General features: G+C 58.1%; 369 protein-coding genes (2 of these 369 running past the window's edge). 220 read left to right on the plus strand and 149 right to left on the minus strand.

The features are described 5' to 3' along the window. Positions 1-96 carry the 3' end of a hypothetical protein gene (locus FS819_RS19570; protein WP_156547283.1) on the plus strand. It extends 132 nt beyond the left edge of the window, so only the last 96 of its 228 coding nucleotides appear in the window; the start codon falls outside the window, past its left edge; its stop codon occupies positions 94-96. Here the strand turns inward: FS819_RS19570 and FS819_RS19575 are convergent. Further along, positions 83-385, minus strand: coding sequence for a zinc ribbon domain-containing protein YjdM (locus FS819_RS19575; RefSeq protein ID WP_060719745.1), 303 nt, complete (start codon positions 383-385; stop codon positions 83-85). The two genes, FS819_RS19570 and FS819_RS19575, sit on opposite strands and share 14 nt — an antisense overlap. A 335-nt stretch (positions 386-720) precedes the next feature. Between FS819_RS19575 and FS819_RS19580 the strand changes: the two genes are divergently transcribed. After that, on the plus strand, positions 721-3,150 hold the full coding sequence (locus tag FS819_RS19580; protein WP_156547284.1) for a glucose/quinate/shikimate family membrane-bound PQQ-dependent dehydrogenase: 2,430 nt from the start codon (positions 721-723) through the stop codon (positions 3,148-3,150). Between the two features lie 113 nt (positions 3,151-3,263). Here the strand turns inward: FS819_RS19580 and FS819_RS19585 are convergent, their stop codons facing one another. After that, entirely contained in the window at positions 3,264-4,406 is a 1,143-nt protein-coding gene (locus FS819_RS19585; protein ID WP_234624473.1) for an ROK family transcriptional regulator, read from the minus strand. Positions 4,407-4,502: 96 nt separating this feature from the next. Here FS819_RS19585 and FS819_RS19590 point away from each other — a divergent pair, with 96 nt between their 5' ends. The 6 genes from FS819_RS19590 to FS819_RS19615 all read left to right on the plus strand — a co-directional run bounded on the left by FS819_RS19590 (position 4,503) and on the right by FS819_RS19615 (position 11,327). Beyond that, positions 4,503-5,876: an ABC transporter substrate-binding protein gene (locus FS819_RS19590; protein ID WP_156547285.1), complete on the plus strand. Its 1,374-nt coding sequence runs from the start codon at positions 4,503-4,505 to the stop codon at positions 5,874-5,876. 69 nt (positions 5,877-5,945) lie between these two features. Beyond that, positions 5,946-6,857 carry a carbohydrate ABC transporter permease gene (locus FS819_RS19595; RefSeq protein ID WP_156547286.1) on the plus strand — a complete coding sequence of 304 codons (912 nt, stop codon included), beginning with the start codon at positions 5,946-5,948 and terminating at the stop codon, positions 6,855-6,857. Then, positions 6,857-7,921, plus strand: coding sequence for a carbohydrate ABC transporter permease (locus FS819_RS19600; RefSeq protein ID WP_156547287.1), 1,065 nt, complete (start codon positions 6,857-6,859; stop codon positions 7,919-7,921). The genes FS819_RS19595 and FS819_RS19600 overlap by 1 nt, the downstream gene beginning before the upstream one ends. A gap of 5 nt (positions 7,922-7,926) precedes the next feature. After that, positions 7,927-9,039, plus strand: coding sequence for an ABC transporter ATP-binding protein (locus FS819_RS19605; RefSeq protein WP_156547288.1), 1,113 nt, complete (start codon positions 7,927-7,929; stop codon positions 9,037-9,039). Positions 9,040-9,051: 12 nt separating this feature from the next. Further along, complete coding sequence (ugpQ, locus tag FS819_RS19610; protein WP_156547289.1) at positions 9,052-9,774, plus strand: glycerophosphodiester phosphodiesterase; 723 nt, start codon at positions 9,052-9,054, stop codon at positions 9,772-9,774. Beyond that, the gene (locus tag FS819_RS19615) at positions 9,774-11,327 is read left to right on the plus strand and encodes a metallophosphoesterase family protein (protein WP_156547290.1); all 1,554 of its coding nucleotides are present in this window, start codon (positions 9,774-9,776) and stop codon (positions 11,325-11,327) included. The genes ugpQ and FS819_RS19615 overlap by 1 nt, the downstream gene beginning before the upstream one ends. 58 nt (positions 11,328-11,385) lie before the next feature. On the opposite strand, the gene FS819_RS19620 is transcribed toward FS819_RS19615, so the two are convergent. From FS819_RS19620 to FS819_RS19630, 3 genes are all read right to left on the minus strand, one after another. After that, positions 11,386-11,895, minus strand: a complete 510-nt coding sequence (locus FS819_RS19620) for a GNAT family N-acetyltransferase (RefSeq protein WP_420359785.1) — start codon at positions 11,893-11,895, stop codon at positions 11,386-11,388. A 67-nt stretch (positions 11,896-11,962) separates the two neighbouring features. Beyond that, positions 11,963-12,274, minus strand: coding sequence for a DUF6916 family protein (locus FS819_RS19625; protein WP_409050024.1), 312 nt, complete (start codon positions 12,272-12,274; stop codon positions 11,963-11,965). Further along, positions 12,271-12,945: a phage tail protein gene (locus tag FS819_RS19630; protein WP_156547292.1), complete on the minus strand. Its 675-nt coding sequence runs from the start codon at positions 12,943-12,945 to the stop codon at positions 12,271-12,273. The genes FS819_RS19625 and FS819_RS19630 overlap by 4 nt, the downstream gene beginning before the upstream one ends. A gap of 453 nt (positions 12,946-13,398) precedes the next feature. On the opposite strand from FS819_RS19630, the gene FS819_RS19635 reads away from it, so the two are divergent. The 3 genes from FS819_RS19635 to FS819_RS19645 all read left to right on the plus strand — a co-directional run bounded on the left by FS819_RS19635 (position 13,399) and on the right by FS819_RS19645 (position 23,510). Beyond that, positions 13,399-18,984, plus strand: coding sequence for a putative Ig domain-containing protein (locus FS819_RS19635; protein ID WP_197434030.1), 5,586 nt, complete (start codon positions 13,399-13,401; stop codon positions 18,982-18,984). A gap of 367 nt (positions 18,985-19,351) precedes the next feature. Continuing rightward, positions 19,352-22,369: a LodA/GoxA family CTQ-dependent oxidase gene (locus FS819_RS19640; RefSeq protein ID WP_156547294.1), complete on the plus strand. Its 3,018-nt coding sequence runs from the start codon at positions 19,352-19,354 to the stop codon at positions 22,367-22,369. Next, the gene (locus FS819_RS19645; RefSeq protein WP_197434029.1) at positions 22,353-23,510 is read left to right on the plus strand and encodes an NAD(P)/FAD-dependent oxidoreductase; all 1,158 of its coding nucleotides are present in this window, start codon (positions 22,353-22,355) and stop codon (positions 23,508-23,510) included. The genes FS819_RS19640 and FS819_RS19645 overlap by 17 nt, the downstream gene beginning before the upstream one ends. A gap of 19 nt (positions 23,511-23,529) precedes the next feature. Here FS819_RS19645 and mnhG read toward each other — a convergent pair whose 3' ends face one another. From mnhG to FS819_RS19675, 6 genes are read right to left on the minus strand one after another with little or no spacing between them, the layout of a single operon-like run. Beyond that, the gene (mnhG, locus tag FS819_RS19650; protein WP_156547296.1) at positions 23,530-23,898 is read right to left on the minus strand and encodes a monovalent cation/H(+) antiporter subunit G; all 369 of its coding nucleotides are present in this window, start codon (positions 23,896-23,898) and stop codon (positions 23,530-23,532) included. Then, positions 23,895-24,176: a K+/H+ antiporter subunit F gene (locus FS819_RS19655; RefSeq protein WP_060717187.1), complete on the minus strand. Its 282-nt coding sequence runs from the start codon at positions 24,174-24,176 to the stop codon at positions 23,895-23,897. The genes mnhG and FS819_RS19655 overlap by 4 nt, the downstream gene beginning before the upstream one ends. Beyond that, complete coding sequence (locus tag FS819_RS19660) at positions 24,173-24,649, minus strand: Na+/H+ antiporter subunit E (RefSeq protein ID WP_156547297.1); 477 nt, start codon at positions 24,647-24,649, stop codon at positions 24,173-24,175. The genes FS819_RS19655 and FS819_RS19660 overlap by 4 nt, the downstream gene beginning before the upstream one ends. Continuing rightward, positions 24,649-26,280, minus strand: coding sequence for a monovalent cation/H+ antiporter subunit D (locus tag FS819_RS19665; protein ID WP_156547298.1), 1,632 nt, complete (start codon positions 26,278-26,280; stop codon positions 24,649-24,651). The genes FS819_RS19660 and FS819_RS19665 overlap by 1 nt, the downstream gene beginning before the upstream one ends. Continuing rightward, positions 26,277-26,612: a Na+/H+ antiporter subunit C gene (locus tag FS819_RS19670; protein ID WP_012653663.1), complete on the minus strand. Its 336-nt coding sequence runs from the start codon at positions 26,610-26,612 to the stop codon at positions 26,277-26,279. The genes FS819_RS19665 and FS819_RS19670 overlap by 4 nt, the downstream gene beginning before the upstream one ends. Further along, a complete protein-coding gene (locus FS819_RS19675) occupies positions 26,612-29,533 on the minus strand; it encodes a monovalent cation/H+ antiporter subunit A (protein ID WP_234624487.1) in 2,922 nt (973 codons plus the stop codon). Before FS819_RS19675 ends, FS819_RS19670 begins: the two co-directional genes overlap by 1 nt. A gap of 126 nt (positions 29,534-29,659) precedes the next feature. Here FS819_RS19675 and FS819_RS19680 point away from each other — a divergent pair, with 126 nt between their 5' ends. The 7 genes from FS819_RS19680 (at position 29,660) to FS819_RS19710 (ending at position 37,333) form a co-directional block, all read left to right on the plus strand. Further along, positions 29,660-29,908 (plus strand): helix-turn-helix transcriptional regulator, encoded by a 249-nt coding sequence (locus FS819_RS19680; RefSeq protein ID WP_156547300.1) that lies wholly within the window; start codon positions 29,660-29,662, stop codon positions 29,906-29,908. Between the two features lie 218 nt (positions 29,909-30,126). Next, on the plus strand, positions 30,127-31,113 hold the full coding sequence (locus FS819_RS19685; protein ID WP_156547301.1) for a BMP family protein: 987 nt from the start codon (positions 30,127-30,129) through the stop codon (positions 31,111-31,113). A gap of 7 nt (positions 31,114-31,120) precedes the next feature. Next, the gene (locus FS819_RS19690; RefSeq protein ID WP_156547302.1) at positions 31,121-32,530 is read left to right on the plus strand and encodes an amidase; all 1,410 of its coding nucleotides are present in this window, start codon (positions 31,121-31,123) and stop codon (positions 32,528-32,530) included. Continuing rightward, positions 32,527-34,047, plus strand: coding sequence for an ABC transporter ATP-binding protein (locus FS819_RS19695; protein WP_156547303.1), 1,521 nt, complete (start codon positions 32,527-32,529; stop codon positions 34,045-34,047). Before FS819_RS19690 ends, FS819_RS19695 begins: the two co-directional genes overlap by 4 nt. Next, positions 34,037-35,086: an ABC transporter permease gene (locus FS819_RS19700; RefSeq protein WP_156547304.1), complete on the plus strand. Its 1,050-nt coding sequence runs from the start codon at positions 34,037-34,039 to the stop codon at positions 35,084-35,086. The genes FS819_RS19695 and FS819_RS19700 overlap by 11 nt, the downstream gene beginning before the upstream one ends. Further along, positions 35,083-36,027, plus strand: a complete 945-nt coding sequence (locus FS819_RS19705) for an ABC transporter permease (protein ID WP_156547305.1) — start codon at positions 35,083-35,085, stop codon at positions 36,025-36,027. The genes FS819_RS19700 and FS819_RS19705 overlap by 4 nt, the downstream gene beginning before the upstream one ends. Before the next feature lie 16 nt (positions 36,028-36,043). Continuing rightward, positions 36,044-37,333 (plus strand): amidohydrolase family protein, encoded by a 1,290-nt coding sequence (locus FS819_RS19710; RefSeq protein WP_156547306.1) that lies wholly within the window; start codon positions 36,044-36,046, stop codon positions 37,331-37,333. Here the strand turns inward: FS819_RS19710 and FS819_RS19715 are convergent. From FS819_RS19715 to FS819_RS19760, 10 genes are all read right to left on the minus strand, one after another. Then, complete coding sequence (locus tag FS819_RS19715; RefSeq protein WP_156547307.1) at positions 37,327-38,907, minus strand: amidohydrolase family protein; 1,581 nt, start codon at positions 38,905-38,907, stop codon at positions 37,327-37,329. The two genes, FS819_RS19710 and FS819_RS19715, sit on opposite strands and share 7 nt — an antisense overlap. Next, complete coding sequence (locus FS819_RS19720; RefSeq protein WP_156532088.1) at positions 38,904-39,950, minus strand: questin oxidase family protein; 1,047 nt, start codon at positions 39,948-39,950, stop codon at positions 38,904-38,906. Before FS819_RS19720 ends, FS819_RS19715 begins: the two co-directional genes overlap by 4 nt. A 14-nt stretch (positions 39,951-39,964) precedes the next feature. Continuing rightward, positions 39,965-40,783, minus strand: coding sequence for a creatininase family protein (locus FS819_RS19725; RefSeq protein WP_156547308.1), 819 nt, complete (start codon positions 40,781-40,783; stop codon positions 39,965-39,967). Beyond that, a complete protein-coding gene (locus FS819_RS19730; RefSeq protein ID WP_156547309.1) occupies positions 40,780-42,261 on the minus strand; it encodes a SidA/IucD/PvdA family monooxygenase in 1,482 nt (493 codons plus the stop codon). The genes FS819_RS19725 and FS819_RS19730 overlap by 4 nt, the downstream gene beginning before the upstream one ends. Further along, positions 42,254-43,051, minus strand: coding sequence for an ABC transporter permease (locus FS819_RS19735; protein ID WP_156547310.1), 798 nt, complete (start codon positions 43,049-43,051; stop codon positions 42,254-42,256). The genes FS819_RS19730 and FS819_RS19735 overlap by 8 nt, the downstream gene beginning before the upstream one ends. Beyond that, positions 43,048-43,926 carry an ABC transporter permease gene (locus FS819_RS19740; RefSeq protein ID WP_156547311.1) on the minus strand — a complete coding sequence of 293 codons (879 nt, stop codon included), beginning with the start codon at positions 43,924-43,926 and terminating at the stop codon, positions 43,048-43,050. The genes FS819_RS19735 and FS819_RS19740 overlap by 4 nt, the downstream gene beginning before the upstream one ends. Continuing rightward, positions 43,923-45,053 (minus strand): ABC transporter ATP-binding protein, encoded by a 1,131-nt coding sequence (locus FS819_RS19745; RefSeq protein WP_156547312.1) that lies wholly within the window; start codon positions 45,051-45,053, stop codon positions 43,923-43,925. The genes FS819_RS19740 and FS819_RS19745 overlap by 4 nt, the downstream gene beginning before the upstream one ends. Positions 45,054-45,056: 3 nt before the next feature. Then, positions 45,057-46,139, minus strand: a complete 1,083-nt coding sequence (locus tag FS819_RS19750; RefSeq protein WP_197433780.1) for an ABC transporter substrate-binding protein — start codon at positions 46,137-46,139, stop codon at positions 45,057-45,059. Between the two features lie 112 nt (positions 46,140-46,251). Further along, positions 46,252-47,265: a LysR family transcriptional regulator gene (locus tag FS819_RS19755; RefSeq protein WP_070167990.1), complete on the minus strand. Its 1,014-nt coding sequence runs from the start codon at positions 47,263-47,265 to the stop codon at positions 46,252-46,254. Positions 47,266-47,424: 159 nt separating this feature from the next. Beyond that, positions 47,425-50,010, minus strand: a complete 2,586-nt coding sequence (locus tag FS819_RS19760; RefSeq protein ID WP_156547313.1) for a winged helix-turn-helix domain-containing protein — start codon at positions 50,008-50,010, stop codon at positions 47,425-47,427. Between the two features lie 181 nt (positions 50,011-50,191). On the opposite strand from FS819_RS19760, the gene FS819_RS19765 reads away from it, so the two are divergent. The 17 genes from FS819_RS19765 to FS819_RS19845 all read left to right on the plus strand — a co-directional run bounded on the left by FS819_RS19765 (position 50,192) and on the right by FS819_RS19845 (position 69,720). Continuing rightward, the gene (locus FS819_RS19765; RefSeq protein WP_156547314.1) at positions 50,192-51,613 is read left to right on the plus strand and encodes an amidase; all 1,422 of its coding nucleotides are present in this window, start codon (positions 50,192-50,194) and stop codon (positions 51,611-51,613) included. Positions 51,614-51,653: 40 nt separating this feature from the next. Continuing rightward, positions 51,654-53,207, plus strand: a complete 1,554-nt coding sequence (locus FS819_RS19770) for an ABC transporter substrate-binding protein (protein WP_156547315.1) — start codon at positions 51,654-51,656, stop codon at positions 53,205-53,207. 161 nt (positions 53,208-53,368) lie between these two features. Continuing rightward, positions 53,369-54,292, plus strand: coding sequence for an ABC transporter permease (locus tag FS819_RS19775; RefSeq protein WP_156547316.1), 924 nt, complete (start codon positions 53,369-53,371; stop codon positions 54,290-54,292). Continuing rightward, positions 54,289-55,137 (plus strand): ABC transporter permease, encoded by an 849-nt coding sequence (locus FS819_RS19780; RefSeq protein WP_156547317.1) that lies wholly within the window; start codon positions 54,289-54,291, stop codon positions 55,135-55,137. The genes FS819_RS19775 and FS819_RS19780 overlap by 4 nt, the downstream gene beginning before the upstream one ends. Then, positions 55,134-55,967, plus strand: a complete 834-nt coding sequence (locus FS819_RS19785; RefSeq protein ID WP_234624472.1) for an ABC transporter ATP-binding protein — start codon at positions 55,134-55,136, stop codon at positions 55,965-55,967. The genes FS819_RS19780 and FS819_RS19785 overlap by 4 nt, the downstream gene beginning before the upstream one ends. Beyond that, entirely contained in the window at positions 55,964-56,848 is an 885-nt protein-coding gene (locus FS819_RS19790) for an ATP-binding cassette domain-containing protein (RefSeq protein WP_156547319.1), read from the plus strand. The genes FS819_RS19785 and FS819_RS19790 overlap by 4 nt, the downstream gene beginning before the upstream one ends. Before the next feature lie 87 nt (positions 56,849-56,935). Beyond that, complete coding sequence (locus FS819_RS19795) at positions 56,936-58,585, plus strand: ABC transporter ATP-binding protein (RefSeq protein ID WP_156547320.1); 1,650 nt, start codon at positions 56,936-56,938, stop codon at positions 58,583-58,585. Positions 58,586-58,971: 386 nt separating this feature from the next. Continuing rightward, on the plus strand, positions 58,972-59,421 hold the full coding sequence (locus FS819_RS19800; RefSeq protein ID WP_156547321.1) for a MarR family winged helix-turn-helix transcriptional regulator: 450 nt from the start codon (positions 58,972-58,974) through the stop codon (positions 59,419-59,421). Positions 59,422-59,503: 82 nt separating this feature from the next. After that, positions 59,504-60,835, plus strand: coding sequence for an NAD(P)/FAD-dependent oxidoreductase (locus tag FS819_RS19805; RefSeq protein WP_156547322.1), 1,332 nt, complete (start codon positions 59,504-59,506; stop codon positions 60,833-60,835). 203 nt (positions 60,836-61,038) lie between these two features. Continuing rightward, entirely contained in the window at positions 61,039-62,733 is a 1,695-nt protein-coding gene (locus FS819_RS19810) for a peptide ABC transporter substrate-binding protein (protein ID WP_156547323.1), read from the plus strand. Between the two features lie 175 nt (positions 62,734-62,908). Then, positions 62,909-63,859 (plus strand): ABC transporter permease, encoded by a 951-nt coding sequence (locus FS819_RS19815; protein WP_060717215.1) that lies wholly within the window; start codon positions 62,909-62,911, stop codon positions 63,857-63,859. 32 nt (positions 63,860-63,891) lie between these two features. Next, complete coding sequence (locus FS819_RS19820) at positions 63,892-64,782, plus strand: ABC transporter permease (protein WP_156547324.1); 891 nt, start codon at positions 63,892-63,894, stop codon at positions 64,780-64,782. Between the two features lie 133 nt (positions 64,783-64,915). Next, the gene (locus FS819_RS19825) at positions 64,916-66,055 is read left to right on the plus strand and encodes an ROK family transcriptional regulator (protein ID WP_156547325.1); all 1,140 of its coding nucleotides are present in this window, start codon (positions 64,916-64,918) and stop codon (positions 66,053-66,055) included. Continuing rightward, complete coding sequence (locus FS819_RS19830; RefSeq protein ID WP_156547326.1) at positions 66,052-66,819, plus strand: ATP-binding cassette domain-containing protein; 768 nt, start codon at positions 66,052-66,054, stop codon at positions 66,817-66,819. Before FS819_RS19825 ends, FS819_RS19830 begins: the two co-directional genes overlap by 4 nt. Positions 66,820-66,855: 36 nt before the next feature. Then, entirely contained in the window at positions 66,856-67,896 is a 1,041-nt protein-coding gene (locus FS819_RS19835; protein ID WP_156547327.1) for a sugar ABC transporter substrate-binding protein, read from the plus strand. Between the two features lie 61 nt (positions 67,897-67,957). Then, positions 67,958-68,953: an ABC transporter permease gene (locus FS819_RS19840; protein WP_156547328.1), complete on the plus strand. Its 996-nt coding sequence runs from the start codon at positions 67,958-67,960 to the stop codon at positions 68,951-68,953. After that, complete coding sequence (locus FS819_RS19845) at positions 68,950-69,720, plus strand: SDR family NAD(P)-dependent oxidoreductase (RefSeq protein WP_156547329.1); 771 nt, start codon at positions 68,950-68,952, stop codon at positions 69,718-69,720. Before FS819_RS19840 ends, FS819_RS19845 begins: the two co-directional genes overlap by 4 nt. A gap of 44 nt (positions 69,721-69,764) precedes the next feature. Here the strand turns inward: FS819_RS19845 and FS819_RS19850 are convergent, their stop codons facing one another. Then, the gene (locus tag FS819_RS19850; RefSeq protein ID WP_156547330.1) at positions 69,765-70,262 is read right to left on the minus strand and encodes a MarR family winged helix-turn-helix transcriptional regulator; all 498 of its coding nucleotides are present in this window, start codon (positions 70,260-70,262) and stop codon (positions 69,765-69,767) included. A gap of 177 nt (positions 70,263-70,439) precedes the next feature. Between FS819_RS19850 and FS819_RS19855 the strand changes: the two genes are divergently transcribed. From FS819_RS19855 to FS819_RS19900, 10 genes are all read left to right on the plus strand, one after another. After that, positions 70,440-70,985 (plus strand): flavin reductase family protein, encoded by a 546-nt coding sequence (locus FS819_RS19855; RefSeq protein WP_156547331.1) that lies wholly within the window; start codon positions 70,440-70,442, stop codon positions 70,983-70,985. A 233-nt stretch (positions 70,986-71,218) separates the two neighbouring features. Further along, entirely contained in the window at positions 71,219-72,502 is a 1,284-nt protein-coding gene (locus tag FS819_RS19860) for an acyl-CoA dehydrogenase family protein (RefSeq protein ID WP_012653700.1), read from the plus strand. 72 nt (positions 72,503-72,574) lie between these two features. Beyond that, positions 72,575-73,897: an MFS transporter gene (locus tag FS819_RS19865; RefSeq protein ID WP_071205688.1), complete on the plus strand. Its 1,323-nt coding sequence runs from the start codon at positions 72,575-72,577 to the stop codon at positions 73,895-73,897. Between the two features lie 74 nt (positions 73,898-73,971). After that, entirely contained in the window at positions 73,972-75,303 is a 1,332-nt protein-coding gene (locus FS819_RS19870; protein WP_234890361.1) for a carbohydrate porin, read from the plus strand. 62 nt (positions 75,304-75,365) lie between these two features. Beyond that, positions 75,366-75,785 carry a nuclear transport factor 2 family protein gene (locus FS819_RS19875; RefSeq protein WP_060717227.1) on the plus strand — a complete coding sequence of 140 codons (420 nt, stop codon included), beginning with the start codon at positions 75,366-75,368 and terminating at the stop codon, positions 75,783-75,785. Between the two features lie 72 nt (positions 75,786-75,857). After that, complete coding sequence (gene gstA / locus FS819_RS19880; RefSeq protein ID WP_156547332.1) at positions 75,858-76,448, plus strand: glutathione transferase GstA; 591 nt, start codon at positions 75,858-75,860, stop codon at positions 76,446-76,448. A gap of 11 nt (positions 76,449-76,459) precedes the next feature. After that, complete coding sequence (locus FS819_RS19885) at positions 76,460-77,359, plus strand: VOC family protein (RefSeq protein WP_156547333.1); 900 nt, start codon at positions 76,460-76,462, stop codon at positions 77,357-77,359. A gap of 215 nt (positions 77,360-77,574) precedes the next feature. Next, on the plus strand, positions 77,575-78,465 hold the full coding sequence (locus FS819_RS19890; RefSeq protein WP_156547334.1) for an acetoacetate decarboxylase family protein: 891 nt from the start codon (positions 77,575-77,577) through the stop codon (positions 78,463-78,465). A gap of 15 nt (positions 78,466-78,480) precedes the next feature. Continuing rightward, entirely contained in the window at positions 78,481-79,332 is an 852-nt protein-coding gene (locus FS819_RS19895; RefSeq protein ID WP_156547335.1) for a fumarylacetoacetate hydrolase family protein, read from the plus strand. 174 nt (positions 79,333-79,506) lie between these two features. Then, complete coding sequence (locus FS819_RS19900; protein ID WP_156547336.1) at positions 79,507-80,637, plus strand: PQQ-dependent sugar dehydrogenase; 1,131 nt, start codon at positions 79,507-79,509, stop codon at positions 80,635-80,637. 16 nt (positions 80,638-80,653) lie between these two features. On the opposite strand, the gene FS819_RS19905 is transcribed toward FS819_RS19900, so the two are convergent. From FS819_RS19905 to FS819_RS19930, 6 genes are all read right to left on the minus strand, one after another. Next, a complete protein-coding gene (locus FS819_RS19905; RefSeq protein ID WP_156547337.1) occupies positions 80,654-81,967 on the minus strand; it encodes a glycoside hydrolase family 130 protein in 1,314 nt (437 codons plus the stop codon). Between the two features lie 135 nt (positions 81,968-82,102). Beyond that, the gene (locus tag FS819_RS19910; protein ID WP_156547338.1) at positions 82,103-84,382 is read right to left on the minus strand and encodes a glycosyltransferase family 4 protein; all 2,280 of its coding nucleotides are present in this window, start codon (positions 84,380-84,382) and stop codon (positions 82,103-82,105) included. A gap of 119 nt (positions 84,383-84,501) precedes the next feature. After that, positions 84,502-84,768, minus strand: a complete 267-nt coding sequence (locus tag FS819_RS19915) for a hypothetical protein (RefSeq protein WP_156547339.1) — start codon at positions 84,766-84,768, stop codon at positions 84,502-84,504. 161 nt (positions 84,769-84,929) lie between these two features. Further along, positions 84,930-85,130: a hypothetical protein gene (locus FS819_RS19920; RefSeq protein WP_156547340.1), complete on the minus strand. Its 201-nt coding sequence runs from the start codon at positions 85,128-85,130 to the stop codon at positions 84,930-84,932. Positions 85,131-85,368: 238 nt separating this feature from the next. Then, positions 85,369-87,525, minus strand: a complete 2,157-nt coding sequence (gene katE, locus FS819_RS19925) for a catalase (RefSeq protein ID WP_156547341.1) — start codon at positions 87,523-87,525, stop codon at positions 85,369-85,371. A 162-nt stretch (positions 87,526-87,687) separates the two neighbouring features. Next, positions 87,688-89,292 carry an inorganic phosphate transporter gene (locus FS819_RS19930; protein ID WP_156537315.1) on the minus strand — a complete coding sequence of 535 codons (1,605 nt, stop codon included), beginning with the start codon at positions 89,290-89,292 and terminating at the stop codon, positions 87,688-87,690. Positions 89,293-89,771: 479 nt separating this feature from the next. On the opposite strand from FS819_RS19930, the gene FS819_RS19935 reads away from it, so the two are divergent. From FS819_RS19935 to FS819_RS19955, 5 genes are all read left to right on the plus strand, one after another. Further along, complete coding sequence (locus FS819_RS19935) at positions 89,772-90,932, plus strand: ABC transporter ATP-binding protein (protein ID WP_197434028.1); 1,161 nt, start codon at positions 89,772-89,774, stop codon at positions 90,930-90,932. A 56-nt stretch (positions 90,933-90,988) separates the two neighbouring features. Next, positions 90,989-91,855, plus strand: coding sequence for a carbohydrate ABC transporter permease (locus FS819_RS19940; protein ID WP_322192600.1), 867 nt, complete (start codon positions 90,989-90,991; stop codon positions 91,853-91,855). Then, positions 91,855-92,676, plus strand: coding sequence for a carbohydrate ABC transporter permease (locus FS819_RS19945; RefSeq protein WP_156537312.1), 822 nt, complete (start codon positions 91,855-91,857; stop codon positions 92,674-92,676). Before FS819_RS19940 ends, FS819_RS19945 begins: the two co-directional genes overlap by 1 nt. 40 nt (positions 92,677-92,716) lie before the next feature. Further along, positions 92,717-94,012: an ABC transporter substrate-binding protein gene (locus FS819_RS19950; RefSeq protein WP_156547342.1), complete on the plus strand. Its 1,296-nt coding sequence runs from the start codon at positions 92,717-92,719 to the stop codon at positions 94,010-94,012. A 101-nt stretch (positions 94,013-94,113) separates the two neighbouring features. Beyond that, positions 94,114-94,914 carry a phosphodiesterase gene (locus tag FS819_RS19955; RefSeq protein ID WP_156547343.1) on the plus strand — a complete coding sequence of 267 codons (801 nt, stop codon included), beginning with the start codon at positions 94,114-94,116 and terminating at the stop codon, positions 94,912-94,914. 117 nt (positions 94,915-95,031) lie between these two features. Here FS819_RS19955 and FS819_RS19960 read toward each other — a convergent pair whose 3' ends face one another. The 3 genes from FS819_RS19960 to FS819_RS19970 all read right to left on the minus strand — a co-directional run bounded on the left by FS819_RS19960 (position 95,032) and on the right by FS819_RS19970 (position 99,272). Next, positions 95,032-96,507: an aldehyde dehydrogenase family protein gene (locus FS819_RS19960; protein ID WP_234624471.1), complete on the minus strand. Its 1,476-nt coding sequence runs from the start codon at positions 96,505-96,507 to the stop codon at positions 95,032-95,034. Between the two features lie 369 nt (positions 96,508-96,876). Further along, positions 96,877-98,343 carry an ROK family protein gene (locus tag FS819_RS19965; RefSeq protein ID WP_156547345.1) on the minus strand — a complete coding sequence of 489 codons (1,467 nt, stop codon included), beginning with the start codon at positions 98,341-98,343 and terminating at the stop codon, positions 96,877-96,879. A 14-nt stretch (positions 98,344-98,357) separates the two neighbouring features. Continuing rightward, complete coding sequence (locus FS819_RS19970; protein ID WP_156547346.1) at positions 98,358-99,272, minus strand: tagatose-bisphosphate aldolase; 915 nt, start codon at positions 99,270-99,272, stop codon at positions 98,358-98,360. Between the two features lie 275 nt (positions 99,273-99,547). Here FS819_RS19970 and FS819_RS19975 point away from each other — a divergent pair, with 275 nt between their 5' ends. The 5 genes from FS819_RS19975 (at position 99,548) to FS819_RS19995 (ending at position 104,265) form a co-directional block, all read left to right on the plus strand. Next, a complete protein-coding gene (locus FS819_RS19975) occupies positions 99,548-100,489 on the plus strand; it encodes a sugar-binding transcriptional regulator (protein WP_156547347.1) in 942 nt (313 codons plus the stop codon). 111 nt (positions 100,490-100,600) lie between these two features. After that, positions 100,601-101,590: an ABC transporter substrate-binding protein gene (locus FS819_RS19980; protein WP_156547348.1), complete on the plus strand. Its 990-nt coding sequence runs from the start codon at positions 100,601-100,603 to the stop codon at positions 101,588-101,590. 120 nt (positions 101,591-101,710) lie between these two features. Further along, the gene (locus tag FS819_RS19985; RefSeq protein ID WP_156547558.1) at positions 101,711-102,757 is read left to right on the plus strand and encodes an ABC transporter permease subunit; all 1,047 of its coding nucleotides are present in this window, start codon (positions 101,711-101,713) and stop codon (positions 102,755-102,757) included. Further along, positions 102,747-103,496: an ATP-binding cassette domain-containing protein gene (locus tag FS819_RS19990; protein ID WP_070165200.1), complete on the plus strand. Its 750-nt coding sequence runs from the start codon at positions 102,747-102,749 to the stop codon at positions 103,494-103,496. The genes FS819_RS19985 and FS819_RS19990 overlap by 11 nt, the downstream gene beginning before the upstream one ends. Positions 103,497-103,536: 40 nt before the next feature. Further along, the gene (locus tag FS819_RS19995; protein ID WP_156547349.1) at positions 103,537-104,265 is read left to right on the plus strand and encodes an SDR family oxidoreductase; all 729 of its coding nucleotides are present in this window, start codon (positions 103,537-103,539) and stop codon (positions 104,263-104,265) included. On the opposite strand, the gene FS819_RS20000 is transcribed toward FS819_RS19995, so the two are convergent. From FS819_RS20000 to FS819_RS20010, 3 genes are read right to left on the minus strand one after another with little or no spacing between them, the layout of a single operon-like run. Then, on the minus strand, positions 104,252-105,658 hold the full coding sequence (locus tag FS819_RS20000; RefSeq protein ID WP_156547350.1) for a M20/M25/M40 family metallo-hydrolase: 1,407 nt from the start codon (positions 105,656-105,658) through the stop codon (positions 104,252-104,254). The genes FS819_RS19995 and FS819_RS20000 overlap by 14 nt on opposite strands. Before the next feature lie 44 nt (positions 105,659-105,702). Further along, complete coding sequence (locus FS819_RS20005; protein ID WP_060717245.1) at positions 105,703-106,875, minus strand: PLP-dependent transferase; 1,173 nt, start codon at positions 106,873-106,875, stop codon at positions 105,703-105,705. Then, complete coding sequence (locus FS819_RS20010; RefSeq protein ID WP_156547559.1) at positions 106,872-107,600, minus strand: FadR/GntR family transcriptional regulator; 729 nt, start codon at positions 107,598-107,600, stop codon at positions 106,872-106,874. Before FS819_RS20010 ends, FS819_RS20005 begins: the two co-directional genes overlap by 4 nt. A gap of 230 nt (positions 107,601-107,830) precedes the next feature. On the opposite strand from FS819_RS20010, the gene FS819_RS20015 reads away from it, so the two are divergent. The 12 genes from FS819_RS20015 (at position 107,831) to FS819_RS20070 (ending at position 123,123) form a co-directional block, all read left to right on the plus strand. Next, a complete protein-coding gene (locus tag FS819_RS20015; protein ID WP_156547351.1) occupies positions 107,831-109,450 on the plus strand; it encodes an ABC transporter substrate-binding protein in 1,620 nt (539 codons plus the stop codon). A gap of 333 nt (positions 109,451-109,783) precedes the next feature. After that, the gene (locus tag FS819_RS20020; RefSeq protein WP_156547352.1) at positions 109,784-110,863 is read left to right on the plus strand and encodes an ABC transporter permease; all 1,080 of its coding nucleotides are present in this window, start codon (positions 109,784-109,786) and stop codon (positions 110,861-110,863) included. A gap of 8 nt (positions 110,864-110,871) precedes the next feature. After that, complete coding sequence (locus FS819_RS20025; protein ID WP_081344082.1) at positions 110,872-111,825, plus strand: ABC transporter permease; 954 nt, start codon at positions 110,872-110,874, stop codon at positions 111,823-111,825. A gap of 7 nt (positions 111,826-111,832) precedes the next feature. Then, the gene (locus FS819_RS20030; protein WP_234624470.1) at positions 111,833-112,849 is read left to right on the plus strand and encodes an ABC transporter ATP-binding protein; all 1,017 of its coding nucleotides are present in this window, start codon (positions 111,833-111,835) and stop codon (positions 112,847-112,849) included. After that, on the plus strand, positions 112,846-113,820 hold the full coding sequence (locus FS819_RS20035; protein WP_012653733.1) for an ABC transporter ATP-binding protein: 975 nt from the start codon (positions 112,846-112,848) through the stop codon (positions 113,818-113,820). Before FS819_RS20030 ends, FS819_RS20035 begins: the two co-directional genes overlap by 4 nt. A gap of 20 nt (positions 113,821-113,840) precedes the next feature. After that, positions 113,841-114,986 (plus strand): M24 family metallopeptidase, encoded by a 1,146-nt coding sequence (locus FS819_RS20040; protein WP_156547353.1) that lies wholly within the window; start codon positions 113,841-113,843, stop codon positions 114,984-114,986. Positions 114,987-115,172: 186 nt separating this feature from the next. Beyond that, the gene (locus FS819_RS20045) at positions 115,173-115,889 is read left to right on the plus strand and encodes a FadR/GntR family transcriptional regulator (protein ID WP_156547354.1); all 717 of its coding nucleotides are present in this window, start codon (positions 115,173-115,175) and stop codon (positions 115,887-115,889) included. Positions 115,890-115,936: 47 nt separating this feature from the next. Further along, on the plus strand, positions 115,937-117,445 hold the full coding sequence (locus FS819_RS20050) for an ABC transporter substrate-binding protein (protein ID WP_156547355.1): 1,509 nt from the start codon (positions 115,937-115,939) through the stop codon (positions 117,443-117,445). Between the two features lie 100 nt (positions 117,446-117,545). After that, positions 117,546-118,493: an ABC transporter permease gene (locus FS819_RS20055; protein WP_156547356.1), complete on the plus strand. Its 948-nt coding sequence runs from the start codon at positions 117,546-117,548 to the stop codon at positions 118,491-118,493. Continuing rightward, the gene (locus FS819_RS20060) at positions 118,490-119,359 is read left to right on the plus strand and encodes an ABC transporter permease (RefSeq protein WP_156547357.1); all 870 of its coding nucleotides are present in this window, start codon (positions 118,490-118,492) and stop codon (positions 119,357-119,359) included. Before FS819_RS20055 ends, FS819_RS20060 begins: the two co-directional genes overlap by 4 nt. 47 nt (positions 119,360-119,406) lie before the next feature. After that, positions 119,407-121,191, plus strand: coding sequence for a gamma-glutamyltransferase family protein (locus FS819_RS20065; protein WP_156547358.1), 1,785 nt, complete (start codon positions 119,407-119,409; stop codon positions 121,189-121,191). Positions 121,192-121,287: 96 nt separating this feature from the next. Continuing rightward, positions 121,288-123,123, plus strand: a complete 1,836-nt coding sequence (locus FS819_RS20070) for an ABC transporter ATP-binding protein (protein ID WP_156547359.1) — start codon at positions 121,288-121,290, stop codon at positions 123,121-123,123. Positions 123,124-123,250: 127 nt separating this feature from the next. Here the strand turns inward: FS819_RS20070 and FS819_RS20075 are convergent, their stop codons facing one another. Genes FS819_RS20075 through FS819_RS20090 form a run of 4 tightly spaced genes read right to left on the minus strand, consistent with a single transcriptional unit; the run spans position 123,251 to position 126,099 of the window. Then, positions 123,251-124,405 carry a glutathionylspermidine synthase family protein gene (locus tag FS819_RS20075; protein WP_156547360.1) on the minus strand — a complete coding sequence of 385 codons (1,155 nt, stop codon included), beginning with the start codon at positions 124,403-124,405 and terminating at the stop codon, positions 123,251-123,253. 1 nt (position 124,406) lies between these two features. Beyond that, positions 124,407-125,000 (minus strand): DUF1190 domain-containing protein, encoded by a 594-nt coding sequence (locus tag FS819_RS20080; protein ID WP_156532576.1) that lies wholly within the window; start codon positions 124,998-125,000, stop codon positions 124,407-124,409. A 10-nt stretch (positions 125,001-125,010) separates the two neighbouring features. Beyond that, positions 125,011-125,412, minus strand: coding sequence for a DUF350 domain-containing protein (locus FS819_RS20085; RefSeq protein WP_156547361.1), 402 nt, complete (start codon positions 125,410-125,412; stop codon positions 125,011-125,013). A gap of 27 nt (positions 125,413-125,439) precedes the next feature. After that, positions 125,440-126,099 (minus strand): YjfK family protein, encoded by a 660-nt coding sequence (locus FS819_RS20090; protein ID WP_156547362.1) that lies wholly within the window; start codon positions 126,097-126,099, stop codon positions 125,440-125,442. A 279-nt stretch (positions 126,100-126,378) separates the two neighbouring features. On the opposite strand from FS819_RS20090, the gene FS819_RS20095 reads away from it, so the two are divergent. After that, positions 126,379-126,825: a YjfI family protein gene (locus tag FS819_RS20095; protein WP_156547363.1), complete on the plus strand. Its 447-nt coding sequence runs from the start codon at positions 126,379-126,381 to the stop codon at positions 126,823-126,825. After that, positions 126,822-127,559, plus strand: coding sequence for a PspA/IM30 family protein (locus FS819_RS20100; protein ID WP_156547364.1), 738 nt, complete (start codon positions 126,822-126,824; stop codon positions 127,557-127,559). Before FS819_RS20095 ends, FS819_RS20100 begins: the two co-directional genes overlap by 4 nt. A gap of 111 nt (positions 127,560-127,670) precedes the next feature. Here FS819_RS20100 and FS819_RS20105 read toward each other — a convergent pair whose 3' ends face one another. The 3 genes from FS819_RS20105 to FS819_RS20115 all read right to left on the minus strand — a co-directional run bounded on the left by FS819_RS20105 (position 127,671) and on the right by FS819_RS20115 (position 132,155). Then, positions 127,671-129,017 (minus strand): SLC13 family permease, encoded by a 1,347-nt coding sequence (locus FS819_RS20105; RefSeq protein ID WP_156547365.1) that lies wholly within the window; start codon positions 129,015-129,017, stop codon positions 127,671-127,673. A 128-nt stretch (positions 129,018-129,145) separates the two neighbouring features. Continuing rightward, positions 129,146-130,660: a malonate--CoA ligase gene (locus FS819_RS20110; RefSeq protein ID WP_156547366.1), complete on the minus strand. Its 1,515-nt coding sequence runs from the start codon at positions 130,658-130,660 to the stop codon at positions 129,146-129,148. A 97-nt stretch (positions 130,661-130,757) separates the two neighbouring features. Further along, positions 130,758-132,155 (minus strand): malonyl-CoA decarboxylase, encoded by a 1,398-nt coding sequence (locus FS819_RS20115; protein ID WP_234624469.1) that lies wholly within the window; start codon positions 132,153-132,155, stop codon positions 130,758-130,760. A 166-nt stretch (positions 132,156-132,321) separates the two neighbouring features. Between FS819_RS20115 and FS819_RS20120 the strand changes: the two genes are divergently transcribed. From FS819_RS20120 to FS819_RS20160, 9 genes are all read left to right on the plus strand, one after another. Further along, complete coding sequence (locus FS819_RS20120) at positions 132,322-132,972, plus strand: GntR family transcriptional regulator (protein ID WP_156547368.1); 651 nt, start codon at positions 132,322-132,324, stop codon at positions 132,970-132,972. A 270-nt stretch (positions 132,973-133,242) separates the two neighbouring features. Next, positions 133,243-135,558 (plus strand): helix-turn-helix transcriptional regulator, encoded by a 2,316-nt coding sequence (locus FS819_RS20125; protein WP_197435823.1) that lies wholly within the window; start codon positions 133,243-133,245, stop codon positions 135,556-135,558. Positions 135,559-135,732: 174 nt separating this feature from the next. Further along, entirely contained in the window at positions 135,733-136,761 is a 1,029-nt protein-coding gene (locus FS819_RS20130) for an ABC transporter permease (RefSeq protein ID WP_156547370.1), read from the plus strand. Continuing rightward, positions 136,761-137,636, plus strand: a complete 876-nt coding sequence (locus tag FS819_RS20135; protein ID WP_156547371.1) for an ABC transporter permease — start codon at positions 136,761-136,763, stop codon at positions 137,634-137,636. Before FS819_RS20130 ends, FS819_RS20135 begins: the two co-directional genes overlap by 1 nt. Before the next feature lie 2 nt (positions 137,637-137,638). Continuing rightward, positions 137,639-139,306: a dipeptide ABC transporter ATP-binding protein gene (locus tag FS819_RS20140; protein ID WP_156547372.1), complete on the plus strand. Its 1,668-nt coding sequence runs from the start codon at positions 137,639-137,641 to the stop codon at positions 139,304-139,306. A 24-nt stretch (positions 139,307-139,330) separates the two neighbouring features. Further along, the gene (locus FS819_RS20145; protein ID WP_234624468.1) at positions 139,331-140,884 is read left to right on the plus strand and encodes a hydantoinase/oxoprolinase N-terminal domain-containing protein; all 1,554 of its coding nucleotides are present in this window, start codon (positions 139,331-139,333) and stop codon (positions 140,882-140,884) included. Next, positions 140,881-142,005, plus strand: coding sequence for an S-methyl thiohydantoin desulfurase family protein (locus tag FS819_RS20150; protein WP_156547373.1), 1,125 nt, complete (start codon positions 140,881-140,883; stop codon positions 142,003-142,005). Before FS819_RS20145 ends, FS819_RS20150 begins: the two co-directional genes overlap by 4 nt. 2 nt (positions 142,006-142,007) lie before the next feature. After that, on the plus strand, positions 142,008-143,084 hold the full coding sequence (locus FS819_RS20155; RefSeq protein WP_156547374.1) for an S-methyl thiohydantoin desulfurase family protein: 1,077 nt from the start codon (positions 142,008-142,010) through the stop codon (positions 143,082-143,084). Between the two features lie 40 nt (positions 143,085-143,124). Continuing rightward, positions 143,125-144,699, plus strand: a complete 1,575-nt coding sequence (locus FS819_RS20160) for an ABC transporter substrate-binding protein (RefSeq protein ID WP_156547375.1) — start codon at positions 143,125-143,127, stop codon at positions 144,697-144,699. Between the two features lie 110 nt (positions 144,700-144,809). On the opposite strand, the gene FS819_RS20165 is transcribed toward FS819_RS20160, so the two are convergent. From FS819_RS20165 to FS819_RS20180, 4 genes are read right to left on the minus strand one after another with little or no spacing between them, the layout of a single operon-like run. Beyond that, complete coding sequence (locus FS819_RS20165) at positions 144,810-145,259, minus strand: response regulator (protein ID WP_234624467.1); 450 nt, start codon at positions 145,257-145,259, stop codon at positions 144,810-144,812. Further along, entirely contained in the window at positions 145,256-147,610 is a 2,355-nt protein-coding gene (locus FS819_RS20170) for a PAS domain S-box protein (RefSeq protein WP_156547376.1), read from the minus strand. The genes FS819_RS20165 and FS819_RS20170 overlap by 4 nt, the downstream gene beginning before the upstream one ends. Then, entirely contained in the window at positions 147,607-148,260 is a 654-nt protein-coding gene (locus FS819_RS20175; RefSeq protein WP_156547377.1) for a response regulator, read from the minus strand. The genes FS819_RS20170 and FS819_RS20175 overlap by 4 nt, the downstream gene beginning before the upstream one ends. Next, positions 148,257-149,351, minus strand: coding sequence for a sensor histidine kinase (locus FS819_RS20180; RefSeq protein ID WP_156547378.1), 1,095 nt, complete (start codon positions 149,349-149,351; stop codon positions 148,257-148,259). Before FS819_RS20180 ends, FS819_RS20175 begins: the two co-directional genes overlap by 4 nt. 367 nt (positions 149,352-149,718) lie before the next feature. Between FS819_RS20180 and FS819_RS20185 the strand changes: the two genes are divergently transcribed. Next, on the plus strand, positions 149,719-150,114 hold the full coding sequence (locus FS819_RS20185; protein ID WP_234624486.1) for an SgcJ/EcaC family oxidoreductase: 396 nt from the start codon (positions 149,719-149,721) through the stop codon (positions 150,112-150,114). A 62-nt stretch (positions 150,115-150,176) separates the two neighbouring features. Here FS819_RS20185 and fucP read toward each other — a convergent pair whose 3' ends face one another. The 6 genes from fucP to FS819_RS20215 form a co-directional block, all read right to left on the minus strand. After that, positions 150,177-151,451, minus strand: coding sequence for an L-fucose:H+ symporter permease (gene fucP / locus FS819_RS20190; protein WP_156547380.1), 1,275 nt, complete (start codon positions 151,449-151,451; stop codon positions 150,177-150,179). A 431-nt stretch (positions 151,452-151,882) separates the two neighbouring features. Beyond that, the gene (locus FS819_RS20195) at positions 151,883-152,920 is read right to left on the minus strand and encodes a sulfate/molybdate ABC transporter ATP-binding protein (protein WP_012653765.1); all 1,038 of its coding nucleotides are present in this window, start codon (positions 152,918-152,920) and stop codon (positions 151,883-151,885) included. A 14-nt stretch (positions 152,921-152,934) separates the two neighbouring features. Further along, positions 152,935-153,804 carry a sulfate ABC transporter permease subunit CysW gene (gene cysW, locus FS819_RS20200; RefSeq protein ID WP_156547381.1) on the minus strand — a complete coding sequence of 290 codons (870 nt, stop codon included), beginning with the start codon at positions 153,802-153,804 and terminating at the stop codon, positions 152,935-152,937. After that, the gene (gene cysT, locus FS819_RS20205) at positions 153,791-154,648 is read right to left on the minus strand and encodes a sulfate ABC transporter permease subunit CysT (protein ID WP_156547382.1); all 858 of its coding nucleotides are present in this window, start codon (positions 154,646-154,648) and stop codon (positions 153,791-153,793) included. The genes cysW and cysT overlap by 14 nt, the downstream gene beginning before the upstream one ends. Before the next feature lie 27 nt (positions 154,649-154,675). After that, a complete protein-coding gene (locus FS819_RS20210) occupies positions 154,676-155,632 on the minus strand; it encodes a sulfate ABC transporter substrate-binding protein (protein WP_409065499.1) in 957 nt (318 codons plus the stop codon). A gap of 254 nt (positions 155,633-155,886) precedes the next feature. Beyond that, complete coding sequence (locus FS819_RS20215; protein ID WP_156547383.1) at positions 155,887-156,924, minus strand: LacI family DNA-binding transcriptional regulator; 1,038 nt, start codon at positions 156,922-156,924, stop codon at positions 155,887-155,889. Between the two features lie 348 nt (positions 156,925-157,272). Here FS819_RS20215 and FS819_RS20220 point away from each other — a divergent pair, with 348 nt between their 5' ends. The 12 genes from FS819_RS20220 (at position 157,273) to FS819_RS20275 (ending at position 170,109) form a co-directional block, all read left to right on the plus strand. Beyond that, positions 157,273-158,313 carry a Gfo/Idh/MocA family protein gene (locus FS819_RS20220; protein WP_156547384.1) on the plus strand — a complete coding sequence of 347 codons (1,041 nt, stop codon included), beginning with the start codon at positions 157,273-157,275 and terminating at the stop codon, positions 158,311-158,313. A gap of 11 nt (positions 158,314-158,324) precedes the next feature. Continuing rightward, positions 158,325-159,257 carry a sugar phosphate isomerase/epimerase family protein gene (locus FS819_RS20225; protein WP_234624466.1) on the plus strand — a complete coding sequence of 311 codons (933 nt, stop codon included), beginning with the start codon at positions 158,325-158,327 and terminating at the stop codon, positions 159,255-159,257. Between the two features lie 75 nt (positions 159,258-159,332). Continuing rightward, positions 159,333-160,565 carry an ABC transporter substrate-binding protein gene (locus FS819_RS20230; RefSeq protein ID WP_156547386.1) on the plus strand — a complete coding sequence of 411 codons (1,233 nt, stop codon included), beginning with the start codon at positions 159,333-159,335 and terminating at the stop codon, positions 160,563-160,565. Positions 160,566-160,702: 137 nt separating this feature from the next. Beyond that, positions 160,703-161,605, plus strand: coding sequence for a carbohydrate ABC transporter permease (locus FS819_RS20235; RefSeq protein WP_071205699.1), 903 nt, complete (start codon positions 160,703-160,705; stop codon positions 161,603-161,605). Further along, complete coding sequence (locus tag FS819_RS20240; protein WP_060717286.1) at positions 161,602-162,429, plus strand: carbohydrate ABC transporter permease; 828 nt, start codon at positions 161,602-161,604, stop codon at positions 162,427-162,429. The genes FS819_RS20235 and FS819_RS20240 overlap by 4 nt, the downstream gene beginning before the upstream one ends. Next, positions 162,426-163,526 (plus strand): ABC transporter ATP-binding protein, encoded by a 1,101-nt coding sequence (locus tag FS819_RS20245; protein ID WP_156547387.1) that lies wholly within the window; start codon positions 162,426-162,428, stop codon positions 163,524-163,526. The genes FS819_RS20240 and FS819_RS20245 overlap by 4 nt, the downstream gene beginning before the upstream one ends. A gap of 451 nt (positions 163,527-163,977) precedes the next feature. After that, a complete protein-coding gene (locus tag FS819_RS20250) occupies positions 163,978-164,967 on the plus strand; it encodes an ABC transporter substrate-binding protein (protein WP_156532604.1) in 990 nt (329 codons plus the stop codon). A gap of 5 nt (positions 164,968-164,972) precedes the next feature. Continuing rightward, on the plus strand, positions 164,973-165,746 hold the full coding sequence (locus FS819_RS20255) for an ABC transporter ATP-binding protein (RefSeq protein ID WP_156547388.1): 774 nt from the start codon (positions 164,973-164,975) through the stop codon (positions 165,744-165,746). Between the two features lie 55 nt (positions 165,747-165,801). Beyond that, positions 165,802-166,557, plus strand: coding sequence for an ABC transporter permease (locus FS819_RS20260; RefSeq protein WP_156547563.1), 756 nt, complete (start codon positions 165,802-165,804; stop codon positions 166,555-166,557). 121 nt (positions 166,558-166,678) lie between these two features. Further along, positions 166,679-167,662: an isopenicillin N synthase family dioxygenase gene (locus tag FS819_RS20265; protein ID WP_409050026.1), complete on the plus strand. Its 984-nt coding sequence runs from the start codon at positions 166,679-166,681 to the stop codon at positions 167,660-167,662. 86 nt (positions 167,663-167,748) lie between these two features. Continuing rightward, on the plus strand, positions 167,749-168,651 hold the full coding sequence (locus FS819_RS20270) for a LysR family transcriptional regulator (protein WP_156547564.1): 903 nt from the start codon (positions 167,749-167,751) through the stop codon (positions 168,649-168,651). Between the two features lie 69 nt (positions 168,652-168,720). Then, positions 168,721-170,109, plus strand: a complete 1,389-nt coding sequence (locus tag FS819_RS20275; RefSeq protein ID WP_156547390.1) for a cytosine deaminase — start codon at positions 168,721-168,723, stop codon at positions 170,107-170,109. Here FS819_RS20275 and lacZ read toward each other — a convergent pair. After that, positions 170,081-173,107 (minus strand): beta-galactosidase, LacZ type, encoded by a 3,027-nt coding sequence (gene lacZ, locus FS819_RS20280; protein ID WP_197434027.1) that lies wholly within the window; start codon positions 173,105-173,107, stop codon positions 170,081-170,083. The two genes, FS819_RS20275 and lacZ, sit on opposite strands and share 29 nt — an antisense overlap. Positions 173,108-173,509: 402 nt before the next feature. On the opposite strand from lacZ, the gene FS819_RS20285 reads away from it, so the two are divergent. Next, positions 173,510-174,700, plus strand: coding sequence for an ROK family transcriptional regulator (locus FS819_RS20285; RefSeq protein ID WP_156547391.1), 1,191 nt, complete (start codon positions 173,510-173,512; stop codon positions 174,698-174,700). A gap of 15 nt (positions 174,701-174,715) precedes the next feature. On the opposite strand, the gene FS819_RS20290 is transcribed toward FS819_RS20285, so the two are convergent. From FS819_RS20290 to FS819_RS20320, 7 genes are all read right to left on the minus strand, one after another. After that, positions 174,716-175,573: a formate/nitrite transporter family protein gene (locus FS819_RS20290; RefSeq protein WP_234624463.1), complete on the minus strand. Its 858-nt coding sequence runs from the start codon at positions 175,571-175,573 to the stop codon at positions 174,716-174,718. Between the two features lie 142 nt (positions 175,574-175,715). Continuing rightward, positions 175,716-177,080, minus strand: coding sequence for a guanine deaminase (guaD, locus tag FS819_RS20295; RefSeq protein ID WP_156547392.1), 1,365 nt, complete (start codon positions 177,078-177,080; stop codon positions 175,716-175,718). A 19-nt stretch (positions 177,081-177,099) separates the two neighbouring features. Further along, entirely contained in the window at positions 177,100-177,948 is an 849-nt protein-coding gene (locus FS819_RS20300; RefSeq protein WP_156547393.1) for an aromatic ring-hydroxylating dioxygenase subunit alpha, read from the minus strand. A gap of 26 nt (positions 177,949-177,974) precedes the next feature. Beyond that, on the minus strand, positions 177,975-178,910 hold the full coding sequence (locus FS819_RS20305) for an ABC transporter permease (protein WP_060717295.1): 936 nt from the start codon (positions 178,908-178,910) through the stop codon (positions 177,975-177,977). Between the two features lie 11 nt (positions 178,911-178,921). Beyond that, a complete protein-coding gene (locus tag FS819_RS20310; RefSeq protein ID WP_156547394.1) occupies positions 178,922-179,968 on the minus strand; it encodes an ABC transporter permease in 1,047 nt (348 codons plus the stop codon). After that, positions 179,961-181,556 carry an ABC transporter ATP-binding protein gene (locus tag FS819_RS20315; protein WP_156547395.1) on the minus strand — a complete coding sequence of 532 codons (1,596 nt, stop codon included), beginning with the start codon at positions 181,554-181,556 and terminating at the stop codon, positions 179,961-179,963. Before FS819_RS20315 ends, FS819_RS20310 begins: the two co-directional genes overlap by 8 nt. A gap of 71 nt (positions 181,557-181,627) precedes the next feature. Beyond that, complete coding sequence (locus FS819_RS20320) at positions 181,628-182,740, minus strand: BMP family ABC transporter substrate-binding protein (protein WP_156547396.1); 1,113 nt, start codon at positions 182,738-182,740, stop codon at positions 181,628-181,630. Between the two features lie 461 nt (positions 182,741-183,201). Between FS819_RS20320 and FS819_RS20325 the strand changes: the two genes are divergently transcribed. The 25 genes from FS819_RS20325 to FS819_RS20445 all read left to right on the plus strand — a co-directional run bounded on the left by FS819_RS20325 (position 183,202) and on the right by FS819_RS20445 (position 210,715). Beyond that, positions 183,202-183,435, plus strand: a complete 234-nt coding sequence (locus tag FS819_RS20325; RefSeq protein ID WP_156547397.1) for a hypothetical protein — start codon at positions 183,202-183,204, stop codon at positions 183,433-183,435. Between the two features lie 52 nt (positions 183,436-183,487). Continuing rightward, on the plus strand, positions 183,488-184,180 hold the full coding sequence (locus tag FS819_RS20330) for a Rieske 2Fe-2S domain-containing protein (RefSeq protein WP_156547398.1): 693 nt from the start codon (positions 183,488-183,490) through the stop codon (positions 184,178-184,180). Beyond that, a complete protein-coding gene (locus FS819_RS20335; protein ID WP_156547399.1) occupies positions 184,180-184,812 on the plus strand; it encodes a glutathione S-transferase family protein in 633 nt (210 codons plus the stop codon). Before FS819_RS20330 ends, FS819_RS20335 begins: the two co-directional genes overlap by 1 nt. Positions 184,813-185,009: 197 nt before the next feature. After that, entirely contained in the window at positions 185,010-186,809 is a 1,800-nt protein-coding gene (locus tag FS819_RS20340; RefSeq protein ID WP_156547400.1) for an adenine deaminase, read from the plus strand. After that, positions 186,809-187,759, plus strand: coding sequence for a LysR family transcriptional regulator (locus FS819_RS20345; RefSeq protein ID WP_156547401.1), 951 nt, complete (start codon positions 186,809-186,811; stop codon positions 187,757-187,759). The genes FS819_RS20340 and FS819_RS20345 overlap by 1 nt, the downstream gene beginning before the upstream one ends. Positions 187,760-187,853: 94 nt before the next feature. Then, on the plus strand, positions 187,854-188,354 hold the full coding sequence (locus FS819_RS20350) for a thiamine pyrophosphate-binding protein (protein WP_012653795.1): 501 nt from the start codon (positions 187,854-187,856) through the stop codon (positions 188,352-188,354). Then, positions 188,351-188,959 carry a thiamine pyrophosphate-dependent enzyme gene (locus FS819_RS20355; protein ID WP_060717304.1) on the plus strand — a complete coding sequence of 203 codons (609 nt, stop codon included), beginning with the start codon at positions 188,351-188,353 and terminating at the stop codon, positions 188,957-188,959. Before FS819_RS20350 ends, FS819_RS20355 begins: the two co-directional genes overlap by 4 nt. Positions 188,960-188,972: 13 nt before the next feature. After that, entirely contained in the window at positions 188,973-190,553 is a 1,581-nt protein-coding gene (locus FS819_RS20360) for a GMC family oxidoreductase (RefSeq protein ID WP_156547402.1), read from the plus strand. A 43-nt stretch (positions 190,554-190,596) separates the two neighbouring features. After that, a complete protein-coding gene (locus FS819_RS20365) occupies positions 190,597-191,991 on the plus strand; it encodes an amidohydrolase family protein (protein WP_234624462.1) in 1,395 nt (464 codons plus the stop codon). Next, the gene (locus tag FS819_RS20370) at positions 191,988-192,854 is read left to right on the plus strand and encodes an aromatic ring-hydroxylating dioxygenase subunit alpha (protein ID WP_156547404.1); all 867 of its coding nucleotides are present in this window, start codon (positions 191,988-191,990) and stop codon (positions 192,852-192,854) included. The genes FS819_RS20365 and FS819_RS20370 overlap by 4 nt, the downstream gene beginning before the upstream one ends. Further along, positions 192,851-196,000 (plus strand): molybdopterin cofactor-binding domain-containing protein, encoded by a 3,150-nt coding sequence (locus FS819_RS20375; RefSeq protein WP_234889318.1) that lies wholly within the window; start codon positions 192,851-192,853, stop codon positions 195,998-196,000. Before FS819_RS20370 ends, FS819_RS20375 begins: the two co-directional genes overlap by 4 nt. Next, positions 195,997-196,482 carry a (2Fe-2S)-binding protein gene (locus tag FS819_RS20380; RefSeq protein ID WP_156547405.1) on the plus strand — a complete coding sequence of 162 codons (486 nt, stop codon included), beginning with the start codon at positions 195,997-195,999 and terminating at the stop codon, positions 196,480-196,482. Before FS819_RS20375 ends, FS819_RS20380 begins: the two co-directional genes overlap by 4 nt. A 1-nt stretch (position 196,483) precedes the next feature. Beyond that, positions 196,484-197,998, plus strand: a complete 1,515-nt coding sequence (locus FS819_RS20385) for an aldehyde dehydrogenase family protein (RefSeq protein ID WP_156547406.1) — start codon at positions 196,484-196,486, stop codon at positions 197,996-197,998. A 160-nt stretch (positions 197,999-198,158) separates the two neighbouring features. Then, complete coding sequence (locus FS819_RS20390) at positions 198,159-198,866, plus strand: CoA transferase subunit A (RefSeq protein WP_156547407.1); 708 nt, start codon at positions 198,159-198,161, stop codon at positions 198,864-198,866. Further along, positions 198,866-199,513 carry a 3-oxoacid CoA-transferase subunit B gene (locus FS819_RS20395; RefSeq protein WP_156547408.1) on the plus strand — a complete coding sequence of 216 codons (648 nt, stop codon included), beginning with the start codon at positions 198,866-198,868 and terminating at the stop codon, positions 199,511-199,513. Before FS819_RS20390 ends, FS819_RS20395 begins: the two co-directional genes overlap by 1 nt. 206 nt (positions 199,514-199,719) lie before the next feature. Further along, positions 199,720-200,475, plus strand: coding sequence for an FCD domain-containing protein (locus FS819_RS20400; protein WP_156547409.1), 756 nt, complete (start codon positions 199,720-199,722; stop codon positions 200,473-200,475). After that, positions 200,472-201,611, plus strand: a complete 1,140-nt coding sequence (gene lldD, locus FS819_RS20405) for an FMN-dependent L-lactate dehydrogenase LldD (RefSeq protein ID WP_156547410.1) — start codon at positions 200,472-200,474, stop codon at positions 201,609-201,611. Before FS819_RS20400 ends, lldD begins: the two co-directional genes overlap by 4 nt. A 302-nt stretch (positions 201,612-201,913) precedes the next feature. Then, positions 201,914-202,753, plus strand: a complete 840-nt coding sequence (locus FS819_RS20410) for a VOC family protein (RefSeq protein WP_156547411.1) — start codon at positions 201,914-201,916, stop codon at positions 202,751-202,753. Positions 202,754-202,801: 48 nt separating this feature from the next. Then, positions 202,802-203,653, plus strand: a complete 852-nt coding sequence (locus FS819_RS20415; protein WP_156547412.1) for a fumarylacetoacetate hydrolase family protein — start codon at positions 202,802-202,804, stop codon at positions 203,651-203,653. 177 nt (positions 203,654-203,830) lie between these two features. Next, complete coding sequence (locus FS819_RS20420) at positions 203,831-205,474, plus strand: bifunctional 3-(3-hydroxy-phenyl)propionate/3-hydroxycinnamic acid hydroxylase (protein ID WP_156547413.1); 1,644 nt, start codon at positions 203,831-203,833, stop codon at positions 205,472-205,474. 542 nt (positions 205,475-206,016) lie between these two features. Next, positions 206,017-207,234, plus strand: a complete 1,218-nt coding sequence (locus tag FS819_RS20425) for an ABC transporter substrate-binding protein (protein WP_234624461.1) — start codon at positions 206,017-206,019, stop codon at positions 207,232-207,234. A 171-nt stretch (positions 207,235-207,405) separates the two neighbouring features. Further along, on the plus strand, positions 207,406-208,263 hold the full coding sequence (locus FS819_RS20430) for a branched-chain amino acid ABC transporter permease (protein WP_197434026.1): 858 nt from the start codon (positions 207,406-207,408) through the stop codon (positions 208,261-208,263). A 9-nt stretch (positions 208,264-208,272) separates the two neighbouring features. Further along, positions 208,273-209,271 (plus strand): branched-chain amino acid ABC transporter permease, encoded by a 999-nt coding sequence (locus tag FS819_RS20435; protein ID WP_156547416.1) that lies wholly within the window; start codon positions 208,273-208,275, stop codon positions 209,269-209,271. Next, the gene (locus tag FS819_RS20440) at positions 209,268-210,011 is read left to right on the plus strand and encodes an ABC transporter ATP-binding protein (RefSeq protein ID WP_156547417.1); all 744 of its coding nucleotides are present in this window, start codon (positions 209,268-209,270) and stop codon (positions 210,009-210,011) included. The genes FS819_RS20435 and FS819_RS20440 overlap by 4 nt, the downstream gene beginning before the upstream one ends. Beyond that, positions 210,008-210,715: an ABC transporter ATP-binding protein gene (locus FS819_RS20445; protein WP_156547418.1), complete on the plus strand. Its 708-nt coding sequence runs from the start codon at positions 210,008-210,010 to the stop codon at positions 210,713-210,715. Before FS819_RS20440 ends, FS819_RS20445 begins: the two co-directional genes overlap by 4 nt. A gap of 81 nt (positions 210,716-210,796) precedes the next feature. On the opposite strand, the gene FS819_RS20450 is transcribed toward FS819_RS20445, so the two are convergent. Then, complete coding sequence (locus tag FS819_RS20450; RefSeq protein WP_156547568.1) at positions 210,797-212,695, minus strand: bifunctional sugar phosphate isomerase/epimerase/4-hydroxyphenylpyruvate dioxygenase family protein; 1,899 nt, start codon at positions 212,693-212,695, stop codon at positions 210,797-210,799. 149 nt (positions 212,696-212,844) lie between these two features. On the opposite strand from FS819_RS20450, the gene FS819_RS20455 reads away from it, so the two are divergent. Continuing rightward, complete coding sequence (locus FS819_RS20455) at positions 212,845-213,570, plus strand: TetR/AcrR family transcriptional regulator (protein WP_409050027.1); 726 nt, start codon at positions 212,845-212,847, stop codon at positions 213,568-213,570. Here FS819_RS20455 and aroQ read toward each other — a convergent pair. The 9 genes from aroQ to treZ form a co-directional block, all read right to left on the minus strand. Continuing rightward, a complete protein-coding gene (gene aroQ, locus FS819_RS20460; RefSeq protein WP_070165315.1) occupies positions 213,542-213,985 on the minus strand; it encodes a type II 3-dehydroquinate dehydratase in 444 nt (147 codons plus the stop codon). The genes FS819_RS20455 and aroQ overlap by 29 nt on opposite strands. Beyond that, on the minus strand, positions 213,982-214,851 hold the full coding sequence (locus tag FS819_RS20465; RefSeq protein WP_156547420.1) for a shikimate dehydrogenase: 870 nt from the start codon (positions 214,849-214,851) through the stop codon (positions 213,982-213,984). Before FS819_RS20465 ends, aroQ begins: the two co-directional genes overlap by 4 nt. A gap of 71 nt (positions 214,852-214,922) precedes the next feature. After that, on the minus strand, positions 214,923-215,681 hold the full coding sequence (locus FS819_RS20470) for an amino acid ABC transporter ATP-binding protein (RefSeq protein WP_060717323.1): 759 nt from the start codon (positions 215,679-215,681) through the stop codon (positions 214,923-214,925). 13 nt (positions 215,682-215,694) lie between these two features. Further along, positions 215,695-216,534, minus strand: coding sequence for a transporter substrate-binding domain-containing protein (locus FS819_RS20475; protein ID WP_070165678.1), 840 nt, complete (start codon positions 216,532-216,534; stop codon positions 215,695-215,697). A gap of 130 nt (positions 216,535-216,664) precedes the next feature. Beyond that, positions 216,665-217,315 (minus strand): amino acid ABC transporter permease, encoded by a 651-nt coding sequence (locus tag FS819_RS20480; protein ID WP_156547421.1) that lies wholly within the window; start codon positions 217,313-217,315, stop codon positions 216,665-216,667. 10 nt (positions 217,316-217,325) lie between these two features. Then, positions 217,326-217,994: an amino acid ABC transporter permease gene (locus FS819_RS20485; protein ID WP_070165318.1), complete on the minus strand. Its 669-nt coding sequence runs from the start codon at positions 217,992-217,994 to the stop codon at positions 217,326-217,328. Between the two features lie 708 nt (positions 217,995-218,702). Beyond that, positions 218,703-219,632: a SphA family protein gene (locus tag FS819_RS20490; protein ID WP_156547422.1), complete on the minus strand. Its 930-nt coding sequence runs from the start codon at positions 219,630-219,632 to the stop codon at positions 218,703-218,705. A gap of 148 nt (positions 219,633-219,780) precedes the next feature. Next, positions 219,781-220,041 carry a hypothetical protein gene (locus FS819_RS20495; protein ID WP_156547423.1) on the minus strand — a complete coding sequence of 87 codons (261 nt, stop codon included), beginning with the start codon at positions 220,039-220,041 and terminating at the stop codon, positions 219,781-219,783. A gap of 127 nt (positions 220,042-220,168) precedes the next feature. Next, positions 220,169-221,932, minus strand: coding sequence for a malto-oligosyltrehalose trehalohydrolase (treZ, locus tag FS819_RS20500; RefSeq protein ID WP_156547424.1), 1,764 nt, complete (start codon positions 221,930-221,932; stop codon positions 220,169-220,171). 188 nt (positions 221,933-222,120) lie between these two features. On the opposite strand from treZ, the gene treY reads away from it, so the two are divergent. The 4 genes from treY to FS819_RS20520 all read left to right on the plus strand — a co-directional run bounded on the left by treY (position 222,121) and on the right by FS819_RS20520 (position 228,118). Continuing rightward, the gene (treY, locus tag FS819_RS20505; protein ID WP_156547425.1) at positions 222,121-224,652 is read left to right on the plus strand and encodes a malto-oligosyltrehalose synthase; all 2,532 of its coding nucleotides are present in this window, start codon (positions 222,121-222,123) and stop codon (positions 224,650-224,652) included. A 111-nt stretch (positions 224,653-224,763) separates the two neighbouring features. Further along, on the plus strand, positions 224,764-225,195 hold the full coding sequence (locus tag FS819_RS20510; protein ID WP_156547426.1) for an OsmC family protein: 432 nt from the start codon (positions 224,764-224,766) through the stop codon (positions 225,193-225,195). A 178-nt stretch (positions 225,196-225,373) separates the two neighbouring features. Further along, on the plus strand, positions 225,374-226,297 hold the full coding sequence (locus tag FS819_RS20515) for an SHOCT domain-containing protein (protein WP_156547427.1): 924 nt from the start codon (positions 225,374-225,376) through the stop codon (positions 226,295-226,297). 321 nt (positions 226,298-226,618) lie between these two features. Then, positions 226,619-228,118 (plus strand): FAD/NAD(P)-binding protein, encoded by a 1,500-nt coding sequence (locus tag FS819_RS20520; protein ID WP_197434025.1) that lies wholly within the window; start codon positions 226,619-226,621, stop codon positions 228,116-228,118. 47 nt (positions 228,119-228,165) lie between these two features. Here FS819_RS20520 and FS819_RS20525 read toward each other — a convergent pair whose 3' ends face one another. From FS819_RS20525 to FS819_RS20535, 3 genes are read right to left on the minus strand one after another with little or no spacing between them, the layout of a single operon-like run. Beyond that, positions 228,166-228,993 (minus strand): ATP-binding cassette domain-containing protein, encoded by an 828-nt coding sequence (locus FS819_RS20525; RefSeq protein WP_156547429.1) that lies wholly within the window; start codon positions 228,991-228,993, stop codon positions 228,166-228,168. Between the two features lie 5 nt (positions 228,994-228,998). Further along, the gene (locus tag FS819_RS20530; RefSeq protein WP_234624460.1) at positions 228,999-229,841 is read right to left on the minus strand and encodes an ABC transporter permease subunit; all 843 of its coding nucleotides are present in this window, start codon (positions 229,839-229,841) and stop codon (positions 228,999-229,001) included. Between the two features lie 40 nt (positions 229,842-229,881). Beyond that, positions 229,882-230,850, minus strand: a complete 969-nt coding sequence (locus FS819_RS20535; RefSeq protein WP_156547430.1) for an aliphatic sulfonate ABC transporter substrate-binding protein — start codon at positions 230,848-230,850, stop codon at positions 229,882-229,884. 383 nt (positions 230,851-231,233) lie between these two features. Between FS819_RS20535 and FS819_RS20540 the strand changes: the two genes are divergently transcribed. From FS819_RS20540 to FS819_RS20550, 3 genes are all read left to right on the plus strand, one after another. Then, positions 231,234-232,199 carry an aliphatic sulfonate ABC transporter substrate-binding protein gene (locus FS819_RS20540; protein ID WP_156547431.1) on the plus strand — a complete coding sequence of 322 codons (966 nt, stop codon included), beginning with the start codon at positions 231,234-231,236 and terminating at the stop codon, positions 232,197-232,199. A gap of 25 nt (positions 232,200-232,224) precedes the next feature. Next, entirely contained in the window at positions 232,225-233,415 is a 1,191-nt protein-coding gene (ssuD, locus tag FS819_RS20545) for an FMNH2-dependent alkanesulfonate monooxygenase (RefSeq protein ID WP_156547432.1), read from the plus strand. Positions 233,416-233,684: 269 nt separating this feature from the next. Further along, positions 233,685-234,152, plus strand: a complete 468-nt coding sequence (locus FS819_RS20550) for an RrF2 family transcriptional regulator (RefSeq protein ID WP_012653833.1) — start codon at positions 233,685-233,687, stop codon at positions 234,150-234,152. A 133-nt stretch (positions 234,153-234,285) separates the two neighbouring features. Here FS819_RS20550 and FS819_RS20555 read toward each other — a convergent pair whose 3' ends face one another. From FS819_RS20555 to FS819_RS20565, 3 genes are all read right to left on the minus strand, one after another. Continuing rightward, positions 234,286-234,834, minus strand: coding sequence for a flavin reductase family protein (locus FS819_RS20555; RefSeq protein ID WP_156547433.1), 549 nt, complete (start codon positions 234,832-234,834; stop codon positions 234,286-234,288). A gap of 311 nt (positions 234,835-235,145) precedes the next feature. Beyond that, positions 235,146-236,318 (minus strand): acyl-CoA dehydrogenase family protein, encoded by a 1,173-nt coding sequence (locus tag FS819_RS20560; RefSeq protein ID WP_197434024.1) that lies wholly within the window; start codon positions 236,316-236,318, stop codon positions 235,146-235,148. Positions 236,319-236,591: 273 nt separating this feature from the next. After that, positions 236,592-237,503: a LysR family transcriptional regulator gene (locus FS819_RS20565; RefSeq protein WP_060717337.1), complete on the minus strand. Its 912-nt coding sequence runs from the start codon at positions 237,501-237,503 to the stop codon at positions 236,592-236,594. A gap of 213 nt (positions 237,504-237,716) precedes the next feature. Between FS819_RS20565 and FS819_RS20570 the strand changes: the two genes are divergently transcribed. From FS819_RS20570 to FS819_RS20580, 3 genes are all read left to right on the plus strand, one after another. Beyond that, positions 237,717-238,514 (plus strand): alpha/beta hydrolase fold domain-containing protein, encoded by a 798-nt coding sequence (locus FS819_RS20570; protein ID WP_156547569.1) that lies wholly within the window; start codon positions 237,717-237,719, stop codon positions 238,512-238,514. Positions 238,515-238,572: 58 nt separating this feature from the next. Beyond that, the gene (locus FS819_RS20575) at positions 238,573-239,763 is read left to right on the plus strand and encodes an efflux RND transporter periplasmic adaptor subunit (protein WP_156547435.1); all 1,191 of its coding nucleotides are present in this window, start codon (positions 238,573-238,575) and stop codon (positions 239,761-239,763) included. Between the two features lie 180 nt (positions 239,764-239,943). Then, complete coding sequence (locus FS819_RS20580) at positions 239,944-243,144, plus strand: efflux RND transporter permease subunit (RefSeq protein ID WP_156547436.1); 3,201 nt, start codon at positions 239,944-239,946, stop codon at positions 243,142-243,144. Between the two features lie 110 nt (positions 243,145-243,254). Here the strand turns inward: FS819_RS20580 and FS819_RS20585 are convergent, their stop codons facing one another. Next, positions 243,255-244,211, minus strand: coding sequence for a LysR substrate-binding domain-containing protein (locus FS819_RS20585; protein ID WP_156547437.1), 957 nt, complete (start codon positions 244,209-244,211; stop codon positions 243,255-243,257). A gap of 232 nt (positions 244,212-244,443) precedes the next feature. Between FS819_RS20585 and FS819_RS20590 the strand changes: the two genes are divergently transcribed. The 10 genes from FS819_RS20590 (at position 244,444) to FS819_RS20635 (ending at position 253,326) form a co-directional block, all read left to right on the plus strand. After that, the gene (locus FS819_RS20590) at positions 244,444-245,616 is read left to right on the plus strand and encodes an alpha/beta hydrolase family protein (RefSeq protein WP_156547438.1); all 1,173 of its coding nucleotides are present in this window, start codon (positions 244,444-244,446) and stop codon (positions 245,614-245,616) included. After that, the gene (locus FS819_RS20595) at positions 245,613-246,293 is read left to right on the plus strand and encodes an EthD domain-containing protein (RefSeq protein ID WP_156547439.1); all 681 of its coding nucleotides are present in this window, start codon (positions 245,613-245,615) and stop codon (positions 246,291-246,293) included. The genes FS819_RS20590 and FS819_RS20595 overlap by 4 nt, the downstream gene beginning before the upstream one ends. 32 nt (positions 246,294-246,325) lie before the next feature. Beyond that, positions 246,326-247,273, plus strand: coding sequence for a VOC family protein (locus tag FS819_RS20600; protein WP_156547440.1), 948 nt, complete (start codon positions 246,326-246,328; stop codon positions 247,271-247,273). A gap of 17 nt (positions 247,274-247,290) precedes the next feature. Beyond that, positions 247,291-247,650, plus strand: a complete 360-nt coding sequence (locus FS819_RS20605; protein ID WP_156547441.1) for a Rieske (2Fe-2S) protein — start codon at positions 247,291-247,293, stop codon at positions 247,648-247,650. A gap of 2 nt (positions 247,651-247,652) precedes the next feature. Next, positions 247,653-248,783 (plus strand): FAD-dependent oxidoreductase, encoded by a 1,131-nt coding sequence (locus FS819_RS20610; protein WP_156547442.1) that lies wholly within the window; start codon positions 247,653-247,655, stop codon positions 248,781-248,783. A gap of 136 nt (positions 248,784-248,919) precedes the next feature. Then, entirely contained in the window at positions 248,920-250,038 is a 1,119-nt protein-coding gene (locus tag FS819_RS20615) for an MFS transporter (RefSeq protein WP_156547443.1), read from the plus strand. Continuing rightward, on the plus strand, positions 250,035-250,616 hold the full coding sequence (locus FS819_RS20620; RefSeq protein ID WP_156547444.1) for a cupin domain-containing protein: 582 nt from the start codon (positions 250,035-250,037) through the stop codon (positions 250,614-250,616). Before FS819_RS20615 ends, FS819_RS20620 begins: the two co-directional genes overlap by 4 nt. 39 nt (positions 250,617-250,655) lie before the next feature. After that, positions 250,656-251,633, plus strand: a complete 978-nt coding sequence (locus tag FS819_RS20625; RefSeq protein ID WP_156547445.1) for a fumarylacetoacetate hydrolase family protein — start codon at positions 250,656-250,658, stop codon at positions 251,631-251,633. After that, positions 251,633-252,553, plus strand: coding sequence for an NAD-dependent epimerase/dehydratase family protein (locus FS819_RS20630; protein ID WP_156547446.1), 921 nt, complete (start codon positions 251,633-251,635; stop codon positions 252,551-252,553). The genes FS819_RS20625 and FS819_RS20630 overlap by 1 nt, the downstream gene beginning before the upstream one ends. Then, positions 252,550-253,326, plus strand: coding sequence for a cyclase family protein (locus tag FS819_RS20635; protein ID WP_156547447.1), 777 nt, complete (start codon positions 252,550-252,552; stop codon positions 253,324-253,326). Before FS819_RS20630 ends, FS819_RS20635 begins: the two co-directional genes overlap by 4 nt. Positions 253,327-253,405: 79 nt before the next feature. On the opposite strand, the gene FS819_RS20640 is transcribed toward FS819_RS20635, so the two are convergent. Together FS819_RS20640 and FS819_RS20645 are read right to left on the minus strand one after the other, a co-directional pair. Continuing rightward, entirely contained in the window at positions 253,406-254,716 is a 1,311-nt protein-coding gene (locus FS819_RS20640; protein WP_070165686.1) for an ABC transporter ATP-binding protein, read from the minus strand. Between the two features lie 78 nt (positions 254,717-254,794). Next, complete coding sequence (locus FS819_RS20645) at positions 254,795-256,528, minus strand: ABC transporter permease (RefSeq protein ID WP_156547448.1); 1,734 nt, start codon at positions 256,526-256,528, stop codon at positions 254,795-254,797. Positions 256,529-256,869: 341 nt separating this feature from the next. Here FS819_RS20645 and FS819_RS20650 point away from each other — a divergent pair, with 341 nt between their 5' ends. Together FS819_RS20650 and FS819_RS20655 are read left to right on the plus strand one after the other, a co-directional pair. Further along, positions 256,870-257,940: a sensor histidine kinase gene (locus FS819_RS20650; protein ID WP_156547449.1), complete on the plus strand. Its 1,071-nt coding sequence runs from the start codon at positions 256,870-256,872 to the stop codon at positions 257,938-257,940. Beyond that, entirely contained in the window at positions 257,937-258,575 is a 639-nt protein-coding gene (locus tag FS819_RS20655) for a response regulator transcription factor (RefSeq protein WP_156547450.1), read from the plus strand. Before FS819_RS20650 ends, FS819_RS20655 begins: the two co-directional genes overlap by 4 nt. Positions 258,576-258,630: 55 nt before the next feature. On the opposite strand, the gene FS819_RS20660 is transcribed toward FS819_RS20655, so the two are convergent. From FS819_RS20660 to FS819_RS20710, 11 genes are all read right to left on the minus strand, one after another. Beyond that, the gene (locus FS819_RS20660; RefSeq protein ID WP_156547451.1) at positions 258,631-259,536 is read right to left on the minus strand and encodes a sugar phosphate isomerase/epimerase family protein; all 906 of its coding nucleotides are present in this window, start codon (positions 259,534-259,536) and stop codon (positions 258,631-258,633) included. Further along, positions 259,533-260,681 carry a sn-glycerol-3-phosphate import ATP-binding protein UgpC gene (locus tag FS819_RS20665; protein ID WP_156547452.1) on the minus strand — a complete coding sequence of 383 codons (1,149 nt, stop codon included), beginning with the start codon at positions 260,679-260,681 and terminating at the stop codon, positions 259,533-259,535. Before FS819_RS20665 ends, FS819_RS20660 begins: the two co-directional genes overlap by 4 nt. 40 nt (positions 260,682-260,721) lie before the next feature. After that, the gene (locus tag FS819_RS20670) at positions 260,722-261,609 is read right to left on the minus strand and encodes an ABC transporter permease subunit (RefSeq protein ID WP_156547453.1); all 888 of its coding nucleotides are present in this window, start codon (positions 261,607-261,609) and stop codon (positions 260,722-260,724) included. Between the two features lie 7 nt (positions 261,610-261,616). Beyond that, the gene (locus FS819_RS20675) at positions 261,617-262,507 is read right to left on the minus strand and encodes a carbohydrate ABC transporter permease (RefSeq protein ID WP_060717357.1); all 891 of its coding nucleotides are present in this window, start codon (positions 262,505-262,507) and stop codon (positions 261,617-261,619) included. Between the two features lie 76 nt (positions 262,508-262,583). Beyond that, complete coding sequence (locus FS819_RS20680; protein ID WP_156547454.1) at positions 262,584-263,927, minus strand: extracellular solute-binding protein; 1,344 nt, start codon at positions 263,925-263,927, stop codon at positions 262,584-262,586. 309 nt (positions 263,928-264,236) lie between these two features. Beyond that, the gene (locus FS819_RS20685; protein WP_060717359.1) at positions 264,237-265,079 is read right to left on the minus strand and encodes an ABC transporter permease; all 843 of its coding nucleotides are present in this window, start codon (positions 265,077-265,079) and stop codon (positions 264,237-264,239) included. Positions 265,080-265,082: 3 nt separating this feature from the next. Then, positions 265,083-265,961 (minus strand): ABC transporter permease, encoded by an 879-nt coding sequence (locus tag FS819_RS20690; protein WP_156547455.1) that lies wholly within the window; start codon positions 265,959-265,961, stop codon positions 265,083-265,085. Continuing rightward, positions 265,958-267,055: an ABC transporter ATP-binding protein gene (locus tag FS819_RS20695; RefSeq protein ID WP_234624459.1), complete on the minus strand. Its 1,098-nt coding sequence runs from the start codon at positions 267,053-267,055 to the stop codon at positions 265,958-265,960. Before FS819_RS20695 ends, FS819_RS20690 begins: the two co-directional genes overlap by 4 nt. Positions 267,056-267,178: 123 nt before the next feature. Next, positions 267,179-268,354 (minus strand): extracellular solute-binding protein, encoded by a 1,176-nt coding sequence (locus FS819_RS20700; protein ID WP_234624485.1) that lies wholly within the window; start codon positions 268,352-268,354, stop codon positions 267,179-267,181. Positions 268,355-268,510: 156 nt separating this feature from the next. Then, positions 268,511-270,256: an amylo-alpha-1,6-glucosidase gene (locus FS819_RS20705; RefSeq protein ID WP_156547457.1), complete on the minus strand. Its 1,746-nt coding sequence runs from the start codon at positions 270,254-270,256 to the stop codon at positions 268,511-268,513. 16 nt (positions 270,257-270,272) lie between these two features. Beyond that, entirely contained in the window at positions 270,273-271,289 is a 1,017-nt protein-coding gene (locus FS819_RS20710) for an ROK family protein (protein WP_234624458.1), read from the minus strand. Positions 271,290-271,803: 514 nt separating this feature from the next. Here FS819_RS20710 and FS819_RS20715 point away from each other — a divergent pair. The 15 genes from FS819_RS20715 to FS819_RS20785 all read left to right on the plus strand — a co-directional run bounded on the left by FS819_RS20715 (position 271,804) and on the right by FS819_RS20785 (position 287,203). Continuing rightward, entirely contained in the window at positions 271,804-273,705 is a 1,902-nt protein-coding gene (locus tag FS819_RS20715) for an ABC transporter substrate-binding protein (protein WP_156547458.1), read from the plus strand. Positions 273,706-273,923: 218 nt separating this feature from the next. Next, entirely contained in the window at positions 273,924-274,910 is a 987-nt protein-coding gene (locus tag FS819_RS20720) for an ABC transporter permease (RefSeq protein ID WP_070165352.1), read from the plus strand. A gap of 9 nt (positions 274,911-274,919) precedes the next feature. Continuing rightward, positions 274,920-276,059, plus strand: coding sequence for an ABC transporter permease (locus FS819_RS20725; RefSeq protein ID WP_156547459.1), 1,140 nt, complete (start codon positions 274,920-274,922; stop codon positions 276,057-276,059). Positions 276,060-276,067: 8 nt separating this feature from the next. After that, positions 276,068-277,102, plus strand: a complete 1,035-nt coding sequence (locus tag FS819_RS20730) for an ABC transporter ATP-binding protein (protein ID WP_234624457.1) — start codon at positions 276,068-276,070, stop codon at positions 277,100-277,102. After that, the gene (locus FS819_RS20735) at positions 277,099-278,130 is read left to right on the plus strand and encodes an ABC transporter ATP-binding protein (RefSeq protein ID WP_156547461.1); all 1,032 of its coding nucleotides are present in this window, start codon (positions 277,099-277,101) and stop codon (positions 278,128-278,130) included. The genes FS819_RS20730 and FS819_RS20735 overlap by 4 nt, the downstream gene beginning before the upstream one ends. Before the next feature lie 148 nt (positions 278,131-278,278). After that, positions 278,279-278,935: a response regulator transcription factor gene (locus tag FS819_RS20740; protein ID WP_012653871.1), complete on the plus strand. Its 657-nt coding sequence runs from the start codon at positions 278,279-278,281 to the stop codon at positions 278,933-278,935. A gap of 3 nt (positions 278,936-278,938) precedes the next feature. Continuing rightward, positions 278,939-280,321 (plus strand): sensor histidine kinase, encoded by a 1,383-nt coding sequence (locus FS819_RS20745; protein ID WP_234624456.1) that lies wholly within the window; start codon positions 278,939-278,941, stop codon positions 280,319-280,321. A 178-nt stretch (positions 280,322-280,499) separates the two neighbouring features. Further along, positions 280,500-281,204, plus strand: coding sequence for an MtnX-like HAD-IB family phosphatase (locus FS819_RS20750; RefSeq protein ID WP_012653873.1), 705 nt, complete (start codon positions 280,500-280,502; stop codon positions 281,202-281,204). Positions 281,205-281,217: 13 nt separating this feature from the next. Continuing rightward, positions 281,218-282,630 carry an aspartate aminotransferase family protein gene (locus FS819_RS20755; protein ID WP_156547462.1) on the plus strand — a complete coding sequence of 471 codons (1,413 nt, stop codon included), beginning with the start codon at positions 281,218-281,220 and terminating at the stop codon, positions 282,628-282,630. A gap of 4 nt (positions 282,631-282,634) precedes the next feature. Next, positions 282,635-283,588: an arginase family protein gene (locus FS819_RS20760; RefSeq protein WP_234624455.1), complete on the plus strand. Its 954-nt coding sequence runs from the start codon at positions 282,635-282,637 to the stop codon at positions 283,586-283,588. Beyond that, complete coding sequence (locus FS819_RS20765; RefSeq protein ID WP_156547463.1) at positions 283,585-283,938, plus strand: DMT family transporter; 354 nt, start codon at positions 283,585-283,587, stop codon at positions 283,936-283,938. Before FS819_RS20760 ends, FS819_RS20765 begins: the two co-directional genes overlap by 4 nt. Then, positions 283,935-284,816: a fatty acid desaturase family protein gene (locus FS819_RS20770; protein ID WP_156547464.1), complete on the plus strand. Its 882-nt coding sequence runs from the start codon at positions 283,935-283,937 to the stop codon at positions 284,814-284,816. The genes FS819_RS20765 and FS819_RS20770 overlap by 4 nt, the downstream gene beginning before the upstream one ends. Further along, positions 284,813-285,628 carry an alpha/beta hydrolase gene (locus FS819_RS20775; protein WP_156547465.1) on the plus strand — a complete coding sequence of 272 codons (816 nt, stop codon included), beginning with the start codon at positions 284,813-284,815 and terminating at the stop codon, positions 285,626-285,628. The genes FS819_RS20770 and FS819_RS20775 overlap by 4 nt, the downstream gene beginning before the upstream one ends. A 61-nt stretch (positions 285,629-285,689) precedes the next feature. Beyond that, positions 285,690-286,838: a GNAT family N-acetyltransferase gene (locus FS819_RS20780; RefSeq protein ID WP_156547573.1), complete on the plus strand. Its 1,149-nt coding sequence runs from the start codon at positions 285,690-285,692 to the stop codon at positions 286,836-286,838. After that, the gene (locus FS819_RS20785) at positions 286,835-287,203 is read left to right on the plus strand and encodes an EamA family transporter (protein WP_156547466.1); all 369 of its coding nucleotides are present in this window, start codon (positions 286,835-286,837) and stop codon (positions 287,201-287,203) included. Before FS819_RS20780 ends, FS819_RS20785 begins: the two co-directional genes overlap by 4 nt. A gap of 8 nt (positions 287,204-287,211) precedes the next feature. On the opposite strand, the gene FS819_RS20790 is transcribed toward FS819_RS20785, so the two are convergent. From FS819_RS20790 to bcsN, 4 genes are all read right to left on the minus strand, one after another. After that, complete coding sequence (locus FS819_RS20790; protein ID WP_322192595.1) at positions 287,212-288,030, minus strand: MipA/OmpV family protein; 819 nt, start codon at positions 288,028-288,030, stop codon at positions 287,212-287,214. Between the two features lie 226 nt (positions 288,031-288,256). After that, on the minus strand, positions 288,257-290,611 hold the full coding sequence (locus tag FS819_RS20795; RefSeq protein ID WP_156547468.1) for a cellulose biosynthesis cyclic di-GMP-binding regulatory protein BcsB: 2,355 nt from the start codon (positions 290,609-290,611) through the stop codon (positions 288,257-288,259). Then, a complete protein-coding gene (gene bcsA, locus FS819_RS20800) occupies positions 290,608-292,797 on the minus strand; it encodes a UDP-forming cellulose synthase catalytic subunit (RefSeq protein ID WP_156547469.1) in 2,190 nt (729 codons plus the stop codon). The genes FS819_RS20795 and bcsA overlap by 4 nt, the downstream gene beginning before the upstream one ends. 101 nt (positions 292,798-292,898) lie before the next feature. Then, the gene (bcsN, locus tag FS819_RS20805) at positions 292,899-293,969 is read right to left on the minus strand and encodes a cellulose biosynthesis protein BcsN (RefSeq protein WP_156547470.1); all 1,071 of its coding nucleotides are present in this window, start codon (positions 293,967-293,969) and stop codon (positions 292,899-292,901) included. 163 nt (positions 293,970-294,132) lie between these two features. Between bcsN and FS819_RS20810 the strand changes: the two genes are divergently transcribed. Then, positions 294,133-296,403, plus strand: coding sequence for a tetratricopeptide repeat protein (locus tag FS819_RS20810; protein WP_156547471.1), 2,271 nt, complete (start codon positions 294,133-294,135; stop codon positions 296,401-296,403). A 73-nt stretch (positions 296,404-296,476) separates the two neighbouring features. On the opposite strand, the gene FS819_RS20815 is transcribed toward FS819_RS20810, so the two are convergent. After that, positions 296,477-298,510, minus strand: a complete 2,034-nt coding sequence (locus FS819_RS20815; protein ID WP_156547472.1) for an HWE histidine kinase domain-containing protein — start codon at positions 298,508-298,510, stop codon at positions 296,477-296,479. A gap of 206 nt (positions 298,511-298,716) precedes the next feature. Between FS819_RS20815 and FS819_RS20820 the strand changes: the two genes are divergently transcribed. From FS819_RS20820 to FS819_RS20830, 3 genes are read left to right on the plus strand one after another with little or no spacing between them, the layout of a single operon-like run. After that, positions 298,717-298,998, plus strand: coding sequence for a hypothetical protein (locus tag FS819_RS20820; RefSeq protein WP_156547473.1), 282 nt, complete (start codon positions 298,717-298,719; stop codon positions 298,996-298,998). A gap of 17 nt (positions 298,999-299,015) precedes the next feature. Further along, positions 299,016-300,122, plus strand: a complete 1,107-nt coding sequence (locus FS819_RS20825) for a PAS domain-containing protein (RefSeq protein WP_156547474.1) — start codon at positions 299,016-299,018, stop codon at positions 300,120-300,122. A 14-nt stretch (positions 300,123-300,136) separates the two neighbouring features. Next, positions 300,137-300,550, plus strand: coding sequence for a response regulator (locus FS819_RS20830; RefSeq protein WP_060717381.1), 414 nt, complete (start codon positions 300,137-300,139; stop codon positions 300,548-300,550). Positions 300,551-300,629: 79 nt separating this feature from the next. Here FS819_RS20830 and FS819_RS20835 read toward each other — a convergent pair whose 3' ends face one another. Next, positions 300,630-300,794 carry a hypothetical protein gene (locus tag FS819_RS20835; RefSeq protein ID WP_197434023.1) on the minus strand — a complete coding sequence of 55 codons (165 nt, stop codon included), beginning with the start codon at positions 300,792-300,794 and terminating at the stop codon, positions 300,630-300,632. A 236-nt stretch (positions 300,795-301,030) separates the two neighbouring features. Beyond that, positions 301,031-302,038 carry a ribosome small subunit-dependent GTPase A gene (gene rsgA / locus FS819_RS20840; protein WP_234624454.1) on the minus strand — a complete coding sequence of 336 codons (1,008 nt, stop codon included), beginning with the start codon at positions 302,036-302,038 and terminating at the stop codon, positions 301,031-301,033. Between the two features lie 448 nt (positions 302,039-302,486). Between rsgA and FS819_RS20845 the strand changes: the two genes are divergently transcribed. Next, positions 302,487-305,429 (plus strand): PAS domain-containing protein, encoded by a 2,943-nt coding sequence (locus FS819_RS20845; protein ID WP_156547575.1) that lies wholly within the window; start codon positions 302,487-302,489, stop codon positions 305,427-305,429. Positions 305,430-305,512: 83 nt separating this feature from the next. Continuing rightward, positions 305,513-306,409 (plus strand): NAD-dependent epimerase/dehydratase family protein, encoded by an 897-nt coding sequence (locus FS819_RS20850; RefSeq protein ID WP_174083534.1) that lies wholly within the window; start codon positions 305,513-305,515, stop codon positions 306,407-306,409. 55 nt (positions 306,410-306,464) lie between these two features. On the opposite strand, the gene FS819_RS20855 is transcribed toward FS819_RS20850, so the two are convergent. The 4 genes from FS819_RS20855 to FS819_RS20870 form a co-directional block, all read right to left on the minus strand. After that, a complete protein-coding gene (locus FS819_RS20855; protein WP_156547476.1) occupies positions 306,465-307,586 on the minus strand; it encodes an NAD(P)/FAD-dependent oxidoreductase in 1,122 nt (373 codons plus the stop codon). Positions 307,587-307,626: 40 nt separating this feature from the next. Continuing rightward, positions 307,627-308,631: a Gfo/Idh/MocA family protein gene (locus tag FS819_RS20860; RefSeq protein ID WP_156629718.1), complete on the minus strand. Its 1,005-nt coding sequence runs from the start codon at positions 308,629-308,631 to the stop codon at positions 307,627-307,629. A 26-nt stretch (positions 308,632-308,657) separates the two neighbouring features. After that, a complete protein-coding gene (locus FS819_RS20865) occupies positions 308,658-310,181 on the minus strand; it encodes an amino acid ABC transporter permease/ATP-binding protein (RefSeq protein WP_060717385.1) in 1,524 nt (507 codons plus the stop codon). 79 nt (positions 310,182-310,260) lie between these two features. Then, positions 310,261-311,013 (minus strand): ABC transporter substrate-binding protein, encoded by a 753-nt coding sequence (locus FS819_RS20870; protein WP_234624484.1) that lies wholly within the window; start codon positions 311,011-311,013, stop codon positions 310,261-310,263. Positions 311,014-311,329: 316 nt separating this feature from the next. Between FS819_RS20870 and FS819_RS20875 the strand changes: the two genes are divergently transcribed. From FS819_RS20875 to ligM, 8 genes are all read left to right on the plus strand, one after another. After that, a complete protein-coding gene (locus FS819_RS20875) occupies positions 311,330-312,400 on the plus strand; it encodes a LacI family DNA-binding transcriptional regulator (protein WP_156547479.1) in 1,071 nt (356 codons plus the stop codon). Between the two features lie 285 nt (positions 312,401-312,685). Further along, entirely contained in the window at positions 312,686-314,647 is a 1,962-nt protein-coding gene (locus FS819_RS20880) for a methyl-accepting chemotaxis protein (RefSeq protein WP_156547480.1), read from the plus strand. After that, positions 314,647-315,120: a chemotaxis protein CheW gene (locus FS819_RS20885; RefSeq protein ID WP_156547481.1), complete on the plus strand. Its 474-nt coding sequence runs from the start codon at positions 314,647-314,649 to the stop codon at positions 315,118-315,120. The genes FS819_RS20880 and FS819_RS20885 overlap by 1 nt, the downstream gene beginning before the upstream one ends. 286 nt (positions 315,121-315,406) lie before the next feature. Continuing rightward, complete coding sequence (locus FS819_RS20890; protein ID WP_234624452.1) at positions 315,407-316,780, plus strand: efflux RND transporter periplasmic adaptor subunit; 1,374 nt, start codon at positions 315,407-315,409, stop codon at positions 316,778-316,780. Beyond that, positions 316,777-319,875 carry an efflux RND transporter permease subunit gene (locus tag FS819_RS20895; protein WP_156547483.1) on the plus strand — a complete coding sequence of 1,033 codons (3,099 nt, stop codon included), beginning with the start codon at positions 316,777-316,779 and terminating at the stop codon, positions 319,873-319,875. Before FS819_RS20890 ends, FS819_RS20895 begins: the two co-directional genes overlap by 4 nt. Then, a complete protein-coding gene (locus tag FS819_RS20900; protein ID WP_156547484.1) occupies positions 319,872-322,979 on the plus strand; it encodes an efflux RND transporter permease subunit in 3,108 nt (1,035 codons plus the stop codon). Before FS819_RS20895 ends, FS819_RS20900 begins: the two co-directional genes overlap by 4 nt. 154 nt (positions 322,980-323,133) lie before the next feature. After that, positions 323,134-323,892, plus strand: a complete 759-nt coding sequence (locus FS819_RS20905; RefSeq protein ID WP_156547485.1) for a GntR family transcriptional regulator — start codon at positions 323,134-323,136, stop codon at positions 323,890-323,892. Between the two features lie 122 nt (positions 323,893-324,014). Further along, positions 324,015-325,433 carry a vanillate/3-O-methylgallate O-demethylase gene (ligM, locus tag FS819_RS20910; protein ID WP_156547486.1) on the plus strand — a complete coding sequence of 473 codons (1,419 nt, stop codon included), beginning with the start codon at positions 324,015-324,017 and terminating at the stop codon, positions 325,431-325,433. 151 nt (positions 325,434-325,584) lie between these two features. Here ligM and FS819_RS20915 read toward each other — a convergent pair whose 3' ends face one another. After that, entirely contained in the window at positions 325,585-327,870 is a 2,286-nt protein-coding gene (locus FS819_RS20915) for a heavy metal translocating P-type ATPase (protein WP_156547487.1), read from the minus strand. Positions 327,871-327,938: 68 nt separating this feature from the next. Between FS819_RS20915 and FS819_RS20920 the strand changes: the two genes are divergently transcribed. Then, positions 327,939-328,361 (plus strand): MerR family transcriptional regulator, encoded by a 423-nt coding sequence (locus tag FS819_RS20920; protein WP_174089298.1) that lies wholly within the window; start codon positions 327,939-327,941, stop codon positions 328,359-328,361. Between the two features lie 364 nt (positions 328,362-328,725). On the opposite strand, the gene glgB is transcribed toward FS819_RS20920, so the two are convergent. From glgB to FS819_RS20935, 3 genes are read right to left on the minus strand one after another with little or no spacing between them, the layout of a single operon-like run. After that, positions 328,726-330,933 carry a 1,4-alpha-glucan branching protein GlgB gene (glgB, locus tag FS819_RS20925; RefSeq protein ID WP_156547488.1) on the minus strand — a complete coding sequence of 736 codons (2,208 nt, stop codon included), beginning with the start codon at positions 330,931-330,933 and terminating at the stop codon, positions 328,726-328,728. Next, complete coding sequence (treS, locus tag FS819_RS20930) at positions 330,930-334,232, minus strand: maltose alpha-D-glucosyltransferase (RefSeq protein ID WP_156547489.1); 3,303 nt, start codon at positions 334,230-334,232, stop codon at positions 330,930-330,932. Before treS ends, glgB begins: the two co-directional genes overlap by 4 nt. A gap of 11 nt (positions 334,233-334,243) precedes the next feature. Further along, the gene (locus FS819_RS20935) at positions 334,244-337,492 is read right to left on the minus strand and encodes a maltotransferase domain-containing protein (RefSeq protein ID WP_156547490.1); all 3,249 of its coding nucleotides are present in this window, start codon (positions 337,490-337,492) and stop codon (positions 334,244-334,246) included. Positions 337,493-337,772: 280 nt separating this feature from the next. Here FS819_RS20935 and malQ point away from each other — a divergent pair, with 280 nt between their 5' ends. Beyond that, entirely contained in the window at positions 337,773-339,605 is a 1,833-nt protein-coding gene (malQ, locus tag FS819_RS20940) for a 4-alpha-glucanotransferase (protein WP_234624451.1), read from the plus strand. A gap of 425 nt (positions 339,606-340,030) precedes the next feature. Next, entirely contained in the window at positions 340,031-340,243 is a 213-nt protein-coding gene (locus FS819_RS20945; RefSeq protein WP_012653910.1) for a cold-shock protein, read from the plus strand. A 128-nt stretch (positions 340,244-340,371) separates the two neighbouring features. On the opposite strand, the gene dusA is transcribed toward FS819_RS20945, so the two are convergent. The 4 genes from dusA to FS819_RS20965 form a co-directional block, all read right to left on the minus strand. Next, complete coding sequence (gene dusA / locus FS819_RS20950; protein WP_156547492.1) at positions 340,372-341,397, minus strand: tRNA dihydrouridine(20/20a) synthase DusA; 1,026 nt, start codon at positions 341,395-341,397, stop codon at positions 340,372-340,374. Next, entirely contained in the window at positions 341,381-342,304 is a 924-nt protein-coding gene (locus FS819_RS20955; protein ID WP_156547493.1) for a hypothetical protein, read from the minus strand. Before FS819_RS20955 ends, dusA begins: the two co-directional genes overlap by 17 nt. A 342-nt stretch (positions 342,305-342,646) precedes the next feature. Further along, positions 342,647-343,747 (minus strand): Gfo/Idh/MocA family protein, encoded by a 1,101-nt coding sequence (locus tag FS819_RS20960; protein WP_156547494.1) that lies wholly within the window; start codon positions 343,745-343,747, stop codon positions 342,647-342,649. Next, complete coding sequence (locus FS819_RS20965) at positions 343,744-344,529, minus strand: ThuA domain-containing protein (protein WP_234624450.1); 786 nt, start codon at positions 344,527-344,529, stop codon at positions 343,744-343,746. The genes FS819_RS20960 and FS819_RS20965 overlap by 4 nt, the downstream gene beginning before the upstream one ends. A 321-nt stretch (positions 344,530-344,850) precedes the next feature. Here FS819_RS20965 and FS819_RS20970 point away from each other — a divergent pair, with 321 nt between their 5' ends. Continuing rightward, the gene (locus tag FS819_RS20970) at positions 344,851-345,564 is read left to right on the plus strand and encodes a GntR family transcriptional regulator (RefSeq protein ID WP_156547495.1); all 714 of its coding nucleotides are present in this window, start codon (positions 344,851-344,853) and stop codon (positions 345,562-345,564) included. A 144-nt stretch (positions 345,565-345,708) separates the two neighbouring features. Beyond that, positions 345,709-346,650, plus strand: a complete 942-nt coding sequence (locus tag FS819_RS20975; RefSeq protein WP_156547496.1) for a dihydrodipicolinate synthase family protein — start codon at positions 345,709-345,711, stop codon at positions 346,648-346,650. A 28-nt stretch (positions 346,651-346,678) separates the two neighbouring features. Here the strand turns inward: FS819_RS20975 and FS819_RS20980 are convergent, their stop codons facing one another. Beyond that, positions 346,679-349,747, minus strand: a complete 3,069-nt coding sequence (locus FS819_RS20980) for an alpha-mannosidase (RefSeq protein WP_156547497.1) — start codon at positions 349,745-349,747, stop codon at positions 346,679-346,681. 65 nt (positions 349,748-349,812) lie between these two features. Then, a complete protein-coding gene (locus tag FS819_RS20985) occupies positions 349,813-351,078 on the minus strand; it encodes a Gfo/Idh/MocA family protein (protein WP_156547498.1) in 1,266 nt (421 codons plus the stop codon). 521 nt (positions 351,079-351,599) lie between these two features. Between FS819_RS20985 and FS819_RS20990 the strand changes: the two genes are divergently transcribed. The 7 genes from FS819_RS20990 (at position 351,600) to FS819_RS21020 (ending at position 358,721) form a co-directional block, all read left to right on the plus strand. Beyond that, positions 351,600-352,883 carry an ABC transporter substrate-binding protein gene (locus tag FS819_RS20990; protein ID WP_156547499.1) on the plus strand — a complete coding sequence of 428 codons (1,284 nt, stop codon included), beginning with the start codon at positions 351,600-351,602 and terminating at the stop codon, positions 352,881-352,883. A 55-nt stretch (positions 352,884-352,938) separates the two neighbouring features. After that, positions 352,939-353,853 carry a carbohydrate ABC transporter permease gene (locus tag FS819_RS20995; RefSeq protein ID WP_049777399.1) on the plus strand — a complete coding sequence of 305 codons (915 nt, stop codon included), beginning with the start codon at positions 352,939-352,941 and terminating at the stop codon, positions 353,851-353,853. Next, on the plus strand, positions 353,846-354,727 hold the full coding sequence (locus tag FS819_RS21000) for a carbohydrate ABC transporter permease (RefSeq protein WP_012653921.1): 882 nt from the start codon (positions 353,846-353,848) through the stop codon (positions 354,725-354,727). The genes FS819_RS20995 and FS819_RS21000 overlap by 8 nt, the downstream gene beginning before the upstream one ends. Positions 354,728-354,755: 28 nt before the next feature. Next, complete coding sequence (locus tag FS819_RS21005) at positions 354,756-355,784, plus strand: Gfo/Idh/MocA family protein (protein WP_156547500.1); 1,029 nt, start codon at positions 354,756-354,758, stop codon at positions 355,782-355,784. Continuing rightward, entirely contained in the window at positions 355,777-356,847 is a 1,071-nt protein-coding gene (locus FS819_RS21010; RefSeq protein WP_156547501.1) for a Gfo/Idh/MocA family protein, read from the plus strand. The genes FS819_RS21005 and FS819_RS21010 overlap by 8 nt, the downstream gene beginning before the upstream one ends. Then, positions 356,847-357,941 (plus strand): ABC transporter ATP-binding protein, encoded by a 1,095-nt coding sequence (locus FS819_RS21015; protein ID WP_156547502.1) that lies wholly within the window; start codon positions 356,847-356,849, stop codon positions 357,939-357,941. The genes FS819_RS21010 and FS819_RS21015 overlap by 1 nt, the downstream gene beginning before the upstream one ends. An 87-nt stretch (positions 357,942-358,028) precedes the next feature. Further along, complete coding sequence (locus FS819_RS21020; RefSeq protein WP_156629717.1) at positions 358,029-358,721, plus strand: spermine/spermidine synthase domain-containing protein; 693 nt, start codon at positions 358,029-358,031, stop codon at positions 358,719-358,721. 511 nt (positions 358,722-359,232) lie between these two features. Here FS819_RS21020 and FS819_RS21025 read toward each other — a convergent pair. Further along, positions 359,233-359,379, minus strand: coding sequence for a DUF1127 domain-containing protein (locus FS819_RS21025; protein ID WP_012653926.1), 147 nt, complete (start codon positions 359,377-359,379; stop codon positions 359,233-359,235). Between the two features lie 345 nt (positions 359,380-359,724). Between FS819_RS21025 and FS819_RS21030 the strand changes: the two genes are divergently transcribed. The 4 genes from FS819_RS21030 (at position 359,725) to FS819_RS21045 (ending at position 365,722) form a co-directional block, all read left to right on the plus strand. Further along, the gene (locus tag FS819_RS21030; RefSeq protein WP_156547504.1) at positions 359,725-360,582 is read left to right on the plus strand and encodes an SDR family oxidoreductase; all 858 of its coding nucleotides are present in this window, start codon (positions 359,725-359,727) and stop codon (positions 360,580-360,582) included. Positions 360,583-361,113: 531 nt separating this feature from the next. Then, a complete protein-coding gene (locus FS819_RS21035) occupies positions 361,114-362,880 on the plus strand; it encodes a sensor histidine kinase (protein ID WP_156547505.1) in 1,767 nt (588 codons plus the stop codon). Between the two features lie 314 nt (positions 362,881-363,194). Next, positions 363,195-364,637: a DUF7125 family protein gene (locus tag FS819_RS21040; protein WP_156547506.1), complete on the plus strand. Its 1,443-nt coding sequence runs from the start codon at positions 363,195-363,197 to the stop codon at positions 364,635-364,637. A gap of 2 nt (positions 364,638-364,639) precedes the next feature. After that, entirely contained in the window at positions 364,640-365,722 is a 1,083-nt protein-coding gene (locus FS819_RS21045) for a sensor histidine kinase (RefSeq protein ID WP_234624449.1), read from the plus strand. Between the two features lie 40 nt (positions 365,723-365,762). Here the strand turns inward: FS819_RS21045 and FS819_RS21050 are convergent, their stop codons facing one another. Both FS819_RS21050 and FS819_RS21055 read right to left on the minus strand, forming a co-directional pair. Next, on the minus strand, positions 365,763-366,587 hold the full coding sequence (locus tag FS819_RS21050; RefSeq protein ID WP_234624448.1) for a Crp/Fnr family transcriptional regulator: 825 nt from the start codon (positions 366,585-366,587) through the stop codon (positions 365,763-365,765). Then, the gene (locus tag FS819_RS21055; protein WP_234624447.1) at positions 366,587-367,633 is read right to left on the minus strand and encodes an MDR/zinc-dependent alcohol dehydrogenase-like family protein; all 1,047 of its coding nucleotides are present in this window, start codon (positions 367,631-367,633) and stop codon (positions 366,587-366,589) included. The genes FS819_RS21050 and FS819_RS21055 overlap by 1 nt, the downstream gene beginning before the upstream one ends. A 401-nt stretch (positions 367,634-368,034) precedes the next feature. Here FS819_RS21055 and FS819_RS21060 point away from each other — a divergent pair, with 401 nt between their 5' ends. From FS819_RS21060 to FS819_RS21120, 13 genes are all read left to right on the plus strand, one after another. Then, complete coding sequence (locus tag FS819_RS21060; protein ID WP_070165407.1) at positions 368,035-368,535, plus strand: YciE/YciF ferroxidase family protein; 501 nt, start codon at positions 368,035-368,037, stop codon at positions 368,533-368,535. Between the two features lie 179 nt (positions 368,536-368,714). Further along, entirely contained in the window at positions 368,715-369,239 is a 525-nt protein-coding gene (locus FS819_RS21065; protein ID WP_234624446.1) for a sigma-70 family RNA polymerase sigma factor, read from the plus strand. Positions 369,240-369,442: 203 nt separating this feature from the next. Beyond that, positions 369,443-370,183 carry an IclR family transcriptional regulator gene (locus FS819_RS21070; protein WP_070165409.1) on the plus strand — a complete coding sequence of 247 codons (741 nt, stop codon included), beginning with the start codon at positions 369,443-369,445 and terminating at the stop codon, positions 370,181-370,183. Between the two features lie 503 nt (positions 370,184-370,686). Further along, positions 370,687-371,916 (plus strand): MFS transporter, encoded by a 1,230-nt coding sequence (locus tag FS819_RS21075; RefSeq protein WP_156547508.1) that lies wholly within the window; start codon positions 370,687-370,689, stop codon positions 371,914-371,916. A 122-nt stretch (positions 371,917-372,038) separates the two neighbouring features. Next, positions 372,039-373,190, plus strand: coding sequence for a SphA family protein (locus FS819_RS21080; RefSeq protein WP_156547509.1), 1,152 nt, complete (start codon positions 372,039-372,041; stop codon positions 373,188-373,190). 785 nt (positions 373,191-373,975) lie between these two features. Further along, a complete protein-coding gene (locus FS819_RS21085) occupies positions 373,976-374,482 on the plus strand; it encodes a putative pterin-binding protein (protein WP_156547510.1) in 507 nt (168 codons plus the stop codon). Positions 374,483-374,530: 48 nt separating this feature from the next. After that, positions 374,531-376,462 carry a putative bifunctional diguanylate cyclase/phosphodiesterase gene (locus tag FS819_RS21090; protein ID WP_156547511.1) on the plus strand — a complete coding sequence of 644 codons (1,932 nt, stop codon included), beginning with the start codon at positions 374,531-374,533 and terminating at the stop codon, positions 376,460-376,462. Positions 376,463-376,628: 166 nt separating this feature from the next. Further along, positions 376,629-377,459 carry an MBL fold metallo-hydrolase gene (locus FS819_RS21095; protein ID WP_087730119.1) on the plus strand — a complete coding sequence of 277 codons (831 nt, stop codon included), beginning with the start codon at positions 376,629-376,631 and terminating at the stop codon, positions 377,457-377,459. A 146-nt stretch (positions 377,460-377,605) separates the two neighbouring features. Next, positions 377,606-379,321, plus strand: a complete 1,716-nt coding sequence (locus FS819_RS21100; protein WP_156547513.1) for an adenylate/guanylate cyclase domain-containing protein — start codon at positions 377,606-377,608, stop codon at positions 379,319-379,321. 193 nt (positions 379,322-379,514) lie between these two features. Continuing rightward, a complete protein-coding gene (locus tag FS819_RS21105; protein ID WP_156547514.1) occupies positions 379,515-380,867 on the plus strand; it encodes an adenylate/guanylate cyclase domain-containing protein in 1,353 nt (450 codons plus the stop codon). A 178-nt stretch (positions 380,868-381,045) separates the two neighbouring features. Continuing rightward, positions 381,046-383,760 (plus strand): ABC transporter transmembrane domain-containing protein, encoded by a 2,715-nt coding sequence (locus FS819_RS21110; RefSeq protein ID WP_156547515.1) that lies wholly within the window; start codon positions 381,046-381,048, stop codon positions 383,758-383,760. 35 nt (positions 383,761-383,795) lie between these two features. After that, positions 383,796-384,260 carry a cyclic nucleotide-binding domain-containing protein gene (locus tag FS819_RS21115; protein ID WP_012653944.1) on the plus strand — a complete coding sequence of 155 codons (465 nt, stop codon included), beginning with the start codon at positions 383,796-383,798 and terminating at the stop codon, positions 384,258-384,260. 158 nt (positions 384,261-384,418) lie between these two features. After that, positions 384,419-385,258, plus strand: coding sequence for an inositol monophosphatase family protein (locus FS819_RS21120; RefSeq protein ID WP_156547516.1), 840 nt, complete (start codon positions 384,419-384,421; stop codon positions 385,256-385,258). On the opposite strand, the gene FS819_RS21125 is transcribed toward FS819_RS21120, so the two are convergent. From FS819_RS21125 to FS819_RS21145, 5 genes are read right to left on the minus strand one after another with little or no spacing between them, the layout of a single operon-like run. Then, positions 385,237-386,100 carry a glycerophosphodiester phosphodiesterase gene (locus FS819_RS21125; RefSeq protein ID WP_156547517.1) on the minus strand — a complete coding sequence of 288 codons (864 nt, stop codon included), beginning with the start codon at positions 386,098-386,100 and terminating at the stop codon, positions 385,237-385,239. The two genes, FS819_RS21120 and FS819_RS21125, sit on opposite strands and share 22 nt — an antisense overlap. Next, entirely contained in the window at positions 386,093-387,175 is a 1,083-nt protein-coding gene (locus FS819_RS21130; RefSeq protein ID WP_156547518.1) for an ABC transporter ATP-binding protein, read from the minus strand. Before FS819_RS21130 ends, FS819_RS21125 begins: the two co-directional genes overlap by 8 nt. A gap of 42 nt (positions 387,176-387,217) precedes the next feature. Continuing rightward, on the minus strand, positions 387,218-388,027 hold the full coding sequence (locus FS819_RS21135) for an ABC transporter permease (RefSeq protein WP_070147625.1): 810 nt from the start codon (positions 388,025-388,027) through the stop codon (positions 387,218-387,220). Positions 388,028-388,037: 10 nt separating this feature from the next. Next, complete coding sequence (locus FS819_RS21140) at positions 388,038-388,928, minus strand: ABC transporter permease (RefSeq protein WP_156547519.1); 891 nt, start codon at positions 388,926-388,928, stop codon at positions 388,038-388,040. Next, a complete protein-coding gene (locus FS819_RS21145) occupies positions 388,928-390,073 on the minus strand; it encodes an extracellular solute-binding protein (RefSeq protein ID WP_156547520.1) in 1,146 nt (381 codons plus the stop codon). The genes FS819_RS21140 and FS819_RS21145 overlap by 1 nt, the downstream gene beginning before the upstream one ends. A 210-nt stretch (positions 390,074-390,283) precedes the next feature. On the opposite strand from FS819_RS21145, the gene FS819_RS21150 reads away from it, so the two are divergent. Continuing rightward, on the plus strand, positions 390,284-390,904 hold the full coding sequence (locus tag FS819_RS21150; RefSeq protein ID WP_156547521.1) for a nucleotidyltransferase family protein: 621 nt from the start codon (positions 390,284-390,286) through the stop codon (positions 390,902-390,904). A gap of 13 nt (positions 390,905-390,917) precedes the next feature. On the opposite strand, the gene FS819_RS21155 is transcribed toward FS819_RS21150, so the two are convergent. Continuing rightward, positions 390,918-391,898, minus strand: a complete 981-nt coding sequence (locus tag FS819_RS21155; RefSeq protein ID WP_156547522.1) for a mannonate dehydratase — start codon at positions 391,896-391,898, stop codon at positions 390,918-390,920. An 814-nt stretch (positions 391,899-392,712) separates the two neighbouring features. Here FS819_RS21155 and FS819_RS21160 point away from each other — a divergent pair. From FS819_RS21160 to FS819_RS21200, 9 genes are all read left to right on the plus strand, one after another. Beyond that, positions 392,713-394,011, plus strand: a complete 1,299-nt coding sequence (locus FS819_RS21160) for an NAD(P)/FAD-dependent oxidoreductase (RefSeq protein ID WP_197434022.1) — start codon at positions 392,713-392,715, stop codon at positions 394,009-394,011. Positions 394,012-394,374: 363 nt separating this feature from the next. Then, a complete protein-coding gene (locus FS819_RS21165) occupies positions 394,375-394,833 on the plus strand; it encodes a DUF2269 family protein (RefSeq protein WP_156547524.1) in 459 nt (152 codons plus the stop codon). A 50-nt stretch (positions 394,834-394,883) separates the two neighbouring features. After that, a complete protein-coding gene (locus FS819_RS21170; protein WP_012653955.1) occupies positions 394,884-395,165 on the plus strand; it encodes an acyl carrier protein in 282 nt (93 codons plus the stop codon). 54 nt (positions 395,166-395,219) lie between these two features. After that, a complete protein-coding gene (locus FS819_RS21175) occupies positions 395,220-396,101 on the plus strand; it encodes a thioesterase domain-containing protein (RefSeq protein ID WP_197434021.1) in 882 nt (293 codons plus the stop codon). A 37-nt stretch (positions 396,102-396,138) separates the two neighbouring features. Further along, positions 396,139-403,458: a type I polyketide synthase gene (locus FS819_RS21180; RefSeq protein WP_156547526.1), complete on the plus strand. Its 7,320-nt coding sequence runs from the start codon at positions 396,139-396,141 to the stop codon at positions 403,456-403,458. Then, complete coding sequence (locus FS819_RS21185) at positions 403,455-410,561, plus strand: beta-ketoacyl synthase N-terminal-like domain-containing protein (RefSeq protein ID WP_156547527.1); 7,107 nt, start codon at positions 403,455-403,457, stop codon at positions 410,559-410,561. The genes FS819_RS21180 and FS819_RS21185 overlap by 4 nt, the downstream gene beginning before the upstream one ends. A gap of 15 nt (positions 410,562-410,576) precedes the next feature. After that, on the plus strand, positions 410,577-412,157 hold the full coding sequence (locus FS819_RS21190) for a PfaD family polyunsaturated fatty acid/polyketide biosynthesis protein (RefSeq protein ID WP_156629716.1): 1,581 nt from the start codon (positions 410,577-410,579) through the stop codon (positions 412,155-412,157). After that, entirely contained in the window at positions 412,154-413,842 is a 1,689-nt protein-coding gene (locus FS819_RS21195) for an acyl-CoA dehydrogenase family protein (RefSeq protein ID WP_156547529.1), read from the plus strand. Before FS819_RS21190 ends, FS819_RS21195 begins: the two co-directional genes overlap by 4 nt. A 77-nt stretch (positions 413,843-413,919) precedes the next feature. Next, a complete protein-coding gene (locus FS819_RS21200; protein WP_156547530.1) occupies positions 413,920-415,731 on the plus strand; it encodes an acyl-CoA dehydrogenase family protein in 1,812 nt (603 codons plus the stop codon). 53 nt (positions 415,732-415,784) lie between these two features. On the opposite strand, the gene FS819_RS21205 is transcribed toward FS819_RS21200, so the two are convergent. The 9 genes from FS819_RS21205 to FS819_RS21245 form a co-directional block, all read right to left on the minus strand. Beyond that, a complete protein-coding gene (locus FS819_RS21205) occupies positions 415,785-416,729 on the minus strand; it encodes an acetamidase/formamidase family protein (protein WP_156547531.1) in 945 nt (314 codons plus the stop codon). A 17-nt stretch (positions 416,730-416,746) separates the two neighbouring features. Beyond that, a complete protein-coding gene (locus FS819_RS21210) occupies positions 416,747-417,733 on the minus strand; it encodes an ABC transporter ATP-binding protein (RefSeq protein WP_156547532.1) in 987 nt (328 codons plus the stop codon). Next, positions 417,730-418,767, minus strand: a complete 1,038-nt coding sequence (locus FS819_RS21215; protein WP_156547533.1) for an ABC transporter ATP-binding protein — start codon at positions 418,765-418,767, stop codon at positions 417,730-417,732. Before FS819_RS21215 ends, FS819_RS21210 begins: the two co-directional genes overlap by 4 nt. 2 nt (positions 418,768-418,769) lie before the next feature. Continuing rightward, the gene (locus FS819_RS21220) at positions 418,770-419,741 is read right to left on the minus strand and encodes an ABC transporter permease (protein ID WP_070165437.1); all 972 of its coding nucleotides are present in this window, start codon (positions 419,739-419,741) and stop codon (positions 418,770-418,772) included. Between the two features lie 11 nt (positions 419,742-419,752). Continuing rightward, positions 419,753-420,784 carry an ABC transporter permease gene (locus tag FS819_RS21225; RefSeq protein ID WP_197434044.1) on the minus strand — a complete coding sequence of 344 codons (1,032 nt, stop codon included), beginning with the start codon at positions 420,782-420,784 and terminating at the stop codon, positions 419,753-419,755. A gap of 155 nt (positions 420,785-420,939) precedes the next feature. Continuing rightward, a complete protein-coding gene (locus tag FS819_RS21230; protein WP_234624445.1) occupies positions 420,940-422,637 on the minus strand; it encodes an ABC transporter substrate-binding protein in 1,698 nt (565 codons plus the stop codon). 64 nt (positions 422,638-422,701) lie between these two features. Next, complete coding sequence (locus FS819_RS21235; protein WP_234624444.1) at positions 422,702-423,595, minus strand: proline iminopeptidase-family hydrolase; 894 nt, start codon at positions 423,593-423,595, stop codon at positions 422,702-422,704. A gap of 31 nt (positions 423,596-423,626) precedes the next feature. Then, complete coding sequence (locus tag FS819_RS21240; RefSeq protein WP_156547537.1) at positions 423,627-424,232, minus strand: ANTAR domain-containing response regulator; 606 nt, start codon at positions 424,230-424,232, stop codon at positions 423,627-423,629. After that, positions 424,229-425,413: a transporter substrate-binding protein gene (locus FS819_RS21245; RefSeq protein WP_156547538.1), complete on the minus strand. Its 1,185-nt coding sequence runs from the start codon at positions 425,411-425,413 to the stop codon at positions 424,229-424,231. The genes FS819_RS21240 and FS819_RS21245 overlap by 4 nt, the downstream gene beginning before the upstream one ends. Before the next feature lie 400 nt (positions 425,414-425,813). On the opposite strand from FS819_RS21245, the gene FS819_RS21250 reads away from it, so the two are divergent. From FS819_RS21250 to FS819_RS21285, 8 genes are all read left to right on the plus strand, one after another. Continuing rightward, on the plus strand, positions 425,814-426,716 hold the full coding sequence (locus FS819_RS21250; RefSeq protein ID WP_156547539.1) for a LysR family transcriptional regulator: 903 nt from the start codon (positions 425,814-425,816) through the stop codon (positions 426,714-426,716). A gap of 194 nt (positions 426,717-426,910) precedes the next feature. Beyond that, positions 426,911-428,383: an ABC transporter substrate-binding protein gene (locus FS819_RS21255; RefSeq protein WP_234624483.1), complete on the plus strand. Its 1,473-nt coding sequence runs from the start codon at positions 426,911-426,913 to the stop codon at positions 428,381-428,383. Between the two features lie 141 nt (positions 428,384-428,524). Beyond that, positions 428,525-429,475: an ABC transporter permease gene (locus FS819_RS21260; RefSeq protein ID WP_156547541.1), complete on the plus strand. Its 951-nt coding sequence runs from the start codon at positions 428,525-428,527 to the stop codon at positions 429,473-429,475. After that, positions 429,472-430,338, plus strand: coding sequence for an ABC transporter permease (locus tag FS819_RS21265; RefSeq protein ID WP_156547542.1), 867 nt, complete (start codon positions 429,472-429,474; stop codon positions 430,336-430,338). Before FS819_RS21260 ends, FS819_RS21265 begins: the two co-directional genes overlap by 4 nt. Beyond that, a complete protein-coding gene (locus FS819_RS21270; RefSeq protein ID WP_156547543.1) occupies positions 430,335-431,333 on the plus strand; it encodes an ABC transporter ATP-binding protein in 999 nt (332 codons plus the stop codon). The genes FS819_RS21265 and FS819_RS21270 overlap by 4 nt, the downstream gene beginning before the upstream one ends. Further along, positions 431,330-432,322 (plus strand): ABC transporter ATP-binding protein, encoded by a 993-nt coding sequence (locus FS819_RS21275; protein ID WP_156547544.1) that lies wholly within the window; start codon positions 431,330-431,332, stop codon positions 432,320-432,322. The genes FS819_RS21270 and FS819_RS21275 overlap by 4 nt, the downstream gene beginning before the upstream one ends. Positions 432,323-432,347: 25 nt before the next feature. Further along, positions 432,348-433,742 (plus strand): amidase, encoded by a 1,395-nt coding sequence (locus FS819_RS21280; RefSeq protein WP_156547545.1) that lies wholly within the window; start codon positions 432,348-432,350, stop codon positions 433,740-433,742. Between the two features lie 282 nt (positions 433,743-434,024). Then, positions 434,025-434,963, plus strand: a complete 939-nt coding sequence (locus tag FS819_RS21285) for an IS110 family RNA-guided transposase (RefSeq protein WP_234625171.1) — start codon at positions 434,025-434,027, stop codon at positions 434,961-434,963. Positions 434,964-435,254: 291 nt separating this feature from the next. Here FS819_RS21285 and atzF read toward each other — a convergent pair whose 3' ends face one another. Genes atzF through FS819_RS21335 form a run of 10 tightly spaced genes read right to left on the minus strand, consistent with a single transcriptional unit; the run spans position 435,255 to position 445,608 of the window. Next, positions 435,255-437,048 (minus strand): allophanate hydrolase, encoded by a 1,794-nt coding sequence (gene atzF, locus FS819_RS21290; RefSeq protein ID WP_156550429.1) that lies wholly within the window; start codon positions 437,046-437,048, stop codon positions 435,255-435,257. A 3-nt stretch (positions 437,049-437,051) separates the two neighbouring features. Continuing rightward, entirely contained in the window at positions 437,052-437,396 is a 345-nt protein-coding gene (locus tag FS819_RS21295) for a cupin domain-containing protein (RefSeq protein WP_156550428.1), read from the minus strand. Then, the gene (locus FS819_RS21300) at positions 437,389-438,057 is read right to left on the minus strand and encodes a cysteine hydrolase family protein (RefSeq protein WP_156550427.1); all 669 of its coding nucleotides are present in this window, start codon (positions 438,055-438,057) and stop codon (positions 437,389-437,391) included. Before FS819_RS21300 ends, FS819_RS21295 begins: the two co-directional genes overlap by 8 nt. Beyond that, positions 438,057-439,577 (minus strand): ABC transporter ATP-binding protein, encoded by a 1,521-nt coding sequence (locus FS819_RS21305; protein WP_156550426.1) that lies wholly within the window; start codon positions 439,575-439,577, stop codon positions 438,057-438,059. The genes FS819_RS21300 and FS819_RS21305 overlap by 1 nt, the downstream gene beginning before the upstream one ends. A gap of 2 nt (positions 439,578-439,579) precedes the next feature. Further along, entirely contained in the window at positions 439,580-440,635 is a 1,056-nt protein-coding gene (gene atzD / locus FS819_RS21310) for a cyanuric acid amidohydrolase (RefSeq protein WP_234624848.1), read from the minus strand. After that, entirely contained in the window at positions 440,632-441,333 is a 702-nt protein-coding gene (gene biuH, locus FS819_RS21315; RefSeq protein WP_156550425.1) for a biuret amidohydrolase, read from the minus strand. Before biuH ends, atzD begins: the two co-directional genes overlap by 4 nt. Positions 441,334-441,341: 8 nt before the next feature. Then, positions 441,342-442,358 carry a formamidase gene (locus FS819_RS21320; RefSeq protein ID WP_156550424.1) on the minus strand — a complete coding sequence of 339 codons (1,017 nt, stop codon included), beginning with the start codon at positions 442,356-442,358 and terminating at the stop codon, positions 441,342-441,344. 16 nt (positions 442,359-442,374) lie between these two features. After that, positions 442,375-443,301 (minus strand): ABC transporter permease, encoded by a 927-nt coding sequence (locus FS819_RS21325; protein ID WP_156550423.1) that lies wholly within the window; start codon positions 443,299-443,301, stop codon positions 442,375-442,377. Then, entirely contained in the window at positions 443,301-444,464 is a 1,164-nt protein-coding gene (locus FS819_RS21330; RefSeq protein WP_234624847.1) for an ABC transporter permease, read from the minus strand. Before FS819_RS21330 ends, FS819_RS21325 begins: the two co-directional genes overlap by 1 nt. Positions 444,465-444,483: 19 nt before the next feature. After that, a complete protein-coding gene (locus FS819_RS21335) occupies positions 444,484-445,608 on the minus strand; it encodes a BMP family ABC transporter substrate-binding protein (RefSeq protein WP_070165454.1) in 1,125 nt (374 codons plus the stop codon). Positions 445,609-445,950: 342 nt separating this feature from the next. On the opposite strand from FS819_RS21335, the gene FS819_RS21340 reads away from it, so the two are divergent. Further along, positions 445,951-446,634, plus strand: coding sequence for a GntR family transcriptional regulator (locus FS819_RS21340; RefSeq protein WP_156550422.1), 684 nt, complete (start codon positions 445,951-445,953; stop codon positions 446,632-446,634). Positions 446,635-446,651: 17 nt separating this feature from the next. Here the strand turns inward: FS819_RS21340 and FS819_RS21345 are convergent, their stop codons facing one another. The 7 genes from FS819_RS21345 to FS819_RS21375 form a co-directional block, all read right to left on the minus strand. Next, positions 446,652-448,310 carry an ABC transporter ATP-binding protein gene (locus tag FS819_RS21345; RefSeq protein ID WP_156550421.1) on the minus strand — a complete coding sequence of 553 codons (1,659 nt, stop codon included), beginning with the start codon at positions 448,308-448,310 and terminating at the stop codon, positions 446,652-446,654. Beyond that, positions 448,310-449,200, minus strand: a complete 891-nt coding sequence (locus FS819_RS21350) for an ABC transporter permease (protein WP_156550420.1) — start codon at positions 449,198-449,200, stop codon at positions 448,310-448,312. The genes FS819_RS21345 and FS819_RS21350 overlap by 1 nt, the downstream gene beginning before the upstream one ends. Beyond that, complete coding sequence (locus FS819_RS21355; RefSeq protein ID WP_156550419.1) at positions 449,197-450,153, minus strand: ABC transporter permease; 957 nt, start codon at positions 450,151-450,153, stop codon at positions 449,197-449,199. The genes FS819_RS21350 and FS819_RS21355 overlap by 4 nt, the downstream gene beginning before the upstream one ends. A gap of 180 nt (positions 450,154-450,333) precedes the next feature. Beyond that, the gene (locus FS819_RS21360) at positions 450,334-451,947 is read right to left on the minus strand and encodes an ABC transporter substrate-binding protein (RefSeq protein ID WP_156550418.1); all 1,614 of its coding nucleotides are present in this window, start codon (positions 451,945-451,947) and stop codon (positions 450,334-450,336) included. Between the two features lie 82 nt (positions 451,948-452,029). Next, entirely contained in the window at positions 452,030-452,746 is a 717-nt protein-coding gene (locus FS819_RS21365) for an HAD-IA family hydrolase (protein ID WP_156550417.1), read from the minus strand. A 247-nt stretch (positions 452,747-452,993) separates the two neighbouring features. Beyond that, a complete protein-coding gene (locus FS819_RS21370) occupies positions 452,994-454,367 on the minus strand; it encodes an aspartate aminotransferase family protein (protein ID WP_156550416.1) in 1,374 nt (457 codons plus the stop codon). A 15-nt stretch (positions 454,368-454,382) separates the two neighbouring features. Further along, positions 454,383-455,219, minus strand: a complete 837-nt coding sequence (locus tag FS819_RS21375) for a GNAT family N-acetyltransferase (protein WP_156550415.1) — start codon at positions 455,217-455,219, stop codon at positions 454,383-454,385. Between the two features lie 375 nt (positions 455,220-455,594). Between FS819_RS21375 and FS819_RS21380 the strand changes: the two genes are divergently transcribed. The 3 genes from FS819_RS21380 to FS819_RS21390 all read left to right on the plus strand — a co-directional run bounded on the left by FS819_RS21380 (position 455,595) and on the right by FS819_RS21390 (position 457,918). Beyond that, the gene (locus FS819_RS21380) at positions 455,595-456,263 is read left to right on the plus strand and encodes a haloacid dehalogenase type II (RefSeq protein ID WP_156550414.1); all 669 of its coding nucleotides are present in this window, start codon (positions 455,595-455,597) and stop codon (positions 456,261-456,263) included. 3 nt (positions 456,264-456,266) lie between these two features. Next, positions 456,267-457,541: an NAD(P)/FAD-dependent oxidoreductase gene (locus tag FS819_RS21385; RefSeq protein WP_156550413.1), complete on the plus strand. Its 1,275-nt coding sequence runs from the start codon at positions 456,267-456,269 to the stop codon at positions 457,539-457,541. A 185-nt stretch (positions 457,542-457,726) separates the two neighbouring features. Continuing rightward, entirely contained in the window at positions 457,727-457,918 is a 192-nt protein-coding gene (locus FS819_RS21390) for a hypothetical protein (protein ID WP_070165459.1), read from the plus strand. A gap of 102 nt (positions 457,919-458,020) precedes the next feature. Here the strand turns inward: FS819_RS21390 and FS819_RS21395 are convergent, their stop codons facing one another. From FS819_RS21395 to FS819_RS21410, 4 genes are all read right to left on the minus strand, one after another. Next, on the minus strand, positions 458,021-459,484 hold the full coding sequence (locus FS819_RS21395) for an aldehyde dehydrogenase family protein (RefSeq protein ID WP_156550412.1): 1,464 nt from the start codon (positions 459,482-459,484) through the stop codon (positions 458,021-458,023). Positions 459,485-459,611: 127 nt separating this feature from the next. After that, positions 459,612-459,968, minus strand: coding sequence for a cupin domain-containing protein (locus tag FS819_RS21400; RefSeq protein WP_156550411.1), 357 nt, complete (start codon positions 459,966-459,968; stop codon positions 459,612-459,614). A 15-nt stretch (positions 459,969-459,983) separates the two neighbouring features. Further along, positions 459,984-461,114, minus strand: a complete 1,131-nt coding sequence (gene argE / locus FS819_RS21405) for an acetylornithine deacetylase (protein WP_156550410.1) — start codon at positions 461,112-461,114, stop codon at positions 459,984-459,986. Between the two features lie 194 nt (positions 461,115-461,308). Beyond that, positions 461,309-461,373, minus strand: partial view of a TetR/AcrR family transcriptional regulator gene (locus tag FS819_RS21410; RefSeq protein ID WP_498724530.1) — the final stretch only. 556 nt of this gene lie beyond the right edge of the window; the window shows 65 of its 621 coding nt (coding positions 557-621); its start codon lies off the right edge, out of view; the stop codon is at positions 461,309-461,311.

A 461,373-nucleotide genomic window follows, 5' to 3' on the forward strand; every position in this document is an offset into this window, starting at 1 on the left:
GGTGAATATCCGGTGCTTGGCCCGGCGTCCAGGGCTGCCGCCCAGGGAATACAGGCCGGGTTTTCGCCCGGCCCGCTGATCATCAACGCTTCTTGACGAATTCCGTCCGCAGCACCAGTCCCTTGATCGCGTCGTGACGGCAATCGATCTCTTCCGGGTTATCCGTGAGGCGGATCGATTTGATGACGGTGCCCTGTTTCAGCGTCTGGCCAGCGCCCTTGACCTTCAGATCCTTGATGAGGGTGACGGAATCGCCATCCTGCAAAAGATTGCCGGACGCATCACGGACCTCCGATGCCTGAGCGGCGGCAGCTGCCACTTCGGAGGCGGGGCGCCATTCGCCGGTTGCTTCATCATAAATGTAATCGTCGTTATCGCCAGCCACGGACCCTGCTCCTGAAGTAAATGTTATCTGATCTCCGTCGCTTACAGGAGCAAGGCCCGGTGTTGCAACGAGAACATCCGTTAATTCGAACATGAGGAACGGTTTCGCCGCTACAGCGATGACTTTTCCATGCGCAGTTTGTTGTCTCTTGTCAAAAAGGCGCGGACGAAGGATAAGCGGGACAGGCAGACATGCCTCCGGCGAACCCTGTGACGGGAGGGCAGTGTCCCCGGAAATCCAACCATAGAAGGCGTTCGGGCTCGTGTCGATCTGGCGAAACCTCATGCGATCCGTTGACTGTCGATCCGATCAACCTTTCAAGGAGCTAAAATACGATGGTCCAACAAAAAGGCGCCCTCTCGGCGGTTGCCAAACTCTGGCTGATCCTGCTGGGTACGGTGCTCGTTCTCGCCGGTTTATTTCTTGCCATCGGCGGCTACCGACTGATCACGCTCGGCGGTAGCTGGTATTTCATCATCACCGGTATTGCCGTGGTCCTGTCCGGCCTGCTGGTTTTGATGCGGCGCCCGCTCGGCGCGGTGCTGTTTGTCATCATCACGCTGTTGACCGCCGTCTGGGCGATCTGGGATGCCGGTCTTGATTTCTGGCCGCTGATCTCGCGCCTGCTGGCCTTCGGCATAGGCTCCACCGTTGTGCTGCTGTCGCTGCCGCTTCTGCGCAAGGCGCGCGGCCTGGCACCCGGCTACGCCGGTTCGTTCACGCTTGCGGCAGTTCTGGCCTTGGCGTCCGCAGGCGGTGTGGCCGGCATGTTCATGCCCCATCCTTCCGTGCCGTTTACCGGCACTCCGATTGCCCGTGTGCCGGTCGATCCGACAAGCGAACAGAAGAACTGGGAACATTACGGCAATACATCAGGCGGTAGCCGCTTTGCGGCGCTCGACCAGATCAATGTCGATAATGTCAAAGCCCTGACGGTCGCCTGGACCTATCATACCGGCGACACCCCGATCAGCCCCGGCAATAACGGCGCTGAAGATCAGGAAACTCCGTTGCAGGTCGGCGAAAAGCTGTTCCTCTGCACGCCCCATAACAACGTCATCGCCGTCGATATCGATAGCGGCAAGCAGCTTTGGAAGGCTGAAATCAACGCCATGTCGTCGGTGTGGATGCGGTGCCGCGGTCTTGCCTATTTCGATGCGACCCGTCCGCTGGATCAGCCAACGGTTCCCGGCTCGACGCCGGTCTCCGCGGTGACTGTTGCACCGGGTGCGCTTTGCGAACGCCGTATCCTGATGAACACGATTCAGGCTCAATTGATTGCACTCGATGCGGATACCGGTGCGTTTTGCCCAGATTTCGGCACCAATGGCCGCGTCGATCTGAAGATCGGCATGGGCGATGCGCCCGATCCGCAATATGTGCTGACATCGGCACCCACGCTTGCCGGTACCACTGTCGTGGTCGGTGGCCGTATTGCCGATAACGTCCAGGTCGATATGCCTGGTGGTGTCATGCGCGGCTTCGATGCGGTGACCGGTGAATTGCGTTGGGCATTTGATCCCGGCAATCCTGACATCACCAAGCTGCCGCCTCCGGGCCAGACCTATACGCGCTCGACGCCGAATGTCTGGGCCGCGATGTCCTACGACCCGGCCTCCAACACGGTGTTCATGCCGGTGGGCAGCCCCTCGGTCGATCTTTACGGCACGACCCGGACGCCGCTCGATCATAAATACGGCGCATCCATGCTGGCACTCGATGCCACCACGGGCCGTGAAAAATGGGTCTACCAGACGGTTCATAACGACCTCTGGGATTTTGACGTGCCGATGCAGCCGTCCTTCATCGATTTTCCGAAGGCGGATGGCTCCAAGGTTCCGGCCCTGGTTTTCGGCACCAAGGCCGGTCAGCTTTACGTTCTCGACCGGCAAACCGGCCAGCCGCTGACGGAGGTCAAGGAAGTTCCCGTCAAGGCAGCCAATATTCCGAACGAGCCTTACTCTCTCACTCAGCCGCTATCGGTTGGCATGCCGCAGATCGGTACCGGTCCTTTTACCGAGTCCGACATGTGGGGTGCGACACCCTTCGACCAGCTGATGTGCCGTATCGCCTTCAAATCCATGCGCTATGAAGGCCTCTATACGGCTCCTGGCACGGATACCTCATTGGCATTCCCCGGCTCGCTCGGTGGGATGAACTGGGGCGGTCTTTCCACCGATCCGGTTCATAACCTGATTTTCGTCAACGACATGCGCGTTGGTCTTTGGGTGAAAATGCAGGAAGCGGCCCCCACGACCAAGACGTCAAATGGCGGCGAAAGCGTCAATACCGGCATGGGCCTAGTGCCGATGAAGGGGACGCCCTATGCGGTTCTCAAGGATCGCTTCCTTTCAGCCGCAGGCATCCCCTGCCAGAAGCCGCCGTTTGGTACGCTGACAGCGGTGGATATGAAAACTCAGAAGATCGTCTGGCAGGTGCCGGTTGGCACTGTGATGGACCAGGGGCCGCTTGGCATCAAGATGGGCCTGCCCATTCCGATTGGCATGCCGACGCTCGGCGGCACGCTTGCCACGCAGGGTGGTCTGGTGTTCATCGCAGGCACTCAGGACTATTATCTGCGTGCCTATAGTGCAGCGACAGGCGAGGAAGTCTGGAAAGCCCGGTTGCCGGTCGGCAGCCAAGGTGGTCCGATGACCTTTAAGTCGCCCAAGACCGGCAAGCAATATGTGGTGATCTCGGCAGGCGGTGCGCGCCAGTCAACGGATCGTGGTGACTACGTCATCGCCTACGCTTTGCCGAACTGAAAATAACGCAATCAATCACAGCGAACCGCCCGGAGGAAGCTCCGGGCGGTTTTTATCGTTCCATCGCCTTGCGTCTTGATGCTTTCTGGCCCCTGCCCAAATCTGGAGAGAGATCAGAGACCCGAATTGCCCGGCACGCTGTGAAGGATCATCGCCGCAGCGCCAAAAGCGACGGCATCGACAGCTGAGATTTGCGGCAGACGGATATCCGGTTGAATGACCCGTGCTCCATCGAACGGATTCGATGTCGAGAAATCAAGCCAGGGTGCAAGCTTTTCCCTTACCAGTCTGGGCAGTGTTCCGCCGATATAGATCGCCGATGGTGCAAGAACAGCTGTCACCATAAAGGCGAGCGTGGCTAATTCCGGTCCGGCTTTCCTCAGCCATGCATCAAGAACTCCCGGGTTTGCTTGCAGATATGCCGTCCATTGGTCGGAAGATCGGCCTTTCGGGATGTTTCCGTGATGCTCTTTGCACCAGGCCGCAAGATCGTCAAAAGAGGGGCGCGATAATCCGCGTGCGCGAAGCGCGCCCACTTCGCCGGCATTTCCCAGATTGCCGCGATAGAGTTCCTTGCCAATGATAATGCCGCTGCCAATGCCCTCGGACAGGTAGAGATACGCAAAACTGTCGTGTTCGGTGGCATTGCCCAAGGCGAGTTCGCCCATGGCCGCAGCATTGGCGTCGTTTTCAATCAGTACTGGGCAGTCCAGTGTCTCGCGCAGGGTCGAGGCAAGATCAGAGCCTGCCCAGGCGACGACTTCCTCTGCGAGATCAAGGAAGGCTGTGCCATGGCGGAAACGGGTCGGCATGGCCACACCGGCGCCAATCAGCAGGTGTTCATCAATACCGTTCGATGCCAGCAAGTCGGCCTTGAGCGTTTTGATGGTCGTTTGAACGTCGGAAAATCTGTCGTAAGGCCCTTCAACCTGCTGTTCGCCAATCCGGTTGCCGCAAAAATCCAGAAGCGTCAGCGTCAACGAATAGCTGTTGGCATGGACACCCAGCGCATATCCGATGTTTCCGGCGAGCATGAGGTCGATGTGAGGTGCCCCGCGCTGGCTTTGCCGCCTGGCGCCCTGGATAACGATGCCGCGCTCGATCAGGTCGCGGGTCATCATGCTGACGGCGGCCTGGGTGACGCCGCACAATTCCGCGAGTTCCGCACGCGACGCAATGCCGGTTCGCCGCAAGTGTTTCAGCACCGCCGCTTGGGTCGTGCCGATGCCGTCCAAAGGCCCTCGTTTGTTCAGCACAGGCTTTCGTTTCTCCACCTCACTGATCCGGCGATGTCATAAATCAGTTACTTAAGCAAGTTAATTAAATAATCATCATCAACTGGATCGACCGTCATGACCAAATGCCTCGCCCTTCTCGCCACCGTGGCGATTTCTGCGCTTGCCACCGGATGGGCGCATGCAGAAGACATCAAGATCAAGCTTTCGACGCTGGCCGATAAGACCGCTCCGGCGCGCATCACCAATATCGAAGCCGCCGCAGACATCATGAACAAGCAGCTCAAGGCGGCGGGCGTCGATAAACATATTGTCATCGAAGCCAATAACAGCACCGTCAAAGGCTGGGACGACCTCGCCCTCGATACGCTGAAGGCATTTGCAGTCGGTCAGGGGCCGGACATCTACGTCGTGCCGCATGAATGGATCAGCAAATTCGCTGAGGATGGCGACGCGCTGCCGATGGACGAGCGGATCGCCGCTGCTCCTTGGGTCTATGGCGACATCCTGCCGGTGCTGTGGAAGGCCGCCAAGGGTAATGATGGCAAGATTTACGGCATACCGCAGGATGCCGAGATCCGTATGTTCTTCTATAACAAGGACATGCTGCGCAAGATCGGCAAGGATGAGGCCTTTATCGAAGGCTTGCCCGCCAAGGTCGAAGCAGGCGAATTCACGCTCGATGATCTGACGGCGCTCTCCAAGGAAGTGGTCGATGCGAAAGCAGCCCAATACGGCATGTTGCATCGCCCCAATGTCGGCATCGATTATCTGATGGTCTTCCAGTCCTATGGCGTCAAATTCCTGGATGAGAAAACCGGCAAGCTGGTGTTTCCGAAAGCGGAAATGACCAAGGCTCTCGGCTGGTACGAGCGCAATGCCAAGCAAGGCGTCACCCCTGTCGATAACACAGCAATGAGCTGGGATGCGATCCAGGGCGCCTTCAAGCAGGAGAAGGCTTTCATCTTCCATCAGGGCGTCTGGGCGGTTGCCTGGCAGCTCGGCGAGATGAACGGTGCGACCTGGCCGACGGATCGCGACGGCTATTTCCACAAAATCGGCTGGATTCCTGCCCCGGCTGCAGAAAAGGGCGGCAAGCCCGCCAATCTTTCCCATCCGCTGCTTTATACCGTCAATGCCAAGAGCAAGAATGCGGAGATTGCCGCTGATCTCGTAGCACTTGCGACATTGCCGTATTTCAACAACCAGCACGCGGTCACATCCTACCATACCGCAATTAGCAACGCCCAGACGGCAATGCCGAAATACAAGGACAATTGGGTTCTGTCGGCGGCATCGCCGATGATGGCTCATGCCGGGTTCGTGCCGAACCACACCCAATTCGGCAGCTACAACAAGATCCTGTTCAGCGGCTTGCAGGCCGTGGAAACCGGCAAGATGAAGGCGGCTGATGCCGTTGAATTCATCGCCGACGAACTTGAGACGCAGTTCGGTTCTGACGTCGAAATCCGCGATACCGCCAGCAACTAAGCTTGGCCCTGCTGCGTGCCGCCCGTCTCTTCGTCGGGCGGCATCTTTTATTCTCATTGGTAGTCCATAATGTCCCAATTCCAGCTTCGAGCGCATCGACCGGCCCGGCCAATTCTTTACCTTGCGCCAGCAATCGCGCTGCTTACCGTGTTTTTTCTGGCACCGATCCTGGTCAATGCGGTGATCGCCTTTACGGACATGGGGTCGAACCTTCGGGTTGGCCATTTCACGCTGCAAAACTTCGAACGGATCGTTCAGCGTGACGCGCGTATCCCCATAGTGCTGCTGACGACGCTGATCTATGTCGCGGCCACCCTTTTCATCTTCAATGTCGGCCTCGGCGCGCTTTTGGCGATGACCTCGACCGCGATCCCCGATCGGCTTGGTAATTTCTTTCGCGGGCTGTGGCTTTTGCCGCGCATGAGCCCGGCTGTGCTCTATGGGATCTTGTGGATCTGGATCGCCGATCCGACGCCCTTGGGATTGTTCAACCAGGTGACGGGCGCATTTGGCCTGCCCCCGGTCAACCTGCGCAATGATTTTCCGCTGCTACTGGTCATTCTGGCGAACGGCGTTGTCGGGGCTTCTTTTGCGATGGTCATCCTGACCTCGTCGATCCGCTCCATCCCCTCACATCTTGCCCATGCGGCACGTATCGATGGTGCCAGCGAATGGGGCGTTCTGCGTCATGTCGTGGCACCAGCGCTCTCGCAGCCGATCCGCTTCATCACCATATACCAGGCGCTCTCCCTGATGACGACCTATGAATATATCCTGCTGATCACCGGTGGCGGGCCGCTCTACGATTCCACACCGTATGCACTCTATATCTACCGGCGCGCATTCGAAAGCGGCGCCTATGCCTATGGTGCGGCGCTGGCGCTGGGCCTGATGGTCATCGGCATTGCCGTGACCCTGGTGCAATGGCGTGTCTCCAATATGCGTTCCACCTTTGCCGCTCCAAAGATTGAGGTCTTGTGATGTCGCTGATCCAGGCCGATACGATGCCGTCCACCGATTGGGCCCGCCTCGAACGTCGGGGCGTCGCTCATCGCGCTGGTTTCCTGTCGGCGCTCATCCTCTTCCTGACGATTGTCTCCATCCCGATTTTGCTGCCCTATCTCTGGCTTTTGGTGAAATCGCTCACCTCATCCGACGGCGCTGTCAGCCGGCTGGTTTTATGGCACAGCACGGCCATCGCCGGGGTCGGTTATCTCGGTGTAATCGGATTGGCGTTGTTGGCAGATCGGCTGCGTAGGCCCGCCATCAGTTGGGCTGTGCTTGCCATGGTGATCGTCATTCTGTCGGCTATTTTCCTCGTCCCGCATCTGAGTTTCGACAACTACCGCTTTCTGTGGAACCCTGACATTGCCAAAATCGGCACCAATCGCATGGACCTGATGCCATCGATCTGGTCGGCGCTTGGGACGTCGCTGGTGTTTGCGATTTCCCAAACGGCAATCGTCACACTCGTCGCCACCCCAGCCGCCTATGCGCTGTCGCGGTTCGCCTTCGCTGGCCGTGAAAACATTCTGCGCGGCCTGCTTCTGCTGCACGCCTTTCCGGCGCTGGCGCTCACTGTCGCGATCTTCATCCAGCTTTACTATATGGGCCTGCTCAACAACTTGGTGGGTGTCGTGCTGGTGTTGAGTGCGCTGGAATTGCCCTTTGCGATTTTCGTCCTCAAAGGGTTCTTTGACGGCGTACCATGGGACATCGAGATGAGCGCGGTGACGGATGGTGCAACGCGCTTCCAGGCGTTTCGCATGGTGATCCTGCCGCAGATCCGCGGCGGCCTGATTGCAGTTGCGACCTTCACATTTCTCCGGGGTTGGGAGGAATATGTCTTCGTCCAGACCCTGCTGATCGAGAAGAGCCAGATGACGATGAGCCTCTACCTGTTCTTCGTCGCCCAGGACCATATGGGGGCGGATTACGGCATGATCGCCGCCGTCGGCATCGTCTATCTGCTGCCCGTACTGGTCCTCTACATCTTCACGCAGAAGTACATCACGCAAATGAGCTTTGGCGGGATCAAAGGATAACCGAAATGGCCAAGATCACTCTCGACAATATCACCAAAAGCTGGGGCGAGACCCAGGTCCTGAAGCCGATGAGCCTGACGATTGAGGATGGCGAACTCGTCGCCATTCTCGGGCCGTCCGGCTGCGGAAAATCGACCACGCTGTTTCTGCTCGCCGGTCTCTATGCGCCGACATCTGGGCAGATCGCTTTCGATGGACATAATGTCAACCGCGTTGATGCCCGCGACCGCAATGTCGGCATCGTCTTTCAGTCCTATGCGCTTTACCCGAACCTGACGGTGCGCGACAATATCGCCTTTCCACTTCGCTTCAAAACCATGCACAAAGACGAGGTCGCCAGACGTGTCGAAGAGGCAGCAAACCTGGTGCAGATCAGTGCGCTGCTTGACCGCCGTCCCTCGCAGCTTTCCGGCGGTCAGCAGCAGCGTGTCGCCTTGGCGCGGGCGCTGGTGAAGGAACCGAATATCCTTTTGCTCGATGAGCCGCTTTCCAATCTCGATGCCACCCTGCGCATCACCATGCGGGCCGAGTTGAAAAGCATACAGAAGCGGCTTGGCTTTACCACGCTGATCGTCACCCATGACCAGATCGAGGCGATCACCATGGCGGATCGGATCATCTGTATGAACAATGGTGAGATAGCCCAGGTTGGCACGCCTGACGACCTCTATCGCCGCCCGAGCAATCTGTTCGTGGCAGGCTTTATCGGCACGCCGCCGATGAACCTTCTCAAGGGACATGCCACGGAGTGCCAATTGCGGATCGGCGAGGCATCCGTCGCCCTTACGTCCGCGTGCAAAGGAGAAGCGACGCTCGGCCTGCGACCCGAAGACATCACCCTTGTTTCCCACGCGGATGCACCGCTCAGTGGAGAGATTATCAGTGTGGAGCCCATGGGGCGCGAAGTGTTCTACATGATCGACACGCCGGCAGGCGTCATTCATGCGCTGGAATATGGTGAAGCCGTGCGCCATGCACCCGGTGCCAGGGTTGGCATTGCCTGCAAGCCGGAACACACGCTGTTGTTCGATGCCTCCGGCAACCGCATCGTTGATTTCCACGCCAAGCTTTTGCATCACTCCGATAGGCACGCGAAAGCGTTAGAGCCGGCAAACTGACAGGATTTTTCCATGACCAAGATCGTATCCCATCGCGGGGCCAATCAGTTTGCGCCGGAAAATACCTTCGCAGCCGCCGACCTCGCTCTCCAGCAGGGGGCAGACTACATCGAGCTTGATGTGCGCGAGAGCGCTGACGGTGTGCTCTATGTTTTCCATGACGAAACGCTGGACCGCACCACCAATGGCACAGGCCCGATTGGCCATGCGACATCGGACGAAATCGATGCGCTGGATGCCGGAAGCTGGTTCTCCCCCGCGTTTAAAGGTGCGGCTGTACCCCGGCTTGATGCCTATCTCCAGCACCTGCGTGGCCGCGCTGGGGTCTATGTCGAGCTGAAATATTGCGATCCGGCCAAGGTTGTTGCACTGGTGCGAAGCCTGGGCATGGTGCGCGATACATTCTATTTTTCGTTTTCCGAAGACATGCGCCGCGATCTGCAATTGATCGCGCCTGAATTCCGTAAGATGATGACGTTGAATATTGCCAAGTCGCCGTCTCTGGTTGGTGCCGTTCATCACGCCACGATCATCGAGATGACTGTCGAACAAATGCGAAGGCCGGGTCTGATCGAAGCGTGTCGTAAAGCCGGGCTCGAGGTGATGATCTATTACGGAGGAGACGACATGGCCATTCACCGCGAAATTGCCAAAGCCGGTGTCGATTACATCAATCTCGACCGTCCGGACCTGTTTGGGGCGGCCCGTTGCGAACGTCAGGAAGCCGCCGCCTGATGCAGATCGCAGTTGTCGCCGATGTCCATCTGCATGATCTGTACGGCGGGTATGGCATGGTGGAGGAGGGCGGTGGCCTTGCCCTTCGCACGCTGGCGGACACCATGGCGTCCACCCGCGTGTTCAACGAGAGCCATGCTGCCTTCCGTGCCGTGCTTGACGATATCGTTCGGCGCGGCATCCGCGATGTCGTGCTTCTCGGCGATTATTCCGATGATGGCCAGGTCGACGCGGTTGCTGCCGTCAAACGCCTTCTTTCCGACTACGAAGACAGACACGGCCTGCGGTTTTTCGCAACCTTCGGCAATCATGATTGTTACGGACTGGCACCGCGTCACCTCGCCAAGCTGCTGACACAGGCCGATGGGCTGGAACCGCTGATGGTGACAAGCGATGATCGTGCTCTGGCACCGGCAATTGTCTGTCCGGGGATGCGTGGCATGTCGGTAGCTGAGGCCGTGGCGGCCATGGCACCCTACGGCATCACGCGTCCCGAGACCATTCTCCATTGGGAGACGCCTCATGACGGTTTGAAGGATGTCGCACCCCGCCACTTGCCAACCGGCCACCACCTGAACTGTGACGCGTCTTATCTTGTCGAGCCGCAGGAAGGGCTCTGGCTTTTGATGCTGGACGCCAATGTTTTTCACAAAATTGGCGATATCTGGCAGGTCAGGGCGGATGCCGCCTGGGATCATGTGCTGGCAGAACGCCCCTATCTGCTGGCCTGGATCAAGGATGTGACTGAGCGCGCCAACCGCTTGGCTAAGACCTTGCTGGCCTTTTCCCACTACCCGGCCTTGCCTTTGGCATTGACAGGAGAAGGGAACGACGTGCGGGCGGCGAGCACGCCGGATTGGTCGAAGCGCATGCCGTCGCCTGAAAGTGGCCGATGCCTTGCCCGCGCCGGGCTTCGATGGCATTTCAGTGGCCATATGCATGTTGTCGGGCGGGTCGAACTGGATGGTCTCGTCAATATAGCCGTCCCTTCGCCTGTCGCTTACCCTGGTGGTTACGTTGTCGTCACAGCCGGGGAGAAGCAGATTGATATAGAGATCGCCTCACTTGAAGAGGTCGCGGATTTCGATGCCGCGTTCCCGGCCTATGACGTTCAGTCCGGCGATAAAAACAGCCCATGCTTTGCCAAGGTGCTTGCTTGCAAGACCTATGCAGAGTTTCTGCGGGTCCATTTGCAAAATCTGATCGAAACGAAACATAGTCCGGATGACTGGCCACCTGAGCTTCTGGCATGCCTCGACGTGCCGATAGGGCGCCTATTCCGTGAGGATGCCGGTTTGGCAGGCCTTCCTGTCGGACACTCTGAGGTTATGTCTGAGCCATTTTGCCAGATGGTCGAGGATTACTACCTGTTGCGGGCTGCTGGACGACATGCCTTGGGAGACATTCCGGCAGAGAGGGTGGTGTTCTACCGCGATCTCGCCAAGCATCTCAGATCGCAAGAGCATGTTGGGACCGGAATGTCCGGAGAGGTTGCCAATTTTCTGGAATTATTCGCCGCTTGCACACATTTTGATGGTTGGCTGGATGACTGATTGCATCGTCAACAAGACAAGCCAGAACATGGCGTGTTCAATCTGAACCTGACAGCCGCTAGCGTCTGAGGCCATTGCCGCCGGACATCTCTTGTCGATCAGGGTGACCAGGGGGAAACCAAGCCATGTGAATCATCGGCGGTTGGGCCTGGACGACCTGAAACCCAAGCCGCTGGTACATAGGAAAGCCGTTTGAACCAAAAATTGGCGTTGAAAGCGTCAGTGGAATGTTGCCGTTCAAAGCCGCAGCCTGCAATCCTCTGATGACATTGGACCCTATTCCGTTGCCTCTTGCCTGCTTTAAAACCTGCAACTCGGAAATCCGCCAATCGGCATATCCAAGATCGATGATGGTGCGTCCGACTGCGGAACCAAGCCGCTCGATGATGAAGTCGAGATGATCGGGATAGACACTTTCAGCACCAGCCCGCATGGTCTTGAACTGCTGCTCATAGAGATCACGAATGAAATCGGGTTTCCCCTCGGCCCATGCGAGCCAAGGGCGGGTTTCGATAAACAGTTTGAAAATCAGATCCTGATCACTCGCCCGGACAAGACGCAAATTCAAACCCTTTCCAAATGCGAAAGAGCCGGCAAACCCATTCATATCTCTCTCGTCCAACTCAATGCGATCATCAATTGAATGCAACTTCCAAACGGATAACGCCGGGCTGCGGGCTGAGGATACGCTCAATATACGCAAGCCCGATCTTATCCAGACTGCGATGCTCGATGACGTAGTCTCCGCTTTGAATGTCAGGAAACGCGTTTTGCTGGACGCAGAGAAAAAGGCTGAAAGCCGTTCGCGCTGCTCCAGGTGCGGTGCTGGCTGGATATTCGACAACCTTGGCCAACACCGCGTTGATCACTGTCTCCTGCGCAGTCAGTGTGAAATCGTCGCCGATATAGGGCGTGAATTTTGCTGCATCCAGAATGAGACCAGTCATTGACGAACCGGGTAGAGGCCTTGAACGCAGAAAATGAAGTTGATCGCCAGGTAAGGAGGTCGGGCATCGATAGCAGCACCGGCGCCAAATGGCTGCACGGCAACAGCTCCGCCAGTTATCGCATTGGTGACAATGCTCTGCGCCGCCGTGGGCGCATTTCCGGAAATCGCAACGCTGCTACTATCGAGGGTGACCGGGGCGCTTGAAGCAGCGCCGTAGATCCTTGTAGCAGCCGTATTTCCACCAGAAAGGGCAGAGCCTGCCGTTGGCAACTGAGACGTTCCCGCAACAGGGCTTGCCTTCAGGGTTGCAGTCTGGGTTCCTGTCTGCGCGGGTATATTCACCGTGGCGGTACCAGTCGGCGTAAAGACAGCTGCATGGGTATGGGCAGGAATCTGGCTCGAATTCAACGAAATGGTATCATTTCCGCCTTTGCTGCCAATCCCGTAATCGGGGCTGGTGGGCAAGCGTTGTCCATATCCGATAGGCATAGTCCCGCGCAGATCCGGCAAGTTAAAATAGGTTTGCTGGTCCCCGCCATAATAATTTGAAACAAGTGAATAGACGGCAGTATATTGATTTACCGTCAGTTTCTGACCCCAGCACATGAGCCAGCCTTCGGTCGCATAATTGAAGCCAACCGGCAAAATAGTTGCAAGATACGCATCCATAATAATCCTCCATGGGGGCCGGGACACCGCGAATCGACGAGTGATTCGGGCTCATGAGATCCAACAATATTTATCAACCTTAACTTAGTAAATCAAACTATTGCAATTTTTTGAGAAGGCCCGCAAGAGTAAATTTCGAAGACGGATCCCATGCCGGCCTATGCTGAGACCTCTACCTAGGCGTTTATAGCGAGTTGTTTTAGCAACAGTTGACGGAAAACAGTGGGTGACATCAATTCTTCGCATTTGATGAGATTGTCATTCAACCAAAGCTCGAATAATGCTCGAATGACGGGCGCCTTGTGGTGGGTGCTCGTTTTAGGGCGGCGGCATATCTTCGTTCGGGAAGACGACAAGATTAATGATCGCTACCTTGATGGAGCAGGGGTTTAGATAAGCATGCAATGCGGCAAATCGTTTCGTGTCACGCGTTTTCTGACAAGTACAAAAAAGGTGGCATGGACTTGGCTCAAGCGATCAGCTGGCGCCGTCCTCCGGGCTTTCATCGGCGTCCTCACCATCCTGATTACCGGCTTGAGCTTTGCGACAGCGGCCAATGCCGCACTTTCGGCGTCATGCAGCCAAGTCAATTCAGACTTCAGCTCACCACGCTATCTCACCAACACCGACAACTTTTCCCCTGATTATCAAGGCTTGGCCGCTGGCGAGTACATCTCCTGGACCTTTTCCACTACTGGAACAGCAGCTGGCGGTACGTCATCGGCAATTGTGATATACAGCGACAATTATAATAATCTCCTCGTCAATGAGAGTAATCTTGGTGGAAATATCAATAAATCCGGCAATTTTACAGCCACCGCTTCCATAGACAATCTACAGATGATCCTTGATGTCACACAGGATTCATCAGCTAGCGCTTCCGATTACAACACGCTCACATTCAGTGCAGCCTGTTACGCAAGTGCGCCGACGGCTCCCGGTGCGCCGACAATCGGAACGGCGACGCCTGGCAACGCCCAAGCCACGGTGTCCTTCACCGCCCCGGCCAGCAATGGCGGCGCGGCAATCACCAGCTATACCGTGACGGCAAGTCCGGGTGGGGCGACGGCAACCGGCTCGGCGAGCCCGATCACCGTGACCGGCCTGACCAATGGTACAGCCTATACATTTACCGTCACCGCCACCAACAGCGTCGGGACGGGTGCGGCTTCGGCAGCAACGAGCTCGGTCACCCCGACAGCGCCAACCTTTACCTTCTCCCCCGCCTCCGGCGCGTTGACAGCCGCAACTGTCGGGACGGCTTACAGCGAGACAATCACCGCTTCAGGCGGAACCTCCCCCTACACCTATGCGGTCACATCAGGGACACTTCCTGCCGGTTTGAGCCTCAACACATCGACCGGCGAGATTTCCGGCACACCGACGACCGCCGGAAGCGCCAGCTTCACCATCTCAGCCACGGATGCCAATAGCGCGACGAGCTCGGCAAGCTATTCCCTCGCCGTGGCCGCAGGCCTTCCCGGTGCGCCGACAATCGGAACGGCTACAGCTGGCAACGCCCAAGCCACGGTGTCCTTCACCGCCCCGGCCAGCAATGGCGGCGCGGCAATCACCAGCTATACCGTGACCGCAAGTCCGGGTGGCGCGACGGCAACCGGCTCGGCAAGCCCGATCACCGTGACCGGCCTGACCAATGGTACAGCCTATACATTTACGGTCACCGCGACCAACAGTGCCGGAACGGGTGCGGCTTCGGCAGCAACGAGCGCGGTCACCCCGACAGCGCCAACCTTTACCTTCTCCCCGGCCTCCGGCGCTTTGACAGCGGCAACTGTTGGTGCCGCCTATAGCGAGACGGTCACGGCTTCGGGCGGAACATCGCCCTATACCTATGCGGTCACATCAGGGACACTTCCTGCTGGAATGAGCCTAAACACATCGACCGGCGAGATCTCCGGCACACCAACAGCCGCAGCCAATACCAGCTTCACCATCACGGCCACCGATGCCAATAGCGCGACGGGATCAGCGAGCTATTCGCTTGCCGTGGCAGCAGACCTTCCAGACGCGCCGACGATTGGGACGGCGTCCGCCGGTGATACCCAGGCGACCGTTTCGTTTACCGCCCCGGCCAGCAATGGCGGCGCGGCGATCACCAGCTATACCGTGACGGCAAGCCCGGGTGGGGCAACGGCAAGCGGCTCGGCAAGCCCGATCACCGTGACCGGCCTGACCAACGGCACCGCCTATACGTTTAGCGTGACCGCGACCAACAGTGCCGGAACGGGTTCGGCTTCGGTCGCTTCGAACTCGGTCACCCCGTCTGCCGTTCTCCAGGCCCCGGTTGCCAACGCCGTCTCCGAGACAGTTGCGGCCAATTCTTCGGCCAACGTGATCACGCTCAACATGACCGGCGGTGCGGCCTCTTCCGTTGCCATTGCCACGCCCGCGTCGCATGGTACGGCCTCGGCCTCCGGCACGTCGATCACTTATACGCCCACAGCCGGCTATTCCGGTTCCGACAGTTTTACCTACACTGCCACCAATGCCACCGGAACATCCTCTCCAGCTACGGTGACCATAACGGTTACGGCCCCAGCCTTCACCCTGTCACCCGCCTCCGGCGCTTTGACGGCGGCAACTGTTGGTGCCGCCTATAGCGAGACAGTCACCGCTTCGGGCGGCACGTCTCCCTATACCTATGCAGTCACGGCTGGCACGCTCCCTGTTGGAATGAGCCTAAACACATCGACCGGCGAGATCTCCGGCACACCAACAGCCGCAGCCAATACCAGCTTCACCATCACGGCCACCGATGCCAATAGCGCGACGGGATCAGCGAGCTATTCGCTTGCCGTGGCAGCAGACCTTCCAGACGCGCCGACGATTGGGACGGCGTCCGCCGGTGATACCCAGGCGACCGTTTCGTTTACCGCCCCGGCCAGCAATGGCGGCGCGGCGATTACCAGCTATACCGTGACGGCAAGCCCGGGTGGGGCAACGGCAAGCGGCTCGGCAAGCCCGATCACCGTGACCGGCCTGACCAATGGCACCGCCTATACGTTTACCGTGACCGCGACCAACAGTGCCGGAACCGGTACAGCTTCGGTCGCTTCGAACTCGGTCACCCCGTCCGCCGTTCTTCAGGCCCCGGTTGCCAACGCCGTCTCTGAAACAGTTGCGGCCAATTCGTCGGCCAACGTGATCGCTCTCAACACGACCGGCGGCACGGCCTCGTCCGTTGCGGTCGCGTCAGCGGCATCGCATGGAACGGCCACAGCCTCCGGCACTTCGATCACCTATATGCCCACAGCGGGATATTCCGGCTCCGACAGTTTTACCTACACTGCCACCAATGCCACAGGAACATCCTCGCCAGCTACGGTGACCATAACGGTTACGGCGCCAACCCTGGTCCTCTCGCCCTCGGCTGGCACCCTTGCAACAGGCACGGTTGGTGCGGCCTATAGCCAAACCATTGCGGTATCCGGTGGCGCAGAGCCGTATGATTACGAATTCCTGTCTGGATCCTTGCCAGCCGGCCTGTCCGTAACGTCAAGCGGCGCCGCCGCTGCCAGGGTTCTCTCCGGCTCGCCGTCGGCTGCCGGAACGAGTAACTTCACGGTTAAAATTACCGATGCATATGGCGCAACGGTCACGGCATCTTATTCCATTACCATTAATGCGGCGGCGCCGATCGCCAACGCGCTGACGGCAACGGTGACGGCAAACTCTGCGGATAATGTTCTGGCTCCCCCTATCACGGGTGGTGCTGCGACGTCGGTTGCCATTGCCTCCTCGCCAAGCCATGGGGTTGCAACGGTATCCGGCACCAACTTTATCTATACGCCGACGGCTGGTTATTCCGGCTCCGACAGTTTTACCTACACCGCCACCAATGCCACGGGAACATCCTCGCCAGCTACGGTGACCATAGCGGTTACGGCCCCGACCTTCACCCTGTCACCAGCTTCAGGCACATTGACAGCAGCAACGGTGGGGACGGCCTATAGCGAGATAGTCACCGCTTCGGGTGGTACGTCACCCTATAGCTATGCCATCAGCGCCGGCACGCTTCCAACGGGCCTGACGTTGAACACGTCGACCGGCGTGATCTCCGGCACGCCGACGACCGCTGCCAATACCAGCTTCACCATTACCGCTACGGATGCTAACGGTGCCACAGGCTCGGCAAGCTATTCGCTTACCCTCACGGAGCCGTCGGTTACGCTGAGCCTCTCTCCATCGTCAGGGGCTCTCACTACAGCAACAGTGGGCACCTCCTATAGCCAGTCCGTGACGACAACCAGTGGTACCGCTCCTTATACCTATGCTGGAACCGGTCTGCCGGATGGTCTTGTCCTTGATACGAGCACTGGAACCATCAGCGGAACGCCGACGACGGCTGGAAGCTATGCTATCGCTGTGACGGTTACCGATAGCGCGTCACCCGCCAATCACGGTTCGGGCAATTATACGCTGACGGTGAACGCAGCCGCGTCCATCGCCTTCTCGCCAGCTGGTGGAGCGCTAAAAGAAGCCATGGCGGGCGAGGCTTATAGCCAGCAGATATCGGCAACAGGGGGAACGGGCACGCTGATCTACAGCCTTTCCTCTGGAAGCCTGCCGAAAGGCATGGTGCTGAATATCTCGACCGGTGCGCTCAATGGACCGCTCGATGCGGGTACGGAAGGCGATTATTCCTTTGCCATCCAGGCCCGTGACAGCAATGGTACGACCGGCACTGCAAGCTATACCGTCAAAGTGACCACGCGCGCAGTGACTGTGGCGGATCATGTGGTCGATGTTCCCGCAGGCTCCACGCCGAATAACGTCTATCTCAACAAAGACGCTACCGGAGGTCCGTTTACCGAGGCCGATATTGTTTCCGTCGAGCCACCCGAGGCAGGGACGGCAACCCTTATTCAAGGTGAGCTTGCAGCCGTCTCTTCAGCTTCGCCTGTCGGCTGGTATTTGAAATTCACCCCGAACCCCGCCTATTCAGGGCAGGCCCGTATCAGCTATCGCCTTGCCAGTTCGCTTGGAAATTCCAACACGGGCACTGTCACCTACAACATCAACTATAATGCCGAGGAGGTCGCGACGGATATCGACAACCTCGTACACAGCTTCGTAGAGACCCGCCAAAACATGATCTCCTCCGCGATCAAGGTGCCAGGCCTGATGGAACGAGGCAGAATGGCCAGGGCGACGACCCCGGTGACGACCAGAATGTCTCCTTCCGCGCAGGGAATGACATTCGGCTTTTCCACCAGTCTTGCACAGATGGAATCGGCCCGTGACAGTGCCGACGGTCTTGCCGGTGGCTATTCTTCGCCATTCAATATCTGGATTGATGGCGTCTTTTTGACCCATAACGACAAGGACACCAATGGCAGCAAGTGGGGGAGCTTCGCCATGATCAACATGGGGGCCGACTATCTGCTGACCGACAAGGCGCTGCTGGGTCTTTCGTTTCACTACGACCGGATGACGGACCCGACGGATGAGGACGCCATGCTGACCGGCAATGGCTGGCTGGCTGGCCCCTATACCTCTTTCGAAGTGACCAAAGGCGTGTTCTGGGATGCAAGCCTGCTGTATGGCGGGTCCTCAAACACCATCGATACCCAGCTCTGGGATGGCAATTTCGATACCCAGCGCTGGATGTTGGATACGTCCATCAAGGGAAAATGGTCTTTGGACGAAGCGACCGTGGTGACGCCGAAGCTAAGAGTGGTTTATTTTTCGGAAACCGTCGACGATTACGCCGTGAAAAACAGTTCGGGCGACACGATCGATCTCGATGGGTTCACCTCGGAGCAGTTCAGAGTGAGCCTCGGTGCTGAAATCGCCCGTTCCTTTACACTTGCAAGCGGCTCAACCATGACGCCAAAACTTGGTATCACCACCGGCTTTTCTGGCCTCGACGGGTCCGGTTTGTTCGGATCGGTCACGGCTGGCGCGTCACTGCAAACCACCGAGGCTTGGGCGATTGAAGGCAGCCTTCTATTCAACATCGAAGGCGAGGGTGAGAAATCCGTTGGTGCGAAGGTTGGATTGTCGCGGAAGTTTTGACGCGGCCGGGAGAGACACAATCTTGATCCGAACTTGGCGAGGCAACTGCCAGGCTCGGATCAGTTATCACTATTGGTTTTTTGAAACATGATCGGTTTTGCGTGATTTGTAGTCCTCTTATGGGCAACAGATCGTCTTTGCTTTGATAACCGCTACACGCGGTGCGATATCGTAACTTTCCAAGGGATGAATGGGTTTTAGCGCACTTTATCCGGACCTTTTGCATATTCCGTTTCACCAGAGACGAAACGCATAATGTTGTAGATCGAACTGACGGGCGGGCATTCATACAACGACATGAGTTGATTGTATTTACATTATATACACCTTATAGGTGTTTTTCATTCGCATCGAGGAGGAGCGCGCCATGGATCACATCAAGGCATCTGCTGAGGGCAATGCGCCAGATATAAACTGCGCTATTGATCCAATTGAATCGTTGAAAACCATGTTTGTTGACATGGTGCAGGGCGGTCGTATTGCCAAGGGGCAATGTCCGGCCATGCGACCGGTGTTTCTGAAACCGCATGGTATTGCTTCGGCGCAGTTTCTGATCCGGTCCGATCTGCCCGCGCCCTATCAGGTCGGGATTTTTGCCCATGTCGGCAAATCCTTTGATGCCTGGCTGCGCTTTTCTTCCGATACGTTACCGACACTTGAGGACTTCAAATCCACGCTGGGAATTGGCATCAAGCTATTCGATGTTCCCGGAAAGAAGCTGCTTGGCAATCCAGACTCACAAACCTTCGATTTTATCCTGCAAAATTTCAATGTCTTCTTCGTCGATACGGCTGCGGATATGTGCGCCTTCACCAAGGCTGGTGTGGTTGATGGCGACTATGATCCCTATCTCAAGGCTCACCCAAAGACGGCTCAATTGCTGGATGCGATGGCCAAACCTGTGGCCAGCGTGCTGGCAACGCCCTATTGGAGCGGGCTGCCTTTTAGTTTCGGCGAAACCTATGCCAAATATAAACTGGAGCCGACCATCTCTGTTGATCCGCCGGCGGATGATCCGACAGACCCTACCTATCTGGCGGCTGATCTTGCCAGTCGCCTGAGCACGGGCGAAGCACGGTTCCGCTTCATGGTACAGTTGCGCACCGTGCCGGACCGTATGCCGCTGGATGAGGCGACCGTGGAGTGGCCGGAAGATCTCAGCCCGCCGATCCATGTTGCCGATTTGGTCATCCCTCAGCAGGATATCAATGCCCGCGGTCAGGCCGACTATGGTGAGAACCTCTCGATGAATATCTGGCGTGTCACGGAGGAGCACAGGCCAGTGGGCTCTATTGCCGATGCCCGCCGTGTGGTTTATGCGGCGGCCGCCGAATTGCGCCGTAATGTAAACGGAATCCCGGTTGGTGAGCCGGAAGTGCCTCGTCCCCAGTCTGTGCCAGCACCACGCGGCCTCGATAGCACCATCGTGCGTGCCGCAATCCATCCGGCCATCGGCATTGCCCGTATTGGTGATGCCAAGACCGAATATTTCATCGGTCCCGAAGTCACGGATGCGCCACCGGAAAATGCCCCGCCACCATCATTTTACCGAGACAAGACGGGTGCCATCAAGCGGCAGGCCGCCCGGTTCCGCATCTATGGTTACAATGCTGCTGGCGACGTCGTGAGCGAACTGACCAACGACAATGCCGATATCCAGTGGACCGTGCATGTCGCCAATCGTAAAGCGCAATGGTACCAGTTCCAGTATGCTCTGGATATTCCAGAGGCGATTGATGCGCCCGACAATGCCTTTCCGCTGCGCAATCCAGACGTCGCGGATCGCTCGACGCTGGCTATCGATCCCGGCCCCCGCAGCATTTCGGGCCGCGCTGTCTCTGGCCCAGCCTATGCCTTCGACACAGGAACCTTCAAGGCGGCAGCAGCCGAGCCGGTTGTCGTGCCGTTGGGTGAACTGAGGACGGATGAGGAAGGGCGACTGATCTTCCTGGGCGGGCATGGTAAATCTGCCTCGCCGACCAATGCCCCGGTCTATGAGCCGGATAATCCGCCAAGTTTTAACAATGCCAATGATTGGTATGACGATACGTCTGACGGCCCTGTGATGGCGCAGGTTTCCATCAATGGTCAATCGATCCCGGTGGAATCGGCTTGGGTGGTGGTCGCACCGCCAAATTACGCGCCCGATATCATCAGCTGGCGCACGATGTATGACCTGTTGTGCGATGTCTCGGTTCAGGCGGGCTGGATGCCGCTGCCGAGTGAACCATCCTTCTCGACGGACATCCTGCCGATATTACAGCGTCTCAGCAATCTGCAATGGGTCAATAAGGGCTTTGCGGCGTATTTCGGCAAAGGCTGCCCATTGGATTTCAATAATCCTGATCTGCTTGCCAAGCTGTCGCAGAAACCCGCAGGCTTGGCGGAGGGGGATGACCCTTACGGCGAGTTGCGTCGCACGCTTTTCAACGGCTTCCGCCCGTCCGCGCCTATTGTGGCCGAGCCGGTGCAATGGCCGCATGTACAGCCTTGGATCTATGGCGACGCCTTCGGCAGTTTCTCCGAAACTGGCCCCGGCAACATGCTGACGATGACGGGACTGCAAGAAGCCATTCTGCGCAAATGGGTGGAGGGCAGCTTCATTGACGATTGGCCGGAGGCAATAAAGCCGGTCTCGAAGATTGAAGAGGTTCCTCTTCCGGGGCAACCGCATATGCTGGATAAGGCCGCCTTGCATTATTGCCTTTCCGATACATTCCACCCGGGCTGCGAGATGACCTGGCCAATGCGCCACGCCAGCCTGTATTCTGCGCCCTTCCGCATCCGTCTGCGTCCAGCCGATACTCCAGAGCCGGACTATGGAACGACCATGACGCCCATTCTGGTGGAAAAGGTCGGCGGGCCGCTCTACGATCAGCTGCCGGGTGGCATTACCCGGTGGATGGCAATCCCCTGGCAGGGCGACACGGCCTTCTGCCGCTCGGGCTATGATCCTGAATTTGATCCCTATTTGCCGACGTTCTGGGCGGCGCGCGTGCCCAATCAGGTGTTGAGCGAGGAGGATTACAACAAGGTCATCAATGCCAAGCTGCCACGCGCGGAGCGTATTGCGGCCTATAGCCGCCGTGTCAACTGGCTGCGTGCGATCATGAACCACGATACGGCGCAAGTCATGATGGATATGATCGCCGAATTCGGGCAGCTTGGCATTGTCGAGGCACGACCGGGGGTAAAGGGTGATCCTGATTTCCCTGAATATATCTATGTCGAGACATTGGCCGTCAGCAAACTCAAGCATGCCGCCGATCATGCGGTTCGCTTGCTTGCAGAGGCTCCGCAGCCGCTGACCAAGCTGGAAAAGGCCGGTTGGGCAAGCCGCGAGCAACTCGAAGCATTTCGAGCTGTCCGTGTTCAAAAGCGTTGAAAACCAGACGCGAACAGCCCCGCCGCAGGGCGACGGAGCTGTGTTTGATGTCGTTGTCGCAGGGGCGGGACCAGCAGGGACCATCGCCGCCCGTCACCTCGCCCGTGCGGGCCGGTCTGTGGTTATGCTTGATCGGCTTCGTTCCCATGCACCGCGTTTGGGCGAAACATTGCCGGGGGCTGCGCAAAGGCTTTTGGTTCAGCAGGGGCTTGCCGATCTAGCCGTGCCTGGGCCGCACCATGCACGGGTTGGCGGTGGCCTGACGGTCTGGGGCGATGAGCATGTGGTGGCAAGTGATACTTTGCGTGACCCCTATGGGCCTGGTCTGCGCCTGGACCGCGCCCAATTCGATGCCGATCTGCGGCAGGCGAGCCTTGAAGCCAATTGCTTTTGGTGGAAGGCGAATATCAGCGACATTAACATGCAAGACGGGTTGTGGGTGATCGGGCTGGATGATGGGCGCATCATCCGCGCTTCCTATATCATCGATGCGACGGGGCGCTCGGCGCGAATTGTCCGCCTGCTTGGTGTTGCGCAGCACCGCGGTACGGCGCTGGTCTCGCTGTATCAAATCGCAAAGCCTCAGAAAAATGCTGATCTGGAGCGGACGCTGATTGAGGCCACACCCGATGGCTGGATTTATGCGGGCCGGCTTGCCGATGGTTTTTGGGCGATTGGCTATCACACATTGCCCCAGGAGGCGGTGCGGCTGCGGCGCTTGCCTGATCGCCGTATTGCACTTTTTAACGAAGCGCCCCATCTGACCTCATGCCTTGGCGCGTTGGAATGGGAGGGGCCGGTCTTTGCCCGTGATGCCCGCAGTCTTGCCGCCATCACCCCATGCGGTGAAGGTTGGTATGCTGTCGGGGATGCGGCCCTGGCCTTTGATCCGATTGCAGGTCAAGGCCTGTTCAATGCCCTGCGCACTGGAATGGCCGCTGCCGAGGGCATTCTTGCTGCTCCAGCGACGGGCTTATCAGCTTACGCGCAGGAGCTGGCGCGTGTTCACGCAATCTATACCACCCGGCGGCAAAGCCTCTATCGCTCCGAAAGCCGTTGGAAAGAAAGCGATTTCTGGAAGGCGCAGCAAGATCAAGTGGCTGTATCCGTTGACGTGGGTCTCCAACACATCGCTATATGAAAGGTTGCCGGGCGGCGTCTCACTCCGCTTGAGACTTTGCGATCTGTTTGGGCGGCACATTTCCATTTCTCTCGACCCGGTCACGGTGAAGCGCCGCGCGGGCCAGCATCATCAGCGTGACCGGCGTCGTGACAGTGACGAAAATGCCGATCAGAATTTCATGGATCGCCAGGCGTGACGATGCAATGGAAAAAAAGATCATCGATCCAAGCATGATCCCACCAACGCCCCAGCTCGTTCCAAGCGTTGGCGCATGGATGCGCTCATAGAATGTTGGCAAGCGCAGGAATCCGATTGCGCCAATCAGCGCCAGCGTCGCGCCAACCAGCAGGAAAAAGGCAATGCAGATGGCGGCCCAAACGGGAATATCCGTTGCGGAATAGATCATTCGATCACCTCCCCACGCATCAGAAATTTACCCAGGGCAACGGAGGCGACAAATCCCAACATGCCGATCACCAGGGCGGCTTCAAAATAAATCTCCCGGCCCGTGCCGACACCGAAAGTCACCAGCAGCAGCATGGCATTGATGTAAAACGTGTCGAGGCCAATGATCCGGTCCTGAGCGCGGGGTCCGATGAACATCCGTACTGACACGATGGCCATGGAGGCCACGAGCATCAATTGGGCGAGCGAGACAGCACTGAAGAGAATGATTGCGCTCATGCGAATATCTCCAATAGCAGTTTTTCGTAGCGGTTCTTGATCGTATCGCGCCAGACGGATTCATCTTTGATATCGAGGACATGAAGAAGAACGGAATTGTCGTTGGAATCATATTCAAGCCATGCCGAACCCGGCGTGCTTGTCAGGATCACCGCCAGTACGGCCAGGGCGAACTGGCTTTTGATCTCCAGCTGAATAATCACAAATCCCGGATCGTGCTGCCGCGATCCGCTCCTGATGATGATGGCGGCGACAGCAATGTTCGATTTGGCGATGTCGTAAAGGACGACAAGAAACAGCTTGGGAAGAAGATACCATTTTTTCAGGTGCGGCTTTTCAGGACGCAGCGACGCCATGGCCCAGCCTGCGAAGACAGCGACGAATATGCCCAGGATCAAATGGCCAAGGGTGAAACCATTGAGCAGTAGCCACATGACGACCAGCGACAGGGTGAGAACCGGATAGGGCAACATTACTCGCCGTCCTTTCCAGTGTTGGACAGGCTTTTGAAGCCGGGAATTTGCGTCGCGTTGCGGACCGCGTCGATGTAATTTGCCGGGTTGCTCAAGGCGCGGATCGTCGTGTCCATATAGTGCATTGCCGGTCCGGCCTGGATGGTGAGAGCGAGCGTGAGCGCCAGCAGAAACATCACGGGAACGATTTCGATGACGAGGACACGCGGAACAGTGCCTTCGATCGAGCTCCAGAATGTGCGGATGCCGGCGCGGGTCATGGAAATCAGCGCGGCGATACCCGACAGGATGACCAGCACGATCAGCGCCCAGATCGCCATAGTTGGCGGCGAACCGATGGCACCGGTGCCCATCATTGCCGATAGCATCGCGAATTTGGCGATGAAGCCGGACAGCGGCGGCAGGCCGGAGAGCAATATTCCGCAGGCAGCAAAACAAATGCCGAGAATGGCCATGGTGCCGGGCATGGTGACGCCTTCTTCTTCATAGGGCGCCTGCTCATCCGCATCGCCATAGGCATCCATCGTCACGGCAAGGACGTTGGCGCCCGCATCCTGTCCCCGTTCGACAAGCTCGATCAACATGAAGAATGCGCTGATGGTCAGTGTTGAACTGACAAGATAAAGCAGAGCTCCAGAGGAGACGGCCCCGTCATTGATGCCGACAACCATCAACAAGGTGCCTGAAGACACCAGAACCGAAAACCCGGCCAGCCGACCGAGCGCCTGGGAGGCGAGGACGCCAATCGTCCCGAAAATAAGCGTTGCCATGCCGCCATAGAGCAGCACGCCCGCGCCGAAGCCCGCCGATGGGCCTTCTGCGAATAACAGCATGGTCAGCCGCAGGATGACATAGATCCCGAGCTTACTCATGATGGCGAAAATGCCTGCCACGGGAGCCGATGCCGCGCTATAGGCAGTCGGTAGCCAGAAGCAGAGCGGCCACATGCCCGCCTTGATCAGGAAGACGACACCCAATATGCCTGCACCTGCCTCCATCAACATGCGACGGTCCGGCTCCATTTCGGGAATGCGGGCAGCAAGATCAGCCATGTTGAGGGTGCCAGCCGTGCCGTAAATCAGGCTGACGCCGATCAGGAACAGCAGGGCAGCCACCAGATTGACGGCAATGTAATGCAGCCCCGCCTTGACCCGAAGGGGGCCGGACCCATGCAGCAGGAGACCATAGGACGCGGCCAGCATCACCTCGAAAAACACGAAGAGATTGAAGAGGTCGCCCGTCAGGAAGGCTCCGTTGACGCCCATCAGCAGCAGTTGGAGCATGCTGTGAAAATGTGCGCCGACCGCATGCCAGCGGGCAAACGAAAACATCAGGGCCGGGATGGCGAGCAATGCCGTCAGCAGCAGCATAAGGGCCGACAAACCATCCAGTACCAGCACGATGCCGAATGGCGCCGCCCAGTTGCCGACCAGATAGACATTCTCAAAGCTGTTCGGCCCGCTTTCGATGCGAAACAGAATGATGGCTATGGCTGCCAGCGCGACCGCCGAGACAAGGCTGATCATCGCCTTGGTCAACCTTTGGCGCTCATCGACGAGCAGAAGCACCGCACTGGCAACCAATGGCACCAGCACGGGCGCAATGATCAGATGATGGGCCCAACCATTCATTTTGGTTCGTTCCTCCCATCGACATGGTCGCTTCCCGTCAGACCGCGCGAGGCCAGCAGCACCACCAGAAACAAGGCGGTGGTGGCAAAGCCGATGACGATAGCTGTGAGAACGAGAGCTTGCGGCACAGGGTCCGCCAGATGGCCAGCGCCGTCATCGCCAAGAATGGGTGGCACATTCGCCTTGACGCCACCAACACCGAAGATGAACAGATTCACGGCATAGGATAGCAGTGAAAGCCCGACGATTACCTGATAGGTGCGAGGCCGCAGGATGAGCCAGACGCCGCAGCCGGTCATAACGCCGATGGCGATCGATAGAACAAGCTCCATCACCCTTCCTCCGATTTCGAGGCATCAATCATGCGCAGGCGATTGATGCGCAAGGACTGATGCGCGAGAGCGACGAGAATAAGAACCGTGGAGCCGACCACGAGCGCAAACACGCCGAGATCAAATAGCAGCGCCGTTGCCGCCGGGATCTTTCCGATCAACGGGAGATCGATATAGCGGGAATGCGAGGTGAGGAACGGATATCCCAGCAACCAGGCGCCGATGCCGGTGGCGACGGCGGTCAACAGGCCTGCACCCATCCAGCGCAGCGGCAGGATACGGATACGATCTTCCGCCCAGCGGGTGCCGCCCGCCAGATATTGCAGCAGAAACGCAATCGACAGCGTCAACCCCGCAGAAAACCCACCGCCCGGCAGGTCATGTCCACGCATGAACAGGTAAACCGACAACGTGACGATAACTGGAAACAGCCATTGCATGATGACCGAGGGGATCAGAAGATAGTCGCGCACCGTATCGCCCGCTGACCGCTCTGGCCGTTCCTCATCGAAGCGGTTTTGCGCCTGCTGCTGTTCCGGCATGCCCATGCTGTCTTCGGCGGGGCGGAAGCGGCGCAGAAGCCCGTAGACCGTCAGCGCTACAACTCCAAGAACGGCAATCTCGCCCAGCGTATCGAAACCGCGGAAATCCACCAGTATGACATTGACCACATTGCGGCCACCGCCCTGTGAATAGGCGTTTTCCAGGAAATAGCTGGCGATGGCATCGGGAACCGGCATGGTCATCACCGCATAGGCGGTGAACGACATGGCGACACCACAGAGAACTGCGAGGGCGAAATCCCGAAACCGGCGAAACCGCGCCCTCAAGGTCATGGTCTCGCCAAGTCCTTCGGATCGCTTGGGAAGCCAGCGCAGGCCGAGAAGGATGAGGACTGTGGTGACGATTTCGACCAGCAATTGCGTGATGGCCAGATCGGGTGCCGAGAGCCAGACGAAGGTGAGGCAGACGATAAGACCGACGCCACCGAGCATCACCAATGATGCGAGACGGTGGTATTTCGCCAGATAGGCGGTGCCGATGGCAAGGCAGATGCCGATGGCCCAAAGGGCTGCAAACACCGGGTCAGCGCCGGAATAGACAAGCGGGCGAACCTCGAAGCCTCTCAGGTAAAGAGGCAGCATTCCTGCCGCAAAACCCACTGTCACCAGCCAGCGAAGTTGCGGCTGTAGCTTGCGGGTGCCGAGGCGACGTTCGGCGATACGCGCCCAGTGCCAGGACACTTCAACGATAACGCGCTCGAAAATGCGCTGGCCTTTGAACTTGTGAAAAAACGGCGGGCCATCGTGGCACCGGGCGAGATAGTCCTTCAACAGGACATAGATCAGTCCGCCGCCGACAAGGGCGATCATGCTCATCACCAATGGCAGATTGACGCCATGCCAGATTGCCAGACTGTATTCCGGCGTATCGGCCCTGAGAACACTGACGACGGCGACGTGAAGAAAGGGACCGATCGAGACTGCCGGGATGATGCCGACAATCAGGCAGGCCAGCACAAGAAACTCCACGGGAAACCGCATCCAGCGCGGTGGTTCGTGCGGACGGGCAACCGGGAGATCCTGAGGCGGCGGGCCAAAGAACACCGTATGGATGAACCGCAGCGAATAGGCGACGCTGAAGGCACTGGCAAGCGTTGCGACATAGGGCAGGATGGTGTCCAGGATCGAATCCGCATGGGTTTCAACGGCTTCGGCAAAGAACATTTCCTTGGACAGAAAGCCGTTGAGAAGCGGAACGCCAGCCATCGCCGCGCTGGCAACGATAGCAAGCGTTGCGGTGAACGGCATGAACCGGAACAGCCCGCTCAACCGCCGCATGTCACGGGTTCCGGTCTCGTGATCGATGATCCCTGCTGCCATGAACAGCGATGCCTTGAAGGTCGCATGGTTCAGCATGTGGAAAATAGCCGCCACCGTTGCCAATGGGCTTCCCAGACTGAGCAATGTGGTAATCAGTCCGAGATGGCTGATGGTCGAATAGGCCAGCAGCCCTTTGAGATCCTGCTGGAACATCGCAAAATAGGCGCCGAGCAACAAGGTTGTGATCCCAGCCGCTCCGACAATCCAGAACCATTCATCGGTGCCTGATAGCACAGGCCAGAACCGCACCAGCAGAAACACCCCGGCTTTGACCATGGTTGCAGAATGGAGAAAGGCCGAAACCGGCGTTGGAGCGGCCATGGCGTTCGGTAGCCAGAAATGAAACGGAAACTGGGCGCTTTTCGTCAGCGCTCCAAGCAATATGAACACCAGGGCGGGGACATAAAGGGAATGTTCGCGAATGACATTGCCGGAGTCGAGAATGGTGTCGAGATCATAGCTGCCGACGATATTGCCGAGCAGAATAAGGCCAATCAACAGGCAGAAACCGCCGATCCCGGTAATGGTCAGCGCCATTCGGGCGCCGTCGCGCGCGTTGGGATTATTATGCCAATAGCTGATCAGCAGGAATGAAAAAATGCTTGTCAGTTCCCAGAAGACCGACAGGAGGATGACATTGCCCGAAAGCACGATGCCAAGCATCGCGCCCATGAAGGCCAGCAGGAAGGAGAAGAACCGGGGAACCGGATCTTCTTCCGACATATAATAGCGGGCATAGAGCACGACCAGAAAGCCGATGGCTGCAATCAGCATGGTGAAGATCCATGCCAGGCCATCCATCCGCAGCGTAAAATCCAGACCAAGCTGCGGTAGCCATGGCATGTTGAACTTTACGACGCCGCCATCGGCGACCGCTGGATAGAGACTTGCCGTCAGCGCCAGCGAAATGAGCATGACAATAGCGGCCGAGCCTGCCGGAAGGCGGCGAGACGGCGTATTCAGCAAAAATACAGATAAGAGACTTCCGACGAAAGGCAGAAGCAGGAGAACAACGAGCAGAGACGGTCCAGCTGTTATCCCAATGCTGTGTTCCTTTTTGATTCGAGCCCGGAATGCCTATGCCGCACAACGGATTGGCATCTAGCGACCCGCGCTTTATTGCGCTATATGATGGATATCAATCAATATGGGTGATACTTGGCGATGGGTCAAGGAAACGAGTCCAAGTTTTTAACACCAGCGTTGTGTCGCGCGGCACGCGGCCTTCTGGATTGGACCCAACAGGACCTTGCCGAGCGAGCGGGTGTCTCACGTAGCACCATTAAAGATTACGAAAACTGTCGTCACGATCTTCATCGTGCCAGCGCAGCCCAGTTGAGCCTTGCATTGGAAGGGGGAGGTGTCGTCTTCATTCACCTTGATGATGGCAGAGTTGGGCTATGCTCAAAATGATAATGACATTGATGCGGCCAGAAGGCTTTCTTCCCGGCGGAAGTTAGAATTATTGCCCAAGTTTCTGGCCGAAGTTTCGTGGTCCCGTCGTCTTGCGCGGTATATCTGTCCGGTTGCAGAACCTCGAATCTGCTTATTTTATAATCGCCCCGCGTGCTTGACACATTTTTAGGCCGCCCTTAACAATTTCTACCAAATGGTAAAAAAAGGGGTTCAGAATGGGTGAGCAGTTTTTGATGTCGCGTCGGTCCGTACTGGCGTCGGGCATGGCTTTGGGTGTCAGCGCTTTTGCCCCATCCTTGCGCGCGGCAGCACCGATCAAGGTGGCGGGCATTCATGGCTCGCCGGTGGAAAATGCCTGGAACTCGGTGCTGCACAAGGCATTGCAGGATGCCGCCAAGGAAGGCGTGATTGAATATGTGTTTTCCGAGGGCGTGTCCGGCACGGACTATCCGCGCGCGATGCGCGAATATGCCGAGCAGAATGCCAAGCTCATCATTGGTGAAACCTTCCCCGTGGAAAAGCAGGCACGCGAAGTTGCCGCCGATTATCCGAAGACGGCCTTTGTCATGGGCTCCAGCGGCAAGCTATCCGGCGATAATTTTGGTGTTTTCGGCACCTGGAATTTTGATGGTGCCTATCTGGCGGGCATGCTGGCTGGCAAGATGACCAAATCCAACATCGTCGGCTCTGTCGGTGCCATGCCAATCCCGGAAGTCAACATGCTGATCAATGCATTTGGCGCAGGCGTAAAAGCTGTCAACCCCAATGCCAAGCATCTTGTGACCTTCATCGGCACGTTCTTTGATCCGCCAAAAGCGCGTGAAGCAGGCCTTGCCCAGATTGATGCCGGTGCTGACATCCTGTTTGGCGAACGCATTGGCACGGCAGATGCCGCCAAGGAACGCGGCATCAAATCCGTTGGCTCGTTGATCGATTACACCCCCCGTTATCCCAACACGGTGTTTGCAAACGCGCTGTGGAACTTCCGCCCGATCCTCAATGCCGCTCTGGCTGATGTTGCAGCAGGCAAACCAACCGGGCGCGATTACACCGCCTATGGCCTGATGAAAGAAGGCGGCAGCGACATTGTTTTCGTCAAGGGTGTAGCGCCCGCTGATGCCGAAGCGGCCATGGAAGCCAAGCGCGCCGAGATCAAGGCGGGAACGTTTGAAGTGCCAAAGATCATGACCGAACCAAAGTAAGCCAACCATGCAAGCTGATGCTACTGCTCTGGCCCAAGCGATCGCACACGGTCGCTTGTCTGCCACCGAGGCAATGCAGGCCTCAATCTCCGCCGCTGAAACTCTCAATGATCTGGGTGCCATTGCCTATATCGATGCGGAAAAGGGCCTTGAAGCGGCGCGGGCAATTGATGCCCTGCCGCTTGATACCAAGCCGCGCTCTGCCATGGCCTTTGCCGGTGTGCCCACGCTTGCCAAGGATCTGGGCGGGCCGTTTGCGGGCTTTCCGGTGGTGGCGGGATCAAGGCTCATGGCGCGCCGTGGCGGATTGGTTGATTCCGATTTGGCGGTGCGTTTCCGCGCGGAGGGCTTTTGCGTTTTTGGCCTGACCACCAGCCCGGAATTTGGCCTTTCTCTGGCAAGCGAGCCGCAGATTGGTCCTATCTGCCGTAATCCGCTGGATAGCGCTCGCACGGCTGGCGGGTCTTCTGGTGGTGCTGCGGCCGCTGTTGCTGCCGGAATTGTGGCCATTGCCCATGCCACCGATGCCGGTGGTTCCATCCGCGTGCCCGCCGCCTGCTGCGGCCTTGTCGGCCTGAAACCCAGCCGCGGTGCCATGCCCTCTGGCCCCAGCTTTGGCAATCATTTGGGCGGCATTGCCAGCGAGCTGGTGATTTCCAGATCGGTGCGCGACACGGCAACCAGCTTTTCCGAGCTCAGTGGCAATGTGAAAGGTCCATTCCCGCCATTTTCACCCACACCGCCAAAGGCTGGCCGCTTGCGCATCGGCATTCTCACCGACACGGGCGATCAATATGCCACCGACAGTGAGCGCTTGGTGGCCATTGATGAGGCAGGGCGGGCATTGGAAGCCGACGGTCACCAGCTCGTGCCCATTGCCTTTTCACAAATCGCCCAGCCAGCGGCGGCAAGCAACGATGCCTTTGTCAATATTGTCTGCGCCAATCTTGCGGAGACGTTTTCGAAATTCAACCTTGATGCATCCAAGACGGAAACACTGACACAGGCGACCATTGAGCGCGGACTGGAACTGTCCGCCGCCCATCTGTGGCGCAGCCTCAACGCCATGGTGCTTGTCAGCCGCGATCTATGGCGGTTGTTCGAGGATATCGATTGTCTGTTGTGCCCGATGTTGTCATCAGCACCCTTGCCGATTGGCTCTTTCCCCAGTGATCATCGCAATACCGATCTGCATTTCGACCGCATGGCGCGCTTTGCGCCGCTCGCAGCCCTTGCCAATGCGTCAGGCTGCCCGGCCATCACCCTGCCATATGGAAGCGATGCCTCCGGCTTGCCGCTTCCGGTGCAAATGCTGGCTCCGATGGGCAGTGAGCCATTGCTTTTGCAATTGGCAACCCGCCTTGAGAGGGACCAGCGGTTCCAGCAGAGGTTCCCCATTGCTGGATTGACGCAATGACTGTGCCCGTGCTCGACATTATCGGTGTCAGCAAACGGTTTGGCAGCAATCGGGCCAATGACGACATTTCGCTATCGCTGGCAAAGGGCGAAATTCTGGCGCTGCTCGGCGAAAATGGGGCGGGAAAAACCACCCTGATGAGCATCCTTTTTGGCCATTATGTGCCAGATTCCGGCAAGGTTCTGGTCGAGGGCAGGGAGTTGCCGCCCGGCAAACCACGCGCCGCCATTCGGGCAGGCATTGGCATGGTGCATCAGCATTTCTCGCTGGCGCCAAACCTGACCGTTCTGGAAAACGTGACAACGGGCAGTGAGAGCCTATGGTCCCTGCGGTCGCGGCGTGCGCAGGCGCGGGAAAAGCTGATGGCCATTTCCAGACGCTTCGGCCTGAAAGTTGATCCAGATGCCCGTCTCGGCGATTTATCGGTGGGCGAGCAGCAGCGGGTCGAAATCCTCAAGGCACTGTACAATGATGCCCGCATTCTGGTGCTGGATGAACCGACCGCTGTTCTCACTCAAGCTGAAGCAGAAATGCTGTTTGCAACCCTGAAAGATATGGCGTCACAGGGCCTGTCGCTGATTTTCATTTCCCACAAGCTCGATGAGGTCATGTCTGCCGCCGACCGGATCGTGGTGCTGCGCGGTGGACGGCGTGTGGCAGAGCGCAAAGCATCCGAGACCAGCAAGGCAGAGCTTGCCGAGCTTATGGTGGGGCGCACAGTGACCCGACCTGTACGTGACGCCTCCACTCCGGGTGACATTGTTCTGGAAGCCGCACATCTCACCCTCCGCAAAGACGGCGTCGATGTGCTGAAGGCAATCGATTTTCGACTGCGGGCTGGCGAGGTTCTTGGCATCATTGGTGTTTCCGGCAATGGCCAGGGTGTTCTGGCGCAAGTGCTCTCCGGCACGATACAGCATACGGCTGGCGACCTCCTAGTGTTCGGCACCCCGGTGGAGAACCTGTCGGTGGCAGATGCCGTGACGGCTGGCATCGGTCGCATCCCCGAAGACCGCAATAAGGAAGGCGTGATCGGCGAGATGGCGATTTGGGAAAACGCCATCCTAGAGCGGCTCCCTTCCTTTTCACGGCGCGGCCTTGTCAACCGCAAGGCAGGCATGGAATTTGCCCGCACTATCATCGAGCAATTCGATGTGCGCGGCGGCACGCCAGCCAGCCGCATCCGGCTACTGTCTGGCGGCAACATGCAGAAACTCATTCTGGGACGCAACCTCATCAATCGCCCCCGTATTCTTCTGGCCGCCCAACCCGCGCGGGGTCTGGACGAAGGAGCCGTGGCTGCCGTGCATGAGCGCATTCTCGAGGCGCGCCGGGCCGGGACTGCCGTGCTGCTGATTTCCGAGGATCTGGATGAGGTTATGGCGCTTGCCGACCGTATTCAAGCCATTGTCGGCGGCAGGCTATCACCGCCGATCAACGCGGAGGACGCCAATGCCCGCAAACTCGGCCTGATGATGGCAGGCGAATGGCAGGCGGAGATGTCCCATGCGGTTTGAGCGACGCGAACATCGCCCTCTTGTGCTCGTCATCGCCACGCCCATCATGGCCATTGTCGCCGCGCTGGCGATCTCAGGCATTCTCATTGCCATAGCAGGTGCGCCGGTTCTGGAAGCCTATTGGCGTATCCTGATCGGTGCTTTCGGCTCGCGCCTCTCGACCACGGAAACACTGACCCGCGCAACACCTCTGATGCTGACAGGTCTTTCTGCGGCAGTGGCGTTTCGGGCGCGGCTGTGGAATATCGGGGCCGAGGGCCAGCTTTATCTCGGTGCCATCACCGTTGCGGCGGCAAGTTCTCATGTTTTAGGTGATTTTCCTCCAGCCATCCAGATTCCCGCCCTGCTGATCCTCGGCGCTCTTGCGGGCATGGTTTTGCTGCTCGTGCCGCTTTGGCTGCGCCTGCGTTTTTCCGTGGACGAGGTGGTGACAACCCTGCTGCTCAATTTCGTAGCGGTGCTGTTTGTCTCAATGCTGATCGATACCGTGTTGAAAGACCCTATGGCTTTCGGTTGGCCGCAATCGCAATCGGTAGCCGATGCGGCCATGCTGCCAAAGCTGCTTTCGCGCTCACGCCTGCATTTGGGGCTCGTGATTGCTGTGGTACTGGCGCTGGTGCTGCATTTTGTGCAACAACGCACAGTATTTGGTATTCGCTCAAGAGCGGCAGGCCTTAACCCGGCAGGGGCAGTGTTTGCCGGTGTGCCGCTTGGCCGCACGCTGGTGACTGTTGCCTGCATTTCCGGCGGTCTTGCGGGGCTTGCAGGGGCTGTGGAAGTCATGGGCGTCAAGGGCTATGTGACGACGGATCTCTCTCCCGGTTATGGCTATTCCGGCATTGTGGTGGCCATGCTGGCCAATCTCAACCCGCTGGGCGTTGTGCTGGCAGCGCTGTTTACGGCCACCATGTTCGTGGGCGCGGATGGCATGAGCCGCGCCATGGGCATTCCCAGCTATATTGCCGATGTGACCGTGGCGCTCTCGTTGCTGACCATGCTGATCGCGCTGTTTTTCACCCAATACAGGATTGTCCGATGAGCGCCATGATGGACATCCTCGCCTCAACAGGCCTCTGGGCCGCAGTCCTCAGGATTGCCACGCCGCTGATTTTCGGCACGCTCGGGGCGCTGCTGTGCGAACGGGCAGGGGTGCTTAATCTCGGCATCGAAGGCGTCATGACCTTTGGTGCCATGATTGGCTGGTTATCGGTCTATCACGGTGCCGATCTATGGACCGGCCTGCTGATTGCGGCACTGGCGGGCGGTGTTTTTGGTGCATTGCATGCGCTTTTGACGGTGACCCTCGGACTATCCCAGCATGTCTGTGGCCTCGGGATCACGCTGTTTGCGTCCAGCTTCAGCTATTACACCTTCCGTTTGGCGGTTCCAGTCGCGGGAACTCCGCCAACCATTGTTCCGTTCAAGCCAATTGCCATTCCGGGTCTCAGCGATCTGCCCTTTGTCGGATCTGCCTTTTTCGTGCAGACACCGCCAACCTATCTTGCCATTTTGCTGGCTGTCATTCTGGCCTATGTCATCTTTCGCACGCCCTTGGGGCTGGCTATCCGCATGACCGGCGAAAACCCCCATGCGGCGGAAGCGCAAGGAATCAATCCAATGGCGGTGCGCTATGGTGCCGTTATTGCTGGCTCGGCCCTGATGGGCATGGCCGGGGCCTTCCTGACCCTGTCGGCGTTCAACAGCTTTTTCCCGACCATGGTGCAGGGCCGCGGCTGGATTTGCATTGCACTCGTGGTGTTTTCCTCATGGCGACCGGGCCGGGCGCTGCTGGGTGCATTGCTTTTTGCCTTTTTCGATGGCTTTCAACTGCGGCTGCAAACGGCGTTGGGTGGGGCAGTGCCCTACCAACTGTTTCTGATGACCCCTTACATCCTGTCCATCGCCGCCCTTGCGGTGATGGCGCGCCGGGCCCGCGTGCCACAGGCGTTGATGCAACCCTATCGGCGCGGCGAGCGCTGAACCAAGGAAACTCACCATGTTCGATCTCATTATCCGCAATGCCAACCTGCCAGATGGCCGCAAGGGTTTCGATATTGGCCTCGCTGGCGGAAAGATCACCGCCATCGAAAAGCGTCTGAATGCAGTGTGCGGCGAGGAGATCGATGCAATGGACCGTCTCGTCAGCCCACCATTTTGCGATCCGCATTTTCATATGGATGCAACGCTGTCACTTGGCATGCCGCGCATGAATGTGTCCGGCACATTGCTGGAAGGTATCGCGCTCTGGGGCGAGTTGCGACCGCTGCTGACCAAGGAAGCGCTGGTTGAACGCGCCCTGCGCTACTGCGATCTCGCCGTCTCCCAAGGCCTGCTGTTCATCCGCAGCCATGTCGATACATCCGATCCAAGACTGGTGACGGCAGAAGCCTTGATTGAGGTGCGCGAACGGGTGGCACCCTATATTCAGTTGCAGCTCGTGGCCTTTCCGCAGGATGGATATTACCGCGCCGAAGGCGGCGTTTCCTCGCTCAATCGGGCGCTGGATATGGGCATAGACATCGTTGGCGGCATCCCGCATTTCGAGCGGACGATGGAGAAGGGAAGACTGTCGCTGGAAGCTCTCTGCCGTATTGCTGCCGAGCGGGGCCTGCCGGTCGATATCCATTGCGACGAGACCGACGATCCAATGTCACGCCATATCGAAACGCTGGCTGCGGAAACCATTCGCCATGGGCTGCAAGGCCGCGTGGCGGGATCGCATCTCACCTCCATGCATTCCATGGACAATTATTACGTCTCCAAGCTCATTCCGCTGATGGCAGAAGCCCAGATCAACGTCATCCCCAACCCGCTCATCAATATCATGCTGCAAGGCCGCCACGATACCTATCCGAAACGCCGTGGCATGACGCGCGTGCGCGAACTGATGGCGGCAGGCCTCAACGTTTCCTTCGGTCAGGATTGCACCATGGACCCCTGGTATTCGATGGGCTCAGCCGACATGCTGGAGGTGGGCCATATGGCCATCCATGTGGCGCAGATGGGCGGGCTGGACGATAAGAGACAGATTTTTGACGCGCTCACCGTCAATTCGGCAAAGACCATGGGTCTCGAAGGCTATGGTCTGGAGGTTGGCTGCAAGGCCGATCTCGTCGTGTTGCAGGCCGCTGACGTGTTTGAAGCCCTTCGCCTCAAGCCATCACGCCTGTTTGTGGTCAAGGGCGGCAAAGTAATTTCCCGCACCGCGCCGCGCATTGGAGAGCTGTTTCTGGAAGGTCGCCCTGCGGCTGTCGATAGCGGGCGCGATTACGTGCCGCTCTACTGATCCGACATTGAATTGTAGCGGTAACGACGATAGCCAGCCCCAAAGCCCAGCTGGCGCAGGCTGGTTTCGAGATGTGGCAGCAGGGTTTCCACCACCTGCCAGGCGTCCCGTTCCGCTGATGTTTCCGGGCGTGATAGAATGGCCTCGATTTCCGCCATGACAGCATCGCGGTCCACGGTTGTCACGCGCCCGCCATCGACGACCAGCCGTCCGCCGACGAAAACCTGTTCTATGGCATGGCGTCCGCCGCGATGCAGCAGCGCTTCCACGGGCGGCGTTTTTGGGTTGATGGCCGGGCGGGCGATCCGGTCCTTGTCCATCAGCACAATATCGGCCTGCCAGCCGGGTTCGAGGCGTCCTGTAAAGCCACCAAACCCGGCAGAGGCCGCACCATGTTCGCTGGCCATTTGCAACACGGCGCCCGCATCCGGTCGGTCGTTCCAAAGGCCGGTTTCCCGGTGCAGTGCCCAGACCAGTTTCATTTCCAGTGTCATGTCGCGGTCGTCGGCAATATTCGACTGGTCGATGCCGAGGGCAACCGGAATGCCACGCCGCCGCATTTCGTTGACCGGCGCAATCCCGCTGCCGAGCCTGAGGCCGGAAGAGGCATTGTGGCAGATGGTGCAGCCGCAAGCAGCGATGATGTCGAGATCCTCGCCGCTCATCCAGTTGCCGTGGCCAAGCGTTACATTGGCATCGAGGCATTGCAGTTTTTGCAGATGCTGGACGGCGCTGCGGCCATAGGTGCGCCGGGCAAATTCCGCCTGCCGCTCGGTTTCGAGTAGATGCATGTGAACCTGGCCACCAGCCGCCTTGGCGGTCTCGAAAATCGTCTGCAAGGCATTATCGCTGCACCAGTGCAGATTGGCGGGCGCAAGATTCATGCGGATATGCTGGGGGTCGTTTTTCATAAAACGATTGCGCAGATCCTTGTAGAATTCCATCAGCCGGGTGACCGGAATATCGGCATTGGCCAGCTGCGGCGCAATCCAGTCTCGCGCCTTGGCGGGCAGGCGGCTCAAGATATCCGCATCCGGCTCGTAGGACAGAATATTGCGGTCGCGGATCATGAAGCAATAGCCGAGCCGCATGCCGATTTCGCCATAGGCTGAGATGGTTGCTTCTGCCGTCTGCATCCAGCTATCCGGCGTGCCGGAAAAGCCGCTATGGATGTGCTGTACGGTGGTCGTGCCGCTTTCCAGCATTTCGATGGCCGAATAAAGCGTATCCAGCCGCTGGTCGATGCGGCGCATGGCGCGAAATTGCGGCAACCACAGTTCCAGCGGCGCAAAAGGCACGCCCTGCATCAGCGGCGTCACGCCAAAATGATGATGCGCGTTGACCAGGCCCGGCATGGCAATCATCCGGCGTGAGCCAAAGCGTGGCAGGTGGTCATTGCCATAGCCGACTGCTTCCATCGGACCGATCTGGGCGATCATGCCCTTCTCGACGCGGATGCCGACATCGTGGCGCATGGTCATTTTGCCATCCGCGCCAAGGCCGGTCAGCACGGTGCCGGCCTCGATGATGCAATCTGCGCCGGGATTGTCCGGCATCGTAATGGCCTGCGTCATATCCGATAGTCTCCAATCAGGCCGAGACGCCGCGCCGCGGCCACGCGATAGAGCGGGTCTGCATAGATCGTCATTTCCTGTGCTGCCGAATAGGCAAGGCTGATATCGTGTTCGTCATAGCTGGCAGCTGCTGCCGCAAAAATCTCCGGCCAATCCGGGGCGGGCAACGCACGCCAGCGGGAGATCTCCTCCTCCGGCGGCAGGGTTGGAAAGTCCAGTTCCCGCATTAGCGCCGCAATCGCCTGCCAGAACACCCGCAGCAGGGTGCCCTGGGTTTGTCGGTCGCAGTAGGGGCTGAGCAGGCGTATCCAATGCAGGCCTGTGACCACATGAAGGGCGGCGAAATGCTGGGTGGCCGCAAATAAGCGGATGGCGACATCAGCCATTTTTTCCATCGTATCGGAGCCGATCTCTAGCCAGTCTACAACAGGAACAAAGTCGGGCAGGGCGGCAGCGTCACGCATGTTCTGCCACAGAAGATCATGAAGCGTCAGCGTGTGCATGGGGGCGATCAGCGTGACCCGGCGCAGCACTTCTGCCGGATCATCGGTGACAGGGCTTGCGCCGGTCGCAGGCGGCAGTGCCAGATAGGTGGCCGCCCAATAGGCAAGCGCAATGGCGATATCATCTTCTTTTTGGCGCAACACGCCATAGGCCGTGCGCATCAGGGCGTGGAAGGCGCTTGCCGCCACGCCCGGTGCCAGATCCGGCAGATAGTGCTTGAGCGCTGCCTCTATTCCGAGCCGGGAGACTTCAGCGGAGAAAAACAACCGCAGATCCGGCTCCCGCTCGCGTTGACCGAGAACTGAGCGCCAGCTTGCCGCATCGAGCGGCGTGGATGGCTGGCCGAAGGGCAGCAGTTTTTTATAGCTTTTATAGTGGTCGAAAAACCGGCGCATTTGGGCAGGTGTGCCGCCAATTTCGGCCAGGGCACAGAGCACCATCGGGGCGTGGTTGGCGAAGGTGCCGGTAAATTCCGATCCCCAGGCGGGCATTTCGGCGAGCAATGCCTCGACCGCCGCTGCTTTGGCTGGCGCCATCATGATGTTCTCCTCGCTCAGCACGGGTTCGAAAAGCGCGTCTGCGATGTAAGTTGCGAAAGATCGAAGGCCTGCGTCGCAGCAATCAGGCTGACAAGTCCATCGGCGGCGCGATCAAGCACGATCTGGCCCTTCTGCGCCGTTGCATTGCTGGCATTGCCGCAAACGCCAGCCGGATGCAGATCCTGCGCCTGCCAGCCGAAACCAACGGCACCTTCTGCTGTCAGCATGCTGCCGGATTTCTCAATTGCCACCGTCAGGGGGACGAAATTCTCGGCTTTGTCCATGGCCACCCGCTCCGGCGCGATTGCCAGCATCATGCTGGTTTCGATGTCGCCGCCATGGATGCCGTGGTCGATTTCCGCGCGCGAAAACAGATCCTCCACCGGTGCGATGCGGAACCAGGAACAGGAAACCGCCAACATGCCAAGTTCGATGCGGATATCGCGGCAGATGATGTCCATCAGCGCCATCTGCCCGCCATGGGAATTGAACAGGATCAATTTCGCCGCACCCGCACGCTTGACGCTGCGGGCCAGATCCAGCCAGACGTGACGCAGCGTCTCGCCGGAGATTGCCAGCGTGCCGGGGAAGGCGATGTGCTCGTCGGATTTTCCCACTGTCATGGGCGGCAGGAACAGGACGTCGGTGTCCGGCTGCAAGCGTTCCACCGTGCGCCGGATGATCTCCGCATTGATGGCCGCATCGACATCGACGGGCAGATGCGGGCCGTGTTGCTCGACAGCGGCGATGGGAAGCACCACCACGGTTTTTGAGAGATCCCGATCGGCAAAGGCTTGGGTTGAATGATCGACCCAGTAGAAAGACCTGATCATGATGCTTTTTCCATCATCCGTGCTGCATTTCGGGCAGCAATATCAGCTTCGAAATCATCACTGACCGGCAGGTCCTGCGAGCAATAGGCCTCCAGCCCCGGCAGGATGGCGTTTTCCTGATCCAGCAGCAGCCTGCGCTCAATGCCGCGCACCACCCTTGGCAGCGCATAGCGATGGCCGCTGATCGAGGTGGAATGCGGGCCATGGCTGACGAAACTCGCGCTGTTGAAGGCAAAAACCCGCCTGACCCAGCTGTCTTCCGGTGCCTTCGGCAGGAAGGCGTAATAGGGGTCGAGATAGGGCAATTGCGACAGCCGCGCATCTTCCTCTCCGGCGGAAGGCGTGAAGTGCTCACCCCAAAGCGCAACCTTTGGGGCCAGAGTTTTCAATTCCGGGCGCGCTGAGAGATCGACATCCATGCCGGTTGCCAGCAACAGGTGATCGAAGACCAGCGTGCCATCGGGCGTTTTCACCGAGACGGCGCCGTCCTTTTCACACACCTCCAGCCACGGTGTGGCGGGGCGCAGGGTAAAGCCAGGCAGGGCCATTGCCGTCTCAAAGGCGCGCACCGGTGGCGGCTGGTCGGTACTGCGGAAAAACCGGGCAATTTGCCAGCGGGTTTGGTCGGACAGCGCCCCAAAACCGGCGAGAAGCGGTGGTGCTTCCAGTGCGCGATGCGGATTGGTGCGCGGCAGCCGTGGTCGGCGAAAGCAGAGATCGACCGAGGCAGCACCGCTGTTCAGCGCGGTGACGGCATTGTCGAAGGCTGAGGCGCCGTGACCGAGAATGCCGATCCGCTTGCCCTTCAAGCGCTTAAAATCCACCGGTCCGTTGGTATGGTCATAGAACTCTGGTGGCAAAGCGTCTGAAATGAAGCGCGGCACCCGCCAGGCGCCTGCGCCATCAAAGCCGGTGGCCAGAACCACGGCCCGCGCCAGATGGCGCTCGACATGTCCCTGCCGCAGAGTGGTGACAGCCATCAGATCGCCTTCGGGCGACACATCCGTAACGCTCGTCTCATTGGTAACGGCAATGTCGAAAACCTCGGCATACCAGTCCAGATAGGCCTTCCAATCGGTGCGGGGGATGCGGCCCAGCGTCTGCCAGGCGTCGATCCCATAGCGGGTTTCGAACCAGCGGCGCACCGAGAGATTGGCGACGTTGAATTCGTTGCCCACCGCCGTTTTGGGGGTGCGCAATTCTTCCATGCGGGCAAAGGTGGTCCATGGCCCTTCCGAGCCAGCCGGGGCGCTGTCGAACAGGCGGATCTGCTGGACCCCATCCCATTTCAGCGCCGCTGCAATGGTGATAGCCGATTGTCCCCCGCCAACGATGGCGACATCGCAGACGGACGTGGTCGAGACGGGCAGTGGCGCAAGCCAGGGCGCCGCCGGATAGGCGAGGGCGGCAAGATCTGCCCTTGCTGCGTCCTTTAAACGGGCAAGTGCGGCCACGGCATCGGGGAGAGAATCAAGCATGGTCTGAGGGTCCTGAAACACTGTGTTTGTGCCGGTTGCGGCGATAAAGCTCGCTGGCAATGACGATCAAGGCTGTCAGCAAAAGCACCACGACCTGCATGGCATTGAGGTCGGGCTTCAGCTCGCGCCGGAATTGTGAGGCGACGATCAGCGATAGCGGCTGGGTGCGACCGGCGAGAAACATCGAAATGGTCAGATCCGCCAGCGACAGGATGACACCGATGGAATAGGCCGCGCCGATGGCACCCTTCAACTGCGGCAGCACGATCCGCCGAAAGCTTTGCCAGGGGGTGGCCCCCAGATCGCGGGCGGCATCTTCCAGCCGTTTGTCGAGGCGTATGACGGTAGCGGCAATGATGGTGGTGGCAAACGGGATGGCGACCAATGTCTGCGCGGCGATCAGCGCACCGGCTCCACGTCCCAGCCCCATCCAGTTCATCAGCATGGCCTGGGCAATCGACAATACGGTTTTTGGCACCAGAAACGGCAGGATGATCAGAAAGATGAAGACCGGTCGAAACGCCAGCCTGGGCGAGGCCAGTGCCAGGGCCGCGCAAAGTCCGATCAATGCCGCCAGGATGCCGACCGGCTGGGAGATCAGGAAACTGGTCAGGAAGCCATTGATAAAGGTCGCATTGCCGAACAAGTCTTTGTACCAGGAAAGCGTGAAGCCGCTTAAGGGAAAGGCCATCAAGCTGGAGGCATTGAAGGAAAACAGCGCCAGAACGATGATCGGTAGATAGAAGAAGCCGACAGCGAGGCCAAGTGTCAGGATGATCCGCCGGTTCATTTCAAGCTCCCCTGAAGGACAGCCCGCGCGCCTTTCAGCCGCAGCAGCAGCCAGGCCATAGTGCTTGCCGTTGCAAACAGTGCAATCAACAGGCACAGCGCTAAGGCCGAGGCGAGTGGCCAGTCGAAAGCCGTGCCGAAGAGGTTGTCGATCATCGCCATCGGGGTTGCGCCGGATGTGCCGCCCAGCAGGCTTGGGGTCAACATGTCACCGGCGGCGAGCGCAAAGACTGCCAGCAACCCGACAGCAAGGCCCGGCGTGGTCAGCGGAAAGATCACCCGTGTGAAGGCATCGAACGGTCTGGCACCGAGATCGCGGGCGGCTTCGATCAATCGTCGATCAATCAATTCGGTCGAAATCCAGACTGGCAGCACCATGAAGGGCAGCGTGTCGTAGAGAAGAACGAGATGAGTGGTGAAGGGAGAAAACAACAGGAACTTGACGGGCTGATCGACCAGCCCAAGCCATTTCAGCACCGCATTGACCAGCCCTTCGGAGCCCAGAACCACACGCCAGGCATAGATGCGGACGATTTCGCCGGTATAAAGCGGCGTCAGCAATACGATCTGGGCAATCCCCTTCCAGGCGATAGGCAGCCGGGAAATGGCAAGCGCAATGGGATAACCGAGCACTGCCGCCAGAAGGGCGGTGACCAGTCCGGATAGAACCGCCTTGCCGATCAACAGGGCAAAGACCGGATTGGACATCATCTGCCCCCAGCTGTGCAGGGAGAGGTCCGGCACCATGACGAAAGCATCCAGATCCACCGTGAACAGACTGAAGGCCACCAACAGCATCAGCGGCAACAGACAGCCGAGGACCAGCAGCAGCGAGACGGGAAGCGCCAGATGCGCACGGCTGAGGGCGAGCGTCATGATGCTAGCCTCGTGATGAAGCATGAAGCAGTGTCGAGCGCCATCGCGATTGTCGAGCCCGGTTCCGCTGGCCGGTCGGCCATCAGCCGCACCGTCACACCTGATATGTCCGCCTCGATCAGGTAGCGGTCGCCCTTGAAGACGACATGCCGCACTTTCCCCGTGAGAGCTAGCCCCGTGAGAGCTAGCGTTGTCGATGAATGTCCATCCGTTGCGCCAAGCCGCAAATGCTCAGGCCGGATCACCAGGGCGGCGCGTTCGCCTTTCGCAAGGCCATGGATGGCTGAAGTGGTGATGGTTCCAAGCGGCGTCCCGATGGTTGCCGTCTCCGTGTCTAGCGCCAGGACCTCGCCCTCCACCAGGCTCGCCGAGCCGATGAAATCCGCCACGAACGTGTCGGACGGGCGGGCATACAGCGTCACCGGGTCGGCTTTCTGGGCGATCTTGCCCTTGTTCATCACCACGACGATATCCGACAGCGCAAACGCTTCTTCCTGGTCATGGGTGACATAGACGAAAGCAATGCCGAGGCGCCGTTGCAGGTCTTTCAGCTCGATTTGCAAATGCCCACGCATCTTGCGATCCAGTGCCGAAAGCGGCTCATCGAGCAGCAGCAGATGCGGCTCGGCAATGATGGCACGGGCCACCGCCACCCGCTGCTGCTGGCCACCGGACAGCTGATGCGGATAGCGGCTGGTGAATTCGCCCATGTGAACGGCGTCCAGAGCCCGCTTCACACGCGGTGCCGGGTCTTGCGCACCACGGCGCAAGGTGAGCGAAAAAGCGACATTCTCGAACACGGTCAGATGCGGAAACAGTGCATAATTCTGGAACACCGTATTGACCGGTCGTCGTTCAGGCGGCACGCCCGCCAGTGAGCGTCCGTCGAGAACAAGCGACCCGGCATCCGGGGTCTCGAAGCCGCCGATCATCCGCAGGATCGTCGTCTTGCCGCAGCCGGAGGGGCCGAGAAAGGTGGTGAAGGCGCGTTCTGGAATGTCCAGATCCACGCCATCGACCGCACGGTTGCGGCCATAGGACTTGACGAGGCCCCTTGCGGACAAGAGCATCGGCAAACCGGTTCCCGCGTTCTGGTCCGATGCTGTCGTATCCCATGCCTGCGTCATGCCTCAGCTCGCCTTGACTTCGTTCCAGATTTTCAGCCAGTCGGAATAATTGGGCGGCGCCACCGGCCACATGAAGGATTTCATTACGTCCATATCGTCGACGAAGATCGTTGCCTGTTCCTCATGCGAAAGCTTGTCTCTGATGACGGAGGAGGTGGTGGCGTAATGACCGATCCGGGCCACATCGGTGGAATAGCTCGGTCCAAGCAGATAATTGATGAATTTATAGCCGATCTCGGTTTTTTCCGGCGAAAGATTGGCAGGCATGCCGAAGCAGTCGCACCAGCCCATCACGCCAGCCTTCGGCTTGGCCATGCCCATCGGCAGTTTGGCCTGCAGCTCGTCATAAGGTACACGCCAGGAGAAGGCGCAGGACACTTCACCGGTGGCAAAGAGATTGGTCAGGTCGCCGATGGTCTGCCAGTAGGTGCGCAACAGCGGCTTCTGGGTGATCAGCAGTTTCTTCGCCTCGGCCAGTTCCTTGGCCTCCATCACGAACACTTTGTCGCGCGGCACACCGGCAACCAACCCGGCGATGGCGATGGATTCCAGGGCGTAATCGCGCATGGCGAGCTGGCCGGAATATTTCGCATCGAAGAGCGTGGTATAATCAGGCTCCTTGTCGAACTTGTCCTTGCGGTAGACGATCGGGTTCAGGCCCCAGAGATAGGGAATGGCAAAAGTCTTGCCGGCATCGTCCATCACCTTCGGCGTGGATTTGAAGACATCATACATCAGACTGGCATTGGGAATTTTCGACAGGTCCAGCTCCTTCAGCAGACCGGCCTTGATATAGCGCCAACTGCCGTTCAGCGACGGATTGATCATGTCCCAATCGGCGGCGGCCCCGGTTTTCAACGCGGCAAACTGCGCGTCTTCACTGGAGAGATAGGAAAGCTTGACCTTGACGCCGGTTTCCTTTTCGAAGCCGGCGACATATTCGGGATGGCCATTGGAGTCCCAGGTTGCCCAGACCATGTCGGAGACTGCGGCGCGTGCGATGCCCGCGTTTGAAACCACCCCTGCGGCAGCACCCGCCGCCATTCCCGCCAGCACGTCACGCCGTGTGATACCTGTCCGTTTCATGGAGCCCCATCCGGTTCTTGTTGCAATGAGGACAGTGTGCGGACTTTCGATCCAAACGGCCATAAGGCAAAGGCAATAGTGTCTATTGCGTTTGGATGCGATGGGGCTGGCGTCAGCCTGGTTGCCAGCTGGGCTGCCGACTGGAGTGCATGTGGCGCACCGGCGGGAGAGGCAAGGGGCTGACGCGGTCGAGCGCTTGTATCTCTGCACAGGCATTCTTGATCATCCGGCGCAGCCATGCCTGGTCGGGGGCATGATGTTTGCGGTCGTGCCAGAGCGTATAGAAATGCATCTGCCCCAATTCCACCGGAGCGTCCAGCACCGCAAAGGGGAAGGTTTGCGCCACCTGTTCGGCAAAATGCCGTCCGGTGGTGAAGACGAGGTCGGAGCGCGCCAGCACGTAAGGCGCGATGGAATATTCCGGCACCGTGGCGCGGATATGCCGTTTCACGCCGAGATCGAGCAACCGTCCATCAATGGGGCTGAATTGCGCATCGCGTTCTGACGTCGGCGACAGATGGCTTTCCTCGAGATATTCATCAAGCCGAATGCGATCCCGGTCGCGTCGGGCAAAACGATGCGTGGATCTGACCATGCAGACGATATCCGTCTTCAACATCGGCGCGATGCGCAGGTGCTCCGGCGGGTGGGGCCAATTGCCGATCACCGCGTCGATCCGGCCCTCCGACAATCCCGACAGAAGATCGTCTTGCGATGGCATCGGGGAGGCGTCGATGGAAATGCCGGGGGCCATGTCGGTGATCGCGCCGATTAATTGCGGCATGAAGACGGTGCCGAGACAATTGCTGGCAACCACGCGAAAATGACGAACGGATACTGCGGGATCGAAAGCGGTCGGAGAAATCAGGTGGGTATCGATCCGACCGAGAATGTCATTCATGGCCGAGCGCAGTGCCATCCCGCGCTCGGTCGGCACCAGCGCACTGCCGGAACGCACCAGCAGCGGGTCCTGAAAAATATCGCGCAGTCGCTTCAGGGTCAGACTGACGGTCGGCTGCGCCTGGCCCAGTAGATCGGCTGTACGCGATACGCTGCATTCCGTCAGCAGCAAGCGCAGGGTGCGCATCATGCGGATATCGAGATTTGCATAGGCTTGCTCTGACATGCACGTACTCCTTTGACGGTGAGTAACTTGATGAAAAGCATTTTCTATGCCAGTTGCTGACTTGGTAATTGGGAAGTTTCGGTTCCCAAGACGTTGCCTTTGCGTGGTTCCTCCTTTGCTTGCATGGGACCCAAGCACACCTCAGAACACTCTCGACGGCTATTCGAGGGTTTTCAGAACAGCTTGGGTTCGGCTTTTTACACCGAGCTTGGCGAAAATGTTCTTGGCGTGCGATTTCACGGTATTTAAATTGATATCGAGCCTGGTGGCGATTTCGCTGTTGGAAAGCCCCCACCGCATCAATTGCAGGACGTCGTCCTCCCGCTGTGTCAACTCGGTGAGGGAGCCACGCAGGCTGAGCCGGGCCTCCTGCTTTTGCCCTCCACCGGGGTTCGGCGATGCGGCAACGGGTGAAACGAAATCACGTAAGATGCGCCGCGTCGCCATGGTGTCATCCTCAAGATCCGCAGGCTGCGTCCCCTCGGTCTCATGGCCGGGTGAGATGGCCGTGGCGAGCGCCTCTGCCTGTCGCGCCATCAGAACGCGGCCTTCCTGCCGTGCCCCTGTGGCAAGCGCTCGAAGCTTTTCCGCCGCCGCATCGATCTGTCCGGCATTGACCAGGATTCTGGCCTCAACGATGCGAAATGGGTCCCATATCTGCCAGGCCGAAGAGGGAAACCGGTTGCGCGCCTCGGGCAATTGCAGGGACAGCCGTTCCCATTCGCGGCGGCCCTCTGCGGGGCTGTTGAGACGAAAGGCCCGGTCGGCCCGCTCGATACCAAGCTGGAATTCCAGGCGAAAATCTTCCGCCTCGTAGGCTCTCCTGCTGGCGCGAACGAGAAGCGCCGTTGCTTCCTCAACCCGGCCGGTTATATCGAGAAGCCGCACGAGACCGGTTGTGGCAATCAGGATGCGTTCGCAAAGCCCGGACACATCCGTTGCCTTTTCCGCCGGGATAGCCCGTCGCCACAGGCGCTCGGCCTTTTCAAGGTCGTTGTCGTCATAGGCAATCAGTCCCAAAAGCGCTGAGGGCAGCGCGACCATATAGGAGTGTTCGCCGAAATGCTGTTCGGCAATCGCCAGCGCTTCGACAGTCACATGCCGGGCTTCCTGAAACAGCGCACGGGCGAGATAGGACATGGCGGCTATGCAGCGGGAATGAATTCCGCCCCAATGGCAGGCCATATCATCATAGACGCCGTTTGCCCGCCATGTCAGCCGTTCCGCCAGGTCCAGCTTGCCCAGATTGAAGGCGAAATAGCTGTGAATGGAATCGAGATCGACCTGTCCAAAAGCCAGCCGGTCAAGCTCTTTTCCGGCCAGTTGGGAGAGGTGAAAGCTTCCGACTGTGAAATCACCGCCATAGGCACCGATAAGCGCCCGCATGAGATGGAGCCGTCCGCTGAGATCGAGACCCGTTCGTGCGGCGATGAGGGATACAGGGCTATTCGGGTCGCTGGCTGCAGCCTCTATTGTCTGAAGGGTTTGCTCGGCTTGCAAGAAGCGGCGCATGTTGATGGATCGCCACACGTGCAGGAAAAGCAGCAGCGGCCTTTCCTCGCGGGCCTCTCGGGGCAGCTGCTGCATCCAGCGGGAATAGGTGTCGAAACGGCCATGGCTGAGATAGTCGTACAGGCAGTAGGTTTCGATTAATTCCGCCGCCCATTTGGACTGGCGCGCCAGAAAGGCATGACGGACGGCATCGACGGGCGACCCATTGTCGATGAACCATTGCGCGGCGCGGGCGTGAATGTCTTCGACAGCAGGCCGGTCATCGCCATAAAGGCGGGTTTGCAGAAACTCCTGGAACAGATGATGATACTTGTACCACCGCTGGGTTCCCGGAAGCTCAACGACAAACAATTGGCTTTGCTCCAGGAAGGCCAGCATCCGGTCCCCGTCACGCCGACCGGTCACGGCGTTGCAAAGGTCGGCATTCAACGTTTCCAAGAGGGAGGTTTTGGCGAGGAAGTCGCAAATCTCGGCAGGCAGTCCGGCAATCACTTCCTCCAGGAAATAGTCGGCAAATGCACGATGGCTTCCAGATGGCGCAGCGGCGACGAAATTGCCCGTCGCTCGCCCTGTGACCAGGGCTGCCAGCCGCAGGCCGACCGCCCAACCCTCGGTATGATCATGCATCTGTCGGCTTTCGTCTGCCGTCAAGGCGACATTGGAGGCGGTGCGGAAAAACGCCTCGGTCTCCTCCTCACTGAAATGCAGGTCTTCCACGGCAATGTCGATCATCTCGCCATTGGCCCGGTATCTGCCAACGGGTATGGCAGGCCGGTTGCGGCTGGCGAGCACGACGGTCAGGCTCGGCAAGCGGCTGGCGAGGATCGTATTGATCGCCTCGCCGCCATCGCCGCCTTCGGCCAAATGGTAATCGTCGATAAACAAGGCCAGCGGCTGGCGGATGGATTGATCCGTGAGTAGAGCCGTTAAGCGTTGTAGCGCGTCGGCGCGATCAAGGGAGGGCAGAGGGTCGCGATGATCACTGAGCGATTGCTGAAGTGCCTGGAGCAGGCCCTCGGCGAAACTGAACGGGTCCTTGTCGTCTTCGCTTGCCGAATACCAGACGGTCGAAAACCCGGCATCCGACAGGCCCCTATGCCATTGGGCCAGAAGCGTGGTCTTGCCGGAGCCAGCCGGGGCATGGACGAACGCCAGCCGGTGTTTGGTGAGAAGCTGCGACAGTCGCGTCAGGCGCGGACGGTCGATCAGCCCTGTCGAGGCGCTGGGCGGCACAGATCGTCTGTTTAAAAGGCGCGTACGTTGCACAGGTCCCCCCCTGAAAATCGTAGAGTTCGCCGAGCCTATCACTCTTTAGGGTGAGATTGGAAAATTTTAGCATCTCACCCTTCGGGATCATGCCAAAAATAAGTGCTGGCCGTATTTTTAGGCAACTTCGCCATTGGAGACCGGAAAATTGCAGTTAAGCGAATATCGAACCTATGATGCAACTGGATTGGCAGAGCTTGTTGCCAAAGGTGAGGTTCAGCCAACCGAACTGCTGGAAACCGCGCTTGCCGGCGTGGCGGCGATCAATCCCGCATTGAATGCCATCGTTGCGACATTCGAAGACGAAGCCCGCCGCTTCATAAAGGAAGAGCTGAAGGATGGCCCGTTCAAAGGCGTCCCTTTCGTTCTGAAGGACCTGACCGCGCATTACGCCGGACAGCCAACGGGGGCCGGATGGCCACCTCGCGCTTCTGTCACACCGCAGCAAGACAGCGAATTGGTGCGTCGCTACAAAAAGGCGGGGCTTGTCACTTTTGCCAAGACGGCTGTGCCGGAGCTCGCCATGGACTGGACGACCCGTTCGCGGGCGCATGGCGTCACCAATAATCCATGGAATCCGGGTCGCACGGCGGGGACGTCCAGCGGTGGCACCGCAGCGGCAGTTGCCGCGGGCATCGTGCCGATGGGGCACGGCAATGACGGCGGCGGTTCGATCCGTGTGCCATCGTCCGTCTGTGGATGTTTCGGCATGAAGCCGAGCCGGGGCCGAAATCCGGTTGCGCCAGCGGGAAGCACCTGGCAGGGCATGCTGGTGGAACATGCGCTGACCCGCTCCGTCCGCGACAGCGCCGCCCTTCTCGATGCGACCGCCGGACCGTATAGAGGGCAATTCTTCAACAGTCCCGCAGGCGGGCAATTCGCAGCCGAGGTGGGACGCGATCCCGGCAAGCTGAGAATTGCCGTTTCGACCAGGGCGCCCTACGGCGCAGAAACCCATGCTGATTGCAGGGCTGCGGTCGCCGAGACCGTCAAGCTGCTTGAAAGCCTGGGTCATCATTGCGAGGCTTTCGATATCGACTTGCCGGATGATGGCTGGGATGCTTTCGAGACATATATTCTCGCCGAATACGCAACCGACATGCGCCTTGAAGAGAGCGTTCTGGGGCGCAAACTGACACAAGACGATTTTCCGCAGATGCTGTGGGACATGATTGAGGCTGGAAACTGCATCAGCGCGGTCGATGTCAATATCGCCTCGACGCGCCTGCATGAGGTGGCCTCAGCCGTTTCCTCGACATTCGAAACCTTCGATCTCTTCCTGTCGCCAACGCTTGCCCAGCCACCGCTTCCGCATGAGGCTTTCCCCGCATCGACCTCGATGCGCGGACACTATGCGTTTTATCTGTCGTGGATGCCTTATACGCATATCTTCAACGTCAATGGATCACCGGCCATGTCGGTGCCGCTCGTCTGGAACGACGAAGGCCTGCCGATTGGTGTTCAGTTTGCGGCTGCACCGACTGGCGAAGGTCTGTTGTTCAGACTTGCTGCGCAGTTGGAGGCGGCTCGTCCATGGAGCAATCAGCGACCGCAGATTTCGGTCGCTTGAAACTGAAACGCATAAAAATACAAAACAAAGGGAACGACGCATGAACCACAAACCAGACAAATCCCCGCTTGCCCGCAGCTGCGCTGCCGTGGTCGTACTTACCGCAGCTCTCACCGGGTTTTCAGCCAGCGCTGCCGAGCTGACTGTTGCGCGCTCTGTCGATGCCGATGGCCTCGATCCGCAAAAGGCAAGCACGACACAGTCCTTGCAGATTACCAACCTGATCTTCGATACATTGCTGACGATGGCCAAGGACGGTTCCGTCCATCCCGGCCTGGCCAGTGCCTGGACGATGGCGCCGGACGGCAAATCCTACGATTTTACCATCCGCGACGGCATCAAGTGCCACGATGGCAGCACGTTTGATGCCGCTGCGGCCAAGGCGAGCCTCGACCGTGCGCTCGATCCCGCCACCGTCAATCCGAACCTGTCGGCATGGGGTCCGATCACCAAAAGCAGCGTCGAGGGCAAGGTGCTGAAGGTCACTCTGTCCGAACCCTATGGTCCCTTCACCTCCTTCCTCACCAGCATCCAGGCGGGTTTTATCTGCCCGTCCTCGGCGTCGGCCAAGGAATTCAAGCCGATTGGCACCGGCCCGTTCAAATTCGTCAACTGGACCCGCAATGACAGCATCCAGCTGGAGGCAAATGCCGATTACCAGAACGCCAACCCTCTCATCGAAAACCCCGGCAAGCCGCATATCGACAAGCTGACCTTCAAAGTCATCCCGGAAGCGGTGGCCAGAATGGCCGCTCTGCGCTCTGGCGAGGTCGATATGGTCGAGCCGTCTCTGGAAGAAGCCGCCGACCTGAAGGCCGACAGCAATTTCAAGGTCTACGCAGCCGAGCTGTCCGGCCAGCAAATGCTGGCCGCCTTCACCTGGAAGATCAAGCCGCTCGACAATCCGGATATCCGCAAGGCGATCGGCATGGCAATGAACCGCGACGCCTATGCGTCGATTGCCTTTGAAGGCCTCGTCAACACCGCCAATTGCCCTGTGGCACCGAACCTGTTCTCGACGGATGAGGCGCTTTGCGCCACCTGGGGCGTCAAATATGACCCCGAAGCCGCCAAGGCTTTGATGGCCAAGGCGGGCTATACGCCGGAAAAACCGCTGAAGGTGAAGCTTCTCGTTCACAAGCTGCCGGGCTGGGACCAGATGCACCAGATCATGCAGCAGGATCTGGCGGCCATCGGCGTTCAGGCCGAGATCGAGACCCGCGAAGTGGCCGCCTATTTCGACTATATGAAGGGCGTCAACGAACGCACCGATGGCGAACCTGCCGTCTGGACCATGGGCATGTCGGGCGTCGATCCGGACTACCTCACTTTCCTTTGGAAACGTCCCGGCTTTGTCAATATGGGCATCAATGCCGACCTCGATGGCATGTTGGACGAGCAGCGCAAGCTTTCAGGTGATGCACGGGCCGCCAAGATCCATGATATTGAAAAATATCTGATGCAGAATGCCTATGCGATCCCGCTGCTGTCGCCTGGTTGGGGCTGGCTGATGGCATCGACCTCGAAAGTCGATGGCTTCAAGATGGGCTTCATGGTCTCGCTGCTTTTCAACGACGTGAGCGTCAAGCCATAATAAGGAACAGCTGCTCCGGCTACTGCATAATTCTTTAAACCGGAATCGGTTTAAAGAGAAAATTATGCAGCAGATATTAAGTGCTACAGCGAACTTTTGTGCGCCATATAGGGCGCACGGCGCTGTAGGCCGGGGCAGCCTTCCGATACAAACGGGTTCCAATGCTTGTTCTCATTTTCAAACGGCTGCTCATTGCCTTGGCGACGGTTGTGTCTGTCATTATCCTGTCGGGCATACTCATCCATATCGTCCCTGGCGATCCGGTCACTGCGATGATGGCGCAATCCGTGACCGCAAGTCCGGAAGCGATGGCGCAAATGCGGGCCAAGCTGGGGCTCGACCTGCCAGTCTGGCAGCAGGTGGGGCTCTATACCTGGCACGTTTTCCAGGGTGATCTCGGCATGACGATCCGCGGCAACGAACCTGTCGCAAGGTTGCTTCTCCAGCGGCTGCCAAACACCTTTGCTCTGGCGGTTTCAGGGCTCGGCGTTGCGCTTGCCATCGGCATACCGCTCGGCTTTCTGGCGGCAATCCATCGCGGCAAACTAACCGATACGGCGGTCATGGTGATTGCGGTGCTGGGTGTCTCCATCCCCGGTTTCTGGCTGGGACTGATCATGATCCAGGTGTTTTCGCTCAAGCTCGGCTGGTTGCCAGTCGCAGGCTCGGGTTTGCGCAACATTATCCTACCAGCCCTGACACTGGGTCTGACCTACTGCGCCCTGGTGGCGCGCATGACGCGCTCCGCCCTCGTCGAGGTCCTGGCCGAGGACTATATCCGCACGGCCCGCGCGCGCGGGCTTCGTGAGTATCAGGTGCTTTTGGTTCATGCCCTGAAGCCGGCGCTGATCAGTATCGTCACGGTGGTCGGGCTGGTCTTTGCCTACCTCCTCGGCGGTCAGGTGATCATCGAGAACGTGTTTTCGTGGAATGGCATCGGCCGCCTGGCCGTCCAGGCCATGCTGGAGCGTGACTATCCGATGATCCAGGGCTTCATTGTTGTCTTCGCCAGTTCGGTTGTCATTGTTTCGATGCTGATCGACATTCTCTACGGCTTTCTTGATCCCCGCATGAGGCAAAGATGACCAGCATCGCAAAACGCAGCATGTTCTCTCGCAGATTGCCTGTCAGTGTGACGATAGGGCTGGCGCTTGCACTTATCATCGTGCTGCTCTCTCTGCTGTCATCCTATATTGCTCCGTTTGATCCGATGCGGATGGCGGCTGGCCCCCGGTTGTCGGCTCCATCGGCAGCGCATCTTTTCGGAACCGACGAATTTGGCCGCGACCTTTTCAGCCGCGTGCTGCTCGGCGGACGGTTGTCGCTTGGCATCGGCCTCAGCGCTGTCGTCAGCGGTCTGGTGATTGGCGGTCTCATTGGTCTGATCGCCGCTTTCGGTGGGCGGCTTGTCGAAGCCTTGCTTCTGCGGCTTATCGATGTGCTCTATTCGTTTCCCGATACGTTGATCGCCCTTGCGCTGGTCGCTTTCCTCGGTCCGGGAATAGAGAACGCAACGCTGGCAATTGCCATCAGCCTCGTTCCGTTTTACGCGCGGGTGGCCTATGGCCTTGCGGCTGCCGAGCGGGCAAAACCCTATATTGATGCCGCCAGACTTGCAGGCACCCGGTCCGCGCGGCTGGTCCGCGTTCATGTCATGCCGAATATTGTGCAAAGCCTGATCGTTATGGCAACACTCGGATTTTCGTCCGCCATCCTGTCCGCCGCCGGGCTTTCGTTTCTGGGGCTTGGGGTCCAGCCGCCATCGCCGGAATGGGGAGCCATCCTTGCCTCGGGGCGCAATTATATCACCAAAGCCCCGTGGATCCTGATCTTTCCGGGATTGGCGATCTGCCTCACCGTTCTTTCCTTCAATTTGATCGGTGACAGTCTCAGGGACCTCATCGACCCCCGCCGAAAGGCAAGGCCATGACGCAACCTTATCTGCGAGTCCGCGATCTGACGGTTGCCTTCCCCACCAGGCAAGGGCCGTTCGCCGCTGTCGATGGTGTCGGGTTCGACCTTGCCCGGGGAGAGATCCTCGCACTTGTCGGCGAATCCGGCAGCGGCAAGAGCATGACGTCGCTATCGATCATGCGTCTTCTGCCCGAGGCGGCGATAATGTCAGGCACGATCGAGATCGATGGGCAGAATATTGCCGGGCTTCAGCGCCGGGACATGGAAGATGTGCGTGGTGCCAAAATCGGCATGATCTTCCAGGAGCCGATGACGTCGCTCAATCCGGTCCTGACCATAGGCCGCCAGATGAGCGAAGGCTTGATCCGTCATAAGGGCATTGCGCGTCGTCTGGCACTGGAGCACGCCATTGCCGCGCTTGAGGATGTCCGTATTCCCGAACCCCGGCGCATTCTCGGTCAGTATCCGCATCAACTGTCCGGCGGCATGTGCCAGCGTGTGATGATTGCCGCTGCCCTGACCCTGAAACCCGGCGTGCTGATTGCCGATGAGCCGACCACGGCGCTTGACGTGACAGTCCAGGCGCAGGTGCTGGATCTGCTTGTTGATCTCAAACTGCGCCATGGGTCAGGCATTCTGCTGATCACCCATGACATTGGTGTGGTTGCCGAAACGGCGGATCGTGTCGCGGTCATGCGCGGCGGGCGCATCGTTGAAGCCGGCCCGGTCGCGCAAATTCTGTCTGCGCCGCAGCATGACTATACCAAAGCGTTACTGGCCTCGCATCTGACCGTTGAACGGGCGATGCGGCAGCGCCGCGACAAGACAAAGGCCAATGCCAGATGACGACAGAACCAATCCTGGCCCTTGAGAATATCCGCAAGGTATTTTCCGCGAACGGGCGAGAGGTGAGGGCGCTCAACGGTGTGTCTCTCAGTCTCGGGCGCGGCGAAACGCTCGGGGTGATCGGCGAAAGCGGCTCCGGTAAATCGACGCTGGGCCGTATCGCCGTGGGGCTTGAAACCGCTGATAAAGGCACGATCCGCATCGGCGGGACCGATATTGCCGGTCTTTCAGCGCCCTTGCGCCGTGAGGCGTTTCGCCATTGTCAGATGATCTTCCAGGACCCGTATTCCTCCCTCAATCCCAGACTGAAGATCGGTCGCCAGATCGGGGAGGGGATCTACGCCACCGGTGTCGCCAATTGGAAAGAGATCGGCGAGAGCGTTGCGGATCTTCTGGAGAAAGTCGGGCTCAAGCGGGACTATGCGGATCGCTATCCGCATGAGTTTTCCGGTGGCCAGCGTCAACGTATCGCCATTGCCCGTGCGCTTGCGCCAGGGCCGCAGGTGGTGATTGCCGATGAACCCGTTTCTGCCCTCGATGTCAGTATTCAGGCCCAGATTCTCGATCTGCTGGCTGATTTGCAGAAAGAGAATTTTCTATCCTACCTGTTTATCTCCCATGACATGGCCGTCGTCGCGCATCTCTGCGACCGGGTCGCCGTGATGCATCATGGTCGTATCGTGGAATATGGCCCGGTCGAAGCGATCGTTGAACATGCCCGGCATCCTTATACGAAGAGCTTATTGGAAGCCGTTCCGCGCCTTGGCCGCCGCCGCAGCGGTGAGCGACATGTGCCAGTCGCGCTGCCTACTCATGGCGACGGCGATCCCTATGAGGCGGTTTCGCCTGGCCATTGGGTCTTGGCGCATAGCCTTTTGTAACGGATTGGCGACCCTTGCGGCGTTACGGCACCTTTCTTGCATCGCTGTTTTCAAAAGAGCGTCAAGTGGAACAATAAGGGGAAACTCATGCCGAATTCTGTTCAAGACGATGCTAGCAAGGCAGGAAAGCTGCTGTCCGTACGAAGATTGACTGTCGGCTTGCCTCCGGGCATGGACCGCCGATATGCGGTGGAAGATATGTCCTTCGACCTGAAGGCTGGAGAAATTCTCTGCATTATCGGCGAGTCCGGCTCGGGTAAATCCGTGACGGCCAATGCCACGATGGGACTTCTCGCACAGTCTCTCCACATTGTATCCGGCAGCATTATGCTGGAGGGCCAGGAGCTGGTGGGGGCAGATGACGCCACCTTGCGCGCGTTGCGTGGCCGTGTCGTTTCGATGATTTTCCAAGACCCTTTGTCGGCACTCAATCCCCTGATGACCGTGGGCGATCAGATCGCCGAGGTCATGGAAGCTCACGGCATTGGCACGCAGCAGGAGCGCCGGGTCCGCGTTCTCGAGCTGATTACCGAAGTGGGGCTGCCGGACCCGGAACTGATGCAGCATCAATATCCCTTCCGATTGTCCGGCGGTCAACGACAGCGCGTGATGATTGCCATGGCGTTGGCGCTTGAACCGAAAGTATTGATCGCTGATGAGCCGACCACCGCCCTCGACGTGACCACACAGGCGCAGATCCTTGAACTGATCGCGTCTATCCAACGCCGCAAGCAGATGAGTGTGATGTTCATCACCCATGATTTCGGGGTGGTGGCCGAGATTGCCGACCGTGTGATTGTCATGGAAAAGGGGCATGTCGTCGAACAAGGGCCGGCATCCGTGGTGCTGAAAAACCCTGATCATCCCTATACGCAAAGGCTGATAGCCGCCGTGCCACGGATGCGCGCCACCGACCGCGACAATGAGGGAGATACGCCTGTTGTTCTGGAGGCCCGCAATCTCTGCAAGACCTATGGCACAGGTTCAGGCTTCCTGTCGAAAGGACGCGTGATCAAGGCGGTCGATGATGTCTCGTTTACGATCGCCAAAGGCCGGACGCTGGGTATTGTCGGGGAATCCGGATCGGGGAAATCATCGCTTGGGCGTCTTCTCGTCAAGCTGATGAACAGCGATTCCGGCGAAATCCTCTTCGGTGGCAGCGATATTGCACCCCTGTCGGAAGAGGCCTTCCGCCCGATGCGGCCCTATATCCAGATGATTTTTCAGGACCCTTTCGCCTCCCTCAATCCGCGCCAGACCATCGGCCGCATCTTGACCGTCGGTCCGGTGGCGCAGGCGACGCCCATTCACGAGGCGCGAACACGGGCAATGCGGCTTCTGGAGCGGGTCGGCTTGGATGCAGGCGCCTATGACCGGTATCCGCATGAATTTTCAGGCGGCCAGCGGCAGCGTATCGGTATAGCCCGCGCATTGATGTTCAATCCCATGCTGATCGTTGCGGATGAAGCCGTTTCGGCGCTCGATGTTTCGATCCAGGCGCAGATCCTTCAACTGCTGACGGAAGTCCAGCAGGAAATGAAACTGGCCATGGCCTTTATCACTCATGATCTGCGCGTCGCCAGTCAGATCTGCGATGAAATCGCGGTGATGTATAAGGGCCGTATTGTCGAATATGGACCACCCTCGCAGATTTTCCGCAATCCTACCCATGACTATACCCGCCAACTCGTTTCGGCTATTCCCGGCAGCGAATGGGAGCCTGCCGTGATGGCATAATGCCCATATTGGCCTGGCCCAGCCTCAGCTCAAAATGACCTTGGGTCTTGTCTTCACTCGAGGTCCGCTTGCCTGCCAATCGTGCAGGAATAGGCATGTCTTCTTGCTGGTCGGCTATATTTTGGGCGGTATTGCGGGATGCGTAAATTTGCATCTTCAATCTCAAAAAAATAGTTGCAAATGTCCATTAATGGGCGTTCAATCCCGCCAAGAAAAGAGTAGGCGATAGAATGGTTCCACGTCCTTTCGTCAATATCAGGCGCTCAACAAACTGAAAAAATTGTGCTTTCGGGCGTAAACCGAAAATCGGTTAATTGTGTCTTTCGCTTGAGTAGTTCTGCGGCGGAGTGTTTTTTGTTGATGACGGTGGGGCAGGGGGTGGCCAGATGGCGGCGGTGGAACTGGATGTTCTGGAAAATGTCCTCAGCTATTACATCCGCACGATCAACATGGCGGTTTCCCGCGATCTCGATCAGAAACTTGGTAAGCTCGAAGTTGCCAAGGGGACCGGCAAGATCACCACGCTGTTGCTGGTCGATAGCCATCCAGGCATCCGGTCTTCTGTCATCGCGCAACTGATCCTCAAGGACCGGTCGGCCATGGTGCGGCTGGTCGACCAGATGGAAGAGCAGGAACTGCTGCGCCGTGAGGCGGATGATGATGATAACCGTGCTCAGGGGCTGTTCATTACGCCCAAGGGTGCTGCGCTGGCAAAACGTGTTCGTCCCCTCGTCGTGAAGCAATCGCGGGATTTCTTTCCCGATATTACCGACGAAGAACATCAGATGCTGATCTCGGTACTTGGGCGTACCTATCGGCGCATCGTGGGGCTTTAGGGCTTGCCCTAGAGTTTGTCAGGGAAAAGTGGAACCGGGTTTACCCGAAACAACAACTGCCAGCTTAAGGAGTTTTTCTGACATGCCAGGTCCCTATGTCGTTCCCGTCCATGGGGATGCGGAACTACCGAGCTACGTGGATGTCGTTGTTATCGGCGGCGGCATTATTGGTACATCCACGGCGCTCGAACTTGCCGATCAGGGATTGAGAGTGGCGCTCTGCGAAAAAGGCGGCATCGGCCACGAACAGTCCAGTCGTAACTGGGGTTGGGTGCGGATTTCCAGGCGCGATCCGCGCGAAGTGCCGCTGATGGCCGAGTCGCTGCGCATCTGGGCCGATCTTAACCGCCGCACGGGCCGGGAAACCGGCTTCAAGCGCTCGGGCATCGTGTTTACCTGCGCCACCGAGAAGGAATTTGCCGAACACGAGCGCTGGAACAGCAATCTGGACGGCTACCAGATCGAAAGTCGGATGCTGAGTGCCAAGGAATTCCGGGAGAAATATCCAGGCTCCGACATGAACATTGCCGGTGCGCTTTACACAGCGGGCGATTGCCGCGCCGAACCACAGAAGGCCGCACCCGCCATTGCTGAGGCGGCCCGCGACCGGGGCGCTTTCATCCTCACCGAATGCGCGGTGCGCGGTCTTCAGCTTTCCGGTGGCAAGGTGTCGGGTGTGGTGACGGAGCGCGGCGAGATCGCTTGTCACTCCGTCGTTCTGGCGGGCGGTGCATGGTCCAACCTGTTCTGCGGCAATAACGGCCTCGACCTTCCGCAGTTGAAGGTGATGAATTCCGTGCTGCGCACTAAACCGCTGGAGGGCGGACCGGAGGAGGCGATCTGGTCGAATGGATTTGCCATTCGCAAGCGGTCGGATGGTGGCTACACGATTGCCAACGGCTTTCAGAACATCGTTGATATCGTACCGGCTTCTTTCCGTTATGCGCGCAATTTCCTGCCCGCACTGCGCCACGAATGGCGCTCTCTCGACTTGCGGCTGACGGGGCGATTCTTTGATGAGTGGCGCATTCCGCGCCGTTGGTCGCTCGATGAGGCGTCTCCGTTCGAATACAATCGCGTACTGGACCCGGTGCCGTCTAAGGCGATGACCGACGGCGCGCTGGCCCAGCTCAAGAAGGCTTTCCCCATCTTCGAAAAGGCGGAGATTTCGCAGCGCTGGGCCGGCATGATCGATGTGACGCCCGATGCCATTCCGGTTATCGATGCCATCGATGCCATTCCCGGCTTTCACGTCGCCACCGGCTTTTCCGGCCATGGTTTCGGCATCGGACCGGCTGCCGGTCGGCTGATGGCCGATATCGTCACGGGACGCAACCCGATCGTCGATCGCAAGGACTTCCGGTTCAGCCGCTTCAGCGATGGCTCGAAAATCGAACTGATCAGCGGCTTTTGAATGCGACATGGCTTATGCGAAGGCTTCGAAGATGCTCACGCATCCTCGCCTTCATACTTCGAATATCTCAAATGCATCAGAGGCTTGAGATATTCGAAAATGCAATACGGCGCACCATTTTCAATGGTTTGCCATATTAAATCGCTCCGGCAGAGAGCGAGCAGGATGAAGGTCGATAACCACCAGAAAAAAGGGAACATGCAATGTCCGATAAGGAACGCAATTCGATACCGCATCCCACGCGTCGCCAGACGCTTGGCCTCATGGCGCTTGGAGCGTCCGGCGTGCTTCTCTCGGGGCTGCCAATCTCGGGGCTGCCCCTCTCGGAGTTGATAGGCATTCGCGCGGCCAGTGCCGCGACCAAATCGATCAAGGGACAGCTGACTGTCGGCTTTTCGCAGGAGCCGACGGTTTTCAATCCGCATATGCCTCATATCGAAGTGGATGAAGGCATTCATTTCAGCATATTCGATACGCTGTTCAGCGTTGATGCTGCTGGAAAATTCGTGCCGGGGCTGGCCGTGGAAGTGCCGAGCGTCGAAAACGGCGGCATCTCAGCCGATGGCCTGAAGTGGAAGGTCAAGCTGCGCGATGGCGTGACATGGCATGACGGCAAGCCGTTCACTGCTGAAGACGTCAAGGCAACGCTCGAACTGCTGGTCGATGCCAATTTCCGCAGTTGGCGTAAAACCGGCCATGAATTCGTCCGTGACCTGACTGTCGTATCGCCCACGGAAATCACCTGGCGGATGGACAAGCCCTTCGCGCCCTATCCATCCATTCTGGCCTCGACCTTCATCACGCCGAAACATCTTCTGTCGGCCAACGCCGATCCGAACAATGCGCCGTTCAACACCGCGCCGGTTGGCACCGGTCCGTTCAAATGGGCTGAGCGGGTCGCCGGAGATCATATCCTGCTGGCTGCCAACCCGGACTATTTTGGCGATGGCCCCTATGTCGAAAAGCTGATTTACAAATACGTTCCCGATCTGAATGTCATGTACACCCAGTTCAAGACGGGTGACATCGATGTGGTCGGCCTCCAATGGATCACGCCCGATCACTACGAGGAAGCCAAGGGACTTGATGGCAAGGTGGTCAATGTCGTGCCGGGTTCGACGGTTGAATCCTTCACCTTCAATATGGAGCGCCCGCAGTTCAAGGAAGCGGCGGTGCGCGAAGCGCTGTATGCCGCCATCGACAAGCAGTCGATTATCGAAGCGCTCTATTACGGCCTGCCGACCCCCACCGAAAGCTATGTGCCGCAACAGTCCTTCTACTTCAATCCGGACCTGCCGAAGCATGAATATGACATCGCCAAGGCCAAGAAGCTGCTGGATGATGCCGGCTGGGTGGCCGGTGGCGACGGCATTCGTGCCAAGGGCGGGGTTAAACTGTCCTTCACCTGTTCAACGACGGCGGGCAACCATATCCGCGAACAGGTCCAGCAATTCCTGCAACAGTCCTTTAAGGATATCGGCGTGGAAATGACCATTTCCAACCTGCCGCCAGCGGTGATGTGGGGCGATTACTGGACGCTGTCGAAGTTTGATGCCGTCATCGTTGGCCTGGATTTCCTGACGGGGTCCGATCCTGACACCTCCAATTTTTTCCGGTCTACGGCCATCCCGGCCAAGGGCGGTTCTGGCCAGAACACCTGGCAGTTTTCCAACCAGCAAGTAGACGACTTGCTCACCAAGGGCGGCGAATTGTTCGTTCCAGAAGAGCGCAAGGCCGTTTACCTGAAGATTCAGGAGATCATGCGCAAGGAACTGCCGCTTCTGCCAATGTTCCAGTATGCGACCGTGCGCGGCCACAAGCAGGGCGTCGAGAACGTGACGCCCAACGTGAATGTGCGTATCGACACCTGGAACGTCGCCACCTGGCGCTGGGCCTGACGACATGTTGCATAATTCTTTATCCGGAATCGGTTTAAAGAGAGAATTATGCAACGAATATAAGCAGCTACAGCGAACCTTTGTGCGCCATATAGGGCGCACGGCGCTGTAGTGCGCCGGACGCCTCGGCGTCCGGCATGCCTGAGCCCGTTCACCCATGAAGCGGAGCCTGCCTATGCTCTCCTATCTTTTTAACCGGCTGATGCAGAGCCTCGTTTTGCTGCTGTTGGTTTCGATCATCGGATTTGCCATTCTCAATCTCGCGCCCGGCGGCCCGCTGTCGCAATATGCGCTGACGCCGGGCATGACGCGTGAGGCGATGGACCGGATCGCCCATCAGATGGGTCTCGACCGGCCTCTGCCCATCCAGTATCTCGATTGGGTCTGGCGGTTGCTGCAAGGCGACTGGGGGAAATCCTACCGCGATCAGCAGCCGGTCCTATCGATCATATCAAGCCATTTCTTCGCCACCCTGCTTTTGATGGGAACATCGACAGTCATTGCCGTCATTCTCGGGGTGTGGATCGGCATCAAGGGCGCCACCCGCCGCTATTCCATGTTTGATTATGCGGCGACTGTCGGGGCAATGGTGGCACTCTCCATCCCGACGTTCTGGTTTGGCCTCGTAGCGATCTATGTGTTCGCCTTGAAGCTGAAATGGCTGCCCGCGGGCAACATGTATACGATCGGCAATGGCTCCCTGTCCGATTATGCAATCCATCTGGTCATGCCGAGCCTTGTTCTGGCGCTGGTCGATATCGCCGTGTGGAGCCGCTATATGCGGTCTGCCACGCTGGAGGTGATCAACCAGGATTTTGTGCGCACTGCCAAGGCCAAGGGCGTCTCCCCCCGCCGCGTGCTGATGAAACATGTCGTTGGCAATGCGTTGCTGCCGATGATCACGCTTGCCGGCATGCAGCTTCCCATCGTGCTGGGCGGGGCGCTCGTCACCGAGACGGTGTTTACCTGGCCGGGTATGGGGCGGCTGTTTCTCGACAGCCTCGGCTATCATGACTACCCGGTTGTGATGGGCCTGCTGATGTTTACAGCCGTCTTCGCACTGATCGGCAGCCTTGCCGCCGATCTTCTTGTCGCATTCGTCGATCCCCGCATTCGGCTCGGTTGACGAAACCCTATCGCGAACCGAAGGAGAAGCCCATGTCCATTGCTATTCCGTCTCCGGTCCCGCCCGCGCGGCCTTCGCGCTGGTGGCGGAGCCGCGTCGCGCGCCGGTTCTTTCGTCACAAACTCGCCCTTGTCGGCCTTGTGATGATCACGCTGTTGATCTTTGCCTGCGCAGTCGGTCCCTCTCTTTTGCCCTATGACGAGTTGTTTATCGATCTGCGCGCCCGCTTTGCGCCGCCCCTGACCGGCGCCCACATCTTCGGCACTGATCCGCTGGGGCGTGACATCGCCGCGCGACTGTTCAATGCCGGGCGTATTTCGCTGCTGATCGGCTTCTTCGCCATGCTGATGTCCACGGCGATCGGTGCCGTCGTCGGTGTTGTCGCGGGGTATCGCGGTGGATTGATTGGCACGGTGCTGATGCGCTTCGTCGATGCCTTCCTGTCCTTTCCGTCGATCTTTCTGCTGCTGGCACTTGCTGCCTTTATCAGGCCAAGCCCTTTGATGATCACTGTTATCATCGCGGTGACATGCTGGATGGAAGTTGCCCGGATCGTGGAAGCGGAGGTGCGTTCGCTGCGCGAGCGCGATTTCGTTATGGCCGCCCGAATGCTGGGGCTGCGCAACACCCATATCATGATCCACGAGCTTTTGCCCAATGCGGTCGGCCCAATCATCGTTGCCGCCACGCTGACGGTGGCCCGTGCCATCCTGCTCGAAGCCTATGTCAGCTTCCTCGGCTATGGCATCCAGCCGCCCTTGCCCAGCTGGGGCAATATGCTCAACAGCGCGCAGCAATATCTGGGAAGCGCGCCCTGGCTTGCCATCGTACCGGGTGTCGCCATCACGCTTGCGGTCACCAGCTTCAACTTCATTGGCGATGGCTTGCGCGATGCGCTCGACGCGCGCAGCGATAACCCATGAGCCAGCTTTCTCCTTTTGACGCTCCCGTAATAACTCACCTCTCACCCATCGAAATAGCGCAATTCTTTTTTGAAAACCATTTGACTAAATAAAAGACCGGTGTCACTCTTCTGTCATCCAGGGGGCTTTCGACATGGCTTTGCGTGGCACCAATCAAGAATCGGGAAGGCCGTTTAATCGGCGGATCGTTTTGGAATCGATCCGGCTGCACGGGCCGACAACACGCGGCGATGTTGCCGAACGGGTTGGCCTGACGGTCCAGACCGTGTCCACCATTGTGCGCGAACTTGAGGATCAGGGGCTTCTGCTTTCGGTACGGGAAAAACCGAAGGGGCGCGGCATTCCGCCTTCAGCACTGACCATCAACCCGGAAGGCGGGCATGCTGTCGGCATTCACCTCACACCGCTCGGCATTGAGGCGGCACTCGTCAATCTTCGTGGTGACGTGGTCGAAAGCCGGCAGCGCCCAGCGCCGAATGCCATGCCGGACGAGGCTTTTGCCCTGATCGGCGACATGGTCGCAGACCTGAAGACAAGCCCACGCCAAGGGCGGTTGCTCGGTGCCGGTTTGGCGCTGCCTGGACCGTTCGATGTGGACTCCATGAGCTTCGTTGGGCCGACCACCATGGCGGGCTGGAAGAATGTCGATATCCGTCAGCGGCTTGCCGATGCGACGGGTCTGCCAGCCTTCATGGAGAACGACATGGCAGCGGCTGCTTTGGGCGAGCAGCTTTATGGTCTTGGACAACAGTTCTCGGATTATTTCTATCTGTTCTTCAGCGTCGGTCTGGGTGGCGCCATGATGCATGACGGCGTCGTCATGCGGGGAGCCTGGGGCAATGCCGGTGAAATCGGCCATATCGCCGCCATTCCCGATGGTGAACTGTGTCATTGCGGCAATCGCGGCTGCCTAGAGCGCTATCTGTCGCTCGATGCATTCAAAAGAAGTGGTTTGTCTGAGGACGATTGGGTCGATGCGATTGCGCCGATTTTCCGCAGCGCTGTCCGCACGATCGAGAACCTGTTCGACCCGGAAACCATCGTGCTGGGCGGACTTGCGCCGCAGTCCCTGATTGAACGGCTGGCAACGCTGAGCGACGGTCTCACCAACTCGATTTCCGCCCGCACCAATCGCACCGTTCCACGGGTTGTTGTCGCCAGCGACTGTCAGCGCTCGGCGCTGCGAGGGGCTGCGGCCCTCGCGGTCTTCGGTGTTCTGTCGCCGCGCTTCGGTCAGATGTTTGAAACCTCAGAGAAAGGGATTGCCGTATGACCGAAAAACTCCTCGTCCTCGACGATATCCGCATGAATTTCGGCGCAATCGAAGCCTTGAAGGGCATCAGTTTCTCCATCGGCAAGGGCGAAGTCGTGGCCCTGCTCGGGGATAATGGTGCGGGAAAATCGACACTGGTGAAAATCATTTCGGGCGGCTTGCAGCCGACCTCGGGACGCATGCTGTTTGAAGGCGAGCCTTTTCAGGCAAAGACGCCCGCCGAGGCCAAGGGTGCCGGTATCGAAACCGTCTACCAGGATCTGTCGCTCTGCACCAATGTCGATGTGGTCGGCAATTTCTTCATGGGCCGCGAGCTGACCCGCAAGGTGGCGGGCATTCCCTTTCTGGATGAACGCGCCATGGAAGACATTACCGCCAAGGCGCTGGCCAGCGCCGGCACCCGTATTCCCTCCATGCGCACCAAGGTCGAACATCTGTCCGGCGGCCAACGCCAGGCCATCGAGCTCAACCGCTTCGTGCATTGGGGTGGCAAGCTGGTCTTGCTCGACGAACCCTTTGCAGCACTTGGTGTCGAACAGACCCGGCGTGGGCTGGACATGATCCGTCATGTCGCCAGCCAGGGCATCGGTGTCGTCATCATCACCCATATCATGCAGCAGGCCTTTCAGGTCGCAGATCGCATTGTCGTTATCCGCCACGGCGTTGTTGCCGGAGATGTGGAGCGAAGCCAGACAAGCCCGGATGCAGTGATCGAAATGATCACAGGGCAAACCCTCGCCGGAGCCGGACCGGTGAGCCAATAAAAATGAAAAGGGGTCCGGTGAACTGGAGAGAAACCAATGAAACGACTATTAACAGTCTTGCTGGGCATTCTGATGCTCAACCTTGCGGCGTGGACATCGGCTGCCGCCCAAACGAAAGGGATGGTTTATTACCTCGTTCCGACCTTGCTGGATGAATTTCAGACCGGCTCGGTGAACGCGCTGAGCATGTTCCTGGGGCAGGTCGGCTATGAGATGAAAACACTCAACGCTGACAACAAGACAGATGCCCAGCAATCGCAGATGAATGACGTGATTGCACTGAAACCTGCGGCCATCATCCTTGCCGCAGTAGATTTCAACGCGCTCAAGCCGTCGATTGAGGCTGCGCGCGCAGCAGGCATTCCCGTCGTTGAATTCGACCGGCAGATCACATCGACACCCTCGGATTTCACCTCGGTTGCGGGGACAGTCGAGATTGGCCATATCGCCGGTGACCACGCGATCAGCTTGCTCAAGGGCAAATATGGCGATGTGAAGGGTAAGATCCTTCAGGTTCTCGGCGATCCCGGCGATCCCTACACACTCGATATCCAGAAGGGTTTCGAGGAGAAATTGAAGGCCTTCCCCGGCGTCAAAATCATATCGGTACCCGCCTTGCAGTGGGAAGCCAGTGCCGCCGGAACAATCGTTTCCGACCAAATGCTCGCCAATCCTGACATCGATCTGATCTTCCTGCATGCCGCCCATCTCTCGGTCGCTGCCGTTGCCTCGCTTGAGGCTGCCGGCAAGAAGCCGGGCGACGTGATGTTGATGAGTTCCAACGGTGCGCCCGTTGGCCTCGACCTGATCCGTAAGGGCTGGCTGAATGTCGAAGTCGAGCAACCGCTTTATGCACAGGCCGCGGCCATTGCGATGTTCATGGACAATGTCGTCGGCAAAAAGCCGATCAAGGCCGGAGACTATGACGTGCTTGGGCTGAAGAGCGTCGTGACCATGGAAACCTGGGGACCGAACATCAAGATCCCTGGCTCGGCCATCACCAAGGAGAATGTCGATAACCCATCCTTCTGGGGCAATCTGAAGCCGCCGACAGCTGCGATCAAATCCGTCGAGTGAACGGCCTTCATTCCGGGGCCTGATGGCCCCGGATTCCCCTTCTCCAATCCGGATTTGCCGCATGATGCCTCATACACGAAAAACTCTTGAATTCGTCCTCGACAATCTCGTCTGGTTCATGCTCATCCTCGTGCTGGCGATGTTCTCGGCGCTGATCCCGAACTATTTCCAGATCGGTATCTTCACCAATATCATCGAAGCTTCGAGCGTATTGGGGGTGATGTCGATTGGTCTCGCCCTGGTGATCATCACCGGCCATATGGATCTGTCCGTCGAGTCGGTCGCAGCACTGTCGGCCATGGCGGTCGGCATTCTGTTCTGCTCGGCAGGCATCGGCCTTGGCATCAAGCTTTCGCCCGAGTGGTTGATGGTGCCTGTCTCGCTGCTGGTGGCCTGCGCCATCGGCGGATTGATCGGCCTTATTAACGGCGTTCTCGTCGTCAAACTGAAGATGAGCGCTTTCATCATCACACTCGCCTCCTTCATCTGGGTGCGCGGCATCGTGCTGGCCGTTTCCGGCGGACGTTCGGCCCAGGATCTCGCCCCAGCCATCCGCTGGTTCGCCATCGAGCGCTTTCTCGGCATCCCCATGACAGCCTGGATCGCTATCGCCTGCTTTCTGATCTTTTCGGTGATGATGGCAAGGACGCCGTTTGGCCGTCATCTGGTGATGATCGGCGGCAATGAGACGGCAACCTTTCGGGCTGGCATTCGCGTCACCCGCAATCTGATCATCGCCTTCGTCATGGCAGGTGCTATTGCCGGTCTTGCCGGCTGGCTGCTGGCCGTTCGCACATCGGGTGCGACGGCCAATCTCGGTGTCGGTCTGCTGTTCAATGCTTTTGCAGCGGTGGTGATTGGCGGTGTCAGCCTCAAGGGCGGCGTCGGCGCTCTGCCGGGCGTCTATGCCGGGGTGTTGCTGCTCTCTTCCATCAATACAGCCATCAACCTGATGGGGCTGCCGGCGAATTACACCCAGGTCATTCATGGTTTCCTGGTGCTCGCAGCCGTTCTTCTCGATACGTTCAAACAAAGGCTCCGCCAGAGGCTCGCATGACAGACAGATTGAAAGACAAGGTCGCACTGGTGATTGGTGCATCGCGTGGTATCGGCAAGGCGATTGCCGTGCGCTTCAAAGAGGAGGGCGCGAAACTCGTGCTGGCCGATTTCAATGCGGAGGAAGGCAAGGCCGCAGCCGACGAACTCGGCATCGATTTTATCCGCACCGATATCGCCAGGATGGAAGACGCGGTTGCCGCCGTGGAGTTCACCGTTGAACGCCATGGGCGGATCGATATCATCGTCCAGAATGCCGGCATCTATCCCTGGCAATTGATCGAACATACCAGTCCGGATGATTGGGATCAGGTGATGGCCGTCAATCTGCGTGGCTGTTTCAATGCCGCGCGCGCAGCGCTTACGCCGATGAAGACGCAAGGGGCAGGGCGCATCCTCTTTACATCGTCGATCACCGGCCCGCATGTTACCAGTCCGGGCCATGGCCATTATGCGGCAAGCAAGGCTGGTATCAACGGGTTCATTCGCTCGGCGGCGCTGGAGTTCTCGTCCTATGGCATCAATGTCAACGGCGTCGAACCGGGCAACATCATGACAGAGGCTATTCAACTGCATCGAAGCGCCGCCTTCATCAAGAATATGGAGGATGCAATCCCGCTCGCGCGTCTTGGGTCCCCTCGGGATGTTGCCAATGCCTTCCTGTTCCTCGCCTCTGATGACGCGAGCTACGTGACCGGCACGACCATCGTTGTCGATGGGGGGCAACTTTTGCCGGAAGGAGCCGACTTCAGGATCCTGCCGTCCTGATCGGATTTCCGTCTGCGCTGATGTCCATTGTTACAGGATGGGCGTCACAGAACCTGGATCAATTTGGCAAGAAGCCGGTCCAAGCGGGCGCGTTCAGGCACGGAAAGGCTGCGAATGCCGTCCAGAAAATGCGAGGACCTGGCCACCTGAACCCGGGTCTCTCGCAACAGTTTTTCACCGCTTTCGGTCATTTGCACATAGACCGTCCGTTTATCTGACAGAGACGGGACGCGCTCGACGAACCCTTTGTCTTCCAATCTGGTGATGCGGCCTGTTATCGCCCCGGTCGTGACCATGCAAAGCTCGGCAAGATCGCTTGGCCGCAAACGGTAGGGTGGGGACTGATGCCGAAGATGGGTGAGAACATCGACTTCCCCAATGCCGATATCGAATGCCACCAGCACCTCTTCCAGGGAGGCCTGGTCCAGGAGGTAGAGATGCCGAAGCCTCATGGCAATCGCGATGGGACTGCTGTCTTCTCCCGGGAAGTCCTTTTCCCATTGGCTGATGAGGTCCGAAAACAATCCTTCGGCTTGTGGCATTGCGCTTCACTTTTATCTCATGACGAACACACGTCATTTTCTGACGTCCTAAACTTCTTAATGTTTTCGGGCGCTTCACGCAATGCGCCATAAGAACGCGACCCCTCCAAACATTTTCAATTGACGAAAGTTATCTTAGTGCTAAGATACTTCTAAGGAATATGGAGGAGATATTCGATGGTTTCGAGTTCGGCGAAGCTGCATGATCCGGAGGAGGGATCAGCAGCAAATTTTCCTGATATTGATAATCTGAAGATCGCGTTTGGCCAACTTCCATCTGGTGTTGTCATTGTGACGAGCCAGGGTTGTGGCGGTGAAATGGTCGGTGCAACTGTGAGCAGTTTCACCTCTTTGTCATTCGCGCCCCCTCTCGTCATGCTTGGTTTGGCGCAAAGTTCCACAACGCTGTCCGCCATCCTGGACCATGGGCATTTCGCGGTCCATGTCGTTGCTGAGCCGCAGCAGGATATTGCTATGCGCTTTGCGTCCAGCCGTGCAGACAAGTTCAGCGATATCGATTTTAAATTATCACCCTCCGGCGTGCCGATTCTGAGTGAATTCGACACGTGTTTTCACTGTGCCCTTGAGCGGGCCCAGTCGGAAGGCGATCATCAATTGCTGATCGGTCGAATTGTCGATGTATCGACAGTCGAGCGGGACACAACGCCCGTCGCATGGTTTAATCGGCGTTTTCACATCTGCGAGCCGCGCGCTCTCATCTAGTTTTGGCGCCTAATTTTGGCGTCTAGATTTTCTTCAGGAAAAGTGCAGCCAAATTTTCCTGAAAAGACAAACGAAAACAACAGACTTTAGTGTATCGATCCGAACCCGGCTGTCGCCGCGCTTGGAGACATTCGCTCAAAAACATCCGGTACACGATGGTATGGATGGCGTGCTTGCGCCAGCGCCATGGTCGTGCGCACTCGAAAATTCCTGTTTTAAAGTGAGGAAATCCCATGGAAATGAACGCAAAGCAGTTTGACTATGTACTGCCCAATCCCCCCATCTCTCCTTATAGCACCGAGGTTGGCCGTGAGATCCGTGCCAAGGCTGCGGCATTGGTGCCACTCTTGCGCAAACACGCCCAGGAAGGCGAGGAATTGGGTGCTCTGGCGCCTGAAAGCTTGAAAGCCCTCAGCGATATTGGTGCGTTCAAGCTTACATTGCCAACGGATTTTGGCGGACATGCTCTCGGAGCGCGCGACGTCGTTGAAATCGTCACGGAATTTGGCAGAGGCGATGGTGCGGCGGGCTGGATGGCATTTGTCGCCGGCGGCCTTCGCAATATCCTGGCGTTTCCTGATCAGGCTGTGAATGAAATCTTTGCGGATGGGCGTGACTGGGTTGGCCCACTGGCCGCCGGCGCATCGATCTTTGCCACCAAGGTTGGTTCGGCGCGCCGGGTCGAGGGCGGCTGGATGGTCAGCGGTTCCTGGCATTTCGGCAGCGGCTGCAAACATGCCAAATGGATTGCCGTTGGTGTCGATTATGAGGTTGCGCCGGGCCATATGGGCCGCGCTATGGCGGTTTTGAAGGCCGAGCAGGTCAAAATCATCGACAACTGGCATGTTATGGGCATGAAGGCCACGTCCTCCAACAGCCTGACAGTGACCGAAGAGCAGTTCGTTCCCGATCACCGTTTTATGGACATGGCCGATTTCCCCGTTCGCATGGATGGGACACGCAAGCGGTTCCAGGGCTTTGCCAGCAAATTCGATGGCCGTGGTCTGATGATCATGACCAATCTCACCCATATGGCGATTGTGCTGGGGATGGCTCGTGGTGCGCTGGAATCCTACATCGATATGGCGAGAAAGCAGCAACCCTTCAATCTGCCTTATCCCCGGGTGGCCGAAATGGCATCGACGCAGGTCTGTGCTGCAAAGGCCTATGCGATGATCAAGATGGCGGAAACCACCGCTCTTTGCGCTGCTGATCTTCTGGATCGCCACGCAACGGAAGGGCGCGAGGTCTCAGAGGAGCTGGAACAGGCGACGATGATGGAAAACGTCTACGCCGCGCACACCTTGGACAATGCCGTCAGCATCCTGCAGCTCAATATCGGCTCGGCAACCGCCCATGAGAGCAATCCATTCCAACGGTTCGTGCGCGATATCCGGGTGGCAATGCTGCATGGGGCGGTCAGGCTGGAGCCAACGGCCGAGATTTTCGGTCGGCGGATGATGGGCCTTGCTCCATTCTCGATGTTTGCAGGTGGATTGCCTGATCGCGCTGCTTAGCCCGCGACGGATTTGAGCTGTAGGCGGGCTGTGGAGGCGGCCCGTCGACGGTCAACAAGAGGAGGATTTTTTATGCAGTCGAATAAGACGCATGCCCCTGCCAATTTTCGGGCAAATAAAGGTTTCGAATACAGTTTTCAGGCTGCCAAGGTGTTGGGCGCGCTATGGGCAATCGTGCTGCTGGTCGTGGCGGTGCCAAGTATCGGTACCGCGGTCGTCAACGCCCGAATGATCACCGATCTCAATATGGATCGAGCGGTTTTCGGTATGGGCTTTGGCCTTTTCGTGATGATGATGGGTTTTCAGGCCCCTGTCGTTGCAGTGCTGATCCGCAAATTCGGTTATCGGTCAACAGTTGCATTCGGATGCCTTGTGCTGTTCCTGGGGTCGGCTGCCATGGCGACTGTCGTGCATAATGGCTGGCAATATGCCGTGGCTTTTGGTCTATTGGCGGGTTCCGGCGTCTGCATTGCCGGCATGCTGCCAGCCCAGACCATCGTGACGAGATGGTTTCATGCACGCCGGGCCTTGGCTGTCTCCATCGTATTTTCAGCAGTCGAAATTGGCGGTTTCTTTTCTCCACCGGCGCTTGAAAGACTGATGGCGATATCAGGCGATTGGCGTACAGCCTGGTGGCTTATTGCCGGATCGGCGCTCATTGCGATGATAACCGCCTATGTAGCGCTCGATGAGCGGCGGGTCGAAAATTACATTTCCCGAAATCCTGCTCCTTCCTTCGCACGCGAAAACAGCAAGGTGTTCAAGAGTTCGGTTCATTGGACGCTGCGCGAAGCACTGGGAACGAAGGCTTACTGGCTTATTCTGACCTATATGAGCATCGCAGGGGTCGCCTGGATCTTCCTGATGGCTCATGGCGTGGTGCATCTGCGTGATGTCGGCTACTCGCCTGCTGAAGCCGCTAACGCCGTCGCGGTCATTATCGTCGCCTCCTTCATTGGCAATATGACCGCCGGTTTCCTGGGGGATCGCATTTCACCATCACTGATCTCGGCCGCAAGCATGGTGTTGATTATTTTCGGCTTTTGCATGGTCATCAAGCCCGTAGGCTTTACCGGTATCCTGCTCTATGCGCTTCCTGCCGGCATTGGCTATGGTGCCTCGCAGGTCTGCCTGATGGCTCTTCTGGGCAATTATTTTGGCAAGGCATCGTTTTCCGCCATTCTGGGTTCGATGATGCCGGTATCGACGCTCTGTGCGGCGATTGGCGCGGGGTCGGCAGGGGCCGTTTTCGATCAAACCGGTACATATGAATGGGTGTTTATCACGATCATCACCCTGTGCGTGGTCGCGTTCTTTGCCATTCTTGCAGCATCACCACCGCAAAACCGGGGCAACAAAGAGGAGGTCTCCGGCAGTCCAATCGCAGCGGAATAACAAATGATAAAAATGGGAGGGTGACAATGCGAACTTTAAATCTGCTGGCAGTGCCTTTGCTGCTTGCATCCTTGATGCCTGCCGCAGCAGCCGATACGGCACTGCCGTCGAGCGACACACCACCTGGCGAGGGTGCCATGCCCGGTCCGGTCTATTCCGGCCCCTTGGCCAGCGTGGGGAGAACTCTTCATGACAATGGTATCGATCTTCAACTCGATTTTGTCGATTTCTATCAGAATGCCCCCTCTTTTGGGGCAGCAGGTGGCTCCTCGGCCAATTACGGGATGTTCATTTTAGGCGTTACCGGCAATCTGACACCTGATCTTCGGGTCAATCTGATCGAGACCATCAACGCCCCGACTCACAATGTTGACAATTACCTGTTTGATCTTTCGAATGCCTTTTTCCCCGTCCCTATCGTCAATTCGGATACGGATCTGACCCGTTTAACCATTGAGGGCGACCTTTTTAATGACCGGTTGACCGTTGAAGCAGGACGGATGGGTCTCAATCGCGATTTTATGAAAAAGGGGTTTTGTGGTGGCATTGGCTGCGTCCCCTCAACGCCGGCAATCACCCTCAACATGCCAGGCGAAGCACTGTCTGTCTGGGGTGGGAGACTGGCCTATCGACTCGATCAAACAACCACGCTGGGATTTGGAGCCATCGAGGACAATTCGGACAATTGGCAGAATGGCGATGGATGGGATTGGGGAACCGGTGATTCAAAAGGTTATATAGCCATTGCCAATATCAGTCATGATGAAAGCTTCTTTCAAAATGACAATCCTCTGAAATACGAGGTCGGTGCCTATCACCGTTCCACGTCTTACGAGGATGCGCTTTACAATAGCGGTTGGGGTAATCCGACATATGGAGCTAATACCAGGATTGTTAATCATGACGGCGGAACGAGCGGCGTCTACGGGCAGGTTCGCAAGGTCGTGTGGAGTGCGCCATCCGCTGGCCCGATTCCTGAAAACCTGGCTGTCTATGGTGGTCTTTTCCATACGTTCGGCGATGGACAAGCCTATCCATGGGAGGCCTATGCCGGTGTCGAATATTCCGGGTTCTGGAAGCAAAATCCGCTCGCGACAGTTGGGGCCTCCGTTCACTATATCCGCTTGAGTGAAGAGCGCGCGCAGTATGAACAGAATGCCCGGCGGTTCTTCTCGGGCGTCAATCAGAAACAGCCGCAGGACACGTTCATGGTCGACGTGCATGCGAGTACAGGATTCTTCGGCAACGGGATTCTCGATTTCGGTGCCGCCTATATTATCAATCCCAACAATTCCATTCTGGCTGATTACTCAACCGGAAGAGAAAAGAACGGTGTCGTCATTTACGCGGCATTGGCTTTCGACCTGGGCGGCAGCCTCGGTCTTTCCCCCCGCAAGGGGCCCTGAGCCTGGTTCGATCTGAACCGGCGACACTTTCACAATCACTTTATCAAGAGGAGATCGACGTCATGCACGACACGAAGAGCCATGACCATGCGAAACTTGAACGCCACAAGCATCTGGTCCGGGAGTTTTACCGCCGGGTGTTCGATGGCCAGAACCCGGCAGCCGTCAAGGATTTCGTCACTGAGGATTATAAGCAGCACAGCCGCCATATTCCGACCGGTCGCGAAGGCTTGGAACGGTTTGTGCAATCGGTATTTCCAAACGGACCAGTCCCGGAGCCGGCGGAGATGCGCATCCCTCCCGCTTTCATGGTGGCGGAAGGCGATATGGTCGTGGTTGCCGCCTATCTGCCGCAGCCAGACCCCGACAAGCCGGGCGAAACCTACGACTACTTCGTTTTCGATGCCTATCGGCTTCGAGACGAGCGTCTGGCGGAGCATTGGAGCGGCGTGAACAAGATCGCGCCCCCAAAACAGCCCTGACGGCACAGCGGTATGCTGTCACCGCAGGCAGCATACCGGCAACCATCGATCACCATTCATCAGGATTACAGCATGCAACTCTACCATACGCCCGGCACCTGCTCCACCGCATCTCGCATCGTTCTGCAAGAGGCCGGTATCGCCGCCTCGTCCATTCCGGTCAATCTCAGGGAGAAAACGCTTCCGGATGGAACGAGCTATCTTCAGGTGAACCCGAAGGGCCAGGTTCCGGCCCTTGTGCTTGATGATGGCGAAGTGATGACGGAAGGTGCGGTCATCCTGCAATATCTCGCTGACCAGGCGCCGGAAACCGGCCTTTTGCCACCGCCCGGCGATCTTGCCCGCTACCGCGTGCTGGAATGGACCAATTACGTGGCAACCGAATTGCACAAGACCTTCACCCCGCTGATGCGGCCGAATACGCCAGCGGATTTTGCCGAAATCACCAAAACGGCTTTGTTGCCGCGGGTTTTCGGCGTGCTTGATCGCCGTCTGGGGCTAAGCGATTATCTCGCCGGTACGACGTTTTCGATCGCGGACGCTTACGCATTCGTCATTCTCGGATGGGCGAAACTGCGCGACATCGATCTTTCCGCCTGGCCGAATATCCAGACCTATCTCACGCGGATTGAGAGCCGTCCTGCGGTCCAATCCGTGCTGTAAGGAGAAATGCAATGACCTATCTTATCAGACAAATGGGCCACGTGGTGATCTCTTCGCCTGATCCTCTGGGTGCCGCACAGGATCTGTGCGATGTCGTGGGCTTGAGGATCACTGAAGTCGATGGAGAAACAGTCTATCTCTCCAGCAATGACCGTCACCACGAAGTTACCTATATCAAGGGTGACGGAAAGGCGGTTGCCTGTGGGCTGGAGGCTGTGAATGCGCAAGCGGTAGACGAGATCTATCAGCGTGCAAAATCCGATGGGCTGGAGATATTGTCGGACCGGCCCCTGGGCAAACATTATGACCGCGCCGTTCGCCTGGTTGCGCCTGGTGGGACGATTTTCGAAGTTCATACGCCAATCGCCCGCAGCCAGCCCCGTCAATACAGTTATTCCACACCGGGTGCCCGCCCGCGCCGGATTGAGCACATCAATTCTTTCGCACCTGATACCGCTGCCTATGGTGATTTCTGCGTCAAAGTGCTCGGGCTGAAGCTTTCGGACATGACGGAAGACGGTGCCTTGCGCTGGTATCGCGCCGAAGACGGCTACCATCACACGATTGCCATGGGGCCGGGCGAAAGCGGATTGCATCACTATGCCTTCGACTTGCATTCGCTTCAGGATCTTCAGACGATTGCCGACAATCTTGCCGGAAAAGAGCGCGCTTTGGTCTGGGGTCCGGGCCGTCACGGTGCGGGTGGCAATGTCTTCACCTATTATGCCGATCCGCACGGATGCCTGGTCGAGAACTCCATCGAACTCGATCGGATCGACAATGATGCAACCTATGAACCGCGCAGCTGGGACATTTCGGAGGGGCTGGCGGGACGCTGGCTCAATCTGTGGGGCACGCCACCCACGCCTTCGTTTCTGCGCCCGGGCATTGCTTTCGATCCGACCATCTAGATTTTTTCAGAGAAGGCCGTTTCGGCGCTTTCTGGCTGAGATTTATGCGAAGTATCACTGAAAATGGTAGTTCGTATTCCACTCTTGAATATCTCAAGGCTTTGATAGATTTGAGATATTCGAAGTTTTCTCAGGTTTTAGATGTGGTCAACATCGTCGAGACTTGGTATTTAACGGTCGTGCCGGCGTCCTGGCTGGCTGGGAGAGGTTAGAAAATGAGTTTTACATTAAATCCTGCGTTCCGGTATCGAATGCCACTGTCCTTCGGACCAGCCCCTGGACCCCGCCAAAAGCCCGGCGGTGGCATGTGGGCGGCAGAGGAGACAGGCCGGATGAACGCCGAGTGGATGGCCGTTACCTACAGAACATTGCCCGAAAAGCTCGAGGCACTGCTTCCGCCGGGCATGGAACTGCGCGGCGAGCCTCTGGTGACGGTGTCCTGCGCCTGGTTCAAGAATCTCTATTGGCTTGCGGGTCGTGGTTACGGGATTGTTGTTGTGGATTTTCCAGTCACCTACCGTGGCAAGACCGAGACGCTTGAAGGCACCTTTTGTCCCGTCCTCTGGGAAGGCGCGCCCGATGCCATCATGACCGGGCGCGATGAGCTTGGCTTTCCCAAGATGTTTGCCGATATTCCGGAAATCGAGCACGACAAGGCAGAAGGCACCGCCGTTTGTTCTGCCTCCTGGATGGGCTTTAAATTCTTCGATATCTCGCTGACCGACCTGGTCGAGGCTGGCAATGAACCAGCACTTCCCGGAGCGGATAATGGTCCGTCGATGTATTATAAATATGTACCACGCACCAGTCCCGGCGGACGTGAGGGGGCTGATATTGCTTATGTGACCACCGCAGCAGCACCGCCCGAGACTGGCGGCAGGGTCAGCAATATCAATTTCGATGGCTTTGATTTCAAACGCTGGACGGCAAAAGGCAGCGTGGCTTGGCACCGGGCGACATTTGAACAATTGCCGCTCAGCGCTCATGTCGTCAACGGAATGGCCGATCTCGACATTCTTGAAGTCACGAAGGTGCAGATGGTTGCCTTTTCCGGCCCCGGCATTGCGATTTCAGTCAATTCAATGCGCGCCGTCGAGCCGTCTTAGACAGGGAATATTTTTATGAAATTGGCAAGATTCACAATCGACGGTGTCACCCGTCTGGGCAAGGTCGACAATCAGCGGATCGTCGATCTGACTGCTGTTGTTCCAGAGTATGGCCATTCGATGCGCCTGCTGTTGGAGGCCTATCCTACACTGCGGCCAGCGCTGGAAGCGGTCACAGAGCCGTCTTATCTGCTTGCGGATGTGCGGCTGGAAGCGCCGATCGCCGATCCACAAAAATTCCTGGCCATCGGCATGAATTATCAGGCCCATGCCGAAGAAGCGGCGGCTGCGGGTATCAAGACCCCTGAAAGCCAATTGTGGTTCAACAAACAGGTCAGTTGCATAAACGGACCTTACGGTGATGTCGTCGTGCCTGCCGTTTCAAAGATGGTGGATTACGAGGCCGAACTTGGTTTCGTGATCGGTAAACGTTGCCGCCATGTGAGCCGTGAAGATGCCCGGAGCGTGATCGCTGGCTATCTTGTCGCAAACGATGTGACCGCCCGCGACTGGCAATTCCGTTCGCCTACCTACACATTGGGCAAATCATTCGATACCCATGGCCCGATCGGCCCCTGGATCACCACGGATGACGAAATAGCCGATCCGCATGACCTCACATTGACCTTGTCGTTGAATGGAGAGGAGCGCCAGCGCTCATCGACAGGCGACATGATTTACGACATCTATGACCAGATCGCCTATTTATCGACGGTCATGACTTTGGAGCCTGGCGACGTGATTATTACAGGCACACCATCAAATGTCGGAATTGCGACCCAGACATTTCTGAAGCCCGGTGACGTCGTCCGCGTTGAAGTACAGGGCTTAGGGGGCATTGAAAACCGCTGCGTTGCGGAAAACTAGGATCCGTCTGGTTTAATCTCAACCACAACCTCCTACATTATACAAGGCGTCGTTAAAGACGGCCTTTCGTATTCCTTTTGCAAATATCTCAAGCCTCTGATGCAATTGAGATATTTGCAATGCCTTCAAGGCGAGGATGCGTTGGCGCCTGCACCTTGGTACTTGGGAGGAGACATGAAGTTTCTATCTGTGATGGTCGTCTGGGCTGTATGGATCGCCTCGGCTCACGCACAAAGCATCAATGCTGGTAATCATCCTGTCTCCTCGGCCAAGCCCTTCACTGCTAAAGAAGTCGCACGCTTCGACACCCCATGGGCGATTGCCTTTCTGCCGGATGGTCGAATGCTGGTGACGGAAAAGCCGGGCCCGATCTTTCTCGTCCTCCAAAACGGACGGAAAACGCCGGTTGCCAATGTCCCTGCCGTGGCCGCCGAAGGTCAGAACGGTCTTCTCGACATCGCCGTTTCACCGAGCTTTGAAAAGAATCGTGAGGTCTATTTTACCTATTCGGAACCAGGATCGTCCGGCAGCAGGCTTGTTCTGTCGCGCGCGCAATTGGCCGCATCCGCTACAAGCGCATCGCTGGAAGACATGAAGGTGATCTGGCGCCAGACGCCAGCTGGCGGTGGCGGGCAATCCGGCGGCATTATTGCTTTCGATCCAGACGGCACGCATCTTTACCTGACGGTCGGTGACCGTATGCGCCCGGATACGGCGCAGGACCCCGACCAGGCGCGGGGCAAACTTCTGCGGCTCAATCTGGATGGCTCGACGCCTGCGGATAATCCCTATGCGGATCAAGGCGGCGTGAAAGCCCAAACCTTCACGACCGGTCATCGCAATCCCTATGGCCTTGCCTTCGGGCTTGATGGAAAACTGTGGCTGCATGAAATGGGGCCGCGGGGTGGCGACGAGCTCAATCTGATAAAAGCCAATGGCAATTATGGCTGGCCGCTGGTGTCAAATGGCGACAATTACAGCGGCACACGGATACCGCGCCACTCGACCAGGCCGGAATTTATTGCCCCGGCTGTTTATTGGAACCCGGTGATCGCTCCGGCTGGCCTTGCGATCTATGACGGCCAGATGTTTCCGCAATGGAGCGGCTCGGCGCTGATTGGTGGCCTTGCATCCATGGCTTTGGTCAGGGTGACATTCGACGGTCAAGGTGGAGCGGAAGAGGCGGATCGTTGGGATATGGAAGCGCGCATCCGCGATGTCGCGGTTGCCCCTGATGGGGCGGTTTGGGTTATAGAAGACGATAGTGAGGGGCGTCTGTTGCGTCTGACGCCCGTCAAGGGGTGAGGCTTGTTGTTGATCGTCACCCCGTCTGCCCGGCGGGGTGCATTGAGCTCAACAGTGCGCTGATCTGCACGGTGCTGAAATTTGAATAGGTGTCCGACACGGCATAGGGCAGGGCGATGAGGTCACCGTGGCGCATGGCGCCGCAGGAATAGACGACATTGGGTACATAGCCTTCACGCTCGGTTGGCTCCGGTTGTAACAAAGGCTCGACCGTGCGCGCCAGGATGATGCTGGGGTCCTGCTTGTGGAGAAGGGTGACGCCAATCGAATAACGGCGCATCGGGCCAACCCCATGGGTAAAGAGCAACCATCCCTCATCAATCTCAACAGGCGAGCCGCAATTGCCGATCTGAACAAACTGCCAGGCAAATTCCGGCTTCATTAAAACCTGTCCCTCGTCCCAGTGATGCAAGTCGTCTGAATACAGCAGGAAGAGGTTTTCGCTGTCCTGACGGGCGATCATCGCAAAGCGCCCGTTGATGCGTCGAGGAAAAAGCGCCATGCCCTTGTTGCGGGCTGCCGGACCGCGCAGCGGCGTCAGCGTGAAACTCAGGAAATCCTGAGTTTCCAGAAGCTCAGAGCGGATCGACGAGCCACTATAGGCCGTGTAGGTGGCGAAATAGACGGTCTTGCCATCGTCATCGAAAGCCACGAACCGGGCATCCTCTATCCCGTTCGATTGGGCTTCCGTGACCGGAAAGATCACGCGCTCGCTGAGATCGCTTTCACTGTCGAAGCTTATGCCGATGCAGCCTGCCGGTGACAGGCCATCACTGGCATGGATGTGCGGCAGGCCCGCGAGGCGAACTGGCGGATCGATGGTGACAGCTCCCTCGGCATCAATCATGCCGGTTCGGAAGGTCAGTGAGGAAATATGTCCTTCGCCAACCGCCCGCAGGCTGATGATCACCCGGCAGCACCCTTGCGCCATACCGGTCTGGTCGGGATGCGCAACGATGCTCGGATTGAAGAGGGCTGCGGATTCAAACGAATATTCGTTCATGAAATACGCGCCGACCAATTGTCTTTGCTGCTGACTGAAGCTTTGATGCTGGGAGAAAGCATCCTCCATCGCATCGGCCCGCAATTCGAACTGGCGCAGCAGGTTGCGATGCCGGCCTTCGAAATTGTCGAGAATGTCACGCAGCTGGTTCGTCGTGCCAGTCGGATCGAGAGACAAGACACGGTCGACAATTTCATTGGCCCGGTTTTTATCGCGCGGGTTCAGATGGCGTGGTTCGGTCGAGGGCTTGAAGGGCCGGACGATGACACGGGTGGGATCAGGCCGGAGATAGAGGGCCTGCCGATTGAGGAGGCTTGAATTGGGCAAGGCTGATCCTTTTTTGATTGGGCGCTGGACGAGGGCTTAGAGTTTGTCAGGGAAAAGTGGTCACCGGTTTTCCCGAAAAGACAAACGAAAACAAAAAACGAGAGTCTGTCTGGTTCAATCTGAACCTGACAGACTCTAAGAAAGCTGCTGGAGCTCCGCCAGCTTCGGTGCGGCATGCGTCAGGCGGGATGCCCGGCCAACTTCAAAGCAGGAGATCAAGTAGCAGAGCACGGATTCCGCTCCCCGGTTCTCATTGGCTCGATCTGGATGCAATCCGTCCCGGCAGCTGCCGGTTTCCGGATCGACAAGGGAGAGACCGTGGTCGTTGCTGCCGGTAAACCAGGAAAATGTGCGTGTGGCGGCCTCCAGCCATGACTTGTCGCGGGTGGCGTCATAGGCCGCAAGGCAGGCGGAAATCGTCGCTGTCGCTTCCACCGGCTGCTGGTCGAAGAGCTTGGGCGCTTCGCCAACATCGAAAAAGCCGTCGGTGCCGACCGGCCGGAACTGGCCACCGGAAGCCGTCTGCTGCTGCATAAGCCAGCCTAGCGTTCTGAGGCCGGTATCAATGAGTTCGTCCGAGCCGGTTGCTATGCCTGTGGCGATCAGCGCTTGCGGAATTCGGGCGTTTTCATAGGAAAGCCCCTCTTCAAACCAATGGCGGTCGGCTGTCGATACCTCGTGTTCGAGCCTCACCAGACGGTCAGCAAGCATTATGCGCAGCTGTGCTGCGATGTCGTCCTCTGGCGTGACCCTGCAATAGGCGTCAAGGCCGATCAGGGTGAAGGCCCAGGCCCGCGGCGAGTGGAAATGGTCGACCACAGGGGCCGCCTTGGCAAACAGGGCCGCTGCCCAGTGGCGGCGCGGGCGGTCGCTGTCGGAGGAGGCGCAGATGCCGAGCGCCCAGAGCGTTCGGCCATGGCTGTCTTCAGAGCCCTTGTCTTCCAGCCACCGGCGGTCAAAGCTCATGAAGTTGCGAAACTGTTTCAGGTCGGGGTTCCAGGCATGCTGGATGAAACTGGCGAAGGAGGCAGTTCTGCTATCACGGATGCCTGTTTCTCCGGCGCCCGCCAGATGGCAGGCAAGGATCAGCGCGCGGGCATTGTCATCCACGCAGTAGCCATGCGCACGGTCCGGCACGGAGAACACCGCATGTTGGAAGATGCCGGTATCATCGCACATGGCATTGAAATGGCCGAGTTTCAAACTCGCGCCTTGCTGCGGGCGGGTCATGCTTTGCGTTATGAGGTCGCGGATCAGGCGGGGCCGGTAGGCCGCGCGCGCTGTCTCGATACTTTTCAGATAGAGCGACGCGATCTGCGGCCAGATCATCGAGCGGCCCGTCTCATAGGCGGCCTGGCGCATCGCCTGACGCGCCTGGTCGTTATCAAGCAATCGGGCAATCGCCTCACCTGTCGCCTGCGCATCGCTGAACGGGACGAGGATACCTCGGTGGTCGGCAAGAAGCTCACGGGCATGCCAGTAAGGGGTCGATACAACCGCGCTGCCCATGCCGAAACTGTAGGCGAGCGTTCCCGACGTCATTTGCGCCTCATCACGATAGGGCGTGACATACACATCGCACATGGCGATGAAATCCAGGAGCGTCGGCACATCGACGAATTGGTTGAGAAAGACGACGGATCGTTCGACGCCGAGTTGTTCGGCACGGATGCGCAGGCTGTCGCGATACGCTTCCTTTTCACGGCGTAGCAGCGTGGGATGGGTCGCTCCAAGGACGATATACAGCGCGTCGGGCTGTACCTTCAAAATGGCTGGCATGGCATCGATGACCACTTCGATGCCCTTGTTGGGCGAAAGAAGTCCAAAGGTCAGAATGATCTGCCGCCCGCTATAGCCCATCTTGCCTTTGGCAAGCTCCGGGTCGTGGAAGGCTTTGTCGGGAATGCCGTGGGCGATGACATCAATTTTGCCGGGGGCCACGCCATAGACATTTTCGAGAAACTCGCGTCCCTTGTCTGCCATGACCACCACCCGGCTCGATGCGGCGGCTACCTGTTGCAACACCCGTTTCTGGGACGGTGTCGGTTCGGCAAGGATGGTGTGAAACGTGGTGATGACGGGAATTCGCAGATGTGACAGCAGGGTGAGAATGAACTCGCCATCCGGGCCACCGAAAATACCGAACTCGTGCTGCAAGGAGACAGCCCGGTAATCTCCATTATTCAGGATACGGGCCGCGGTCACATAGTCCTCGATTTCGCCATCGCGGATGTCAAACACCACATTGGCCGGATAGGCGTAGTTCAGCTTGTCATCGGTCATCGCGATGATGCTGGTCTCGATCCCCTCTGCCGGATTGGACATGGCGTGGCTGAGGTCGGTGGTGAACGTGGCGATCCCGCACTGCCTTGGAAGCGAATTGCCGATAAATGCGATGCGCTTGGTCTTGATCATCAGAGGTTCCCTTCAGAACGCCGTCGCCGGTGGGTTGACTGCCGGCTCGTTCCCGGACTGGGAGCCTGCGATGGTGTGAACAGTGCGCGTCTTTTTGGTTCCTCGTGAACCCTGCGCGGCTATCCGGTTGCTGTGAGAGATGTCGTCCGATCCTTTTCCATGGCAGCGTCCAGATCCAAATTGTCGATGGCGACAAGGCTGGTTGTCGATCCCTTGGCAATTTCGATCAGCGTTGCCACCCGCCGGTAGGCGAGCCAGGAAATGCCGGTAATCTGCTCCTCATCATCCTTGACCTGATAGTCTCCGGCGGGCTGCGTACCCTCAAGGCCAGGAAGGGTAAAAGGACATTCGAAATGCACGATACGGCTTGTGGTTCTGGTAAACATCAATCTGGCTTCCTTGAACGGGCATGGCAGGATCATCAGGCTGGCACGGCGGTTTCGTCACGGCATGAACCGTGTTGCGCAATTTAAAAAATGCAGGCGCCGCATCTATAGAATGGGAGCTGAAATCCGGCCGTTCCGTAGCGAGGCTGAAACTGTTTTCATCAAAGGCCATCATGAGCGACAAAACGAATGCTTTTCGCAGATGGAGCCATCATAAAACGGGTGACTTTTCGGCGCAGGCCTGGTTTTGTCGTGAGAGATCTCAGGCAAGCGCTTTGTGAAGCCGTCAGTGTCAGGCCGAGGCGCACGTTGCCAATTGGCTTGAAAGCGTCGATTGACTTGAAAGGAGTGTCGGAAGACATGAGGTCCTCCTTTATTGGGGCCAGGGTGCGTGCCGCCCAGAAAATGACAGCGCCCTTACAATGGCTGACATCAGGATAGAGGTGGGGTTCTACGTCAAGATTGCAAGGAGCGATTGTGATTTATCTCGTGGCACCTCCCTCAATCACGGGACTCCAGGAGAGTCTACCCGTTTCTCGCTTGGCGTAACCGCTGACGTCAGCGGTTACGATCATTTTTTGGAGCGGAGATGGGGGTGGATCAATCGTCCAGAGGCACGGATGCTTTTCCGAGTTTTACCGAGGGCTCCCGCGCCCAGACGCGCAGTTTGCCCAGCTTTTCGATGAAATCGGCGATACCATCTCCTCCGGGAAGACCAATGGTGCCTTCATCGAGATCTTCGGTTATGCCAGCCTTCTCCAAAAGGGGCATGGCGCTTTGGGTATAACCGATGAACTTGCAGTGCTGGAAGGCATCGGCAACGAAATCCCGTGCCGTTGCTTCCTTCACAAGATCTGCCATGCCCGCATCTGAGGTCAGAAGCGCTACGGCGTCAAATAGGACAGATGGTCCTCCATCGATCATATGATGCGCTTCGATCCAGGTGCCATCGGAACCGGTCACGCCGCCAACCTTTGGCGCGATCAACTCGAAGTCGGCTTTTGCCGCGGTGACAGCGCCAGTCAGCGCCTTGAGAAGCTTCACGTCGACGCCATCGGTGATCAACACACCCAGTTTGCGGCCTTCGAAGCGCTTGGGGCCGCGCTTGATGATGCTGAGTGCAGGGGACGGCTCAAGGTCGTCGCGTGTCGGCACAGCCGCATCAGCCGGCTTAGGCATGGTTTTGAAGCCCAGTTTTTCTGCGACGGTCGTGGCGAGCGTTTCATCGATATTCATCAGATGCGCCACCATCCGCTCCCTGATAACAGGCATTTCCACCTTGCTCAGCTCGAACGTGAGAGCGGCTGCAATGTGGCGCTGTTCCGGGGGCGTCTGGCTGATATAGAATTGCCTAGCCTGGCTATAGTGATCGGCGAAGCTTTCCGGGCGCAGGCGGGCCTTGGCACCCTGTTCCTCCGCAGGGAAATGACGATAGCCGCGCGTTGGCGATTCACGCGGTCCCTCGCCGAAGGAATTCGGCTGATAATTCGCCCGACCGACCGGATTGCGCATCGCCATATGGCCATCCTGCTGGAAATGCGCGAAAGGACACTTTGGTGCATTGATTGGCAGATGCGTGAAGTTCGGTCCGCCCAGACGTTTCAGCTGGGTATCGAGATAGGAGAAGTTACGGCCTTGCAGCAAAGGGTCGTTGCTGAAATCGATCCCCGGCGGGACATTCTGCGTCATGAATGCCACTTGCTCGGTCTCCGCAAAGAAGTTGTCCGGCATCCGATCCAGCACCAGACGACCGATTGCCTTCGGCGGCAGGATTTCTTCCGGGATGATCTTTGTCGGATCGAGCACGTCGAAATCAAAGCTGTCGGCAAACTCCTGATCGAAAAGCTGGACCTGCAATTCCCATTCGGGGAAGTTTCCTGACTGGATCGACTGCCAAAGATCGCGCCGATGGAAGTCCGGATCGGCACCATTGATTTTGACCGCTTCGTTCCAGGCCACCGATTGAAGACCGAGCTTTGGCTTCCAGTGAAACTTGACGAAGGTGGACTTGTCATTGGCATTGACGAAACGGAACGTGTGGACGCCGAAACCTTCCATGAAGCGGAATGACCGTGGGATTGTTCGATCTGACATAGTCCACATGATCATGTTCATGCTCTCGGGCGTCAGAGAGATGAAATCCCAGAAATTGTCATGGGCGGTTTGTGCCTGGGGGAATGCCCGGTCCGGCTCCTGTTTGGCGGCGTGGATAAGATCGGGAAACTTGATGGCATCCTGAATGAAAAACACCGGGATGTTGTTGCCAACCAGATCCCAGTTGCCTTCCTTCGTGTACATTTTCACCGCAAAGCCGCGTACGTCGCGGGCAAGGTCGGCTGAGCCCTTGTTTCCCGCTACCGTCGAAAACCGAACGAAAACAGGGGTTTTTTCACCGGGCCGCTGGAACACGTCGGCGCGCGTATAGTCCGCCAGGGGCTCGTAGGTTTCGAAGTAGCCATGGGCACCGTAGCCGCGGGCATGAACAACGCGCTCTGGAATGCGCTCATGGTCGAAATGGAAAATCTTTTCTCTGAAATGGAAATCATCAACGACAAGCGGGCCGCGATCACCGACGCGAAGGGAGTTCTGATCGTCTGCGACAGGTCCGCCTTGTGCAGTGGTCAAAATCGCATCGCCTTCGGCGATCTGGTGAAGCTCGCCACCCTTGCCGCGCACAAGTTTCTGATCGTGGATGGTGGCCTCATTCGAGATTGCAGCCGCATTCTTGCCTGTGGTTTGGGACCGTTGCTTTGGCATATTCTCTCCGCGATTTTGTTGATGTACAAAAGCGAACTGAATACGCAGCTGTTGGTTCCATTATTTTCATCCGCAACCGGTCACAATGCGACGCGCACATCTGCCGCGTCGCATTCCGTCACCATCAGAAATGGTCCCAGGCTCTCTCTGTTTGGGGTGGCTTCAAAACACTTGGCGCAGGACCACGTAAAGCACAAAGGCGATGGCAATCGAGGCAGGGAGTGTCAAGACCCAGGCCATCAGCATATTGCGGACCGTGGACCATTGCAGGCCCGAGCCGTTGGCGGTCATGGTGCCAGCCACACCTGATGACAGGACATGGGTTGTCGAAACCGGCAGGCCGAAATGGTCGGCGGCCCCGATCGTGACCATGGCGACGATTTCAGCGGCTGCACCCTGGCCATAGGTGAGATGGGTTTTGCCGATTTTTTCGCCGACAGTAACGACGATGCGCCGCCAGCCGATCATCGTTCCCAGGCCAAGCGCCAGGGCCACAGCAACCTTCACCCAGGTCGGAATGAACTTCGTCGCATTGTCGACCGCCTTGTGATAGGCGCTGACCGCAGCAAGATCGCTTGCCTCCATCGGCAGCAGCTTCTGCTTGTCGATCAGCTTCAAGGCCTCACCGATCAGATAGATATCGTTTCTGATATTTTGCACCAGATGGCTCGGGACTGCTTCCAGGGTTGGAAAAGCGGCGACTTCCGCGCTTGTCGCGTGGATATATTGCTGGAGGGCGAAGGTCGTGGTCTCGTTCCAGGTCTTGGTCTTGACGGCATCCGCGACGGTGGCTTTTGCATCTGCAACCGACACACCCGGCTTGATATATTTGCCGAGCGCGGTCTCGACCTGCGCCGAAGAGGATTTATAGGCTTCGAGATAATTCACATCCGGTGTGCGGTTGAGGGCGAAGGCGGTCGGCACCAGGCCGATCAGGATCAGCATGATCAGGCCCATGCCTTTCTGACCGTCGTTCGATCCATGCGCAAAACTGACGCCGGTGCAGGTGAAGATCAGCAGGCCTCTGATCCAGAGCGGCGGCGGCTGATTGGTTTTCGGCTCCTGGTAAAGCGCCTTGTTCTTCACGAACAGTTTCATGGCCAACAGCAGGATTGCGGAAAAGCCAAAGCCGATCAGCGGTGAGATCAACAGGGACAGGCCAATATTGGTCGCTTGCGACCAGTCGACGCCACTCGTTGCCGAACCCGCCGGTGCCAGAAACTGATTGGCGAGACCGACACCGATAATCGAGCCGACCAGGGTGTGGGAACTGGAGGAGGGCAGGCCCAGATACCAGGTGCCGAGGTTCCAGACGATGGCGGCGATCAGCAGGGCAAACACCATGGCAAGGCCGGAGCCTGAGCCAACCTGAAGGATCAGTTCCACCGGAAGAAGGGAAAGAATGCCGAAGGCGACAGCGCCGCTCGATGTCAGAACGCCTAGGAAATTGAAGAATCCCGACCACATGACCGCGAATTCAGCGGGCATCGAGCGTGTGTAGATCACGGTGGCGACGGCATTCGCCGTATCGTGGAAGCCGTTGACGAACTCAAACCCAAGCGCGATCATAAGCGCCAGGCCAAGCAAAATCCACGGAACCGCGACAGTGCTGGTGAGGTCCTGACCAAGCGCATAGGCGATATATCCAAGTCCAAGCAACAGCACGACACCGAAGACCGGTAAGAACCACTTGCCTGTTCCATGGGGTCGATCGAGAGGATGGCTCGTGCTGTTTATCTGCGAACTTGAAGATGCTAATTCAGCCATTCCAGATCCTCACATTTGATATCTGTCATTTGTTGAGAAGTTTTGGGGCCTTTGAATGAACCTTTCATGACACCAACGGTCTGTCGGCTTCAAAGTGAACCGGGCAGATCGTTTGTATCTCCGATGTCATTTGTGTTTTTTGCAAAATCAGTGTTCCGCTTTTCCTTAAGGCAAAATCTAAATCGCCAGAGGGTTTCCGCTTCGATGAAAATGCTCCGACAGGAGCGAAACTGCGTTACCAGTTGCGAAGAACAAAACAGTTCGGGGCATTGAATGATAGCGACGAATACAACTTAAAATGTTATTCGAACTCTGACCTCTCGAAATCGAATGGTCTTTTTTGTTCTTCTGTTTCAAAAGGCATTGGGCGAAAATATATTTATTATCACTTCGTCTGGATCTTTCACTAAACCTTCGCAGATCCGTTGTTTGGCTGTCATAATGCCGCCCCATTACACGCTCCGTCGAAGGAGCGCATAATGATGCAACATTCTCTAAAACTGGCTGGAATTGGAAAAAGCTTCGCGGCTGACGATATTCTGAAGAATATTGATCTCGATGTGCATCCTGGCGAGTTCCTGTCGCTTGTTGGCATGTCCGGCTGTGGCAAGTCGACCCTGCTGCGGATCATTGCTGGATTGGAGCGGCCCGATCGCGGTCAGGTTCTGATCGATAATTCGGATGTGACCGACATGGATCCGAGCGACCGCAATCTGGCGATGGTGTTCCAGTCCTATGCGCTCTATCCCCACATGACCGTGCGGCAGAACATCGCCACACCGCTGCGGATGCGGCGTTTGTCGCTTGCGGGTCGATTGCCGCTGATCGGGCGTCTGGTCGCGCCTTCCGAGATTGTCAAGGACATCAAGCGCAGCGTTGAAGAGGCTGCGGAGACATTGCAGATTGCGCATCTTCTGGATCGCAGACCTGCCCAGCTTTCAGGTGGCCAGCGGCAGCGTGTAGCATTGGCGCGGGCGCTGGTGCGTTCGCCTGCTGCCTTCTTGATGGATGAGCCACTTTCCAATCTCGATGCCAAGCTTCGCGCCCATATGCGCGAAGAGCTTGCGGGCCTGCATCGCCGCCTTGGCGCTACCTTCATCTATGTCACCCATGATCAGATCGAGGCCATGACCATGTCGGATCGTGTCGCGCTGATGCATGAGGGCCGGATTGAGCAATTGGGTACACCCGATGAACTGTACCACCGCCCAGCGACATTGACGGTGGCGCGCTTCATCGGCACCCCCGCAATCAATCTTCTGCCTGTCGTGATCGGCGTCCAGGGGCAGGTCACCGTTTTCGGAAAGGACCTTGACCTTAGGGCAACCGAACAGGCTATCGGACCAGCAACGCTTGGCCTTCGGGCCGAAGACCTGAGAGCCCAAGATCTGTGGGCGGGCGGCAACGGCTTTGCCGTGCGCGTCCAGCGCAGCGAGACCCATGGCGCAGACCGTTTCGTAACCTGCCACCTTGTCGATGACGAGACGGTCGTGCTGACAATGCGGCAAAATGCCAGAGAGGCCATTGGTGCTGACGCACATGGTCTGATGACCATTGGCTTTGCACCGGAGCGTGCTCATCTGTTTGGCGCAGATGGCACGCGCTGCACCGTTTCTGTTCGTGAACAGGTGGCGGCATGAGCGCCGTCTCGTCCTCCACCGTGCTTGCGGCCAAACCTGTTGCGATCCGTCGGACAATGGAGCGCAGGATGGTCCGCCGTGGCCTGTTGTTTGCCGCGCCGGCCGGTCTGCTGCTTCTAGCGATCTATATCATTCCGATGCTGGTGCTGGCCGCTTTTTCGGTGACGGATTATCAGCTCGGTGCTCTCACCATTCACTTTGTCGGGCTCGGAAATTTCATCAAGGCCTTTCACGATCCCGTCTTCACGCGTGCGGTGATCAACACGGCGATCTACGCCGTGATCGTCATTCCCTTCGGCGTGTTCCTGGCGCTCGGCGTGGCGCTTCTGGTTCATAATCGCAAGCGCAGCCGGGCCTTCTGGGAAGTCGCCTATTTCCTTCCGGTTACCGCGACGCTCGTGGCGATGGCGACGGTCTGGCAATTCCTGCTGCACCCCTCACTCGGGCCGGTGAATGCGGCAATCAAATGGCTGGGCTTCGAGCCCGTCGCCTTCCTGTCCAATCCGATGCTGCTCATTCCAACCATGGCATGGATTGGCATCTGGCAGGTTCTTGGCTTCAACATGGTGCTGTTTCTTGCCGGGCTGACGGCTATTCCCAAGGATTTGCACGAGGCCGTTCGGCTGGACGGTGCCAAAAATGCCATCGACCGGTTTTTCACCGTCACCTGGCCCATGCTGGGACCGACCACCTTGTTCGTGGTCGTCACAACCTCGATCTCGGCTTTCAAGGTGTTCGAAACGGTTGCGGTGCTGACCAAGGGCCGTTCGGGGTCGGAAACCCTGCTGTTCGATCTCTATCTCGAAGGGTTCGAGTATTCGAATACCGGTTACGCCGCTGCTTTGACACTGCTCTTCCTCGCCATCGTCCTGATCCTGTCGATTGGCCAGACGCTGCATATGGACCGGAAGGTACATTATTGATGACCCGGCTTCGTACCTATCTTCCGCACGTCGTTTTGGCTGCCGGTGCTTTCGTCATGCTCTTGCCATTCTACTGGATGGTTTTGACTTCGATCCGTTCGCCATCGGAAATATTCAATGTTTCCCTCTGGCCGATCCCGGAACAATTCGAGGGTGTGGAAAACTACGCAAGGGCTGCCAGTCAGGTGCCGATGGCACGCTTCATGCTGAATGGCGTCATCGTCTGTTTTGGCATCCTGTTCGTCCAGGTCCTGACCGCTGTTCCCGCAGCCTATGCTTTGGCTAAACTTCGCTTTCCGGGGCGAAAACTGTTGTTGACGCTGGTGATTGCCGCGCTCTGCGTGCCGATCCAGGCACTGGCCTTGCCTCTCTTCGTCGGACTGGCGAAGGCGCAACTCCTCAACACCTATTTCGCCATGATGGCACCCTTCTTCCTGTCGGTTTTTGCAATCTTTCTGTTTCACCAGTCCTTCCGCAGCTATCCCGATGAAATCATCGAGGCGGCACGGATGGATGGTTTTTCCGAGATGGAAATCTGCTGGGGCCTGGTCTTGCGCGGCTCACTGCCGTCGCTTGCGGCGTTTGCAGTCTTTTCGCTGGTTGCCCACTGGAATGATCTCTATTGGCCGATGATCGTGATTTCCGACACCAATCTGGCTCCTCCGCCTCTGGGCATGCTGTTGTTCGCGGATGTCGAATCCGGCGCGAATTACGGTGCGCTTATGGCTGGCGCCACACTAATTACCGCGCCGATGGTGCTGTGCTTCCTCCTGGCACGGCGGCACTTCATCGCGGGTATCACCATGACCGGCGTCAAGTGACGTCGCTCACATGCTCCTCCCAACCCTTCCGGAGACGACAATGAAAATGAACCGACGCACCGTGGTGAGCGGTCTGGCTTTCGGCCTGGCTGCTGCCGGTCTTTCCACGCCCGTGCTGGCTGCTGACGAAGTCACGCTCAACGTGCTTTACAATCTGCCTGGCTTCACGAAATTCCATCAGCCGCTGGCCGATGCGTTCATGAAGAACAATCCCAATGTAAAGATCAATTTTCTGGCACCCGCTCCAGGCTATAACGAGGGTCAGCAGCAGGTCCTGCGGGCCGCTGTGACCGGCAATCTGCCCGATGTTTATTTTTCGGGCTTCAACCTGACCGCTGAACTCGTTCACACGCTGGCGCCCCGCAACCAGATCACCGATCTGGCGCCGTTCATCGCAGCGGAAGGCGGCCAGACCTTCCTCGACAAAAATTACAACTCGAAAATGGCGGCTCTCGGCCAGATCGATGGCAAGCAATACGGCCTGCCCGTCAATGCCTCCTCGCCAATCATCTATATCAATGCTGACCTGGTAAAGAAGGCTGGCGGCGATCCGGACAATATGCCGAAAACCTTTCCCGAACTGATCGCGCTGGCCAAGAAGATCCACGCGCTCGATCCGAAAATTGCCGGTATGGGTTACGACATCAATGGTTGGCCGGATGATTGGCTTTGGCAGGCATTGATTCTCGAGCAGGGCGGCACATTGGTCAATGAAAAGACCAAGACTGTGGCTTTTGACAACGAGATTGGCCTCAATGCTCTGAAAATGGTTCGCCAGTTCGTGACCGAGGGTGGTCAGACCCTGCTCGACTGGGACCAGTCCCGTCAGCAATTCGGTGCCGGTCTCACCGGTTTCATCTTCTCGACACCGGCGCATGTGCAGACGATCGAAGGACTGGTGGGCGACCGTTTCAAGCTGAAGACGGCAACCTTCCCGCTGGACAACCCGGAAAAGGGTGGCGTGCCGACGGGCGGCAACTCAGCCGTGATCCTGACGCAGGACAAGGCCAAGCAGGACGCCGCCTGGAAATATCTGAAATGGATCACCGGTCCTGAGGCCCAGAACACCATCGTGCGGATCACCGGCTATCTGCCGACCAACAAGCTTGCAACTGGGCCGGACTATCTCGCGCCTTATTATGCCGAGCATCCGAATGTAAAGACCGCCTCGCTCCAGGCAGACCGGTCCTTGCCGTGGGCCGGTTACCCAGGCGGCGACTCCGTTCGCGTCTGGCGCACCCAGCGCGACATTATCGGCACGGTCATGCGTGGTGAAGTGACGCCGGAGGTTGGCCTGAAGCAGATGGTCGACCAGACCAACGCATTGTTGAAATAGCCAATCGTTCAGGGCATCGACGATGCTTGTGCATCGTCCTTTTGAAGAACGGCAAAGCTGCGGGGAATGTTCTCCGCAGCTCTTTTCCAGAAAGACCGATAATGAAGATCATCCAGATCACCGATACCCATCTCATGCCACCGGGCATCGTCGTCAACGGCGTCGATCCTGAAAAGCAACTGCGTGCGGCGGTGGGTGACATTGTTGAAAAGCATGCCGATGCAGATCTTCTGGTGATGACCGGGGATCTCTGCAATCACGGCGATCCCGAGGCCTACGAACTTCTACGCGAAATTCTGGCGCCGGTACCCTTCGACATCCGCCTGATGCTTGGCAACCATGATCGCAGGCCGGAATTCCAGGCGGCTTTTCCAGCCCAGCCATGTGATAGCAATGGTTACATCCAATCCTTTGCGGATACGGAATTCGGACGGTTGCTGTTTCTGGACAGTCATGAAGCGGGTGTCATCGGCGGCATGTACGGTGCCGACCGCCTTGCATGGCTCGATACTACCTTGGAAAGCGCTGGCGATTTGCCCGTCACGGTTTTCATCCATCATCCACCGATGGATTGCGGTATCAGGCATTTCGAAAAGATCGGCCTGCATGACGATGGCGCGCTGATGCGCCGCCTTAGCACCCATCGGCCAGGTATCCGTCATATTGTGTTCGGCCATATCCATGTGCCGCTTGCCGGCACAAGCGCTGAAGGCATCAGCTATAGTTCCGGTCAGGCCTGCGCGCACCGCTTCATCACCGATCTCGATGCGCCCGACCCGCTCTGGACCGGCGGCAATCCCTGTTATCGGATCATCTGCCTTGATGATCACGGACTGCGTGCCTATGGCGCCGAAGTGGGGGAGGCTATCTTCGGGCAAGCGTCCATTTGCGAAGGACCGTGATCTAATTCCTGCCAATCATTTCAGGATAAATCGCGGGTAGTCGTTTTTCTCTGCTCGCATTTTTTAAAATCTGAAAACCGCACCGCTGTCTCCAGCGGTGCGGTCTTCGTTATCGAATTATCGCTGTACCGAAATGAAATGATCCGTGGTGAACTCTTCAACGGCCCATTTGCCGTTAAAGCGTCCGAGACCGGAGTTTTTCTCTCCACCAAACATCACATGCGGATAGTCATGGATGGTGATGTCGTTGATATGGGACATTCCAGCCTCAATCTGCTGAGCAAAGGCCAATCCACGGACCTCGTCACGGGTGAAGACGGCGCTGGAAAGGCCAAATTCGGTGTCATTGGCGAAGGCCAAAGCCTGGGCTTCATCTTGAGCGCGGATGATCGGTGCGACTGGGCCGAAGATCTCATTGCGGGCGAAGTCGGAATCATTGGTCACGTCGGCGAAGACATGCGGTGCGACCACCCGTCCCTCGATTGGGCCGGATACGCATTCGCGGAAGCCGCTGTCGCGCGCGCGCGCAATGCTTGCGGTGACGCTGCGCAGCTGGCTGTCGTTGCAGAGCGGGCCGATCAAGGTATCCGGCTCGTTCGGGTTTCCGAATTTGATCGTCTTTACCGCAGCAGTAAACGCCTCGACGAAGTTCTCATAAATCGAGGCATCAACGATGATGCGGTTCGTGCTCATGCAGATTTGGCCTTGATGCATGAAGCGGCCGATCAGGGCTGCTCCCACTGCCTTTTCCAGGTCGGCATCATCGAGAACCACCAGCGGTGCATTGCCGCCAAGCTCAAGGCCTACACGCTTGAGCAGGGAGGATTCACCCGCCACCTGGGCGATATGGCGTCCGACAGGTGTGGAGCCGGTAAAGGTGAGGACGCGAGGAACCGGATGACGCGAGAAAGCGTCGCCGATGACGCTCGAGCTACCGACCACGACATTGAGCAAGCCTGCGGGCAGGCCAGCTTCCTCATAGATCTTGGCCAACAGAAGGCCGCCTGTGACCGGCGTGTCGTTCGATGGTTTCAAAACCACGGCATTTCCAAGCGCAAGCGCTGGCGCCACAGAACGGTTCGACAGATGCAGCGGAAAATTCCACGGGCTGATGACGCCGACGACGCCGACGGGCTTTTTGTAAACCCGGGCTTCCTTGCCTGGCTTGTCGACTGGAATGATATGTCCCTGGGCGGCAGCGGGCAAGGTGAAGGCTTCCAGCATGCCAGCGCGCACCGCGCCCCATTCTATGCCAGCTTTGATGCGCGTACTGCCGGATTCACGGATAATCCAGCTAATGATTTCTTCCTTGCGGGCGTCAAGAATCGAGACCGCTCTCAGGAACACCGCTGCGCGCTCGCTCGGCAATACCCGCGCCCATTCGGTTTGGGCAGCCTTGGCTGCACCGAATGCACGATCGAGGTCACCAAGACTTGCCTGGGCGATTTCCGCCACAACCGTATCATCGTAAGGATTACGATCGATGGCGGTGTTTCCCTCGGTGCCTTCCACCCAGCGACCGGCAATATACTGTCCGGAAAACCCTTCATAGGCCTGTGGTTGGAATGCGGACTGACCAATATTCTGTTGCAAGACGTCTCCTCCTCTTGCCGGTTTTACGCGCCTTCGCCACGCCAATGCCGCCAGCATAGGATGGCGGTAAACGAAGGCGGTCTATCTCTTTGCGGCGGCAAGAATACGGCGAAAGCCTCAGTCAATCAATATGAATTATTGATTTATGATAAAAATGGTAATTCATAATTTTTATTGTATCAATAAATGATTTTATAAAGCGCTCAGTCCGTTGTCTTTTATGCTCTCGCTTTTTAAAGACTCATAGTCTGGGCGCTTTATCCGTTTCTTAGAGTTTGTCAGGGAAAAGTGGAAACCGGTTTTCCCGAAAAGACAAGCGAAAACAAGAAAATCTAGTGTCTGTCTGGTTCAATCTGAACCTGACAGACACTAGACGAAATCGGTTCTGGATAGTTCCGCCGTGTTTTCAAAGGCATTCTCCACCCAATCCAGAATAGTTTTTACGTCCTTTGGTTGCGTCGTGTCGATATTCAAAGCCGGGCCAAGCCCGATGGGTTTCGCACGCTGCGCAAGTTCGATAAGTTCCGGGATATAGGATGCGCCGGGATGACCGGGAAGGCGATTTTCAAGCCTTGATCTATAGCGCTCGCCTATCGTCTCGGCGGGGGCGTGGCACCAGAGTTCAACGATCTGCGTGATGCCGGCCATGGCGATATGCTGTTGCAGAACATCTGCTGGCTGAAATCCAAACCAGGCATCAACGATGAAGGTAGTTCCCGGAGCGGCAGCGCGGATGATGGAGAAAATCGACTTGTAGCTCGCGCGTCCCAAGAGGCGATTGAAGGGCCGGTCCACATTGTCCATCAATTCCAGGAAAGGGTTCTTGATCTCATCCAGGCTCAATACTTGCCAGCCGGTTTCACCGGCGATTTTATGGGCGATCGCGCTTTTGCCGGAGGCGGGTACGCCGTTTACCATGACCAGTCTCTTGTCAGGGGCAGATTTTCCATGATGGCCAGCGTTGATGAGATCGAAGGCCGCCAGCCCGCAGCCGATGACACCGGCATCGTCGTCGAGGAGTGCTCCCCGAATATCCGCTTCATACCAGGTCTCGCTGCGAGGCAGAAAATTCAGGGCAGCTAAGGCTGCCTTGCCCATGCCTCCACCAAGCAGAACCACGTCTGGGTCGAAGGCGGCGGAGAGCGTGTTAATGGCTGACTTCAGGGGCGCGGCCCATGCCGTCATCACCTGCAAGGCAGCCTCATCTCCTGCTTGCGCAAGCGCCAGGATGGCTTCAAATCGCGTTTCAGGTGCGTAGCCTGCCTCGCGGAGATGACGTTGCAAGGCGGTTCCTGAGGATTCCGTTTCAATACAGCCGCGTTGACCGCAGGGACATGGTTGGCCATGGAGATTGACGACAAGATGGCCCAATTGACCAGCGCATCGTCTGCCATTGACGATCCGGCCATTTTCCATGACGGCGCCGCCAATCCCGGTTCCGATGGTCAGCATGACCGAACTGTTCATTCCCCGCGCCGCGCCCACGCGGGCCTCGCCAATCAGGGCCATGCTGCAATCATTTGCAACGGTTACCGGACGAGCTGATGTCGCTGACATCTCAGATTGGAGATCACAGCCGGATAGATTCAGAAATCCGCCCGATATGATCTTTCCCGTCCAGCCATCGACGCGGCCGGGTATTCCTATTCCAATCGCCGCGGCGTGCGCACCGTCCATCCCGTGGATCAGGCTCTTTATAAGAGTAACGGCCTTGGATGGGTCACGGCTGCCTGTAACCGACGTCTTACGGATGATTTCGCCTTTTGGCGAAATCTGTGCCGCACGCATGTTGGTTCCGCCGACATCGATGCCGATAGAGAACAATTGAAGAGACATGACATCCGCCGATCTTACGCCGCAACTCTCTGCTTGTTACGGTAGCGCCCGATAATGTCTTGAATATCATGCAATCGAGACACGGCAATTGTCGAAAGCTTCTGTTGTGAGACATTTCGGTCAAGGTCGATGCAGTCTTTCCAAAGGGAGCGGCCAGCGATGACGCCGGAGGCGCCGTTCTTCATGGCGGCCTCGACCTGGTGAAGAAAGGTTTCATGATCGACGCCAGCCGAAAGCACGGCCCAAGGGACGTCACCGGCAACCTTCGTGACTTCGGCGCAGGCTTGTTCAGAGCCGGGATAAGGAATTTTCAGAACTTTGGACCCCAGCTCCAGGCAGGCGCGTGAGCCTTCGACAATAAGTTGCGGAATCTTGGCCTGATAGTCCTCGCGGCTTTCGCCCTCAAGCTGGTAGGTCAGGAATTCCACGACCAGAAGAAAGTCCTCGCGGGCGAAATCCTCTATGGTCCTCTTCAGGGTTTCAAGGTTTGCAACATTGGCCGCCGGGGTATCCATCCGCAGATAGACCATGACCTTGCCGCCGGTGGCCCCAAGGGCGCGAACGCGCCGCGCATCGACACCTTCCACCATCTTGGAAATGCGATAGCCTTCTGGCGACGTGTCCCATCCGGAGGCATCGATGCCGATCAGAAGGGCCGTATCCCTTGGAAGGATGTCGTTGTCGATCAGCCCGGGTACGGCACAGATGGGGTCAACGAGCACGCAGCCGGCATGAGAGGCGAGATAGCGTGCAATATCAGCCTTGGTTTCTCCCAGAATATCATTGCCGATTTTTGCCTGTTCTTCCGGGGTCGCGGCAAGAATGGAGCGCATACCGCCGCGCTGGTCGCATGCAATAACCATCATGGATCCGCTACCGTCGCAAATTTGATGGTATCCGCGTCGTTCTGCCGTCGTCATTGCCGTCATGTGTCCACTCCGAAAGAAATTGCAGGCAAAAGCGGACAGCGCAAAGCTTTAGCCATGCGCGGGCTCTCCTGCGTCAGGTGATTTGATGATGCCTTGAAAGTCGCAGGGCCTTGGACGTCATAGGGCCTGGGAAGTCACAGGGAAGGGCGCCGTATTGCATTGAGTCCGGAGCCGTTTCAGTGTAGCCTTCCCGCTTCGTGTAACACATTTCAGAAAGGAATTGCAAGCTGCTTCCGCAAACTTCACAGGATACGGCGTCCCGGGCGACATTGCATATGGTCGCAAAGCTGCATTACGAAGCGGAGATGTCTCAGGTTGAGATCGCGCGCAAGCTTGGAATCTCGACCGCGACCGTCTCTCGTTTGCTTCAACGGGCCAGGGCGCTTGGGATCGTCAAGATCGAGGTGCTTGACCTTGTCTCGCCCGCCGGTCTGACCCAGGAATTGATCGAGGCGCTGTCCCTGAAGAGGGCGGCGGTGATCGATACCCCATCGACAGGTGTTCTGGGTGCGCTGGCAAAGCCGCTGGGCGATTTGCTGAAGGAAGAAGGCCTGGCCGCAGGGTCGGTCATCGGTATCGGTTGGGGTCGTGCCATACGTGAGGTTATTGCCGCAGGCTTGCCGCGCATACCCGACATTATCGCCGTCGCGTTGAACGGCGGTCTCCAGCAATCAGCGCCGCATTTCCAGATTAGCGAATTCGTCCGCCAGGCCGCTGATCAACTGGGTGGCAGCGCCCATTTCCTGCATGCGCCTTATCTTTCCTCGGCAGAATTGAAGGATGCTTTTCTTGCCGATGCATTCGTGCAGGAAACAACGAAACTTTGGGATCGCCTGGATTGCGCGATTGTCGGCATAGGGCTGCCGCATGCAATCAATCCGCCTGAGGCGAGTGCCGCGACAGTGAATGAGCGCGCCATTGGAGGCGCGGTTGGTGACGTCATCAGACATTATGTCGATATCAACGGCAAGCTTTTGTCCTGGGATGGGGAAGAGCGAATGATTGCAGCATCCAGCCAGCAGCTTTGCAAAGCCAAACTGTCTATCGGTGTGGCCGCAACCGTTGAAAAAGCAGCTGGAATCATCGGCGCTGTTCGGTCTGGAATGATCAATTCCCTGGTTACCGACGCCAATACCTGCATCGCAATTCTCAATCTTCTCCAGCAGGATACGCCTTCCCAGGCTGCGGAAAAACAGACGAAAGCGAAAAAGAAATAAGTTTCTGAAAAAAATTTCTTGACGGCGAACTGAAAACGGCGTGATGATGCTGTCGTGAATTGAATGCTTAATTCACGGGAGATGACTGTTTCGATTTGGGAGGAGAGAAACATGGAACGTCGGCATTTTCTTCAATCTGCGACCGCGCTTGCCTTGTCCGCACCGGCTGTTTTGGCTGTCTCGCGTGCTCAGGCCGAAAATAAAAAATTCAGAATTGCGCTGATTCCAGGTCTGACGACCGATGCGTTTTATATCACGATGCATAAGGGCGCAGAAGCCGCAGCAGCTGCCATTGGCGCGCAGATTATTTTTCAAGGCGCTCCAGATTTCAACCCTGTGACACAGGTTCCGGTTCTTGATGCGGTCATTGCGAAAAAGCCGGATGCCATTCTCATCGCTCCCACCGATACGACCCAATTGGTGCAGCCTCTCAAAAAAGCTGCGGATGTCGGCATTCCGCTGATCACGGTCGATACATTCATCGGGACCGGTGACTATCAAACCGGCGCAGGGGACGGGGATTTTCCGTTGTCCTATATCGCATCCGACAATGTTCTGGGCGGCGAAATCGCAGCGCGCTCTCTGGCGTCGGCCATTGGTGACAAAGGCAAGGTCTACGTCTCCAACGTCAAGCCCGGAGTGTCGACGACGGATCAGCGTGAGCAGGGGTTCAAATCCGAGATGGCCAAACATCCCGGCATCACGGTTCTCGAAACGCAGTTCAATGACAATGATGCCAACAAGGCTGCGTCCCAACTCCAGGCGGTTTATGCCCGCAATCCTGATTTGGCCGGTGTCTTCGGTGCCAATCTGTTTTCCGGGCTTGGATCGGCGAACGGTGTCCAGCAGGCTGGCCAATCCGGCACAATCAAGGTTGTGGCGTTCGACGCACCAGGGTCGGTGGTGGACAATTTGAAATCCGGCCTTATCGATTTTGCAATCGCTCAGCATCCTGCGGAAATCGGCTATTACGGGGTGATCTCCGCCTATGCGCACCTGACCGGGCAGTCCATCCCAACCAAGATTGGGACTGGCTTTACGGTCATCAACAAGAGCAACGTGACTGATCCAGCCATCGCTCGGTTCATCTACGCTGAATAGACCTCCACGGCCTCGTTAAAACGTCAGCCAAGGCTGATCGGACGCCAGGATAAGCGTCCAAATCCCTTTATTGGCAGCTGACCAGAACTCAGGATGGAATTCATGCTGGAACACCAGACCATGGCGCCCGAGAACGCACGCGCCGTCGCTCCCCAGGCCGACCACGCCGACGTTACCAAGACGATCGTGCAGCGTATCGCTCAGTTGCGGGCGTGGGTCTTTCTGGCTGCACTTATTGTGATTTTCGAGATTTGGGCGCAGACAGATTTTGGAGGAACCTTCGTCGGTTCACCCTTCAATTGGCAATCGGTCGCGGTCTTTGCTGTTGCGCCCCTTCTTTTGGCAATCGGCCAGACCTTCGTCATCATCTCTGGCGGCATAGATCTTTCTGCGGGTTTCATCATGGGGCTTGCGGCGGTCGTCGCTGCCCACGCCACCAATTATTTCGGGGTTTTCATGCCTTTGCCGGCTGCGATGGTGTGCGGCATCCTCGTCGCCATCCTCGCCGCGACAATTCCAGGCATCATCAACGGGCTGCTGATCTCCAGGCTGAACGTACCCCCTTTTATCGGCACGCTCGGCATGTTCGGTGTTGCCAGAGGCGCGGCTTTCCTTCTGGCCGGAGGAACAACGGTACCCGTCAAGAACTCCTACTTCGCAATGCTGGGAAATGGACGGATAGAGGGCATACCGTATCTCGTTCTGGTAACCGCCGTTTTCGTGCTGTTGATGCATTATATTCTCAGCCAGACGCGGTTTGGGCAGCATAATTATGCGATTGGCGCCAATGCCCAGGCATCACGCCGGGCAGGTATCGATATCAAAGGCCATATTTTGCGACTTTATATCTTGTCCTCGGTCTGTGCAGGCCTTGGTGGCGCGTTATATGCCGCGCGCTTCACGGCGGGCGCTGCCCAGGCCGGAGAACCCTTGCTTCTCGACAGTGTTGCCGCAGTGGTGATTGGCGGCGCCAGCCTGTTTGGAGGCTCTGGAACAATCATCGGAACGGTGGCGGGAGCCCTGGTCATTGCGGTCATCCAGTACGGCCTGGTCTTCATGAATGTTGAGCCATTCTGGCAGTTCATTGCCGTTGGCGTCGTTATCATCATTTCCGTTCTTATCGACCAGGCGCAACGCCGCTTCAGTGGAGTCAAACATGCTGAGTAATGTCGCACCCCTTCTGGAAGTCCGCAATTTTTCCCGGTATTTCGGCGCTGTGAAAGCCCTTGATAATTGCTCGCTGACGGTCGGTGCCGGTGAAGTCGTGGCCCTGGCCGGAGACAATGGCGCCGGAAAGACCACGATGATCAAGGCGATCTCTGGTGTCTATTCGCCGACATCGGGTGAAATTCTGATCGATGGACACCCGGTTGCTTTTTCCTCGCCGCAGGATGCGCGCGAAAAAGGGATCGAGACCATTTACCAGGATTTGGCGCTCGCCGATAATCTGTCCATTGGCGCCAATATTTTTCTTGGCCGTGAGCCAATGAAACGCGCTTTCGGCTTTATTCCCGTCCTCGACCGGAAGGCGATGGCCAAGGCCGCAGCCGATACCATGGCGCTTCTCGACTTTCATGTGAAGCGATTGGATGCACCGGTCAGCAACTTTTCAGGCGGGCAGCGCCAGGCGGTGGCAATCGGTCGGGCCGTTTACTGGAATGCCAAGATCCTGATCATGGACGAACCGACAGCAGCGCTGGGCGTGCCGGAACAGCGTAAAGTTGTTGCCCTGATCAAATCGCTGAAAGCCCAGGGCAGGGGCGTTATTTTCATCTCCCATAACCTCCAGGACATATTTGCCGTATCTGATCGTATCGTTGTCCTGAGACGGGGTATTGTCGCGGGAACGCGCAATATTGCCGATACCAACCACGACGAAATCGTCAAGCTGATGATTGGTGGCTAATCCGAGGATTCAGCACGTAAATCAACGCGGGATTATACTCATGTGGGACCTTGATGGTAAAGCAATCCTCGTCACCGGCGCAAGCGGCGGAATCGGTGGCGCGACGGTGAAGAGGCTGAAAGAAGCCGGGGCCAAGGTCTATGCGGCCGGGCGGTCGCGAGACGAGCTTGATAAGCTGGCCGCGCAAACCGGTTGTGAGACGTTGATTTTCGATCTCACCTCGGAAGACGAAATTCGCAAGGCTGTGGAGGCTTTGCCATTGTGGGGCGTGGTGAACTGTGGTGGCTTTGGCGGCGAAATCGCCACCCCGCAGGAAACAGACATCTCTATCTTCGACAAAGCCATTGCCATCAATGTCAGAGGCGCGCTTCTGGTGACGAAATACGCATCGCGCTCGATGATCAAAGAAGGCAAGGGCGGCTCAATCGTCAATGTCTCGAGCCAGGCCGCATTGGTGGCATTGCCGGGCCATGTCTCCTATGCGTCTTCCAAGGCAGCACTTGATAGCATCACCCGTGTCAGCGCGCTTGAACTTGGCAAATACAAAATTCGGGTCAATAGCGTCAACCCCACCGTGGTCATGACGGAGATGTCCGCATTTTATTGGGGCCGCCCGGAGATAGGCGAACCCTTCCTGCAAAAAATGCCGTTGGGACGGTGGGCGACCGTCGATGACATTGCAAAGCCGATCCGCTTCTTGCTGAGTGAGGAGGCATCAATGATCACCGGTGTCTCTCTCCCCGTTGACGGTGGCTTCACGGCCTGCTGATCACCTCTTCGCTCAGGCCGTGTAAGATCCGTACCCAGGATCGGGTGCCTTTATGAAAAGAGGTGAGGTTGTATTTTTCATTGGGTGAGTGAACGCAGTCATCGTCCAGGGAAAAACCAACCAGCAAGGAGTCCATGCCAAGCATGGATTGAAAGCTGCCGACAATCGGGATCGATCCGCCGCCGCCGACAACAATGGCGGGCTTTGGCCATTCCTGTGAAAGAGCAGCCTTTGCTTTGGCGAGGATTGGCGAGTCATAGGGCAATTGAATGGCAGGTGAGGCCCCTTCGGCGTGAAACTCAACCCGGCAATCCCTAGGTAACTTTGAGGTTACATAGGCGCGAAAGCTATCGCGGATTTTTTGCGGGTCCTGTTTTCCCACCAGACGGAAGGATACCTTGGCCATGGCCTCGGCGGCAATCACGGTCTTGAAGCCCTTGCCGGTATAGCCGCCGGACATGCCGTTGATCTCGGCGGTTGGGCGGGCCCAGAGCAATTCCAGCACGCTACGGCCCTTCTCGCCTGACGGGACGGAAAGGCCGATATCTGTTAGGAATGAGGGTTGGGTCTTCTCCAGTTCGGCCCAGACGGCCTTGATATCGGGCGGTGTTTCGTCAACGCCATTGTAAAAGCCGGGTAGAGTCACGGCACCGGTTGCATCATGCAGGCCAGCCAAAATATCGCTCAACACATGCAGCGGATTGGCTGCAACGCCGCCATATCCGCCCGAATGGAGGTCGCGGCTGGCGGCCTTGATGGTGATTTCCTCGCCGACCAGACCGCGCAGGCTGGCACAGATCGCCGGTGTTTGCGCGTCCCACATGCCGGTGTCGCAGACCATGGCAAAATCAGCCTTCAACTCCTGGGCATTAGCTTCAAGAAAAGGCTGAAGCGACGGCGATCCCGATTCCTCCTCGCCTTCGAAGAGAATGGTGACGCGCACCGGCAGCCCGCCCTTGGTGTCCTTGAAGGCGCGCAAAGCTTCGATGAAGGTCAGGAGCTGTCCCTTGTCATCCGAGGTGCCGCGTCCGGTGATGATCTTTTCTCCGGTTGAACCGTCACGAATGGCTGGGTCGAACGGGTCGTTCTGCCATAAGTTCAGCGGGTCGACCGGCTGAACATCATAATGGCCGTAGAACAGCACATGCGGGCAGTCCGCGTCCTGTCCTTCATGATGGGCAACCACCATCGGATGACCGGACGTGTCGCGCACGGATGCTGCAAAGCCTATGCCCGTAAGATATGCCGCTAGAAATTGCGCAGCCTTGCGGCAATGCGGGCTGTAGGCCGGATCGGTGGAAATCGAGGGAATACGCACCAGATCGAACAGTGTTTCCAAACTGGAGGGCAGATTGTCATCGACACGGGCGAGGACGGTTTCAATATCGGTCATGGGCAGATTTCCAGTCGGTCATGGGGATGGAGGTTTGCAACGGATCAGTCTGTTCGGGCCGCCGCCATCGCCGCCTGCAAATCGCTCCACAGTGCCTCGGTCCCCTCAAGCCCGACATGGAGACGCACAGACAGCGGATCGACGCCGAAGGCATCCGCGAAACTCGGCGGAGCTTTCTGGTTGGCCACCACATCGCCAGGGACGACAAGGCTTTCGTGACCACCCCAGCTGACGCCCAGTTTGAACAGTTTCAAATGATCGCAGAAGGTTTGAATATGGATGACATCCTTGAAGATGAAGGAAAACAGCCCGGACGTGCCATGCAGGCCCGGCGGCAAGCCATTGTTCAGCGCCGGATGGCAGACTTTTTCGACTATATCGAGCGCCTGCAAGCGATGGGCAATCTCCAGCGCCGAGGCCTCATGCGCCTTCATGCGGATCGGCAATGTGCGCATCCCCCGGATCAGCAGCCAGGCATCGAAGGGAGACAGTTTTCCGCCGAGATAAGGCAGCGTTTCATTGCGGATACGATTGATCAGCGCCTTGGGACCGGCCACCACCCCGGCGACAACATCGCTGTGACCGCCGAGATATTTCGAGGCCGAATGCAGGACAAGATCGACGCCGAGCGATAATGGCTTCTGGAACACCGGGCTTGCCCAGCTGTTGTCAATCACCGACAACACGCCGTGCTGTTTGGCAAGAGCGGCAAGCGCGCCAACATCATGGGCGTCCATCACCCAGCTGGTCGGGCTTTCCAGATAGAGAAGCTTTGCGCCCGGCAGCGCCTTGGCCACGGCATCCTCATCGCGGCCATCCACGTAAGTCACCTCGATGCGCATGCGTTTCAGCATGGTTTCAAAGAACCTGAAGGCATCGGGATAGAGATGGCGAACGGCAACGACCCGATCTCCTGGCTCGACAAAGCTTAGGACGGTCGAAGAAATCGTCGCCATGCCACTGGCAAAACCCAGCGCATCCTCGGCACCTTCCAGTTTGGCCAGCATATCCTCAAAAATCCGCACGGTCGGATTGAGCCCGCGTGAATAGACCGGGCGGATTTTTTCGCCGCGATAGGTTGCGACCATCTCGTCATAATCACTGAAAGTGAACAGCGAGGTCTGAACAATCGGCGGCACCACCGCATCATAAGCATTGGCCTCATCATGCGCCGTAATCAGCGATGCCTGTTGCAGATAATCGAGAGCGTCGCTCATTTGGACATTTCCTTGATGTCTTCTTCCACCACGGCAAGAATTTTGAGGGTTTCACGGCGGGCCGCTTCACTATCCTGATCGGCTATCGCGCTGAACAAGGTACGATGATAGGGAAAGGAGCGGCGGGCAAAATCCGGCCTGTCGAAAGGCTTTGTCCAGAAGCGCTCGAAGGCTTCGCGCATCTGCTCCAGAAGCTGTTTGAATAGCGGGTTATGCGTGGCATCGTAGATCGCCACATGGAACGCCAGATCTTCCTTGCCGGATGTGCCTTTGGCAAGATGCACCCGCTCCATCTCGTCGAGCTTTTCCTCGATGATGCGCAAATCTTCGTGCGTTCGGCGCATGGCAGCCAAAGCTCCGGCCTCAACCTCAATGCCGCGCCGCACTTCCAATGTTTGCAGAAGAGCATCGCGTAAATTCACCGTCTCCAGCATCAACGGCATGTGGACCGTCGCAGCACTCACAGGCTGCAAAAGATAGGTTCCACTGCCTTTTCGGGTCTCCACCACGCCCAAAGCCTGAAACCGCCCGATCACTTCACGTACTGTTGAACGACCCACGCCGAGCGCGTTCATCAATTCGCGTTCCGTCGGCAGGCGATCTCCACGCTTGAGACCGGCCTTGTTGATATAGCCAACCATGGCCCCACTCACCTGCTGGACACGGTCCAGCGGTGGCAGCGCGGCGATATGCTGGGTGTCGTTCAGCGCGTTTCCGGTGCGCATTGTCATTGATATTTCTTCCTCCTGCCGACCGCTTGACAATTGGTCTGACATCTTAGCAGTATGCCGCCCACGAACAATGTCAAGGCGACCGAAGGGGCATTTGGCCTACTCCAAAAACTGAATTTCATCGTCGGGGATACGGTGGAAGAAATGAAAACAATAATTTATCCGCACACATAAAAAATGAGGGTGCCGCAAAGGCGCGAACAAACAAACTGGGGATTAAAGGCATGAAATTTCGTCTATTCGGCGGAGCGGTGGCCGTGTCGGTTGCTGCTTTGCTCACCAGCCCGGCTGTTGCTTTTGAAGGCAGAAGCCTTGTGGCGCCCGATTGCAATTATGGTGGCAAGATCAAGTCCATCGTGGCGACCGATGAGCACACGGTGACCTTCTCGATGTGCTCGCCTGATCCGGCCTTCAAAGCCAAGGCCGCCTTCGTACCCTTCGGCATCCAGCCCGCCAAGCATATCGAAGAGGCTGGACCGAAGAAAAAGCTGCTCGACAATCCGATCGGCACCGGTCCTTTCAAACTGGAAAGCTGGAATCGCGGCGATTCCATCACCATGACGCGCAACGAGAATTACTGGGGCGCCAAGCCGGCTTTCGACAAGCTGGTGTTTCGCTGGAACCAGTCCGGCGCGGGCCGCCTGAATGAATTGCGCTCCGGCACGGTCGATGAAATCACCAATATCAGCCCGGATGATTTCGACAGCGTCAAGAACGATCCAGACCTGCAATTCCTGCCACAGGAAAGCCCGAATATTCTCTATCTCGGCATGGTCAATACCGCCAAGCCCTTCGAGAATGAGAAGGTGCGCCAAGCCATTGCCATGGGCATCGACCGCCAGCGCATCGTCGATAATTTCTATCCGAAGGGTTCGGTCGTCGCCACCCATTTCACCCCCTGTTCGCTGCCCAATGGCTGCGCCGGCAAGGATTGGTACGGATTTGATACCAGCGCCGCCAAGAAGTTATTGGCCGATGCCGGCTTCCCGAATGGCTTTAAGACCAAGATCTACTACCGCGATGTGTTCCGCGCTTACCTGCCGGAACCAAGCGTTGTGGCCGTCGAATTCCAGACGCAGCTGAAGAAAAATCTCGGCATCGATGCGGAAGTGGTTCCGATTGAATCGGGTAAATTCATCGACGATACCTCGGCAGGCCGGATCGATGGCCTCTATCTGCTGGGCTGGGGCGCGGACTATCCGCATGTCACCAACTTCCTCGATTATCACTTCGGCAAGACATCGAAAATGTTCGGCACCACCTTCCCGGAAATTACCGAGGGGTTGACCAAAGGCGGAACGATTGCCGATACCAAGCAGGCCGAACCGATCTATGCCGCTGTCAACGATGCCATCCGCCAGCATGTGCCGATGGTACCGATTGTCCATGGTGCCGCTGCCTATGCAGCGCGTGCGACCTTGAAGAATGCCATCGTCCGTCCCTTCGGTTCACCGCTGTTGCAGGATGAGATTCCAGGGAAGGATACGTTGGTCTTCATGCAGAATGCCGAGCCGATCAGCCTCTATTGCGGTGACGAAACCGATGGCGAAACGCTGAATGCCTGCACACCGATCACTGAAACGCTGCTGAACTATGCCAAGGATAGCGGCGATATCCTTCCAGGTCTTGCAAAAAGCTGCGACGCCAATGCCGACTCCACTGTCTGGATCTGCCATTTGCAGGAAGGCGTGAAATTTACCGACGGCTCTGCCTTCAACGCCAATGACGTCGTTGTTTCCTGGGCTGCTGGCCTCGATGCATCCAATCCGGCCCATGTCGGCAATACCGGTTCCTTCGATTATTTCTCCTCCCTCTGGGGCGGATTGATGAACGCCAAGAAGTAATCGTGAGGATTTCGACGCTTCGGGCTAGGCGCAAATGTCTGGCCCGTCCTGTCTGACGAGATCGTTTTTATATGCCGTTTACCCCCCCTCTGTCCTGCCGGACATCTCCCCCTCAAGGGGGGGGATCGAATAGGGTAACCCACCCGCTTCATTGGATACGCAGCAAGTTTCGATGCATGAGATTCCAGCGAGGGGCAAACCTCGCATCGATCTCCCCCCTTGAGGGGGAGATGGCTGGCAACCCAGAGGGGGGTAATCTTGCTCCATCATCCATTCATTGATGACATCTGACAAACCAAACGGCGCTGTAAAATCTGGTAATGAGGACCTGTGATGCTCGGATATGCAGCCAAACGTCTGCTGATTTCTATTCCGGTGATTTTTGGCATCCTGATCGTGACTTTCGCGCTCGCTCGGCTGATCCCTGGCGATCCCTGCAAGGCCATGCTGGGAGAGAAGGCTACCGCCGAGACCTGTGCCGGTTTCATCACCCGCTACGGCTTCGATAAACCGCTGCCAACGCAGTTTTTCATTTATATGGGGGATATGCTGCGAGGTGATTTCGGGACATCGGTGCGCTTCTCGCGGCCCGTGACGCAGATCATTATCGAGCGCCTGCCGATGACCGCCGAGCTTGCGGTCCTGGCTCTGATCACCGCAACCATCATCGGTGTCGGGCTCGGCGTTATTGCCGCCCGTCGCCATAATTCCGCAGCCGATGTCGGCACGATGATCGTTGCCAATGCCGGGATTTCCATGCCGGTGTTCTGGCTGGGGTTGATGTTGGCTTATCTGTTCGGGGTGATGCTGCGTGGCACGCCCTTCTGGCTGCCGCCATCCGGACGGCTTTCCGCCGGTGTCAATTCCATTCCCTTTTACGAGGTCTGGCACTGGCAATTGGCAGCAGATAGCGGCTGGAGCAAGGTGCTCGAATTCTTCTCCAACTTTTATATTCTGAACGCCTTTATCACCGGCAATTGGACGGTGTTCTGGGATGCCGTGCGCCACATGATCTTGCCGGTCATGGCGCTCTCCACCATCCCGATGGCAGTGATTGCCCGCATGACGCGCTCCTCGCTGCTGGATGTGTTGGGGCGTGATTATGTCCGCACCGCTCGCGCCAAGGGCGTGCCGGAAAAACGCGTTGTCAGCGAACATGCGCTGGGCAACGCATTGTTGCCGGTTGTCACCATCCTGGGCTTGCAAATGGGCGCCCTGCTTAGTGGCGCCGTGTTGACGGAAACCGTTTTTGGTCTGTCCGGCGTGGGCCGTATGCTGGTTGAGGCGATTTTTGCGCGCGACTATCCTGTCGTGCAGGCCTTCACGGTGATGATTGCCGTGTCCTACGTGGCCATCAACCTGCTGGTGGACCTTTCCTACACCTATCTCGATCCCCGCATTCGCCCACAATAGGACAGTTCATGACGCGCTTGAATAGTGTATCGGCCAGTGCAGCAGAGGCCATTCTCGAAGATGGCCTGATTGGTGAACCGGTCGCCCAATGGCGCAGAACCTGGGGACGGCTGCTCAGGCTGCGCTCCGGGCAGGTCGGGTTGTTCATCATTGGCATGCTGATCCTGATTGCCATTTTTGCACCGGTGCTTGCCCCTTATGATCCCGATCAGGTGTTGATCGGTGTCGAGCAGGTCAAACGCCGCGAGCCGCCCTGCGTGCATCTGCTTGGATGCGACGCCAGCCGTCCGCAGCACATCATGGGTATCGATGGCAATGCCCGGGATTCCTTTTCGCGTATTCTCTATGGCACGCGCGTCAGTCTGGTCATTGGCCTCACCACCGTCACCTGCGCGCTGTTCTTTGGCGTGCTGCTGGGGGCGATTGCCGGGTATTTCCGGGGCTGGGTGGATAATATCATCATGCGGATCATGGATGTGATCCTAGGTTTTCCATCGCTGCTATTGGCCATTGCCATCGTTGCGGTTCTGGGACCGGGCATTCGCAATGCATTACTGGCCATCTCCATCGTCTCGGTTCCCGCCTATGCCCGCGTCACCCGCGCCAGTGTGCTTTCGGTGAAAACCTTCGATTTTGTCGCGGCCACACGGGTGCTGGGTGGCAGCAAATGGCGCATTCTGTTTCGCCGTGTGCTGCCCAATGCCATCACGCCGATTGTGGTGCTGGCAACGCTTGGGGTTGCCACCGCCATTCTCGATGCGGCTGGTCTCAGCTTCCTTGGCCTTGGCGCACAGCCGCCGACGCCGGAATGGGGGACGATGCTGGGGGCTGCCCGCAACGAGATCTTCTCCGCGCCGCATCTGGTGTTCTTTCCCGGCCTTGCCATCATGCTGACCGTGCTTGGCTTCAACCTTCTCGGAGACGGGCTGCGTGATGCCCTCGATCCGCGGCTCCATACGTGAGGACAGCATGACCCGGCCTATTCTGGAGATCCGCGATCTCACCACCCATTTCCAAACCCGATCCGGCACCGCCCGCGCGGTCGATAAGGTCTCGCTGTCGCTGGAGGCGGGACAAACGCTCTGCGTTGTCGGCGAGAGCGGCTGCGGCAAATCGATCACCTCGCTCAGCATCATGGGGCTGGTGCCCTATCCCGGCAAGATCATCGGTGGCGAAGTGCTGCTGGATGGAGCCGATCTGCGCAGCATGTCACCGATGGACCTCAGCAAAGTGCGCGGCAACCGGATTTCGATGATTTTCCAAGACCCGTCCTCCTCGCTCAATCCGGTCCATACCGTGGGGCGGCAGATTGCCGAGGCTTACCGCCTGCACAAAAACATGGGCAAGCAGGAGGCGGAAGCGGCGGCAATCGCCATGCTGAAAGCCGTCGGCATTCCCGATCCCCAACGACGTATGAAGGCCTATCCGCATGAAATGTCCGGTGGCATGGCGCAGCGGGTGATGATTGCCATGGCGCTGGCCTGCCAGCCGGAAGTGCTGATTGCCGATGAGCCGACAACGGCGCTGGATGTGACCATTCAGGCACAAATTCTGGATTTGATGCGCGATTTGCAGCGTGATTTCGGCACTGCCATCATCCTGATCACCCATGATCTTGGCGTGGTCGCCGAAATGGCCGATCATGTCGCGGTGATGTATGCGGGCCAAGTGGTAGAGCTTGCCGATGTGAAAACCCTGTTCAAATCGCCCAAGCATCCCTACACGCAAGCCTTGCTGCGCTCGGTGCCGGTGCTGGGCGAATCCCCTGACATGCTCGAAGTCATCGATGGTCGCGTGCCGCAATTAACCCATCTGCCCCAGGGCTGTCTGTTCGCGCCGCGCTGCACAGCCCGGCGCGAGGCTAATGAACCGCGCTGTCTGACCGCTGTTCCGGCGCTGACCGAAATCCACAAGGCCCATCACTGTCGATGCTGGCTGACCGAACCGGCCAATCTTGCCGGTCAACAAGAGGTTCAGCCCGCATGAGCGCCCTGATCGAAATGAACGGCATCAAGATGGCCTTCGCCGTGACCGGCGGGGCGTTTCAGCGGGTGAAAGGCTATGTCAACGCCGTCAACGACGTCAGCCTGACCATCGAACGCGGGCGCACGCTGGGTGTGGTCGGTGAAAGCGGCTGCGGAAAATCCACGCTGGCCCGCATCGTGGTGGGTCTGTTCGCGCCGACCGCAGGCGAAATCATCTTTGATGACAAGCAGATTGCCGGACCCGGCATGGGCGTTGATTTTGCCTCTAGCCGCCGCATCCAGATTGTCTTTCAAGACCCATACTCCTCGCTTGATCCACGGCTGCCGATTGGCGATTCCATTGCCGAAGGCCTGGTCATCCATGGTATCGGCGACAAGGCCAGCCGTCGCAAGGCCGTTGCCGATATGCTGGAACTGGTGGGCTTGCCGCCGCAAGCCGCAGACCGCTATCCGCATGAGTTCTCCGGCGGGCAACGCCAGCGCATCGGCATCGCCCGCGCCCTCATTCTCCAGCCGGAATTTCTGGTCTGTGATGAGCCGACCTCGGCGCTCGACGTTTCGGTGCAGGCGCAAATCCTGAATCTCTTGAAGCGGCTGAAAACCCAGCTCAACCTGACCATGATGTTCATTTCTCACAATCTGGCCGTGGTGCGCCACATCGCCGATGACGTGGTGGTGATGTATCTTGGCCATGCGGTGGAACTTGGCCCGGTGGAAGCGCTGTTTACCAATCCGCGCCATCCCTATACCAAGGCCCTTCTTTCGGCGACGTTGATTGCCGATCCCGACCGGCGCGGTGAGCGGATCAAACTCGTCGGCGAAATGCCGTCCCCGCTCAATCCACCCACGGGCTGTCCCTTCCATCCGCGTTGCACGCTGGCCAACGACCGCTGCAAGGCGGAAATGCCGCTGATGACGATGACCGATACCGTGCAGGTTGCCTGTCATGCCGTTGAAGAAGGCCGGGCTTGAATTATCCAAGGAAACAGACCATGTCCTCACGTCTATCAGCCCCCAAAATCTCCATGGAAGAGCGGGTTCTCCGGTTAGAAACCCTTCGGAAGACCATGGCAGAAAAGGATATCGGCGCGGTGCTGATCGGCTCCACCGAGAGCCTGCGCTATTTCACCGGGCTGGTCTGGCATGGCAGCGAACGGCTTGTGGGTGCGGTGATCACGGCATCGGAACTCGTTTATGTGGTGCCGGGCTTTGAGCGCAGCCGGGTGGAGACATTGCCGCATCTTCCCGGCGATATCAGGGTGTGGGAAGAAGATGAAAGCAGCGCCGCCCTTGTCGCGTCATTTCTGCCTCACGGTGGCACGCTTGCGGTCGACGATTCCGTGCCGCTTTTCGTCTACAATGCCCTAAAGCGCGAAATAGTCGCAGATCGGCTGATCGACGGAGGGCCGCTTCTGCGCGGTCAGCGCCTGCGAAAATCCGCCACTGAAATCGCCATTATCCAATATGCGATGAACCTGACACTGGATGTGCAGCGCAAAGCCCATGCCATGATCCGCCCCGGCATTGCCGCTTCGGAGGTCGTGCGCTTTATTGATGACGAACACCGACGCCTAGGCGCCAGCAACGGCTCCACCTTCTGCATCGTTTCCTTTGGCGAGACCACGTCCTTGCCGCATGGGGCGGATGGCGAGCAATATTACCAGCCGGGCGATGTGGTGTTGGTCGATACCGGCTGCCGCATTGATGGCTATAACTCCGACATTACCCGCACCTATATGCTGGAGGAGCCAACTGCCGAGTTTGCCCGCATATGGGCGATTGAGCGGGAGGCCCAGCAGGCGGTTTTTGATGCAGCCCGGATTGGCGCGCCCTGTGGTAGCCTGGATGATGCCGCCCGCGACGTGCTTACCCGCCACGGCCTCGGCCCGGATTACCAGCTTCCCGGACTGCCCCATCGCGCCGGTCATGGTCTTGGCCTTGAGGGGCATGAGGAGCCCTATATCGTGCGCGGCAACACTGTTCGTCTTGAAGCGGGAATGTGCTTTTCCTGCGAGCCGATGATCGTGCTGCCCGGACAATTCGGCCTGCGTCTGGAAGACATTATTTACATGACCTCGGATGGGCCGAAATGGTTTACCCAACCCGCCAAGGGGCCGACGGAGCCTTGCTCAGCATAAGGCTACCATCTGTCTGCATCCGTAACTTGATTGCATCCTTATCGTGATGCGAGTGCTGGTGATGAGCGCCAGCACAAAGGCGCTTGCCTAAAATAAAAGCAGCATGAAAAAATATGCAAAGTCGGATTGACTCATCTCTTCGTTCGTCTGAGTATGAACCAATTATCAATTGGTTCGAACCAATGCATGATTGACGATCACGACAATTCCAATCTCGCCCTGAACAAATTGCGTGAACTGCTGAGCTCCGGTCGGTTCAGTGCAGGGGAAAAACTGCCGACAGAGCGGTCACTGTGCGAGGAACTTTGCCTTGGCCGCCGTTCCGTTCGCCGGGCCCTTGAGGTTCTGGAAGCAGAAGGGCTTATCTGGCGGCGGCAGGGGTCTGGTACGTTTGCTGGCACACGCCCCGACGCATTCGATGACTATGTCGGTGCCCTGGTTGCCGGAACCGATCCTTTGGAAGTCATGGAAGTGCGCCTGCGGCTTGAACCGCAACTGGCGCAGCTTGCGGCGCTGCGGGCCAATGCTGCGGATGTGCAGGCCATGTATGATCTGGTGGCAAAGATCGGCGCCAGCAAGGATGCCGATGGGCGGGAGCTTTGGGATGGAGCGCTGCATCGAAAGATTGCCCAATGCGCCGGTAACAGTCTTTTCCTGGCGCTGTTCGATGTGATGAACCGGACACGGCAGGACCCGGCCTGGCAGAATATTCGTGAACAGGCACGGGCGTTTGCCCAAACCCGCCCTGTCACTCATGGCCAGCATCTCGCGATTATCGACCGGATTGCATCGCGCGATCCGATTGGAGCGGGCGAAGCCATGCGGGTCCACCTTCTCACCCTGCAAGAGAGCCTGATCCGCATTACCTCGATCGATACCGCCGTCCACCCCGCAGAGGCATGACGGCAACTGCCTATCATCAGCATAAAAACAACAATGAGGGGAATGGCATGAAACTGAACAGAGTTTTGACCGCGCTGCTCGTCACCGCCGCTTTTGCTGCACCTGTGATGGCCGCAGACCTGAAGATCGGCTTGTCGGAAGACCCTGACGTGCTCGATCCGGCGCAGTCGCGCACGTTCGTGGGGCGCATCGTCTATACGGCGATGTGCGATAAACTGGTCGATGTGTCGCCCGACCTGAAGATCGTTCCGCAGCTTGCCACCGGCTGGGCCTGGAGCGAGGGTGGCAAGGTTTTGACCATGACTTTGCGCCAGGGCGTGAAATTTCACGACGAAACACCCCTCAATGCCGAAGCGGTTGTCGCCACCATCCAGCGCAACATGACCATGCCGGAATCGCGGCGCAAGAGCGAGCTTGCCTCGGTTGAAAAGGTCGAGGCTATCGGCAGTGATACGGTGAAATTCACGCTCAAGGCGCCGGATTCGACCCTGCTGGCGCAATTGTCCGACCGGGCCGGGATGATCGTCTCGCCCAAGGCCGCCAAGGAATTGGGCGCTAATTTCGGCAGCCATCCCGTCTGCGCCGGTCCGTTCAAATTTGTCGAGCGGGTGCAGCAGGACCGGATCGTGCTGGAGAAATTTGCTGATTACTGGAACAAGGATCAGATTTTCATCAACAAGCTCACCTATCTGCCGATTGTCGATAGCACGGTGCGCCTCGCCAATCTGCGCTCCGGTGATCTCGATATGATTGAGCGGGTGGCCCCAACCGATGCCGCCTCCATCAAGTCCGATGGCAAGCTGGACTTTGAACAGGCGGTCGGCGTCGGTTACATGGCGATGTATGTCAATATCGGCAATGGTCCTCGCGCCAATAACCCGCTTGGCAAGGACAAGCGTCTGCGGCAGGCCTTCTCGCTGGCCATCGATCGCGAAGCACTGAACCAGATCGTCTTCGAGGGGACGGCTCTGGCGGGCAATCAGCCATTTCCGCCTGTCAGCCCCTGGTATGACAAGCGGATTCCGGTTCCTGCCCGCGATGTCGAAAAGGCAAAAGCCCTGATCAAAGCCGCCGGATTTGATCGAGTGCCGATTGAGTTGCAGGTGTCCAACAGCGCGACGGTGTTGCAGATGATGCAGGTCGTCCAATCGATGGTCGCTGAGGCGGGTTTTGACGTGACGCTGAAGACGATGGAATTTGCCACCATGCTCAACGAGCAGACGGCTGGAAATTACCAGATCAGCCGTTCGGATTGGTCCGGGCGTGTGGACCCGGATGGCAATCTGCATCAGTTCGTCACCTGCAAGGGTGGCATTAACGATACCAAATATTGCAATCCCGCCGTCGATACGCTGTTGAACGAAGCACGACAGTCCACCGATGAAGCCGTGCGCAAGCAGAAATACGATGCGGCCGATGAAATCCTGAACGATGATCTGCCGATCATCTATCTCGGTCATCAGTCCTGGCTCTGGGCGTCCAGCAAGAAGATCACCGGTTTTGTGCCGTCACCGGATGGAATGATCCGCCTGACGGGCATGCAAAAGGCCAATTGAGCTCTTGCTTTTCTCCCTGATGATCCTGTCACGGAAGTGATCTTTGTCAGGCGGCAGGTCCGCCGCCTGACACAAACGTCTCATTCATCCGGAGACCGTCATGCCCACTTTCCTTGCCCGGCGCCTGTTGCTGGCCATACCGACGCTGCTGATCATTTCTGTCTTCGTGTTTTCGCTGCAAAAGCTTCTGCCCGGCGATCCGGTGCTGATCATGGCGGGAGAAGATCGCGATCCCGCAGTGATGGAAAGCCTGCGCGAGAAATATCACCTGAATGATCCGATGCCCGTTCAATATGCGATGTGGCTTGGCGCTGCGCTGAAGGGCGATCTCGGCATGTCGTTGCGAACCAACCAGCCCGTGCTGGAACTGATCGGCGAGAAATTGCCCGTCACCTGCCAGTTGGCGATCATGTCGACGATCTTTGCTCTCGCCCTCGGCATTCCCCTCGGCATTCTGGCCGCGGTCAAGAAGAATACGCTGATCGATTACCTGGCTAGCGTGGTGGCGCTGTCTGGCCTGTCGATCCCGAATTTCTGGCTCGGCATCATGCTCATTCTTCTGGTTTCGGTCCGGCTCGGCTGGTTGCCGGCCTCCGGCTATCAACCGTTCTTTTCCGACCCATGGATGTCGATGAAAACCATGTTGATGCCGTCTTTCGTGCTGGGCAATGCCTTGGCGGCGTCGATCATGCGCCACACGCGCTCGGCCATGCTGGGGGTTCTCAGTTCGGATTATGTGCGTACCGCCCGCGCCAAGGGCATGCCGGAACGTTCGGTCATCCTGTCTCACAGTTTTCGCAATGCGGTTTTGCCGATCGTTACGCTGACCGCCTTGCTGTTTGGCGAATTGCTGGCAGGTGCGGTGCTGACGGAGCAGATTTTCACCATTCCCGGCTTTGGCAAGCTGATCGTCGATGCGGTTTTCAATCGGGACTATGCCGTTGTCCAGGGTGTCGTGCTTTGCACTGCCATCGGCTTCATCCTGATGAACCTGATGGCCGATTGTCTCTATCTTCTTCTCAATCCTCGGATGAGGGCCAGCCTATGACCGCCATAAGTGAGGCCGCAACCGCCCCGTTCCATCCATCCGGAAGAGGCTGGCGAAAACTGAAAGCCAATAAGGCGGCGTTGGTTGGCCTGGCAATCATCCTGTTCTTTCTCACGGTGGCGCTGCTGGCGCCATTACTGCCGATTGCCGATCCCTTGGCGTCGAGCTGGTCGGCCATTCGCAAGGCACCGTCGATGGCCCACCCGTTCGGCACGGATGACCTTGGGCGGGATATCATGTCCCGGATGATCTGGGGGGCGAGGGCATCGCTTGCCGCAGGAATTTTCTCCGTGGCGATTGCCACCATCCTCGGCGTTCCGCTTGGCATTCTCTCCGGTTACTTCGGCGGCTGGATCGATATGGTCATTTCCCGCATCACCGAGGCCTTTCTGGCAATGCCCTTTCTGATCATGGCCATTGCTCTTGCCGCTTTTCTTGGGCCAAGCCTGACCAATGCGATGATTGCCATCGGCCTTTCCGCACTGCCAACCTTCATCCGGTTGAGCCGTGGTCAGGTTTTGGCAGTGAAAACGGAAGATTACGTGGAGGGCGCACGCTCCATTGGCCTTGGACATGTGGCAATCATGAGCCGTTACATCTTTCCCAATATCCTGGCGCCGGTTCTGGTGCAGGCGACGCTGACGGTTGCCACCGCGATCATCGCTGAAGCCAGCCTGTCTTTTCTGGGTCTTGGGCAGCAGCCCCCAGCCCCAAGCTGGGGCTCGATGCTGAATGTCGCCAAGAATTTCCTCAGTCAGGCACCCTGGATGGCCATATGGCCGGGCGGTGCGATTTTTCTCGTCGTCATTGGGTTCAATCTCCTGGGGGATGGGCTGCGTGACGTTCTCGATCCACGTTCTTCCTGAGGCAAAAGGCTAAGACACACCTCCATTTCAATTCTGGGATATATGCTATGACTGACTTTACCACCCGGCCTGAAATTCTCGGCACCTTTGGCGTTGTTGCCTCCACCCACTGGATTGCCTCTGCCGTTGGCATGGCCATTCTGGAAAAAGGCGGTAACGCCTTCGATGCCGCTGTGGCCACCGGCTTCGTGCTGCAAGTTGTCGAGCCGCATCTGTGTGGTCCGGGCGGTGATATGCCTGCCGTGATCTATTCGAAAAAGAAGGACAAGGTGGAGGTCATCTGCGCCCAGGGGCCTGCACCGGCGGGCGCCACCATCGAGCATTACACGGCGGAAGGGCTGGATCTCATTCCCGGCGATGGCCTGCTGGCAACCGTTATACCCGGCGCCTTCGACGGCTGGATGCTGATGCTGCGCGATTACGGCACGATGAGCGTGCGTGACGTGCTGGAGCCAGCCATTTATTATGCCGAAAAAGGCCACCCGGTTCTGGCCAGAGTTTCGGCCACCATCAAGGGACTTGGCAGCTTCTTCGAACAGCATTGGCCAACCTCGCACCAGACCTGGTTGCCGGGCGGCTTCGCCCCGGAGCCGAACAGCCTGTTCACCAATCCAGTTCTGGCCGAGACCTGGAAGCGGATCATTGCGGAAGCCGAGGCCAAATCCGGCCGCGAGGCGCAGATCGACGCTGCTCGTGATGCCTTCTACCGTGGTTTTGTGGCCGAACGTATTGATGCCTATGTCCAATCCACGGCGGTGATGGATGCGAGCGGTGCGTGTCACAAAGGCGTGCTGACGGCTGACGATATGGCCCATTGGTCTGCGACCATAGAGGAGCCGCAAACCTTCGATTATCATGGCTGGACGGTGGCCAAGACCGGACCATGGGGCCAGGGGCCGGTGCTGTTGCAGGCCCTATCGCTCCTGAAAGGCTTCGATATTGCGGCCATGGCCTCGGATGGCCCGGATTTCGTTCACACCGTCACCGAGGCCATGAAACTGGCCTATGCAGACCGGGAGATCTATTATGGCGATCCGGCGTTCGCCACGGTGCCGATGCAGCATTTGCTGAGCGAGGCCTATGCCACTGAGCGTCGCGCCTTGATCGGCGAGACGGCGTCTTTCGATCTGGTGCCGGGCCGTGTTGCGGGCTTTGAGGATCAATATACCCGCACCATGGAGATGTTGGGTGCCACGTCGAAAACCGGGGCGGTGTTTGAGCCGACCATGGCGCATTTGAGCGAAAAGCGCGGTGATACCGTGCATATCGATGTGATCGACCGCGACGGCAATATGGTGTCCGTCACGCCATCCGGTGGCTGGCTGCAATCCTCGCCGATTGTGCCGGGATTGGGCTTCTGCCTCAATTCCCGGGCGCAGATGTTCTGGCTCAAACCCGGCTTGCCCACCTCGTTGCAACCGGGCAAGCGCCCACGCACCACCTTGACGCCATCGATCGCGCTCTATGAAGGCCGTCCCACCCTGTCGTTTGGCACGCCGGGCGGCGACCAGCAGGATCAATGGCAGTTATCGTTCTTCCTGCGCTATGTTCACCATGGCTTCAATCTTCAGGCGGCTATCGATCAACCGCTCTTCCACACCTCGCATTTCCCCGGCTCGTTTTATCCGCGCACCCGTGAGCCGGGCAGCCTGATGGTGGAGAAGAATTTCCCCGAGGCGACGATTACTGAGTTGGCCAGACGCGGTCATGCCCTGACCGTTGCCGAACCATGGTCTATCGGCCGATTGACCGCAGCGCGACGCGATGCCGATGGACTGTTGCGAGCCGCAGCCACGCCCAGATTGATGCAGGCCTATGCTGTCGGACGATAGAGTTTGCTTTGGGAAAGGTGAAATCCGTTTTCCCGAAAAGACAAACGAAATCAAGACAAACTCGAGTCTGTACCCCGTCGACAATGAGGACCCGCCATGAGCGCGCAAACACCTGCACCGATCTTGTCCGTAGAAGGGCTAAACACCGCTTTTCTGGTGGATGGACGCTGGAAAACCGTGGTCCGCAATGTGTCTTTCGATGTGATGGCGGGCGAGACGCTCGCCATTGTCGGCGAGAGCGGTTCGGGCAAGAGCGTGACGTCGCTATCGATCATGCGGTTGCTGGCTGACCAGACCAGCCGGACGACCGGCAAGATCATGCTGGAGGGCCGCGATCTGATGGCTCTATCCCCAAAGGCCATGCGCAACGTGCGCGGCAGGGATATGGCGATGATTTTTCAGGAGCCGATGACCAGCCTCAATCCGATTTTCACCATCGGCCGGCAGATTTCCGAGGCCTTGATTGCCCATGGCGGTCTGTCCAAAGGCGAGGCGCGGGCGCAGACCATCCACCTGCTGGACAAGGTTCGCATTCCCAATGCCGGGGCGCGGTTTGATGATTATCCGCATCAATTCTCGGGCGGAATGCGCCAGCGGGTGATGATTGCCATGGCGCTGGCGCTGAAGCCGAAAATCCTGATCGCCGACGAGCCGACCACGGCCCTTGACGTGACGATCCAGGGCCAGATCCTTGATCTCATCAAGCAATTGCAGGCGGAAGAGGGCATGTCCGTGCTGTTCATCACCCATGACATGGGCGTTGTGGCCGAAATTGCCGACCGCACCATGGTGATGTTTCGCGGCGATGTGGTGGAAACCGGCACGACGGGCGATGTGTTTCACAAGGGCCGCCATCCCTATACCCGCGCTTTGCTCTCTGCGGTTCCGCGCCTGGGGGAAATGGGCGATGCCGCCTGGCCACGGCGCTTTCCGGTCGTGGATATGGCGACCGGCGAACGGGTGGAGCCTACGGTTGTCGCCGATACTGTCGAGCGGGGCCTGACGCCGGTTCTCCAGGTGCGCGATCTGGTCACCCGGTTCGATATCAAGGGTGGTCTGTTTGGCAGAAAAACCGGCGTGATCCATGCTGTGGAGGATGTCTCCTTCGATCTTTTCCAGGGCGAAACATTAGCGCTGGTGGGAGAATCCGGCTGCGGAAAATCGACCACCGGACGCTCCGTCATGCGACTGATCGATCCGCTCAGCGGCTCGGTCCAGCTGGATGGCTATGATGTCCTCTCCCTGCGGGGTCCCGATATCAACCGGATGCGCCGCTCCATCCAGATGATTTTTCAAGACCCGTTCGCCAGCCTCAATCCACGCATGACCGTGGGTGCTTCGGTGGCCGAGCCGATCACCACTCACCGACTGGCCACGCATCGGCAGGCGCGGGAAAAAGCCGCCGACCTGATGGAGCGGGTGGGCCTCAGCGCCGATATGGCCAACCGCTATCCGCATGAGTTTTCCGGCGGCCAGCGCCAACGCATTGCCATTGCCCGGGCGCTGGCGTTGGACCCGAAAGTCATCGTCGCCGATGAAAGCGTGTCGGCCCTCGACGTGTCCATCAAGGCGCAGGTCTGCAATCTGCTGATGGATCTGCAAGCCAGCCTGAAAATCGCTTTTCTGTTCATTTCCCACGACATGGCGGTGGTAGAACGGGTTAGCCACCGGGTCGCGGTGATGTATCTGGGCGAAATTGTCGAAATCGGCCCGAGAACTGCTGTGTTCTCCAATCCGCAACATGCCTATACCCGAAAACTGATGAAAGCCGTGCCGGTACCGGATCCTTCCCGCCGAAATATCCGGCGCGATCTGGACAGCGAAGAGCTGAAAAGCCCGGTGCGCCCGCTCGGATACCAGCCGCCCAAACGACGCTATGAACAGGTGTCTCCGGGCCACATGGTCATGCGGGATGACACGAGGGTAGGATAGGATTTCGGACAAATCCGCTGCACTAGTTTGTCAGGGAAAAGTGGAAACCGGTTTTCCCGAAAAGACAAACGAAAACAAAAGAATCTAGAGTCAGTCTGGTTCAGACTGACCCTGACTGACTCTAACTTCAGACAATCACATGCGGCACAAAGCGCGAGAGATTGGCGGTAATGCGGGAGCGGTCCTCGCGGATGCCAAGGGCGCAGGCACGATCACCGACAATCCAGCTACCAAGCACTGCAAAGCCCGCCTCACTCTTAAACAGCGGCGCATAGGCTTGCACGATAAATCCTTCCTCGCCGTAACCACCTGGGGAGACGAGAGATTCCGTGCCGCCTTGGAAAAGCGTGACGTTTTCGCCTTCTCGCGACAGAAGCGGTTTTCGCACGTAGTCGCCAAGGCTTGAGGCGGCGGGATCGTCGGCAAAAAAGCTTGGCAATAGATTGGGGTGGTTGGGGTGGCGCTGCCAGAGTAGCGGCAGCAGCCCCTTGTTGGACAAGATTGATTTCCAGGCGGGTTCGACAAACACATCGCCGGACCGTGCCAATTGGCGCGAAAACGGCTCGCGCAGCATGAATTCCCAGGGGTAGAGCTTGAAACACTGGTCGATCACCCGGTCTTGCAGATCCGTAAAGCGCCCTTCTGCATCAATGCCGATATCGCCGATATCGAGAAGTTCGACGCGGTGCCCGGCCTGGAGGGCGCAATCCATCAGGTAAACCGTGGTGCCGCGATCTTCCTCATTCTCGGTCATCGCCGTGAAATGGAACATCGACTGTTTTGGAAACTGCTCGAATGCCTCCACAAGGCTTTCCTGCAATAGATTATACTGGTCGGCATCGGCGGGCAGCGCGCCAAGCGCCTGCTGGTCGGTGAGCCAATTGAACTGGAAATAGGCGGTCTCGAAAACGGATGTCGGCGTGTCGGCGTTATATTCCAGCAGCTTGGCAGGGCCTTCGCCATCATAGGCGAGATCGAAACGCCCATAGAGATGCCGGTCCTGGCGTTGCCAGGATCTGCGGACCACGTCGCGAAGATCGTCTGGAATGGCCAACCGGTCGAGTGCCTCCTCACTGCCGACGATATCGCCGATCAGGTCCATGCACATATCGTGCAATTCCTGACTGGGTGCCTCTATCCGGGTCTCGATTTCTTCCAGGGAGAACACATAGGCGGCATCGTCCACCCAATAGGGCTCGCCATACATTTCATGAAAACCAAAGCCAACGGTGCGCGCCGTGTCGCGCCAATCTGGACGTTCCGCAACAGTGATGCGCTTCATGTCAGCCGCCGAAACTGAAGGAGGAGCGTCCCCCGAAGCCCTGGCGGCTTACCGTGCGGGTATTGACATTGGCGGGCTTGGAGGTCGATGGAGCAAGGATCGTGTCGCGGCCTTTGTTTATGGTCACGGTCTGGCCGCTGCGGTTGCGATAGATCGGCGTGCCTCCGCCATAGCTGCCTGCGCCATAGCTGCGGCCCTGCGTTTCTTCCCGCCTATATCGATTATAGTCACCAATATTGTTGATGGTCGAAGACAGTAGATAACCGGCCATGAAGGGCATGAAAAAGCTACCACTACCGCTGGTGCCATCGGTATTGGATGCTGTCTGCTGCACGCATTGTTTTGCGCCATATTCAGCTTCGCAGGCGGCCATGCCATCAAAGCGCGGTGCGTTGGCCATATGGGCTTTGACGGCATCCTGGTAGGCTGTCTGACATACTTCCCGATCCATCCCTTGAGAGATGCATTGATCGACGGAGGTGAATGTGCGCTCAGTGGGCGCATCCTCGCCGCAGCCCGATAGCAGCAGGCTGGAGGCGGCGATGGTGCCAAGGGCAAGGATCGGGGGCCTTCGCCCGCTTAAACGTCTGCGCATTCTGGCCTCCTCAATAGGTCATGCAGGCAGCATTGAGAATGCCGATGATCAGCGCGATGCCGCCGCCCCAAAGGCCTGCGGCAATATCACCGGCGGTGATTTTCTCATGCAGATCCTTCATGGTGAAATTGGCGATGTAAAAGGCGAAAATCTGCACGAGAATGCCGACGAATGCCCAGAGAATATAATCGATAATGCTGACGGAATTGGCCGCCGCCGAGGCAAGCGGCAGGCTGAACCCCATGAGCGCACCGAGAAATGCTGTGACCGCCGCCAGATTGCCCGCCCGGATCAATTCAACTTCCTTATGGGGTGTCAGGCGCGTGTAAATTGCTGCAAAAACACCATAAGCCGCGATGCCAATGAAAAAATAGCCCAGAAAGGCCGGAAGTCCCGCCATGTAGTTCAGCATTCATATGCCCCTTGGTAAAGATTTTGGTCAGACGCGACGGACATCGGCGGCACCGATACCATAGCCAATCAGAAATTCGACAGAGCGGCCCGCCTGTGCCTGGGTGGGGTCGAGATCCCGTTCCACATTGATCAACAGCATTTCCTGCGTGGACCCAAGGGGCCGGTAATATAGCATGCAGGATTGATGGATCGAGCGACTGGTCTCGCCATCCTCTACCTCTTCAACGAATTGAACGGTCTCAGCCCGCTCCGGACCTTCCCCCCAGAAGCGATTGAACAGAATACCGTCAGCATCGTAAGAGGGTGCGCCAATCATGCCTGATGGCCCTGTCCAGCGGTTCCATTCGCTCTGGCTGACCGGCACGACGCTATCCCAGGGCCGGTAGAAGCTGATATCCTCTATGCCATCGCCCGGCTTGCCGGATGGGGACATGACCTGGATCATATGGTGATTTTCATCGTAATAGCGCGACAGGACCGATGCTGCATCGAGCCGGACTTCCCCATAAGCGGCAATGATGAAAGCGCCGCTTTGAGGCAGCGGCATGGCTGGTTGAGCCCCCAGCGCATCGGCTTCCAGTGAGAGGAAATCAAGATCGAGCGCACCACCGATCACGGCACCGAGGGGGCCGAGTTCCTTTTGCATCGGCTTTTCGGTCTTGCGTCCGCTGAACCAACCCAACATCAAGCATCTCCTATAAGGCGCAATCGATAGCTGCGGTGAATATGGCATCAAGATTGAAAAGAGCAACCTTGACCATCATTCTATCGTCGTGGAAAACCGGCAGGATTGAGCGGCAAGATGGAGACCGCCCCTTGAAAACAAGGAGAGGGAAAGACCAGCAAGGGCACAGACGTCATCACTTAGCCCCTGTCTTTACGGCGTTTTCCACGCAAACTATTTAGCATAAAAGGCTTTTAACTGCCTGCCGGAATACCCAGATAATGCTCAGAATTTCAACCGATGGAGGAATGTTTGGAACCCTGGACTTTGACGAGCTTGACCCGTCTGTTTGCAGCCGATCCCGAGGCGCTGGGCGATGTCGATGTGACCGTTCCCCAGAGCGGCGACGTGATCTGCGTAACGCTAAAGGAAAAGGGAGACATGGATGTCTTCGTCGCCGTGAGCGGCGAACGTGATATTTTCGCCAGCATCGTTTTGGTGCCATGCGATGACGTGCCGAACCGCGCAGATTTCGAGCGCATGGTTCTGAAGACCCATAAATTCGTGCCGCTGTCCAGCTTCGGTATTACCATTATTGATGGTGAAGAATGGTATGAGCTGTTCGGTTCACTTTCCACGCGCTCGCGGGCCGAAACGGTGGTCGAGGAAGTGGCCATTCTGGCGGCCAATGCGGTGGATGCGGCGGTGATGATCGACGAATGGAAGAACGGGGAGATGGCGGCATGAGCACCTGGGCAAAGATTTTCACCGCCATTCGCGGCGGCGTCAACGAGGTGGCAGAGGCTGCTGCCGATAGTCAGTCCATGCGTATTCTGGATCAGGAACTTCGGGACGCCGAGCAGTCCTTGCGCCGGGCGCGTTCGGATTTGGCCGGGATCATGGCATCCAACAAAAGCGTCATGCGCAGGCTGGAAGAAGCCCGCGCCAAGGAGCTGAAGGATAGCGACAGCGCGCGCGCCGCCGTTAATGCTGGCCGTATGGACCTTGCCCAAGGCCTGGCGCAGCGCATCGCCACTATCCGCGGCGAAATTCAGCGCGATGAAGAGGAACTGAACCGTCTGCTGCCGCGCCAGCAACAGATGCTGCGCACCATTCAGGACACCGAGGCGCGCATTACCCAGATGAAGCGCGAAGTGGAAAATGTGAAGGCAAATGAATCGCTGCTGCGGGCGCAGTCGGCCATTTCGCATAGCCAGTCTGGTATTAACACCCGCCTCGGCAGTGCGGTGGAAAGCCTTGAGCGGATCAAGAAACGCCAGGAAATCACCGCAGGCCGTATCGAGGCCGGTGCGGAATTGGCGGCGCTGGAAAATGGCAGTGATCTTGATCGTCAGCTGCGGGAAGCAGGCATCGGTGGCTCCAGCCAATCGGCCGACGATGTGCTGAAGCAGTTGATGGCCCCCAGCGGTTCCGGCGCCCAGGTTCTGCTGCCTGCGCCTGCCGAGAAGATTGAACGCTAATAGAAGGGACGCCCGGTTTTCCGGACACGCGAACCTGAGCCGACATAGTCCAAAACAAATCGGGTGGAACGCTGATGCATTCCACCCGATTCTGGCCACCCGGTTTTCGTATCAAATGATGCCGGGCACGACGAAGACAAGCCAGGCGATGACCGGTCCGATCAGCGCGATAAGGGCGCTGTAGATCAGCATCTGGCGCATGACCTTATCGCGTTGCTCATCTGGCGCATTGGCAACCACCAGGGCCCCATTGGTGGAAAACGGGCTGGTATCGACAATGGTCGTAGAGATCGCAATCGCCGCCACCACGCCGACAGCGCTGATATGCCCTTGCAGCAGGAAGGGAACGGCAAGCGGAATAATCGCCCCAAGCAAAGCTGTCGATGAGGCGAAGGCCGAGACGATGGCGCCGGTAAAGCACAGCAGCAGGGCTACGAGGAGCGGCATGCCGAGGCTGGATATGCCATGGGCGACGTAATCGATGGTGCCTGCCTTTTCCATCACGCCGACATAGGTGATGATGCCGGAGATCAGCAGCACGGTCGACCAGCTTACCTTGTCGATGGCTGCCTTTTGCGTTGTGGGCGAAAGGAGAGCCAGCAGAACCGCAACAGTGATCGCCACCAGGCCAACATTGAACTTGAACACCAGAGCCCCGACGCCCAGCGCGGTAAGACCGATCAGGGTCGTGACCTTCTCGGTCGTCAACCGGACCTTTGCCTGCGTGTCTGCCGCTGTGCCATAGGCATGGTCACGGAACGGCTTGGCAGGTGTACCGCCATGACCCTTTATCGAGGCCGAGATGCCCTCAGGGTGAAGCTCGGGCAGGGGGCCTTTGACAGAGGATCTCTGTTTCAGGATGGAAAGGCCACCAAAAACGAAGAAGACCAGAACCGCAATCGCCAGGTTGAAGAAGAAGCTGGAGAGAAACAGCGAGGTCGGCGCGAAGGGAAGACCTGCTTTGGCAACGATCTGGTTGGTAATGCCGCCATAGATGCTGATCGGCGAGAACCCACCGGCCTGTGCGCCGTGAATGACCATCAGGCCCATCAATACCGGGTGGATCCTGTACTGAACGGCAAAGCTAAGTGCTACAGGAGCGAGGATAGCCACAGCGGCAGGCCCAAGGGCGCCAAAGCCGGTGATGATCGCCGCAACCAGGAACATTACCCAGGGTATCCATCCGACATGCCCACGAACCATGCGTACGGCTCGCTCCACAAGCCAGTCGATGGTTCCATTGATCTGGGCGATGGCGAAAAGATAGGTAACGGCCACCAGCGTCAAAAACAGATCACTGGGGAAGCCCGCAAAAATGTCGGCGGGCTTCATGCCGATAATCAGCGAGCCCAGGACGAAGGTGCAGCCAAAGGCCAGGACCCCCATATTGATCGGCTGGATTGTCGCGATAATGAAGATCGCAACCAGCAGCCCTATAGATAGGATTTCGATGCTCATAAGTCCCCTCCCTGCGGCGTGATGAGCGCCAGCAGCATGTGCGTTTTCGGATTGAATATGTCCGCACGCGCCCCTCCCAAATGACGCGGCGTAATCCGGGAGCGATTGGAGAGCGCTCCCGGGTTTAATCAGGCTGCCGCGTAAAGATCGGCATATTGCTGGCGCAGAACATTCTTCTGGACCTTGCCCATCGTGTTGCGCGGCAGGTCTTCCAGGAAAATAATGCGCTTGGGCTGCTTGTAGCGGGCAAGCCGATCCTGAAGCGCAGTGAGAATTGCCTTCTCATCCAGCGAGACGCCCGGCTTGCAGATAACGATGGCGGTCACGCCCTCGCCAAAATCCGGGTGCGGTACGCCGATAACAGCACTTTCGACCACGCCTTCAAGCTGGTCGATCTCGCTTTCGACCTCCTTGGGATAGATATTGTATCCGCCTGAGATCACCAGGTCCTTGCCGCGTCCAACGATATGGACATAGCCGTTCTCATCGATCTTGCCGAGATCGCCGCTGATGAAAAAGCCGTCCGCCGTGAATTCCGCAGCGGTCTTTTCAGGCATCCGCCAATAGCCCTTGAAGACATTCGGTCCTTTGATTTCGATGGACCCTGTTTCTCCGGTCGGGAGAATGGCACCGCTGGCGGGATCGGTGATGCGCACGGTCACGCCCGGCAGCGGCAGGCCGACTGTTCCCGGAACCCGATCTCCGTCATAGGGATTGGACGTGTTCATGTTGGTTTCGGTCATGCCATAGCGCTCAAGGATCGCTTTGCCGGTGCGCTTGCCGAATTCGACATGGGTCTCGGCCAGCAATGGCGCCGAACCGGAGATGAAAAGGCGTATATTGGCCGTGATCTCCCGGTCCAGTTTCTGGCTTTGCAGGAGGCGCACGTAAAAGGTCGGAACGCCCATGAGAAGCGTGGCATTCGGCATTAATGACAGCACTTCCTCAGGATCGAATTTTGGCAAGAGGATCATCGACGCGCCCGACAGCAGGGTCACATTGGTGGCGACGAACAGCCCGTGCGTATGGAAAATCGGCAGGGCGTGGATCAGCCGGTCATCGCTTGTGACGCGCCAGAAATCGCGCAGGGTCAAGGCATTCGACAGGAGATTGTCATGGGTCAGCATCGCGCCCTTAGAGCGTCCGGTCGTTCCCGACGTATAAAGGATGGCGGCGAGATCGTCGGGCGCGCGGGCGACATTGGCGAAATCGGCCGGTTCGATGCGGGCAAGATCGATCAGCGAGCCTGAGCCGTCGGCATTCAGCGTTTCAACATGCGCTCCATAGGGGGCAGCCACTTTTCTGATGGGGTCCAGCGCGGAGGAGGAGACAACCACCAGCTTCGGCTCGGCATCGCCAATGAAATAGTCCAGTTCGGCGAGCGTATAGGCGGTGTTCAACGGCAGATAAACCGCCCCTGCGCGAAGGCAGGCCAGGTACAGGATCAGCGCTTCCGGGCTTTTTTCGATCTGCACGGCAATCCGATCGCCGGGCTGAATGCCGAGCTTGGCGATAGCGCCAGCAATCTGTCCGGAAAGCGCAATCGCATCGTCATACGTCCAGATCCTTCCGCCATTGATCAGAATGAATGGTGAACTGGGCCGTGCTGCGGCTTTGATGGCATCAAAAAGATGGTTGCTCATATGACTCTACTCCTCCGATCATGGTGATCGCCGTCTGTGCCGTGGACCGTAAATCCGTCCTGGCTCCAAGCAGCGTGCGGGTCTCTCTCCAGTTTGTTTAAGAACCGGACAGGCTCTCCGCTTTTTTGATATCCTTGGTTTTTTCAGGAAGGCCCAGCTCGATTTTTCCCTGCAAGGCTTTAACGGCTGGCGATGCTGCCACTTCTCCGCGCTGTGCCAGGGCCTCGTGATTGGTCTCGATGTCCTCCAGCTTGTAGAGGTAATTGACCATCAGCCCATGCGCCTGGCGCATTGCCTTCACTGAGCGGTCGCCCAGAAAGTTAAGCCGCTCCAGCCTGGCGCCATTGCCAAGGTGGAAACGGGCAACCGGATCGACCGGGCGGTTGTCCGGCGTTCTCTCGGTGATGAAATATCGTGCCGCGAGCGGCAGCAGCACGCGCTCCACGGCATCCGCCCTTGCCTTATCTTCAGGCCATGTCGGATCATCCAGCAAAGCCAGCGTGTTGCGGTCCTCTTGCGACAGCGGGAAACCGGACTTCGGATCTCTGATCTTCGAAATCCAGCGGGCAAAGCCCGGAACCGGCGAGAGCGTGACGAATTCCTTGAGGCCGGGAAGATCCCGCCGCAGGTCTTCCACCACCTGCTTGATGAGAAAATTTCCGAAGGAAATGCCGCGAAGACCGTCCTGGCAGTTGGAAATCGAATAGAAGACCGCAGTCGTTGCGGTATCGGGGCCGATATGATCCCGGCTTTCATCCAGCACATCGGCGATGGCGCTCGGTATCGAACGGGTCAGCGCGACTTCCACAAAGACGAGCGGGTCATCGCGCAGGCGCGGATGAAAAAAGGCAAAGCAGCGCCGATCTGCGGGCGCAAGCCGCCGCCGCAACTCTTCCCACCCGGCAATCTCATGCACGGCCTCGTATTTGATGATCTTTTCCAGAATATGCGCCGGTGTCGTCCAGTCGATGGGTTGCAGCGTCAGGAAGCCACGGTTGAACCAGGAGCTGAAAAGATGGGCGAAATCGGTATCGACAGCACCAAGATCGGCGCGATCCTCCTTGGTTTCCAGCAGTCGTTCGCGCATGCGGACAAGCTTTTGCGTGCCGTTGGGCGCAAGGTTGAGGCGGCGCAAAAGCTCCTGTCGGCGTGGTTCGGCTGCATTGTGCAGCGCGATGACGGCCATCGGGCTTTTGTCGGTCCGATAGGCGTCTATCGCCTTGTCGAGCGCTGCGGCTTCCGCGCCGAAACGGTCAGACAGCATATGCAGAAACTGGACGGCTTCTGTGGCATTGAAACGGCTCCAGCGATCCAGAATTTCCGCTGCGATTGCCATGCCCGAGGCTTCGCCGCGACTTGAAAGCAGCATTTCACACAGGGTTTCGATGTCTGTATCGACCACCCTCTCGCGCGTCTTCGATCCTGAAAACAGCAGTGCGCGACCGCGTTCCGTGGCGCCCGAAAGCAGGTCACTGAGAAAAGAGGTTCCGGCCATCCAAAATTCCTCCGATCATCAGGACGGCACCCCCCGCGCTGTCCTTTTATTATCATTGTCTATTCAATATCCACCGCAATATGGTATGTAAGCTGGCCCACAATGTGCACGGTGTCAACAGTCTTGTATACAAGAATGGAAAAATTGCATTATGAAGGCCGGATGCATGTCTGAAAACGCGGGGCGTTGGCTGCGAGACGAAATTGAAAATGCGATTCTGTCTCATGAATTCGCTCCCGGTCTCCGGTTGGATGAGACCTTGCTGGCCAACCGGTTCGGTGTGTCACGCACGCCCGTGCGCGAAGCGCTGATGCAGCTGAACGCCATTGGCCTCATCGAGATCCGTCCGCGTCGTGGCGCCGTCGTTATCGATCCGGGGCCGCACCGTATCTATCAAATGTTCGAGGTCATGGCCGAGCTGGAAGGTCTGGCCGGTTCATTGGCGGCCCGTCGGCTGGATGAGCAGTCCAAAGAGGCGATCCTTGATGCCCATAAGCGTTGTGAAATCTCCGCGGGCGCTGGCGACAGCGATAGCTATTATTATGACAACGAAGCCTTTCACAAGGCGATCTATGCGGCAAGCCGGAGCGAATTTCTGGAGGAGCAGTGCAACCAGCTGCATCGTCGCTTGCGACCCTACAGGCGGCTGCAATTGCGGGTGCGCAACCGCTTGTCGACGTCATTTTCTGAACATGGGGCGATTGTCGAGGCGCTTTTCAAAGGCGATGTCGAGGAGACAAGACGGTTGCTCGGAATGCATGTGGCCGTTCAGGGTGAAAGGTTCAGCGACCTCGTTGCCAATATGGCTGCACGGTGATTAGAATATTATAATTGCGTTTTGGTCTCTTACAGTCTGTTCAAGAATTGCTGTTGGCCTGGCGAAAATGGTGATTTCGAGAACCGGAACGGAGCGTACTTAATGTACGTGAGTACAAGCATTCCAGGAAAAGTGCGAAGCGGTTTTCCGTTTGGAAATGCGTGCATCATTCAAGCGCAGAAATTGCCATTTGCAGACGGCCAGCGGCGATTATTGGATAGACTGTTAGGCAGACTGTAAGCGCTGATGTCGAAGCATAACGCGAAATCCATGACCTCACCACCCGATGCGCCGATTGCGCGAAGCGATCTGATCGCGCGCATTGTCCATGATTTCAGCCCCGTCATCGTTGTGACCGCGCCCGCAGGCTTCGGCAAGACCTGGCTTTTCCAGGCCTTGATCGCGACACTGGGGTCTGGGGCCGCCCAGTGGACGGTGTATGATTGCCCAACCGTCTCTCCTGACCTTTCGCGGCTTGAGCAAGGACATCGCTATGCCATCGCCCTGCGCCCCGGCGAAAGCTTGCCCGGACTGGAGCGGCTGCGCCTTTATGGTCAGGTGCTGGATCTTGGTGGTGAGGATCTTCTTCTGCCTCAGGACGGATTGAGCCAACGTGAGTGGGACAGATGTGCCGGCTGGCCGGTTCTGTTGTCGCCGGGGGCGGATTGTCAGGATGCACTTGCTGGGCAAAATCGGCTTTCGGCCTTTCTGGCCGATGACTGTCTGGTGGGCCTTGATGATGCTGATATGTCGGCGCTGCTGGTCTGTGGACAGGATTGGCCGTCCTGGCTTGCCATGCGTCTGGCACCGCTTGCCCATCCCGCCACTGCGGCCTGCCAAAGGATCAACAGCGCTTTGCCCGACGCGCTGGAGCAAGAAATGCTCCGGCGTCTTGCCGATCCGTCCCGGACTGCTGATCCGTCTGGCGTTCTCGCGCAGGCTTTACGTCGAAACCCGCGAAATCTGGAGGTGGTGATCCTGCGATTGCTGGCGTGCAATCAGGGCAAGGACGCGCTGGCCCTGTTTTGCAAGACAGGCGGCTGGTTTCTCTATTATCGGCTGGGCCATGATGCGTTCTTGCGTGTGGTGACAGGTCTTGAGGCGGGCTGTGATGATCTACCGGAAGAATTGGCCATCAGTCGCGCCTTTTTGATGATCAAAGCCGGTGATGTTGCATGGGCAATGCAATTTCTGGTCCAGCGCTTCGGGGTGGAAATACGCAATGTCTTGGCCGTTTTTTCGGGCGATAGCGCGCTTTCCCTGCGTGTCAGGCTGTTTCGTATCACGGTCCTGATTTATGAGGATGTTGCGCCGACCGACAGATTGCTGGAAGCGCTGTTTGAGATTGGCGGCGAGTTACCGCTGGACGAGCCGGAGCAGCGCGGATCATTTTACAACGCCATGCTGGAATTTTTCCTTCGGCTCCGGCGCTACGAAGAGGCAAATGGCATGGCCGAAAAGGCCATGAAGGCCTATCGGCAGGCGGATTGTCCCATTCTATGCTTCTACATAGCGCTGCATCAATCGGTGCTCAGCCTTTTGACTTCCGATTTCAACCGTATGGACCAGTCTCTGCGGCTTGCCGAGGACATGCTGGCAAAAACAGGCTTTGACAGTCCCGGAGATCGTCGCTTTCTTGATCTGTTGACGGCTTGCATGGCCTATGAAAACGGCGAGCCAGCGGTGCTGCTTGGCTTTTTGCAAGAAGAGATGGCCGCACTCATTGCGGGAGAGTTGTGGCCAAGTCTGGCGGATGTTGCCATCTACTACGGAAGCCACGCCTTGAGCGTCCATATGACCACCCGCGTCGCTCTTCGCTTTCTCGATGGCTGGAGCGTTTACCAGCCGATGAACCGGCAGTTTCGTCTCTCTTTGGATGTACGCAAGGCGCAGATCCTGCAAAGTGGTAATTTCTGGGGCGATGCGACCCGGCTTCTTGCGCCGTTGCGGGCCGGGTTTGATCGGGTGTGGATTGAAAGCGCGCAGGAGGCTCTTGCCCGCCTGGCGGGTCGAGACGAGATTACGCTGGCCTTGAGCTGGCTGCGGCAAATCTCCTACGAGCGCCCAGGTTTTCCCCATCTCGACCGCAAGCTCGAGGTGATGTTGACCAACCCGCATCTGCTGGTCAGGCAGGAGATTGCGGTTTCTCTCTGGCTGGCCTTCGTCTTGCGGCAAACGCAGCAAAATTCCAGAGCCCGCACTCTGCTGCGGCAGGTGTTTGAACGCTGCGCAAGCCATGGCGGGCTGACGGCCCTTTCAGAGGAATGGCTGTTTCTCGATCACTTGCTGCAAGACAGACGGATAGTCGAGTTTGTGATGGCGGCCACCCCGGCGCGGGCCATCCTGCGGCGGCTGGATAAGGGGCGTCACAGCAGTCTTGCGGCGGCCCGAACACGGCTGACCCAGCAGGAGTTGAAAATCCTGAGCATGCTGGCGGAAGGCGCCTCCAACAAGCTGATTGCCCGCAACAGCGGCATTTCAGAGCCGACGGTGAAATTTCATCTGAAGAATGTCTATCGCAAACTGGGTTGCTCCCGTCGACATGAGGCGATTGCAGCGGCAAAGGCGTTGGGGTGGGTGCGATAATCGCTCCCCACTGGAACACTTTGGCTCTTTGCTTTGCGTTCCGCCCGCAAAGCAGGGTCCGATCACCGCTGAAGTGCCTTAAAACCTATCCTTATTTTGTAAAAACCTATCCTTCGCTCGCATTGCTCTCGCCAGTCCTTCCACGCCACCATGGCGCAAAGAGGGAATGGTGGGATGATTTTGCATGTTGTCGAACAGATCGTGAGACGGGTGTTTTCCGTTGTCATGGTGCTGTTCGTGCTGTCTTTGATGATTTTTGCGCTGGCCCGCGTGGTGCCCGGTGATCCGGCCCGCATGGCGCTGGGGCCGTCCGCATCGCAGGAGCAGGTCACGGCGCTGAGCCGCGAAATGGGGCTCGATCAGCCGGTCATTGTGCAATATGGCCGCTATATCGCCAACGCCCTTCAGGGTGATCTTGGCCAATCGCTGTCGTCGCATCGCCCCGTCATTCATGATGTCGTTGAATTTCTCCCCGCCACGCTGGAGCTTGTGGTGGTCACCGTCATTCTTGATCTGCTGATTGCCATTCCGCTAGGCGTCATTACGGCACGCCATCGCAACACCTGGATCGATAATCTCGGACGGCTGTTTTCCATGGTTGGCGTCACGGTGCCGTCCTTTCTGTTTGCCATTGGTCTGCAATTGTTTGCGGCGAATTTTCTGCCGGGTTGGCCTCTGTTGGGGCAGGTGAATTTCGATCTTCATGCCCCTGCCGGGCCAACCGGTTTTCTGTTGGTTGATAGTTTGATCCATGGCCGCGCCGATGTGTTTGTGGATGCCCTCCAACATCTGGTCTTTCCCGCATTGGCGCTGGCCATGGCTGGCATTGGCCAGATCACCCGCATCATGCGCTCGGCAATGATTGAAAACCAGCGCAAGGACCATGTGCTGACACTGCTGAGTTTCGGCGTGCCGGATTATGTCGTGAACTTTCGCTACCTGCTTAAGCTGTCGTCTGTAGCGCCTCTGACCATCATGGGGCTGGAATTTGCCTCGCTGATTGGCAATGCCTTTGTGGTGGAAATGGTGTTTGGCTGGGGTGGTTTTGCTTCCTACGGTCTCAATGCCATTTTGCAAAAAGACCTGAACGCCCTGATGGCTGTGGTGCTGATTTCCGGCCTGTTTTTCATTCTCGCCAATCTGGTCATCGATCTGGTTGTCAGCCTGATTGATCCGCGTCTGCGTTTTCGGGGAGGCCAATGATGAGCCCCAATTCTATGATGAACAAGCGCGACCTCTCAGCCGGATACATGAGCTGGTATCGCTTTTCTCGCAATCCTGCCGCTTTGATCGGTGCATTGATTGTGCTCTCCGTTGTGGCCATGGCCATCCTTGCGCCGCTGATCACGCCCTTTCCCAGCCATATCGGCTCTATTGTCGATTTTCGCCATCGCCACAATCCGCCAAACCTCACCAACTGGTTTGGCACTGACAAAGTGGGCCGCGATCTGTTTACCCGCACCATTTTTGGCTTTCGCGTCTCCTTGCTGCTGGTGTTTGGCGTGCTGGGAATTTCGGTGCCGATTGGCGCGGTACTGGGTCTGTGCGCTGGCTATTTCGGCGGCTGGACCGAGCGGTTGATCACCGGATTTACCAATATCATGCTGGCTATTCCACCACTGGTGATGGCACTGGCGATTGGCAATGTGCTGGAGCCGAACCTGATCAATGCGATGATTGCGATTACGCTTTTGTGGTGGACATGGCATGCGCGGCTTGTCTATCGCGTCACGGTCTCCATTGCCGGTGAAGATTTTATCGAGGCGGCGCGTCTCGCCGGGGCCGGGCCTATCCATATTCTGTTTCGGGAAATCCTGCCCAATTGCATTGCCGTGATTTCGGTGAAGACCACACTGGATGCGGCCTTTGTCATCCTGTTTGGCGCAACCTTGTCCTTCCTCGGTTTTGGCGTGAAGCCGCCAACGCCAGACCTCGGCTCCATGGTGGCCGATGGCCGTCAGTTTTTGCCGGAAAAATGGTGGGGAGTGCTGGCCCCCGGTGGCGCGATTTTCTACGCCACCCTTGGCTTTAACCTGCTGGGCGATGGCTTGCGCGACATGTTTGATGTGGAGGCGTGACCATGGCTGATCCCTTGCTGAGTGTGCAGGATTTGACGGTTGCCTTCTCCGGCTATGGTCGGGTGAACCGGGTGTTGCACGACATCTCCTTCTCCATCGATGCCGGAGAACGGGTCGCGCTGATTGGCGAGACCGGATCGGGCAAATCCGTCACCTCCAAGGCTATTCTCGGCACTTTGCCGAGCAATGCCAAGGTGGAGGCGGGCTCGATAGCCTATCGCGGACGGCAATTGTTGAGCCTGCCATCTGGTGAACGCAACAAGCTGAAAGGCACAGCCTTTTCCATCATCATGCAGGACCCGCTGTCCTCCTTCAATCCGGTGTTTCGCATTGGTCGGCATCTGGAAGACGTGATGCATTATGCTGATCGCAATCAGGGCATCTATGACACGCCGAAGGGGCGCAAACAGCGGATTTTTGAGGTGTTGCGCAAGGTGCAACTGGGCGATGTTGAGCGGGTGTTCAACGCCTGGCCGTTCGAGCTATCGGGTGGCATGCGCCAAAGGGTGTTGATTGCGCTGGCGCTTTTGCATCAGCCCGATCTGTTGATTGCCGACGAGCCGGGCACGGCACTGGATGTGACCACGCAGGATGAAATCTTGCGGCTGATCAATCGGCTGGTGTCGGAAGAAGGCCTGTCACTGCTGATGATCACCCACAATCTCGGTGTGGTGCGCCAGACGGCGGACCGGGTGATTGTGATGCAGCATGGCCGCATTGTCGAACAGGGGGTGTTGAAATCCGTCTTCCAAGCCCCGCAGCAAGCCTATACGCGTGAACTGATGGCGGCAGTGCCGCCGCTCTATGGCGAGGGTGTGGTTGATCAGCCAGTCAGCGACAAGGCCCCAATCATCACCTTGAGCAATGTGCGCAAACTCTATGCCAAGCGGGCGCTGTTTGGCGCAAAGCGCGGCCACCTGGCCGTCAACAACATCAATCTTCAGGTTAATGAGGGCGAAATTTTTGGCCTTGCCGGAGAAAGCGGCTCTGGCAAAACCACGCTGGCGCGGATGATGATGAACCTGTTGCAGCCCAGCGATGGTGAGATTGTTGTAACTGGTACACCCAGAGATGGGGCTTTGCGCCTCAGCCAGATTGTCTATCAAAATCCCGGCACGTCGCTAAACCCCAAGCGCACGGTGGCGCAGATTTTGACCGTGCCACTGGCCCATGTCGGCCTCGATAAGGAACAGCGCAAAGTGCGAATGGCCGAGCTTTTGGACCTCGTACGCCTGCCCGCCAATTTTGTCTCAAAATATCCGCATGAACTCTCAGGCGGGCAAAAGCAGCGGGTGGCGATTGCGCGCGCCCTGGCGGCCAATCCGCAGATCATCATTCTGGATGAGCCTACTTCGGCGCTGGATGTGTCGGTGCAGAAAACCGTGATTGAGCTGCTTCTGGACCTGCGCGCAAAGCTTGGCCTGACCTATGTGATCATCTCTCATGATCTGTCTTTGATGCGCAATTTCTGCTCGCGCATTGTCATCATGTACAAGGGCGAGATCGTCGAACATGGCACGCCTGCCGAAGTGTTCGCACAGGCTCGCCACCCCTATACCCGCGCCCTGATTGCCGCCATTCCGGTTCTCACCGATGCGCAAGAGACATTGAAACCCACCATTAGCGAAGAGGAGCGAGGCCGCTTTCTGGTGCAAAGCACCGGACGGTGAACCCGTTGTTGAAAGGAAACACACGTGTACCGATTGGGAATAGATGTGGGCGGCACCAATACGGATGCCGTGGTCATGCAGGGCGGCAAGGTTCTGTCCGGTGTCAAGGCTCCAACGTCGGAGGATGTCACCACTGGCGTGGTTGAAGCCATGGAAGGGGCCATCAAGGCAGCTGGTATTGACCGCAGCCTTGTGACCAATGTGATGATCGGCACCACCCATTTCACCAATGCGGTGATTGAGCGCAAGCATATGACCCCGGTTGCCGCCATCCGCCTCGGTCTGCCCGCCACCGCCTGCTTGCCGCCTGCCATTGATTGGCCGGAAGACCTGAAGCCCGTGGTGGGCAAGCATGGTTATATGGTGCGCGGCGGCTATGAGTTTGATGGCCGCGAAATCTCGCCGCTGGATGAAGATGAGATCAAGCGTATTGCTGGCGAAATCCGCGCCAACAATCTCAAGGCCGCTGCCATCACCTGCGTGTTCGGCCCGATCAATGCGACGATGGAGCAGCGGACCAAGGCGATCTTGCAGGAACATTGCCCCGGCTTACCGGTGGTGATGTCCACCGACATTGGGCGCATCGGGTTGCTGGAGCGCGAAAGTGCGGCGATCATGAACGCCAGCCTGTTGGAACTGGCTTACAAAACCGTGCGGGCTTTTGGCGAAGCGCTCAAAAGTGCTGGTCTCACTTGCCCCTTCCACATCACCCAGAACGACGGCACGCTGATGGCGGCTGAGACGGTGAAGGATTTCCCGGTGCTGACCTTCGCCTCCGGCCCCACCAATTCCATGCGCGGTGCGGCCTTCCTCACCGGTGTGCAGGAAGCCATTGTTGTTGACATTGGCGGTACGACTTCGGATGTCGGGGCGCTGCATCTGGGCTTTCCACGTCAGGCAGCAACGGTGGTGGATGTTGGCGGCGTGCGCACCAATTTCCGCATGCCGGATGTGTTTTCCATTGGTCTTGGCGGCGGTTCGCTGGTGCGTGGTGATGCGGAGTCCGTGACGGTTGGCCCGCAATCGGTGGGCTATCGCATCACCTCTGAGGCCAAGGTGTTTGGCGGCGCAACGCTGACGGCAACCGATATTGCCGTGGCCGCAGGCCATGCCGATGTGGGCGATAAGAGCAAGGTCGCCGATGTCTCGCCAGAGCTTGCCAAGGCAGCCCTTGCCCGCATCCATCAGATGCTGGAAAATGCCATTGAGCGCAGCCGGGTCTCGCCCGAACCTATTCCGGTGATCGCGGTTGGCGGCGGCTCTATCCTGATGCCGCATAAGCTGGGTGATTTTCAGATCATCCGGCCCGAAAACTTCTCCGTTGCCAATGCCGTTGGTGCTGCCATTGCGCAGATTTCTGGCGAAGTAGACCGGGTCTTTGCGCTTGAAAATGGCCTGACCCGCGAGCTATGCCTGAAACAGGCCGAAGAAGAAGCCACGAAAAACGCCGTTGCTGCCGGCGCCGATCCCGCCACCATTCAGGTGATTGAGCGTGAAGATGTGCCGTTGGCGTATCTGCCGGGCAATGCCACCCGTATCCACGTGAAAGTCGTGGGCGAGATGGGAGGGCAAGCATGAGCGCGATCATTTCCCCGAAAGACTATTTTGACCCGAAAGACCTCTGGATTCTCGATCACGATGATCTGACCTCATTGGAAATCGGCGCTGGCATTCTGGGTACAGGCGGCGGTGGCAATCCCTATATTGGCAAGCTGCGTGCTCGCCAGTTGCTGGATGAGGGCTATACGCTCTCGGTTTTGCCACATCAGAAAATCCATGATGATGCGCTCTGCGTTTCCGTGGGTGGCATTGGTGCGCCTGTGGTTGGTATTGAGCGCTTGCGTGAAGGCCGTGAGGGCCTGCGCTGCATCCGCGCGTTGGAAGCGCATCTGGACATGACCATTGACGCCATCGTCTGCGAGGAAATCGGTGGTTCCAATTCCATGGAGCCATTGGTCGTGGCCGCTCTCACGGGTGTGCCGGTGATTGATTGCGACGGCATGGGCCGGGCCTTCCCGGAAATGCAGATGACCACGTTTTCCATCTATGGGCATAGCTCTACGCCATCGGCGATGTGCGATGTGCATGGCAATGTCGTGCTGTTTCAGCATGCGGTGTCGGAGCTTTGGCACGAGCGCATGGCGCGGGCCTGCGTGGTGGCCCAAGGCGGTGCATCCACCTTGGCGTCTGCACCGATGACCGGGGCTTTCGTCAAGCAATTCGGCATTCCCAATTCCTACACGCAAGCCGTCAGCCTAGGTCAGGCGGTCAGGCATGCGCAGAAAAACCACGATGACCCGATTGAAGCCATCTGCAAAAAGGAGAACGGCAAAAAGCTATTCACCGGTAAAATCAGCGATTTGAAGCGCCATTTGCGCGGCGGTTTTGTGCGCGGTGAAGTGCAGCTGTCCGGCATTGATGCCCACAATGGCGAAACCGGCTCGGTGCTGATCCAGAATGAAAATCTGGTGTTCTTCCACGATGGCCAGATGGAATGCTGCGTGCCAGACCTGATTCTGGTGCTGGATGTCGATAGCGGCGAAGCCATCACCACCGAAATGCTGCGCTATGGCCAGCGCGTCGCCATCGTCGCGTTGCCGTGCCATGGGTTGTTGCGCTCACGCGAAGCGCTGGACGTGGTTGGCCCCAAGGCCTTCGGGCTGGATGGCATTGTCTACACACCAATGAAAGGATCGTGATCATGGCCACTCTGGTGCAAGAACACGATCTGGAGGCCATTGCCTTGGGCGGTGCCTATCTCGGCACGGGCGGCGGCGGCGATCCGTATATTGGCAAGCTGATGGCGCAAGCAGCCCTTCGCGAGCATGGGCCTGTCAACGTGGTTGCCGCAGACGAAGTGGATGACGACACGCTGTGCATTTCCGTCTTCATGATGGGTGCGCCGACTGTGATGCTGGAAAAACTGCCCTCTGGTGCGGAAGTGTTGAAAGCCCTGCATGAGCTGGAGCAGTTTTTGGGCCGCAAAGCCGGTGCCATCCTCTGCGTCGAGGCGGGCGGATTGAACTCCACCATTCCCTATATGGTCGCGGCTGTGACTGGTCTCCCCTTGGTGGATGGTGATGGCATGGGCAGGGCTTTTCCGGAATTGCAGATGGTGAGTTTTACCCTGCATGGGATCTCGGCAAGCCCGCTGGTTTTGGCCGATGACAAGGGCAATTCCTCGCTGTTTTCAGCCGTTTCCAACCTGTGGACCGAGAAGATGGCCCGCGCCGTGACCATTCAAATGGGCGGTGCCGCGCTGGTTGCCGCCTATGCCATGAGTGGCAAGCAGATGAAGCAGGCGCTGTTGCATGGCACGATGACGCAGATCCGTACTATAGGCGAGACTATTCTAAACGAGCGTGCCCGCTCTCGCCACGCCGGAAATGCATTGCGCGAAAAGCTTGGCGGCACCCATCTTTTCACCGGACGCGTGGTGGATGTGGAGCGCGCCACAACGGGTGGCTTTGCCCGTGGCAAGCTGATTTTGCGCGGTGTGGACCGCTTTGCAGGCCAACGTTTTGCCGTGCATTTCCAGAACGAGTTTTTGTTGGCCGAGGGCGAAAATGGCGAAACCGTCTGGGCAACGCCGGACCTGATCTGCGCCCTTGATGCCGATATGGGCCTGCCTGTGACCACTGAACAGATGCGCTACGGCTTGATGGTGGAATTCACCGGCATCCCCGCCGATCCGCAATGGCATACGCCAGAAGGCTTGGCGCTCGCGGGGCCGGGCTATTTTGGCTACGGCGACAGCGCAAAGCCACTCTCTGCATGATTTTTTAAAATACAGCGAACTGTCAAAAAAGGGGAATGAGATGAACGCAACACAGACTTTAAAACACCTCGCCGTGGCGTTGACCATGGGAACCGCCATTGTCGCGCCACAAGTTGCCATGGCCAAAACCTCTACCGTGATGAATGTCACGCAGGTGTTTGGCACCATCGATCCGGCCAAGATCACCGATTACACCCAGTATCTCGCCGCTGTGAACCTCTACGATGGCCTGACCACCGTGGACAGCACCGGCAAGATCATCCCGGAACTAGCGGAAAGCTGGGATGTGTCCAGTGACAACCTGACCTACACCTTCCATCTGCGCAAGGACGCAAGCTTTCAGGATGGCTCGCCGGTGGAGGCCAAGGATGTTGTTTATACCGTCCAGCGCCTGCTGGCGATCAACAAGGGGCCTGCCTATCTGTTTGCCTCGTTGATCAACCCCGATAATGTGAAGGCGGTGGATGCCCACACTGTCACTATCACTCTCAATAAGGTCTATGCGCCGTTCCTGACCACCACGCCGCTGCTGCTTGTCATCAACGAGGATGCCGTCAAGGCCGCTTCCAAGCAGCCCTGGGGAGAGGATGTTGTCGGCGAAAAATCCATGGGCGCTGGCGCTTATGTGCTGTCCAGCTGGCAGCGTGGCTCGGAAATGGTCATCAGCCGCTATGAAAAATATTACGCTGGCTGGCCAACAAACCCGATCGATGAAGTGCGCTTCGTACAGACCAATGACGAAGCAACCGTCAAGGCGCTGGCCACATCAGGCCAATTGGGCATTTCATCGACCACACAAGCCAATGAGACCTATGACGCTTTGGCCAAAACCGACGGCTATGTGGTGCAGACCACGCCGACAGCGACAGGCTTTTATCTGAAGCTCAACACCAAGGCCGCGCCGACAGACGATGTGCATGTGCGCCGCGCCTTGCAATATGCCACCGATTACAAGACCATTCAGACCCAGATTATGACCGGTGACACGCTGGCCGGGCCAATGGCACCGGTCTTCACCGAGGCCTATCTCGACACGTTGAAAGCGCCCGAATTTGACCTGGAAAAGGCCAAGGCCGAGCTTGCTCAGTCCAAATATGCGGGAAAGCCGATCAAACTGACGATGACCTATGTCGCGGGCCTGTCGTTTGAGGAGGATATTGCGCTTCTGATGCAATCCAATTTACAGCAGATCGGTGTGGATGTGGACATCAAGCCCGAACCCTGGAACCGCATTACCGAACTGGCCGCCAAGCCTGAGACCACGCCTTCGGCAACACAAGTGTTCTATGGCCCAACCTATCCTTCGCCGGACAGCGTATTCTACGTGCAATATCACTCCAAATCGGCGGGAACATGGGCCTCGATGGAATGGTTGCAGGATGCCGAGGTCGATAAATTGATCGATGATGCCCGCTCCACCACCGATAGTGCCAAGCAGAATGCGCTTTACAAACAGATCCAGCAGGTCATTTCCGACAAGGCGCCAGATGTGAATTTGCTAACGAAAGTGCAGCGTGTCGCCTTTAGCAAATGCATCTCCGGCTACAAATTTGTGCCGATGCAAAGCTGGGATTACAATTTTCACAATCTGACATGGACCTGCCCGGCCAAGTAATCCGGGGTCTGTTTGGGACTATTTCAACTCTGGAAAATCTGGCTGTTCTGTCAAAAGATTTTCCAGGGTTGGTGTTTTTATCTCAACCTCACAATCGACCGGTGACCTGATCAATCAGCCCCATCTGGTGGCGTTGCCGTCTTCAGCGCCTTGAACAGAAAGCGCGTTTCCAACAGATTGACGATACGCAAAACCGTTTCCACCGTATCGATCGGCTTGACGAGGAAATCCTTCGCGCCCAGCGACAGGGCGCGGCGGCGGGTTTCGGTTGTCACATCGGCTGTCAGCACGAGGATGGGGATAAAATCATCCGGTCCGATCAGCCGCGTGAATTGGTCAAGCAGGGCAAAGCCATCGAGATGCGGCATCAAAAGGTCGAGCAGGATAATATCGGCTTTATGCTTTGTAAAAAGAGCGGTGGCCTCGCGCGGGTCCGTGGTCGAGGCAATCTTATCGAAACGCTCGCGCCGCAAAAGCCGTTCCAACAGGGCAATATTGGCGGGTTCGTCATCGATGATCAGTATCTGCGCCTCTGAGGCGAGGTCGAAGGGAAAATTCACGTCAGAACCTCATCCAGGGTTTTCATCAGGCGGCGCACGTCGAGCGGTTTGGTCAAATACTGTGTCGCGCCTTTTTCCATCGCCATCATGCGTGTTTTTTCCGTGGCATCGGCGCTTATCACAACGACCGGAGTGGTTTGCGTCCGAGGATCGGCACGCAAGGCGGCAAGCACCGATAGTCCATTCATGTCGGGCAGATCGACATCCAGCAAAATAAGGTCGGGATGATGCTCGAAGGCAAGCGTCAGGCCGAGGCCACCCAACATGGCCGGAATGATCTTGGTCCTGAGACGGCGGCTCACGATGTTCTCGATCAGGTTGAGATTGACAAGGTTGTCCTCGATGCAAAGGACCGTGGCTTTGCCGGTCGCTCCGCTTGCCACTGCCCGTTTCTCATCTGTTTTAACGCTCTCTGCCACGGCGTAAGGGGCATGTGACACAGGAATATGGAGGGAAAACACCGAGCCGGTCGCGCCACTCTCGGTCAGGAAAAGATCGCCATCCATGGCCCACATCAGATTGACCGACAGAGCAAGGCCAAGGCCTGTGCCGGTTGTGGCGTTTCGGTCGGTGCCAAGTCGCTCGAACGGCTTGAACAGCCGGTCTCTATCCACATCAGCAATTCCGCAGCCCGTATCGGTGATATCAACTGCGATGATGTTTTCTGCCAAGCAATGAGCGGACAACCGGATCTCACCGCCATCCCTGTTGAATTTCACCGCATTGGAAAGCAGGTTCAGCAGCACCTGCAAAAAACGACGACGATCCACCGCGACAATGGCTTGGCCCGCAGCCACCATCTCGACGCTGATCGTCAACCGCTTCGGTTCGGCCAAGGGAGCCGCCAGGGCAATGGCTTCCGTAACGATATCGTCCAATCCGACCGGCTCGATCAACAGTTCCATGCGGCCCGCCTCGATCCGGGCAATATCGAGAACTTCATCGATCAGGCTGAGCAGGTGCCGTCCGGCTCTGAGGATTTGCGCCAGACTTTCGCGCATCTCCTTATCCTCAATGTCCATGTCGAGGATCTGGGCAAAGCCCAGAACGGAGTTTAGGGGCGTGCGCAATTCATGGCTCATGCGCGACAGAAACTCGCTCTTGGCCTGGCTGGCCCGTTCGGCGTCACGCCGGGCGGTCAGCAGGGCCTCTTCGGTTCGTTTTCGATCCGTCACATCGCGGGTGATCTTGGAAAATCCCCGCAATTGTCCTTGCTTATCGCGCAGGGCTGTCATCACCACATTGGCCCAGAAGCGGCTGCCATCCTTGCGCAGCCGCCATCCCTCGTCTTCGACACGGCCAAAAGCGGCGGCCTGCGCCATTTCCTGAACCGGCAGTGTTTCTCGATGCTCAAGAGGATAGAATCGGGAGAAGTGCTGGCCGATGATGTCGTCGGCGCGGTACCCCTTGATACGCTCTGCACCGGCATTCCAGCTCACCACATTGCCATCGGCATCCAGCCCGAAAATACCGTAGTCGTGGACACCATCGACAAGCAGTCGGAAGCGTTCCTCGCTTTCCCGCAGCGCATCCTCGCGCGCTGTCAGCAAGCGGCTTGCTTCTTCGAGTGCGCTCGACAATTCACCGATTTCGTCTGTTGCATGTTCTGACAGCCTCAGGCTTTGGCCTTGGGCGAGGCGGCTGGCGGCCAGTTTCAGCCGGTTGACCCGCCGAACGATACCTTTCGACATCAGGACGATGGCGCCGATGCATCCAATAACGCCAGCGATGGCACCCAACAGGGTAATTCTTTGCGACAGCGCCCGGATTTCATCGGCCTTGGCCGTTCGTTGCGCCAGAAGCGCATCTTCCCTCAGGCGCATCTCGGCGATCTGCAGACGCAGCTCGTCCAGGAAGGCTTTGTTGGCAATCAATGTCTGCCGCAAAGCTTCCGGAATCTGGTTATTCGAAACCGAACCCCGCATCAGCGAGGCAAGACCCTTCAGCTTTTTATCGACCAGCGGTTCCATCCGGTTCAGCCGCTCGAGCTGTTCCGCATCGGTGATCAGAGGGCGCATCGCGGCAAATACTGCAGGCAATTCTGTCACAGCTTTCTCGTAGGGGGCGAGGAACGTTTCGTCGCGGGTTAGAAGATATCCCCGCACGCCGGAAGCTCCTTCGGCCAATAAAGCGTGCAATTCCAGAATATCCAGTTGAATGGCGAAGGTCACGCGCACGTAATTTTCCGCCTTTCGGCTTTCCCGGTCGGCGAGAAAGACGGAGCCGAGGGCAATGAGAAGACAGGCCAGGGGCAGGGCAATCACGATCAGGCCTTTGACAGCCAAAGGCTGGTTGAGAAAGCGAAAGCGGCTGTGGGCGGACACCATGGTCTTTGCCGCGATATCCGTCATGATGCCTCCCCCTCAACCAATCCGGCCTGCGCTGCCAGCACCGCTGCCTGGGTTCGGTCGCCCACCCGCAATTTCGCAATGATGCGCTCGACATGGACCTTGACCGTACCCGGAGCGATGGACAGTCTGCGGGCGATTTCCTTGTTGGTCGCGCCCCGTGCCACTTCCTGCAGGATTTCCCGCTCACGGGCGGTCAGCTGCGAAATGGCGTCCTCGGCTGGCGATGTGCGCGAGACGCGGGTCAGCATCCGCCGTACCAATCCAGTATCGAAAAACTCCTGGCCGTCGAGAACAGCCCGGATCATCCGCAACAATGTGTCACGCCGCACATCCTTCAGCGCGTAGCCACTGGCTCCGGCCTTAACGGCTGCTTCCAGATAGTCGAGGCTGTCATGCATCGTCAGCATCATGATCCGCGTCGATGGTGATACGCGGCGGATTTCTGTCGCTGCCGCCAACCCGTCCATCGGTGTCATCCTGATATCGAGCAGGGCGATGTCAGGCAAAAGCCTTGCGGCAAGCGCGATTGCTTCCAGGCCATCTCGCGCTTCGGCCACGACCTCCAGGTCCGGTGCACCCGACAGGACCGAAATAATGCCGGATCGGGCCAGATCATGGTCGTCGGCAATCAGAATACGCGCTTTGGTCATTGGCTCTGGTCTTTTTCGGTAAGGGGAACCCGGGCGATCAGCCGCGTGCCTTGATGGGGGGCGCTGATGATGTCCAGCGTGCCGTTGACAAGCGATAGTCGCTCTTGCATGGCCGACAGACCGATCCCGAAGCCACGGACGGGTTTGTTTTCGCCTTGCCCTGCGGAAAGGGAAAAACCGCAACCATCGTCGCTCGCCTCAAGGACGACATGACCGGCATCAATCCGCAATTGCACATGCAGATTTTGGCCGCCCGCATGTTTGCGGGCATTGGTGATCGCTTCCTGCGCCACACGATAAAGAACGATTTCAATGGCCTGAGGCAGGCGGCCATCCGGCAACCGGTTGTCCAGCCGACAGGCGATCTCATCGACGGTGTCCAGCTTTGCACCGATGGCGGCTGGCAGGCCAAGGTCATCAAGTTCGGCGGGCCGCAAGTCGGCAATCGCGTGGCGGATATCCTGGATCGCCAGGCGGGCAATCTCACTGCATTGATCGACCTTTTTTGCGAGTGCCACCGTCAAAGCCGGATCTGCTTCCAATGCCTGCAAGTGATGCAGCAGACTGACGAGGGTCTGGGCCACGCCATCATGCAGGTCATAGGCAATATGGCTGCGTTCCCGTTCCTGTGTGGAGAGAATGGCAGCCAACAATTGCGCAAGCTGCTTTTCTCGCTCGGCAAGCACCAGGAGCAAGGCTTCCCGCTCCTGTTCGCGTTCGTCAGCAAAAATGGCTGCGGCGAGAAGGTCGGCGACGATCTGAAGACTGGTTTTATCCTCGTCGCTTATGCTTGCGATGGATCGATCCTCGAAGGTGATGACCGTCCGACCATCCATACTTGCCATGGCGTTATCGGCAATCGTCTGGTGTCGCTCTGCTGGAGGACGCAAATGAATTGTCGAGCCGCCGCAAAAGCTGCCGATCAATCCGGTGATTTCGGTGATCGCGCGCGCGTGTGGATAGCGATCAAGGCTGGCGCGTGTTTCCACGATCAGACGTAGCCGGCTGGCCCTGGCTTCCGCTTCGCGGTAAAGTTTCCGCAATTCCTGGATGGGAGACGCAAGGTGTTCCGGGTCCGTCGCCGTCGTCATTCGTCATCATGCTCCTGTATCAAGGCGCGTTCGTCTACAGCCCCGTGCGCCATATATGGCGCACGGGGCTGTAGCTCTTTATATCTGCTGCATAATTTTCTCTTTAAACCGATTCCGGTTTAAAGAATTATGCAGTAGCCGATGTGAGAGATAGGACCCCGGAGGGCCAGTTTACATAGGCCATTCGGCATATCCTTTCGACACCATGCGGCAGACGTAACAGCCCTTCTTGATCGCCACCTTTCTAAGCAACCGACCGGCGTTTGGCTTGGCTCGGGCTTGATAAAGGAGCACTTTCATGCAGAAAATTCTTTTGGCACTCGGTGTAACCGCCGTTCTCTCGGTATCGTCTTTTGCCGCACCCGCGATGGCACAAGAGTGCGCGCCGGTGACCGAGGGACAGGTGGAAAAGTTGTTTGACCGTTGGAACACGTCCCTTGCGACGCTCGATCCGGAGAAAGTTGTCGCCAATTATGAGGATGACGCAGTTCTCCTGGCGACCTTGTCGAACCAGCCGCGGCTGACGCAGGACGAGCGTCGCGCGTATTTTGTCGATTTTCTGAAAAAGAAGCCTCAGGGCGTGGTCAATAACAGGACGATCAAGCTGGGCTGCAATACGGCCATTGATACCGGCGTCTACACGTTCACGCTTGCGGATGGCACGAAGGTTCCGGCTCGCTACACCTTCACCTATGACTATGATGGCGGAAAATGGCTGATTTCCTCCCATCACTCTTCGGCAATGCCGGAACGCACGTCGTAAACGCACCTTATGTGCATGTCGCCGCGCTCGGATGCGCGGCGACATGCAATGGCATTGTTAGTTTATGCAGCTGTTCTGGAACCGAGCGCGCCATAATAGGCGATATAGACGTAGCAGAAGATCGGCATCAGGAAGGCGAGGTGGATGCCGACCGTATCGGCAAGTCCGCCCTGTACCAGGGGCAACAACGCGCCGCCGACAATGGCGAGGCAAAGAATGCCGGAACCCTGGCTGGTATGGCGACCGAGGCCCTTCAGCGCCAGGCTGAAAATGGTCGGGAACATGATCGAGTTGAAGAAGCCGATCGACAACACGCACCACATTGCGACATGGCCTGTGGTCAGCACGGTAACCAGCAGCAGAATACCGGCTGCGACCGCATTGAAGGCCAGAACCTTGCCATCATCCATATAGCGCATCACGGCGGAACCGATGAAACGCCCGATCATGGCACCGCCCCAGAAATAGGAGACGTAATGCGCGGCGGTCTGTTCCGGCAGGCCGGCAATGCTGGGTTCGGCCATGAAGTTGACCAGGAAGCTGCCAATGCTGACTTCCGCGCCGACATAAAGAAAAATCCCGACAGCGCCGAGAACCAGATGGCGATAGCCCCAGGCAGAGCCGGACACATCGCTGGACTTTGCATCTTCCTCGGCCTCAACGGCTGGCAATTTCAACGCTGCGAAAATGGCAGCGAGAACAAGGAAGGCGGCAGCCAGCATCAGATAAGGAAACTTCACCGCTGCGGCTTCCGCCATGCGCAGGGCGTCCATCTGCTCCGGTGTGGCATTTTCAACGGCAGCCGTTGCCGAAGACAGGATGAGGAAGGCGCCGAAAATCGGCGCGACCGTGGTGCCCAGCGAATTGAAGGCCTGGGTCAGCGTAAGACGGCTGGAAGCCGTTTCAGGGGCACCCAGCACGGTAACATAGGGGTTTGCCGCCACCTGGAGAATAGTGACGCCCGCCGCCAGCACGAACAACGCGCCGAGAAACAGGCCATAGACCCGCAGGCTTGCGGCGGGGATGAACAAAGCGCAGCCGATGGCGGCAACGAGAAGACCCGTAACAATACCCCATTTATAGCTGATGCGTTTGACGAGAGCCCCTGCGGGCAAGGAAACGATAAAATAAGCGCCGAAGAAGCACAGCTGGATCAACATGGTCTGCGTGTAATTCAGCTGAAATACGTTTTTCAGATGCGGTATGAGAATATCGTTGAGGCAGGTGATGAAGCCCCAGAGGAAGAAAAGAGAGGTCAGCGCGATCAGCGGACCGGTATAGGAGCGGCTGGCTCCTGCGTGCGCGGTTTGCGACGCGCCTGTTTGAATTCCTGCCATTTTCGGTTCTTTTTTCTTGATGCGGCGCAGCGGGAATACTGCGGCATGGATTAACGATCTGGCGGAGCGATGGCCGTAGTTGCGGCTCGAATACGCAAGTGCCGGCCCGCAACGCGGAGGAGAACGTGATTGTTCCGCAAAAAAGCCTGACCGTGATTTCGGCGTGTTGGCTGCGGGCAACCGCGACTGACAACTGTCCGGTTGGGAGGACGATCAGTTGTAAGCCCTGTTGGCTTATCGCTCCTGATAGGGCACCGCAAGAAGATGCAGGGTGTAATCCCGTGCAATTTGAGGGACCGAGCCTTTCGGCCCGGTTTTCTCTATGTGTTTGAGATATTGATAATTTATACAAGGCGAAGATGTGTAAACATCCTCCAGCATCGTGCGGTTTCCAGTTTGCCGCACGATGCTTTAGCCTTGTGACGCCTGGGTCAGGCGCTTGCCGGATAGACTTTCCAGCGTTTGGGGCGGAAGGATATCCCGGTTCGGGTGGCGGCGGGATGATCGACGGGAACGTCGATTTCCGCCAGATGCCGTGCGCCGCCAAGCTCCAGTTCCAGACGGCGGGTTCCCGACAGTCTTCGGCTGCTGATCACCGTTCCGGCAAAGCAGCCGCCACACCCATCGACAATCTCGACTTCCTGCGGCCTGAAGAACAGCGTCGCATTGCCGTTGCCTTCGGATTTAAGCCCGGTCGGCCGGTCATCAAGCCAGATCTCGCCGGATTCGATGCGCACCGGCAGCGCCGAGGATTCACCGATGAAGCGGTGAACGAATGGGGCCGCCGGATTGTCATAGACGTCGTCGGCGGTGCCGACCTGCTCGATGCGGCCCTGGCTCATCACCACCACCCGGTCGGCAAGTTCCAGCGCCTCTTCCTGGTCGTGTGTCACGAACACGGTGGTATGGCCGGTGCGATCATGAATCTCCCGCAGCCAGCGGCGCAAATCCTTGCGGACCTGGGCGTCGAGAGCGCCGAAAGGCTCGTCCAGCAGCAGCACCTTTGGCTCGATTGCCATGGCGCGGGCCAGTGCCACGCGCTGACGCTGACCACCGGAGAGCTGGGCAGGATAGCGCTTTTCGAGGCCCGACAACTGTACGAAATCGAGCAGCTCCAAGGCCCGCTTGCGAATTTCCGCCTTGGGCGGACGCGACGACTTTGGTCGAACGGTGAGGCCGAAGCCGACATTTTCCAGCACGGTCATATGCTTGAACAGCGCATAGTGCTGGAACACGAAGCCGACTTGCCGTTCCTGCACGGTCTTGCGCGACGCATCGTCGTCGCCGAAGAAAATCTGGCCAGCACTTGGCCGCTCAAGCCCGGCGATTAGCCGCAGCAAGGTGGTTTTTCCCGAACCGGAGGGGCCGACAAGCGCGATCAGCTCGCCGGAGCGGATGTCCAGCGACAGTTCGTGGAGGGCGGCGGTCGCGTTGAAGTCCTTGCGGATATTGCGAATATTCAGTTCCATGAGCGAATTCCCGATCAATGCCCACGGGCAGCCGACAATTGGTCGGCATAGCGCAGTTCAATGGTTGTCTTGAGGACGAGAGTGACCAATGCCAGCCCGGCCAGCAGTGAAGCGACCGCGAAGGCGGCGGCGAAGTTATATTCGTTATAGAGAATTTCGATATGCAGCGGCATTGTGTTGGTCACGCCCCGGATATGGCCTGATACGACCGAAACCGCGCCGAATTCGCCCATGGCCCGGGCATTGCAGAGCAGCACGCCATAGAGCAGCCCCCAGCGGATATTCGGTAGAGTGACCCGCCAGAAGGTCTGCCAGCCACTGGCACCGAGGCTGATTGCGGCCTCTTCATCGCCAGTACCCTGCTCCTGCATGACCGGGATCAGTTCGCGCGCCACGAAAGGAAAGGTGACGAAAATCGTCGCCAGCACGATGCCCGGCACGGCAAACAGGATTTCGACGCCATGCGTGCGCAACCACGGTCCCAGCAGGCTGTTGGAGCCGAACAGCAGCACATAGACCAGACCTGATATGACCGGTGACACCGAAAACGGCAAGTCGATCAGGGTAATCAGGAAGGCCTTGCCGCGAAATTCGAATTTCGCAATCGCCCACGCGGCCGCGACCCCGAAGATCACGTTGGCGGGAACGGCAATCGCTGCGACCAGCAGCGTCAGCCGCATGGCTGAGAGGGCATCTGGTTCAACAAGCGCTTCCAGCCAGGCGCTGGCGCCATTGCGGAATGCCTCGGAAAACACCGCCACCAGCGGAAGCATGAGGAACAGCAGTAGGAATAGCAGCGACACGAGGATGAGCAGACATTGGACGACGGGCGTCTCGGTCGTCGCTCGATGAAAGGTAGGGGAGTGGCGGTCAGTCATTGCCATATTTTCTCCGGCTTGCGGCCTGAATGAGATTGATCAACAGAAGCATGGCAAAGGAAATCGCCAGCATCACCGCACCGACGGCGGTTGCGCCCGCATAGTTGAACTCCTCCAGCCGGATGACAATGAGAAGCGGTGCGATTTCAGACACATAGGGGACATTGCCGGCCACGAAGATCACTGATCCATATTCCCCGACCCCGCGCGCCAGTGCAAGGGCAAAGCCGGTCATGATGGCCGGTGCCAGACCCGGCAGCAGCACTTTGAATATTGTCGCGAAGCGGCTGGCACCCAGCGTTGCCGCGGCTTCCTCCACGTCGCGGTCGATTTCTTCCATGACCGGTTGCACGGTGCGCACCACGAAGGGCAGGCCGATAAACACCATGGCAACGACGATGCCAGCCTGGGTATAGGCGACTTTCAGGCCAAGCGGCGCAAGAAGCGAGCCGACCCAGCCGTTTGGCGCGTAGAGCGAGGCAAGGGCGATCCCGGCAACGGCAGTCGGTAGCGCAAAAGGCAGATCGACCATCGCGTCGATGATCCGCCGTCCCCAGAAATTGTAGCGCACCAGCACCCAGGCGACCAGCACGCCGAATACGACATTGAGGATAGCCGCCAGGATGGCCGAGCCGAAGCTGACCTTCAGGGCGCCAAGCGTTCTGCGGTCAGACGCGATATGCCAGAAATCCGTCCAGCCCAATTCGGCGGAACGCCAGACCAGACCGGACAGGGGAATGAGAACGATGAGGGCGAGGTAAAACACCGTAAAGCCGAACGTTAACCCGAATCCGGGAAGAACGCTCGGCTGACGGAATTGCCACCTGCCTTGAACAGGACTATGGGCCATTCTGATTTTCTTACTTTCTGAGCAGTCTTACTTTCCGGGCTGGTAGATCTGGTCGAACAGGCCACCATCAGCGAAGAATTGCGGTTGTACTTTTGCCCAGCCACCGAAATCCTCGATGGTGACGAGATCAACCGACGGGAACCGCTTCAAGTCGGCAGGATCTGCCAATTCAGGCTTTGCAGGGCGATAATAATGCTTGGCAGCGATCTTTTGCCCGGCGTCGGAATAGAGATAATCGAGATAGGCCTTGGCGACCGCTTCTGTCCCATGGGCTTTGGCATTGCCCTCGACGACGGCGACCGGCGGCTCCGCCTTGACCGAAACGGACGGCACGATGATGTCGAATTTGTCAGGGCCGAGTTCATCAATCGACAGGAACGCTTCGTTCTCCCAAGCAAGCAGAACATCGCCGATGCCACGCTGCACGAAGGTGGTGGTGGAGCCGCGCGCACCGGTATCCAGCACTGGCACATGCTTGAACAGGGCGCTCAGGTATTCCTTGGCCTTCTGTTGATCACCATTATTGGCCTTCAGTGCCCAGCCCCAGGCGGCAAGTACGTTCCAGCGGGCACCGCCCGAGGTTTTCGGATTGGGAGTGATCACTTCGATCCCGTCCTTGGTGAGGTCGGCCCAGTCCTTGATGCCTTTCGGATTGCCCTTGCGCACCAGAAAGACGATGGTGGATGTATAGGGCGAACTGCTGCTTGGCAGTTTGGTTTTCCAGTCGGCGGGGATCTTGCCGGTCTTTTCGGCGATGGCGGAAATATCCGCTTCCAATGCCAGTGTCACGACATCGGCCTCAAGACCGTCGATCACCGAGCGGGCCTGAGCGCCCGAACCGCCATGCGACATTCTCACAGAAACGCTATCGCCGGTTTTCTGCTTCCAATAGGCGGCGAAGGCTGGATTGAAATCCTTGTACAACTCGCGCGTCGGGTCGTAGCTGACGTTCAGCAGTGTCACATTGGCCGCAACAGCGGGCATGGCGAGGCTTGCGGCTATCGCCAGCGTGGCAATGATCTTCACAGTACGAAAACGGGACATTGCGATCTCCTTAACCCCTAAGACTTTAAAATCTATTGAGGTTGTAGAGTATGTCAACGACCAAGGCCAGTTCGAGAGAGAACATGCCCCTGGCCGCTGCTAACTTAGCAATTTCAAGCGTAATTCCAGCGAGGTGGGGAGGATTTTTGCGGCGTCGATCAAGCATGATCTCCAGGCACAGTCTTATAGCAGGTCTATGTCAGCAGGTCGAAGGCATCGCTTTCGCCCGGCACCAGTTCTAGCGGCCAGAGGCGATTGCGGGCATGGGTTCTGTAGGTTTCCGCATAATCCGGCATTGAGGCGAGCAAGGTTTCGGCCAGTTCAACCCCAAGATCCTCCAGGGAAAGGCGGTAGCAGGTCAGAGCGGGTTGCAGAAACCGGGCGCGGGGCGCTTCACGAAACCCGATAACGGCCATGTCCCGGCCGGGAATGACGCCGGCCTCAGCCAGCCGCCTGTAGAGGCCGATCGCCATGAGTTCGTAAATCAGGATAATGGCGGTCGGGCGCGGATCAAGCGCCAGCAACTCACTGCCGACGCTATAGCCGCCGCTTTCGCTGGATTTCGCCCGCAGCACCAAGGCCGGATCGAAGGCCAGGCCGTTGCGCTCCAGCGCTGATCGATAGGCATCGGTAAACACGGTGCCGAGGTTGATATCGGTGCAGGGGGCGGCGATAGCGATGCGGCGATGACCTTTCGACACCAGACGATCCACGGCGGAATTGGCGACACCGGCAAAATCGAGGTCGATCCAGGTATGGCTGCCGCCGGATGTGCTGCGCCCCAGTGTCACAAAAGGGATCTTCGTCTTGATCAGCAGGTCGATGCGCTTGTCGACCCGTTGGGTCGCGGAAATGATCATCGCATCGACCAGGCGGCGGGCCACCATGCGCTGGAGATATTCCAGGGGGTCTTCGTCGGCGGGGCAGGGGAGCAGGACGAGGTCGAGATTGTGGCGGGCAAACACCGTCTGCAAGCCGTCCATGACACCGAAAAAGAAGTTGTCGCTGTTGTCGGCATTATCCTTGCCGGACTCGATCATCAATCCGATAACATTGGTTGTCCCTTTGCGCAGGCTGCGGCCCGATTGATTGGCGACATAGCCCAACTGCTCGGCGGCCTCCAGCACCCGCCGTCGCGTTTCCGCGTTGACGTCGGGGCGTCCATTCAGCGCGCGCGACACGGTCCCGATGGAGATGTCGAGATGTTTTGCAAGCTGATGTATGCCCTTCATGCCAGATACTTTCTCCCTGAAGCCACCTCACCCAGAGGCGCTAAGATGAGCAGGCTGGTTGTAAATTCCATGCTCTGCCTTGTCCGGTGTACTGCAAAATTTCGCAAGCAGGAATCGGTTTTTCCCTTGAGCCTGAAGCGGGTTATCCTGTCACGAGCGCAATAATCACGCCGCTGCTTGACATGCGAAGAAAACCACGCTTAGTATCGTAAACGTTTACGGAAGCCGGTGCAAAGAGGAGTTTGCGCGGTTCGAGGGTGTCGGAAGAGCGCTTGCTGGTTCGGCCTACCGGAAACTGGAACCATGTCTGGCGCAATAGCGACCGGATGGGATGCAAGGGAGGATATCTTGCAATTCAAAGCCGTTTTATGCGGGTGCGGAGCTATGGCCAAGGGCTGGCTCCGGGCCATCGCCGACACGCCCTCGCTTGCCGAGCGAATTTCTGTTGTCGGGCTCGTTGACGTCAATGTTTCCGCAGCCGAGGCCTTGGCAGAGGAATTCGGCTTCGAAGGTGCTGTGACGGGCAGCAGTCTTGCCGATGTTCTCCAACAGACGGCACCCGATCTGGTCTTCGATGTCGTCATCCCGGCGGCCCGCTTCGATATCGTGTCCACCGCGCTGAAGGCCGGATGCCACGTACTCAGTGAAAAGCCCATGGCCAATACGCTGCAAGAGGCGAAGGCCCTGGTTAAACTGGCCACGGAGACGGGGCGTATCCACGCCGTCGTGCAGAACCGCCGCTTCATTCAAGGGGTCCGCCGGATGCGGCAATTCCTGGACAGCGGCACGATCGGCGAGTTGACGGCAGTGCATTGCGATTTCTTCCTGGCGCCGCATTTCGGCGGGTTCCGGGATGAGATGGAGCATGTCCTGCTGCTCGACATGGCGATCCATACATTCGATGCCGCCCGTTTCATAGCCAATCGTCAGCCGCTGGCGGCCTATTGCGTGGAGCGCAATCCGCAAGGCTCCTGGTATGCGCATGGCGCCAGCGCCAATGCGATCTTCGAGTTCGCTGATGATGTGGTCTTCACCTATCGCGGCTCCTGGTGCGCGGAAGGGCGTAGGACCAGTTGGGAAAGTGCGTGGCGGCTGGTCGGCAGCAAAGGCATGTTGACCTGGGACGGGGAAGAGATGTTTGAGGCCTCCATTGCCGCAGACGAACCCGGCCTGTTGCGTGGATATACGACCGTAAACGTTTCTGAAGACGTCGCACTCGCTGAGACGCATGGCCATGCCAGCGTGCTGGAAAGCTTCATTGCGGCAGTTGCCGGTGGCGATCCGCCTGAGACCGCTGGTTTCGACAATATCAACAGTCTTGCCATGGTGTTTGCCGCCATCGAAAGCGCCAAGAGCGGCAAGCGTATCGACATTTCAGCTTCGTTATAAGGACCATGACTGTGAGCAATCCTGCAAAATCCATTCGTATCGGCACGATGATCAGCGGCAATAACGGCGATGCCGCCACCCGTATCCGGGAAATCGCCGGGCTTGGCTTTGAAAGTTTCGAGCCGTTTTTCTGGCAGACCACCAAGGGCCAGAACCTTGCCGAACTCGGCAAGCGCTGCGTCGATGCCATCGGCGACCGGGACATCACCATTTCGACGCTCGGCATGTTCGGCAATCCGCTTGAAGAAACCGACATCGACTTTGAGACGCTGGAGGGCTGGAAACAATGTATCGATAATGCCCATCATTTCGGCGCGAGTTGCGTTGCTGGCTTTACCGGACGGCTGCGGGGCAAGGTGCTGACCGACAGCCTGCCACGCTACCGCGAAATCTGGAGCGAGCTGGCCAAGCGCGCCGCCGACAAGGGGGTTCGCATCGCCTTTGAAAACTGCGCCATGGACGGCAATTGGCAGAGCGGAGACTGGAATATCGCCCATAACCCCGATGCCTGGGAGTTGATGTTCAACGAAACCCCGGATGATAATATCGGCCTTGAATGGGAACCCTGCCATCAGATGGTCTATCTGATCGATCCCCTGCCGCAGATCCGCAAATGGGCATCCAAGATCTTCCACGTGCATGGCAAGGATGCCACCATTCGCTGGGATGTCATTCGTGAACACGGCATTTTCGGCAAGGAGCCGTTCGTGTTCATGCGCACACCCGGCTTCGGCGACAGCAATTGGACCAATGTGATCAGCGAATTACGGCTGGCTGGCTATAGCGGCTCTATCGATATCGAAGGCTGGCACGATCCCGTCTACCGCGACGCTTTGGAAATGACCGGCCAGGTCCATGCGCTCAACCATCTAAAGCGGGCGCGTGGCGGCGATTTCATCGACGAAACCGCCGTCTATGGCGGGGGAGACCCAACGCTGAAATAGCATGAAGTCTCGAGATCGTCCGGCATGGAGGTGCCGGGCGATTGGAGGACGGGATAGAAACGGAGGAGGAAACCCATGATCATCAACAGACGTGCCTTGATCGCTGTGCTGGCTCTTGCCGCGGCTTGCCCGCTTGCATCGACCGCCCGGGCGGACGACGTGACACTCAATCTCTGGTCGCTCGACAAGGATATCCAGCCTGCGCCCAATCTGGTCAAGCAATTCAACGCGCTCAACAATGGCATCAAGATCGAGTATCGGCTCCTCCAGTTCGACGATGTCGTAACGGAAGCGATGCGCGCCTATTCAACCGGACAGGCACCTGACATTATCGCCGTCGATAATCCGGAACATGCGCTGTTTGCCTCGCGGGGCGCTTTCCTCGATCTTACCGACATGATCGCCAAGTCGGATGTGATCAAGCCACAGAACTATTTTCCGGGACCGCTTGCGTCTGTGACCTGGAAGGAGCGCTATTTCGGCGTGCCGAAAGCCACCAACACCATCGCGCTTTACTATAACCGCGACATGTTCAAGGCTAAGGGTCTCGATCCACTCAAGCCGCCGCAGACCTGGGACGAACTTCTGGCCGCTGCCCGCAAGCTGAACGACCCGGCCAAGAACGTCTACGGCCTGGCTTTTTCCGCCAAGGCCAGTGAAGAGGGAACGTTCCAGTTCCTGCCCTGGGCGCAGATGGGCGGCGGCGGCTATGACCATATCAATGCTCCGGGCGCGGTAAAGGCGCTGGAGACCTGGAAAACCATCATGACCGAAAAACTGGCCTCGCCGGATACGCTGACCCGCGGCCAGTGGGATTCGACCGGCACGTTTAATTCCGGCAATGCCGCCATGGCGATTTCGGGGCCGTGGGAACTCGACCGCATGCTGAAGGAAGCCAAATTCGACTGGGGCGTCGCCCTGCTTCCGGTGCCGAGCCCCGGCGCTGAACGGTCTTCCGGCATGGGTGATTTCAACTGGGCGATCTTTTCCAGCACCAAGCACCCGGCGGAAGCCTTCAAGGCGCTGGAATTCTTTGCTTCCCAGGACAAGGATATGTTCAAGAATTTCGGACAGCTGCCAGCCCGTTCCGACATCGCTATTCCACCATCGGGTTCGCCTTTGAAGGATGCGGCGCTGCAAGTGTTTCTCGAACAGATGAAATATGCCAAGCCGCGCGGGCCGCATCCGGCCTGGTCAAAAATCTCCAAGGCAATCCAGGATGCCATTCAGGCGGCATTGACCGGCCAGATGACGCCCAAGGATGCGCTGGACCAGGCGCAGAAAAAGATCAAAGCCGCCCTGGGCTGAACGTCGACACCATCCCGCAATCACGTCATGCGCCGTCAATGCGCGTGGCATGGCTACCCTTTCCTCCCGGCCAGGGCTGCATTTCTCCTGGGAGAATGCGGCCCCTGGACGGCGCTCTGAATGGAGAAAGAGGTCTCATGAAACGGATCATGTCGAGTATTGTCGACGGGCGTGGCTTCGACTTCGGTCTGGCCGGGGTGCCACTGGCCTTTCTTCTGGTCATGTCGGGTCTGCCGTTGATCTATAATATCGTGATGAGCTTTCAGGAGGTTGACATGTTCAGCCTTGGAACCTTTTCCCGTCCCTTTGTCGGTTTTCAGAACTATATCGACCTGATGGCGCAACCGGAAACGCTGCCCATATTCACCAATACGGCGATTTTCGTTGTGGCATCGATTGCCGGGCAATTCCTTCTGGGTTTTGGTCTGGCGCTGTTTTTCGGGGTGGGATTTCCCGGTTCCTCCTGGCTGCGCGGCCTGTTTCTGGTGTCGTGGATCATGCCCGGCCTCGTCGTCGGTGCGACCTGGAACTGGATACTCTCAGGCGATTTCGGCGTGTTCAATTATATGCTGCGCGAAACCGGGTTAATCAGCGCCAATATCTTCTGGCGGTCCGATCCGGCCTATGCGCTATGGGCGGTGATTATCGCCAATGTCTGGCTGGGCACGTCCTTCAACATGATCCTGCTGTCCGTTGGCCTTTCAGGCATCCCCAAGGATCTGTATGAGGCAGCGCAACTGGATGGCGCGACCGTGCTGCAACGGTTCTACACCATCACTTTGCCGATGATGCGCTCGTCCATCGGCGCGCTGGTGTCGCTGGGATTGATCTTTACCTTGCAGCAATTCGACCTGTTTGCCGCCATCACCTCCGGCGGACCGGCGAATGCTTCGAATGTGGCGCAATATTGGGCTTGGGACCTGTCTTTCCGGCAATATGACTTTGCCAAGGGGGCGACGGTTTCGGTGATCATGACCGTCTTCGTGCTTCTGGCATCGCTCGTCTATGTCCGTTCTACACGTCATGAGGTGCGCGGATGAGCGAAACTGTTCGTAACCGTCTGATGCTTGCCATCGCCCTCGTCATGGCGGCGATCTATCTCTTCCCGCTCTACTGGATGTATGTCACGGCACTGAAAACCGGCTCGGCAATGTTTGCCACCCCACCGCATTTCTGGCCTGACGATCCGCAATGGGGCGTCTATGCTGATGTCTGGCAAAGCCGCGATATGGGGCGATATCTGTGGAATTCGACCGTGATCGCCTTGGGTTCGGTCAGCATCATCTGCATTCTCGGCACCGGCTGCGCCTATGTGCTGGCGCGCTATCGCAATGGCTGGGTCGATGCCGGGCTGTTTCTGATCCTGATGCTCCAGGTTCTTCCGGCCTCGCTGATGATTACCCCGATCTTCGTCGGCTTTTCGCAGCTTGGCCTGCTGAACACGCCGCGCTTTGCCGTGATGCTGGCGGTGGCGGCGAAAAGCATGCCGTTCTTCGTGGTTCTGGTGCGCTCCAGCTTCATGACGGTGCCGATCGAGCTGGAAGAAGCGGCCATGGTCGATGGCAATTCGCGGATCGGGGCGTTTTTCAGCATCGTCCTGCCGCTGGCCCGCAATGGCATTCTGGTCAGCGCCATCCTGATCTTCATGCAGGCCTTTGGCGAATTCGTCTATTCCAAATCAATGATCCAATCGGTGGACCTGCAACCGGCCAGCGTCGGGCTGAACAGTTTCATGGGTCCCAATACCAATGAATGGAACGGGATCATGGCCTATGCCTCGATCTATGTGACGCCGATCCTCGCCATTTTCGTTCTTTTACAGCGCCGCATCGTCTCCGGCCTCACTTCGGGAGCCCTGAAATGACCATCCAGATCGAATTGAACGGCGTCAACAAGCATTACGGCGCGTTCCATGCCCTGAAGAATATCAATCTTGCCATTGAAAAGGGCAGTTTCGTCGCCCTGGTCGGCCCTTCCGGTTGCGGCAAGTCTACGCTGTTGCGGTCGCTGGCCGGATTGGAGAAGATTTCCGCCGGTGAAATGAAGATTGCCGGCAACCTGATGACCAATGTGCCGCCGCGCAAGCGCGACATTGCCATGGTGTTTCAGTCCTACGCGCTCTATCCGCATATGACGGTCGAGGAAAATCTAACCTATAGCTTGCGCATCAAGGGGGTGGGCAAGGCAGAGGCGCGTAAGGCCGCCGAGGCGGTGGCGACAACAACCGGGCTGATGCCGCTGTTGAAGCGCTATCCACGTGAATTGTCCGGCGGTCAGCGCCAGCGCGTTGCCATGAGCCGAGCGATCATCCGCAATCCCAAGGCCTTCCTGTTCGATGAGCCGCTGTCCAATCTCGACGCCTCGCTGCGGGTGCATATGCGAAAAGAGATCCGGCTGCTGCACGACCGGTTGAAGGCGACCTCCGTCTATGTCACCCACGATCAGGTTGAGGCGATGACTATGGCCGATCATGTCGTGGTGATGCGCGATGGCGTGATCGAGCAGCAGGGGCGGCCCCTGGATCTTTACGACCGGCCTGCAAATCGCTTCGTTGCCGGTTTCATCGGTTCCCCGGCGATGAATTTCATTCCTGCGCGCGTGTCGTCGGATGGGCTTGGTCTGGAGCTCGATTTCTTCGGGAAAACGGAGATACTGAGATTTGCAGCCGGAATGACAGCTGGCCTTGCGCCAGGCCAGCCCCTGACCCTTGGCCTGCGGCCGGAGCACCTGTCGCTGGTACCATCCGGGCAAGGCGCATTCGACGTCGAGGTGGCCCTGGTGGAATCGACGGGGTCGTCAACCTATGTGACGACCAAAACCGACCCGGAACTGACCATTGTCGTTTCAGGCGGGCGTGGCCTGCGCTCCGGCGATCGGCTGGGTGTCGGGATCGATCCGAAGACCGTGCATCTTTACGATGCGCAGACCGGTTTGCGGTTGGATTTCGAGGGCGCGCGATAAGAATTTTCCGCTTGTTATGTTCTAATTATTAGAGCGCTTATTTTTTGACCGACGCCGATTCTTTGCTTGCGGCAAGTTCGTGCCGCAGGCTGTTGAAATATAAGGATCGGGGCCTTTCAGTTTTGAAGGCTACACGCCGCGAAACTGAGTTTCGCCTATTTTATATGCAAAATTATGCATTGTTTAAAACTCTTGCAGAATGCACGCTTGCATGAAATGGTTTGGACGCGAGTAGAAGCGGTCTGAGCCTGACGCTCTGGGCATTGCTCGACGGTGAACCCTGTCGAAGAGATGCTTTCATGCCGCTATTCTTGTCACCAATTGTCGAAAAACCACCGTCACAACCCTGTCTTCTGGACGCGGGGTGCGCCACCGCACGCCTGCCAGGTTCATGCTTTCCCCCCGTCAGCCGTCCTTGAAAATCGAACACTGAGCCTTGGAGAAATGTCCCATGTTTCGTCGTAAGCTTGCGTCCACGCTGTTCACCCTTGGCCTTTTTTCCGGGACTGCCCTTGCCGCCGACAAGGTTACGTTTCAGCTGGATTGGCTGCCGGGCGGCGACAAAGCGCCGATTTATGTCTGCATCCATCAGGGCTTCTGTCGGGACGCGGGGCTGGATGTCACCATTGCCTCGGGCCGAGGCTCGACCGAGGCGATTTCGAAACTGGCGGCGGGTTCTTCCGATATCGGTGTTTCGGATATCGGCGCCTTGATGGCGGCTCGTGCCAATGAAGGGGTGAAGGTTGTTGGCGTTCTGTCGGTGTTCAACAAGGGACCGCACGCCTTCTATGTGATCAAGGGCGGCTCAATAGCCACTGTCGCCGACGTCAAGGGCAAGACCATTGCCACATCGCCGTTTACCTCGTCCAATGTCTATCTGCCGCTGGTGCTGAAGGACCAGTCCATCGATCCGTCCGCGATCAAGCTGATCAAGGCCGATCCCGGCGCGCTCGGTCCGATGCTGATGACCGGCAATGCCGATGGGATCATTGCCTGGATGACGGATTTCACCCGCTATTCCAACCAGGCCCGCCAGGCCGGCAAGGAAATCGTCGCGCTGCCGTGGTCGGCTGCCGGGCTTGAGCTTTATTCGGCCTCTTTGATTGCCAGTGAGGATTTCCTGGCCAAGCGGCCGGATGTCGCCAAACGTTTCATCGACGCCTACAAGAAGTCGGTGCAATTCACCCGCGCCAATCCCGATGCCGCCGTCACCTCCGTCACCAGTGTCGTGCCGGAACTGGGTTCTGAAGACGTCAAGGGATCGATCAATGACACGCTGCCGCTGATCTTCAACGAGGTCACGGATAAGGATGGGTTGGGCGTGTTCGAGCCTAAGCGTTTGACCGAGACCTGGCGTCGGGTTGCCGCCGCTCAAGCCATCGATCCGGCCAAGCTTGACCCGGAAACCGTGGTTAACCGCAGCTTCATTCCAACGGAGTGAAGAGCATGACGATACCCGCAATCCGCTTTGACCGGCTTGGTCAGGTATTTTCGACCCGCTCAGGACAGACGGAAGCGCTGCGCGATGTCAGCTTCGAGGTGGCGCGGCACGAATTCCTGGCCATTCTCGGCCCCTCCGGCTGCGGCAAATCCACCTTGCTGCGGATGATTGCCGGGCTTCTGGCACCCAGCAGCGGTTCGCTCCAGGTGTTCGGCCATCCGGTGACCGAACCACGCGACGATATTGGCATCGTTTTCCAAAAGCCGACACTGCTGCCCTGGGCGACCGTCGAGGACAATGTGCTGTTCCCGGCCCGCCACAAGCGCGGCAGGGTGAGTGCAGAGGAGCGGCAGCGGGCAGGCGAATTGTTGCGGATGGTGGGTCTGGAGGGTTTCGCCTCCCGGCTTCCAGACGAATTGTCGGGTGGCATGCAGCAGCGGGTTGGCATTGCCCGGGCCTTGCTGATGGACCCGGATATCCTTTTGATGGACGAACCGTTTTCGGCGCTTGATGCGCTGACCCGCGAAGTGATGGGCTTTGATCTGCTGCGGATTTTCACGCAGCGTCCGAAGACGGTGGTGTTCATTACCCATTCCGTCAACGAGGCGGCGCTGCTGGCCGACCGCGTGCTGGTGATGACCGGCCGTCCCGGCACGGTGCTGACCGATATTGCCGTGCCAGTCGGTCGGCCGCGTGGTCCCGAAACAGCCAACGAGAAAGCCATTCATGACCTTACCGCTTATCTCCGCGACCTCCTCCTCAAGCGACAGGCGGCCTGAGCCGGTGGCTGTAACCCGCCAGCGCCTGCCGTTGCGCAATACGGTTTCCAAGCTCATGGGCCTGCCGGGCCTTGCAGCGCTTGTTTCGCTGGCGGGCGTCATTCTGTTTTGGGAGCTGGCCGTGCGGCTATTTGCCGTTCCGTCCTATCTCCTGCCGTCGCCATCGTCGATCTTCAATGCGTTTTCGTCCATCGGGTTTGACCGTTGGAGCCTGCATCTCTGGGCGACGCTGCGGGTGGCGATGATTGGCTATGTGTTGTCGATTGCCATCGCCATTCCGCTGGCCATTGTCATGATGCGCTCGCCGCTTTTGTCAAAGACGCTCTATCCGCTGCTGGTCGTCATCCAGTCAACGCCGGTCGTGGCGGTGGCACCGATCATCATCGTCGTGCTGGGGGCGGGCGATGCGCCACGGGTGGTGATCACCTGTCTCATCACCTTCTTTCCGCTGGTTGTCTCGACGGCGACCGGGCTTGCCGCGACGCCGCCGGAACTGATCGAACTGTCCAGAAGCCTGCGGGCGCCCGCCTTTCGCGAAATTACCCAGATCAGGTTACCCTTTGCGGTGCCTTACATCTTTTCGGCGCTGAAAATATCGATCACGCTGGCGGTGATTGGCGCGGTGGTTGCGGAATTCTGCGCGTCTGAAGCGGGGGTGGGCTATTTCATCCAGTTTTCGACATCGCTGTTCAAACTGCCCCAGGCCTGGGCCGGTTTGTTCGTGCTGGCGGCCTTGTCGCTCATCCTGTTTCAGGTAGTGCTGCTCGTGCAGAAACTGTTGTTTCCGTGGAGCCTGCCGAAGACCAGCTGACCCTTTTGCCGGGGGGATGAAAATCTCCCCGTTCTTTTCGGAGTAGAAGCAGTCGGGCATGCCCGGACATTGCTCCTCAACGGCCGGTATCCGGCCCAACCTCAAGGAGACTGCCATGACCATGCAAAGCTACAGCCTTGCCGAATTGAACAAGGAAACCACAATTGGCGGCATCGGTAAAACCGTCGAGCGCGATGTGCCTGTCATTGATCTCGCCGATTTCGACAATCGCAAGGCAGAGATCGCCGATCAATTGTGGGAGGCCTCTGTTGGTATCGGGTTTTTCCAGGTCTATAACCACGGCATTCCGCAGCAGGATATCGACGCGGCTTTTGAGACCGCCTGGTCCTTCTTCGAATTGCCAGCCGAGGTCAAAGCCCAGTATCCGATGCCCAAGGGAACCAATGCCGGATGGGAATTCAAGGCGCAGGTGCGCCCTTCCACCGGCACGCCTGACAACAAGGAAAGCTATCAGATTACCCGCCCGATGATGGGTGGACTGTGGCCGAGTGAAGAAGAGCTGCCTGATTTCAAGAAGAAAATGCTGCGCTTCGAGCGGCAGAATTGGGAACTTGGCATGCGCATTCTCTCCTGCTTTGCCCTCAAAATGGGCTTTGCCGAGGACTTCTTCACCAAGGCGCATGATCCGGCCTCCGGTGAGTACCAATCGACGCAGCGGCTGATCCATTACATGTCGATGGAAAATGCCAAGCCGGAGGATTTCGAGTTCTGGCGGGCCGGTGCCCATTCCGATTTCGATTGCCTGACCATCCTGCACCAGAAGGAAGGCGAGGGCGGTTTGCAGGTCTGCCCCGGCAAGGATGCGGCCTCCGGCGAGTGGACGGATGTGCCGCCGAAAAACGGCTATATCACCTGCAATATCGGCGACATGCTGATGCGCTGGTCTGACGATCAGTTGCAATCCACGCTTCATCGCGTTCGCATGCCGCGTCCGGGCGAATATCTGGGCCGCCGCCTGTCGCTTCCCTTCTTCTGCCAGGCCAATCGAGACGCGGTCATGCAGGGTCCGCTTGGCAAATATGAGGCGATCACCGCCGGTGATTACCTGACGCAGCGCATCAACGCCAACTTTGCCCGGAAATGATGTTGAACCCGGCGAGCCATGATGCCATCGTGGCCAGACAGACAGCGGACAGGGGCAAACGCCCCTGTTCTGCGACGGGAACGCTGATGCTTCATGGCCGCGCTTTGCGCTATATCGACGAAGTCGCCCGACAGGGTTCGATCCGCAAGGCGGCAAAGACCCTGAATGTCGCCGCCTCCGCCATCAATCGCTATATCCTTGACCTGGAACAGGAGTTGGATGCGCCGATTTTCGAGCGATTGTCGCGTGGGTTGAAGCTGACCAGTTCGGGCGAAATCCTGATTGCCCATATCCGCGAGACGCTGAAAGCGCATGATACGATGCGGGTGCAGATCAAGGCCCTGCGTGGCCTCAGCCGTGGCGAGGTGGTGATTGCCACCATGGCGACGCTGGCGGCGGGCAGGCTTGCCGACATCATTGCCGCCTACCGCGCCGACATTCCGCAGGTCAGCTTGCGCATCAAGGTCGGGGATCGCTCAGCGGTTTGCGATATGGTCGCTTCAGGGGCCGCCGATCTGGCGCTGGCCTATAATCTGCCGGAGGATAACCGTTTGCAGCGCGCCGCTGAATTCATGCATCCGCTTGGCGCTGTGGTTGCGCCCGACCATCCGTTGGCGGCGCGCAAGACGGTGCGGATTGCCGATTGCCTGATCTATCCGCTGGTGCTGGCCGATAAGACCTTGTCGCTGCGGGAGGTGGTTGAGAACCTGACACCAGCCCAGGCCCAATTGATGCCTGTTGTCGAGACCAATTCCATGGAACTGATGAAGCGGCTGGTGCATGGCGCACCGCATGTCACCTTTCTCAACCGCGTCGATGTGGACCGCGAACTGCAAAGCGGGGAACTGGTCTTCCTTCCCCTGACCGGGTCTGCCGGACTGCAAAGGCTGAACATTCTTCACCGGGCGCGCGGTTCTCTCTCGCCTGCTGCCAGCCATTTCATGCACTACGCCCAGGAACGGCTAAGCATGGTGGAAGACAGCCGCTGACGGCGCTGTTCGATGACTTTGCCGCCTCCCATACATTGAAATTCGGCTTATGCCCTATCGAGATCGATCATGATTGACAATTCCGTCCGCGCGCTGGCGCGTTCCAGCTTCACCGGCCATGGCCGCATTGTTATCCGCCAGGCCCGCGTGCCAACGGCCTGTCTTTCCGATGGCTTGCCGCCGGGCAGCACTCTCGACCGCGACGGCTGTGCTCTGGTCGATATCCTGCTGGATGACGGACGTGTTGCCGCCGTGTTGCCAGCGGCAAGCGGCGTGACCGGCGATGGCATTGATCTGGAAGGTCGCCATCTCTGGCCGTTGATGATCGACATGCATGTTCATCTCGACAAGGGCCATACGATCAGCCGGGCACCAGCCTCCGATGGCACGCATCCCAGCGCCCGCGCGGCAACGACAGCCGACCGGCAGGCCCATTGGCGCCACGACGATCTGGTCCGGCGTATGGAATTTGGCCTCGCCTGCGCGGATGCTCACGGCGTTGCCGCACTCCGCACCCATCTCGATAGTCATGCGGGGCAGGCGGAAACCACCTGGGCGGCATTTGATGAGGTGCAGGCCCGTTGGTCGGGGCGCATTGCATTGCAGGCGGTCGGCCTTGTGCCGCTGGATGCCTATCGCACCGACCATGGAAAGCAGCTTGCCAACCTGGTTGTGCGTCAGGGGGGGCTGTTGGGTGGAGTGACCCGCGCCTCAGGCGGCACCCATGGTATCGGGAAAAATGGCACTGGGCTTGATGACATCGATGCTTTGCTTGACAGTCTGTTTCTGCTGGCCCGCGAGCGGGATCTCGATATCGACCTGCATGTGGACGAAGCCGAAAAGGCCGATGCCTTGCCGCATGTGGCCCGCGCTGCCATCCGCCACGGTTACGAGGGCCGCGTCACCTGCGGCCATTGCTGTTCGCTGGCTTTGTTCAGTGAGGCGGAAGTCCGCGAGCGGATTGCACTTCTGGTCGATGCCGGACTGTCCATCGTCACGCTTCCGACCGTCAATATGTATTTGCAGGGCCGGGCTCCGGGCGTAACGCCGCGCTGGCGGGGTGTGACGCCGGTCAAGGAGTTACGCGCTGCCGGTATCCGCGTCGCGGTCGCTGGTGACAATTGCCGCGACCCGTTTTTTGCCTATGGCGATCATGATATGGTGGATACCTGGCGCCAATCGGTGCGCATTCTGCATCTCGACCATCCCTATGACGATGCCGTCGCACTGGCGACCACCCAACCCGCCGCGATGACAGGCCTTTCCGCTGGAACCATCGGCGCTGGGCGTCCGGCCGATCTGATGATCTTTGAGGCCTGGACCATGGACCAGGTCATTGCCCGCCCGCAAACCGACCGGGTGATCGTGCGGGCAGGCAGGGTCAGCGAGGCAGTGTTGCCATCCTATCGGGAGATCGAATTGCCCTTTCTCACCCCATCACTCTCATCCGGAATGTGAGCGTCAAAGGCTCACCCGGCTCGATCATGTATTGAGGATGAGGCAGCGCGCCCCAGCTATCGTCACCACCGACGCCCATCTGCCGGGCCATCAACGTGACAATGGTGCGATTGGCTAGCGGTAGGTCATAGGGACGGGCTGCGGCTTCCAGCTGGAACGCCGTATAAGGCGAAACGCCCAGCTCGAACGGCATATCCACCGCCTCGAAGCGCAGCCTGTTGCCGTCAGCGTCGAACAGATCGGCCCAGCGCACGCCGGTTCGGTTGCCGGATTCCTGCGGGATGACGTAGGGTGTGACATTGTCGGCCACCGCGCGCTCGTAAATGCCAAGCCGTGCGCCATGGACGCGGTCGATGTGATTTTCCTCCGGTCCAAGTCCATAATAGCGGAAGCGGTCGAAACTTGCTGGCATGGGAATCGTCAGGCCGAACAGCGGCAGCGACGGCAGGCTGGCATCGCCCGGCCAATGGGCGGTGACGGCAATGGCGCCATCCTCCTCATAGCGGTAGGACACCGTGGCCTGCATGCTGCTGTCAGGCAGGGCAAAGCGATAATCGGCCCCGGTGTCACGATAGGCATAGGAAGCCTGCTTCTGGTCGAGGCTTGCCCGACGCCAGCTGCCGAACTTGAAGCCGAAGCCTGCACCCCGGTCATTGTCGGTTGGCGCGCGCCAGAAGATCGGCAGCGGCGGCCGTTCCAGGAATTCCACACCCGCCGTATTGACCAGTGATACCGGTCCGCCAAAGCGCCGGCAGAACAAGGTCCGGCTGTGGCCATCGGAAATGCCGAGATTATAGCTGCCTTCGGCGCGGGTGAGTGGACGGGAAACCGGGCTTGGCTTTTCGCCTGCGACCGTCCAGACATGCTCGCCAAACGCCACTTCGTGGTCAGCCGGAGCCCAGGCGCGGTCATGGCGTTCGCGCAGCGAGCATTGCAGGGCATATTCGCCCGGCTGTTGCGTGACAGGCACGGACAGCCGCAGATAGGTCTGTTCCTGGGCCGCAAGCGCAATATCGGCCCGCCCTTCGGCCACCGCGACACCATCCTTCAGCAGGTGATAGTACAGATAGAAAGCGTCGAGGTTCAAGAACAGGTTGTCATTGATCACTTTGACGCCGTGCGCGTCCGGGATCAAACGGACAGGCTGGTAAAGCGCCTTGATTTCCTGGACTTTCGGGGTCAATTGCCGGTCAGCGGTGATAATGCCGTCGCAGCAGAAGCTGTAATCGGTTGGCCTGTCGCCAAAATCGCCGCCAAACAGCAGGCCTTCACTGCCATCCGGGCGGGTGCCGTAGAGGGCCTGTTCGATATATTCCCAGATAAAGCCGCCCTGGCACTGCTCATAGCGATAGGTAAGGTCGGTATAGAGATGCATCCCGCCGCAGGAATTGCCCATCGCATGGGTATATTCGCAGGACACAAAAGGCTTGGACGGATTGCTGCGCAGATAATCCTCGATGTCCTGCGGGCGCGCATACATGCGGCTTTCCATGTCGCTGGAACGCGCATCGAAGCGGCGGTCGTGGAACACGCCTTCGTAATGAACGAGGCGGGAGGGGTCGCGGTCCCTAAACCAATCGGCCATATCGGCAATCACGCTGCCGCCATAGCTCTCATTGCCGCAGGACCAGATCAGCACGCAAGGATGGTTCTTGTCGCGCTCCAGCATATTGGCGGCACGGTCGAGCACGGCGGGCCGCCATTCGTCACGGTCGCCGGGCAGGACTTTGTCCGGGTCCAGGGTCTCGACCGACCATGTGCCATGGGTTTCAAGATTGGCCTCGTCGATCACATAGAGGCCGTGCTGGTCGCAGAGCGCGTAGAACTCGCTGCGGTTTGGATAATGGCTGGTGCGCACCGCATTGATATTGTTGCGCTTGAAGAACAGCACATCCCAGAGCATGTCCTCAACCGTCAACGCGCGTCCACGGCGTGGATGGAAATCATGCCTGTTGATGCCACGGAACACGATCCGCTGGCCATTGAGGCGCATCACCCCATCGCGCATTTCAAACCGGCGGAAGCCGATCGGCTGCGGCACGGCCTCGACCGTTGCGCCGTTGCTGTCTTTCAGGACCAGCAGCAGGCGATAGAGATGCGGCGTCTCGGCGCTCCACAGATGCGGGGCGGTGACGGGCAGGGCAATATCCATCTCGGCTGCGGCATCGAGGGACATTGTTAGGACGGCTTCACCCTTGGGATCGTAGAGTGTCACTGCAAGGCTGGCCGTCTCTGCACCCGGCAGGTCGAGGGCCAGCCGCAAGCGCAGGGAACCACTGTTGAAATCATCGGCAAGATCTGTGGTGACGAACAGATCGCGGATATGCAGCTTCGGCCAGGCTTCCAGGCGGACGGGCCGCATGATGCCCGACAGACGCCAGAAATCCTGATCTTCGAGCCAGGCACCGGAAGAGCGGTGATAGACCTCGACGGCCAGCAGGTTGTCGCCGTCGATCAGCGCATCGGTAATATCGAAGCGTGAGGGCGTGAAACTGTCTTCGGCATAGCCGATAAAACGGCCGTTCAGCCAGACATAGAAGGCGGTCTCGACACCGTCGAAGGTCAGAATGATCCGCTGTCCAGCAAGGGCCGGGTCAAGCCGGAAGGTCCGGGCATAGCAGCCGACCCGGTTGGCCTCGGCAGCTTGCCCAAGCGCCAGCGCCTCATGGCCGTCCCAGGGGTATTGGGTGTTGACATATTGCGGGCGGCCATGGCCCTGCAACTGCATGGCGCCAGGCACAATAATGTCGCCGAATCCGCTTCGGTCAAAATCCGGATGATGGAAGCCTGCCGGGCGCTCAGCGGCTGATATGGCGGAGGCGAACTGCCAGGTGCCATCAAGGCTCTGGCGAAGCGGAGAGGTAGATCCCGCCGCAGCGGATGCTTCATCGGGATAGACGATATGATCGGAATGGGCAGACAGCCGCCCGACGGCAAAAACCTTGGGATCGGAAAGCCAATCGAGATGTGCTGTGGCAGGCAGAGTATTGGTCGTCACATGTCCCTCCCGGACGTCTATTCTAACTCATAATACCAGTGTCTCTTATCATATTACAAGCGAAACCGGAATCGGATAGTGGCAAAAATATCCAGCATCTATAGAGTGTTATCGATTTTTTGCGCGCAAAAGAAGCTTGAAAGACAAGAAAAGTCTGGAACACGGCGAACTCGATCGCGGCGATAAAAAAATCTATGCTGGCTCCGGTTGTAATTTCCTCAGGCAATTTGCGGTGGCATTGATCGTGCTCTTGTTCTCGCGTATCAACGGGGTGAGGACGAATTGTGGCAAGATGAGATAATTCGTCACGGGGACGAACTATTTGCGTCTGTGACCCAGTCGTGCGATGTTCGTCGTTACGATTTCAATATGCCTGTTGTCGATAGGATGAGGTGATTGCGGATGAATCTGTGGACGAGCACGCCACCCATGTTGCGCCAGATCTCCGTTCGCGCCGCCATGGATATTCTTCTGCACCAAGGGCCGACATCGCGGGCGGATCTGGCAAAAAAGACCGGGTTATCGAAACAGACCATGTCCGAGGTCATTCGCACGCTTGAGACGGCGGGCTGGGTTCGGGTGAAAGGGATCGTGTCCGGCAAGGTTGGGCGCAGTGCCGTGACCTATGAAGTCGCCCCGGATGCGGGCTTTGTCATCGGTATGGATATCGGTGCAACGACCATTCGGGTGGCGATTGCCGACATTGCCGGAACGATCGTCCAGGAAGTCGAAAAATCGACCGGAGACCATGGGGGTGAGGCCCTTCTGGCCTATGTCAGCGGCATTGTCGAAGCGTCGCTTAAAAAGGCGAGAATTTCTCGCAGCAAGGTCCTTTTGGCCGCTGTGGCCATGCCGGGGGTGGTCGATCCTGAGACAGGTCGACTTTCTCTGGCGCCGAACCTGTCTGAAATCGGCAGTCTTGATGTGATCAAAGCTTTGCAGGGCATTTTTCGCTGCGATGTCATCATTGAAAACGATGTCAATGCGGCGGTGATCGGCGAAAGCTGGAAAGGCAGCGGCGTCGGTCTCGATTCGGTGGCCTTCGTGTCGCTGGGAACCGGTATTGGCCTTGGCGTCCTCGTCAATGGCAAGTTGATGCGGGGTGCAAAAGGGGCGGCGGGCGAAATCGGCTATCTGCCGTTCGGGGCCGATCCCTATAGCTCTGAAAGTCTGGAGCGCGGCGCGCTGGAATGCGCGATTGGTGCCCGTGGCATTCTGGAGCGCTATGGCAACCCTGGAGACGGGGCTGTCACCGTTCGTGATATTCTCGAAGCGGCTGAAAGGGGCGACACAAAGGCGCTGGCAACCGTGCAGGAAACAGCGCGGCTGGCGGCTTTGCTGGTGGTTTCGGTTCACGCCATGCTGGATCCGGGCAAGATCATTCTCGGCGGCAATGTCGGGCGCAATCCGTTGATGGTCCGCATGGTCAAGGAGGCGCTGGCAACCTCGACCCGCAGTAGCATTTCGCTTGAGGCCAGCACGCTTGCGTCCCGCGCCACCCTGGTTGGCGCGGTGGCCATCGCGCTCAACCAGCTTCACAACGCGCTGTTTTCTCCCCAGGACCTTCCAAGCGAAATGCGCCTGCCAGCCTAAAAATTGCTTTCCACATCATTCCGGCTTGAGTTCATCGCGGACCTGGCAATGGGCAACAACGGCGAACAGTCCGGTGCCGCCGATGATGTTGCCGATCAACGTCGGAAGGATGAAGCCGCCGATAGCGCCCCAGACGCTTGTTTCGCCCGCCAACATCAGCAGCCATGCTTCCCCGGACCCGGCGACGACATGGCTGAACCCGCCAAGCGCCACCGTATAGGTAATCATCACGATGACCCAGAATTCATTGCCGCGGGCATTGGGGAGAATCCACGCGATCGAGGCAATCAGAAAGCCCGCAGGCGTGGCAAGCAGCAATGTCGCTGCAAAATCATGCCCGAGGATCGCCCTGGAAATATCCAGTATCGCCTCCCGCTGTTCCGCGCCGATGATCAGCTGGTTCTCCATGAGCACCGCGATGAAAAATGTTCCGAGCAGATTGGCCGCGAGGACCGTCACCCATAAACGAAGAAGCCGGATAAGGTTGCGACGTGTCGGGTGGGCGGCGATAGGAAGCACGGCGGTGACGGTCGTTTCGGTAAACAGTTGCAGGTTACCCAGAATGACGATCACGAAGCCGACGGTATAGCCGAGGGAGACGACCAACTCCCGCCACGGCGTGTCGGGAAGCCGCACTTGCAGAAAGGCTTCCGCCAGCAGCGATGCACAGATAGCCACGCCAGCAGCGAAGCCCGAAAAAAGTAGGGACTGAAGCGGACGGCTCAGTTCCTCATCGCCTTGCAGACGAACGACTTCATGGACCACCTTGGGCGAACCGGACCCTCGCTCGCCAATATCCTGTTTGTCTTCCTCCGACATGGCGTTGGAGGGCTGCGCCTCCTTGTCGGCTTCCTGTTCGGCGATATCAGGCATTCTTGTCTTTCCGGGGTAAAACTGGCGAGCGTGCTCTCTCATCATCCCTTATTGAAACGGGGTGGACGCTCGCACGGCAGGCTAAACTATCGAGAGCCCATTCGGTTCCAGGGGCAACTGTGCCGCCGCTTTTCCATGCCGATCAGGCCACCTTGCATCCGTCGACAAACACCGCAGAGATATTGGCGCGCGATGCCGTAAAGATGATTTTCTGGAGTAGGGTTTCGGCTGTTTCATCGCCATCTGAAAGACGCAGCGTGCCTTGGGCGGCCTGCGGATCAATAACGATGGCATCGAAGCGATAGCCCGGAGCAAACTGGCCGATGGGCAGGTCCAAAGCCTTGCCGCCGCCAGCGGTGGCGATGTGGAAGGCGTGGCGAAAGTCGATGCGGGCCTTGGCACCGCTTGCGCGCTTGTCCGGCGGGAGGTCTGGATCGACGCCGGTTTCCAACATACGGGAGACGAGAATGGCGGCGCGCATGTTGTCCAGAAGCGAGGCGCTCGGTCCGCCGGAAATATCGCTGCCCAGCCCGACATGCATGCCTTTTTCCAGGGCGGCGCGCAGGGGGAAGACCGCACCGGCGAAATAGCCATTGGAGAGCGGGCAATGCGCTACCGCCGCCTGTCGCAGCTTGATCAGGTCCATATCATCAGCAGTCAGCAGGTTGGCATGGGCCAGCATGCTGCGGCGGGTGAGAAGGCCGAAGCGATCAAGGCTCATCGCATCCGTCATGCCGTGGCGCGAAAGCACATAGGCGTGTTCCCAATCGCTTTCCGAGCAATGGGTCTGCACATGACAGCCGCAGTCTCTGGCCAGTGCACCCAAGCCTTCCAGCGTCGCATCCGTGCAGGCCGGAATGAACCGTGGCGTCACCACCGGCCAGACACGGGAGGCCGTGTTGTCGGGATGAGTGCTGATATAGTCGATCAGCGCTTGTGTTCCCTGCAAAGCCGCATCCGGTGAGGCGTCCCGGTAATAGTCCGGGCATTGCTCTGCATTGTCCATGGCGACTTTGCCGATCAGGGCGCGCTGACCTTTTTCAAGGCAGGTATCGACCAGCACGCGGGTCGCATCCTGGTGAATGGTGGCGAAATACAGCGCCGTCGTCGTGCCATTGGCCAGCAGATCATCGACCAGCAGGCCATAGACTCGCTTTGCATAGGCTAAGTCCGCATAGCGTGCTTCGAGCGGAAAGGTATGGGCATGCAACCAGGTTTCGAGCGGCACATCCAGGGCGGTGCCAAGCTGCGGATATTGTGGCGCATGCACATGGCAATCCACCAGCCCCGGCAGGAGCAGGCAGCCCGCAGGCAGGCGTGATAGCCGCCCGTGGCGGTCGGCTTCGGCTTTCGTCAATGCATATCCGTCATCGCCGGGACGCTGCACGGAGAGGATCATGCCCTCCGCATCAATAGCGATCAGGCAATCAGTCAGCACATCGATTTCACCAACCACCGGGGCATGGAAGCCGCTGGCGATCAGCACCCTATTCCTGAAATCGCTCATGGCCGATGCATGGCGTTGGTCATGCAACGGCCTTCAGCGAGGTGCCATAGGTCACGCCCTTTTCCTTCAACCAGCGGCGATAGGCGATGGAGGTGGCGTCAGCCCGGGTGGGGATTTCCGAGCGTGGCTCCATCGGCAGGAGAACCGGGCGCTGGTTTTCAAGGATGATCCGGTCTTGCAGGAAAATCAGCTGCTGGAACTGGATCAGCGAGGCGGTGGTCGATTGATCGTCGATCAGATACATGATCGGATGGGCGCGGCAGCGATCCGGGTCCAGGGGTTGGACGAACAGGCAGATCACATCCCACCGTGTGTCTGAATTCGGACAGGTCTTGTAGAGCAGCGTCGTGAAGGGTGTCATCACCCGGTAGATATAGTGGGTCATCAATCCGTCCGTGGCGGAAAGGGCGGCTTGCGGCTGGAAGAATTGGCAATTGGTCGCCCAGACCTCATCGACATCGCGGCGGATTTCGACATTATAGTGCTCGACTTCCGTATGCGGTTCGGAGCCGAGAATATCGGTATGGACGAAGGGAAAATGCGCCATGTCGAGAAAGTTTTCGACGATCCGCAGGCCCGATGCCTTCACGGTGACCGCACCGCAAGGCACGATGCGGCGATCCGGCTCATCGGCTTCCTCAATGGGGAAAATCTCCTTGTCCGGGCTGCCGAGCGTCGTCCAGATATAGCCGTAGCGCCGCCGGATTGGCAGATTGTTTTCCTGCGCTTTCACGGTAACGTCACCGTCCTCGGTGCGGGTCACGGCGAGATCAATGCCCAGCAGCCGGTTTGCGGATAGACCATAGGGAATAAGCGCTTCGGTATCGATGGGATACCATTGATCGAGGCTTGTTTTGTCGATTGCCATCACTGGGTTTCTCCTGCCATTCGCGTTCAACGAAGGCTGCGGTAATAGGGCAGGCCAAGGGCGGCTGGTGCCGCCATCAACCGGCGCATGCGCTGCCAGGCGATCACAGGCACGATAATGAAGGCGATGGTTCCGGCATAGGGCAGCATGGATAGAAAGGCCGGAGCAATCGGCCAGCCGCGCGCCTGTCCGACGAAACCGAGTGCGGTGATGAAGCCGAATAACAGGCCGGACAGAGCCGCCGGAATAGGCCGGTAGCCCGCAAAAATCACCAGCGCCACCGCGATCCAGCCGCGCCCGGCCACCACGCCATCCGACCAGGATGGCACGAAGGCCAGAACCAGATAGGCACCTGCGCCTGAAGCAAGCGCCGCGCCCGCGCAGACATAGCCAAAGCGGATGCGGTGGACCGGAATGCCCGCCGCATCGGCTGCCGCCGGATTTTCGCCAACGGCGCGCATATTGAGCCCGTGGCGGGTGCGAAACATCAGAAAGGACAGGCCCAGCGGCAGGATGATGTAGATCAGATAGACGAGAATATTCTGGCTGAAAAAGGCCGGTCCGAGGATGGGGATTTCTGAGAGGATCGGCATCTTGACGCCGTGGAATGTTGCCGGGACCGGCATGCCGGAATAGGATTTACCAATCGTCTGGGCAAGGCCGGTGCCGATCAAGGTCAATGCCAGCCCGCAGAGCACCTGATTGGCCCTGATCGTCACAGTCGCTACCGCAAACACCACACCAAACAAGGCACCGACGGCGAGCGCCGCCAAAAAGCCGAGGATGGGCGATGGAAAGGCGGTGACGGTGGCAACAGCGGTGATTGCTCCCATGGCGATCAGCCCTTCGACGCCGAGATTGACGACGCCGACCCGCTCGGCCAGCACTTCGCCCATGGCCGCCAGCGCCAAGACGCCGCCAGCCAGAAAGGCGGTGGTCAGAAGTCCGGTCAACAGTTCCATCGCGGGTCCTTTCAGCTCTTGTCGCGGACGATGCGGTAATGGGAAATCTCGTCGCCGATGGCCGTCAGGAAGAGGATGAGGCCGGTGATTGCCAGTACGGTCGAGGTTGTCAGCCCCTGCGTTTGCAGGATGATGCCCGAATTGAGGATGAAGGCCATCAGCGCGCCCGCAAGGATAACCCCGATACAAGAACCCCGCGCCAGCACCGCGACCATGATACCGAGATAGCCATAATTGTTGGATATACCGCCTTGGAGGCGATGCACCGTTCCTGTCACTTCCAACATGCCCGCCAGACCGGCAATTGCCCCCGATAGCAGCATGACGGTGATCAGATGACGGCGGGCGGCAATGCCCGCATAGTTTCCGGCCTGCGGATTGGAGCCGATCAACCGCACCTCATAGCCCCAGCGGGTAAAGGCCAGCAGCGCCGCCATGGCCAGCGCGAGAAGCACTGCAATTGGCAGGCCCCAATGCACAAGACCCCAGAATTCCGGCATTTCGGCCTTGATGCGCGGAGTGGCCGAGTTGGCGACGCCGCCGCGTTCGCGCCAGGCATCCGTCGAGACATAATAGACCATCAGGATAGCGACGAAATTCAGCAGCAGCGTGGTGATCAGCTCGTTGACATTGGCATAGGCACGGGCAAGGGCCGGAATGAGGATCCAGACGCTACCGCCAACCGCTCCAGCGAAAAACATTGCCACCAGGCTCCAGCCTTCCGGCAGCGGCACAAAAAGGCCAACGGCACTGGCGGCGAAGGCGCCTGCGTAAAACTGCCCCTCCGCACCGATATTCCAGGCACCGATCTGTTGCGCGACCGTGACGGAAAGGCCAGTCAGGATCAGCGGGATAACCAGAAGGCCAAGATCCTCCAGACCGAAACTGGAGCCGAGCGAGGACGAAACCACTTGAATGCCAAGGTCAAGCGGGCTTTTGCCCGCGATAGCCAGAATGACGCCTGCGATCAGCAGCGCCAGCGCAATGGCCGCCACTCGTGCGCCAAGGGCAGCAGCTGGCGTGGCTGAAGGGAAGCGTTGCAGGCGAAGACTAGCCATGCTGCGTGCCTCCTGCCAACTGACCCGGCTGAAGCTGTCGCCCGCCCATCATCAGGCCGATCTGCTCGATATCGGTGCTGTCATTGTCGACGATGCCCATGATCCGCCCCTCATAGAGCACGGCGATGCGGTCGGAGAGGTTCAGCAATTCTTCAAGCTCCTCCGAGATCAGCAGGATACCGGCGCCTGCATTGCGCAGGTCAACGATATAGCGCAGCATGGTATTGATCGCCCCGACATCCAGCCCCCGGCTTGGATAGGCGGCGACCAGGATTTTCGTGGCGATCCGCATCTCACGCCGCGCCACCAGCCTTTGCTGGTTGCCACCCGACAGATTGCGGATCGGCATGGCGAAATCCGGGATGCTGACCTCTGCGACGCTGGCAATGCTGCGGGCCAGCGCCTTGGCGGCGGAGGGACGAAACAGTCCGCCAACAGTGACCGGCGGTTTGCCATATTCGCGCATCACGGCATTGGCTGTAATGGAGAGCCCCGGTGCCAAGCCGCTTTGTAGCCGGTCTTCCGGGATATGGCCGATGCCGCGCCGCACGAAATCGGCGGCATTCGCGTGGCCAACCGCTTCGCCGTCGATCTCGATGGTGCCGGAGGCGATGGGCCGCGTGCCGGTCAGCACTTGCGACAGTTCACGCTGGCCATTGCCTGCTACCCCGGCAATTCCAAGGATTTCGCCAGCACGCAGATCAAGGGAAATATCGTGCAAGGCCTGACGTCCGCTATCGTCCAGCGCCGTCACTGTGCTTACCCGCATGACAGGAGCAGACGATAGCGCGGCGGCATCTTGCGGACGGCCCCGCATATCGGCCAGCACGATATCACGCCCGACCATTAGCCGAGCCAGCTTGGCCGGGCTGCAATCGGCGGAAAGCTCGGTGCCGACCTTTTGCCCGCCGCGCAGGATCGTCACCCGGTCGGAAATTTCCAGCACTTCATCGAGCTTATGGGAGATGAAGATCACCGCATTGCCGGTGGAGGCGAAATCGCGCAAGGCCTTGAACAGTTCACGCGCCTCAAGCGGGGTCAGTACGGCGGTCGGCTCATCAAGGATCAGTACGCGGGCCTTGCGGGCGAGAACCCGCAGGATCTCCACCCGCTGCTGTTCGCCTGTCGAAAGCTCTGTTATCCGCGCCGAAGGCTTGACCTGAAGATTGAACCTGGCCGCAAGCTCTGCGGTGCGTTCCTCCAGGACTGGGGCTGAGGCGCGGCGCGGCGTCTCGCTCCAGCCGAGATGAATGTTTTCCGCCACGGTAAAGGCATTCACCAGCTTGAAATGCTGATGGATCATGCCAATTCCGGCGGCAATTGCCTGTTGTGGTCCGGTAAATTGCCTTGCATAGCCGTCGATGATGATCTCGCCCGCATCCGGCTGGTAAATGCCGGTCAGGATATTCATCAGCGTCGATTTGCCCGCGCCATTTTCCCCCAGTAGCGCGTGGATTTCACCGGGCATAACTTCAAGATCGACATCGCGATTGGCGATGACGCCGGGGAAATATTTGGCAATGCCTTTTAACTGGACGAGAGGGGCTGCCCCCGTCGGCACTGTATATTTCGCAGGATGTTCATTCATTCTCGGCACACCGGCATGAGAGGCTGCGAAGGGCCGGGCCATCGCCCGACCTCTCTATTTCGTCGGGTGCTTTAAAGCCCCGTGACGCCTTCCACCGACCAATCCCAATTATAAAGCTCAAGTTCGGTCATCTTCTGGCCCTTTGCCACCCGCACGGCACCCTTCGCATCCTTCAATTCGCCGACAAACGGCGACCAGCCGCCGAGGATTTTCGTGCGCACGTCATCCGCCGCCTTGCCGACTTCGGCGGGAACCTTGGCGCCCCAGGCATCGCGGTCAACGCCAGCGCCCATCGCGAAGATGCTTTCCGAAGGCGACCATTCGCCTGCCAGCCGCTTGCGCACCTGATCGATATAGAACTCCTTGAAGTCAATAATGATCGAGGACACATAGGAATTGGGGCCATAGCGGCGGATGTCGGTGTTCCACATCGCAGCCCAGACGCCGCGTTTTTCAGCAACCTGGAGATAGGCGGCCTCATCCATGATGCCGAACAGGAAATCACAGCCATTGTCGATCAGCGCGGTGCCAGCCTGGGCGGCGGCCTGCGGATCGAACCACGAATTGATGGTGATGGTCTGGCAGGTGGCATTGGGGTTGACGGTGCGTGCGCCCATCAGGAAGGCATTGGTCGAGGCATAGACCGAAGCAACCGGGAAGGAGGCGACGTAACCGAGCTTGCCGGTTTTCGACAAATGCCCGGCGGCGACGCCGACCACATAGGTCGGATACCAATGGGCCATGTAGTACCAGCCGAGATTGTCCATCGTCACATGGCCATTGCATTCCATGAAGGCGGTGTCCTTGGCGCGGCGCACCACGTCATGCAGGAAGTCGCCTGTCGAGGACGTGTCGAAGATCATATTCGCGCCTTCCGACACGAATTGCCGATAGGTGCGGGTGGCATCCGCTGAATAGGGGACGTTCTCGACCTCGAGGATCTTCTTCAGCTTGGGGAATTTTTCCTTGACGGCGAGAACACCCTGATGGTGCGACCAGGTCCAGCCTTCATCCGTCACCGGGCCGACATGGCCGAAGCCAATCACGGCATTCTCTTCCTTTATAGCAGGCAAGGCACTTGCGGCTGCGGCGGTGCGCAACATGCCGGGAAGCGCCAGCGAGGCGCTGCCGGCTGCCGCCATGTTGAGAAAACCGCGACGGGAAAGGCTGCGCAGGTCGATCATTGGAACCCCCATATGTTTTTGTTGAACTGGTTTTGTCGAACTGTACCGGTTGGAAAGCGGCGATCCGCATCCACCTGCCGCCCTTTCTGACGCAACAACCGTGCCAGATGGTGACGTTCAACGGCCGATGCTTCAGCATCGACATTGGTAGGACGACGTCATACACGCTGGGTTGTTCACCGCGCTGATGTTCACCCCATTCCAATCGGCTTTGACCTTTTCAAAACACTGGTGTTCCGCATAGTCGAAAAAAATCGATCAAGACGATGCGTGAAAGGTAACATCTAGGCTGAAGAAAATGCTTGTAAGCCTGCTTCTCCTAACGTTAGACTGAATAAAAATCAGGCATGCACAAGATTTAATCTTATGCGTTTGAAACGGTCAATCGGAGACGAAATAGTGCGCAGGATTGAGCCTGAGGTTGAGCCGAAAAATGATGTACCAGCAATGGTGGATCTGTGATGAGCCTGACGGTCAATCTGGTGTTCGAGGGAGATTTCAACTGCCAAAGCTTCCTCAGTTTTGCCCGCCATCGCGCTGGCAGGCTCGACATTGGCATTGATGTCGAGGCTTGCAGCGAAAGCCGGGTTGCGGTTTGCGTCATCGGGCAGGAGGCCTTGGTTGATATGTTTGAAATGGCCTGTAGCCTTGGCCCGACTGACTGCATCGTGCGGGATGTCCGGCGGCTTTCGTGATGGCACAGGTTTGAGAGTGCGAGACAGGCAGTTTTTGAAAGGTGAAGGGGTCATGAGCATTGAAACAGCATGGGTGCCGGTGGCGCTGTCTTCGTCTATCGAGCCTGGAACCTCGGCTGGTGCTGTCGTTGATGGTGCGGAGATCGTCGTCTGGCGCGATGCCAAGGGGGCCGCGCATGTCTGGGAAGACCGCTGTCCGCATCGCGGTATGCGGATGAGCTTTGGCTTCGTGCGGGGTGACCATATTGCCTGTCTCTACCACGGATGGTCCTACGATACGGCGGGACAATGCACCCATATCCCGGCCCATCCCGATCTGGATGTGCCAAAGACCATCCGGGTGACGACCTATGCCGCCGAGGAGCGCAGTGGTGTGATCTGGGCAGCGCTTGCCGATCGTGCCGACGTGGCCAGCATCCCGGATCTTGGAGTGGGCTTGAGTGTGCGCAGCCTTTATGCGGATTGTACCGTGCAACAGGCGATGAATGTCCTGAAGGAAGCGCAACTCCCCACCACAGAGGGAATTTTGCCCGCAAATTTTGAAGTTCTCTCCGCCAATGCCTGGCGGCTTGAGGCTGGCGATCTGCGTGTCGCCGTAGCGGTTCAGGCGGTCTCCGCCGGAAGGCTTGCCCTCCATCTTGTGACCGACACAGGATCGGCGGCATTGAGGCCGACGCTTGCCCGTTGGGCGGAGGCTTTGCGCCTGACACTTGAGGCACCCTCCGCCTTGGCGCAGGTGGCCTGATGTCTGCGATCACGCTTTACAATTACGATCTGGACGAAAACTGCTACCGGGTGCGGCTGCTGCTGTCCTGTCTTGGGATGGCCTATGAAACCCTTGCTATCGATATGGTGCCGGGCCGGGAGGAACAGACCCCGGCGATGCTGGCGCTCAATCCGCTGGGGGAGCTTCCGGTGCTGAAGGATGGCGAGCAGGTGATTTACGGCACGCAGGCCATTCTTGCCCATCTGGCCAGGGCCTATGATCCCTCCGGCACATGGCTGCCACTCGATCCAGCCATCTTTGGCGGCGTCATGCAATGGACGTTGTTTTCAGCATCGCCGCTTGGCTGTGCTGTCACGGCCCGGCGGGTGGCGCTGTTTGGTGGTCCGGGCGATGTTGAGGCGTTAAAAGCATCATCCCGCGCCGCCTTCCGGGTCATGGACGACCACATGACGCTGCACCAATTCGATGGCTGCGAATGGTTTGCCGGGGCAGGCCCGACCATTGCCGATCTCGCCCTGTTTCCAAGCTTTGCCCTCAGCCGCGACTACGGCATCGATCACGATGAATTTCCAGCGCTGCGGCGGTGGATAAGGCGGTTTCGCAGCATCCCCGGTTTCCGGACTATGCCGGGCATACCTGATTACCACTGACAGTCTATCCAATAGTCGCCGCTGGCCGTCTGCAAATGGCAATTTCTCCGCTTCCGGTACTCACGTACGTTAAGTACGCTCCGTTCCGGTTCTCGAAATTACCATTTTCGCCAGGCCAGCAGCAATTCTTGAACAGACTGTGACGGCAGGACGCACGCCGGATCTCACCATTCTGTCCATCAGAGGAGTTCATGCCGATGGCTTTAACCCGATTTTCCGTCGCCCCGCTGGCGGGTATGACACGGCACTTGGCAAATGTGGCGTCCGGCCGCGCCGCGCCGGATCTGGTGATCACCGGAGCCCGCGTTCTCTCCACCTATTCTGAGCGTATTTTGCCGGATAGGGAAATCTGGCTGGCTGGCGGACGGATCGCCGCGGTCAAACCGGCTGGCAGTTCGAAAACTTTGGGCGTGCCGCGCTACGATGCGCAGGGCGGCATTCTTGCGCCGGGTCTGGTCGATCCGCATATCCATATTGAATCCAGCATGGTCACGGCCTGCGCCTATGCCGAGGCCGCCCTTCTCAACGGTACGACGACGATTTTCTGCGATAGCCATGAAATCGGCAATGTCATGGATGTCGCCGGTGTTGAGGCGATGTTGGAAGACGCCCGCCATGCGCCGCTATCGATTTTCCTCACCGTTCCCTCCACCGTGCCTGCCACCTCACCGGAACTGGAAACTGCGGGCGGGGATCTGACAGCGGAAAAGATCGCTGCCCTGTTCGACACATGGCCGGAAGCGGTGGCGCTGGGTGAGAAGATGGATTTCGTCCCCGTCACCATGGGCGATGAGCGCGCTCATGCTATTCTGGCCGCGGCGCTTGGCCGGGGCAGGCCGGTTTCCGGGCATGTCTATGGCCGTGAATTCGTCTCGGCCTATGCCGCATCCGGCGTGACCGATACGCATGAAGCCATCGACCGCGACATTGCCGATGATCTGCTGGAGGCGGGGATCTGGCTGTTCCTGCGCGGCGGCCCGCCAACCACGCCCTGGCATTCACTGCCGGAGGCGATCCGCACGGTGACCGAGCTTGGCGCTTCGCATAAGCGCATTGCCGTCTGCACCGATGACCGCGATGCAGAAGACCTGCTGGCCTTCGGTCTCGATTGGGTGGTGCGCGAGGCACGGCGCGTGGGCATGAGCCGGGAGCAAGCCTGGGCCATGGGCTCGCTGCATGGCGCGACACGGTTTGGCATGGACGGGGAGATCGGCGGGTTGGGCGGCGGTCGCCGGGCCGATCTGGTGCTTCTGAATGACGACCTTGAACCGGTCAGCACCTGGTATGGCGGTGAACTGGTGGTTGACCACAAAAAGATTACTCCGGTTCTCGATGCCGCCCTTTCCAGCCGCTGGCGCTATCCCGATGCCGCTTATCACACGGTCAAGCTGCCAGAGGTGGTGAAGCTGACGCCTGATCTGCCGAATAGCAAAGTCATCGCCAACACGATCCGCACCGAATTGCCGGGCATCATCCTCGGACACGAAAAGATCGAGCTGGAACCGGCCAATGACTGGGAAACGCATTTTGCTCGCCACGGCCTGTGCTTTGTGACGGTCATCGAGCGGCACGGCAAATCGCCGGGCAATGTGGCGCATGCGCTTCTTTCCAATTTCGCCCTGAAAAGCGGTGCCGTTGCCTCTTCTGTCGGTCATGACAGCCACAATATCATTATCGCTGGCACCAATGAGGCCGATATGCAGGTGGCTTTGCGCGCCATCGAATCCCATCAGGGCGGGGTCTGTGTGGTGCAGGATGGCACGGTGACGGCCATGGTGCCGCTGCCGGTGGCGGGCCTGATGTCCGACAAGCGGGTGCATGAGGTGGCAGCCGAAGTTCAGGCCTTGAAAGTGGAATGGGAAAAGGCAGGCTGCACTATTCCATATATGGGTTTCAACCTGATCCCGCTGTCGGTGATCCCGGAAATCCGCATCACCGACAAGGGGCTTGTGACGGTGCCGCAAATGGTGATCGTGCCGCCCTTCGAGGCAGCGTGATGGATGTCTACCGGCTGGGCCTGGTTGCAACGCGCATCCATTATTTCCAGCTGGTGGCGCGGCTGGGCTCCATCCGCCAGGCCGCCCTTGCCCTCAATGTCGCACCTTCTTCCGTCAGCCGCATCCTGCGCCAATTGGAAGAGGAAATCGGCACGCCGCTGTTTGACCGGGTGCGCCAGCGCCTGAAATTGACCAGCGCCGGTGAACTGCTGCTGTATCACGCCAAGGCATCACTGTCGGAACTCAGCCGCGCCTGCGCTGAAATCAACGATCTGCACGGGCTGCACCGAGGCACCGTTTCGGTGGCTGTGGTGGAAAGCGTGGCGCGAGGCCTGTTGCCAGCGGCGCTGGAGGCATTCTGGAGCCGGCATCCGGCCATTACCGTCGATATCAAGGTCATGGCTTCGCAGCAGGCAGCCAATGCCGTGGCCGAGGGCGAATGCGATCTCGCCGTTCTTTTCGACGTGCGCGTGCCGCGCACCGTGCGCCGCATTGCCAGCGTCTCGCTGCCAATCGGTGTTCTGGCCCTGCCGGACAGTGACATGGCCAAGCGCACGGAAATCAAGCTGTTCGATCTCGCCAATCTGCGGGTGATCCTCTCGGATGCCAGCCTGACGCTGGGCGCATCGGTGGAGGAGGCGTTGAACCGGTCGCTGGTGGATCTCTCGCACCGCTCACGCACCAATTCCATCGGTCTGATGGTGGAATTGGCCAGGCGCAATCTCGGCCTTGTCTTGCAGACCCGGGTCGGCGTGGAACAGGAATTGGCCGAGGGCTCGCTGGTCTTCGTGCCGCTCTCCGACAGCCGTTTGCCGAACCGCAAACTGATGCTGCTATCGCGCTCGGCCAAGGAGATGTCGGATGCGGCCTCGGCGCTGGGGCGGCTGCTGGAGCAATCGGTCGAACAGCTTGCCCAGGCGGCAGGACACGTGCCACGAGACATACCGTAACCATGTTGCCTTTTGCGCATTACTTGCGTCGAAAAATGCCGTCTATTCGAAACACGTCCGGTTTGCGAACCTCACGCGGAAACGAGGGATCACCATGAAACCATCATCCGTCGATGCCGTTATCCGCGGCCTCAAGAAAGCCGGGGTCAGTGTCGTTTGCTACCTGCCCGATTCGCTCTTCAAGGAGTTGTATCCGGCGCTGGACGCCGATCCTGAGATCCGCACCATCCGCGTCACCAATGAGGGCGAGGGGGCGGCAATCTGTGGCGGCGTGTTTCTCTCCGGCAAGCGCGCCGCGCTGGTTATGGAAAATTCCGGCCTGCGGGCTTCCGTTGAACCGCTGGCGCGTATGGGCCTGGGGGCCGGCATCCCGGTTGTCATGTTGATGAGCTATCGTGGCGAACTGGGTGAAAACAACTGGTGGGCCATTCCCCATGGCATCACCATGGAGCCGGTGCTGAACGCGCTGCGCATTCCCTACCGGGTGGTGCGCGAGGAAGACGAAATCGAGCAATCGATCATCGATGCCTATAACTGGTCCTACAATGCCTACTACCACTCGGCCATCGCCCTTGGCGGGAGCATCGTCCGATGAAGCGCTATGATTGCATGAAATTGCTGGCCGCACGGCTGGAAAACGAGCTTGTCATCCTGTCGCTCGGGGCCTCCGTCGATGAATGGTATAACGCCGCCCCGCATATGCGCCAGGCCAGCCTGTTTCAGCAGCAGCTTGGCTGCGTCACGCCGCAGGCCTTCGGGCTGGCAGCCGGGCTTCCGCATCGCCGCATCATCTCGCTCGATACCGATGGCGGCATGATGTTCAACCTCGGCATTCTCGCCACCCTTGGCAACGAACAACCGAAAAACCTGTTCATCGTCGTCTGGGACAATGAGTGCTACCAGTCGATTGGCGGTCCGCCGACCCACACGGCTTTCGGCCGGGTGGATATTGCCGCCATTGCTCGCGGTGCCGGGATCGACAATGCCTTTACCGCCCGCACGCTGGAAGAGTTCGAGGCCCATTGCGAGGCCGGGCTGAAGGCCGATGTTCCCTATGTGGTGGTTGCCAAGGTGGCAGGCACCGTACAGCCGGACATCAAACGCAAGCATTCGGATGGGCGCGAGGACAAATATATCTTCGTGCGCCATGTCGAGGCCAGCGAGGGCATCGTCATCATGGGACCGAGCGAGCACAATTGAGGCCGATGTCCCCATGTCCAATACAACGACTGAAGCACGGCCCCTCTTGCCACAACGCTCGCTTCAAAAAGCCTATGACTATATCGTCGTCGGCGCTGGCTCCGGCGGCTTGCCGGTGGTGCGTCGCCTGATCGATGGCACGGAGGCGACCGTGCTGCTGATCGAGGCGGGCGAGCCGGGGATCGGCGTGACCGAGATTGACGACCCGCGTCAATGGGTGCCGTTGGGGCGCGGACGCTGGGACTGGGGCTATGAATATGCGCCCACATCCCGCGTCAATGGCCATAGGATTGGCATTCCGCGTGGCAAAGTGCTGGGCGGCTCCTCGGCGATCAACGCGATGATGTGGTATCGCGGTCATCCCAATGACTATAACGCCTGGCAGGTCGCTGGCTGCGAGGGCTGGTCCTTCGAGGATGTGCTGCCGTTCTTCAAAAAGGCCGAGGATTGGCAAGGGGGCGAAAGCCGCTGGCGTGGTGCTGGTGGTCCCCTGAAGATCACGACCAGCAAGGTCCTTCATCCGGTGGCCCGGGCGATGATGGAGGGTGCTGCCGATCTCGGCATTCCAGTGATCGATGATCCGAACGGGCCAAGCAATGAGGGCGCCTGCCCCTCGAATTTCAATATTGTCGATGGCAAGCGCTGGAGTTCGGCTAAGGGCTACCTCTATCCGATCCTCGATCATCCGCGCCTGACCGTGCTGACCGGCTCACAGGTGATCGGCCTGATGGTCGAAAAGGGGCGCTGCACGGGCATTCGCCATCTGGTGGACGGCAAGAGTGTTGAGACCCTTGCCCAAAGCCAGATAGTGTTGGCGGCGGGGGCTTTCGATACGCCGCGCCTGTTGATGTTGTCGGGCATTGGCGATCCCGAGGAATTGAAACGGCTGGGCATTCCGCTCAATCATGCCCTTCCCGGCGTCGGGCGCAATCTTCAGGATCACCCGCTGGTGCAGGCCGTGGTCTGCCGGTCGAAAATGCCGCTGGGCGATATGCTCGACAATGGTGGTGGCACGATGATGAATTGGAAATCATCGGCCCATCTCGGCCAACCGGATGTGCATGCCTTTCCCGTGCAGGGCAATAGCGCTACGCCTGCGCTGCGCGCCCTCTACGACATGTCCGGTCCGGTGTTTTCGATGGGGGCAGGCCTGATGCGCTCGAAAAGCATCGGCTACCTGCGCTTGCTCTCTGCCGATCCTTTCGGTCCGCTGGAGATCCAGCCGAATTATTTCGCAGACCCCGCCGATCTGGATGCGACGCTTCTGGCCATTGAGACGGTGATGGCGCTGGCGCAGACACCGGCTTTTGCCGGGCTGTTCGATGGCTTTGTCGCGCCGGACACAAAACTGTCGAGGGACGGCCTTCGGGATTTCATCCGCAACGGCTGTTCCACTTTCTTTCATCCCGTCGGCACGGCCAAGATGGGCAGTGACGAGATGGCGGTGGTGGATAGCCGGTTGCGGGTGCATGGCCTTGCCGGGCTGACGATTGCCGATGCCTCAGTGATCCCCATCATTCCGACCTGCAACACCCATGCGCCGGTGACGATGATTGGTGAGCGTGCCGCCGCCTTCCTGATGCAGGCGGCGTGAAATTTGCATTGCCTGAAACGGGAATACCACCCTGGAGATGAACATGACTTCGAGCGCAATGATCGTCACCGCCGACACTCTGTTGACCATGGATGCGAAAAACAGCGTCATCTCTGATGGTGCGGTTGCTATCGAGGGTGGTCGTATCGTGGCGGTCGGTTCGCTGGAGGTGGTGAAGGCCAGCCATCCGGCTTTGCCGGTCAAGAGAATAGACAACGCCCTGCTGATGCCGGGGCTGATCAACGCCCATGCCCATTCCGGCTTCCTGCGCGGCACGGCGGAACATCTGCCGGTCTGGGACTGGCTGACCATCCATATCAACCCGATGCACCGCGTGCTTCTGCCGCATGAAGCCGAGGCGGCGTCCTTTCTGTGCTATGCCGAATCGGCGCTGTCTGGCACCACGACCGTTGTCGATATGTGGCGCTATATGGATGGCAGTGCGCGGGCGGCGCAGTCCATAGGCACGCGCCTTGTTGCTGTACCCTATGTTGGTGAACATCCCGATTATAATTATTTCGAAACGCTCGACAACAATGAGGAGATGATTGAGACCTGGCACCGCAAGGCGGGGGGCCGCATCAATGTCTGGGTCGGGCTGGAACATCTGTTTTATGCCGATGCGGCTGGCCAGCAGCGGTCCATCGCCATGGCCAAGCAGTATAACACCGGCTTTCACACCCATTGTTCGGAAGCGGAAGTCGAGGTTGGCGGTTTTATCGACACCTATGGCAAACGGCCCATGCATGTTCTGGAAGATCTGGGGTTCTTTGAGACGCCGCGCACCATGCTGGCCCATGCTGTCTGGTTGGATGAGGCGGAAATCGAGCTGATTGCCAGATACAATGTCTCGGTCGCCCATAATCCGGTGTCAAACATGAAGCTTGCTTCCGGCATTGCACCGATTGCCGATATGCTGGCGGCTGGCATTCCGGTCGGTCTTGGCACGGATGGCGAAAAGGAAAACAACAATTTCGACATGTTCGAGGAGATGAAAACCGCCTCCCTGCTCGGCAAGCTGCGCCACCGCGATGCAGCTGCCATGGATAGCTGGCAATGTCTGCGCATGGCGACCATTCTTGGCGCGAGAGCCATCGGTCTTGAGGATGAGATCGGCTCTGTCGAAGTTGGAAAGCGCGCCGATATCATTGCCGTGCGCACCAATACGCCGCGTATGACGCCGCTGTTTGCCGAGGGTCCCTATTTCAATGTGCAGCACAATCTCGTCCACGCCGTGCGCGGCGGCGATGTCGCCATGACCATGGTGGATGGCCAGGTGATCGTGGAAGATGGCGTGCTGAAGACCGGTGACGTCAAGGCGATCATTGCCGATATCCATGGCATGGCGCCTGCACATTTTGCCCGCCGCGCCGCATGGCTTGCCGAAAACGGCGGCGGCACCAAGCAATGGATCAGCGAAGCGGAGGGTGTCAAATGAAGACGACCGACCGGGTCGCGCTTGACGATTGGTATACGATCGCCACTGCCGGGGATCTCACGACCCAGCCGGTGCAAACAAAGCTGCTGGGCCAGAAGATCGAATATCGGCTGGGCGCGAATGGTGCGCCGCTGGTGCGTGAGATTGATACGGACGGATGCTATGGACCGGCCTTGCCCTTCCAGGTCAAATACGGCTGCCTGTTTATCACGCTTGGCACACCGGGGAAGGACATTGTCGATATCGTGGAAGCAGAAGAGGCGGATCGCCGGTTCGTGCTGTGCGGCTGGGTGACGATGCGGGCATCGGGCCTGCGCGTCGTCGAGAATTTCCTCGATATGGCGCATTTTCCCTTCGTGCATACCGATATTCTCGGCTCCGAACCACATACCGAAGTGCCACATTACCTGTCGGAAATCCGCCGCGATGTGGATGAGGTCTGGGCGACCAATTGCACGTTTTTCCAGCCGCGTATTGCCGCGACCGAAAGCGATGGCGATTTCGTGCAGCTGACCTACCGGGTGCCATCGCCCTTCGTGGTGATGCTCTACAGGGTCTGTCCCACATCGCCGGACCGGCTCGATGCGATTGCCCTGTTCATCCAGCCGATGGAAGACGGGCTCTGCCGCTCCCAGCCGGTGATGTATCTGGTCGATACCGTCTCACCGCATAAGGCACTCCTCAATTTTGAGCAGGTGATCTTCCTTCAGGATCGGATCATCGTTGAAAACCAGCGCCCCTTGCTGCTGCCGCTTGAGCCGCGTGCTGAAATCCCGACAAGGGCCGATTCTTCCTCCATTGCCTATCGCCGCTGGCTGAAGGAAAAAGGCCTCCGTTTCGGCACGACCGCAGGAGCCGGATGATGGAGGTGCTGGCCCCGAAAACGCTGGACCTGGCAATCGCTGAGGCGCAGCAGCCGGGCGCGCGCATCGTCGCCGGAGCGACGGCGTTGCAACTGGAATGGGCGAAGGGGCTGACGAAGCCGGAGCGTATGATCAGCCTCAGCGGGCTTTCCGCTTCGCTATCGGGTATTGTGGAGGCCGATGGGCTCATTCGCATCGGTGCGATGACGACGCTTGCCAATCTTCTGGCATCGCGTGATCTTGCTATGGCTTTGCCCCTGCTGCATGCCGCCGTCAAATGGGTGGCAAGCCCCGCTGTGCGCACTCTCGCCACGCTTGGCGGCAATATAGCCGGGCGGGCCGGTTGCCTTTTGCCCGCACTGCTGGCGCTGGATGCGGTTTTGGAATTTGCGGCTCACCCACACGGGTTTACCATATCGTTGGAACATTGGCTGGCCGACGCACCCCAGCCTGCCGCAATTCTGACGGCTATTCTGATCGCACCCCAGGAACCACAGGAGTGTTTCACATTCCGCAAGATCGGTTTGAGAACAGCCTTCAGCCCCAGTGTCATCAATGTGGCAGGTCGCCTCATAGCCGGTCGGAGCGGTGCCGCTGCGGTACGGTTTGCCGTGGGCGGCGGCATTGTGCCACCCGCTCGTTTGCGTGAGGCTGAAGTGCTAGCGGCTGGTGCTGCCGAGGACGGGATCGATTGGGCGCAGGTTCATCCCTGCTTGATTGAGACAATGCACGTGCTGGGCGACGCATTTCGCTCTGCTGCCTATCGTCGCCACGTTGCGGCGAATGCCCTGACCTTCGGACTCGGTGGCTTTCTGCCCGGACGGATACCGGACTGTCCTGTCGCCTTACCTATCGAGTTTGCCCGCCCGCCGGAAGGCGAACTGGCGCTTGAGCGCATGCGGATGCCAGCTCGCTGGCATATTCGCCCGGATGTGGAGCAGAAGATCCGAGGCGAACTGACCTATCTTACCGATCACCGGGAGGAGGGCATGCTGGTCGGCCGCATCCTGCGCGCCGGGGTCGCCCATGCGCGTATCCTGTCCATCGACACAGTGGCGGCAGAAGCCTTGCCGGGCGTTGTCGCTGTTGTCACGCATCGCGACGTGCCGGGGCTGAATGCTTTTGGTATCGTGGTCCAGGACCAACCGGCACTATGCTTCCACAAGGTGCGCCATCGTGGCGATCCGGTCGCAGCGGTTGCGGCAATCGATGAAGAGACGGCGCAAAAGGCGTTGTCGCTGATCGAGGTCCGCTACGAGCCGCTGCCTGTCGTGGATGATATCGAAGCGGCGCTGGAGCCGCAGGCGGAACGGGTGCACGAAAGCGGCAATCTCCAGCGGGAAATACTCTTTACCCGTGGTGATATTGTCCAGGGTTTCGCCAAGGCCGCCCATATTGTGGAAGAAATCTATATCACGCCGCGCCAGATGCACGGTTTCATGGAGACCGAGGGTGGTTATGCCTTTGTTGAGCCGGATGGACGGCTGAACATGTGTGCTGGCGGCCAGCATGGTGGGCGTGATCGGCTGCAATTGTCGCGCATCCTTGGCTTGGATGAAGACGGTATTCGGGTGGTGACGTCACCGACCGGCGGTGCTTTTGGCGGCAAGGACGAACTTTCTGTCCAGCCAGCGTTGGCGCTTCTGGCGCTGAAGGCAAAGCGGCCTGTCAGGCTACATTTGTCACGGGCGGAGTCCATGCTTGCAGGACAAAAACGCCACCCGATGAAAATCCGCATGAAAACCGCCTGCGATGCGCAAGGTGTTCTGCTGGCCCAGCAGGTTGATCTGGTGGCGGATGCGGGGGCTTATGCATCACTTGGCCCGAGCGTTCTGGAAACGGCGCTGGAACATGCTATCGGCCCTTATGTCGTGGGCAATATCACCACGCGGGGCCGTCTCGCCTATACCAATAACGGACTTTGCGGCGCTTTTCGCGGTTTCGGTGCCAACCAGATGACATTTGCGGTGGAGTGCCAGATGGACAGGCTGGCAGCACTGTGCGGCCTCTCGCCTCTGGAGATCCGCAGGCGCAATCTGCGACAGCCAGGCTCTCCCGGCACTTTGGGACAGGTCGTATCGACCAGCGAACGACTGGAAGAAATGTTGGCGGCCGCCACGGCCTCGGTGCTTTGGCGCAAGCCGCAGGGGATAGGTGCCGATCAGGAGTGGATGATCGGCACGGGCATGGCGCTGAATTATCAGGGCAATGGTCTCGGATCGGTCATTCCCGACCCGGCAGCGGGCCGGCTTGCGCTGAACAAACAGGGGCTGATCGAAGGCGCATTCGGGCTGGACGAAATGGGGCAAGGGCTTTTGGCCGCAATCTGCGCGGCCATTTCCGCCGAACTGGGGTGTGCGCGCCGAGATGTGCTCCCGCTGATTGGCGATACATTGCTGGCCCCGGATTCAGGCTCCACCACCGCCTCGCGTGGCAGCCATGTCGTCTGGGCCTCGGTTCGGCTGGCAGCACCTGAATTTCGTCGACAGATGTGCGGCGCGGCGGCAGGACTGCTTGGCTGCGACCCCGAAAAGCTTCTTTTGGCGCCCGGCGGTTTTGCGGAGCCCGGCACCCATCGCGGCACAATTTTGCTGTCCTATGCGGATCTGGCCGCCGCCTTGCCGGAGCAAGATTTGCCGAGCGTGACGGTGGCGTTTGATTTTCCGAAGACCGATCATATGGATGCCAATGCCCGCTATATCTTTGCCTTCGGCGCTTCGCTGGCCCGTGTCGCGGTCAGCCGGGTGACGGGAGAAGTGCGGGTGCTTGATCTTCACCAGCATTCCGCCGCCGGACCGATCATCGATCTTGCCGCCTATCTCGGTCAATTGGAGGGTGGCTCGGTGCAAGGGCTGGGCTTCACGCTAACGGAGGATTGCCCGATGCAGGAGGCCGCGTATCTAACCGGCAATTTCGACACTTATATGCTACCCGGCATTCAGGATGCCCCGCTCGGTCTGCATGTCTTTGCGCTTGATGATCTCGACCCGGGCGACACGCTTGGTCCGCGCGGGGTCGGCGAACTCGGTATCGGCGCAGTCACACCGGCAATCGCCAATGCCGTAGCGGCTGCCACCGGCTATTGGCCGCCAGTCATGCCTGTCGTGCCGGAAACGCTTCTCACGCATCTCTCGGTGTCAGCATGAACCTGGGCTTCACACTGAATGGCGAGAGGGTCACTGTGGAGTGCCAGCCGGACACGCGGCTCACCGAAATTCTGCGTGACAGGCTGCATCTGACTGCCACTAAGCTTGCCTGCGCCATTGGCCGCTGCGGTGCCTGTAGCGTGCTGTTGAATGGCAGGCTTGCCAATGCCTGCCTGCTGATGGCCTGGCAGATTGAGGATGCCGACATGGTGACGGCGGAAGGACTGACCTCCCATCCGCTGGGGCAGGTGGTCCGTAAAGGGCTGGCGGAGGAAAACGCCTTCCAATGCGGCTATTGCGCGCCGGGCTTTTCGCTGGCGCTGGTGGCCTTGTTTGCCGACAACCCCCAGGCCGGGGAAAAGGAAATCCGCGCTGGTCTGGAGGGTAATCTCTGCCGTTGCACCGGCTATCATTCGATCATCCGAGGGGCGTTGAACGCCGCTTGCCGCATTCGCGCTGCACACACCATTTCCGGAGACTGACATGACCCTGGCACTCGACCCTATCGGCCCGAAAAGCGAAGGTGCCAAAGCCTTTCTGGCCCGCCGCCGCAAGCAGATCCTGATCGGCGGGCTCTGGCGTGATGCCGGTTCCCGGCAATGGTTCGAGACGGCTGACCCGGCCTCTGGCGAGGTTCTGGCCGAGCTTGCTGAAGGAACGATTGCCGATGTGGACGAGGCCGTGGCCAGCGCCCGTGCCGCTCTCTCCTCTCCGGCATGGAAAGGGCTGACGCCTTCGCAGCGTGGCAGGTTGCTGTGGAAAATCACCGAGTTGATCGACGCCCATGCGGAGGAACTGGCGGAACTCGAAACCCTCGATCAGGGCAAAAGCTTCAGGACCAGCCGTTTTGCGGAAATTCCAGCCAGCGCCGAACAATTCCGCTACTTTGCGGGGTTCTGCACCAAGATCCTCGGCACCACCATTCCGACCTCTATCGGCTATCAGCCGCAGGGCAAGCAGATCTTTGCCTATACCACCCGTGAGCCTGTCGGCGTGGTGGCTGCGATCACCCCCTGGAATTCGCCGATGTTGATGGCGGCTATGAAGCTTGCGCCAGCGCTGGCCGCCGGTTGCACCGTCGTGCTGAAACCGGCGGAAGAAACCTCGCTGACGGCGCTGCGGTTGGGCGAGTTGATGCTGGAGGCGGGTCTGCCTGACGGCGTTGTCAATATCGTCACCGGTTTTGGCGAAACGGTGGGGGCGGCGCTTTGCGCCCATCCGGATGTTGATAAGGTGGCTTTCACCGGATCGACTGAGGTCGGCAAGCTGATTGTTGCTGCTGCCGCTGGCAATCTCAAGAAATTGACACTCGAACTGGGCGGCAAATCACCGGCCATTGTCATGCCGGATGCCGATATGGCTCTGACCATCGAAGGGATCGCGCGCGGCATCTTTAGCAATTCCGGTCAGGTCTGCGTTGCGGCGTCGCGTGTCTACGCCCATCGCTCCATTTGCGAACAGGTGGTAGAAGGGTTGTCGAAGGCGGCTTCCACGTTGCGCCTCGGTCATGGGCTCGATCCCGCTGTCGATCTGGGACCACTGGTTAATCGCCGCCAGGCCGACCGTGTGGCGGCCTATGTGGCGGAGGGGAAGCTGGAGGGCGCAGAAATCGCAGCGGGTGGCAGCCAGTCAGGCGAAACAGGCACGTTTTATGCGCCGACCGTGGTAACGGGCGTGCGGCCTGACATGCGGTTGATGCGCGAGGAAATCTTCGGTCCTGTCGTGGCGGTGACGCCCTTCGATGAGGTGGATGAGGCACTGCTCTATGCCAATGACAGTCCTTACGGACTGGCAGGCAGTGTCTGGACCCGGGATCTTTCCCAGGCTCACCGATTGGCGGCGCAGGTCAAGGCCGGGACGATATGGATCAATTGCCATTCCTATTTTTCCCCAGAACTGCCGAAGGGTGGTCATCGTCAATCCGGCTGGGGCTATGAGAATGGCGCGCCGGGCCTGGAAAACTACCTGGAAACCAAAACCGTCTGTGCGCTAATTTAACGCCGAGAGTTTTTCTAATTTAAGATTGATGTTGATCACGGTTTCTTTGCTCCGGGCGCCCCTTTGCGCTTGCCGGACGCATTGCGATGAAGTTTAAAGTTGATCTGGAGGCGCCAGCTCAAACAGGTTTCAGGACTGATTATTCAGGCGGGAGATACAAATGAAGAAAATATATGGTGACGCAAATGCGGCCTTGGACGGATTGTTGTTCGATGGCATGACGATTTGCGCCGGTGGTTTCGGGCTTTGCGGCATTCCCGAGCGGCTGATTGATGCGATTGTCGCGTCCGGGGTCAAGGATTTGACGATTGCCTCCAACAATGCTGGCGTCGATGGGCATGGGCTTGGAAAGCTTCTGCGCACCCGCCAGGTGAAGAAGATGATCTCCTCCTATGTCGGTGAAAACAAGGAATTCGAGCGGCAATTTCTGAGCGGTGAACTGGAAGTCGAATTCTGCCCGCAGGGAACGCTGGCCGAGCGCATGCGGGCTGGCGGCGCTGGCATTCCCGGCTTCTATACACGAACCGGCGTCGGCACCCAGGTGGCCGAGGGCAAGGAAACGCATATTTTCGATGGCGAAGTCTATCTGCTGGAACGCGGCATCCGGGCCGATCTGTCGATTATCAAGGGATGGCGCGCCGATGAGGCTGGCAATCTGATGTTTCGCAAGACGGCCCGCAATTTCAATGCGCCTGCGGCAACATCCGGTAAGATCTGCGTGGCGGAAGTCGAGGAGGTCGTGCCGGTCGGAAGTCTCGACCCTGATGCCATCCATCTTCCCGGCATTTATGTCCGGCGGATGATCAATGGTTCGCCTTATGACAAGAAGATTGAATTCCGCACCGTTACAGTAAGAGGAGCAGCCTGATGTCCTGGAGCAGAGATGAGATGGCGGCACGCGCCGCAAAAGAGCTCAAGGACGGTTTCTATGTCAATCTTGGCATCGGCATTCCGACGCTGGTGGCAAATCACATTCCGCCTGGGGTCGAAGTGACGCTGCAATCCGAAAACGGAATGCTGGGGATCGGGCCGTTTCCCTTTGAGGGTGAAGAGGATGCTGATCTGATCAATGCCGGAAAGCAGACGATCAGCGAATTGCAATCCTCCAGCTATTTTTCGTCCGCCGACAGTTTTGCGATGATCCGTGGCGGTCACATCGACCTCACCGTGTTGGGCGCGATGGAAGTCTCGGCCAATGGCGATATTGCCAATTGGATGGTCCCCGGCAAGATGGTCAAGGGCATGGGTGGCGCGATGGATCTCGTGGCCGGTGTCAAGAAGGTCATCGTGGTGATGGAGCATTGCTCCAAGGCGGGAGAATCCAAGTTCATTCCCGAATGCACTCTGCCGCTGACCGGGCTGAATGTGGTGGACATGATCATTACCGATCTCTGCGTATTCGTACGGTCTGATCGCGCCGGAGCATTCCGACTGGTGGAACTGGCGCCTGAGGTCACCGTGGCCGATGTCCAGGCCAAGACCACGGCTGCTTTCGAGATCGCCGAAGGCCTTTAAGCCAAGGTTTCAAGTCAGTCATCCTAAAGCCCCTATAGCATCGCTGTAGGGGCTTTTTTATTGGGTATTTGCGCCCCCATAATGATGAGTTTACACATTTGGTCCTACCAATTTTGAAAAATAAGAAAGAAATCTCAGCAAATTTCTGAATATTGCTTAACTGAGGAAAATTTGGTACGACCAATAAAACAAAAAAGGTCCTGCCAATGTCGCTGACCGAGCGCATCGAAGCCATGATTGCTGAGCGCCAGCTCAGCCCGGGAGATCGTCTGCCGCCAGAGCGCAGCCTGGCGGCGGAGTTTGACGTCTCGCGGTCGCGGCTTCGGGAGGCGATCCAGCAGTTGATCAGCCGTGGGATCGTCGTCAGCCGTCGAGGTGGCGGTACTTTCGTTGCCAGTCAGGATGCGACCAAATCGCTGGAACGGGCGCTGAAGCCGCTTTTGCCGATGGTTCAGGACGAGACGGGATATTGGCGCGATGTGATGGAAATTCGAAAATCGCTGGACACGGATGCTGCCTATTACGCTGCCTTGCGTGCCAATGATCTGGACAGGGAGCGGATGAAAATGGCCTTTGCAGCGATGAGCTTTGTGCAAGGAGGCGACCCGCAGACCCAGGCGCGGGCTGATGCAGCTTTTCATATGGCGATTGCCGAGGCATCGCATAATGTCGTGTTGCGCCAGATTGTTGCCGGACTATCCGAACTTCTCCAGCAGAGCATCGCGCAAAGCCTGATGCAGTTCTATCGCCAACCGGATCTTGCGCCAGCGTTAGAGCGCCAGCATGGCCTGATTCTGGGCGCTATCCTGGCCAGGAAGCCGGATGAAGCCCGCAAGGCGGCGGCAGATCACCTCGCCTTCGTGGAGGAAAACCTTCGTGTCATCGAGGACAACCGCGCGCGGGAGCTGCGAGCCTCAGAGGCTTTGCAAAGACCGGAATTTCAGGGGGAAAATTTATCATGATCATTTCGTCCTCGACCGATTACCGCGAGGCGGCCCGCCGCCGCCTGCCGCCCTTTCTGTTCCATTACATCGATGGTGGGGCCTATAGCGAGCACACGATGCGTCGCAATATCGCTGACCTTACCGATCTGGCTCTGCGTCAGCGGGTGCTGAAAAGCGTGGGTACTGTTGATATTTCCACGACACTTTTCGATGAAGAGCTGTCTATGCCAGTTATTCTCGCGCCCGTGGGATTGACAGGAATGTATGCAAGGCGCGGCGAAGTGCAGGCCGCGCGGGCCGCAGAAAAGAAGGGCATTCCGCTGACGCTTTCAACCGTATCCGTCTGCCCGATTGAGGAGGTGCAGGCGGCTATCGACCGTCCCATCTGGTTCCAGCTCTACGTGCTGCGGGATCGCGGCTTCATGAAAAATGCGCTGGAGCGGGCCTGGGCGGCTGGTATCCGCAAGCTGGTGTTCACGGTCGACATGCCCGTACCCGGCGCTCGCTATCGTGACGCCCATTCCGGCATGTCCGGCCCGAATGCCTCCGTCCGCCGTATTGTCCAGGCCGTCATGCACCCAACATGGGCTATCGATGTCGGCCTGTTGGGAAAGCCGCATGATCTTGGCAATGTTTCGGCCTATCGCCAGCAGAAAACCAATCTGGCCGATTATGTCGGCTGGCTCGGCGAAAACTTCGATCCCTCGATTGGCTGGAAGGATCTGGAATGGATCCGGGATTTCTGGAAGGGACCGATGATTATCAAGGGCATTCTCGACCCGGAGGATGCGAAAGATGCAGTGCGTTTCGGTGCCGATGGCATTATCGTCTCCAATCACGGCGGGCGTCAGCTGGACGGCGTCCTGTCTTCCGCCCGCGCCTTGCCGGCCATTGCTGCTGCGGTCAAGGGTGACCTGACAATCCTTGCCGATTCCGGCATTCGCTCGGGTCTGGATGTCGTGCGGATGATAGCGCAGGGAGCCGATGGCGTGTTGATCGGACGCGCTTTCGTCTATGCATTGGCCGCCGCCGGTCAGGCGGGCGTGGAGAATCTTCTCGATCTCTTCGCCAAGGAAATGCGGGTTGCCATGACGTTGACCGGCGCACGTTCTATCGCGGAAATCTCACCCGATAGCCTGGTACGCGGCCTCTGAAAACCCAGAGTTCACCTAGAGCATTTCGAGGAAAAATCGAGCCGGTTTGGCGGGAAGACCCGCGTGGGTTTTGACGGAGGTCGGCTCGAATCAACACCGCAAACAACGCTTCTCTGCCGACCGCAGGTTCCCTTTGATGTCTTCCAGCAGCTGTGCGTGGTTGCGTTCCGTCAATTCCGGCAGGAATGGTGTGGCGCGGCCATATTACGTATATTTATCAATTTTTTTTGCTATCTCGTTTTTTGATATTGAATAATTATCAAAAAACGATAATTTGTAAAAACATTATCAGGGAGGATCAAATGGCATTCACAGCCGTTCAAGCAGGTGCGTACCTGCATCACGTTGCATTCGAAAGCTCCAATCCTGAGCGTCTGGCGCGGTTCTACGCCGATGCCATGGACATGAAGCTCGACAAGGTTGGAGACGAGTGGATTTGTGAAGGGCCAAAGCGCCGCTTCATCGCCGTTGCTGGAACCGACAAGAAGCTGGCTTATTCCGGACTTGCTTGCCGCAATGCCGAAGGGCTTGCGCTTCTGCGGGCTCGTGTCGATGCCGAAGGCATCGCCGTGCTGGCCAGCCCTTCGCCTTATTTCGAAGATGGCGCATTCGCGATTCGCGATCCCGATGGGCGCATGGTGTGCTTCGGTATTGCCAAGCCTGATAAGCCGGGCGCCAAGGGTATCCAGGGGCCAACGCAGCATCTGACCTATGCATCCGAGGATGTGGCTGCATTTGTCGATTTCTACGTCGGCAAGCTGGGTTTCCAGCTGACAGACCGTGTGCTGCATGAAGATGGTCGGCTTGCCACCGCCTTCACGACCTCCAATCACGAACATCACACCATCGCCTGCTTCTATACGCCGGGCCGCGTTGGCGTCGATCACCATTCCTACGAGGCTGGGGAATGGAACTACATCCGTGATTGGTGCGATCATCTGGCAACTCATGATGTCCAGCTCAGCTGGGGTCCAGGCCGCCATGGTCCCGGCAACAATCTCTTCATCTTCATCACAGATCCAGATGGAAATTGGATTGAGATCTCGGCTGAACTGGAAGTTATCTACGATCGTGACACGATGGATTGGCCGCAGCATCCGCGCACGCTCAACAAATGGGGCGAGGCGATTCTTCGCTCCTGATCCTGTCGTCTGATCTCACTTCCAAGACCAATTCTAGGAATTAGTGACATGCAATTTTTAAGTTACACCCGGCTTGGCCGGGCCGGGTTCGGCGTTCGTGTCGAAAACGGCATTGTTGATCTCACCGGCAGGCTCGCCGCCGATGTCGTCACGTTGAAACAGGCCATCGAAGCCGGTTTGCTCGAAAGCGTTCAGGATTATATTTCCGGGCGGCGAGCAGAGTTCACCGAGGCTGATATCGCCCTTCTACCTGTTGTGCCGGATGCCGGAAAAATTCTCTGCGTCGGATTGAACTATGAAACCCACCGTGCGGAAACCAAGCGGCCTGACGCCAAATATCCGACGATCTTCACCCGTTTCGCTGACACTCAGATTGCGCATCGCCAGCCAATCCTGAAGCCGCGGGTGTCGGATCATCTGGATTATGAAGCCGAGCTTGCTGTCGTCATCGGTCGCGGTGGACGCTATATCGCCGAGGAAAATGCCCTCGATCACGTGGCGGGCTATACCTGCTATAACGATGCGACCATCCGTGATTGGCAGCGGCATACGTTCCAATTCACGCCAGGCAAGAATTTCCCGGCAACCGGCGCATTTGGACCGCAGCTCGTAACCCCGGATGAAGTTGGCGATTACACGAAGCTGAAGATCACCGGCCGTCTCAATGGTCAGGTGATGCAGGATGCAACACTGGCCGATCTGATCTTCCCCATCGCCACCCTGATTTCCTATTGCTCGCACTTCACGCCGTTGCAGCCCGGCGACGTGATCCTCACGGGCACGCCAGGTGGTGTTGGAGATCGCCGGGAGCCGCCTGTTTTCATGAAGGCGGGGGATGTTTTCGAAGTGGATATTCCCGGCGTCGGTTTGCTGGTCAACGCTGTCGGCACGGAGCCCTGAACAGCGCAGCCCTGCGGCGCGGGGCGGGAGGACTGCGCCACCCATCTACAGCAAGGCTCCCTGGGTTCATTCGGGCCCGGGGACGAAAATCACTGTATTTGTAGGGTGTTGCAGCGAAGTTTAATAGACAGAACATGATGCGGGCGCTGTAACATTCAGCGTGGAGAGGAGGGCCTGATGAACGTCGAGGAACTTGAGACCGAAGTCGAGGTCGTCATTGTCGGGGCGGGTCCAACCGGACTGACCCTGGCTAATCTTCTGGGCGGCATGGGCGTGTCGGTGGCGCTTGTCGAGCGCAACCTGACCACGGTTCAGGAGCCGCGTGCCGTGTCCATCGACGATGAGTCGATGCGAACCATACAAGCTATCGGTTTGGAGGACGCGGTAGAGAAAATCGTGATGCGCGGCTACGGCTCACGCTATCTCTCGCCGGCTGGGAAGTTGTTTCTGACCGTGGAGCCGACGTCGCGCGATTACGGTTTCGACAAGCGCAATGCATTTCAACAGCCGGAATTGGAAGCGCTTTTGCGCGAGGGGCTTGCCCGTTATCCCAATGTGATCCAGTTTTTCGGCTGGGATATGCAAACCTTTTCCCAGAATGCGGACTCCGTTACCGTGGAAATCGCCCATGCGGCGAAAGGAACCCGCGTCATCCGGGCGCGCTACATGGTCGCCAGTGACGGAGGACGTTCCCCGACCCGTGGAAAACTCGGCGTCCATCTTGTCGGCTCCACCTTTGTGGAGCGTTGGCTGATTGTCGATCTGGTGCGGACGGAAAACCGCTTTCGTCATACGCAGGTCCATTGTGATCCCGCTCGCCCATGCATATCGCTGCCCGGCCCGGACAATATCCGTCGTTACGAATTCATGCTGCATACCAATGAGGACGAGAAGGACGCGACTGAGGAGGCCTTTGTCCGTGGTCTTCTGGAGCGTGTTGGACCTGATCGGGATTGTGAATTTCGCCGCGTGCGGGTCTATACATTCCATGCCCGTCTGGCCGATCGTTGGCGGGACGGCAATATCTTTCTCGCCGGTGATGCCGCGCATTTGACGCCTCCCTTTGCCGGGCAGGGAATGAATAGCGGCCTGCGCGATGCGCATAATCTGGCCTGGAAACTGGCGGAAGCATTGCGTGGCGATATGCCATCCGATTTCCTGGATAGCTACGAGATTGAGCGGCGGCCACATGCCTGGGAAATGATAGCATTGGCGTTGCGGATGGGCCAGGTGATGATGCCGGAAAATGGCATCAAGGCCCTTTTGACGAGGGCAGCTTTTCGTATCCTTGGGCTCTATCCGCCTGCGCGTGATTATTTCGCCCAAATGCGCTACAAGCCAAAGCCGCGCTTTCGTCAGGGACTTCTATGGCCCGACTCCAGACCGGAGAAGGAAACCATGGTGGGGCGGTTGGTGCCGCAGCCGGTGGTGGAAGACAGCCAAAGGCACCGCCTATTACTTGACCGCGTCTTGCCGGATGGACCTGTTGCTCTGGTCTTTGATGAATTCCCTGACCGTGTTCTGCCTGTCGATGTCATCAAGGCTCTGGAGGCGGCGGGTGCGACAGTGGTCGGTTTGACCCCCGAATGGATGAATCCCATTGACGGCACGTTCCCGGTTCACCGGGATGTCGGGCGGCTGTTCAGCACCGGTCCGATGAAATCCTATCTTGGCCATGTCCTCTTGCTGCGCCGTGACCGATATATCGCAGCAGCCACGCCTATCGCTGAAGCCCTGCATCTGGTGGAAAAGCTGGGGATGCTTGGTCCACGCCCGGTGATCCGCGCAGAAGTGAAGAACTCTTTGGCTGCGGCATCCTAGAGCTTATTGGAAAGCCAAACGGTAAGATACCGGTGCATCATGCCTGTTGTCTAAGGTCCTGTTGTTGAGGGACCGATGGTTAGGGCATGGTGCTTTGTCCCAGATGCCCACCAATTACAGTCAGTAAGAAAGCTGATTGCTATACCTTCGTATTTAGTTATAAAATATCATAAAATGATAATTAAAATTTTAAATACAGATTTTTATTAGATTTTATGATAATAAACTTGATAAAACGCAGGAATAGATAATAATCGTTCTTGCCGCCGCGGAGAAGCTGAGACATCAGGGAATGTCGTCAGATAGGCAAGAAGAGGTCCGTGGCGACAAGAGAAGACTAGGCCCAAATCTGCAAGACATGCCGTGCCGTTATCGGCGCATGGCCAGCGATCCAGCATCATCAGTTCACTGAACAATTTTGCCTTCGATCGGGTCTGTTTTCCGGATTTGTTGGCAGCGTCGTGCCTTTTGCGCTGTCCTTTTTCGAGGGCTAGCCAAAGGGGGAAGGCACAATTGACGATCATTGGTGGAGGAGCGCTATGATGACCGAACTGAAGTTTACACGCCGAGGTGCCCTTGGGTTGCTGGCTGCTGCGCCATTGGCCGGTTGGGCCGGGCTGGGACGAGCCGCCAGCCAACCGATCAAGATCGGGTTGGTATTGACCATGTCCGGTCCGTTCGCATCAAGCGGGCAAATCATGGCCAATGCGGCGAAACTCTATCTGGAGACCGAGGGCAAGGCCGTGCTGGGGGATATTCCGGTCGAACTCGTCATCCGCGACGACGGCGGTGCCAATCCGGACGTGGCCAAACGGCTGGTGCAGGAACTGGTGACGCGCGACAAGGTGCAATATCTTGGTGGTTTCCAGTGGACGCCTAACGCCAATGCTATCGCTCCATTGTTGGTCAAGGCCAAAATGCCCTGTGTATTGTTCAATGCGGCGGGCGCCAATACCACGCAGCTTGCTCCCTGGTATGTGCGCACCGCCTTTACCCATTGGCAGGTGAACCAGCCGCTGGGTGAGTGGGCGGCGGGCAAGCGCGGCTTCAAGCGAGCCTACCTGCTGACCACGGATTTTGCCCCTGGCCACGATGCAGAGGAAGCGTTTACCAAGGGCTTCGCGTCCAATGGTGGAACAATTGTCACCTCGGTGAAAATGCCGATCCAAAGCACAAATTTCGTCCCCTTTCTGCTTGCGGCCAAGCAGGAAAAACCGGATGTGGTGTTTGCATTCCATCCCGGCGGTGTGCAGGCCTCCGCATTCATGCGGGCCTATCAGGAAGCCGATTTGCGCGGCGCCGGCATCCAGTTGATTGGTCCGGGAGACCTGACAAGCGACGAGGAATTGCCAAACATCGGCAACGCTGCGCTGGGTGTCATCACGGCTGGCCAATATAGCATGGCTGGTGATCGCCCCGCCAATGCCGCTTTTGTCGAGGCCTGGAAGAAGGCCTATACGTTCATGCCGGTCCGGCCCAATTATATGGCCGTCGGCGCATATGATGGCATGCATCTGATCTGCTCGGCCATTGCCGCCACAAAGGGTGCCGTGGATGCCGCAGGTGCCATGGCCGCGATGAAAACCTTCAAGGCGGATCAAAGCCCGCGTGGGCCGATTTCGATCGACCCCGAGACTCGCGACATTGTGCAGAATATCTACATCCGTGAAGTGCGCGAGAAGAACGGCGAGCTTGCCAATGTGGAACTCGAAACCATTCCAGCCGTCAAAGACCCCTGGAAGGTTGAGCATCCTCTTTGATTTTCGGGCGCACAGACGTTCCTGCTAGCGTTTGTCAGGGGAAGTGGAACCCGTTTTCCTGAAACGACAAACGAAAACAATGGAAGCGAGAGTCTGTCTGGTTCGATCTGAACCTGATGGACTCTCGGAGTCATCCCGCAATATTGCCGGATGACAGGGAGGAGGCTTGTCATGACACTGGTGGAAGTTGCGTTCCAGTCGCTTGCCTATGCAAGCGTGCTTTACCTCATATCCGTCGGCCTGTCGGTAACCCTCGGACTGATGGGTTTCGTCAATCTGGCGCACGGCGTTTTCGCCATGGCCGGTGGCTATATCGCGGCTACCGCGATCAGCGTCTGGGGCCTGCCCTGGCCGCTCGTGTTGCTCTGCGCTCCCCTTGCCGTCGCACTCCTGGCGGCGGTCGCGGAAAAGTTGCTCTATGCCCGGCTTTACGGTCGGTCTGAGCTGGATCAGGTTCTCTTCTGCATCGGATTGATCTTCATCGTCGGTGCGCTGGCGCGGTTGTTTTTCGGGCCGCTGATGCGCCCGGTCGTTATTCCCACGTTTCTGGCACAAAATCTGACGGTCGGGCCTTTCTCATTCTATCTCTACAAACTGGTGGTGATCGGTATCGGTATCCTGACTGCTGCCTTCATCCTGTTTGTGCTTGAACGCAGCCGGATCGGCGCCATCATCCGGGCCTCCGTCGAAAATCGTGGCATGGCGGAATCGATCGGCATTCGCACCAAACATGTGTTCATGGCGACCTTCGCCTTTGGGGGCGCACTGGCGGCCCTGGGCGGCATGCTGGGGGCTGACGTCTTCGGGCTCAATCCGTCTTATGCCTTCGATATTCTCGTCTATGTGCAGATAGTCGTCGCTGTGGCGGGGCTTGGTACGTTGCGAGGCTCTTTTGTCGCAGCACTTCTGGTCGGCACGGTCCAGACCGTTTCGGCCTATTATGTGCCGGCTTTTGGAACCGTCATGTTGTTTCTCCTCGTCTTCATCCTGCTGCTGGTCAGGCCGCGCGGGCTGTTTGGAAGGGTATGAAGATTGAAAATGTCAAATCGCTCCACTCTTGTCTCTCCACCGTCCACGTTTACCGGCTTCTTGCGCCGCAAGCATGGTTTTAATCCGGCTGATGGGCTGATCGTCCTTGCGTTGGCGCTGGTGCCGCTGCTCGGCGACGATTATTACGCGCTCGGCGCCCAAGTCCTTGTGACGGTTATCTTCGCCTTGTCCCTTGATCTTCTGGTTGGCTATGCCGGGATTGTCACGCTGGGCCACGCCGCGTTTTTCGGGGTTGGCGCTTATGCCACCGGCATTGCCTCCAAATACGGCTGGGGCGAGCCATTGAGCGGCCTGTTGATTGGCGCAATCGCAGCCGGGCTGGTGGGCGCGGTGGTTGGAGCCATTGTTTTACGCACGGCACGCTTCACCTTGCTGATGCTGACGCTTTGCACGGTGTTTCTGTTTGGCGAGATCGCCAACAAGGCGACCTGGCTGACCGGAGGCGTCGATGGCATGGTGGGCATGGAGACCTGGCCGGTTTTGGGTCTTTACGAATTCGATCTGCTTGGCCAGGTTGGTTATTGGTTCTCGGCCCTGGTCTTTGTTCTTGTCTGGCTTGGGGTGCGCCGACTGGTCCATTCGCCTTTTGGACAGTCGATCATGGCGATCCGCGACAATCCCGGTCGCGCCGCGGCAATCGGAATCGCGGTCCGGCCGCGCACCTTGCTGATCTTCGTCATCTCCTGCTTGCTGGCCGGGCTCGCCGGTGCCCTGCAAGCCGAGGTCAATCAATTCGTTGGCCTGAAGGATATGAGTTTCGAATTGTCGGCAACTATTCTTGTGATGTTGGCGCTTGGTGGTTCGGGGCGGCTTTACGGCGCGATTATTGGACCTGCTGTCTATCTCATCGCCCAGGACATTTTGTCGAAAGACAATCCTGTCATGTGGCAGCTCTGGCTGGGGATCATCCTCGTGGTGCTCGTTCTGTTCGCACCGGGGGGCATTACGCGGATTTTGGCTCAACTGCGCGGAAGGATTGGTCGATGAGCGCTTTGAAGCTTGAAAACCTTACCTTGCAATTTGGTGGACTGGTGGTGACCAATAATGTTTCGCTTGTCCTTGAAAAGGGCGCACGCCATGCATTGATCGGGCCGAACGGTGCTGGCAAGACGACGCTGATCAATCTCATCACCGGCAGACTGACCCCGCGCAAGGGAGCGATATTTCTCGACGGTATCGACCTTACGGGCATGGCGCAGCACAAGCGCGTTGCGCTAGGGTTGGTGCGCAATTTCCAGGTCACCAATCTCTTTACCTCCTTCACCGCCTTGGAAAATATCGCGCTTGCGATTGGCGAGCGTGAGGGTTTTGGGCTTTCCGTGGCACGGCATCAGGGCTTTCCGGCAAAAGTGGTGGCGGAAGCTGAAGAGATCGCCCGCCGCATGCGCCTCGCCAATGTCCCGCATGTTCCGGTTCGCGATCTGGCCTATGGCCAGCAGCGCCTGGTGGAACTGGCGGTCGCCATGGCCCTGCGCCCGAAAGTGCTGCTGCTGGATGAACCGGCTGCGGGCCTGCCTGCGGCGGATCATGAGGTGATCCTCACTATTCTTGACGAATTGCCTGATGACGTCGCCGTCCTGCTCATCGAACACGATATGCCACTGGTTTTCCGGTTCGCGCGGGACATCACGGTTTTGGCCGAGGGAACCATCATCGCGCGGGGCACGCCAGAAGAAATTCGCCATGACGCCAATGTCCGTGCCGCTTATCTGGGGAACCGTTCATGACCGCAGACCTGCTCGAAATCCGAAATGTCGTCAGCGGTTACGGCCCGACCCGCATTATCAATGGCATTGACCTCAACCTCCCCATGGGAGGCGGGCTGGCGCTGCTTGGGCGCAACGGCGCGGGCAAAACCACACTATTATGCACCATTGCCGGGCGCTTGGCGCTCAAGGAAGGCAGCATTCGCTTTAACTCTGCGGAAATCGGCGGGTTTTCTCCCAGCCAACGCTGCCGACTTGGCATAGGCTTCGTGCCGCAGGAGCGGCAGATCTTTGCCACGTTGAGCGTCGAGGAAAACCTGCGCATTGCCGATCTCCGCCGGGGATGGACGATTGAGCGGGTCTACGAGCTTTTTCCCCGTCTTGCAGAGCGCCGGAAAAACGGTGGCAACCAGCTTTCCGGCGGAGAGCAGCAGATGCTGGCGATAGGCCGCGCGCTGATGAGCCAGCCCACCTGTCTCTTGCTCGATGAGCCTTTCGAAGGCCTGGCACCTGTTATTGTCGATATGCTGCTTGAATCGCTGATCAAGCTTCGCAAGGAAAGCGAAATGTCGATGATCATTGTTGAGCAACATGCGAAACTGGCGCTTGAAATCGCCGAACAGGGCATGGTTATCGAACGCGGCCAGGTCCGCGTCAGCGGTTCGCGTGAAAGCTTGCTCCAGGATTGGACCGAGATCGAGGATATGCTGGCCGTGACGCATTAAAGACCAACAAAAACAAGAGAAGCGACTATCTGCCCGGTTCAGATTGAGGCGGACAGATAGCCAGCGATGATGCAGTCACTCTTATCTCGGAACGCCATCCGGGCGCAGTTGCCGACGTTGGGCTGCGATACGGAACGGGGCGTTCATCGCACCATAACCACCATAGGCGCCGCGCCTCTCGACGATTTCGAAGAAAAAGCCCTCACCGAAGGTGCGGCTGTAGATCTGGAAATACTCGCCATTGTCGTCGCGGTCGTAAAGGATGCTGGCCGAACGCAGCGCATCGGCAAAATCCGGTTCCAGACCGAAACGGGCTTCCAGATCGTCGTAATAATTGCGCGAGATGGTCAGCGCCTGGAAGCCGCAGGCTGAGAGCGCCTGTGCCGTCGCAAAGATATCGTCGGTCGCCAGGGCAATATGCTGGATGCTGGTGCCGAAGCCTTCTTCGAGAAATTTTCCGGCGACGGTTTTCCGGTTATCGGCGCCGTTCAGCGTCACCCTGAACCGAGGGTCTGGTTTGCTTTCGATCGCTTGGCTGCGCACCAGACCGCCCGGATCGACCACATCAACCATGGGTGTGCGCCGCGTGGCGAAGATCGAGCCGTAAAACAGCAGGCATGTCAGCATCTCGTCATAGCGGGTTGTCTGGGCGAGATGGTCGATACGGGTCAGGCGGGTGTTGGCCGGAGCCTGATCGGCGTCGAGGTCTTTGAATTCCTGTTTCCAGATGCCGGACAGGGCAGGCGTGTCATCAAGGAAATAAATGACGCCATTGCTCACGCCTTGAATGGCGGGCACGGGTACTTCGCCCGGTTTGCGCGGTTCGGAGAAGCTCGTTGCCCCCAGCGCCGTGGCGCGCTTCAAGGCGTCCTCGGCGTGACCCACCTTCATGCCGAAGGCGTAGGCACTGGTTCCGTGGATTGCGTAGGACGCGCCGGCAAAACTGTTGTTTGTCGTATCGGTATTGATGAGAATGCGGATGTCGCCCTGGGTGTAGAGGTCAAGATCCCGGTTGCGATGGGTCGCGGTTTTCGAAAAGCCGAGTGTCGCTAAGAATGCCGCCAGATCCTGTTTTTCCTCGACCGAAGTCGCAAACTCCACGAATTCGACGCCCTGGGTTTCGACAGGGGCTGGCATGGCCGGGGCGCTGAGCCGGATATCGGGTTCGAGGCGTTGGACCTGGTCCATGAGGTAGACCAGTGAGCGGTGGCCGTCCTCGGCAATGGCACGCGGTGAGCCTCCACGGAACTGGTCGTTGAAAATCTCCAGGGATAGTGGCCCGGTATAGCCTGTGGCGGCCACAGCGCGCATGAAATCGACCACTGGCAGATCGCCTTCGCAGGGCATGTTGCGGAAATGGCGGCTCCAGTAGAGCAGATCCATGTCAAACAGCGGCGCATCGGCGAGCTGGACGATGAAGATCTTGTCGCCGGGAATGGAACGGATCGAGTTCGGATCGATCTTGCGCGACAGGGTGTGAAAACTGTCGAGAATCAGGCCGACATTGGCATGGTTTGCCCGGCGGACCACTTCCCAGGCATCCCTGTGGTCGTTGACGTGACGACCCCAGGCGAGCGCCTCGTATCCGACGCGGACGCCGTGCTTTGCCGCGCGTTCTCCCAGTTCCTGGAAATCGGCGGCGGCCCGGTCGATGCCGCCCAGCGAGATTGGCGAGACATTTGAGCAGATCAGCATCAGGTCGGTGCCAAGCTCGTCCATGATCTCGAATTTGCGCTCGGCCCGCTCAAAAGCGCGGGCGCGGTGCAGTTCCGGCATGCCTTCGAAATCGCGGAAGGGCTGGAACAGGGTAATGTCGAGACCGTGGTCGGCGACCATTTTCGCCACATCCCGGGGAGAGGCGTCATAGGTTAGGAAGTCGTTCTCGAAAATTTCGACGCCGCTGAAGCCTGCCTTGGCAATGGCTGCCAGCTTTTCCGGAAATTCCCCACTGATCGATACGGTTGCAATCGAGGTCCGCATGGTTACTGTTCCGGTGAGTGATTGGGTGCTGGCATGAGTGCTCGTTCGGTCGCTTTTGTCTGGGCTTGCCATATTGCTTCCTTTCCGGCTTTATGTACTGCTTGGTTAAGAAGTAGAGCCTGGCGCTGCGGCCTGGCGGCGGATGGATGATGAAACGGGACGCAACCACGCGAGACGGTAAAGAGGCTCGCCCGGTCAAAGGGGAGCCTGGCAAACGGGACACGATCAAACGCGACCCGGAAGGCGTTCGCCGCGACATCCTTTCGGTTGCGATGGAAGAGTTTTCGCAAAACGGCCTGTCTGGCGCGCGCATTGATGAGATCGCCGCCAGAACCCGCACGTCCAAGCGGATGATCTATTATTATTTTGGCGATAAGGAAGGGCTTTACCAGCGCGTTCTGGAGGAAGCCTATGGCAAGGTTCGTGGCGGAGAAATGGACCTGGAGCTTGAAGGGCTCGACCCCATCGCCGCTCTCGACAAGCTCTGTCGGTTTACCTTCGATCATCACCGCCGCAACCCTGCCTTTATCCGCATGGTGATCATCGAGAATATTCATCACGGTCGCCATATGCAATTGTCCGAGACGATTAGGGGTCTCAACCAACCGGCAATCGAGGCCCTGCAAGGCGTTTTGCGGCGCGGGCAGGAGCAGGGATTGTTTCGGCAGGGCATCGACCCGCTTGAATTGCACTGGCAGATCAGCGCGCTGTCGTTTTTCAATGTGTCGAACGCGGCCAGTTTTTCCGTGATTTTCGGCAATGCGCTGTTTACGGCAGACGGTCAGGAGACCCTGTCGCGCCACGTGGCCGACATGGTCCTGCGCTATGTGCTGCGTGCCGAGCATATCAGCCCGATCGAGCAACGCGGCCGATAAGATGGCGCAATGCCATTTCATAGCCCTCGATGCCCAGCCCTGCGATGACGCCCTCCGCCCGCGTTGAAACGTAGGAGTGATGCCGGAACACCTCCCGCTTGTGGATGTTGGAAATATGCACTTCGATGACCGGTGCCTCAAAAGTGTTGAGCGCGTCAAGGATCGCCACCGATGTATGAGTGAAGGCGCCGGGATTGATGACGATTCCAGCCGCCTTGCCGCGCGCTTCGTGGACCCAGTCGATGATCTCGTATTCCCGGTTGCTTTGCGCGAAAAAAATCGAATGTCCTGCCGCCTCGGCAATCACCCGGCAATTGTCCTCGACATCGGCAAGGGTTTCACGACCGTAAATCTCAGGCTGACGTTGGCCGAGAAGATTGAGATTTGGACCGTTCAGGATGAAAAACAGGCTCATGCGGCGCCCTCCGAAACACAAAGTTCAGTGAAATGGGCGCTCATCCGCTCGGCATCCGGCTCGTAGCCGCAGAACAGACGGAATGCGCCGACTGCCTGAAACACTGCCATACCGCCGCCGGGCAGTGTTTGGCAGCCCTTGTCGCGCGCTGTTGCGATCAGTTCGGTGACGAGCGGCATATAGACGATGTCGGCAACCCAATGGCGCGGCGCGATCAGATCAGCGTCGACCGGCAGTCCCGGATGAGCCGGCATGCCGACCGGGGTGGCGTGAATAAGGCCATCGGCCTCAGCTAAGGACTGGCCAGGATTGGTGACGGCATGGGCGCGTCCCGCGTTGAACCGGTCATTGAGTGTCGCTGCCAGCCCTTCGGCTCTCGTGAGGTCCTGGTCGAAAATGTCCAACTGCTCGATTCCCAATTTCAGCGCGGCATGGGCAACGGCAACTCCCGCGCCGCCTGCGCCGATCAGCAATGCCCGTTTCAGCGTTGCATCCGGCAGGCCGCGCTGGAAGCTTTCGTAGAAGCCTGACCAGTCAGTATTATGGCCGATCCGCTTGCCATCTTTGAAGACGACCGTATTCACGGCGCCCAGCATCCGGGCATCTTCGGAAAGATCGTCAAGATATGGAATGACCGCCTGCTTGAAGGGATGGGTGATATTGGTGCCGGCAAACCCGCGTGCCTGGCATTCGTCCAGCAGATCGGGGAGCGCGCTTTCCGGCAGGTTGCGCACATGGATATCGAGCAATTCGTAGCGATAATCCAGCCCGTGCGCCGCCCCTTCGTGCATATGCAAAGCGGGAGATTTGGAGAGCTGGATATCGGTACCGATCAGCCCGACTTGAATAATGGGTTTCTCTGTCATGAATGCGTCCACTTGGTCGGCGTGGTGAAGGCTCTTACCTGCCTGATGCGTTGTCGCGGCGGCAATTCAGCTCAGTGATGGGCAAGAATTTCGCCCAGGAAGGCGCGGGTGCGCTGATGCTGAGGATTGCGGAAGAATTCCTCCGGTGGTCCTTCCTCGATGATCTGCGCGGAGGCCATGAACACGACACGATCTGCAACCTGACGGGCAAAGCCCATTTCATGGGTGACGCAGATCATCGTCATGCCGTCGCGGGCTAGACCGATCATCGTATCCAGCACTTCCTTGACCATTTCGGGGTCAAGAGCCGACGTTGGCTCATCGAACAGCATCGCCTTCGGTTCCATGCAAAGCGCGCGCGCGATAGCGACGCGTTGCTGCTGACCGCCGGAAAGCTGGGCGGGATATTTGTCCGCCTGGTCCAGAATGTGAACACGATCCAGATATTTGCGGGCGACCTCTTCGGCTTGTGGCTTCGGAAGCCCCTTCACCCGCATCGGCGCAAGGGTGCAGTTTTCCAGGATGGTCATGTGCGGAAACAGGTTGAAGCTCTGGAACACCATGCCAACCTCGCGGCGCACGGCGTCGATGGTGCGGCTCGCGCTGGTGAGCGTGGTGCCTTCGACGGTGATCTTGCCCTCCTGGATGTCCTCCAGATGATTTATGCAGCGGATCAATGTCGATTTTCCGGAACCGGATGGCCCGCAAAGGACGATTTTTTCGCCTTTGCGGACTGTCAGGTTGATGTCTTTCAGCGCGTGGTAGGCTCCATACCATTTTCCAACGCCTTCAAGTGCGATCAGTGGAACCTGTGCGGTGGATTGTTGCATGGAAGCCTCTCCATTACTTCGCGGTGAACGGGATGTCCGGAAGCGAATCCGGGAAGGCCGGAACGTCGCGCTTCATCCATTTGGCGTAGATCTTTGCCAGTTGGCCATCAGCCTTGATCTTGTCGATGAAGCTGTTGATGCTCTCGTTCCAGTCCTTCTCACCCGGACGCATCCCCGCGCCGTTATAGAGAGTGACAAGGTCGAACTTCGTTTCATACTTGCCTGCGGCAGCAGCGTTCAGCCGGTCGCCATAGAACTGGTTGCCGCCAACGGCCTCGACCTGACCTGAAATCAGAGCCTGGATATTTGCCGCGTCGTCATCGAAACGCAGGATGCTGGCCTTTGTGCCTGCGCCAGCGGTGATGGCGGTATCCATGGCGCTGGATTTCGGCACGCCGACGGACACGCCTGTAAGATCGTCATAGCTGCCGATCTTCTTGTCCTTCGGTCCGTAGACCGACAAGACGTTGCCAGCATAGGGCTTGGAGAACTGGATGGTCTTGGCGCGGTCGGCAGTCATACCCATGGTTGCAAACAGGATGTCGACCTTGCCGGTCATCAGGGCCGGAATGCGGTTGGCCACGGCCAGCGGCACAAACTCGGCCTTGACGCCGAGATAATCCGCATAGGCCTTGCCGATATCGGCATCCAGACCGTCCTGCACGCCGCTGGAATTGACAAAGCCCCAAGGCGAATTGTCGCCCTGAATGCCGATGATGACCTTGCCCTTGGCCTTGGCCTGTTCCAGCGTACCGGCGAAGGCCGTGGCGGGAGCGACGAGCGACATGGTCGCCGCCGCCGCGATGAGGGCGAGCGCCGTGCGGCGCTTGATTGTCATTGTCCTGGATTTCATCATTTGCTCCTCCTTACAAAGCTGATGAGAGTGGTGCTTGGCACCAAACCTGGTGTCGTCTTTTGTTGTGCTTTCCTTGTTTTCGTTTTGTATTGAGGAAAGCCGGGTTCTACACGTCGTCTGGCAAACTTTACCGGGCGGCGGCTTGAAGCCGTTTCTCTTTTCTGGCGCCCCAGAGTGAAAGCGGCCAGCAAATCAGGAAATAGATGATGCCGACGATGGCAAAGACCGTCAGCGGACGGAATGTCTGGTTGGAGACGATCTGCCCCGCCCGCGACAGCTCCACGAAACCGACAATGGCGGCAAGCGAGGTGCCTTTGATCAATTGCACCAGAAAGCCGATGGTGGCGGGCAGGGAGACTTTGAACGCCTGCGGCAGGACCACGTCCTTCATGATCGATGCGTAATGCAGGCCGAGCGCTTTTGCAGCCTCTGTCTGCCCCTTGGGTACGGCCTGAATGCCACCGCGCCAGATATCGCCCAGAAAGGCGCTGGCATGCAGCGTGAAGGCAATGGCGACAGCGATCCAGGCATCCACATCCAAGCCCAGCAAGGCAACGCCGTAATAGACGACGAACAGTTGCATCAGCAGCGGAGTGCCTTGAAAGACGGCGATATAGCCAGCGGTCGCCTTGCGCAGGGCGGCACTGTCGGCCACCCGGGCCAGAGCGACGCAAAGGCCGAAGAAGCCTCCGCCGACAAAGCCGATGGCGGTCAAGGCCAGCGTCCATTTCAAGCCTTGCAGCAGGAAGAACAGTTCATTGGGTCCGATAGAAGCCATCGTCTCTTCCTCACTTTACCGGGTAACTGAAGAAAATGCGGGAAATGAGCGCGAAAGCCCCCATCATCAGCGAGGAAATCACCAGGTAAAGCAGGGTGATCGAGAAATAGACCTCGAAGGACCGGAACGTATCCGCTTCGATTTTCTGGGCAACCGACGTCAATTCGTAAGCCGCAATTGACGTGCAGACAGATGTCGTCAGCGTCAGCATGATGAACTGGCTGGTGAGCGACGGATAGACGGCGCGCAAAGCTGGCTTGAGAATGATGTGGCGCAGGATTTGTGCGCGGTGCAGGCCGAGCGCAAGGCCTGCTTCGACCTGCCCCTTGCCGATGGAATCCACCCCGCCGCGAATGATCTCGATGGCATAGGCGCCGCCGTTCAGGCCGAGCGCAACGATTGCCGTCACTGTCGGGTTGAGCCGGACGCCGATTTGCGGAAGGGCAAAGAAGATGAAGAAGATCTGCACGAGGAAGGGCGTATTGCGGATCAACTCGACAAAGCCGATCGTCGCGCCTCTGAGGATACGCGACGGCGACCGGCGGGCAACAACCCCGAAAATGCCGATGACGGTGGCAATGGACATGCCTGCAATGGCAAGACCAATGGTTGCGAGGCATGCCAGGATCAATTCCGGCAACCGCTCGATCACAACCGAAAAGTCGAGTGTGTAACCCATTTTCCCTCCCAGGCATTGTCTAAGCCTTGACTGACAAGGCTTGCAGCTCCTCGTGCAAGCGGCAAGGCTGGCACGCTCCCTTAAATTGTCCGCGGGTTGTGGCGCTCTCTCCTCGCGCCCAAACTCTGTCGTTAATATGTTTGTACCAGTTAGTTCATAGTTAGGCAATATGATTTGCGAAAGATCAATCGATGTGGATTGACGAATTTCGGGTGCTCTTGAGCATCGGTCCGAAAAGTGGAAGCCGACTTTCTGCACGACGCTCTAAGCCAAGGTAAGGCGATTACAACATTTGATGTCTGCCGCCTCCCTTTGTTCAAGCCGAATTGAATGCGGGCCGACCCGCTTCTGCCAGTTTGATGCAGCGAGTGCAGATAGAATGGGGAAATGGGAGGAGAGGCGACAGGTCCCACGCCTCTGACGCGCCAAATAATATAGACGCTCATCTTATGCCAAGTCTCGAAGATGCTGACGCATCTTCAACTTAAAAAAACTAAAATATCTCAAATGTGTCAGAGGCTTGAGACGTTTTCAAAAAGAATATGGAGATCCATTTTCAATGAATCTCCATAGGACACGAAAGCCCGAAGATGTGTTGGCATCTTCGGGCTTTCGTATGCGGAGAAATTTAAGGGGCAGGCGGTTGAATTTCTGTCGGATCGCCTGCCCGGAACGCTCGTCTGGAAAATCGAGCTGTATCGGATAATTCTAGAATTTTGTTGCGACATTCACCCAGAGAGTGTTGCCTTCGCTTCGGTTTTTCGCCACCACGTCATGCTGCCAGGATGCGCTTATGCCCAGGCCCGGATTGAAGCTATAGGACAGTGATGGGCCGACCGCGAGGCCTTCGCCGCGATGGCCGTCGGAGGCGACGCCGGGTCCTTTGTCATCGGTGAACTGCTTAAGGTAATATCCTGTTGCTCCGACCCTTATCTTGCCGAAATTCCAGCCAACTGCGTAATCGAGGACGAACTCATTGCCGGTTTTGTAATCGGTTGCGGTGTTTTCGGAATTGAAGATGACCCGGGCTGCGGTTGCGAATTCAAGGCCTTGGGGGTCTGAATAATGATAGGCAATCGTTGGCTGCACGGACCAGTGATTAAGGCCGGCATTGGCAAGGGCGTTCTCATCGTAAGCGCCGGTCGGCATGCCGATGTCTATGCCGGTGATGAATGTCTGCTTTTGATCCGGGTGCCATGACAGCCCAACAGTTGCGGTTGCGTCTCCCATGTTGAAGCCGGAGTCTTTTGCAAATGCGTTGGAAATGTCGAGATGAATAAGCGGAAGGACGAGCTGTCCCCAAAGCTGGGCTTCGCCGATACGGATATCTGATACATACATGAAGCGCAGTGTTTCAACGGTGGCTTTCACCTTGAAGTCTATGGGTATTTCACGACCTTTGCCGTCGTTGACTCTGTTGGCGGTGAAATAACTTGTCTGCGAGAGAAAATAAAATCCCTCAAATGGAGGAATGGCACCCGCATAAAATTGTGAAGCGCCCGGCGCATATTGCGTATTACTGTTTTCGGCTGCTTTCGCCACGGTCATACAGTTGATGAGTAGAAGTGCTGTCCCCAGCAGCGTCCTTGCTCTTTTCATTTTTCGCTCCTCCTCTTGCGATAATTGAAAATATCCCACAGGTGATCGATCACTGAATGTGATGATATTTGAATCTACTGATGTTGCTATGTTCGGTGCAAAAACGTATTTTTAAATACTATTCACCCTTGGTGATCTGTATTTCTGTCGTTTTTTGATTGGATATAAGTCCCCAGCAATATTTTAATCACAGCGCCGCCACCCGTGGTGTATGGCGACCAATGATAATCTCCCTATTCTCCTCCCATTTCTGGTAGAGAAGGGATTGACGAATGTAAAATTCCAATTCGCAATAGAATGTATTGATTTGATAAATGACCTGAGGCGGAGAGGTCTTGTTTCCGCACTGCGGACGTAGCGCCGTGTTGATGAGATTTTGACTATCTCGCATTGCATGTCCGCTTGGAGCGACCTCAAGAACTACTGCAAGAGCCGTTGTCGGGGTCACACCCTATAGCTCCACGAATCGGGTGTAACTCAAGTTGAAAATATTCAGCATATACAATGCGTTACAGAGCCAGGCACTCTATGTGGTGCCTGGCGCTGTCGTTCAGATTGGCAGGGTTGCCTTCGCCTCAGCGAGAGCCGATATGCCAAACAACGGCCCAGGGGCCGAGCTGGTTACCCGGCTGGGCGCCGAACGTGAAAAAACAATCTCCGCTTGCCTTTACGGGGCTTTTTACATCCTCGGCAGACAGATTGGCGGTGAGTGTCAGGACGTGTTCGCTGAGCGTCCAGCGCACAGTTATCACGTGTCCCTGACTGCTATGGCTGGTGATATGGCCGCGCGTATCGCGGAGAAGAGGAGTGATTTTTTCTTTTCGCAACGCCAGCAATTCGCGGTAAAATTTCAAAATATCGCCGTCTTGCTGGTCTGGTTCCCATGATAGTTTGGCGCTGTTGAACGTTGTCTGTGCTGTTGGGTCGGATGCATCCTCGGCATCGAAGCCGGGTAGCCTCGACAGTTCCTTGCGTCGTCCCTGCCTTACCGCTTCATTCAGCTCTTCATTGAAATCGCAAAAGAATGGAAAGGTGGTCTTTGCGCCCCATTCCTCTCCCATGAACAGCATGGGGATCTGCGGGGCCAAAAGATAAACCGCCGCCAGAGCCTTCAACGCCTCTGATGGTTGGGATGCGGCCATCCTGTCGCCCATGGCGCGATTACCGATCTGGTCATGGTTTTGGATGAAGGAAATAAAGGCAGTGGGTGGCAGATGGGCGCTCGGCATGCCTCTTTCCTTCCCACTATAGGGCATGTGCTCGCCTTGGTAGACAAAGCCCTCCGCCAGCGCCCGGCCCAGTTTCGAGGTGTCGTTTGCGTAATCCTGATAATAGCCGAAGCTTTCACCGGTGGCAGTGATGTGCAGGACATGGTGGATGTCGTCATTCCATTGTGCGGTGAAATGGAGGGGCGCCCCATTTTCATCACGCTCGAGCAGGACGGCATTGTTGTCTTCATTCTCGACGATCAGATGCACGGCCCGTCCGGGCGCGCAAGCGCGTGTCCGCCTGGCGATATCATGCAGGATATGGGGTTTGCGCTCGTCCTCTATGGCATGCACCGCATCGAAGCGCAGTCCGTCGACCCGAAACTCGTCCACCCAGTACATGGCGTTACGCACGACGAATTCACGCACGGCTTCCGACTGGTCGCCATCGTAATTGACGCCCGGCCCCCAGGGCGTGATGTGCTTGTCGGTAAAGATCGGTGCATAGGCGGGAAGATAATTTCCGTCCGGGCCGAAGTGATTATAGACCACATCGAGAAAGATGCAGATGCCGCGTGCATGGGCTTCGTCCACCAACCGCTTCAGATCTTCCGGTCGGCCGTAGCTGCTATCGGGTGCGTAGGGTAATACGCCGTCATAGCCCCAGTTCCACCGGCCCGGAAAGTCGCTAATTGGCATGAGTTGCAGCGCGGTGACGCCAAGGTTTTTCAGGTGGTCCAGCCGCTCGATGATGGCTATAAATGTCCCAGCGGGCGTGAAGCTTCCCACGTGAAGTTCATAGATCACGATCTCTTCCCAAGGCAGCCCTTGCCATTGGGGCTGCTGCCAGTCGTAGGCTGGGTCTATGACCTCGCTTGGCCCATGGACATCATCGGGTTGGAAGCGTGAGGCGGGATCGGGAACAGCAAGGCCATCCTCCAGGATGAAGTTATAACGGCATCCGGCCCCAACCTCCGGCACTTCGGCGCTGTACCAACCATTTTCACCGGCTGTCATGAGACAAGGCTCCTGGCCCTCGATCTTCAGCAGAACCTTTTCCTGAAGCGGTGCCCAAAGGCTGAAGATCGTGCCGTTGCCGGAAAGAACCGGGCCAAATGTCATGTCCTGCATCGTGTCTCCTGCGCATATCGATCCATGATCGGGCAAACCGAGGCGTTAACTTCCAAAGGGCTCCGGTGTTCCGTCTTCCCGGTATTTGATGCCGACTATATCGGCATTCCGCCGCCATTATTGGCCGTGACCGCGTGGAACCGAAGGCGGCCAGCCGTGTTACTGGCAAACACCATCAAGAGGGCAGCATGACCATCCCAACAGCGACCTACCGCCTGCAATTTCGAAACGGCATAACATTCGATCATGCGATCGATCTTATTGCGCATTTGAAATCGATGAGCATCAGCCATCTCTATGCATCGCCAATCTTCACGGCTACCCGTGGCTCCACCCACGGTTATGATGTGGTGGACGCCAACGAGATCGACCCGGCCATCGGCGGAAAAGCCGGTTTTGAGCGGATGTGCGTAGCGCTTGCGAAGGCAGATATCGGCCTGATCCTCGATATCGTTCCCAACCATATGGCGGCTTCAGTCGAAAACGCCTGGTGGTACGATGTGCTGCGAAATGGCAGCCGCAGCGCCTATGCCGGGCATTTCGATATTGACTGGAGCCGGAAGCTGACCTTGCCGGTGCTTGGCAACACCCTTGAGGAAGCCCTTGCCGATGGTGAGTTGACTGTCATACGAGATGACAACGCTGACCAGTTCAGCCTTGCCTATTTCGAGACGCATATTCCCTTGAGCGATGAAAGCATCCAGCAAGCACTGGTCGCGGAAAATACCGATCGGGCGGCATTGGCCGAGGTGCTCGCGTCGCCTGAAAAAATCAGGGCGTTACTCGATGCCCAGCATTGGCAGCTTCAGCATTGGAAACAGGCCGCCGAAAGCCTGAGCTATCGCCGCTTTTTCGAAGTCACCGGCCTGGTAGGTGTCTGCGTGGAAAAACCGCAGGTATTCGACGATAGCCACCGGTTGATCCTCGATCTGGTGCGGTCAGGGCAGGTTCAGGGATTGCGGATCGATCATGTCGATGGGCTGGCTGACCCGGCAGGCTATCTCGCTCGCCTGCGCGAGGCGACGGGGCCGCAGACTTATATCACTGTTGAGAAAATTCTGGGGGCAGGTGAGGTGATTGCGCCAAGCTGGCCGGTGTCCGGCACGACGGGCTATGAATTCATCACCGCCCTGTCGCAGCTCTACATCGATGGCGAGGGACTGGAGCGCCTTCAGCAGGCCTATAACGACACCGACGCCGGAGCGGCTGACTATGTCAAAGGCCTGTGGGACGCCAAGACCCGGATGGTTCAACGCAATTTCAAGGGCGAAGTCACCCGGCTGGTGGCGCTGGCAAAATCGATTGGCACCGGCCACGACGAGGACGAGTTGCGCAAGGCGATACAGGAATTGCTGATCGCTTTTCCAGTTTACCGGACCTATGGCTATCATGGCGGCCTCGATGCGCAGGACAAAATTGTCCTGGAAAAGGTCGTCGCGCAGGCACGGCTCTGGGGAGTGGATAATGGAGCGCTTGGTGTTATCGAACGCCTGTTGCTCGGCGGGTTCGAGGCGGAGGCGGCAGATGAGTTCCGCACCCGCTTCCAGCAGTTGAGCGGTCCTGTCATGGCCAAGGCCTTGGAAGATACGCTTTTCTACCGCTACAATCGCCTGATTGCCGCAAACGAGGTTGGTGGCGAGCCAGCCCATCCGCCGGGTGGTGTCCGCGCCTTCCACGCAGCGATGATCGAGCGCTTGCAGACCCAGAAGCATGGTCTCACTGCAAGCTCGACCCATGATACCAAGCGTGGCGAGGATGCGCGCGCCCGTCTCTACACCCTGTCGGAAGGGGCGGATGCCTGGATCGACGGTGTGAGCCGCTGGCGCCAGATGCATCGCGGCAACCTCACCTCCTTGCCGGATGGTCCCGCTCCCGATCCGAATGTGGAGTGGATGCTATATCAGTCCTTGGCAGGGATCTGGCTCGCGCCGACCGAAGCTACCGATCCTGCCATGCTGGCCGATCGCTTTCTGGCCTATACTGAAAAAGCGCTTCGGGAGGCCAAGGTGCGAACGGATTGGGCTGAGCCAAACGAGGCTTTCGAACAGGCGGTGCGCTCCTATGCCGAGCAGTTGGTGTCACCGGAAAACCAAAGCTTCCTGACGGATTTCAGCGAAACGCTTCGGCCCTTCATGGCGGCGGGCGAGGTCAACAGCCTCTCCCAGACGCTGATCAAGCTCACGGCGCCGGGTGTGCCGGATATTTACCAGGGAACCGAGGGCAAGGACGATAGCCTTGTCGATCCGGACAATCGCCGCATCATCGACTATCAGGCGCTGGCCGCCGAGATGAGTGCGCCCGCAAATGAGCGCCCCGTCTCTTTCATCCAGCGCAAGCAAAGGCTGATCCGGGAGGTGCTTGCCCTTCGTAGCCGCCATGCCAGCCTGTTCAATGACGGTGATTACGTGCCGCTGGAGGTCACTGGCCATGCCCGGGATCACGTCATCGCTTTCGCTCGGGTACAGGGGAATGATATCGCGCTGACTATTGCGCCAAGATTGGTGTTTGGCCGGATCGATCCTGAGACGGCAAGGGTTGCAGCGGCCTTTTGGGCGGATACCATGATTGTTTGCCCTGAGAGCGTACAGGGGCCGTTGCACGATATTCTGTCAGGCCGGTCGTTCAATCGTGAACAGATGCTGGTTTCGAACTTGCTCGAAGGCGACGATATCGCCTTGCTGGTGACGCCTTCACTCACTGCACGCGACATTCGGGGATAGGGGAACCGATCTTGCTCCGGGGTGTTAACCCAACATCCCAGCCCATGACCCGCTTATGAACGGAGAGGCAGGGTCCCAGATTTGGTCCAGTACGCATAAAAGGAGATTGCCATGAAGATCGAAAAATACGGTTCTGCCCAGTGGTCAGGTGGTTTGAAAGACGGAAAAGGCAAGGTTTCGACGCAGAGCGGCGCCTTGGATGCCTATCCTTACGGCTTCAATACCCGCTTTGAAGGTGTCACCGGCAGCAACCCGGAGGAACTGATCGGTGCGGCACACGCGGCTTGCTTCACTATGGCCTTGTCGATGATGCTGGGCGAGGCTGGATTGACCGCCGACAGCCTGGAAACCAAGGCCAATGTGACCCTGGAAAAGCAGGAGGCTGGTTTTGCCATCACGGCCATCGAGCTTGTCCTGAAGGGTAAAGTCCCCGGTGCCGATGAAGCCCGGTTTACGGAAATTGCCAATCAGGCTAAGGCGGGATGCCCGGTTTCCAAGGCCCTGGCCTCCGTGCCGATTAGCCTCAGCGTTACCCTGGGATAACCAGTTACCCTGGGTGGTCTGGGTCCGGTCTGGCTTGAATGCTAGGCCGGGCTTTTGTGCTTTTTCAAGAGATGATATCCGCCTTTTCGACGCCCCCTGTGATAAACGGCTGGCACGTGCTAGGCACACTTAGCAGCTTGACAATCACGGATCGCTGCCAACCGCGAGGGACGCTGTTATGCCGACACTGAGTGACGAGGGCCAAGCGCGTCTGAGCGACATTGCCACCCGCCATGGGGTCAGCTTCGGGGCGGTGGAACATTTGCTGATGGCGTTGATGGCTGGCAACGGCTACCAGGCCCAGTTCAACCACCCGGATCTCGGTGGCATGGGGCAATGGTCGCAGGGTGGCATGACCATGGTCGGCGATATGTTCAACAACGGGCTGAAGGCCCGGGTTGACAATCTCTGCTCGGATATCGCCACGCTGCTGCAAACCAGTGATCTGCATCGCCCGGCGTCCGGCTACGCCTCATCGTCGCAATCACAGTCGCAGGGAAATGGCGGGTTTGGTACCTTTTCGAGCGGTGTCAGCCTCTTCATCCCCGGCAGTCTTTCAGCCGCAAACTGGTGGCCAGCCGATCTTGGCTTTCCGGCCTCGACCGGTGCTCAGAACAATTTGCGCTATGCGTTTTTTCCGTCAAGCCGCAGACTGGCGATTGATATTGGCGGGCGCACCACAGTCTACGATACCAGAGACCACCAGATCGGCGGATTTTCCCAGCAGCAGGGCGGTGATCAGACGCTGAGCTTTACCTCCCAATATGGGCTGGTGCGGATCTCAGAGCTTGAAGTCGTGTCTCCCGGTACGAATTCGCCCGTTACGAATGGGATAGGCGAGGCCGCGACTGCACCCCTCGCGCCGGTCATGCCACCCGTCGCCACTGTTTTTGACCATCCCGAACCAGCGAGTGAGCCTTTGGCGTCGGAGATTCAGGCATTTTCGGCAGGGACGTCTCCCATGCCTCCAACCGTTCCCCCGGCAGCCAGTGACGATGAGATCTTTGCCAAGATCGAGAAACTCGCCGCCCTGCATGGCCGCGGCATCCTGACCGACAAGGAATATCAGGACAAAAAGGCCGATCTTCTGTCGAGGCTTTGATCGTAGATAAACTCTGCTCGACGAGTGACATTCGGGATCTGGGATGATGGGGTGGTCGGGCAGGCCGCCGCATAATTGCGCCTGTAGGGCCATGTCGCGTCATTAAAAAAGCTCTGCGAAAATAGACGCTTATCACCTGCTTTTTCCACAACTATAGGTCGTGTTTTCCAGGGTGCAAATAGGTCCAGTGGACATCTTTCAATTTAAATCTATATATTTTATAGTCAATACGCAGTGGCAGGAATCGAGGACTGGCAAATTCAACAGGCACTCAGGGCATGCCTGTAGGGCTATCCTGAATGCCGCTTGATGGAGGGCATCATGCTCCAGTTTATTTCAGGGGTTTCGCACTTTGGGGTTTCCCAAGCGAAAAGCAGCATTTCGCCTGCCCGCAAGACAGTCGTTATTGTCGGTGGAGGCTTTGCCGGCGCGTCAGTGGCGCGGTTTTTGGCGCAGCGGCAGGACGAAGATCTGCAAATTCTGGTATTTGAGCCGCGATCCATGCTGGGAGCTGGGCTTGCCTATGATACGGAAGATCCGGCTCTTCGCCTCAATGTTGAAGCAAACAGGATGATTGCTGACGGCAAGGAGCCGCTCGCCTTTGCCGAGTGGTTACGGCAATCCGGCGCGCTTGCGGACGATCCGGACGCCAAGGTCGAATGCACAGGCAGTGATGCCACGCAGGTGTTTGGCCGCCGTGAAGCCTTCGGTCGCTTCATGGCGGACCAGATGGCCCCCTATCTTGAAGAGGGTCGTATCCAGCACATCCGCGAGACGGTGGAAAGCGTGACCCGGATCGGGAGCCGCTGGCTTGTGACCGGCAATTTGGGCGCCTGGATCAAGGCCGATATCGTCGTCATGGCGGCTACCCACCCGGCTCCAAAGGCACCGCGGGCATTGCAATCAGCCCTGCAAGGTCATCCACGGTTCATTACCAATCCCGTCGCGGGCCAGAGTCTTTGCGGTATCCGTGCGACGGATCGGGTTCTTGTCGTCGGCATGGGGCTGACGGCAGCGGATATTGTCGCCAGTTTAACGGCCCGTGGCCATCGTGGCGAGATCACCGCCTTTTCAAGGCGCGGCATGTCGTCCCGCGGCCATACTCTTCAGCCCCAGGACTGGTCTTGCTCGTTCAGCGAGGATGATTGTCGCTCGGTAAGGTCGTTGATACGTGCCGTGCGGCGTGCGGTGGCCGATGCGCAGGCCCATGGCGTGACCTGGCATGCGGTGACCGACGCCCTGCGCAAACAGGGCCAGACCATTTGGGCGCGTCTCAATACGACGGAACGAAAACGGCTGCTGCGCCACGCCCGCCGTCTTTGGGACGTGCATCGCTACCGGCTGCCACCCCAGGCGCAGGCCATTTGGCAGGATAGGATGGCTGAGGGCAGTCTGACACTTGCCTCAGGCCGGATGATCAAGATCGAGCGGGGTATCGAGACCATCGCCCTTGATCTCGTGGTGGCCTCGACCGGGCTGGTGGAGCGCAAGCGGTTCGACTGGGTGGTGCTGGCAACAGGCCCCGATCATGCCAGTGTCCTGAAATCGCAATCGATGTTGCTGACACTAGAAAGCACGGGCCACCTCCAGGCCGATGCTTATGGGCTCGGTATCGCCTGCGATGAGGCCGGTCAGGCCATTGCTATCGATGGGCGACCGCAAGCGGATTTGTTCATTGCTGGACCACTGGCCCGCGGTACGTTTGGCGAGTTGATGGGCGTTCCAGAAGTCGCCCGGCAGGCCGAACTTGTCGCAGATCGTATCGCCGACGCCGTTATAGTGAGCCGCAGCATGGCAAGCCATAGCGTCGAAGCGCGATAGTAGTGTGCTGCCAGCCCGACCGCTTCGGTGCCGGGCTGGCGTAGTCCTCATGCAGGGGCCGCGTCTCCCAGCAGTTTCTCCAATATCTGTGCTTCGATTGCTGCGCATTCCGCCGTGGCGTGCCGCCTTGGGCGTGGCAATGCAACCTTGAGGTCGAGCGCGATGCGTCCGGCGTCGATGACGACGATCCGGTCGGCGAGGGCGACGGCCTCCGACACATCATGGGTGACCAGCACCGCCGTAAACCGCTGCTTTTGCCAGATCCGTTCCAGCAATTGCTGCATTTCGATCCGGGTCAGCGCATCGAGCGCGCCTAGCGGTTCATCCAGGGCCAGAATATGCGGATGCGCCGCCAAGGCGCGGGCAAGCGCGACGCGCTGTTTCTGGCCGCCGGAGAGAACGGAGGGCCATTCGCTGGCCCGTGCGCCAAGGCCAACCTCTTCCAACAGGGCGCGGGCCGCCGAAAGCGCTTCCTTGCCCTTGGCAATTCCGGTCAGTCCGACGGCGACATTGTCGTCGATCTTTGCCCAGGGCAGAAGGCGTGGCTCCTGAAACATCATTCGAACCCGGGCAGCATCGCTCTTGTCGGCATGATGGACAAGTTCGCCGGAACTTGGCTTGTCCAGCCCAGCCAGCAACCGCAGCAGGGTGCTTTTGCCGCAGCCGCTCTTGCCGATGATCGCCAGGAACTCACCTTCTGCGACATCAAGGTTTATGCCATCCAGCACGGTCTGTGTCCCGAAATTCTTTCGGACATTGCGGAAGGAAAACGCCGGGCGGGCGCTGGCAAGCACCGGTTGGGATGCCTGTTCCTGTCTTTTTGCAGGGTGTATTTCCTGAATTGGCCGAAGCCGCGTCACTGTTGTTGCGGTCATGGGTCTTACCTCGCTGTCTGGTAGGCCGGATGCCATTGCAGGAACACGCGCTCCAGGAAACGGGCAAGCAGATCCGCCAGTTTGCCGAGCAGCGCATAGATGAGAATAGAGAGAACAACCACGTCGATCAGCAGGAACTCACGGGCCTGCATGGCCATGTAACCAAGACCGGAAGACGCGGCGATGGTTTCGGCGACGATCAGCGTCAGCCACATGATGCCAAGGCCGTAGCGCAGTCCGGCAAAAATCGCGGGCAGGGCGCCCGGCAGGATAACCTTGCGAAACAGCCGGTAAGGCTTCATGCCGTAAAGGCGGCCCATTTCCACCAGTTGCGGATCGACGCTCTGGATGCCCAGCAGGGTGTTGACATAGATGGGGAAGAACACGCCAAGCGCGACAAGAAAGAGCTTGGCCTCCTCATCGATGCCAAACCACAGAATAACCAGCGGGATCAGTGCCAGATGGGGAATATTGCGCACCATCTGCAAGGTCGTATCGGTAATGCCGCGGCTCAATGCGGACAGGCCGTTGAGCAGACCGAGTGCGAAACCGATGCCGCCGCCAATCGCAAAGCCCGCCAGCGCCCTTACGGTGGAGACGCCGATATTGGTTGGCAATTCGCCCGATAACGTCAGCCGCCAGAAGGCTTCGGCGACGGCAGACGGTGCCGGTAACACGTTTTGCTGCAACAATCCGGCGCGCGACGATGCTTCCCAGGCAATCAGGATCAGCAAAGGCAGCGCCCAGCCGATGCTGTTGCCAGCCAACCGCGACAGGCCAGCTCCGAACCATGCAAATCCTAGCGAGGGTGCATGTCCGGCATCTTGTCTGATGTTTGAATTCTGCATCGCTTCAACTCCGGATCATTATCTTCAGTTGCCTGGGTCTTTAGTTGGCTGGCGCAACCCACACGGCGTCTTTGATGTTGATTTTCTTCGGGATCAGGCCGAGCCGGAAGAAACGGTCTGCCGTCTCTTGCTGGGTCGCCACGATCTCGTCGGTAATCTTGAAAATGCCGAACTCGGCCCGGTTGGCAGCCAAAGTCTGGGCGTTGAGCGGCACGCCGGTAATGTCATGCAGGGCGGCGGCCAATTGATCGCGATTGTTGGCGGACCATTCAGCCGCAACAGTGAGCGCCTTCAGCACGGTTGCCAATGTGTCGGGATGGCTTGCTGCAAAGTCGCGATTGGCGAGAAAATAGGTTTTGACGTCAAGCACTTCGCTGGAGCGGGCGAGCGTCACCAGATCGTATCGGGTCTCGGCAATCGCCAGGAACGGGTCCCAGACGGCCCAGGCGTCCACCTTGTCGCTGGCAAAGGCCGCCGCCGCATCCGCCGGACCCAGATAGACCGGGGTGATCTCATCAAAGCCGATCCCGGCCTTTTCCAGGGCAACCACAACGAGGTTATGGGCGCTGGTGCCTTTGCCAACCGCAACCTTGCGGCCCTTGAGACCGGCCAGATCCTTGATGCCGGAACTGGCCTTGACGACGATGCCCTCGCCCTTGCCATTCGGCGGCAGCGCCGCAGCATAGACAATGGCTGCCCCGGATGCCTGACCGAAAATTGGCGGCGCATCTCCGGTCCAGCCGACATGGACGGAGCCGACATTCAAGGCCTCGACCAGCGGTGGCCCGGCGGCAAACTCCACCCAGGACACTGAGATCCCCTGCGATTTGAGGGCGGCTTCGATCACGCCTTGCTGGCGTGCGATGACCGGCAGACCGGTTTTCTGGTAGCCGATTTTCAAGGTACCCAATCCTTCGGCCCGAGCGCGGAAGGCAGCGCCAAGCGTCAGGGATAAAACGAGGGAGCCAAGGGCACCGGTCGCAAACAGGCGGCGGGTCAATTCTGTCATGTTGCGTCTCTTGAAAACCTAAGTCCGGGCAATGGCGCCTTAGATTAAAGTATATAGTCTATGGAAATAATGGAGATAATATCGATCAATATTCTGCAAATTGCGGAAACAAATTTCCCCATTGGTGCGGCTTTTAGGTTGGGATGTGCGTCGAGGATGTCCTTGGATGGTATGGACCTGTGCTGGGTGAAAACCGGCTCTGTTCGTGCAGGTCGGGATCTGGGCATTCGGGAAAGACGAAATTCCGACCCCTGGAGACGGGAAAATGGCGGCAGGAAATTTCCGCAGTCGCCCATAAAGCGAAAAATATACCTTACAAATTCCATAGACTAAATCATCATATAGGCCTGACGAATGCGACAGACCGAAGGAAGAGACCGCTGATGATCAACCGCAGACAGACCCTTGGCTTGCTTGGCGCTACCGGCACCATCCTCGCCTTGCCGGCAATCCGTACCGCGCAGGCGGCAACCACGACATTGCGGATCGGTTGGCAGAAGAATGGTGTGCTGGCGCTGGCCAAGCGCACGGGCGCGCTGGAAAAGCGTCTGGCTGCACGCGGCATTAGCGTGACATGGGCCGAGTTCACCTCCGGCCCGCCGCTGCTGGAAGCGCTAGGCGCCGGTGCGCTCGATTTCGGTCCGACAGGAGATGTGCCGCCACTGTTTGCCCAGGCGGCGGGCGGCAATCTTCTTTATGTCGGCACGTATAAGGGAGCACCCTCCGGCACGGCATTGCTTGTGCACAAGGATTCGCCGATCCAGACGATTGCCGATCTCAAGGGCAAGAAGCTAGCCTTCAAACGCGGCTCGAGCGCTCATAATTTCGTGGTCAAGGCGCTGAAAACGGCCGGATTGACGCCAGCCGATGTCAAGGCAGCGGATCTGTCGCCTGCCGATGCGGGGGCGGCATACAAATCTGGAAATGTCGATGCCTGGGCGATCTGGGACCCTTATTTTGCCGTGGCCGAGACCGATCCCAATGCCAGGGTGCTGACGACGGCAAGCGGCATTGTCGATAGCTGGAGCTTCTATTTCGGCAATGGTGATTTCACCGTTAAAAACCCGGAGGTGATCACTGAGGTTATCGATGAATTGCGCAAGACCGGTGTTTGGGCCCAGAGCCATCTGGATGAAACCATCACCGCGCTTGCCGAAATCACCGGCGTGCCGCGCGACACGACAAAGACCGTGCTGACCCGGCCCGGCGCCGATCTGGGTAGCGTTTCCACCCTGAACGATGAGGCCATCGCCTATCAGCAGGCCTTGGCCGACGAGTTTCACGCCCTGCAAATCCTGCCGAAGCCTTTGAAGATCGCCGAGATCGTCTGGCGCCCGAAGGCCAGCTGAACCATTTTCATGAAAGGACTTGTCCATGTCTAAAACGTCCAATGCACAAAATGCGCGGCCCATCGATTTTCTCTGGTTCATCCCCACATCTGGTGATGGCACCTATCTCGGCTCCAACGATCTGACCCGCCCTGTCGATCACGGCTATCTGCGTGAGATTGCCAGCGCCGTCGACCGGCTCGGCTATTACGGTGTTTTGCTGCCGACGGGGGTTGCCTGTGAGGAATCCTTCGTGACGGCGGCATCGTTGGCCGCCCACACCCAGAAGCTGAAATTTCTGGTCGCCATTCGTCCCGGCACCGCATCGCCCGCCTATTACGCGCGGTTGGCGGTCGCCCTGGACCGGGTCTCGAACGGCCGCACGCTGCTGAATATCGTTGTCGGCGGCAGCCCTTCGGAATTGGCGGGTGACGGTATTTTCGTCTCCCACGATGAACGCTATGCCCATGCCGACGAGTTTTTCACCGTCTGGGAGGATCTTCTAGGCAAGGGCCATGCCGATCTGAATGGCAAATATATTCGTGCAGAAGGGGCGCGCCTTGGCTTCCCGCCGGTGCAATCGCCGCGTCCGCCGCTCTATTTTGGCGGCTCGTCGGAGGCCGGGATCGATTTTGCCGCCCGTCGCGTCGACAAATACCTGACCTGGGGCGAGCCGCCAGCGCAGGTCAAGGAAAAGGTCGAGGCTGTGCGCGCTGCTGCTGCCCGCAGCGGGCGGGATGTCTCCTTTGGCATCCGTCTGCACTTCATCGTCCGCGAAACCGATGAAGAGGCCTGGGCTGCCGCAGACAAGCTGATCTCTAAACTGTCCGATGAAACCATCCGCGAAACCCAGGCGCGCTTTGCCAAGGAATCCGATTCTGTCGGCCAGCGCCGCATGACGGAATTGCACAATGGTCGGCGCGACAAGCTGGAAGTCTCGCCCAATCTTTGGGCCGGGGTGGGACTGGTACGGGCAGGGGCCGGTACGGCCCTGGTCGGTTCGCCGGAAACAGTGGCGGAGCGCCTGCGGGAATATCAGGCCATTGGCATTGATACGGTGATCGGCTCCGGCTATCCGCATCTGGAAGAAGCCTACCGTGTGGCGGAACTGCTGTTTCCGAAGCTTGGTCTTGGCAGGTCGAGCGAAAACGACATTAAGCACAGCGATTTCGCCGATTCGAAAGTTTTTGCCGGCGGAGGCCATTCGGGCGGTTTCCGGGTCGTTTCAGGGTCCTGACGCTCTGCAAGTATCGCTTATTCACTATGCCGCCCTGGGTTGTTCCGGGGTGGCCTTGCCTTTTTTGATGCTTCCATGCAACGAACGGCGGTGAAACGTCGGTCGATCTGACGTTTGCCAGCCACAATCCCTTGCGGCAAAGCTTGAATATGAAATACATAATTTTTATATGTTTTTAAAATTCATGCTTTAGTTTGGCTTTATTGCCATGGTGAAATGCGGATGGGGCCGGGATTTGTCGGCCCGGAATGTTGGGAAAGCAGACAGTCATGCTGACGAAAAAAGGCAAATACGGTTTGAAAGCGCTGGTGGATCTGGCTCAGCTTGGACCGGGTGAAACAGCGTTCATCAGCGAGATTGCGCTCAGAAACAACATTCCGAAGAAGTTTCTCGACACCATTCTGCTCGAATTGCGCAATGGTGGCATCCTGCGGTCGAAAAAAGGCCCGGGCGGCGGTTACTCCTTGTCGCATCCCGCCAGCGAAATCCGTATTGGCCACGCCATTCGCCTGCTGGATGGGCCGCTTGCGCCGATCCGTTGTGCCAGCCGCACCGCTTTCGAAGCTTGCGATGATTGTGCCGATCCGGTCAACTGTCAGGTCCGGCGGTCGATGACCCAGGTGCGGGACGCCATTGCGGCGATTCTTGACAATATGACACTGGAACAATTCGTCGCTACGCCAAGCCTGAATGAGCTGACGCAGGATGAGCAGCAAGAAAAGCGCGCTACTGCATAATTCCTTAAATCGGCTTGGATTTATGGCTAAAATTATGCAGCAGATGTAAAGCGCTACGGCAGACCTCTAGACAGAAATCAGCCTGCCGGATCTGAATAATCCGGCAGGCTGATTTTTTGCTGTGGCCGCAAGGTCAGCCCAAAATCGGTGTGAAATTGCCGTAACGGCCGTTCTGATAGGCCAGTGGGTTGCCTTCGCTGAGCTGGATCGAAATGACCCGGCCAATGATGATGCCGTGGCTATGGCGGTCGATGATCTCTTCCACTTCGCAGTCGATTGCGGCGAGCGCGCCGACCAGCAGCGATGCGCCGCTAGGCCCGACTATCCAATTTGACCCGTCATAGCGTGCCTCTCCCTTCAGACCCCCAACGCCGGCAAAACGATTGGCGACAGGCTCGTCATGGCTCGCAAGGATGTTGAGGCCGAAATGACCGTATTTCCGGATCACCGGATAGCTGGAAGAGGTCCGGTTGATATTGACGATAACCGTTGGAGGATCGACCGACAAAGCGGTGGCGGAGGTCACGGTTGCACCAGTGCGCTCTGGCCCCTGGCCCGCCGTGATCACCGAAACCTGGCCGCTGACGTGGCGCATGGCCGATTTCAGCAGACCCGGCTCGACGGACGGCTGCGGATAGGGCGTAGCGTTGGCGTCCTTGCGCGGCATGGTGAGGATCGTCATGAGCAATCTCCAATTGGCTGTCTTTTCCTGCCGGTCAAAATGGAATCTCACGGCTCTTTTGTCAAAGTAATCCATAATTTCAATAGATTATATTATGGGAAAAAAATTCTAAAAAATGGCGATCTTTTGCATTCCTAGGCCCATAAACACTTCAAAGCTGCAATGCATACAATAGAATCTACTAGAAATGTTAGAGCCTATCAGCTTCAGACTGAACTGATAGGCTCTCACTTCTCTGGTTTTCGTTTGTTTTTCGGGAAAACGATTGTCCATTTTTTCTAAGCCAAACTCTGGCAGCATTCATCGGCAAGTCAGCCGTTGGAATCATCATCTGAAAAACCGCTCAAGCCAAGTGTACCTTTGCGCAAAAGCGAAACGATGATACCGGCATCAGCGCTTTGGAACTCGACCGCGCCAAGATGTGCGGTTGCATGTGCAAAGCGTGGGTCCGCTGCGACAGACTGAGCGATTGTCGAGGCTTCCACGGCTGCTGCATTGGCTGCCGATGCGATCAGGAAGGCGGTATGTCGATGCCGGTCCTGTGTGCCGATCTGGGCGGCATCAATGGCGCTGGCGGCTTTTTCGATCACGGCTTCGGCTGTTGCCAATCGCAGGGCGGCATCAGCGATGGCGTCGGTTTTTGATGGGTCAAAATCGGGTTCGAACGTGTCGTCAGGCAGATGAGAGGGGGCCAATACCGGGCTTCCGAACAATTGGCTGAATGCAGCTTTGCCTCTCCCCAGCTCTACGGATGCCTGCAACAGCAGGTCCATGGCTTGAGGCACATCCGGCCCCTGTGCCAAACGCCGAGCCTGCAATTGCGCGTCCTTTTCGCCTCTCTGGTCACGAAATAGCACCGGTTCACCCCGATCCGGCTGGCTTTTGTCTGAAAGGGAATTGGCGATCGGCGTTATCGCCGCCGCTGCGGCGGGGAAAAACAGATGGGCCGGCTCTTCAGCCTGGTCATGGACGGACACCATGATCCAATCGGCGGAAGCGGCGTTCGGTGACGCCATGCCGGTGCCATTCAATGACCAGCCAAGTCCATTATAGGAAAGGTGCAGGCCCCTGTCTTTCAGGCTTGCCGCAGACGGTGCTTTGACGCGCGCCAGGCGCATGCCTGCCAGTGCGGCAGCAAAGAAATAGGATTTCTGTGCTTCGCTGCCATGGCTGCGCAACAATTCCAATGCACTATAATGACCGGCAAGCATGGCCCCCAGGGTGGGACAAGCCTTTGCCAGCACACAGCAAATGGTCGATAACAACACATTTGAAACGTCGATCCCGCCGTAATCGGTCGAGACGGAAATGCCGAGAAGCCCTGACCTCAGCAGATGGTCGAGGATTGCTTTTTCATAGGACCCATCACCTGTCGGCACTGCACTTTCGACCAGGATATGCGCGACGCCAAGGGCTTCGTCCTCGGCTTTGATGAAGGCAACTGGTCTAGCCAGTCGGTCGAAAACGGGCGAGAATGTTCCCATGACGGCATCTCCCTTTTGTCTCGATTTCGAAATTCCGGACAAGAGCATTTCCAGGAAAAGTGGAAACCGGTTTTCCGTCCGGAAATGCGTAAAAACAAAGAGTTAGAGCGTTACTGCGATGACATGTGGGGCAGAAACGCTCTAGTGACGTCTCTTCCCGCTTCACGAGAGCCGCAGCCCGCCAAACAGGTGGGCAATAAACGATATTATCATATCGATAGATTTTGTATAGTTTCCTTTTCAAAGGGTTGTGGGGTCTGTGACGTCGTTGTTTCAGCCCTCATTGAGCCTGGCTTCGAGCAGGAGTTTTACCAGCCAATCAACGAAAACCCGGACCTTGTTGCTCAAATGACGGTTCGGCGGATAGACGATGTAGAGAGGAAGCGGCTCACGCCTCCAATCCGCCAGCACTTGCACCAATTCGCCCGATGCGATGAGGCTGGCGGCCATGAACCGGGGAATCGGGGCGATGCCAAGGCCGTTCTGGGCGCAGGTCATATAGGTGCGGCTATCGTTGACAGACACGATGTAGCGGGCGCTGATCTCCAACTCTTCCTTGTCTTTTTTGAACGTGAACGGCATTTTCCGGCTATTGTTGCTGCTGAAATAGTTCACGCAATAGTGGTGGTTTTCCAGTTCGCGCGGATGGGCGGGGATGCCGAATTTTTCGATATAACGGGGGGCGACGCAGGTGATCATTTCCACGTCGCAAACCCGTCTGGCGATCAGTGACTGATCGGAGGGCGTACCGGCCCGCAAGGCGCAATCGACGTTTTCGGCAAGATAATCGACCATCCGGTCGCTGACGCCGAGATCGATGTGCATATCTGGAAATTTCTGATGAAAGTCGCAGAGGGAGGGAACTACAATCCAATCTGAAAAGGCGCCGGACATTTCGACACGCAAACGTCCGCGGGGTGTGCTTTGCGCATTAGAAAGACTTTCGTCCAGCTCAGCCAGTTCCGAAACGATCTGGACCGCTCTCTCATAATACAAGGCCCCGTCCGTGGTCACCATGACGCGCCGGGTGGTCCGGTTGAGCAGTTTGGTCTGCAAATGGGCTTCCAACCCCTGAATAAGATTGGTGACCGTTGCCTTCGGCATATCAAGCCGTTCAGCCGCCCGCGTAAAGTTGCCGGTTTCCACCACGCGAATGAAGGCACGCATTGCTGAGAGCTGGTCCATGGGAGTTGGCCTTGTTGATGTGCGTTGCACTATTATTCGAAAATACGAACAGTGTAGTAAGAAAACGCCAGCTTGTTCCGATTGGCGAATAACAGTAGATTTTACAGGAAATTGCAAGCGTGCATATCTCATCTCGGGGGCTGCTGGTCGGACCGGGGGAATCAGAGGTCCCGAAAGTGGGGGCTTAAGGAAGTCGAAGCAATGTCGGTGCCAATGCCGGTACAAGTGAAAGATATGGTGCTGGACAAGCTGGCCGTCGGGCCAGTGTCGGCGCGTGTCTATCAGGGTGCCGAATATGGCAAGGGGCCGCCGGTCGTGTTGTTCTTTCACGCCGGTGCCTTCATGGCATCCGGCGTGGTGTACAGTTCGGTGGCGGCATGTCTGGCGAGGACCGGCGCTATCGTGGTGGTGCCGGACTACAATGCGCCGCTCGGGCCGGTCTTTCCCAGTCCGCTTGAGGTGGGCTTTTCGATTTTCTCCTATCTCGCCAACAAGCGTGCCGGGCTTGGCGACCGCAAATCGCTGCTGTTGCTGGCAGGCGTTGAGGCGGGTGGTAATATTGCCGCCAGCGTCGCGCTGAAGGCGCGGGATCATTTCGCCAACGAACTCGACGGCCAGATCCTGCTGTCGCCGCTGCTCGATCCATTCATGGGGACGGCGTCCATTCGTGAAGCGGAAGCCATCGGCATGCGGGAGCGCTGGGCGGAAGGCTGGAGCCGCTATCTGAGCGGTGGTGGATGCCATCCTTATGCGGCACCTTGCCTCTGTTCGCGTCTCGCTGGCGTCGCGCCTGCTTTAGTTTTGAGCGCTGAGGATGATCCGCTGCGTGATGAAAGTCTTGCGTTCGCGCAAAGCCTGAAGCAGGCCGGCGTTAAAACCTGTAGCCAGATCCTGCCTTCCGGGAAGGGCTGGTCATCCATCTATGACGGTCAACAGATCCATGCGTCGACATGGGAGCCTGAGCTTGAAAGCCAGTTCGAAGACTTCGTTAAACAGATCAGCATTCGCTAGAATGCCGTGAAACCTGAATGAACAATGGCGGCCTGTGGGGGCCGCAAGGAGATTGCCAATGTCATCCAGAAAACAACGCTGGGCCCTTATGGGCGCCGGCCTGGGCCTTGTTGTGTCCATTTCAGCCGTATCCGTGGTTCTTCAATTGCCGATGAGTGTTGTGGCAACGGCGGCCTCGGCGGCTGCACCGGCTCCTGCCGTGCCGGTCACGGTTTCCAAGGTTTCCAGCCGGAATTTCACCCATTGGGAGCTGTTTTCCGGCCGTCTCGAGGCTGTTGAACGGGTCGATGTGCGGCCACGGGTCGGCGGAGCCATCCAATCCGTCCATTTCCGAGAGGGCGCGCTTGTCAAGGCAGGCGATCTGCTGTTCACCATCGATCCCGCCCCGTATCAGGCCGCTGTCGATCAGGCGGAAGGCCAGTTCGCTTCAGCTGAAGCCAAGGTCGATCTTGCCAGGATCGAACTGGATCGCGGCTTGAAACTATCGGGCAACAGCACGATCTCGCAAAGCGACATGGATCAGCGCCGCAATAGCTTTACCCAGGCCCAAGCCGCCATGGGAACCGCCAGAGCACAGCTGCAATCGGCTCAACTGGAGCTGGATTATACCCAGGTGCGCGCCCCGGTTTCCGGTCGCGTCGGTAAGCTTGAGGTTACGGCGGGCAATCTGGTGGCCTCGGGTTCGTCTTCTTCGGTCTTGACCACACTGGTGTCAGTCGATCCGATCTATGCCAGCTTCAATGTCAGTGAACAGTTGGTGGCAAAGGCTCTTTCGCAACTGCCGCAAACCGGGGCCGCCTTGGCCGACATCGACCGCATCCCGGTCGAAATCGGCACTTTGGCCGATGACGGCACGCCGATCAAAGGCAAGCTGCAATTGATCAACAACCAGGTCGATGCCGCCAGCGGTACGATTGGCGTGCGCGCCGTCTTCGACAATCCGGGCGGCAGGCTTATTCCTGGCCAGTTCGTGCGGGTGCGCATGGGACAACCCGTGCCGGAAAACAAGATCCTGGTCAGCGAACGGGCGATTGGCACCGATCAGGACAAGAAATTCGTTTTCGTGGTCGATGCCGATAACAAGGTGAATTACCGCCAGATCCAGTTGGGCGCCGTGGCCGAAGGCCAGCGTGTGGTGGAAAGCGGGCTTGTTCCTGGCGATACGATCGTCGTCAACGGCCTGCAACGCATCAAACCGGGCGCAGTGGTTGTTCCGCAGCTAGAAGAAAAGCTCGCGGCGTCGAAGTAAGCATAGCCTGCGCATCGACCTGACGCTTTTTTCGCAAAGCGCGAACACTGGTCAGGTCCAATATCCTCCCGGCAGCAAAGGCCGCCGGGCAGGACTGTCATATCCATATCCACCGTTTGCCGGACGAAACATCGCTTTTGTCCGAGGGCGGAGTTGTTTCACGCCGGAGAGGGCTTTGAAATGAACATTTCCCGATTTTTTGTCGACCGACCGGTGTTTGCCGGGGTGCTGTCGGTGCTGATCGTCGTCGCCGGGTTGATCGGCATGCGGTCGCTGCCGATTTCCGAATATCCCGATGTCGTGCCACCGTCGATTGTTGTGCGGGCCACTTATCCTGGCGCCAATCCGAAGGTGATAGCCGAAACAGTAGCAACGCCGCTCGAAGAGCAGATCAATGGTGTCGAGGGCATGCTGTACATGTCGAGCCAGGCAACCTCGGACGGCGTGATGACGCTGACTGTGACCTTCAAGCTCGGCACTGACCCCGATCAGGCCCAGCAACTGGTGCAGAACCGGGTGTCGCAGGCCGAACCGCGTCTGCCGGAAGAGGTCAAGAGCCTCGGCGTAACCACGGTCAAAAGCTCTCCCGATCTGATGATGGTCGTCAACCTGATCTCCCCTGATAATCGCTATGACATTACCTATCTGCGCAATTACGGCGTCCTGAACATCAAGGATCGGCTCGCCCGGATTGCAGGCGTCGGCCAGGTACAGATCTTCGGCTCCGGCGATTATTCCATGCGCATCTGGATCGATCCGCAGCAGGCAGCCGAGCACGGACTGGCGGCCAGCGATATTACCACGGCTATCCGCGCCCAGAATGTTCAGGCCGCAGCCGGGATCATCGGTGGCTCGCCAAGCCTGCCGGGCGTCGATGTACAGCTGAATGTCAATGCGCAGGGCAGGCTGCAAACGCCCGAGGATTTTGGCAATATCATCGTCAAAAGCGGTGCAAACGGTCAGATTACCCGATTGCGCGATGTTGCCCGCGTCGAGCTTGGCGCTTCCGATTACGCACTGCGCTCCCTGCTGGACAGCAAGGCCGCTGTCGCCATTCCTGTCTTCCAGGCGCCGGGCTCCAACGCCATCACCATTTCCGATGAAGTGGTCAGGACCATGGATGAGCTGCAATTGGCGATGCCAGAAGGCGTCAAATACGAAATCGTCTACGACACCACCAAATTCGTCCGCTCTTCCATCGAAAAAGTGGTCGATACCCTGCTGGAAGCTGTGGCGCTGGTCGTGCTGGTCGTCATCCTCTTCCTCCAGACCTGGCGGGCGTCGATCATTCCGCTGATCGCGGTTCCGGTGTCGATCATCGGCACATTTGCCGTGATGTATGCCTTTGGCTTTTCCATCAACGCGCTCAGCCTCTTCGGCCTGGTTCTGGCCATTGGTATCGTCGTGGATGATGCCATCGTCGTTGTCGAAAATGTCGAGCGCAATATCGAAAATGGCCTGTCGCCGCGTCAAGCGACCTACCGTGCCATGAAGGAAGTGTCGGGGCCGATCATTGCCATTGCCCTGGTTCTGGTTGCGGTATTCGTGCCGCTGGCCTTCATTTCTGGTCTGTCGGGCCAGTTCTATCGCCAGTTCGCCTTGACCATCGCCATCTCGACCGTGATCTCGGCGCTGAACTCTCTGACCCTGTCGCCAGCGCTTGCCGCTCTGCTTCTGAAGGGCCATCATGCACCGAAGGACCGGCTGACGCGCGGCCTGGATTTTCTGCTGGGCTGGTTTTTCCGAGGCTTCAACCGGGTGTTCGGCGCTGGCTCGAATGCCTATGGGAAAGGCGTCGGCGGGTTGCTGTCGCGCAAAAGCATTGTCATGGTCGTTTATCTGGCCCTGGCCGGTGCCACCTATGGCCTGTTCAATGCCGTGCCGGGTGGGTTTGTACCGGCACAGGACAAGCAATATCTGATCGGCTTTGCCCAGTTGCCGGATGCTGCCAGCCTTGACCGCACGGAAGATGTGATCAAACGGATGAGCGATATTGCGCTTGCCCAGCCGGGCGTGGCGCACGCCATCGCCTTTCCGGGCCTGTCGATCAACGGTTTCACCAATTCCTCCAATGCCGGCATTGTCTTTGTGACCCTGAAGGATTTCGACCAGCGCAAGACGCCTGATCTGTCCGGTGGGGCGATTGCCATGCAGTTGAACCAGAAGTTTTCCTCCATCCAGGATGCCTTCATCGCCATGTTCCCGCCGCCGCCCGTCCAGGGTCTCGGCACGACCGGCGGTTTCAAGCTGCAATTGGAAGACCGGGCGGGACTGGGGTATCAGGCGCTGGATGAAGCCACCAAGGCTGTGCTGGCCAAGGCCTACCAGACACCTGAGCTGACCGGCCTGTTTTCCAGCTTCCAGATCAATGTGCCGCAGCTCTATGCCGATCTTGATCGCGCCAAGGCTGAACAGCTCGGTGTTTCCGTCACCGATGTGTTCCAGACCCTGCAAATCTATCTGGGTTCGCTCTACGTCAATGACTTCAATGCCTTTGGCCGCACATACAGCGTTCGCGCCCAGGCCGATGCCAAGTTTCGGGCAACGTCCGACAATATCGGTCAGTTGAAGGTGCGCTCTGCATCGGGCCAGATGATCCCGTTGTCTGCGCTGCTGCGGGTTGATCCGACCACGGGGCCGGAACGCACCAACCGCTATAACGGCTTTCTGGCTGCCGACATCAATGGCGGACCGGCACCTGGCTTTTCGTCCGGCCAGGCCCAGGCGGCAATCGAAAAGATTACAGCCGATGTGCTGCCCAAAGGCATCGGCTATGAATGGACCGATCTGACCTATCAGCAGATCCTGGCGGGAAGCTCGGGCTTCCTGGTGTTCCCGCTGGCTTTGCTTCTGGTCTATCTCGTGCTTGCGGCGCAATATGAAAGCCTGACCCTGCCTTTGGCGATCATCATGATCGTGCCGATGGGCGTATTGGCGGCGCTGACCGGGATCTGGCTGACCGGAGGAGACAATAATATCTTCACCCAGATCGGCCTGATCGTGCTTGTCGGGCTCTCGGCCAAAAACGCCATCCTGATCGTCGAATTCGCGCGGGAGCTGGAATTTGAAGGGAGGACACCGGTTCAGGCGGCTATCGAGGCCAGCCGCTTGCGTCTGCGCCCGATCCTGATGACATCCATGGCCTTCATCATGGGCGTCGTTCCGCTGGTCACCTCAACCGGTGCCGGGGCCGAAATGCGCGCTGCCATGGGTATTGCGGTGTTTTCCGGCATGATTGGCGTGACGTTCTTCGGCATTTTCATGACGCCGGTCTTTTACGTGCTGATCCGCAAACTGGCCGGCAATCGTCCGCTGGTCCAGCATGTCAACGATGACCATGATCAGGACAATGACAGGCCAATGCGTATGGCGGCCGAATAAAAGAAGGGTCATTCGAGACTTGGTATAAGGCAAACGATGTGCCGTTGCGCTTTTGAGGCGCAGCGGCACTTCACTGTTTATCCTCGATTTTTACGGCTCGCCGACAGCGCTTAGCCGGAAACCATGTCATGCTCCCTGTCCCGGTCGGGTTCCATTTTTTTCTGACGAACTCTCGCTGCTGCCTCCTGCATCTGGGATCGGAACCAGACCAGTGCGGGATCGCGGGTGCGATAGCTGTGCCATTGCAGACATTGTTGTAATGGTGGCAGAGGGAAAGGCGGGTCCATGATGCGGATACCGCCCAGATTGAGCATGCATTCCGCCAGGCTGCGCTGAACCATGGCAATGCGTTTCGAGCCACGGATAAGGAAGGGTAGGGAGGCAAAGGAAAAAGTCGAAACCTCCACCTTGATCTTCAGGCCGAGCTTGTCGCAGGCGCGTTGGGCAAAGGTCTCTCCACCATTGGGCGGCTGCATCACCACATGACCTGCGGCAAGAAAATCATTTTCCGTCATAGGCCCTTCGGCCAGCGGTCCGTCCGCATCCACCACGCAACAGATCTGGTCTTCCAGAAAAGGCTCGGATGGATGATTGGTCGAGCAAAAGTCGCTTGGCGCCACCAATAGATCCGCTTCTCCGCGCTCAAGAAGGAGATGGGGATAGTTCTGTTGTGGCTGGAAATGGATTTGCACACCCGGAGCTAGCGCCGACACCTGTCGTAAAAACGGCGGTATGATCGTGTTGAGCGTATAGTCGGACACGATGAGGTTGATGCTGCGGGTTGATTCATGGGGAATGAAGGACGGCGTCGACACAACGGCGGCCTCGATGCGCACGATAATGTCGCGCAAGGGCAGTTCCAATGAGGCGGCGAGGGGGGATAATTCCATGGATCGCCCGACCTGAATCAGCAGCGGATCATCGAAGTAATCGCGCAGACGCCCAAGGGCGTTGCTCATCGCCGATTGGGTGATGAACATTTCGTCTGCCGCCCGGCTGACATTGCGAACCCTGATCAGCGTGTCGAGCGCCACCAGCAGATTAAGGTCCAGATTCTTGAAGCGCATGATTGTCCCCCTCCCAAGGAATCCCTCGAATAACCAGCCAAATTATCGGGGGATCAATCGATTCATGTATTTATTTTAAAAATACAAATCATTCATCAATGCAATTTTGTAAACGAGTTTTTCTTGAGTACATCTTGGGTCAGGGAGGAAATATCGTTGCTTGGCCTTAACGCTGGCAGCGCGGTTCTCCCATCGCCTAAATCGCCCGAGGAGGCGAGTTCGAGGAGACCCGATGTTTAAGTATTTTCCGACCAATTATGTCTGGAACCTGTCTGTCGATCTGTCGATCGAGATGGGTGCCCGGATGGGCGAGATCGAAGAAATGTGCGCCCCTTTGCAGGAGGCGGCCAAAGCGCCTGATGCAGCCGGCACGCAAGCTTTCCGCGAGACCTGGATCAAGATGGCGGACAAGCTGGTGTCCCTCGCCGAGGAAGACGAAGCCAAGGGCCGGTTGATTTCTGCGGGTGACAAGCTGATCCGTGCCGCCAATTACATGCTGACCGCAGAACGGTTGCTTGCCCATGGTTCTGAGGGCCGGGTGGCCTTGTATCAGCGCGTTCTGAATGCGTTTGAAAAGGGCTTGAAACTGTCCGGCTCATCCTGTCGCCGGGTAGAAATTCCCTATGAGGGCAAGCATCTTTCTGCTCTTTACGTACCCGCCGAAGGCGTCGAAGGTGCCGCACCGCTTCTGGTCCAGGTCAATGGTCTCGACAGTACCAAGGAAATGAAGTTTTTGGTGGGGTTGCCGGTATGGCTTGCCAAGCGCGGTGTCGCTTCGCTGATCGTCGATCAGCCAGGGACGGGGGAAGCCCTTCGCCTGCAAGGACTGACGGCCCGCTACGAAAGCGAGCATTGGGCAAGCCGTGTGGTCGATTGGCTGGAGGACCGGCCGGATATCGATGCCAAGCGGATTGGCATGGAAGGGGTGTCGCTTGGCGGTTACTATTGTCCTCGCGCAGTCGCCTTCGAGCCGCGCTTTGCCTGCGGTGTTGCCTGGGGTGCCAATCACGATTGGCGCGATGTTCAGAAAAAGCGTCTCGCCCGTGAGGGCAATCTCCCCGTTCCGCATTACTGGAGCCACGTCATGTGGGTCTGGGGCGCCAAGGATATGGACGACTTCATGGAGATTGCTGAGAAGGTTCATCTCAATGGCATTCTCGACCGGATTCATGTGCCTTTTCTTGTCACCCATGGTGAAAAAGACAGCCAGATTCCTCTTCAATGGGCTCATGCCACCTATGATCAGCTGGTCAATAGTCCCAACCGCGAACTGAAGATTTTCGACGAGCGCACCGGTGGCGTCCAGCATTCCAGCTTCGACAATTCGGCAAATGCCGGTGCCTATATTGCCGATTGGGTGGCGGAGATCCTGGGTGGACGCATCGCAGTCAGGAAAAACCCATGACCATTAAACTCATGATCTGTGGACGCCGTCGGCTGGGCCAAACGCTTACCGAACATCGCGCACATATGAAGGACCATCACGGCAAGCTCGTGCTGGATTATATCGCGCTTGATCCGGTGAAAGCACCGCAGCGCTATGTTCAAAATCATGCTTTCGATGGTGTCTATTTTGGCGGTACGCCGCAGGTCAAGGCATTGTCGATTGGTCTGGATTTCGTCACCGAGGTCTGGGCTCAGGATCTGGCAGGGTTGAAGGCGTCACGCGAGACGCCGTTCTATCTGCAATATCTACAGCCCGACGAGCCGGAAATGGTCGATGACGCCACTCTGATCGGCACGCCTTGCTCGGAAGAAATAATCATTCCGGTGCAATCGCGCGAAGGTGCTGTGAAGGTATTCCTGGCCTGGTTTGGTGAAAAGCCGCATGCAAGCGCTGTTTCGGATGTGATCGATACGGTCTCTCACGGGTTGCTTGGATATTGCCGCAACACCCCGCTGTTTCCCGGCCCGGTCACAGCCATCGACGAATACTGGCTGCCGAATGAGGCTGCCGGTGTCGCTTTCGCAACAGCCTGCCGCGACGCCATCAGCGGACTTCGCCCCGGCGATACCGGCTTTAGCCTGACCATTGCCCGCGAATACGTTCTCCACGCCGGTCACGTAGACCTCGCCAAATAAAAGCCAGACGTCATGAAAGAAAGGAATGTCCCATGAACATCATTGGACCCGATTATCTTGTCTTTGGTGTCGATAATGTCGCCGCCAGTTGCGAGTATCTTACGGCTTTCGGCTTGAAGCCGGTTGATGTGACGGATGCCGGTGGGCTGTTCGAAGCTTTGGACGGCACGGGCGTTATCGTTCGCCATAAGTCCGATCCGTCCCTTCCGCCGCCGTTGCCGACCTCGAACATGTTGCGCCAGCAGGTGTATGGGGTGCGCACAGCCGAAGATCTGGATGCGATCGAAGCAGAGTTGTCCAAGGATCGCCGTGTCACGCGGCTGTCCAACGGGTCGATCGAAGTGAAGGATAGTCATGGCTTCGAGCTCAAGTTCCAGGTGTCGATCCGCCGGAAACTCGACATGCCAGCCGAAAAGATCAACGCGCCGGGCGCACCCGCCCAGCGCAAACCGAATGAAATCGGCGTTTGGGAAGACATGCCGGCACTGCCACGGTCGCTCAGCCATGTGGTGTTGTTCGTTCCCGATATCGAGATCGCAACCGAGTTTTATTGTGATCGCCTCGGCTTCGTCGTCACCGATACATTGAGCGGGGCAGGTCCGTTCCTGCGGCCCAAGGCCAATGACGATCATCACACACTCTTCTTCATTCGCACGCCGGATTACATGAAAGGCTGTGAGCATCTTGCCTTCCATATGGGTGGCCCGACGGAGTTGATGGTTGCGGGAACGCGCTTTGTCAAAAAGGGCTATCAGAGTTTCTGGGGGCCTGGCCGCCACAAGTTCGGATCGAACTGGTTCTGGTATTTCAACAGCCCCCTTGGCTGTCACTTCGAATACGACGCCGACATGGACAAGCACGACGATACATGGGTGGGCCGCGACGTGCCGATCAGTGCCGAGGCGTCTCAACTCTTCCTGTTCGAAATGCGCGAGAAGTGGATGCCCGGTGGTGGTCCGCCTCCCGGTGCCAAGTCCTGACGTGATGGAAAGAGGCCATGTCATCCCGACAATTCCTCTGCCGACAGGACGCCGTTGGCGAGGGCGAGGCTAAAGGCTTCGGCCCGCTTGAAGGCTTCCGTCGCAAGATCATCGTGGTCAGACGCGACGGCAAGCTCCATGCCTGGCTCGATGCTTGCCCGCATTATTCCAGCGGAACGCCGATGGCCTGGAAGACGGATGCTTATTTCAACGGCGAGAAAACGCATCTCGCCTGCCATTCCCATGGCGCCTTGTTCGATTTGGAGACGGGAGAATGTGTGCTTGGCCCCTGCCTGGGGCAAGGACTGACACGGGTGGATATTGCAGTGGGTGAGGAAGGCGAGGTTTTCGCTTTGGTAACTGCGGAGGAGGATTGAACATGAATTCGGGTATCAAGAAGATCCTGATTATCGGCGGTGGATTTTCGGGAATGACGGCGGCACTTCAGCTGTCGCGAGAGGGGTTTGAGGTCGATCTCGTGGAGATCGATGCAGGATGGCGCTCCTATGGGGCAGGCATCAGCCTGCACGGCTCGACGCTCAGGGTGCTGCGCCAACTCGGCCTCCTGGATCGCTTCATGGAGGAGGGTTATGCCAGTGACGGCGTGCAATTGCGCGGGCCTGATGATACCGTGCTCTTTACACTGCCAACCCCCCGGGTGGCTGGCGACGATATTCCCGGTGGCGGCGGCATCATGCGCCCGGCGCTTGCCAAAATCCTGTCGGAGGCTGTGCGGGCTTCAACAGCCAAGATTCGCCTGGGCGTGACATTTACCGATATCGTCCAGAGCGAAGATGGAGCACAGGTCAGCTTTAGCGACGGCAGTTCAGACCGATTCGATCTTGTTGTTGGGGCGGACGGGCTGTTTTCCGCTGTTCGTTCCAAAACCTTTCCCCATGCGCCAAAGCCCCGCTTCATCGGCCAGTCGGTCTGGCGCGCCGTTTTGCCAAGACCGGAGGAACTGGAAACCATCACGATGTGGATGGGTCCGAAACTCAAGGTCGGTTTGAACGGCGTCAACAAAAGCCAGGCCTATCTGTTCCTGACCGAAGATCGCCCCACCAACGATTTCGTGGCTCCGGAACTGTTCGTCGAGACCCTGCGCGGCTTGCTGGAGCGTTTTGCCTCGCCGATCATACGAGGAATTGCTGCGCAATTGTCAGCTGAGCACCAGATCATTTACCGGCCCCTGGAGCAGATGTTGCTGCCGCGTCCATGGTTTCAGGGGCGGGTGGTTCTGATCGGCGACGCCGTTCATGCCACGACACCGCATCTGGCCGCCGGTGCCTGTATCGGTATCGAGGATGCCATGGTGCTGGCCGAGGAACTGGTTAAGGGCAGCGATATCGATGGTGCGCTTGCCACTTTCGAGGCACGGCGCTGGGAGCGGTGTCGGATGGTGGTCGAGAACTCGGGTCGTTTGGCCGATATCGAGATCCATGGCGGCAGCCGTGAAGAGCATGCCTCAATCATGAAAGTTTCGATGAAAACCCTGGCGGAAGCGATCTGACCTCGGGGATTATCGAGCATGATAGTCAATACTAAAATTAATTAAACATTTGATTTTATGTAATTATTTTCGACGGCGTTCCAATTGGGAGATCGGACGCGTTTGTCGGCGCATGAAAACAACCGGAGGAGATGGAATGTCAGGACAGAAATTTGGAGTGGCCGGGTCGATTGCTCTCGTCATCGGTCACTTCTCGGGCATGCTTGACTTGATTGCTCTTCCCGTCTGGGTTGGTGCGCTTGTCGAACGCTTCGGGTTCAGCCCGCAGCAGGCGGGCGGTATCGTCACCTTGTTCCTGGTCGGTGCAGTGGTTGCGAGCCTCATTGTCGCGCCTCGTTTCAACCAGATGAACCAAAGGCTCTGGGCCTCCATGGGGTTTGCCGTTGCCGCTGCCGCCTTTTTTGGCGCATCGAGACAGACGGCTTTTGTGCCGCTTGCGCTTTTGCATCTGACCGCCGGTGTCGCGGTCGGCACGGCCCTTTCGATGGTACATGGAACTATAGGGCAAGCGGCCAATCCGCACCGGCTATACGCCATGGCTGGCATCGCCCTTGGGCTTTTCGCCATTGTTTTGCTGGCAGCCATACCGCAGCTTTTGATCGTCTTTGGTGGCTCTGTTCTTTTCTATGTATTCACCGGCATCATGGTGATTGCCGCGCTAAGTTGTGCGTTTCTGTTTCGCAATCCCGTCCATGCCGTTGAGCCAGAAAAAAAGCCCTTTAGCCGGGCAATGTGGTTCACAATCTTTGGTATCAGCATCTTGACCTTCAACCAGTCCATGGTGTTTTCCTTCGTCGAAGTCATCGGTAAATCGCGCGGGTTTTCCGCAGAGAGCGTGTTGGCCGTTCTCATCGCGCTGGGCTTCGTCAATTTCATATTGCCATCTCCGCTGGCTGCTTTTTTGCAGACGCGCGTCTCCGCCACGACCGTGACCCAGATTGGACCGGCGGTACAGGTCGTGCTGGCGATCATCGTGACCTCGGTGACCATTTTTCCGGTCTGGGCGGTTGCGGCCTCCCTGTTCGTCTCCGTGCAGATCTTCACCCATAACTTTGCGTTCGGCCGCCTCGCAAAACTCGACCCGACCGGACGTGCCGTTGCCGCGACCCCAGCGATGCTGATGGTGGGAGCCGCACTTGGCCCGATTGTCGGCGGCGCATTGGGTGAAAATTTTGGCTTCGCGGCGCTGGGCGTGACGGCCGTGGCGGTCGGCGCTGCATCTATCGGCTTCTTTACCAAGGCGAAAACAGCATGACACAATTTCCTGACATTACCCGTATCGTCACCGGCCATGCGAGCGATGGCCGCTCCATCCTCAGCGAAGTCGGACCTTTGCCCACGGTGGTTGAAATCAATGCCATTCCCGGCACTGTGTTTCACGAAGTGTGGGAGACTGGCGAAAGCCCTGCGCGGATCGATAATGGTGCCGATCCAACCCTCGGGCCTCTTATCCTTCCCCCTCCAGCTGGCGGAACGCGCATCCGTTTTGTCGATATTCCGCCGGATACCGAGGATTTTTTGAAAACCGGTGCAGAGCGAATGAATGTGGCCTTCGAGCAATTGGGCGACACAGCTGCATCGACGGTGGAGGAGCATTCCCCGCATCCGCTGATGCATCGCACGGAATCCGTTGATTACGGCGTTGTCATTGAAGGCGAGATGACCCTGGTTCTTGATGATGGTGAGGTGCTTTTGAAGCAGGGTTCCGTCGTTATCCAGCGTGGCACCAACCATGCCTGGGCCAATCGCTCCGGCAAGACGTGCCGGATGCTCTTCATCCTTGTCGCAGGGGTCTACGATCCCGCCATCGCCGCAAGCCTTGCCGGACGATGATAGCCGGGCGCCACCAATAACAGCAGGAATGAGGTCATCATGAAGTTTGCAACCTATCACGACGGAAGCCGCGACGGCCAGCTCTGGATCGTTTCTCGCGATCTGAAGCGGGCAGTTCCGGCCACCGGCATCGCTGTGTCCCTCCTTGCCGCGCTGGAAGATTGGGACGCCGCCGCTCCCCGCCTTCTCGAACTGTATGAACGGCTCAATGCAGGGAATGAACCCTTTGCCACCAGCTTCCAGCCGGAACGGTGTTTGGCGCCCTTGCCGCGGGCGCCACAATGGCTGGATGCCTCTGCCTTCCTCAACCATGGCCGGTTGATGGATAAGGCCTTCGACAATCCGATCAACCCGGATTTTGAGACGGTACCCTTGATCTATCAGGGGGCAAGCGATGATTTACGCGGACCGCTGGCAGGCGTGGAGTTTCTCGATGACACGCTCCTGATCGACATGGAAGGCGAGTTCGGCGTCATTCTTGCTGATGTGCCAATGGGCGTGACGCCGGAAAATGCCATCGACCACGTCCGTCTGCTGGTGCAGATCAACGATTGGTCGCTGCGCGCCCTTGGGCCGCGCGAAATGCGGGCGGGTTTCGGGTTTCTCCAGGCTAAACCATCGACGGCCTTTGCACCTGTCGCCATTACGCCGGATGAGATCGGGCCGCTTTGGTCAAACGGTCGGGTCGGTCTGGCTTTGCACGTGGAGATCAACGGGCGGCGAGTTGGTGATGCCCATGGCAGCGAAATGCATTTCTCCTTCGGGGAATTGATCGCTCATTGCGCCCGTAGCCGACGTCTGTCGGCGGGAACCATTCTGGGTTCCGGCACGGTGTCCAATGCAGACCGTGCCGCCGGTTCGTCCTGCATTTCCGAAATCCGGGTGATTGAGCTTCTCGATGAAGGCAAGGCGCGGACACCGTTTCTGACCTGGGGTGATCAGGTGCGGATGGAGGCGCGGCTGCCGGATGGAACAACGCCTTTCGGGGTGATTGATCAGGCTGTGGTGAAGGCCTGATGCGTATTCTCGTCACCGGTGCTGATGGCTTTCTGGGGCGCGGGCTCGTGGCGCGGCTGGCATCGTCCTATGGTCAGGCAAAGCGGATCGTTGTCACCGATCGGGCCTTTGCTCAACCTGTCCCTGACGGGATCGAGGCCTTGGTCGGTGATCTCGGCGATTCCGGTTTTCTGGACACATTGCTGGAACCCGGTTTCGATCTGGTCTTCCATCTGGCCAGTGTTCCCGGAGGACTTGCCGAGCGCGAACAGGCGCTGGGACATGGTGCAAACCTGCTTGCGCCGATTGCTTTGGCGCAAGGTGTCGCACTTCGCCAGCCCGGCGCGAGGCTGGTGTTTGCCTCTTCCATCGCCGTCTATGGTGCGCTTGGAGCGGCAACCGTCACGGCGCAGACGCTTGCCGCGCCGCAGCTGACCTATGGCGCCCATAAGCTGATGACCGAAATTCTGCTATCCGACCTGACGCGACGCGGTGCGCTTTCAGCCATCAGTCTGCGGTTTCCCGGCATTGTCGCACGGCCTGCGACCGACAGCGGGCATGGCTCCGCCTTTATGAGCCTGCTTTTCCATCGGATTGCTGCTGGGGAAGCCTATGCCTGTCCGGTTCCGGCCAGCAGCACCTGCTGGTGGGTCTCGCGTCAGGCTGCGGTGGATATGCTGCTGCATTCAGCTGAGCTGAAGGATAGCGCCGTAACCGTTGTGCAGCCGCCGGTGCTGTTTGCAACGGCTGGCGAGGTGGCCACTGCGGTCGCCCGTCACGTGGGCAAAACCGCATTGGTCGAATGGGGCGAGGACGACATGCTCCGCCGCCTGTTTGGTGCCATGCCGCCGCTTGATGCTGCCACGGCGTTGGCGGCGGGCTTCAAGGCCGATGTTGATCTCGATGCGCTTGCTAAAGCTGCAATTTCAGGAGAGTCATGATGAAGATTATTGATCTGTCCGTTGCTATCGAAAACGATGTTCCCGCCGATCCGCCGGGCCTTGGTCCCCAAATCACCTACACGAACCACGCGGAAGGCTCGGAAGAGGTTTTGCGCTTCTTCCCCGGCCTCGACATTGCCGATGTTCCCGGTGGGGAGGGGTGGGCGGTAGAACAGTTGAACCTGACCGCCCATGCCGGTACGCATCTCGATGCGCCCTGGCATTTCGCATCCACGATGAAGAATGGCGAGCGCGCCTGGACCATTGATGAAGTGCCGCTCGATTGGTGCATCCGTCCGGGCGTCAAGCTGGATCTGCGTCATGTGCCGGATGGCTCTATCGCAACGGCAGCCGATCTTCAGTCAGCTTTGGCGGTGGCCGGTCATACGCTTCAGCCTTTCGATGTGGTGCTGATCAATACCGCCGCCGGTGCCGCCTATGGGCGACCGGATTACCTGGGCCGTGGCTGTGGCATCGGACGCGAGGCCACCCATTGGCTGATGGCGCAAGGCGTCCATATCGCTGGAACCGACGCCTGGTCCTGGGATGCGCCCTTTCCGGTCACGGCGAAACGGTTTGCGGAAACCAGGGATGCAGGATTGATCTGGGAAGGCCATAAAGCTGCCCGTGAAGGCATTTTCCTGCATATGGAAAAACTGACACGGCTGGAGGAACTGCCCGGCTCCGGCTTCACCGTTTCCTGCCTGCCGGTGAAGATCAAGGGCGGCTCGGCTGGCTGGTGCCGTGCCGTGGCGATTTTCCCGGAGGGTTAGGCTGTTTCGTCGTCACTAACCTGCTGCGCCCGTATTGGTAAAAACACGGGCGCAGCGTTTCAAATCGTAGCTGTTCAGCCTATTCCGGGTTTTCCAGGCTGAACATTTCGGTGCGTTCGTCATAGGCGAACAATTCGGCATAACGCGCCCAGGAGACGATGGTCTTCAACGTATCGTCGGCGTAAGACTCGCTCATGTAATCCTCCAGCTCGTTGCGGAACCGCGCTGCCGGTGCTGTGTGGCTTGGGCGCTCATCCAGAACCCGGCGGATCAGGCCCATTAAGGGCACGTAGCTGACCAGATGCTCGGCAAACAATTTCTTGCGAGCATCGGTTTCCAGATGGGCAAAGCGGGTTCCGGCCTCGGTCAGCACCAGGTCGCCTTCGCTCAGATGGGCAAAGCGCAAAAGCTGGAGTGCTTCACCGAGATGAAACAGCTCGTCGGCTTCCAGTTGCAACTGTCCGGCCAGAACAGGAAGGTCGGCGCGGCCATGATACGGCGCTCCGGCCAGGGCCTCGATCAGGCCCGACAGGATATTGGTCGACACCGGCTCCAGCACCATGCCCATGCCGGTGCCGGGAATGCCGTCCATGGCGGGCAGGCGTGGTTCGGCGCGCGCCGTCATCAGCGCGTAGATGCTATCGACGAGCTGGCGGAACACCGGGTCAAGCCGGTTGCGTGGATGCGGCAGATCGACCTTCAATTCGCGCGCCACCCGGCCCGGATTGGAGGAAAACACCAGGATGCGGTCGCACATCAGCACCGCTTCCTCAATATTGTGGGTGACGATCAGCACGGATTTGATTGGCAGACGTCCTTCGATCCACAGGTCGATCATGTCGGTGCGCAGGGTTTCTGCGGTCAGCACGTCGAGGGCGGAAAAGGGCTCATCCATCAACAGCAGATCGGGATGGACCACCAGGGCGCGGGCAAAGCCGACGCGCTGGCGCATGCCGCCGGACAGCTCTTTCGGATAGGCGTTTTCAAACCCGTCGAGGCCGATCAGGTCGATGGCGGCCAATGCAAGCGAGCGGCGCTCAGTGCGGTCGACGCCCTTGGCTTCCAGACCGAGTTCGACATTCTGAAGTACGGTCAGCCAGGGAAACAGGGCAAAGGACTGGAAGACCATCGAGATGCCGGGCGGTGGCCCGTCGATTTCGGTGCCGCGATAGCGGGCGCTGCCCGAAGACGGTGACAGCAAGCCGGCGATGATACGCAGCAGCGTCGATTTGCCGGAGCCGGAGCGGCCAAGCAGGCCGACGATTTCGCCTTCCTTGATGGCGAGATCGACATTTTCGAGCACGACAACATCATTGCCGCTGGCCTTGGGAAAGGAACGGGAGACCTGGGCGATATCGATCAGCGGGGACTTGGTGATAAGATCAAGCATGGGAACAATCCTTTTGTCGGATGACATCATGTCTGTGGTGTTTGGGGTGCCAAGGCACCCCGTTTGATGCGGTTTGGATTAGCCCAGGCGCAGGCGGCTTTCGCCATAGGCGTAGAGCGGGCGCCAGACCAGCCGGTTGAAAAGCGTCACGAAGGTACACATGACGATGATGCCGAGCACGACCCGTGGGAAATCACCAGCCGTCGTCGCATTGGCGATGTACGAGCCAAGGCCCGGCGTGGTCAGTTGGGTATCGCCCCAGCTTGCCACTTCCGCAACGATGCTGGCATTCCAGGAGCCGCCCGATGCCGTGATGGCGCCGGTGATGTAATAGGGGAAGATGCCGGGCAGGATGACCTTGAACCACCAGCGCCAGCCGGTGATGTGGAAACTGCGGGCCGCTTCCTTGAGATCGCTTGGAAAGGCGCTGGCACCAGCGATTACATTGAACAGGATGTACCATTGCGTCCCGAGGATCATCAGCGGGCTCAGCCAGATATCGGCATTCAGCCCGAAATGCACGATCACCACCACGAACACCGGAAAGGCGATATTGGCTGGAAAGGCCGCCAAAAATTGCGCAAGCGGCTGGACCTTTTCCGATAGTTTCGGACGCAGGCCGATCCACACCCCGACCGGCACCCAGACCACGGTTGCGATGGCCATCAGCACGATGACACGCAACAGGGTAATGGAGCCGTAGAGAATAACGGTCGGAATTTCCGACCAGCCGATGCTGGCCCGCAGGTAATTGAAGCTGATATAGGCGGCCCATGCGGCCAGACCCGCAATGATGGTGATCCAGATCCAGTCGATGGCGCGTGATGTGACGGGGCTGGCAACCTTGGAGCCGAGGCTTGGCAGTTTCGGCAGGCGCAGGGTCCAGACCTGACGAGCCAGCCAGTTCAGTGGAGCGACCAGCAGGCGGGTGACGCGGGCCTTGCGAAACAGGTCGAGCATCCAGGAACTGGGAGCGACGCCCGAGGCCGTGGTTTCGAAACGAAACTTGTCAGCCCAGGCAACCAGCGGACGGAACATCAACTGGTCATACAGCAGGATAATGGCCAGCATGGCGATGACAGCATAGAACACCGCGAGGATATCCTGTTGCTTGATGGCCAAAGCAACGTAGGAACCGATCCCCGGCAGGGTGATCGTGGTGTTGCCGACGGTAATGGCTTCAGATGCGACCACGAAGAACCAGCCGCCGGACATCGACATCATGGTGTTCCAGACCAGGCCAGGCATGGCAAAGGGCACGTCAAGCCGCCAGAAGCGCTGCCAGCCGCTCAGCTGGAAGCTACGGGTGGCTTCTTCCAGATCCTTCGGCTGGCTGCGCATTGATTGATACATGCTGAAGGTCATGTTCCAGGCCTGGCTGGTGAAGATCGCAAACACCGATGCCAGTTCCGCACCGATGACCCGTCCGGGAAACAGGTTGAGGAAGAAGGTGACCGTAAAGGTCAGGAAGCCGAGAATCGGTACCGATTGCAGGATGTCGAGGACCGGGATCATCACCATTTCGGCGCGGCGGCTCTTGGCGGCAACCGAAGCATAGATCAGTGTGAACACCAGCGAAAACAGGATAGCTGCCAGCATGCGCAGAATGGTTCGCAGCGCATAGATCGGCAGATTGGTGGGATCGAGCGACATCGGAGCGGCATCGAGCACCGATAGCGGAACCGTCGTCACCCGCTCACCATAGGCAAACAGCACGATGACGCCGATAATCAGTAGCAGCGCCATCAGGTCCCAATGGTTCGGGAGATGGGAGCGGCGGATGGCAAGGGGAGCGAATTTTGGATGGATCATGGGACGGGCCTATATTTCGCGAAGCATCACAGGGAGGGATGACACTGCAATTTTAGGGGTAGTCTATTTCAGGCTGGGCAATTTCAGGCTGGACGGTTTGATCCGCAGATCCCCGAAGCGCCTGATAATCCTATAGAATGGTGCGCGACCTCGTGCCACCGCGCTTAAGGAAAGGCAGACAAGGCTTAGGCATAGGCAAGATATACTTTTGTATATTCAGCCCTGCGGGACTGTCGCTGCGGCGCTTTCCTGCGTAATTTGGAGTGGGCCGATCCGGCCCTCGATGTTTTGCGAGAGGGCGTCTACCTTTTGCGCAAAGAAACAGCCATGGCCACTGAAGGATGAAACACATTCTGTTTTCGCAGCACCAGAACCGGCCAAAACTCAGAGCCGTGTTCATTCTGTTTCTGCTGGTCTGTATCTTTGCAGCCGATACGATCACCAATTTCGAGATCGCTTTTGCGGTGTTTTATATCGCGGTCATTCTGATCGCTATCGGCTTCCTGTCGATGCGCGGCGTCGTCGCGCTGGCCATGATCTGTATTGGTCTGACGGTGCTCAGCCTGTTCCTGACCCGGCGCGGATCGTTCGAATCCGGGCTGCTGAACTGCGGCATCAGCACCTGCGCTATTGGGGTAACGACCTATCTCGCCTTGAAAATCGTTGCCGCCCAAGCCGCTATTTACGATGCGCAGGCGCAATTTTCCCGCATGGCGCGGCTGACGCGGCTGGGGGAACTGACCGCCTCCATCGCCCATGAAGTCAATCAGCCGTTGGCCGCCGTCGCCACCAGCGCCGATGCTTGCCGCCGCTGGCTCGATCATACGCCGCCCAATCTGGATCGTGCCCGTCAGGCGGCGGAGCGAATTGCCAGCGACGTGAAACGCGCCAGCGATGTCATCGTGCGGGTACGGCGGCTGGCCAGGAGCGAACCTCCGCAACGGGAAAGCTTCGATCTCAATGCGGCAACGACCGAGGCCATCGGCTTGGCCGAACATGAACTTGAACGCAACAGCATCGCGCTGGAGATGGCCCTTGCGGACGATCTGCCGCCGGTGCTGGCCGACCGTATCCAGATTCAGCAGGTGATCGGCAATCTCCTGCTCAATGCCATCGAGGCCATGGCGGCTGTTCCCAGTTTCAAACGGGAGCTTTTGGTCTCGACCTTTGTCGATGGCGATGACAGGATCGTGCTTGCTGTCGCCGATTCCGGTCCCGGCATGAAACAATCGACGCTGGATCATCTGTTCGAAGCGTTCTGGACAACCAAGGAAAGCGGCATGGGCATCGGCCTTGCCATCAGCCGCTCCATCATCGAGGCGCATGGTGGACGTATTTCCGTGACGTCGGCGCATCGCATGGGCACGGTCGTTCAATTCAGCCTGCCCCTAAGCGAAGAGAATAAGGCATGATGGCCAACCCACCTCACCAGGATGAACATGAGCCGGTTGTCTATGTGATCGATGATGACGCCTCGGTGCGCGCCGCATTGGAGGATCTGCTTGCCTCCGTCGGCCTTGCGGTTTGCGCCTATGGATCCACCCAGGAATTTATGGCAATGCCGCTTGCCGATGCGCCCGGTTGTCTGGTGCTCGATGTGCGGATGCCCGGCCAGAGCGGCCTTGAATTTCACCAGCAGATGGCGAAACTGGGTATACGGCTGCCGGTGATTTTCATTACCGGTCATGGTGATATCCCCATGTCGGTCAAGGCGATGAAAAACGGTGCTATCGAGTTCCTGACCAAACCGTTTCGGGATCAGGACCTTTTGGACGCAATTCAGCAGGGCATCGAAAATGACCGCGCGCAGCGACGGCTGGATCATCTGTCCTCTGGCTTGCGGGAGCTATGGCAAACGCTGACGCCGGGGGAGCGGGAGGTGATGGAACTGGTTGTCCAGGGGCGTCTCAACAAACAGATTGCCGGGGATCTCGGTGTCAGTGAAATCACCGTCAAGGTTCGCCGCGCCCAGTTGATGCGCAAGCTTAATGCGAAATCCGTCGCCGATCTGGTGCGGATCTGGGATCGGCTTGCGGCGTCGGATTGAGAGGATAGCGCCGCGCACTCAAGATGCACGGCGCCATTATTGGCGATAACCAAAATCAGCGCAGGTTTACCAGCTTTGCCAGTTCGCGGGCGCGGTCCAGGCAGCGGGGCTGCTGGTCGAGGAAGCGTTCAGCTCCGATTTCCATGATCAGCATGGTGTCCGGCAGGAAGGTGAGTTCCGCGAAGATCTCGTCCCAGGCGATATCGCCCCAGCCGAGCGGCAGATGCAGGTCGCCAATGCCGAGTGCGGTTGCTTCCGCATTATGGAAGAATTCCTTCATAGTATAGGGCAGGCCAAAGCTGTCATGAACGTGAAGATGGCCGGTCACTGGCGCCATGGCGCGCAGCTGCTCGCGGAAATCCAGGCCCTTGAAGGTGGATTCGATATAGGCATGGGAGAAATCGATCAGCGCCACGACATGGTCATGGCCGATGGCCTTGACCGTTTCGGCCACTTGGCTCGGCGTCTGGCGATATTGGCCGGTCTCCGTGGTGAAGATGTTTTCAAGCGCGATGCGCACGCCATAACCCTCGGCGATATCAGCCATTTCCAGCAGGGCCTCGCGCTCCATCTTGTCGAGATCCGCGCCGTCAACCCCTTCTACCGGCTGGGCTGCACCCGAATGGTGAACGAGGATACCGGCGCCAAGGCGGTCGCACAGTTCCAGCATGGCGCGAACCACGTTCTTTTGTAGGTGCAGATGCTCGCGGTCCATGAAATTGGAGCTGACCTGGCCATGCAAGGACAGTTTTTTGAAGCTGTATTGGCCGACAATGTCAGCGACGCGCTGGGTGCGATCTTCGATAATACGGCCACCGGAGATGATTTCTTCGCCATAAATGCCGATTTCGCAAGCAGTCGCACCGGAATCGGCGATTTCACGCAGTGAGGCGTCCAGTGTCGTCAGATCGCCCTTGCCGGTGCGATTGCAAAAGCCGATGGCGGAAATGATGTCGGTCATGAAAGAACTCCAATGGTCTGTGTCGATGAGGTCGGGTTAAGGGTGGAAGGGCTGTTTGCCGTGTCCGTCATGGGAGAAAAATCGATCCGCTTCTGGCTCTCGGCGTCAAAGAAGTGCAATTGCTGCTGCGGCAGCAAAAGCCCGATCGTGTCACCGGCCGCCACCTGAGCTTCTTCGGGAACGGCGATGGCAAAGGGCTGGCCAGCCAATTCGCAGTGGACGACGCGGCCAACGCCCAGTTCTTCGACGAATTCGATGAGTGCCGGGACGCCCTGGCCGTGGCTGGCAAGACGGCATTGTTCCGGGCGGATGCCGACGATCACATCGCGGCCGCGCAAAGTATGGGCGACGACTGGATCGATTTCGACCGATGCACCACTGATGCAAATGGTGGAGGTTTCCACTTCGACGCGGGCGTCGAAGAGGTTCATGGCCGGGGAGCCGATAAACGAGGCAACGAAGGTGGTGGCAGGACGATGATAGATGTCGAGTGGTCTGCCGACCTGTTCCACATGGCCACGGTTCATCACCACCAGCCGGTCGGCCAAGGTCATCGCTTCCACCTGGTCATGGGTAACGAAGACCGAGGTGGCTGACAGGCGCTGGTGCAGTTTGCGGATTTCGGCGCGCATGGTGACGCGCAGCTTGGCGTCGAGATTGGACAAGGGCTCATCGAACAGAAAGACCTTCGGCTCGCGGATAATGGCGCGGGCCATGGCGACACGCTGGCGCTGGCCACCGGACAGGGCGGCGGGCCGACGGTCGAGATAGTCCTGCAAGCCGACGATTTTTGCGGTCTCAAGAATGCGCCGGTCACGCTCGGCTTTGGCAACGCCCGCCACTTTCAGGGCATAGCCGATATTGCCGGCCACCGACATATGCGGGTAAAGCGCGTAATTCTGAAACACCATGGCGCAACCACGCTCACGTGGCTCCAGCGTGTTGACGACACGGCCATCGATAGCGATTTCGCCCGAGGTAATATCTTCCAGCCCGGCGATCATCCGCAGCAGCGTGGACTTTCCGCAGCCGGAGGGGCCGAGGATGACCACGAATTCACCTGAGCCAAACAGCAGATCTATGCCATGCAGGGTCGGTGTCTTGCCGTAGCTTTTGCGCACCGCGCGGATGTCGATATCAGCCATTGTCTTTGAACCTTGTTGTTCTTGCAGGCGCTTTTCAGCGTCACTTTTCCGTGGAGACCAGACCGCGCACGAACCAGCGTTGCAGCACGGCAACCACAACCAGCGGCGGGGCCATGATCATCAGAGAACCCGCGAGCGTGACGTTCCAATCGGGGATGCCATTGTCGGACGGCAGCAGTGAGCGCAGCGACATCATCACCGTCTTGTAGTTCGGGTCGGTCACCATCAGCAGCGGCCAGAGATACTGGTTCCAGCCATAGACGAACATGATGGTGGTCAGCGCCAGCATGTTGGTGCGCGAAAGCGGCAGCAGCATTTCAAAGAAGAAACGGATTGGCCCGGACCCGTCCATCCGTGCCGCCTCAGCCAATTCATTGGGCATGGTCATGAAAAATTGCCGGTAAAGGAAGGTGCCGGTTGCCGTGGCAATCAGCGGCAGGGTCAGGCCCGCATAGGTGTTGAGCAGGTTCCACTCGATCTTGATGTCGATGCCAAACAGCGTGGACAGGATGGATTTGACCGGTTGGAACAGATCGGCGGCCACCGCATAGGTCGGCACGACCCGGACTTCGAGCGGCAGCATCAGGGTGATGAACACGCCCCAGAAAAACACGTGTTTCAGCGGCGTGCGGAAAAACACGATGGCAAAGGCGGTCATGGCCGATAGTGCGACTTTTCCGAGCGTCACCAGAGCCGCCATGATCAGGCTGTTGGTCATTGCCGTGCCGAGATCGGCCCGCGACCATGCCTGTTTGGCATTGGTCAGGAATTCACCCTGTGGCAGGAAGCTGAAGGGAACGGCATTGACCTGCGGCATCGTCTGGCTGGCGCCAGCGATCACCACGATGAATGGTCCGATCAGCAGCAGGAGGCCCAGGACCATAATGGCATAGGTGACGGCATTGGCGATTGGTGTGCGCTGGATCATTCCGGCCTCACTTGTAATGCACGCGCTTCTCGATGAAGCGGAACTGGATGAAGGTGCAGATCATGATCAGCCCGATCAGAATGATGCTCTGGGCCGATGCGCCGGAATAGTTGAGACCCTTGAACGCCTCATCGACGATCCTGTAGACCATGACTTCGGTGCCGTGGTTCGGTCCGCCGCCGGTCATCGAATGGACGATGCCGAAGGTGTCAGCGCCAACGAAGCCTTCCGTCATCATGGTGACGAGCAGAAAAAACAGGGTGGGCGCAAGCAGCGGCACCTGCACATCGAAGGCACGGCGCAAGGGACCAGCGCCGTCCATGGCGGCAGCTTCACTAAGCGCGCGCGGAACAGATTGAAGGCCTGCCAGCAGGAAGATGAACGTATAGCCCGACCATTTCCAGATGAAGACGATGATAACAAGCGCCAGCGCATGGCTGCCGTATTTGGCCGGATTCCACAGATCTGGAGAGAAGGAATTGACCATGGCCGCCAGCCCGCGATCGGGTGCCAGGATGAAGCGGAAGGCGATACCGGCAGCCGGTCCGGCAATGGCGAAGGGCAGGATGTAGAAAAACCGAAAGAAACCGGTTCCAGGCAACTGCCGGTCAACGGCAAGCGCCAGCACAAGGCCGATCAGAATGGCAAAGAATGGACCGACTGTCGCGAAGATCAGGCTGACATACACTGAATTCCAGTAGAAGGGATCAGTCAGCGCGTCCTTGAAATTGGCAAAGCCGACGAATTCCGCAGCACCACCAAACGGCGGTTCGAGGGTGAAGGCCCAATTCACCACCGCAGCCACCGGCCAGTAGAAGAACAGGATGATCAGGATGATCTGCGGTAGCGCAAACAGGATAGGCAGCCACCAGTTCTTGAAAACGGCGCGTTGTTCCATGTCGTGACCAATATGCTGGAATGAAGGAGGAAGCCCGCCGTTAAGGCAGGCTTCCGGGAGTAATGACCGCCGAGGCTTAGTTCAGCTTCTGGCCAGCGTAGGTCTTTTCAAAGCGGCGCAGGATGGCGTTGCCACGCTCGACCGTCTGGTCCAGCTGGGTCTGCACATCGGCATTCTGCATGAAGATCGCCTCAAACGAGGTCGTGACTTCCTTGCGGATCTGGGTGAAGCTGCCCAGGCGGATACCGCGGCTGGTATCGGATGTCGGCGTATAGGTCAGGCTGGCAATGGCCAGTTCACGGCCCTTGTAAGGCGCCTTATCGTAGAAACCATTGGCTTTCATCGCATCGAAGCCGGTCTTGGTGACGGGAATATAGCCTGTCACCGTCGACCACCATTGTACCATGTCCGGCTGGGCCAGGAAGTTGAGGAAGGCGGCTGCCCCCTTGTATTCCGCTTCCGGACGACCGGCGAGAACCCAGAGCGAAGCGCCGCCCACCAGCGAATTCTGACGCTCCGTACCCTTCCAGACCGGCAGCATGGCAACGTCCCATTTGACGTCAGCGGGCAGGGTCTTGCCGACGGTGCCGTGGTCGGCAATCGACGACTGGATCATCTGGCAGGTCTGCGAGGTGAAGGCCGGGACGACATCCATGCCGAGCTGCTTGGTCTTGACCACGAACAGCTTCTCGTCCTGCATCTTCTTGAAGAATTTCACGTGATCGACGAACTTGGTCTTGTTGAAAACCAGTTCAGCATCGAGCCCCTGATAGCCATTGGCCTTGGTGGCGATTGGCTGGTTGTGGATGGCGGAGAACTGTTCGAGCATCGACCATGGATCGAAATTAAAGCCCAGCGGGCACTCATAGCCAGCAGCCTTCAGCTTGCGGGCTGCTTCCTCGACATGTTCCCAGGTATCTGGCTTGAAGGTAATGCCAGCCTTCTCAAACGCGCTGACATTGTAATAGAACATCGCCGTCGAAGAGTTGAACGGGAAGGACTGCAATTCGCCGCCCGCCGTTGCGTAGTAATTGGCGATGCCGCCGAAATAATTATTCCAGTCGATCTTATAGCCATTGTCGGCCATCAGTTTCTTGGCGGGAATAAAGGCCTTGGACAGCATCAAGTCGAGCGTGCCAGCATCGTAGATCTGGGCGATGGCTGGCTGCTTCTTGGCGCGGTAAGCGGCAATGGTGTTTTGCAGCGTGGTATCGTAATCGTTCTGCGAGATGCAGACGATTTCGAAATTGGCCTGGCTGTCGTTGAACTTGCGGCAGGCGTCCTGGACGCGCTCGCCAAGGTCGCCGCTCAGGCCATGCCAGAACTCGAACTTGACCTTTTCGGCCATAGCCGGTGCTGCCCCCAGCGTCGTGGCAGCCAAAAGGCCAGCCAGCACGGTTTTCAAAGCGTAGATTTTCATCGCAAATGCCTCGTTTTCAGGAAAACAATTCCGCTTTACCCCCGGAAATTGAGGGGGTTCTAACGGGCATTTATGATGGCTCGACTACGCTTCCGTGACGTTGGGGTGAAGATTTTTCGTCTGATTGATGACAGGCTAATACGAAGAGCCATTGAAAATGACTCTTCGTATTCCACTTTCGAATATCTCAAGCCTCTAATGCATTTGAGATATTCGAAACCCCTTCAAGTCGAGGATGCGCAGCATCTTCGAGACTTGGTATAATCGACAGCACCGCGCTTTCTATAGAGCGCGGTGCTGTTTATCGGTTCACGCCGCCGGTTGCTGTTTTGCCCTGGCGACGATTTGCGTTGGGCTGACGAATTGCAGGGCGATGACCAGCCAGAACAGCGTGGTGACCATATAGACCACAGCCATGGCATCGATGGATTGCGATGCGCGAACCCCGGACGCGAAGACCGCATAGTAGAGCGACACGACCAGTGTTTGTGTCGTCGGCCCGGCAATCAGGAAGGTCAACTCGAACATGGCGATGGTGCGCACCAGCACCAGCAGCAGCGCGGCCAGCATGCCCGGTAGCAGCAGCGGTAGCAGGATGCGGGTGAACAGGCTCCAGGTTCCTGCACCAAAGACCTTGGCCGCGGCCTCAATGCGCGGATCGATCTGCTCGATGAAGGGGATCATGACCAGGATGACGAAGGGCAGGGACGGCACGAGATTGATCAGCACCACGCCCCAGAAGGTGCCGCCAAGGCCGACCTGATAGAGAACCGTTGCCAGCGGAATGCCATAGGTAAGCGGCGGCACCAGAAGCGGCAGCAGGAAGGTGAGAATGACCAGCTTTTTGCCGGGAAAATCCCGCCGGGCCAGCGCATAGGCGGTCATCACTCCGAGCAGGCCGGAAATAATCACCACCGTAAAAGTGATCTGGAAGGTGACGGCGACGACGCTGGACAGCTGAAACTCGCTCCAGGCGTCGGAATACCAGCGGGTGGTCCAGCCGGTCGGCAGCCATGTACCCAGCCAACGCCGGGCAAAGGAGTTGACCACGACGGAGGCAATCACCGCCACGAGGTTGAGGATGAACAGCCCGGCGAGCGCCCAGACCGCCATACGCCAGAGTTTTGAGCCGATGCCCTGATCGCGGATCATGATCTAGCCTTTCGTTCCGGCGACGGGGCCGCGATAGAAGAGGGAGCGCAAGGCCAGGATGGCCGCGACGATTGCCAGTTCGATAACGCCCATGATGATGGCGATGGCCGAGCCCAGCGAGTGATTATATTGCTCGAAGGCGGCCTGATAGGCAGCAATCGAGATCACTCGCGTTGGCCCGGCTGGCGCACCGAGCAACACAGCGGAGGGAAAGACCGCAAAGGCCTGCACGAAGGACAGGCAGAATGTCACGGCAAGGCCCGGCACCAGCAGCGGCAGAAACACGTTCATGAAGCGCTTGCGGGCATTGGCCCCCAATGTCGCCGCTGCCTGTTCAATAGCTGGATCAATGCCGGTGACGTAGGACAGCGTCAGCAGGAAGGCGAAAGGAAAGCCCGAAATCAGCAGCGACGCAAATACGCCCCAGTAATTGTTGGTGAGCTTGACCGGCATATCGAGAATGCCAATCAGGATCAGGCTGCGGTTGAACCAGCCTTGGGGACCGAGAAAGGTCAGCAGGCCGTCCGCAATGAAGACGGTGCCGAGTGTGACCGGCAACACCAGAATGGTCGTCAAAAAACGCTGGCGGGTCATCAGCCGTACCCGGAAGGCAATCGGCAAGGCTAAAGCCAGATTGACCACCGTGACCGGCAACGCCAGCCAAAGCGTGGCGGAAATGGTCTTATACTGAAACGGATCGGTGAAGAAGGTGACGTAATTGGCGTACCAGGCGCCCTCTGCTGGTGTCAGCGAGTCGATTACGCCGAAGATGAACGGATAGATGAACAGCGCGAGGATGACCAGCAGGCCCGGCAGGACCAGCAGCGTTGTGCCATCCAATCCCCTGGCCGCAAGCGAGACACGAAGCGAAGACTGGCTCATGCATCACCCTTAAAGATCAATGCACGGCCTTCTGCCGGACGAACACTGGTGGCGGTGCCGCGTGGTAGCACTATATCCGAGCGAAAATGAACCTCTGCGCCGTCGCTGGCTTCTGCGGCACCAAAATAGGCTCTGCCGCGATATTCCATGGATTTGACCGTCACCGGAATGCCGCTGCCATCCTGGACGGCGATCATATCCTCCGGCCTGACGCTGAGCACAGCCGCATCGCCGACTTGAACCGGTTGGCGGGGCGTGCCGACAGTGGTTGCGCCTGCCGCTTCGATCTGGGCCTCATCGCCGGATACGGCTGTGATTCGCCCGGCAATCCGGGTGCGAAATCCCATGAAATCGGCGACATCCACATGGTTCGGGCGCATGTAAAGATCTTCCGGCGTGCCGATCTGGCGGATATGGCCCTGGCTCATCACCACGATCCGGTCTGCCATCGACAGCGCCTCATCCTGATCGTGGGTGACATAGATGGTTGTCGAACCGATCTGGTCGTGAATGGCACGGATATCAGCGCGCATTTCCAGCCGTAGCTTGGCATCCAGGTTGGAAAGCGGCTCATCCATCAACACGACCGGCGGGCGGATGACGATGGCACGGGCAATGGCGACACGCTGCTGCTGGCCGCCGGAAAGTTGTCCCGGCAATTTATCCGCTTGCGAACCGAGACGCACCAGCTCAAGGGCTGCTTCGATGCGGCGGTCGGCTTGCGTGCCTTTGATGCCTTGCATGGAGAGGCCGAAGCCGACATTGCGCCGCACGGTCATGTGGGGAAACAGGGCGTAGCTCTGGAAAACCATGCCGAAGCCGCGCTTTTCCGGTTCCAGCTGATCGATGCGCTGGCCGCCGACCCGGATTTCGCCGCCCGTCAGCGGCAAAAGCCCGGCGATACAGTTCAGCGCCGTGGATTTTCCGCAGCCGGAAGGGCCGAGCAGCGCGATGAATTCACCCGGCTCGATAGCGAGATTAATACCGTCAAGTGCTTTATAAGCGCCGAACGCGCGGCGAAGGTCGACAAGCTCAAGCTTCGCCCCCTGTTTGGGCTGGGCAGCCTGCGTCGATAAGGGGGCTGGCGCGACCACGTTACTCTCCTGTCTGCGGAAAAATCATAGGCAAGCTGACCCGGACCCGGAGGATCCGAGGGGGAAATATTGGGAAGACTGCGTATAGGCCCCGCCGCGCCAAGGCTCTGCGGGGCAAAGGGCTCAGCCCTTGGCGGCGCCGATCTTTTCGTCCCAGATACGGAAGGCATCGACGATCTTCGATGGGTCGAGCGGCACTTCCAGCGGGTTGTTGGCGATCCAGCCGTCATATTCCTTGCGGCCAAATTCGGCGATGGCGTCCTGGCTCTTCTGGGGCGCCATGGAAATCGTCACATCCTTGACCGCCGGGCCGGGATAGAAATAACCATCGTCAAAGGCAATCGCCTGTTGCTGAGGCTGAAGAACGAAGTTGATTACGTCCAGCAGGACCGCGAGCTTTTCTTCCGAAACCCCCTTGGGAATAACGGCGTAATGGGCGTCAGTGACCCAATGGAAGCCCTTGAGGGTCGCCACCTTGGCCTCTTCCGGCACGATGCCGAGCACGCGGGGATTGATGTCCCAGCCGGTGGTGGTGACGACAATATCGCGGGTACCTTCGCCAAGCTCCTTCATCACCTGCGTGGTGCCGGTGCCGTAATATTCGACGTTTTCGCCGATTGCCTTCAGGTAATCCCAGGTCTTGGCCCAGCCGTTGACCGGATCTTTTGGGTCCTTATCACCCAGCAGGTAAGGAAGACCCATCAGGAATGTTCGGCCCGGACCGGAATTGGCGGGGCGGGCATACATGAAACGCTTTGGATTGGCCTTGGTCCAGGCCAGCAGTTCCTCGGCAGTGCCCGGCACCTGCTTGACCCTGTCAGGCATATATTCGATCAACGGCCCGGATGGATAATAGGTGACGACGACGCCCTGGTTCTGGGCAAGCGCCTGCATCTTGAAGGCTTGTGGCAGCAGGATTTTCTCAAGATCCGGCAGGTCAGCCTTATGAGCGGACAAATCAACCCAAAGCCCTTGAGAGAGACCAGCGGCCAGCGCATCCGTTCCGGTCAGCACCAGGTCGATATCGACCTTGCCTGCGGCCTGCTGCGCTTTAAGCTTTGACGGCAATTCCGGGGCAGGGGCCTTTGTGAAGGCAAAGCGCGACACCCATTGCGGCTTTGCCGCAGCATATTTTTCGAACATGCCCTGGGTCAGCGCCAGGTTGCCGGCCACGTCAGCCACGGTGATTGTCACAGGACTTGCCGGTGGCTTGGTGGCGGCCATGCCAAGTCGCGGCAAAAGGCCTAGCCCGGCCACACCAGCAGCCGTACCCATGAATGTTCTTCTGTTGATCGTCACCATGGTCTTCTCCCATATCTCCACCCTCGGAAAGGGCTCCCGAAGACAGTAATATGTTAGTATGCGACTTAATGTCAACGTATAGATGTAGAAGCGCATAACGTGGTGATCGAGATGCGCTAAGGCGGAGCGCCGCCGTCGTTGACGGCGGTGACGTCAGGTCAGGTTGCCCCCTGCAATCGCCGCTTCAACCTGCGGCCTGTATTGCAGGATGGCGGCGGCGTGCATTCCGGTCCAGCCCTGGAGCAGCGAGCCGCGTCCGAAGGGTGGCGAGAAATACTCGACCGAGCCGATCCAGCCGTTTTCAAGACTGGTCTGCCACCAGCGCAGCATCGGATATTCCCAGCCGTCCATCCCATATTTTATCCGCTGTTCAGCATAGAGACCTGAAAGATACGGCCAGTCGGAGCCATTGTGATAGCGATAGGCAAAGGCGGACTTGGCACGGGTATCGGCTGGCCGCTTGAAAGGCGGCCAGGCGCACATCACACCCCAGTCGCCATAGGGTTGGCGTGCATTGTTGCGGGTTTCCAGCAGGGCCGCGACATGGCCAAGCACGGTTCTGGCCCGTTCACCTGACACGGCATCGAACCGCAGCAGCGTCAGGCTGTCGAGTGTCAGATGATCTTCGACGAAATCGCTTTTCAGGCCGTAATCGGCATACCAGCCATGGGGGGTGAGAAGCGCTTCATCCAGCGATGCGCGGGCCTTGATTGCTGTCTGCTTTGCCTCTTTGGCCACAGCCTCGTCCTGATGGGTGCCGAATTCTGCGATTGCATCCAGCGCGCCGATCCAGAGCCCGAGATCATAGGCGACATAGCCATGGCGATAAACGTTGTCGGCCCAGTCCCGGTCGTGCCGGGGCTTGATAGGCAACCCGTTTCCGGCAGTATCGAAGCCCTGATAGCGGCGGAAAATCGCTTCGATGGTCTTCCAGTGACGGGTAAGGACGGCTTTGTCGCCGGTGGTGCGGATATAATCGCCAATCGTCAGGATGAAGAACAGCGGACTGTCGAAATGATCGCTCCACCAGTCGGTGCGCCGCAGATGTTCCATCTTATAGTCATCTGAGGTGGTGCGGAATTTCTCCCACTCCTCGCCCTGTTTCGGACCGGTCAGAATAACGCCGCTCGGGCTTTCTCCATCGGGCTGGATGCCGGTCGCTAGCAGGTCGATCTGGCCCCGGACGGCCTCCGGTTCGAGATGCAGCAGGGCCTGCAAGGTCCAGTAGCCGTCGCGGTAATAGGTGCGGGTCGGGGCGCTATAGGCCTGGCCTGCGGCAAGCCCCAGAAAGGAACCGTCTTCGGCACGGCGAATGCTGGAGAGCGAGGCATGGGCGCTCTGGATTGCCATGCTGCGCATCAGCGGTGGGGCTTCTGGCAGCAGGTCGCAGCGCGTCACATGGGCCTTGCTCTCGGCGATGATCGTCTCGACGGGCAGGACCATGCCCCGTTCGGCTTCCGCGTCGCTGGCACCTGCGGCAATGACGATCACGCCGTCGCCCTTGTCTTCGACGATAGCCACACCCCATGGCGTGCGGATAATCCGCCTTGCACCGCTGCGCGTCACTTTTTCCGGCTTGGTCAGCGTTCCCCACCAGGCGCAGCGGCGGGCCGGGCGTGTGGATTTTAAATGGCTGCCTGTTAGCACCAGGACTGGGGCGGATTGGGCGACATAAAGGCCATGGTCTTTGCCGGTCATTTGGTTCGGCGCATAGACGAACGGGCCGGTCCAAGGGTGAAGGGCGATGTTTGCGATCCGGCCGCAGCCCCAGAGTGACAGTTCAAGCCGTCCTTCCGGCAGAAAATCTCCCTGTAGGCGGGGCGCCATGAACGCCAATTGCAGGGGCAAATTGCTTTCGACAAGACCGTCTGGCCGTGCATTCGCCTTGGCGTTTTCCATGTCTCTCCCCTGTCCGTTATCGGTTTTTCGCATCGGATTGTCCCGGATGCGGGACGCGGTTTTTCAAGGCCAGTGCCACGGCGCCAATCATCCCCGCCTGCACGCCGAGCCTGCTTTGTTTCAGCGGGCTTTCGAACGGCAGCAAGGGTCCCAGATGCGCCTGGAGAAGGGTGAAGAATTCCGGCTGGGAGCCGATGCCACCACCAATCACCGTGACAGCCGGGTCCAGCAGCGCATGGACGGCGGCGATACCGATCGATGCCTGTTTTGCGACACTGTCGATGGCAGACCGGGCCTGTTCACTGCCTGCTCGTGCAAGCGAAAACAGGTCGGCAACGGTCTCGCCGTCTGTTGTGAATCGTTGGCGGATGCCGCTGGTGCCGACGCCATCTTCGTAAAGTCCGTTTTCTGACAAGGGTGCTGTCTCATGGGGAGATGCGCCGATCGGCAGATAGGCAATTTCGCCAGCCCGGCCAGCCGCCCCGCGCCATGGCTCTCCATCCAGGACGATGCCCATGCCAACGCCGGTTCCGAACGAAACGAACACCAGTGAACCAAGCCCTTGACCGGCGCCAACCCATGCTTCGCCATAGGCGGCGAGATTGACATCATTTTCCACCGTCACCGGGCAGGAGACGAAGCGCGACATCAGGTCAGCAAGGGGCTGGTCAACTGGCAGAGCCAGATTGGGAGAAAGCGATGAAAGGCCGGTTTGAGGATCAACGGCGCTCGGAACGCCGATCACCACATTGTCCAGCTCGTGCGCCAAGGCGCCCACATCCGAAAGGAGGGCGGTAATCAATCTTGCCATTTGCGCGAGAACGGGTGCATCCTCACCGTGCAGCGTAGGCTCCTCACGTGTGGCAACAATCTGCTCCTGGCTGCGGCCAATGCCGGCCAGAATTTTTGTGCCACCAAGGTCGATGCCAATGACCCAGCCACTGCCGGGGCCGCGACCAGAGATCCGGTCACGTCCCTGAGCGTCTTCCCGGAGGCTTGCGGTTGCTAGCAAATGCTTCGCCGAGCTGGGCACAATTGCATTTCCTGTTTTGTTCGGTGTGTTGACGAACTATTATGGACTGGTATCTGCCCTGTCAAGTCTCTCTCGCCAACAGGCAGGACGTCGCGGAGTTGCCCGTCAAGGAGCGGCTAACCTCAGGCTCAACCCCTGCAATCGCCTTGTTTGGCAGGCTTTTATCCTTCTCCACGAATTCGCTTGACACATAGCGGCAAATCCTATTTCGTTCGTCATGTCAACGAACCAATTAAGAAGTTTCAGGGCGATTTCGATCCGGTTCTGACTGGCGGAGGTGGCCGGACAAGACGATGACATACTGCATGATTGCATCGGGTTTTCAGGATTCGAGCGGGAAATTATGCAGGCAAAAGAAAATGCTACAGCGATTTTGTGGATGTGGTGACCGCACGGCGCTGTATTTCCCATCATCCGCCGTCTCACCTGCAAGGGAACAGCAAGGTGAAACCGGCCCGCGCAATTGCGTGAACCAAAGCTTGAGTTCACCGGTGGCCATCAGGAGGAAAATTCGATGCAGAAAAGCGTTTTGAAATGGGTTGGTGGTGGCTTTGGCGTCATGCTGTCGCTGACCAATGCCTATGCATTCGGCGAGGCGCCGATGCTGAAGAGCCAGGTCGATGCGGGCAAGCTCCCGCCGGTCGAACAGCGCCTTCCCAAGAAGCCCGCTATCATTCCTGTTTATAACGAGATCGGCACCTATGGCGGCACGCTCCGGCGCGCCTATAGCGGCATCGGTGACCGCATGGGGTCCACCAAACTGATCGAAGAGCGCGCCTTGAAGTTGCAGCAATCGTCTGACGGCAAAGTCGATCTGGTGCAGCGTTTTGTCGAGAGCTGGTCGGCCAATGCCGATTCAACCGAATTTACCTTCACGCTGCTCGATGGCATGAAATGGTCCGATGGCGTGCCGGTCACCACGGAAGATGTGAAATTCTGGTATGAGGATCTGTTCCTCAATGCCGATCTCAATCCCAGCCCTCCCGGCTTTCTGTTTTCCGGCGGCAAGCCGATGAAGCTCGACATTGTCGATGCGCATACGTTCAAGGTCAGCTTTGCCCAGCCTTATGCGCTGTTTCCTTATGTTCTGGCGGTTCAATCGACGGGATGGCCGGGCCTCGACAAGCCGAGTTTTATTCAGCCGGCTCATTATCTGAAGAAATTCCTGCCGAAATACAGCACGCCGGCAGAGCTGGACGCCATCGTCAAGGCCAAGGGTGTTCCCAACTGGCGGGCGCTCTGGGATCTGAAAGGCGTGATCCAGGCATGGTGGTTGAACCCGGATCTGCCTGTCGTGACTGCCTGGAAGGTCGTGACACCGCCACCGGCCAGCACCATCGTTTTCGAGCGTAATCCTTATTACTGGGCAACCGACAAGGCTGGCAACCAACTCCCGTATATCGACCGGATCGAAGCCAAGCTCTTCCAGGACCACCAGGCGGTTAACCTGATGATCGTTCAGGGCCAGATCGACTTCCAGTCGCGCTTTGTCGAGGCACGCGATTATCCGCTGCTCAAGGAAAACGAACAGGCCGGAAATTACACTGTTCATCCTTGGAAGAGCGGCGAAAACCTGGCGATCATTCCCAATATCAACGATACCGACGAGGTGAAACGCAAGCTATTTGACGATATTCGCTTTCGCGAAGCGTTGAGCATCTCGATTGACCGCGAAGCCATCAACGAGACAGTGTTTTCTGGTCTGGCCATGCCAAGAGCTGCTGCGCCAGCCAAGGGGTCGCCTTACTATGACCCCGAATTCGAGACCAAGTGGACCGGTCTCGATATTGATCGCGCCAATACGTTGCTGGACGAGATCGGCCTGAAAAAGGGTGCCGACGGGTTCCGCACCGGGCCGGATGGCAAGCGCCTCAGCCTGGTGATCGAGACGATTGACGAGAATATTCCGCCTGAGATGGTCGAGGTGATCCGCCAGGGCTGGCAGCAGATTGGCATTGAAGGACTGATCCGTTCGGTCGATGAAACCGCCAGCCTGCAGCATATCAAATCTGGCAATTTCGATATCATCACCGCCTATGCCGACCGGCTGCTGATGCCGCAGGCTGATCCAACCCTGCTGCTTGGCCGGGAATCCTACGCCAACGCCTATTTCGAATGGTACAATTCCGCTGGCAAGAGCGGCACGGAGCCGCCGAAGGATCACCCGATCCGCAAGCTGTTTGCGGCCTGGACTGCCGCGTCAAGCTCCAAGACCGTGGATGAAGCCAACCAGCATATGAAGGACATGATCAACGTCATGAAGGAAAATGTCTGGATGATCGGTCTTGTCGGCGAATCTGTCACGCCCTTCGTCGTCAACAACAAGATCGGCAATTTCCCCGATGTGATGACCAACGAAGAAGCCCTGCGCAATGAAGGCAATGCCATTCCGGCGCAGCTGTTCTTCAAGAAATGATCGATGACGGCGGCCTTGCATCTTTGCAGGCCGCCGCAAATTTCCTTGTGGGCGAGGACGCGACGGAAAACGCCCTATCAGGGCTTGACGATGCTCAAGTATCCTCGCGTGCAAGGGAATGCACATATCTCAAATCTATCAGCGGTTTAAGGTGTCTGCAGAAGGAATACGAAGCGTCATTTTCAATGACACTTCGTCGGAATGGTCGGGAGAAAGTGATGACATCCTATATCTTAAACCGGTTTGCCTGGGCCATTCCCATGCTGTTTCTGGTGTCCATCGCTGCCTTCACGGTCATCCAGCTGCCGCCGGGCGATTATGCCACAGCGCTTGTCGCGGAAATGCGGGCGAATGGCGATACCCCGCCTGAGGGCACCGAGGAGCGGTTGCGCCATCAGCTTGGCCTCGACCGTCCGATGTATGAGCAATATTCGCAGTGGATCGGCAATATCGTTCTGCACGGTGATTTCGGCACTTCCTTGACCTATAACCAGCCGGTCTCCAACCTGATCTGGGGCCGGTTGGCCTTGACGCTGGCAATCTCCTTTTCATCGCTGTTGCTCACCTGGGTGATCGCCATCCCGATTGGTGTCTATGCAGCTGCGCGCCAATATTCGTTTCTCGATTATTTCTTCACTGTTTTTGGCTTTCTCGGTCGGGGGTTCCCGGAGTTTCTCTCGGCCCTGATCCTGATGTGGCTGGCCTATTCCTGGATGGGCATGAATGTCGGCGGGCTGTTTTCACCGCAGATGCAGGATGCGCCCTGGAGCATCGCCAAGGTCGCCGACATGCTCGGCCATTTGTGGATACCGTTGCTGGTGCTTTCGACCAGCGGTGCGGCTGGCCTGATCCGCATCGTGCGCGCCAATATGCTGGACGAGCTGAACAAGCCCTATGTAGAGACCGCGATGGCGCAAGGCCTGACGGAATGGAGCGTCATCTGGCGTTATCCAGTGCGAGTGGCGCTCAACCCGTTCATTTCCACCATCGGCTGGGCGCTGCCAGCGCTAATTTCCGGCGATGTTATCACATCCGTGGTCTTGAACCTGCCGACCACCGGACCGCTGCTGCTGCGCGCGCTGCAAAGCCAGGACATGTATCTGTCGGGAAGCTTCATCCTCATTCTCGGCGTCTTCACGATCCTCGGCACCATCGTGTCCGATATCCTGCTGGCGGTCTCCGATCCGCGCATCCGCTACCGATAGGAGCAGACCATGACCAATGTAACGCTCAACGACATGGATGAAGCCCGGCCCGAAGCCGGGCGCGCGGAAAAGCTCTACCAGGCCAGCCCCCGACAATTGATGTGGTGGCGCTTCAAGCGTCATAAGGTGGCGATGGTTTCGGGGATTATCCTCATCCTGGCCTATCTGATCACGGGACTAGCCGAATTCACGGCACCTTATGATGCATTCCAGGGCAATGCCCGCACGACATTGCTGCCGCCCCAGGCCCTGCATCTGTTTGACGAGGAGGGAAATTTCCACGGTCCCTTCGTCTATGCGACGACCCGCACCCGTGATCCCGTAACCTTGAGGCCGATGTACAAGCCGGATACGTCGAAGATCGTGCCGATCCGGTTTTTCGTTCAGGGACAGACCTATCGGTTCTGGGGCCTGATTGAGGGGAACCTGCGTCTGTTTGGTGCTGCCGGGCAGGACAAGATCAACCTGCTCGGCACCGATACGCTGGGACGCGATGTGCTGTCGCGGCTGATCTATGGCGGGCGTATCTCGCTGTCGGTCGGGTTGATCGGGGTTGCCGTCAGCTTTGTTCTCGGCCTGACGCTGGGATCGATTTCTGGTTATTTCGGCGGGATCACCGATAACATCGTCCAGCGGGGCATGGAGTTTCTGCGCTGTATTCCCACCATACCCTTGTGGATGGGCCTCGCCGCAGCGCTGCCGATCACCTGGGACCCGCTGTTTGTGTATTTTCTCGTGACGCTGCTGTTGTCGCTGATCGGCTGGACCTATGTGGCCCGCACCGTTCGGGGCCGTTTCCTGTCGGTGAAGAATGAGGACTTCGTGCTGGCCGCCCGGTTTTGCGGCACGTCGGAATCGAAGATCATCACCCGACACATGCTGCCGTCGATGACCAGTTATATCATCGCGGCGCTGACGCTTTCCGTACCTGACATGATCCTTGGGGAGACGGCGTTGAGCTTTCTTGGCCTTGGCCTGCGCCCGCCAGTAGTCAGCTGGGGCGTGTTGCTGCAAGAGGCGCAAAACCTGCGGACAATCTCGCAGGCGCCCTGGCTGTTGGCGCCGGGGGCGGCCATCGTCATCGTCGTCCTTGCCTTCAATTTTCTCGGCGATGGCCTGCGCGATGCAGCCGATCCCTATAGCAAATGAGTGCCGTCATGCCCGCAGAAAGCGTAAAGCCCGTTATCGAGATCGATAATCTCAAGGTTCACTTTCAGGTCCGCGAAGGTGTGGTCAAGGCTGTCGATGGCGTCAGCCTGAAACTCATGCCGGGCGAAGTCCTGGGCATCGTCGGAGAAAGCGGCTCCGGAAAGTCGATTACGGTGCGGGCCATCATGCAATTGCTGCCCAAGGTCGGCAAGATTTCCGATGGCCAGATCCTGTTCAACGGGGTTCCCGGCAAGACGACCGACATCGCCAAGCTGGATCGCAATGGCCGCGACATGCGCGCCCTGCGCGGTGGCAGGATCGGCATGATCTTTCAGGAGCCGATGACGGCATTGTCGCCGGTACACACCATTGGCCATCAGGTGATGACGCCGATCCTGCTGCACAGCCAGGGCAGCAAAGCGGATGCCGAAAAACGCGCCAAGGAAGTGCTCGATATGGTTCGGTTGCCGCGTATCGACGAGATGATGCGCAGCTATCCGCACCAGCTTTCCGGCGGCATGCGCCAGCGCGCTATGATCGCCATAGCGCTCGCCTGCCGTCCGCAGGTGTTGATTGCCGACGAGCCGACAACGGCGCTTGACGTCACCACTGAAGCGCAGATCCTTGATTTGCTGAAGGAATTGAGGGCCGAGCTTGGCATGTCGATCATCTTCATCACCCATAATTTCGGGGTGGTCGCCGATATCGCTGACCGGGTCTCGGTAATGTATCTCGGCAACGTCGTGGAAACCGGCCGGACCGAGGATATTTTCTACGATCCGAAACACCCCTATACACGGGCCTTGCTCAATTCTATCCCAAGGCTTGGGGCTGCGAAACAGCACCGGTTGAACACCATTCCTGGCATGATTCCCGATCCCTTCAATCTGCCTGACGGCTGCGTGTTTCACCCCCGATGCGGCCTTGCCAGGGACGGCGACTGTCGACGGATCTACCCACCCGTCACCCGGATTGATAACGAGCGCATGGCCCGTTGTCATGTTGTCGCGGAAGCGATGCAAGCAGGGAGTGTCGCCCAATGACGGAGCTATCCATGGCACCGGACCTCCTGATGGATGTCGCCGATCTGAAGAAACATTTTCCGATCCATTCCGGCTTTCTCGGACGCCAGACCGGCGCCGTGCGTGCGGTGGAGAATGTCAGTTTTCAATTGCGCAAAGGAGAGACCCTGGGATTGGTCGGCGAAAGCGGTTCGGGAAAATCCACCGTCGCCCGGCTGCTGCTGCGGGCCTTTCCTGTCACCGAAGGAAGGGTGACATTCCGCCGACGCAATGGTTCGCTGATCGACATCGCCAAGGCGGGCAATGCCGAAATGCGCGAGTTGCGCGACGAGGTCCAGATGATCTTTCAGGACCCCTATTCATCGCTCAATCCGCGCCTGCGATTGCTGGAGATTATCGGTGAGCCGCTGATCAACAAGAAGGTGGCGAGGTCTGAAATCGAGGATCGGGTGGCGGAGTTGTTGAAGCTCGTTGGTCTTCGTCCTGAATTCATGAGCCGTTATCCGCATGCCTTTTCCGGCGGCCAGCGCCAGCGCATCGGCATCGCCCGGGCGCTTGCCGTCAATCCGAGTTTCATCGCCGCCGACGAAGCGGTTTCGGCGCTGGATGTTTCGGTCGCAGCTCAGGTCGTCAACCTGATGCAGGACTTGCAGGAGCAGTTCGGCCTGACCTATCTGTTCATCACCCATGACCTGTCAATGGTCGAGCATATCGCCAACCGCGTCGGCGTCATGTATCTGGGCAGGCTGGTGGAAATTGCCGATACGGCAAGCCTGTTCGACAAGCCACGCCATCCCTATACCGAGGCTTTGCTGTCCTCTGTGCCGCAGCCCGATCCCCGTGCCAACGCCGCCAAGAAGCGGATCATCCTCAAAGGCGAAATCCCCAATGCCGCCAAGCCGCCGTCGGGCTGCGTCTTTCACCCCCGCTGTCCCTATGCGACCGATATCTGCCGTCAGGTGGAGCCGCAACTGGAAGCGCTAGATGGCAGCGACAATGCCGTGCGTTGTCATCGTGCCGCGGAACTGGATCTGGCGGGCGTTCGCTGAAAGGCTCACGAAAGGCGATGCCCCTGCGTTGATCCAGGTCCTTGCGCAAATGTGACTCGATTTGCAGCGCAAACTGTGCAGTAGAATGCGTGATTGGCCTGGCGCGGACGTTTCTGTGCTAGGCAAAGCATATGTGAGAGTATCGGCATTGCGGATTCTTGTTGTCGAAGATGATGTCATTCTGGGCTCTTCCCTGAAGAAGGCCTTTGAGAAACACGCCTATGGCGTGGACCTGATGCGGGATGGCGAATCCGGGCTGCTTGCCATTCAGGATAATGACTATGCTGTTGTTATTCTGGATGTGAACCTGCCGAAAGCCAGTGGTTTCGAGGTGGTTCGAACTTTGCGTGCCAGCGGCAACAAGGTTCCGGTCCTGCTGCTGACGGCGCTTGACAGTATTCGCTCGCGGGTTGAGGGACTGGATGAAGGGGCCGACGATTATCTTGTGAAGCCTTTCGATCTGGACGAGCTTCTGGCCCGTGTTCGAGCGCTCGCTCGCCGGTATGAAGGGCGCACCGAGACATTGATCCGTTGCGGCAATGTCGAGCTTGACCCTTCCGCAATGATCGCCCGCCAGAACGGCACACCCCTGCATGTGGCTGGTAAGGAGTTTCATCTGCTCAAGCTGCTGATGGAGCGCGCCGGGCGTTACGTCACCAAAAGCGATATCGAATACGCCCTCTACGATATTTCGGCCATGGTGGAGAGCAATACGATAGAAGTGACGATCTACAGTCTGCGCAAAAAATTGGGCGCCGATTTCATCAAATCTATTAGAGGCGTCGGCTATATGGTCGAGCGGTGACACGTGACACTCAGTCAAAGACTGTTCCTGAGAATTCTGCCGACGCTGATCATTACCATCGCGCTTGTCGGCGCCTTTGCGTATCGAAGCGCCGACCGCGAGATTGAAAATATCTATGATGCGGAGTTGATCAACGACGCCAATACGCTTTGGGTCCTGCTCAACCATCCGCTGGCCAAGAATTCGGACAAACCGATCGTCCAGATCCCGGATCTGGATTTCAACATGGACGACCAACTGTCCCTGAACGAAGATGCCGATGATTACGCCGACGCCCATGCCTTCCGGGCCTGGAAGAATGGCCATCTGGTCATGGTCAGCAGCAATTCCTTTCCGGAATCGGTGCCGGAATTCAAGCGCGGCTTTTCCAATTTCAAGATCAACAACGAGGCTTGGCGGGTCTATTCCCTGCCCATCCCCAATTCCGAAGTCACGATCGAAGTGGCTGAGAAAATGGCGCTGCGCGACGGGCTTGTTGCCAATATCATTCTCAATCTGTCCTTTCCATTGATGATCCTGGTGCCGGCCATCGCCATTGTTGTGTGGTTCGTCATTCATAATGGCCTCAACCATATCCGGGTGCTTGTCCGGCAGATCAGGTCACGGACGCCCGACGATCTTTCGGCAATTTCCACCGATGGTCTGCCGCGCGATCTTGTGCCGCTGGTCGGCTCGCTCAATCAGTTCATGGAAAAGCTGCGCATATCCCTGACGCTTGAACGCCGCTTTGCCGATCTCGCCGCCCATCAGTTGCGCACGCCGCAGGCTGGCATAAAGCTGCTGCTGCAATTGATCGAGCGGTCGGATTCGGAGGAGGAGCGACAGGCGTTGATGAAGGATCTGACCGCCAGCAATGAGCGGGCGATGCATCTGATCGAGCAGATGCTCAATCTGGCCCGCGTTAGTCATCAGCCCTTGAACCTGCAACAGACCAACCTGTTCGATCTGGTTGCCAAGGTGCTGGCAGATTTCGGTCCGGTCTTCAACGAACGGCGTTTGCAGGTTGAACTTTCTGGAGATGAAGAGGCACTGGTGGCCACCGACAGCAGCTTGTTGCGAATGATGATCGACAATATCGTTGACAATGCCATCAAATATTCCCCGGATGCTGGCGCAATCCAGGTTACGATTACCTCGAAAGCGGCCTGCTGGTGTGTTTCAGTCAATGACAGCGGCCCGGGCATTCCCGTGCAGCATCGTGACAAGGTTTTCCAGCAATTCTACCGGTTGCCAACAACAGAGCGTGAGGGCACCGGGCTTGGTCTTGCCATTGCTGCGGCAATTGCGGGCCGCCTTTCGGTTGATATCGAACTGGGTGTGCCGGACTGGGGCTATGGCTTGCGCATCGACCTGCTGGTGCCAGCGGGGACGCTCACTGCGGCTTGATCGGCGGGTTGCAGTCATAGGATGCAAATAAATGATTATAAAGCATAATTTTTAAGTGAACGAAGACACCCCAAGGCTGGTTGGCAAAAAAATCGACATTTAAGTTTCACTTCATTTTCGTCTAATCCAGCTTTCAGTTCGCGGTTCTAGGGTTCCTTCACAGATTGAAGGAACCACCATGCAAGCTTTCTGCGATTTTGACGGCACGATATCGAAACAGGACGTCACTGACCTCGTCCTGGAGCGGTTCGCCCTGCCTGAATGGACCGATATCGAACAACAATGGGAAGCGGGAGAAATCAACTCCGCTGAATGCATGCGGGCTCAGATCCGTCTGCTTCAGGCCTATCGGCATGAGATCGACCGGTTTCTCGGTGAGGTCGAAATCGACGCTGGCTTTCCTGAATTTCGTCGGTTCTGCCTCCAGAACCATATCCGCCTGACCATCGTCAGCGACGGTGTCGATTATTTCATTCGCCGTGTTCTTAGCCATCACGGCATCACCGATATCGAAGTGGTTGCCAACCGCATGCTGGAGCCCTCCTGCGGTAACCCGACGGTTTTCGACCTCGACCACCCCTTTGCCAGCCAAAACTGCGTCACCGGATCGGGTGTCTGCAAATGCAATGTCATCCGCTCCGGCGATGCGGATCACATTTATATCGGCGATGGCCGCTCGGATTTCTGCGTCTCCAGCCATGCCGCCAAGCTGATCTTCGCCAAATCCAAACTGGCGGTCCATTGCCAGGAAAACCGGATCCCCTTCATCGCTTACCGCGATTTCACCGATATCACAGCCGCACTCAAGACCTTGAAGACCAAGTCCCTGGCGATTGGGGCTGGTGCTGCTGTGACCACTGTTCCTGCATCAAAAATAGCTTAGGGAAAACAAGCATATGCGTGCAACGTTCAAGATTGCCGAACCGCCCGTCGTCTCGCCTTCAGAAGACGAGTTGAGAGAACTCGAGAACCTCTATTGTTCTCATGGCGATACCGTCCATTATACGGATAAGCCGAAATTCTTCGAAGGTTGTGAAGGCTCGTTTGTCTACGATGCCAGCCAGACGCCGTTTCTCGACCTGCAAATGTGGTATTCCGCCGTCAATTTCGGCTATCGCAACGAGCGGCTGAACAATGCGGCCCATCGTCAGCTCGACCAGCTTCCGCAGGTCGCGTCCCAATATCTACACCGGGAAAAAGTCGAGCTTGCCGCGCTGATTGCCCGCGATGCGGAACAGAAATTCGGCCATAAAGGCCGCGTCCATTTCAATGTCGGCGGCTCGCAGGCTGTCGAGGATTCGCTAAAGCTGGTGCGCAATTTCACCGGTGGCAAAAGCCTGATGTTCGCCTTTGAGGGCGGCTATCATGGCCGCACGCTCGGCGCGAGCGCGATTACCTCAAGCTATCGCTACCGCCGCCGCTACGGCCATTTCAGCGACCGCGCTCAGTTCATCGAGTTTCCCTATCACTTCCGCGGCCCGAAAGGCATGTCGAAGGAGGAATATGGTGAGGTCTGCGTACAGAAATTCGCCCGCCTGTTTGAAAGCGAATATAACGGTGTCTGGGATCCCAAGGCTGGTAAATCCGAATATGCCGCTTTCTATGTCGAGCCGATCCAGGGCACCGGCGGCTATGTCATTCCGCCTATGAATTTCTTCACCGGTTTGAAGAAAGTGCTTGATGACCACGGCATCCTGTTGGTCGTCGATGAAATCCAGATGGGCGTCTACCGCACCGGCAAGCTTTGGTCGATCGAGCATTTCGGCGTGTCGCCTGATGTTCTGGTATTCGGCAAGGCCATTACCAATGGTCTCAATCCGCTGTCCGGCATCTGGGCGCGCGAGGAAATGATCAATCCGACGATTTTCCCGCCCGGCTCGACCCATTCGACCTTCGCCAGCAATCCGATGGGCACCGCCGTTGCACTCGAAACCATGAAAATGGTCGGCGAGGGTGATTTTGGCGCCAGCGTCATGGAAAAAGGCGCCCGCTTCCTCGATGGCCTGAAGGTTCTCGAAAAGCGTCATGCCATCGTCGGAGATGTCGATGGTCTCGGCCTCGCGCTCCGCATGGAAATCTGCAAGGAAGACGGGTTTACCCCCGACAAGGCAACGCTTGACTGGATGTCGGACGAGGGCATGAAGGGCGATATGGTTGTTGATGGCAAGACCTATGGTCTGGTGCTCGATGTCGGCGGCTACCATAAGAACGTCATCACGCTGGCTCCCAACCTGATGATCAGCAACAGCGAAATCGATCTGGCCCTCACCCTGCTCGATCAGCTGCTGACCCGCGCTGCACGGAGATAGAGCCGTGCAACTCCTGCTTCTTCACCTCGATGACGCGCTGGAGTTGCAGCCTGAGTTCATGCGCACCTGCAAAATGGCAGGCGCGCATGAACTCAACGAACAGCAAAGCGGCAGGGCTGTGCGTCTCTGGGGGCGGCAAGCCGCGCTCGACACGCTGTGGCGCAAGATCAGCCAAGCGGGACGGCAGGGTTCTGGCGAACCGCGCCTCTGTTTCATGGGGTCGGGCGATTTTCACCATGTCACATCGCTGCTGATCGATCAGGCCCTGGAAAGCCACAGCGAGCGCGTGACGGTCATTCATATCGACAATCATCCGGACTGGGTGCATTTCGATGGCGGTATGCATTGCGGTTCCTGGGTAAACCGCACCCTTGCCAATCCGCAGGTCGATAAAGTCATCACCATCGGCGTCTGTAGCAATGATCTGGAGACGCCGGAGCGTAAGGGTGCAAATCTTGACCTGCTGACCAGCGGTCGGCTGGAGCTTTACCCGTACGCACATCCGCCTAGCCGGGTGAAGGCCAGTTACGGTTCCGGCCAATCCTACAGGCAGCATGCCCGCGACCTCTATTGGCAAACCATCGCCGAGATCGGCGAAATGAATTTTATCGACCGGTTGCTGGCCAGTATTCAGACCGACTGCGTCTACATCACTCTGGACAAGGATGTTCTGGTTCAGGGCGATGCGGTGACCAATTGGGACCAGGGGCAAATGCAGATGCCCTATGTCCTGTCGATCATCAGCGCGATTGGTGAGCGCTATCGGATTATCGGTGCCGATGTGACGGGGGATTATTCCCGTCCAGATTATAGCGGCACTCTCTGGACCCGATTGCTGAAAAAGGGCGAGATCCTGATTGATCAACCCCGCCATACATGTCCCAGTCCGCAGATCTGCACCATTAACAGCTCCGCCAATCTCGCGCTGCTGGATGTGTTCGGGGAGCAGATGCGATGAAACAAGGGCTTGATCTGTCGATGTTGGCGCTGATCTTGTTCTGCATCCTGACGGAGACAGGCCGTGAGATCTGCTTCAAAAAAGGGGCGGGCGCGGGCGATGCCAGACAGATGGTCCTGCGGCCCGTCGTCTGGGCCGGGATCTGCTTTTGGCTGATCGAACTGCTGGCCTGGAGCCGGGTGCTGGCCAGTGTTTCGCTGTCCATCGCCTTTCCGATCATGGCGATGAGCTATGCCACCATCACGATTGCCGGTGCGGTGATCTTCAAGGAATCCATCAACCTTCGCCATGCCGTCGGGGTCGCGCTTGTGACTGCCGGTGTGGTCTGTGTCGGAGCAACAGGACTATGAAACTCTTTGCCTATTCGAAATGGGATAGTGTGTCTGTCGCCGCAGCATTGCTGCATCTGGCCTTCAATATCTATCTGATTGCCGGGTTCGAGAGCCGGCCACTCTGGCTCTCTTTCATCCTTGCCTGCATTTATGCGCTGTCGATTTCCTGGAACATCAACAGCATTTCCCACAATTTCATTCACACGCCCTATTTCAAGCCGCGCTGGATGAATTATGCCTTCAGCCTGCTGGAATCGATCACCATTGGCTTTTCCCAGACCTATTATCACTGGGTCCATATGCGCCATCATTCCGGCAATAGCGACCGGCCGGATGAGAGCGGCAAGACCGTCGATCTGCTGTCGATCTACAAGCATGGCAAGAATGGCGAGCCGGAAAACGTGTTTTCCTACACGTTTCTCAGTTTCTTTCGTGACGATCTGGGCGAAATCCATCGGGCTATCGCTGCCAAGCGGCCATTTGAAGCCAAGTGGGGGCGGATCGAACTGATCGCCTTCATTGTCGTCGCGCTGGCGGCCCTGGCCTATGACTGGAAGGCGACACTGTTTCTCGTTCCCTTCTATTATCTCGGCAATTGCCTGTCTTCCCTCAATGGTTACTACGAGCATCTGCATGGTGATCCGGACGAGCCTATTGCCTGGGGTGTCAGCAGTTACAAGAGCTTCTACAACTGGCTGTGGTTCGGCAACGGCTATCATGCCGAACATCATTACCGGCCCAAAACCCATTGGACGCAATTGCCGCTGCTGCATGACCGGATCAAGGATGAGCAGGAAAAAGCTGGCACACACGTCATCAGCACCTGCCACGCGCTCGGCTTCATTGCCAAGGAGAACCTGGCCAAAGAGACCATGCCAGGCGAGGGCGTGCGATGAGCACCGATGCGCTCTCGTTTTTTCAGGAAGGCAGCAATGGCAGCGGCATCCTCCTTGTCCACGGGTTGACCGGGGCGCCTGCGGAGATGCGGCTGGTCGCCCGACAATTGCACCGGCGCGGATATTCGGTTTATGCCCCGCTGCTGGCAGGCCATGGAACGGACGAAGCAGCCTTGCGCAAGACGCGCTGGCAGGATTGGCTTGAGAGCGTTGAGGAGGCCGGTCAGGTTCTGGCCTCACGGGTCGATGCAGCCTTTGCCGCTGGCATTTGCGCCGGTGGAAAGCTGGCGCTGATGGCGGCGGATCGTCAGCCTTTGACGCTGCGGGCGGCGGCCATCTACTCGCCCTGTTTCCATTACGATGGCTGGGACATTCCCCGCCATTACAATTTCATGGCCCGCAATATCCGCTGGCTGGCGAAGATTCCGTTCCTGGACCGGCTGAGGTTTCACGAAACCCGTTCGCTCGGCATTAAGGACGACCGGCTGCGCAACAAGATTGCCGCCATGAATGGCGACGGCATGCTGGAGAGCTTCCCCGGCAAGGGATTGGTGGAAATGGACAAGCTCGGGCGCGTGTTGAAAGCCCGGCTGCCTTTGATGCAGACGCCGACGCTGATCGTTCACTCGCTTGAGGACGATGTCAGCAGCCCAAGCCATGCGCAATATATCTCGTCCCATCTCGGCGGGCCGCGCGAACTGCATTGGCTACGGGACAGCTATCACATGATCCATATGGACCGCCAGCATCGGCACGTTGCTGATCTGACTGCGGATTTTTTCGAGGCTCATTATGTACCGGACCGAGCATAACATGTCCGAAAATATAGCGGTGAAATCTGCGGCCCCAGACGATGTCATGCACAATCGCGTCATGCTTGATGTGGTTCGCGGTTTTGATACTCGCATTGCAACCTCCATTGCCGATATTGATCGTGATGAGTGGGACCATTGTTTTCCCGGCGAACCTGAGGCCTACGACTATCTGCTGACCGTGGAAACCGCGGGGATATCAGGCTTTGAATGGTGCTACGCCACGGTCTATGAAGGCGGCTACCTTGTTGCGGCCATGCCAGCCTTCATCACACGCTATGCCTTGGACACCACGCTTGAGGCGGGCGGCGTCCGTGACGCGATCGCTAGGTTGCGCCGTATCTTCCCAAGATTCCTGACCTTGCCACTGGCCTGCCTGGGCTCGCCTTGCACGGAGACCGGCAATCTCGGTTTTCACCCCTCGGTCAGGCCTGATCGCCGAGAGGGTCTGTTTCAGGCGCTGTTGAGCAGTTTTGAGGATTACGCCAAGACACGCAAATGCGTGCTGGGCGCACTGAAGGATATTCCGCAGCCGGTGGAGGCCGGGATTGACCGCATTATCAAGGACCATGGCTATGCGCCGTTGGGCGGCATGCCGACCGCCTGGCTTGCCATTGATTTCAACGATATGGACAGCTATTTTGCCCGTCTCTCATCGTCGACGCGCAAGGACATGCGGCGCAAATTGCGGGCGCGCGAAAAGGTCAGGGTCGAATACCACACGCAATTCGGTGACCATCTGCCACGGATCATGCAGCTTTATAACGAGACGCGGACCCGGAGCGAATGGCAGTTCGAGGAGCTGACACCGGCCTATTTCGAAGGCATTTTGAAGACTATGCCCGGCCGGTCTTTCTGCACCCTGTATTTTGTCGGGGACGAATTGCTGGCGGCCAACCTGATGGTTCATAACGATCACACCCTGATCGACAAGTTTTTCTGCATGGATGAAAAGGCGGGGCGTCCCTACAATCTCTATTATCTCAGCTGGTTCGAGAATATCGGCTATTGCCTAAAGAACGGCTTGACGCGCTATCAGAGTGGTCAGGCCTATTATAGCAACAAGGTGCGGCTGGGCAGTAGGCTAACGCCGAATGAAATGTATTTCCGTCATCGTAATCCTGTCGTTCAGCGTCTGTTGCGCATGGTTGCGCCCTATTTCGCCGCAGATGAAGCGAGCGCAGTTCAACCGAGCGAGGGCGACGCATGAAACTGCTTCGCCTGTCATGGCTGGCCGTGCCGGTACTCAATACGGCCCAGCAGATGTTTTTGAAACTTGGTGCCGATCAGGCCGATACCGCGCACGGATCGGCGTTTTTCGAACATGTCTTCCTGTCACACTGGTTTCTTGCTGCCGTTGTGGCGGAAATCGTCTGTTTTATCGTCTGGATGTCGGTGCTGGCCGATCTGCCGCTCAGCAAGGCATTTCCATTATCCGCTGTCAGCTATGTGCTGATCATGGCAATGGCCTGGTTCATGTTTGACGAGCCGGTCAGGCTTTTGACGCTGATTGGCACGGCGACAATCCTGGCTGGCGCCTGGTGCATTGCGACGGCGTCAAAGTCTGGGGCCTGAGGCCGCGTTCAGAATGAAATATCGAAGGATTTATTGAAGGCAATTCCAACGACGTTCTGGTTTTTCGTCCCGAGCTCAGAGGAAACAGGAGAATCGGCGGCATCGCCCACCAGCCGCTCGAAGCGATCATAGAGTTGCACCGACATGTCGGGCGATATCGTATAGGTGGCCGAGACGGTAAAGCCGACGGATTTGATCCCGGCGCTCGCATCGAAAGCATTGATCCGGCCATTGCGGCTGGCCTCGGCTGTGGAGACGCCGAAATATTTGTTCATGTAGGAGGTGTCGCCAAAGGTGGCCCTCGGTCCTGCGGACAGCAGCCATTTTTCGGAAAGCGGTTGAAACCAGTCCGAGCCGATATCGACGACCAATCCACTGCCATTTGACAGCGCCTGACGGATTTCCGAGCGGACGCGCCAGACATCCGGCTTGATCCAGTATTGGACGAAGACACCCGCATCAATATCGAATTCGACGTTTTTCAGCCCGTCGAGATTGGTCGATTTGGAGGAGCGGCTGTCACGAAAGCCAACGACCGGCCCCACTTCAAACCCATGCCCACTGAACACCGTATAATCCAGATTATCGTCAGGCGCTGAATTTTCCTCAGGCTCTCCAAACCGGCGGATATCGAAGGAGGGAATGACCCCGAACGTATATTGCTTGGAACCGGGATAGCTGGGCGCCAGTTCGACAGCCCCTCCGAGCGTGACCGTCCAGCGACTGTCCGCATTATCGGCACTCGCGTCGGCGGCATGGCTGCTACAGGCAGAAAACAGCAGGGATGACAGGCAGCCCGCCGCGATCGCACCTCTAGGATTTATCACTCGATACAAAACCATCCGTCCAGAAATGCCCTCTGTTAAACCGCAGCGGCAAAGTTACAGATCGGTCATGTTATTGAACTGTCAGGCCGACATGGTCAAGGATATTGCGTGATCCTCACCGATTCTGCTCGGTTTCCTCAAGTCGAAGTGGATTTAAAGTGACAGTTCTGTTGGTTAAATCAAGCGTTGCTGTGGCAATGGCTTTTGCAACCAATCGCGTAAATGATTAATGTCTGTCTGGCCCATGGCCGCGCCCCAGCAGCGCCATCAACGCATTGGTGGCAAGTCCAAGCAGGATCGCGCACAGGACGAGCCCGCCTGCATAGATCACAAAATTGCCTGAGAGCCAGTTTGCCGCGACCAGTCGCATATTGCTGATGCTCAAGGGCTGCATCGACAACAGGCTGACGTTGCTTGGCTCATTGACGACGATCTCCTGTTTCCTGGCATCATAAACGCTGACACGGCCAGAGATCGCGGTCCAATTGCGAAGATCGGCGATATCAATGGCGCCGGTTTGTAATAATGCAAGATCAGGGGCGCTGAATGTCGTCAGGATGGCACCGTCGGCATCGACGGATTGAGACAGAAATGCACTGGATGCCTGCGGCAGCGTATAGGCGGACTCGGCGCTCGGCCAAAGACTGACGGTCGCCAGGTTGAGATCGAAGGTTTCTTTCATCCAGGTGTCGACGCTGGAAAAAAATTCCATCACCGTGCCGGAATCAATTTTGTCGCGCCAGGATTTGAGCTTTACGTCAGTGCTAAGATCGCCATCTCCGGCGCCCTTGGTGTTCAGCTGCACATTGGCAAGTGCCTGGGGTGGAAGGTCCGGTGCCGCTCCGATGAAAATCGCATTGCGACCGGCAAAACGCGGGGGCGATGACGCCATTTCGAGAGCAAGGGTTTGGCGGGCCGATGCGGCAAATTTGCCGAGCACGGTTGCGGCTGCGGCCAGCGTCACATCGTCATTCCGGCCGAGAACAACCATTGTCGGGGTCTTTGCCGCCGCAAACGGAAAGCCGAGAGCCGCTGTTGCGGCGAGGTCGGGGGCCTGGGTCAGATGCGCGATCGGCGGCATGACGAATTGCGAAGAGCCGAACAAGGCAAACCGCGCCGTTTTGTCTGCTGTCTCACCAGGTGCGCAGACGCTGTCCTCCTGGGTCATCATCACGGCTTCCAGCCCGATGACATTCACGCCCGGATGAAAATGCCGCAGGGTAACGCGGATCGGATAGTGCCGGAGAACCGCGCCTCCCTTGGACGTGATCGGAACGGTGGTCGCCAGATGACCATTGACCGATACCACGATCTGGCTACCCGGCAAGACCTTGCTCGAATAGGCGGCGTCCAGCAATATGGTCGCGGTCCCATAATGGTTGGCATAGAAATCGGCTGGCATGCCCACCGTGAAATCCGTGAAAAAGCGGCGACCTGAAAACTCCTGGTCGGGAAGACCGAGCGCGGCAAAGGACAGCGCCCCGGCCTTGTCCAGAATAGGTGTATCGACGCCGCGCCAGGCCGAGGTTTTCAACATCCGCCGCTCGCCGTCTTGCGCGAACTGAACAAAGTTATCAGCAATCGCTTTGATGTCGCGCCAATCCGGGCCGCTGAAGGCGAGGACCGACACGCCTGGCCGGCCCGGAAGCGCCATGAAGCCAGCCATCGTGCCGTTCAGCTTTCTGGTATCAGCGTTTACGGCATTATTGATGCCGATCAGGCCCGCCATTTGCGATGTGGTGGCCGCCACGACCACAAGCTCTCCGGGGGCCGGTCGTGCGGGCATGGTTTTCGTGAAGCTGAAGGAGCCGTTGGCCACACCGCTCAGCAGCGACAGCCCTTGGGCCAACTGGAGCAATGCGGGGGTTGCGGATGGCTGTTCGAAATCCGGAGAAACGATTGTGAAATGGCTGCGGCCTTTTTCATCGACACCAAGTGCGCGCACATCGTCGAGACGTTTCATGCCGTTGGCGTTAGGGTCCGCAAATGTCAGATAGGTTTTTGCCGCATCGAGCTGCGTCCACAATTCATAGGTGGATTGGATGGTGCAGTCGGTGCGGTGCCGCTGCTCTGCGGCAAAACTGATCCGGTTTAAGCCTGGAACAAGAGCGCCTCGCGGCACGGAAATCGTGTTTTGCTGCGCAGACTGGCCGCCTCTGATCGGCAGGTTTAGAACCGGTGTGTCATTGATGGTGATAAGAAGGTTAGAGGCTTCCGGGGCAACGACCAATGCGTTGCTATAGCTCAGCACCAGCGTTGCATCGGCTGAGGCTTGTTCCGGTGTCAGGTAAATCGACATCGCCTGCCGGGCCAGTTCGCCTTGCAGCTTGAGAGCCGGCGTCGTCAGCAGGTAACGGCGTGACAGGCTCTCGCTTTGCTGTTGTGCCGGGCGGTTGGACAGGGGAATGCCGGGGATCGGCGTAGTCGGGACGGGGACAGGCGCCTTGGTCGCGGGCAGGCCGGGTATCGGCGCGCCCGGCATTGTATTGCTTTCGGGGCTCATGTCGAAAGGCGCCATCTGGGCAAGTGCTGACCCAGCGCTGGCCAAAAGCATCAAAATCAGGGCAAAAGCTGTTTTCACTGTTCGCCCTCCTGCTTCGCGTCGTTTTTGGCTTTCGAAGAAAGCAGCAGGAGCAGATAATGCAGGCCACGCAGTGTCTGCGTCAGGGACAGGCGCAGGAACATCCAGGCTCCACCCAAAAGGCCAGGATTGTGGCGTCGCGACTGTTGAAACAGGCTCCACTGCTGGGCATTTGCAAAGATCAGATCGGCGATGAATTCATGGTGGCGCACGGTTTCCGGGAGATAGCGGCAGCCGATTGAGACGATATCGCCATTGAACTGGAAATGGCGGATATTGACAGGCAGTTCGGCCCATCCCGTCGTGCCATGCGGTTGAAAGGTCACCGCGCCCAAGATGTCCCGCTTGAAGATTTCGCGGTCGCGAGTGAAAATTTGCAGGCTTGCACCATTGACCGACACATCATCGATCATTGCCGGATAGGTTTTTCCACCCACGGAAAACTCGCAGCGCCGGCTGACCTGCACACGACGTGACGACTGCCGCTCACCCCGCTCCGAGACGACGCCCAGGGCGCATCCGGCCATGATCAGATTGACCAGGTTCCAGCCACCGACCACCAGTGTCACGTCAAACCTGTAGGGATCGCTGTAGAGCCTGTAGACCGTCACTGCGAAAGCAAGCAGTAGGATGAAGAAAATCAGGAAAAACGGCCGGCTGATTTCCGACAGACGGCTTTCCGTTACGCTTTCATCCTTGGCGGTGACCTTGAAGGTCGGTCGCCGTGGGTCCCACATTACCGAGAGGATCGCCGGTAGCAGATGGATCGATTGCACATATTCGTAAAGCTCCGAAATCCACGGCCAGCGGAAGGAACCATAGAGGTAGTTCTGAACCATCAGGTTCACGAGCATGTATGACAGGGTATAGGCCATGAACTCGCCACCCGAGCCCATGAAAATCTGTAGATCGAAAAACAGGTAGAACAGCGGCGCCATCAGGAAGATTGCCCGGGGAAAGGGAAACAGCCAGAACATCGTTGATGACATGTAGCAGAGCCGCTGCGGCAGGGTCAGGCCGCGCTTGAGTGGCGGAAAACGGAACCGCATGATCTGCATCATGCCCTGAGCCCAGCGGCTGCGCTGGCCGATAAAGCTGGCAAAGGTGGCCGGTTGCAGCCCGGCGATCAGTGGCATATCGACAAAAACACTGTTCCAGCCGCGCGAGTGCAGTTCAAGCGCCGTTTCGCAATCCTCGGTGATGGAAAGGCCGCTGAAACCCTTGGTTTCAAGCAGCGCTTCTCGGCGCAGCACGGCTGCCGATCCGCAGAAAAATGCGGCGTTCCATTTGTCGAGACCGCGCTGGATGATGCCGTAGAACATTTCGTTCTCGCTCGGCATCTTGTTGAACGTGTTGAGGTTCCGCTCGACCGGGTCCGGGTTGATGAAGAAATGCGGCGTCTGGACCAGGAAAAGACGGGGGTCATCCCCGAAATAGCCGACGGTTTCCTTCAGAAAGCTGCGGGCCGGAGCGTGGTCGGCGTCGAAAACGGCGATCAGTTCTCCGCTGGAATGGTCGAGGCCATTGTTGAGATTGCCAGCCTTTGCATGCTCGTTGCGCTCGCGTGTCAGATAGCGCACGCCAAGCTGGCTACAGAGCGCCTGAAGCGCATGATAACGCTGCTCGGCGAATTTTGCTGCCAGCAGGTCGGTGGATTGACGCTTCTGCTCTGTGGAGCCGTCATCCAGCAGCCAAACGGTGAATTTTTCAGTCGGATAATCGAGATTGCGGGCCGCAGCCAGCGTATTGGCCAGCAAGGCTTCGTCTTCGTTATAGCTTGGTACGAAGATATCGACGATTGGCAGTTCTTCAGCGGCAAGCGTGCGAAAAGGCTTGCGCGGCGGTAGCGGCATGGACACCACGAACAGGCTGAGAAACAGCATCAGGACGCTGTACATCTCGGCCAGATAGACAAGCAGGCCGGGGATGAAATTTTCAAGCTGGTTGACCGGCGGCAAGGTACTGCTGGTGCGCCAATAGACATAGCGCAGCACAATGGCTGTCGAGAGCGACAGAAAAACAATGCGGCCGTGTCCTTCGATCCGCATCATTCTCATCACCGAAACGATGATGAGAATGATGAATGTCGTCACCAGCTGCGTTCGGGTGTCGATGGGCAGAAATGTCAGGGCCAGCATCGCCGCCGCGCAGATCAGCCAGAGCAGGAAGCGGACCAAAAACACCATTGTCTAATCCTCGAAATCCCGGTCATGGGGGACGCGTTGCGGCCAAAGCGATGCAGCGGATTTTTTGCCTGTGGCCACCAAGCTCATGGGTGCCATCCATCTCATGGGCATTGTCCAGCTTGGGTCGCCCCAGATTGGGCCGAAGTTGCGCCAATGCAGGCGGGCGATGGTACGACAGAACCCGCTCTTGTGGTCTGTGAGGACGGCGACGGGCTTGTCGCGCCCGATCTGGCTGGCGAAGGTACCGCTGCATGGGCGCCACCGATCTGGCTGGGTGACGGAACGATCGTGCCTTGCGCACCTGCCGGCAATGGTCGAGGATTGGATGTCACCGAACCAGGAGAGGCAGACTGTGATATCGCCGCATTTGTCTGGGCCGGACGCGGGGCTCGGCGCTCGGTCGGATATTGAGGCTGAGTGGCTACTGGGGCCGAAGGGACCGGCAGAATGGGCGTTGCCGGAGGATAAATCGGCGCGCTGCTACCGCCCAGGCGCGCGTCGAGCGGCGGCGGGCCACCGTAAGGGTTCCAGCCGGGGCTATCGACGGTGCCGGCAAGGGTAAAGCCATACATCAGCGATAGAAGCTGCTGTTCGCTTGCCAGCCTGTCGCAAAGGCGCATGCGGATCTGAACAGTTCCGCCATCGACAAAGGGACCACGCTGGCCTTGCCGGGCGCGCAATTGCTGCCAGGCATAAAGGCAGAGATCGTTGCCGCTGGAGCGGCCCACCGCATAGCCGAAAGGTCCAAAATCATTCTGCACGACGTAAGGCGCTCGGGTCATGGCGAGGCCCGGCAGGGTGCCGCGCATTTCCGAATTGATCCGGGCATCGGTCAATGAGGCCGAGGAGAGGGCGTTGTCGCCGTAGCGATTGGGATTTTCCGTTCCGTAAAACCGCACCTGCACGACATTTTGTCCCGGAACCGTCGAATTGGTCGACAGGGCAATTTCCTGCTGCACCGCATTGCTGAAGCGCTTTTGCGTGACGCCGACGATGGAGAACTCGCCCGGTGGAGGTAAAAGCATGGCCTGGTCGGCGGAGAGCGCCCGCGTTTCGTCGTTCAGCCGCACCGGATTGCCGGCACAGGCGGACAAAAGGGCCACAAGAACAAAAGCGGGTGAGCAGAGTGTGCCCCGCAACAGTCCCGCTAGAATCGGTCGGTCTAGAATCATGGACTCGTCTTACGCCAGAAACTGCATTGACGAAATTTAAAACCTTTCAAAGTGTAAGACTTCCCTGCCGATTCGATCAAAATAAACCATTTCTTTACCCTAACGGTTAAAAGTCAGATCTTATTGGCTTTGCATTTCGGCCGATAATGCGGACGGAGTTCTCATGCGTACATCACTCATAGCGCTTATAGCGATTGCGGCCGGAGCCGTGGGTGCCGTGGGGGTTTTTCCGGGCCATGAGGATCTTGCGACTGTTTCGAAAAATTCGCAGGTCTCTGGCCAGGATGGCCGTGAGGACGAGGTGGCTGGCGAGCAGGTGCAGGCTGGAAAGTCCGAGCGTCTGCCCGCGCCGCGGACCATGCCCGTGCAATTGCTGGCAGAGGCGCCCGCGCCCGACCAGTCAGCTCCCACCCGCGCCAACTCGCCGCTTGTCCCTGTTGCCGGGGAACAGTCTGCCGCACCGGTAAAGCCCAACGAGGGTGGAGGGTCTGGAGAAACCAGCCGCCCATCGGTTGATGAAAGCGCGTTGCGTTATTTTGCGGCCCGTGGTGATACGGTTCGGTTGCAGGCTGAGATTTCTCGCCTGCGCATGCTTTATCCCGGCTGGCAGCCGCCGGAAAATCCGATGTCCATCACAACCGGGGTGGATAGTTTCGTCCAGTCTCTCTGGCAGGCCTATGCCGACGGTCGCTATGAGGAAGTGCGCAAAGCCATTGCCGGGCGCCAGCAAAGTGAACCCGGTTGGATGCCACCGGAGGAGTTGCAGGGAAGCCTGAGGCTTGCCGAGGCCCGCCAAAGCCTGGTCAAGGCATCCGATGATAAGCGTTACGACAGTGTTATTTCACTGGCCTCGGGCGCGCCGGAACTGCTGACCTGTACGGAGGTCGATGTTTTGTGGCGTGTTGCCGAGGCTTTCGCCAGGACAAGCAAGCCGGAACGCGCCCGCGATGTCTATGCCTATGTGCTGAAAACCTGCCGGACCCCACAATTGCGGCTGGCATCCATGCAGAAGGCAAGCACTCTGTTGCAGCCCGCTCTGCTCGAAGACCTCCTGAAGCTGGAACAGCCCAGTGCTGACGGACATCCGGAATTTGACGGCATTCGTGACGATATTGCCCGCCAGATCGTGGCGCGCGCCGGGCAGGATGCCGGGATTGCCGTGCAGGGCGTTGAGTTGGAGCGGTTGGAAAAGGTTGCCGAACGCGAAGGCAAGGCCAGCGATGCCCTGCTGCTCGGCTGGTATCATTACCGCCGCAACGATATGGCCACTGCGAAGGAATGGTTTAACCGTTCCTACGCAAAAGAGCCGATTGCCTCTGCCGCCCAGGGATTGGCCTTGACGCAGGTGGCGCTTGGCACACCGGGCGAGGCGGAAAATACCATGTTCCGCTTTTACGGCGCCGATCAGCAGGCGCGGGCTGTCTATCTCTCGGCGGTTGCCGCATTGCTGTCGCAGGAGCCGCCAAAGGTCATCGACAATGGCGTGCTGTCCCGCATGGCGCCGGTGGTCATTGCAGCCCGCAATTCAGCGGCAGCCGAGCAGTTCGGCTGGTATGCGAGAGCGCTGCAACAGATGTCGACGGCGGCGGACTGGTTTCGGCTGGTTTTGTCCTGGGATGCCACCTATGAACCCGCGGCCTACGGGCTGGCCCTGTCGCTCGACACTCTGGGCGACAAGACCGGCGTAGCGCAGATCAAGGCGAAATGGGCCGGCCAGTCCGACCGGATCGCCGCAGTCGGCGAAATCAGGCCATCCCGAGACCGGCTTGCGGAAAAACAAGCCGTGCGGTCTCCCGATCGCCCGGCTGTTGCCGAAACGGGAAGTTCCACGTCCGAGGCTGTCAGCCGGACGCGCTCAAGGCCGACCATGGTTGCCTTGCAGCAAAATACCGGGGCAGCAGCGGCCAGGCGGTCTGGCTGCTCTTCGACCCTTCCTGCCGGGCAATTGTCGCCGCCGGAAGCTTTGATGCGCGGCTGGTGTCTGATGGATCTTAAGCGTCCGATGGAGGCGGTCGAGGCGTTCGACCGGGCATTCAGTGGCGGCGACCTGACGCTTCGACAGGATGCCGCCTATGGCAAGAGCCTGGCGCTGCTGCGGTTGAAATTGACCGATAAAGCCGCCGCCGCCGCCGCGTCCGTGCCGCTTGGCAAGGAGCGGGCGCGTGAGCTGCAATTGGCGATCCTGGCCGACCGGGCTGTGGGCGCGTTCCAGCTTGGTCGTGCCCGTGAGGCGCTGGTTGCGCTCGACCAGCGCGCACGCCTGATGGCGGAACCACAGGATCTGCTTTTGCTGCGGGGCTATGCCTATCAGAAGCTCGGTTATGTCGGTGAGGCGCGCCAGATTTTCGAAACGCTATCGGATATCGGTAATACATCCGCTCTCAAGGCCTTGGCCGATATCCGCGCCAATGATCCCGGCGAACCGCATGGCTGATATCAGGATTGGGTAAGCAATGCCTGAAAACGCCTATGTCCAATACCGTAGGCTCAATCTGAACCCGATAAATTTAGTTTCCGGTTTCCTGGATTGTGGTGAGCGGCGCATGGAAGGTTGCCGTCAGGCCGGAGGGTCGATAGTCCTTGTGGGCATTGCCTGTTCCAGCCAGTCCCATGCGGATCAGGCGGGAGCCGAAGCCCTTGCGGGTCGGTTCGCTCACGGTCGGCCCGCCGCTTTCCGTCCATGTCATCGACAGGGTCGGAATGGCGTCGTTGTCGGCGATCCACCATTTGATGGAGACACGACCGCTATTATTGGAAAGCGCACCATATTTGAGGGCGTTGGTTGCCAGTTCGTGCAGCAGCAGAGATAGCGACAGACCGGCCTTCGGGCCAAGCGCCAGATCGGGACCGTCTACGTAAATTCGGTCGCCATCGGCATGCAATGCCAGCACCTTCTCGATCACATCGCGCATTTTCGCCGCCGACCAGTTTTGCCGCAGAAGAACGTCATGGGCGGCGCCGAGGGCATGTAGACGGGCCAGGAAAGCGTTGACGGCTTCCTTTTCGGTAACGTCCTTCAATGTCTGCCCGGCAATGGCCTGTACCATGGCCAGCGTATTTTTCAGCCGGTGGCTCAGTTCGTGGTTGAGAAGTTCCTGTTCTTCCTCGGCCTGAACTTTGGCAAGGGCTGCATAGGTTCGGTCGGCAATACCGCGTGTAAAGTCCAGTTCGTCCTGGCTCCATGTACGGGGTTTGTCGTCATGGGCAAAGAGAATGCCGACCAGGTTTCCACCTTTGAGGATCGGGACCTTGATCAGCGACGAAACCCCGATGGAGGCATAGGCGTCCTTTTCTGTGATCAGCCGTTTGCTTGAGGCGACGTTGGTGATCGACAATGTCTCTCCCTTGCACAGGTGCTCAATCGTTTCTGAAAACCTTTGGAGAGAATGGCGCCCTGCCAGCGAGACCGTGCCATGGGATGTCCAGTCGAAGGCGACGGCAAAGCTATTGTCCGTCCTGTCCACCACGGCGTAGCCCGCGCGGGCAACACCGAGGCCGTCCGACAGGATGGCGGCGGCGCTTCGGGTGATCTCTTCCACGGTGCTGGCGGCGCGAAGTTCGTCTCCCAGCTTTAACAATGCGGCCTTTTTCGCTTCTTTCAGCTTGGCATCGGTGGTGTCGAAGACCACGCCGACCATGCGGGTGATCTCGCCTGCCTCGTTGTGAACGAAGCGCGCCCGCCGCGAAATCCAACGCAATTCATCATCGTCGGCGCGGATGATCCGATAATCCACGTCAGGGCTGGCTGACCCTTCTCGCCGTGTGACCGGGTTTGAGCGCAGGCCACGATCGTCCTCATGCACCAGATCCTCAATCGCCGAAGCCGGATAGGACGTCTGCACGGGAATGCCGAAGACCCGACAGAATTCGCTGGAAACCGTCATGGTATTGGTGGCGATGTCCAATTCGAACGTGCCGACCCGGCCGGCCGCCTGGGCGCTTCGCGAACGCTCGTCCTGTTGTTCCATGGCCGTGACGCGCGCCAGCCTGCGCTCGCTCAATCGGCGCTGTACCTCCGCCTCACGCGCTTTTTCCTTCAGCGCCTTGCGTAATTCCAGCTGCACCATCACCTGTCGGGCGAGAAGCTTCAACGTGTCCTGCTGAAGTTCGTTCAGTTGCTTGGGTTCGAAACCCAGCACGCAGACCGTGCCGATCGGTAGATTATCAGCGGTTTTCAGGACGGCTCCCGCATAAAACCGCAGATGCGGTTCGCCGGTGACCAGCGGATTGCGATTGAACCGGCTGTCCTGGCTTGCATCCGGTATCATCAGGAAATCGTCTTCCAGGATCGCCTTGGCGCAGAAGGAACTGTCGAACGGTGTCTCGCGCACGCCAAGACCGACTTCTGCCTTGAAGAATTGCCTGCTGTCATCGATCAGGTTGACGACGGCGATCGGCGTTGCGCAGATCCGAGAGGCGAGGGCGGCAATATCGTCAAAATCCTTCTCGCGCGGCGTGTCAAGCACGTCATAGGCCCTGAGCGCCTCAATGCGCCGTCTCTCGCGCAGCTCGGCTTGGTCGTCGTTTAATGAGTGGCGCATGGATCTTGTTCTGTCGTGCCGGTTCAAATTCTGGACCGGGGGGGATTTGCCGAGTGGGTTTCATTCTTTAAGTTGAAGATGGGCTCACATCTTCGACGCACTGTTTGTCGCGAAATTCTTGTCCATGCCGTCCGAGGGGCCCATCCTGGTGGCGCCATCCGCGGGGACAAAGCAGGACGTGAATATGCGGAGAGGGTAAACTTTCCATGACGCTTGCCCGTTGTCCTGGCGATTCATTGCTTGTCGGGACTTTATCTGGGCATATTTCCCAGCATTTGCAAGATTGGAAATGCAGGTCCTATTGTGATGCTTTGCGCTGCATCATGACGGAAATTTTATTTTTAACCGGTGGAACATATGGGATTTCTTGTCGTTTCGCGTTCCTGGAGTTTGTAAGGGAAAAGTGGAATCCGGTTTCCCCGAAAAGACAAACGAATACAAAAGAAGTTAGAGGCTGTCAGGTTCAATCTGAGCCTGACAGTCTCTAACGATAACAGGAAGTTTTATGACGGACAGCTCAGCTAGACGCGGTGCCGAAGCAGCCGGGCGCAGACTTCTGGCAGAGCATGCATCGGAAGATCCATTTGCCGCCGCCTTCAAGGCGACCCGGATGCCGATGATCATCACCGATCCCAGGCAGGATGATAATCCGATCATCTTTGCCAATAATGCCTTTTGCGAGCTGACGGGCTATGGGTCCGATGATCTGGTCGGCAGAAATTGCCGCTTCCTGCAAGGTCCTGACAGCGACCCGAAAGCTGTGTCGCAGATCCGCAAGGCGATAGAGGCCGAGCGGGACGTCTCGGTCAATATTTTGAATTACCGTAAGGACGGCACGACCTTCTGGAACGCATTGTTCATCAGCCCGGTACGCGATAGCCAGGGAGAGGTAATCTATTTCTTTGCCTCGCAACTCGATTTTACCGATGTCAAAAGCAAGGAAGTTCAACTTGCCTCGGCAAAATCGCAGGCGGAAGCAGCCGTTGCCCAGCGCACGCAGGATCTTGTCGATGCGCTGGAAGCGAAAACCACGCTCGTCCATGAGGTCGATCATCGCGTCAAAAACAATCTCCTGACGATTGCCTCGATCGTCAAGTTGCAGGCGAGGATGACCAGGGACGATACGGTGCGCCATACCCTCCGCTCGGTGCTTAACCGTGTCGAAGCGCTGAGCACCGTACAGCGAAAGCTGTTTACCTCCAGCGATGTCGGGCGTTTCGATGTGGCGGACTTTGCCCGCGAACTGGTGATTGACATTGTCAACGCGCTGAAGCGGGACGACATTCATATTACCATGGATCTTTCTCCGGTCTTCGTTCCTGCCGTGAAAGCGTCGCCGCTAGCGTTGATCGTCAATGAGTTGATCGGCGACGCGGTTCGTCGTGGCTTGAGCGATGGCGGCGGCGAGATCCACCTGACCGTCAACCGGCCAAACGGCCATTTCGTTATTGAAGTGCGCGATACCGCTGACCCGGTGCCGGTCAATAGCGAGGATGACGACTTCGGTCGCCTGATGCTGGAAACCTGCATTCGGCAGGTCGATGCCAAACTTGAACGCAAGACTGAGGGCCGCCAGACCATCGTGCGGGTCACCCTGATGGTTGATAGCTGATCTGGAGCATAAAATTGGAAATCATGATCGTCGAAGACGAGGCCCTGCTTGCGCTCGAACTTGAGGCGGAAGTGGAGGCAGCTGGCCACACTGTCGTGGGACAGGCGATGAGCCGTGCCGAGGCCATTGAAATCATCGACCGGGAAAAGCCGGAATTCGCCTTTGTCGACGTTCATCTTCTCGATGGACCCACCGGGATCGAGGTGGGGCGGCATCTGACGGAGCGCGGCATTCCCTATGTTTTCGTCACGGGCAATCTTCGGCGGATACCGCCGGATTTTGTCGGTGCGGTGGGCGCTATTGAAAAGCCCTATACCATGAATGGCTTGCAGAATGCCCTTGACTATATCGGCAAGCGGCTGCGGGGCGAGGCTAATGTGCAGGCCCCGCCGAGCCTGGTGATGGCGCCGGAAACCCAGCACGGGTGATGGCATCGACCTCAAATCTGCGTTGCGGGTTTGAGGTCGCCAGACCAAATGCCAATGTCATTGTGACACGTGGCTCGTATCAGACGCTGACGCGACGGCCTTCCTTGTCGGCATTCTTGCGGTCGGCGCCGTGTTTTTCGATGATGGTGCGGGCATCCTCGACCGATATCCGGTGTTTCTTGGCAAAGGAAATGGGCTCGTAAGGCTGTTGCGCGCTCGTATCGTTGGTTTTCTTGTCAGCCATGATGGGTCCGATCTTGCTTGCTCCGGCGCAGCGCCAGAGTGTGGGTTGAAATCTGTGACATTCTGAAGAGGGAGAATGTGGGCGTCTGGACCGAGAGACCGACAGTGGGGCGGTCATGGTCGGTATTTTACCCCGATGGGCTGTATATGGCGATGAATGCCGCGAACTTCAATGCTGAGATTCGCCTATGCGCGCCAATAGACCATTTTGGCATGTCCCGGACACACGGAGATGGCTTATTTTCCTTTGCGCGGGATTTTATTGCCTCGTGGCCCGGTTGTCACCGGCGTCCTCTTGCGGCTTTCCGTCAGCAGGATACGCCAGCGCTCCAGGCGTTCCGGTGCCAGTTCGCCCTTGGCAATGGCCGCCTGCACGGCGCAGCCGGGCTCATGGGCATGGGTGCAGTCGCGAAACCGGCATTGCGGGGCAAGATCGGTAATTTCGCTGAACAAGGTGTCGAGCCCGTCGGTCACGTCGCTGACGTAAAGCGTGCGAATTCCCGGCGTGTCGATGACCCAGCCGCCACCGCTGATGGCATGCAGGGATCGCGCCGTCGTCGTATGACGTCCCTTGGCATCGTGCTCGCGGATACCGCCGGTTTTCTGGGGCTGGCCCGTCTCCAAACCGGCTAAAGTGTTAACCAGGGTCGATTTTCCAACCCCCGACGAGCCGACAAGGGCGACTGTCTCGCCGATGCCGCACCAGGGCGCAAGCGCTGCTGCGGCATCCGGGGCGCGGGCATTGACCGTGACCACGGGCAGGTCGCGTTGCAGGACTGCGGCCTCATCGACGAATTTTTGAGCATCATCAACCGTATCGGCCTTGGTCAGCACCAGCACCGGATTGGCGCCGGACTGGTTGGCCATGACAAGATAGCGTTCCAGCCGGGCCGGATTGAAATCGGCATTGCAGGACGTGACGATAAACAGCGTATCGACATTGGCGGCGGCAAGCTGTTGGCCGTTGCGGCCTTCTGTGCGCCGCTGCAAGACGGTCTTGCGCTCCAGCCTGCGGACGAATTCCCCGGTTGCAGGATTGGCAAGCACCCAGTCTCCTACCGCGAAATCGGCGGTATTGCTGTGGTGAGGCAGTCCGAGATCACCGTGTCCGCCAGCATGGATCGCCTCGACGCGGGCGCGGTGAACGGAGGCAATACGCCAAGGCGTCAGGGCCGTTTCATCTGGGCCGATCTGGTCTGCAAAAAACTCCGACCAGCCGAGCGTTGCCAGCAAAGGGGCGGTCAAAATGCGATACCGCAGCGGGCTGGAGCGATCATCTTGCTTGCTTTCTATCAACGAGTGCCGGGCTATCAACGCTGTCTGACGACTACATAAGGCGATGTCGGACGCGGGGGAAGGGGAAATAAATCCAGGAGAATGCTCACGCGAAAAATCCACGAAACAGGATCGGATTCTACGATAATATCCGATGTTTGAAAGCGCAATTTCCACCTCCTTTACGACAGGTGAGGAAAGCCTGAGCAGACCGGACGACATTGATTGACAGAGGTAGTTTAGCATGTCACGAAATCCTATGATCAGTCGCCCCCTGCGTAACGTTTCGCTCACCCCCGAACTCGAGGGTTTCATTCATGCCAGTCTTGCGTCCGGCGACTATGCCAACGCAAACGACATGGTATGCGCAGCCCTTGACGGGCTGCGCAACGCGGTCTCGCCCATAGGCGTGCAAGATATGGGTATGCAAGACGTGGAATGGCCAAAAGGTGGCGGCAACTGCGGCGATCTGATCCGGGTGCGGGATTGGCGCGATTCAAGCCTTGGGGCGGTTTGTCAATGGTCTGGAGAATTGCGGGGGACGGTCGCCAATGTGGTCAATTCACCGGTTGCGACCGTATTGATGTGGGGAAAAGACCACATCATGATCTATAACGATGCCTATAGTACCATTGCCGCGGATCGGCACCCGATGGCGCTCGGCATGCCTGTTGCCACCGCCTTCCCGGAAGTGTGGGATTGGAACCGTCCTATCCTGGAAGCCGGTTTCAGGGGTGAAACTGTCGTACACCGCGATCAGCCGATTGTGCTGAACCGTCCTAAGGGACCGGAAAAGCTGTTTCTCGATCTTTTCTATACGCCGGTTTACGATGCCGACGCCAAGGTCGGTGGCGTGATGTGTACGATTGTTGATAACAGCGCTCGTCTGTCGGTGGAGAGGCGGCTGGCTGAGCGGGAGGCGGAGTTGAGGCGGGTCACCGATGCGGTGCCCATGCTGATTTCCTATGTTGACCGGGATCACATCTATCGTTTCGTCAATGCCACCTATCAAGACTGGTTCGGTATTGCGCCTGAGCGAGTGGTTGGGCGGCATGTGCGCGAACTGCTTGGCGATTTGTCCTATACCAACCGCCGGTCTTCCATTGAGCGTGGCCTTGCGGGTGAAAGCTTCACCTCGCAAGCCACCATCATCCGCAACGGGGCAGAGCATCGGCTGGAAATCCGCTACATCCCGCATGTCGAGGCGGATGGTTCTATCCCGGGGGTTCACATCCTGTGCATCGATATGCAGGACCATGCGCGGCGCGAAGCGGCCCTGATCATCAGCAATCGCCGGTTCCGCACCGCCATGGACGCCGTTCACGGAGTGTTGTGGACCAATGGCCGCGATGGCCGGATGGAGGGAGAGCAGGCCGGCTGGTCGTCGCTGACCGGCCAGTCCATGGATGAATACCAGGGCTATGGCTGGTCCGATGCTGTCCACCCGGACGATGTTACCGCCACCATTGGTGCCTGGCGGGCCGCAGTCGACAGTAAAACCATGTTTATCCATGAGCATCGTGTCCGGCGGGCCGATGGCGTCTGGCGCCAGTTTGCCATCCGGGCGCTGCCGCTTCTGGACAATGCAGGTGAAATCATCGAATGGGTCGGCGTTCACACCGATATCACCCACCAGCGGGCCGCTGAAGCGACCTTGCGTCAGCAGGCAGAGACATTGGCGCGGCAGGTACGCTACCGCGAGCTGGCGGAAGAGCAATTGCGCCACCTGAATGAGACGCTGGAAGCCCGTGTTGTCGCGGAAATTGCTGAACGGCGCCAGGCCGAGGCCAAGCTGGCGCAGGCGCAGAAAATGGAAACGGTCGGCAAATTGACCGGCGGCGTCGCCCATGATTTCAACAACCTGTTGCAGGTGATTTCCGGTAACCTTCAACTGCTGTCAAAAGATGTGGCAGGCAATGACCGTGCTGAAGTCAGGGTTGCCAATGCCATGGCGGGTGTGTCGCGCGGCTCCAAACTTGCCAGCCAATTGCTGGCCTTTGGCAGGCGTCAGGCGCTGGAGCCGAAGGTGGTCAATATCAGCCGCTTCATCCAGGCGATGGATGACATGCTGCGGCGGGCCGTCGGTGAGGCGATCAAGCTCGAAACGGTGTTTCCAGGAGAGCTGTGGAATACATTCATCGATCCGTCACAGATTGAAAACGCCCTTCTCAATCTGGCCATCAATGCCCGCGATGCCATGGACAGGGTCGGCATGCTGACCATTGAGCTTGCAAATGCCCATCTGGATGATGATTACGCAAGGGACCATGATGAGGTCACCGCCGGTCAATATGTCATGCTGGCCGTCAGCGATACCGGGTGTGGGATCGCGCCCGAGATCATCGACAAGGTGTTCGAGCCGTTTTTCTCGACCAAGGCGGAAGGCAAGGGCTCTGGCCTTGGCTTGTCCATGGTCTATGGCTTTGTCAAACAGTCGGGCGGCCATGTGAAAATCTATTCGGAAATTGGCCAGGGAACGACGATCCGGCTTTATCTGCCACGCGCCATGCAGGCTGAAGACGTGGAAATCGCCGTTGATACCGGGCCGATTACCGGCGGCAGCGAGACGGTGCTGGTGGTGGAGGACGACGAGGCTGTTCGAGAAACGGTCGTGGCGCTTCTGGCCGATCTCGGTTATCGTGTGTTGAAGGCTGTCGATGCCTCCAGCGCCTTGAGCGTGATTGAAAGCGGCATCCCCATCGATATCCTGTTTACCGATGTCATCATGCCGGGTACCCTGAAAAGTCCGGAACTGGCCCGCAAGGCGCGCGAGCGGCTGCCCAATATCGCCGTGCTGTTCACATCAGGCTATACCGAGAATTCCATCGTGCATGGCGGCAAGCTGGATGCGGGCGTTGATCTGTTGTCCAAGCCCTATACGAAAGAGGCGCTGGCGCGAAAATTCCGGCACGTTCTGGCCAATCAACGTCAACGGTTGACGGGCAGGGTAGCTGATCCGAAACCGGCTGTGGCAGTGGCCCAACCAGATATAGCCGGGCCGCTGACGGTTCTTCTGGTCGAGGATGACGCGCTGATCAGGATGGATACGGCGGAAATTCTTCAGGATGCCGGTTTCGTGGTGATCGATGTCGGCAGCGCAGAACAGGCGATGGCCGCGCTCGAAACCCTGGCAATCGACGTGCTGGTGACGGATGTCAACCTTCCGGGCATGTCGGGTCGGGATCTTGCTGCAAGAACAAGGCAGATCCGGCCGGCGGCAGGCATTGTCTTTGCCACGGGCGATGCGTCTTGCGTGCGCGACGAAGCGGACGCGCGTGTGCTTACCAAGCCCTATGGGGCCGAGCAACTGGTCTCCACGGTTCGTCTGGCCTGCATTGCCGCGCCCGCGCCGAGCGCATAAACATGTGCGCCAAAAACGCCGGGAGATCGTTGTCCTGACACATCTGTGTGGGACACATCCGCGTCCGAAAATAAGGGAGAGAGATTATGAACAAGCGTATCGTCTTTACGGGCGGCACCGGCAAGGCTGGACGCCATGCCGTTGCGCATCTGCAAGCCAAGGGATATTCGATCCTCAACCTTGATCTGAAGCCGCTCGACTGCCCTGGCGTCAATACGCTGATCACCGACATCACCGATAGCGGCCAGGTCTTCAACGCGCTGACGACGCATTTCGGTTTTGATGGATATGATCACGGCGCCCCGCCTTCGGCGCCCGACGCCGTCGTGCATTTCGCTGCCATTCCCCGGGTGATGATCGAGCCTGACAATTCCACCTTTTCGGCCAATGTCGTCGGCACCTATAATGTCATCGAGGCGGCCATGAAGCTTGGCGTGCGCAAGGTGATTATTGCGTCGAGCGAAACCACCTATGGTGTCTGTTTTGCCGAAGGCGACAAGGATTTCCATAGCTTTCCGCTTGAAGAAGACTATGACAGCGACCCAATGGACAGCTACGGTCTGTCCAAGGTGGTCAATGAAAAGACCGCCCGGGCTTTTGCCATGCGTTACAAGGCCGATATCTATGCGCTGCGGATCGGCAATGTGATCGAGCCGCATGACTATGCCAATTTCCCGGGCTATCTCGACAACCCCATGTCGCGCAAGCGCAATGCCTGGAGTTATATCGACGCCCGCGACCTCGGCGAAATCGTCCATTTGTGCATCGAAAAGGACGGCCTCGGCTTTCAGGTGTTCAATGCCGTCAACGACACGATCACCGCCGATCTGCCGACCCGTGAATTTCTCGCCAAATATTGCCCCGACACGCCGGTTCTACGGGAGATGGGTGAGAATGAGGCACCGATTTCCAACCGAAAGGCCCGCGAGATGCTCGGCTTCAAGGAAGAGCATCCCTGGCGCAAATATGTGACGCGATAAGACAATCAGCCGGCCACATCCGCCGCCGGTTTTAGCCGGCGGCGGTGCATCTGGTTCAGGCAAAGCGTTCCGGGCGAAAGCTCGTCAGCATCGGGTGGCGTTCGCCACTGGCGATTTCATAGGCGAGAAGTTCGCCGACAATCAGGCCCAGTGTTGCGCCGCTATGGCTGAAGGCAACAAAATAGCCGGGGATGGCTTTGAGTTCGCCCAGAACCGGTTCACCGTCGCCGGGAATGGGTTTGCGGCCAACGCCATAGCTCGCAAGTTCCAGCTTCGGATTGCCTTCCAGCACTTTGGAGGCTTCCGCCAGCAGGCCATCCAGGGTTTCCTGCTTCACCTGATAGCTGCCATCCGCCGAAGTGCCGACTTCTTCCTCAGACCATGCCGAATCCAATGCAAAGCTGTTGTCTGGGCCGGGGCGGATCGCGATGCGGGGAGTGTTAAGCACGGCTTTCAGGGCCAGATCGACCGGCTTGGTGGTGACCAACAGCGAGATGGGCGTGCCGTCGTCAATTTTCTGGCCTGCATCAGCGGCCATTTTGGGAACGGACGGTCCCGTTGCCACCAGGACCGCATCGGCAGGATAGGTCGCACCGTTGGCTGTGCGAGCCCCAACGGCGCGACCGTTTTCAATCATCACGCTGGCCGCTCCGGCATCGGTCACCAGCGTGCCGCCGCGCTCCCTAAATTCCTCGATGAGAATTTTGATCAGGGCTGGCAAATCCACCCAACCCTCGGCTGCGTTGAAAATAGCCCCCTGTGGCGTGACAGCGCCCGCATCGACGCCTGGCGTCACAGCCTTGACCTCGTCTGCGGCCAGATGAAGGGCATCATAGGCCAGCTTGACCTCATGGTCATAGGCGGCATCAATCTCGTTGGTGGCGTCATCGGCATCCCAGGTCAGTCCACCCTTGAAGGACAGCCAATCAGCCCCCGGGAAGCGCTCCGCCAGTGTGCGGTAACGATCGATGCCTGCCATACGCAGGCGATGGTAAGCATCAGAGCGCATCCGCGATGAGTTAAGCCATGACAAGGACCGCCCGGACGCCCCATTGGCAACAGGTCCGTCATTGATCAGGGTGACATTGATGCCCTTGCGGACAAGCTGCACCGCCGTGGACGTTCCAAAAATGCCGCCGCCGATAATGACAGCGCTTGATATCTTGTTTTTCGACATGTTTTTCTCTCAGTCTTCAATCATGATGATGTGAATTGGTTCAGGGCTGTTCCCAGCCATTGCTCTTGGCGGAGCGGAAAAACGCATCGATGACCTTCATATTGGCCACCGCATCGCCCGGTCCTGATAGCAAAACCTCGCCCGCCAGCACGGCACGGGCAAAGGCATCGCATTGCAGGCCATATTGATTGGCGGCGCTGATCTCGATCACCTCGCACCCGCCGCCTGTCAGGTCGCGGCCATCATCGATGGTGATGGTGGTGGGCGCATCCACTGGGGCGTTGAAGGGTATGGCAATCTCAATGCGGCCTTTGGTGCCCAGCACCGTGACCTTCTGGCACAAGGACAATTGGGTCGCGCAAGTAAACGTCAGGTGACGATTGGTGGAAAATTCCGCGAGACCACTCATCATCCTGTCCGTCTGGAATGTCTCATCCTGATCAAACAGGCCAATCACCCGCTCCGGCTCACCATCAAACACAAAACGGGCGGTGTTGATGGCATAGCAGCCAACATCGTAAAGCCCGCCGCCGCCAATATCTTTCTGGTTGCGCACATTGGCGGGGTCATCGAGATAATAGGAGAAGATGGTCTGCATGGCGCGCACCTCGCCAATCCGCCCGGCTTTCACCAAATCGCGCACCTTCAGCCATTGCGGATGATGGCGCACCATGAAGGCCTCTGCCACCAGCACGCCGGATGTGCGGGAGGCATCAGCAATCTGCTCTGCTTCCTCCGCCGTCAGCGCAATCGGCTTTTCGCACAGCACGGGCTTACCGTGCCGGATGGCTTCCAGCGTCATCGGCATATGCAGGTGGTTGGGCAGAGGATTATAGATGGCATCGATATCGGGATCGCGGAGCAATTCCTCATAGCTGCCATAGGCTTTGGCAATGCCAAGGTCTGCCGCCACACTCTGCGCTTTCGCTAGAGAGCGCGAAGCAATCGCCGCAACAATACCGGTTTCTCCCGCCTGAATAGCAGGAATAACGGCCTTGATGGCGATATTGGCGGCTCCCAGCACGCCCCATCTGAGCTTTTTCATAACTGTTTCTGCCTTCTATTTACCACTTACAAAACCTCCGCCAAAAAGTGCTTCAACCGCGCACTTTGGGGATGGTCAAAAATCGCTTCGGGTGAACCGGCTTCCACCACCTTGCCCTCGTCCATGAAGATCACCTGATCGGCCACCCGGCGGGCAAAGCCCATTTCGTGGGTGACCACCACCATTGTCATGCCCCGTTCGCCCAGATCGGCCATCAGGTTCAGCACGCCCTTGACCAGTTCGGGATCAAGCGCCGAGGTGACTTCGTCAAACAGGATGACTTCCGGCTCCATCGCCAGCGCACGGGCAATGGCCACGCGCTGCTGTTGGCCGCCAGACAAACCACCGGGACGATGATGTTTGCGGCTTTCCAGCCCGACATCACGCAATCTCGCCAGCGCAATCCGCTCGGCCTCCTGCCGCGACATGCCTTTGATCTTGGTCAGCGACAGCATGACATTGTCGAGCGCCGAGTGGTCGGGAAACAGGTTAAAATGCTGAAACACCATGCCGACCTTGCGGCGCAGTTTTTCGGGCTTCATCGCCAGAATACTGCTTCCATCCAGCAGGACATCGCCGCCTTTTGGCTCCACCAACCGGTTGAGGCAGCGCAGCAACGTCGATTTGCCAGAGCCGGACGGGCCAATGATGCAGGTCACGGTGCCGGGTTTGACGGTGAGATCAACGCCCTTCAGCACATCCAGCGTGCCATAGGCCATGGTCAGCCCGCGCACATCCAGACTGCCACCGGTAAAGGTGATTTCCTTTGTCGGCGCGTTTGCACCATCCACAGCCTTTGCCAGCTCGCTCACTTCGGCAAGACCACTGATCGCCTCACTCGTGGGCTTTTTGCCAAGCCGCAGACGAGTATCGATGGTGTTGACCAGATGGGTCAGCGGCACGGTAATCACCAGATAGAACATGCCCGCCAGCAACAGCGGCGAGAGATTGCCTGTGACAACAGCCTGATCCTGCCCAACGCGGAAAATTTCGCGCTCGGATGCCAAGAGGCCGAGAAAATAGACGAGGCTGGAATCCTTCACATTGCCGATGAACTGATTGACCAGCGCTGGCAACACCCGGCGCACGCCTTGCGGCACAATGATCAGCCGCATGCCTTGGCCATAGCTCATGCTCAACGCCCGGCAGGCTTCCAGCTGGCCGCGATCCACACTCTGAATGCCAGAGCGAAAGATTTCGCCGATATAGGCCCCGGCAATCAGGCTGAGCGCCAGAATACCAAGCGGGTAGGGCGATGGTCCCCAGATCTCGCGGGCAATGCGGGCAAAGCCCTGACCGATCAGCAAAATCGTCACAATCGCAGGCAGGCCGCGAAAGATATCGGTATAAAGCCGTGCCGGAATGCGCAGCCAGGGCGAGCGCGAGATACCCATAATGGCGAGGATCATGCCAATCACCACGCCAATCACGGTGGAGGCGAAGGCGAGGATAAGCGTATTCTTCAAGCCGACCGTAATCATGGCAGGCAAGACCTCGGCCATCGCGTCCCAGTCGAGAAAACTGCGACGCAGTGTTTCAAGCCATTCCATTCAAAAACCCTTCCCAGTTATGATCATGTGCCCGAAAGCCACCCGGTTGGCGCTCATGGCCAACCGGGTGAAGCCGCAATCAGGGCTTGGGAAGATATTCGGCAGGCATCGGTGAGCCGGGGAACCATTTTTCGTAGAGCTTCTTCCAGGTGCCATCCTGCATGGCGGCGTGCAGGCCCTTGTTGAAGGCCTCGCGCAGCCCGTCATTGCCCTTGCGGATCACGAAACCGGCAGGCGCATCGAAGCTTGGAATATTGACGGCAATTTTCAGCGCCTTGAAACGATCCGTATAGTCCTTGGCGGCCTCATAATCGAGAAAATGCGCATCGACTGTGCCATTGTTCAGGGCCGAAACGGCGGAGTTGTTGTCGGGGAATTTGACGAGATCGGTGTCCTTGAAGTTCTTGGTCGCGTAGATTTCCTGCAACGTGCCCTGCACCACGCCCAGGCGCTTGCCCTTCAGGCCGGCGGCATCGGTGATTTTCGCATCCGGCGTCAGCACTGAGAGATAACCGGCTAGATAGCCATCGGAGAAATCAACGGTTTTCTTTCGTGCGTCTGTCGTGCCAATGGCCGCCACAGCCACATCAAACCGGCCATTGGCAACAGACGGCATCAGGGCCGAAAATTCCTGACCGGTAAAGACAACCTGATCTTTCTTGAAGCCCATGCGCTCGGCAACATTGAGAAAGAGTTCAATGTCAAAGCCGGTAAACTGGCCATCGGAGGTGATGAATGTATAGGGCTTGGAATCGCCCATGGTGCCGACACTGATGACCTTCGGGTCTATCAACCCGTAGGGATTGTCGGCTGCAACGGCCTGCTGCGCCATCAATCCGGCACAGGCAAGAGCCGCCGCGATGACCGCGCCGCGCGCCTTCTGTGAAATTGCTCTGGTTATACTCATTGTCGTTGTTCTCCGCTCTGGTGATTGTTTTTCTTTCCCGTGCTGGCCTTGTGATGACGCGCGCGGTTTCCCATCCGAATGAATGGCGGCAACCATTCATTCGGCAAATGCTTGTCGCATGCCGTTTTCTTGTTATTGGATATGAGACCGGTCTCTACATTAAAGAGACCGGTCTCTTTCGGTTTGACAATTGTTATATTCGCATTGACCGTCCGTCAATATCCCTTATAGAGCTAATGTCATGGAACAACCCGCGAACAGGAAATCATCCGCCACCGTTGCCGATGTGGCCAGAGCCGCAGGCGTTTCCAAGGCCACGGCCGCGCGCGTGCTGGGCGGCTATGGCACCGTCAGCGATAAGGTGCGGACGCTGGTTCTGGAGGCTGCGGCCACATTGGACTACCGGCCCAATGAACTGGCCCGCAGCATGACAACGGGCCGATCCGGCACCATTGGTGTTGTGGTGGGGGATATTGAAAATCCGTTTTTCAGCTCAGCCGTACGCGGCATTGCCGATGTCGCCCGCATGGCAGGCTATACTGTCATCCTCACCAATTCCGGCGAAGACGTTGCGGCGGAGAAGGCGGCGGTCAGGGCGTTGCTGGCAAAACGGGTCGATGGGCTGATTATCTCTGCTGCAAGCACACTGGACTTCGAGCACCTGCAGGAGATCCGGCAATCGGGATGTCCCCTCGTGCTGCTTGACCGCGCCCTTCCGGCCCTGGGTGTCGACACGGTGACGACGGATGACCGCGAGGCGGCCCAACAGGCCACGGAAATCCTCATTCGCAATGGTCATCGTGATATCGCCTATATCACCGCCTGCGATACGGCTGATCATCGGATGAAAAGTCTCGACGATCTTCATACCGCATCGGTCCGGCATCGTGTTGAAGGTTTTATCGCTGTGTGCAGTGCCGCAGGCCTACCTGCGCCGTTTGAGGCCGTGCGTCTCGGGGCAAATGGCCGGGAAAAATGCGGGGCGCTGGCGCTTGATCTGCTGCAATCGGCGCACCGGCCAAGTGCCATCATCGCCTCGGATAGCCTTATTGCTCTGGAGGTCTTCAAAGTCGCCCGGCATCTCGGCCTGTCGATCCCGCAGGATCTTTCGCTGATCGCCTTTCATGATGCCGACTGGACGGCTGTGACCTCTCCCCCGATCACCGTTATCCGCCAGCCGGTCTATCATATGGGAAAAACCGTGGCGGCCCATTTGATGGAAAGAATAAAAGGCGCCAGCCACCCGGCTCGGCATGTCATCCTGACGACGGAGCTTATCGAGCGCAGTTCCATTGCATCAAGGCTGGCTTGATTGTTTGACTTATATTTCTGAGATTCGCTCCTTTTGGATTTTCTTCGCCAATTTTCTGAAAAATCAGGGCGAAATGCATTTTATTCTCAGTTTTTTCTGCCTTTGAAAATTTCGGAATCCATGTATTTCCCGATCAACGCGTGAAAATAATGGAGTACACTATTTCAATAAAATCGATGTCTCAATTTTATACATAAATCATTAAGTATAGGCGCAACTGCGCAGGAACCAGATCGGTCATGGTGAATTATCGCGCCAGAAACGAAACAAAACTGGATTTCTGCGATGAAAAACCTGCCAATCATTGGTAAATTCTTAACTATAATGGCGCTGTTCGGTGTGTTTGCACTGGGCGTTGCGGGCTATGCTGGAACGCGCATTATGGATATCGACACATCCTATAGCGACCTCATCTCTCAGGATACTGCCGCTGCAACAGCGATATCGCGCGCCAACCGGGCCTTGCAGGGTGCACGCTCGGCAATCGCGGAACTGACGATCGCTCGCTCCGACAAAGAGAAAGCCGCGTCTCAGCAGGACCTTCAGTCGTCGCGGGCCGCTTTCGTAAAATTCATCGACATTGCCATTGCCGCGGTTCCCCAGCGCCGTGATGTTGCCGATGCCAAGACGGAAAGTCTGCGCATCATCGACAATACCTGTGCCAATACCATTGCTCTTGGCAATGCCAGTAATTCGCCAGAGGGCGTGGCGCTCGCGCAGGCCGCCTTTATCAATGAATGTCAGTCGGCGTTTCGCGTTATTACGCCAAAAAACGTGCAATTGGTGGATGATTTGAACAATTCCACCGATCAGAAAAGCGATGCATTATCCGTGAGCTCAAGCCATGCCGCTATGGTCACGGTGGTCAGCATCGTAGCCGGTCTGGCAATCGTCCTGACCATCGGCTTCTTTGCAATTCGCTCCTGGCTTGTCCTGCCGATCCGCAAGGTCGCGGCGACGATGGAAACTCTGGCCGGTGGCGATCTCTCTGTGGATGTTGCGGGAACCGAACGTCGTGACGAAGTCGGCGGAATGGCCAAGGCCGTGCAAGTGTTCAAGGACAACGGCCTGCGTGCCCGGGAACTGGAACGGGAAGCAGAAAGCGTGCGCAATTCCAGCGAGGCGGAACGGGCTCGTGTTGCAGAAATGGACCGCAAGCGCGCGGAAGAAATGGCAGAGGCGACGTCTGGTCTCGCCGATGGCTTGAAGCGTCTGTCGAATGGCGATCTCGGCTTCCGTTTGAGCCAGCCGTTCGCCACCGAGTTCGAAGCGCTTCGCAATGACTTCAATGCCGCCGTTGCGCAATTGTCCGATACGCTGGGCGCTGTCGCCAATGCGACCAGCTCTATCGACAGTGGTTCGCGGGAAATCAGCCAGGCTGCCGAAGATCTGTCGAAGCGCACCGAACAGCAGGCCGCATCGCTGGAGGAAACCGCCGCCGCCCTCGACCAGATCACCACCAATGTCGCCAACTCGTCCAAGCGCGCCGAAGAAGCCCGGCATGTAGCGATCGAGGCCAACCAGTCGGCCCGCGAATCCGGCATTGTCGTCTCCAATGCAGTAGACGCCATGCAGCGGATCGAGCAATCATCCAACCAGATCTCCAATATCATTGGCGTCATCGACGAAATTGCTTTCCAAACCAACCTTCTCGCTTTGAATGCTGGCGTGGAAGCGGCGCGTGCCGGCGAAGCGGGCAAAGGCTTTGCGGTCGTTGCCCAGGAAGTGCGTGAATTGGCGCAGCGCTCTGCCGGTGCTGCCAAGGAAATCAAGGAGTTGATCCGCAATTCCGCTGGCGAAGTCAGCAATGGTGTGACACTGGTGCGGGCGACCGGCGATGCCTTGAAGGCCATCGAGGCGCATGTTGTCACCATCAACAGTCAGCTTGATGCCATTGCCCTGTCGTCACGCGAACAATCGGTCGGTCTTGCCGAAGTCAACACCGCGGTCAACCAGATGGATCAGGTGACCCAGCAAAATGCCGCCATGGTTGAACAATCGACGGCTGCCAGCTCTTCGCTGGCATCGGAAGCGGGCCGGTTGCGCCAATTGATTTCGCAGTTCCATCTCGAGGGCACCCAGACCATGCCAGCCTCTTCGGCTGCTGGCTGGACATCCAAAAAGCCAGCTGCTGCGCATGAGCAGTACCGCCCGGTTGCGTCTCCGGCCCGGCGAATGGTGGGGCAGGTGGCCCGCGCCATGGGTCTCCAGACAGCAGCCAAGGCCGATAGCTGGGAGGAATTTTGATGCTGATGGCCTCGACCAATCAGGCGGATGCACTGGAAATCCTGGCCTTCAGGCTGCATGGACAGGAATTCTGCGTCAAGACCACGTCCATCCGCGAAATTCGCGGCTGGGCACCGGCCACATCCTTGCCGCATGCCCCTGCGGAGGTCATCGGGGTGATCAACCTGCGCGGCACGGTTATTCCCATCGTCGATCTCGCGGTTAAATTGGGAATGCAGGGCATGGTGGCCAATGAGCGCAGCGCCATCATCGTTGCGGAAGTGGACAGCGCGGTCGTCGGCCTGCTTGTCGATGCGGTGTCCGACATATTGACGGTTCCCGCTGACAGCCTGCAACCCGTGCCGCAAGCCACCAGCACCGGCACGGATTTTTCCGATGGCATCATTGTCCAGGGCGCGAGCATGATCTGTTTTCTCAATCTCGAACGGATGTTTGCCCACAGCAATTGCAGCGATTGGGGGATTGCGGCCTGATCGCCCGAAATTTGCAGCAGGTTCAAAGCCCGGAAGTTTCTTCCGGGCTTTGGCGTTTTCACCCCGTTGCCGCCTTAGCAACATTTGAAATGCGGTTCTCGATAACCCGGTCTTTTCAAAGATGTGATTGGCTTGTCTTTATCCCGTAAGACAGTTTGATGAGCGAGTGCTATGAAGCCGGGCCTGTTCTTCTGTGGGGAAGGCAGGATTGCTCCCGGATGGGCTATCCCCTTCGGACCATCCCTGACGGGCCATGAACAATGCGTGAGCGAAGCTTATGAAGAGAATGACGAAGATCGTCCTGGTCGGCCTTGTGGTTGTGGGTGCGGGCCTCGCTTATGCCGCCCGCCAGCCGCAGGTTGCCGCGCTCACCGCGGGCTGGTTGGGGAAACCGCAAGGCGACCGGCAGCGGGGCCGGGATATGGCCATTCCAGTCGTGGCAGCTCCGGTGATCCAGGCCGACGTCCCCGTCTATGTGACCGGCGTCGGCAGCGTCAAGCCGTTGAACACTGTTGTTATCCAGCCGCAGGTGAGCGGGCGGATCACCAAGATCGGCTTTCAGGAGGGGCAGGACCTGAAGAAAGGCGACCTGATCGCCACGCTGGACGACGCGCTTTACAAGGCGCAGCTGGATGAAGCGATTGGCAAGAAGGCCCAGGACTCGGCCCAACTGACCTATGCCATTCTGGAAATGGAGCGTTTGCAGCGCCTGATCGGCAATTCCGCCACCACCCAGCAGCAACTTGATAACCAGGTGGCGCTGGTGGCACAATACAAGGCGCAGGTGCAGTCCGATCAGGCCGCCATCGAGGCGGCCCAGGCCCAACTGGATTATACTGTGATCAAGGCGCCGATGGTCGGGCGCACGGGCATTCGCAATGTCGATGTCGGCAATATCGTCTCGACCGGTGATACCACCGGCATCGTCACCCTGTCGCAGATCAAGCCAATCACCATCCTGTTTTCCATTCCGCAGCAGGATCTGGCCCGTGTCAATGTCGCCAATGCCAAGGGCGCTCTTTCGGTCGATGCCCTCGGAGACGACGGCAAGACGGTCGTTGCCAACGGTACGCTGACGGTCGTCGACAACCAGGTTGATACCACCACCGGCACCGTCCGCTTGCGGGCTGAATTTCCCAACGAAGATCTGCGGCTGTGGCCCGGCGCTTTCGTCAATGCCCGGCTTCTGGTCGAGACAAAGAAAGATGTGCTGACGGTTCCATCTTCAGCCATCCAGCGCGGTCCTGCGGGAACCTACGCCTATATTGTTCAGTCGGACCAGACGGTGAAAATCCAGGCGGTGACGGTCGAGATGCAGGACGACCAGACGGCGGTGATCGCCAAAGGGGTGAGTGCTGGCGAGGCCGTCGTGACGACAGGGTTCGCTCGGCTACAGGATGGCGCGCTGGTGCGGGTTTCGACGCCGCAGGAGGCCGATCCTGCCAACATGGCCGTGCCGCTAGATGACAACAAGCTGCGTCAACGCCATGGCGGTAACCGTAACAATGGCCAGGCTCGGCCAAACGCCCACGACCCAGCCTCGCGGAAAGAGGGCGCTGAAAAGCCTCCGGCTGGGCCGGACGGCAAACCAGCGGCAGCCGCAGGAGACCAAAACGGCACCGGCGCACCCGCAACCCCACCGGCTGACGCAGCGAAATGAGTATTTCGACGCCCTTCATCGCACGGCCCGTCGCCACCTCGCTGCTGGGGATCGCCATCCTGCTGGGGGGATTGCTGGGGTATGCGTCGCTGCCCGTAGCCCCATTGCCGCAGGTAGATTTTCCGACGATCCGCGTCACCACCCAATTGCCGGGTGCCGACCCCGAGACCATGGCAGCCCTGGTGACGGCGCCTTTGGAACGTCCGCTTGGGCAGATTCCGGCACTGGCCTCGATGACCTCTTCTAGCGCCTTCGGCATCAGCCAGGTGACGCTGCAATTCAACCTGGACCGCGATATCGATGGTGCTGCGCAGGATGTGCAGGCGGCGATCAATTCGGCCAGCGGCAGCCTGCCGAAAACCCTGCCCTATCCGCCGACCTATGCGAAAGTAAACCCGGCGGATACGCCAACCATCACGCTGGCGCTGCATTCCGAGACCTATCCCATTCGCGATCTGAGCGATTTTGCCGATACGATCATGGCGCAGCGGCTAAGCGAAGTTTCTGGCGTTGGCGATGTGCGCGTCCAAGGTGGCGTGCGGCCAGCCATCCGCATCCAGGCGGATCTGACCCGGCTTGCCTCCTATGGACTTTCGCTGGAGGATCTGCGCACCGCGATTACCAATGCCAATGTTTCCGGTGCCAAGGGGGCGGTGGACGGCACCTCCCAGTCCTTCACGCTCTCGGCCAATGACCAGATCCAGGACCCGGAGATCTACCGCGACACCATCGTCACCTATAGCAACAGCGCGCCTGTGCGATTGCGCGATGTCGCCGATGTGGTTGAAGGGCTGGAAAACAGCCGCGTCGGTGCCTGGTATCAGGGCCATCCGGCGGTCATTGTCGATATCATGCGCCAGCCCGGCGCCAATGTTATCCAGACTGTCGAGGATGTCCGAAAACAGCTGCCCCGCCTGAAACAGGCGCTTCCCGCCGGGGTCTCGCTCGATATCGTCAACGACAGGACGGACACCATCCGCGCCTCCATTCACGATGTGCAATGGACGCTGGCGCTCAGCGTCGGGCTGGTTATTCTGGTGGTGTTTCTGTTTCTGCGCACGCTGACGGCGACGATTATTGCCGCTGTCGCCCTGCCGCTGTCGCTGATCGCCACCTTCGGCATTATGTATTTTGCCGGTTTCAGCCTCGACAACCTGTCACTGATGGCGCTGACCATCGGCACCGGCTTCGTGGTGGACGATGCCATCGTGATGATCGAAAATATCGCCCGTCATATCGAGGAGGGCGAACATCCGATGCAGGCCGCCCTGAAGGGGGCGGGCGAAATCGGCTTCACGATCATTTCGCTGACGGCCTCGCTGATCGCGGTCTTCATCCCGCTGCTGTTCATGACCGGCATTGTCGGGCGGATGTTCCGCGAATTTGCCCTGACGCTGACCATCGCCGTCGTGGTGTCGGCGGTGATTTCGCTGACGCTGACACCGATGATGTGCGCGCGCATTCTGCGGGCTCCCAAGGAGCGCAATTCCGGCGTGCTTGGCATGGTGGACCGGGGCATGGACTGGATGAACGAGGGCTACCGCCGCAGCGTCGTCTGGGCTGTCAATCGCGGTTGGCTGATGCTGGCGCTGACGGGGGTCACGCTTGTGGTAACCGGCCTGCTTTACGTCACCATTCCCAAGGGCTTCCTCCCGGTGCAGGATACCGGTCTGATTTCCGCCGTCGTGGAAACCGAGCCGACCAGCTCCTTCGATGCGATGAAACAGACCCAGGCCCTTGTCGGCAATCGGCTCCGTGCCGATCCAGCGGTGCAAAGTGTCATTGCGGTGATTGGCACTAGCGCCTCCAACCTGACGCTAAACACGGCAAGCTATAGTATCGTGTTGAAGCCGCTCGACCAGCGGGATATCTCGGCGACGGATTTGATCGACCGGCTGCGGGCCTCCGTTGCCGATATTCCCGGCATCCATCCGACATTCCAGAGCATTCGTGATATTTCCATCAGCACGCGGGCCAGCCGAGCACCCTATCAATATACGCTGACGGGCAACAATACCGCGACCGTCGCCGATTGGGCCGACCGGCTGGCCCGGCGGCTACAGCAGAACCCCTTGCTGATCGATGTGACATCCGAAGTGGAAATGGGCGGCGGGCGGCTGGCGATTACCGTTAATCGTGAGACCGCAGCCCGCCTTGGCGTTTCCATGCAGGCGATCAACGATACGCTCTACGATGCCTTTGGCCAGCGCCAGATCAGCACCATCTACGGGCAGGCGAACCAGTACCGGGTCATTCTGGAAGCTGCCCAGCGGTTTCAAGGCGATCCGAAATCTCTGGAACAGCTTTATGTCAAAGGCACGAGCGGTGCCATCGTGCGGCTGAACGCGGTTGCGTCGGTCAAGTTTACCACGGCGCCGCTGGTGATCAGCCGGGACGATCAATTCCCCGCCGTCACCATCAGCTTCGATCTGGCCAGAAACGCATCGCTGAGCGAGGCGATTGCCGCCATCAAGACCGCTGAACGAGAAATCAGTATGCCCGCTTCGATCCAGCGCCATTATAGCGGCGATACCGAGGAATTCGACCGCTCGCTGGCGGGAGAGCCCTGGCTGATCCTGGCGGCGATCATCACCATCTATATCGTGCTCGGTCTGCTGTATGAAAGCACCATCCACCCGATCACCATTCTGTCCACGCTGCCTTCGGCGGGTGTCGGGGCGCTGGTGGCGCTGATGTTGTTTGGCCAGGATCTGTCGATTATCGCCTTGATCGGCATCGTTCTTTTGATGGGAATCGTCAAGAAAAACGCAATCATGATGATTGATTTCGCGCTGGACGCGGAGCGCAACGAGGGGCTTAGCGCCCGCGATGCCATCATCAAGGCCGCCGTCATGCGCTTTCGGCCCATCATGATGACCACGCTGGCGGCCCTGTTCGGGGCGCTGCCGCTGGCGCTTGCCCAGGGAACCGGCGCGGAACTGCGCATCCCGCTCGGCATCTCGATCATCGGCGGACTGCTGCTCAGCCAATTGCTGACGCTCTATACCACGCCGGTCATCTATCTGGCGCTGGATGGAGTGCGCGCCAGGATGCAGGGAAAGCGTGCCGCGTCCGATATCGGAGGCCCGGCATGAATATCTCAAGCTTGTTTATCAGCCGTCCGGTCGGCACTACCTTGCTGGCCATCGGCCTGATGATGCTTGGGCTGGTCGCCTACCGGTTCCTGCCGGTCGCAAGCCTGCCTGCCGTCGATCTTCCGACTATCCGGGTCACGGCCAGCCGTCCCGGCGCCGACCCGGAAAGTATGGCGTCCAGCGTTGCCGCGCCACTGGAGCGCCATCTCGGCGCGATTGCCGGTGTCACCGAAATGACCTCGACCAGCGGGCTTGGCACGACCAATATTTTTCTTCAGTTCGACCTTTCGCGCAATGTCGATAGTGCCGCCCAGGATGTCCAGGCGGCAATCAATGCCGCAGTCGGCGATCTGCCGAGTGACCTGCCGTCGCTTCCGTCCATGCGCAAGGCCAATCCTGCCGCATCGCCAATCCTGACGCTGGCACTGACCTCCGATACCATTCCCGCCAGTGCCATATACGATGCCGCCGATAGCGTCGTCGTGCAGCGGATTTCGCAGGTGGAAGGGGTTGGCGATGTCTCGGTCAGCGGTGCCGACCAGCCCGCCGTTCGCGTCCGGCTCAACCCGGACCGGCTGGCGGCCATCGGGCTTTCGGCAGATGACGTGCGCACCGCCATCGTCAATGGCAATGCGCTTGCGCCGATTGGTGCCATCGATGGAAGCCAGGCTTTTTACGCGCTGTCGATCAATGCGCAATTGATTACGCCTGAAGATTACGGCCAGCTTGTCATTCATGCCTCCGACGGCATCGCCGTCCGGCTGGCCGATATCGCCACCGTGGAGCCCGGCGTGCGCAACCGCCGTTCGGATGCCTGGTTCAATGGCAAGCCCGCCGTTCTTCTCAACATTACCAAGGCGGCGGATGCCAATGTGATGTCGACGGTCGATGCGGTGAAAGCGCTCATTCCCGAAGTCAAGCAACTCATTCCCGCCGGTATCGAAATCGATATCCTCAATGACCGCACCAAGACCATTCATGCCAGCGTTGAGGACATGCAGTTTACCCTTCTGGCGACGGTAGCGCTGGTCATGGCCGTGGTTTTCGTGTTTCTGCGCCGCTTGGTGCCGACGCTGGCCGCGGGTTTAACGGTGCCGCTGTCGTTTGCAGGCGCGTTTGCCGCCATGTGGCTGACGGGACTGTCCATCGACAATCTGTCACTGATGGCGTTGGCGGTGGCCAGCGGTTTCGTGGTGGACGACGCGATTGTGATGATCGAGACGATTTACGCCAATATTGAAAAAGGCATGAAGCCGCTTGAGGCTGCCCACGCGGGTGCCCGGCAGATCGGCTTTACGGTGATCGCCATCAGCATTTCCCTGATGGCCGCCTTCATTCCCTTGTTTTTCATGGGCGGTATTGTCGGTAAATTCTTCCTGACCTTCTCCCTGACGCTTGCCTTCACCATCGCCGTATCGACTGTGGTCTCCCTGACTCTAACGCCGATGATCTGCGGTCACCGAATTAAGGTGCGGGATCTCGACGCTCGGCAGGGCCGCTTTGATCGCGCCATAGAAAGCAGCCTGGAGCGGACGGTTGCCTTTTATGACCGCACGCTGAAGGGCGTCCTGCATCACCGTGTCCTTGCGGTGGTCATCACCATTGCCTGCATCGTGCTGACCGGTTTTCTTTATGCCAAGGTGCCAAAGGGCTTCATGCCGCGCGACGATACCGGCTTCGTGATGGGCAATAGCCAGGCCGCTAGCGACATATCCTATCCGGCCATGCTGGCGCTGCAAAAACGCGCCTTGGCTATCGTCGAGCGCGATCCGGCTGTGCAGAGCATCGGCGCCTCCGTCGGCGGTGGATTTCTGGGAACAGCCAATCGCGGTCAGATGTTGATCGCGTTGAAAGCGCCTGATGAAAGAGAGGCGACGGATGTGGTGATAGAGAGGCTGCGCCGTGCGGTTGCCGGCATTCCCGGCCTCGATACCTCGTTCTTTTCACCAAGCGATATCCGGGTCGGCGCACGGACATCGGATTCGGAATTTCAGTTCACGCTTTGGGATGCCGATTACGATGAACTGGTCGCCTGGGCGCCGCGCATTCTCGCCAGGCTGCGGCAGGAGCCCTTGCTGACCGACGTCAACAGTGACCGCCAGCCGAGCGGTCTCCAGGCCAATGTTGTTGTTGACCGGACGGCCGCGTCTCGTCTCGGCGTTAAGATGACGGGGGTCGATGCGGCGCTCAACAATGCCTTTGCCCAGCGACAGGTGACCATCGTCTATGGGGACCGTAACCAATACCGGGTTATCCTTGAAACCTATCTGGATTTCGCCAAGGACCCGGAACATGTGTTGAAGATCTATGTGCCTGGAAATAGCGGTACGCAGGTGCCGCTCAGCGCTTTTGCCAGGATCGAGCGGACATTGGCACCCATCGGGGTCAATCATCAGGGACAATTTCCGGCGGTAACGATTTCCTACAATATCGGGCCGGATACCACGCTGTCCGAGGCCAATGATGCGGTCAAGGCCGCCGTGGCCGGCATGCATCTGCCCGATACCCTGCATGCCGAATTTGCCGGTGACGCCGCCAATGCGTCGAGTTCGTCGGGCGGCCAGCCGCTGCTCATTCTCGCGGCTCTTCTGGCCGTCTATATCGTGCTCGGCATTCTCTATGAGAGTCTTATTCATCCCCTGACGATCATTTCCACGCTGCCTTCTGCCGGGTTGGGCGCGTTGTTGGCGCTATGGATCAGCGGCACGGAACTGACCATCGTTGCCTTTATCGGCATCATTCTGTTGATCGGTATCGTCAAGAAAAACGGCATTATGCTGGTGGATTTCGCGCTCGAAGCCGAACGCCAGCACGGGATGTCGCCCCAGGATGCCATTCACGAAGCATGCCTGCGGCGGTTTCGGCCGATTATGATGACGACCCTTGCCGCCTTCATGGGCGCGTTGCCGCTGGTGCTGGCGACCGGTCCCGGCGCCGATCTTCACCGTCCACTCGGCGTGACGATCATCGGCGGCCTTATCGTGTCGCAGGCTCTGACCCTTTACACCACGCCGATCATCTACCTGATCTTTGCCCGGCTGTCGGCGCGCTGGGGCGCGCGCACCACGTCAGGCGCCAATGTGGAACATCGTCCGGCTGTTTAGGTCTGTTCTGCGAAGAGTGATCCTGACAGGATGATTGCGGCTTTGCCGTGTATACATTACATTAGAAAAATTGCGCCTGCTGCTTACCGCTGGATAATGCTGGGACAATGCTGAGACAGGGCAGGTAATGCGGTTGGGGAGGGACTTTATCGGCATGCAGAAGGACACTAAGGCCTCGGCAAAGCAGGGGGATGCCGCCACCCATGGCCGCCGCGCGGTGATTGAATTGCGCGAGAAAATCATCAGTGGACATCTCTCTGGCGGGACGCGGTTGTTTGAGGTGTCGCTGGCGGCGGAACTCGACATTTCCCGCACGCCGGTGCGCGAAGCTCTGTCACGGCTGGCGGAGGAAGGTCTGCTCGACCGCTTGCCGAATGGTGGGTTCACAGTGCGTCGGTTTGGCTATGACGATGTGATCGATGCGATTGAATTGCGTGGTGTTCTTGAGGGAACAGCGGCAAGGCTGGCCGCAGAGCGTGGGGCCGATGCGGAGGCGCTCTCTGAGATATGGGAGACAATATACAAGCTGGATCAATGCTTTGGACCCTATGTCGATGACGTGGAATTCGATGCCTATGCCGATCTCAATGAAGTATTCCATCGCCAGCTGGCAGCTCTTTGTGGAAGCGAAGTGATGCGCCGTGAGGTGGAGCGGGCAAGTGCTTTGCCTTTTGCCTCGCCCTCCGCTTTCCTGCCCAACAGGTTGGATATTGCGGCGTTTCGCCGATCCCTGCGCTCAGCGCAGGAGCAGCATCGCGCCCTTGTAGAGGCAATTGCTGCGCGCGAAGGTGCGCGCGCTGAAGCTATCGCCCGTGAACATGCCAGAACGGCGCGGCGAAACCTTGACTATATTTTCAAAGAAGACCCGGAGCTGATCACCAAGATTCCCGGCATGGCGCTGATCCATCGTTGAATTTTCTCCATGATTTCTGTGGTCTTGTTCATGGCCACAAAAAAGCTTCAGAAACGGGCTTGCATTCTGCTCACGGGCTGGCATCAATGTATACACACTGAACACCGCCTTGGGAGGAAACGATGGCAGCGAGCAGTCTTCACGATATTTTGCAGGATAATTCCGACATTGTCAGCCGGTTGCGCAATTCGCCGGTCGGCATGTATGTATACCCGGTTGTGACACCTGAATTCAGCAATTGGCGCTCCGAACAAGTGGCTTGGCGCAATTCCGCCGTGCTGTTCGATCAATCCCACCACATGGACGAATTGATCGTCGAGGGACCGGACGCAGAGAAATTTCTGAGCCATCACGGCATCAATTCGTTTGCAAATTTCGATCTCAATCGCGCCAAACACTTCGTTCCGGTCACGCCGAACGGCCATGTGATCGGCGATCACATCATCTTCCGCGAACGGCACGACAAGTTCATCCTGGTGGGCCGCGCCCCGACCTCCAATTGGCTGATGTTCTGTGCCGCCTATGGCAAATGGAACGTCCGCCTCAAGCACGATCCGCGGTCACCGTCCCGTCCGGAAGGCGAGCGCGTGTTGCGCACCCATTATCGCTACCAGATCCAGGGACCGGAAGCCCCGAAGATCTTCGAGAAGATCAATGGCGGGCCGGTCCAGGAGATCAAGTTTTTCCATGTCGATTGGATCAATGTCGGCTCCAAGAAGGTGCAGGCGCTTCGCCATGGCATGTCCGGTGCGCCGGGTCTTGAAATCTGGGGGCCTTACGAGGACAAGAATTACATCCTGTCGTGTATTCTCGACGCGGCAAAGGATGCCAATGTCGATCTGGTGCGCTGCGGCAGCCGCGCCTATTCCACCAACACGCTGGAGAGCGGCTGGATTCCCTCACCGCTTCCCGGCATCTATACCGGCGATGGCATGCTCGCCGAGTATCGTCAATGGCTGGGCGCTGACAGCTATGAGGCCAATGGTCCGATTGGCGGCAGTTTCGTTTCCAGCAATATCGAGGATTATTACGTCAATCCGTTCGAGCTTGGCTATGATTTCTACATCGGCTGGAAGAAGGATGATTTCATCGGCAAGGCAGCGCTTGAAAAATTCAAGGGCCAGACCAATCGCAAGAAAGTCACCTTCGAATGGAATGCCGAGGACGTGGTCGAGGTAATCGCCTCGGCTTTCCGTCCGGGCGAAGACAGCTACAAGTGGATCGATTTCCCCGTGCTGAATTACGCATCGACCAGCGCTGACATGATTGTCAACGACGCGGGTAAGACGGTGGGCCTATCGATGTTTGGCGGTTATTCCTACAATGAGCGCTGCATTCTGTCGCTCGGCATTGTCGATGCCAATGTCAAGGAAGGCGACGTGCTGACGCTGATCTGGGGTGAGCCGGACGGCGGCAGCGGTAAAACCTCCACCGAGCGTCCGCATAAGCAGGCGAAAATCCGCGTGCGGATCTCGCCTACGCCTTACGCGCGTCAGGCCCGCGAGACCTATGCCGAAAGCTGGCGCACGAAGAGGAAATGATCCGCTGGAATTTTGCAGTAGATTGAAAATGTTACGGCGCCGTGTGCTTTATAAAACGCTCGTGCTGTCATAGACCAATCATAGTCGCACCCCGATATCTCTTAGATATCGGGGTGATTTTGTATCGGACTGTTAGTGCTCATGCGCCCAGTCAGGCGGTCTTCGCGCTGCCGCGCCAGCGCAACAGGCGCATGGCGTTGGCGGTGACGAGAACGGTGGCGCCGGTATCTGCCAGGATCGCGGGCCAGAGACCGGTAACGCCGATGATTGTCGTCACCAGGAAGACAGCTTTCAGCCCGATGGCAATGGTGATATTCTGGCGGATATTGCCCATCACCTGCCGCGACAGCATGACCATGTCGGCGATATCCATCACCCTTCCATGCAGAATGGCTGCATCGGCGGTTTCCAATGCCACATCGGTGCCGCCACCCATGGCAATGCCGATATCGGCGGCGGCCAGAGCCGGGGCATCGTTGATACCGTCTCCGACCTTGGCGACCCGTTCGCCCTTCGCCTGCATGTCGCGCACGATAGCTTGTTTGTCCTGTGGCAGCAGATCGGCACGAGGTTCGATATCAAGAAGCGTGGCAATCGCCCGGGCCGTGGCGGCATTGTCGCCGGTCAGCATGACTGGGCGAATACCGGCCGCTTTCAACGCGTCCAATCCTTGGCGGGCATCGGGGCGCGGCTCGTCGCGCAGCGCGATCAGCCCTGTTACAGCCTTGTTCTTCACCAGCAGCGAGACGGATTTTCCTTCCGCACTCAGCATTTCGATGCTGGTGCCGATCTCGGCGGAAATAGGGGCCAGTTCGGCGGCGGCACTGGCCGATCCGAGGAAAAGGCTGATGCCGTCCACCGTGCCGCGCACGCCCTTGCCAGCGATAGCGCCGGTCTCGGTTGCCGTTGGTACGGAAATGGCGCGGTCGGCGGCGGCCTCGATAATCGCCCGGGCCAGCGGATGGCTCGACCCCATTTCAAGGGCGGCTGCATCGGTCAGCACGGTCTCTTCGAGGGCGCCGCCAAAAGTGACGATATCCGTCAATTTCGGCTTGCCCTCGGTCAGCGTTCCCGTCTTGTCGAGCGCGATGGCGGTGATCCGCCCGACATTTTCGAGAACCGCGCCGCCCTTCATCAGCAGGCCACGACGCGCCCCGGCGGAAAGACCGGCGGCAATGGCGGCCGGTGTCGAGATGACCAGGGCGCAGGGGCAGCCGATCAACAGGATCGCCAGGCCCTTGTAGAGCCACAGGCTCCAGTCCCCATCCCACAACAGCGGCGGCAGGATTGCCACCAGCGCGGCCAACAGCGTTACAGCGGGTGTGTAGTATCGCGAAAACCTGTCGATGAAGCGCTCGGTCGGTGCTTTGCTTTCCTGGGCTTCCTCAACCAGCCGGACAACGCGAGCAATGGTGTTGTCGGCTGCGGTTGCCGTTACCTTGACCCGGAGTGTTCCTTCGCCATTCACCGTTCCGGCAAAAACACCTTCCCCGGCACCCTTGGTTTTCGGCAGGCTCTCTCCGGTGACAGGGGCTTCATTGATCGCGCTGGTGCCATCAATAATTTCTCCATCGGCAGGAACCCGGTCGCCGGGCCGCACGATGACAATGGTGCCGAGTGTCAGGCTGGCGGCTGCCACGTCTTCAACGCGGCCATTCCGCTCGATCCGCGCCGTATCGGGAACCAGCTTGGTCAGGCCTTGAATACTGGCCCGCGCCCGCCCAGCCGCAAAACCTTCAAGCAGTTCACCGACCAGAAACAGGAAGACGACCGTCGCTGCTTCCTCGGTCGCACCGATGACGATGGCGCCGATGGAGGCGATGGTCATCAGCATTTCAATGGAAAACGGTGTTCCGGCCAGCGCGGCCATCACCGCACGGCGGGCAATCGGCACGATACCGATGGCGATGGCGACCAGAAACGCCCAGAAGGAGAGGGACGGGACGAAATGGCCGATGAGCATGGCAATAACGAGTGCAGCGCCGCTCGTTGCGACCAGCCGGGCTTTTTGCGTGCGCCACCAAGGGCCTGTCGTGGGTCCGTCATCATGCTGATGGCTGTGCAGACCGTCGCCATGAGCGGCGTGGGCGTGCCCCTCATGGTTATGCATCTCATGATTATGCTCATCGTGATGGTCATGCGCCTCGCCATCATGATGGCCCGTGCAGGTGGAGCCATGCGCGTTATCGTGCTGGTGCTCGTGTTGTGGAACGGAGGCGGCGAGGCGGGTGGTCTTGTAGCCAAGACCGGTCACCTTATCGGCAAGCGTCACCAGATCGGCATCGCCATCGTGGACAACCGCCATGGTCTGTGCTGTCACCGACACCCGGACATCGGTAATACCGACCACTCGGCGTGCGGCGGTGTCGATCTTTGTCGCGCAGGAGGCGCAATCCATGCCCTCGACGCGGAAGCGGGTGGTCTGTTCGGTTGCCATCGGTTCGTCCTTGTCATTGTGTCGAACCGATCCTACATTCTCTAGTGACTAGAGGAGCAAGGGCAAAATTGATGAATATTGCAATTGGCGAGGCGGCGCGGATCAGTGGCGTCAAGGTTGCGACAATCCGGTATTACGAACAGGTCGGCCTTGTGCCGCAGCCGCCGCGCACCGATGGAAACCGCAGGCTTTACAGCGCTGCCCATTTGCAGCGGCTGACCTTCATCCGCCATGCCCGCGAGCTTGGCTTCGAGGTGGATGCCATTCGCACCCTGCTCGATCTTCAGGATAAGCCCGGTCAATCCTGCTCACCAGCCGATTCGATTGCACGGCAACGGCTTGCCGATGTCGAGGAGCGGATCGACAGGCTCAGGGCGTTGAAAACCGAGTTGGAGCGGATGATTACCGGCTGTTCGCACGGGACGATTGCCGAATGCCGGGTCATCGAGGTTCTTGCCGATCACGACCAATGCCGCCATGACCGGCATTGATGTCACTACTGCATAATTTTCTCTTTAAACCGGAATCGGTTTAAAGAGAAAATTATGCAGTAGATATAAAGCGCTACAGCGAACCTTTATGCGCCATACATGGCGCACGGCGCTGTAGAGCATCGGTCCGATGCTCTCAGTTTTTGTTTGCGCATCGGATTTATCCGAAAACCGGTTCTTAACTTTCGGTCCGATGCTCTAGTGGAATGAATTTGACATTTGATACCCCCTTGCCGCACCCTCGAGGATCAAATGTCAAATTCTTAAATTCCACTAGAAAACATAGGCTTGCTAGTGGTTCTGGAGATTCCGACATTTGCTCTCGAGGGTGCTGCAAACGGAGGCAAATGTCGGAATCGGACCACTAGGCCACCCATTTCAGATAGAGTGTCGCCAGCGGTGGCAGGGCGAGGTTGATCGAAAACTCCCTGCCATGCGCCGGGATCTGCTCGGCTGAAACGTCACCCTTGCCTTGCCCCGATCCTCCAAATTCACTGGCATCGCTGTTGAGGATTTCCGTCCAGCGACCCTGCCTTGGCACGCCAACGCGGTAGTCATGGCGCAACATCGGGGTGAAATTCGAGATCGCCAGAATGCAGCTCTCATGGTTTTCGTCATAGCGCAGCATGGCGATGACCGAGTTTTCGGCATCGTCGGCAATCGCCCATTCAAATCCGGCGGGGTCAAGATCGCTGAATTGCAGCGCCTTTTCCTGCTGATACAGCCCGTTCAGCTTGGCGACCAAAGTCTGGATACCAGCATGGCCCGGTCGGTCCATCAAATCCCAGGAGATCGATTGATCATGGTTCCACTCGATGTCCTGGCCGATCTCGCAGCCCATAAACACCAGTTTCTTGCCGGGATGCGCCCACATGAACCCATAATAGGCCCGCAGATTCGCTAGCTTCTGCCAGTGATCGCCGGGCATTTTACCCAGCAACGAGCCTTTGCCATGCACAACTTCATCATGGGAAAGCGGCAGCACAAACCGCTCGGAATATTGATAGACCATGCTGAAGGTCATCGTGCCGTGATGATATTTGCGATAGACCGGATCTTCTTCAATATAGGACAGGCTGTCATGCATCCAACCCATGTTCCATTTGAAATCGAAGCCCAGGCCGCCGTCTTCCGGTGACTTGGTCACACCCGGCCAGGCGGTTGATTCCTCGGCAATCATCAGCGCATGCGGGCAGCGGCTGTGAACAACGCTGTTCAAATGCTTGAAGAACTCGACGGATTCGAGATTTTCCCGGCCGCCGAATTGGTTGGGAATCCATTCGCCGTCATTGCGGCTATAGTCGCGGTAGAGCATCGAGGCGACGGCATCGACCCGCAGCCCGTCGATATGGAAATGCTCTAGCCACTCGAAGGCGCTGGCAATCAGAAAGCCCTTCACCTCCTTGCGACCGAGATTGTAGATCAGCGTGTTCCAATCCCGATGAAAGCCTTCGCGCGGATCTTCATGCTCATAAAGCGCGCTGCCATCAAAGCGTGCCAGGCCCCAGACATCGGTTGGAAAATGGGCTGGTACCCAATCGAGAAGGACGCCGACACCGCTCGCATGGCAGCGGTCGATGAAATAGGCCAAATCCTCCGGCGTGCCATAGCGCCCGGTGGGTGAAAACAGGCCGAGCGGCTGATAACCCCAGGAACCGCCGAACGGATGCTCGGTGATCGGTAGCAATTCAATATGGGTGAAATTCATGGATTTGACGTAGGGCACAAGCCTCTGGCTCAGTTCCACCCAGTCGAGCCAGCGATTGCCATCTTCGGCGATCCTCAGCCACGAGCCGAGATGCACTTCATAGATCGAGATCGGCTCGCGCGCGGCAGAATCGGCGTTCTGCCGTGTCATCCATGCCTGATCTGTCCAGGCAAACGGCGTGTTGGACGCGACGATGGAGGCCGTTCCCGGTGCCGCTTCACTGGCCTTGGCGACCGGGTCGGCCTTTTGCGGCAGGACAGTGCCTTGCGCGTCGATCAATTCATATTTGTAGCGCTCGCCGGGGCTGAGACCCGGAACGAACAATTCCCAGATACCACCGGCTTGGCGCAGGCGCATCGGGTTGCGTCGCCCATCCCAGGAGTTGAAATCACCCACCACCGAGACGCGCTGTGCGGTTGGCGCCCAGACGGCAAAGCCAACCCCTGATACCCCATCCATCTCTCTGGGATTGGCGCCCAATGTGCGGGCGAGATCATAATGGGTGGCCTCGGCGATCAGATGCAGGTCCATATCGCCGAGCAGCAGGCCGAAGGCATAGGGGTCTTCGGCAATCTGCACCGCATCAGGCCATTCGATCCGAAACCGGTAGTGTGAGGAGGAGCGAAGCTGTCCCGCAAACAGGCCGCCCGGATGCACCAGGTTCAGCCGGCCCACCGGGGCGTTGCTGTTTCTGTCGAGCATTTCCACGCCGAGCGCACCCGGAAAGATTGCCCGGACCACCGTTTCCCCATCCGCCCGATGCGGTCCAAGGATGGAAAAGGGATCGCCGTGCCTGCCGTCGATCAGGGCTTGAATCGCCTGGGCATCGATGCCGGATAGCAAGTCGCTCGTGGCAATCGTCATAGGGAGTTCTCCGTCAGCCGTTCGGCAATGTCGGCAAAGCCAGCGAGTGGAATGGCGATCCAGCCTGGCCGGTTGCTGGCTTCATAGCCGATTTCATAGGCGGCCTTTTCCAGCAGGAACAGGTCAAGAATCCTGCGGCGCTTTTCGGGGTCCATGGCCAGTGATGGTTCTGCGTCCACTGACGCGAAATAGCTTTCGAGGAAATGCGCCTCGGCCTTCTTGCGAAAGGCTTCGATCAGCGCGGCTCTTGCTGCACTATCGCCCTGAATGACGATCTCGCGGCCGGTATCGGCGGAAGCAGCGAGATAGCTCAGCGACCGGATCAGTCCTGCCACGTCGCGCAGCGGATTGGTCTTTGCCCGCCGTTCGGCGAGCGGGCGGGCCGGTTCACCTTCGAAGTCGATGATATAGACATCGTCCTCGGCAATCAGGATCTGGCCCAGATGGAAATCACCGTGGTTACGGATCATCAGCGTGTCCTTGGCACCACTGGCCAGCGTACCGACCGCGCTCAAGATCTGCTCCCGGCGGTCCGCCAGCATGGTGCTGACCCTGTTGGTTTCAGTGTCTAAACCATCACTGTCGGCGCCATGAGCAATCGCAGACACTCTGTCCAGGCAGTCGGCAACGCGGGCCATCACTGAGCGCGCCCAAACGGAGACATCCTCATCACGCATTGCGACCGGCGTAAAAGCCGGATCGTCTGTCGGCTTGGCCAGTGCCACATGCAGTTCTCCAAGCCGTTTGCCGATCACAGCGGCTTGATTGAGCAGCGGGTTGAACCGCTCTTGCTCGGCATCGTCATCCTGACCGGCAACCATGCTTTGTTCGAGCGTCTGTCTGAGCGTGTCGAGCATCCAGGTCCAGGCATCGCCCTGGTTGCGAATGGCGCCCTGGATGATGATCAATGTCGAGCGCTCATCTTCAGGGGAAACCCTGACGACCTCTCCCAGCAGCGGGGCCGTATTGGCATAGCCAAGCCGCGTCAGATGGCGGGTCATTTCCACTTCCGGGTGGATGCCCTGATGGATGTGACGAATGAGCTTGATCATTGCCATGTCGCCGATGATCAACGAGCTGTTGGATTGTTCAGCCGAGAGCCATTTGACCTGCATGTCCTCGGACAGATCCATGCCATCGAGCTGCTCGGTGCCGATGAAATCAATGGAACCGCTCTTACTGGAAATGCTGGAGCGTTCGCACAACGCCTTGATGACACCACGCGCCATGCTTTGCATGGCAAAACCATCCGTCAAAAAGCCGACCCGGCGTCCTTTGCGAACCCGCGCAAAGGCCAGTTGCTGGGCTAGCGCATGGGGTGTCTCATCGTCCCAGGCGATGGCAAACGGCAGGAAATATCGCTCAATGCGATCTTCCAGCTCGGTTTCCAACTCGCCCAGCAGCAGGTCATTGCCGAAGGGCATCGGAATGGTCGAAATCAGCGAGGCGCGTTTCACCCTTTCGCCCTTGGAGGCAAACCAGCGGCGCTTGGCAAGATAGGAAGGCAGGATTTCACGCGAAATCGTGTCTTGAATATTAGGCTCGTCCAGCAATTGGGCAAGTTCGCGCCGCATGACGATGGTGACAAAATCCGGCAATTGCTCCGGCGGTTCGGTGCGCCAGACCGGCCCATCCGCATCCGTCTCGCCTGAGAGCTTGAACCAGAAGAAACCATAGGGTGGCAGGGTCAGGAGGTAGGTCAACTGGCCGATCGGGGGAAAGGCCGACATGCCGGTCAGCTCAATGGGAATACGCTTTTCGAATTCGGCCAGATCCAGCTCGACTGCCTGCGGCAGGCGCGACAGATTGGCGACACACAGCAGCACTTCACCTTCATATTCGCGCAAATAGGCGATGATCTTGCGGTTGGCCGGTGACAGGAACCGCAATGTGCCGCGTCCGAACGCCGTAAATTTGCGCCGAAGCGCCAGCATGTGACGGCTCCAGTTCAGCAGCGAATGGGCATCAGCCGACTGGGCCTCGACATTGACCGCCTCATAGCCATAGAGAGGGTCCATCAGCGGCGGCAGGACCAGGCGCGCCGGGTCTGCGCGGGAAAACCCGCCATTGCGATCAGGCGACCATTGCATCGGTGTGCGCACTCCGTCGCGGTCGCCGAGATAGATATTGTCGCCCATGCCGATCTCGTCGCCGTAATAGATCACCGGCGTGCCGCGCATCGACAGAAGCAGCGCGTTCATCAGCTCGATGCGGCGGCGGTCGCGTTCCATCAGCGGTGCGAGGCGCCTGCGGATGCCGAGATTGATCCGCGCCCGGCGGTCAGCGGCATAGGTGTTCCACAAATAGTCCCGCTCGGCGTCGGTGACCATTTCCAGCGTCAGTTCGTCGTGATTGCGCAGGAAAATCGCCCATTGGCAATTATCGGGAATCTCAGGTGTCTGGCGCATGATGTCGGTGATCGGAAAACGATCTTCCTTGGCAATCGCCATATACATGCGCGGCATCAGCGGGAAGTGGAAGGCCATATGGCATTCGTCACCCTCGCCGAAATATTCCTGGGTATCTTCAGGCCATTGATTGGCCTCGGCGAGCAGCATCTTACCCGGATGGCCTTCGTCCATTGCCGCCCGGATCTTCTTCAGGATCGCATGGGTTTCCGGCAGGTTTTCGTTATTGGTGCCTTCGCGCTCAACCAGATAGGGAATGGCGTCGAGCCGGAAGGCATCGATGCCGGTATCGAGCCAGAACCGCATGACCGTGATCAACTCGTCCAACACAGCCGGATTGTCGAAGTTCAGGTCCGGCTGGTGGGAATAGAAGCGGTGCCAGTAGTAGGCGCCAGCCACCGGGTCCCAGGTCCAGTTGGATTTTTCCGTATCGAGAAAGATGATCCGGGTTTCCGGAAACTTCTGGTCGGTCTCCGACCAGACATAGAAATCCCGTTCCGGCGAACCGGCGGGCGCATTGCGGGCTCGCTCAAACCAGGGATGCTGATCGGATGTGTGGTTGATTACCAATTCGATGATGACGCGCATGTCGCGGGCATGGGCAGCATCCACAAAGGCGCGGAAATCGTCCATCGTGCCGTAGTCCGGGCTGACATTGCCGTAATCGGCGATATCATAGCCGTCATCGCGCCGTGGCGAGGGAAAGAATGGCAAGATCCAGATGGCGGTAATGCCAAGCGAGGCGATATGGTCGAGCTTTTCCGTCAAACCCTTGAAGTCGCCGATCCCATCGCCATTGCCATCGTAAAAGGACTTGATGTGCAATTGATAGATAATTGCATCCTTGTACCAAAGCGGATCGGTCTCGGCATTCTGCTGTTGCTGTTCCATTGGAAATCTCCTCACCTGACGCGGTAAATGCTGAACGGCAGGACATGCGGGTTGAAACCGACCGTCTGCCATTTGCCTGTCCACGTGAATTTTCTCATTGTCACCAGATCCTCGAGCGCGAGACTGCCGCTATCGGGCAGGCCCCAGCGCCACAAAGGCAGCTCGACTGTGCTGGTCTGGTGATTGTGCGGGTCGAGGCTGACTGCCACGAGCAGAACGTTTTCGCGGCCCGGACTGGCCTTTTCGAAAAACATCACCTGGTCGTTGGAAGAGGGCAGCAGCGTCAGGCCGAGATGGGAATGAAGCGCCGCATTTTCGGTGCGAATGCGGTTCAGCATGGTAATCTCGGCAATGATATTGCCGGGCCGGTCCCAGTCCCAGGCGGTAATCTCGTATTTTTCGCTGTCAGCATATTCCTTGCGCTTGGCATCCGGGCGGCCTTCGCACAGTTCAAAGCCGTTATAGACGCCCCAAAGCCCGGAAAGCGTCGCAGCCAAGCCCGCCCGGATCAGATAGGCCGAGCGCGGCGCGTTTTGCAGAAAATCCGGGTTGATGTCATGGGTGTTGACGAAGAAATGCGGCCGGAAGAATTCCTTGGGTGCCTGGGTCGTCAGTTCGAGCATATATTGCTCGAGCTCCCAGCGCAGATTGCGCCAGGTGAAATAGGTATAAGATTGCGAAAAGCCGATCTTGGCCAGCCTGTACATCACCTTCGGCTTGGTAAAGGCTTCCGACAGGAAGACCACCTCCGGGTGACGGGCGCGGATATCGCCGATCAGCCACTCCCAAAACGGAAAAGGCTTGGTGTGCGGATTGTCGACGCGAAACAGTTTGACGCCTTCGCCGACCCACATCTCGACAATGTCGCGCAAGGCCTGCCAAAGCGCGGGAACGGCGTCCTTGGCGTAGAAATCGACGTTGACGATATCCTCGTATTTCTTCGGCGGATTTTCCGCATAGCGGATCGTGCCATCAGGACGCCAGTCGAACCAGCCGGGATGCTGCGTCAGCCATGGGTGATCGGGTGATGCCTGGATGGCGAGGTCAAGCGCGATCTCCAACCCCTCATCGCGGGCCGCAGTGACCAGAGTTCTGAAATCCTCGAATGTGCCGAGCTGTGGATGGATGGCGTCATGGCCGCCATCGGCGGAGCCGATGGCATAGGGGCTGCCGGGATCGTTCGGCCCTGCCTTCAGGCTATTGTTGCGGCCCTTGCGGTTGGTCGTGCCGATGGGATGGATGGGCGGGAAATAGACCACATCGAAACCCATGGCGCGAATGGCTGGCAAGCGCTTGATAACATCGGCGAATGTGCCGTGACGGTCCTTGTCGCCGCTTTGGGAGCGGGGGAAAATCTGGTACCAGCTGGCAAAACCCGCCTCCAACCGCTCCGCGTCGACGGGAAGCGGCTGCGAGCGCAACCGGAAAGGCCTGGCATCGGCGCGGTCCATCAATGCAAACGTGTCGGCTTGCAGCAACAGATCGGCGCGTTGCTGTTCAGGGGTCTGTTCCAGGCGAGCGATCAACTGTTCGAGGTCTGAAGCCAGTTGTCCATCGGCCCTTGCCAAAGCCTGGCGCACAAGGGCGATGCCCTCCTGCAATTCTAATTTCAGATCCAGCCTTGCCTCATGTTTCTTGGAAAGCTCGTAATGAAAAATCGCAAATGGATTGCGCCAGGCCTCGACGATAAATTCATGCCGTCCGAGCCGTGACACTGAAAATTCACCCCGCCACCGGTCGTTTTCGATCAGTTCCATGCGGACTTCGCTCCAGTCATCCCTATCGCAGGGCCGCCAGAGCACGGCGGCAGAAAGCGGGTCATGACCATCGCCAAAAATATCAGCCTCAACCGTGATCCGGTCGCCGACAACGCGCTTGATGGGGAAACGCCCGTCATCCACGGAAGGCTGGATATTTTCAATCGCCAGGCGGGGTGAGGCGGCGGCATCACTTGCCGTCGTTTTGGGCTCAAACACGATGGCATCGGCCCGTGCCCCGGTGAGCAAGCAAAGCCCGCCCGGGCCGATTTTTCCTGTCTCCAGAATTTCGGACGGCGCTTGGCCCTGGTCGAGCATCAATGGCAGGAAGCCGGAGGCGATTTCGTGAAGCGCATGGAGCGGTAGGGTCGCTGATGTGCGCAGATCGCGATTGAAGGCGACGATCCGAATGCCCTGCGACGACCGAAGGTCTTCGCGGTCGGATTGCACCAGGGCGCAGGCTGGTGAGCCGGCTTTGGCGACGATCCGCAAGGGTTTTCCGAGAAAAACCTGCCGTTGTCCGGCTTGATCGTTGAGGGCGCGAATGCTGGCGGAAAGATCGAAGCTGCCCTGATCCTTCAGGCCCCTGATACCTTGACCATCGCCATGCGTCGGATCGAGCGGGGTGCTCACCCCGAATTCGAAACCCATCGGCACCATCAATGGACCGAAGGCGGCGGCAAGATGAAGGGCGCGGATAGCCTTTCGCTCCGTGATCTCACGGCTTTCCATGCCATGGGCGATCCGCCGGGCAAAAGGGGCTTCGGGAAAAGCGATCTGAATGCCGAGGGCGCGTTGCAGCGCGTATTCCTCGGCAAACCACGGTTCCTCGAGATTCCACCAGGCAAAGGATGAGAAACAGCCGTCAAAGCCTGTGCCTTGCAAAGCGCGCCGCGCCTCAAAACTCGTCCCCGGCGTCCAGGCGAAGAACCGGGCCGACGGACCGGCTGCGATCAGGTCTCGCCAGAAGGATGAAGGTGCGGCATCGATGCCAATACAGCGGAAACCAGCCACGCCCGCAGCGGTAAACTGTGTAATACGCGCACGCCATTCACCCAGCAGATGGGTTGTTTCATCGCTGCTGGTGAAATCGACGGGGCGGCTGCCGGAATGAAAGGGCGAAATCCTTGGATCGGCAATCTGTCCAGGTGGCGTTTCCGTCGCAACCCGGTCAATCACCAGATCCAGCATAAAGTCCAGGCCATGCGCCCGGGCAGCCTTGGTCAGTTCTCGCAGGCACTCATCGCTGCTGCCTGGGAGATCAAGGGCGGGGTCGAATGTGTCGAAGGATTTGGATATGAACAGGCTGGCACCCGCTGCACGCGCAAATGGCGGCGCACTGAGGACTGTATCGAAGCCCAGTCCACGCACATGCTCAAACAGGGTGTTCCAGTCCGCCATGCCTTTCAGCAGTAGCGGATGGATATAATAGATGTTTGGCGCGCTGGACGAGACCGTTTCCCTGATGATGTCTTGTTGTTCGGCAGCATGTGATTGCGTCATCGTCCACCCGCATAATTTGTTTACCAAGGCCAAACACCTCACGCGGCAGGTGGTTCCATTCAATAAAACATATGCCGTTGAGAGTGCAGGCGAAGGGCGGGGGGAAGCCCTTTGCAGGCGTTGGTTGAAACGCTTTGCTGCTCCGGCAATGACAATCGCTGCCGATGGATGGAACCGTACCCTTGAGGATGGGTTGGTGGTGTGACTGCCCACATCGCGACGCTGTCTGCGGCACGGCCTCTGCCGCAGACAGCGTCTATCGCTCAGGATGGACCCGATCATGACGTCAATAATCAACAGACTTGCCAAGAGACATGGGATCAACCTCGCCAGACCGGGAATAGAACAGGCGGAAGTTCCAATTTCAGACGCCACAAAACGTCGGCTGTTGGCGGCTCTCAACGTGGAGGCGGGTGAGCCTGGCCGCAGCTATCTGCCCGATTGCCTTGCTCGGGATCGTGTCTGGGGCTTCAGTCTGCAACTTTATGAACTGCGATCAGTGCGCAATTGGGGGATCGGCGATTTTGCCGATTTGCAGAGCATGGTGATGCTTGCCGCCAATCAGGGGGCCGATTTTATCGGGCTTAACCCGTTGCACGCGCCTTTTCTGGCGGACCCTGCCCGGTGCAGTCCTTATGAGCCATCCAACCGGCGCTTTCTTAACCCGCTTTACATCGCCGTCGATCTGGTGCCGGGTTTTCACCCGAATATGGCCGACAGCGAGACGCTAGAGGCTTTGCGGCGATCCAAACTCGTCGATTACAAGGCGGTTGCCGGTGTGAAGCTTGAGGTTCTGCGGCGGATCTGGGACGGTTCGAGACAGTTGGAGCGAAATGACGATCAGGACAGAGCCGATTTCAGGCGTTTCTGCGATGAAAGCGGTGATGCTCTACAAAATCATGCTCTATTTGAGACTTTGTCCCGGTTCATGAGCGAAGGTGGCCATGGTGCGGGCTGGATGTCCTGGCCTGCGGAGTATCAGGATATCGATCATCCCTCCGTTCGGGCCTTCCGTAGCCAGAATGCCGAGGAGATCGCCTTTCATGTCTGGCTTCAATGGGTCGCGCACCGGCAGCTTGAGACGGTTGCTGCCCAAGCGTGCAAAGCAGGACTGAGGATCGGCCTTTACCTTGATCTTGCTGTCGGCGAAGCGCTGGATGGTTCGGCGACCTGGAGCGAACCGGACATCTATCTGCGGGGCGCCAGCATTGGCAGCCCGCCCGATCCCTGGGCGGTGAATGGCCAGGATTGGCGGTTGGCCGCCTTGCAGCCGGCCTTGATCGCTTTTTCTCGCCGGTCGCCCTATCGTCAGATGATCGATGTGGCAATGCGCTATGCGGGTGCAGTGCGTATCGATCATGCCGCGGCCATTCAGCGCTTGTTCCTGGTGCCAGCCGATAGGGGGCCGGAGGAGGGGGCCTATGTCGATTATCCCGCCCGCGAGATCCAGGGCGTGATTGCTGAAGCCTCTGTACGCAATCAATGCCTGGTCATCGGTGAGGATCTCGGTCTGGTGCCATCGGGGCTACGCCAGCAGATGGCGGATGCCAATCTCCTGTCCTATCGCATCCTGTCTTATGAACGAGACAAGCGCGGCTTTATCGCGCCGGAGAAATATCCGGCGCTGGCGCTGGCCTGCGTCTCGACCCACGATCACCAGACGTTGGCGGGATGGTGGCGCGGTGCCGATATCGAGGCGCGTGCGGCACATGGAATGGTACCGGAAGCATCAAGACGCCAAGAGCAGGCCGACCGCATTAAGGAACGTGCCGACCTGCTGTTGGCCTTTAAATCGGCTGGAATCGTATTGCAAGATCATGGTGCAGAACAGCCGGACCTGCATGAGCGCGTGGTGGCTGCCCATCGGTTGATGGCGAAAACAGCTTCCATGCTGGTCTCTGTCCGGCTTGCCGATCTCACTGACGAGGAAAACCCGACCAATATTCCGGGAACCAGCAGCAGTTATCCGAACTGGCAGCCGAAGCTTTCGGTCTCCTGTGAAGATCTCACCCGGTTCAGCCTTTTTAATCGGATTGTTGAAGCGATGAGGCAGGAAAGACCCAAATCAAAATTCGGCAGCAAGAATTTGGCTGGAGAAGAAAGTGGTCAATGAGTTTCCCGAAAACACAGATTCTCGGACCAGTCGACATTTATCAGGACGAGCCCGGATTTGACTTGAATTTATGCCCCTAGATTTTGAGGGTTTAATCCTTCGGTGCCGAATGTGACGCCGATGAAAACCGCTATTCCCGAGGGTATTTAAGCAGAAAAAACGCATAAATGCTTGCCGCTTTGGCCGCTTTCCTGTAGATAATTCCCCGTTCGGGTATTTATGATCCCGGAGACTGGACTGATTGTATCTCCGCGCCCAACCTTAATGGGTTGCGCGGCTTTGGGGGCTTAACCTCCGCTGGTAGACGTCTTTTCCCCGTTATCGCGACTTACCGACCTGTCTCTTCGCGAAGGGACGATGCATGCTTCGTCCGGCCGCCGCCGGGCGTGGCGAAACTAAAAACTCAAGGGATAAGGACTTCTCCCATGGCCATCAAGGGCACCGTAAAATTCTTCAATCAGGACAAGGGCTTCGGCTTCATCACCCCGGAAGGCGGCGCGAAGGACGTTTTCGTTCACATTTCCGCTCTCCAGGCTGCTGGCATCCAGACGCTTCGTGATGGCCAGGAAGTTACCTTCGACACCGAAGCTGACCGCATGGGCAAGGGCCCGAAGGCTGTAAACATCCGCGCTGCGTGATTGTTTCGCCTCCGTCCTTCACGGCGGATGATTTTGAACGGCGTTCCGCAAGGAGCGCCGTTTTTCGTTTATCGCGTCTGGCTTTCATTCCTTCGATGAGGCGTGTGCAAAAAATCTGAGGTGAGACTTCAGGCGGCCCGCACCGGACCGGCATCGATATCCACCGCAGCAAAGGCGGCGGCGATCGCATCAGGGCTAGCCCCCGGTTTGGGTGCGTCAGCCGAAAGGATCTGGCGAAAGCGCCGCGCCCCGGCATAGCCCTGAAACAGCCCAACCATATGGCGGGTCAGATGCACCAGACGTCCGCCTTCGGCGATGTGGCGGGCGGCATAATCCATCATCGCATCGCGAACGAGGTCCATGTTTTGAGCCTTGACGGGTGCGCCATAAATGCGAGCGTCGACCTCGGTCAGCATCGTGGCATTGTTATAGGCGGCCCGGCCGACCATAACGCCATCCATCACCTGCAAATGCGCGCTGGCCTCATCCAGATCGGTAATACCGCCATTAATCCCAAGAAAAAGATCCGGGTTTTCCTGTTTCATCAGGTGAACCAGCGGATAATCTAGTGGCGGAATATCACGATTTTCCTTGGGACTGAGGCCCTGTAGCCAGGCCTTGCGCGCATGAATCCAGAGTGCGTCCGCCCCAGCGCCAATCATCCGTTTGATGAAATCCGGCAGAACATCACCCGGTTCCTGGTCATCGACGCCGATCCGGCATTTGACGGTGACGGGAACGGTGGAAACCGCTTTCATCGCTCGGATGCACGCTTCGACGGTCTGCGGTTCGCGCATCAGGCAGGCACCGAAGGTTCCGGCCTGGACCCGGTCCGATGGACAGCCGACATTCAGGTTGATTTCGTCATAGCCCCAGTCATTGGCAATCCGCACGGCTTCCGCCAGCTTATGCGGATCGGAGCCACCCAGTTGCAGTGCCAATGGATGCTCGCTGGCGTCAAAAGCCAGCAGCCGCTCCCGCTTGCCATGCAGAATGGCATCGGCAACGATCATTTCCGTATAGAGCAGTGCATGGCGGGTCAACAAACGGTGAAACCGCCGACAGAACGTGTCCGTCCAGTCAATCATCGGGGCGACAGCGAAGACTTTATGGGAGCGATAGCCGAGTTTCAGCGGCTCAGGCGGCTGTTGCATCTTTACACGCTCTCTGGATGAAGTGGTAAAGCAGAAGATCGACTTCCAGCAGATGCTGAACGCGGCTGATTTTTCTCAGCACATCGGCCAGTTGATGGATGGTCTCCACGGGTGGCTTCATCTGCACCACATTTTCCGGTACGCCCAGGTTTGCCGCAATCAGCTTGGGGTAACTGGTATCGTCCTGACCGGGATCGAAAACCGTAAACTGCGATAGAGCATCGAGGGCCTTGGTGACGTCATCAAGAGAGGGGACATCGGTCGGGTTTGCGGCAACCAGTTGATGGGTAAAGGGGGAGGCCAGCAGATTCAGGGTTTCTTTTGGCGCGTGCTTGATGGCGGTGATAACCGCTTCTTCATCCTGAAAAGCCAAGCCTTCAAACAGGTTCATGACCGGCTTGAACAGCAATTTATCGCGCGGCGAAACGAAGGAAAACTCATGCTTGTTAGATCGGCTGAAAACGATTATGCGCGTCGCCAGCTCATAGAATGGGTCTCGCAAGGCAAGCATTGTCGTGTCGATATTGTAGCCGATGTAAACCAGATAGGCTTTCAGCAAAATCCGGCCCGAAACATAGACTGAGGGCTGGTGAATGATCTCCAGCATCTGGCGAACGGTTTCAAAACCGAAACGTTCAACGCCGCATTCAAAAAACTGGAAATAGGGCTTCACCCCCAGATCCAGCTCTCTATGCGGCAAATAGGCTGTTTCGATCCGCAAAACCTTTTTTGGAATATATTCTGGCTGGGCGCGTCGGTAGATGGTGAGCCTGGTCTCAGGATCGTATATTTCCAGCTTCGACGCGGTGCTAATGCCCGGAATATTGTCGTCGTTCAGAACGAAGCCAACATTTCCGGTCTCGTGAGCGCCGAGCGCGCGGGCGCCATCAACGTAAACCCACGGCAAAATTTCGGTTTCCCTGTCCTCGTCATTTATCCGGACGCGAATGCAGGGTTTCGTGGAAAAGCCGTCAGGGACTATATAGCCCTGTATCTCCGCTCCAGTATCTTGGTAAACGCAGAAATTCATTTATCTACGGGCATCTCTCGTTATTTTGGCACTCTGTAACACGAAAACATCGAAGATGGGGACCACATCCTCGCCTTTAGATATTCGCAAGCGGAATACGAAAGATCATTCAATGATCTTTCGTATAAGAGCCAATTTTAATTCCGTCCAGCCTTACTCAGCAGGCTGGACGTCATGACAGGTATGACGTCGACACAAAAACCGGGCAATCCGTGCCGGTCAACCTGATGATACCGCAGCCAGCGAGGGTGCCGCATCGAAACGGCGAACGGAATGCTCGCGCCGCTCCAACTCGGTCACTATGGCCAGATCCAGCACTTTTTGCAGGTCCGCGGCGTGGCGGAAATCTGGCTCCCGGGTCTTGCCCTCCTGAACCGCAGTGACGAAGCGTTGGTAATTGGTGGCAACAGTGCCGGCATCCAGTTCCGTCCAGATGCCTTTTTCCACATCGTCGCCCATGCAGGCCCGCAATGTATTGCCGGTCGGCGTGTGGATCACCTCCAAGGCACCCTTGTCGCCATGCATGCGCAGGCGCAATTCGTTGAGGTGGCCGGTTGCCCAGCGCGAGGCATGCACGACGCCAATCGCGCCATTGCTGAATTCCGCCGTCATCGTGAAACTGTCATTGGCATCGAGATCGTAATCGCCAATCCGGTTGCCCGGCGCTTTCTCAAATGTCTTTAACCGGGCGAAAATATGCTCGACATCGGTTGCCGCGCCATAACTGGCGAAATCGAGAATATGGATGCCGACATCGCCCAGCACGCCGTTCGAGCCGTGCTTGGTGGATAGCCGCCACAGCCACTGGTCCTCAGTTGCCCAGTCACCCCAAGCCTTGGAGACCAGCCAGCTTTGCAGATAGGAGGCCTCGATGTGGCGGACCGTGCCGATTTCGCCAGCCAGGACGATCTGCCGGGCCTTCTGCACCGGTGCGACATTGCGATAGGTCAGGTTGACCATGTTGACCAGCCCGGCTGCATTGGCTTTGCGGGCCATCTCGTCGGCTTTTTCAAAGCTTTCCGCCAGCGGCTTTTCGCAGAACACATGCTTGCCCGCCGCGATCAATTGCAGTGTCGTCGGGTAATGCACCCGGTCGGGCGTGACATTGGCAACGGCATCAAACTCACCCCAGGCAAGCGCGTCGTCCAGCGAGGTGAATGTATTGGCGATATCATGGCGCAGCGCAAAACCACGCACCTTGGCGATATCGACATCAACGGCGCCGACCAGTTGCGCATCGCTATTGGTGGCAAACTCGATGGCATGACGGTTCGCCATGCCGCCGGTGCCGAGAATGAGAATACGGACGGGTTTGTTCATCGATATCCGGCCTCCCCGGCCTTATGCAATTTCGGACCCCGTTCCTGGATCGGCTCGAGCGCCTGATCGACCGGCACATTCGGGGCATCATGAATGGATTTCAGCGCCGGGCGTGGATTATACGCCCATTTCACAGCGTTGGAGATCACCTGTTGTATCGTTTGGTTATGGTAGGTCGGGTAGGTTTCGTGGCCGGGGCGGAAGTAGAAAATATTGCCAGCGCCGCGCCGCCAGGTGAGGCCGGACCGAAAAATCTCGCCGCCGGAAAACCAGGAGATGAACACGGTTTCCAGTGGCTCTGGTACGGAAAAGAACTCGCCGTACATTTCCTCATTTTCCAGCACGAATTGTTCGGGTATGCCAGCCGCGATCGGATGGCCGGGATTGACGGTCCAGACCCGCTCGCGTTCACCGGCTTCACGCCATTTCAAGGCGCAGGGCGTGCCCATCAGCCGCTTGAACGGCTTGGCGAAATGTCCAGAATGCAAGACGATGAGGCCCATACCTTCTTGGACGCGGGCGACAACCCGCTCGACGATCTCGTCGCGGACGCTGCCGTGATCCTTGTGGCCCCACCAGATCAGCACGTCGGTCTGCTCCAGGCGCTCGGCGCTCAGGCCATGCTCGGGCTCCTGCAAGGTTGCGGTCGTGGCCTCGATGTCACTATCCCGGTTCAAAGCCTTGGCGATGGCTGTATGCATGCCTTCCGGATAAAGATTTCCCACCACTTCATTGAGGTGCTCATGAATATTCTCACCCCAGACAACCGTCTTGATCGTCACGCGCTTCTCCTATCGGTTGAAATTTCCATCCGTGAAAAATCCGCAGCCTGATGGCTGCAAGCCCCCATTTGTCCGTCGCCGGCTTCCCTTGGTGCCGTTTCCCCCTGTGACACCTCATCCGAGCCCAAATCATCAACGATAAGGCACCGAATATATTGACGCATCTTAGTGCCAAGCTTGGCAATTTCGAGACAATGAGATGTCCCATCCTTCCAGAAAGTTGGATGCCAGATCGTCAAATCAAGTGGGACAAACGCAATTCGGGCTTTTTTCGGCGAAAATGATAGATTGAGTGAATCAGCAGCAAACGGGAACAGGCTCTTGGACGATAAAACGGTCGACGCGGAAAAACCAATCCACAGGCGTGGCTATGGGGTCTCGACAGTCTATGAGACCTTGCGCAACGAGATCATTGAGCTGACGCTGGCGCCCGGCAGTCCTGTCGATGAGCAGCAATTGTCCGACCGCTTTTGCCTGTCGCGCACGCCGATCCGCGAAGCCTTGGTGCGGCTTGCCGCCGAAGGCCTGATCACCACGCTGACCAACCGCGCCACAATCGTCTCTTCCATCGACTTTCTGGGCCTTTCGGAATTTTTCGATGCACTGACCTTGATGTACCGGGTAACGACACGGCTTGCCGCGCTCAATCACACGCCTGATCATATCGAACAGATCCGCCGGTTTCAGGAGGTTTTCGCGCAGGCCGTGGAAAGGCGCGATGTGCTGGCGATGATCGCCAGCAATCGGGATTTCCACGTTGCCATCGCGAAGGCGGGCAAGAACCGTTACTACGAGGATCTGTTCACGCGATTGCTGGATGAGGGGCGCCGGATTCTCCGGCTCTACTATTCATCCTTCAACGATGTGCTGCCACGGCAATATGTCACCGAGCATGAAGATATGATCCAGGCAATCATCGAGCGCGATGCCGAGCGCTCCGATGCACTGGCCACCGCCCATGCGGACCAGATCGTGCGGCAGATCCGCTCCTATATCACCGCCGATGGCCGCCAGACCGCAAATCTCAAGCTTTGATCCGAAGCCGATATCAAGACGAGAAGGGTTTTTACGGGCTCGTACTTTGTATTTTATTTGTCGACAGGACGTCATGAAAATGGTAGTTCGCTTCCATTGGCTATGGACCGCGCCCTTTGCCTGCGGTCAATCTGGGAGAGTTCAATGACCCAACTGGTTTTCAAGGGATGCATTCCCGCTTTGATGACGCCTTGCAAGGCGGACCGAACCCCCGATTTCGACGGGCTGGTTCGCAAGGGCAAAGAGCTTGTCGGTCTCGGCATGTCGGGCGTGGTCTATTGCGGATCGATGGGGGACTGGCCGCTGCTGAGCGATGACGAGCGCCAGGAAGGCGTGCGCCGGCTGGTTGACGCCGGTGTGCCGACCGTGGTTGGAACCGGCGCGATCAACACCCGCTCAGCCGTCAGCCACGCCGCCCATGCGGCGAAAGTCGGGGCAAGTGGCTTGATGGTGATCCCTCGGGTCCTATCGCGCGGGTCTTCGATTGCGGCCCAGCGCGACCATTTCTCCGCTGTTCTGGAGGCGGGCAAGGATTTGCCCTCGGTGATCTATAACAGCCCCTATTACGGCTTTGCGACGCGCGCCGACCTGTTCTTCCAGCTGCGCGCCCGCTTTTCCAACCTGATCGGGTTCAAGGAATTCGGTGGCAAGGGTGACATGACCTATGCGGCCGAAAACATCACCTCCGGCGATGACGGACTGATCCTGATGGTCGGCGTCGATACCGGCGTCTATCACGGCTTCGTCAATTGCGGCGCGGCTGGCGCGATCACCGGGATCGGCAATGCTTTGCCAAGAGAGGTTCTGCACCTGTTGGCTCTCTGCAAAGAGGCGGCCACGGGCGACCCGCGGGCCCGCCGCGAAGCCAAGGAGTTAGAAGAGGCGCTGATGGTGCTTTCGACCTATGACGAAGGCCCGGACCTGATGCTGCACTATAAATATCTCATGGTCCTGAATGGCGAGACCGAATATACGCTGCATTTCAACGAGACCGACGCATTGAGTTCTTCGCAGCGCGCCCATCTGGAAAATCAGTATACGCTGTTCAAGTCCTGGTACGAAGCCCGCTACCCGAGCCAGCGGTGATCGTTGTTTTAGAGTTTGAAGCCGCACCCTATCTGTAGAGCTTCAGCGTCAGAATTTCAAAGGGCTGGAAGGCAAGATCCAGCCCTTTTTCGTTGATGTCTACCGCCACCGGATTTTCCTCGAGCAGATCGACAAGGGCGGCATGGATGATCTTGCCGTCGAGTTTAATCCGCGCGTGTCGCTGGCATCCTGTGGTTTCCCAGAGGCGGACGATATAACCATCACCTGCCTCTGCCTGCTTCACCGCCTCCAGCGTAATGCCATCTGTTTCTATCGACAGCAGGGGCGGGGCTTGATCTCCTGATACGACATTAGCCTGTCCGGTCGCGACGATCTGCAAGGGCATGTTGAAATCCTCGGCGGCCTCATGCACCACGGCCTTGTCGCCATTATGCAGCAGCAAGGCGTAGCGCAGGCGATGCTCGCCCTGATCGGCGTCCGGCCAGGGATAGGTCGGTGAGCGCAGCAGGGTCAGGCGAATATCGCTGCCCTTTGCGTCATAGCCATATTTGCAATCGTTGAGGAAAGCGATGCCGAAATCCGGTTCGCTGACATCGATCCAGCGCTGCATGGAGCATTCGAACCGGGCGCGGTCCCAAGAGGTGTTGCGGTGCGTGGCGCGGCGGACATGACCGAACTGGATTTCCGCATCAATTGACGCGGTATTGAGCGCCATCGGGAAGCCGGTTTTGACCAGCGTATTGTGCTCATGCCAGTCGATGACTGTATCGAAGTCCAGCTTCCTGCTGTCGGCTTCCAGCGAAACGACCTGAACGATCCGCGAGGCCTCATAGCGCCATTCAAACCGGATTGCAGCGCGCAATGGCCCGGTTTCAACGATCTCGGCGCTCACCAGATCATCGATCTCGAAACTCTGGTCTTCGAAATCCGCATCGATATCCCAGGCATCATATTCCGCAGGCATGTCGCGGAAGGCCTGGAGGCGATTGGCTGTGTGGCCGGGCTTGAAGACATGGCGGTCTCTCGCCTTGTCATGCAGCGACAGGATGCGACCTTTGGGGTCGAACACCACATCCAGAAAGCGGTTGGCGAGCCGAAATGGTTCTACCTCAACAGCACCGGGCGGTGTTAGGCCGCACGGCAGGGCGGCGGACAAGGACAGCGGCGGAACGTTTTCCAGCCGGACGGCGTGGGTTTTCGATCCATCCGCCAGAACCAGGCTCTGACCGGAGGCATGAGGTTGATGGGTCAGGGCCAGACCAGCGCGACGGCGACCGGTCACATTCAACACGACATCGCCGCCATGGGTTGGCAACAGCGCCATGAGTTCGGCACGCAGGGTTTCAGCCTCAGTAAATAGCCTGGCGTAATCGCGGTCACTGTCTTCATAGACGGCGCCGATCGACGATCCCGGCAGGATATCGTGGAACTGGTTGAGCATGACGATGTCCCACAGGTCGCGCAATTGCCGGGTGGGATAGGCATGACCTGCCTGCCGCTCCGCCATCACCGCCAGCGTCTCCAATTCCCGAAGCGCGATTTCGGCTTTGCGGTTAAAGCGCTTGTTCTTGGCGACGGAGGTCAGCGTGCCACGATGGAATTCCAGGTAAAGCTCGCCGACCCAGGTCGGATAGCTGTCTGGATTGGCCTGCATGTCAGCAATCAGGCGCTCGAAAAAAGGCCGCATCTGTCCGTGTTCAACCTTCGGGCAGCCGGGTATGCCGCGCTCCATCCGGCGGATGTTCTGGAGCATTTCGCGGGTTGGGCCACCGCCGCCATCGCCATGGCCATAGACCAGAAACAGTTCCTTGCCGAGCCGTTGTTGGCCGTGGCGTTTCCAGGTTCCCATCACATGGGTCGGCTTCAGGTTGGGGCAGTAGGTGGTGTTGATCAGCTTGGAATCATAGGGCTGGGTGGTCAGGAAGTAGGCGACCACCTTGCTGCCGTCGATGCCCTGCCAGAACAGCTTGTCGTCCGGCATTCGGTTGGTGTCGTTCCACGACAGTTTATGGGTGACGAAACTGTCGAGGCCGGATTTGCGCATCAATTGCGGTAGGGCTGCCGAATAGCCGAACGTATCGGGCAACCAGACCATGCGCGGCTCGACGCCGAAGGTTTTGCGATGATAGGCGACGCCATAGAGGATATGGCGCACCAGCGCCTCGCCACCGGCAATATTGACATCCGGCTCCAGCCAGAGCGCGCCTTCAATTTCAAACCGCCCGGTCGTCACATGGGCGCGGATGCGCTCGAACAGTTGCGGATAGTCGTCAGCCAGATAATCCAGCAGCACGCATTGATTATACATGAAGCGGTAGTCGGGAAACTCCTCCATCAGGGCAAGCGCGGTCGCCATGGATCGCGCCATCTTCTGCCGCGTTTCCCGCACCCGCCAGAGCCAGGCGACATCGATATGGGTATGGCCGGTTGCCACTACGACAGGCTTTTCCTCGAAATCAACGGCATTGTAGATGGCCGCCGTGATGGCCCGTGCCTCGGCAAGCGAGGCCTTGAACCTGCTCTCATTACTCTTTCGAAAATCCACGGCGTTGATGGCATCGTCCAGCGTGCGCAGAATGAAATGACGACGCGGATCGTCTTCCGCCAGCAGGCGGGCCACGTCCAGTGGCACACGCATGTCGTAATAGGCCCCTTCAATCTCCAGATCATGGCGATGCAGGCTGACGGCAAAGCCGAGTTGCCGCCGATCCTCGATTGTCCCCGCTTCAATCAGGATGTCGAAACTCTGACCGGCATGGGCAGACGGTGACAGCAGGAATTCGCGGTGGTTGGCATCGCCGCCCTGGGTGATCGTTCCATCGATCCGCACCAGGCATTGCGGATCGCTGCGACCCATGACATTGCCAAACGCCGCCTCGATGCGCCCGACGATCCGCTGCCCATCCACGCCCTGGGGCAGGGTGGCCTTGCCGCCGAACCAGTAATAGCCATCCGGTTCGCCCCAGATATGGTCAGGCGTCACCGCCACCCAATGCTCGCGGCTTTCGTTCAGCACGCTTGCACGCTCATCGTAGCCTGCCGCCCGAAACCGCAGTGGCACCGAAACACCGATTGGCTGGAAGATAAGGTCGGCCAGTCGGGCGAGCAGGCTATCGAGCTTTCGTATGGTTTTCATGGCGACGTCTGTATCCGATGTTGTTCTGCTGGCCTGAGGCGTGCGGTGCCTTTGTCCTATCGATTTTAAACCGTTTGCTCCAGAAGGCCGATCCCTTCATCCTCACCCCAGACATCGGCAACAGTGACGGGCTTGCCGCTGCGGCTGCTTTCCAGTGCGGCAATCCCGCACAAAACCGACATGGCCCCGGCTCTTGCCCCGGCGCGCTGGCGCAATTCGTCGTTCATGCCGGGTTTCAGTAGCATATTGCGCAGCCGGTCATCGCCGCCGTAATGGCCGCCGGAGGAATGTGGCACCCAGATGCGCTCGACCTCGCCGAAATTGCGCATCAGCACGATTTCATCGGCTGGCGGCTCGGTCCAGGGCTGTTTTTCATACTGGCGAAGCTCGATACGCCCCTTGTGGCCGTTGAAGGCAATATGGTGGCCCTCAATCGGCATATAGGTATTGAGGGAATAGGAGACATGGACACCGTTCTTGTAGCGGATATTGGTGACCATGGTGTCGGGAATGTCGATATCCTCCCGGTAGACGCAGGCATCGCGCACATAGCCATCCTCCTTGGAGGGCGCTTCGTAAAGCGCTTCCAGCAGGGGCTCTTTGCGCATATCGAAATAATGATCGCATTGCTGCGCATGGGGACAGGTGCGACAGCGCTCGCCGCGAAACGGCCCGTTGCGTCCGTAATGCTTCAGATCGGCAAAGGCGGACACCAGATCCGGGTCCGAATCGAGATACCAGTTCAGGAGATCGAAATGGTGGGTGGCCTTGTGGACGAACAGGCTGCCGGAATTTTCGGTATAGGCATGCCAGCGGCGGAAATAGTCGGCGCCGTGGCTGGTGTTGAGATACCAATGGAAATCGACAGAGGTAACATCGCCGATGACGCCTGAATTCAGCAATTCCTTGATGCGTGCCGCGGTTGGCGCAAAACGATAGTTGAAGGAGACATCCAGCCGTCGCCCGGTGCGCTTTTCGGCATGCAGGATGCGCTTGATCTTGGCGGCGGTTGTGGTCATCGGCTTTTCGCTGATCACGTCAGCGCCAGCTTCCATGGCCTTGACGATCAACTCGTCATGGGTGCTGTCACGGGTACAGACAATCACCAGATCCGGCTTTTCGGTGGCCAGCATCTGGTCGAAATCCAGGTAGATTGGCACCGAGGAGCCGATATGGGCTTGAGACTGTTCGGCGCGTAGTCCGTTCAGGTCGCAGATTGCCACCAACTCGACCTGATCGCCCCAGCGCTCGACAATATCGCGCCCCCACATAGTCGTTCCCCGGTGACCTGCGCCGACCAGGGCAAAGCGTCTCTTGCGTATGACTTGCATGCCATCCTCCTTGGCTACAGCCTTGGTGTCCTGCAGGCGCTATCACGCCGTCTCCGGCGGACAGGGCGCCCACAAACCTCCCCCATGGACTGCGTGGTTGTTCAAGACTCAATCATGGTGTCAGGGCCGGTTTTTTGCACGAGAGTGCCAAGGAGTCCGGCGCGCAAAACTCCCTCCAAGGGCTCGCGCGCTTCTGGCTGCCTCCACTCTTTTGGTGATGATGCAAAATCATTTCCTTCGGCCCGACTTAACTGCTATGCTAGCATATCATTTGCCGTTGTCATGCTGAGATTGTTTGTCTGCATGAAATTTTCACGGCTTGACAGGCGGTGGAAACATCGACAATTTGTATAAGAAATGCCGTGTTTCTGGATAAATCGGCAGCTTGGATAGTGTATATAAGTAGAGGGCATGAAAATTTTTTCATTTCCTTGCGTTGACTGTTCTGTAACCTCGGGAGGGAGGTTCTGGTCATAACGCAAGCGATTTGAATTCATCTGGATACTGGGGAGGAGACCAGAATGATGACAAAATTCAGCAGACGAACCGTGCTTGCTGGCATGGGTCTGACGATGCCGCTGATCTGCATGGGTGCAGTTGGCGCAAGAGCGGCCACGAACCTGCGGTTTTTGTGGTGGGGCTCCAAGGAGCGCAACGACCGAACGTTCAAGGTCATCGAGGCCTATAAGGCCAAGAACAGCGGCACAGCCATCGCTGGCGAGTCTTTCGGCTGGGACAATTACTGGACACGTCTGGCCACCCAGACGGCAGGCGGCAATGCGCCCGACCTGATCCAGATGGATTATCGCTATATTTTCGAATATGCGCGGCGTGGTACGCTGCTTGATCTGACGCCCTATATGGGAAAAACGCTGAAAATCGACGATTTCGGCGCCTCCAATATCGATGCCGGCAAGGTCGGCGGCAAGCTCTATGGCGTCAATCTCGGCGTTAATTCCGTCACCGCACTCGTCAATAAGGCGGCGTGGCAGGAAACCGGCGTTGACGCGCTGCATGAGGGCATGACCTGGGAGGAATTCGGTGAGGCCTGCGCCAAGGTTTCCGCCGCCAAGAAACGTCGTGGCTTTTATGGAACGCAGGACGGCAGCGTCGGCGAAAGCAATCTGGAATGCTGGCTGCGTCAGCGCGGCAAGGCGCTGTATACGGCGGATGGCGCCATCGGTTTCGACCAGGCCGATATAACCGAATGGTTCAAATTCTGGGCCTGGATGCGTAAGATCAAGGCCTGCGTGCCCGCCGATATCCAGGCGCTTGACCAGCTCAATGTCGAAAACAATATGGTGACATTGAACAAGGCGGCTGTTGGCTTCGTCAATTCAAATCAGTTCATCGCCTTCCAGGCCGTCAACAAGGACCCGTTGACGCTGATGAGCTATCCCGAAACCAAGGGTGGCAAGCCTGGGCATTATCTGAAGCCGTCAATGCTGATTTCGGTTTCCGCCGCGTCCGCCAACAAGGACGCCGCTGTCAATTTCGTCAATTTCCTGGTCGAGGACAAGGATGCGGCATTGGCTCTGGGGATCGAGCGAGGCATTCCGGCATCGACGACCATGCGCGAGGCGCTGGAACCGACGCTGAACGACCAGTCCAAGGAAATTCTTGACTATATCGCCCGGCTGACGCCGAATGTCGGTCCGCTGCCGCCGCCACCGCCAAATGGCGCGGGTGAAAACCAGATGCTGATCAAGAAGATCGGCGAAGAAGTCGGCTTTGGGCGACTTTCGCCGGAAGACGGCGCGGCGAAATTCGTCGATCAGGCGGCTGCCAATCTAAAACGGGGTTGAAACCGTGAACACCACTCGCGATGGAATGGCCGGCACCTCTGGTGCCGCGCCAGTGATGCAGCCTATCTCGACACCGTCGCCGTTCAGGGCCAGTCTGGCGCGCAACGCGCCGGGCTATCTATTTCTCCTGCCCTGGTTCATCGGCTTTTTCGTACTCACGCTCGGCCCGGCACTGTTTTCCTTCTGGCTGTCGCTGACCGACTACAATCTGCTGCAATCGCCTAATGTCGTCGGCCTGGACAATTACATCCGCATCGCCACGGCTGACGAAAAATTCATGTCCTCCATGCGGGTGACGCTGGTTTATGTGGTGCTGTCGGTGCCGCTTAAACTGACCTTCGCCCTGCTGGTTGCGCTGCTGCTCAACAAGGGTATTCGTGGCCTGCCGCTCTACCGGGCGGTTTTCTACCTGCCATCGCTTCTGGGATCCAGCGTTGCGATTGCTGTGGTCTGGCGGCAATTGTTCGATGGTGACGGGGCGATCAACGTGCTGCTTTGGAATACCTTCGGCATCGAAGGGCCAAGTTGGATCTCCAATCCCGATTACTCCCTCTATACGCTGGTCATCCTGGCTGTCTGGCAATTCGGCTCGCCGATGATCATCTTCCTGGCTGGCCTTCGGCAGATCCCGGTCGACATGTATGAGGCGGCCAGCCTGGATGGGGCTTCCAAAGTGCGGATGTTCTTCAAGATCACCCTGCCTTTGCTGACGCCGGTGATCTTCTTCAATGCCGTGGTCCAGACCATCGATGCCTTCAAGGCCTTTACGCCAGCCTATGTGATCTCGTCAGGCACCGGCGGCCCGATCGATTCGACGCTGTTTTATACGCTCTATCTCTACCAGGAGGCCTTTGGCTATTTCCGGATGGGCTATGCGGCAGCGCTTGCCTGGATCCTGGTGATCATCATCGCGCTGTTCACGGCCTTTTCCTTCCTGTCCTCGCGCTATTGGGTGCATTACGATGACTGATGCAGCACTTGCTTCCTCCCCGGACATCCATGCGCAGGAAAAACGGCGCTGGCCGGTCTCCCTTATCCTGCATATCGTTCTGGCGGCAGCCTCGCTGGTCATGCTCTATCCGCTGCTGTGGATGCTGTCCGGCTCGATCAAGGACCAGAGCGAGATCTTCGGCCAGGCCTCGCTGATCCCTTCGAAAGTGGATTTCAGTGCCTATATGCGAGGCTGGTTCAGCACCCAGGTCAGTTTCGGCACTTATTTCTGGAACTCGTTGGTCATTGCCGTGCTGACGGTGGTGGGCAATCTGTTTTCCTGCTCGCTGGCGGCTTACGCCTTTGCCCGCCTGGAGTTTCGGGGGCGCAATATCTGGTTCGCGCTGATGCTGGGGACGCTGATGCTGCCCTATCACGTCACACTCATCCCCCAATATATCCTGTTTCTCGAACTGGGATGGGTGAAGACCATTCTGCCGCTCGTCGTGCCGAAGTTTCTGGCGGTCGATGCGTTTTTCATCTTCCTGATGGTGCAGTTCTTCCGCGGCATTCCGCGCGAACTGGACGAGGCGGCGATGATGGACGGGTGCAGCCCCTGGCGGATCTATTGGCGGATCATGATGCCGCTCTCCCTGCCGGTGCTGGCGACGGCAGCGATCTTCTCCTTCATCTGGAGCTGGGATGATTTCTTCGGTCCGCTGATCTATCTGAGCGATATCAATACCTACACGGTACAACTCGGCCTGCGGTCCTTCGTTGACTCGACTGGCAGTTCCGACTGGAGCGGGCTGTTTGCCATGTCCAGCCTGTCGCTGGTGCCGATTTTCCTGATTTTCCTGTTTTGCCAACGCCTGCTGATTGACGGTATCGCCACTGCCGGTCTGAAGCGTTGAGATGATTTTCTAATAGGAGCTTGCGACGATGAGTGCCTTGCGTTTTGCCGTTATCGGCATCAATCACGATCATATTTTCGGCCAGATCGCTTTCATGCTGGACGCCGGAGCTGAGTTTTCGACGTTTTTTGCTGAAGAAGATGAATTGGCCCAGGCTTTTGCCGCACGCTACCCACAGGCGCGCCGCGTTGCTGACCGCAGACAGATCCTTGAAGATCCATCGATTGTCCTGATCCTGTCGGCAGCCATTCCCGCCAACCGCGCCGAGATCGCTATTGCCGCCATGCGTCATGGTAAGGATGTGATGCTGGACAAGCCGGGCATGACGACGTTTGAGCAATTGGAAGCGGTGCGAAAGGTCCAGGCGGAAACGAAGCGGATCGTTTCCATCCTCTATTCCGAACATTTCGAGACGGCCTGCACAGTGGAGGCAGGCAATCTGGTCAAGGCCGGAATGATCGGCGAGGTGATCCACACGACCGGCCTTGGTCCGCATCGGCTGCGCAAGCCACACCGGCCCAATTGGTTTTTCGACCGGGCGCACTATGGCGGCGTGCTGATCGACATCGCCTCGCACCAATGTGAACAATTCCTGTTTTTCACCGGCGCCAAGGATGCGCAAATCCTGTCGGCCAGCACCGCCAACCGCGCCAATCCCGACACGCCCGGCCTTGAGGATTACGGCGATATTCACCTGACCACCGGCAAGGCCACCGGCTATATCAGGGTAGATTGGTTCACCCCCGATGGCTTGCCGACCTGGGGTGATGGACGGCTGTTCATTGTTGGCACGGAAGGCACGATCGAGCTTCGGAAATACCTCGATATCGAGGGCCGCCCCGGTGCCGACCATCTGTTCCTGACCGACAAAACCGGCACGCGCTATATCGATTGCAGCAAAACCGAGCGGCCCTATGGTCGGCAATTGCTGGCCGATATCCGCGACAGGACTGAGACCGCCATGGGGCAGGAGCATTGCTTCAAGGCCATGGAACTGGCGCTGAAAGCCCAGGCTTTCGCGGATGCGGCAAAGCAGAAGGGCGCTGGCAATGTCTAAGATCTTTAACGTTGCCGTCATTGGCCTTGGCATCGGCGCCCGTCATATCCGCGAGGGCTATATGCCGAACGCGGATCTGTTCAAGGTCGCAACGATCTGCGATCTCGATCCTGCCCGTCTGGCGCAGTTTGGCGAGGAATTTTCCGTTGATGGCCGGACCGACGATTTCGACGCCGTGCTCAACGATCCGTCCATCGACATAGTCGATATCTGCACGCCGCCGTCCACCCATTACGACCTGATCTTTAAGGCGTTGGATGCGGGCAAGCATGTGATCTGCGAAAAGCCGCTTGTCGGCTCGCTTGCGGAAATCGACCGGTTGATGATCCATGAGAAGACCGCCAAAGGCCGGTTGATGCCGATTTTCCAGTACCGTTACGGCGACGGCGTCCACAAGGCGCGCCGGATCATCGAGGCCGGTCTGGCGGGTAAAGCCTATATTGCTACGTCAGAAACCCACTGGACACGGCTGTCGGACTATTATGCCGTGCCGTGGCGGGGCAAATGGGCGACGGAACTGGGTGGTGTGCTGATGACCCATGCCATTCATATCAACGATATGTTGAGCTATCTTCTGGGTCCGGTGGCCTCGCTCTATGCCCGCGTCGCCACCCGCGTCAATCCGATTGAAGTGGAGGATTGCGTCAGCCTCAGCCTGGAAATGAAAAGCGGCGCCCTGGCAACCGTGTCGGCCACGCTGGGTTCGGCGGAGGAAACCTCACGGCTGAAGCTGTGCTTTGAACACGTGACCTTCGAGAGCAGCCATGCGCCTTACCATCCCGGTGGCGATCCCTGGCGGATCATTCCCGCCAATCCTGATGTCGGGCAGAAGATTGACGCGCTGCTTGAGGGTTGGGTGCCGATGGCCCAGCTGTTTTCCGGCCAGATGCAGGCTTTCCATGCCTGCCTGGTCTATGACACGCCGACGCCGGTCACCACGGAAGATGCTCGCCGTTCGCTGGAATTCCTCACCGCCTGCTATTGGAGCGCCAAACATAAGCAGGAGGTGCATTTCCCTGTTGGCAGTGACAATGCCTATTACGACAGCTGGAGGCAGAACTGATGGCGACAAGCGTCACCCTGCAAAAGGTCTTCAAACGATATGGCGCGCTTGAAGTGATCCATGGTGTGGATCTCGAGATCACGCCGGGAGAATTCGTGGTGTTTGTTGGCCCGTCTGGCTGCGGAAAATCCACGCTGTTGCGGATGATCGCTGGGCTTGAGCCGATTTCCGGCGGCACTCTGCTGCTGGATGGGCAAAGGATGAACGAAGTGCCGGCGGCCAAGCGCGGCATTGCCATGGTCTTTCAGTCTTATGCGCTCTATCCACACATGACGGTCTATAAAAACCTGGCCTTCGGTCTGGAAACATCGGGCATGAAAAAGAAGGATATCGAGCCGCGCGTCCAGCGGGCCGCCGATATCTTGCAGATCCAGCCGTTGCTGGGGCGCAAGCCCAAGGCTTTGTCCGGTGGCCAGCGCCAGCGCGTCGCCATCGGGCGCGCCATCGTCCGCGAGCCAAATATCTTTCTGTTCGATGAACCCTTATCCAACCTCGATGCCGAATTGCGGGTGCAGATGCGTGTCGAGATCGCCAAGCTCCATCAGAGCCTGGGCAATACTATGATCTATGTGACCCACGATCAGGTTGAAGCCATGACCATGGCCGATACGATTGTGGTGCTGAAAGGCGGTTATATTGAACAGGTTGGCGCGCCGCTTGATCTCTACAACAATCCGAAAAACAAATTCGTCGCGGGCTTCATCGGCTCGCCCCGAATGAATTTCATCGATACCCGCCTGGTGGAAGCCGGAGACCGAACCGCCGTCGAGTTGAATGGCAAGCCGGTCGATCTCGCTCGGACAAGCCCCGGCGCGCAGGTCGGGCAAAAGGTTAGCGTCGGGGTCCGGCCCGAACATCTCAGCCTGCGTCCGGCCGAAATTACCCTTGGCGAGGCGCATGTCGATCTGGTTGAGCATCTGGGCGGGCAGACCATCCTTTATCTGTCCATGCAGGACGGTCAGTCGATTGCCATGGTGATGGAAGACCAGCAGGCGATCCGCAAGGGCGAGAAGGTGACGATCCATATCGACTCGAAACGCTGCTATCTGTTTGACGATGCCGGAAACCGGGTAAATGGCGGTGTGAACCGATAGGCAGGGCAGCAGTGCAAAGGCTTTGCGTCTTGGTTGGCGAGCGTGGCTATGTTATTGGGCGGCTTTTAAAGGATAAAGAGACGCCCGATGCTTCCCTGGATACAGCTTGACAGTGCAGCCATTCCCGATGGCGGCGGCGATCTGCGCCTGAAGCAGCGCGGCCAGGAATTCTCGATCATGCTTGGTGCCAACGAGCTGATGAACAGCCGGTTGAGCGGCTCGGAAGAGGCGCTGGCAACGCTTGCCTGTGAAAAGATAGGGGCCTGCGAGAAGATCGGGGGCTGCGAGAAGCCCAGCCTATTGATCGGCGGACTTGGTATGGGGTTTACCCTGCGTGCCGCCCTCAGTGTGTTGCAAGCCGATGCCCGTGTTACCGTTGCCGAATTGGTTCCGGCTGTGGTTGCCTGGGCGCGTGGGCCGATGGCGGAAGTTCATAAGGGCAGTCTCGATGATCCGCGTGTCGATATTCATATCGGCGATGTCGGCGCGCTGATTCGCTCAAAGCATGCGGACTATGACGCCATTCTGCTCGATGTCGATAATGGTCCGGACGGATTGACCCGGGCCTCCAATGACAGTCTCTACAATGCCGCCGGACTGCGTGCCGCAAAAGCTGCCTTGCGGCCAAAAGGCGTGCTGGCCGTCTGGTCTTCTGCCCCGGATGCCGCCTTTACCCGCAGGTTGCGGGAGGCAGGATTTGTTACCGAAGAAGTCCAGGTGCGCGCCAACGGCAAACGCGGCGGGGCGCGCCATCTGTTGTGGATGGCGGTCAACGGGTGAGTTCATCAGAGGGCTGAGACGGCGCTGTAGCTCCTTATATTTGTTGCATAATTTTCTCTTTAAACCGATTCCGGTTTAAAGAATTATGCAATAGATGCCAATTGATAGAGATCATTGGCACTTTCAATCAATCGAGCGAAAAATCTTGAATTGAAGCGAAGAAACAAAAAAAGCCTGCCGCGGGAGGATGTGCGGCAGGCTTTTTAAAAAAGTGAACAGCGGCTGGGAGGAGGAGTGCCACCGTTCCATCGGACGCCCCTAGGGAGGAGGAGTGGGTTGTCCGAGACACGAAGCTTTGCGGGAGGAGGATGCATCGCTTCGTTGAAATAGATAATACGCAACAAATGCCCAATTCATAGTCATTTTGTTGCAGTGCAGATATGCGCTTAATGCATGGCTATTTTGGGGTGACTTGAGATCCAAACCGGCTCGTTTTGCGTATAGGATTTCCCAGACGCAAAAACGCCCGCGTCATCGGCGGGCGTCGTTCAAACAGCAATGTCGATATCACTCAGCCGGCAACGGAGGCCCGGGCAACGCGACGGATGTCGCTACGTTCAATGCCAAGATCCTGCAACTCGCGGCTGGTCATGCGGCCAAGTTCGGAAACGGTCTGACGATACTTGCGCCAGTTGTTCAGGGAGCGTGCTACGTTCATGATAATGCCCTTTCTGAGGCCTGTCTGACGTCAGCAACCTTGCTTCGGTTCCGGCGTCGTTTCGATGTTTGGAATATAGGCGTTCTCTCGCCTTCCTAACAGAGACAAGGTCTCACGCCACCCATGCGCCAAATGCATGAGTAAGCGGTGGTGATCGCCTTTGAAAATTTGCGGTCCGCTATCTTCCATAGCCAATACCCATCTCGTTTATTCAGGTCACGAAATATTAAAACTCGGAACGGTGGCGCTCTCGCTTTGTTTTTAAACTGTGGGGTTTTGAGAGGGCGGCTTTGATCCGCGCGCTCGACTATCCAGCAGTGATGTTTTGAAATGAGAGGTAATCCGATGATCGATAAACCGACGCCACCCTTTTCCAAACAACAACAGTCTATTCCGGGACTGACCCGCGACATGGACCCCGTGCCGGATCATGGCGAAGCGACCTATAAGGGTTCGGGGCGGCTTGCTGGCAAGAAGGCGGTGATAACAGGCGCTGATAGTGGCATCGGGCGGGCTGTGGCCCTGGCCTATGCCCGTGAGGGTGCCGATGTGCTGATCTCCTATCTCAGCGAACATGAGGATGCCGAGGAAACCAGGCGTCTTGTGGAAGACGCGGGGCGCAAGGCCGTGCTGGTGGCGGGCGACTTGCAAAAGGCCGACCATTGCCGCCTCATCATAGACAAGGCGGTTGCCGAGCTTGGTGGTATTGATATTCTCGTCAACAACGCCGCCCATCAAAAGACCTTTGAGCAGATCGAGGATATCAGCGATGAAGAATGGGAATTGACGTTCAGGGTCAATATCCATGCGATGTTCTATCTGACCAAAGCAGCCGTCAAGCACATGAAGCCCGGTTCGGCGATTATCAATACCGCCTCGATCAATGCCGATACGCCGAGCCCCACATTACTGGCCTATGCCACGACCAAGGGTGCCATCCAGAATTTCACGGCGGGTCTTGCCCAGCTTCTGGCGGAAGAGGGCATCCGCGCCAACACTGTTGCGCCCGGCCCGATCTGGACGCCACTCATCCCGTCCACCATGCCGCCGGAACGGGTCTCGAGCTTTGGTGAACAAGTGCCGATGAAACGACCCGGCCAACCGGCGGAGCTTGCAACGGCCTATGTGATGCTGGCCGACCCGCTTTCGAGCTATGTTTCCGGGGCCACCATCGCGGTCACCGGTGGCAAGCCTATTCTCTAGAGCATCGGACCGAAAGTTAAGAACCGGTTTTCGTATGAATACGATGCGCAAACAAAAACTTAGAGCATCGTTCCGATTCCAATTTTCGGTCCGATGCTCTAGCAGTCGTGGGGTGAGTTGAAGTCAGGTTTCCTGGTAAAGACAAACGAAAACAAGAGTCGCTTTCATCGGTCAGGTTCAGATTGAGCCTGGCCGAGCGTCGTTTTGGGGGGGCTATTAACGGCGGATCGCCCTCTTGTGGCGGGATGACGGAAATGCACTGACCCTCTATTGTCGCGGCAGGAATACCCGATAAACTGCGGCCTGATTCCTTGGGCTGAAAGACTTGAGAAGAAAACCGTGCAGCGGGTATAAATCGGGGTGACGGGTTCTGTGCGTCCTGTGGGATGCTTGAAGCGGTCGTGTCTTGGAGGAACGCCGTTTGTGCAGGTTCACTAGGCTTTTTTGCGAACGGGCCTTTGGGCGGAGCGGCCCTGGTGTGAAGCAAGGACCGGAAAGCGACTTGATCTCTTGCGGGTGGGGAGGGATGGCGTGAAAAAGAGACTGGTCGCGGTGGTCTTGACGGCGTTGTCTCCGGCATTGGGAATGCTGGTTTACAACGAAGTAAGCGCGCGTTCGGAACGCTACGGCGAAGTTCATCGTCAGGTATTCGAAACTGCCCGACAGGCGGCGTCCGAGGTGAAAAGCGTCGTGGAGGGCGTCAAAGCCCTGCTGATTGCCACCGCTGTTATTCCGGCGGTTGCCGGACAGGATAAACAGGCCTGTACCGACGTCCTGAAATCTGTTGCCGCCAGGGTGACGCAGGTCCGCAATATCGTGGTTCTCGATCGCAACGGTAAACTGGTTTGCGACAATATGGGCTGGGAGGTCGGCAGCGACTTCAGCGATCGGGACTATGTTCAGCAAGCCCTTCGTTCCGATGCTTTATCGATTGGCGATTACACGGTCAGTCGGATCTCGAATGCACCAATCGTGCCAATGGCGCTGGCCATCAAGCAAGGCTCCGAGACAATTGGCGTGCTGGCCACGGCGGTGCATCTTGAGTGGCTGGAACAGCGCATCGTTCAGCGCGGCCTTCCGCCGGGCGGATGGATTACCATTGCCGACCGCAACGGTATCGTGCTTGCCCGCAACCCAGGGCCTGAAAAATTCGTTGGCACTCAGATTCCGCCCCCCTATGACACGCTGGTTCAAGCCCAACAGCCAGGTACGACGGAGCTTGTCGGTCAGGACGGGCTACGCCGGATTATGGGTTATGTTCCCGTTTCAGCCGACAATCCATTTTATGTCAGTGCCGGCTTTTCGGCGGACCAGGCATTCGCGCCGATTGACCGGGCTTCTCTCTTGGGACTGGCGATGATCGCGGTGGGCGCAGGTCTCGCTCTCCTGGCAGCGTTTTTGATCGGAAATCGTTTCATCCTTGGCCCGATCACTCACATCGTTGCCGTTCTTCAGCGATGGCGCCAAGGGGATCTCGCGGCCAGAACCGGGATGACGGGGCGCTCCAGCGAATTGGGACAGGTTGGGGCCACGGTCGATAGTCTTCTAGACGAATTGGAAGCGCGCCGATGCGAGGCGGCGCGCGCTGAAGAAAACCGTAAACTTGTGGCCAGAGAATTGGCGCATCGCGTCAAGAACACGATGGCGATGATCCAGGCCATCGCAAGGCAGACATTCAAGGATCGCTCCCAGGAAAATGGCGTTTTTGCCCGGCGTGTTGCAGCCCTTGCGGGAGCCTATGATATCCTTCTGTCGGAAGACTGGAAAAGCGCCGGTTTGCGCGATGTTCTTGAGCGGGCGCTTCAGCCCTTCGATAGCGAGGGCGACAGGCGGATCGTTCTCCAGGGGGCACCCTGCACCCTGCCGCCGGAGGCTGCTGTCGCGCTATCGCTGATCGCGCACGAACTTGCCACAAATGCTGTGAAATACGGGGCTCTTCGCGAACCCGATGGACGCGTCAAGGTAGAATGGCGGCAAGAGCAGGATCGGATCGAGCTGGAATGGCGGGAAGTAGACGGACCGCCGGTTGTTGATCCCACGCTTCTAGGCTCTGGTCCCCAAGCCTCTGGTCTCAAAGGGGCCGGCTTCGAAGGATTTGGGTCGCGGCTGATCCGCAGTGCTTTCCCTCGCAGCCTGTCTCCCAGGATCAGCAGCGATTTCCGGCCCGATGGTCTTCGTTTCCATCTTTCCTTCGCGGTGGTCCACTCGGGTTTGATGTCGCAGAGGCCAGGGCAGTCCGAGACAACGCAATCTGATGCTCTAGGTAAGCCGCAGACCCTCGCCGGCTTGGAGGCTTGAACAGCGGCCTGCGCCTGCCTGAGGGATGGTTCGTCCTGAATGATCGCCCAAGCGGGGAAGGTTGTTTCCTTGATCTGGTTCTCCTCATTGGCCGATTTTGCGGATTTTATTGAAATTTTGCGCAAGACAAATATAAAGTTCCTACCTCGCTCATTGAGGGCGGGTTTGGATCTGGGTGGACATTGACTTAAAGCTAAAAAATCCTGCCGTAGAATTCCCGCAATCGTCCCGGGTTAAAGGAATTATGCGGCATCGAGCTATTATTCCCCCTCTTTTGAACGATGCATTTGCCTGCATGGTCATGGAAGACAGATATGCCACCACGCAAAAAAACTGCGGTTGCCAGTACCGGCATCGCAGGACTGGACGAAATTCTTCGCGGCGGATTGCCCTTACCGAACCTGTTCATGCTTCAAGGCGCTCCCGGATCGGGTAAAACCACCGCAGCCATACAGTTCCTGCGGGCCGGTGTTGAAGCGGGCGAGAGCTGTCTTTATGTGACGCTGTCCCAAAGTGCTGCCGAATTGCGCTCTATTGCGGTTTCCCATGGCTGGACGCTGGATGGTATTCATGTCGAGGAACTGTCGACGTCGGGCAGTATCGACGAGGCCGACGAGCAGAGCATTTTCATGACCGCCGACCTGCGGCTCGATGAAACCCGCAAGGCGATAGAGGCTGCTATCGATGAGCATAAGCCGCAGCGTCTGGTTTATGATTCGCTGCTGGAAATTCGGCTTATCACGGGCGACTCCCCGCGTTTCCGCCGGGAATTGATCGGCTTCAAGTCCTTCCTGTCGAAGCGAAAGGTTGTGGCGCTGCTTCTCGACACTCAATCGCCCGGTCTCGACCGCAGTGGCGAGGAGGTCGAAGGTCTGGCCCATGGCGTCATCCGTTTCGACAAGTCGCTGGAAGAATATGGCGGTGTTCGGCGCCGGATCGAGGTGTCGAAAATGCGCGGCGTGCCGATTGCCGATGGTTATCATGACATGGCGATCCGCGAGGGCGCCGGCGTTGTCGTGTTTCCGCGCATCATGCCCAGCACGGCGACAGAGGCGACCAAGCCACAATTGATCAAATCCGGTGTGAGCGAGTTGGACGACATGTTCGGCGGCGGCCAGGAAGCGGGAACGACCACCCTGGTGATCGGTCAGGCCGGTACGGGCAAATCCACCATGTCGTCGCTCTATGCTACGGCAGCCCTTGAGCGCGGTGAAAGCGTCGCTCTCTTCCTGTTTGAGGAACGGTTGGAAACGTTTTTCCGCCGGTCTGAAGGCCTCGGCATGCAATTGCGGCAGTTCCACAAGGATGGCAAACTGATCCTGCGCGATTTCAACCCGAATGAAGTCTCGCCCGGCGAGTTCGGTCAGATCGTCCAGGATGCTGTCGTGCAGAACAAGGTGCGTGTCGTGGTCATCGACAGCCTGACGGGCTATCTGAATTCATTGCCGCATCGAGAAAAGGCAGTGCGGGATATCCAGTCCCTGCTGAAATATCTAGCGCGATCCGGTGTCCTCACCATGTTGATCGTCGCACAGCATGGGCTTTTGGGCCAGAATGTCGGCATTGACGTCGATGTCAGTTTCCTCGGCGATACGGTGCTTCTCTTGAGAATCATGGAGCATGAGGGCCGGCTGCGGCGCAGCATCACCGTGGTCAAGAAGCGCCATGGTCCCCATGATCTGGATGTCCGGGAGTTGCTGATCGAAAGCGGTAGTGTCAGCGTCGTTTCCTATAACCCGCTTCCTGATCCGAAATGACAGTGCCATTACCCCAGGAGGAGCTTGCCCAACAGGAATTGGCTCAAGCGGAATTGGCCCAAGAGGAACTAGATTGGGTGCTCGTCTGCGCACCCTTTCGCAAGGATGCCGATTATGTCGGCGCGCTTTTGCGCGAACATCTGATCGAGGTGCGGGCGGTAACGGAGGCCAAGGGCTTCGCCCTATTGCTGGACGCTTCACCGGGGATTGTGATTGTTTCGCATGAGGCTCTGACGCCGCAGATTGTCGCCCTGACTGCCGAGCATCTCGACCGGCAACCGAACTGGTCTGAAGTGCCGATCATCGTTCTGTTGGAGCGGGGCGCACCCCTGACACGCATCCGCAGCCAATTGCTTTCTGCCTGGCCGGGGGCGCGGCTTTTGTTCTACACACGTCCCGTGGCGCCGCTGGAACTGGTCAGCGGTATCCAGTCCAACCTGCTGGTGCGCTTACGCCAGCGGCAGGTGCGCGATTCCATCGAGCGTGAGCGGGAACTACGGGCCGAGCTCAATCACCGGGTCAAGAATATCCTGGCCACGGTGACATCGATCTTTCGCATGACACGGCGCGGTGCCGAAAGCCTTGACGATCTTGCGACGGATTTCAATGGGCGGCTGCTGGCGCTGTCCAATGTCCATACCGCAGTTTTCGAGGCAGGGGGCGAGGATGTGTCGCTGTCGGCTGTGGTCGATCTGATCGTCTCACCCTATGGCACCGAGCGGATTGCTGTCGATGGCAGCGATCTACTTGTCAGTCGCGAAGCCGGAACGACGCTGGCGCTTTGCCTGCATGAATTGATCACCAATGCGATCAAATATGGCGCCCTGTCTGTCCCGGAGGGACGTGTTTCCCTTCGCTGGGCTGTTGATAGCGCTGAGAAGCCGACCTTCCACTTCCATTGGCAGGAGAGCAATGGGCCGCCTGTCCGCACACCGGCTCGGCAAGGCTATGGGACGCGCTATGTTACCTCCGCCCTTTCATCGCTGTTTGCAGCAACGCCCGATATCCAGTTTGCCGAGGATGGTCTGGTTTGCAGCGCGGCCGGACCCTTTGCGCGGATCTCGCCTGCTTCAGTCTCCCGTTAAAGCATATCGGCGTTTCGCAGTGTCGCCGATATGCTCTCCGTCAAACCTCAAGCGGCGGATCTCTCATTGGCCCCAATAGCCGTTGATACTCCTGTTCCACGGGGCCATAGGCATCGGCGGCAAAGGCTTCGAGACCTGCTCTGTCTCGAATGCGGATTGCCTTGCGTTCCGCATAAATCAATCTTTCGCCTTCCAACACATGCAAGGAGGCGGTGACGCTCGAGCGCCGCACGGCCAGCATGATCGACAGAAATTCATGGGTCAGCGATAATTCATCCCCATCCAGCCGGTCATGGCACATCAGGATCCAGCGCGCCAACCGTTTATCGATAGAGTGAATGGCGTTTGACTGGGCAGTGAAAGCCATTTGCATATTGACCACATAGGCCCATCGCAGCAGCAGGCGGCGCATGGATGGCCTGCTATCCATCAGGTCAACCAATCGGCGTGTTTCCAGGCGCAACCCAGTGCCTGCGACCTGCATGATCACCCGGCAGGGATTGCGATCGCTGTCCAGCAAGGCAGAGGCCGGCGACATGCCTTCACGGCCAAACAGTCCGACCTCGCTCTGGTTGCCAACCGGAGAAACGATTACCGTCGAGCCGACGCCCGAAACAGGGAAGTAACAGTATTGGTCGATGTCGTGAGGCTGCGACAAGACCAGCCCTTGCGGTAAATTGACAGGCTCGAGAGCGGGCGCGATGGCGGCGAGATCATCCGGCGCCAGCAGGCCCAGAAGACGATTACGCACAGGCGTGTCTGTCTCCGTACCAGTTCGTGCACTATGGTTAGGGGCAAGGATCGGCAAGATTGAAACAGCGCGATCCTCAGCTGCGCGGCCATTTTTCAAAATTCTGTCATTCATCAATAGATCACCAGTGCTTTCATAAATCCATCCGGTTGGTCATGGGTGTCGATCAGCGCCTGACCCAACTCCTCTAGTCGGTAGCGATGGGTATAAAGGGGGGTGGGATCGAGCCGTCCGTCCATGATTGCCGCCACCGCTTCAAGCATGCCATCGACGCAGATTTCTGAACCGATTTCTGCATTGCCTTCATCTGTCTGGATTATCGTTGCTCCGCGCGCTTTCCACAACTGCGACACGCCTTCGCCGGGGTCGTCCTGTTGGCGACCGGCCATGATCAGGCGGCCTTGTGTGTTGGTCAGTTGATCCGCCAGAGCAATCATCCTGGTCTCGCCGGTAATGTCGATTGCTCGGTCGCAAAGATATCCGCCCGTGAGCTTATGGACGGCTTCGATGATCCGCACGGGATCATCCGTCGCACCACGCTCGTCTATGGTAAACGCCTCTGCCGCTCCCATGTTCTTGGCCATCGCCAAGAATGTCGGACGGCGCGAAATGGCAATAACATGGGCCTTGGCCCTCGAGGCGAGCTGGATGAGAAGGGCGCCGACAAAATCTATGCCGATAATGGCCACCCTTTGTCCGGCCTTAATGTTGCTACGGCGAAAGATGTTCATCGCTCGGCTCAGGGACTGACCCGGAAACGGCATGCCATACAGACGTGGCGGAAGAGAAATGACACTGTCTGCATCGGCCAGATGGTGGCTGGCATAAGCGGTGCAGACAAGTGACGCAACCCGGTCTCCGACCGACAGGCTCCTGACATTGGGACCAATCGCGTCGATGACGCCCCATCCTTCGCCATCCAAGCCGATCGGCTCGACAGAGGTCAGCGTCCGCCCTTGTCTATCACGTGCTTGTCTATCACGAGAGAGAGGGGCGCAAGCAAGGACGCCAAAGCCCTCCAGCCTGATTCTTACTTGGCTCCATCCGGGTTGCGGCAGAGTATGGGATACGATGTTGATCTGTTCCGGCCCGGTGACAACCGCTGCCTTCATCTCATCGGTATCCGGTTTTTCGCGATACGCTGCGGAAATCCTGTCCATCCGGTTCCTTCCTGTCATTCGCCCGAGCCTGCGACAATTACCAAGGGATTTGACGCTCTCGTCTTCGAGGCGCGGTCTTGGTCTGGACGCGTGGTGTGGCGTGCCTGGTTTCCCATTGAACTTAGAAAACCCGCTCGGGTTCCCAAATCCGGTCAAACAAGTCCTGTCAAAGAAGGTGTTATTGAATATTTCGGTGCCATTGCGTTGAGCGGCTATTTGCAGCGCCATTTCACTCGCCGGATTCTCTGCCGGATATTTCGGGGAACTTTTAGGTTGCAACCCTGGTTTGGGAAGGGTGGCTTACATGGAAGCCTTCAAAATGCTTCCCGATTTTTCACGCAGTTCCAGACGAAAGCCACAGCAAAGACGCCAAGGAATTGCACCATTCCCCGGAGGAAAAAATGGCTGAGAAAACATTGAACGACCTGTTCCTGGATACGCTTAAGGACATCTACTTTGCTGAAAAGCAAATCTTGAAAGCCTTGCCGAAAATGGCACGCGCAGCGCAATCGGAAGAGGGCCGGAACGCATTTCTTCATCATCGCGAAGAAACGCAGGGCCAGATCGAACGGCTGGAACAGGTCTTTGAGCTTCTGGGCAAGAATGCCCGGGGCAAGACCTGTGAGGCAATCCAGGGGATCATCGCCGAAGGCGAAGAAATCATGGAGGATTTCAAGGGGTCTCCCGCTCTGGACGCCGGCTTGATTTCGTCGGCGCAGGCAGTCGAGCATTACGAAATTGCCCGCTATGGCACGTTGAAGGCCTGGGCACTGCAGCTTGGCATGAAGGAGGCCGCCGCCTTGTTGGACGCGACCCTGAAGGAAGAAATCGCCACGGACGAAAAACTGACGGCGCTTGGCGAAGGTAGCGCCAACAAGAAAAGCGCACGCAAGGCAGCGTGATCGTTGGACGAACCTTTCGCCGTTGCGAAAGGTTTCTTCCCCAGAAAGGCCGCCGGTGTGCGGCCTTTTTGTCTTCAAAAAAGGACCCTGGTGGAAAACGCCACATTTCTTTCGTGCGGTATCGTACAGAAACAACCTGGCCCTGTGCTCGTTGATGCCCGCAGAAGGAGATCTGTTTCATGGCAACTTTCGAGAACAGCGCTGGCACCGGCGGCGCGATGGCATTTACAACGGCTGTTCACACGGAAATAGAGGCGCATCTACCTGCATTGCAACGTTTCGCCAAGCGGCTTGTCGGCCCCAATGGCGATATCGAGGACCTTGTTCAGGATACCATTCTCAGAGCTTTGAACTCGTCCTCCCAGTTTCGAGCCGGTACGGCATTGAAATCCTGGTTGTTCACAATCATGCGCAACGCCTTCTATACGGCCTATAACAGGCGCAAGCGCGAGCATGTGGGAATGGATGACGAGTTGAACCTGCGCATGGTGATGGAGCCACCACAGGAATGGGTGGTTTTATACGCCGATCTCGGTCTGGCCATGCAAGATTTGCCGGAGGCCTCGCGGCGTTCCCTGCTGATGGTGGCGAGCGGCGCAAGTTATGATGAAACCGCTCTTGCCTGCGGTTGCGAGGTGGGAACCGTAAAAAGCCGGGTCAATCGAGCCCGGAAAGCCCTGTCGGTGCATTTCAGTTTAGCGTAACAGATCCGGTATTTTTCAATCGCGCCCCAATTTGCGAGGAGAACTCAATTTATCGGCACAGTTTGAGTGCCGGTAGCTGGCCAGGTGCCACGGTTTTACAGGAATTCAGAGTGCATTTCAGGCTGGCGATTGACTTGCCAGGCCTGAAATGCGAGTCAGAAACTGCCTGATAGTGGGATTCTTTCAGCTTTCTGAGGAAAAGCATGGCCGGACTGGGACGCTTTGTCGATATTTTGAGGCTATTCGACGAGAAGACGTCGGAGTGGACCATACAGGATATAGCAGAGCGGCTGGATGTGCCTGGAAGCACGGTCTACCGCACGGTCCGCGAACTGGTGGGACAAGGGTTTCTCGATCCTTCCCGGGAAGGTCATTATCGCCTTGGTGCGGTTTTTATCGAATTTGATCGACGTCTTCGCCTTTCCGATCCGCTGATCCGCGAGGGCGTGCCTTTGTTGCGTGACGTTGTGTCTGCCGTTCAGTTTCCTTGTGTCGCGGTTATCGCACGGCTGTATCGCGACCAGGTGATTTGCGTTGCCGATGACCGTAGCCCCGCCACCGATATCGCCACCAGTTATGAGCGAGGCAGGCCCATGCCATTGCTGAGGGGTGCCACGTCAAAAACCATTCTGGCGCAATTGCCCCGGGCAAAGTTGAGCAAGATCATTAAAGGTGCCGAGGGAGTGGACCGGGCGTTTGACGATATTGCGTCTGAATTGGCCGCCATCCGCAAGCGCGGCTTTACAGTGACGCGTGGCGAAGTGGATCAGGGGCTTGTTGGTATTTCCGTACCCGTCACCTGCGCGCAAGGGGCAATCAATGCCAGCTTCAGCCTGATCGTCCGTGCCAGCGATTTCGATGACTCAACTGAACGTCGGCTGGCGATGCTTTTGTTGCCAGCCTCTTCAATCCTTGCTGACAAGCTAAATTCCCGGTGGTTTTGAGAGTTTTATATCAGCAGTGCTTGCCTCTTATATTCGAAATAATGCACGCATAATTAGAAATCCTTTCGATATTATCAAAATATAATAATTTTTGTTGACTAGCGATTTGATATTCCTCAATATGCAAAGAAATGAGGAGGTCCTGACGCAATTGCGTTGGGAGGGGAAGGAAATCACGTCGCAGCATCGCATTCAGCCTGATGTCCAAGTTTATAATTCCTGGAGCCGGACTCGGCTTTGGGGGCATCAATTTGAGAATAGTGCAGCATCTTTGGTGTGACAGGTAACGCGTTCGGCGCTGCAGCTTTTGCAAGTGAGGTGGATCCAGTTTGATCAACCAGTCAGCTTGGAGGCGATTGCGTGAGCTGAAATGGATTGCCTGAATTCGCGGAACCTCATTTCGAAACAATACAGATTGTAGGGCAGGCTGCCCCGCATCGATTTTCTGTGTGCGGATTGCGGACCAGTCTTCAAGATCTGGGTATTTATGGAGGAGGAGAGACATGCAAAGAGCCGCCGGTATACCTCAAGGCGTACTACTCATCTCAATGGCCTGGCTGGCGCCGATCGGATCGACATTGTTCGCGCCGGTCTTGCCGCAGATCATCCAGCATTTTTCCTCGGTGGCAAATGCGTCGCTGCTTGCTCCGATCGCACTCGTCACACCAGCCCTTTTCGTGGCGTTGCTTGCCCCGCTTGCCGGGATACTTGCCGATAGAATCGGTCGCAAGACACTGTTGTTTTATTCGATGCTGTTTTACGCCATTGCCGGCGTCATGCCAGCCTGGCTGGATAGCCTTTATACAATTATCGCATCGAGAGTTGTTGTTGGTATCGCCGAAGCGGGTGTGATGACGGCAGGGACGGCCCTGATCTGCGATTATTTTGCCGGCGAACGTCGGGCGCACTGGCTATCTCTGCAATTCGGGTCGGCCTCGTTTGTCGCAACCGTCTGTTTCGTCCTGGCAGGATTTCTGGGGGGGTACGGCTGGCGCGTGCCGTTTCTTGTCTATGGTGCCACGGCGCTATTTATTCCGCTTATCCTGATGGTCTTGTTCGAGCCGTCACGCACGACCACATCGAGCCGTCCGGCTGACATGCCTGCGGATACGCAGGAGGCTGAAGGCAGGCTTTTCAATACGCGGTTTATCGTTTGCCTCGTCTTGACGATGATCTGCGGCATGCTCTTCTACGTGATGCCGGTCCATGTGTCCCTGCTCCTTGCCGAGCGAGGCATTGTCGAGCCAAGCGTGCTTGGTCTTGCCAGCGCTGCTGGTTCTTTCGGCGTCGTCGCCGGGACCTTGTTGTTCCGGTCTCAGGCGCGGCGCTCCATCGGTGTGCTCTTGTCGGCGGCCATGGTGTTGCAGGGTATCGGTTTCATCCTGCTCTATACCCAGGCTTCATTGATGGGTGGAATCGTTGGCATGTTCATCAACAATATTGGCTGCGGTATTTCGCTGCCTCTGGTTTTGGCCTTCACCATGGCGCGGCTGCCGGATGTGTATCGGGGCAGGGCTTCCGGTATCTGGACGTCGATGTTTTTCATCGGCCAGTTTATTTGCCCCCTCGTGGTTGGTGCTGTCTCCGCTGCCTCTGGCGGAATGATCGGTGCAATGGCGGGTTTTGCAGCTTTTACGCTGCTGGGAGCAGGCGTCTTCGCCATCTGGTCGATATTCGGTATGGCGTTGAAGGAGCCTGTCACCATTAAGCGGGAATTGGTCGGGCTTCATTGAAACGGAGCGAACCAGGCGCAGGTTTACTGCATCCTTTGTGGCACACTTCGCTTTGCTCCAGCACCCTTCTCTATGTGCAACCTCTTAAATATATTTCTACCTTAAGGAGTTGTGGCATTTCTTTGCAAGCCTGGAGCAAGAAGAGGCGGTTAGGGTGGCCTGGGATTTACTATGGAGCGAATCCCAGGGCGATTCGACAGTGCCGGATATGGGGTGGCCTATTATTTTGGCTGGGAAAGTGGGACAAGTTTATGGGAAATAGACGGTTAAATTTTGCGGTTCTGCTGATGGGCTCTTGCCTATTGGCTTCTCAAGGTGGGCAGGCCTTTGCTGCCGAGTTTTATCAGACGTCCACACCGGGCGCCTCCACGGATATAAGGGCTGCCGAATTGCCGCCCGAGGCTGGCTTCTATGCGGTCGGTGGCAGCTGGGGCAGTTGGCGGAACTCTCTGCGTGACAATAGCGGAAATTCGATGTTCCCTGATACAAGCGAAAGGCTTTTTCAGGGGCAGTTGGGTGGGCTTTATGTCTATGACGGGGAGTTCCTTGGTGGGCGAATGGCGTCTTCTCTGGTCTTCGTTTACGGAGAGCACGATCTGACGATTACAAAAACAACGCCAGCCAATCTGTCTTCCAAAAATACCGGTTGGTTCGACGCTTATTCCGATATCTTCTTCTGGTCGAAGAGCTGGTATGAGGGCCCGCCTCCTGGCGCTCCCGGCCAACCCAAGCCAGCTGCTGATTTCATTCCGCCGATGCCGGTTGGCTTCACCCTGGGTCTTGGTGTTGGGGTCACCATACCAATGGGCCTGTTCGACAATGAAAAGGTCGGCAATCCAGGCTTCAGCAACTGGGTTCTGTCTCCAAATATTGCCATGACCTATCGAACCCGTCCTATTCTTTTGGAGGGGACGGAGTTTTCGACCCGTATCTTCTACAATCACAATTTCGACCGCGATGACTCGACGGGTGGTTACACCTATCGCGACGGTGATTATCTTTCTGCCGATTTCGCCGTCACGGAACGGTATAATCGATACCAGTTGGGTCTTGCTGGCAATGTCAAATGGCAGGTTCAGGATGATGATGGGTCTCCGGCCAATCCAGCCACAGACGGACGACGGCATAAATCTATACGCCTCGGTCCCATCGTAGCGGTTGATTTTCCATCACAACGTGCAACTGTGACAATCAAATACCTGACGGATGTCTACAACAGGAATTCATTCAAGGGTGATTATCTGCAAGTGAACTTTATCAAAAAGCTCTGGTAGTTGGCAGACGGCGAAGATGGTTCAACCATCTTCGCCGTTTCCTTAAGCTGAAGTTTTTCAGGGAAAACTGTCAATTATTGGGCCTCAAAATCAATCCATACGAATACAGCACGACAGTCTCTTTTGGGCGCTTGATAAAATGCCCAAAAGAGACTGTCGTGCTTTAATTTTTCTGCCTGCTTCTGTGGATTGTAACTGATTCAAGGAATTCACGGACGGTCAGGCCGAGTCAGTCGTTGACCACCAGATATTATGTTTAATTCATGCCGGTGGTAGAGTGGATTCTCCGCCGTTCGAATGCCAGGGTTCAACGGTCATTCTGCTCAGAGATCATCGCTCTGTCACGTCGGGACATTGTTTAGGTTGCTTCGTACGCTGGGGAGCACTGAGCAAACGGTCTGTCGGTCGCCGCGTTGAAAAATTGCCGTCGCTAATCGGACGACTAGGCAAATCAACGATCCCTCTGGTACTTGCGTATTTTCTCATATAGTATTTGATCTAAGTAATTATCGGAGAATCAAGATCGCTTCTTGCTGGTTTTAACTTTGATGACCGGAAACTGGTTGTTCTCGTAAAGATGCGCTTCAATCTACAATACGCTGCGTTGCGGTCTGTCATCGTTAGACACCCTCGGATGCTTTATTGCACTTGTAAACTCTTGTATGAGATAAGTGAAAAGTTACCGAACCAGCATGCCGGACGGTCACGACTGTGGCAAAACGCTCTTCGAATTCGAAGTGGCGTTGGCGTCCTTGCGTTATCGATTGATCGTCAGGAGAATGATAATGAGAATCGTCCGCCTTTGGGCCTATATCGTGCTGTCGGTCGCTCCCATTTCTATGGCATTGGCGGGAACATTCGCAGAGCCGAAAGGCAAGCCTATTCTGGTGATTTCTGGCAATATTGAAAACCGCAATACGGCAGATGGGGCTGCTTTTGATCTTGGCATGTTGGAGGCCATTGGTTCTACAGTGATTAAAACCACCAATCCGTGGTATGAAGGGCGTACGGTTTTTGAAGGCGTTCCGCTTAAAAAGCTGATGGATTTCGTGGGGGCAAAGGGAACGAAGGTGACAGCCGTTGCTCTGAACGATTATGTGACAACAATTCCGCTTGATGATTTCAATCGGTTCAATGTTTTGCTCGCTTTCAAGCGGGACGAGAATTATATGCCAGTGAGGGATAAAGGGCCGCTCTTCATTGTCTATCCCTATGACAGTGACCAACAGCTTCAAAGTCAGGTATATTACATGCGCTCGGCATGGCAGGTTTCAAAGCTCATTGTGGAATAGAGGCGCGGCGTGAGGCGTATTCTTGGGACGATCATATGTTGTTTCGTCATGGCAACCGGGTACATCGCCTATGTGATAGCCGAACGTCAAACGACGCTTGAGAAATTCGCCCGTTACAATGATTCCTGGGCCGTCAGTCAAACCCTCTCCGAATATATGAGGCTTGAGCACCGGCTGGCGACATCCGCATTCGACATGGGTGAGTTTGACCGGGATGATTTGCGTCTCCGTCTGGATATCATGCTGAGCCGGCTGGAACTATTCGAGCAAGGCAATTTAAAGAGCTTCATTGATGCCGATCCGCAGCGTGTGGATCTGATTGCCAAGCTCAGCGACGTTCTTGAAACTCTCAACAGGCGGTTCGGAACGCTGGACCTCGAAGCCATCAAAGCGCTGTTGCAGAAAATGGAACTTCTGGATGGTCCGATGACAAGGCTGGCATCGACTGCTCTCGAAGCCGATGTCAGCAAGATTGGTGCGGCCCAGGCCGAGTTGCGGCACCTTCATCTCATCTATACCGCCCTTGCTGGGGGGCTTATCCTGTGCGGCATTGTGCTTGTCGGCTTGCTTTTGCGTCACAACAGTCTTCTGGATAAAGCACATCGGCGTATGCAACGATTGACAGACGATTTGCGCGCGGCGTCCTGGGAGCTGAAATCGCAAAACAATCGCCTCGAATATGTCGCTCACCATGATTCCCTGACCGGTCTGCCCAACCGCATCCTCTTTCGTCAGGATCTGGAAGCAAGGCTGGTATCGGCCAAAGCTGGCGGACCGCCGGCCATCATCCTGCTGTTGGATCTCGATGGGTTTAAGGATGTGAACGATACGCTTGGTCATGACATCGGTGATGCCTTGCTGCGGATGGTCGCGAGCCGGCTGGTCGATATCAAGGACCATGGCGATCTTGTCTGTCGTTTGGGAGGAGACGAATTCGCGATCTTGTCCACCGGTCTGACCGAGAACCAGGCCATGGATTTTGCTAGGCGTCTGATGAATGAACTTGGACTTGTATACCTTGTCGGAGACCAGGCGATCAAGATCGGCACCTGTGTCGGCGTGGCGATCTTCAATGACGAGCCGGACACCGACGAACTCTTCAAGCGTGCTGACCTTGCTCTCTATGAAGCCAAGGCTTTGGGGCCGAGCCATGCCTGTGTGTTTGAAAGCCAGATGCAGACACGGTTGAAGGACAGAAAGTCGTTCGAGGCGGATTTGCAAACGGCTTTGCAAAACGGGGAAATGGAAGTCTACTACCAACCATTGGCGACCACCGCGACGCGTGAGATTTGCGGTTATGAAGCATTGCTGCGCTGGACACATCCAAGCCGCGGTTCTGTGTCGCCGGTCGATTTCATCCCTGTCGCCGAAAAAATCGGGGTCATTGATGGGCTTGGGGATTGGGTTCTGCGTACCGCCTGCGTGGAAGCGGCAAGCTGGCGCGGCCATCTCAAAATTGCGGTCAATCTGTCGTCGGTGCAGTTTCGCAGCACGACGCTCGTGCAAAAGGTTTTGGATGCCCTGGAAATCAGCGGCCTTTCTGCGGGCCGTCTAGAGCTTGAGATCACCGAATCCGTCTTGCTTGACAAAAACGAACTGACCCTGAAAACCTTGAGGGAACTGAAGGCGATCGGGATTCAGATTGCCATGGATGATTTCGGGACGGGTTATTCTTCGCTCGGCAGCTTGCGAGGCTTTCCGTTTGACAAGTTGAAGATCGATCGGTCCTTTATCCGCGATGTGACGACAAGGGCGGATGCCCTGGCAATTGCAGAGCTGGTGACAGGGATTGGTGCCAGCCTTGGCATGACCACAACGGCTGAAGGTGTGGAAACGGAAGAACAATTCGAATGCGTGAAAAGACTGGGTTGCGATCAGGTTCAGGGATACTTGATCGGCAGGCCACAACCGGTGAGCTTTCTCACCCACCTTCGTCAGGAGGATGACAACAAGGAAGTAACCTTCGACCAATCATGGTAATTGTTGCAATTCCCTATGCTTGGTAAAGGCAATGCTCGGGAAGAGACAGGGCTGGGACAGGCACATGACATTTTCCTTTGCATCCCTGGTAATTTCAGGAATGATGTATTGGCAACCGGTCCAAAACCAATCGTCTTAATCCCGCGACCGAAACTCTTTGGATAAAGTGAACAGTAGCGTGTTTCAGGTGAAATTCTGGGGTGTTCGCGGCAGTATCCCGGTCTGTGGCGCGGAATTCGATGTTTATGGCGGGAACACCCCCTGTATTGAGGTGCGCTGCGGCGAGCACAGGCTTATTTTCGATGCCGGCTCCGGCATTCGTCAGGCCGGTCTGGATATGATGGGAGACAAGACCAGCAATGTCGACCTGTTCTTTTCCCACTGTCACTACGATCACATTATCGGCTTGCCTTTTTTCAAGCCGATCTACAATCCCGAGATCACCGTCAATATCTGGTCCGGCCACCTTGCCGGTAGCATGACGACTGATCAGATGATCCATCAATTCGTCAGTCCGCCATATTTTCCCGTGAAGATGGATATCTGCAAGGCCTCTCTGCAGTTTCATGATTTTCGGGCCGGGGATATTCTGACGCCTCGTCCTGGTATTTCCATCGGCACATTTGCGCTCAATCATCCGGGCGGATGCATCGGCTACCGGGTGGAATGGGCAGGTAAGGTGCTGGCACTGGTATTTGACATAGAACATCAGCCCGGTGAACTCGATCCGACAGCGCTGGCGCTGATGGCTAATGCCGATATTGCGGTCTATGACGCCGCCTTTACTGAAGCGGAAATGCAGCGTTATCGAGGGTTTGGCCATTCGAGCTGGGAACAGGGCGTGAAATTGGCCCAAGAGGCAAATGTGGGCCGATTGTTGCTGTTCCATCACGCCCCCTGGCGGACCGACAGCGAAATGGCACTGCTGGAACGGTTGGCGCAGGAGGCGTTTCCAGCGACGCTTATGGCTCGTGACGGAATGCTTCTCGATATCTGACAGCACGGGCAAAAATTTGGAAGCTTGATTTCCGTATTGGTCATACAATCGATAAAATCAATCGGGAAACCTGGCGATGATTTACAGGTCCTGTCAAAACTGCCATTGCTGGATCTTCGGAAAGTGGCTTTGAAGAACTGAAACCTATGGCCGTGGACGTCAAAAAAAGCCTCTGGTCGGAACGCCGGATACGCAAGGCCCGGCTCGGTTCGGGGCTGGTGATTTTCCTGTTCCTCGCCATGCATATGGCCAATCATGCCACCGGGTTGATCTCGGTGGATTTCGCCGATCGCGCCCGTTTGTGGTTTCTGGGTGTTTGGCGTACCCCCCCCGGCACAGTCGCGCTTTACGGTTCTCTCCTTACGCATATGGGTCTGGCCCTGCGCGCCGTCTATATCCGCCGCAGCTTTACTATGCCCAAATCCGAAGCGTTGCAGATCGTACTTGGCCTGGTGGTGCCGCTGCTGATCATCGACCATATTGTCGCGACCAGGATTGCCTCCTCGCTCTTTCATCTGCGTGACAACTATCAGTCTGTTGTCCATTCCATGTGGAGCACGTCGCCTGTCGATGGATGGCGGCAGTCGCTGGCCATCGTCATTTTATGGCTGCATGGATGTATTGGAGTCCATTTTTGGCTGCGCTTCCGGCCATGGTATGAAAGGTCCAAAACGGGTTTCCTGACGGTGGCCATTCTGCTGCCGATCCTGTCTCTGCTCGGCTTTGTCGAGATGGGCCGCACGATTGCCAGTCCAACCTTCTGGTTGAGCGGTTATCCGGGAGGCTATTACGAACCGGCCGCCTTGACATCAAGCGAAGCGGGATGGATCCAGATTATCCGTCTGGCACTTTATGGATTGTTTTTCCTGTCTATCGGCATGGTTGTCGCCTTGCGCATTGCCCGCAGACTGACCGAGCGGGCGCATCTGATCACCGTCCGTTATCCGAACGGCGAGACGGTCAGGGTGCCGCGTGGCTTCACCCTGCTTGAGGCCAGTCGACTGGCAGGACAACCGCATTATGCCGTGTGCGGCGGCAAGGGCCAATGTTCGACCTGCCGTGTCCAGGTTATCGATGGAGAGCAACAGCTGCCGCCTGCTGAAACGCTGGAGCAGGGTACTTTGAACCGGATCAAGGCTGGCCCCGGTGTGCGACTTGCCTGCCAGCTTCGCCCCAAGGCGAACCTCACAGTCATGCCGCTTATGGTGGCGATGCCGCAAAGCGCCACGGTGGATAGCAGTCATGAGGTAATACCCGGCCGCGAACGCGATATTGCCGTGCTGTTCTGCGACCTGCGACATTTCACGATGCTGACGGAAAGCCGGCTGCCTTTCGACATCGTCTTTCTGCTGAACCGCTATTTCGCCGTGGTCGGTCATGCCGTGGAAGAGGCAGGAGGGCGACTGGATAAATTCATCGGCGATGGCGCCATGGCGCTTTTCGGCGTCACAGGTTCGACCGAGGTAGCCTGTCGCCAGGCCTTGAAGGCGGCAAACGGTATTATTGCCGGTCTGGAGGAGTTGAACCGGCAATTGGCCAACGAACTGACGGTACCGCTCAGGATCGCCATTGGTATTCATACCGGTCCGGCCGTAGTGGGAACGTTGGGTTACGGCAGCGTTCGTAATCTCACAGCCATTGGCGATACCGTCAATGTCGCCAGCCGGCTTGAATCGGTGGCCAAGGAATTCGAAACGCAACTGGTGATTTCCGAACCCGTCGCTACTCTGGCGGGGCTTGCGGTGCCGGAAAGCGCTGGACGGGAAATTTCCATTCGCGGCCGAGCGGAGCCATTGAAAGTCTTCATCCTGAATGAGGCGACACGCAGTGCGCTCAACCTTTCCGAGCTTGGCAAAACATAACCTGCGGCGACGGAAAATCCGATGTGAAAACAAACAGCAGCATCGTTCCGATTCAAGCTTGCTGAACTATGCTATATATAAAGCGTCGGGGATGTTGGCTGCCATTGTCTGGAGTGGCGGAGATCCCTATTTCCTATCATGAACCCGGCCATGGCCTGTTTTTCAACGACACGTCTTTTTGATAGGACCTTTCATGGCGACTGCATCCGCACCGGTCTCGGCGATCTTCATGGAGAAAGTCGCCGATTGGCTGACACAGGCTGCCCTTTCCGGTAGCACTCTCGAGGATATTGTTCGGGGCTTTTGCGACCGGATCGCCGCCGCCGGTCTGCCAATCGTTCGGGTCCATCTGTCCTTTGCCATGCTGCATCCGCTTTACGAAGCCGTTGGCTTTACGTGGCGGCCACAAAGCGGGCTGATGATTGAAGGCTATCGTCACGATGCCGACAATACGGATATGTTTTTGCAGAGCCCCTATTATCAATTGCTGAGCCGGGATCTCGATTATTTGCGCCGGCGCATTCCCGCCGAAGGCCCCGTTGAATTCGAGATCTTCGAGGATTTGCGCAAGGAGAATGTCACCGATTATCTTGCCTTCATGCAGCCCTTCGGCGACCAGTCCGTGCAGGGCATGTTGGGTTCCTGGTCCACGGATGCCAAGGACGGCTTTAGCGAGGAGATGATTGCCGCGTTGCTGCGCATTCAAAACCATCTGGCGGTTGCCGCCAAAATGGCTGTACTCAGCAAGCTTTCCAACAATATGCTGACCACCTATCTGGGGGGCGATGCCGGCAAGCGGGTGTTGAATGGCCAGATCCGCCGCGGTGACGGCGAAACCATCCGGGCAGCACTAGTGGTCGGAGACATGCGCCAATCGACCATGCTGGCCGAAAAAGAAGGCCGCCAAGCCTATATCGATACGTTGAATGATTTTTTCGACGCAATCGCTGCGCCGTTCAACCGCAATGGCGGGCAGATCCTCAGTTTTCTGGGCGATGGGTTTCTGGCCGTCTATCCTTGCGACCGCCACAAGGACCCGTCCCGGCAGGCCTGCCAGGCGGCACTTTCGGCTGTGCGTGTGGCCCAGGCTCGGTTGGCGGACCTGAACAAGGAGCGCCGGAAAAGAGGGGTAGCCGTTATCGGCTATGGCCTGGGCCTGCATGTCGGCAATGTGATGTTCGGCAATGTCGGGCTGCGCGACCGGTTGACGTTTTCAGCCTTCGGTTCGGCGGTCAATGAAGTGGTCAGGCTTCAGTTGCTGACCAAGAAATACGCAAGTGACGTGGTGGCCAGCCATGCCTTTGCCGGATACTGCGCCGGCGACTGGATAACCCTTGGCGAGGAAAAGCTGCGGGGGGTTCGCCAGAGGGTGACGATTCTCCAACCCGGCCCGCGGATGGCTGAACTTCGGCGTGACGAAGCTGAAGCGGATCTGCATCGCACCGGCCTTTCGGAAGCCGAGCGCTTGATTCTCCTGCATCGCGATGCCGTACAACTGAACGGGCAGAAAAAGTCCCAAGCGATGATGGACCGGTTCCTGCAATAAATCAGGGGGATGCAGCACAATAGGTTCCATAGAGATCCACTCGTCAACGTGAAGGATTGTTGGCAACGGATCTTCGCTTGACCGCTTTACAGCGAAGAGAAGTGCGCCATATATGATGAAAGGCGTTGTCGTGCGGCATGGGGCGTGGGACGACAGGCGCTGCATTTCACGAGTGACGATGGAAAAAAGCCTCGGGCGTTACATCTGGTCGAATACCTATCTGCAACAGGTGTGGATCCTGTGCATCGTCGGTCTTTCGATGATCCCTTATTTTCTGTCCTTCGATCTGCCCAAGCAGATCGTCAATGGCCCTATTCAGGGCCAGGGCTTTGAAGAGGCCGGGGCCACAAAGCCGTTTATGCATGTCGCTTTCGACTTGCCATGGCTTGGCCATATGGAAATCTTCCGCGGTTTCGAGTTGAACCGAGTGCAAATGTTGATGGCGCTCAGCGTCGTCTTTCTGTGTCTTGTCGTGCTGAACGGTTTGTTCAAATTCTATATCAATACCTATAAGGGGCGGCTTGGTGAGCGGATGCTGCGCCGGATTCGCTTCGAACTGATTGATCGGGTTCTGCGGTTTCCGCCCGTGCATTTCAAGCGGGTCAAATCCGCTGAGATCGCCACGATGATCAAGGACGAGGTCGAACCGCTGGGTGGTTTTACCGGCGATGCCTTCGTCCAGCCCGCACTTTTGGGTGGGCAGGCGCTGACGGCGCTGATCTTCATCATCCTTCAGAATGTCTGGCTGGGAATGATCGCGGCTGGCATGGTCTGCGTTCAGGCCATTATCATTCCACGCATGCGCAGACGGCTTCTGGAGCTGGGTCGCCAGCGCCAGCTGACGGCGCGCCAATTATCCGGCAGGGTTGGCGAAATCGTCGATGGCATCCATACGATCCATGCCCATGATACATCCAATTTCGAGCGCGCCGACATTGCTGCCCGTCTCGGCCTGATTTTTTCGATCCGCTACGATCTCTATCAGTGGAAGTTTATGGTGAAATTCATCAATAACTTCCTGGCTCAACTGACGCCCTTCCTGTTCTATGCCATTGGCGGTTACATGGCGCTGGAGGGGCGGCTCGACATTGGCCAGCTGATCGCCGTTATTAGCGCCTACAAAGACCTGCCGGGCCCGCTGAAGGAGTTGATAGACTGGGATCAGGCCCGCCAGGACGTGCAGGTCAAATATGCTCAGGTGGTCGAGCAATTCGATGTTGAACGATTGGTCGATGCGCGGGTTCACACGGTCGCAGCAACGCCGGTCGGCCCGCTTTCCGAGGCATTGGTGGCCTCGAACCTGGTGCTGTGCGACGATAGCGGCGCGCGGCTGCTCAATAGCGTTTCGCTGGATATTGCCCCAAACGAGACGGTTGCGATTGTCGGCCAGAACGGCGGCGGCGGTGAGGCGCTGGCGGAAGCTCTCGGGCGTATTCTATGGCCGGAATCCGGCCATATCAGCATTGGCGGCCAGGATATTCTCACCATGCCGGAATCGGTCACCGGGCGGCGGCTTTCGTTCGTGTCCTCGGATGCCTATTTCTTCCATGGCACTCTGCGGGACAATCTTCTCTACGGGTTGAAACATGCGCCTTTGACGGATGTCACCTATGACGGACTGGCGGCGCGCAGATATAAACGTGACCTTCTGGAGGCGCAGAGATCCGGTAATCCGCTTCTCGATCTCAACAGCGATTGGGTGGATTATCGATCGGCGGGAGCCGAAGGGCCGGATGGTCTGTTGAAAGTGATCCGTCCGGTTCTGGATGCGGTGACGATTTCGGAGGATATTTTCGATCTCGCCCTGCGTTCGCAAGTGGATACGCTTGCCCATCAGGCGTTGACTGAACGAATTGTCGAGATCCGCCATGCCCTGCGGCGTCGGCTGAATGAGGAGGATCTGGACGACATTGTCGTGCCCTTCGAGGCCGATGCCTATAACAGCCAGGCGACGGTGGGTGAAAACCTGCTGTTCGGTAAGATGAAACCCATGATGATCAATGGTCAAGGGCTGGCGGCTCATCCCTATTTCCGCAAGGTGATGCGCGACACCGGCATTGGCGACGCGTTCTACGCAATGGGACTTGAAATCGCGGCGAATGCAGTCGAACTGTTTCGAGACCTTCCGCCCGACCATCCGTTTTTCCAGCAATTGACCTTCATGAGCGCGGAGGATCTTCCCGACTACGAGGCTTTGCTGCAAAAGCTTCAAGGCACATCCGCAACGCAAGCCTCGGCCAGCGAGCGCAGCAGCATTATCCGCCTCAGCTTTGCCTATATCGAGCCGCGCCATCGTTTCGGCCTTTTGACGCAGGAGTTGATGGACAAGATCGTCGATGCACGTCGCGAGTTCCATGCCGGAGTTCCCGCGGATCTGGTGGAAAAAATCGAACGTCACGACGTAGAACGGTTCACCCTGTCGGCATCATTGATGGACAATGTGCTGTTTGGGCGGCTGGCTGTGCGCGAAGCCGATGCGTCTGACCGGATCCGTGCGATCATTCGCGACATTTTTAGAGACCTCGGCCTTGCCGAAAGCGTGCTGTCGATCGGGCTGGATTTCGATGTCGGCTCGCAGGGGCGGCGGTTAACCGCTGTCCAGCGCCAGAAGCTCAATCTGGCGCGCGCGCTGCTGAAGCGGTCGGATTATTTCATCTTCAACAGGCCCTTGTCGGCGCTCGATCAGCGGGCGCAGGATAAGATCGTCAGTCATATCCTGCAGAACCTGCATTGCGACGGTCATCGGCCCTCGATCATCTGGGTTTTGCCAAATGCAGATATAAGTGGTCTTTTTGACAGGATACTCGTCTTCGACAAAGGAAATCTTGTCGAAACCGGGAGTTTCGATGAGCTTTCCGCCAAAGACGGGATGTTCAAACAGTTTCTCTCGTAATATCGTGATCAGGCGCGATAGGGGGTAAGACGCAAATGCTACTGAAGGACGAAGTTGAAATGTTGCGGCGTGTGCCGCTGTTTTCCCAGATTGCTCCAGCCAAGCTGAAGCTGCTAGCTTTTGCTTCCGACCGGATGACCTGTCGCGAAGGGCAGAACCTGTTTCGCCAGGGCGATGTCGGTGACGCAGCCTATGTCGTGCTCTCAGGGACCGCCGATGTCCTGGTCAATTCGGATGCCGGTGAAATCAAGGTCGCGGAAGTCCAGAGCAATTCTATCGTCGGAGAAATCGCCATTCTCTGCGATGTGTCGCGGACGGCAACCGTGCGGGCGGCTTCCCGGCTAGAAGTCTTGAAAATCAGCAAGGAAAATTTCCTGAAACTGATGAGCGATTTTCCCGAAATTTCCTCGGAAATCACCCGGGTTCTGGCTGATCGTCTCAATCACACGACATCCGAACTGTCTGCGGCCCGCAGCCGCGAGCAACAATTGCTGAACTGATACCGAGAGCGGTCATCTCAGCAACCGGCATATTGGATAGCCGGGCTGTCATATATCCTTTACTTGCTTTTCTTCCCATTTCCGCGAAGTTTCGGCATCCATTCGACCTCGTTTTGCCCTGAATCGAGGCTATTGTCCCAAACATCCCGGAATGTGCCATGACCGATTTGAGCGCCCACGACCGTCTCGCGCCTGACAGTTCTCCACGCCTGTTGACCCTTGCCAGCATTGCTCTTGAAGCTGGAGCGCTGGCGCGTCAGTCGCTGCGCCGCCGTTATGCTGACCAGATGGTTCACAAAGGTCCGCGCGATTACCAGACGGACACCGATGTCGCCGTCGAGCGCCGGATCGTTGCCGGTGTCTGCGAGGCCTTTCCGGACCATGCCATCCAGGGTGAGGAGGAGATCGGCAATCGTACAGGTGGCCCAGATGCACCGGTTATCTATATTGATCCCATTGATGGCACCACCAATTTTGCCTGGGGCCTGCCGCATTTCGGCATGACTATCGCCATTGCCGAACAAGGCAAAATCACCTGCGGGGTGGTCTATGACAGTATGCTCGATGAACTGTTCAGCGCTGAAATTGGCAAGGGTGCCTGTCTGAACGGTGAAAAACTACAGTGTGCCGATGTGGCGGATGTCCAGAATGTGCTGGTCGGGGCGGGCCTGCCGGTTCCCGGACAAGTGAAAAGCGTCGATGAGGAACTCTATCACCGCGCACTTCGCCGGTTGATGGACAATACCGCTGGCGTGCGCCGTCTCGGTTCGGCGGCGCTTTCGATTGCCTATGTGGCTTGCGGTCGGCTGGATGGGTTTTTCGAGGATGGCTTGCAGGTTCACGACTATGGCGCCGCTGCCCTGATCCTGACCGAGGCCGGGGGCCTGGTCACAGGCTTTGGCGGAATGCCGGTTGACGCTGGAGGCGGCATTCTCGCCGCCACGCCCGCGTTGCATCCCTGGCTGCTCGCCGGGTTTCAGCCCGCCATGGACCGTTGATTGTCGTAGAGTGCGATCAGCGCTTGCAGTCCGACCGGATCGTCAGTGGTGATCTGGTCGCATTTCAGCGCCAGCAGCCGCAGGACGCGCGGTAGCGATACCTCGTCCGCCCTGTTGATGGTATAGGCATCGATCCGTTTTCCAGCAGCATGGAAGGCGGCGACCATGTTGAAACCGCGATCCTCGGCAAACAGCACCGCCTCGTGGTCGAGATAGATCATCTCGGCGTCGGGGATGGCGGCAACGGCATCATCGATGAACGCAACGAAGTCACCACTTTCCATCAACCGTTCAATGGCGCCGCCATGGCAGGGGTCGTAGCCGAGCGGCAGGCCGGGCAGGGCCTCTGCGAGGCGGGAAACGGCTTTTGCATCACCTGCCGACAGGATAACCCGTTCACGCACCGGCCCGATGGCGGCAACGAAAGCGTCGATGTCCTGCTGCGTCAAGTCGCTGGCTTTTTCCTTCAGGTCCAGTTGCAATACGGCACCTGCACGATGGGAAATGCTGGCCAGAATACGCCCGAGATCATCGATCAGCATAACCCTATGGGCACTTGGCTGTCCGTCATGGTCGCGCAGGAACTGATTGCGCAGTTGGTCCACTGAGGCTGCACGCACCGGGCCTTGGCCAGTGGTGGCTTTGTCCAAAACCTCGTCATGCAGCACGGCTAGGCCGCCAACGGCATGACAGATAAGATCGATTTCGACGCTGGCACCAAGCGCCATGCCCTCGGTGATCCGGTCCGGCGTGAAGGAAATATCGCCCGCCTGCTTATGGCCGCGATGCCATTTCAGCATGGTTCTGAAACCGTCACGCTCAATAAACAAACCGTCAGACATTGGCCAGACTCCTTAATCGCTCGGCGGTCTGGGACACACAGATCACCTTATTGTGGCGAAAAACCCGGAAAGCCCTGACCTGCAATTCGGCGCGGTCGCCTTTTTGCCAGCCGGTTCCCGGATCGGTCATGGCTTTTACCCGTGTGCCATCACCGAGTTGAAGATCGACCATGAGATGGCTGCCAAAGTCGATGGCCCGGCACACGAAGGCCGCGTCCAGCCGGTCGGTGGGCGACAGATGTAGGGCTTCCGGCCGAACCGCCAGCACAGCATCGCCATCCTCTGGATTGCTATCGGCATCAACCGCCAAGGAAAGGTCAATATGGGTGAATGCGCCCCGGCGCATCATGCCGGGAATGAAATTCATCTGGCCGATGAAACCTGCGACAAATTCGGTTTCCGGCTCGCGGTAGACCCGGTCCGGCGGAGCGATCTGCTCGGCGCGCCCAGCCCGCATCACGACGATACGGTCGGCCAATGCCAGGGCTTCGTCCTGTCCATGGGTGACGAACAGGGTGGTAATGCCAAGCCGCTGTTGGATATCGCGCACTTCCTCACGCAGCCGTTCGCGCAAATGCTGATCGAGGCTGGCAAAGGGTTCATCCAGCAGCAGGATTTTCGGCTCCAGCACCAGCGAGCGGGCAAGTGCCACTCTCTGCTGCTGGCCGCCGGAGAGTTGATAGGTCTGGCGCTGGCCGTAATCCTTCAACCCGACCATGGCCAGCGCTGCCTCGACCCGGTCAGCGATTTCGCTCTTCGCCATGCCGCGCAGTTTCAGGCCGAACGCGATATTCTTGAAAACATTCATATGGGTCCAGAGCGCATGGCTTTGAAAGACCATGCCGGTCGGTCGCCGTTCCGGCGGCAGACGGGTCACGTCCTGACCGTCAATGCGGATCACGCCGCTGGTTGGTGCTTCGAAACCGCCGATCATCCGCAGCAATGTTGATTTGCCCGAACCGGAGGGCCCGAGCAGGCAGACCAGCTCGCCATCCTCTACATGCAACGAGAACGCATCGACGGCTGTCGAGCCGGGAAATTGCTTTGAAACGCGGTCAAGGGTCAGTTGGGCCATGGGTGTTCGTTTCTATTCCGGTTACAGGCAATGAGGGTGTATTCAGGCGCCAAAGCCTTTGGCGAATGCGCCTGTGCCGATGGCTCTGCGAGCAAAGATCAGTGCGAGGAAGGAGGGAACCCACAGCATGACTGAGAGCACCGCGCCATATTGCACCACCATCTGATTGTTGATGAAGGAGACCATCAGCACCGGCATGGTGCGGACCTGCGGCGCGCCAATCAACCAGGCACCCTCAGTTTCGTAAAACGTGCTGACGAAGGTCAGGAGCAGGGCGGCAAAGATCGTTGGCGCCGCCTGCGGCAGTGTAATAGACCAGAAAACCCGCAAGGGCCGAGCGCCCGCGTCACGGGCCGCTTCTTCCATCCGCCGGTCTACATTCTGGAAGGCGGCAACCGGTATCCAGATCATCAGCATCAGCGTGCCGACCAGTTGGATCAAGGCGACGCCCCAGAAGGTGCTGATCAGATGCAGCTTTAGGAAAATCGCCGCAATGGCTACCAGCAGACCGAACTTGGGAAAGGCATGCGAGGCGAGAAAAGACAGGAACAGCAGATTGCGGCCTGGAAATTTCATCCGGGCAAAGGCATAGGCTGCCGGAAGGCAGATGACCGCCGACAGCAGCGTTACCGTGGCGGTGAGGCGCAGGCTGAGGAATAGAGCTTCCCAGACATCGGCACGGCCAAGCGTCAGAAACCAGAAGCGCAGGCCGAACTGTTGCGGGATGACCGATGGATAGCGCCAGACCTCGGTAAAGGCCCAGGTGCCGACCACTAACAGCGGCAGGGCGATAAACAGTGTGAGGAGGCCTGCGAAAGCAAGGCCCGTCCAGTCGATCCTGCCTGTTCTCATCGCAGGGGTCTCATCGTGTTCGTTCCTGATTTCTGGCAATCGAATAGACATAGAACGCGCCGAAAAACAGGCAAAAGCCGAAGCTGATCACGGCCTGCGTTGTGGCGTTGAGCGGATCGTTCAGATCAGCAAACGTTCGCTGCATGAAAGGCCCCATCATTTCCGGCGAGGCTGGGCCGAGCAGATAGGGCAGGGTAAAGGCCGAAAATATTCCGAGAATCGCAAAGGAACTGGCAACCAGGAAGGAATTGGCCATGCGCGGCAGGATGATATGGACAAACACCTGCACCGGCCTTGCACCGGCATCGCGCGCCGCCTCGACCGCATTGTTTGAAATGGCGCTGAGGCCCGCCGTCAGCATCAGCACGGTCAAAGGCAAATTGTCCCAGACCAGACCGATCACCGGACCCCAGGGCGTCAGATAGGGCGTTGGTAGTTTCGGCAGGCCTATGGCATGGAGCAGGATATCGACGGTGCCATTTGGGCCGATGGTGCGGATCAGCGCATAGGAGAGGATGATTGACGGCACGAACATCGGAAAGATCGCCAGCGCCTGTACATAAGCGGCCAGCCTGCCGGAGGAAAAGCGCAAATAGAGCGCAATCGGCACGCCGATCAACAGCAGCACCACGCCACAGACGGCGGTGGTCCAGAGGGTGATGCCGAGATTGCGTAGGCTGTAGGTGTCACTGAAGAAGAACCGGTAGGACGCCGTGGAAACGTGCCACCCGCCCTCCGGCGTGGTCACGACAAGCGTGCCGATCACCGCCGAGATGATCGGATAAATGATCAACCAGCCCAAAAGCAGGATAGGAAGGGCGACCAGAAGCAGGCCAGTCAGCCCGCGTCCAGCTTTTGCCTCCCGCCCTTTATCAAGCGGCAGCGAACTGGTCGCGCTCATCAACCCCGCGCCAGGCCTGGTGCGACATTGCGGAACCAGCCGTCATTGACCGCCATTTCCCAATCGCCGCTTGGGAATGTCGGGATTGATGCGGGAATGACATCTGCATATTTTTCGCGCAGGTCCTTGGAAATATAATCCCAGGACACCCCCGGAAAGCCACCAAGCTCGGTGATGATTGCCGACTGGATTTCTTCAGACAGCAGGACATTGGCGAGTTTCAGAGCGGCATCTTTGTTGGCGCCGTTGGAAAAAATCGTCACACGGGCGAAATCGCCGCAAAGCGCCAGATCGGTCAGTTGCACCAGCCGTGTGGTGTCGGGCAATACGCCCTGGGCAATCGACTGCAGCGCCTGATCGGACCAAACAGGCACCATGGTGACGACGCCTTGAGCAAGTAGCTGGATCGATTGCGCATTGCCGGAGGTATAGGCACCCTTTTCATAAAGCGACGGGGCCAGATCGTTGAGGATCTTCCAGCTTGGCGGCAAGGCTTTTTCAGCCGCTTCCGCGGTGTAATTACCAACTGTAAATTTGCTCGGATCGCGGCCATTCGCTTCATGGATGGCACGGCGGACGAAATTGCCGCCTGAACCGCCCTTGTCGGGGCGGTTGTAAATGAACTGGCCGGGATTGGCCTTGATCCAGGAAATCAGCTGTTCCCAGGTTTTCGGCGCATCCTTCGGATCGAGCTTGGTGCTGTCATAGGCCAGAAGAACCTGCGAACCGCGATAGGGCAGCGACTGCGACAGATCGATGGCCATCGGGTTGACGCGGCCAAAATTGGGGACATTCTTCTCGGAAAATGCGACCCAGAGACCTGCATCGATGGAGCCGGTTGGCAGGCGCGGATTGAAGGCTTCAAACAGGTCGGCTTGCGGATCGCTGTTGGATTTCAACGCGGCGAGGGCGCGATCACCAATCGCACGCAGACCGTTATTGTCGCCGGCATCAATCACCTTGATCGTCAGGTCACTGTTGGCCTTCTCGAAGCTTGGGCGAACGATGTTGTTCCAGAAGTCGATGATATTGGCATCGGAGCCGCTGTAGACATTGATTTCCTTGCCCGCAGCAAAGGCAAAATTCGGCATGGCGGCCAGGCCTGCGGTTGCGCAGGAAGCTAGCAGAAAGTCGCGTCTGTTCATCATCGGTCTCCGAAATGGGTCGAGATATAAAACCCCTGACATTTTAGGGCAGCGTTACCGCTGGACCGTGACAGCGACATGAAAGCTGGATGATGCTTTTGTGTCTTTTTGAACAAGGAGCTAGGTTGTCTCCTGCAAAAATTGGCCTTGCAAACGGGAGAGGCTTCTAATCATCTGTTGTTGTGGAGACAAAGCATAAAGAGTGTGCCGATGCCGGAACCGAAAACTGTCAGCACCGCCATTGTCATTCTCGCCGCCGGGCAGGCGCGCCGGATGGGCGGCAGCGCCCATAAGCTTCTGGCTCTCTTTGATGGTGTCCCACTGATCCGTCGCGTGGTGGCGATCAGCCTTGCGAGCCGGGCGGCATCCGTTACGGTTGTCACCGGACATCGTCGGGAGGAGGTCGAGGCTTGTCTTTTAGACTTGCCAGCCGCGATGAGCTTCAATGCCGGATTTGCCGAGGGGATGGCATCCTCGTTGATCACCGGACTAAATTTTCCTGATGTGGCTGGCAAGGATGGCGTCATGGTGGTGCTCGGCGATATGCCGGGACTGACAGCATTGCATCTCGATGCGCTGATCTTAGCATTCGAAAGCGCAGATGGCCGCGCCATCATCCGTGCAGCGTCAGGTGACGTGCCGGGTAATCCGGTTATTTTACCAGAGGCGCTTCGCCCGGCATTGCTCACATTGACGGGCGACAAGGGCGCCAAGGCGATCATCGCTGCCAGCACGTTGCCGGTGATCAACGTTGATATCGGCCCGGCTGCCCTTGTCGATGTCGATACGCCAGACGCCGTTCTGGCGGCTGGCGGAGTGTTGAACGGATAACGTTCGTATTGGCTTACGTATTTGCCGAGTTCAGACTTTCAAGCAGCGCGGCGATATAGCCGTAGCAGAAGGCGAAGGCGACGCCGGTTGGATCGCGGCCGCTGATGGTGGGAACATGATCCGGCATCAGCATATATTGGTAGCCGACTTCGTGATAGATCTTGACCGACCGTACCATGTCCATATCGCCTTCATCGGGAAAGGTTTCCATGAAGGACAGTTTGCCACCACTGATATTACGGAAATGGACGTTGAAGATCTTGCCGCGCGTTCCGAACCAGCGAATGATATCGTCGATTTCATCGCGTGGATTGTCCAGCATTTCACCAATTGATCCCTGGCAGAAATTCAGGCCGTGATACGGGCTTTCGCGCATCTGCACGAATTTCTTCAGTCCCTCCACTGTGCCAAGGACCCGGGTTACACCCTTATAGCCAGGCGGCGTGTAGGGATCGTGCGGATGGCAGGCCAGGCGCACCTTGTTGCTTTCGGCAACCGGCACGACCCGTTCCAGGAAATAATCGATTCGCTCCCAATTTTCATCCTCCGAAAGAACGCCAGCCAGTCCCGGTGCTGCGGCCTGATCGGCCTTGTCCCAGCGGAAGCTTTCATTCATTGAGCCTCCCCGGCCTTTCTCCATCGGAGTGCGGGGAATGCCGATCAGGTTGAGATTGTATTTTGCCGCCGGAACGCCGGCCGCGGCCAGGTTCTCGATCATCTTGCAAACCGCATCGATCTGGCGGTCACGGTCTGGGCCGGCCAACAGGATATCCGGATAGGACGCTCTTTCGATTGGGCTGGAGGGCAAGGGCAATTGCAGCATGTCCAGGATCAGACCAAAGCTCTCGACCTTGTCGCGATGGCGCTCGATATCGGAAAGTGTCCAGCTGCGTGGATCGCCCGGCGGATCGGCGCAGATATGCTTGAGACCCAATTGGGCAAACACCCGATAATCGTCGTCGTCTCGCGCGCCAACCTGCGTTCCTAAATACATGACGCTCCTCCTCATGCAAGTGCTGTTTATCATGACATAATATGAATTTTACAGGGTGTCGAGTTGTTTTGAGGCTTTTTCGCTTGAAGGTCTATTGCACATTATCGCTTTTATCGAAGCTATTATAAGTCGTTGTCCATGAAAATCGTGGTGCGAATATGGTGCAGTAGCCGGCAATCAATCATTTCATACTATGACGCATAGTTGGATATAATATGTATTTGAGATGGTTCCGCATCGTATCGAGCATGCGAATTTGCGCGGCGCGACGGGCCTCATCATAAGCTGTCTGAATCAAATGAGATCCATTGTGGGGTTCTCGGTTGGGGGGTAATTTTCGACGGCGGACTCAATCTCCAAAATGTGCATGGCTGAAAAAGTCAAATGGTGTGGGTTGCTCTTCCATGGCTCAAAGCGCATCCCGCTTTGATGAATGTGGAGGGCTGTGCGAGGGCGTTCGTCGCGGAACTGTTCATTGCATCTTTTGCAAGATGGCGAGGCGGGCTGTTGCGGTTACATCGGAAAAGCGAGTGATGCCCTGGAGCTGAAACCTTTGATATGCATGTCTGTTTTGCACTTGCTAACAATGATGGACGCTGCTGCGAAAAAAACAATTACCTCTGATTGCATTGATCGTTGACAGTCGGTTAAATATTGCTATCCTTCGACTGAATAACAAAGATAGTTTTTGAGAAAACAAATCAAAAAAAATTAGTAACGTAGAATATAAACTGGTTTATGAAATTTTGAGAATAGCTCGTTCCATTCGAATATTTAAAATAAGCAAATTATTTAATTCTTATTGGAGGTAAGTGTGGCATCTGTCGCTATCATTGGTTCCGGTATTTCCGGACTGAGTGCAGCCTATTCGCTTGATAAAGACTTCGACGTTCATGTTTTCGAGCAGGACGACCGGCCTGGTGGGCATGCAAGCACAGTGGTCGTTTCCGATCCATTGGGTGATGTCGGTGTGGATACGGGCTTTATGGTGTTTAATCCGCCCAATTATCCTAAGCTTACCAAGTTTTTTGCTGAGCTGAACGTACCGCTGACCGAGCATTCCGGTGGTTTCAACTTCTTCGATGTTGATGCCGGTACCTATTACGGCACAGAGGAGTTTGAAAAGGATGAGGCTTATGTTCGGGCTAACTATGGGCCGGAATTCATTTCCGTCTGGGAGCAGGCGGATCGCCTGCTGAGGGAAGCGCCTCGCCATATCATGGAGGGCAAGTGTCAGATTCCATTGGAGGAATATCTCCGGACCTATGGTTATACTGACGACTTTATCAACGGTTACATGATCCAGATTTCCTGCTCGTACTGGTCTGTCCCCGTTGAAGTGACATTGAATTCTCCCGCGGTCATGGTCATTGGTATGTTCCTCAATCATGGCAAGGATGGCCTTGGGGGGAAGGGTGTGAAGTGGCTTGCGGTCAAGGGAGGTGCCAAGGGCTATCTTGATATCCTGATTGGCGGCCTCAAGCGTCCACCAAGGTTGAATGCGGCGGTAACGTCCGTGCGTGCTCTTGCAGATGGTGTCGAGGTTCAGACCGGTGGAAGCTGGGAAAAATTCGACTATGCCATTGTTGCGACCCATGCCGACCAGGCTTTGAAATTGCTCGACAATCCAAGTGTGAAGCAGCGCGAAATTCTGGGAACGTTTGAGTACAATCGTTGCAGCACAGTTCTCCATACCGATTCATCCGTGATGCCTGTGCCGCCGCACAGATGGAAGAGCTGGAATTACGGCTGTATGACGGTCGATGGCAAAAGGCGGCCCTATCTCGTCTATCATATGAATTCAATTCAAGGGTTTAAGGCGGAGCAGGACTATTTCGTGTCCTTGGATAGTCCGCTGCCCATCGATCCTGCCAAGGTGATCAAGACCTTCGATTACGAGCATCCGGTCATTACCATCGAAAGCAGCAAAATGCAGGCACGCTTGCCTTCGATCAATGACGATGGTCCGCTGTATTTTGCAGGTTCTTACTTCTCTGTCAGGGATCTCGGGCCGGATTTCGTCGGTTTCCACGAAAGCGGCGTCTATTCCGGTACACAGGCGGCGCGCCTTGTGAAGCGGCATGCCTCAGCTCCAATCGGGAAGACGGCGTAACCTATCGAGGCGAGGCCTTTGCCTTTTTTAATCGAGACAAGATTTGCAGCATAAGGCGCATGCATCATTGGGTGCGCCTTGCTAGAAGTCATGTATCGTCTAATAATTGGTGGAAAGTCATTTCCCTATCATAAGCTATTGGTATTATAACACATTTCTTCCCTTCGCAATATTGCCGTAATGGCATCGATCACCCTGAGCCTGTTTTCAGGAATGGAGAATTGTGCCGTTAAGGTCGCTCGCCTAAGGGCCAAAACAATAGTCACGTTGCGACAGTCGAAAGCCGGCATGTAGCCGGATGTTGCAATCATTTGGGGTTCCGGGTGCTAATTTGCGTCTGGAGATGGTATCGCAGGATGGACCATGTCGGAAGTGCTCCTGTTCATTCATGTTTTTGCCGCAACAATGTTCCTTGGTAATATTGTTGTAACAGCCGTTTGGAAACTGATTGCAGATCGAAGCAATAATCTTGATATACTAAGATATGCAATAAAATTGGTTTTCCTGACCGATTATGTATTTACGTTCGGTGGGGCTGTACTCTTATCTGCGACGGGCGGATATATGGCTCGCAGCTACGGTATGAATTTCCTCGACACGCCGTGGTTGCTGTATGGAGTGGGCTGTTTTCTTTTGTCGGGCCTGTCCTGGATGTTGGGGCTCATCCCCAATCAGATCCGCCAGCGAAGGCTTCTCAACGAGGCATCGGATTTCGATGCGATTGCCAAGCCGTTCCGCGCCTTGGCGAAGCGTTGGTATCTCTGGGGAACCCTCGCCAATCTTTTCGCGATCTGCGCCTTGTTTTTCATGGTCACGCGATGACGTGGCCGATTTTTCAAAATGCATTTCAACGCAACAAAGGGTGACGAATAATGTCTGACGTTCAAACAAAGTTCAGCTACGCAGAAGCCAAGACCTGGCTGGTCGAAAAATTCGCCTACAAGCTCTCTGTGCCAGCATCGGAAATCGATGTGAACAAGATCTTCACCGATTTCGGCCTGGATTCCACCGAGACGCTGGTGCTGGCAGGGGAAATGGAACAGTGGCTCGGCTTCGAATTGCCGCCGACGGCCATGTGGTACCACCCGACCATTGAGAAGCTGGCCAATTATCTTGTCGAGGCCAAGGATCTCTTCGAAAAAGGCGAGCTCTGAATTCCAGAAGCCACAATCCAGCGAGGTATAGTCAGCGAGGTATGGCGAATGGAGATGCCGAAGTCTGCAAGTGAACTTGCCCACCGAGAGAATGCCGGGATGACCGTGGTTTGCGTTCATCCCGGCGGAATGCCAATCCGCAGTTACATGCAGCTTGCGGAGCGAATGACAGGCTATTCCTGGCATCTGGTCGAGCTTTCTCTCAACAAGCGCTACACCTCGGCATTGGGCAAGACCGATCTTCCCGAAGGCATTCTCGGGGAGATCGCCGATGAAGCAATCGCGGATTTGGGAGAGGTCTGGAACACTGAGCGGCTCTGTCTGCTGGGCTGGTCTTTTGGAGGTGTGCTGGCTTGCGAGATGGCAAGCCGGCGGACGGACGGCGCTTGTGGTGCCGTCCTGCTCGACAGCATCGCACCACGCTTATTCAATGGCGTGATGGATGGGACGCAAACAGAGCGGTTGATAAAGCTCAGCCGTTCACAAGTGGTCAGGGTTCGTTGGTTCACGGACTATATGCGGGCGCTGAAGCGGGTTGCCTGGGAAGTGGCAGGCAGCGATGCCCATCGCCTGGCGGAAGACGATCTAATCGAGCTGATGCGTCTCCAGTTGATTGCCAATGGCGGCCTGCCGGAAACCACCAGCTTCGTCGGGTTCTCCAAGGTTTACCGGGAGTTTTCGAAAGGAATGAACCGTAACATCGCGGTTATCCTTGCTCACAAGCCGCAATCCTACGGGTTTCCCGTGCATCTGGTTCGGTCGGATTACCCATTATACGAAATATTTCATCTGCATGAAGACATGGGGTGGGGGCAGTTGGCGCCCAATCTCACAGTCTCGAATCTGCCGCTGGGCCATTACGAAATGTTGCTGGAGCAGCAGGCCCTGGATCACATTTCAACACATATTGAAAATATATCGCACCGTTTGATTTGAAATATATTGACGAAAACCTTTTGGAAGGGGCCGAATAATGGACGGGTTCTCGCAGCGCGTATACGATGTCTTTTCTCCTATCGCAATTGTTGGCGTGGGAGCTTTGTTTCCGGAAGCCAAAAATGCTGATGAATACTGGAACAATATTGTCAAAGGCAAGGATTGCCTGAAGGATGTGCCGGAGACCCATTGGAAAATCTCCGACTACTACGATCCAAATCCTTCAACACCTGACAAAACCTATGCGCGCCGGGGCGGTTTCATTCCTGAAACGGCCTTCAATCCCGTCGAGTTCGGTCTGCCGCCGTCTCAGCTCGATGTCACTGATATTCTACAGATTCTCAGCCTCAGCGTCGCCAAGCAAACATTTCTGGACGCGGGTTATGAACATGCCAAGCTGAACCGTGAAAAAACCGGGGTCGTGCTCGGCATTACCGGCGCCAATTCGCTGGTGACGCCGCTGACCTCGCGCCTGCAATATCCGCTGTGGCAGAAGGTTCTGGAGAGCCGGGGTCTTCCCAAGGCCCAGGTTGACGATATCGTCGAGACGCTGAAGCTTGCCTACGCGCCTTGGGAGGAAAACTCCTTCCCCGGCATGTTGGGCAATGTCGTCGCCGGGCGCATCGCCAACCGCTTCGACCTTGGTGGGATCAACTGCACGGTGGATGCGGCCTGCGCCAGTTCGCTGGCGGCTATGCGCATGGCTATCGATGAGCTGCACAGCGGTCGCGCCGACATGATGCTGACCGGCGGCTGCGATGCCGAAAACACCATCCTGATGTATATGTGCTTTTCCAAGACACCTGCCTTCAGCAAGAAGGGGGTGATTTCGCCGTTTGATGAGAATTCCGATGGCACGTTGATCGGCGAAGGCATAGGCATGATGCTGCTGAAGCGGCTGGAAGATGCTGAACGCGATGGCGACCAGGTCTATGCTGTCATCAAGGGTCTCGGTTCGGCCAGCGATGGCAAGTTCAAGAGCATTTACGCACCGCGCGCCGCCGGACAGGTCAAGGCGTTGCAACGCGCCTATCAGCAGGCGGGCATTTCTCCTCATGATGTTGATCTGTGGGAGGCCCATGGCACCGGCACGGCGGTTGGCGATGCGACCGAAGTGGATGGTCTCAAGACCTTCCTGAAGAGCTGGGACAATGATGGGTCTTCTTCGCCCATCGCACTCGGCTCGGTCAAATCGCAGATCGGCCATACCAAGGCAGCAGCGGGTGCGGCTTCCGCCATCAAGGCAGCGCTTGCCTTGCAGCACGGCGTTCTGCCCCCGACCATCAATGTTAACCGGCCGGACCCGAAGCTGGGTCTGGAAGAGACAGCACTCTATTTGAATTCCACAGCTCGTCCGTGGTTCCGCGATCCAAAGACCGCCAAGCGCCGGGTCGGCGTCAGCGCCTTCGGTTTCGGTGGTACGAATTTCCATCTGGTCCTTGAGGAAGCACCGCAGACCGCGAGGGCACCGAAGCTGCGCAGCGTCCTGCCGCGACCCATCGTCGTTGCAGCCCCCACGGTCGCTGCTTTGCGCAAGCGTTGTGAAGAGCTTCTCACTGCAACTGGCGAAACGGCCTGGCCTTTCGAGATTGCAATTCCGGCGAACCATCCGCGTCTGGGCCTGGTGGCCGCAGACGAGACCAGCCGCCGCGCTTTGTTGAGTGAAGCGATCCAATTGCTCGACAGCCGCCCGGCCACAGCCGAATGGCGTCATCCAAAGGGCATCACTTTCCGCCCCAGTGCATTTGAAAACGCTAAGCTGGCCGGCTTGTTTGCCGGGCAGGGATCGCAACATCCCAATATGGGCCGCATGGCGGCGGTCGCCATTCCGGCGCTGGGCGATTTCGTCGGTGCCGCCGATACCTTGTTTGCCAAGGACGGTGCCCAGCCCCTCAGCCAGGTCATGTACCCGATCCCGGCCTTTGATGATGCGGATCGCAAGGCACAGGAACAGGCCTTGCGCCGTACGCAATATGCCCAGACGGCAATCGGCGCGCTTTCGGCGGGTCATTATCGCTGGCTGCAAAATCTCGGCCTCAAGCTGGAAGCGGTGGCTGGCCATAGCTTCGGCGAATTGACGGCGCTTTGGGCCTCCGGGGCCTTGAGCGATGCCGATTTCTCAAGCCTGGCCAAGGCGCGTGGCGATGCCATGGCTGCTGTGACCGGCGATGGCGCTGGCACGATGACGGCTGTGAAGGCTGGTCGTGAGGCGTTGGAAAGCCTGATTGCCGCCACCAAGGGCAGCGTTCATTTCTGCAATCTGAATACGCCGAAGCAGACCGTGGTTGGCGGTGCAGTCGAGGCCATCGAAAAATTCGAGGCCGACCTCAAGGCCGCCTCCATCGGCTTTGTCCGGTTGAATGTTGCCGGGGCATTTCACACGCCGCAGGTTGAAGGTGCCGTTACGGCATTTGCCGAGCGGATCGACCAGACCAGTTTTGCCGTGCCGCAGATCCCGGTTTATGCCAATCGCAATGGCAAGCCCTATGCTGCATCGGCTGCCGATGTCGCGGCCCAGCTCAAGGGTCAATTGCGCGAGCCGGTCGAATTCGTCAAGATTATCGAGCAAATGTATGCCGATGGCATCCGCGTGTTCATCGAGTTCGGGCCGCGCTCGACGCTGTCGAAAATGACCGCTGATATTCTCGGCGATCGGCCCCATCTGGCAATCGCGCTTGACCATGGTCAACCCGACAAGGCGGATGCCGGTCTGATCGAAGCGGTGGTGGATCTGGCGGTTGCCGGTATTGCGCTTGCAAGCCCGGTCGGGACCGAAGGCCTTGTCGAGGCTCCTGCCAAGAAGGGTGAGATCAATCTGAATGGCATGAATTACGTGTCACCGTCCCGCAAGGAGGCCTTTGCCAAGGCGTTGGCCAATCCGGTTGTGGTTGCCCCTAAACCGGTTCCCACGCTGCCGCAGCCTGTCGCCGCAAAGCCGCTGGCTGCGGCCCCTGCGCCTGTCCGGTCGGAACCAGCAAAGCCAGTCGCTGCAAATGTCGCGATCGGTGTTCCGGCACCATCCCCGGCACCCTCAATGAAAGCGGCATCCGTGGAAAAGCCAGCCGAGCCTTTGGCGCAAAAGCAAGCCGTTGCCCTGACGGCACCTGCCTCCAGATCTTCATTTGCGGAGAAACCCATGTCCATCCTGAAGAATGAATCCTCGTCCGAGCCAGCCGTGGCTCTCGGTGGCGGCGATATCGTCGCTGAATTGGCGCGGTCCAACGGCGAATTGCATCGCGAATATCTCAAGTTCGAGCAAAGCGCCTTGCAAGCCCTGGTGCACAATGCAGGCGAGTTGAGCGCCGCACATGTCGATATGCTCTGCGAGATCCACGAGGAAACCAACCTCACCCATCGTGAATTCATGCGCAGCCTGCCGGGTCTGTTCCTAGGTCAGGGCGAATTGCCAGCCGCGCGGGTCAGAACGGTTGAGCATGAACCCGTCAAGCGGATCATTGAAACCGCTGTCGCCCATGCTGCACCTGTTGCCGCCCCGGCATTTGCGCCGGTTGCCGCCCCGGTTCAGGCCCCAGTCGCCAAACCGGTTGCCGTGGCCCCGCCGGCTCCTGTCCCTGCAAAGCCTGTTGCAGCGCCGGTTGCGCAGGCCGCGGCTCCTGCTGCCGCATCCGCTGCGCCAGCAGCAGTTGTCCGCGATACCTTGCTCGCTGTCGTCAGTGAAAAGACCGGCTATCCCGCAGAAGTCATCGACCTCGACATGGATCTCGAAGCTGATCTCGGCATCGACTCGATCAAGCGTGTGGAAATCCTCGGCTCGCTGAAAGAGCGCCTGCCGCAGATGGCGGAGCTTTCCCCTGATCGCATGGGTGAGTTGCGCACACTGGCCCAAATTCTCGAACTGGCAGGCTCTGCGTCCCCGGCGCTTCAAGCCTCTGCCACTCCGGCCGCGCAGCACGCCGCTGCGTCCATCGTCGCCCCGACACCAGTGGCATCCGCCCCGGCTGTCGCGGCCGGAGCCATCCGGGAAACCTTGCTGGCGGTTGTCAGTGAAAAAACCGGTTATCCCGCCGATGTCATTGATCTTGAAATGGATCTCGAAGCCGATCTTGGCATCGACTCGATCAAGCGTGTCGAAATCCTCGGCTCTCTGAAAGAGCGCCTGCCGCAAATGGCAGAGTTGTCCCCTGATCGCATGGGTGAGCTGCGCACGCTGGCCCAAATCCTCGAACTCGCCGGTTCCGTCGCTCCTGCTCCGGTCGCACAGCCCGCCGCCATATCTATCGCTACTCCCGTATCGACGGCGACCTCTCCTGCTGTTGCGGCCGGAGCCGTGCGGGAAGCCCTACTGTCCGTCGTCAGTGAAAAGACCGGTTATCCCTCGGATGTCATCGACCTCGACATGGACCTCGAAGCCGATCTTGGCATCGACTCGATCAAGCGTGTGGAAATCCTCGGCTCGTTGAAAGAACGCCTGCCGCAAATGGCCGAACTTTCGCCTGACCGCATGGGTGATTTGCGTACGCTGGCTCAAATTCTGGCACTGGCCACCGAAGGTGCCGTCACGGATGTGCCTGCTGCCCCTGCGGCTGCACCGGTCCCGGCATCTGTCGTCGTCCCGGCGCTCGCTCCGACGCAAGCATTTGTTCCTGAAACTGCCGGGTTGCCCGCTGGCGCTGTCCGCGAAGCACTTCTCGCCGTCGTCAGTGAAAAGACCGGCTACCCAACCGATGTCATCGACCTGGATATGGACCTCGAAGCTGATCTCGGCATCGACTCGATCAAGCGCGTTGAAATTCTTGGCGCCTTGAAAGAGCGCCTGCCGCAAATGGCGGAGCTTTCTCCTGATCGTATGGGGGAATTGCGCACCTTGGCCCAAATCCTGACCCTGGCCGAGGGTGAGGCTTCAAACGCTGGGGAACCCCAGCAGAAAGAGGCAGCTCTCGCTTCTTTTAAGGATGGTGACGATCTGATCGGGCGCGGTGTCGTCACCCTTTTGCCAGCTCCGCTCGATCTGGTGACGCAGCAGGCTTTTCAGAAGGGGGCAAAATTTCTACTGACCGGTACCGATGATGCCCTGATCCTTGCCCTTCAGAAGGGATTGAAAAGCAAGGGTATCGAGGCTGTCTGGCTGCGGTTCGAAGGCAAGGTCTCCTCTAAGGCTGGTCCACAATTGGCCGCTGGCAAGGACGAAGCCGAGCTGAAACAGCAATTCGACGCTCAGGGTCCATGGGATGGGGTGATCTATGTTCATCCCAAGACAATCGACAACGCGCTTCCCGGCGCTGAAAGTGACGCATCTGTCCTCTGGCTGAAACGGGCCTTGCTGCTCGCCAAGCTGTCGATCACGCCACTCACGGCGCGGGCTGCCCAGGGTCGCACGGTGTTTATGACGCTGTCGCGGATGGATGGAGCCCTCGGCTACCGGGATGGCAGCCTTGCAACGGTGGCATCCGGCGCCTTGTCCGGCCTGGTCAAGACCTATGCCGCCGAAGCACCACATATCTTTGCCCGCGCCGTTGATATTGCGCCGCAGATCGAAGATGCTGCTGCTGCCGACCTGCTCGTGCAGGAAGTCTTCGATGCCCGCCACAGCATTACCGAAATCGGTCTTGACGGGCAGGGTCGCTGGAAGCCTTCCATCGAGGCGATTTCCTCCAGTGATGCGGTGACGATCGCCGATCCCGATGAATTGTTCATCGTCACCGGTGGTGCACGGGGTGTGACGGCCGATTGCGTGCTGGCCCTGGCCTCTGCCGCTCCTCGCCGCTTCCTCCTGCTCGGTCGCTCCGCCCTTGAAGCCGAACCGGTCTGGGCTGCGGGTCTCGAAACCGACGCGCAATTGAAGGGTGGAGCCCTTGCCGCACTGCGCGAAGGGAAAGCGCCGGTGACACCAAAGCTGATCGATCAGACAGTGCGTGGGGTTCTGGCGGGCCGTGAAATCCGCCAGTTGCTGGCCGCACTGGAAAAGCTCGGTAGCCATGCCAGCTATCTGTCGCTCGATATTTCCTCTCCGGCGATTTCCAGCCTTGGCGATCACCCCGAAATTCAGAAGGCGGCGAAAATCAGCCTTGTGCATGGGGCTGGCGCGCTTGCCGATGCGGCAATCGCTCAGAAGAAAATCAGCGAAATGGACCGTGTCTTCACGCCGAAAATTTTCGGTCTGGCCGGTCTGATCAAGGCGCTGACGGGCAAGCCCTTCCACCGCGTCCTGCTGTTTTCCTCGGTTGCCGGTCTGTTTGGCAATCCAGGTCAGGCCGACTACGCCATGGCCAATGAAATGCTCAACCGTTTCGCCGCCAGCCAATCGGTGAAGGGCGTCGATGTCAGGGCGATCAATTGGGGTCCGTGGCTTGGCGGCATGGTCACACCGGAAATCCGCGATATCTTCATGAAACGCGGCGTTCCGATCATCCCACGCGATATCGGTGGCCAGTTCTTTGCCCGGGAAACCGCCATGCCTCTGCCCGCAACCGGCGCGGTATTGGTGGGTGGGTTGAAGCCGATCAATGCCCGCTTCGTCCCCGTTGCCGAATTGCCACAGGCACCAAGGCGGCTGGCGCTCAGCGGCCACGACTGGACGAAGTCCTTGCTGTTGGCCGATCATCAGATCAAGGGACGTCCCGTCGTCCCCGCCGCCTTCGTGCTTGGCCTGGTTGCGGATGGATTGGAAAGCCTGCTTCCAGGCTGGACATTCTCGGGCTTCGATCAGTTCAACGTGTTGAACGGCCTTGTCATCAACAAGGATTGGCGCGGTGATTTCGAGCTGTCGCTCAGCGCACTCCGCGCCGAGACGGAAGAAACCATCCGGCTGGATGTGATGTTGGCCGATGGGTCTGGTCGCCCACGCTACAAGGCGGACAATATCCTGCTGCGCAAGGCCGCTTTCATGCCGCCACAGCCGGGCAAAGCTCTGCCTTCGCTGGAACCCTCGACGCCTGCCAATGGCTTTTATTCTGATGGCACGTTGTTCCATGGCGAGAGCCTGCAAATGCTCAAGACCTACAGGAAGCTGGAGACCGCGAGCTACCTGTTCCGCATCGCTCAGCCAGCGGCCATCCATAGTGCGGCACTGAATGGATTTGCAGACAGCACATTGCTGGATGCCGTCTCCGTCGATGCCGTGCTGCAAGCAGCGCTGGCCGCGACGCGGCTGGAAGCCGATAGCCCAAGCCTGCCAATGCGGCTTGGATCGGCGACGCTGACGAGCCGGCCGGAGCCGGGATCAGATTGGCTGATTGCCGCTCGCCTCAAGGCTAGCCGCGCCCAGGAGCTGGATTGGGAACTGACCGGCTACGACCTTGATGGCCGCTTGCAGATGCAATTGGTGGCAACCACGGTCAAGCGGGACGAGGCACCGTCTGGCGCGCAGGGATCGAAATCCGTCGAGGCCGTCAAATGAGCCGCATCGCGATCACCGCCCTGTCGCTCTGCTTTCCGGGTGCCAACGACCTGGATAGTTACTGGCGCAACCTCCTTGCAAAAAACGACTCCCGCTCGACGGGCGGGGTCAAGGACTTCCGGATCGACCCTTTCTATCTCAGGGATAGTCAGGAGGATGTTGATCAGGTTCGCTGGCTCCGCGGCGGTTTCGTCGATCTGGACGAGGTGACCAAGGGCCTTGCAGATGAAGGCGGCGATGGCCTCGATCTGCCTTGGCAATTGGCCCGGCGGGTTGCCGAAGAAGCCTTGCAGACCAGCAGGCTTGGCGAGCGGGTCGATCTTGGCCGGGTTGGCATGGTGCTTGGTAATTATACCTTCCCGACCTTCGCCTCCAACAATGCCGTTGTCCCTGTCTGGGAACGGGAAATCGCCGCAGGGTTGGAAGACGGTCTCGGGCTTTCGCCCGGGACGTTGGTGGACACGTCCTTGACGGCACCGCCTGCCGAGCATGGTGTGCTCAGCGCCGATGGCATCTATGCGGTTACACGAGGCTTGAGCCTCGGCGGCCCAAGCTTCAGCCTTGATGCTGCGTGTTCTTCCTCCCTTTACGCCATCGAACTTGCGTCCAGTTATCTGCGAAGCGGACAGGCCGATGCCATGCTGGCGGGGGGCGTCTGCCTGCCGGACCCTTGGCTGATCCATGTCTCCTTCGGTGATCTCGGCGCTTTTCCCAACAATGGCGTCAGCCAGCCCTTCGACAGCACGTCGGATGGTATCGTCACGGGTCAGGGCGCCAGCGTTGTTGTGCTGCGGCGGCTGGAAGATGCGCTGCGCGACAATGACGTGATCCTTGCGGTCATCGAAAGTGTCGGCCTTTCCAATGACGGCACGGGTCAGCATATGCTTGTCCCCAATGCCGATGGCCAGCGGTTGGCCTATCAGCGCGCCTATGCCCGCACCGGCGTGCAGCCTGAAGAGATCGATTACGTCGAATGCCATGCCACCGGCACGCCGCTTGGCGACCGTACAGAATTGACATCGCTGCAACGCTTTTTCGGTGCGGACAAACAGCATTTCCCGCTGATCGGTTCGGTCAAGGCCAATGTCGGCCATCTTCTGACCGTGGCAGGCATGAGCAGTTTGGCCAAGGTTATCTTGGCCATGCAGGAAGGTACCATTCCGGCTACGCCCGGCATTGGAAAACTGCAAAAAAGCATGGACGCGCCGGGCATGGAGCAGCGGCTGGTGGTCGAAAACCAGAGCTGGCCGACACCGGCTGGCAAGCGTCATGCGGCCATTTCCGCCTTCGGCTTTGGTGGCACTAATGCGCATATGATCGTCTCCGATGACCGGACGTTCTCAGGGGAACGGACGCAAGGAGATAATGGCGCGGCAAAAACCCTGCAACCACCGCCGCTGGAAATCCGGGGCATGGCCGCCCATTACGGCAATGCCGCCAGCCTCCAGGCCTTTGAAGCGGCGTCTTTTGGCGGTGAGCCTGTCTGGGCCGAACCGTCCAGCCGTCGCTGGCGCGGCGCTACGGTGACTGCCGATGCGCCACCTCAGGCTGCCATCAACGCCTATGATATCGACTTCCTGCGCAACCGTATCCCTCCTGCCGAAACCGAAGCCTTCAACGCCCAGCAGGGACTGGTGCTAAAGGTGGCCAATGAGGCGCTGTCCGATGCTGGCTATGGCCATATCGGCGAAAAGCGCTCCGCCCGCCCGGTAGCGGTACTGGTGGTGCTGGAGCTGGATCTGAGCGCTCACCTGCGCCGGGGCCGCACGCTGGTGCCGGATTGGATAGACCAGGCGCTGGCGCGCCAAGGTCTTCACCTCAGCGAGGATGAACGCCAAGGCCTGATCGAGGCGTGCAAACGCGCTGTTCTGGGGCCGCTACGCTCCACGGAAATCACCAGTTATATTGGCAATATCTGCGCCAGCCGCATTGCCTCGCAATGGAATTTCACCGGTCCGGTCTTCACCCTGTCTGCCGGTATGCTGGGCGTTGCCTATGCTATTGAACAGGCCGGGTTGATGATTGCCGATGACAAGGCGGAAGCAGCGCTGATCGTCGCGGTTGATCTTAATGCCGGGCTGGAAGCCTATGCGCTGGAACAAGCCGCGACCCCTGGCGCGAACGCACAACCCGCCAAATCCTTAGGCGATGGTGCAGGCGCAATCCTGCTTGCTCCCGCCGGTTTGGGCGCAAGTGCTGCACCCTATGCGGTTCTCGATCACATCTCCATCCGTCATGTGGGTAACGGTGAGGACAGTGCCGTGGCGGTGGCGCTGGCGACCATCGCCGATGGTCATCGTCTCGATCTGATGGACATGGCTGGGCAGATCGGCGGCGATGGTGTGGAACTGGCGGCGGTTGCCACCCATGCTCCCGGCGCCGTTGTCTGCGGTGTTGAACATTTGAGCGGCCATTGCAAGGTTGCCCAGCCGATGGCGGCCTTGATCCGGGCGGCGCTATGCCTGTCGGGCCGCTATCTTCCGGCCACGCCACCGGCCTGGCTGAATGCGGAGGTGAACCAGCCTTTGGCGGTCGCCATCGAACAGGCCGGGCTTGGGCTTCTGGCCGAAAGCGTGCCGTGGGTGCGCCAGGAGCGGAGCCGTCCGCTTGTGGCGGGCGTGGGTGCCGCCGGACCGTTTGGCAGCTATGCCGCCTTCCGTCTCAGCGAAGCGGTGGTGGAAGCCCTGCGCCAGCCGGAAGCTGATTACCCACCCTTCCTGCCGGTCGCAGCCGAGAACCGGGAAGCCCTGGTGGGTGTTCTGGCTACGGTCATCGCGGCACTTGAACAGGGAACGCCATGGCAGGCATTGCAAACCGAAGCCTTAGCCAATCTTCGTGAAAGGCCCAGTGCACGGGTATTGGTCCTATCCGGTCGAGACCCGGCGCAATTGCTGACCGAAGCGCGTCAGGCGCAGAAATTCCTGGGTGAAGGCCAGGGCGTCGAGTTCCAGACGCCTGCGGGCAGCTATTTTACCGACCGGCCCCAGGGCGCAGAGGGCAAGATCGCCTTCATGTATCCCGGTGGTTTCAACAGCTATCCGCATCTGGGACGCACATTGCTGCGCCGTTACCCCGACAGCCTGCGCGCTTTCGAGCAATTTGTTGATGATCCGGCGGCAACGCTCTGCCATGACCAGCTCTATCCGCGCCACAAGCCCGGGCAGGACGCGACTGTGCGACTGATGCAGACCGAAGCCGGGATGCAGCAGGACATTGCGGCAATGATGAAGACCGGTGTCGGTTTTGCCCTGATGTATACCGCCTTGCTGCGGGACCAGTTCGGTGTGCAGGCCCATGGTGCGCTTGGCTATTCCATGGGCGAAGTCAGCATGTTGTTTGCCAATGGCATCTGGCCGATAGACCAGCATGGCTTGCGCAACGACCTGCCACTGTTTGAAACCTCGATTGGCGGTCCCCGTCAGGCGGTGCGCGACACATTCGATATTGGGCCTGAGGTCCGCGACAATCAGGTCTGGTCGAGTTATGTGCTGCTTGCTCCGGTGGAGACGGTGCGCGACGCGATTGCTCCTCGTTCCGATGTGTTCATCACCCATGTGAATGGCCCCAAGGAAGTGGTGATTGCCGGTCTGCCCGCAGCGGTAACGGCATTGGTCAAGCAATTGGAAGGCTATTCCGCCTATCGCAGCCCGGTCTCGCATGTCCTGCATGTTCCGCTGCTGCAAAGGGTCGCGCATCAGATTTCCGCCCTGCACGATCATCCGACCACAGCGCCAGCGGACAATCTGCATCTTTATACCACCTCGACTTATGGGCGGATGACGGATTTCAGCCGCGCAGGCCTGTCGCGGACCATTACCGATGTGATGTGCTCTGAGGTGGATTTCGTGCGGCTGGTCGATAAGGCCTATGAGGATGGCTACCGGATCTTCATCGAATGCGGTCCTTCGGCCACATGCAGTCGCTGGGTGAATTCATGCCTCACAGGTCGGGATTATCTGTCGATCAATCTTAACCAACGTGGTGCCGACGATGGGCGCAGCCTGCTTGCGGCTTTAGCCCGGCTGGTTTCTCACGGCGTCAGGGTTGATCTTACCAGCCTGGTGCCTGGGGTGAAGGCCGAGCGCTCCAAAACGGTTATCAGCCTGCAACCGGGCGGTGCCGCTCTGCGCGCAACTGCCAGTGATACGATCAGGCCGCTGGAAACGAAACCCGCTGTGTCGCAGCCATTCAAACCCAGCACTATCGCAAGGTCTGTTGCTTGGGGACCGACGGCAACCTTCATCCTCGAAGGCATCAGCCTGGTTCACGAATTGCTGGATGACGACACCCAAGACGACGTCCAGCCGGATTATCAGCCAGCAAGACCAAGTCCCGGTCTTCCATCTCTCTCCCCGAAACATGTCGAAGCGGATCAACCAGTCATGGCCAAGAATATGACCATCAGCCAGGATAAGTCTCAGCGGATCGCCCAGGCTGTCGAAGCCTTTTTGCAGCGCCAGCGCCTCGGCCATCAAACATTCCTGCAAACCCAGTCCGACCTCGTGCAGATCTGGCGCGAGCATGCCGGAAATGGGGCACACGGAAATGGGGCAAATGGCGTACGGCCCGCTCAGCGCAGCCTGTCCCATCCGGCAACCATTGATGCCGCGCCTGCGGTATTGGAGATCGAGGCACCTCAGCCTGTCGCCATTGCGCCAGCGCGAGCACCAGCACCAGCACCTGTTGCCGTGGCCACCGTGCTGCCCGCCAGCGCCCGTGAAAAGCAGGAAAAGGGCTGGTTTCTGGACGAACAGGATCTGTTGACCTTTGCCAGCGGCAAGGTTGCCGATGCCTTGGGCGCGCAATTTGCGCCAATTGATGATTATCCGGTTCGGGTTCGTCTGCCAGCGCCGCCCTATTTCTTCGTGTCGCGGGTCACCAAGGTCGATGCCACGTTCGGGGAATATAAGCCTTGCTCGCTGACAACAGAATATGATGTTCCAGCCGACGCCTGGTATCTGATCGACGGCCAGATGCCTCCAGGCATTGCGGTGGAATCCGGTCAGTCGGATTTGTTGCTGGTTGCGTTGCTGGGCATTGATTTCAAGAACAAGGGTGTCCGCAAATACCGGCTTCTGGATGGTCGGTTGAGCTTTTACGGTCGTCTGCCGCAGGCAGGCAGCACGCTGCGCTTCGACATCACCATCGACCGGTTCGTCTGGCAGGGCGATGGTCTGCTGTTCTTCTTCCGCTATGACGGCTATGTCGATGGCGAACTGGCGCTGCAATTGCACAGCGGTTGCGCCGGTTTCTTCACCGAGGATGAGTTGAGTGCCGGTGGCGGCGTTGTCATCAAGCAACCGCCCGCAGCCCCGCTCACCCTGGTTAAGCCCCTTCTGCCACGGGTCCGTGACACGCTGGAAAAATCCGATCTGGTGGCGCTGTCCGAGGGCCGGATCGGCGAGATTTTCGGCCCCGGTTCGCAGCATCCGGAAAGCGGCAGCTCCATTCGCCTGCCGCCCGAAATGCTGCTGATGATTGACCGTGTGACCGATATCGGCTCCTGGCAGGGCGAACACTATGTCATGGAGGCCGAAAAGAGCTTTGACGCCGATGGCTGGTATTATACCTCGCATTTCGTCGATGATCCGGTCCTGCCGGGGTCGTTGATTGCCGAAGGTGCAACCCAGCTGCTCAAGGTCTATCTGATCGCCAATGGCATGCATCAATGCTTTGCCGATGGGGTGTTCGAGCCGGTCACCCACCGCGAAATGCAGATCACGGTCCGTGGCCAGATCACCCCTGACGTGAAAAAGGTGCATTACAAGCTGTTCATTCAGGAAAGCGCCCTGCTGCCGCGCCCCTATGTAATTGCCGATGTGCTGATCTATGACGAGCATGGCAAGCCGCTGGTGCGGGTGTCCAATCTGGGCTTGCAGGTGATTGAAAAGCCTGGTGTCTCGGTTGAGCCGCGCTTTGGTGATCCGACTTGGTTCAGCGGACGCAAGACCAAGAGCGGCGAGAAGGTTGTGCTCAATGAAATGAGCATGCACCACGCCGCCAAGGGTGAATTGCGCATCGGCCTTGGCCCGGAATTCAACATTTACGGCGAGGAATTGCGCGCCCCGCATATTCCGAATGGTTGCTTCCAGTTTGTCGATCGCTGCCTGGAAACCACTGGCACGCGCGGCCAGTTGGTCCCCGGTGCCGTGATGGATACCGAATATGATGCCGCTGCCGACAGCTGGTATTTCCAGGAAAACAGCCACCCGCATATCCCGAATTTCGTGGTGCTGGAATCGGCGCTTCAGGCCGCCATTCTCAATGGCTATGCGCTGGGGCCAACCCTGAAATATCCCGATAAGGAATATTCGATCCGCAATCTGGATGGCACGGCGGTCTATCTTTCCGACCCGGATGTGCGCGGCACGACGATCCGCCACAGCCAGAAACTGCTCAGCAATGCCATGGTGACGGATTCGATCCTGCAAAACTTTGACTTCAACCTGAAGGTCGATGGCCAGCCTTTCTATCAGGGCCAATCTTCCTTCGGCTACTTCACCAAGCGGGCGCTGGAAAACCAGCTTGGCCTTGACCAGGGCAAGCTCAGCAAATTCTGGCTGGAGGAAAACAGCGCGAAAACCGAGGAATTCGACCTTCTCAACCCGGCCTCCGCCCATCTGTTTGCTGGTACACAGGAAAAGCCCCATTGGCGCTTGCCGCCCGGCCATCGGTTCCGGCTGCTGCATCAGGCCAGCCTGGTGCGCGATGGTGGCAAATTTGGCCTCGGCTATGTCAAGGGCGAGCGGACGATTGATGCTGGCGAATGGTATTTCACCAACCATTTCCACCGGGACCCGGTCATGCCCGGCTCGCTTGGATTGGAGGCCATCCTGCAAGCCATGCAGCTCTTTGCCATCCGCACCGGTCTGGACGCGGGGATTGCCAATCCACGCTTCGGCATCGCGGTCGGCGTGCCGGTCAATTGGCGCTATCGCGGCCAATTGCTGCGCACTGACAAGCGCATGGGCCTCGAAGTGCATATCAAGGAAATCCGCCGGGAAGGCGAAGGCCTGGTGGTGATTGCCGATACCGATTTGTTCAATGACCGGCTGCGTATCTATGAAGCGCTGTCGATGAGCATTTCCATCAAACCGGCTTAATCCAAGGAGGATATCATGACGATCAATGCACGATTTGAAGACGCCTCCGCAACGCCGGCTATTGTCTGGGATACCCCGTCAATCCGTCGGCAATTGCAGAAATTGGATCAGCCCGGCTCGGTGGTCAGCGATGGCACCCGGCTTGGGGTGACCTCGGAACTGGAGCCGCTGGAAGCCGGTTTCAAAGTGGTCTGCCGCTACCCAGCCCTGGCGCCAAGTGCGCTGGGGGACCCGGATTTTCTGGCCCGCTATGATCTCAGCTTCCCCTATATGGCAGGCGCTATGGCCAATGGCATCGCCTCGCCGGACCTGGTCATTGCGCTGGCGCAGCAGGGCTTTCTGGCAAGCTATGGTGCGGGCGGTGTCCGGCTGGAGCAGGTCGATCAGGCGCTGGCCAAGATTACCTCGGCGCTCCAGGGTGCGCCGTTTTCGGTCAATCTTATCCATAGCCCCAGCGAACCGGCCATGGAAAACGGCCTGATCGATATTCTGCTGCGCTATGGTGTCACCATTGTCGAAGCCTCGGCCTTCATGGGATTGACACCCGCGCTGGTGCGCTACCGGGCGCTTGGCCTTCGCCGCCGCGAGGATGGTAGCATCGATATCGGCCATCGGCTGATCGCCAAGGTTTCTCGCTCGGAAGTGGCCTCGGTCTTTATGGAGCCCGCGCCGGAAAACATCTTGAAAAAGCTGCTGGCCCAAGGCGCGATCAGCGAGGAACAGGCGGCGTTGGCTGCCCAGGTGCCGATTGCCGACGACATTACGGCTGAAGCCGATTCCGGTGGGCATACCGACCGCAGACCGCTGGTTGTGCTGCTGCCGATCATGCTGCGGCAGGCGCAGAAAGTCGCCGAGAAAAACGGTTACGCCAAGCCGATCCGCATCGGTGTCGGCGGCGGACTTGGCTCGCCCAAGGCAATTGCCGCCGCCTTTGCGACGGGTGCCGCCTATGTGGTGACCGGTTCGGTCAATCAGGCCTGCCAGGAATCCGGCTCGTCGCCTTCGGTGCGCGCCCTTCTGGCCAAATGCGGCTTTGCCGATACCACCATGGCACCGGCTGCTGATATGTTCGAACTGGGGGTGGAGCTGCAGGTGTTGAAGCGCGGCACGCTGTTCGCCAGCCGCGCCAAGATGCTCTACGATCTCTATCGCCGCTATGACAGTCTGGATGCCCTGCCGGAACCGGTGGTGCAGGAACTGGAGCAAAAACTGTTCAAGCAAAGCCTTGCCGATGTCTGGCGGATGACGGCGGATTATTTCGTTGGCCGCGACCCCAAACAGGTCACGGAGGCGGAAGCCGATCCGAAGCGCAAGATGGCGCTGGTGTTTCGCGCCTATCTCGGAAAGGCATCTCATTGGGCCAATGCCGGGGAAGAGGGGCGTCAGATCGACTACCAGATCTGGAGCGGTCCGGCGATTGGTGACTTCAACGAATGGACGGCTGGCACCTATCTGGAACAGCCGGAGAGCCGCCGTGTCGTGGATGTCGCCACCCATCTGTTGCAGGGCGCGGCCTTTGAGACGCGGCTGCATTGGCTGGCCATGGCCGGTGTCCGCTTCCCCCATCCGATGTCCTATGAGATTGCGCCGCTATGACAACATCCGCCTCCTATCTTAACCGGTTGCGGGCGCTGTTGGGCGATCCGCTTGAAGACGACCACCCCTTTTCCTTCGCCACTGCCGTGAAGGCTGATCTCGACGGCGATAGTCTCGACCTCCAGGCCAAGGCTCTGATCGAATCCGGTTTTATCCAGCAGATTATTCCCGCCCATTGGAAGACGGGCGGGGAATTGGTGGATCTGGAAGCGGTGCTTGAAATGGCGCGCCTTCTGGCGGGCCGCAATCCGTCGCTGATGCCCCGGCTGATGTATTCCATTGGGGCCATCACCGTGCTTGATCTGGCTGGCACTGAGGCACAGCGTAAGACCCTGTCGGACTGGCTGCTTGCGGGCCACAGCATTGCCCTTGCCGTCAACGAACCCGGCATTCGCAGCGATCTGATCAACAACCAGACAAAGGCTGACCGTCAGGGTGACTGGTATGTGATCAATGGCCGCAAATGGCTGGTCGGTCAGGCCGAAAAGGCGCGGGCCTTGATGGTGATGGCCAAGACGGGTGCAGGCGGACCGGCGGCTTTCTCGCTGTTTCTGATCGACCGGCAGCCGCAATGGGAATCCACCCTGCCGCATCCGCGCGCAGAGCTTTCCGGCATGAAGGGCATTGATGTCGCCGATGTCGATATTGATGTGGCCTGTGTCAATGCAGCTAACCGGGTGGGTGGTGAAGGCGAAGGCATCGAGCTGGTGTTTCGCGCCGAATCCGTCATCAAGCTTCTGTCGATTGGCGCCATGCTCGGCCCTTGCGAAAGCGCCTTGCGGTTGACCTATGGCGAGATCTCTAAACAGGCGAATGGCGGCCATCCGCACCAGCATTTCCTGCTGGCCGGTGCCTATGCCGATTACCGGATCATGGACAGCGTTGCCAAGGCTGCGGCCCGCTTCGCGTCTTTCCGTCCGCAGCATTTTCCGGTGGCGGCGGCGGTTGCCAAGCAGATCGCCCAGGAATTCAGCAGCCGGATTTTCACCAGCTTGATGGCAGCCCTGGGTGCCCGGTCGGTGCTGGCGGAGGAGCCGGTCTCGGCGATCCTTCAGAAATTGCGCCGCGACGGTGAAGTAGCGCAATATATGGACATCAATCCGCAGGTTAATCTCGGCATGCTGGCCAATCAATTGCCCAGTCTGACGAAGCGCCGCGCCAAACTGGAACCGGGTCTTGCCGATGCGCTGTTTGCGCAATTGCAGGCGGAGCTGTCACCGTCCTCGCCTTGCCCGGCCATGGTGCTTGCCAAGGTGCCGATGCTGAACAGGGCTGGCGAGCCATTGACGGATCTGCTGCCGGGGCTTGGCGAGCGGTTTGCCAAGGCGGCATCCGAACACGACCGTGCGGTGGTGGACGCGCTGCAAGAGGCAGAGGCACGTTTTGCCAGCCTGGAAGAGGGCATGGCTGAATTGCTGGCCCTGCGCCAGGGTGAAAGGCCGGAAGCCGTCAATGCCGGGGCGCAATTTGCAAGGCTCTATGCCGTGTCCTGTTGCGCGCTGTCGGCACTGGCTGAAGGCGGAGACGCGCTTCTACCCTTCATGCTGCAACGCCTGCTGGCCGGTGATCGTTACGCCTTCAGCGGAGAAGATCGGTTCTATCAGGCGGCTTGGCATAGTCTCGCAGAGGCGATGGGGGCGAATGAAGACGTTTATAGTGATGAAAAACGGCACGCTGCGGTTTAGCAGCGGTCGATGATTTCTTTCGTTTTTTCAGGTGGTCTTGACAGGGCCATGCAAGACATTTTGATCAGGAGTTTCAGATGCTATTTCCCGAGGTGAAGAAAAAAGGGTCTGCCGAGGTCCTGGCGACATTGCGGCAGCTGGATCTGGCCATGGGCGATCCGTGGGATACGGCAGCACCGGCCTCCTTCGCGCAGATCATGGCTGATGACGAAGCGGAGCGGTTCCCCGCTCGGCCCTATGATGCGCTGGTGGGTGAAAGCATCAGCCAATGGCTGGTACCGGAAGGTGCTGGCGGCATGATGTTTTCCTATCCGGAATCCCTGCAAATGTACCGGGCCATTGCCCGCCGCGATATGACGCTGGCAACCATCGCTATCCTGCCCTTCATCGGCTATCTGGCGATTGTCACCTGCGGCACGGAAGAGCAGATCCGGGAATATGGACGCTTCGTGGCCTCTGGTGGCTCGATTTCCTGGGGGTTGAGCGAAGGCCGCCATGGCAGCGACCTTCTGACCAACGAGACCACGGCAATCAAGGATGGTGAGTTCTACCGCGTCAATGGCGAGAAATGGCCGATTGGTTTTGCCGACCGGGCCGGTGCGATGATCGTCCATGCGCGCACGGACGAGGCGATTTCGCCGGTCTCTCACACGATGCTGATCGTTGATCGCAGTCATCTTGAGCGCAAGAACTACCGGGTTCTGCCCAATGAACGTCTTTACGGCGTGCGCGGCCTGCCGCTGGGCGGGGTGCGCTACGAGGATGCCAAGGTGCCGGTTGGTCAGGTGCTTGGCCGCGAAGGTGCCGGGTTGGAAGTATCGCTGAAAAGCCAGCAATCCCTGCGGCTTGGCGTGGCTGCCATGTGCCTCGGCGCTGTCGATACCGGCTTGCGGCTGGCCTATGGCTTTGCTGCCAATCGGAGCCTCTATGGCAATCAGAAAGTGATCGAATTGCCGGTCAGCCGCCGTCAGATCGCCGATGCCTATGCCGATCTGATGATTTCGGAAATCATGGTCGCATCTGCGACCCGGCTGGTGCATTGCCTGCCCCGCCAGCTTTTCCTTTATTCCTCCATTTCCAAATATCTGGTGCCGAAGCGGCTGGAGCAATCGCTGCAAAGCCTGGCAACTGTGATCGGCGCACGCTTTTACATGCGTGATGGCTTCGGCCACGGGGTCTTTCAGAAATTGCTGCGCGATATCGGCATGACCGGCTTTGTCGATGGCAATAGCTATGTGAACATGCGCGTCGTTGGCAGCCAGATGGAACTGGCGCTTGGCAAGGCGCTGGCCGCTCGTGAACAGCCGTTCGATGCAGCGCGCCGGGCGCTGCTGGACGATATCTACGATATCCGCCGTCCGATTGGGCCGCCGCGTTGGAGCAAGCTCGGCCTGTCCGGCAATGGCGATGATATCAGTCTGGCGGGCCTTCCAGATGCACTGCGTGAGTTGAAGCCGCTGGTGTCGGAGAGCGAATATGCGCTGGCAGTGAGCGTGATGGATGAGGTCGTCAAGCTGGATCAGGCCCGGCGCGACGCCCAGGCGAGACTTGGTCGCGGATTTTCCAACAGCGCCAATTTCTATGCGCTGACAGACCGCTATTGCAGCCTGAATGCCGCCGCCTGCTGCATTCAGTTTGCCGTGGCCAATGCTGGTGGCATGCCTGCCTCACTGCCGGATGGATCGGGCTGGCTTGGCTATTGCCTGAAGCGGATCATGCACTGGATGTACCCGACCGAGTTCCTGCCAGAGCCGGAAGAGGTGTCCGGCCTGATCGAGGTGATCGGTGATCTCTATCAGTCCAACCGGGCCTTCTCGGTTTTCCCCTTCGAATATGCGGGAAGCCGCGAAAGCATGGAACAGGGCGGCAAGCTGCTGACCAATAGTTGATCGTCAAAACAGTGAGGGCGGCGGCCCGTGCCGCTGCCGTCACTTGCCTATTGTCAGGCAAAAACGATCCGGGGAAAATAAAAGCTCACCACCCAGTTCGGCATATCGACCACTTCGCTGATCCTGAGATCGCCGCAGACCGAGCAAAGCATATAGGCATCGACTGGGGCCATGCCGTGCTCGGCTGCCAGAAGATCGACCATCCGCATCACGGCCTCGCGGGCGCCGGTCATCAGGTCAGGGCCGATGCCGGTCGTCACCTCATAGCCCGCGCCGTCCAGATGCCGGGTGACGGGTTCGGTCACGGTGAAGCGCGGGCTTTGCAGGGCCATGCCCTTCACCAGATCCAGCGTCAGTTCCACATCCATGCGGCTTTCGATAGCGGTGCCGCACACTTCCCCATCGCCTTGCGCGGCATGGGTGTCACCGACCGAAAACAATCCGCCCTCGACCTCGACTGGCAGATAAAGCGTCACACCCGCCGAGAGATCGCGGATGTCAAGATTGCCGCCGACCCTGCGCGGCGGCACGACTGAGTGCGGACCGGGGTCGGCTGGCGCAAGCCCGATGGTTCCGGCGAAGGGTTTCAGCGGCACCTTGCCGCCTGGGCCGTAAAGGGCAGGGATCATCGACACCGCATCATAGTGCCAGACATGCAGGGCCGGGTCCTTGAACTGATCGGCCAGCAGGCCAAAGCCCGGAATATTGGCGGTCCAGCCGAGACCGGAGGGATGAAACTTGCGGATGGAGACCTTGACCACATCGCCGGGCATGGCGCCCTCGATATAAACCGGGCCGGACACCGGGTTGATTCCGGCAAAATCCAGGGTCGCAAGGCTCGCAGGCGTTGCATCGGCGCCGAGCTGGCCGCCGGAGGCATCCATGCATTCAAACAGGATCGTTTCGCCTGGTTTTGCGACCAGCGCCGGTTTGAAATCCTTGTCCCAGCCGAAGTGATGCTGGGCGCGGTGGATGGTATGGGTGCAGGCGATGCACATGGCAGGCTCCCTTTTCTTCAATCCAGCGGAAAATGACAGGCGACTTTGCGCTCTGCCGAGACAGGCGTCAGCGGTGGTCGCAGGTCGCGGCAGATATCCTTTGCATAAGGACAGCGGGTGGAAAACTTGCACCCGCTTGGCGGATTGAGCGGGCTTGGAATTTCGCCTGTCAGCAGGATGCGTTCGCGCTTTTCGCGCTTATGCGGTTGCGGAATGGCCGACAGCAGTGCCTGCGTATAGGGATGGCTAGGATTGGCATAGAGCGCATCCGTTTCGCCGATCTCGACGATGGAGCCGAGATACATCACTGCCACCCGCGTTGAGACCTGCAGCACCACGGCCAGATCATGGGCAATGAACACATAGGTGAGGTCGAGCTTTTCGCGCAACTCGCTGAACAGGTTGACGATTTGCGCCTGCACCGACACATCGAGCGCGGAAACCGGCTCGTCGGCAACAATCATCTTCGGTTCGACCGCCAAGGCCCGGGCAATGCCGATCCGCTGGCGCTGTCCGCCGGAAAACTCATGCGGATAGCGGTCCAGATATTCGCGCCTCAGCCCGACGAGATCCATCAGTTCGGCCAGGCGGTCCTCGATAGCGGCACCCTCGCGGATCTTGTGAACCTTCAGCACTTCGCTCAGCACATCGCGCACCTTGCGGCGTGGATTGAGCGAGGCGGAGGGGTCCTGGAAAATCATCTGCATCTTGCGCCGCACCGATTTCAGCGCCTTGCCGTCCACCTTGGTAATGTCCTGCCCGTCGAAGGTCAGCGATCCGCCGCTGACATCATAGAGGCGTGTCAGGCACCGTCCGAGCGTTGATTTGCCGGAGCCAGATTCGCCGACCAGCCCAAGGGTTTCGGTCGGATAGACGTCGAGGCTAATGCCTTCGACGGCGCGCAGCAGTTTGCCGGAGCCGGGACGCATGGTCTTGCCGACAGTGAAGCTCTTGGTGAGATCCTGCGTCGAGAGCAGGGGCGTGGTGTGAGATGTCTCGCTCATGCCATGGTCTCCAGCGGCAGGATGTCTTGGCGAAGAGCCTCACGTTCCGGCCCGTCCAGCACGCAGAGCGCCGATTGCTCTCCCATGCGTCGCAATGGTGGATGTGCTGCGCAGCCCTCCCGCGCAAACATACATCGCGGTGCAAATCCACAGCCCTCCGTCAGGCTGTCTGGAGTGGGCGGCATGCCGGGAATGGATTTCAGCCGCTTCAGGCGCGGGCCGGTCAAAGGCGGGATCGAGGCCATCAGGCCCCAGCTATAGGGATGCATCGGTGTCGAGAAGATCTGGTCGGTGGTGCCGCGTTCAACGATGCGGCCCGCATACATCACCGCCACCCGGTCGGCGACTTCGGCGACCACGCCCATGTCATGGGTGATGAGAATGATCGCCGAGCCGAAATCCTTGCGCAAGCGGATCAACAGGTCGAGCACCTGTGCCTGGACGGTCACATCCAGCGCCGTCGTTGGCTCGTCGGCCACCAGCAGCGCAGGGCTACAGGACAGCGCCATGGCGATGACGACGCGCTGGCGCATGCCGCCGGAAAGCTGATGCGGATAGCGGTCCACCGCCTCGCCTGGATTGGACAGGCCGACTTCGCCCAACAGTTCGATGGCCCGCAGCCGTGCGGCCCGTGCCGAGATCGGCTCATGGGCGCGGATCTGTTCGGCGATCTGCCAGCCCACTGATTTCACCGGGTTCAGCGCCGTCATCGGGTCCTGGGAAATCAGGCCGATCTGCTTGCCGCGAATGCGCCGCATCTGGCTCGCCGACATCTCCAGAATGCGCTGGCCGCGAAAGGTGACGGTGCCGTCCACCCGCGTGGTCTTGCGGTCATGCAGGCCGAGCAGCGACAAGAGGGTCACTGATTTGCCGGAGCCGGATTCGCCGACGACAGACAGGATTTCACCTTCGCGCACGCTAAAGGACACATCGCGCACCGCCCGCACATAGCCACGATCGGTGGCGAAGGAGACGCTGAGGCCGTTGACATCCAGCAGCAGGGGCCGGTCTTTAATGGTGTCGTTCTGGTTCATTTTCAGCTTCCCCGCACGCGCGGATCGATCAGCACATAGACGACATCAACAAGGGCATTGGCGATGACGACGAAGAAGGAGGCGTAGATCACAGTGCCAAGGATCATCGGCAGATCGAGATTGAGCAGGGCCTGATAGGTCAGGCGTCCGACGCCGTTCAGCCCGAACACCACTTCCGTCAGCAGCGCCGAGCCACCGACCAATGCGCCAAAATCCAGCCCGAACATGGTGACGAACGGAATGAGCGAGGTGCGCAGCGCATGGTGCAGCATGACCCGCGATGGGCTGAGACCCTTGGCGCGAGCAGTGCGGATGAAATCCTCCTGATAGGATTCGACCAGCGTTGCCCGCAGCACCCGGCCATAGATGCCGATATAAAGGGCGGCCAGTGTACACCATGGGATAATCAGTGTCTTGAACCAGCCTGCAGGGTCGCTGAAAAACGGCTTGTAGCCAAGCGATGGCACCCAGGAGAAGAAGATCGTGTCGTGGAAGCGGTGCTGGGAAATGAGGTTCATCACCTCGCCCAGCCAGTAGACCGGCATGGAAACCCCGATCAGCGCCAGCACCATCAATCCGCGATCCAGTGCCGTATCGCGGGCCATGGCGGCAATGACGCCGACCGCGATGCCGCCGATCACCCAGAGCACAGCGGCGCCGAACACCAGCGACAGGGTGACGGGGGCAGCAGCCGTCACTTGCGGCACGACTTTCATGCCGCGATTGACGAAGGAGGCGAGATCTTGGGTAATGAACAGCCGTTTCATCATGATGCCATATTGCACCGGCAGCGGCCGGTCGAAGCCGAATTCCTTGCGGATCGCCTGGACGGTTTCCGGCGAGGCATTGCGTCCGGCAATGCGGGCGGCAGGATCAGCGCCGGGCGTGGCGAAAAAGATCAGGAACACCAGCGCCGAAATGCCAAACAGCACGAAGATCATCTGGGCGAAACGTTGAATGAGGGCATAAATCATCGGGTGGCTCCTCAAATCACTTTGGTGCGCGGGTCGAGCGCATCGCGCACGCTGTCACCCAGCACGTTGAGCGCCAGCACGCAGAGCACGATGGCAATGCCCGGCGACAGGGCCACCAGCGGGCGGGTGTAAAGCAGGCCCTGGCCATCCTGGATGATCGTACCCCAGCTGGCATCCGGGGCCTGTACGCCGATGGAGAGGAAGGACAGCGAGGATTCGGTGATGATGTTCAGCGCCATCATCAGCGGAATGAAGACGATCAGCGTGGTCGAGACATTCGGCAAGATGTCCTTCAACAGGATGCGCCATTTGGGAATGCCAAGGCCGATGGCGGCCAGCACGAATTCGCTGTTTTTGAGCGAAAGCACCCGTCCGCGCACCGGACGCGCCACGTAAGGCACGTAGATAATGCCGATAATGCCGATGGGCAGCAGCAGGCTGCTGGAATTGATCTCGATGGGGCCGATGGTAATGCCCTGCGAAATCAGCACGATGGACAGCGAAATGGCTAGAAGATAGACCGGAAAGGCCCAGAGAATATCGAGAATGCGCGATAGCACCATATCGGTGACGCCGCCGAAGAAGCCAGCCGAAATCCCGACGATTGCGGCCAGCACCAGACAGATCAAGGTTGACGATGCGGATATCAGCAGCGAATTGCGTCCGCCATAGAGCAGGCGGGCAGCAACATCGCGGCCCTGGCTATCGGCGCCAAGGAAGTATGGGCCTTTGAGGGTCGGTCCGATCGGGGTAACGCCGAGGCCAAGGCCTTCGGTAGACGCCTGCATGACCTTCACCCGCTGACCGTCGATTGTCACCCTGCCGCTCAGATTGGAACGGAACGGGTCGGTGCCCGATACCATCGAGGCATAGAGCGGGGCGGCGAGGCTGGAGGCGATGATGACCAGCAGCACGAAAGCCGCCGCAATGGCCGATTTATCCCTGCGAAGCAACCGCCAGGCACGGTGCCACGGGCTGGCGCCACCGGCTTTTCTAGGCGCCTGCGGTTCAGGCTCTCGATTGGATTGGGCAGGGCTGGCCATGCCTTCCGACACATCGTTCATCTGCGCTTCTCTTCAAGCTCGGTCATGGAGGAAATGGAGGGCGAAGGCTTTTTAGGTAAAAGGCTTCTCCCCAACCCTCCCCAACGAGGGGAGGGTGGGCAGGGCTTTTCACGCGCCGCCCCTGATGTACCGGCTCATTTTACCCAGGATTGCGAGATCACCCAGCGGTTCTGCTTGTTGAACAGGTAATTGCCGAGCCGCGCCGAGGTGAAGTTGACGCTCTTTGGCGTGAACAATGGAGCGAGCGGTGCCTGTTCCATGAAGGCTTTGTCGATTTTGGCCCAATTGGCGTCAGCCGCTTTCGGGTCCTTGATGGACAGTGCCATCGTCTCCTGCATCTGCTTGTCCAGTTCCTTGTTGCAGTAACCGGCGATATTGATGGAGGAATCGCTGCCCGGATGGATGCTGTCGCAGGACAGCAGCACGTTGATGAAGTCCGAGGCTGCCGGATAATCCATGTACCACTGCGTGACGCTGATCTGGACGTTGTTGTTGGTGTTCTGGATATAGGTGAACTCGATATTCGGCGAGATCGCCTTCAGCGAAGCGTCATAGCCCAGCTCGTTCAACAGGCTCTGCACATAGGTGCCAATGCCGCGTCCTACCGCATTATCCTCGGCAATGATCGTTACCTTCTGCCCTGCGGTGCCGCTTTCCTTGATCAGTGCCTTGGCCTTGTCCATATCAGGCTCGCTCCAGCTTTCGCCGGGGTTCTTGGTGTAAAGGCAGTTGGGAGCATAGCCGGGAAAATCCGGCGGCAGGATCTGGCAAGTCGGGGAGGCCAGCGCCTCGCCGCCAAACAGGCCCACCAATGCGTCGCGGTCCAGTGCATAGTTTACCGCCTGGCGCACCTTGATATTGTTGAACGGCGCCAGATTGGTATTCATCGGCAGGTACCAGAAGGCAGCCAGCGGATCGATATGCATCTGCTTGGCATATTTCGAGCCCAGTTCCGGCAGGCGGTCGGCGGGCGGCGTGTCGAACATCCAGTCGACCTGACCGTTCTGGATGGCGTTGATCGTCGCCTCTTCGGTCATGCCGAACTGGTAGACGATTTCATCCGCGTAGCCATCCGGCTGCGCATCGACGCTCCATTCCTTGAAATGCGGATTGCGCTTCAGTACCATTTTTTCATTAGGGTTGTAGCTGGCAATCATATAGGGGCCGGTGGCGGGAAGCGGCGTCGTGCCAGCGTCCTTGGCGGGCGTGTCGGCTGGCAGGATGCTGGCATGCGGCACGGCCATCTTGTCGAAGAATTCCGAATCCGCCTGGGTCAGGTGAATGGTCACGGTGCCCGCCGCGTCATCGGCAATCACGCCGCCTTCAAGCGTGCAGTTTGCTGCATCGGCAATGCATTTGTCGGCCCCGACGATGCCGTTGTAAAAGCTGCCAGTGGTTGGACCATTGACCTTGAAGATACGCTGGAAGGAGGCGGCCACATCCGACGGCTTCAATTCCTGGCCGGTCGAGAACATGATGCCCTTGCGGATCTTGAACACATAGGTCTTGCCATCGTCCTGCGGCTCGGGAATGGCTTCGGCCACGTCAGGCACGATCTTGAAGCCCTCGGTGCCGGCGGCCTGCTTGAACTTGACCAACCCGTCATTGGTCATCTGCAAGACCTGCCAATATTGACCGGTATAGTTGATGGCGGGGTCAATGGTACCGGCTGCGGAAACGGCGGCGAGCGTCATCGTGCCGCCGCGATGCTGGGCCATCAGCGCCGCCCGATCCTCTGCATAGGAGATACCGGAAAGTGCTGTCTGGGCGAGAAGGCAGGTTGCGAGAAATGTGCCTGCCTTGCAGGACAAGGCTTTGGTCGATCTGGTCATGGAGTTCATTCCCTCTGGTTCTTATTGGGTCGGTTGATTGTGGCGGCTCTTGTCGGGGCCGTTATCAGGGAGCTTTCTGGTCGAGGAAGGCGCTGACTTCCGCCATGCAGGCGTCGCGCTCTTCCACATGCGGCATGTGGCTGGACTGTTCGAAAATCCGCCAGCGCACATCGGGTATTTCGTCTGCGAAGGGCTGCACGCAGGCTTCGGTCGCCTCGTCGAACCGGCCGGAAATCAGCAGGGTCGGGACCGTGATGGTTGAGAGCCTGCCCTCGATGGTCCAGTCCTTCATGGTGCCGATAACGTGGAATTCATTGGGACCGTTCATGGTGTGATAAACGGTCGGATCGGCGGCAATCGCATCAAAGGTGCGCTGCACTTCTGCTGGCATCGGCACGACGCGGCAGACATGGCGCTGGTTGAAGACATCGGTTGCCTTCATATAGTCGTCGCTGTCGGTGGTTTCCGCCTGTTCGTGGGCCAGCAATGTCGCCTGCACATCAGCGGGCAGCGCTTCACGCAGCCGGTTTGCCTCTGAGACCCAGGTGCGCAGCGAGGCTGGCGAATTGGCGATCACCAGGGCTTTCAACCCTTCGGGCTGGTCCACGGCAAATTCAGCGCCGAGCATGCCGCCCCAGGATTGGCCGAGCAGGCAATAGGCGCCGCGAATGCCCAGATGGTCGATCAGGTTGTGCAGTTCCGCCTTGAAGAACGCCACCGTCCAGAAGTCGCCGCCCTTGTCGGGCAGATGGGTGGATTTGCCATTGCCGACCTGGTCGTAATGAATGACGGCGCGGCCCGTTGCGGCAATGTCCTTGAAACTATCGACATAATCGTGGGTGCAGCCGGGACCGCCATGGGCCACGATCAGCGGCGGCTTGCCGGAGGTGAGGTCGCCGGTGATCCGATACCAGGTCTGATACTCGCCGTAGGGGGCGAAACCTTCAATAGTCGACACGCAAAAACTCCTTTTGGACTGCAATTCTGTTTCAGTTGGATTTCGGGATGGGGAACTCGCCGATATGCCGGTCATTGCGGCAGATGGCCTCGGCGGCATCCTCGATGGTCATGCCCCAGTCCATCGCCACCATCCGCAATCTGCGCCAGGCCTCGGCCTCGGTGCAGGCACCTTGCCGCAGCAGTTCCAGCACGGCATGCACCACGACCGGTCGCTGCCGGACCCGGTTTTCAAGGCTGCGGATGTCATCTGCCTGGCTACGGGCTGCCTGATAGGCGTGGGCGGCGATCAACAGGGCGCTATAGGCACCGGTAGAGCCAACCGGTTTTAGGAAATGGGCATTGGAGCCTTGCGACAGCGCCCACTCGATCCGCCCAGGGGTTTCCGAGCCGATCAGCGCGATCATCGGCATCGGCGCAAATCCGGCTGGCCAGGGAAACTGACCGTCATGACCCATATCGGCATCGAAAAACACGATGTCGGCCCCGGCATGGCTCTCGTCCAGTTGCGGCCAGGCAATCGTCACCCGGATATGCAGGAGTTCGAGCTGGCGTTGCAGCGCATCGACGGAAGGATGCGGGCGATGCAGGATGATCGCATGCCAATTGGCAAGCAGGGGACGTTCGGGCCGCTTCATTTGATCACCTTCAGCGATGGTGACGTCTGGGGTTTAGGCGTGGGTGGAGTGTCTTCCATTCGCTTTGGTTGGCTGCGCACCAGATAGGGATCAGCCTCAATGGGCACCGGCGCACTCTGAAACAGCGTGAAGGAACCATCGTGGTCCGAAAGCGCGATATGCGGACGAAGCGCGGCGTGCTGGGTGCGGGGGTCGATTTTCAATGGCCCAAGCGGGGTGCGAAATAGCCGGTTCGTGGCGGCATGGCGCACGGCCTCCGGCATGTCGCTGCCCACATCGGCAATGGCCTGCGCCAGAACCATCACAGCGGTATAGGCAGAAACGAAAGGCGTGGTCAGGCGGCGGTCCTGACCGTGACGCCGTGCGATTCCTGCCTTGAACTCCTGATTTTCCGCGCTCTCCAGTCCCTGGAAATAGACAGAGGTGGTGATATGGCCAATCCGGGCGGATGGCTCCAGAACGGCGAGATCCGTTTCGCAGAGATTGCAGGCGGTGACAGGACAGTGTTCCGGGGCAAAATCTGGGTCTTCGCGCCGCAGGGCGTCATAGGCGGCCAGAAAGGCGGCTGCCGATTGGCCGACGAGATTGCTCAGGATGAAATCGGGCCGCTTCTGGCGGATTTCGGCAATCAGGTGATCGACCTGGGTGGAGCCGAGCGGCATATAACGGTCCGCGACGACCTGGCCGCCGCTGGCCTCGGTGAGTTCCCGAGCGATCCGGCTGACTTCCCACCCCCAGATATAATTGGACCCGACAATGAAAGGCCGCCGCCCGAACCGTGGCAGGATATGCGCAAACAGCGGCAGAAGGTGCTGGTTGGGACAGGCACCGAGATAAAGCGCGCTGTCGCTGGCCTCATAGCCCTCATAAGGAAAGGCATACCAGAGCAGGGCGCCGGAGCGTTCGACTACCGGCAGGATTTCTTTGCGGCTCCAGGACGTGATGGCGCCAATGATATGTTTGCAGCCATCATCGCGGGTGGCCGCTTCCGCCATCAATCCATAGCGCTCGGCATTGCCGCCGGGATCGGCCAGTTTCGCCTCGATTTGAACAGCAAATGCCGTATCGGTATTGATCTGCGCAATGGCCGCCATCGCCCCGTCGACGGCTTCCCGACCGAGTGCCGCATAAGGCCCGGTGGTCGAGAACAGGATCGAAATCGGAACGGTCATCCTTGTCATGCAGTCACTCTTGCCTTGCGATCTTTCCTAGGGGAGAAATCGCGCATAAAAAAAGCCCCGGCCCGTCCGTGAAGACGAGTTGCGGGGCGTGTTTGCCTGCGGCATCAAAGCCATGTGATCGGCTGCCAGGACAATTTTCATCGAATATGTCAGGCGACCATTTTGTCCCTCAATCCCTAGGGGATTTTCAGGAGCGTGTATGCAGGCTATGCTCCGGTTAAAATATAGTCAATAAGAATTTTAGCTTATTTATTAGGCTTCAATGGTTGCGCGCTCGTATCTTCTGCAACGAGTACGCTTAACGGAGCGATAGGGCGAATATGGGAAAAACATCACCCCAGGCAGGACTTGGAAGCCGTGGAGAAATCTGGCAATTCTGTTGCGGCGGGGATGAGCGGGCATGCACATAAAAGCACTGATCTATTTCGATGAACTGGTGCGGACCCGGTCGATGCGGGCGGCTGCCGAGCGTCTGAACGTGCAGCCGACCGCCTTTGCCCGACAGATCGACCAGCTGGAGCATTATTTCGGTACGGTGTTGATCGAGCGGTCGAGCCGGGGCATCCAGCTGACGGCGGCGGGCGAGTTGCTGGCGGCAAGAGCGGGCAAGACATTGCGTGAGCTGAACCATGTTCACCAGCTGATCGACGATCTCCAGGGCTTGAAGCGCGGTCATGTCACTATCCACGCAAACGGTGCGACGGTGGCCAATCTGCTGGCACCGGCTCTGGCCGATTTCAGCCTGGTCTATCCCAATATTCGGTTTTCGGTGACCATTTCCAGCGCCGGTCAGGCGATGGAGGCCTTGTCGAGCGCCAAGGCGGACATGGCCGTTACCCTGTTTTCAGAGCCTGATCCGGGTATAAGGGTGCGGGCACGGGCGCAAATCATTTATGATGTCATCGCTGCCAGCCACCATCCGGCAGCGCACTTGGCGGAAATGACCGTCACCGAGCTTGCCCGCTTTCCGCTGGCGGTGCCAGATGGGTCCTTTGGTGCGCGCCGCGCCTTCGATGCCTGGTTTTCCAAGGCTGGTCTGGAGCTTGATCCGGTCTTCGTGACGGGATCGCTGGAAATGCAGCGGGAACTGGTGTTGCGCGGTGCCGCCTTGACATTGCTGCCAGCCCAGACGGTGGCGCGTGAGCGCCGGTCTGGCGAACTGGTGGTTATCCCGATTGCCGGTGGGGCGGGTATCCGCACACCCATCGATCTGTGCGTCGCCGGTGACCGGCAATTGTCGTTTGCCGCTTCCAAGCTGGTGGATGCGGTTGAGCGGTTCATGCGCGAACAGATGGGGAAATGAAGAATTGCGTGTAGCGTTTTGCGCTCCACGCAGAACACAAAAAACCGCATTGTGTGGTTGCTTGCGAAATGACAATATTTTCGGCAATGACGCCACCCGTGGTAAACACGGAAAAACGAGCGTTCACGAAGGGGAATTTGACGATGGTTCATGCACGCTTTTTCAAGCCGGGCACTTTGCGTTGCATCGCGTTGATGACGCTGGCGGCGACAGTCTCGCTTGTCGGCCCCGGCCTGGCGACGGCGGCCCAGAGGACGCTGACACTCGGCATGAATATCGAGCCGACCGGGCTTGATTCGACGGTGGCAGCCCCCGTGGCAATCGGCCAGGTGACCTGGCAGAATATTTTCGAAGGGCTGGTTGCTATCGACCGCGACGGCAAGATCGTCCCGCAGCTGGCGAAAAGCTGGGAAATTTCCCCCGACGGTCTCACCTATACATTCAAGCTCCAGGAGGGCGTGACCTTCCACGATGGCGAGGCATTCGATTCTTCCGTGGCAAAATTCACGCTCGACCGGGCGCGTGGCCCGGACTCGACCAATGGCCAGAAACGGTTTTTCAGCGCCATCGACACTATCGAGACCCCGGACAAGGCAACGCTGGTCTTGAAGCTGAAGGAACCAGCGGGCTCGCTGCTCTACTGGCTGGGCTGGCCCGCCTCCGTGATGGTTGCCCCGAAAACTGCTGCTGACGACAAGACCAAACCCATTGGCACTGGCCCGTTCAAATTCGTCAGCTGGACCAAGGGCGACCGGGTGGAGCTTGCTGCCAATCCTGCTTACTGGAACAAGCAGGTGAAGCTTGGCCTCGACAAGGTGGTGTTCCGCTTCATTCCCGATGCCCAGGCCCAGGCGGCGGCGCTGAAATCCGGCGGCGTCGATGCCTTTCCAGAGTTCAGCGCGCCGGAACTGATGGACAGTTTCAAGGATGACGCCAAGCTTGCGACTGTTATCGGCAATACCGAGTTGAAGGTCGTGGCGGGCATGAACAACACCCGCAAGCCGTTCAACGACAAGCGCGTGCGCCAGGCGCTGATGATGGCGATTGATCGTTCAACGCTGGTGGAAGGCGCCTGGTCCGGCTACGGCACTGTGATCGGCAGCCATTATACGCCGAACGATCCGGGCTATATCGATACCACCAAGGTTCTGCCCTATAACCCGGAAAAGGCCAAGGCGCTTCTGGAGGAAGCTGGCTATCCGAACGGGTTCAGCTTCACCATCAAGACCCCGCAAATGACCTATGCGCCGCGCAGCGCCGAAATCATGCAGGCCATGCTGGCCGAAATCGGCGTGACGATGACCATAGAGCCCACCGAGTTTCCGGGAAAATGGGTGTCGGATGTGTTCAAGGGGACGGATTATGACATGACCATTGTTGCTCATGCCGAGCCTGTTGATATCGATATCTATGCCCGCGACCCCTATTATTTCAACTATAAGAACCCGGTCTTCAACGAGACGATCAAGAAAATCCAGGCCACATCCGATCCGGCGGCTCAGGCCACGCTTTACGGTCAGGCACAGCAGATTTTGGCGGAGGATGTGCCGGCGCTCTATCTGTTCGTCATGCCGAAGCTTGGTGTGTGGAACAAGAAGATCAAGGGCTTGTGGGAGAACGAACCGATCCCCGCCAATGTTCTGACGGATGTGCATTGGGAGGATTGATCCTGATCGGTGATGGCCGGAAACGGTCATCGCCCTCCCGATGTGAAGGCACATTGGCCTGATACAAGTGCACGTGGGATTGACTGCTTCGTCCTTGCACGGAGCCGGTCCCCAAAAATCCGTGCGGAAGGAAAACCAGAGATGCTTGCCCTTATTCTCAGGCGGCTGGGCGGCCTTGTCCTGACACTGGCTGCCGTGTCCATCCTGATTTTTATCCTGATGGATGTGCTTCCCGGCGATCCCGCCGCCGTCATGCTCGGCACCTCGGCAAGCCCCGATACGCTGGCGGCGCTGCGCCATGAGCTTGGCCTCGATCAACCGCTGGCGATGCGTTATCTGCACTGGTTGGCAGGCGCCGTGACGGGGGATCTGGGCCAGTCCTATACCTATGGCGTGCCGGTGGCTGGCTTGATCGGCGAGCGCCTGACCGTCACGCTGCCTTTGGCGGTGATGGCGATCCTTCTGTCCATGGCAATCGCCATCCCGATGGGTGTCGCTTCTGCCTCTAGGCGCAATAGCGGTTTCGATTATACGGCTGGCTTTCTGTCGCAACTGTTCATCGCCGTTCCGGGCTTCTGGGTCGGCCTGTTGCTGGTGCTTGGCTTTTCCATCGGTCTCGGCTGGATGCCGGCTGGAGGCTTTGCCGGATGGCAGGCAGGATTTGGCCCGGCACTGCTGTCGCTGACCCTGCCAGCCGTCGCATTGGCGCTGCCGCAGGCAGGCGTGCTGACCCGCGTCACCCGCTCGGCGGTGCTTGACGTGATGAACGAGGATTTCGTTCGCACCGCCCGCGCCAAGGGCCTGACACGGCGTGCGGCTCTGTGGCGTCATGCGGTGCCGAATGCGCTGGTGCCGGTCATGACCATTCTTGGCCTGCAATTCACCTTCCTGATCGCCGGGGCGATCCTGATTGAAAATGTCTTCAACCTGCCGGGTCTGGGGCGGCTTGCCTATCAGGCGCTGAACCAGCGCGACATCATCGTCATGCAGGATGTGGTCCTGTTCTTCGCGGGCCTGGTCATCATCATGAATTTCCTTGTCGATCTCTCTTATCTCGTGCTGGACCCAAGATTGCGGGGCAGGGGCAAATGACCACGACCGTGACAACCCCAAAGCCGTTTACCAGGCGGCTCACCCGTCTTTTTCTGCGCCCGACATTGCTGATCGGCGGGCTGATTATCATCCTGCTGGTGGCGATTGCCCTTCTGTCGCTGGTCTGGACACCGCTGCCGCCGACCCGCATGCAGATCGTCTACAAGCTGAAGCCGCCGCTGGTGCATGGCTTGCTGGGAACCGACCAGCTTGGCCGCGACCTGACCTCCATGCTGATGGTCGGCGCCTGGAACTCCCTGTCGACCGCCTTGGCGGCGGTGGTGCTTGGGGCGGGCGTCGGCACGCTGTTCGGCGTTACGGTTGCGGCGCGGCGCGGCATGGTCGAGGCGCTGACCATGCGGATCAATGATGTGATCTTCGCCATTCCGCCGATCCTGTCGGCCATGATGCTCGGCGCTCTGCTTGGCACGGGGCGGTTTACCGCCATTATCGCCATCGCCGTGTTCATGGTGCCGGTTTTTGCCCGCGTCACCGCCAGTGCGGCTCTTCAGGTCTGGTCGCGGGATTATGTGCTGGCAGCACGCGCCGCAGGCAAGGGTCAGGTGCTGATAACCATCGAACATGTCCTGCCCAATATTGCCAGCCAGATCATCGTACAGGTCGCCATCCAACTCGGCCTGGCCATTCTGACCGAGGCGGGCTTGAGCTTTCTTGGTCTCGGCATGCCGCCACCGGCACCGACCTGGGGGCGGATGCTGGCCGATTCCCAAACCTATCTGGCTGCCGCGCCCTGGCTTGCCATCCTGCCGGGCCTCGCCATCGCGCTTACTGTGCTTGGCTTCAATATGCTGGGCGATGGACTGCGCGATCTTCTCGACCCGCGTGAAAAGGGGCGCTCATGAGCGAACAACCATTGCTTTCGGTTCGAGACCTGTCCATTTCGGTGGATCTCCCCGATGGCCGTTCCACACCCATTATCGATGACCTGAGTTTTGATCTGCGGGCTGGCGAAACACTTGGTATTGTCGGTGAAAGTGGCTCTGGAAAATCCCTGGCATCGCTGGCGGTCATCGGACTTTTGCCCCGCGTTGCGCGCCCGACTGGCCAGATCCTGCTTGACGGAGAGGACCTGTTGAGCGCCAGCGAAGACCGGCTGTGCAAGATCCGTGGCAACCGGATCGGCATGATCTTTCAGGAGCCTTTGACGGCGCTTAACCCGGCGATGACCGTTGGCGACCAGATTGCCGAAGGCCTGGTCTGGCATCGTGGCCTCAGCTGGCGTCAGGCGCGCCGCGAGGCGGTGGAGCTGCTCGATCAGGTTCGCATTCCCGATGCAAAGCGCCGGGCCGTGACCTATCCGCATGAAATGTCGGGCGGCCAGCGCCAGCGCGTCGGCATCGCCATTGCACTGGCGCTGAAACCGGCGCTGATGATCGCCGATGAGCCGACGACGGCGCTCGATGTGACGGTACAGGCCGAAGTGCTCGATATTCTCGATGATCTCGTGCGCGAATACCGGATGGCGCTGATCCTCGTCAGCCACGATCTCGGCGTCATCGCCCGCATGTGCGACCGAAACCTGGTTCTCTATGCCGGACGGCGGATGGAGGAAGGCCTGACCCGCGATGTTCTGACCTCTCCGCTCAATCCCTACACCCGAGGCCTGTTATCCGCCGTGCCTAAGCGGGTGTCGGGAAAGGACGGCGAGCAAGGCAGGCTTGCCACCATTCCCGGCACGGTTCCAGGGTTTGCACAGCTGCCGGAAGGCTGCTGTTTTTCCGACCGTTGTCCTGATGTGATGACGGAATGTCGTCTCACTGCGCCGGGGTGGTCGAGGCATGGGGAGGATCGCGGCGTGCGCTGTCTGCGCGCTGAGCAAGGGGAGGTCAGCCGATGACCGACACCAGTCTTCTCGATATTCGCATGCTTACCCGTGACTATGTCAGCAGTCCCCTGTTTGGCGCCTCCCATACCAGCCGAGCGCTGGACGAGGTGTCGCTGACGGTCGGGCGCGGCGAGATCTATGGCATTGTCGGTGAAAGCGGCTGTGGCAAATCCACCCTTGCCCGGCTGGTGATGGCGCTTGATCGTCCGACATCGGGGCATGTCCTGTTTGACGGCGACGATCTGTTTTCACTGTTGCCAGAAGCGCTGAAGCGCAAGCGACAGGCTTTCCAGATGGTGTTTCAGGACCCGTTCGGCTCGCTCGATCCGCGCCAAACCATCGGGCGGATTATAGCGGAACCCTTGCATGTGCTGACGCCAAGGCCGGGCAAGACAGCAATCCGCGACAAAGTCGCCGCCATGCTGGAAAGCGTCGGCTTGCAGGCCAGCCATGCGCAACGCTATCCGCATGAGTTTTCCGGCGGCCAGCGCCAGCGCATCGCCATTGCCCGCGCCTTGATCACCGAACCAAAACTTGTCGTGGCCGATGAGGCGGTCTCGGCGCTCGATCTCTCCGTCCAGGGTCAGGTCCTCAACCTGTTGATGGATCTGCGCCGCACACGCGGTGTCAGCTTTCTGTTCATCACCCATAATCTGGCGGTGGTGGATTGTATCGCTGACCGGGTCGGGGTGATGTATCGCGGCAGGCTGGTGGAGCAGGGACCGGCCCATGCGGTTTTCGAGCAGCCCCTGCATCCCTATACGAAAATTCTGGCTGATGCCGAGCCAAGCGTTCACCGTTTCGGCAGGCCGCAAAAGCCTGCCCCTCTGCCTGATATCAGCGGCGATCCCGATATCGGCTGCGCGTTCCGTGCGCGCTGTCCGCTGGCGCAGACACGTTGCACCATTGAGCCGCCAGTGCTGCGGGAGATCATGCCCGGACGTGAGGCGGCCTGCCACCGCGCCGAGGTGATGGCAGGGACCGATAGCTTCATCCGATAAAGACCAAAGATAGAGAAAGCCAGGAATGACCGATCTTGTTGATTTGACCATCCGGGAACTGGTTGCCGGTTTCAGCGCCAAGACCCTGTCGCCGGAAGACTATTGGAACGCCGTCGAGGCCCGGATCGATGCTTTCGAGCCGTCTGTTCAGGCGCTTTACCTCTATGATCCCCAAAGCGCCCGCGCCCAGGCCCGCGCCTCGACGGATCGCTGGCAGCGCGGCGCGTCGCTTGGCCCGCTCGACGGCATTCCTGTCTCACTGAAGGAACTGATTGCCACGAAAGGCCAGCCGGTGCCGCTCGGCACCGCTGCTGTTGATCTCGTACCGGCGGCAGCAGACGCGCCGATTGCGGCCCGGATGCGCGAGGATGGGGCGGTGATTTTCGCCAAGACCACGTGCCCGGATTACGGCATGCTGTCTTCGGGCCTGTCGAGTTTTCATCCGCTCAGCCGTAATCCCTGGGATCTCAGCCAAAACCCTGGTGGCTCCAGCGCCGGGGCGGCGGCGGCGGGGGCTGCCGGGTTCGGTCCGCTGCATATCGGCACGGATATTGGCGGCTCGGTGCGCCTGCCCGCCGGATGGACCGGGCTGTTCGGCTTTAAGCCCAGCCATGGCCGCATCCCTGTTGATCCCTATTATGTCGGGCGTTGCGCCGGGCCAATGACCCGCTGCGTTGATGATGCCGCCTATTCGATGATGACCCTGGCGCGTCCGGACTGGCGCGACGGCACCAGTCTGCCTGCTCAGGCGATCAACTGGCTGGACGAGGATATCGATATCAGCGGCATGAAAATCGGTGTCATGCTGGATGCAGGCTGCGGTCTTGCTGCCGAGGAAGAGGTGCGCGAGGCGGTTCTTGCTGCCGCCAAGCGCTTCGAGGCGGCAGGGGCCGAGGTTTTCGAGGTAGGCCCGGTGATGAACCGCGCCATGCTGGATGGGCTGGATGTGTTCTGGCGGGCAAAATTCTGGGGCGATATTGCCGCGCTCAGCACGGAAAAGCGTCAGATGATCCTGCCCTATATCTATGAATGGGCCGAGGGGGGCGCCAGCGTCAGCGGTGTCGATGCGGTTAAGGGCTTTGGCCAGACCATCGAGATGCGCAAGACCTGCGGCGCGCTGTTTACCCGCGTCGATGCGGTTCTGTCGCCGGTCAATCCTGTCGTTTCCTACCCGGCGGACTGGGCCTCGCCGACCAATGATCCGCAAAAACCCTTTGAGCACATTGCCTTCACGGTGCCGTGGAACATGTCGGAACAGCCAGCGGCATCGATCAATTGCGGCTTTTCAAACAGCGGCATGCCAATAGGTTTGCAGATTGTTGGTCCGCGATTTGCCGATCTGACCGTGCTGAAACTGTCGAAACTGTTTGAAAGCTGGACCGGGCGGATCAGCACTTGGCCGCAGCCGCCACGGTCTTGAGGGGCTTATACAAAGGTTCATTGAAAATGACTCTTTGTGTTCTTCACAGTACATGCCGCAAACGTTTTTATGTGCCGCTTACCCCCCCTTGTATCTACATATTGTCAATCGTGTAAGATTGTAGCGACTGTGCCTTCGACCGGGTGGCCACCCGGTCGAAGGCGTGGCGAAGTCGCCCGTCCCCCCACCGGTTACAACCGCGGCAGAGCCAGGGACCTTCGCCATCGTCACGTACAACCGAACAGTCGCTTGGGTCCAACCGTACGCACAAGGCAGGTTACCGTGAACAGGATCATTTGTGGAGTGGATGTTTCGAAAGATTGGCTGGATGCACAGATCCGGCCGGGGGCCGTTTTCCAGCGCTTTTGCAATGATGCATCGGGCATAGCGGAGCTTTTGGCTCTGTGCCGGGCGCATGGTGTCACGCTTGTGGTGATGGAAGCATCCGGCGGCTATGAGCGCGCTGCCTTTCTGCTTTTGTGGGAGATGGGAATGGCTTGCGCATTGGCCAATGCGCGTAGCGTTCGCTCTTTCGCCGATGCGATGGGCATTCTGGAAAAGACTGACCGGATCGATGCCGGTGTGATTGCCGCCTATGCCGAGGTCAAGAAACTGCGTCCGACGCCCGCGCCAAAGGCGGCCCAGCTGCGGCTTTCGGCTCTGGTGGCACGGCTTTCGCAGATCACGGGCGATCTTGTCGTCAACAAGCAGCGGCGGCATGTCGTGCGCGATGACGAAACCCGGCAAAGCCTTGATGAGGTCATCGCTCTTCTGGTGCGCCAAAGCCGCAAACTCGAAGGCGAGATCGCCTCGCTGATTGATGATGATCCGCTGTGGGCATGCCTCGACAAGGCGTTTCGCACAGTCAAGGGTGTTGCTTCCCGCACTGTGGCCCGGCTGATGGCAGAGCTTCCCGAGATCGGTCACGTCTCCAACAAGGCGATTGCCAAACTGTCTGGTCTGGCACCGATGGCCAACGACAGTGGGAACCGCACCGGTCGTAGACATGTGCGCGATGGACGGGCCGGTCCGCGCAGCATCCTCTTTCTCGTCGCTGCCATCGCAGCAAGATACAATCAAAATCTTGCTGATTTCCAGCAAAGATTGCAGAGCCAGGGAAAGCCAAAGATGGTCATCCGCATTGCACTTGCCCGTAAACTTCTTGTCATTCTCAACGCGAAAGCACGAGATGCGCGAAGGGAATTCGAAAATGCAACTTGACAGCCCAGATAGTCGCTCTGTCCTGCCGGACATCTCCCCCTCACGGGGGGAGATCGGATAGACTTTTCCGCCCAACTTATCGACTACCGTCGTGATCTCCGACATTTTGAACGGTAAATGTGAAGCGAAACGCTCGCTCCGAGTCGATCTCCCTCCTTGAGGGGGAGATGCCTGGCAAGGCAGAGGGGGGTAAGCGGCAGATAAAAACCTTTGCATTGTGTACTGTGCATATTTTCAATGTCTTCAAGTCGGGGATGCGTCAGCATCTTCGAGACTTGGTATTATTGAGGCTCAAAGGCTGGCAATATAGGCCCGCCAGCCACCCAAATGCGTAATGTCCTCAGCGCCTTTGACCGCCGAAGGCTCGACGAGAAAACCCTTGGCGCTCGATCCGTCATCCAGGAAAACCGTGCCGATACACATCGGCGAGGGGATCATGTTGACGAACTGACCGAAGCCAGCGGGCGTTAGCTGCCAGATTTCCACGGCAATCGCGGCTCCCTCCTCAACCCGAACCAGGCCGGGCTTGGGCGGTGTCTGGTTGGGCAGGGCAAACAGCTTGTAGCTGGCCGATGTCGTCCCAGCCCGCAGGAACCTGGCGTTAAGGCTGGTCAGTTGGTGATTGAGCGGCATGCCGGACAGATGCGCGCCGACAACGATGACAGGGATCAGACCCTCGGTCTTTTCCACTGGCTTTTCTGGTGACGGCGGCAGCGGCCAGCCGGTGGCACCGACGGTGGTGCCAAGGCGGCTGTGCAAGGCTGACCCCAGTGCTGCGGTCAGGCCATCGGCACCGAAGGGTGCCAGCAACGTGACGCTGGAGGGCAGGCCATCGCCACGCTTGCCTGTCGGCACGGCAATGCCGCACATGTCCAGAAGATTGACGAAATTGGTATAGGTGCCGAGGCGTGAATTGGCCTTGATCGGCTCCTCTTCCAGATCGGCCAGCGTGTAATGGGTGGGTGCTGTCGGCACGCAGATCACATCGACAGAGGCGATCACTGGCGCCAACTGCTGCTTCAGCGCTTGCAGCCGGTACATGCCGGAAAAGGCATCGGCGGCAGTCAGGGTTTTCGCCGCGCTGTAGATCGTGTGCGTCACCGGATGGAAGCTTTCGGGCTTCGCATCGAAAAAGTCTTTGACCGCCGCATAGCGTTCGGCCACCCAGGCACCTTCATAGAGCAGGTTTGCGACCTCAAAGAAGCCGGAAAACGGCAGGTCCACAAGCGTGTAGCCCATGGCCGAAAGCTCCGCCAGCGCTTTTTCGAAACTTGCTTCCATAAGGCTGTCGCCGAAGAATTCGCGGTCGGCCTTGGCGGGAACGCCAATACGCAGGACTGGCGCGGACGCCAATGCATGGCCGGTGGGCATGGTGCGGGAATATGCGTCCTCGGCATCATGCTTTGCGGCGACGGTGAAGATCTTATGGGCATCTTCCACCGTCAGCGCGAAGATCGATACGCAATCGAGGGTGCGGCAGGCGGGGATGACGCCGGTGGCCGACAGCGCCCCGACCGAGGGCTTCAACCCGACAATATTGTTCAAACCCGCCGGAATGCGGCCAGAGCCTGCCGTATCGGTGCCGAGCGCGAAGCTGACAATGCCCTGCGCCGTCGCCACTGCCGAACCGGAACTGGAGCCGCCAGGGACCAGTTTGGGATCGATCGCATTGCGGGGAATGGCATGCGGCGTGCGCACGCCGACCAGGCCAGTGGCGAATTGGTCGAGATTGGTCTTACCGATCACCAGGGCGCCTGCGTCTTTCAACAGGCGCACCACAGTCGCATTGGTTTCGGGCGTATAGGCATAATCCGGGCAGGCGGCGGTGGTCGGCAGGCCCGCGACATCGATATTGTCCTTGACGGCAAAAGGAATGCCCCAGAGCGGCTTTGTCTCCGGTGAAAAAGCGCCGAGCGCCTGCGCCTGATCCAGCAGGCTCGTCTTATCAGCAAGCTCCAAGAAAATGCCGGGATCGTTGATGGCGGCGATGCGCGAAAATACCTCTTCGATCATTGCCTGTGGCGTCCAGCCAGAGGCATAGGCGGTGTGAAGCGATGCAATATCAAAAGCTTGAGAAAATGCCATGGATCAATTTTCCAATAGTGTTACGGGGCGATCCCATTGGATCAGGACGGTGCAGCCATCAATGCTCCACACAGAATGTTCGGTGCCTGCCGCATTGACGATATAGGAACCGGTGCCATAGGTGCCGGTCTCGTCCGACTGGCTGCCTTCCAGCACCAGAATGGTTTCCAGCCCTTCGTGGCGGTGGCGGGGAACCGAGGCTCCGGCCTGATAGGCCAGAAGGGCGACGCCGGGCTGGTCACCCTCAAAGCGGCGTATCCAGTGAATGGTCACACCCTCGCGGAAGGGCTCATAGGGCAGGCTTTTCCAGCCCCCTGAAAGCATGTTGTCACGGGTCGTTTCAGCCATGGGCAAGCGCCTCCAGAAAGGGGTCGAGATGGGCAGTCCAGCCGACAATGCCGCCCTGAGCGCGGATCATCTCAAGGGTTGATTGCTTGAAGGCCGGGAAATAGCTGGCGGTGGCTTCTTCAATCAGCAGGCAGTCATAGCCCCGGTCATTGGCCTCGCGCATCGTGGTCTGCACGCAGACCTCGGTGGTGACACCGGCAAAGATCAATTGGGTAATGCCGCGCGCTGTAAGCTCTTCACCGAGACTGGTGGCATAGAACGCACCCTTGCCGGGCTTCTCGATCACCAATTCGCCGTCGGCAGGGGCAAGCTCTGGCAGAATGCCGGTGCCGTATTCCCCTGCAATCAGGATGCGTCCCATCGGTCCGGGATCACCGATCCGCAGGGTGGGATTGCCGCGATTGCGCTTGGCATCTGGCAGGTCGGAGAGATCGGGCCTGTGGCATTCCATGGTGTGGATGACGGTAAGGCCGTGGGCGCGGGCCGCCTCCAGCAGGAGCTTGACATCCGGCACGATGGCGCTGACGAGGCTGACATCATTGCCAAGTGTTTCGCCAAAGCCGCCCGGCTCGGTGAAATCGCGCTGCATGTCGATGATGACAAGCGCCGCCTGGTCCAGCTTCAATGGGAAGGCGAAGGGTTGGGCCTTGATATCCACCATCATGCATGTCCTGCCATATGGGCGCCGATCACGGCAATGTCGGCGCCGCGCGCCGGGGTCTCGTAAACCAGCCTGCCATCTGACATCACGACAATGCGGTCAGACATTTCCATCAGCTCGTCCAGATCCTCGGAAAACAGCAGCACGGCGCTGCCATTGTTGCGTGCCTTCATGATCCGGGCGCGGATTTCGGCGACGGCGGAGAAATCCAGACCAAAGCATGGGTTGGAGACAACCAGCAGATCGACATCGCCGGTCAGCTCCCGCGCCAGCACGGCGCGCTGCACATTGCCCCCCGACAGCGAGGCAATCGGCGAGGCGGGAGAGGCGGTTTTGACCTTGAAGTCGGCAATCAACCGCCCGGCCGTCTCGCGCATGGCCTTGGCATTCAGCCAGAACTGGGTCTTTCCCCTGGCATCCACATCGAAATCGCGAAAACTCAGGTTCTCAGCTACTGACATTCTCGGCGCGCAGGCATTCAGCAGCGGTTCTTCCGGGATGAAACGGACATTGGCGGCCCGCGTTTCCTGACGGGTGGCCGTATAGGGCCGGTCCTTGACGGTGATGTCGCCCGCCTCAGAGGGCCGTTGCCCGGCCAGCACTTCGGCCAGCTCCTTCTGGCCATTGCCGGAAATGCCGGCAATCCCGACGATTTCGCCAGCTCTGACATTGAGATCATCCACCTCAATACTTTTCAAGCCGCTGCGGTCACGGGTTTTCATCCCCCGGATCGCCAGGATGGAAGGGCTGGCGTCCGCAACCGGCAAGCGGCTGTCGAGTTCTGCCAGCTTGACATCGCCGATCATCATTGCCGCCATGTCCTGCGTCGTCAGATCTGCTGTGCGGCCCGAGCCGACCAGCTTGCCACGCCGCAGCACCGAAACCGCATCGGCAAACTTTTGCACCTCGTGGAATTTGTGGGAAATCATCAGCACGGTCAGCGCCCCACGCTCGGTCATGCCCCGCACCAGGCCCAGCATGTCGTCGGCCTCGGCAGGTGTCAGCACTGATGTCGGCTCGTCAAGGATCAGGAACCGGCGTCCGAGATAGAGCTGCTTGATGATTTCCAGCTTTTGCTTTTCGCCCGCCGACAATTCCCGCACCGGGCGTTCCAGCGGGATCTGGAAGGGCATGGTTGCCATGAAATCTTTGAGCGCCTGACGCTCTCGCCGCCAGTTGATCATCGCAGGCACGGCATTGCGGCTGATGACCAGGTTTTCCGCGCCGGTCAGTGACGGCACCAGCGTGAAATGCTGGTAGTCCATGCCAAGCCCCAGCGCTGCCGCATGGCGCGGTGAGGCGATCTCCACCTCCCGGTCCTCGACCAGCAATTGACCCGAGGTTTGGCGGTAAAAGCCCATGATGCATTTGACCAAAGTTGATTTGCCCGCGCCGTTTTCGCCTAGCAAGGCGTGAAACGAACCGGCATGCACCTTTATGGAGACGGCATCCAGGGCGGTGAAGCTGCCGAACCGCATGGTCATGGCGGCGGTTTCAATGCCGATTGCACTGGCAGTCATGTCTAATCCTCCCGCTCAACAATAATTGCCACCGGCCCGCCGCCGGGCGGTCCCTGATGTTCGGCTCCACCAGACACATACAGGTCCGTTTCGCCGAACACGCCAGCCAGCACGCCGCCGACAAAGGCGCGGGCATGGCGGGTGCCGGAAATGTCGCTATCCTCAAGCATCGTGTGGCGCTTGCCCCGCACGATGCCTCTTGGATCGGGTTCGGCCTTGGCCAGCACGGCACTCAGTTTTCCAAGCGGCATGTCGGACCAGGCGGCCCGCACGCTGGGGGCATCCATGGCGTCGAACATCACGGTATGGGTCATGGCAAATGGCCCGCTCCAATGATCGCTCATGCCGAGAACGATGATTTCGTGATCGGTCAGTTCTACGCCCGCCGAGGTCGAGGCGCGGGCAGAATAGAGGTCGAGCGTGCGGCAGATGTCGGTGTCCTTGATGTCATCCATATCAAGCTCGCCCAGCGCCACGGCGACGCCAAGCGCCGAGGCGCCGCGTGAATAACCCATGGATTTCAACGTCTCGGCAATAACCGTGCGTTTGCCACGCGCCTGCGCCTGTGCCACCCGCGCCGAGGTCAGCAGCGGGCATTTGATCTGCACGAAATGCACATCGGCCGGATTGTCTATCCCGGCATCAGCCATTGCGGTCCGCACGCCCTGAGCGACTAGATCCACCTGTTCCTTGCGGCCCAGATGTTCGGGTAGTAGATCGGCTGTACGGGCAACGCCGATGGCGAGCGAGCGGTTGGGCGCTGCCTCCACCCGTTCACGGGCAAAAATCGTCCAATGGGGCGACAGCGCCCCTTCGGTGCCGCCTGACATGACGATGGAAACGCCTAATACACCGAGGCGGGCAAACAGCTGTTCGAATGTGGCTGTCGCAAAGCCACGGGTGAAATCGTTGACGCAGCCATTGCCCTCGGTCTTGCCCAGCACCGCGACGATGCTGTGCGGATCGAGGCCGCTGGCAATCAGCGCTTCGACGCCGGATATGTCATCCGGGGCAGAGGCGGCAACGCGGTAAACCGAGGCGCGGAAACATGTGGTCACGGCAAGGCCTCGATCAGGTCTTTCGAATTGGAGACCGCGCCGAACACGCCACCCTGCATTTTCACCATTTTGATGGCCGCGAGGTGATTGCCGTAATCAGTGGCGCCGCAGCAATCTTCCAGCAGCAGGCATTCAAAGCCCCGGTCATTGGCCTCGCGCATGGTGGTGTGCACGCAGACATCAGTGGTGATGCCGGTCAGGATGATATTCTGGATGCGCTTCTGGTTGAGGATCAGTTCCAGATCCGTGGCGCAGAATGAGCCCTTGCCGGGCTTGTCGATAATGGTTTCGCCATCCAGCGGAGCCAGTTCCTCGATAATGTTCCAGCCCGGCTCGCCGCGCACCAGAATGCGACCGCAGGGGCCGGGATCACCGATGCCGGACTTGATCCGCTGCGAGCGCCAGCGCTTGTTGGCGGGCAGGTCGGCAAGGTCAGGGCGATGGCCTTCGCGGGTATGGATGATGTGGTAGCCCTTGGCGCGCATGGCAGCCAGAACCGCCTTGATCGGCTCGATCGGGGCGCGCACCAGCGACAGATCATAGCCCATATGATCGACATAGCCGCCGGGGCCGCAGAAATCGGTTTGCATGTCGATGATGATGAGCGCGGTATTGTCAGGCCGCCACTCGCCATTATAGGGCCAGGGATAGGGATCGGCGGCAAGCGTGTGAAGTTTTGTCTCTGTGGACATATCCATGGTGGCTCCTATTCGGCGGCGGATTTGGCAGGCTTGCCGTAGAGGCGAGTGGGTTTTTCAAAGCCGCAGGCTGTGCCGTCGCTGATCTTCACCTGGTCTTCCCAGGGCAAACGATAGCGGCCTGCTGCCAGATCGTGCATATAGGTATAGGGCGCATCCTGCGCGCCGCCAGCGACTGCCACATAGCCGCGATGGCCGAGCTGGTAGATGTTGTTTTCCACGCCCCAGCCGAGACGCGCCTCGCGCACCAGATCGGGCCGGACCTCGGCAGTGATGATTTCGTTGACGCGGCCTGATGTGCCGTGGGCGATGATCGAGCCATCGAAATTGCAGATCATCCCTTCGCCCATGCTGTCGAATGTGCCGTCCGAACCGCACATGCAGACATTGGCTGTGACCATCAGATTGCAGAAGGCGTTGGACTGGTTGGTGAAGCGCCAGGATTCGCGGATCGGTGCGGTATAGCCCGCCGTGCGGATCATGATTTCGGCGCCCTTATAGGCGCATTCGCGGGCCATTTCCGGGAACATGCCATCGTGGCAGATGATCAGCGCCAGTTTGGCGCCCTTCGGCCCGTCGATGACGGGAATGCCGAGATCGCCCGGCTCCCATGGCTCGACTGGCACCCAGGGATGCATCTTGCGGTAATAGAGCTTCAGCTCGCCGGTATCGTCAATGATAATGCCGGAATTATAGGGCATGCCGCCGGGATTATATTCCATGATCGAGAAGCAGCCCCAGATGCGGTTCTGTTTGCAGGCGGCCTTGAAGGCGGCCACTTCCGGCCCATCCATCCGGCACATGATCTCGGGGTTGATATCCATCGACAGGCCGTGCAGGGCATATTCGGGAAATACCACGAGATCCATGCCCGGCTGATTGCGCCGGGCCTTGGCCACGAGATCGACGATCACCTGGGTCTGGCGGGCGAGATCTTCCGGCGTCACGGTGACGGGGAGTTGCAATTGCACGAGGCCGATACCGACGCCGTGTTCCGATTTGTTCAATCCGCCCAATCCGTTCATGGGAACCTCCTGTGCTTTATTTCGTCAAGGAAAGCGCCGCCGGAGCGCCGGACAGCGCCCGTGTCGGTGACGATGTGATGATGAGAATGATCAGCGTCAGCACATAGGGTGCGGCGTAAAACAGATAATAGCCCTCGCTGACGCCCACCGATTGCAAAGCCGGGCCGAGCGCGCCAGCCCCGCCGAACAGCAGTGACGCCAACACGCAGCCGAGCGGGTTCCAACGCGCGAAAATCACCAGCGCCACGGCCATCAGACCTTGGCCGGACGAGATCCGCTCGTTCCAGGAACCGGGATAAAACAGCGACAGATAGGCACCGCCCACCGCCGCCAGCGCCCCGCCTGCCATGGTTGCTAGCAGGCGCACGGTGTCCGGGTTGATGCCCATGGCACGTGCCGCATCCGAACTGTCGCCAACGACCCGCAGGATCAGGCCGATCCGGGTATTCTTCAGGCCCCACCACAGGAAAAGTGCTAGCACAAGGCCGATGATGAACAGGATGTTGATGGTCAAAGCCGCCTGGATTTGCGGCAGGTGTGACCAGAAGCCGAGGGAAATCACCGGCAGTTTCGGCGCGACCGGTTGGATGAAGGGCTTGCCGAAAAAGAAGGCGAGACCCAGCCCGAACTGCATCATCGCAATGCCGATGGCGATGTCGTTGACCTTTGGAAACTTGCAGATAAAGCCATGCAACAGGCCAAACAGCGATCCGGCCACCATGGCCGCCGCCACGCCAGCCCAGGGCGAGCCGGTCATGACCGCTACGGCATAGGCGGCCATGGCGCCAAACACCAATGTGCCTTCAAGGCCGAGATTGATACGGCCCGACCGCTCCGTCAGGGTTTCGCCGAGACTGACGAAGATGAAGGGGGTGGAGACACGGATGGCGCCCGCCAATATCGCCAGCGGCACGCCCCAGAGGCCAAGCGCGCTATCGTCCATCACGTCTCTCCTTTTTCTGTGGCAGATTGCTTCCAGAGGTCCGGATTAAAGATGCGAAACCGGCCATACAGCGTTTCGCAAAACAGGATGACCACGAACAGCGTGCCTTGAAGCACCAGCACCGTGGCATCCGGCAGGCCCATGCGGCGCTGGATCAAGCCGCCGGAGGCGGTGATGCCGCCGAGAAAAATCGCGACGGGAATGATCGCCAGCGGGTTTTGCCGGGCGAGGAAGGCGACGAGAATGCCGGTATAGCCATAGCCCGCCACCAGCGCGCCATTGGCGCTGCCCTGCACGGCGGCCACCTCAATCATCCCGGCAAGGCCTGCAAAACCACCGGCCAGCGCGGTGAAGCCGACGATCAAACGGCCAACCGGCAGGCCCTGAATCTGGGCGGCCCGCATATTGCCACCAGCGATCCGAGCGGCAAAACCGATGCTGGTCCATTCGATAACGATATAGGAGAGGACGCAGGCGATCACGCCGACCGCCAGGCCCCAATGCACGTCCATGCCGGGGATCTTGCCGATCATGTCGGCGGCGGGCAGGGGCAGGGTCGAGGGTTTATTGAGGCTGGCCGGATCGCGCAGCGGTCCTTCGATCAGGTGATTCATCAGCGCGATGGCGATATAAGCCAGCAGCAGCGAAGATATGGTTTCATTGACGCCGCGATAATGTTTCAGCGCTCCGGCGAAACCGATCCATACTCCGCCCGCCAGCATGGCGCAGAAGCCCATGACCAGCCAGAGGAGAGGCGGACTGAAGCTTGGTGCGAGCGGAACGGCGATGGCCGCCGCTGTCAGGCCGCCCAGCACCAGCGCGCCCTCCGCACCAATGATTGTCAGGCCAAGCCTGGCGGGAAGGGCCACGCAGAGCGCGGTTAACAGCAGCGGGGCTGCCCGGCTAAGGGCATTTTGCAGCGAAAACCACGAGCCGAAGCCGCCCGCAAACATCAACTGGAACAATTGCAGCGGCGACTTGCCGATCGCGGTGATGAACAGGCTGAACAGGCCAAGCCCGATCAGCACGGCCAGCAGCGTGATGGCCACCGGTTCTGCGCGGCGGGCCAGCCATTCCACCACCGGACGCAGTGCGTGACGTCCCGCAGACTTGGGTTGCAAGCCATGCGGAAGATGTGTCCGGCTTTCAGGTGTCGTGGTCATGGCCCGCGCCTCCATTGGTTCAGCCCATCGACCCCATGACGCCTTCGACCAGATAGTTCATGCTTTCCAGCTCGATGGCATCTTCGGCATAGTCCTTGCCCGAGGGGATGACGACATTGCCCTTGTTGTCCTTCTGGCCGCCCTTGAAGACGGAGAAGCCGCCTGCCTTCATGGTGGCAAGCGTGGCTTCAAACTTGGTGCGGGCTTCAGCGGAGACGCCGGGGCCAAGCGGGCTCATCTTGACGAAACCGTCCTTCAACCCGCCGCGCACGAAATTGCCAAGCTTTTCGCCAGCCTGCGCCTTCTTGACGAAATCGGTATAGACATTCCCCCAGGCCCATTCGGCGCCGGTCAGATATTTTTCAGGCGCCAGCGGGCTCTGGTTGGCATGATAGCCGCAGACGAAAGCGCCACGGCCAGCGGCGGTCTGCACCACGACCTTCGGGCTATCGACATGGCAGGTGATGACATCAACGCCCTGGTCGACCAGCGCATTGGTCGCTTCTGCCTCCTTGACGGCCAGCGACCATTCACCGGTGAAAATCACCTGGCAGGTGATGGAGGGATCGACGGAGCGGGCGCCGAGCAGGAAGGCATTGATATTCTGCACCACCTGCGGAATGGGCTTGGCGGCGACGAAGCCGATCTTCTTGGACTTGGTCGCATAGGCGGCGGCAATACCGTTCAGATATTGGCCCTGGAAGATGTAGCCGAAATAGCTGCCGGTATTGTCGGGGTTCTTGCCCTTCTGCCAGAGGCCGCCGCAATGGCGAAACTGCACGTCAGGATATTTCTGCGCGACTGCCAGCATATGGGGGTCGAAATAGCCGAAAGAGGTCGGAAACAGCAGGCTTGCGCCATCCAGATTGATCATCGATTCCATGGTCTTCTGGACATCGACGGTCTCAGGCACATTTTCTTCCTCGACGACAGTCACCCCGGACAAGGCCTTGACCACGGCAGCGCCCTCGGCATGGGCCTGGTTATAGCCGTAATCATCCTTGGGTCCGACATAGATGAAGCCGACGGTGAGATCGGCAGCCTGCGCGGAACGCAACATGCCGGGAGCAGCGATGGCGGCGGCGGCACCCAGCGCGGAGGTTTGCAGGAAATGACGGCGGGTAAAGGAAGGCGATCTGGTCATCGGTGGGTTCCCCTGTTTGATCCGGCTCTCGTCCGGCGCGGATGATTTGAGAAAGTGTATGCAATCACCATGCCAGATCTGAAAGCCATGCTTGAAAAGAGCTTTCTGGCCGTATCTGGTTGCTGCCGGTGCATCTGTATGCACTTTTAAAATTCAGATGAATATTTTTTGAGCGCGACTATTAAATTTGCTAAATCCTTCAGGGAAAAATTCCTGGTCTCGCAGGAAAGTTGTGTATTTTTATGAAAATCGTGCTTTGATATCAGTAGGGCAGTGGGTTAACGTGCCAAAACAAGTGATTTTTAAAACTGCATACAGACGATAATAAACTGGGAAATCTCAATGAATCAGCCGAGGGTGCGCGAACTTGTTCGTGCCGGCAATACGGTCGAACAGTTGGTGCGCGCCATTGCCGACCTGATTATCGTCGGCGACTTGAAGCCGGATGATAAACTGGATGAAGGATCGCTCGCAGCCCGTTTCGAGGTGTCACGCACGCCGGTGCGCGAAGCGTTGCGGCAATTGTGTGCGATGGGGTTGGTGGAGCGCAAGCCGAACAAGAGCGCTGTTGTCACCAACGTCACCGGCCAGTTCCTGACCTCGATGTTTGAAGCCATGGCGGAGCTTGAAGCTGTTTGCGCCAGACTGGCGGCAGAGCGCATGACGCTGGAGGAGCGCCGGGCGCTGGAACGGATGCATCGCGATTCAATCCGCATCGTGCAGGCGGGCCAGACGGAGGACTATTCCGCCTATAATATCGAATTTCACAACCGGATCTATCAGGGTGCCCATAACCAGCATATTCTGGAATTGGTGACACAAACCCGGTCGCGGCTGGCGCCGTTTCGCCGCGCCCAGTTCCGGCTGACGGGTCGCTTGTCACTATCTTTCCAGGAGCATGAGGCCATCGTCAATGCCATTCTGCGCGGTGAAAAGAACGCCGCTGCCGAAGCGGCCTATCGCCATGTCGAAATTGTCGGCGATGCCAGCAGCACATTGACCCAGCACACGGTTGGCAGGGACTAAACCTGAAAATCCAGGCCTCATGGATTGATGCGGTAGGTCCTGACCAGTTCCGGGTCCTGTTGCAGCGTATCGAGCCAGGTCGGGTCGAGTTTTGGCACCGAGGAAAACAGCAGTTTGGAATAGGGATGCTGCGGGGCGGCAAGCTGTTGGGGCGAGATTTGTTCGACCTTCTTGCCCGCATACATCACCACGATTTCGTCGCAGATCGCTTCCACCACCGACAAATCGTGGCTGATGAAAATGTAGGACAGACCAAGCTCACGCTGCAATTCCTTCAAAAGTTCGATGACCGCGGCGGCGACTACGGTATCCAGCGCAGACGTGATTTCGTCGCAAAGGATCAGCTTCGGTTCCGCTGCCAGCGCGCGGGCGAAATTGACCCGCTGTTTCTGGCCACCCGACAATTCCGAGGGGCGGCGCTGGCGCAGCGATTGCGGCAGATGCACCATGTCAAGCAATTGGTTGATGCGGGCATCGCGCGCCTTGCCCTTCATGCCATGGTAAAAGGTCAGCGGGCGACCGAGGATTTCCTCAATGGATTTCGCCGGGTTCAGCGCCGTGTCGGCGGATTGGAAGACGATTTGCATTTCGCGTAGCTGGGTGCGGGTGCGGTCGCGGGCATGACGGCCCAGTTCACGGCCATTGAAAATGATATGGCCCGCTGCCGACGGCAGGAGGCCGGCAATGCTGCGCGCCAGAGTGGATTTGCCGCAGCCGGATTCGCCGATAATGCCGAGGTTGCGGCCATTGCGCACCGTGAGGTTGATGGACTGCACCGCCTGAACGAGAGGCAGGCCATCCGGTTGCAGATCACCATAGCCAGCAATCAGGTTTTCGATTTCCAGCAGGGGCTTGAGGCTCTTGTCTTCGGCAAGCGGTGTTGTGCGGGGCTTCGGTTCAAAGGCAGACAGAAGTTCGCGGGTATAGGGATGTTGGGCATGCGCCAGCAAATCGGCAGTCGTGCCGCTTTCCTGCACTTCTCCGCCCTTGAGCACGATAATACGATCGGCAATCTGGGCAACGACGGCCAGATCATGGGAGACATAGACCCCGGAAATACCGTCCTTGCGCATCACCGACTTGAAGGCCCGCAGCACTTCGATCTGCGTCGTCACATCAAGAGCCGTGGTCGGTTCGTCGAAAATCACCAGTTTCGGGCCGCCGATCAAGGCCATGGCCGCCGAAAGGCGCTGCAACTGGCCACCGGAGACCTGATGCGGATAGCGTGAGCCGATGGTTTCCGGATTGGGCAGCGACAGCGCCCGAAACAGCGCCACTGCGCGGGTGCGGGCTTCTTCCTTCGACATCAGGTCGTGAATGCGGGTGACCTCGATCACCTGATCCATGATCCGGATGGCCGGATTGAAGGCCGCCGCCGCCGATTGGGGCACATAAGCGACATCGGTGCCGCGAATACCGGCGCGATCACGCTCGGAAAGTGCGGCCATATCCTTGCCCGCAACATTGATCGAGCCGCCGGTTATTCGGCATCCGGGGCGGGTATGGCCCATCAACGTCAGGGCGATGGTGGTTTTTCCAGAGCCACTTTCGCCGATCAAGGCGACGATTTCGCCCTCCGGTATATCCAGGCTGATGCCTTTGATGATCTCGACCTTGCGGCCGGAATCGGTGGTGGCCTGGACCTTGAGGTCACGGATTTCCACAAGGTTTGCCATCATGCGCTCCTGTCGCGGATCTTGCGGGGAAGATTATCGATCAGCATGTTGACGCTGATCGTCAGGCTGGCAATGGCCAGTGACGGGAAAATCACCGCCGGTGCCGCAAAGGGCAGGCCGCCGATATTTTCGCGCACCAATGCGCCCCAATCCGCATTGGGCGGCTGGACGCCGAGGCCCAGGAAGGAAAGCCCTGAAAGCAGCAACACGATGAAGACGAAGCGCAGACCAAAATCCGCCAGCACCGGTCCGGTAATATTCGGCAGAATTTCAGAGCGGATGATGTAGAAAATAGTCTCGCCCCGGATGCGTGCGACGCTGATGAAATCCATGGCATTGATGTTGACGGCAAGCGCCCGGGCAAAGCGATAGGCGCCGGGCGTGTAGATCACCGACAGGGTCATGACCAGAACCGGGATCGACGATCCGACGGCAGCGACCACCACCAGACCGAAGAGCTTGCTGGGAATGGAGTTCATCGCATCGAGAAAGCGGCTGAGCACGGTATCGATCCAGCCACCGGCGACGGCGGCGATCATGCCAAGTACAACGCCGGAAAAACAGGCGATGGTGACGGCGGCCAGCGAAATGCCGACCGTGTAGCGCGCACCCATGATGATGCGCGACAGCATGTCCCGACCGAGATAATCGGAGCCCAGCCAGAGCGTGTCGCTCATCGGCCCGAAATAGTCGAAATCCACGATCTCACCGACTGGATGCGGGATGAGCAGGGGCGCGAATATCGCCACCAGCGCCCAAGCGATGATGACAGTGAGGCCTGCAATGCCAACGGCATTGATGCGATAGCCGAATGACTGGCGTTTGCGAGCGATTGGTGCTGTTGATGGCGTCGCGTTCGATGGCGTCCCGTTTAGTGGCGTCATAGTCATCGCAGCCTCGGATTGGAGAGAATGGAAACAATATCGGCAATGGTGATCAGCACGAGATAGCCGACGCAGAAGATCATCGCGCAGCTCTGGATCAGTGGCAGGTCACGGGTGGCGACGGCATCGACCATCAGCTTGGCAATGCCGGGATAGTTGAAGATCGTCTCGACGATAATGACCCCGCCGATCAGATAGGACAGTGATAGCGCCATGGCATTGACGATTGGCCCCAGCGCATTGGGCAACGCATGGCGCAGCACGATGCGGCGGCGTGAGGCGCCTTTCAGCAACGCCATTTCCACATAGGGCGTATCGAGGGTTTCGATCACCGCTGCCCGGGTCATGCGGATCATCTGGGCTGAAACGCCGAAGGTCAGGGTGATGACGGGCATGGCATAGACACGCACCAGGCCAGCAAAACTGTGAACCTCATTGGCAAAGGACAGTGCCGGTAGCCATTTCAGATAGACCGCAAACAGTAGAACGGCGGAGGTGGCAATCATGAATTCCGGCACGGAAATCACCCCAATGGTCACCACGGTGACGCAGCGGTCATAGAGAGAGCCGCGCAGCATGGCCGAGGTAATCCCCAGCGTCAGTGCGATGGGAACAGCCAGGAGGGCGGTAATGCCGGCAAGCTTCATGGAATTGACCAGACGGCCGGAAATCAGCTCAGCAATTGGCATGTTATTGGCGTAGGAGGTGCCGAGATCGCCTTGCAACAAGCCCGTTGCCCAACGCAGGAAACGCAGAATTGCCGGATCGTTGAGATGCATGGCCTGGCGCAGGCCCTCGACGGCTTCAGGCGTCGCGGCCTGACCGAGCAGCATGGTCGCCGTATCGCCTGGCAAGAGCGCAGTCGCCATGAAAACGGCCAGCGACACGATGATCAAGGTGATCAGGGCGATCATCAGCCTGTTGACAACAAGGGAAAAGGCTCGGGCGTTCACGCACATGCTCCAGCTGGGTTAGGGCGATCAATCTTCGGCAATCGCTTCGGGTAATCGGAATGCGGATGACCGTGATAATGTGCCGCCAGGCTGGCAAACGGTTTTGCCGCGATGCGCTGGATAAAGCATGCACCGATCCAAAGCTATTTGCCAAGGCCTGCTCGTAGAGGGTCTGCCGAACTGGTATCAGGCTTCCAGCCAGACATATTCGGCGAAGGCATAGCCCATCATGCCACCCAGTGGGCTGGATTCAAGCCCTTTAAGCTTGGCGGTGATGGCATCGACATTGGAAAGATAGGCGGGAATGACCGTCCCTGCTTCCTCTGCGATCATCACCTGCATTTCGCCATAGATTTCCTTGCGCTTGTCCTGATCGAGAAGGCCACGAGCTTCGAGCAGCATCTTGTCGAATTTCGGCGACTTATACTGGCTTTCGTTCCACGGAGCATCGGAGGAATAAAGCAACGAGAACAGGATGTCGGGGGTCGGGCGTGGGTTGATATTGCCGAAATGGACCGGTGCTTTCAGCCAGTATTTATCCCAGTAACCATCGGAGGGCACGCGCTGGACATCAAGCTTCATGCCGATTTCTGCCGCTGATGCCTGGATAATCATCGCCATGTCTATCGAAGAGCTTGCGGCTTCTGATGCGATAACCGGGATGGACTGGCCAAGCACGCCCGCCTTCTGGAAGTGGAATTTTGCCTTGTCGGGATCGAAGGCCTTCGGCTTCAGGTCGGCATTATGATAGAAGCTGGCAGACGACAGCGGCTGGTCGTTGCCGACTTCGCCCAGCCCACGCAATGCGGATTTGACGATCTGCTCCCTGTTAACGATCAGCTTCATGCCGTCGATGAAGTCTTTCTTATTGCCCGGCGCCATGTCCATGCGCATGTTGAGATTGGTGTAATTGCCCGATGTCGTCTTCGACAGCACGAAGCCGTCCTGGGTATCGACCAGACGCATGGAGCGCGGATTGATGGAGGCGGCCAGCTGGATGTCACCCGACAGGAGCGCGTTGACACGGGCATTGTCCTCGCTGATGGCGAAGAATTCGAAACTGTCGACATTCGGGCCGCCAGCTTTCCAGTAATTGCCATTGCGCTTCATAATCGAGCGGACGCCGGGCTCGAATTTTTCGAGAACGAAGGCACCGGTGCCATTGCCCTTGGAAAAATCCGTGGTGCCATCGGCAACGATCATGAACTGGTGGATGGCGAGAATGGACGGCATGTCGGCATTGGCATGCGAGAGCGAGATTTCCACGGTCTGCTTGTCGACGGCCTTGATGCCGGTCATCTGGGCGGCGATCTTGGCAACCTTGGAGCCGGTGGCCGGATCGAGATGGCGCTTCAGCGAATAGACCACGTCGTCTGCGGTCAGCGTCTTGCCGTCGTGGAAGGTCACGCCGCTTTTCAGCTTGATCGTCCAGACCTGGGCGTCCTTGCTGTCAACCGATTCTGCTAGCTCCATCTGCGGAGCGCCGGACTTGTCGAGAATGGTCAGGCGGTTATAGAGCGCGCAGCAGCGCACATAGTCGGTGGAGAGCGAGGCCTTGGCCGGGTCCAGCGTATCGGCATTGGAGGCTGAATATCCAGCAGCTTTCAAAGATCCGCCTTTGACCGGCGTTGCGGCGAGCGCGCTTGAGGCGCGCCCCATGATGGAGCCGGCGGCGGTGAGGGCAACGCCACCAGCGAGCATCATCTGCATCAGTTCGCGGCGGGTGGCACCACGGCGGATGGCGTTCTCCACCATGGCATCGTCAGCGCCGGTCCAGTTTGTTGTCTGCTTGTCTGTCATGACATTCCCCTTATTGTTGTTGACTGTTTTGCGGGCCTTTTGGTGGCACGTCATTGTATGCTGATGTCATCGTGTGTTGGCTTCAGGCGGCGCGATCCAACTCTATGGCCTCGGCAAGTCCCGCCATGGAGGTGAAGTGAAAATCGGGTTTCACAAATGTTTCCGGCTCGATCGTGCCGCCATAGCCTTTTTGGGCATGGCGTCGCTCGATCCAGCAATTGGTCAGGCCAAGCTGCCGTGAAATGCCGATGTCGTGATATTGGCTTTGCGCCACATGCAGGATATCGGCGCGGCTGTTGCCTTCCTTTTCAACGAAAGCGAAGACAGTTTCGAAAAATGCTGGATCAGGCTTTTCGGTGCCCGTGTCATCAGTGGTTAAGGCTGCATGAAAGGGCTCGCCCAAGGCTTCATCGAAATACGCAAAGGCCCAGCGCTGCGCATTGGTCATGGCAATCAGCCGGTAGCAGGTTTTCAGCTGTGCCAGCGCGGCAACACTATCGGCAAAAGGCTTCCAATCGGTGACGGAGCCACGCAAGCGCTCGCCAAATGCAGCGTCTACCGGCAGGCCGAGGGCGGGGGCGATCTTTAGGTAGACCCGCGCAAGATCGTCGGGAAAAAGCAAGGCTTCATCGTCATAGCGGGCCGCACGATAGAGCGAAAGAGCGTGTTCTCCATCCATCGTCACGCCTGTCTCTGCGGCAATCTCAGCGAGGCAATGGGTAATGCCGCTCTCAAAATCAATGAGCGTGCCGACCACGTCGAAGGTGAGATATTTGAAATCCGCAAAGGCCTTTGCCATCATTGCATCCTCTGGCTTGTCCATCTTCATGCATCAGGCCCGGCAAATGCCGTTCCTGTCACTCACGATCCCTTGGTTTCCTCGCTTAACTTTTGTTTTATCTTGAATGCGCCCTGGCATTTTCTACTGAGGCGCACCCGAAGTATTACAGGAGCTACGGGCTGTTTCTTCCCGAATGCCGATCTTAAGACGGCAGAAAATTCTGAATCTGATCGTTCGGCGGTATTTCGCCTGCCTGGCTGTGGTCTCAGGCCATGGCAGTGCGAACGTCCGGATCTTCCAGCGTCTGATCCAGCGTCTTCCTGGTGCGCTCGACAATGGCGTCGATTTCGCTGTCCGTGCAGCAAAGCGGCGGCGCATAGCCCAGAATGCCATTAGCGAAGGCGCGGATGACGAGGCCATTGTCCCAGGCCCGTTCAAACACCCGCGTGGCAGGTGCGGCAGCGGCTGGTAGCGGGGCTTTCTTGTCCTTGTCTACCACCATTTCAATGGCGGCCAGCATGCCGCGACCGCGCACATCGCCCACCAATGGATGGTCTTTCAGGCTTTCCAGCCCAGCCATCAGACGTGCGCCCATTTTGCGACCGTTTTCCAGCAGGCCGTCCTCATAAAGCTTCAGCACGGCAAGGCCAACAGCGGCACTGACCGGATGGGCGGAATAGGTATAGCCGTGGCCAATGGCGGCCGATCCGGCACCATCGGCAATGGTGTTGTAGATCTTATCGGACAGGAACACCGCACCCATCGGCACATAGCCAGAGGTGAGGCCCTTGGCAGTGGTCATCAGATCCGGCACCACGCCATCGTCTGCACAGGCAAACAAGGGACCGGTGCGGCCAAAGCCAGTGATGACTTCATCGGCCACGAACAAAATATCCAGCTCGGTGCAGACATCGCGCATGGCTTTCAGCCAGCCGCCTGGCGGCACCAGAACACCGCCGGAGCCTTGAATCGGCTCGACATAGAAAGCAGCAACGCGCTCACTGCCCAGTTCTTCGACCTTCTTGCGCAAAGCTGCAACGGATGACGCGATAATGGCGGCGGGATCATTGCCGACCGGGTTGCGATAGGCGTAGTGCGACGGAATTTTATGCTGCCAGTCAAATGGCAGGCCGAATCCGGCGTGGAACAGCGGCAGAGCCGTCAGGCCAGCGCCGACCGTGGATGAGCCATGATAGCCCTGTTCCACCGAGATAAACTGGTCCTTCTGCGGCGTGCCTTTGCAATGGTAATAATAGCGGATGAAGCGGATGGTGCTGTCCACGGCATCAGAGCCGCCGAGGGTGAAATAGACATGGTTGAGGTCGCCCGGTGCGCGGTCTGCCAGTTCGGCTGCGAGCCGGATGGCGGGTTCCGAGCCAAGGCTGAAATAGCCTGTGGCGTAAGGCAGTTCCCGCAGCTGTTTGGTGGCGGCCTCAATGATGCTTTCCTGACCGTAGCCAGCATTGACGCACCACAGGCCAGCAAAACCATCCAGCAACTGATGGCCATTGGCATCGGTCACGGTGGCACCTTTTGCGGATTTCAAAACCCGCACGCCCGCCTTTTCATGGCCGCGATAGGAGGCAACCGGATGCACCAGATGGGCGCGGTCCAGTTCAATCAGGGAATTGCTCAACATAATCTCTCTCCAAATTCAGCCCAGCGCTTGGCTGGCGAGTGCATAGGTTTTAACAAATGAGGGCGTGGCCGCTGCCGCATTGCGGCGCATGGGCAGGCCGCCGCCAGCATTCAGCAGGCCGTGGTCCGTCAACCAGGGCGCAAGGCCCGTGTCCACCAGCGTATCAACGCGCAGGAAATGCCCAGCACGCTGTGCAAAAACAAAGGACAGAAGCGCTTTTGCGTCCTCAACATTGCTGGCAACCACAGGGCCAGCAACCTCGCCGCGCCCAAAGGCATGAAGGGCGATGAAGCCACAGATGCGGGCACCATCACGCAGCACAGCAAGCCTGCCGTGATCGAAAAGCCGTTGATACAAAGAGGTGCGATCTGCGCCAAAGGCTTGGGCATCAAGCGCAATGAGGGTGCTAGAGGCGTCCTGCTCCACCCAAGTCACTGATTGAGGGGCAACAGCACCCGCTTTAACGAGGCCTTGGTGCTGAAGGACTTCACCAATGACGACAAAGCCAAGTTTTTCATACAGCGGCAGGCCATCTTGCGATGCCACCAGCCGGCATTCCCGGCCCTCTGCGGCAGCAAGCGCCATGTTCATCAATTTGCGTCCAAGGCCGCGCCCGCGCATTGACCCATCCACGATCACCAAATTAATGGTGGCGCAGGTCTCGCCATACAGCGTCGCCATGGCGGTTCCCACCACACGGTCGCCTTCAAGCGCCATAAAGCCCTTGCTCAAGGATAGCACAAAGGCCCAGTCTTCCCGGCTGTGCGGCCACTGGGCTTGTTGGGACAGTAAAAATGCGCCGTCGATGTGTTCGGGACCAAAGGAAATAATGTCGATCTGGCTTGCCTGCATGCCACTACCCTGAAATATGTTGGTCTTTTTGTTGAAATTTGTCTTACCAGAAAAATTGTTGAGCACTTTTCTATGACAAACTCTAGTGTTCTTCAGTGATAGACCCGCACGCAAAGAAGATCATCCCGACGATGGCGTGTCCTTGGTATGTTTCGCCGTTCCGACCGATCCCAGCCGCATCTTATGCCGTGAGCGTGCATTTTCATTGGCTGCGAGGGCAGGGCTTCCTGAGGGTTCGCAAAACTCTCTGCCAAATCCTCCACTGCATACGCAACATTGTGCTTTGATATGTGCCAATTGCGGTGAACCGCTTGGCGCGGCTCTGCCTATGATGGGAACACCTCAACGATATGCTTTGCAAGGATCGAGAAAACCATGGCTCCCTTCCGCCCGAAATTCATCACCTTCGATTGCTACGGCACACTCATCAATTTTCAGATGGCGGAAGCTGCCCGCGATATTTACAGCGCCCAGCTGGATGCCGCCCATATGGACGAGTTTGTCAAAGACTTCTCAGCCTATCGTCTGGATGAAGTGCTGGGCGATTGGAAGCCTTATGCCGATGTGGTGCACAATGCCATCGAGCGCACCTGCAAGAGAAACGGCGTGACCTTCCGCGATGAAGACGCAAAAACCGTATATGAGCGCGTACCCACATGGGGTCCGCATTCGGATGTGCCTGCTGGTCTTGCCAAAGTGGCCAAGGAAATTCCGCTGGTGATTCTCTCCAACGCCATGAATTCGCAGATCATGTCCAATGTGGAAAAGCTTGGTGCGCCCTTCCATGCGGTCTATACGGCAGAGCAGGCGCAATCCTACAAGCCGCGCATGAAGGGCTTTGAATATATGTTCGACATGCTCGGCTGCGGCCCGGAAGACATTACCCATGTGTCCTCATCCTTCCGCTATGATCTGATGACGGCCCATGATCTGGGCATCAAGAACAAGGTCTGGGTCAACCGTGGTCATGAGCCAGCCAATCCTTATTATGGCTATCAGGAAATCGCAGGCGTTCACGATCTGCCCGGCGTGTTTGGTCTTTAAGCGATGAAATATCTCTCCTACTGGCACGACACCGCCCCGCAATTTGCCGAGGGCGTCACGGGCGCAATTGAAGGCGATTTTGATGTCGCCGTGATTGGCGGCGGCTTTACAGGCCTCGCTGCCGCCCGCCAACTGGCGCGAGGCGGAGCAAGGGTGATCGTGCTGGAGGGGCAACGCATCGGTTGGGGTGCCTCTGGCCGCAATGGCGGACACCTCAACAATGGCTTGGCCCACAGCTATCTGGGGGCCAAGGCTGAGCTGGGCAAGGAGAGGGCGATTGCGCTTTACCAAGCGCTCGACAGTTCCATCGATACCATCGAGGCGCTGATTGCCGAGGAAGGCATTGATTGCAATTTCCGCCGCGCCGGAAAGCTGAAACTGGCCTCCAAGCCACAGCATTTCGAAGGGCTTGTCCGCAATTTTGAAGCTCTGCATGAAGAGGTCGATCCCGATACGGCGCTGTTGTCGCCATCGGATTTGAAAGGTGAGGTTGGTTCATCTTTTCATGGGGCCATGCTGTCCAAAAAGAGTGCCATGATGCATATGGGCCGCTATGTCGTGGGCCTTGCGAATGCCGCCCACCGCCACGGCGCTGTGATTACTGAGCAGGCCTCTGTCACCTCTGTTGAAAAGCACGGTGGCCGCCATCGCCTGACCACTGGGCGGGGCCATGTGACGGCCAAAGATGTGCTTGTGGCCACCGGGGCTTATACCACGCCCAATTTCAGCTTCTTCCGCCGCCGCATCATTGCTGTCGGCAGCTTTCTGATTGCCACACGACCTTTATCGGACACGGAAGTGGCGAGCGTGATGCCGGGTAACCGCACCTGCGTCAACACCATGAACATCGGCAATTACTGGCGCTTGTCGCCCGACAATCGCTTGATTTTCGGCGGTCGCGCCCGTTTCTCCGCCACATCGGATCAGCAATCGGATGCCAAAAGCGGCGAAATCCTGCGCCAATCCCTTGCCGCTATTTTTCCGCAGCTTGCCAAGGTCGAGATCGACTATTGCTGGGGTGGTCTGGTGGATATGACCAAGGACCGCTATCCCCGCGCAGGATATCAGGACGGTTTGTGGTACGCCATGGGCTATTCCGGCCACGGTGCCCAGCTTTCCACTCACCTTGGCATGATCATGGCCGATACCATCCTGGGCAAGCCCGATGCCAATCCGCTGAAGGGGGTGGACTGGCCTGCCGTGCCGGGACATTTCGGCAAGCCATGGTTTTTGCCGTTGGTGGGCATGTATTATAAGATTCTCGATAGATTTCAGTGAGAAGGACAGCCTGCAATCGTGCAGGGTCATTGGATTTGCGGATGCATGAAAGCTTTGCGCGTCTGCTTGACATGCTCTCCCAAGCCATCGTCTGGCGTCGCGCTTGCGACAAAACGCACATGTCATGTGTGGCTGTATTATTCTATGGGAGACCGCGTTGATGAATCTCTGAAAGGAAATGGCCAATGACGAGCGACTGGGTGGACTGGTTCCCTATCGTCTTCTTTCCGGCAAAGATTATCGTGTTGGGCACGGCCATGTTCTTCGCCATAAAATGGCATCACGATCAGGATAAAGCAGAGAAGAAGAAAAACGAAACCAGCGAAGCGGATGCGACCGCCGAAAAGACCGTTGACGCGTCAAATGAGAGCCTGTGAGGTTCAGATTGAACCTGACAGATTCTCGATTTTCTTGTTTTCGTTTGTCTTTTCGGGAAAACGAGGCTCCTCTTTTTCCTGAAAAAACTCTAGATGGGCGGTCTAAAGCCCAATCAACACACTCTTGCTTTTGCGATTGGCATGGTACGCTTCGCGGCCCAAATCTTTGCCAATGCCGGATTGCTTGTAACCGCCTGTGGGCAAAATATGATCCCGCGACCGGCCATAGCGGTTGACCCAAACGGTACCCGCCTGAAGTGAGCGTGTCAGGCGAAGGGCGCGGGAGATATCGCGGGTAAAAAGTCCAGCGCAAAGGCCATAGGTGGGGTGGTCGGCCAAAGCCAGTGCCTCGTCTTCATGCTCAAAAGACTGGATGGTCAAGACGGGGCCGAAAATTTCTTGCGTCACAGCCGGAGAATGCTGATCGACATGGGAGAGCAAGGTTGGCGTATAAAAATACCCATCGCCTTCCATGATGTCGCCGCCCGTCAGACATTCCGCCCCGGCATGAATGGCGGCCTTGACGATGCTGTCGATCCGGCCGCGCTGGCGTTCGGAAATGATCGGCGAATAATGGCTGGCCTCATCCCAGGTTGGGCCAGCTTTCACGGCCTTCATCTTGGCAATGATCGCTTCTGCCAAAGGCTCCATAACGCTGCGCTCAACAATCAGGCGTGAGCCAGCCACGCAGGCTTGGCCTGCGTTGGAAAGAATGCTTTGGGCAATGGCGGCGGCGGCCTTGTCCAGATCGGCATCGGCAAACACCAGTTGCGGGCTTTTGCCGCCAAGCTCCAGTGTCATGGGTTTGACCCCCGTGCGAGCAATATTGCCCATGATGGCCTGACCAGCTCCGGTGGAGCCAGTAAAGCTGACCTTGGCGATATCCGGGTGCCCGGTGATGGCATTGCCGGTCACAGCACCATCGCCCAGCACGATATTGATCAAGCCCGCCGGAATCCCGGCCCTCACTGCCAATTGCGCCAGATAGATGCTGGAAAAAGGTGTCATTTCTGATGGTTTCAGCACCACCGCATTGCCAGCAGCCAGCGCTGGCCCAAGCTTCCAGCCTGCCATGGAAACCGGGAAATTCCATGGCGTGATGGCTCCCACCACGCCATAAGGCTCACTCATGATCATGCCGAGACTATCACTATTCGTGGGCACCAGCGCATCGCCTTCCTTGTCCGCCATTTCGGCAAAAAAGCGGATTTGCTCGGCGGTGACGGCAATGTCCCCAGCAATCAGATGACCGACGGGGCGGGTGGAGGAGAGAGCCTCCAGCTTGGCCAATGTTTCGGCCTCGCTTTCAATCAGTTCTGCCCAGCGTTGGAGCACAACGGTGCGTTCGCGTGGGCGCACGCTGCCCCATTTGCTGGTTTTCAGCGCCTGCTTTGCGGTTTGAACGGCCCGATCCACCATGTCCTCATTGGCAATCGGACACCCGGCATAGGCCTTGCCATCTGACGGGCGGTACATGTCGATTGCGCCATTGGTATCCACCAGCGTATCGCCAATGAAATGGCCGATGGGCAGGGCGATGGTGTCTGGATCGAAGCTGAGGGTCATGGTGGTTCCTTAGGCTAGAGCATCGGACCGAAAAGTGGGAACCGGTTTTCGGGTAAATCCGATGCCCAAACAAAAGCTTAGAGCATCGTGCGGATTCCGATTTTCTGCACGATGCTCTAAGCTCGGCTTACGCCATGATGGTGACGTAGATTTTCTTCACCGTTTCAATGGTCTTCCACACGCCAACAAAGCCCGGCTTCATGATGAAATGATCGCCCGCCTTGTAAATCACCGGCTCGCCGCCATCGGGTGTGATCTCCACAACGCCCGACAGGATATGGCAGTATTCAAAGCTCTCGCCCTTGATCGACTTGGTCTCACCGGGGGTGGCTTCCCACACGCCGGTGTGGATCATCTCGCCACGGCAGACATCCTGCGGCCATGTCTTGAAAGCCGGATCGCCAGAGATCAAACGCTCTGGCAGGGCCTTGGATTCTTTCGGCGTAAACGTTGGGTTGGTGTCGATGCTTTTCAAAAGAGACATGGATTAGTCCTCGGTTCAGAGTTGGCAGCAGTGGTCTGCGAGAGCGGTGATCATGGTCTGGCAGGTGGCCAGCTCATCCATCAGGATATATTCGTTGGGCTTGTGGGCGCGGCTGATATCGCCGGGGCCGCAGATGATGGCATCGACACCCGCTTGCTGGAAAAGCCCGGCTTCGGTGCCGTAGCTCACGGCAGCCAATGGCTCGGTGCCTGTGAGTCGGTGCAGCAGCGCGGCAAGAGGGGCGTTTTGGGGGAGTGAGAGTGCCGGATAAGCACTCATCTCTGTCCATTCCACGCCAAAACCCGTGCTGATGAGGGCTTCCACCGCCTGACGAACAGGCTGCAAAAGCACTGCGGGATCAACGCCAGAAATGGCGCGGGCTTCAAACTCGGCCTCACAGGTATCAGGAATGATATTGACGGCTTGTCCCCCGCGCACGGTTCCCACTTGCAGCGAGGAATAGGGCGGTTCAAACACCGCTTCAAACGGACCATTTGTCAAAGTTTTTGCGGCATCGCGGGCAGCAAGCAGAACCTCACTCATGGCATGAATGGCATTCAGCCCCAGATCAGGCCGCGATGAGTGGCCGGAGCGCCCGGTAATGGTGACACGGGCAGCTGCCTTGCCCTTATGGGCGCGGATGGCCCGCATGCCGCTGGGTTCGCCGATGATGGCGCCAAGCGGGCTTTCGCAAAGGCTCGGCAGTTGCGCCAGCATATGCGGCACGCCACGGCACCCGGCCTCTTCATCATAGGAAAAGGCGAGATGAATGGGACGGGCAAGCGGCATGGCGGCAAGCGTTGGAACGCAGGCCAAAGCGCAGGCCAGAAACCCTTTCATGTCGCTGGTGCCACGGCCAAAAACCCTGTCACCGTCGCGCCGCAACTGGAATGGATCGCTCACCCAGCCGCTTTCGCCTGCTGGCACCACATCCATATGGCCGGAGAGGATATAGCCGGGCACATGTTTGGGGCCGATGGTGGCAAACAGATTGCTGCGGTCGCCCTCAGGCCCGGGAAGCACGCTCACCGCCACGCCGTGGTTTTGCAGATAGTCACGGATGAAGCTGACAATCTCGCCATTGGCTGTGCCGACAACGGAAGGGAAGGCCACCAGGCGTTCGAGAATATCCAAGGGTCGCTCCATCGATCCGGTCTCGCAGTGCGGCGCAATGCTACTAAGACGCAAAGCTCACTGCCTTTGAAAAGCCGAGTGCGCCGGATCTGGAATCTACAAGCCAAGCGGTATTTTTCCTGCCGAAAGCAGGGGATATTTGGTGGAATCTTCGGTTCCGGACGCCGAGGGGAGCGGAATATACCGACGCTACTGAGACAGGCGGATCAGGGCTTTCCCGGTTCTCTTTGGCCTGGCTCTTTATGAATTGTAGAACAGTCCCGGCTTTGCA

The sequence above is a fragment of the Allorhizobium sp. Av2 genome, assembly GCF_021462805.2.
GTDB classification, from domain to species: Bacteria; Pseudomonadota; Alphaproteobacteria; order Rhizobiales; family Rhizobiaceae; genus Allorhizobium; species Allorhizobium vitis_G.

Bases quoted from the DNA above. Each gene is read 5' to 3' on its own strand.
- FS819_RS19580 (WP_156547284.1), top strand. From the start codon at position 721: ATGGTCCAACAAAAAGGCGCCCTCTCGGCGGTTGCCAAACTCTGGCTG.
- FS819_RS19590 (WP_156547285.1), top strand. From the start codon at position 4,503: ATGACCAAATGCCTCGCCCTTCTCGCCACCGTGGCGATTTCTGCGCTT.
- FS819_RS19595 (WP_156547286.1), top strand. From the start codon at position 5,946: ATGTCCCAATTCCAGCTTCGAGCGCATCGACCGGCCCGGCCAATTCTT.
- FS819_RS19600 (WP_156547287.1), top strand. From the start codon at position 6,857: ATGTCGCTGATCCAGGCCGATACGATGCCGTCCACCGATTGGGCCCGC.
- FS819_RS19605 (WP_156547288.1), top strand. From the start codon at position 7,927: ATGGCCAAGATCACTCTCGACAATATCACCAAAAGCTGGGGCGAGACC.
- ugpQ (WP_156547289.1), top strand. From the start codon at position 9,052: ATGACCAAGATCGTATCCCATCGCGGGGCCAATCAGTTTGCGCCGGAA.
- FS819_RS19615 (WP_156547290.1), top strand. From the start codon at position 9,774: ATGCAGATCGCAGTTGTCGCCGATGTCCATCTGCATGATCTGTACGGC.
- FS819_RS19625 (WP_409050024.1), bottom strand. From the start codon at position 12,274: ATGACTGGTCTCATTCTGGATGCAGCAAAATTCACGCCCTATATCGGC.
- FS819_RS19630 (WP_156547292.1), bottom strand. From the start codon at position 12,945: ATGGATGCGTATCTTGCAACTATTTTGCCGGTTGGCTTCAATTATGCG.
- FS819_RS19640 (WP_156547294.1), top strand. From the start codon at position 19,352: ATGGATCACATCAAGGCATCTGCTGAGGGCAATGCGCCAGATATAAAC.
- mnhG (WP_156547296.1), bottom strand. From the start codon at position 23,898: ATGATCTATTCCGCAACGGATATTCCCGTTTGGGCCGCCATCTGCATT.
- FS819_RS19655 (WP_060717187.1), bottom strand. From the start codon at position 24,176: ATGAGCGCAATCATTCTCTTCAGTGCTGTCTCGCTCGCCCAATTGATG.
- FS819_RS19660 (WP_156547297.1), bottom strand. From the start codon at position 24,649: ATGTTGCCCTATCCGGTTCTCACCCTGTCGCTGGTCGTCATGTGGCTA.
- FS819_RS19665 (WP_156547298.1), bottom strand. From the start codon at position 26,280: ATGAATGGTTGGGCCCATCATCTGATCATTGCGCCCGTGCTGGTGCCA.
- FS819_RS19670 (WP_012653663.1), bottom strand. From the start codon at position 26,612: ATGGAGCTTGTTCTATCGATCGCCATCGGCGTTATGACCGGCTGCGGC.
- FS819_RS19680 (WP_156547300.1), top strand. From the start codon at position 29,660: ATGGGTCAAGGAAACGAGTCCAAGTTTTTAACACCAGCGTTGTGTCGC.
- FS819_RS19685 (WP_156547301.1), top strand. From the start codon at position 30,127: ATGGGTGAGCAGTTTTTGATGTCGCGTCGGTCCGTACTGGCGTCGGGC.
- FS819_RS19690 (WP_156547302.1), top strand. From the start codon at position 31,121: ATGCAAGCTGATGCTACTGCTCTGGCCCAAGCGATCGCACACGGTCGC.
- FS819_RS19695 (WP_156547303.1), top strand. From the start codon at position 32,527: ATGACTGTGCCCGTGCTCGACATTATCGGTGTCAGCAAACGGTTTGGC.
- FS819_RS19700 (WP_156547304.1), top strand. From the start codon at position 34,037: ATGCGGTTTGAGCGACGCGAACATCGCCCTCTTGTGCTCGTCATCGCC.
- FS819_RS19705 (WP_156547305.1), top strand. From the start codon at position 35,083: ATGAGCGCCATGATGGACATCCTCGCCTCAACAGGCCTCTGGGCCGCA.
- FS819_RS19710 (WP_156547306.1), top strand. From the start codon at position 36,044: ATGTTCGATCTCATTATCCGCAATGCCAACCTGCCAGATGGCCGCAAG.
- FS819_RS19715 (WP_156547307.1), bottom strand. From the start codon at position 38,907: ATGACGCAGGCCATTACGATGCCGGACAATCCCGGCGCAGATTGCATC.
- FS819_RS19720 (WP_156532088.1), bottom strand. From the start codon at position 39,950: ATGATGGCGCCAGCCAAAGCAGCGGCGGTCGAGGCATTGCTCGCCGAA.
- FS819_RS19725 (WP_156547308.1), bottom strand. From the start codon at position 40,783: ATGATCAGGTCTTTCTACTGGGTCGATCATTCAACCCAAGCCTTTGCC.
- FS819_RS19730 (WP_156547309.1), bottom strand. From the start codon at position 42,261: ATGCTTGATTCTCTCCCCGATGCCGTGGCCGCACTTGCCCGTTTAAAG.
- FS819_RS19735 (WP_156547310.1), bottom strand. From the start codon at position 43,051: ATGAACCGGCGGATCATCCTGACACTTGGCCTCGCTGTCGGCTTCTTC.
- FS819_RS19740 (WP_156547311.1), bottom strand. From the start codon at position 43,926: ATGACGCTCGCCCTCAGCCGTGCGCATCTGGCGCTTCCCGTCTCGCTG.
- FS819_RS19745 (WP_156547312.1), bottom strand. From the start codon at position 45,053: ATGACGCAGGCATGGGATACGACAGCATCGGACCAGAACGCGGGAACC.
- FS819_RS19750 (WP_197433780.1), bottom strand. From the start codon at position 46,139: ATGAAACGGACAGGTATCACACGGCGTGACGTGCTGGCGGGAATGGCG.
- FS819_RS19755 (WP_070167990.1), bottom strand. From the start codon at position 47,265: ATGTCAGAGCAAGCCTATGCAAATCTCGATATCCGCATGATGCGCACC.
- FS819_RS19770 (WP_156547315.1), top strand. From the start codon at position 51,654: ATGAACCACAAACCAGACAAATCCCCGCTTGCCCGCAGCTGCGCTGCC.
- FS819_RS19775 (WP_156547316.1), top strand. From the start codon at position 53,369: ATGCTTGTTCTCATTTTCAAACGGCTGCTCATTGCCTTGGCGACGGTT.
- FS819_RS19780 (WP_156547317.1), top strand. From the start codon at position 54,289: ATGACCAGCATCGCAAAACGCAGCATGTTCTCTCGCAGATTGCCTGTC.
- FS819_RS19785 (WP_234624472.1), top strand. From the start codon at position 55,134: ATGACGCAACCTTATCTGCGAGTCCGCGATCTGACGGTTGCCTTCCCC.
- FS819_RS19790 (WP_156547319.1), top strand. From the start codon at position 55,964: ATGACGACAGAACCAATCCTGGCCCTTGAGAATATCCGCAAGGTATTT.
- FS819_RS19795 (WP_156547320.1), top strand. From the start codon at position 56,936: ATGCCGAATTCTGTTCAAGACGATGCTAGCAAGGCAGGAAAGCTGCTG.
- FS819_RS19800 (WP_156547321.1), top strand. From the start codon at position 58,972: ATGGCGGCGGTGGAACTGGATGTTCTGGAAAATGTCCTCAGCTATTAC.
- FS819_RS19805 (WP_156547322.1), top strand. From the start codon at position 59,504: ATGCCAGGTCCCTATGTCGTTCCCGTCCATGGGGATGCGGAACTACCG.
- FS819_RS19810 (WP_156547323.1), top strand. From the start codon at position 61,039: ATGTCCGATAAGGAACGCAATTCGATACCGCATCCCACGCGTCGCCAG.
- FS819_RS19815 (WP_060717215.1), top strand. From the start codon at position 62,909: ATGCTCTCCTATCTTTTTAACCGGCTGATGCAGAGCCTCGTTTTGCTG.
- FS819_RS19820 (WP_156547324.1), top strand. From the start codon at position 63,892: ATGTCCATTGCTATTCCGTCTCCGGTCCCGCCCGCGCGGCCTTCGCGC.
- FS819_RS19825 (WP_156547325.1), top strand. From the start codon at position 64,916: ATGGCTTTGCGTGGCACCAATCAAGAATCGGGAAGGCCGTTTAATCGG.
- FS819_RS19830 (WP_156547326.1), top strand. From the start codon at position 66,052: ATGACCGAAAAACTCCTCGTCCTCGACGATATCCGCATGAATTTCGGC.
- FS819_RS19835 (WP_156547327.1), top strand. From the start codon at position 66,856: ATGAAACGACTATTAACAGTCTTGCTGGGCATTCTGATGCTCAACCTT.
- FS819_RS19840 (WP_156547328.1), top strand. From the start codon at position 67,958: ATGATGCCTCATACACGAAAAACTCTTGAATTCGTCCTCGACAATCTC.
- FS819_RS19845 (WP_156547329.1), top strand. From the start codon at position 68,950: ATGACAGACAGATTGAAAGACAAGGTCGCACTGGTGATTGGTGCATCG.
- FS819_RS19850 (WP_156547330.1), bottom strand. From the start codon at position 70,262: ATGCCACAAGCCGAAGGATTGTTTTCGGACCTCATCAGCCAATGGGAA.
- FS819_RS19855 (WP_156547331.1), top strand. From the start codon at position 70,440: ATGGTTTCGAGTTCGGCGAAGCTGCATGATCCGGAGGAGGGATCAGCA.
- FS819_RS19860 (WP_012653700.1), top strand. From the start codon at position 71,219: ATGGAAATGAACGCAAAGCAGTTTGACTATGTACTGCCCAATCCCCCC.
- FS819_RS19865 (WP_071205688.1), top strand. From the start codon at position 72,575: ATGCAGTCGAATAAGACGCATGCCCCTGCCAATTTTCGGGCAAATAAA.
- FS819_RS19870 (WP_234890361.1), top strand. From the start codon at position 73,972: ATGCCTGCCGCAGCAGCCGATACGGCACTGCCGTCGAGCGACACACCA.
- FS819_RS19875 (WP_060717227.1), top strand. From the start codon at position 75,366: ATGCACGACACGAAGAGCCATGACCATGCGAAACTTGAACGCCACAAG.
- gstA (WP_156547332.1), top strand. From the start codon at position 75,858: ATGCAACTCTACCATACGCCCGGCACCTGCTCCACCGCATCTCGCATC.
- FS819_RS19885 (WP_156547333.1), top strand. From the start codon at position 76,460: ATGACCTATCTTATCAGACAAATGGGCCACGTGGTGATCTCTTCGCCT.
- FS819_RS19890 (WP_156547334.1), top strand. From the start codon at position 77,575: ATGAGTTTTACATTAAATCCTGCGTTCCGGTATCGAATGCCACTGTCC.
- FS819_RS19895 (WP_156547335.1), top strand. From the start codon at position 78,481: ATGAAATTGGCAAGATTCACAATCGACGGTGTCACCCGTCTGGGCAAG.
- FS819_RS19900 (WP_156547336.1), top strand. From the start codon at position 79,507: ATGAAGTTTCTATCTGTGATGGTCGTCTGGGCTGTATGGATCGCCTCG.
- FS819_RS19910 (WP_156547338.1), bottom strand. From the start codon at position 84,382: ATGATCAAGACCAAGCGCATCGCATTTATCGGCAATTCGCTTCCAAGG.
- FS819_RS19915 (WP_156547339.1), bottom strand. From the start codon at position 84,768: ATGTTTACCAGAACCACAAGCCGTATCGTGCATTTCGAATGTCCTTTT.
- FS819_RS19920 (WP_156547340.1), bottom strand. From the start codon at position 85,130: ATGTCTTCCGACACTCCTTTCAAGTCAATCGACGCTTTCAAGCCAATT.
- katE (WP_156547341.1), bottom strand. From the start codon at position 87,525: ATGCCAAAGCAACGGTCCCAAACCACAGGCAAGAATGCGGCTGCAATC.
- FS819_RS19930 (WP_156537315.1), bottom strand. From the start codon at position 89,292: ATGGCTGAATTAGCATCTTCAAGTTCGCAGATAAACAGCACGAGCCAT.
- FS819_RS19935 (WP_197434028.1), top strand. From the start codon at position 89,772: ATGATGCAACATTCTCTAAAACTGGCTGGAATTGGAAAAAGCTTCGCG.
- FS819_RS19940 (WP_322192600.1), top strand. From the start codon at position 90,989: ATGGAGCGCAGGATGGTCCGCCGTGGCCTGTTGTTTGCCGCGCCGGCC.
- FS819_RS19945 (WP_156537312.1), top strand. From the start codon at position 91,855: ATGACCCGGCTTCGTACCTATCTTCCGCACGTCGTTTTGGCTGCCGGT.
- FS819_RS19950 (WP_156547342.1), top strand. From the start codon at position 92,717: ATGAAAATGAACCGACGCACCGTGGTGAGCGGTCTGGCTTTCGGCCTG.
- FS819_RS19955 (WP_156547343.1), top strand. From the start codon at position 94,114: ATGAAGATCATCCAGATCACCGATACCCATCTCATGCCACCGGGCATC.
- FS819_RS19965 (WP_156547345.1), bottom strand. From the start codon at position 98,343: ATGTCTCTTCAATTGTTCTCTATCGGCATCGATGTCGGCGGAACCAAC.
- FS819_RS19970 (WP_156547346.1), bottom strand. From the start codon at position 99,272: ATGACGGCAATGACGACGGCAGAACGACGCGGATACCATCAAATTTGC.
- FS819_RS19975 (WP_156547347.1), top strand. From the start codon at position 99,548: ATGGTCGCAAAGCTGCATTACGAAGCGGAGATGTCTCAGGTTGAGATC.
- FS819_RS19980 (WP_156547348.1), top strand. From the start codon at position 100,601: ATGGAACGTCGGCATTTTCTTCAATCTGCGACCGCGCTTGCCTTGTCC.
- FS819_RS19985 (WP_156547558.1), top strand. From the start codon at position 101,711: ATGGCGCCCGAGAACGCACGCGCCGTCGCTCCCCAGGCCGACCACGCC.
- FS819_RS19990 (WP_070165200.1), top strand. From the start codon at position 102,747: ATGCTGAGTAATGTCGCACCCCTTCTGGAAGTCCGCAATTTTTCCCGG.
- FS819_RS19995 (WP_156547349.1), top strand. From the start codon at position 103,537: ATGTGGGACCTTGATGGTAAAGCAATCCTCGTCACCGGCGCAAGCGGC.
- FS819_RS20000 (WP_156547350.1), bottom strand. From the start codon at position 105,658: ATGACCGATATTGAAACCGTCCTCGCCCGTGTCGATGACAATCTGCCC.
- FS819_RS20005 (WP_060717245.1), bottom strand. From the start codon at position 106,875: ATGAGCGACGCTCTCGATTATCTGCAACAGGCATCGCTGATTACGGCG.
- FS819_RS20010 (WP_156547559.1), bottom strand. From the start codon at position 107,600: ATGCGCACCGGAAACGCGCTGAACGACACCCAGCATATCGCCGCGCTG.
- FS819_RS20015 (WP_156547351.1), top strand. From the start codon at position 107,831: ATGAAATTTCGTCTATTCGGCGGAGCGGTGGCCGTGTCGGTTGCTGCT.
- FS819_RS20020 (WP_156547352.1), top strand. From the start codon at position 109,784: ATGCTCGGATATGCAGCCAAACGTCTGCTGATTTCTATTCCGGTGATT.
- FS819_RS20025 (WP_081344082.1), top strand. From the start codon at position 110,872: ATGACGCGCTTGAATAGTGTATCGGCCAGTGCAGCAGAGGCCATTCTC.
- FS819_RS20030 (WP_234624470.1), top strand. From the start codon at position 111,833: ATGACCCGGCCTATTCTGGAGATCCGCGATCTCACCACCCATTTCCAA.
- FS819_RS20035 (WP_012653733.1), top strand. From the start codon at position 112,846: ATGAGCGCCCTGATCGAAATGAACGGCATCAAGATGGCCTTCGCCGTG.
- FS819_RS20040 (WP_156547353.1), top strand. From the start codon at position 113,841: ATGTCCTCACGTCTATCAGCCCCCAAAATCTCCATGGAAGAGCGGGTT.
- FS819_RS20045 (WP_156547354.1), top strand. From the start codon at position 115,173: ATGATTGACGATCACGACAATTCCAATCTCGCCCTGAACAAATTGCGT.
- FS819_RS20050 (WP_156547355.1), top strand. From the start codon at position 115,937: ATGAAACTGAACAGAGTTTTGACCGCGCTGCTCGTCACCGCCGCTTTT.
- FS819_RS20055 (WP_156547356.1), top strand. From the start codon at position 117,546: ATGCCCACTTTCCTTGCCCGGCGCCTGTTGCTGGCCATACCGACGCTG.
- FS819_RS20060 (WP_156547357.1), top strand. From the start codon at position 118,490: ATGACCGCCATAAGTGAGGCCGCAACCGCCCCGTTCCATCCATCCGGA.
- FS819_RS20065 (WP_156547358.1), top strand. From the start codon at position 119,407: ATGACTGACTTTACCACCCGGCCTGAAATTCTCGGCACCTTTGGCGTT.
- FS819_RS20070 (WP_156547359.1), top strand. From the start codon at position 121,288: ATGAGCGCGCAAACACCTGCACCGATCTTGTCCGTAGAAGGGCTAAAC.
- FS819_RS20075 (WP_156547360.1), bottom strand. From the start codon at position 124,405: ATGAAGCGCATCACTGTTGCGGAACGTCCAGATTGGCGCGACACGGCG.
- FS819_RS20080 (WP_156532576.1), bottom strand. From the start codon at position 125,000: ATGCGCAGACGTTTAAGCGGGCGAAGGCCCCCGATCCTTGCCCTTGGC.
- FS819_RS20085 (WP_156547361.1), bottom strand. From the start codon at position 125,412: ATGCTGAACTACATGGCGGGACTTCCGGCCTTTCTGGGCTATTTTTTC.
- FS819_RS20090 (WP_156547362.1), bottom strand. From the start codon at position 126,099: ATGTTGGGTTGGTTCAGCGGACGCAAGACCGAAAAGCCGATGCAAAAG.
- FS819_RS20095 (WP_156547363.1), top strand. From the start codon at position 126,379: ATGGAGGAATGTTTGGAACCCTGGACTTTGACGAGCTTGACCCGTCTG.
- FS819_RS20100 (WP_156547364.1), top strand. From the start codon at position 126,822: ATGAGCACCTGGGCAAAGATTTTCACCGCCATTCGCGGCGGCGTCAAC.
- FS819_RS20105 (WP_156547365.1), bottom strand. From the start codon at position 129,017: ATGAGCATCGAAATCCTATCTATAGGGCTGCTGGTTGCGATCTTCATT.
- FS819_RS20110 (WP_156547366.1), bottom strand. From the start codon at position 130,660: ATGAGCAACCATCTTTTTGATGCCATCAAAGCCGCAGCACGGCCCAGT.
- FS819_RS20115 (WP_234624469.1), bottom strand. From the start codon at position 132,155: ATGGCCGGAACCTCTTTTCTCAGTGACCTGCTTTCGGGCGCCACGGAA.
- FS819_RS20120 (WP_156547368.1), top strand. From the start codon at position 132,322: ATGTCTGAAAACGCGGGGCGTTGGCTGCGAGACGAAATTGAAAATGCG.
- FS819_RS20125 (WP_197435823.1), top strand. From the start codon at position 133,243: ATGACCTCACCACCCGATGCGCCGATTGCGCGAAGCGATCTGATCGCG.
- FS819_RS20130 (WP_156547370.1), top strand. From the start codon at position 135,733: ATGATTTTGCATGTTGTCGAACAGATCGTGAGACGGGTGTTTTCCGTT.
- FS819_RS20135 (WP_156547371.1), top strand. From the start codon at position 136,761: ATGAGCCCCAATTCTATGATGAACAAGCGCGACCTCTCAGCCGGATAC.
- FS819_RS20140 (WP_156547372.1), top strand. From the start codon at position 137,639: ATGGCTGATCCCTTGCTGAGTGTGCAGGATTTGACGGTTGCCTTCTCC.
- FS819_RS20150 (WP_156547373.1), top strand. From the start codon at position 140,881: ATGAGCGCGATCATTTCCCCGAAAGACTATTTTGACCCGAAAGACCTC.
- FS819_RS20155 (WP_156547374.1), top strand. From the start codon at position 142,008: ATGGCCACTCTGGTGCAAGAACACGATCTGGAGGCCATTGCCTTGGGC.
- FS819_RS20160 (WP_156547375.1), top strand. From the start codon at position 143,125: ATGAACGCAACACAGACTTTAAAACACCTCGCCGTGGCGTTGACCATG.
- FS819_RS20170 (WP_156547376.1), bottom strand. From the start codon at position 147,610: ATGACGGATATCGCGGCAAAGACCATGGTGTCCGCCCACAGCCGCTTT.
- FS819_RS20175 (WP_156547377.1), bottom strand. From the start codon at position 148,260: ATGACCAAAGCGCGTATTCTGATTGCCGACGACCATGATCTGGCCCGA.
- FS819_RS20180 (WP_156547378.1), bottom strand. From the start codon at position 149,351: ATGACGACGGCGACGGACCCGGAACACCTTGCGTCTCCCATCCAGGAA.
- FS819_RS20185 (WP_234624486.1), top strand. From the start codon at position 149,719: ATGGCACAAGAGTGCGCGCCGGTGACCGAGGGACAGGTGGAAAAGTTG.
- fucP (WP_156547380.1), bottom strand. From the start codon at position 151,451: ATGGCAGGAATTCAAACAGGCGCGTCGCAAACCGCGCACGCAGGAGCC.
- FS819_RS20195 (WP_012653765.1), bottom strand. From the start codon at position 152,920: ATGGAACTGAATATTCGCAATATCCGCAAGGACTTCAACGCGACCGCC.
- cysW (WP_156547381.1), bottom strand. From the start codon at position 153,804: ATGGCAATGACTGACCGCCACTCCCCTACCTTTCATCGAGCGACGACC.
- cysT (WP_156547382.1), bottom strand. From the start codon at position 154,648: ATGGCCCATAGTCCTGTTCAAGGCAGGTGGCAATTCCGTCAGCCGAGC.
- FS819_RS20210 (WP_409065499.1), bottom strand. From the start codon at position 155,632: ATGCCCGCTGTTGCGGCCAATGTGACACTGCTGAACGTCAGCTACGAC.
- FS819_RS20215 (WP_156547383.1), bottom strand. From the start codon at position 156,924: ATGAAGGGCATACATCAGCTTGCAAAACATCTCGACATCTCCATCGGG.
- FS819_RS20230 (WP_156547386.1), top strand. From the start codon at position 159,333: ATGATCATCAACAGACGTGCCTTGATCGCTGTGCTGGCTCTTGCCGCG.
- FS819_RS20235 (WP_071205699.1), top strand. From the start codon at position 160,703: ATGAAACGGATCATGTCGAGTATTGTCGACGGGCGTGGCTTCGACTTC.
- FS819_RS20240 (WP_060717286.1), top strand. From the start codon at position 161,602: ATGAGCGAAACTGTTCGTAACCGTCTGATGCTTGCCATCGCCCTCGTC.
- FS819_RS20245 (WP_156547387.1), top strand. From the start codon at position 162,426: ATGACCATCCAGATCGAATTGAACGGCGTCAACAAGCATTACGGCGCG.
- FS819_RS20250 (WP_156532604.1), top strand. From the start codon at position 163,978: ATGTTTCGTCGTAAGCTTGCGTCCACGCTGTTCACCCTTGGCCTTTTT.
- FS819_RS20255 (WP_156547388.1), top strand. From the start codon at position 164,973: ATGACGATACCCGCAATCCGCTTTGACCGGCTTGGTCAGGTATTTTCG.
- FS819_RS20260 (WP_156547563.1), top strand. From the start codon at position 165,802: ATGGGCCTGCCGGGCCTTGCAGCGCTTGTTTCGCTGGCGGGCGTCATT.
- FS819_RS20265 (WP_409050026.1), top strand. From the start codon at position 166,679: ATGCAAAGCTACAGCCTTGCCGAATTGAACAAGGAAACCACAATTGGC.
- FS819_RS20270 (WP_156547564.1), top strand. From the start codon at position 167,749: ATGCTTCATGGCCGCGCTTTGCGCTATATCGACGAAGTCGCCCGACAG.
- FS819_RS20275 (WP_156547390.1), top strand. From the start codon at position 168,721: ATGATTGACAATTCCGTCCGCGCGCTGGCGCGTTCCAGCTTCACCGGC.
- FS819_RS20285 (WP_156547391.1), top strand. From the start codon at position 173,510: ATGAATCTGTGGACGAGCACGCCACCCATGTTGCGCCAGATCTCCGTT.
- FS819_RS20290 (WP_234624463.1), bottom strand. From the start codon at position 175,573: ATGCCTGATATCGCCGAACAGGAAGCCGACAAGGAGGCGCAGCCCTCC.
- guaD (WP_156547392.1), bottom strand. From the start codon at position 177,080: ATGAGCGATTTCAGGAATAGGGTGCTGATCGCCAGCGGCTTCCATGCC.
- FS819_RS20300 (WP_156547393.1), bottom strand. From the start codon at position 177,948: ATGGCAATCGACAAAACAAGCCTCGATCAATGGTATCCCATCGATACC.
- FS819_RS20305 (WP_060717295.1), bottom strand. From the start codon at position 178,910: ATGGAACTGTTGACCGGACTTCTGACCACCGCCTTTCTGGCTGGCGGC.
- FS819_RS20310 (WP_156547394.1), bottom strand. From the start codon at position 179,968: ATGGCTAGTCTTCGCCTGCAACGCTTCCCTTCAGCCACGCCAGCTGCT.
- FS819_RS20315 (WP_156547395.1), bottom strand. From the start codon at position 181,556: ATGAATGAACATCCTGCGAAATATACAGTGCCGACGGGGGCAGCCCCT.
- FS819_RS20320 (WP_156547396.1), bottom strand. From the start codon at position 182,740: ATGATCGACCTGCGCAGCCTTTCCCGTCGCGGTTTTCTCAACATGGCG.
- FS819_RS20325 (WP_156547397.1), top strand. From the start codon at position 183,202: ATGAGCCTGACGGTCAATCTGGTGTTCGAGGGAGATTTCAACTGCCAA.
- FS819_RS20330 (WP_156547398.1), top strand. From the start codon at position 183,488: ATGAGCATTGAAACAGCATGGGTGCCGGTGGCGCTGTCTTCGTCTATC.
- FS819_RS20335 (WP_156547399.1), top strand. From the start codon at position 184,180: ATGTCTGCGATCACGCTTTACAATTACGATCTGGACGAAAACTGCTAC.
- FS819_RS20340 (WP_156547400.1), top strand. From the start codon at position 185,010: ATGGCTTTAACCCGATTTTCCGTCGCCCCGCTGGCGGGTATGACACGG.
- FS819_RS20345 (WP_156547401.1), top strand. From the start codon at position 186,809: ATGGATGTCTACCGGCTGGGCCTGGTTGCAACGCGCATCCATTATTTC.
- FS819_RS20350 (WP_012653795.1), top strand. From the start codon at position 187,854: ATGAAACCATCATCCGTCGATGCCGTTATCCGCGGCCTCAAGAAAGCC.
- FS819_RS20355 (WP_060717304.1), top strand. From the start codon at position 188,351: ATGAAGCGCTATGATTGCATGAAATTGCTGGCCGCACGGCTGGAAAAC.
- FS819_RS20360 (WP_156547402.1), top strand. From the start codon at position 188,973: ATGTCCAATACAACGACTGAAGCACGGCCCCTCTTGCCACAACGCTCG.
- FS819_RS20365 (WP_234624462.1), top strand. From the start codon at position 190,597: ATGACTTCGAGCGCAATGATCGTCACCGCCGACACTCTGTTGACCATG.
- FS819_RS20370 (WP_156547404.1), top strand. From the start codon at position 191,988: ATGAAGACGACCGACCGGGTCGCGCTTGACGATTGGTATACGATCGCC.
- FS819_RS20375 (WP_234889318.1), top strand. From the start codon at position 192,851: ATGATGGAGGTGCTGGCCCCGAAAACGCTGGACCTGGCAATCGCTGAG.
- FS819_RS20380 (WP_156547405.1), top strand. From the start codon at position 195,997: ATGAACCTGGGCTTCACACTGAATGGCGAGAGGGTCACTGTGGAGTGC.
- FS819_RS20385 (WP_156547406.1), top strand. From the start codon at position 196,484: ATGACCCTGGCACTCGACCCTATCGGCCCGAAAAGCGAAGGTGCCAAA.
- FS819_RS20390 (WP_156547407.1), top strand. From the start codon at position 198,159: ATGAAGAAAATATATGGTGACGCAAATGCGGCCTTGGACGGATTGTTG.
- FS819_RS20395 (WP_156547408.1), top strand. From the start codon at position 198,866: ATGTCCTGGAGCAGAGATGAGATGGCGGCACGCGCCGCAAAAGAGCTC.
- FS819_RS20400 (WP_156547409.1), top strand. From the start codon at position 199,720: ATGTCGCTGACCGAGCGCATCGAAGCCATGATTGCTGAGCGCCAGCTC.
- lldD (WP_156547410.1), top strand. From the start codon at position 200,472: ATGATCATTTCGTCCTCGACCGATTACCGCGAGGCGGCCCGCCGCCGC.
- FS819_RS20410 (WP_156547411.1), top strand. From the start codon at position 201,914: ATGGCATTCACAGCCGTTCAAGCAGGTGCGTACCTGCATCACGTTGCA.
- FS819_RS20415 (WP_156547412.1), top strand. From the start codon at position 202,802: ATGCAATTTTTAAGTTACACCCGGCTTGGCCGGGCCGGGTTCGGCGTT.
- FS819_RS20420 (WP_156547413.1), top strand. From the start codon at position 203,831: ATGAACGTCGAGGAACTTGAGACCGAAGTCGAGGTCGTCATTGTCGGG.
- FS819_RS20425 (WP_234624461.1), top strand. From the start codon at position 206,017: ATGACCGAACTGAAGTTTACACGCCGAGGTGCCCTTGGGTTGCTGGCT.
- FS819_RS20430 (WP_197434026.1), top strand. From the start codon at position 207,406: ATGACACTGGTGGAAGTTGCGTTCCAGTCGCTTGCCTATGCAAGCGTG.
- FS819_RS20435 (WP_156547416.1), top strand. From the start codon at position 208,273: ATGTCAAATCGCTCCACTCTTGTCTCTCCACCGTCCACGTTTACCGGC.
- FS819_RS20440 (WP_156547417.1), top strand. From the start codon at position 209,268: ATGAGCGCTTTGAAGCTTGAAAACCTTACCTTGCAATTTGGTGGACTG.
- FS819_RS20445 (WP_156547418.1), top strand. From the start codon at position 210,008: ATGACCGCAGACCTGCTCGAAATCCGAAATGTCGTCAGCGGTTACGGC.
- FS819_RS20450 (WP_156547568.1), bottom strand. From the start codon at position 212,695: ATGCGGACCTCGATTGCAACCGTATCGATCAGTGGGGAATTTCCGGAA.
- FS819_RS20455 (WP_409050027.1), top strand. From the start codon at position 212,845: ATGAAACGGGACGCAACCACGCGAGACGGTAAAGAGGCTCGCCCGGTC.
- aroQ (WP_070165315.1), bottom strand. From the start codon at position 213,985: ATGAGCCTGTTTTTCATCCTGAACGGTCCAAATCTCAATCTTCTCGGC.
- FS819_RS20465 (WP_156547420.1), bottom strand. From the start codon at position 214,851: ATGACAGAGAAACCCATTATTCAAGTCGGGCTGATCGGTACCGATATC.
- FS819_RS20470 (WP_060717323.1), bottom strand. From the start codon at position 215,681: ATGCAACAATCCACCGCACAGGTTCCACTGATCGCACTTGAAGGCGTT.
- FS819_RS20475 (WP_070165678.1), bottom strand. From the start codon at position 216,534: ATGAAATCCAGGACAATGACAATCAAGCGCCGCACGGCGCTCGCCCTC.
- FS819_RS20480 (WP_156547421.1), bottom strand. From the start codon at position 217,315: ATGGCTTCTATCGGACCCAATGAACTGTTCTTCCTGCTGCAAGGCTTG.
- FS819_RS20485 (WP_070165318.1), bottom strand. From the start codon at position 217,994: ATGGGTTACACACTCGACTTTTCGGTTGTGATCGAGCGGTTGCCGGAA.
- treZ (WP_156547424.1), bottom strand. From the start codon at position 221,932: ATGCAGGACATGACATTTGGCCCGGTTCTTTCCGGCAACGGCACGATC.
- treY (WP_156547425.1), top strand. From the start codon at position 222,121: ATGACCATCCCAACAGCGACCTACCGCCTGCAATTTCGAAACGGCATA.
- FS819_RS20510 (WP_156547426.1), top strand. From the start codon at position 224,764: ATGAAGATCGAAAAATACGGTTCTGCCCAGTGGTCAGGTGGTTTGAAA.
- FS819_RS20515 (WP_156547427.1), top strand. From the start codon at position 225,374: ATGCCGACACTGAGTGACGAGGGCCAAGCGCGTCTGAGCGACATTGCC.
- FS819_RS20520 (WP_197434025.1), top strand. From the start codon at position 226,619: ATGCTCCAGTTTATTTCAGGGGTTTCGCACTTTGGGGTTTCCCAAGCG.
- FS819_RS20525 (WP_156547429.1), bottom strand. From the start codon at position 228,993: ATGACCGCAACAACAGTGACGCGGCTTCGGCCAATTCAGGAAATACAC.
- FS819_RS20530 (WP_234624460.1), bottom strand. From the start codon at position 229,841: ATGCAGAATTCAAACATCAGACAAGATGCCGGACATGCACCCTCGCTA.
- FS819_RS20535 (WP_156547430.1), bottom strand. From the start codon at position 230,850: ATGACAGAATTGACCCGCCGCCTGTTTGCGACCGGTGCCCTTGGCTCC.
- FS819_RS20540 (WP_156547431.1), top strand. From the start codon at position 231,234: ATGATCAACCGCAGACAGACCCTTGGCTTGCTTGGCGCTACCGGCACC.
- ssuD (WP_156547432.1), top strand. From the start codon at position 232,225: ATGTCTAAAACGTCCAATGCACAAAATGCGCGGCCCATCGATTTTCTC.
- FS819_RS20550 (WP_012653833.1), top strand. From the start codon at position 233,685: ATGCTGACGAAAAAAGGCAAATACGGTTTGAAAGCGCTGGTGGATCTG.
- FS819_RS20555 (WP_156547433.1), bottom strand. From the start codon at position 234,834: ATGACGATCCTCACCATGCCGCGCAAGGACGCCAACGCTACGCCCTAT.
- FS819_RS20560 (WP_197434024.1), bottom strand. From the start codon at position 236,318: ATGGGAACATTCTCGCCCGTTTTCGACCGACTGGCTAGACCAGTTGCC.
- FS819_RS20565 (WP_060717337.1), bottom strand. From the start codon at position 237,503: ATGGACCAGCTCTCAGCAATGCGTGCCTTCATTCGCGTGGTGGAAACC.
- FS819_RS20570 (WP_156547569.1), top strand. From the start codon at position 237,717: ATGCCGGTACAAGTGAAAGATATGGTGCTGGACAAGCTGGCCGTCGGG.
- FS819_RS20575 (WP_156547435.1), top strand. From the start codon at position 238,573: ATGTCATCCAGAAAACAACGCTGGGCCCTTATGGGCGCCGGCCTGGGC.
- FS819_RS20580 (WP_156547436.1), top strand. From the start codon at position 239,944: ATGAACATTTCCCGATTTTTTGTCGACCGACCGGTGTTTGCCGGGGTG.
- FS819_RS20585 (WP_156547437.1), bottom strand. From the start codon at position 244,211: ATGCGCTTCAAGAATCTGGACCTTAATCTGCTGGTGGCGCTCGACACG.
- FS819_RS20590 (WP_156547438.1), top strand. From the start codon at position 244,444: ATGTTTAAGTATTTTCCGACCAATTATGTCTGGAACCTGTCTGTCGAT.
- FS819_RS20595 (WP_156547439.1), top strand. From the start codon at position 245,613: ATGACCATTAAACTCATGATCTGTGGACGCCGTCGGCTGGGCCAAACG.
- FS819_RS20600 (WP_156547440.1), top strand. From the start codon at position 246,326: ATGAACATCATTGGACCCGATTATCTTGTCTTTGGTGTCGATAATGTC.
- FS819_RS20605 (WP_156547441.1), top strand. From the start codon at position 247,291: ATGTCATCCCGACAATTCCTCTGCCGACAGGACGCCGTTGGCGAGGGC.
- FS819_RS20610 (WP_156547442.1), top strand. From the start codon at position 247,653: ATGAATTCGGGTATCAAGAAGATCCTGATTATCGGCGGTGGATTTTCG.
- FS819_RS20615 (WP_156547443.1), top strand. From the start codon at position 248,920: ATGTCAGGACAGAAATTTGGAGTGGCCGGGTCGATTGCTCTCGTCATC.
- FS819_RS20620 (WP_156547444.1), top strand. From the start codon at position 250,035: ATGACACAATTTCCTGACATTACCCGTATCGTCACCGGCCATGCGAGC.
- FS819_RS20625 (WP_156547445.1), top strand. From the start codon at position 250,656: ATGAAGTTTGCAACCTATCACGACGGAAGCCGCGACGGCCAGCTCTGG.
- FS819_RS20630 (WP_156547446.1), top strand. From the start codon at position 251,633: ATGCGTATTCTCGTCACCGGTGCTGATGGCTTTCTGGGGCGCGGGCTC.
- FS819_RS20635 (WP_156547447.1), top strand. From the start codon at position 252,550: ATGATGAAGATTATTGATCTGTCCGTTGCTATCGAAAACGATGTTCCC.
- FS819_RS20640 (WP_070165686.1), bottom strand. From the start codon at position 254,716: ATGCTTGATCTTATCACCAAGTCCCCGCTGATCGATATCGCCCAGGTC.
- FS819_RS20645 (WP_156547448.1), bottom strand. From the start codon at position 256,528: ATGATCCATCCAAAATTCGCTCCCCTTGCCATCCGCCGCTCCCATCTC.
- FS819_RS20650 (WP_156547449.1), top strand. From the start codon at position 256,870: ATGAAACACATTCTGTTTTCGCAGCACCAGAACCGGCCAAAACTCAGA.
- FS819_RS20655 (WP_156547450.1), top strand. From the start codon at position 257,937: ATGATGGCCAACCCACCTCACCAGGATGAACATGAGCCGGTTGTCTAT.
- FS819_RS20660 (WP_156547451.1), bottom strand. From the start codon at position 259,536: ATGACCGACATCATTTCCGCCATCGGCTTTTGCAATCGCACCGGCAAG.
- FS819_RS20665 (WP_156547452.1), bottom strand. From the start codon at position 260,681: ATGGCTGATATCGACATCCGCGCGGTGCGCAAAAGCTACGGCAAGACA.
- FS819_RS20670 (WP_156547453.1), bottom strand. From the start codon at position 261,609: ATGATCCAGCGCACACCAATCGCCAATGCCGTCACCTATGCCATTATG.
- FS819_RS20675 (WP_060717357.1), bottom strand. From the start codon at position 262,507: ATGGAACAACGCGCCGTTTTCAAGAACTGGTGGCTGCCTATCCTGTTT.
- FS819_RS20680 (WP_156547454.1), bottom strand. From the start codon at position 263,927: ATGAAAATCTACGCTTTGAAAACCGTGCTGGCTGGCCTTTTGGCTGCC.
- FS819_RS20685 (WP_060717359.1), bottom strand. From the start codon at position 265,079: ATGATCCGCGATCAGGGCATCGGCTCAAAACTCTGGCGTATGGCGGTC.
- FS819_RS20690 (WP_156547455.1), bottom strand. From the start codon at position 265,961: ATGAGCCAGTCTTCGCTTCGTGTCTCGCTTGCGGCCAGGGGATTGGAT.
- FS819_RS20705 (WP_156547457.1), bottom strand. From the start codon at position 270,256: ATGGAAAACGCCAAGGCGAATGCACGGCCAGACGGTCTTGTCGAAAGC.
- FS819_RS20715 (WP_156547458.1), top strand. From the start codon at position 271,804: ATGCAGAAAAGCGTTTTGAAATGGGTTGGTGGTGGCTTTGGCGTCATG.
- FS819_RS20720 (WP_070165352.1), top strand. From the start codon at position 273,924: ATGACATCCTATATCTTAAACCGGTTTGCCTGGGCCATTCCCATGCTG.
- FS819_RS20725 (WP_156547459.1), top strand. From the start codon at position 274,920: ATGACCAATGTAACGCTCAACGACATGGATGAAGCCCGGCCCGAAGCC.
- FS819_RS20730 (WP_234624457.1), top strand. From the start codon at position 276,068: ATGCCCGCAGAAAGCGTAAAGCCCGTTATCGAGATCGATAATCTCAAG.
- FS819_RS20735 (WP_156547461.1), top strand. From the start codon at position 277,099: ATGACGGAGCTATCCATGGCACCGGACCTCCTGATGGATGTCGCCGAT.
- FS819_RS20750 (WP_012653873.1), top strand. From the start codon at position 280,500: ATGCAAGCTTTCTGCGATTTTGACGGCACGATATCGAAACAGGACGTC.
- FS819_RS20755 (WP_156547462.1), top strand. From the start codon at position 281,218: ATGCGTGCAACGTTCAAGATTGCCGAACCGCCCGTCGTCTCGCCTTCA.
- FS819_RS20765 (WP_156547463.1), top strand. From the start codon at position 283,585: ATGAAACAAGGGCTTGATCTGTCGATGTTGGCGCTGATCTTGTTCTGC.
- FS819_RS20770 (WP_156547464.1), top strand. From the start codon at position 283,935: ATGAAACTCTTTGCCTATTCGAAATGGGATAGTGTGTCTGTCGCCGCA.
- FS819_RS20775 (WP_156547465.1), top strand. From the start codon at position 284,813: ATGAGCACCGATGCGCTCTCGTTTTTTCAGGAAGGCAGCAATGGCAGC.
- FS819_RS20780 (WP_156547573.1), top strand. From the start codon at position 285,690: ATGCTTGATGTGGTTCGCGGTTTTGATACTCGCATTGCAACCTCCATT.
- FS819_RS20785 (WP_156547466.1), top strand. From the start codon at position 286,835: ATGAAACTGCTTCGCCTGTCATGGCTGGCCGTGCCGGTACTCAATACG.
- bcsA (WP_156547469.1), bottom strand. From the start codon at position 292,797: ATGGTGTTTTTGGTCCGCTTCCTGCTCTGGCTGATCTGCGCGGCGGCG.
- bcsN (WP_156547470.1), bottom strand. From the start codon at position 293,969: ATGATTCTAGACCGACCGATTCTAGCGGGACTGTTGCGGGGCACACTC.
- FS819_RS20810 (WP_156547471.1), top strand. From the start codon at position 294,133: ATGCGTACATCACTCATAGCGCTTATAGCGATTGCGGCCGGAGCCGTG.
- FS819_RS20815 (WP_156547472.1), bottom strand. From the start codon at position 298,510: ATGCGCCACTCATTAAACGACGACCAAGCCGAGCTGCGCGAGAGACGG.
- FS819_RS20820 (WP_156547473.1), top strand. From the start codon at position 298,717: ATGACGCTTGCCCGTTGTCCTGGCGATTCATTGCTTGTCGGGACTTTA.
- FS819_RS20825 (WP_156547474.1), top strand. From the start codon at position 299,016: ATGACGGACAGCTCAGCTAGACGCGGTGCCGAAGCAGCCGGGCGCAGA.
- FS819_RS20835 (WP_197434023.1), bottom strand. From the start codon at position 300,794: ATGGCTGACAAGAAAACCAACGATACGAGCGCGCAACAGCCTTACGAG.
- FS819_RS20845 (WP_156547575.1), top strand. From the start codon at position 302,487: ATGGGTATGCAAGACGTGGAATGGCCAAAAGGTGGCGGCAACTGCGGC.
- FS819_RS20855 (WP_156547476.1), bottom strand. From the start codon at position 307,586: ATGTCGAAAAACAAGATATCAAGCGCTGTCATTATCGGCGGCGGCATT.
- FS819_RS20860 (WP_156629718.1), bottom strand. From the start codon at position 308,631: ATGAAAAAGCTCAGATGGGGCGTGCTGGGAGCCGCCAATATCGCCATC.
- FS819_RS20865 (WP_060717385.1), bottom strand. From the start codon at position 310,181: ATGGAATGGCTTGAAACACTGCGTCGCAGTTTTCTCGACTGGGACGCG.
- FS819_RS20870 (WP_234624484.1), bottom strand. From the start codon at position 311,013: ATGGCGCAGCAGGCCGTTGCAGCCGACAATCCCTACGGGTTGATAGAC.
- FS819_RS20875 (WP_156547479.1), top strand. From the start codon at position 311,330: ATGGAACAACCCGCGAACAGGAAATCATCCGCCACCGTTGCCGATGTG.
- FS819_RS20880 (WP_156547480.1), top strand. From the start codon at position 312,686: ATGAAAAACCTGCCAATCATTGGTAAATTCTTAACTATAATGGCGCTG.
- FS819_RS20885 (WP_156547481.1), top strand. From the start codon at position 314,647: ATGCTGATGGCCTCGACCAATCAGGCGGATGCACTGGAAATCCTGGCC.
- FS819_RS20890 (WP_234624452.1), top strand. From the start codon at position 315,407: ATGACGAAGATCGTCCTGGTCGGCCTTGTGGTTGTGGGTGCGGGCCTC.
- FS819_RS20895 (WP_156547483.1), top strand. From the start codon at position 316,777: ATGAGTATTTCGACGCCCTTCATCGCACGGCCCGTCGCCACCTCGCTG.
- FS819_RS20900 (WP_156547484.1), top strand. From the start codon at position 319,872: ATGAATATCTCAAGCTTGTTTATCAGCCGTCCGGTCGGCACTACCTTG.
- FS819_RS20905 (WP_156547485.1), top strand. From the start codon at position 323,134: ATGCAGAAGGACACTAAGGCCTCGGCAAAGCAGGGGGATGCCGCCACC.
- ligM (WP_156547486.1), top strand. From the start codon at position 324,015: ATGGCAGCGAGCAGTCTTCACGATATTTTGCAGGATAATTCCGACATT.
- FS819_RS20915 (WP_156547487.1), bottom strand. From the start codon at position 327,870: ATGGCAACCGAACAGACCACCCGCTTCCGCGTCGAGGGCATGGATTGC.
- glgB (WP_156547488.1), bottom strand. From the start codon at position 330,933: ATGACGATTGCCACGAGCGACTTGCTATCCGGCATCGATGCCCAGGCG.
- treS (WP_156547489.1), bottom strand. From the start codon at position 334,232: ATGGAACAGCAACAGCAGAATGCCGAGACCGATCCGCTTTGGTACAAG.
- FS819_RS20935 (WP_156547490.1), bottom strand. From the start codon at position 337,492: ATGACGCAATCACATGCTGCCGAACAACAAGACATCATCAGGGAAACG.
- malQ (WP_234624451.1), top strand. From the start codon at position 337,773: ATGACGTCAATAATCAACAGACTTGCCAAGAGACATGGGATCAACCTC.
- FS819_RS20945 (WP_012653910.1), top strand. From the start codon at position 340,031: ATGGCCATCAAGGGCACCGTAAAATTCTTCAATCAGGACAAGGGCTTC.
- dusA (WP_156547492.1), bottom strand. From the start codon at position 341,397: ATGCAACAGCCGCCTGAGCCGCTGAAACTCGGCTATCGCTCCCATAAA.
- FS819_RS20960 (WP_156547494.1), bottom strand. From the start codon at position 343,747: ATGAACAAACCCGTCCGTATTCTCATTCTCGGCACCGGCGGCATGGCG.
- FS819_RS20975 (WP_156547496.1), top strand. From the start codon at position 345,709: ATGACCCAACTGGTTTTCAAGGGATGCATTCCCGCTTTGATGACGCCT.
- FS819_RS20980 (WP_156547497.1), bottom strand. From the start codon at position 349,747: ATGAAAACCATACGAAAGCTCGATAGCCTGCTCGCCCGACTGGCCGAC.
- FS819_RS20985 (WP_156547498.1), bottom strand. From the start codon at position 351,078: ATGCAAGTCATACGCAAGAGACGCTTTGCCCTGGTCGGCGCAGGTCAC.
- FS819_RS20990 (WP_156547499.1), top strand. From the start codon at position 351,600: ATGATGACAAAATTCAGCAGACGAACCGTGCTTGCTGGCATGGGTCTG.
- FS819_RS20995 (WP_049777399.1), top strand. From the start codon at position 352,939: ATGCAGCCTATCTCGACACCGTCGCCGTTCAGGGCCAGTCTGGCGCGC.
- FS819_RS21000 (WP_012653921.1), top strand. From the start codon at position 353,846: ATGACTGATGCAGCACTTGCTTCCTCCCCGGACATCCATGCGCAGGAA.
- FS819_RS21005 (WP_156547500.1), top strand. From the start codon at position 354,756: ATGAGTGCCTTGCGTTTTGCCGTTATCGGCATCAATCACGATCATATT.
- FS819_RS21010 (WP_156547501.1), top strand. From the start codon at position 355,777: ATGTCTAAGATCTTTAACGTTGCCGTCATTGGCCTTGGCATCGGCGCC.
- FS819_RS21015 (WP_156547502.1), top strand. From the start codon at position 356,847: ATGGCGACAAGCGTCACCCTGCAAAAGGTCTTCAAACGATATGGCGCG.
- FS819_RS21020 (WP_156629717.1), top strand. From the start codon at position 358,029: ATGCTTCCCTGGATACAGCTTGACAGTGCAGCCATTCCCGATGGCGGC.
- FS819_RS21025 (WP_012653926.1), bottom strand. From the start codon at position 359,379: ATGAACGTAGCACGCTCCCTGAACAACTGGCGCAAGTATCGTCAGACC.
- FS819_RS21030 (WP_156547504.1), top strand. From the start codon at position 359,725: ATGATCGATAAACCGACGCCACCCTTTTCCAAACAACAACAGTCTATT.
- FS819_RS21040 (WP_156547506.1), top strand. From the start codon at position 363,195: ATGCCACCACGCAAAAAAACTGCGGTTGCCAGTACCGGCATCGCAGGA.
- FS819_RS21050 (WP_234624448.1), bottom strand. From the start codon at position 366,587: ATGAATGACAGAATTTTGAAAAATGGCCGCGCAGCTGAGGATCGCGCT.
- FS819_RS21055 (WP_234624447.1), bottom strand. From the start codon at position 367,633: ATGGACAGGATTTCCGCAGCGTATCGCGAAAAACCGGATACCGATGAG.
- FS819_RS21060 (WP_070165407.1), top strand. From the start codon at position 368,035: ATGGCTGAGAAAACATTGAACGACCTGTTCCTGGATACGCTTAAGGAC.
- FS819_RS21065 (WP_234624446.1), top strand. From the start codon at position 368,715: ATGGCAACTTTCGAGAACAGCGCTGGCACCGGCGGCGCGATGGCATTT.
- FS819_RS21070 (WP_070165409.1), top strand. From the start codon at position 369,443: ATGGCCGGACTGGGACGCTTTGTCGATATTTTGAGGCTATTCGACGAG.
- FS819_RS21075 (WP_156547508.1), top strand. From the start codon at position 370,687: ATGCAAAGAGCCGCCGGTATACCTCAAGGCGTACTACTCATCTCAATG.
- FS819_RS21085 (WP_156547510.1), top strand. From the start codon at position 373,976: ATGAGAATCGTCCGCCTTTGGGCCTATATCGTGCTGTCGGTCGCTCCC.
- FS819_RS21090 (WP_156547511.1), top strand. From the start codon at position 374,531: ATGGCAACCGGGTACATCGCCTATGTGATAGCCGAACGTCAAACGACG.
- FS819_RS21100 (WP_156547513.1), top strand. From the start codon at position 377,606: ATGGCCGTGGACGTCAAAAAAAGCCTCTGGTCGGAACGCCGGATACGC.
- FS819_RS21105 (WP_156547514.1), top strand. From the start codon at position 379,515: ATGGCGACTGCATCCGCACCGGTCTCGGCGATCTTCATGGAGAAAGTC.
- FS819_RS21110 (WP_156547515.1), top strand. From the start codon at position 381,046: ATGGAAAAAAGCCTCGGGCGTTACATCTGGTCGAATACCTATCTGCAA.
- FS819_RS21115 (WP_012653944.1), top strand. From the start codon at position 383,796: ATGCTACTGAAGGACGAAGTTGAAATGTTGCGGCGTGTGCCGCTGTTT.
- FS819_RS21120 (WP_156547516.1), top strand. From the start codon at position 384,419: ATGACCGATTTGAGCGCCCACGACCGTCTCGCGCCTGACAGTTCTCCA.
- FS819_RS21125 (WP_156547517.1), bottom strand. From the start codon at position 386,100: ATGTCTGACGGTTTGTTTATTGAGCGTGACGGTTTCAGAACCATGCTG.
- FS819_RS21130 (WP_156547518.1), bottom strand. From the start codon at position 387,175: ATGGCCCAACTGACCCTTGACCGCGTTTCAAAGCAATTTCCCGGCTCG.
- FS819_RS21135 (WP_070147625.1), bottom strand. From the start codon at position 388,027: ATGAGAACAGGCAGGATCGACTGGACGGGCCTTGCTTTCGCAGGCCTC.
- FS819_RS21140 (WP_156547519.1), bottom strand. From the start codon at position 388,928: ATGAGCGCGACCAGTTCGCTGCCGCTTGATAAAGGGCGGGAGGCAAAA.
- FS819_RS21145 (WP_156547520.1), bottom strand. From the start codon at position 390,073: ATGAACAGACGCGACTTTCTGCTAGCTTCCTGCGCAACCGCAGGCCTG.
- FS819_RS21150 (WP_156547521.1), top strand. From the start codon at position 390,284: ATGCCGGAACCGAAAACTGTCAGCACCGCCATTGTCATTCTCGCCGCC.
- FS819_RS21155 (WP_156547522.1), bottom strand. From the start codon at position 391,898: ATGTATTTAGGAACGCAGGTTGGCGCGCGAGACGACGACGATTATCGG.
- FS819_RS21165 (WP_156547524.1), top strand. From the start codon at position 394,375: ATGTCGGAAGTGCTCCTGTTCATTCATGTTTTTGCCGCAACAATGTTC.
- FS819_RS21170 (WP_012653955.1), top strand. From the start codon at position 394,884: ATGTCTGACGTTCAAACAAAGTTCAGCTACGCAGAAGCCAAGACCTGG.
- FS819_RS21175 (WP_197434021.1), top strand. From the start codon at position 395,220: ATGCCGAAGTCTGCAAGTGAACTTGCCCACCGAGAGAATGCCGGGATG.
- FS819_RS21180 (WP_156547526.1), top strand. From the start codon at position 396,139: ATGGACGGGTTCTCGCAGCGCGTATACGATGTCTTTTCTCCTATCGCA.
- FS819_RS21185 (WP_156547527.1), top strand. From the start codon at position 403,455: ATGAGCCGCATCGCGATCACCGCCCTGTCGCTCTGCTTTCCGGGTGCC.
- FS819_RS21190 (WP_156629716.1), top strand. From the start codon at position 410,577: ATGACGATCAATGCACGATTTGAAGACGCCTCCGCAACGCCGGCTATT.
- FS819_RS21195 (WP_156547529.1), top strand. From the start codon at position 412,154: ATGACAACATCCGCCTCCTATCTTAACCGGTTGCGGGCGCTGTTGGGC.
- FS819_RS21200 (WP_156547530.1), top strand. From the start codon at position 413,920: ATGCTATTTCCCGAGGTGAAGAAAAAAGGGTCTGCCGAGGTCCTGGCG.
- FS819_RS21205 (WP_156547531.1), bottom strand. From the start codon at position 416,729: ATGTGCATCGCCTGCACCCATACCATCCACCGCGCCCAGCATCACTTC.
- FS819_RS21210 (WP_156547532.1), bottom strand. From the start codon at position 417,733: ATGAGCGAGACATCTCACACCACGCCCCTGCTCTCGACGCAGGATCTC.
- FS819_RS21215 (WP_156547533.1), bottom strand. From the start codon at position 418,767: ATGAACCAGAACGACACCATTAAAGACCGGCCCCTGCTGCTGGATGTC.
- FS819_RS21220 (WP_070165437.1), bottom strand. From the start codon at position 419,741: ATGATTTATGCCCTCATTCAACGTTTCGCCCAGATGATCTTCGTGCTG.
- FS819_RS21225 (WP_197434044.1), bottom strand. From the start codon at position 420,784: ATGGCCAGCCCTGCCCAATCCAATCGAGAGCCTGAACCGCAGGCGCCT.
- FS819_RS21230 (WP_234624445.1), bottom strand. From the start codon at position 422,637: ATGACCAGATCGACCAAAGCCTTGTCCTGCAAGGCAGGCACATTTCTC.
- FS819_RS21240 (WP_156547537.1), bottom strand. From the start codon at position 424,232: ATGAAGCGGCCCGAACGTCCCCTGCTTGCCAATTGGCATGCGATCATC.
- FS819_RS21245 (WP_156547538.1), bottom strand. From the start codon at position 425,413: ATGACAAGGATGACCGTTCCGATTTCGATCCTGTTCTCGACCACCGGG.
- FS819_RS21250 (WP_156547539.1), top strand. From the start codon at position 425,814: ATGCACATAAAAGCACTGATCTATTTCGATGAACTGGTGCGGACCCGG.
- FS819_RS21255 (WP_234624483.1), top strand. From the start codon at position 426,911: ATGACGCTGGCGGCGACAGTCTCGCTTGTCGGCCCCGGCCTGGCGACG.
- FS819_RS21260 (WP_156547541.1), top strand. From the start codon at position 428,525: ATGCTTGCCCTTATTCTCAGGCGGCTGGGCGGCCTTGTCCTGACACTG.
- FS819_RS21265 (WP_156547542.1), top strand. From the start codon at position 429,472: ATGACCACGACCGTGACAACCCCAAAGCCGTTTACCAGGCGGCTCACC.
- FS819_RS21270 (WP_156547543.1), top strand. From the start codon at position 430,335: ATGAGCGAACAACCATTGCTTTCGGTTCGAGACCTGTCCATTTCGGTG.
- FS819_RS21275 (WP_156547544.1), top strand. From the start codon at position 431,330: ATGACCGACACCAGTCTTCTCGATATTCGCATGCTTACCCGTGACTAT.
- FS819_RS21280 (WP_156547545.1), top strand. From the start codon at position 432,348: ATGACCGATCTTGTTGATTTGACCATCCGGGAACTGGTTGCCGGTTTC.
- atzF (WP_156550429.1), bottom strand. From the start codon at position 437,048: ATGGCATTTTCTCAAGCTTTTGATATTGCATCGCTTCACACCGCCTAT.
- FS819_RS21295 (WP_156550428.1), bottom strand. From the start codon at position 437,396: ATGGCTGAAACGACCCGTGACAACATGCTTTCAGGGGGCTGGAAAAGC.
- FS819_RS21300 (WP_156550427.1), bottom strand. From the start codon at position 438,057: ATGGTGGATATCAAGGCCCAACCCTTCGCCTTCCCATTGAAGCTGGAC.
- FS819_RS21305 (WP_156550426.1), bottom strand. From the start codon at position 439,577: ATGACTGCCAGTGCAATCGGCATTGAAACCGCCGCCATGACCATGCGG.
- biuH (WP_156550425.1), bottom strand. From the start codon at position 441,333: ATGGATATGTCCACAGAGACAAAACTTCACACGCTTGCCGCCGATCCC.
- FS819_RS21320 (WP_156550424.1), bottom strand. From the start codon at position 442,358: ATGAACGGATTGGGCGGATTGAACAAATCGGAACACGGCGTCGGTATC.
- FS819_RS21325 (WP_156550423.1), bottom strand. From the start codon at position 443,301: ATGGACGATAGCGCGCTTGGCCTCTGGGGCGTGCCGCTGGCGATATTG.
- FS819_RS21330 (WP_234624847.1), bottom strand. From the start codon at position 444,464: ATGACCACGACACCTGAAAGCCGGACACATCTTCCGCATGGCTTGCAA.
- FS819_RS21335 (WP_070165454.1), bottom strand. From the start codon at position 445,608: ATGACCAGATCGCCTTCCTTTACCCGCCGTCATTTCCTGCAAACCTCC.
- FS819_RS21340 (WP_156550422.1), top strand. From the start codon at position 445,951: ATGAATCAGCCGAGGGTGCGCGAACTTGTTCGTGCCGGCAATACGGTC.
- FS819_RS21345 (WP_156550421.1), bottom strand. From the start codon at position 448,310: ATGGCAAACCTTGTGGAAATCCGTGACCTCAAGGTCCAGGCCACCACC.
- FS819_RS21350 (WP_156550420.1), bottom strand. From the start codon at position 449,200: ATGACTATGACGCCACTAAACGGGACGCCATCGAACGCGACGCCATCA.
- FS819_RS21355 (WP_156550419.1), bottom strand. From the start codon at position 450,153: ATGTGCGTGAACGCCCGAGCCTTTTCCCTTGTTGTCAACAGGCTGATG.
- FS819_RS21360 (WP_156550418.1), bottom strand. From the start codon at position 451,947: ATGACAGACAAGCAGACAACAAACTGGACCGGCGCTGACGATGCCATG.
- FS819_RS21365 (WP_156550417.1), bottom strand. From the start codon at position 452,746: ATGGCAAAGGCCTTTGCGGATTTCAAATATCTCACCTTCGACGTGGTC.
- FS819_RS21370 (WP_156550416.1), bottom strand. From the start codon at position 454,367: ATGTTGAGCAATTCCCTGATTGAACTGGACCGCGCCCATCTGGTGCAT.
- FS819_RS21375 (WP_156550415.1), bottom strand. From the start codon at position 455,219: ATGCAGGCAAGCCAGATCGACATTATTTCCTTTGGTCCCGAACACATC.
- FS819_RS21380 (WP_156550414.1), top strand. From the start codon at position 455,595: ATGGCTCCCTTCCGCCCGAAATTCATCACCTTCGATTGCTACGGCACA.
- FS819_RS21385 (WP_156550413.1), top strand. From the start codon at position 456,267: ATGAAATATCTCTCCTACTGGCACGACACCGCCCCGCAATTTGCCGAG.
- FS819_RS21390 (WP_070165459.1), top strand. From the start codon at position 457,727: ATGACGAGCGACTGGGTGGACTGGTTCCCTATCGTCTTCTTTCCGGCA.
- FS819_RS21395 (WP_156550412.1), bottom strand. From the start codon at position 459,484: ATGACCCTCAGCTTCGATCCAGACACCATCGCCCTGCCCATCGGCCAT.
- FS819_RS21400 (WP_156550411.1), bottom strand. From the start codon at position 459,968: ATGTCTCTTTTGAAAAGCATCGACACCAACCCAACGTTTACGCCGAAA.
- argE (WP_156550410.1), bottom strand. From the start codon at position 461,114: ATGGAGCGACCCTTGGATATTCTCGAACGCCTGGTGGCCTTCCCTTCC.